Origin of the sequence: Pseudarthrobacter sp. NIBRBAC000502772, from assembly GCF_006517235.1 — a bacterium.
In the GTDB taxonomy this organism is placed as follows: domain Bacteria; phylum Actinomycetota; class Actinomycetes; order Actinomycetales; family Micrococcaceae; genus Arthrobacter.
Map to the genome: position 1 here is coordinate 2041655 of NZ_CP041188.1, position 461373 is coordinate 2503027.

The following is a 461373-nucleotide window of genomic DNA, read 5'->3' on the forward strand; positions in this document are numbered from 1 at the left end:
GCGAAGGCGTGGACATGCGCTTCTACTCCGTCATCTACGCAGCAATCGATGACATCGAGATGGCCCTCAAGGGCATGCTCAAGCCGGAGTACGAAGAGGTCCAGCTGGGCACCGCCGAGGTCCGCGAAGTCTTCCGCTCTTCCAAGTTCGGAAACATCGCCGGTTCCATCGTTCGCTCGGGCATCATCCGACGCAACACGAAGGCCCGCATCAGCCGCGACGGCAAGATCATCGGTGAGAACCTCACCGTTGAGACGCTCAAGCGCTTCAAGGACGATGCCACTGAGGTCCGCACGGACTTCGAGTGTGGTATCGGTCTTGGTTCGTTCAACGACATCACCGAGGGCGACATCATCGAGACCTTCGAGATGCGCGAAAAGCCGCGCGTCTAAGGTTCGTTGCTTTCGCCGGTGGGGCCGCTGGGATTTTTCCGGCGGCCCCGCCCCTTCGCTGGGTGGCCAACGTCTTACGACGTCGGCCGCCCAGCTCCGATAGGCCCGATGCCACTCCCTGGCCGCCGGAAAAAATCCCAACGGCGTCCGTCGTAGACTCGCCTTAGGTGCGTGGCATCAAAACCCAACAGTTGTGCGGGCACCGTTCCGGCGCCGTCGTACATCCCAAATTTTTAGGAGTGGAAATGGCTGATCCCGCACGGGCTGCCAAGTTGGCGCAGCGGATTAAGGTTGTTGTTGCTGAGGCCTTGGGCCGGAAGGTTAAGGATCCTCGGCTGGAGGGCATTACTGTTACCGATGCCCGGGTGACCAATGATCTGCAGCATGCCACGATCTACTACACCGTTTTCGGCGACCAGGCTGTGCAGGCCGATGCTGCCAAAGGCCTGGAGAAGGCCAAGGGTGTGCTCCGCCAGGAGGTGGGGCGCAACGTGACTGTTCGCCTGACGCCGACGCTGGAATTTGTGGCGGACCAGATCCCCGTCGTTGCCTCAAACCTGGAGGACCTGCTCCGGGCCGCCAAGAAGCGCGACGCCGAGGTGGCTGCGCTGGCCGAAAACGCCAAGCACGCCGGCGAGGCCGATCCGTACAAGAGCGACGTTCCCGCCGATGTGGAGATCGATGAGGACGACTTCGACGAAGAGGATATTGACCTCACCGACGACGAAGACCTCGACGAAGACGCCAACAAGTAACTTCATACGAAGAAGGCCCGGACCCGAAGTTGGGGTCCGGGTCTTTTCGTCTGCGGGATGTTTCCTGAGTTTCCTACCGGATACTGGCCTTGAGGACCGTTCCAGCGGTGAGGTCAGCGAAGCTGAAGCCGGCTGTGGCATAGAGGGTTTTCCCTCTCAGTTCCACCGCGGCAGGACCGTCGACGGCCAGGAACTGTGACTGTTCGCGGGTCCAGGCGTCGATCCTGACGATCTCATTGCCGAACATCGACGCTGCGTAGACGTCCCCACTGCCGGATACGGCGATGCCCGTGGGGCTCAGGATCTCATCGGCCCACAGGTGGATCGCCCCGGTCCATGGATTGACCCGGAAGATGGCGCCGCGGTGGCCCAGGGAAGGATCCTCCGGACCGCCCGGCAGCGACGAGACGTACAGCCAGCCGTCGGGGCCGATCTCTACATCGGTGGGCACCGGTTCAAATGCGTAGTCGTGTCCGACAACGCAGGACGGGAAGCCAACAGCCGCGGCAGCCTCTGCAGTGGCTTCCGCCGGACGCGGAGGCAGGACCGCGAGGGTGGAAGTCTCCCCGGTGGCGGCGTTGACCTTGAGGATGGCATTCATCCCGGCGTCGGCCACGAAGACGGTATTGCCGTGAACCGCTGTGGCATAGGGGTGTGAGTCGACCGCCCCGGAGTATTGTGCCGGCGGGAAGGGCGCCGTAATTTGGGCCAGGCACTCGTCGGTCACGTCGGACCCGAAGCCATAGTCCTGGAATCCGTCCGGGTTGTTCTGACGCTCGTAGGTCGCGAGGTCCACAATGGTCCTGACCTCCCCGCGCCTGTCGATTGACTTCAAATAGCCGGCCAGCGCTGTGGGATCTCCGCCGCCTCCCCCGACGCTTTCGACGAAAAACGTCGTCGTGCCCCGTGTCTCAACACCGCCAACGTCCCAGCCCGCATTCGTGTAAACGTTTGTCGTTTGCCCGTCATCCTCGACGCGGTCCAGCGTGCCCGCAAAGTTCTGCGTGACGAGGACGCTCTTGCCAGGACCCAAGGCCAGGCTCAACGGCGTCATCAGGTGCTCCGCCAGGGTTTCGGGTCCGGACGGTTTCTGCGTAGCCGTGGCGGGCGCGACGGGGATGATCATCGCCGCTGCTGCCAGGCACGCGACGATCGGAAACTTCTTGTTCATTGGATCCTCCGGAGTTGACGTGCACCCCGTCGCCGGGGCCTGGCCTGAGACCAAGTCAAAGCGATCCGAACTGCCCCCCGGCGCTAGGTTAGTCCCGCGAAAGCAATGACGTCGACAGCATTTCCCCCTAATGTGCCCCCTATTTTGAACCGAAAACCTGGGTCATGGCTAGGATCTAGTTATGACGCAGGCGAGCGACAACCACGAGGCCACCCGATACCTGGAACAGGCCATTGAGCTGGCTGTCCGGAACGTCTCCGACGGCGGCGGGCCGTTCGGTGCGCTGGTGGTGACCCCGGATGGGCGGGTCCATGAAGGCATCAACCGGGTCACGCGGGACAACGACCCCACGGCCCATGCAGAGGTGGTGGCAATCCGCACTGCGGCGACCGCAGGCGCCACGTTCGACCTGAGCGGCGCCGTGCTCTACACCAGCTGCGAGCCGTGCCCGCTGTGCCTGTCAGCCGCGCTGTGGGCGCGGATTGATCGCGTCTATTTTGCGGCCGACCGCCATGGTGCAGCCGCGGCCGGTTTCGACGACGCCGTGTTCTACGAGTACTTCAACGGCACCCGTCCGGAACTTCTGCCGGTCGCCCATACCGCCATTCCGGCGTCGGACGCTCCGTTTGACGCATGGCGTAGCAACGCGGGGCGAAAGAGATACTGAGCCGGAGGCTCCTTATGGAAACTGGACTGATCAAATGCCCGACCTGTGGAAAGACCAATCGCGTCCCGGCCGCCGCGTCCGGCCGGCCGCGGTGTGGAAACTGCAAGAAGGGCCTTCCCTGGATTACAGCCGCTGCGGACGATGACTTCGCGGTGGTGGCCGAGCAGTCGCCGGTTCCCGTGCTGGTTGACTTCTGGGCAGAATGGTGTGGCCCGTGTCGGATGGTGAGTCCGGTTCTGGACACGTTGGCCACTGAACGGGCCGGCCGGATCAAGCTGGTCAAGGTTGACGTTGACCAGTCCCCGCGACTATCCAGCCGGTTCGATATCCAGGCCATCCCCACATTGATGATCATCGACGGTGGAAGGGTACTGGCCAGACAGGCCGGGGCGGCACCTGCTGCGGTGTTACGGTCCTGGGTGGACGGCGTGCTGGGCGCCAGCCCCGCCTAGGCTTCCGGGATTACCCGACCCGCTTCGGCAGCCTGCCGATACCCTCCACCAAGTCGTTGCGGGTACCGCACAGCGCGATCCGTACCCAGCCCTCGCCGATCGAGCCAAAGGCAGTTCCCGGCGCAAGCGCAACGCCGGAATCGGCCAGGAACCGTCGGGTCCAGCTGCGGACGTCCCCGTCGCTGACATGGGAGACGTTGGCCCACAGATAGAAGGCTCCCTGTGCACTCAGGTACGGGATTCCCTTGGCCTCCAGTACTGCTGAGGCCGCGTCCCGGTTGGCCCGGTAGTGGTCATGGGCGTGGCGGACGTAGTCCTGCGGGCCTGTCAGTGCCGCGAGCGCTGCATACTGCGACGGCGAGGCAACGCAGGAGACAATCGCTTCCATCACGTTGTTCATCTTCTGCTCCAGCCCCGGCGGACAGACCAGGGCGCCGATCCTCAGGCCGGTGAGGCCGTACGTCTTCGAGAGAGTCAGCGCCGTGAACACGCGCGCCTCGCCGGGCACGTCGCTGTCGAACCGGGCCGGGCTGACGTGGGGAACGTCGTAAGTGAAGGCCTCGTAGCATTCGTCGGAAATGATCCAGAGATCGCGCTTGCGGGCCAGGTCCACAAGTTGCCGGGTCAGGTCCTCGCCGAGGACGGCGCCCAGCGGGTTGGACGGGGAATTCAGGATGAGCACCCGGGTCCGGTCCGTGATGAGCGCTTCAATGTCCTGGATCCGCGGCTGGAAGTCATGCTCGGGATACAGCGGGTAGCCCACCGGCACGGCATTCAGGAGCCGGCTGGTCATGGCGAACGTGGGGTAGCCGGGGTTCGGGATCAGGATCTCGTCGCCGGGGGAGAGCAGGAGGCTCATGGCGAAGTGCAGGCCCTGTTGCGCTCCGTCCACCACGTAGACGCGCTCGGCACCGAGGCTGGTGTTGAGTCCGGCGCGTTCACGGAACCGGGTGGCGAACGCTTCACGGAGGGCCGGGATGCCGGCGTTGGGGGTGTAGTTCGTTTCGTCCCGGTCGAGGCACGCCATGCCGGCTTCCAGGATATGGCGGGGGAGCGCGAAGCCCGGCTCGCCGATGCTCAGGACGATGGCCCCGGGAGTATGCCAGGCGGCCTCGGTGATTTCGCGGATCTGGTTGACGGGGACGTCGCGCGCGTGCGCCGCAAGCTCAGGCATGGATGCCATCCTAGCCGCCACCCGCGCAACTGGGCGGGGACCGTCGCCAGCGCCGATATACTGGGAAGCGTGCTTTCTGGACTGGTGATAGTGGACAAACCGCAGGGATGGACCAGCCATGATGTGGTTGGTCGGATGCGGCGTCTCGCCGGGACCCGGAAAGTGGGGCACGCCGGCACCCTTGATCCCATGGCTACCGGCGTCCTGGTGGTCGGCATCAACAAGGCCACCCGGCTCCTGACCTACATCGTGGGCACGTCCAAGACGTACACGGCAACCATCCGGCTGGGCCAGTCCACCATCACGGACGACGCCGAAGGTGACGTGATTGCCGCCGTCAGCGCCGCCGCCGTCGCCGACGAAGCAATTCACGACGGCGTCGCCGCCCTCACAGGTGAAATCCAGCAGGTGCCCAGCAGCGTCAGCGCCATTAAAGTCAACGGTGAACGCGCCTACGCCCGGGTCCGCTCCGGTGAAGAGGTAAAGCTCGCGGCGCGCCCGGTCACCATCCACCGTTTCGAAGTTCACGCCATCAACCGGGAAGCGGGCGGCGACGTCGTGGACCTTGATGTCACCGTTGAGTGCTCATCCGGTACGTATATCCGCGCCCTCGCCCGTGACCTCGGCGACGGACTGGGAGTGGGCGGCCACCTGACCGCCCTCCGCCGGACCCACGTTGGCCCCTACTCGCTGGATCAGGCCCGGACGTTGGAGCAGCTGGCCGAGGAGCTGAATGTCCTGGAGATGTCCCAGGCTGCCCGGGCACTGATGCCCAACCGCGAACTCACAGCCGAGGAGGCCACCGAGATTTCCTTCGGACGCCGGATCGCAGCGGGATCGGAAGCAGGAGATCCCGCGGCTGCCACCACCGAGCACCCCGCGGCAGCGTTCGCGCCGGACGGCAGCCTCGTGGCGCTCCTGGCGGACTCCGGAAACTTTGCCAAGCCTGTCCTGGTATTCGCGCCGGGCAACGGTGCGTCCGAAAAAAATGCGCCCCGGAATGCTGCGCCCGAGAATGCTGTGCCCGAAGATGCTGCGGGCGGGGACACCTAGGCATGGACGCCTATTTCTACATCATCCTGGTGGTCGGCCTGCTCTCCAGCGGAATCTGCCTCGGTGCCGGCATCCTGAAAAAAGCCCCCAACGACCTCACCATCCTGTCCGTTGCCGCCGTCGAGCTGGCATTGGTGGTTTACCTGGTGGGTTCGATCGTGCGGGTGATCGCGGGCGAACCGATTGCCGGGGAAGCCTGGGAATTCTGGGGATACCTGGCCACGGCGATGCTCCTGCCGCCGGCAGCCGTGTACTGGTCCATCCTGGAACGGACCCGCTGGAGCAACTTTGTCCTCGCCGCCGTCGGTGTCACAGCCTTGGTGATGGCCGCCCGCATGAACCAGATCTGGTACTGAAATGGAAGAAGCACGCAACGTGAAAGCACCTCGTTCCGAGGCCGCCCGGGCCAAGGCAGATGCCAAGGCCGGCGTCAAGGACACTCGGAACACCGGCCCCGGACGCCTGCTCATCGCCGTCTATGCAGTGTTTGCCATTTCGGCCACCGCACGCGCCGGTTACCAGATCCTGACCAAGTTCTCCGAAGCCCCGCTCGCCTACCTGCTTTCCGCGTTCGCGGCGCTGGTCTACGTGGTGGCAACGGTGTCCTTGGCCAAGCCCGGCCGCACCTGGTTCAAGATATCGCTGGCCGCCGTCCTGGTGGAGCTCGTCGGAGTGCTGGTGGTGGGGGCGTTGAGCGTGTTTGATTCTGTGGCGTTCCCGCATGAGACCGTCTGGTCCCTTTTTGGCCGGGGGTACGCGTTTATTCCGCTGCTGCTGCCTGTCCTGGGACTGGTGTGGCTGTACCGGCGCCGGCCGAACCAACAGTAGACCGCACCAGCAGCAAACAGCACCAGCAGCAAACAGCACCAGCGATCGGCCTCCGCGGTCGGGCCTCCGGACACGTCCGCGCGTGCCATCCAGTTGGCCCGGCGCCGTCCGGCAGCAGTACTGATTGCGGGTAATCTTAGAGAGTTCCGGCGCCGGTGCGTTCGGAGAGATGTCAGTTTTAGGCAGTAAAAGGCGAGGGTGATGGTCTACATCTGGAACGATCCGTCCGAGGTCCCGGCGGACTTTGGTCCCTCCGTTGTCACTTTTGGCAACTTCGACGGCGTCCATCGCGGGCACCAGCAAGTGCTTTCCGAGCTAATCCGCTCGGCCCGCTTCAACGGGACGAAGGCCGTTGCCGTCACCTTTGACCCGCACCCGGCCCTGATCCACCGCCCGGAGTCCGCGCCCGAAATGATCATGGGCCTGCAGGACAAACTGGTGGCGCTGGGGGAGCTGGGCCTGGATGCCATTTTGGTGATGAAGTACTCGCTGAACCTGGCCAGCCTCACCCCTGAGGAATTTGTGGGCCAGGTCCTGGTGGACAGCCTGCATGCCAGCCACGTGGTGATCGGACACGATTCCCGGTTCGGCCGCGGCAACTCCGGTGACCTTAGCACCATGAAGCAGCTGGGCGAAAAGTTCGACTTCGACGTCCAGGTCATCAGCGAATTCGGTTCGGAAGGCTACCCGCTGCATGACGACGACGGCACCGACCGCCGCTGCTCCTCCACCTGGGTGCGTGAAGCATTGCAGGAAGGCGACGTCGCCACCGCCGCAGCGGTGCTGGGACGGCCCCACCGTATGCGCGGCGAGGTTGTCCACGGTGCTGCCCGCGGCCGCGTACTCGGGTTCCCCACCGCAAACCTTGCCCACGAGGCCACCGGGTTCATCCCCGCGGACGGCATCTACGCCGGCTGGCTGGTGGACCAGGCCGGCACTCGCTGGCCGGCGGCCATCTCGGTGGGGTCCAATCCCACGTTCGACGGCGTCAGCCGCCAGGTCGAAGCCCATGTGATTGACCGTCCGCACGAGGCCGTGGAGGATTTCGATCTGTACGGCCAGACAGTAGTGGTCGAATTTGTGGCCCGGCTCCGCGGCATGGTGGCATACCGTGGGCCGGAGGCGCTTGTTGACCAGATGCGTCTGGACGTTATTCAGGCCCACGATCTCCTGGTGCGGCGCTGACCCGGTCCCACCCGCACCAAACACCCAGAGAGGCAGCACCGTGGCCGTCGAGAAGAACACCCGCAAACTGGACAAAGGCATAGTCCGCGATTTCAGTTCCCGGATGAGCTACGCGTCCTACCTCCAGCTGCCCACCCTGCTCAGTGCACAGCAACCTGTCAGCACGCCCGAACACCACGACGAGCTGCTGTTCATCATCCAGCACCAGACCACCGAGCTGTGGCTGAAGCTGGTGCTGCACGAGCTCCGCAGCGCCGCGGCCTGGCTGCGTGCAGACGATCTCGGCTCCGCGCTCAAGGGCATCGCCCGGGTCAAGCACATCCAAAAAACCCTGACGGAGCAATGGTCCGTCCTGGCCACGCTGACGCCCACGGAGTACTCCCAGTTCCGCGGGTTCCTGGGCAACTCCTCCGGCTTCCAGTCCAGCCAGTACCGGGCCGTCGAGTTTGTCCTCGGCAACAAGAACCGCAAAATGCTGCCGGTGTTCGAATCGGACCCGGAAGCGCACGCCATGCTGGAGGAGTTGCTGAACGCGCCCAGCATCTACGACGAGTTCCTGGCCTACCTGGCCCGGCAGGGCTTCGACGTGCCACAGTCCGTCCTGGAGCGGGACGTCACCCGTGCCCACGAGTTCTGCCCTGAGCTGGTGCCGCTGTTCAAGCACATCTACGAAAACGCCGCCGCTAACTGGGGTGCCTACGAGGCGTGCGAGGAACTGGTGGACCTGGAAGATAATTTCCAGCTCTGGCGGTTCCGGCACCTGCGAACCGTCCAGCGGACCATCGGGATGAAAGCCGGAACCGGGGGATCCAGCGGCGCTGCCTTCCTGCAAAAGGCCCTTGAGCTTACTTTCTTCCCGGAACTGTTCGCGGTACGAACGGAGATCGGCCAGTGAGCAGCGCAAGGGACACGAACATGGAGAACCACGACGCCGCCGCCCTCCTTGAGCAGGCCGCGCAACTGGATGCAGGCGACCCGTTGGCGCGCTACCGCGGCCTCTTCATCGGGACGGACACCGCCCTTTCCTACCTCGACGGCAATTCCCTGGGGCGCCCGCTGAAGCGGACACAGCGGGACATCAGCACCTTTATCGGGGAAGGCTGGGGCGGCTGGCTCATCCGTGGCTGGGATGAGGAATGGCTGGACCTGCCCCAGACCATCGGCGATCAGCTGGGCCGCGCTGTCCTCGGCGCAGCCCCGGGCCAGACCGTCATCGCCGACTCCACCACGGTGGTGCTCTACAAGCTGATCCGCGCCGCGCTGGCCACCGTGTCTGACCCGGCCCGCACAGAGATTGTCCTGGACACGGATAACTTCCCCACGGACCGCTACCTGGTCGAGGGCATCGCCCGCGAGGAAGGACTCACCCTGCGGTGGATCGAAGCGGATCCGGCGTCCGGCGTCACCGTCGAACAGGTGCGGCACGCAACCGGCCCGGCCACCGCCGTCGTACTTTTGAGCCACGTGGCCTACCGCTCAGGCTTCCTGGCCGACCTTCCGGGCATCACTGAAGTTGCACACAGCGCGGGGGCGCTGGTGGTCTGGGACCTGTGCCACTCCGCCGGATCCGTGGAGCTGGACCTGGACGGGGCAAACGTGGATTTTGCCGCGGGCTGCACCTACAAGTACCTCAACGGGGGACCGGGCTCGCCGGCGTTCGCCTACGTCAATCGCAGGCACCTGTCCGGTCTGAAGCAGCCGATCTGGGGCTGGATGGGACGCAAGGACGCGTTCGAGATGGCCGCAGGCTACGAGCCGGCGCCCGGTATCCGGAGTTTCCTCAGCGGCACTCCGGCCATCTTCGGGATGTTGGCCATGCGCGGCACCCTGGACCTCATCGAAGAGGCCGGCATGGCTGCCATCCGGGAGAAGTCCCTGAAACTCACAGCCTTCGCCGTTCAGCTGTTTGAGGCATGGCTGGAACCGGCGGGCGTCGAGCTGGCATCGCCGCGCGATCCGGAGCTTCGCGGGAGCCACATCACCCTGGACCATCCGGCGTTCAGGAACGTGACGGCGGCGCTGTGGGAACAGGACGTCATCCCGGACTTCCGCGCACCCCACGGGATCCGCGTGGGGCTGTCGCCCTTGAGCACCAGCTTCGCGGAGCTGTTCCGGGGGATGGCCGCCATTCGGGATCAGCTGCGTCGCTGAGGCGGTGCCTTTTGCCTGACTGCTGGCTGACGGCTGTTGGTGACGGCAGGAACTGCCTGACGGCGGCTGTTTCGACAAGATTGCGGCGGGGCCGGTAAACTAACAGATGGATCCGGCTGCAGTCCGTGGCGGCTGGTTCCTGCCATGTGTGGAAAGTCCCTGGTTTCCGGGGGATTTCCGCGCGGGCAGACCCGGCAGTGAAGTACTGAATCGGGCCTCACGGCACATCTCTAGGAGTTATTGTGGCACTTGACGCCGCTGTAAAGCAGTCCATCATTCAGGATTTCGCAACGTCCGAGGGCGACACCGGTTCGCCGGAGGTCCAGGTTGCAGTCCTGACTCAGCGGATCAAGGATCTGACTGAGCACATGAAGGTGCACAAGCACGATTACCACACCCAGCGCGGTCTGCTGGCAATGGTGGGTCGTCGCAAGCGTATGCTCACCTACCTCAAGAACACTGACATCACCCGCTACCGTGCGCTCATCGAGCGTCTCGGCCTGCGCCGCTAGTCAGCTTTAAGGGGCGGCCCCTTCCGTGACGGAAAGGGCCGCCTTCTTCAGAAGAAAATTAAACAGGAGGATCAACCGCATCACGCATTCGCGGTCCTCGGTAGTGATCCCCGGGAACGGCTTCGAAGAATGAAGCCCTCGGCCCGTGGGTCTCGATCGATGACCGGGTGCAGTGCAGGCCAGTAGACAGATGCTGGACTGGGTTGATGCGGCTGGACTCCGTGAAACAAGAAACGGAGGTGACTCTCTTGGAGGGTCCCGAAATCCAGTTCTCAGAAGCAGTCATTGACAATGGCCGCTTTGGCAAGCGTGTAATCCGCTTTGAAACCGGCCGTCTTGCCAAGCAGGCAGCCGGCGCAGCCATGGTGTACATCGACGAAGACACCGCGCTGCTGTCCGCCACCACCGCAGGCAAGCACCCGCGCGAAGGTTTCGACTTCTTCCCGCTGACGGTTGACGTTGAAGAGCGCATGTACGCCGCCGGCCGTATCCCGGGCTCGTTCTTCCGCCGTGAAGGCCGCCCGTCCACCGAGGCCATCCTGGCCTGCCGCCTCATGGACCGCCCGCTGCGTCCGGCCTTCGTCAAGGGCCTGCGCAACGAGGTCCAGATCGTGGTGACCGTCCTGGCCATCAACCCTGACGAGCTCTACGACGTGGTGGCCATCAACGCCTCCTCCATGTCCACCCAGCTCTCGGGCCTGCCGTTCTCCGGCCCGATCGGCGGCGTCCGCGTTGCCCTCGTCGCCGACGAGCACGGTTCGCAGTGGGTTGCTTTCCCCAAGCACTCCCAGCTCGAGAACTCCGTGTTCAACATGGTTGTAGCCGGCCGCGTTGCCGGTGACGACGTCGCCATCATGATGGTCGAAGCCGAAGCAACCGACAACTCCTGGAACCTCATCAAGGAACAGGGCGCAACTGCTCCCACCGAAGAGGTTGTCTCCGAGGGCCTCGAGGCTGCCAAGCCGTTCATCAAGGCACTCTGCGAGGCCCAGGCGGACCTGGCTGCACGCGCTGCCAAGCCCACCGTTGAGTTCCCGGTCTTCCTGGACTACCAGGATGACGTCTACGCCGCTGTTGAGTCCGCTGCCGCTGAGAAGCTGGCCGCTATCTTCCAGATCGCCGACAAGCAGGAACGCGACGTTGCAACGGATGCGCTCAAGGACGAAGTCACTTCTTCCCTGGCCGGCCAGTTCGAAGGCCGCGACAAGGAGCTGTCCGCAGCATTCCGCTCGGTTACCAAGCAGGTTGTGCGCCAGCGCATCCTCAAGGACCAGATCCGCATTGACGGCCGTGGCCTGACGGACATCCGCCAGCTCACCGCCGAGGTTGAGGTTCTGCCCCGTGTGCACGGCTCGGCAATCTTCGAGCGCGGCGAAACCCAGATCATGGGTGTCACCACGCTGAACATGCTCAAGATGGAACAGCAGATCGATTCGCTGTCGCCCGTCACGCGCAAGCGCTACATGCACAACTACAACTTCCCGCCGTACTCCACCGGCGAGACCGGCCGCGTGGGTTCGCCCAAGCGCCGCGAAATCGGCCACGGCGCCCTCGCCGAGCGCGCCATCATGCCGGTGCTGCCGTCCCGCGAGGAATTCCCCTACGCGATCCGCCAGGTGTCTGAGGCTCTCAGCTCCAACGGTTCGACGTCGATGGGTTCCGTCTGCGCTTCGACGCTGTCCCTGCTCAATGCAGGTGTGCCGCTGAAGGCAGCTGTTGCAGGTATCGCCATGGGCCTGGTCTCCGACCAGGTTGACGGCCAGACCCGTTACGCAGCCCTGACCGATATCCTCGGCGCCGAAGATGCTTTCGGCGACATGGACTTCAAGGTTGCCGGTACCGCCGAGTTCGTTACGGCCATCCAGCTGGACACGAAGCTCGACGGCATCCCCGCTTCCGTGCTGGCAGCAGCGCTGAAGCAGGCCCGCGAAGCCCGACTGCACATCCTGGACGTCCTGAACTCCGCGATCGACACACCGGATGAGCTCTCCGAGTTCGCGCCGCGCGTCATCGCGGTCAAGATCCCGGTTGACAAGATCGGCGAGGTCATTGGGCCCAAGGGCAAAATGATCAACCAGATCCAGGAAGACACCGGCGCCGACATCTCCATCGAGGACGACGGCACGGTCTACATTGGCGCCACCAACGGTCCGTCTGCTGACGCAGCACGCTCCGCCATCAACGCCATTGCCAACCCGCAGATCCCGGAAATCGGCGAGCGTTACCTGGGTACGGTCGTCAAGACCACCACCTTCGGTGCCTTCATTTCCCTGACTCCGGGCAAGGACGGCCTGCTGCACATCTCCGAGCTGCGCAAGCTGGCCAACGGCAAGCGCGTGGACAACGTGGATGACGTGGTTTCCGTCGGCCAGAAGATCCAGGTGGAAATCACCAAGATCGATGACCGTGGAAAGCTGTCGCTGTCCCCCGTGGTGGCTGAAGAAGAAGGCGCCGAGAGCGTTGACGCTTCCGCCGCAGAGGGCGCTGCCGAAGCGGAGTAGTCCACTGACGCGGAGTAGCATCTTCCTCCACACAGCATGAATCGGCGGGGCCGGTGGATGATCCACCGGCCCCGCCGCTGTTACGATGGCAGCCAGATCCGGCTGCCGCTCCTGAAAGGCTTCAATGACTGTTGTACCCCTGCCGCTTGAGCAGAACCAGCCCGGCGACACCCTGGTCCACGGCTCCGACGGCGGCTCCGTTGTCCGGCGTTCGGTGCTGCCGGGCGGCGTACGGGTGCTCACCGAAGCGATGCCGGGCCAGCGTTCGGCGACCATCGGTTTCTGGGTGGGCGTCGGGTCACGCGATGAAGCCCCGGGCCAGCACGGCTCCACGCACTTCCTGGAGCACCTTCTGTTCAAGGGGACCAAACGCCGCACTGCCCTGGAAATCGCCTCGGCCTTTGACGAGGTGGGCGGGGAGTCCAACGCAGCCACGGCCAAGGAGAGCACGTGCTATTTCGCGCGGGTGCTGGACACGGACCTGCCCATGGCCATCGACGTCATTGCCGACATGATCACCGGTGCCGTCCTGGATCCGGCCGAGATGGAGCAGGAGCGCGACGTCATCCTGGAGGAAATCGCCATGGACAGCGATGACCCCACCGACGTTGCGCATGAAAACTTTGTGGCTGCCGTCCTGGGCACCCACCCGCTGGGCCGCCCTATCGGCGGTACGCCCGCCGCGATCCGCGCCGTCGCCCGCGACTCCGTCTGGGAGCACTACCGCCGTTACTACCGCCCGGATGAGCTGGTCATCACCGCCGCCGGGGGCCTGGAGCACGACGTCGTCTGCAGCCTTGTGGTGGACGCCCTCCACACTGCCGGGTGGTCACTTGAGCCGGATGCCGCCCCCGTGGATCGCCGCTCCACCGAGCGGGCGGACATCACCGGCACAGCCGGGCTGCATGTGGTCAAGCGTGCGGTGGAACAGGCGAACATCATCATGGGCTGCCCCACGATTGTGGCCACCGATGAACGCCGCTACGTCATGAGCGTCCTCAACGCCGTCCTGGGCGGCGGGATGTCTTCGCGGCTGTTCCAGGAAATCCGCGAAAAGCGTGGCCTGGTGTACTCCACGTACTCCTTTGCCTCCTCCTACGCGGACGCCGGCTACTTCGGGATGTACGCAGGCTGCACACCATCCAAGGTCCGCCAGGTGCTGGACCTGCTGGGGCTCGAGCTGGACAAGCTTGCCGAAGGCGGCATCTCCGACGACGAACTGCGCAAGGCCGTGGGGCAGCTGTGCGGTGGAATTGTCCTGGCACTGGAGGACACGGGTTCCCGCATGTCCCGCCTGGGCCGCGCTGAACTCGTGTCCGGCGAATACCAGGACATCGACGAGACCCTCCGCCAGATCAAGGCGGTCACCGCGCAGGAGGTCCAGGAGCTTGCCAGGGAACTGGCAGCCGCCCCGCGGACTGTCACCGTGGTGGGCCCATTCGAGGAGACCGAAACCTTCGGTCTCTGACCGGCAGGCCTGCGCCCGCCATAATGAACCTATGAACTTTCCGCAGCCGGGCACGGTGCACGCCGTCCTGGAGAACTTCCTGGGCCATTGGCGCGGCACCACCCGGCTGAACGCTTCGGCCTGGGGGCCCAAGCGCACGGCCTCGGCGGAAATCAGTTATACCAGGGCTGCCGGAGGCTACGCCGTCGTGCAAAGTTACAGACACACCGAAGCCGATGGCACGCACTTTGAAGGCCACGGCGTTTTTACTGTCGACCCTGACCACAACGACATCCTCTGGTACCACGTGGACAGCATGGGCATGCCGCCGGGAGCCCCGGCCCGCTGCACGTGGGTGGACGGTGTGCTGCGCGTCGAGCGCCACAGCGACCGGGGGACTGCCCGCCATAGTTTCCGGGTGGACGACGACGTGCTGATCCACACCGCCGAGTTGCGCCTCGGCGAGGGGCAGGACTTTGTCCCTTTCATGACCTCCGAGTGCCGCCGCGTCTGACCCCATCCCGACCACTGAGTCCCACCTGCCGCGCGAACGGACACTTGGGGCCCTGCACGTTTTGGCGCGAGAGGACAGTTAAGACCGCTGCTTCTGCGCGAACGGACACTTGGGGCCCGTGCAGAATTCCGACCGTCAGCCGGCTGATTCCAGAATCCTTGTCCGCGGAGCGCCGTTCAAGGCTGGCGCCGCGGAAGACGAATTCCACACTTTACTTTTCAGGTTCGCCAGCAAGGTCCACCGGATCCCGGTCGAAGGCTTCTTTCCACATGCCAAAGTCCTTAATGCCATGTTCGATTTGCAGTGTGTACATTGCTGATTCTCCTTAGTTCATCGTGTTAGTTGATCGCACTTATTTGCCTCCGTGCTGTCCAACCCGTGGCTCCTGTCCTGGGACAGCCTGCACGGTTCCGCTGAGTCGCGTACTGTCACGTTAACTGCCTGACGATTTGGCCGGTACCCCAGAAATCTGGGGTCTTGGTAGACAACCCCGGTGCTGTCCACAGAGGGCATACTGGGGGAATGACCTCCGGCGGGCCCTGGAACAGGAGCCTTGAACGGATCCGGCTCATCGGCGACTCCGCCCCGGATCACCACGCGTTACGCACTGCCGTGCTCGCTGAGTTGGGCCGGGTGCTTCCGTTCAGTGCTTTCGTGTGGCCGCTCTCAGATCCGCTGACGGCGACGGGCATGTCGCCCATGGCCCGGATACCGTGCCCGGACGAGCTGCCGTTGCTGATCCGCCTCAAGTATCTGACGCCAGCAGGTCGGTGGACGCAGTTGGCGATCAGCCCGTCGCCGGTGACGACGCTGCTGCGCGAAACGGCCGGCGATCCATCACGGAGCCTGCTATGGGATGGCCTGATGAAGCGCTACGGAGTGTCCGATGTCCTGTTCGCAGTGCTGGCGGACAAGCACGGCTGCTGGGGTTGGATTGACCTCTGGCGAACCGATCCGGACGATCCGTTTAGTGCCGAGGAAGTGGGATACCTCGCTGCCGTCGTGCACGAAGTGACCCCCGCCCTTCGTCGTTCGATAGCCCGGCAGTTTCTTGTGGAAGTGCCTGGCGGACTCGACCCCGTAGGACACGAGGCTGTCCGTGCGGAGGTGCCAGCAATCGGCGGAAGTTCGAGGCCGGACTTGCCTCAGCAGGCTGTGCTGACTCTGGATGCGGATATGGCTGTGGTGGGTGGAACGGCTTCGGTAGAGGAGTGGCTGGGGCTGCTTCAGGCCGGCCCGCGTCCCTTTCAACGCGTACCGGCCGAGGTCCTCAACGTCGCTGCCCAATTGCTGGCGCGTGAAGCGGGCGTGGATCGTCATCCTTCGTCCGCCCGTGTGCACATAGGGTCAGGCCAGTGGGCCCTCCTCCAGGCCAGCCGGATGGACTCCACCGGCACGGCGGCCATTCCGCCATTGGCCGTCACCATCCAGGCCTGTCCTCCAGAGGCAAGGCTTGACATGTTCGCCCGAAGCTTCGGGCTGTCAACGCGGCAGCGGCAATTGTTTGAGCTTGCAGCCAGCGGCGCTGACACTAACGCCATGGCTGCTGCCTTGGGGATCGGGGCGTATTCCGTCCAGGATCAGTTCAAGCAGATTTTCGAGACATGCGGCGTCCATAGCCGCGCGACGTTGTTGGCCCTGGCGATGGGAACGGCCCAGTAACTGAAACGCCGTTCAGCTCCATTCAGCTCCACGCCGGTGGCAGGCTTGTGTCCAGGTCCAGGTCCAGGTCCAGGTCCAGGTCCAGGTCCAGGTCCAGGTCCAGCTCGAGTTCCAAGTCCAGATCCGCGTCCAAGACCGAACCGGTGCTGGTGCCGGCGCCGGGCATGGGGATGTTGGCTGGCCAGCGGGGTGGTTCCCAGTCGGGGTGTTCGCTGGCGTAGTGGCGTCCGGTGGGTGATATCCAGCCGGGTGGTTCGTTCTTGGTGGCGGTGGTGGGTTTCCAGGCTGTGGTGTGTCTTAGTCTGTGGTGTTTGTGGCAGGGTTGGCCGAGATTTGAAATGCCGGTGGTGCCGCCGTGGGCCCAGGCGAGGAGGTGGTCGGCCTCGTTGTCGAGGGAGTGGTTGCTGCAGCCGGGGAACGGGCACTTCCCGTCGCGTAACCGCAGCCATTGGCGTTGGGCTTTGGTGAGCCGGTAGCCGGTCCGCCCGATCTCGAGCGGTGCGCCGTCGCGGGGGTCGATGAGGACGCGGTGGAAGGATTCGGCGCCGTCGGCGATCAAGTGGCGGGCCATGGACGGCGGGATCGGGCCGTACCCATCCAACATGGCTGGCTCGTCGGTGAGGCCCAGCAGCGAGAACACCGGGACCGTGATCAACACCTGCGCCCGCGGCGATGGAACGCCGCCGCTCACGGCGAGGCCCCCGGTCTCTTCGTCGCTCGTTTCGCCGGTCGCGCCGCCGCTCTTTTCCCTACCCTCATCACCGGTTCCGCCGCCGGTGATGTTGTTGGTCAGGAGACAGGTGGCGACGCTGTCGGCGCGGAGCTGGCTGAGGTTCCGGTCCTCGTCCGGGCCTTGGAGGGCTCTAGCTGCGCTGGTGGTCCGGTCCCAGATCCCGGCCGCCTGGTCCGCGGGGAGGTACGCGCTGAGCCAGGCCATACCGTCCCGGTCCGGGGCGTATTCCAGGCGCCGGTCCGCGGCGCTCTTAATGTGGCGTTTTTCGATGCTGACCGGGTGATGGCGTTCCCGCCAGGTCCGGGCCTTGTGCCGGAACCTCCCGGGGATGAGCTCACCGGCTGGGCCACGTGCCGGATTCACCACGTGAGGGTCCAGGAAATGTGCCTCGAGGGCCTGCGCCCCGGCGGGGTCGAGGTTGGTGGTTTCGTCGACCATGATCCGGGCGTGCTGCCACGAAATCGTCCCGGCCTGCAACGCGGACAACGTCAAAGGCAGGGCAGTGGTCAGGGAGTGCGCCTCGGCGAGGAGGGCGCCGGCGGCCCGTTCGCTGACCGTCAGAGCACACGCGACCTCCGCGACCATGGCCATCTCCTGCCCGGTATTGTCCTCGGGCGACGTTGCAGGGCCCGCCAAAGCCTCGGCAGCGGCGGAGTAACCGGCGGCCAGCCAGGCCTTCAGGGCGGCACTTTTGGCGTCCAGCCGTGAGATCTCGGCCATCCCGTCCAGGAAACCATCTGCCACCCGGCGCAACGGATCAGCGTCCCCGGAACAGCCGGAATCGGTCCCGCCCCGGAGCGCAGAAGCAAGCTCAGCGAAAGACACCGAAAGGGCCTCCGCCGTCGCCACAGCCGCTCTGCTATCCATACTCAAATCATCCCCGGAGGGTCTGACAATAACGGCGAGGCTAAACGGCTATGTGCATAACTCCGCCAAGCAACTGTAAGTGCCTGCATCCGTGGGCGGTTTCAAGGTGTCCTCGCAGGGACTCAACTGTCCGCTCGCGCCAAGGATCCGGCGCCTCAACTGTCTGTGAGAATCCGTTCGCGCCGTCTGCGAGGTGGTCTACCCGCCGGCGAAAGGGGGCAGCACGTCAACCACATCGCCCGGACTTAACACAGTCGTGCGGTCCCGGACGGCCACCTCGTTGAGCAGGAAACTGCTCCGGGACAGGATGCGTTGCAGGGGAGGAGTGCCAGCAGCGGGCTCGGCGCGGTCCACAGCCAGGACCGCTTCCAGCAAATCGGCCACTGTCGCCCCGGGAGGGAGTACGAAGAGCTCTTCTTCGACCCCAGCAGCAGCGCGTGCGGCAGCGAAGTAACGTACGTTCAAGAATTCAGCCTCCGATGGCGCTCATGCTGCGGTCCGGCTGGACAAAGTCCGCCGCGCCGAGACCTGTGTGGTCCATGCCGTGGGCCTTTGGCTTGACCCACATGGCATCCTGCCAGCGTTCGGCCAGGGCCTGATCACTGGCGCCGTCCCGCAGCAGACCCAAGAGATCAAACTCCTCACGGGAGAACAGGCAGCTCATGATCTTGCCCTCGGCTGTGATCCGTGTGCGACGGCAGTCAGAGCAGAACGGCTCAGTGACGGACGCGATGATGCCCACGGTGCCGAGCACCGGCCCTTGGGCTTCCGGCGCCGCCTCCACGCCTTCCGGCGCCGCCTCCGCCTTCCGGCCGCTCCACGCCTTCCGGCCGATGCGCGTTAGCGGCAGACACTAGTCCCTCGGTACCCAGCACGGGACTATCCGGCCCCGCGGTCCGGGCCGCCCGGCGTCGTACTTCAAAGCGTTCTGCGGGGGCTCCGTCGCGGGCGCGGGGATCGGGACTCAACACAAAGTCGCGCGAGAGCAGAGCGCGGATCTCGGCCGCGGTGATCATGTTCCGGCGGGTCCAGCCGTGGTCTGCGTCGAGCGGCATCTGCTCGATGAAGCGTAGTTCGTAGCCGCGGTCCAGCGCCCAGGCGAGCAGGGACGGCGACTCGGTGTCGTTGATGCCCCGCATCAGGACGGCGTTGAGTTTGACGGGGCCCAGTCCCGCGGCCCAGGCGGCATCGACGCCGGCCAGGACACGGTCCAGGAAGGGGCGCCGGGTCAGCTTGGTGAAGGTTTCTTCGTGCAGCGAATCCAGTGAGACGTTGATGCGGGTCAGGCCCGCAGCCTTGAGCGCGGCGGCCTTCTTGTCCAGGCCCACGCCGTTGGTGGTCATGGAGATGGGCAGTTCCGGATGGTTGCTGCGCAGGGCCGCAATGATGTCAATCAGGTCCGCACGGACCAGTGGCTCCCCGCCGGTCAGGCGCAGTTCGCGAACACCGAGCAGTTCCACGCCGATCCGGACAATCCGCACGATCTCCTCGGCGGACATCACGGCCTGCTTGGAAAGCCATTCAAGCCCCTCGGCCGGCATGCAGTAGGTGCAGCGCAGGTTGCATTTGTCCGTCAGCGACAGCCGCATGTCCGTTGCCCGGCGGCCGTACTGGTCCAGCAGCCCCGGCGCCGTGCCGGCCGGCCGGGCAGGCGGCAGCCCCGGCCCTGCATCCTCCCGGGGTTGTGGCATGCCTAGCTGAACACTCATGAATTCAGGCTACGCCACGTTTACCCCGGGATCACGCCCATGACGTCCGGGATCCGGTCCATCGCAGGAAGTCCCTCCGAACGGTGGCGAAGTCCCGCGCCGCCGGGGCCCGGCGAACCTATGCTGGAGAGGTGAACAGCTCCCAGCCCCTGCAGGAAACGGCCGACGACGGCGCCACCTCGCCAGTGCGGTCGGGAACCGATGGTGCCGCTCATGGGAGCCGCCGCTGGGCCGCCGCGTCGGGAGCCGTGGCCGCCGGCGCCGCCGTCGTCATAGGGGAGCTGCTGGCAGGACTGTTCAGTCCGTCCCTCTCGCCCCTGACGGCAGTAGGCGGAGCCGTGATCGATGCTGTTCCGCCGGGTGTGAAGGACTGGGCCATCTCGCTGTTCGGCACCGCCGACAAAGCGGTGTTCGTGGGCGGGATGCTGCTGGTTATCCTGGCCGTCGGGTCGTTGGCCGGGATCCTGGAGCAGCGCAGGCGGTTTGCCGGTGGGGCGGTGATTGCTGTTTTTGGGCTCGTCGGGCTCAGTGCGGTCCTCACTCGTGCCCAGATGACCCCGGCTGCGGCTGTAGTGGCACTGGCCGCAGCCCTGTCCGGTGCGCTCCTGCTGGGATGGCTGATCCGCCGGCTCCACGAAGGGCTCCCGGCCGGCGCAGCTGGGACAGGCGCCGCGGGGACAGCAGCCGGGACAGACGCCGCGACGGCGCAAATTCCCGCGGGTACGGAAAGAACCGCCGGACGGCGCACGTTCCTGCAGGTCCTGGCAGCGAGCGCCGGGGCCACCGCCGTTGGCGGGGTTGTGGCCGCGGTCTGGCGAGGTGCAGCCTCCGGCATCAGCACCGCCCGCGAAAAGCTGCAGCTGCCTGCCGCAGTCTCCGGAGCGCCCGCCATCCCGGCCGGCGCCGAGGTAGGACTGGCCGGAATGCAGCCGCTGGTCACACCGAACCGTGACTTTTACCGGATCGACACCGCCCTGATCGTCCCGTCCCTCGACCCCGAAGCCTGGGTTCTCCGCGTTATAGGGATGGTGGAACAGGAGATTGAGCTGAACCTGGCCGATCTGTTGGCCAAGCCGCTGATCGAACGGCACGTCACCATCGCCTGCGTCTCCAACGAAGTGGGCGGGGACCTGATCGGCAATGCCCGCTGGCTCGGCTGGCCGGTGCGGGAACTCCTGGCCCTTGCCCGGCCGCAATCCGGCGCCGACATGGTGCTGTCCCGGAGCTCCGACGGCTGGACGGCGGGCACACCGCTGGAGGTCCTCACTGATCAGAGGGACGCCCTGCTTGCGGTGGGGATGAACGGCGAACCGTTGCCGCTGGAACACGGCTTCCCGGTCCGGTTGATCGTGCCGGGCCTCTACGGCTACGTTTCCGCGACCAAATGGCTCACGGAACTCCGCGTCACCAGGTTCGCGGACGACGTCGGCTACTGGACGCCGCGCGGCTGGTCCGACCGCGGCCCCATCAAAACGTCCTCGCGGATCGACGTTCCGCGCACCGGCCGGCGGGTGGGTGCTGGAACGGTTATGTTTGGCGGCGTTGCCTGGGCCCAGCACACCGGGATCGGAAAAGTAGAGCTACGCGTCAACCGCGGGCCGTGGCAGGCGGCCCGCCTCGCGCCCGGGATCTCGCTGGACACCTGGTACCAGTGGCAGCTGGGCATCGAGCTGACTCCCGGCCAGTACGAGGTCCAGGTCCGTGCCACAGACCTCAACGGCGACCCGCAGGTGGAGGAACGCCGGCCGGTTGCGCCCGACGGTGCCACAGGCTTCCACACCATTAGAGTTGACGTGAATCCATGACCGCCCGGACCGAAGGCAGGACCATGCACAGCCCTCCGCACCAGCACGGCCACACGCCCCACCAGGCACGGTCCGTCGCCCTGCACCGCGCCGCCGTGATCGAACTGCTGGCGCCCCTGCTCGCCCAGGGCCGGACGGGAACGCTGGCACTTCGCGACGCGCTGGGCAAGGGCCTCGCCCAGGACGTGATGGCCCCCCTGAACCTCCCGCCGTTCGCCAACTCCCAAATGGACGGCTTTGCCGTCAACAGCCTGGACGTGCCCGACGGCGGTGCGGAGCTGCCTGTGGTTGTCCCCGTTCCGGCAGGTGCCGTGCCGGCGGCCCTGGACCGCGGCACTGCCGCCCCCATCATGACGGGAGCCATGATTCCCGCCGGTGCTGACGCCGTCGTGCCCGTGGAACGTGCCGTTCCGGACCGGTTCCCCGCCCCGGGGGAAACAACCACTGTGTGGTTGCCGGCGACGGCGGCCGGCACGTTCGTGCGGTCGGCCGGCAGTGATATTGCGGCGGGGGAGCGGGCGCTGGCGGCGGGAACCTTCCTAGGCCCGGCGCAGCTGGGGCTGCTGGCGGCCCTGGGGATCGCCGAAGTTACTGTGCGCAGGCCGGTGACCGTCCTGCTGGTCACCACGGGCGACGAAGTCGTGGAACCCGGCCGGCCCCTGCCGGCCGGCAAGATCTACGATTCCAACGGAACCCTCCTCGAAAGCGCCATGCGGCAAGCAGGCCTGGCCGTGGTGCGCACGGCCATCGCCTCGGACCATCCTGACGAATTCCGTACACTGCTGCGCAGCCATGCCGGCACTGTGGACCTGATCGTCACTACGGGCGGGGTCAGCAAGGGAGCCTACGAAGTTGTCCGCCAGGCCATGGAGGGCCAGGCCACCGAGTTCCTGCATGTGGCCATGCAGCCGGGCGGACCGCAGGGTATCGGGACGTTCGACGGCGTGCCTTTCCTGGGATTCCCGGGAAATCCGGTCAGCTGCCTCGTCTCCTTCGAAATGTTCCTGCGGCCTGTGTTGGCTGAACTGTTCGGAGCACCGTCACCGCGGATCCCTGTCCGTGCACGGCTGGGCCACAGCCTTTCGTCGCCCGAACACAAGCATCAGGTCCGGCGCGGAACCCTCCAGGGGGACGGAACCGTCCGCCTGGAAGGGGGCGAAAGCTCCCATCTCATGCACGCCCTCGCCGGCTCCAACGCGCTGGTGCACGTACCGGTTGGGGTTTCGGCGCTCGCCGAGGGTGACGAGGTGGAAGTATGGATGCTGTGAATCCAGAACATAGCCCGTCCGCGCTGACCCACCTGCGCCAGGACGGAAGCGCCCAGATGGTGGATGTGTCCGCGAAAGCCGAAACCACCCGGGAAGCCACCGCCACTGCCACCGTCCGCACCACTGACGAGGTGCTGCGCCTCCTCGGATCCGGCGGCCTGCCCAAGGGCGATGCCCTGGCCGTGGCGCGGGTTGCCGGCATCATGGCCGCAAAAAAGACCCCCGACCTCATCCCGCTCTGCCATCCCTTGCCGCTCTCGAAAGTCACCGTGGACTTCGAGCTCGGAACCGATTCCGTGGCCATCCTGGCCACGGTCAAGACCCGTGGGGTCACCGGGGTTGAGATGGAAGCGCTGACGGCGGCCTCCGTGGCTGCCCTCAGCGTGTACGACATGATCAAGGCCGTCGACAAGCACGCCGTGCTGACCGACATCAAAGTGCTGGCGAAAAGCGGCGGCAAGAGCGGGGACTGGACACTATGAGCACCGAGAGCACTTACCCGGCTGAGCCAAACACAGAGCCGCACACTCACCTGCCGGAGCCGCACACGCACGGCGAGGTGCAGGGCCGGAAGGCCGGGGTTGTCATCGCGTCCACCCGGGCCGCCGCAGGCATCTATGAGGATGTAACCGGGCCCGTCATCATCGACTGGCTCACCGAGCATGGCTTTGAGGCGTACCCCGCCATGGTGGTGCCGGACGGTGAGCCGGTCGGTGCGGCGATCCGGGCCCTCCTCACCCAGCATCCCGCCGTCGTAATCACCAGCGGCGGCACCGGGCTCAGCCCGGACGACCGCACACCCGAGGTCACCCTGCCCCTTCTGGACCGGGAAATCCCGGGCATCATGGAGGCCACCCGGCGCGAAGGGGCAGCCAAAACGCCGCTCGCCGCGCTCAGCCGCGGGCATGCCGGCGCTGCGGGGCAGACGTTCATCATTAACCTGCCCGGGTCGCCCAAGGGCGTTATGGACGGACTGGCTGTGCTCGATCCGTTGATCGGGCACCTGTGCGACCAGCTGGAGGGCGGTCATGGGCACTGACGCGGTTTTCGAAGTGGTCCACGCGGTGCTGAGCGCAGAACCCATCTCCGTGGAGCAGGCCATCGCCGCGGTGGAGTCTGACACCGCAGGGGCCGTGGTCAGTTTCAGCGGGGTGGTGCGGAACCACGACGGCGGCAAGGCAGTGGAGCGGCTCAGTTACAGTGCGCACCCCACGGCTCACCAGGTAATGGCCGACGTCGTCGCCCGCCTGGCCGCCGAACATGCCGGCGACGGGGCCGCCACGCAGCCTGTGCGGATCTGGGCTGCCCACCGCATCGGGATGCTCAACATCGGAGATCCGGCGCTGGTCTGTGCGGTCTCGGCTGCGCACCGCGGACAGGCCTTTGCCGTGTGTTCCGAACTCGTGGACCGCATCAAGGAGCAGGTTCCCATCTGGAAGGAACAGTTCTTCGCCGACGGCACGGTGGAGTGGGTGGGCGCAGGCAGCTGAGCACCACGGGCTTCCCTCCGCGTTCCGGCGGTTGCGAGGTAACGCACAGCCTCCGGTTCAATCCCGCACCCGGCCCGACGGTAGGGTTAACGGCATGACCGAACAACTCTCCGTGCCCACCCGCGTGGCTGTCCTGGGCGCCAACGGGCGCATGGGCGCCGAAGCCGTAAAGGCCGTTGAAGCTGCCTCCGACCTGATGCTCGTAGCCGCCCTGGGACGCGGCGACTCGCTGGACCAGCTGGCCACGTCAGGTGCCCACATAGTGGTGGACCTCACCGTCCCCGAAAGCACGGAAGCGAACGTCCGCTACGCCGTCGAGCATGGCATGCACGCCGTCGTGGGAACCACGGGTTGGGATGCCACCAGGCTCGCCGCCCTGGAAGCCCAGCTGGCAGAGAACCCGGAAACCGGAGTGCTGATCGCCCCCAACTTCGCCCTCGGCTCCGTGCTGGCCTCGGCCTTCGCTGCCAAGGCCTCCAAATACTTCGAGTCCGTCGAAATCATCGAACTGCACCACCCGGAAAAGGTTGACGCGCCGTCCGGGACCGCTGTGCGCACCGCCCAGCTCATCGCTGCCGAGCGCAAGGCTGCGGACGTTCCGCCCAGTCCTGACGCGACCACCAGCGAACTCGCCGGCGCGCGGGGTTGCGAGGTTGAAGGAGTCCGCGTTCACAGCGTCCGGCTGCGCGGGCTGGTGGCCCACCAGGAGGTGCTCCTCGGCGGTCCGGGGGAGCAGCTGACCTTCCGCCATGATTCCTTTGACCGTGCTTCCTTTATGCCCGGAGTGCTGCTTGGCGTGCGAAACGTCGCCGCGCATCCGGGACTGACGGTTGGCCTGGACGGCTACCTGGACCTGGGGCTCTAGGCCGTGGGCGAGTTCCTGGCTGCGTTCCGGAAGAACCGCACCAAGATCTGGGTGGGTGCCGTCACGCTCCTGCTGGTCTTCTACCTGGTGGTGTCCTTCCAGCGCTCCGTTCTCCTGCTGCTGGACAGCAACCCCGCCGCCAAGGCCATCGGAGCGGCCTACCTGGTCCTCCCGGCCATCGGCGCCTGGGCCATGATCCGTGAACTGCTGTTCGGTGCGCGCACGGAACAGATGGCCAAGGTCCTCGAGGCCGAAGGCGGGCTCCCGGTGGACGAACTCCCGCGCACACCCGCCGGCCGGATCGTCCGCTCAGCGGCGGATCTGGAATTCGAAAAGTACAAGTCCGAGGCTGAGGCCGCGCCCGGCGACTGGCGTTCGTGGTTCCGGCTCAGCTGCGCCTATGACGCTGCCGGGGACCGCAAGCGCGCCCGCGCCTCCATGCGCGACGCCGTGAAGCTGTTCCGCGGCAACGTTCCGGCGTAGGAGCCTGCTCTCGGCGGCAGGTCAACGGCGGCAGGCTAGCGCAGGCCGGCCCGTCCGCCGCGCCCCAGTTGGTTGGCGGCATGGCCCACCAGTTCCAGTGGCCCCCGCCATTTCAGGAGGACAAACACGATGCCCACGGCGATGGCCGTCACGGCATGTGCCCAGTACATCCCCGCCTCGGTCCAGCCCGCGGGCAGCGGCTTCAGGTAGAACGCCGAAACCACCCACACATGCACTGAGTAGAGCGTGAGCGTCATCGCCCCCGCGCCGCGCAGCGGCAGCAGCAGGTCCAGGTCCAGCCAGTCAGCCAGCCTGCCGAGCAGGAGGAACACACCCACAACGGCGGCCGCCACGCCGCAGGTGTGAAGCAGATCCAGCGTGGTGGCCGAATGCGGTGCCGCGGCCGCCAGCCACCACCACGATCCTTCCTGCCGGATTCCCGTGAGGTTGACCTGGAGGACACTGTCCAGCGGGTATCCGGGAGCGTTCAGGACTGCCTCCAGCGCGGCACGGCCGCCCCAGGTCTCCATTGCGGCGGTGCCCAAAGCCTTGGCCAGTGCGGCCACCGCAGTCCCGCCGGCAAGCAGGAGGACAGGAACCATCGCCTTGGTGAGGGCCAGCCGGCCAATGACCAGGCCCACCAGCAGGTACGACAGCCACTGGAACACCGGGTAGTAACCGGTCAGGAACAGGTCTCCCAGCAGAGGGAAGGGCGTCGAGAGGTCTTCCCAGGACGGGTTGTGCCCCAGATTCAGGGGCGGATTGGCTGCCATAAGCCAGGGGCGGAGGAGATATGCGAGGACCGGGGAAACGACGATCCAGCCGGCGGCCCAGGCGCACAGTGCCTTCAGCTTCAGGCCAAGGAAGGGCAGGATGCACAGGAACAGCAGGGCGTAGTGGACCAGGATGATCGCAAGGTTCACTTCCAGCCCGCCCAATGAGAGCCCGACGGCGGCAATCACCAGGGCGCGCAGTGCGATGCCGCGGCGTGCTGCGTTCAGGGCAACACCTTCCGGAGGTACCTGTTTTCCGGTGGACAGCGCCAGGCCCACGCCAGCCAACACGGCGAAGAGGGCTGCCGCGCGGCCGGAGAAGGTCAGGCCGATCCACGTGGGAGTGAGGTCGGCGTTTGCCTCGAAGGTGGGGAGCAGATGTGTGGCCATCATGCCAAGGAGCGCCAGCCCCCTGGCTGCGTCAATACCGCGGAGGCGGCCCACGGCCTGTGAGGTTCGAGGCACCCGCGAGGGTCTTGCCGGGGCACGGGACGTCATGAGGCGATGTTCTCACACGAACCTTTGTGGCAGCAGTCAAGAGCCAGCCGGAAACACGGTCTTGCAGACCTTGTGTTCGAATATATGTTCGAATAATATGGGCACCATGCAAACCCCATCCCAGCCGCGACCCTTCCCGGAATCCTCAACCGCCGGTGGATCAGTGCGCCCCGCCCGGGACGCCCAGGACCCCGGCTCGGCACAGCCTGTTGGACTGATGAAAGCGATGAGCCCGGGAGTGGTGGACTTCCTCTTCCGCCAGCTCGTGGCAGGTCGGCCCCCTGTGGACATCCAGTGGCAGGACGAAGGCGTCACACTCACCGCCCAGCCGGCGGGTGCAGAGCTGGCCCGCAGGTTGGACGAAACCGACCTCGACGCCTTGATGCCTACGGAACTGTTCCACTACGTCCGGGCGGCCCAGCGGCTCGCGGCCTGGGCTGAGGGGCTGCGGGAGGCAGCGGTGGACCGATACTGCCAGCCAGGGAAGCCGCAGGATGGCGTAGTTCCCTCGGCCAGGCGCGCATCCCTAGGATAGAGGGGTGACTGATGCCCTGACCGTCTCTGCCGTGCAGTACCAGGCGCTGGAAGGCGGGATTATCCCGAACGTGCAAGAACACGTCCGGCTGGTCGAGGACGCCGAATCCCACGGTGCCCGGCTGGTGGTGTTTCCTGAGCTGTCGTTGACGGGGTACCACCTGGCGCTACTGGCTGCTGACGACTCGTGGCTTCAACGCGATGACCCGCGCCTGGCCGATCTCCACGAAATCTGCCGCCGGACGGGGATCACCGCCGTGGCAGGTGCTGCCTATCGGGAACCTGACGGCACGCCGCGGCTCGCCAGCCTCGTGATCCACCCCGACGGCACTACTGGACTCGGGTTCAAAACCCACCTCCACGGCCCGGAGCGGGAGGCCTTCGTCGCGGGCGGCGGTGCCGTCGTGATCGAGCTGGATGGCTGGAAGATCGCGCTGGCCATCTGTTTTGACGCCGCGGTTCCGGACCACTCCACCGGGGCAGCCCAGGCCGGCGCGGATATCTATGCCGTTTCGGCTCTGTACACGCAGGCGGAAGAACGGCGGCTTGGCCTGCATCTTGGAGCCAGGGCCATGGACAACAGGATGTTCGCCATCTTGGCGAACCTTGGCGGAGACACGGCGCTGGGCCCCTCCTGCGGCCTCAGCGGGTTCTGGGGACCGGATGGCTTCGAAATGAAAAAGGCTGCCGGAACCGGCACCGAAATAGTCACCGCCATCCTGCAACGGAGTGCCTTGCGGAAATTCCGCTGACTCCGCGGGAGTCGACCTGCGGTGCGTGCTGACCCCATTTCCTGGGGCATCGCGGCCCGCTAGTTGACGCGGATCACGCCGTCCCCATTGTCCTAACCAGCTGCCGACAGGGTAACGTTTTTTCCATGCCTCACAAATCCGCCACCGCTCCTGTCCTTGGTACGCTCCTGACCGCTATGGTCACGCCCTTCACCAAGGATGGCGCCGTGGACTACAAGCAGGCGGCCGAACTGGCCACCAAGCTTGTGGACGATGGCTGCGACGGCCTGGTCGTCACCGGGACCACCGGTGAAACGTCCACCCTCTCGGATGAAGAAAACCTTGGCATGTTCCGCGCTGTCATGGAGGCCGTGGGAGACCGCGCCGCCATCATCGCCGGCACCGGGACGAACGACACCGCACATTCGGTGCGCCTCTCCCAGCAGGCGGCAGCGCTCGGCGTCGACGGCCTGCTGCTCGTCACGCCGTACTACAACAAGCCCAGCCAGGCCGGGGTCCGGGCACACTTCGAAGCTGTCGCGTCCGCCACCGATGTGCCCGTTATGCTCTACGACATTCCGGGCCGCTCCTCCATCGCGATCGAGCCCGAAACCATGATCCGCCTGGCGCAGCACCCGAACATCGTCGCCGTCAAGGATGCCAAAGCCGATTTCATGGCAGCCAGCCGCGTGATGGCAGAGACGGACCTGTACTTCTACTCCGGCGATGACGGACTCACCATTCCGTGGATGTCCTTGGGCGCCGTCGGACTCGTGGGTGTCACAACCCACGTCGCAACGCGCCGCTTCCGCGAGCTGATCGACGCCATCAACGCGAACGACCTCGAAACCGCGCGTAAGATCAACTTCGAGCTGCTGCCCGTCGTGAGGGCAACGATGACCCGCGTCCAGGGAGCCGTTGCAGCCAAACAAATTCTTAAATGGCAGGGAGTCCTGCCCAACTCGATTGTCCGTTTGCCCCTCGTGGAGCCGGACGAAGCCGAGATCGTATCCATCCGCGAGGATTTGGCGGAAGCGGGGCTGGTCTTTCCCTGAGGGCTAAGACCAGCACCCTTCCGCCTGGAAAGTAGTGCACTATGACCCAAACCGCCCTTCCTGGCCTTGTCACGCCTCCACGCCTGCCGCAAGGCACCCTTCGGATCGTTCCGCTGGGCGGACTGGGGGAGATCGGCCGGAACATGGCCGTGTTCGAAATCGACGGAAAACTGCTCATCGTGGACTGTGGTGTCCTCTTCCCGGAGGAGACCCAGCCCGGCGTTGACCTGATCCTGCCCGATTTCTCTTACATCGAGAACCGTCTTGACGACATCGTGGCCGTTGTCCTGACCCACGGCCACGAGGACCACATCGGCGCCGTTCCCTACCTCCTGCGGCTGCGCGCCGACATTCCCCTGGTGGGCTCACAGCTGACCCTGGCGCTCATCGAGGCCAAGCTGCAGGAACACCGGATCCGTCCGTACACGATGACCGTTGAAGAGGGCCAGGTCGAAAAGTTTGGCCCCTTCGAGTGCGAGTTTGTCGCGGTCAACCACTCGATCCCCGATGCTTTGGCTGTGTTCATCCGCACGGCCGGCGGCACTGTCCTGCACACGGGCGACTTCAAGATGGACCAACTGCCCCTGGACGGCCGGATCACCGACCTCCGGCACTTCGCCAAGCTGGGTGAAGAGGGCGTTGACCTCTTTATGTCCGACTCCACCAACGCTGACGTGCCGGGCTTCACCACCGCCGAAAAGGAAATCGGCCCCACGCTGGAACGGCTCTTCGGCCAGGCCACCAAGCGCATCATCGTGGCGTCCTTCTCCTCGCATGTCCACCGCGTCCAGCAGGTGCTGGACGCCGCCGCCAAGCACAACCGCAAGGTGGCCTTCGTGGGCCGCTCCATGGTCCGGAACATGGCCATCGCCGCCAAGCTCGGCTACCTCGACGTTCCCGACGGCCTCCTCGTGGACATCAAGAACATCGACAACATGCCGGACAACCGCGTGGTCCTGATGTCCACAGGTTCCCAGGGCGAACCGATGGCCGCGCTGTCCCGCATGGCCAACGGCGACCACCGCGTAGTAGTGGGCGACGGTGACACCGTGATCCTGGCCTCCAGCCTCATCCCGGGCAACGAAAACGCCGTCTTCCGCATCATCAACGGCCTGCTCAAGCTCGGCGCGGACGTGATCCACAAGGGCAACGCCAAGGTGCACGTCTCCGGACACGCAGCCGCCGGCGAGCTGCTCTACTGCTACAACATCCTTGAGCCGCTCAACGCCATGCCCGTGCACGGCGAGACCCGCCACCTGATCGCCAACGGCAAGATCGCCATTGAGTCCGGCGTCCCCACCGCCAGCGTCATCCTTGCCGACAACGGCACCGTGATCGACCTCAAGGACCACCGCGCAGACGTGGTGGGCCAGGTTGAAGTGGGCTTTGTCTACGTGGACGGCTCCAGCGTCGGCGAAGTCACGGAAGCGGACCTCAAGGACCGCCAGACGCTTGGCGATGAAGGCTTCATCTCCATCATCACCGTCATCAACCGCACCACCGGCAAGGTGGTCTCCGGACCCGAGATCCACGCCCGTGGCGTGGCCGAGGACGATTCCGTCTTCGACGAGATCATCCCCAAGATCAACGCCGCCCTGGAAGAAGCCGTGCTCAACCGCACGGACCACACCACCCACCAGCTCCAGCAGGTTGTCCGCCGAGTTGTCGGCACCTGGGTCAACCGCAAGCTGCGCCGCAAGCCCATGATCATCCCGGTGGTCCTCGAGGCGTAACAGCCCCGAAGGCAAGCGGAATGGCAAAGGCCCGGTTCTTGTAGAACCGGGCCTTTCCCATCCGCAACATGAGGCCGGGAACAGCCGGAAATCCGCGGAAAACCGCGCCAGTTCCGGTACCGTGGCACGTATGGCCACTCGTACCACTCCCGTGCCCCGAGGCACCGCTGGCGGCAAATCCAGCGCCAAATCCGGCAGCCCGGCGGGCCGCGGTGCAGGCGCCACAGCGTCCAGCCGCACCGGCGGCCGGGCTGGCTCTTCGGCCGGCACCGCACGCACGCGCCAGCTTCCCGCCGTCGAACAGCGGCAGCCCTGGCTCCTGCGTATTGTCGGCGGCGCCTGGCTGGCCGTGGGCCATCTGGTCGGCGGCGGTGTCCGCAGGATCGGCTCCGACGTCAGCGACCTGCCGGCGGAGGAGCGCCGCGACGGCGCGGCCCTGTTCAACCTTGCCCTGGGCGTCTTCATCGCCACCTTCGCCTGGTGGGGAATGACCGGCTGGTTCCCCGACGCTGTCTACGGCGTGGTCAACGGCACCTTCGGCTGGATGTCACTGCTATTGCCGCTGATGCTTTTTGTGTGTGCCTTCCGGCTCTTCCGGCAGCCCGACGACGGCCGCGGAAACAACCGGGTGGGGATCGGTTTCCTCATCATGACGTTTGCGGGCTGCGGCCTTGCCCACGTGGTGGGAGGGCAGCCCACCGTTGCCGAAGGCTTCGACGGCCTCCGGCAGGCCGGCGGTATGCTCGGCTTCCTGGCCGCCTCACCCCTTGGGGCCATCCATGCGGCGGTGCCCGTGGTGGTCTACGGCCTGCTGGCCTTCATCTCGCTGCTCATCATTACCGCCACCCCCTTCGGGGCCATTCCACGCCGCCTGCGGGGTGCCTATGAGCATCTGATGGGCCTGGACCTGCAGGAACCCGGCGACGACGGGGACAGCCACGACCGCAGCTACCTCGAGGAATCGAAGGCAACCCCGGCGCCGCGGAAGAAGAAGCGGCGTTTCTTCGGCAAGGACGACGAGTCCGACGCCGGGCTGGAAGGTTATGTGGGCGACGAAGCCTTCGAGCACGCCGTTATCGACGACGAGGCCGACGCAAAATCCGGCAGTGGATCGCGCCCCGCTCCCGGTGTGCGCCGCCCCACGAAGGCGGAGATCGCCGTCGAGAAAATCAAAGCCGCCCAGGGCCTCGGCACTGCAGGGAGGGCTCCGGCAGAGGACAACGCCACCGAGGCCATCCCGCTGGTCACACCCGGGATGGTGGCCGCCGGCTCACTCAACGCTGCATCCGCCGCCGTTGCGCAGGTGCCGGCCAAGCCCGTCACACCCATGCCCCTGCCCGCGCCCATTCCGCAGCGGACCGAGCAACTCTCACTGGCGGGCGACGTCACCTACACCCTGCCGCCGTCGGACGTTCTGACCCCGGGCTCCATTCCAAAAGAGCGCACGGAGGCCAACGACGCGATCGTCGCTTCCCTGACCGAGACCCTCAACCAGTTCAACGTGGAAGCACAGGTCACCGGCTTCAGCCGCGGGCCCACCGTCACGCGGTACGAGATTGAGCTGTCCCCGGGCACGAAGGTGGAGCGCGTCACCGCCCTGTCCAAGAACATCTCCTACGCAGTGGCTTCCAGCGACGTCCGGATCCTCAGCCCCATCCCGGGCAAGTCCGCCATTGGTATCGAGATCCCCAATACGGACCGCGAAACCGTCTCCCTCGGTGACGTCCTCCGCAGCCAGAACGCCCGCCGGACCGACCACCCCATGGTGATGGGCGTCGGCAAGGACGTCGAAGGCGGTTATGTCGTGGCGAATCTCGCCAAGATGCCCCACCTGCTCGTCGCAGGTGCCACCGGCGCCGGCAAGTCCTCGTTCGTGAACTCCATGATCACCTCGATCCTCATGCGGGCAACCCCGGACGAGGTCCGCATGGTCATGGTGGATCCCAAACGTGTGGAACTGACCGCCTACGAAGGCGTCCCGCACCTCATCACGCCCATCATCACCAACCCGAAGAAGGCCGCCGAGGCCCTGCAGTGGGTGGTCCGCGAAATGGATGCGCGGTACGACGACCTCGCCAACTACGGGTTCAAGCACATCGATGACTTCAACAAGGCGGTCCGCGCCGGCAAGGTCCAGCCGCCCGTGGACTCCAAGCGCGTCATCCGGCCCTACCCGTACCTGCTGGTGATTGTTGACGAGCTCGCCGACCTGATGATGGTGGCCCCGCGCGACGTCGAAGACTCCATCGTCCGCATCACCCAGCTGGCCCGTGCCGCCGGCATCCACCTGGTCCTGGCCACCCAGCGGCCCTCCGTGGACGTCGTCACCGGCCTGATCAAGGCCAACGTGCCTTCCCGGATGGCCTTCGCCACGTCCTCCGTCACGGACTCCCGCGTGGTCCTTGACCAGCCCGGGGCCGAAAAACTCATCGGCCAGGGCGATGCGCTGTTCCTGCCGATGGGTGCCTCCAAGGCCATGCGTGTCCAGGGCGCCTGGGTCACGGAGTCTGAAATCCACAAGGTCGTGGAACACGTCAAGGGCCAGCTCAAAGTCGACTACCGCCACGATGTCGCCCCCGAAGCGCCAAAAAAGCAGATCGACGACGACATCGGGGACGACCTCGAAGTGCTGCTTTCGGCCACCGAACTGGTGGTCACCACACAGTTCGGATCGACGTCAATGCTCCAGCGCAAGCTCCGGGTGGGCTTCGCCAAGGCCGGACGGCTAATGGACCTCCTGGAGTCCAGGGGAGTGGTCGGCCCCTCCGAAGGGTCCAAGGCACGCGACGTCCTGGTGAAGCCGGACGACCTCGCGTCGGTGCTGGCAGCCATGAAGGGCCAGGACGCGCCGGCCATTGCTGATTCACAGACGGCAGCGCTCAGCGACAACGCCAACGCGAACATTGCCCAGGGCGGTTATGCGGAGGACCTCGTGCAGGCGGACCTGGACCAGCGCAGCCAGAAGGTTGAGTACTTCGACGGCGCCGACGCCACCTCGGGCGACGACGAGGACGGTTCCGAAGACGCTTGGTCGCTCACCGGACGGTAGCCTAGGAGTGTGACTAGCACCGAAGCAAATGCCGCCGGCTCCAGCAGCCCAGGAATCTGGAATCTTCCCAACATCCTGACCATGCTGCGCATCGCGCTGGTGCCGTTCTTCGTCTGGTTCCTCCTCGCCGACGCCCCCGGGCTGGACAGCGAGTCCGGGCCGTGGCGCTGGGCCGCGGTGGCGGCGTTCGCCGTCGCGATCTACACCGACAAGCTCGACGGCGACATCGCCAGGAGCCGCGGCCTCGTCACCAATTTCGGCAAAATCGCCGACCCCATCGCCGACAAGCTCCTCATCGGCTCAGCCCTGGTGATGCTGTCCATCCTGAATGAACTGCCGTGGTGGGTCACCATCGTCATCCTCGTCAGGGAATGGGGCATCACCGCCCTTCGTTTCTTTGTCATCCGGTACGGTGTCATCCCGGCCTCGCGCGGGGGCAAGCTCAAGACTGTCGTTCAGACAGCAGCGATCTTCCTGTATCTCCTGCCCCTTGGCGCGCTGGCGCCGTGGCTTGTCTGGGTGGCTTTCGCCGTCATGATCGTGGCCGTCCTGATCACGGTATGGACCGGCGTCGAATACGTCATTGAAGCCCTGCGCATCCGGTCACAGGGCAAACGGGCCGGAAAAACTACAGCTGGCAACTAGGGAGCCGATGTGACCAACCTTCACCACCTGGCGGAACAGACAGTCAAAATGGCCCTGGAAACGGGCCGCACCGTCGCGACCGCGGAGTCGCTCACTGCGGGAATGGTCAGCGCCGTCCTCGCCGACACAGCCGGAGCCTCAGGCATGCTCCAAGGCGGTGTGGTGGCCTACCAGAACTCCGTCAAAGTGGACGTCCTGGGTGTTCCGGCAGAGCTGCTGGCCGCCGCCGGATCCGTTGACGGTGCTGTCGCAGCGGCCATGGCGGCCGGGGCCAGGACCGCGCTAGGCGCCGACCTCGGCGTCGCCACCACAGGGGTAGCCGGCCCGGATGGACATGACGGCAAAGCGGTGGGGACGGTGTTCATCGGGATTGCCACAGCGGCCGGTGCGTCCTACCTCGAGTACGGCTTCACGGGTAACCGGGCAGAGATCCGCGGACAGGCTTGCGGTGCCGCGTTGGAAAGCCTGATCGCGGCCCTATCTTCCTGAAGCTACCGGGCGTAAAGTTGCCGGGAACAAATCCCGGCGTCCATTAGTTATTACATTGTGTCGCTTCCGGATAGCGGAGGCGCCTAGGATGAATAAACCACCACGGTTCGCTCCACGGCGGACCGCACTTATGAGGGAGCAAGGCGATACAGATGGTAAAGCAGCCCGTATCCATAAACGGCGTTGTCCGCTGGAAGGATGTGGGCCTCGCCGATCAGGCCAAGAGCGAACAGAAGGAGCGCAAGATGGTTGTACTTCGTCACGAAATCGGTGATGTCCTGCGCGATGTACGCCAGCGCCAGGGACGCACGCTCCGCGAAGTTTCGCACAGTGCCCGTGTTTCCTTGGGCTACCTCAGCGAAGTAGAGCGCGGCCAGAAGGAAGCTTCATCAGAGCTCCTCTCCTCAATCTGCTCAGCCCTGGACGTGCCGCTGTCCAGCATGCTCAGGGAAGTCAGCGACCGTGTCGCCGTCGCCGAGGGCGTAGCCGTTCCGGACACCGTTCCCCAGGAATTCTCACAGCGCTACGGCCGCGACCTTGATCGTGATCTGAACGCTGAACTCAACAACGAACTGTCCAAGGGCCTGCTTTCCGGCGCACGGTAAGCCGTCCGCAGGAGCCAGACAGGAAGTGCAACAAAGCCTCCGGCCATTGGCCGGAGGCTTTGTTGCGTGTGCTGGCTATTTTGCCGTGTCGCCGGCGGACGGGTCCTTCGCGAAACCGTCGAGTTCAAAGAGGGAGTTGAGCTTTGCCATGTATTCGGCGAGGGTCTGCAGTTCCCCGACCGGCCACTCACCGAGCCGCTCACGGAAATCCTGGCGGCGCGCATCCTGGACCTGATGCATTTTTTCCTCGCCCTTTTCGGTGAGGCGGATCGACTGCGCCCTTCCGTCCAGGGGGTCAGCTTCCTTGAACACCAGCCCGATGCTTTCCAGGAAAGCGATCTGGCGGCTGACGGATGGCTTGCCCACTCCGATGTTCAGGGCAAGGTCTGTCAACCGGATGGGTCCCTCGCGCCGGATGACCGAAAGCAGGCCATAGGCTGCCGGTTCCATGTCCGGGTGCACCTGCCGCGAGAGCTGATGGGACACCGACCGGGCGCGCCGCCAAAAGAGACTGATTTGGTGTTCCACGGTGTTCAGTGCCTCATCGACGGTGTCCTTGTCGGTACCTGTCCCCGCAGGGGACGTTGCCGGAAGGCCGGTTTCGGGAAGGCCTGTCGCAGGAGGGCCGTCGGCAGTGTTGCTCATGGCAACAATTCTAGGGTCCGGGACCGTGAGAGACTCTATTGGTGCGGATCAGTGACTATTGGCGGCTTATGGACGACGAATTCGGGGCTGGCTACTCCCGGGTCTTGAGCAGCACCCTGGTCCTGGCCGGGGCCGGCGGGCGAACCGCCGACCAGGCCCTCGCGGCCGGAATGAGCCCGCGGCAGGTGTGGCTGGCCATCTGCGATGTCCAGGATGTGCCGCCGGAGCGGCGCCTGGGACGCGACGTCAAACCCCTGCGCGACTGACGCCGCCACCAACCGGACAGCGTTCCCCAGGCTCACTTGCGCCCTTTCTGCGCTGACACGCCGCCGGATCTGTTCGAATACCTGTTCGGGTAAAGCTATGCTTTTCGTAGTGGGTTATCCACATAGGCGATGTCATCCGGCCAGAATGTCAGCGGGTGCCATTAGCGTCAGAGATGACCAAGAAATGGCCGCTGAGGCCACTCCAAAGCGAGAAAGCATTAGAGGTGTGAACCATGGCGGCAGCCCCGGATCGTCAAAAGGCGCTCGACGCAGCGCTGGCACAGATTGACAAGCAGTTCGGCAAGGGCTCGGTCATGCGGCTGGGCGATGAAGTCCGTGCCCCCATTGAAGTCATCCCCACCGGATCCATCGCGTTGGACGTGGCCTTGGGAATTGGCGGCCTGCCCCGCGGCCGCGTTGTGGAGATCTACGGCCCGGAATCTTCGGGTAAGACCACCGTGGCACTGCACGCCGTTGCCAGCGCGCAGCGCCTCGGCGGCATTGCCGCCTTCATCGATGCCGAGCACGCCCTCGACCCCGAATACGCCGCCAGACTGGGCGTGGATACGGACGCCCTCCTGGTCTCGCAGCCTGACACAGGCGAGCAGGCCCTGGAAATCATGGACATGCTTATCGGCTCCGGCTCGCTGGACGTCATCGTCATCGACTCCGTTGCTGCCCTCGTGCCGCGCGCGGAAATCGAGGGCGACATGGGCGACAGCCACGTGGGTCTGCAGGCCCGCCTCATGAGCCAAGCGCTGCGTAAGATCACCGGCCGCCTGAGCCAGACCAAAACCACTGCCATCTTCATCAACCAGCTCCGTGAAAAGATCGGCGTGTTCTTCGGCTCCCCGGAGACCACCACCGGCGGTAAGGCCCTGAAGTTCTACGCGTCCATCCGCATCGACGTCCGTCGGATCCAGACGCTCAAGGAAGGTGCCGACTCCGTCGGTAACCGCACCAAGGCCAAGATCGTCAAGAACAAGATGGCCCCGCCCTTCAAGATCGCCGAATTCGACATCATCTATGGCCAGGGCATTTCCCGCGAGGGCGGCATCATCGACATGGGCGTTGAGCACGGCATCATCAAGAAGTCGGGCTCGTGGTTCACGTACGACGGCGACCAACTGGGCCAGGGCATGGAGAACTCCCGCAGGTTCCTGCGCGACAACCCCGAGCTGGCGACCGAACTGGAGCGCCTGATCAAGGAGAAGCTTGGTGTCGGGGTAGTCAAGCCCGCCGAAGCCGATGTCAAAGACACGCCGAAGCTGAAGGCTGTTGACGGCTTCTAGGGACACCGCCGACGTGACGGCCGGGCAGAGCGCCGGATGGCGTGCGGCCGGGCAGGACACCGGATCGGGGCGACGGCAGCGGAGACAGGGCGGACGCCCTGGCTTCGGGCCGGACGGGCCCGGTCCGGATGCTGCCCTCACCGGAGACGCCGACGCAAACCCAGACGCAGAACCGGATCCAGCGTCCGTGGCGCGGGCCATCGTGCTCCGGCAGTTGACCAGTTCGGCCAAAAGCCGGCTGCAGCTGGCTAGGAAACTGGCCGAGCGGAACATTCCGGAGGATGTGGCGGAAGCCGTCCTGGACCGCTTCCAGGAGGTCCGCCTCATTGACGACGCCGAGTTCGCCGACATGTGGGTGCGCAGCCGGTCGCAGTCTCGGAAGCTCGCCAAAGGGGCCCTCCGGCGCGAACTGGCGGACAAAGGAATTGACGCGGACACCGCTGCCGCCGCACTGGAACAGCTTTCCGACGCGGACGAGGAAGTGTCGGCCCGGCTCCTGGTGGAACGGAAGCTCCGGGCAGGCACGGATTTGTCGGACCGCGCCGAGCGGGACAAGATCACGCGGCGGCTGGCGTCAATGCTTGCCCGCAAGGGCTATCAGCCGTCGCAGGCGTTCCGGATCGTCGGCGAGGTGCTCGACGCACATGCGGAGACCCAGACAGACGCACCGGACAACCTGCCGGATCTGTAGGCCCGGGGAAGCGGCGCTCCCGCCCCTACGGCAACCTGAGCGATCCCGCAACCTGGGCGATCCTGCAACCGTAGCGACCCGGTACCCTTAACAGGTGAGTTTGACCATTCCTTCCCCCGCATCCGGTACCGCCCCGTCAGCCGACCCAGCCCTCCAGCAGCCCCGTACCTATCAGGTGCGCACGTTCGGCTGCCAGATGAACGTGCATGATTCGGAGCGGATGGCCGGCATGCTCGAGGCCGCGGGCTACGTACCGGCCAGCGGCGAGCAGGCCGACGTCGTGGTGTTCAACACCTGCGCGGTCCGCGAAAACGCGGACAACAAGCTCTACGGCAACCTGGGCATGCTGGCGCCCGTCAAGGCCGCCAACCCGGGGATGCAGATCGCCGTGGGAGGCTGCCTGGCCCAGAAGGACCGCGAGACCATCCTGAAAAAGGCTCCCTGGGTGGATGCTGTCTTCGGCACCCACAACGTCGGAGCCCTCCCGGCACTGTTGGACCGGGCCCGGCACAATAACGAAGCCCAGCTGGAGATCCTCGAATCCCTGGACGTCTTCCCCTCCACGCTGCCCACCAAGCGTGACTCGGTCTATTCCGGCTGGGTTTCCATCTCGGTCGGCTGCAACAACACCTGCACGTTCTGCATTGTCCCGGCCCTGCGCGGGAAGGAAAAGGACCGCCGCCCGGGCGACATCCTGGCTGAAATCCAGGCCCTGGTGGATGACGGCGCCATCGAAGTCACCCTCCTGGGTCAGAACGTGAACTCTTACGGTGTGGAGTTCGGCGACCGGCAGGCGTTCTCCAAACTCCTGCGCGCGTGCGGTGAAATCAATGGCCTGGAACGGGTCCGCTTCACCAGCCCCCACCCCGCCGCCTTCACCGACGACGTCATAGACGCCATGGCCGAAACCCCCAACGTGATGCCGCAGCTGCACATGCCGCTGCAGTCCGGGTCCGACAAAGTCCTGAAGGACATGAAACGGTCCTACCGCTCCACCAAGTTCTTAGGCATCCTGGACAAGGTCCGCGAGAAGATCCCGCACGCCGCCATCTCCACTGACATCATTGTCGGCTTCCCCGGCGAAACCGAGGAAGACTTCCAGGCCACCCTTGACGTTGTGGAGCAGTCGCGGTTCGCCACCGCGTTCACCTTCCAGTACTCGAAGCGTCCGGGTACTCCCGCCGCAGACCTGCCGGACCAGCTTCCCAAGGCCGTGGTCCAGGAGCGGTTTGAACGCCTGACTGCACTGCAGGACAGGATCGCTGCCGAGGAAAACGCCACGCAGCTTGGCCGCCGGGTAGAGGTGATGGTCACCGCCCACTCAGGGCGCAAGTCCGAAGAAACCCACAGGTTGTCGGGCCGGTCCCAGGACCAGCGGCTGGTGCATTTCTCCGTTCCCGAGGGGGCAGAGGTACCGCGTCCGGGGGACCTGGTCACAGTCACCATCACCGAAGCCGCAGCCTTCCACCTCGTGGCCGACCCGTCGTTGCAGGACTACAGCCTGCGGCGTTCCCGCGCGGGGGACGCCTGGGACAGGTCCCAGGCAGATTCGTGCGGCGCTCCCGTGCCGGCTGCCGCAGGCGGCGCCGGACGCACCGGAGTCTCGCTGGGGATGCCCACGCTGCCGGTACGGAGCCGCTGACCGGTGGTCCAGCCTCCGGTGATTGCTGTTGTTGGTCCCACAGGGTCAGGTAAGTCCGATCTGGCCGTGAACCTTGCCCTGGAGCTGGACGGCGAGGTCATCAATGCCGACGCCATGCAGTTCTATCGCGGGATGGACATAGGCACCGCCAAGATCACGCCAGCAGAGCGCAAGGGCGTTCCCCACCACCTTCTGGACATCCTGGACGTCACGGAGGAGGCCAGCGTTTCAGACTTCCAGCAGCAGGCCCGGAGCATCGTCAGCGATATCCACGCGCGCGGCAAGCGAGCCATTCTGGCGGGCGGTTCGGGTCTCTATGTGCGGGCCGCCCTCGACGTCCTCGAATTCCCCGGCACGGATCCTGTCCTCCGGCAGCGGCTCGAGGCTGAGCTCGATGAAGCCGGCCAGGATGCCCTCCTGGCACGGCTCCGGGAGGTGGACCCGGTGTCCGCGGGCCGTGTCTCCGATGCGCGCCGGATCATCAGGGCGCTCGAAGTCCATGAGCTCACCGGCCGGCCCTTCAGTTCCTTTATGCCCCAGCGGGAGTATTTCCAGCCTGCCGTCCAGATCGGCCTGGCCGTGGACCGCGACGTCCTCCGTGAACGGCTGGCACTGCGGGTCCACAACATGGTGGACCAGGGGCTGCTGGGGGAAGTGCGCCGGCTGGACACGGCCGGTCTCCGCGGCGGCAAAACTGCGCCGCGGGCCCTCGGCTATGCCCAGTTCCTGAAAGTGCTCGATGGCGGTTCAACAGTTGCCGAGGCAGCCGAGGACACCATTGTGGCCACCCGGCAGTTCGCCAGGCGCCAGCTCACGTGGTTCCGCGCCGATCCCCGCATCACCTGGCTGGACTGGCAGGCGCCGGACCTTACGGCCCAGGCCGTGGCTCTCAGCCGGTAATCTAGGACCATGGACGCAACTCCCGCAGAGACCACAGAGCCCGTCTTCCACACCTTGGGCGGACTCCGCTTCTCCAAGGGACACGGCACCGGCAACGACTTTGTGATGGTCGCCGACCCCGACGGCGTCCACACCATCGACGCCGGCCAGGTAGCCGCGCTCTGCGACCGTCACCGCGGGATCGGCGGCGACGGACTGATCCGGGCCGTCCCGTCCCGGTACCTCTCCGAAGGCCGCGAGCTGCTGCTGAGCAGCCCCGAGGCCGAATGGTTCATGGACTACCGCAACGGCGACGGGTCGCTCTCGGAAATGTGCGGCAACGGGGTCCGCGTATTTGTGCACTTCCTGCGTGCCGAGGGCTTGGTTGACCTGCCCGACGGCGGCGCGCTTACCATCGGGACGCGCGGCGGCGTCAAGACCGTGGTCCGGACAGGGGACAGCTATGCGGTGGATATGGGGGCGTGGGAATTCATTTTCCCCGGCGACGCGACGGCGAAAGCCATGGACTCGCTGGTAACCGCAGACGGGCTGGAAGTGCCCCGCCCGGCCCTGTCGGTGAGCATGGGCAACCCGCACACCGTGGTGGCACTGGCTGAACTGTCCGAATTGGAAGCCACCAGGCTCTACACTGCTCCGAAGGTCGATCCGGTGCCGGCCAATGGAACCAACGTTGAATTTGTCGTGCCTGCCGAACCGCTGGTCCACAACGGGATCGGCACCATCACCATGCGCGTCCATGAGCGGGGTGTGGGCGAGACCCAGTCGTGCGGAACGGGCGCGTGCGCCGCCGCAGTGGCCATCCGGCACTGGGCAGGGGCGGAAGCGCCGGACTCCTGGCAGGTCAACGTGCCGGGTGGCGTCGTCGGCGTTAAGTTCTTCTCCGGGGCCGGCGGGCACGAGCACGTCGAGCTCAGCGGGCCTGCCGTAATTGTGGCTACTGGGACGCTTTCCTGACCCGAATGATCCGGAAGGACTTGGACGTGGACTCCCGGCTCACGGCGAAGGATGCATCCAGTTCCGTCGCGAGCCAGCGCTGAAGCGAATCCGAGCCCAGGTTCTTTTGGACCACCAGCCACGCGGAGCCGCCCGACGCGAGCCGGGGCAGCCACAGCTTCAGGAGGCTGTGGAGTTCATCCTTGCCGATCCGGATGGGCGGATTAGACCAGATCGTGTCAAAGCGCAGGTCCGGGTCCACCGCGTCCGGCGTGCTGGCCAGCACGTTGCCCAGGCCCAGCAGGGCCGCATTCTCCTTGGTCAGCGTGATGCAGCGTTCATTGACGTCCACGGCGTAGACCTTGGCGTGTGGCGCCCGCAATGCGAGGGTCAGGGCAATGGGCCCCCAGCCGCAGCCGATGTCAAGGAGGTTGCCTGTGGGGTCCGGGGCCGGGACCTCGGCCAGGAGCACCGCCGTCCCCTTGTCGATGCCGTCGGGGCTGAAGATGCCGCCGGACGTCTGCAGCGTGCGCGTCTCGCCGGCCAGTTCCACGGTGAGCGGCTTGCGGGTGAACGGCCCGGCGGGCGATGCGCTGAAATAGTGTGCGGACTCCATAACTGGCCAGATTAGTTGGCCGGGGTGGACAATGCGAAACCGCGGGCACCGCTTCTGCTAATCTTGGACCCATGTTCTTGATCTTCGAGTAGCCGGCACGGCCGGTGTCCCTCCCGGACGCCGCCTGTTCCGAAGCCGTGCCCCGCAGCGATGCAGGTATTAACCTTCCGCAAGTGCGCCACATGCCAGGTCTTCCGTGTCTGGTATGCCGCCGGGCAATACTCGAGCGATCTGCCGCCGCCGGTCCTTGCTGTTTGCCCGCGCTTCCACCACTCCACGCATCCCCGAATGCGAAGACTCCCTGCGCTGTCCGGTCCCGGCCGGCGCGCAGCAGACCAGGAGGCCCGGATGACTGCAAGTCAGCCCAGCGCGAATACTTCACCACTGAACAACGATCGGCACTATTCTGAAAATGCCGAAACTTCAAAGGAGACCATGACCAGCCAGCCCAACACCGGTTCAGATCCAGCAGCCCAGGACATGAGTCCCGAGGAGATCCAAGCTGTCATCGACCGGATTCTCGCCAAGGACGTACCGGCCAGGAACGTCACCGCCGCAGACGGTGACAAGGGCGTGTTCGGCAGGGCCCAGGCGATCTCCCGCTTGGACGACGAACACACCAGCTACGACGGCGACCAGCAGGACCGGGAGGAACGCCGGGCACTGAAGCGCGTGGCCGGGCTGTCCACCGAACTCGAAGACGTCACCGAGGTCGAATACCGGCAACTGCGGCTCGAACGAGTGGTCCTTGCCGGGCTATGGTCCGAAGGCACTTTGGCGGACGCGGAGAATTCCCTGCGTGAGCTCGCCGCCCTCGCCGAAACAGCAGGCTCGGAAGTCCTGGACGGGATGGTGCAGCGCCGTGCCAAACCGGACCCGGGCACGTTCCTGGGTTCCGGAAAGGCCCTCGAGCTCAAGGAAATCGTGATGGCCACCGGGGCTGACACCGTTGTGGTGGATGCCGAACTGGCACCGTCACAGAGGCGTAGCCTCGAGGACATCGTCAAGGTCAAAGTCATTGACCGCACGGCCCTGATCCTGGACATCTTTGCCCAGCACGCCAAGAGCCGTGAAGGCAAAGCCCAGGTGGAACTGGCGCAGCTCGAATACCTCCTGCCGCGCCTGCGTGGCTGGGGTGAATCGATGTCCCGCCAGGCTGGTGGCCAGGTGGGCGGCGCGGGCGCCGGCATGGGTTCGCGCGGACCGGGTGAAACAAAAATCGAACTGGACCGCCGCCGGATCCGGACCCGCATGGCCAAGCTGCGGCGTGAGATCGCGGCAATGAAGCCGGCACGGGAGACCAAGCGGGCCAACCGCCGTCGTAATTCAGTGCCTTCCGTTGCGATTGCCGGGTACACCAACGCCGGGAAGTCATCGCTGCTGAACAGGCTGACCGACGCCGGCGTGCTGGTGGAGAACGCGCTCTTCGCCACCCTGGATCCCACAGTGCGAAAGGCCGAAACCTCCGATGGCCTCGGCTACACCCTCGCGGACACCGTGGGGTTTGTCCGGTCGTTGCCCACGCAGTTGGTGGAAGCCTTCCGCTCCACGTTGGAGGAAGTGGCTGACGCGGATCTGATCCTGCACGTGGTGGACGTGTCCCACCCGGACCCGGAGGGCCAGATTGCTGCAGTCCGCAAGGTCTTCAGCGAAGTGGATGCCCGCAAGGTGCCGGAGATCATTGTCCTGAACAAGGCCGATGCCGCTGATCCGTTTGTGGTGGAGCGCCTCAAGCAGCGCGAGCCGCGCCACGTGGTGGTCTCGGCCCGCACCGGGCAGGGGATCGCCGAACTGCTGCGGGCCATCAGTGACGGGATTCCGCGGCCCGGCGTGAAGCTGGAGCTCCTGATTCCCTACGACCGCGGTGACCTGATCAGCAAACTGCACGAGACCGATGCCGAGATCCTGAGCCTGGATCACGGCGAGCACGGTACCCGCGCCTTGGTGATGGTGCGCGAGGGCCTTGCGGCTGAACTGGAATCCTTCATCAACCATGACTGAGGTTGCGGCGGGGGAAGTCAAAGGTACGGCTGGCGAGGAATTCGTGATCGAACTGCTCGACCGCGCCGTGGCCGGCATGGGCGGTCAAAGCCGCAGCGGGCAGCACGAAATGGCCAGGCAGGTGGCCAAGGCCATCGAAACCGGCGACCACCTCCTGGTTCAGGCCGGAACGGGGACCGGGAAGTCCCTGGCCTACCTGATTCCGCTCATTGCGCACTCGCTCGTGAGCAACAAACCCACCCTGGTGTCAACGGCCACGCTTGCGCTGCAGACCCAGATTGTGGGCCGCGACCTTCCCCGGCTGCTGAAGACCATCACCCCTGCCCTGGACCGCCCTGTCAAGGTGGCCCTGGTCAAGGGCCGCTCCAACTATGTGTGCCAGCACAAGCTCGAAGGCGGGTTCCCCTCCGAGGAACCCGCCGAGGGCCAGCTGTTCTCCCTCGGCGAAGACACCAGCGTCCCGCATTTCGCCGCTGCCTTGGGCGGGCCGTCGTCCCAACTCGGCAAGGAAGTGGTGCGACTGCGCGAGTGGGCGGAGAAGACCACCACGGGCGACCGTGATGAACTGCTTCCCGGAGTAACAGACCGGGCCTGGCGGCAGGTTTCAGTGACGTCCATGGAATGCCTTGGGGCCCAGAAATGCCCCATGGCAGCCGAATGCTTCAGCGAACTGGCGCGCCACGCCGCCGCCGAGGCCGACGTTGTGGTCACCAACCATGCCATGCTCGCCGTCAGCGCCTTTGAAGGCCTGGCAGTTCTTCCCGAGTACGACGTTGTGGTGGTGGACGAGGCCCACGAACTGCAGGACCGGGTCACCGGTGCGGTGTCGGGGCAACTCTCCGTGGCAATGATCCACGCTGCGGCGTCGGGCGCAAGGAAACACACGGCCATCACCGTGGATGCCCTCAACGCAGCTGCCGCCAACCTGGAACTCGCCCTGGACGGCGTGCCCAACGGGCTGCTCCCGAATGGCCTCAACGACGAACAGCTGGATTGTGTGGACCAGTTGCGTGAGGCCTGCCGTGCTGCACTGTCCGATTCCAAGGGGGACGGCAGCCAAACGGCCGACGGCGGGCGGCAGCTCGCGCGCTCACGCCTGATGCTGATCCTCGAACTGTGCGAGCGGCTGATCGTGGCCCGTGAAAACCGCGAAGTGGTGTGGTTTTCCCGCGCAAGTTCCTTCGATCCGCAACAGGGCTATGCGCAGCCCGACGAGTCTGCGCCGGTCCTGGTCAACATCGCGCCGCTTAGCGTTGCCGGCAAGCTCCGCGAAGGGCTGTTCGCCGGCCACACGGTTGTCCTGACGTCGGCAACCCTGGCCATCGGCTCAGCCTTTGAACCGACCGCCGGCGGCTTGGGACTGGTGGGGGAGGGCGCGCCCAGCTGGAGCGGGATCGATGTCGGATCGCCCTTTGACTATCCCAAACAGGGGATCCTCTATGTCGCAGGGCACCTCCCCAAGCCAGGCCGCGGGGCGTCGCCGGAGGCCCTCGATGAACTGGAGGCGCTGATCCGCGCGTCCGGCGGCGGCGCCCTGTGTCTGTTTTCGTCCCGCCGAGCCGCCGAGGAGGCCGCTGAAGCGATGCGTCCCCGGCTTGGCCTCAGCATTCTCTGCCAGGGCGACTCCACCATGACGGCCCTCGTGAAGCAGTTCGCGGACGAGCCCGATACGTGCCTGTTCGGCACCATGTCCCTGTGGCAGGGTGTTGATGTTCCCGGTGGATCATGCCGGCTGGTGGTGATCGACCGCATTCCGTTCCCACGGCCGGATGACCCGCTGATGACCGCACGATCCCGCGCCGTTGCGCAGGCCGGCGGAAACGGCTTTATGGCGGTATCGGCGACCCACGCGGCCATCCGCCTGGCCCAGGGCGCGGGCAGGCTGATCCGTTCCACCGGAGACAAAGGCGTGGTGGCCGTGCTTGATTCCCGGCTTGCTACAGAACGCTACGCCGGATTCCTGCGCGCCGCTCTGCCGCCATTCTGGCCCACCACGGACCGCAAAACAGCGTTCGCCGCCCTGGAAAGGCTGGCCGGGAAGGGCGCCTGACTGCGCGCAGTCCTATAGCGACCGGAGGACCGAGACGACCTTGCCCATGATGGTGGCGTGATCGCCCAGGATGGGCTCGTACTGGGTGTTCTGCGGCAACAGCCACGTGTGGCCGTCGCGCTGGCGGAAGGTCTTGACGGTGGCTTCGTCGTCCAGCAGGGCCGCGACAATATCGCCGTTGGAGGCGTCTGCCTGCCGTCGGACCACTACCCAGTCGCCGTCGCAGATGGCAGCATCCACCATGGAGTCGCCGGCCACACGCAGCATAAAGAGCTCGCCCTGGCCCACGAGCTGCCGGGGCAGGGGCATCACATCTTCCACCACCTGGTCAGCAAGGATGGGCCCGCCGGCCGCGATCCGGCCCACCAACGGCACCATCGCGGTGTCCATGGCAGAGGGAAGTTCGGTGACCGTCCCGCCGATGCCGTGCAGGAGTGAGGGCTTGGTTGTCCCGTTCGACTTAGTGGACCCGCCGTCAAGCGTCAACGGCATCAGGACTTCCATGGCGCGCGGACGCTTGGGGTCCCGGCGCAAGTATCCCAGCTTCTCCAGCTGTGAGAGCTGGTGGGTCACGCTCGACAAACTCGCCAGGCCCACGGTGTCACCGATTTCACGCATCGACGGCGGATAGCCATTGTCATTCACCGAGCGCTGGATGGTTTCAAGGATCTTCTTTTGGCGGGCGGTGAGCCCCTTGGGGGTTCGTGGGGGCTGGCGGCGCTGCGGTGTCGCCTTGCCCTCGGCGGCTGGTGCTGCCATGTTCGCCAATGCCTTTCGGTTGCCCGGCTCCGCTCCGGCCGCTGGTGCCTGGAACGCCCCGGGGCTGGTGTCGGAGTTGATTGTCAGACCCTGCTGATCAACTACAGAGGTGGTTGTTCTTTGATCCAAACGTAGGCCAGCCACAGGGCTTTTTCAAACATTTGTTCTAGCGAGTCTCGACAATATTCGTTGATAAGTGCTAAAAATGAAGAAGCAAAGTTCGAACATGTGTTCTACTCGTTGCTTGCGGATTCGAATATTCGAATTTATGGACGGCCCAGGCCGGCACCGGCAAGTGGACGCGGAGGGCGCGCCGGGCAGCACAGTATGGTCCAGGAGGGCTCATTTCATGTCAGCTATATCTGCTTCGCAGGACTCGCGTCCGCAGTTCATTTCCGTGCAGGACCTCACCTCGCGGCAGTGGTCCGCACCCGTTCCGACGTCGGGAGCGGCGCCAAGGCAGCGCATGGAACCGTTGCCGCCGCTGCGCCTGACGCGCAGGGGCCGGATTGTGCTCATCGGCATCCCGCTCGTGATTCTTGCCGCAATCCTGCTTTCCCTGGCAGGTTTCCTCAACGCCCCGGCAAAAGCCGCCGATTCTGCCGCCGACCTGTCGCTAACGCCAACAGTCTCGGTCACGGTGCAGGCCGGCCAGTCACTCTGGGCCATCGCCAGTACCGTTGCGCCCGAGCGTGATCCCCGTGATGTCATCGCGGATATTGCCCAGTTGAACAACCTTTCCGCCGGCGGCGTTGTCCCCGGACAGCAGCTCTTCGTCCCCACCAGGTAAAGAGCCTGCGGGCTCGGGCGTGTGCCGCCGCAGGCCGTCACATTTTCCGGCCGTCTGCTTCGGACCTAAACTGTTCAGGTGAATGACCAGCTAGAGCGTCTGAACAGACTTCCCCTCCGGACCAACCTCCGCGGGCTGACCCCGTACGGTGCCCCGCAGCTGGATGTACCTATCCTGCTGAACGTCAACGAAAACACCCATGGCGTCCCGGCGGACGTCCGGGCCGCGATCAGCGTGGCCGTGACGGAAGCCGCGGCGGGCCTCAACCGCTACCCGGACCGTGAGTTCACCGAACTCCGGGAAGCGCTGGCCGAGTATCTCGGCCACGGTCTTGATGCCACCAACATCTGGGCGGCCAACGGGTCCAACGAGGTCCTCCAGCAGATTCTCCAGGCTTTCGGCGGACCCGGGCGGACGGCCCTGGGTTTCCCGCCCACGTACTCGATGTATCCGCTCCTGGCCAGCGGCACGGACACCGGGTACATCGTCGGGCAGCGGGCCGACGATTACGGGCTCAGTGCCGAGTCGGCCGCGTTGCAGGTCAAAGAGCTTCAGCCCAACATCGTTTTCCTCTGCTCGCCGAACAATCCCACCGGCACGGGGCTGGGCCTGGACGTTGTGGAGGCCGTGTACGAGGCCGGCGAGGCCGGCCAGACGATCGTCATCGTTGACGAGGCCTACCACGAGTTCGCCCACGACGGAACGCCGAGCGCCCTTACGTTGCTGCCCGGCCGGGAGCGCCTCATTGTGTCCCGCACCATGAGCAAGGCGTTCGCCCTCGCGGGCGCCCGCCTGGGCTACATGGCTGCCGCTCCTGAAGTCACGGACGCGCTGCGCCTGGTCCGGCTGCCGTACCACCTTTCGGCCATCACCCAGGCAACAGCCCTCGCCGCCCTGCAGCACCGCACTGCGCTGATGGCCGACGTCGAGGACATCAAGGAACAGCGCGACCGCATCGTTTCGGAACTTACGCGAATGGGACTCAAACCTGCCGCCTCCGATTCGAACTATGTCTTCTTCGGCGGCCTCGACAGCCCGCATGACGTCTGGCAGCGGCTGCTGGACGACGGCGTGCTGATCCGCGACGTCGGCATCCCCGGCCACCTGCGTGTCACGGCGGGAACTGAGACGGAGACCACAGCCTTCCTGACGTCGCTGGAACGCATCCTGGCCAGCCAGGCCAGGCTGCCCGCCTAAACTTGAAGTATCGGCGCCGCCGCGCGCCGGCACATCTCCTTCGCTTTCGCACCACTGACTTCGCCTAAAGGACATATGACCATGAGCTTCACCGGATCGAACGCTGCCGCGCCCCGGACCGCACGCATGGAGCGTGCCACCAGTGAATCGTCAGTGCTCGTGGAGATTAACCTCGACGGCACGGGCGTTTCGGACATCGACACGTCTGTCCCGTTCTACGACCACATGCTGACGGCGCTCTGCAAGCACTCGCTCATTGACATGACGGTCAAAGCCACCGGTGACATCCACATTGACGTCCACCACACGGTGGAGGACGTCGCCATCACGTTCGGTGAAGTCCTGCGCACTGCCTTGGGAAACAAGGCCGGGATCCGCAGGTTCGGCGAGGCCACCGTGCCCCTCGACGAAGCCCTGGCGCACGCCGTCGTCGACGTCTCCGGCCGCCCCTACCTGGTGCACGGCGGAGAACCTGCCGGGCAGGAGTACCACTTGATCGGCGGCCACTTCACGGGGTCATTGACCCGCCACGTGTTTGAGGCCATCACGCTTCATGCCGGCATCTGCCTCCACATGAACGTCATCGCGGGCCGCGACCCGCACCACATTGTGGAAGCGCAGTTCAAGGCCTTCGCCCGCGCCCTGCGTGCTGCGGTCGAGCCCGATCCCCGCGTGGAGGGAATCCCCTCCACCAAGGGTGCCCTGTGAGCGGCCAAATTCTCCGGGACGGCGCCGTCATTGATCCGGCCACCGGCAAGAAGCCTGTGTCGCCCGAAGGCAAGCCCACGGTCACTGTCCTGGATTACGGTTCGGGAAACGTCCGGTCCGCCGTGCGCGCCCTGGAGCGGGCAGGAGCCGAGGTCATCCTCAGCTCCAAGCCGGAGGACGTGCTTAATGCCGACGGCTTGGTAGTACCCGGGGTCGGCGCGTTCGAGACTGTGATGCGCGAGCTCAAGGCCGTGGACGGCATCCGGCTGATCGGCCGGCGCGTGGCCGGGGGCAGGCCGGTCCTGGCAATCTGCGTGGGCCTGCAGGTCCTGTTCGAGGCCGGGGTGGAGCACGGGACAGAAGCTGAAGGCATGGGGGAGTGGCCGGGCAAGGTGGAACTCCTTCCCGCCGAAGTGGTGCCACACATGGGCTGGAACACTGTTGACGTCCCGGAAGGATCCAAACTCTTCGCCGGCGTCGCGGACCAGCGCTTCTACTTCGTTCACTCCTATGGGGTCCAGGACTGGAACTTCGACGTGATCCAGCCGCGGATGACTGCGCCCCTGGTGACCTGGTCAGAGCATGGCGCGCGCTTTATTGCCGCAGTGGAGAACGGACCGCTCTGCGCTACCCAGTTCCACCCGGAAAAATCCGGCGACGCCGGCGCACGGCTGCTGCGCAACTGGGTGGACGGCCTTCGCAAGCCAGCTGCCACGGACGCCGCCTAGATGTGGTCGATTGTCCTGATGGGCCTGGCTGGCCTGTTGGTGGGCGGCGCACTGTCCTTCAGGCAGCAGCACAAACCGCTCTGGACCCAGGTGGGCTTCTACGTCCTGGCCGGGATGGCGCTGCTGGCCGCCTACCTCCTGACGCTTCCTGGAACCTAGCCCACACATTCAACAGTTCCGCTTCCACGAGCAACCCAACACCCAAGAGGATTTGAGATGACCACCGCAACCGATCTGCCGGTTCTTGAACTGCTGCCCGCCGTCGACGTCGTAAACGGACAGGCCGTGCGGCTGGTCCAGGGGAGGCTGGTAGCGAGACGAGCTACGGCACACCGCTGGAGGCAGCCCTCAACTGGCAGGAGCAGGGCGCCGAATGGGTGCACCTGGTGGACCTTGACGCCGCGTTCGGCCGGGGGTCGAACGCCGAGCTGCTCCGTGAAGTGGTGGGCCGGCTCGACATCAAGGTGGAGCTCTCCGGCGGACTCCGGGACGACGAATCCCTCGAGGCGGCGCTGGCCCTTGGCGTGGCCCGCGTTAACCTCGGCACGGCGGCGCTGGAGAACCCCGAGTGGACCCGCAGTGCCATCGACCGCTTTGGCGACAGGATCGCCGTCGGCCTCGACGTCCGCGGAACCACGCTGGCAGGCCGCGGCTGGACCAAAGAAGGCGGGGACCTCTGGGAGGTCCTGGGCCGGCTCGAAGAAGCCGGGTGCTCCCGGTACGTTGTCACTGACGTTACGAAAGACGGCACATTGCAGGGCCCCAACGTTGAACTCCTGCGCAAGATGGTGGAGAAGACCGGCAAGCCGGTGGTCGCGTCCGGCGGCATCTCCAGCCTGGACGACTTGAAAGTGCTGCGCTCCCTGGTGCCGCTGGGCGTGGAAGGCGCGATTGTTGGCAAGGCGCTGTACGCCGGTGCCTTCACGCTCCCCGAAGCCCTCGACGTCGCCGGCCGCCGCTAGGCAGTTTCCGTGGACAGCACGCACAACGCCGATCCGGCAGCGGAATCGCCGCCGCCGCGCCATCTGCCCGGACACATTGCGGCGGCTTTGGCGGGCGCGGGCGGCCGTACTGACTCGGCCGGCCGGCCGTGGGAAGGCCGGAGCCTCGCCGGGGACGACAGCAGGATCCATAACTTCAAGGACGACGACGGAACGGCCGACACCGGCTACCTCGCCGCCGTCTCGGCCCTGGTTGACAGCAATGGCGACGAAGCGGCTGTGGTGGCCTCGCTGGCCACCGCCCGCGTCTTCATCCCGATCATCGCCCAGCTCGGCGAGGAAGCGGCCGGCGTCGACGGCCTGACGTCGGACAAGCAGGCGGACATGGCGCTGGTCACCCTGAAGGCCGCCGACGGCCGGACGGCCATGCCGGCCTTTACCTCGGCCGAGGCCTTGGCTGCCTGGCATCCAGAAGCCCGGCCGGTGGCGGTATACGCCGCCCGGGCTGCCCTCTCGGCCGTGGCCGAGGGGGCCGAGTTACTGGTGCTCGATCCAGGCTCTGAGCTCACGTTCGTGGTCCGGCGGCCCGCCGTCTGGGCGCTGGCCCAGCAACGGGTGTGGATCCCTTCCTACACAGATGCGGCGTTGGCAGCCGAGATGGCGGAGGCAACGGCCGCCTTCCCTGTGGTGCGCAAGCTTGCCCTCCTCCCGGGTTCCGGCGTCGCCGTCCTCACCGGTAGGGGTGCCCGGCTCTCCGGGGGCGGTGCCGGGCCGGAACTTCAGGTGCTGCTCCACCTTGAGGATGGGTTGGACGCTCCGGCAGTCCAGGAGCTGGTGTCCGGCCTCCAACAGGCATGGTCCCGGAATGTATTGTTTGGAGAGCGTGTTGACTCGATCGAAATCAAGTTGCGGCGCGCAGCACAATAGCTGACGGTTGGCGCGGAGATCCCGGGCTGCCGCGGGCAGACCCAAAGGATTTTCCGTGAACTTCGCTCTTTACCGGGAGCTGCTGGCCCACCGGCCCATCCGGCGGCTGCTGCTGGTCGGCATGATCGCCCGCATCCCCCACTCGGCCGCAGGCCTGCTGCTGACCCTGCATATCGTCCTGACCCTGGACCAGGGGTACGCCGCGGCAGGCGCCGCAGCGGCTGTTATGACCATCGGCATTGCCGTCGGCGCACCATGGCGCGGCAGGCGCGTGGACACTGTTGGCCTGCGCCGGGCGCTGATTCCGTCAGTGGTGTCAGAGGCCCTCATCTGGTCCATGGTGCCGCACGTGTCCTACCAGTGGCTGCTTCCGCTGGTGTTCGTCGGCGGCCTGCTGACGTTGCCGATCTTCAGCGTGATCCGCCAGTCCCTGGGCGTCCTCGCGGACGGCGACCAGCGGCGGACCGCTTTTGCGCTGGACTCGATCGCCACGGAGATGGTGTTTATGATCGGGCCTGCCGCCGGAGCCGTTGTGGCCACCAGCGGCTTCACTGTTCTGGGACTCACCGTGGTGGGCGTTTCCACGTCACTGGCCGGATTGTTCCTCATGTGGTTCAACCCGCCTACTCGAAGTGCCATGCAGACTGAGGAGTGCCGGGCAGACCAGCGCCACGCCGCGGCAGTGGCTGTGCTTTCCGCCGCACCGGCACACCTCCAGGAAGCGGCGGCAGACCTCGTCCCGGCAGGGGCAGAACGCGCCCGCAGCGGGCCGGCGGGGCTGCGGGGCAAGGTGGCCCACAACTTCGTCTGGCTCACGGCCACCGTAGCGGCCGTATTCGCCGTGGCGGCTGGAACCGGCATGGTGCTCAGCGGCACGGACGTTGGCATTGTTGCTGCCCTGGAAACAGGCGGGCACCAGGGCGAAATCGGCATTGTGTTCCTCTTTTGGTGCGCCGCATCGGTGGTGGGCGGACTGGTGTACGGGGCCATGCACCGTCCAGTTTCGCCGATCCTGCTGCTGCTGGGGATGGCGGCCCTGACTATCCCGATGGGCTTCGCCCAGGACACCTGGACGCTGGCCCTCGTCTCGATCCTTCCGGGCCTGTTGTGCGCCCCTGTCCTGTCGGCCGCCTCCGAACATGTGGCAGACCTGGTGGCGGAGGACCGCCGCGGCGAGGCGATGGGCTGGTACGGCTCTGCGCTGACTGCCGGGGTGGCGCTCGGGGCGCCCCTTGCCGGGATTTTCATCGATGGGATGGGACCATCCGGCGGATTTGTCTCCGTGGGCGTGGCCGGAGTTCTGCTCTGCCTGGTGGGACTACTGCTCCAGGCCCACCGACGCCGCCGCGCTGCCGTCTGACGCCGGCCTCCGGAGTTCTTATCCAGATATTCCGCCTTTCCAGGTGCGGAAGTCCCGTTATCCGGACAAAAACAAAGTGAAACACGACGGCGGCGGAGGGTCCGTGTGGACCGTCCGCCGCCGTCGTCGTACTTTGTGAAGTTCTTGCTGGTTGGTTCTAGTTGACGGCGCCCGTGTACTTTTCGCCCGGGCCCTTGCCCGGGGCGTCCGGAATGATGGACTCCTCGCGGAACGCGAGCTGCAGGGAACGCAGGCCATCGCGCAACGGGCCGGCGTGCTGCGATCCGATTTCGGGGGCCGCTGAAGTCACGAGTCCGGCAAGGGCGGTGATGAGCTTGCGGGCCTCGTCCAGATCCTTGAGTTCCTCTGCATTGTCCTCGGCGGCGAGGCCCAGCTTGACCGCTGCCGCGCTCATCAGGTGCACGGCGGCGGTGGTGATGACCTCGATGGCCGGCACCTCCGAGATATCGCGGATTTGCTGGGTCACGTCAGCCTTGGCGTCCGAGGCCTCGAAAACGTGTGAATTACTGTCTGGGGTGCTCATACTGGTAAGCTTGTCACAGACCGACTGGATGTCGTTATTTTGCTGTGGAAGGTCCCACCAACGCTTAGCTGCGTTAGGCGGGATTTGTTCTGTAGAATGGCATGCAGTTTGCAAGCGGAGTACTCTCCCACCCGCGTCAGCCGTTTTCCCACCGGAAGCAATTCCGCCAGGAACCAAGGTTGCCGGGTACCGGTCGGACAGTTCCATCAGGCGTTGAGCCTGGGGAAGTGCGCACAGCCTTTACGAAGGATCGTGCATCCGACCTTCGAGGCCTTCGATTGCTCCGGCAATTGGGGGCCTTCTCTATTTGCCGGTGGAATGCCACATCAATCACAGGAGCTTTAACATTAGCGAGCCAAGAATCAATGAGCGTATCCGCGTCCCCGAGGTGCGGCTGGTCGGTCCTGCAGGTGAACAAGTAGGAATCGTCCGTATTGACGATGCCCTGCGTTTGGCTGCCGAGTCCGATCTTGATCTCGTTGAAGTTGCACCGCAGGCCAAGCCTCCGGTGTGCAAGCTGATGGACTTCGGCAAGTACAAGTACGAGGCCGCCGTCAAGGCACGTGAAGCACGGAAGAACCAGACCAACACTGTTCTGAAGGAAATCCGCTTCCGCCTCAAGATTGACACCCACGACTACGAGACCAAGCGCGGCCATGCACTGCGCTTCCTCGGTGCCGGTGACAAGGTCAAGGCCATGATCCAGTTCCGCGGCCGTGAGCAGCAGCGTCCGGAAATGGGCATCCGCCTGCTCCAGCGCTTCGCTGACGATGTCGCCGAAGTGGGCGTTGTCGAGTCCAGCCCCCGTATCGATGGCCGCAACATGGTCATGGTTGTGGGCCCGCTGAAGAACAAGGCCGAAGCCAAGGCTGAGGCACGCCGCGCATCACAGCGTGCAGAGGCCAAGGCGCAGAACGAAGCGAAAGCTACGGGTGGCGGCCGCATCGACGTCTCCGGCGACGACCAGGCACCGCTCACGCAGTCGCTGGCTGACCTTCTTCCGGAAGGTTTCGCCATCACCACGGTGCCGGAAACCGAAGCTCCGGCACAGTCTGAAGCACCTGAGGCGCCTGCTGAAGCCGCTCCGGAAGCCGAAGCCCCTGTCAAGGAAGCGCCGGCGAAGGAAGCTCCCGTCAAGGAAGCCGCCGCGAAGGAAGCTCCTGCACAGGAAACCGCCGCCAAGGCAGCACCCGTGAAGGAAGCCGCCGTCCAGGAGGCGCCCAAGCAGGCTGCCCCGAGGGCCGCTGCTCCCAAGCGTGAGGCTCCCAAGGCAGCCCCGGCACCCGTCAAGGCTCCTGTCGCTGCCAAGCCCGCCGAAGTTGCGGCTCCGGCAGCTCCGAGGCCGCCGGTGCCGATGCCTAAGCCGATCGCCCGGCCGGCAGCGCCGAAGCCTGCTGCAAGGCCTGCCCCCAAGGCAGCTCCGAAGCCGGCTGGCAAGAAGACTACCTAGTTCAAAGCTGCGGGAGGTTATCCTCCTGCAGTACGCAACCAGCATGCCGCCTGCAGGGGCGGCTGCTCGAAAGAACTGCAGACAATGTCTGTGGACACGTAAGGAGATCGGTTCCCATGCCGAAGATGAAGACCCACAGTGGTGCTAAGAAGCGCTTCAAGCTGACCGGCAGCGGCAAGCTGCGCCGCCAGCAGGCCAACCGCCGCCACTACCTTGAGCACAAGTCCTCCAGGCTGACTCGTCGCCTCGCCGGCGACAAGATTGTCTTCAAGGGTGACGCTAAGGTCATCCGGAAGATGCTCGGCATCTAAGTTCCAAGTTCTCTGACTGATGCCACCTGGCAGCAGTCAACTACCAAAAAGGCTTCTCAGGCCAGCCGGTTGTTCCGGCAGTAGATGCTTGGGATCAGAATTTTCGAAGGAGTACGCACGTGGCACGTGTGAAGAGGGCGGTCAACGCCCACAAGAAGCGCCGGGTTATCCTTGAACGCGCAAAGGGCTACCGTGGACAGCGTTCACGCCTGTACCGCAAGGCTAAAGAGCAGCTGCTGCACTCGTTTGTGTACAGCTACGGCGACCGCAAGAAGAAGAAGGGCGACTTCCGCCGCCTGTGGATCCAGCGCATCAATGCTGCATCCCGCGCCAACGGCCTGACTTACAACCGTCTGATCCAGGGCCTGAAGGCCGCTGAGGTTGAGGTTGACCGCCGTATGCTTGCTGAGCTGGCCGTCTCGGATGCGAACGCATTCGCCGCGCTGGTGAAGATCGCCAAGGATTCCCTGCCTGCCGACACGTCCGCTCCGGCCGTCGAAGCCGCAGCCCCCAAGGCTGCCAAGGCACCCAAGGCCAAGGCTGCAAAGCCTGCCGCTGACGTGGCTGCCAAGTAGCACCCACGCCAGTTCGGGGACTGGTGGCTGAAGCCACTAAGGTTCTTATATGAACGAAACCGGGCGCCCGCAAGACTTTCCACTCTCCAACCCCCGAGCTGATCGGGTGAGGAAGGTGGCACAGCTTGCCGGGCGCCCGGCCCGTTTAAAGCGCAGCGAGTTTCTGGCGGAGGGTCCCCAAGCTGTCCGTGAGGCCCTCACCCTGCACCAGAAAAGGATTGCAGCGGGCGAGCCCGGCGTCGTCTATGAGGTGTACGCGAGCGAGGCCTGCCTCGACCGGCACCCGGACCTGGAGGCTCTCGCGGAGGGTATTGACGCTTACCTCACTACCGATGAAGTGCTGGCCGCGATGGCGGACACGGTTACCCCGCAGGGCATTCTCGCGGTCTGCGGTTTCCTGGACGTGAGCCTTGAGCAGGTCCTCGACGCCGGCCCTCGGCTGCTTGCAGTGCTGTGTCAGGTCCGGGACCCCGGCAACGCCGGCACTGTACTCCGGGCTGCTGACGCGGCGGGGGCGGACGCCGTCATCCTGACCTCGTCCAGCGTTGACATCTATAACCCCAAGGCCGTCCGTTCCACCGCCGGTTCCCTGTTCCATCTGCCCGTGGTCCTGGGTGCCGATATCGCGGAAGTGGCAGCCGCCTGCCGTTCGCGGGGGATTGGCATACTGGCCGCCGACGGTGACGGTGACGTCAACCTGGATACGCTCCAGGACGAAAACGCCGCCCGCCGGATCGCAGGCCCCGGCGTCGAATCGCTGTTTGCCCTGGAGGGGCCCACAGCGTGGCTGTTCGGAAACGAAGCGCAGGGGCTCGCCGAAGATGAACTGGCCTTGGCAGATCACCGGGTGGCCGTGCCGGTTTACGGTGCCGCGGAAAGCTTGAACCTCGGCACGGCGGCAACGGTGTGCCTTTACGCGAGTGCCAGGTCCCAGAAAGCGTGACTGAAGACGTGACTTAAAAGGCAGGGCCCCGGAAGTTCTCCGGGGCCCTTGCTGTATGAATCAGATGAGGTAGGGGTATCAGGGCGCCCGTGTGCTCTTGCTGCGTCCTGTGATGGCTCCATAGACGCCGGCGACTACCAGGCCGCCTACGATGGCCAGGATCCAGGTACCCAGATCAAAGAAGGCAAGGTCACCCTTGCCGAACAGGAGGCTGCCAATCCAGCCGCCTACAATTGCGCCGACAACGCCGAGCACGAGACTCGTCACCCAGCCGCCGCCGACTTTGCCCGGCATAACGGCTTTAACGATGGCCCCTACGATGAGGCCGAGAATAATCCAAGCAAGAAAACCCATGTCTCCTCCTTCATATTCGTCGGGATTAAACGTCCCGATTAGTGTTCAAGCTAACACACCGCCCCTCTGATGTCAGCAGGCTTAGTGCATGTCAGAAGTGCGTCTTCTGCACCCGAAAAGGTACGGTATTCGTGGGCGGAGCCCACTGCGGCGCCGCGAATATCCCTGCTGTTCTTGAAACCTGTGAAGAGGAGAAGCCTCCGTGGCTGCAAATGGCGGTACCAAGGCGATCGTCGCGGCCCTAGCCGCAAACCTGACCATCGCCGTCCTGAAATTCGTGGCCTTTTTTCTGACGGCTTCCTCGTCGATGCTGGCCGAAGCCATCCACTCGATTGCCGACTCCGGCAATCAACTGCTGCTCCTGATCGGCGGCAAGCGCGCCCGGAAGGCAGCCAGCCCGGAGCACCCGTTCGGGTATGGCCGTGAACGCTACATTTACGCCTTTATCGTCTCGATCGTGCTGTTCAGCGTGGGCGGGCTTTTTGCACTGTTCGAAGCGTGGGAGAAGCTGCAGCACCCGCACGCCATCGAAGGGGACTTCTGGTGGGTTCCACTGGCGGTACTGATCGGCGCCATTGTTGCTGAGTCCTTCTCGTTCCGGACGGCCATCATCGAATCCAACCACATCCGCGGCAAGCAGGGCTGGGTGAGCTTTGTGCGCACGGCCAAGCAGCCGGAACTGCCGGTCATCCTGCTGGAAGACCTCGGGGCGCTTCTTGGCCTTGTGTTCGCGCTCGTGGGTGTGAGCATGACCCTCGTGACCGGCAACGGGATCTGGGACGCCGCGGGTACCGGCATGATCGGCCTGCTGCTCGTGGCCATCGCCGTGGTGCTGGCTGTCGAAACCAAGTCCCTGCTGCTGGGCGAGTCCGCCACCCGGGATGACGTGGCCCGCATCAGTGAGGCCATCGAGGCCGGGGGACACAACCGGATCATCCACCTCAAGACCCTTCACCTCGGACCGGAGGAGCTGCTGGTGGCCGCCAAGATCTCCGTGGGTGCCGCAGAAACCGGCCGGGACATCGCCGCCGCGATTGACGGTGCCGAGTCCCGAATCCGCACGGCCGTTCCGATGGCCCGGGTGATTTACCTCGAACCGGATCTGCACCGCGAGGACAGTCGCACGGACGAGGTCTCAGGCGCCGGTCAGGTTCCCAGCGCCGGCCAGACAGCCGCTGATGCCGGGGCTCGGGACCCGCAGGCCTGACGTTCCTTCCTCAGCGCACCGAATGCTTCGGTGAAGCCGCTGCCCGCCCGTTCCCAGGATCAGGCGGCCAGCGGCTTTTTGCGTTCCAGGACGCCGCTGGTCACCGCGATGCCAAAGCCCAGGACTGCCAACCCGGCGCCCACGAGCGCGGGTGCCACGAAGCCCCAGCCCCAGGCGATCACTAGGCCGCCCAGGAAGGCGCCCAGGGCATTGGCAACATTAAGCGCGGCGTGGTTGAGCGAAGAAGCCAGGGAGGGGGCGTCCGGCGACGCATCCAACAAACGGGTCTGCAGGGCCGGGATCAGCATGGAGCCGGACGCTCCCACCACAAAGACCATCACCAGGGCCGACCAGGGCCAGTGCACAGCCACCGCGTAGACCACCAGCGCGACGGCGATCCCGGGCAGGACCCAGTACAGCGTCCCCATCACTGACTTGTCGGCCAGCCTGCCGCCGACGACTGTTCCGGCCACCATGCCCAGTCCGTAGAGGGCCACCACAAGGGGCAACAGCGATCCCGGAATCCCGGCCACCAGGGTCATGGTGTGCGCAATGTAGGTGTAGGTCGCGAAGAAGCCACCAAAACCCACGATGCCGATCAGGATGGCCAGCCACACCTGGAGCCGTTTGAGCGCACCGAGTTCGCGGCGGATGCTCGCGTCAGGATGGGGGGCCTGGTACGGGACATAGCGCCACAGCAGCACCAGTGTCAGCAAGCCAATGCCTCCCACGAGGAGGAACAGCAGCCGCCAGCCGAAGGTCTGGCCCACCCAGGTGGCCGCGGGCACACCGATGACGTTCGAAACGGAGAGGCCCGCCATCACCATGGAGATGGCCCAACCCCGACGCGTGGGGGAAACCAGGGAGGCGGCGATCACAGCCGCGACCCCGAAGAATGCACCGTGCGGCAGTCCGGCCGCAAACCGGGAAACCAGCATGCTCCCGTAATCGGGAGCAACATAGGACGTCAGGTTGGCCAGCGTGAAGAACAGCATGAGGCCCAGTGCGAGGTATTTGCGTGGCAGTTTGGCACCGACTGCGGCGAGCAGCGGCGCGCCCACCACAACCCCGAGGGCGTAGGCGGAAATGAGGTGTCCGGCCTCCGGGGTGCTGATGCCGAGTCCTTGTTCCACCTCTTTCAGCAGGCCCATCATGGTGAACTCCGTGACGCCGATTCCGACGCCGCCCATTGCCAGCGCAAAGATCGCCGCGCCAACATGCGGAGTCTTCGCCTTGGACGCGGTGGAGGTTTGGACGACGCTGCTCATGTGCCTGCTTTTCAAAGGGGATGTTGGGGGAAGGCCCGTAAACCATTCTCCCTCATAGACTGGGGCGGTGAGTGGACTGATACAGGTAGTTGGCGGAGCAATAGTGGACTCGTTGGCGAACCCCGCCCGCATGCTGGTGGCCAGGCGGACTGCTCCCGAGCAGTTCGCTGGGCTCTGGGAATTTCCCGGCGGGAAAGTGGACGCCGGTGAGGAATGCGAGGCTGCGTTGCACCGGGAACTCAGGGAAGAACTGGGCGTAGAGGTCCGTTTGGGGCCGGAACTCCACTCCGGGGCGGCAGCTGGCTGGCGGCTGAACGAGCGGGCCAGCATGCGGGTGTGGTTCGCGGAGATTTCCGACGGCGATCCCCAGCCGCTCGAAGACCATGACCAGCTGAGATGGGTCAGCACCACGAATTGTGATGTAGCTCTCAGTCTTCCGTGGATCCCTGCCGACTTCCCGATTGTCCGGGCACTTCTTGAATCACTGGGCACGCCTGTGGGATCAGCCCCCTTCGCTGAATTTTAGGAGCTGCTGGTGGAAGGCAAGGACAGTGCCTACTACAACGTGCTGGCAGTCAAAGCCGAGATGAAGGACGATCCCCGGGTCCAGAAGCTCTACAAGATCCTGACCTCGCAGGACATGAAGGATTTCCTGCAGGAGACGTACAAGGGCCTGGCCATTCCGGCCAGCTAGGAATCCGTCCCTAGAACAGGGTGGGCTGCTGACGCGGCCCGGCGGCGGCCGGTTGGGACTCCCCAGCCGGCCGTTCCTGTGTGCCGACGCCGGTAGACGGGATACTCCCCGCCGGATACTGGGCTTCCTCGCCACGGGGATCGTCTTCGAGGTCACGGTGGCTGAAGCCGTGGCCGCTGGTGAAGCCGTGCCGGTGCTTGAAATAGCGCACCTTTGCGGCGAGCCAGGTGCGGTATTCCTTGGACGCGTAGGACCCTGTGCCATAGAGGCGCCGGTAGCGGCCAGCCAGTTCCGGATGGTCCTTGGCAATCCACTGCATGAACCACTCGCGTGTTCCCGGCTTCAGGTAGAGGGCGCCGGCGGTGACGCCCGTGGCACCGGCTGCGGCCAACGAAGCGAACAGGGAATCGAGGGCTTCGTCACTGTCGGACAGCCACGGCAGGATAGGCATCGCCATAACACCGCAGGGGAGCCCGGCATCGCGTAAGCGGGAGACCAGCTTCAGCCGCGCCCGAGGCCCCGGCGTGCCTGGTTCCACGGCTTCCGAGAGCGCCTCATCCGTCATAGCCAGTGAAATACCCACCCCTACCGGCACCTGGGCGGCAGCCCGCTTCAGGAGCGGGATGTCCCGGGCGAGCAGCGTCCCCTTGGTGAGGATGGACAACGGCGTACCTGAGTCAGCCAGCGCCGTGATGATTCCCGGCATCAGCTGGTAGCGGCCCTCGGCCCGCTGGTAGGGGTCCGTGTTGGTGCCAAGCGCCACCTGGTGACGGCCCCAGGACGGTTTGGCCAACTCCTTCCGGAGGACCTCGGCCGCATTGACCTTGACCACCACCTGGCTGTCGAAATCCAGTCCGGCGTCAAAGTCGAGATACGTGTGGCTCTTGCGAGCAAAACAGTAAACACAGGCATGGCTGCAGCCGCGGTATGGGTTCACGGTCCACTCAAACGGCATCCGCGACCCGGCCACCACCTTATTGAGCACCGATTTGGCGGTGACCTCATGGAAGGTGATGCCGGCGAATTCGGGGGTGGTCACAGAACGGACCAACCCGGCAAGGGGAAGCAGGGCGGGTGATGGGCCACTTCCGAGGTCATCGGCGGGCCGGGGCATCAGCGCTTGTGCATCCCATCTCATGTCTTCCATTCGAATGTATGTTCGAACTTAAGTCAAGGACCGGGCGCCGCGGAAGTCCGCGCGCCGCGGGTTCGGCGCCGCCCTGTGGGAACCGTCAGTCCAGCAGTTCCCACACCACGGTGACGCTGGCGTTAATGCTCACGTGGCCCGCCTCCACGCTGATGGCTTCGCCGGCGGCGGCGCGCTGGATCCGGGCCACCGGGATGGGCCCGGGCGCATCCGGGTGCTCGGCAACGGACATCACCGCGCCAAGCCGCGCGGACGCCAGGGATGCAAACTGTTCGGCTTTGGCTGAGGCATCCTGCCATGCAGCGTCCCGGGCGAGTGCGGCGACGGCTGACTCATCCGAGAAGCCAAGTTCCAGTCCGTTCAGGCGCACGTCATCGCCGCCGGCGTCTACTGCGGCGGCAATAACGGCGGATGCCGCGCTGACCTGCCGCAGGCGCACGGTGAGCATGCTCGAGGTCACGTACGCGGTCACCTGCTGGCCCCCGCCGTCGCGCCAGACGAACTCCGGCCGGACGTTCAGTCCGGAGGTCCGGATGTCGGTGTCAGCCAGGCCGTGCCGGCGGAGCGCACCGGATACGGCTGCGGACGCTGTTCCTGCATCCGCATAGGCGGCACCCACGCTGTCCCGACGGCACTCGACGCCGACGGAAATCGTCAGTAAGTCAGGTGGCGCCTCCGCCGTCCCCGTTCCGGTCACGGTGATGGTCCTGTTGTTGGTCGTGGTGTTGGGTTCGCCCGTCATTGTCAGACCTCGATTCCGCCGGCTGCCAGGCCGGCCTGCCGCTCGAAGAAATTTGCCGACGCCGGATTGCCCGTCCGGAGCTGCGACCAGCCGGCGGCCAGGAAATACAGCGGAAGGAAGGGGAACCCCAAGCAGTAGGCGTACTGGCTGCAGTGCTTTTCCTCATGCCCCAGGAGCGCCGGATTGGACGTCAGTTCTTCGGTTCGGATCCGGCTGATGACCACGTTGCCGAGGGTGAAGGCTCCCGCATACGGAATGCGCCACCGGTAGCCGGACGCTATGAGCAGGCCGCGGGGGCCTTTGCTGATGGCGGTTCCCGCAGCCGCGGCAACGGCCAGGCCCAGCAGGGTAGTGCCGTTGGCCAGGTTGGCGAGTTGTCGTACCCGCTGCCCCGGAGTCAACAGCTGCGCGGCTGACAGGGCCTGCCCTTGTGTCATGAGGCCATGGTAGCCGGAGCCTTCACTTAGACTGGAGGATAGTGGCCGCCAGTTTGACCGGTGTGCCCTGACCTGGTCATCGAGTGCCTTCACCTTGGGTGAATCCACAACGTGACCTGCCAGTGACGGATGCGCTGCCGGGTAACCGCGCGCGGCTGCACCCCTCACCGGCAGCCCCGACTCGTAGCTAAGAACAGTAGATGACTGAAACTTTGCCGGGCGCCGCCATCCCGAACCCTACGGATGAAGCCGCCATCACTGCAGCTGTAGACCAGGCCATCGCCGCCATTGCCGGCGCAGGCACCCTTGACGAACTCAAGGCGGTGAGGCTGGCGCACACCGGTGAGAAGTCACCGCTCAGCCTGGCCAACCGGGAGATCGGCGGACTGCCGAAAGACCAGAAAGCCGTAGCCGGCAAACTCATGGGTTCCTCACGGGGCCGGGTCAACAAGGCGCTCGCGGACCGCACCGCCGAGCTGGAAGCACAAAACGACGCCCGGATCCTGCTGGAAGAGACGGTGGACGTCACTGCCGCACCCCGCCGTCGTCGGGCAGGAGCGCGTCACCCGCTCTCCACGCTGCAGGACCGCGTGGCGGACATCTTTGTGGGCATGGGCTGGGAAATCGCCGAAGGCCCCGAGGTGGAATCCGAATGGTTCAACTTCGACGCCCTGAACTTCAAGCCGGACCACCCCGCCCGCGAAATGCAGGACACGTTTTTCGTGGAGCCGCCGGAGGCCCACCTGGTGATGCGTACGCACACCTCCCCGGTGCAGGTCCGGTCCATGCTGGAACGCGAACTGCCCATCTACGTCCTCTGCCCCGGCAAGGTGTTCCGCACCGATGAACTGGACGCGACGCACACCCCGGTGTTCCACCAGTTCGAGGGCCTGGCCATCGACAAGAACTTGAGCATGGCCGACCTCCTGGGCACGCTGGAGCACTTCACCCGACAGTTGTTCGGCGACGAGGCGTCCGTCCGGCTGCGCCCGAACTACTTCCCCTTCACCGAACCCTCCGCGGAACTGGACATCTGGCACCCGGGCGCCAAGGGCGGCCCGCGCTGGATCGAATGGGGCGGCTGCGGCATGATCAACCCCAACGTCCTCCGCGCCGCGGGCATCGACCCGGATATCTACTCCGGTTTCGCCTTTGGCATGGGCATCGAGCGCGCGCTCATGTTCCGCAATGACGTCGGCGACATGCGCGACATGATCGAAGGCGATGTACGTTTCAGCGAGCACTTCGGGATGGAGATCTAACAGTGCGTATCCCACTTTCCTGGCTGCGTGAATTCGCAGCAGTACCGGCCGGAGCAACGGCCGAAGACCTGATGGCCGAACTGGTCAAGGTTGGCTTTGAAGAGGAAGCGGTCCACCGCCCCACGGACACCCTGCAGGGCCCGGTTGTGGTGGGCCAGGTCCTGAGCATCGTCAAGGAACCCCAGACCAACGGCAAAACCATCAACTGGTGCCAGGTCCGGGTTGTCCCCGAAGGCCAGGAACAGACCCTCACCGGAGACGGCATCGACCCGTCCGGGGTGCAGGGGATCATCTGCGGCGCCCACAACTTCGTTGAAGGCGACAAGGTAGTTGTCACTCTGCCGGGGGCGGTGCTGCCCGGCGACTTCCACATCTCCGCACGAAAGACCTACGGCCACCTCTCCGCCGGCATGATCGCCTCAGTGCGCGAGCTTGGCATCGGCGAGGACCACGACGGCATCCTGGTGCTGTCCCGGATCGGGCTCGATCCCGAAATCGGCACGGATGCCATGGAACTGCTGGGCCTCTATGACCAGGCAGCCGAGATCAACGTGACCCCGGACCGCGGCTACGCGTTCTCCATCCGTGGTGTGGCCCGCGAATATGCGCACGCAACCGGCACAGGGTTCACGGACCCCGCGTCAAAGGTCCAGGCCCCGGCGGAACTTTCCGGCGGCTACGGCGTCAAGCTCAACGACGACGCGCCCATCTACGGCAAACCCGGCTGCGACCGTTTTGTGGCCCGCACCGTCCGCGGCGTCGACGCCACCAAGCCGACGCCGCCGTGGATGACCTCAAGGCTCCGGCTTGCCGGGATCCGTTCCATCTCCCTGCCCGTGGACATCTCCAACTACGTGATGCTCGAGCTTGGCCAGCCCACGCACTGCTATGACCTGGACAAACTGTCCGGCGACATCGTGGTCCGCCGGGCCGTGGCGGGGGAGAAGATCACCACCCTGGACGACAAGGAGCGCACGCTCGACGTCGAGGACCTCCTCATCACCGACGGATCCGGCGCGATCGGCATTGCCGGCGTGATGGGCGGCGCAGCCACCGAGGTGAGCGATTCGACGTCGAACGTCCTGGTGGAAGCTGCGCACTTCGACGAGGTGTCCATTGGCCGTTCCCGCCGCCGGCACAAGCTGCCGTCCGAGGCGTCCAAGCGCTTCGAGCGCGGCGTCGACTGGCACGTTGCGGACATCGCTGCCCAGCGTGTTGTTGACCTCCTGGTGGACCTCGCCGGCGGGGTTGCTGACCAGGCGGGGACCGACGTCGGGACCGCACCGGATGCCGTGACCATTGCGCTGCCGGCAGCCTTCGCCGCCCAGCGGATCGGCATCGATTTCACCGAAGAGCAGATCACCACCTCGCTGGTGGACCTCGGCGCCGTGGTGGAAAAAGCCGACGGCGGCTGGACCGTTACCGCCCCCAGCTGGCGCAACGACCTGGAAACCAAGGAAGACCTCACCGAGGAAATCGCGCGGCTGGTGGGCTACGACAACATCCCCGCCACCCTTCCGGTGGCCCCTCCGGGACGTGGCCTGACCCGCGTGCAGCAGCAGCGACGTCGGCTCATCCAGTCACTGGCCGACGCCGGTCTGACCGAAGTCCTGGCCTACCCGTTCGTCTCCAAGGCGGCCAACGACACGTTCGGCGTCGCCGAGCAGGGTGCGGCCCGGAGCGCGGTCAAGCTGGCGAACCCGATCAGCGAGGAACAAGGCTTCCTGCGCACGTCCATCCTCCCCGGGCTGATCGAGGTGGCCAAGCGGAACTACTCCCGCGGGTTCCGCGACCTGGCGCTGTTCGAGTCGGGCCTCGTTTTCCTGCCGGGCGAGACCTTGGGTACGCCGTCCATCCCGCCGCTGGGCGTTAAGCCTTCCGACGAGGTACTGGATGCACTGTACGACGGCGTTCCGGACCAGCCGCTGCACGTCGCCGCTGTCCTCACCGGCCACGATTCACCCGCTGCCGCCGGCCACACGCCGCGCTTGTGGGACTGGTCCGACGCACTTGACATTGCCCGGCTCGCCGGGGATGTCCTGGGTGTGGAGGTTGTGGTCAGCCAGGGTGCGCACCAGGCGTTCCACCCGGGCCGTGCCGCGCAGCTCTCGCTGCGGACCGGCGAAGTAGTGGGTTACGCCGGCGAGCTGCACCCGAAGCTCCTGGCCGCGCACGACATGCCTGCCCGTTCGGTGGCGCTGGAGTTCAACGCGGATGCCCTGTTCGAGGCAGCCGCGGATGTGATTGTGGCCCGCCACATCTCCACGTTCCCGGTGGCCACCCAGGACGTTGCCCTGGTGGTGCCGCAGGAGATTCCCGCGGACCAGGTCCTCGAAGCGCTCCGCGAAGGCGCCGGCGAGCTGCTGGAGGACGTGGCGCTGTTCGACGTCTACGCCGGCAAGGGTATTGAAGAAGGCAAGAAATCGCTCGCCTTCGGCCTGCGTTTCCGGGCAACGGACCGGACGCTGACAGCCGATGAGGCCTCGGCTGCGCGCGAAAGCGCGGTTGCCCTGGCTGCAGAGCGCTTCGGCGCCGTCCAGCGCTAAACGCCGATCCGGATGGCAGGGCTGGTGGGGGCGGTGCCGGTGGCGCCGGTCCTGCGTTCCTGCCCTCCCGGCGTATCCGGAGGGCAGGACCCGACGGCGGGCCACCAGTCGATAGTGCTGGGGCCCGCCGAGCTGGCCCGCGCGGCGGCCCTGGCACCCGGCCCGCGGGCCGTTTTTGTCACCGGCCGGCGTGCCCTGCGAAGGTTCGCAGCAGAACTGCTGGACGTCCCGGCGTCGGACCTCACCACCCACTTCAGCTGCCCCCGGTGCGGCTCCGGCCCCGAGCTATCGCACGGCAGGCCGGGCTATACGCTCAGGGGAGAGCCGGTGCCGCTCGCGCTGAGCCTGTCCCGGAGTTCCGGGTGGATCCTGTTGGGCGCCGTGGTGGATCCACCGGCCGGAGTCACGATGGGCCTGGACCTGGCGGACCCGTCCGGCATGGCCTTTGAGGGGTTCGACGGCGTGGCCCTCACCGCCGCGGAGCGCACGGCCCTCACCGGGCTGGCCGGGCCTCTGCTGCTGCAGGAGCGGGCCAGGCTCTGGGCGCGCAAGGAAGCCTGGCTCAAGATGACGGGCGACGGTCTCGCCACGGCACCGGACAGCCTCGACGTTTTGTCGCGCCCGGAAATCCGGGACCTGGCCGCCGGCGAGGCGGGCCTCCCGCTCAACTTTCGCGCCGCCGTCGCGGTTTCGCGCACCGGCAGCTAGCGACGTTGTTGTCAGCGCACTTGCTGGTCAGCGCACCGGCAGTGGCGGGAGGGCTGCTTCGAGCAGCCACGGGTGCAGCAGCGCCTCGGTGTCCAGGCCGGTAGCCCGGTCCGCGGCGAGAATAAACGCCGCCGTGGACACTGAACCGTGACGGTGGGCATCCGTCCAGTCGTGCAGCAACGCAAAGAATGCCAGGTCACCGCACCGGACCCGCAGGGCATGCAGGGCCAAGGCTCCCCGCTTGTAGACGCGGTCATCAAACATAAGCTCCGGCCCGGGGTCGCCCACGATAATGTCCTGGCTGCCGGCGGCCAGTTTCCGCCAGGCTGCGGCGGCCCGGTTCGCGACAGGCAGGACGCCCGCCTCCTCCGACCAGATCCACTCCGCATAGCAGGCGAAGCCCTCGTGGAGCCAGATATCCGACCATGATGCGGCAGTGAGGGAGTTCCCGAACCACTGGTGTGCGAGCTCGTGGGCGATGAGCCGCTGGGATTCCCACTCCTGCGTCAGATGGTTCCGGCCCAGAATGGAGAGCGTCTGCGCTTCAAGCGGTATTTCCAGCTCGTCTTCGGTCACCACCACGGAGTATTCCGGGAAAGGGTAGGGCCCGAAACAGCTGGCAAAGGTGCGCATCATCTCAGGCTGCCTCGCCAGGCCTTCGCGGGCCGTGTCGACCAGCAGTGCCGGGACGGCGGCGAACTGCGGAACCTGCCCGTCCACGGGGAAGGGGGTCAGGGCGAGGAACTCATAGCGGCCGATCTGGACCGTGGCCAGGTAGGTGGCCATGGGCTCGGCCTGTTCGTAGACCCAGGTCTCGCGGCTGGCCCTGCTGGTGTGGGAGATCAGGGTGCCGTTACACACGGCCCGGTAATTGGCGTCGGTGGTCACGCTGATCCGGTAGCTGGCCTTGTCGCCGGGGTGGTCGTTGCACGGGAACCAGGAGGCGGCGCCGTTCGGCTGGCCGGCCACAAGGACCCCGTCGGTGAGTTCCTCCCAGCCCACCTCGCCCCAGAACCCGCGCCGGGGACCAGGGTTGCCTTCGTAGCGGATGTCGAGGGTAAATTCCTCGCCCGCCGGCAGCGCGGCCTCGGGCACAATGACCAACTGCCCGGCGCGCTGGCTGAACTTTTTGACCCGGCGCCCGCTGAGCTGGATCTTCGTGGCCCGGAGCCCGGTCAGGTCCAGCACGAGGGCCGCCGTAGCGTACTGTGTGACCGCGCTCAGGACCGCACGCCCGCTCAGGCGGTTACTGCTGAGCTTGTAGTCAATGTCCAGTTCGTAGCGGCGGACCTTGTACGCGTTTGTGCCATGGCCGGGCATATAGGGGTCGGGCGCAGATGCGCCGTGCTCCGAGTTGCGTGCTGGGCCGGTATTCGCGGCCGTGGGGCTCGGTGCGGGGGAACTCATAAGACGGTCTTTCCGATCAGCGGTGGGCGGCAGGACAGCTGGTATTGCGGGCTAGCGGGGTTTGGGAGCGGACGCTGCGGGACCGCTCCAGGGGCTCACCGGGTTGCCCATCCAATAGGTCGCGGCGGGAACGGATTCGCCCCGCATCACCAGCGAAGCCGGTCCAACAGTTCCGCCGCTGCCGATGCTTGCCTGCGGCAGGATAACGCCGTGGGGCCCCATGGTGGCTCCGTCTTCGAGGGTAACAGTGTCCAGGCTCATGACCCGGTCATGGAACAGGTGCGTCTGGACCACACAGCCACGGTTGACGGTGGAGTTCCGCCCGAGGGTGACCAGGTCCGCTTCGGGAAGCCAGTAGCTTTCGCACCACGTGCCGCGGCCGATCCGGGCGCCGAGCGCCCGGAGCCACCAGACCAGGGCCGGGGTCCCGGTGGCTGCCCGCGCGAACCAGGGGGCGCTGACCATTTCGATAAACGTATCGACCACCTCGTTGCGCCAAATGAAGGAGCTCCAGAGCGGGTGCTCGCCGGCCCGGATCCGGCCCACGAGGACCCATTTGGCGACGACGGCGCTGCCCGCGGCCGCCGCGCCCGCCAGCAGCATCACGACTCCGCCCAGGGCTGCGGCAATCCCGTAGTTGTAGGTAGCGGCCAGCCAGTCAAAAGCAAGCATCACGCCGGCGGCGATCGCCACCGTTACCACCACGGGGATGAAGCGGCCCAGTTCCCAGAGGCAGCGGGCAAACTTGAGCCGCAGCGGCGGCTGGTACGTGCGGGTGTCGTCCGAGGCGATGGCGGTGCGCCGGAGCCGTACAGGCGGGCTGCCCAACCAGGAGGTCCCGGACTTGGCCTTGGCCGGTGTGGCCGACAGGACGGCGACGAGTGAGTTCTTGGGGACATTCCGGCCGGCAGCGGTCATGCCCGAGTTGCCCAGGAAGGAGCGCTTGCCGATCTTCGCGGGCGCAATCCGCAGCCACCCGCCGTCGAGCTCGTAGGAGGCCACCATGGTGTCGTCGGCCAGGAAGGCGCCCTCGCCCACAGTGGTCATCTTGGGGATAAGCAGGACCGTGGAGGCTTCGACGTTCTTGCCGATCTTGGCGCCCAGCAGGCGCAGCCAGACCGGTGTGAAAAGACTGGCATAAACGGGGAAGAGCAGGTCGCGGGCCAGGTCCAGCACGCGTTCCGTGGCCCAGACCTGCCAGCCGATCCGGCTGCGGACGCGGTAGTAGCCCTCCGCCAGGCCGATGCCGAGCATCCGGGTGGTGACCAAAATCAGCAGGAGGTTGACGACGAACCACACGAGGGCCGCGGGTGCGAGGGCCTGCAGGAGTTGCGGGACGGCTGCGGAGAGCGATTCGCTGCCTTGGATGAAGGCAAAGACCACCAGGGCCGCGGCGGCGGCAGAGACGTAAGGGATCAGGGCCAGCACGGCTGAAGCCATGGCGAATCCGGCGAACCAGAGCCGGCCAATCAGCCGATGTTCGGCAGGAGTGTCCGGCAGCGAGTGCTTGGCCTTGCCCCGGCGTTCGGCGGGGGAGCCGGCCACGTGGTGGCCGGCCTTTACCTTGCCGAGGACGGCCGAGCCGGGCTCCACCTGGGCTCCGGCGCCGATGGAAGCGCCGGGCATCAGCGTGCTGCGCGCCCCGACGCTGGCTCCTGCCCCGATATGGACGGCCCCGATGTGGACGATGTCCCCGTCGATCCACCAACCGGAAAGATCCACTTCAGGCTCGATGTTGGAGCCGCTGCCGAGGGAAAGCATCCCGGTGACAGGCGGCAGTGAGTGCAGTTGGACGTTGTTGCCGATCTTGGCGCCCAGCGCCCGGGCGTAGTACGGCACCCATGGTGCGCTGGCGAGGCTGATGGCCCCGGCGAGGTCCTGGATCTGTTCGGCCAGCCAGAGGCGCACGTGCACCCGTCCGGAGCGCGGGTACGTTCCCGGCCCCACCTTCCGGAGCAGCATCCGGGCCGCGGCCACGGAAATCAGCATCCGGCCGGCCGGGGAGACGAAGACGAGCCAGGAGGCGGCCACCCACCACCAGGAAACGGTGGGGGCAGCGCTGAAGCCGGCCATCGCGGCCAGTACGTTGTTAGCCGCCATGAGGTAGGTCAGCCAGCGCATCCCCACCAGGATGTGCAAGGGAATACCCATCAGAGTCTGGAACACCTGGGACTTGAACGCGGTGGGGCGTACAGTGCGGGACGGCGCAGGCCCGGTGGCCACTCCGTCGGGAAGGGTCTGGCGGGCCGCATCAATCAGGGCGCCGATCCTGGGTGTGGCATAAATGTCGGCGACCGTGATGGTCGGGTACCGGACCCTGAGGGCGGAGACCAGCTGGGCAGCGGACAGGGAGCCGCCGCCGTAGGCGAAGAAGTCGGCGTCGAGGCTTGTTACGGTGCTGCCAAGGACTGCCGTCCACTGTTCGGCCACCCAGGAGGCATCTTCGGGCAGGTTCAAGGGAGCAGCGTCGGCCTCCGCCGCACCGGTCCCGGTCAGCGGCCAGGGCAGGGCGTGGCGGTCCACCTTGCCGCTGGTCTTGGTGGGCAGGGAGTCGACGACGGTCAGCAGCGGAATGAGGGGCGCGGGGAGGCTCTCTGCCAGGAGCTCGCGGGCGGCCGCCAGATCCAGGTCAGCGTCCGCGGCGGCCAGGTAGCCCACCAGGATCTGGTTGCCCGCAGCGGTTGTCCGTACTGCCGCAGCAGCTCCGGCAACATGCGGGAGCGCCTGCAGGGCGGCGTCAATTTCGCCCAGTTCGATCCGGCGTCCACCGAGCTTGACCTGTTCGTCGGCGCGGCCCACAAAGATCAGTCCGGCGGCTTCGTAGCGGACCAGGTCGCCCGAACGGTAGGCGCGGTCCCAGCCGAAGGACGGCATGGGCGCGTACTTCTCCCGGTCCTTGTCCGGGTCAAGGTAACGGGCCAGTCCGACGCCGCCGATGATCAGTTCGCCGATCTCCCCTTCGCCGACGGGCAGTCCTTCAGCATCCACCACGGCCAGGTCCCAGCCGTCCAGGGGCAGTCCGATCCGGACCGGACCGAGGCCACCCAGGGGAGCCGCGCAGGCCACTACCGTGGCCTCCGTGGGGCCGTAGGTGTTCCAGACTTCACGGCCCGGGATGGCAAGCCGCTCGGCCAGCTCGGGCGGGCAGGCCTCGCCGCCGAAAATCAGGAGCCGGACGCTCTCCAGGGACTCGGCTGGCCAGAGGGCAGCCAGCGTTGGAACGGTGGACACTGCGGTGATGCCGTGGCTGATGAGCCACGGGCCGAGGTCCGTTCCGGTCCTGACCAGGGCCCGCGGTGCGGGCACCAGGCAGGCGCCATGACGCCAGGCAAGCCACATTTCCTCACACGAGGCATCAAAGGCGACCGAAAGTCCTGCCAGTACCCTGTCCTGCGGGCCGAGGGGCTCCGCCTGCAGGAAGATCCGGGCTTCGGCGTCAACAAAGGCGGCGGCGGAGCGGTGCTGGACCGCGACGCCCTTGGGCGTGCCGGTGGAACCGGAGGTGAAGATCACCCAGGCGTCATCGCCGGGCTCGGCGGAATGGCTTTCGGCAGCACGACGCCCGGCTTCGAAGCGTTCACCGCGTTCAGCGGGTTCCGAGAGTTCAGCGGGTTCCGGGGAGTCACGCACGGAGACCGCGGCGCCACCGGTGAGCACCGCGGCTACGCCAGCCTCACCTGTGAGCCCTGCGGCTACGCCAGCCTCACCCGTGAGCACTGCGGCTACGCCAGCCTCACCGAAAACGAGCCGGGCACGTTCCTCAGGGTCGTCGGCGTCCACCGGAACGTAGGCGGCACCGATGTGCAGGATAGCGAGAATCGAGATGTAGAGCTCACAGGTCCCGGACGGAATCCGCACACCTATCCTGTCGCCGGCGCCCAGCCCGGCGGCCTGGAGCTCCCGTCCTTTGGCCCGGACCGCGGCCATCAGGTCGGCGTAGCTCAGGGAACGCCGGCCGTCGTCGAGCGCTGAGGCCTCCGGGAAACGTGCCGCCGAGTCCGCCAGGATGGCCATGAGGGTCCGCTCGGGCGGGGCCAGGGGAAAACCGGCCAGCTGGGGGCGGTAGGGATCCTCCGGCAGGGATGCGACGACGTTTGACTGATGCTCACTCACGGACGGATTCTGCCTGAGTAAAGTGAACGCAAGGTGTCCAGAATTAGTTGAAGATTCATGTTCTGTTCACGCATGCTGCCTGTATCCATCAGGGAACCAGCAGGACCTTGCCCGTCGTGCGCCGTCCCTCGAGGTCCTCATGGGAACGCCGCGCCTCGGCCAGGGGGTAGGTGGCGCCGATCCGTACCTTTAAGTGCCCCTTTTCTGCGGCAGCGAAGATCTCCGCCGAGCGCCAGCGGCGCTCCTGCTCGTTGAGCAGGAAGTGGGCCAGGGACGGACGCGTCAGCGTCAGCGAACCGCCGGCGTTGAGACGCTGCGGATCCACCGGCGGTACGGCCCCGGAGGCTGCCCCGAACAGGACCAGCATGCCTCGCGTGCGGAGGCAGGAGAGGGACCCGTCAAAGGTGTTCCGGCCGACGCCGTCGTACACCACGTCCACACCCTTCCCGTTGGTGAGTTCGCGGACATGGTGGGGGAAGCCCTCGTACCGCAGCACATGGTCGGCCCCGGCGTCGCGGGCAAGTTCTTCCTTGGCCTCCGAGGAAACCGTGGTGATGACGCGGGCGCCCCTCTCCTTCAGCAGCTGGATCAGCAGCAGGCCGACGCCGCCGGCTCCGGCGTGCGTCAGTACTGTGTGGCCCGGTTCGACCTTGAAGGAGGAATTGATGAGGTAGTGGGCGGTCATGCCTTGGAGCGGCAAGGCAGCTGCCGTCAGGTCGTCGACGCCGTCCGGCACCGGAAGTGCCTTGGCCGCATCGAGCACCGCGTAGCCGGCGTAGCATTTAGTGCCCTCGGCCGTGGCCACCCTGCTGCCGACTGCGAAGTTTTCGGTGCCTTCGCCGAGCTCCTCTACAGTCCCAGCGGCTTCCGAGCCGGGCGTAAAGGGGAACGGGACCTGGTACATGCCCCCGCGCTGGTAGGTGTCGATGAAGTTCACCCCGGCTGCCGCCACCTTGATGAGCAACTGGCCGGGACCCGGCATCGGTCGGTCCACCTCGGCGATCTCGAGGACTTCCGGACCTCCGGGCTGGCGGGCAACGATGGCTTGCATAAAAGGTCTCCTCTCCGGGCGGGGGTTTCCCGCGGCCGGTGTCTCTGACCATCCTAGGGATACCGCTACCGACGACGAAGCGACGGCCGGTAGCCGGCCGTCGCTTCGGGTCATGCGGGGCAGAGTCATGGGGGGGGAGCCCGCGCGGCTCGCCTCTTTTTAGCAGCGTGTGCTAGAACCGCCGGGTCACCGTTGCCATGGGGCACTCGAAGTGGCGTCCTGCAGCAAGGCCTACATCATTCAGGTAGCGGACGATGATGCCGTAGGACTGCAGCAGCGTGGTTTCCGTGTAGGGAACCTGGTGCTTATTGCAGTATTCGCGGACAATCTTGGCTGCCTTATCCAGCTGGGGGCGTGCCATGTCCGGGAAGAGGTGGTGCTCAGCCTGGCGGTTCAGGCCGCCGAGCAGGATGTCCATAAACCGGCCACCGGAGATGTTCCGTGACGTCAGGACCTGGCGGCTGAAGAAGTCCACGCGGCTGTCCGCGGGCAGGACCGGCATGCCCTTGTGGTTCGGCGCGAAGGAAGCACCCATGTAGAAACCGAAGACGGCGAGCTGCACGCCGATGAACGCGAACGCCATTCCGAGCGGCAGGAACGTAAAAGCCAGCACGGGCAGGAGGCTAAGCCGGACCAGCAAAATGGGAAGCTCTACCCATCGGTGTGTCACCTTGGCCCGGCGGAAGACGAACTTCACGGAATCGATCTGCAGCCCCAGGCCAACAAGGAACAGCAGCGGGAAGAAGAACCAGCCCTGCTTGCGGGTCAGGAACGAAAACCTGCCCTGCCGCGTAGCGGCACCTTCGGTGTGGAAGGCGATGGCCCCCGTGGCAATGTCAGGATCCTTCGAAATGACGTTCGGGTGGTTGTGGTGGGCGCCGTGCTTCTGCTCCCACCAGGAATAGCTCATGCCGGCAACCGAGGTGGCCAGGATCCGGGCGGTCCAGTCGTTGGCCCGGCGTGACGCGAAGATCTGGCGGTGCCCGGCCTCGTGGGCCAGGAAACTCAGCTGTGTGCAGAGGACCCCGACGGCCGCGGCGATGAGGAGCTGGAACCAGCTGTCGCCGATCAGGGCAAACCCGAACCAGGTGGCGGCCATGAGGAGTACCAGGCTGGCAAAGAGCGTGATGTAGAAACCGACGCGGCGTTCCAGCAGGCCTTCAGCCTTGACGCTCTTCAACAGCTCCGAATAGCTCAGGACAACGGCGTTGGGCTGCCGGACACGCGATTTTGGGCGCTCTGACGTGGGAAGGGTGGTGGTCATGGAGCGGGGCCTCGTAACTGTTTCGGGTAACGCTGCAGCCGACATTCGGACTGCACGGTCATGATCACCCTCACTCCATCTTACGCCTGCCTGTCCAGCGGCGCCCTGGGAATCGTTGCCAACGTCGATGCATAAATATCGGGCACACTGAATACTTTTGCTGTAAGATTCACGGCATGACTATTTCTGTTGCCGTCTCCGGAGCCAGCGGCTACGCCGGGGGAGAAGTCCTGCGGCTCCTGGCGGGACATCCGGACGTGACCATCGGCGCCATCACCGCGCACAGCAATGCAGGCTCCCGCCTTGGCGAGCTGCAGCCGCACCTGCACGGGCTTGCCAGCCGCATCCTGGAAGACACCACGGTGGAGAATCTTTCCGGGCATGATGTGGTGTTCCTGGCGCTCCCGCATGGCGCTTCCGCCGAGATCGCGGCACAGCTCCCGGAGGGGACCGTCGTGATCGACGCCGGCGCAGACCACCGCCTTGAAGATCCTGCCGCGTGGGAAAAGTTCTACGGCTCGGCCCACGCCGGAACGTGGCCCTACGGTCTGCCGGAGCTCCCCGGCCAGCGCGAGGCCCTCAAGGGCGCCACGCGGATCGCCGTCCCGGGCTGCTACCCGACCTCGGCCCTCCTGGCCCTGGCGCCCGGGTTCGCCGCCAAGCTGCTCCAGCCCGACGACGTCGTGATCGTTTCCGCCTCCGGCACCTCGGGTGCGGGCAAGGCCGCGAAGGTGAACCTCATCGGTTCTGAGGTGATGGGCTCCATGAGCCCCTACGGCGTGGGCGGCGGCCACCGCCACACCCCCGAGATTGAACAGGGCCTCTCCAATGCTGCCGGCGAGAGTGTCACGGTGTCCTTCACCCCGACGCTCGCGCCGATGAGCCGCGGCATCCTCACCACCGCCACCGCGAAGGTCAAGCCCGGCACCACGGCGGCGGACCTCCGCCAGGCGTGGGCTGATGCCTACGACGACGAACCGTTTGTCCACCTGCTGCCGGAAGGGCAGTGGCCCGCCACCAAGTCCGTCCAGGGCTCCAACCACGCGGCCATGCAGTTGGCCCTGGATGAACACACGGGCCGCGTGATTGTGACGTGCGTCATTGATAACCTCACCAAGGGGACTGCCGGCGGCGCCGTGCAGTCCATGAATATTGCGCTTGGCCTGCCGGAAACCGCCGGCCTCAACCTGCAGGGAGTTGCACCGTGACCGTTACCGCCCCCCTGGGATTCCGCGCCGCAGGCGTCACCGCCGGGCTGAAGACCTCCGGCAAGCCGGACTTCGCCCTGGTGGTCAACGACGGCCCGTCCAAGGCCGCGGCCGCCGTCTTCACCAGCAACCGGGTGGCTGCGGCGCCCGTCCACTGGTCCCGCCAGGTGGTCTCGGACGGCCGCGTGGACGCAGTGGTCCTCAACTCCGGCGGCGCCAACGCCTGTACCGGTCCCCAAGGGTTCCAGAACACCCACAGCACGGCCGAAAAAGTAGCCGCGGTCCTCGGCATCTCGGCGACGGACGTGTTTGTCTGTTCCACCGGCCTGATCGGCGAGCAGCTGCCCATGGACAAGATCCTCCCGGGCGTCGAGGCTGCCTCGGCAGCGCTCAGCACGGACGGCGGTCCGGATGCGGCCACCGCCATCATGACCACAGACTCGGTGCCCAAGTCCGCACTGTTCATCGGCACGGACGCCGACGGCCAGGAGTTCACCATCGGCGGCATCGCCAAGGGCGCCGGCATGCTGGCACCCGGCCTGGCCACCATGCTGGTGGTCCTCACCACCGACGCCGACGTCGAAGCGGAAATGCTCGACGTCGTCCTCCGCGACGCCACGCGCGTCACCTTCGACCGGGCTGATTCGGACGGCTGCATGTCCACCAATGACACCGTGGTGCTGCTGGCTTCCGGGGCGTCCGGTGCCGTCCCGTCCGCCGAAGCCTTTGGGGCCGGGCTGACCCAGGTGTGCGCCGAACTGGCGCGCAAGCTGATCGGGGACGCCGAAGGCGCCAGCCACGACATCGCCATCCGTACGTTCAACGCTGCCAGCGAGCGGGACGCCGAAACGGTCAGCCGCTCCGTGGCCCGGTCCAACCTGTTCAAAGCAGCCATCTTCGGCAAGGACCCCAACTGGGGCCGCGTGCTGTCCGCCGTGGGCACCACGGACGCCGTGTTCGAACCGGACCAGCTGAACGTGGCCATCAATGGCATCCAGATCTGCCGCAACGGCAGCATCGGCGACGACCGCAACCTGGTGGACCTCGAACCCCGCGAAGTCCTGGTGGACATTGATCTGCAGTCCGGTGACGCCGAAGCCACCATCTGGACCAACGACCTCACCCACGACTACGTCCACGAGAACAGCGCCTACTCAAGCTGATCCTCCCGCCAGATCCCACCAGCAACCCTGGAGATACTGCACGCATGAACACCCAGACCCGTGAAACGACGTCCATGAGTGATGCCCAAAGCAAAGCCGGCACGCTGATCGAGGCGCTGCCCTGGATCCAGCGGTTCGCCGGCACTACCATGGTGATCAAATACGGCGGCAACGCCATGGTCAACGAGGAACTGCGCCGCGCCTTCGCCGAAGACGTAGTGTTCCTGCACCATGTGGGCATCCACCCCGTAGTGGTCCACGGCGGCGGTCCGCAGATCAATTCCATGCTGGCTCGGCTGGGGATCGAGTCCGAGTTTAAAGGCGGCCTCCGCGTCACCACCCCCGAAGCCATGGACGTGGTGCGGATGGTCCTCACCGGCCAGGTGGGCCGCGAACTGGTGGGCCTGATCAACTCCCATGGCCCGTATGCCGTGGGAATGTCCGGTGAAGACGGCGGCCTGCTCCGCGCCGTCCGGACCGGCACTGTCATTGACGGCGAGGAAGTGGACCTGGGCCTGGTGGGCGAAGTTGTCGGCGTCAACCCGGAGGGCATCCTGGACATCCTGGCCGCCGGCCGTATACCCGTCATCTCCACCGTGGCACCGGAAATCGAGTCCGACGGCCTCGAGACGGCAGCCGGAGAGGTCCAGACCACGGGGCAGGTCCTCAATGTGAACGCGGACACCGCCGCGGCCGCCCTCGCCGAAGCCCTGGGGGCCTCCAAGCTGGTGATCCTCACCGACGTCGAAGGACTGTACGCCAACTGGCCGGACCGGTCCTCCCTCATCTCCTCCCTGACGGCCTCGGAGCTTCGCGAGCTTTTGCCCTCGTTGGAATCAGGCATGATCCCCAAGATGGAAGCGTGCCTCAAGGCCATTGACGGCGGAGTGGAACGCGCGCACATCGTGGACGGCCGCCTGCCGCACTCGATGCTCCTGGAAACATTCACGACGGCGGGCATCGGCACGCAGGTCGTCCCCGATACAGAGGAAGATTCATGAGTAACGTCGAAGATCTCGACAAGCTCGATCACCAGAGCCCGGTGGTTGAGCTTGTCGAAACCAAGGGGCACACCAGCGGGGCTGAGTGGCTTACGCGCTACTCCACGTCCTTGATGGGCGTCTTTGGCACGCCGCAGCGTGTCCTGGTCCGTGGTGCCGGCTGCCTGGTCTGGGACGCCGACGGCAAGGAATACCTGGACCTGCTCGGCGGTATTGCCGTCAACGCCCTGGGCCACGCCCATCCGTTTGTCACGTCCGTGATTTCGAGCCAGCTGGCCACCCTGGGCCATGTCTCCAATTTCTTCACCAGCCCCACGCAGATCGCACTGGCCGAAAAGCTGCTGGCACTGACGCACGCCCCGGCGGGCTCCAAAGTATTCTTCGCCAACTCGGGAACCGAAGCCGTCGAGGCCGCCTTCAAACTGGCCCGGCGCAACGGAGCCAGCCCGGACGGCACCACGGGCAAACGCACCAAGATCATCGCCCTCGAAGGCGCCTTCCATGGACGCACCATGGGTGCCCTGGCCCTGACCGCCAAGGAAGCCTACCGCGCACCGTTTGAGCCGTTGCCCGGTGGCGTGGTCCACATCCCGTTCGGCGACGTCGCAGCCCTGGAAGCAGCCATCGACGAAAGCGTGGCCGCCGTTTTCCTGGAGCCCATCCAGGGCGAAGCCGGAGTGCGGCCCCTGCCTCCTGGCTACCTGAAGGCAGCCCGCGAAGCGACCACAAAGGCCGGCGCCCTGCTGATCCTGGACGAGGTCCAGACCGGAATCGGCCGGACCGGCAAATGGCTCGCGACGGAGGACGCCGGGATTGTTCCGGACGCCATCACCCTGGCAAAGGGCCTCGGCGGCGGCTTCCCCATCGGAGCGCTGCTCACTTTCGGTGAGCAGACGTCGTCGCTCCTGACCGCGGGCCAGCACGGCACCACCTTCGGCGGCAACCCGGTGGCGACGGCGGCCGCGCTGGCCACCCTGCACGCGATCGAAAGCCAGCGGGTACTGGAAAATGTTGCTGCCGTGGGGGACTACCTCCGCGCCGGACTCGCCGCCGTCGACGGCGTCACCGAAATCCGCGGCGAAGGCCTGCTCATCGGCTTCGACCTGGACGCCGACGTGGCTCCCGCCGTCGTGACCGCAGGCCTTGACGCCGGTTTCATCGTCAACAGCCCCGGCCCGCACACCATCCGGCTCGCCCCGCCGCTGATCCTCACCAAGGACCAGGCCGGCACCTTCCTCGCCGCCCTCCCGGCACTCCTCCAGACAGCTAAGGACGCGCAGTGACCCCTGTAGTTTCTTCCGCCGGCACAGCCAGCACCACACGCCACTTCCTGAAGGACACGGACCTGAGCCCCGCCGAGCAGGCCGAGGTCCTGGACCTGGCCGTCCGCATGAAGGCAGCGCCGTACAGCGTGCAGCCCTTTGCCGGGGAGGGCAATGGCCGCAAGACGGTGGCCGTCATCTTCGACAAGACCTCCACCCGTACGCGGGTTTCCTTTGCCACGGGCATCGCGGACATGGGCGGCAACGCGCTGATCATCAACCCGGGCGAGGCGCAGATCGGCCACAAGGAATCTGTCGAGGACACCGCCAAGGTCCTGGAGCGTATGGTCTCCACCATTGTGTGGCGCACCGGCGCGCACTCGGGCCTGGTGGCCATGGCGGCGAACTCCAAGGTGCCCGTTATCAACGCCTTGTGCGATGATTACCACCCGTGCCAGCTCCTGGCGGACCTGCTCGCCGTCAAGGAACACAAGGGCGAGCTCAAAGGCCTCACCATGAGCTACCTGGGCGACGCCGCCAACAACATGGCCAACTCCTACTTGCTGGCCGGCGTCACCGCCGGGATGCACGTCCGTATCGCCGGGCCCGAAGGCTACCTCCCGGCACCGGAGATCGTTGCCGCGGCCGAGGAGCGCGCCGCCCAGACCGGCGGTTCCGTGCTGGTCACCACCGACGCCGCCGTTGCCCTCAAGGGCGCCGACGTTGTGGCCACGGACACCTGGGTCTCCATGGGCCAGGAAGCCGAAAAGGAGGCCCGGCTGCAGCTGTTCCGGGAGTACTCCGTCGATGAGGCGGCCATGGCACACGCGGCGGAGGACGCCGTCGTGCTTCACTGCCTCCCTGCCTACCGCGGCTACGAGATTTCGGCGGGCGTCATCGACGGCCCGCAGTCGATCGTCTGGGACGAAGCGGAGAACCGGCTGCACGTGCAGAAGGCACTGATGGCCTGGCTGATGCACCGCTCCGGACTCGCCGTCGTCGAAGGACTGGCCCCGGTGGACGGGTTGGCACCCCAGGAGGTCGGCAACTAGTGTCCGTCCCGCCTGCAGCGCCGGGCTCCAGCCCGGCCACCAAAACAGCCCGCCAGGCGCGCATCACCGCGATCCTGACGGGTGAATCGGTGCGCTCCCAGGCGGAGCTGGCCGCTTTGCTGGCGGACGACGGCGTCCAGGTCACCCAGGCCACGCTGTCCCGGGACCTCGTGGAACTCGGCGCCGTCCGGGTCCGCGGCAAGGAAGGCGTGCTGGTTTACGCCGTCCCCGGCGAGGGCGGCGAACGTGCGGCCAAGAGCGGGGTCAGCCAGGAGATCCTGGATGCCCGGCTTGCCCGGCTGTGCAGTGAACTCCTGGTCACGGCGGAAGCCTCGGCCAACATCGCGGTGCTCCGGACCCCGCCCGGTGCGGCCAACTTCCTGGCCCTGGCCATCGACCACTCGGTGATGCCCTCCGTCCTGGGGACAATTGCCGGTGACGACACCGTGCTGCTGGTTTCGCGGGATCCGCAGGGCGGGCAGGACCTCGCGGTCCGGTTCCTGCAGCTCGCCGAGGAAGCCGGCGGCGGCCAGTAGGCCCACACGGCCCGAACACCCTCCCGGTGTGACAGGCTTTCCCCAGAACATTTTTCCTGAAGAAATTCCCCGATCAACATCTACAACCCCAATTAGGAGCATTTTCGTGACTGAGCGCATTGTTCTGGCCTACTCCGGTGGCCTCGATACTTCCGTTGCCATCGGCTGGATCGGTGAAGCCACCGGTGCCGAGGTCATCGCCGTAGCGGTCGACGTCGGACAGGGCGGCGAGTCGCTGGAGACCATCCGCCAGCGCGCCCTCGGCTGCGGCGCCGTTGAAGCCTACGTGGCCGACGCGTCGGACGAGTTCGCCAACGAATACTGCATGCCCACGCTGAAGGCCAACGCCCTCTACCAGGGCCACTACCCGCTGGTTTCGGCCATCTCCCGGCCGGTCATCGTCAAGCACCTGGTCAAGGCCGCCCGTGAATTCGGCGCCACCACCGTGGCCCACGGCTGCACCGGCAAGGGCAACGACCAGGTCCGCTTTGAGGTGGGCATCCAGACCCTCGGCCCGGATCTGAAGTGCATCGCACCGGTCCGCGACCTCGCCCTCACCCGCGACAAGGCCATCGCCTTCGCCGAGGAAAAGGGACTGCCGATCGAGACCACCAAGAAGAACCCGTACTCGATCGACCAGAACGTCTGGGGACGCGCCGTCGAAACCGGTTACCTTGAGGACATCTGGAACGCGCCCACCAAGGACATCTACGACTACACCGCGACGCCGGAGTTCCCGCCGGCCCCGGATGAGGTCACTATTTCCTTCGAAGCCGGCGTGCCGGTAGCGATCGACGGCGTCCGGGTCACCCCGCTGCAGGCCATCAAGGAACTGAACCGCCGTGCCGGCGCGCAGGGTGTGGGCCGGATCGACGTCGTCGAGGACCGCCTCGTGGGCATCAAGTCCCGCGAAATCTACGAAGCCCCCGGCGCCATGGCGCTGATCACCGCGCACAAGCACCTTGAGGACATCACCGTCGAGCGCGAGCAGGCCCGCTTCAAGGCCACTGTTGGCCAGCGCTGGGCCGAACTGGTCTACGACGGCCAGTGGTTCTCACCGCTCAAGCGCTCCCTGGACGCGTTCATCGAAGACACCCAGAAGTACGTCACCGGTGACATCCGCATGGTGCTGCACGGTGGACAGGCGATCGTCAACGGCCGCCGCTCCGAGACCTCGCTCTACGACTTCGACCTCGCCACCTACGACACCGGCGACACGTTCGACCAGTCCATGGCGCGCGGCTTCATCGAACTGTGGGGCATGTCCGCCAAGGTTGCCTCAGGCCGCGATATCCGCGTCGCAGGAAAGTAAACCGTTGGCTGAGCAGACTCCGGTTTCGACAGGCTCAACCACCGGCTCGACGAACACCGGCGCACTGTGGGGCGGCCGGTTCGCCGGCGGCCCCGCGGATGCCCTCGCAGCCCTGAGCAAGTCCACGCACTTTGACTGGCGGCTGGCCCGCTACGACATCGCCGGCTCCAAAGCGCACGCCCGCGTGCTGCACAAGGCCGGGCTGCTGGACGACGCCGAGCTCGACGGCATGCTGGACGCCCTGGGCCGGCTGGATGACGATGTCGCCTCAGGCGCGTACTTGCCGGCGGAATCCGATGAGGACGTGCACGGGTCACTGGAACGCGGCCTGATCGAGCGCGCCGGCACCCAGCTGGGCGGCAAGCTCCGCGCCGGCCGGTCCCGCAACGACCAGGTGGCCACGCTGGGCCGCATGTTCCTGCGTGACCACGCCCGGATCATCGCGCGCGGCGTGCTGGCAACCATCGAGGCGCTGGTGGGGCAGGCCAAGGCCCACCACGGTGTGGCCATGCCCGGCCGCACGCACCTGCAGCATGCCCAGCCCATCCTGCTCAGCCACCACCTGCTGGCCCATGCCTGGGCGCTGCTGCGCGATGTGCAGCGGCTCCAGGACTGGGACAAGCGCGCGGGGGTTTCGCCGTACGGCTCCGGTGCCCTCGCAGGCTCGTCGCTGGGCCTGGACCCGGAGGCCGTCGCGGCGGACCTGGGCTTCTTCTCCGCCACGCACAACTCGATTGACGGCACCGCCTCCCGCGATGTTTTCGCCGAGTTTGCCTGGGTGACGGCCATGATCGGCGTGGACCTGTCCCGCGTTTCGGAGGAAGTCATCCTGTGGGCCACGAAGGAGTTTTCCTTTGTGACCCTGCACGATTCCTACTCCACCGGCTCCTCGATCATGCCGCAGAAGAAGAACCCCGACGTCGCCGAGCTGGCCCGCGGCAAGGCAGGGCGCCTGATCGGCAACCTGACCGGGCTGCTGGCCACGCTCAAGGGCCTGCCGCTCGCGTACAACCGCGACCTGCAGGAGGACAAGGAACCGGTCTTCGACGCCGCCGACACCCTGGAGCTGCTGCTTCCGGCTGTCTCCGGCATGATCGCGACGCTGAAGTTCAACACGGAACGGATGGAGTCGCTGGCACCGCAGGGCTTCGCGCTGGCCACGGACATTGCCGAGTGGCTGGTCCGCCAGGGCGTTCCGTTCCGCGAGGCGCACGAGCTCTCCGGAGCAGCGGTCAAGCAGGCCGAAAGCCGCGACGTGGAGCTGTGGGATCTGACGGATGAGGAATACGCCGCCATCTCGGAGCACCTGACACCGGAGGTCCGCACGGTCCTGTCCACCGAAGGGTCGCTCAACAGCCGCAACTCACAGGGCGGCACCGCACCCGCCGCCGTCGAACGCCAGCTGCTCGCGCTGGAAGGCGAGCTCGCCGGCGTGCGGGACTACGCAGCCTAACGCCCAAACGCTCTCTCAGTTGATGCAGCATTTTGGCCAACGCTCTCTCACTTTCCTCAAGAAAGTGAGAGAGCGTTGCCGGTATTCATGCATTATCTGAGAGAGCGTTCTGCGTTAAGAGTCGTTAACTCTGTCGGCTACCATGGCGCTATGACTGGGATCACTACTTCAGAACTACTGGCCGAACTGCATAAGGCCGCCGACGCCGTGGCCTCGACCGCCGCGAAATTCACCGATGAGGATGTCAAGGCACCGTCGGCACTGCCCGGCTGGACCCGTGGGCACGTCCTGGCGCATCTCGCCGGTATCTCCAACGCCATGGCGCGGCAGCTGGAATTTGCCGCCCGCGGCGCCACTGTTGAGCTGTACGACGGAGGCCAGGACGGACGCACGAAGGCCATTGAGATGGCCGCCGGCCACAATGCGGATGTGCACCGGGCTGACCTGCAGGCCGGCCTGGACCGGGCACTGACGGCTTTTGATTCGCTGGAAGGAGACGCCGGCTGGCAGGCCTCCATTGCCTACCGTGGAGGTGTGGTCTTCGACGGCGGCCTCGCGCTGTGGCGTGAACTGGTGATCCACACAGCGGACCTGGACGCGGGCCTCGGGCCAGAGATGTGGAGCCGGAGGTTCTGCGAGCACCTCTTCGACTTCCTGGCGGCACGTGTCCCGCCGGGGGAAAAACTCGTGCTGCAGCCACTCGGGCTCCCGCCCGTGACCCTTGGACTCGGCCGTTCCACCGTTATCAGCGGGATGATCACTGACATCGCCGCCTGGCTGGCCGGCCGTGAACCATCGCTCGGCAGCCTGCGGGCAACAGCCGCCGCGGACGGCGTGGACCTCCCGGAACTGCTGCCCTGGCCAGCCGGGACGCCGGCTGCCGGAGCCACGCCATCCGGGACACCCGCAGCGCGGTAGCCCTATCCGGCTTCGCGGGCCAGCAGGCTTTCCGTTGCCTCGCGGGCCAGCAGGCTCTCCTTAATGGCCAGGCCCCAGCGGAATCCGCCCAGGGAACCATCGGTGCGGATGACGCGGTGGCACGGCACAAACAAGGCAGCCGCGTTGAAGGCACACGCGCTGGCCGCGGCCCGGACCGCCTTCGGATTTCCGGAAAGCACGGCATACTCGGTGTACGTCACCGGTGACCCGGGTCGAACAGTCCTCAGCACATCCCAGGCGTGCGACCGGAACGGCCCAGACTTCTGGCGCACGGGGACGGTCATGGCAGGCGCGGGATCGCCGGCATAGAAGGCCTCCACGGCCCGGGAGATGCTGCCCAGGTCCGTGACCGCTTCGACGTCGCCGGGCCGCAGCTCGGGGTGGATCTGGCCGGTCAGCTCACCCGGCTCGGCGGTCCAGCCCGAGGCGAGGACCACGCCGTCCTGGGCAAGGATGGTGAACGGTCCGTCCGGGGTGGACATCACTAACAGCTGGGCTTTCATAGCATCGCTTTCTCTGGAACGGCCTGTATAGGTTTGGAGGATTTGGACTCCGCGGCGGCGCGCCACAGGTGCATGGTGGCGTAGGACCGCCACGGGCTGACCTCGCGGAAATCGGGGCTTGGCATCACGCCAGGTGCCTCAACGCCGCCGCCGTCTTGGTTCGTGCGGGCCGGGGCGAGCGCCCGGATGCCGTTTCGCACCGCGGCGTCGTTGGCCAGAAACACGTCGGGCGCGCCGAGGACACGCATTGCCACGTAGCCCACGGTCCACGGGCCCACCCCGGGAAGGGGAAGCAGCTTGGCGCCGAGCCCGGGCAGATCGTCCCCGTAGCCAAAATCCAGTTGGCCACCAGCCAGGGCCGACGCGGCGGAACGGATGGCGTCAATCCGGCGTTGCGGACCGCGCAGCAGCGAGTAGCCGGCCTCGGCGATTTCGGCCGCGGTGGGAAACAGCCGGTCAAGGCCCTCGCCGGGGACCGCGCTGGGACTGCCGGCAGCGGCCAGTTGCGTCAGTGCGGTCCGGGCCGCAGCCACGGTGATTTGCTGCCCGATCATCGCCCGGATGAGCAGCTCCTGCGGATCCAACGCGCCGGGCATCCTGATGCCCGGCGCACTGGCAACCGAGGCGGCCAGGCGGGGCTCCTGGGACAGGGCACTGTCGATGGCTACCGGATCGGCGTCGAGGTCGAAGAGCCGGCGTACCCTGCTCAGCAGTGCGGGCAGGTCCCGGAGGTCCACCGCGCCGATGGAGAGGGTCAGCGGCCGTCCGGGAGCGCCGTCGTCGTAAGTCACGCTGAAGCGGGCATCGCCATGCGGAAGCTGCAAAGTACGGGCGTACGACGTCGGCGTCCCCGCCTCGATCCCGGGGATCGCCCTGACGGCGAGGAAGGAAAAGATGCCGGGATCGAACGGTTCGCGGTACGGCAGGCTCAACGTCAGCGACGTCGCGGCGGCAGGGGAGCGGTGGTGCCTGGCGGTCGCGCGCAGGGCAGTGGGCGTCATGGCGAACACCTCAACCATGGTGTCGTTGAACTGGCGGACGCTGCTGAAGCCGGACGCGAATGCGATGTCCGCCAGCTTCATCGCTGTGGACACCAACAGCGTGCGGGCGGTCTGGGCGCGGCTGGCCCGGGCCAGGGAGAGCGGGCCGGCGCCGAGTTCGTGGCTGAGGATCCGGTTGAGCTGGCGGGAGGAGTATCCCAGCCGGGCGGCGAGGCCCTCCACCCCGTCCCGGTTGATCACGCCGTCGTTGATCAGGCGCATCGCGCGGCCCGCAAGGTCCTGCCGGATGTTCCACGCAGGCGTGCCTGGCACTGCTTCGGGGAGGCAGCGCTTGCACGCCCGGTAGCCGGCGTCGTGCGCTGCGGCAGAGGTTTCGTAGAAGGTGACGTTCACGGCTTTCGGGGTCCTGGCGGGGCAGGACGGGCGGCAGTAGATGCCGGTGGTCCGGACAGCAGTGTAGAACTGCCCGTCGAACCGGGTGTCCCGCGCGTCAATCGCGCGGTAGCGCTGCCAGAAGTCCATGCCCTCCATCCTGCCAGCCAGCGACCGCGACTGCTAGCGGAAATCGGACACGGCCGTGGCGTTCGATAGAGTCGGACCATGACCGCCAGCCTGAGTCCCACCAGCCCGGATCAGCTCCGCGAACTGCTGTCCGGCGACGCCCGGAGGGTCGCTCCGCGGCTGCTGGGATCCGTACTGACCCACCACAGCCACGAGGGAACTGTGGCTGTGCGGATCACGGAGGTGGAGGCGTACATGGGTCCCGGCGACTCGTCGCATCCGGATCCCGGCTCCCACACTTTCCGTGGCCCCACGGCCCGCAACGCGCCCATGTTCGGCCCGGCCGGCCACCTCTACGTCTACTTCACGTATGGCATGCACTACTGCGCCAACATCGTCTGCGGCCCGGCAGGCACCGCATCTGCCGTCCTCCTGCGGGCGGGCGAGGTGGTGGAGGGGCAGCACCTCGCGCTGGTGCGGCGTCCGACGTCGAAATCGGCCCTCGACCTGGCGAGCGGCCCCGCCCGGCTGGCAACCACGCTGGCCCTGACGACCGCCGACAGCGGCCGGGATGCGCTGGCTGACCCCTTCGAGCTGCGGCTGCCTTCGGTACCCGCTCCCGTGTTCAGTTCCGGGCCGAGGGTGGGCGTTTCCGGCGACGGCGGCTCCGCGACGTATCCCTGGCGCTTCTGGCTGCCAGGGGATCCCACCGTGTCCCGCTACAAGGCGGCGAAGGTGCGCCGGGCATAATCCGTCCCGCCGGGGTGGTCTCCCGCCAGGGCGAACGGCGCCAACCGGTGCTGGAGGCGCTGCTGCACCACAGGCCATTCCTGCCCCAGGACCGAGAACACTGCCGAATCCGCACGTGTGCCGTCAGGCGCCAGGCGGTGGCTGCGCAGCACGCCCTCGAACGTTGCCCCCAGCCGTTCGATGGCTGCGGCGCTGCGCACATTACGTGCGTCGCAGCGAAACGCAACGCGCTGAACGTGAAGGCCTTCGAACGCAAAGGCGAGCAGGGCGTGCTTGCTGGCGGGATTTACGTGCGTGCCCCAGAACTGCCGTCCAAAGAAGGTGCCGCCAACTTCCACGCGCTGCTGGGCGGCATCGAACGCATTCAGCGCGGTTGTGCCCAGGAGGGCTCCGGTCCGCTGGTCCGTCACAGCGAAGGCCAGGCTGGCCGGGTCCTCAATCCTGGCCGCAAACAGCCCTGAAAGCTCGTGCGCCGTGGCCGGCAGGGGCGCGGCCATTCCTGCCCACATCGTGGCGTCCACGAAGTCAAACAGCCCTTCGGCATGGTGCGGTGCCAACGGAAGGAGGGAAAGCCCGTATCCGGTCAGGACGTTCTCGTGGTGCATTGCAGTATTTAATCACCCACTGGGCGGAACGGCTACGGAAGTGTGCGGCCTGAAAGTGAACATTGGGTGACTTCCGGGGCAGGGGACCGGCGGGCGCGTTAACCGAAATGGTTGTAGAATGGACGGTCTGTCTTTTGCGATAGGGGAACGTTTAAATGCTCGACGCCGATTTGGCCCACGAACGGAACTATGTTGCCGGCCTGTACGCGCGGCTGGAAGAGCTCCGCGCGGAAAAGCGCCAGCAGTTGGCACAGGTCCGCCGGGCCGGTGCCGTGGGTACCATGCAGAATGTCTCCGAACGCGACGCCTTCGCCGCGCTCTACGAGGACCGCCTCGCCCAGCTCGACGCCGTCGATGACCGTCTGGTCTTCGGCCGCCTCGACCTGGATTCCGGTGAGGCCCAGTACATTGGGCGCATCGGCCTGACCACCGATGACCTCCAGCGGCTCATGGTGGACTGGCGCGCGCCCGAAGCCGGCCACTTCTACCAGGCAACGGCGTTTGACCGGCAGGGCGTCCGCCGCCGGCGGCACCTGATTCTGCAGGGCCGGGAAGTCAAGGCCATCGAGGACGACGTCCTTGATGCGGACATGCTCGCGGACGACGCCTCGCTGCAGGGCGAAGGAGCATTGCTGGCGGCTCTGGATTCCAAGCGCACGGGCCGGATGTCCGACATCGTCGGCACCATCCAGTCCGAGCAGGACCGCATCATCCGGTCCTCCATTTCCGGTGCCCTCGTGGTGCAGGGTGGTCCGGGTACCGGTAAGACTGCTGTGGCACTGCACCGGGCCGCGTACCTGCTTTACACGCACCGGGAGCGGCTGAAGACTGCCGGCGTGCTGCTGGTGGGCCCGTCGTCGTCCTTTATGAAGTACATCGAACGTGTTCTTCCCTCGCTCGGTGAGACCGGCGTGGTGATGGCCAGCGTGGGTCGCCTGATGCCCGGGATCAAAGCGGTTGCCGAACCTGAGGCAGAGGTCGCGGCCATCAAGGGGCGGCTGGACATGGTGAAGGTTGTGGCCAATGCGGTCGCGAACCGGCAGCGGATCCCCGCCGAGGACCGTGTCCTGGACGTCGACGGCCGCAAGCTGGTGCTGACGCGGCGGCAGGTAAGCCGGGCGCGCGAACGTGCCCGGTCCACCGGCAAGCCGCACAACGAGGCGCGCCTGGCGTTTATCAAAATTCTGCTCCGCGAACTGACCGAGCAGATGACCGATCTCGTGGAGGCCGGGAGCATCGGCAACAATGCCGACCGCTCGTATCTGGCAGAAGACGTCCGCACGGCCCGCGACGTCCGGATCGTCCTGAACCTGTGCTGGATGCCGATGACTCCGGAGAAGCTGATCAACGAGCTTCTGAGCAAGCCCGCAGTCCTGGCGGCCTGCACACCGAACCTGTCCCTTAGGGAGCGGTCGCTGCTGCTGCGCCCCGCCGATGCGCCCTGGACCGAGGCTGACGTCCCGCTGCTGGATGAGGCCGCGGAGCTCCTTGGTGAAATGGACCCGGCGGCGGGACGTGGCCTTGCACAGCAGGAGCACGACCGCGCCCGGGACCTTGCCAACGCCAAGCAGACACTGGTGAACATGGGGGACATGGGTGTCGATGTCCTCATCTCCGCCGAGGAACTCGCCGATCAGAACCAGGAGCGCGAAAACCGCCTGACGGCCGCCGAGCGCGCCACCAGCGACCGCACGTGGGCGTTCGGCCACATCGTGGTGGATGAGGCGCAGGAGCTTTCGCCCATGCAATGGCGCCTGCTGGTCCGTCGCTGCCCGCTGAAATCCTTCACCATCGTGGGCGACATCGCGCAGACCAGTTCAGTCGCCGGCGCCAACTCCTGGCAGGGGGCCCTGGCGCCCATGTTCGGTGACCGCTGGCAGCTGGAGGAGCTGACAGTCAACTACCGGACGCCCTCCCAGATCGCCGAGGCCGCCGCCCGCATGGCCAACGCGGCCGGACTGGTGGTTTCAGCGCCGAAGGCCGTCCGCGAGGGACGGTGGGCCCCCGTCATCGACAAGGTTGACCGCGGACAGGTGGTGAACCGTTTGGTGGAGGTGCTCCCCGAGGAACTGGCAGCGCTCGACGGCGGCCTCCTCGCCGTGATTGCCGACGGCGACCTTCTGCCGGCTGCTACGTCAGCCCTTCGTGCCGTGTACGGCCGACGCATCGGCAACGGCGCGGGCAGCTACGAACAGGACATCGTGGTCATCAGCCCGCGCGAGGCCAAGGGCCTGGAGTTCGACGGCGTTGTGGTGCTTGAGCCGTCCGTCATGCTCAACCGCGAGCATGGCCGGGTGGGCGATCTGTACGTCGCCATGACCCGGCCCACCCAGCGGCTCCGGCTGATCGCCGCGGAAGGTATTCCGGCAGGCATTGAAGGCTGAACCGGTCCGCTTTGCCCCTTGACGCCCGGCGCCGTCCATTTCGGCGCCGGGCGTCGCCGATCCTGCTAACTTAGAAGTCGTGTCAGAACTCAACGATCTCGAATCCCAGCAGAACGACCCCACCTTCGCCAATATCTGGCAGGAGCTGAAGTGGCGCGGCCTGGTCCACGTCTCCACCGATGAAGAGGAACTGGAAAAGCTCCTCGCCGGTGATCCGATCACCTATTACTGCGGATTCGACCCCACTGCGCCGAGCCTGCACCTGGGCAACCTGGTTCAACTCCTCGTGATGCGCCGGCTGCAGCTCGCCGGGCACAAGCCCCTGGGACTGGTGGGCGGATCCACAGGACTGATCGGCGATCCGCGGCCCACCGCAGAACGCACACTGAACACCAAGGACACCGTTAACGAATGGGTGGGCTACCTGCAGGCCCAGGTCCGCCGCTTCCTCAGCTTCGATGGCCCCAGCGCCGCCCGCATGGTCAACAACCTCGACTGGACCGCACCGTTGAGCGCCATTGACTTCCTGCGCGAGATCGGAAAGCACTACAGGGTCGGCACCATGCTTCGCAAGGATGCTGTTGCGTCCCGCCTCAGTTCGGACGAGGGCATCAGCTACACGGAATTCAGCTACCAGATCCTGCAGGGCATGGACTACCTCCAGCTGTTCCGTGACTACGGCTGCATGCTGCAGACCGGCGGTTCGGACCAGTGGGGCAACCTCACCAGCGGCACTGAACTCATCCGCAAGGTTGAGGGCAAGAGTGTGCACGCCCTGGGTACGCCGCTCATCACCAACTCGGACGGCACGAAGTTCGGCAAGAGCGAAGGCAACGCCATCTGGCTCGACGCCGGCATGTGCAGCCCGTACGCCTTCTACCAGTTCTGGCTGAACACCGCCGACTCTGACGTGGTGGACCGGCTGAAGGTCTTCACTTTCCTGAGCCGCGCGGAGATCGAAACCCTGGCAGCTGCCGTGGCCGAGCGTCCGTTTGCACGGGAAGGCCAGCGGAAGCTGGCGTTCGAAGTGACTTCCCTGGTCCACGGTGTGGAGGCAACGGAGAAAGTCATCGCGGCGTCCGCTGCACTTTTTGGCAACGGTGACCTGTCCGCCCTGGACCGGCCCACGCTTGAAGCGGCCACATCGGAGCTTCCGTCCGCCCGCATCCAGGTGGATGGCCTCGGGATCATTGACCTGCTGGTGGCATCCGGCCTGTCGGAGAGCAAGTCCGCGGCACGGCGAACTGTCGGCGAAGGCGGCGCCTATGTAAACAACGAGAAGGTGTCCGACCCGGAAGCTGTCATCTCCGAGTCGGAGCTGCTGCATGGTCAGTACCTGCTCCTGCGCCGCGGCAAGAAGAACCTGGCGACTGTCGAAGTGCTGGTTCCTTAGCCTTCCCAGACCCCAATTCACGCTCCTCCGCAGCCGATTTGCACGGCCGCGGGGGAGCGTGTATTGTCTTCTGAGTCGCCACCGTTGAGTGGTGACAAACCCCCTTCACAAGAGAAGCAATTCATCGTGTGCAAAGCACGAAAATGATGAAAAGCTTCAATTTCTGATGGGCGGATTCGTTCCACAGAGTGAATATCTGGAAAATAACCGGGATTTGCAAAGTGAATAAGAATGAAATAAGCTATAAACATCGCAGCGAAGAAAAGCGAAACAAAAGAATTCATTGAATATGAATTGTTTCGGGAATTATTCGAATGTGTCTGTTGTTTGAGAACTCAATAGTGTGCCAAGTTTGTTGATACCAATTTATTGTATTGAATTGGTTGAATTGACTGGATTATGCCACCCCGTGGTGTGGTCTGGTTTTTACAGCTGGTTTCAAATTTTGTGCAGCCATTTTATCCTGTTATTTCCGGGGTTGGTGGTTGTGTCTGTTTTACTTCAACGGAGAGTTTGATCCTGGCTCAGGATGAACGCTGGCGGCGTGCTTAACACATGCAAGTCGAACGATGATCCCAGCTTGCTGGGGGATTAGTGGCGAACGGGTGAGTAACACGTGAGTAACCTGCCCTTAACTCTGGGATAAGCCTGGGAAACTGGGTCTAATACCGGATATGACTCCTCATCGCATGGTGGGGGGTGGAAAGCTTTATTGTGGTTTTGGATGGACTCGCGGCCTATCAGCTTGTTGGTGAGGTAATGGCTCACCAAGGCGACGACGGGTAGCCGGCCTGAGAGGGTGACCGGCCACACTGGGACTGAGACACGGCCCAGACTCCTACGGGAGGCAGCAGTGGGGAATATTGCACAATGGGCGAAAGCCTGATGCAGCGACGCCGCGTGAGGGATGACGGCCTTCGGGTTGTAAACCTCTTTCAGTAGGGAAGAAGCGAAAGTGACGGTACCTGCAGAAGAAGCGCCGGCTAACTACGTGCCAGCAGCCGCGGTAATACGTAGGGCGCAAGCGTTATCCGGAATTATTGGGCGTAAAGAGCTCGTAGGCGGTTTGTCGCGTCTGCCGTGAAAGTCCGGGGCTCAACTCCGGATCTGCGGTGGGTACGGGCAGACTAGAGTGATGTAGGGGAGACTGGAATTCCTGGTGTAGCGGTGAAATGCGCAGATATCAGGAGGAACACCGATGGCGAAGGCAGGTCTCTGGGCATTAACTGACGCTGAGGAGCGAAAGCATGGGGAGCGAACAGGATTAGATACCCTGGTAGTCCATGCCGTAAACGTTGGGCACTAGGTGTGGGGGACATTCCACGTTTTCCGCGCCGTAGCTAACGCATTAAGTGCCCCGCCTGGGGAGTACGGCCGCAAGGCTAAAACTCAAAGGAATTGACGGGGGCCCGCACAAGCGGCGGAGCATGCGGATTAATTCGATGCAACGCGAAGAACCTTACCAAGGCTTGACATGAACCGGAAATGCCTGGAAACAGGTGCCCCGCTTGCGGTCGGTTTACAGGTGGTGCATGGTTGTCGTCAGCTCGTGTCGTGAGATGTTGGGTTAAGTCCCGCAACGAGCGCAACCCTCGTTCTATGTTGCCAGCGCGTTATGGCGGGGACTCATAGGAGACTGCCGGGGTCAACTCGGAGGAAGGTGGGGACGACGTCAAATCATCATGCCCCTTATGTCTTGGGCTTCACGCATGCTACAATGGCCGGTACAAAGGGTTGCGATACTGTGAGGTGGAGCTAATCCCAAAAAGCCGGTCTCAGTTCGGATTGGGGTCTGCAACTCGACCCCATGAAGTCGGAGTCGCTAGTAATCGCAGATCAGCAACGCTGCGGTGAATACGTTCCCGGGCCTTGTACACACCGCCCGTCAAGTCACGAAAGTTGGTAACACCCGAAGCCGGTGGCCTAACCCCTTGTGGGAGGGAGCTGTCGAAGGTGGGACTGGCGATTGGGACTAAGTCGTAACAAGGTAGCCGTACCGGAAGGTGCGGCTGGATCACCTCCTTTCTAAGGAGCACCTACAACCACCCTGCCGGATGCAATGTCCGTGTGGTGGGGTTGTCAGGAGTATATGCCCGTTGCGCAGACGATTGTTCTGCGGCGGGTGCTCAAGGGTGGAATATCAATGAATAGCGGCCGCTTGTTTCTTTCCTCGCCCAGTACGGATGGTTTCCTCGGAAGCTTCTCCTGGATCGGTGTGGGTTGGGGGTGGGTGGTTTAGTGTTTGGCACACTGTTGGGTCCTGAGGCAACAGGGCCGGGTTTTCCCGGTACTTGTTTGTTTCTGGTTTCCTGGCTGCATCGAGCGCGCACTTTTTGTGTGTGGGGTGTGTGGTTTGGGGTTGTTGTTTGAGAACTACATAGTGGACGCGAGCATCTTTTATAAGAAGCAATTTCCAAGAATTATGAACCTGGATCTGTCTGCACTCTTTTGGGTGTGGGTGGTTTTCATGGTTCTCTCGAAAATTAGCGTTTTTGATCTTTTGTGGTCAAGTTTTTAAGAGCACACGGTGGATGCCTTGGCATTAGGAGCCGAAGAAGGACGTAGGAATCTGCGATAAGCCTGGGGGAGTCGATAACCGGACTGTGATCCCAGGGTGTCCGAATGGGGAAACCCCGCCAGGGGCGCGAGCTGCCTGGTGACCCGCATCTGAACACATAGGGTGCGTGGAGGGAACGCGGGGAAGTGAAACATCTCAGTACCCGCAGGAAGAGAAAACAATAGTGATTCCGTCAGTAGTGGCGAGCGAACGCGGATCAGGCTAAACCGTTCCATGTGTGATAGCCGGCGGGCGTTGCATGGTCGGGGTTGTGGGACTTTCCATACCAGTTCTGCCGGACTGGTGAGGTGTGATGTGCAGGCATAGGTGAACGGTCTTGAAAGGCCGGCCAGAGAGGGTGTGAGCCCCGTAACCGAAATGTTTTGTGCCGCCTGGAGAGTATCCCAAGTAGCACGGGGCCCGAGAAATCCCGTGTGAATCTGTCAGGACCACCTGATAAGCCTAAATACTCCCTAATGACCGATAGCGGACCAGTACCGTGAGGGAAAGGTGAAAAGTACCCCGGGAGGGGAGTGAAACAGTACCTGAAACCGTGTGCTTACAATCCGTCGGAGCAGCCTTGTAGTTGTGACGGCGTGCCTTTTGAAGAATGAGCCTGCGAGTTAGTGTTACGTCGCGAGGTTAACCCGTGTGGGGAAGCCGTAGCGAAAGCGAGTCTGAATAGGGCGTTGCAGTGGCGTGATCTAGACCCGAAGCGAAGTGATCTACCCATGGCCAGGTTGAAGCGACGGTAAGACGTCGTGGAGGACCGAACCCACTTCAGTTGAAAATGGAGGGGATGAGCTGTGGGTAGGGGTGAAAGGCCAATCAAACTTCGTGATAGCTGGTTCTCCCCGAAATGCATTTAGGTGCAGCGTTGCGTGTTTCTTGCTGGAGGTAGAGCTACTGGATGGCTAATGGGCCCTACAAGGTTACTGACGTCAGCCAAACTCCGAATGCCGGTAAGTGAGAGCGCAGCAGTGAGACTGTGGGGGATAAGCTTCATAGTCGAGAGGGAAACAGCCCAGACCACCAACTAAGGCCCCTAAGCGTGTGCTAAGTGGGAAAGGATGTGGAGTTGCGAAGACAACCAGGAGGTTGGCTTAGAAGCAGCCATCCTTAAAAGAGTGCGTAATAGCTCACTGGTCAAGTGATTCCGCGCCGACAATGTAGCGGGGCTCAAGTACACCGCCGAAGTTGTGGATTTCAGATATTAGCTAAGCCGCCCCTTGTGGGTTGGTTCAGGCGTCTGGAGTGGTAGGGGAGCGTCGTGTGGGCAGTGAAGTCGCGGTGTAAACCAGCGGTGGAGCCTACACGAGTGAGAATGCAGGCATGAGTAGCGAAAGACGGGTGAGAAACCCGTCCGCCGAATGATCAAGGGTTCCAGGGTCAAGCTAATCTGCCCTGGGTAAGTCGGGACCTAAGGCGAGGCCGACAGGCGTAGTCGATGGACAACGGGTTGATATTCCCGTACCGGCGAAAAACCGTCCATGTTGAACAGGGGATACTAACCGCCCGAAACCTGCCTGACCGCCCTTGTGGTGGAAGGGTTTTGGTGGAGCGCGGGACCTGATCCTGGGAGGCAAGCGTATTAACAGGTGTGACGCAGGAAGGTAGCCAAGCCGGGCGATGGTTGTCCCGGTCTAAGGATGTAGGGCGAACGGTAGGCAAATCCGCCGTTCATGATGCCTGAGATCTGATGGGACCCCCTCACGGGGGGATTTGGTGATCCTATGCTGCCGAGAAAAGCATCGACGCGAGGTTTTAGCCGCCCGTACCCCAAACCGACACAGGTGATCAGGTAGAGAATACTAAGGCGATCGAGAGAATTATGGTTAAGGAACTCGGCAAAATGCCCCCGTAACTTCGGGAGAAGGGGGGCCCCAACCTTGAACACCACTTGCTGGTGGGAGGGGATCGGGGCCGCAGAGACCAGGGGGAAGCGACTGTTTACTAAAAACACAGGTCCGTGCGAAGTCGCAAGACGATGTATACGGACTGACTCCTGCCCGGTGCTGGAAGGTTAAGAGGACCGGTTAGCCTTACGGCGAAGCTGAGAATTCAAGCCCCAGTAAACGGCGGTGGTAACTATAACCATCCTAAGGTAGCGAAATTCCTTGTCGGGTAAGTTCCGACCTGCACGAATGGAGTAACGACTTCCCCGCTGTCTCAACCATAAACTCGGCGAAATTGCAGTACGAGTAAAGATGCTCGTTACGCGCAGCAGGACGGAAAGACCCCGAGACCTTTACTATAGTTTGGTATTGGTGTTCGGAGTGGCTTGTGTAGGATAGGTGGGAGACGTTGAAGCCCGGACGCCAGTTCGGGTGGAGTCATCGTTGAAATACCACTCTGGTCACTTTGGACATCTAACTTCGGCCCGTAATCCGGGTCAGGGACAGTGCCTGATGGGTAGTTTAACTGGGGCGGTTGCCTCCTAAAAAGTAACGGAGGCGCCCAAAGGTTCCCTCAGCCTGGTTGGCAATCAGGTGTCGAGTGTAAGTGCACAAGGGAGCTTGACTGTGAGAGAGACATCTCGAGCAGGGACGAAAGTCGGGACTAGTGATCCGGCGGTACATTGTGGAATGGCCGTCGCTCAACGGATAAAAGGTACCTCGGGGATAACAGGCTGATCTTGCCCAAGAGTCCATATCGACGGCATGGTTTGGCACCTCGATGTCGGCTCGTCGCATCCTGGGGCTGGAGTAGGTCCCAAGGGTTGGGCTGTTCGCCCATTAAAGCGGTACGCGAGCTGGGTTTAGAACGTCGTGAGACAGTTCGGTCCCTATCCGCTGCGCGCGCAGGAAATTTGAGAAGGGCTGTCCTTAGTACGAGAGGACCGGGACGGACGAACCTCTGGTGTGTCAGTTGTACTGCCAAGTGCACCGCTGATTAGCTACGTTCGGATGGGATAACCGCTGAAAGCATCTAAGCGGGAAGCTCGCTTCGAGATGAGATTTCCATACACCTTGTGTGTGAGAGGCCCCCAGCCAGACCACTGGGTTGATAGGCCGGATGTGGAAGCGAGGACTAACGACTCGTGAAGCTGACCGGTACTAATAGGCCGATAACTTACACCACACACCACCCCCGCAAACGGTTCAAAAGCGTTTGCAACCACGGGGTGGTAAAAAGAAAACAAGACTGCTTGCGTCCACTATGTGGTTCCCAAACAACAAACCCAACACGGGCTTGTTGCCCAGGGAACAAAAAACACAACACAATAACAACACCACACCTGCCTTAACCGGCAGGAGCATGTTGTAACCACAGATTTCCCACCCCCACGCCCAAAACCGTGGAGGCCGGGTAGAAGGGTTACGGCGGTCATAGCGTGGGGGAAACGCCCGGTCCCATTCCGAACCCGGAAGCTAAGACCCACAGCGCCGATGGTACTGCACCCGGGAGGGTGTGGGAGAGTAGGTCACCGCCGGAACATCATTACAGGTCGAGAGCCCCCCAACCACCAGGTTGGGGGGCTCTCCCACTTTAACCACCACACCACAAACACCCCCGAACCCGCACCCCGGGCACAGACCACTGCGGGAGCGTCCGCCGGAAACCCGCAGAAACTGCGAGAGCGTCAGCCTGGGACTGTGAACATTCCCACGACGGCGGTCTGGAGACGGATCCATGTCATCTGTTGGTGGTGTCTCGCCTAGAATTGACTGAGATGTACGGACTTCGAAGCGCTTGATTTCGGGTTGCGTAGGATAACGAAACACGGAACGAGCGGCTGCGATTGCGCCAGTGGTCGGCTCATAACAGGAGGAATCCCCATGGCTGAGCACAACGGCGGCAACCGCGGCGGCAACGACCGCGGTCCTTTCCGCGGCAACAACAATTCTGGCGGCGACCCGCGCGGATTCCGTTCCCGCGAAGACCGTAACCCGGAGGCTCCGAAGCGCGCGCCTGGTTCCGGCGAACGTAAGCCTTTTGGTGATCGTCCGCGTCGTGAAGGTGACGGCGAGCGTCGGACCTTCGGTGGTGGAGAGCGAAAGCCTTTCAGCGGCGGCGGGGACCGGAAACCGTTCACAGGCGGCGGCGGTGGAGAGCGGAAGCCTTACGGTGACCGTGACAACAAGCCTTTTGGTGACCGTCCGCGCCGTGAAGGTGATGGCGAGCGTCGGACCTTCGGTGGTGGAGAGCGAAAGCCTTTCAGCGGCGGCGGGGACCGGAAACCGTTCACAGGCGGCGGCGGTGGAGAGCGGAAGCCTTACGGTGACCGTGACAACAAGCCTTTTGGTGACCGTCCGCGCCGCGAAGGTGACGGCGAGCGTCGGACCTTCGGTGGTGGAGAGCGAAAGCCTTTCAGCGGCGGCGGGGACCGGAAACCGTTCACAGGCGGCGGCGGTGGAGAGCGGAAGCCTTACGGTGACCGTGACAACAAGCCTTTTGGTGACCGTCCGCGCCGCGAAGGTGACGGCGAGCGTCGCAGCTTTGGCGGTGGAGAGCGAAAGCCTTTCAGCGGCGGCGGCGAACGCAAACCTTACGGTGACCGTGACAACAAGCCTTATGGTGACCGTCCGCGCCGCGAAGGTGACGGTGACCGTCGTGGGTTCTCCGGCGGCGACAACCGCAAGCCGTTCGGTGACCGCCAGGACCGTGGCCCCCGCAGCTTTGACCGTGGTGATTCCGGCCCCCGCCAGTTCGGCAGGGACCGTGCGGAAGACCGCCCGGTCCGTGTACCCAACGCGCGTGATCTTCGCAGCGCCAACCGCCCGGACCGCGAACGTTCCCCGGAAATCGATGAGGATGTCACGGGCAAGGAGCTTGACCGCGCTACGCAGCACCAGATCAAGACACTGGAAGACAAGAGCGCCGAGTGGGTTGCCCGCCACCTGGTAATGGCCGGACGCCTGATCGACGAAGAGCCCGAGCTGGCTTTCCAGCATGCCCTCGCCGCGAGCCGGCGTGGTGGCCGGCTGGCTGCCGTCCGTGAAGCCGTCGGACTTACTGCTTATGCGGCGGGACACTACGGCGAAGCACTGCGCGAATTCCGGACCTACCGCCGCATCAGCGGTTCAAACGTCCACCTGCCTGTGATGGCGGACTGCGAACGCGGACTCGGCCGGCCTGACCGCGCCCTCGACGTTGTACGTTCCGAGGAAGCCAAAGACCTTGACGCCCCCGGCAAAGTCGAACTGGCCATCGTTGCGGCCGGTGCACGGGCTGACCTCGGACAGCTGGACGCTGCCGTAGCAGAACTGGAAATTGCCCAGCTGGATATTAACCGGGCGTTCTCCTACAGCCCGCGGCTGTTCCGGGCGTACGCAAACGCCCTGTCGGCCGTTGGCCGCGAAGATGAGGCGGCAAAATGGCAGAAGCAGGCAGTTGTGGCTGAAAATGCCCTGGGCCTCGGCGTCGATGAGGAACCCGACATCGTGGACCTCGGCTGGGACGAGGAAGAGGAAGCCCGGGAAGAAGCCCAGCGCCGGCGTCTGCTGGAGCGCGCTGCCGCAGGCCCCGAAGCTGCTGCCTCCACGCCTGCTGCCCGGACCGAAGCAGCCGCGGACAAGACTGCCGTTGAGGCCGCCGCCGTGGATGCAGACATCGACGACGTGGAATCGGATTTTTTCGAGTCCGATGACGCCGAGTCCGACGAGGATTCCCTCGAAGCAGATGAGCTGGAAGCCGGCGACGCCGAGCACAATGAAACCGAGCACGGCGAAGAAGTGCGCGATGAAGAAGCGCACAGCGAAGCAGACGGCAGCAGCAACGCCACTGATGGCCACTCTGACGGACGGGACAGCTAGCCCGCTATGACTGAAGTTCCACTGATTTCCCTGTTCGACGCCCTGTTGGCGGACCTGGACGGCGTGGTCTATGCCGGGCAGCACGCCATCCCAGGCGCCGTGGACTCGCTGCAGCAACTGGAGGGTTTGGGCATTGGCCTGGGGTATGTCACCAACAATGCCTCCCGCAGCCCGGCGCAGGTAGCGGCGCATCTCCGTGAATTGGGTGCACCGGCAGACGACGACCAGGTGGTCAGTTCCTCGCAGGCCGCGGCCGAACTCCTGGCGTCACTCGTCGCCCCCGGAGCGCGGGTGCTGATCACCGGCAGCCCCGCTCTGGCGCAGGAAATCGAACTGGTGGGACTGACGCCTGTCTACAGCCAGGACGAGGATCCGGTGGCCGTGGTCCAGGGATTCAATCCCGGGATCGGCTGGAAAGATCTTGCAGAGGCGGCGTACGTCGTGTCGGCCGGAGCACTGTGGATCGCAACCAACACCGATATGTCCATTCCGCAGGCGCGCGGCATAGCCCCGGGCAACGGCACCCTGGTGGCAGCTGTAGCCGCCGCCACCGGACAGACGCCGCGGGTTGCCGGCAAGCCGGAGGCTCCGCTCTTCCATGCAGCCGCCAAACGGCTCGCCGCTGACCGCCCGCTGGTGGTGGGCGACCGTCTGGACACCGACATCCTCGGCGGCAACAACGCCGGGTTTGCCACTGTGGCAGTGCTGACCGGCGTCGACACCACAGCTACCATCCTGGCCGCACGCACTGCGGAACGCCCGGACTACATCATCAATTCCCTCAGCGACCTCCACCGCCCCTACCCGGCGCTGGACCACACTGACGGAACGCACCGCTGCGGGGCCTCCACTGCGCGGGTCAGCGGTGACACTATCCACGTCAGCGGCAGCGAGCGCGACCTGGATTCCTGGCGGGCCGCCTGCGCAGCCTGGTGGACTGCGGTCCCCGACGCCGCACTGCCCACGGAACCCAAACTCGAGTGGCGCAATCATTAGACTGGTCCAATGACTGAGCTGAACGAACCGCACTATCCGGAAGCAGCCCAGCCAATGCCGGAATGGCCGGACACAGCGGCGCCGGCAACCACCGATCCATCCATTGCGGCGATAACGGCCGCGCTGGACGGCGTCGAACGGTTGCCCGTGTCTGAGCATGAGGCTGTTTACAGCGACCTCCACGATGCCCTGCTGCACGCGTTGAACGAAGAGGCCCCAGACGGCGAAGGAGAAGCTTGAGCATGGCACGACTTGACCAGGCGCTCGTCGCCCGGGGCCTGGCCAGGTCCCGGACCCACGCTGCTTCGTTGATCGCCGAGGGCAAGGTGAGCTCGGCCGGGCAGGTCCTGTCCAAGGCGTCCCTCCAGGTCGACGACGGCAGGGACTTGTCGGTCGAGCACACGGAAGAGGACAGCTACGTCAGCCGGGCCGGGCACAAGCTGGCGGGCGCGCTGGACGTCTTCCCTGAGGTCACGGTTGCAGGCAAAAGGTGCCTGGACGCCGGCGCCTCCACCGGCGGCTTCACCGAGGTGCTCCTGCGGCGCGGTGCGGCACACGTGGTGGCGGTCGACGTCGGCCATGACCAGCTGGTCCCGCAGCTACGCGCCGATGACCGCGTAGCCGTGCATGAAGGCATGAACGTGCGGTACATGGCGCCGGAGGACATCGGCGGCCGGGCCGAACTCACGGTGGCCGACCTCTCCTTCATCTCGCTGACCCTGGTGGTCCTGCCCCTGGCGCTGTGCACGCAGCCGGGCGGCGACCTGGTGCTGATGGTGAAGCCCCAGTTCGAGATCGGCAAGGACCGGCTGGGCCGCACTGGCGTGGTCACCTCCGAGCGCGAACGCCGGATGGCAGTGGAAAAAGTTGCTAATGCAGCGCTCGACGCCGGACTGGACTTATGCGGCTTGGCGGCCAGTCCGCTGCCGGGCCAGGACGGAAACGTCGAATACTTCCTGTGGATAAAGCGCAGGATGACCCAAGACCTGCCTAAGATCGAAGAGCGCCTCGCAGCCATTGACGGATTGCTTGGCCGAATCTGGCCGAACCACTAGAAAGCGGAACCCGATGAGCAGGCGAGTACTTGTCCTTGCCCACACTGGCCGCGAGGAGTCACTGAAGGCCGCCTGGGAAGCCTGCGCCCAACTGCATGACTCCGGCATTGTTCCGGTCATGCAGGAGTCCGAACTGCGGGACATGGAAAGATTCTTCGGGCAGCTCACGCAGCCGGTGGAGATCCTGCACGACCACGTACAGCTGCCGGACGTCGAGCTGGTGATGGTCCTGGGCGGTGACGGCACCATCCTGCGCGCCGCGGAGCTGGTGCGGGAGGTGGACGTACCCTTGCTGGGCGTCAACCTTGGCCACGTCGGCTTCCTGGCAGAGAGCGAGCGGGCGGACCTGACCCAGACGGTGGAATGGATTGCCCGCCGGGACTACACGGTTGAAGAGCGCATGACCATCGACGTCCAGGTCTGGGTCCGCGGCCAGAAGATCTGGCACACCTGGGCCCTGAACGAGGCCGCTATCGAAAAAGGCAACCGCGAACGCATGATCGAGGTGGTGACCGAAGTGGACGAGCGCCCGCTGACGTCCTTCGGCTGCGACGGTGTGGTGGTGGCCACCCCCACAGGCTCCACCGCGTACGCGTTTTCCGCCGGCGGGCCCGTCGTGTGGCCGGAGGTCGAGGCCCTGGTGATAGTTCCCATCAGCGCCCACGCGCTCTTTGCCAAACCGCTCGTGGTATCGCCCCGGTCCCGGCTGGCCGTTGAAGTCCTCACCCGAACCGGTGCCCAGGGGGTGCTCTGGTGCGATGGCCGGCGCTCCGTGGACCTGCCGCCCGGCGCCCGGGTTGAAGTGACCAAGTCGGCCACCCCGGTCCGGCTGGCCAGGACGCACCAGACGCCCTTTTCAGCGCGTCTGGTCCGCAAATTTGAACTTCCCATTCACGGCTGGCGCGGCCCCGTGCCGCAGTCGGAGACCATCCACACCGGACCCATCCCGATCGTCCGGACGCCGCGGCCCAGGCCGCCGCTCCAGCTTGCCTCCGGCGACCAGCCGGAGGACGATACCGATCCCGCGACCGCAAAGTGAACCATGCTTGAAGAACTGAGAATCCGCGATCTGGGCGTCATCACCGACGCCACGCTGCCGCTGGGCCCTGGGCTGAGCGTCGTTACCGGCGAAACCGGAGCCGGCAAAACGATGGTGGTCACCGCCGTCGGCCTCCTGCTGGGGGCGAGGTCCGACGCCGGTGCGGTCCGGAGCGGCGCGAAGAGCGCCACGGCGGAGGCCGTCCTCAAGCTCGACGCCGGGCATCCGGCGATTGCCCGGGCAGCTGAAGCAGGTGCCGACGTGGAGGAGTTCGACGGCGGCGCTGAGCTTATTCTTGCGCGTCGCCTCGGTGCGGACGGGCGCAGCCGGGCCTTCCTCGGCGGGCGGGCCGCCCCGGTGGGCGTTCTCGCGGAAATCGGTGAAACCCTCGTGGTGGTCCACGGCCAGTCGGACCAGATCAGGCTGAAGGGGGCGGCCGCCCAGCGCGGCGCCCTGGACAAATTTGCCGGCGATGCGCTGGCGGGCCCGTTGACCTCCTACCAGGCGCTCTACAGCCATTGGAAGGCCAGCCAGGCGGAGCTGGAAACCCTGCGCAGCGCCGCCCGCGACAGGCTCCGCGAGGCCGAGTCGCTGGAAGCCGCCCTGGCCGAAATCAGCACCGTGGATCCGCAGCCGGGGGAGGACGAATCCCTCAAGGCGGAGGCTGTGAAACTGGCCAACGTCGAAGAGCTCAGGATTGCAGCCAACACGGCGCACCAGGCGCTCATCGCGGAGGACTACGGCGACGCGGGCGACGCCACCACGCTCGTGGACGTCGCGAAAAGAACCCTGGAGCACGTGGCCGAGCACGACGCCGAACTCGGCTCCGCCGCTGCACGGTTGGCGGAAGTGGGGTTCCTTCTCAACGACATCGCCACGGAGCTGGCCAGCTACCAGGCCGGGCTGGACTCGGAGGGCCCGGAACGGCTCGCCGAGATCGAGGACCGGAGGGCCGCCCTGGCCACGCTGGTCCGCAAGTACGCCCCCAGCATCGACGAGGTCCTGGTGTGGGCGGAAAACGCCCGGGTCCGCTTCGACGAGCTGCAGGATGACTCCACCAGGATCGAAGCCCTGGACGCGGACGTGGTCCGGACCGAAGCGGAACTGCAGACGCAGGCAGCCGCCGTCAGCAAGATCCGCGCCAAGGCTGCCAAGGACCTGTCCGGCCGCGTGAGCGCGGAGCTGAAGGCACTCGCCATGGCCGACGCCACGCTCGTCATCACCCGTGAGGCGGCCGCTCAGCTGACACCGCATGGAGCGGACGAGATCACATTCCTGCTGCAGCCGCACTCCGGAGCCCCGGCCCGTCCGCTGGGCAAGGGCGCCTCCGGCGGCGAACTCTCCCGCGTCATGCTGGCCATCGAGGTGGTGCTGGCCGCGGTGGATCCGGTGCCCACGTTTGTGTTCGATGAGGTGGACGCCGGGGTCGGCGGGCGGGCCGCCGTCGAAATTGGCCGCCGGCTGGCCATGCTGGCACAGCACGTGCAGGTCCTGGTGGTCACGCACCTGCCGCAGGTGGCAGCCTTCGCGGACCAGCACATCACCGTCACCAAGACATCCGTCAGAGGGGCCGACGGCGGCACCGCCAGCGGGTTCACGTCCAGTGATGTTCGCCTCCTCGACGGCCCGGAGCGTGTGCGGGAACTCGCCCGGATGCTGGCGGGCCAGGAGGATTCGGAATCGGCCCAGGCGCACGCCCAGGAGCTGCTGGACGACGCGAAACTGCTGCCGTTGCGGGCCTGACGGCGGATACCCCTTGATCGCAGGGCGCTTCGCCCTGCACACTGGATCATTTGGGGAGACAGTTCCTGATCGGGGAAAGGCTCAATTGATGATAGGCTCGAATTCCGTGGTGCAGCGATCAAATTCCCGTGTAAATTCCCGGTTCCCGGGCTCGTCCAAGACGACCAAACACATCTTCGTAACCGGTGGTGTGGCGTCCTCGCTCGGTAAGGGGCTGACGGCTTCGAGCCTCGGTCACCTCCTGCGGGCACGCGGCCTGTCTGTAACTATGCAGAAGCTCGACCCCTATCTGAACGTGGATCCGGGCACGATGAACCCCTTCCAGCACGGCGAGGTCTTCGTCACCGACGACGGCGCCGAGACGGACCTGGACATCGGACACTACGAGCGGTTCCTCGACGAAAACCTCGAGGGATCAGCCAACGTGACCACCGGCCAGGTCTACTCCACCGTGATCGCCAAGGAACGCCGCGGCGAATACCTCGGTGACACCGTCCAGGTCATTCCGCACATCACCGATGAGATCAAGCGGCGCATGCGGCTTCCGGCCGAAGGCAAAAACGCGCCGGACGTCATCATCACCGAAATCGGCGGCACCGTGGGCGACATCGAGTCGCAGCCCTTCCTCGAGTCCGCCCGCCAGGTCCGCCAGGACATCGGCCGCGGCAACGTCTTCTTCGTCCACGTCTCCCTGGTGCCCTACATCGGACCCTCGCAGGAGCTGAAGACCAAACCAACGCAGCACTCCGTGGCAGCCTTGCGCTCCATCGGCATCCAGCCCGAGGCAATCGTGGTCCGCTCGGACCGCGAAGTCCCCGAACCCATGCGCGCCAAGATCGGCCGCATGTGCGACGTCGATATCGAAGCCGTCATCGGATGCCCGGATGCCCCCAGCATCTACGACATCCCCAAGACCCTGCACACCCAGGGACTGGATTCCTACATCGTCCGCGCCCTGGACCTGCCGTTCAAGGACGTTGACTGGACGAGCTGGGACAAGCTGCTCGAAGCGGTCCACAACCCCAAGCACCACGTGGAAATCGCACTGGTGGGCAAGTACATCGACCTGCCTGACGCATACCTGTCCGTGACCGAGGCCCTGCGTGCCGGCGGCTTCGCCAACGACACCAAGGTCAAGATCCGCTGGGTACCGTCGGATGAGTGCGAAACGCATGAAGGTGCCGTGGCGTCCCTGGACGGAGTGGACGCCATCTGCGTTCCCGGCGGCTTCGGCATCCGCGGCCTCGAAGGCAAGCTGGGCGCCCTGAAGTACGCCCGCGAAACCAAGCTGCCGGTCCTGGGCCTGTGCCTGGGCCTGCAGTGCATGGTGATCGAATATGCGCGCAACGTGGTGGGCCTCGAAGGAGCTTCCTCGTCCGAGTTCGAACCGGACTCCAAATACCCGGTGATTGCCACCATGGAAGAGCAGTTGGACATCGTGGACGGCAAGGGTGACCTTGGCGGCACCATGCGCCTGGGCTTGTACGAGGCAAAGCTCGACGATGGCTCGGTCATTGCAGAGACCTATGGCAAGACCACTGTCAGCGAACGCCACCGGCACCGCTACGAGGTCAACAACAAGTACCGCGACCAGATCGCTGCCGAGGGCCTTGTGTTCTCCGGAACGTCACCGGACGGCAAGCTCGTGGAATTCGTTGAGCTGCCCCGCGAGGTCCACCCGTTCTACGTGGCAACCCAGGCGCACCCCGAACTGAGCTCACGGCCCACGCGGCCGCATCCGCTCTTCGCCGGGCTCATCAAGGCCGCCCTGGACCACCAGAACGCACAGGACGCGCCGGCAGCCAAGCCGTTGCGTACGGTTGCCGCAAAATAAAATCGAATAAGTAGAGGACGGCGCGATGCCCGGCACACCTGAAACCCCACAAGCTGCACGGCAGGTTTCGGATGCACCGAGCCCGCGCCGTCTTCTGTCTACGGAGAAGGTCTATGAAGGCCGGATCTGGGATGTAGTCAGCGACAGCTTCCAGCTGAGCGAAACTGGGGAGTCCCTGACCCGGGACTACATCGACCACCCTGGCGCCGTGGCCGTCCTGCCCATGAACGATGCCGGCGAGGTTCTGCTGATCAGGCAGTACCGGCACCCCGTGGGCATGGACCTTTGGGAAATCCCGGCCGGCCTGTTGGATGTGGAAGGCGAGGATTTTGTGGCGGGTGCTGCCCGCGAACTCGCCGAGGAGGCGGACCTCGCGGCCGGCGAGTGGAACGTCCTGGTGGACTTCTTCAACTCGCCGGGCTCCTCCAGCGAGGCCATCCGCATCTACCTCGCCCGGGACCTCACGGACGTGCCTCACCACGAACGCCATGAGCGGACCGATGAGGAGGCCGAGATTGAGTTCCACTGGATCGCTCTGGACGACGCCGTGGCCGCGGTCCTGGAAGGCAGGCTGCACAACCCGTCCGCCGTCGTCGGAATCCTGGCCGCCGCCGCGGCGAAAGCTGACGGCTTCGCCGGATTGCGTCCAGCGGATGCACCCTGGCCTGCGCACCCCAGCCAGCGTTGATGACGGCGAGTACTGAGGCAGAAGCCCCGACGCCCCCCGTCCGGCCACAGACCGCCATCGACCTCGCCATCACCGAGTATCTGCAGCATATGGGCGTGGAACGCGGCCTGGCAGCCAACACACTCTCCGCCTACCGCCGTGACCTGGCACGCTACTCCCGTTACGTGACGTCGGAGGGCTGCCAGGGCCCGGGCCAGATCACCCGCCACCACGTGACGGGGTTCCTGATGGCACTCAACGACGGATCCGACGGCGGCACGGCCCTGGGCGTCCGGTCTGCTGCCCGGACTGTGGTGGCCGTCCGGGGGCTCCACAAGTTCTGGGCGCTGGAGGGGATCACAACGACGGACCCCGCCAGCGACGTCCACCCGCCCATGCCGGGCAAACGGCTGCCCAAGGCCATCAGCGTGGACGAAGTCACCCGGATCCTTGAAGCCGCGGGCACGGACACTGCCACCGGGCTCAGGGACCGCGCCTTGCTCGAATTTCTCTATTCCACCGGGGCGAGGATCAGCGAGGCCGTGGGCCTGGACGTTGACGACATCGCCCTGCACGAGGCCGAAGCCGGGCCCGCCGTGGTCCGCCTGTTCGGCAAAGGATCCAGGGAACGGCTGGTGCCGCTGGGATCCTATGGGGCGCGGGCTGTGGACGCGTACCTGGTGCGCGGCCGTCCACTCCTGGCGGCGAAGGGCAAGGGAACACCCGCCCTGTTCCTGAACGCCCGCGGCGGCAGGATCAGCCGGCAAAGCGCCTGGACCATCCTGAAGGCGGCCGCGGACAAAGCCAACGTCACCAAGGATGTTTCCCCGCACACACTGCGGCACTCCTTCGCGACGCATCTGCTCGAAGGCGGCGCCGATGTCCGCGTGGTGCAGGAACTCCTGGGGCACGCCTCAGTTACCACAACGCAGGTCTACACCCTGGTTACGGCTGACACACTGAGGGAAATTTATGCAGCAGCCCACCCCCGGGCGCTGGGCTGACGCCGGCGGCCAGGCTATAGGGTTGGGGGCATGACGTTTACCCCTGTCACCCTGTGCTTTCTCATCCGTGAGTCCGCCGGTGTGCCGCAGGTCCTGCTTGGCCTGAAGAAGACCGGCTTCGGCCGCGGCAAGGTGGTGGGACTTGGCGGCCATGTTGAGCCGGGGGAGACGGATGCAGAGGCTGCCTGCCGCGAAGTCCACGAGGAAGCCGGGATTGTGGTCCGGCAGGAGGATCTGCGCGACGCCGGTGTGGTGACCTTCGATTTTCCTGCCCGCCCGGAGTGGAACATGAGTTCACGGCTCTTTGTCGCAGCGAACTGGACCGGTCAGCCGGCCGAAAGTGCCGAGATCCGGCCGGAATGGTTCGACGTCGGTGCCCTACCCGTGGAACGGATGTGGCAGGACGCAGAGCACTGGCTGCCGCTCGCGCTTGCCGGGTCCTTCTTGCGCCTGACAGTGGTCCTGAACGATGACAACGAGACCGTCCGCGAAGTGCTGGACTGATCACGGCCACCTCTGCGTTGGCGTAACGGCCGACGGCGGGCCGGCCACCTTCAAAGGTGACCGGCCCGCCGTCGTGCGTTCAGAGGTATTACGGAACGTGCCGTTCGTCCGGTCCGTTGTACTCGCTCAGCGGGCGGATCAGGGAGTTGCTGGCTGCCTGTTCCATGATGTGGGCGGTCCACCCGGTGATGCGGCTGGCCACGAACAGGGGAGTGAACGTGGCAGTGTCGAAGCCCATCAGGTGGTAGGTGGGGCCGGCCGGGTAGTCGAGGTTCGGTTTGATGGCCTTGGCCTCGTCCATGGCCTGCTCGAGGCCGTTGTACAGCCCCAGCAGTTCAGGGCGGCCGTAGTGGGCGATCATCTTGTCCAGCGCGGCCTTCATGGTGGGGACGCGGGAGTCCCCGTGCTTGTAGACGCGGTGGCCGAAGCCCATGACCTTTTTCTTGTGGGCCAGTGCATCCTCCATCCAGGCCTTTGCCCGGGCGGCCGCTTCGTCCAGTGATTCCTCGGGCCGGATGCCGATCTCGTCGAAGGTGTGCATCACGGCTTCGTTGGCGCCGCCATGCAGCGGGCCCTTGAGTGCGCCGATTGCGCCCGTTACTGCCGAGTGCAGGTCGGACAGGCTGGAGGTGATCACGCGGGCGGTGAAGGTGGAGGCGTTGAAGGAGTGCTCGGCGTACAGGATCATCGAGACGTTGAAGGCCTCCACGACCTCCGGGACCTGGTCTTCGCCGAACGCCATCCACAGGAAGTTTTCCGAGTAGCCCAGGTCGTCCCGGGGCTCCACGACTTCCTGGCCGCGCCGGCGTCGCTGGTCGTAGGCGACCACCGCGGGCATGGCGGCGAAGAGGTCCACGGCCTTGGCCATGTTGGCCTCGGGCGAGGAGTCCTCGGCCAAGGGGTGGCGGGCGCCCATGACGGATGCTGCGGTCCGGCAGACATCCATCGGGTGGGCGGTAGTGGGAATTGTGTCGACGATCTTCTTCACCACAGGATCAAGGGCGCGGCCGGCGCGCTCGCGGGCAGAGAACGCGGACAGCTCTTCAGGGGTGGGCAGTTCGCCGTTCCACAAGAGGAAGGCCACTTCCTCGAAGCTGCATTTGGCGGCGAGCTCCTGGACGGGATAGCCGCGGTACAGCAGCGAATTGGTGTCCGGGTTGACCTTCGAAACCGCGGTGTAGTCCACCACGACGCCGGCCAGGCCCTTCTTGATATCAACAGCTTCCATGCTGTCCTCCTTCGTTCATTGGGCAAGCCCGGATGTGCCGGAATGCTTGCAGTCTCCTTGGTGGCTCTCGGGTCCTAGCGGACGCCGGGAATTTGGAAGTTGAAAACGCCGGTATCGAAGTGGTTGTAGGCCTCATAGTCCACAAGGTCATAAAGTCGCGCACGGGTGAGCATATTCTCGACCTGTGCTTCCTGCGACCCTGTTGCCTTGATCGATTCCAGAGTACGCTCTGCTGCGCCCATGGCAATGCGCAGCAGCGTGACCGGGTAAATGACCATGTTGACGCCCACACCCTGCAGCTGGTCCACGGTGAACAGATCGCTCTTGCCGAACTCGGTCATGTTGGCAAGGATCGGCACGTCCACGGCGTCGCGGATGGCCTGGAACTCGGACAGGTCCTTCATTGCTTCCGGGAAGATGGCGTCCGCACCGGCTTCCACGAGGGCCCGTGCCCGGTCCTTGGCGGCTTCGATTCCCTCCACGGCGCGGATATCGGTCCGGGCCATGATGAGGAAGTTCGGATCGCGGCGGGCGTCGGCCGCGGCGCGGATGCGCTTGGTGGCCGTGTCCTGGTCCACCACGTTCTTGCCGTCCAGGTGCCCGCAGCGCTTGGGGTTGAACTGGTCTTCGATGTGGCAGCCGGCCAGGCCGGCGTTCTCCAGTTCCTGGATGCTGCGGGCCACGTTCATGGGCTCGCCGAAGCCGGTGTCCGCGTCCACCAGCGTGGGCAGGTCGGTCATGCGGGCGATCTGCCCGGCACGCGTGGCCACCTCGGTGAGGGTGGTCAGCCCGATGTCCGGCAGGCCAAGGTCATTGGCCAGCACGGCTCCGGAGACGTAAACACCGGCGAAGCCCTTTTCCTCGATCAGCCGCGCCGAGAGCGGGTTGAAGGCGCCCGGGAACTGTTGGATGGTGCCGGACGCGAGCATGTCGCGCAGCGCGATCCGCTTCTGCTCCGGGGTTGTCTTGGAATACAGCATCTGGTTCTCCTGTGCGGGGTGGGTAAGCAGAGCTTAGAAGAGGCCGGCCGGTGCGTTGCTGAGGTCGATGACACCCGGAGCGGCGGTGATGTTCAGCTGGTCCAGTTCGCCCGGGCCCAGGTCCGGGAGGCTTTCGGCGGCCGCGAGGAAACGCTCGATTTCCGCCTCGGCGACCAGCCCGGCTGCCAGGCTGCGGAACTTGTTGATGTACTGTTGGCGGGCGAACGGCCGGGCACCGAGCGGGTGGGCGTCGGCGACAGCGATCTGGTCGGTGATGACCGTGCCGTCCTTCAGGGTGATTTCCACGGAACCGCCGAAGGCCTTCTCGGCGATGTCCAGCGAGTGGTAGCGGCGGGTCCATTCGGCGTCTTCGACGGTGCTGACCTTGTTCCACAGCTCCACGGTGTCGGCGCGGCCGGCACGCTCAGGACTGTAGGAGTCAACGTGGTGCCAGGAGCCGTCCTGGAGTGCCACGGTGAAGATGTACGGGATGGAGTGGTCCAGGGTTTCCCGGCTGGCCGTGGGGCTGTATTTCTGCGGGTCGTTGGCGCCGGAACCGATCACGTAGTGCGTGTGGTGGCTGGTCTTGATCAGGACTGACGCCACGTTGGCCGGGTCCGTTGCCTCGGGGTGCTCGGTGTGGAGCTTGCGGGCAAGGTCGATCCAGGCCTGGGCCTGGTATTCCGCGGAGTGTTCCTTGGTGTACGTGTCCATGATGGCGCGCTTGGCTTCGCCGGCCTCGGGGAGGGGGACCTCGTAGGAGGCGTCCGGGCCGTCCAGCATCCAGGCGATCACGCCGTCTTCGCCTTCGTAGATCGGCACGGGGGAGGTCTGGCCGCGCATGGAGCGGTCCACGGCTTCCACCGCCATCTTGCCCGCGAACGCCGGTGCGTGCGCCTTCCAGGTGGAGATCTCACCCTTACGGGACTGCCGGGTGGCGGTGGTGGTGTGCAGCGCCTGGCCGACGGACTGGAAGATCGTCTCGACGTCCAGGCCCAGGAGTGTGCCGATACCGGCAGCGGCGGACGGGCCGAGGTGGGCCACGTGGTCGATCTTGTGCTTGTGCAGGCAGATCGCCTTGACCAGGTTGACCTGGATCTCATAGCCGGTGGCAATGCCGCGGATCAGGTCCCTGCCGCTCGCGCCGACGTGCTGGCCAACGGCGAGAATCGGGGGAATGTTGTCGCCCGGGTGCGAGTAGTCGGCCGCCAGGAACGTGTCATGGTAGTCGAGTTCGCGGACGGCCACGCCGTTCGCCCAGGCTGCCCACTCGGGGGAAACCCGGTCCGTGATGCCGAAGACGCCGGCGCCCTTGCCGTTGGTGGTCGGTGCGTGGGTCAACGCCTGGGCCCGGGCAGCCACGATCGGGCCACGGTTCAGCGAAGCGATGGCCACGGAAGCATTGTCGATGACACGGTTGATGACCATCTCGGTGACGTCCGGCGTGACCTCGACGGCGTCGGCGGCGACGACGGCGATCTTGTGCGCCAGCTGGTCTTCGCGGGGGAGGTTCTCTTCGCTCTTGTAGACGCGGACGTGGTTGAGCTTAACCATGGTGCTCCTTCTTAGTGCTGTGGGTGGGTAGCTTTGACGTGGGAAAGGCTGCGGTGCAGGTGCAAGGTGGTGGCTGCTTCGGCGAGCCTGGCGTTGCCTGCGGCGATGGCCTCGGCGATGGCCGCGTGCTCGACGGCGGCCGCGTACAGTCGCGGTGCGTCATCGGCAGCGAGGCGGCGGACCCGGACCAGGTGGACCCGCAGGCTGCGCATCGCCTGTGCGAGGTAGGAGTTTGAGATGGCGGCGTCGATCGCCTCATCCAGCCGGCCCACCAGGGCGTAGTACTCATGCCGGGCAGGATCGGTGTCGCTGATCAGCTCCTGCGCCCGCAGGAGATCGGTGTGGAGCTTCTCAAAGACAGCGCGCTCGCCGCGTTCGGCAGCCAGGGCTGCAGCCTTGCCCTCAAGGGTTTCGCGGAGCTCGAACATCTCATCGATGTCCTCCAGTGAGATGTCGGTGACGACGACGCCGCGGCCGCCCGCCGCCGTCAGCCCTTCCGCGCTAAGCCGGCTCAGCGCCTCCCGGACCGGAGTGCGTGAGACGCCCAGGCGTTCCGACTGCTCCACTTCGGCAAGGACCGTGCCAGGTGCCAGGCGCCATTCGATAATGTCATCGCGAAGCGTTGCGTAGGCTTTGTCGCTGGCCCGCATGGTCCCTCCCGTCAATCTGCTCATGGGCACCAGTGTATACACGAATTGCCGAAAAACCCAGCAAAAGCCAGTTGATCAGCGAAATAGCCGCAGGTATGTATACATGGGCCTTGTCTGGCGCGGGTTGCCCGCATAGCATGGTGGCAACACAGCGACGTGAACGGGAGCCCATGATGGTCAGCGGAAATTACCGGGAAACATATTCGCGCAGCATCGAAAAGAAGGACGCATTCTGGCTTGAGGCGGCAGGCGGCGTGACCTGGTCCAGGACGCCGGAAACCGCGCTTGATGGATCGGCCGCCCCGCTGTTCCAATGGTTTCCCGATGGCATGCTCAACACGAGCTACAACGCCCTGGACCGCCACGTTGAGGCCGGCCGCGGGGACCAGGATGCCCTCATCTACGACTCCGCGATGCTGGGGATCAAACGCACGTACAGCTACGCCGAACTGACGGACCTCGTGGCGCGGTTCGCGGGTGTGCTGCGCTCGCAGGGAGTCGGCAAAGGGGACAGGGTGGTCATCTACATGCCCATGATTCCCGAGGCCGCCATCGCGATGCTGGCGACCGCCCGGCTCGGGGCCGTGCATTCGGTGGTTTTCGGCGGGTTCGCGCCCAAGGAACTCGCCGCCCGCATCAAGGATGCCGGTCCGGCCGCGATTGTGACGGCATCCGGCGGGATTGAGCCCTCACGCCGGGTGGAGTATCTTCCGGCGGTTGCTGAAGCACTCGAACTTGCCGGTGCCGGGCAGACGCCCGTCATATTCAAGTGCCGGGAAGGCTTTGTGCACGCGGCCGCCGAGTATCCGGACTGGCTGGACTGGGACCGGTGCATTGAGGCTGCCGCCCCGGCGGCAGCAGTGGACGTCGCAGCAACCGACCCCCTCTACATCCTCTACACCTCGGGCACCACCGGCGCGCCCAAGGGTGTGCTGCGGGACAACGGCGGGCATGCCGTGGCGCTCAGCTGGACCATGGCAAACATCTACGACATCGGTCCCGGCGACGTGATGTGGACAGCGTCCGACGTCGGCTGGGTGGTGGGGCATTCCTACATTGTCTATGGCCCGCTGCTGGCCGGTGCCACCACGGTCCTCTACGAGGGCAAGCCCGTGGGGACACCTGATGCGGGAGCATTCTGGCGCGTCGTGCAGGACCACAAGGTCAACGTCCTGTTCACCGCGCCCACCGCCCTGCGCGCGATCCGCAAGGCCGACCCCCATGCTGCGGAACTGGCCAACTACGACACTTCCACGCTGCGCACGTTGTTTGCCGCCGGCGAGCGGCTGGACACGGACACCTACCGCTGGGCAGGTGAGGTCCTGGGTGTTCCGGTGGTGGACCATTGGTGGCAGACCGAAACCGGATGGGCCATCTGCGCCAACCCGCGCGGGCTGGAGGACCTTCCCTTCAAGCCCGGGTCACCAACCGTGCCCATGCCCGGCTTCGAACTGAAGATTGTGGACGGCTCCGGGGCGGCGGTGCAGCCGGGGGAGGAGGGCAATATTGTCCTGCAGCTTCCCTTGCCTCCCGGTACCCTGACCACCCTCTGGCAGAACGACGACCGTTATGTGTCCTCGTACCTTGCGGCCTTTGAAGGCAGCTACGCCACAGGCGACAGCGGCTACCGGGATGCCGACGGCTACGTCTTTGTGATGGGCCGGACGGACGACATCATCAACGTGGCCGGCCACCGGCTGTCCACCGGTGCGATTGAGCAGGTCATCGCCAGCCACCCGGCCGTGGCCGAATGTGCCGTGATCGGCGTGGCGGATCCCCTCAAGGGGCAGCGCGCCAGCGGCTACGTGGTGCTCAAGGCAGGCGTAACCGCCAACGAGAACGAGGTGGTCCGCGAGCTGATCGCCCTTGTCAGGAAGGACATCGGACCGGTGGCCGACTTCAAGCACGCAACAGTGGTCGAAGCACTCCCCAAGACCAGGTCAGGGAAGATCCTGCGCAAGACCATGCGCCAGATTGCCGACGGCGACGAGTACGTTGTGCCCTCAACGATTGAGGATCCCGAGGTGATCGGGCAGTTGCTGGGCGTGCTCCGGCCGGAAGGCGCCGTTTGATACCCCCGGACGCAAAGAAGCCTTGACTGTGACCTGACCCACGGTTACCGTGTCCGCGGCACCAGTTCCCGTCCACACCGCTCCGCACCCGCAACGCCCTCTCCGCCACACGGAGGTCTGCATCATGTCCCACCACCACGGTCCCGGCGCTCACGACGAGCACGGGCATCCACATCTGATTGACCCTGAGCCGTGGGGCACCGGTGACCCCGCGGTCGAGGAAATCGTGAGGGGGGAGCCAGCCGCCCGGGTCCAGGTGCCCGCGGGCGTGAGCCCCCGGCTCTACAACGAGGACCTGGCGCCCACCACGCGCAAGGGGCGCACCTGGCACGCCTACAGCATCTTCACGCTCTGGGCGAACGACGTGCACTCGCTGGGCAATTACGTGTTTGCCATCGGATTGTTCGCCCTGGGATTGGGCGCCTGGCAGATCATGCTCGCCTTCCTGCTCGGCGCCGTCCTGCTGTTCCTTCTCCTGAACCTTTCGGGGTTCATGGGCGAACGGACCGGCGTGCCGTTCCCGGTCATGAGCAGGATCGCGTTCGGCATCCGGGGCTCCAATATCCCCGCCATCATCCGCGGCGCCGTCGCCGTCGCCTGGTTCGGCATCCAAACCTATCTGGCGTCGGTGGTGCTCCGTGTGCTGATCCTGGCGCTCGCGCCGTCGCTGGCACCGCTCGATACAGACTCGTTCCTCGGGCTCTCGACCCTGGGCTGGATCTCGTTCGTTTCGCTGTGGGCGGTGCAGACGGTGATCGTGAGCTTCGGCATGGAGATGATCCGCAAGTACGAGGCTTTCGCTGGCCCCATCATCCTGGCCACCATGCTCACGCTGGCCGTCTGGATGTTGGTGGAAGCCGGCGGGACCATCGCCTGGTCAACCGCCGACTCGCTGACAGGCCCGGTGATGTGGGTGCGGATTCTCCAGTCCGCCGCGCTGTGGGTGGTCGTTTACGGGACGTTCGTATTGAACTTCTGCGACTTCACCCGGGGTGCACCGTCCAGGCGGTCGGTGGTGCGGGGCAACTTCTTCGGCATCCCCATCAACATGCTCTTCTTCGCCGCCATCGTCGTTGTCCTCGCCGGCGCCCAGTACAAGATTGACGGCACGGTCATCGAGTCGCCCACCGACGTCGTCAACGCCATCCCGAACACGCTCCTGCTGGTGCTGGCCTGCCTGGCCCTGATCATCCTGACGGTGGCCGTGAACCTCATGGCCAACTTCGTGGCACCCATATACACGCTGGCCCACCTTTTCCCGCGGACGCTGAACTTCCGGCGCGCAGCCGTGATCTCCGCGGTGATCGGCCTGGTGATCCTGCCCTGGAACCTGTACAACTCGCCCGTGGTCATCGTCTACTTCCTCGGCGGCCTGGGCGCCCTCCTGGGGCCACTGTTCGGCGTCATCATGGCCGACTACTGGCTGGTCCGTAAGGGCAGGGTCAACATTCCGGATTTGTACTCGGATTCCCCCCACGGGGCGTATGCCTACACCCGTGGCGTCAACCGGAAGGCCGTCATCGCGGGCACACCGGCTGCCATCGTCGCGCTGGTACTGGCCCTCGTCCCGGCGTTCACGTATATCTCCGGCTTCTCCTGGTTCGTCGGCGCGATCCTGGCCGCCGTCACCTACCTGCTGATCATGGACCGCCACACGCCGTTCGAGGCCGTCGACGGCGAGCACATCGCCGTCGCACCGAAGCACTGACCGGCCCCACAAGGGCAAGAGCCCCCAACGAAGGAGTTCCAATGCCACAGGTATTGACCTCGCGGTTCCTGTTCGGTCCGGGACCGAGCAACTGCTACCCGGAAGTGACCGCCGCATTGGCGTATCCGGTGATTGGGCACCTGGATCCGGTCTTCATCGAACGGCTCGACAACACGTGCGAAGGCCTCCGCACGGTCTGGGGGACTCAGAATGCCCGCACGCTGCCCTTGAGCGTCACCGGTTCCGGCGGCATGGAAGCGGCTTTTGTGAACACCGTGGACGACGGCGATGTGGCAGTGATCGCCGTCAACGGCCTCTTCGGTGAGCGCATGTGTGAGGTGGCACGCCGCTGCGGCGCCACCGTGGTTCGTGTAGACCACGAATGGGGCACGCCCATCGACGTCGAGCGCGTCCTGGCGGCCCACCCGCGGCCGAAGGTGATTGCGGCCGTCCACGCTGAAACGTCGACTGGGGTGCTGTCCGACGTCGCGTCGCTCGGGCAGAACAAGGGTGATGCGCTGTTAATTGTCGACGCCGTGACATCCATCGGCGGGCTGGAACTCCTGGCAGATGACTGGGGAATCGACGTCGGCTATGCCGGCACCCAGAAATGCCTCGGCGTGCCACCGGGGCTGTCGCCCTTCACCATGTCGGGTAGGGCCTTCGAGCGAAGGATCAAGAATCCCCGCTCCTGGTACCTGGACGTCGGACTGCTCGGCGGTTACGTCGGGGCCGCAAGCGGCAGCGGCAGAACCTACCACCATACGCCGCCGGTCACTATGATCGCCGGCCTCGAGGCGGGCTTGCAAAGAATCCTGGCCGAGGGACTGGACGCGGTCCAGGCGCGCCACCGTGCGGCAGGGGCCGCGTTGCAGTCGGGGCTCCAGGAGATGGGACTTGAGCTGTTCGCGGCCGAGGGCCACCGGCTGCCCAGCCTTACCACTGTCAAGGTCCCGGACGGCGTCGACTCCGCGGCCGTACGCCGCCATCTGCTGGAGCACTTCAGCATCGAGATTGGCTCAGGGGCGGGCAAGTACACTTCCAGCATCTGGCGGATCGGAATGATGGGCCCGAACGCAAACGCCGCATCAGTGACTCTGGCGCTGGGGGCCCTCAAGGAAGCCATCTCCGCTGCCTAGCCACACTCTGTAGGCTCAGGGCCGCTTCCAGCCGTATTCGTTCTCTGGCCTGCCGGGCGTGCCGTAGCGGGGCGCCCGCGATACGCGGCCGGCGTCGGCGAGGTATTCGAGGTAGCGTCTGGCGGTGACGCGGGACATGCCCAGGGCGGCCATGACTTCCGTTGCTGAAACCGATTCCGAATGCTGTTTCAGGTACGCCTGGACCGAGTCGAGAGTGGAGACTGAGAGGCCCTTGGGGAGGGGCAGTTCCGACGGCGCCCGGAGGCTTGCGAAGGCCTGGTCCACCTCGCTCTGGGAGGCGCCGGTCCTGCCGGCACCGGCCTCCGGGGAAGCCAGTTGCTGCCGGAACAGCCTGTAGCTGGAGAGTTTGTCTTCGAACGTGGCAAACGTGAACGGCTTGATCAGGTACTGGACCACGCCGATGGCGACGGCGCTGCGGACAATCGCCACTTCCCTGACCGCGGTGATGGCAATGATGTCCGCCAGGATTCCTGCCGCACGCATCCGGCGGGCGATGTCCAGGCCATGCAGGTCCGGAAGGTTCATGTCGAGGAGGACCAGTTCCACCGGCTGGCCGGCTGCCGCCAGATCCGTCAGGAGCCTGAGCGCGGACTGGCCGTCAGGGGCCGTCCCGGCAACAGTGAACCCTGCCATCCTCCCCACGTAGGCCGCGTGCGCGGCCGAGGCCACCGGTTCGTCCTCCACCACGAGGACGCGGATATCGGTCACTGTAACTGCTCCTCTTTGTCGGTCCCGGCGGCCATGGCCGGCAGGAAGACATGGAAGCGTGCGCCGTCCTTGCCTGTGATGGTCATGGTACCGTCCAGGCGCTGCACGGCCTGGCGGACGAGGGCCAGGCCAATGCCGCGTCCGAACGGACCGGAGGCCTTGGTGCTGAAGCCGTGCCGGAAAATGTCCTCCACGGCGGCGGGGTCCACGCCGGGGCCGGAATCCGCCACCGTGATGTCCAGGCCCTCGGCATCGGACTCCACGGTCAGCTCCACCGTCCTGGGAACCGCGCCATCCGCGGCAGCGTCGATCGCGTTGTCCAGGAGGTTTCCCAGGATGGTGACAAGGTCCTGGACAGCCAGGCCGGCAACGGACGCGGACCCCTCGGTGGAGAGCGTCAGCTTCACTCCGCGCTCATTCGCTTCGGCGGCCTTCCCCATGATCAGGGCGCTGAGAACCGGCTCGTCCACGGAACTCACCATCTCGTCGGTCAGCTGCTGGCTCAGTTCGAGATCCTTGGTGGCGAATTCCAAGGCCTCCCGGGTCCGGCCCAGCTCCAGCAGGGAAACCATGGTGTGCAGCCGGTTGGCGTGCTCGTGGGTCTGGGCGCGGAGGGCGTCGGACAGCGTCCGCATCGTTTCGAGTTCACTGCCCAGCGATTCGATCTCCGTCCGGTCGCGGATGGTGGCCACGGTGCCGAACACCGCGGGTCGGCGGAGGCCGGGGAGTCGGGCCCGACGGCCGGGCCCTGGTTCACCACCACGATCCGCGGACCAGTCAAGTGGATTTCGTCGTGGGCCGTGCGGCCGGATTCAAAGAGTTCCTTCAGGCTGGGGGCCAGCGGGAGGTCCGTCAGGGAGGGCGGCCGGGACGGATCGTCTTCCGAATCGCGCGGCTCCAGTCCCAGCAGCTCAGCGGCCTGGTCGTTGTACATCACCACCCGGCCCTTGGTGTCGATCAGGATCAGCCCCTCACGCACGGAATGCAGGACCGATTCGTAGTAGGCGAACAGCTGCGCCAGCTGCTCCGGCCCCCACCCCCTGGTCACGCGGCGCAGGTAGCGGCCCAACAGCCAGGACGCCAGGGATCCGCCCACGAGCAGGGCCAGGCCGAGGACCAGCAGTGCGGGCAGCCGGCCGGAAAGCGCCACGTCCACTGTCCGGACCGTGACGCCGGCGGCAACCAGCGCCTTGACGTTCCCCGCGGCATCCTTGACCGGAACAACAGTCCGCACCGACGGCCCCAGCGTTCCTGCTGTGACCTCTGTGAAAACTTCGCCACGCAGCGACGCCTCGATGGAGCCGATGTACGGCCTGCCCAGCTCCTCGTACCGGGGGTGCGTCCACCGCGTCCTGTCCGGCGCCATGATGGTGAGGAAGTCCGCTCCGGATCCGGCCATAACGTCCAGGGCGTAGGGCTGGAGCAACGCTGTCGGATCCGTTTGGTCCGCGGCCTGGAGGACCAGCGGATTAGCGGCGACGGCGGCGGCAACGCCCGTCATCCGCCGGCCGGCTTCCTCATAGCTCCGATCCCGGGCGTCGACGAACGTAGCGGTGCCCGCAACCGCAATGAAGGCCAGCACAATCAGCAGATTCGCCACGAACAGCCTGCGGGCGATACTCCAGCGGTGAATCATCAAGCACCTCCCATGACCAATATGAACGCAACCGTGAGCTAAGTCACGGTGTGGCCAATGATGGATATCACACCGGACCGACGCGATGAGCCCAGAGAATGCGCCGCAGCGTCTACCAGATTATCCATAAGGAGACACATCATGGCTTCTCAACGAGGAGAGTCGCTCGGCACCGTGGAGACGCGGCGCAAGGGCCTGGACAAATCGCACTACCTTTACATTGCCGTTATTGCCGCCGTCATCCTGGGCGCCGTCGTCGGCCTGCTGTTCCCCGAGGTCGGCAAATCACTGAAGCCCCTCGGCGACGGCTTTATCAAGCTCATCAAAATGATGATTGCACCGATCATCTTCTGCACCATCGTCCTGGGCATCGGCTCCATCGCCAAAGCCGCAACGGTCGGCAAGGTCGGCGGCCTGGCCCTGGGCTACTTCGTCGCCATGTCCACCTTTGCCTTGGGTATCGGCCTTGTCGTCGGCAACCTCATCCACCCGGGTGAGGGTTTGAAGCTGGCGGCGTACGACCCCAACAAGAAGGCGGAAGTAGACAGCACCGTTGCCTTCCTCCTGGGCATCATTCCGGGCGACATTCCGGTTCTGCCCACACTCTTCGCCGCCATCCTCGTAGGCTTCGCCCTCCAGAAGATGGGCCCACAGGGCGCTCCTGTCCTCAAGGCCATCGGCCACGGCCAAGTGCTGGTATTCCGCATCCTCATCATGATCATGTGGCTTGCCCCCGTCGGAGCTTTCGGTGCCATCGCCGCCGTCGTCGGAGCCACCGGCTTCCAGGCGATCGTCAGCATGTTCACCCTGATGGCCGCTTTCTACATCACCTGCGCACTGTTCATCGTCATCATCCTGGGTGGCCTGCTCAAGGTGGTTACCGGCGTCAACATCTTCAAGCTCATGAAGTACTTGGGCCGCGAGTACCTCCTGATCTTCTCCACCTCCTCCTCCGAGGCAGCCCTTCCCCGCCTCATCGCCAAGCTGGAACACCTGGGGATCTCCAAGCCCGTCGTCGGCGTCACCGTCCCCACCGGCTACTCCTTCAACCTGGACGGCACGGCCATCTACCTGACCATGGCGTCCCTGTTCGTGGCCAACGCCATGGGCACGCCGCTGGATCTCGGAGCGCAGATTTCCCTGCTGATCTTCATGATCATTGCCTCCAAGGGTGCCGCCGGCGTCACCGGTGCCGGCCTGGCCACTCTGGCTGCTGGTCTCCAGGCGCACGCGCCCCAGCTGCTGGGGGGCGTGGGCATGATTGTGGGCATCGACCGCTTCATGTCCGAGGCGCGGGCACTGACGAACTTCACCGGCAACGCCGTTGCCACCGTCCTGGTCGGCACCTGGGTCAAGGAAATCGACAACGAGCAGGTAAGCGAAGTTCTCTCGGGCCGGGCTCCCTTCGACGAGCAGACCATGATCGCAGGACATGCCGAGCCGACGACGGCTTCTCCCAAGGAGCCGGTGCTGGCCAACGCCTAACGCGGCGCTGAATCTGACCAAGCTGCGGACCGCCCGCACAGCCCCGGCTGTGCGGGCGGTTCCTGCGTGCGGCAGGCTAACCTTCGACCTCTACTAGAAGGTCAAGGCTCAGAATCCACGCAAAGTCAAGTTCCCTCGAATACCGTGTCGGGGCCTGTAGCCTAGGTGGAAAGCAGGATCGGCGCTGGAGTTCCAGCGGCAGGAAAATCACCGTCATCGAAAGTGTGGATAGATACGTGAGCAGCGAACAGGGTTCGGCAACTCTGGAAGGCACGGAACTCGATCTGGAAGACGCCGTGATGGGTCCCACCGGGCGCCCCCACCGCGAATTTCCGGAACCCGCCCCGCTGTCGTCCCACGGTCCCGCGCGCGTGATCGCCATGGTCAACCAAAAGGGCGGCGTTGGCAAAACCACATCCACCATCAACCTGGCAGCGGCCCTTGCTGAATACGGCCGCAGGGTGCTGCTGGTTGACTTCGACCCGCAGGGCGCGCTGTCTGCGGGCCTGGGCATCAACCCGCACGAACTGGACCTGACGGTCTACAACGTCCTCATGGACCGCAAGGTGGACATCCGCGACGCCATCCACCAGACCGGCGTCGAAAACGTGGACCTGCTGCCGGCCAACATCGACCTCTCCGCCGCAGAAGTGCAGCTGGTCAATGAAGTCGCCCGTGAACAGGTACTGGACAGGGCGCTGAAAAAAGTCGAAGACGATTACGACGTCGTCCTGATCGACTGCCAGCCCTCCCTGGGCCTGCTGACGGTCAACGCGCTGACCGCCGCCCACGGCGTGATCATCCCGCTGATCTGTGAGTTTTTCGCGCTCCGTGCCGTAGCCCTGCTGGTGGAAACCATCGACAAGGTCCAGGACAGGCTGAACCCCGGCCTGCAGGTTGATGGTGTCCTGGCCACCATGTACGACGCCCGCACGCTCCACAGCCGCGAAGTCATCACCCGCCTGGTGGAAGCCTTCGGCGACAAAGTCTTCGAGACCGTCATCAAACGCTCCATCAAGTTCGCGGACGCCACCGTCGCGGCCGAGCCGATCACCAGCTACGCCGGCAGCCACATCGGCGCCGATGCCTACCGCCGCCTGGCCAAAGAGCTGATTTCGCGCGGCGGCGCACCCTAATTACGCGTGGCCGAGTCCAAACCCGGCTTTGAGGTGCGGCTGGCCAACTTCACCGGCCCGTTCGACCTCCTGCTGGGCCTGATCGCCAAGCACCAGCTGGACATCACCGAGGTGGCCATTGCCACCGTCACTGATGAGTTCATCAAGTACATCAGGAAGCTCCAGAAGCTCGGCGAGGAATGGGCGCTGGATGAAGCCAGCGAATTCCTGGTCATCGCCGCCACCCTCCTGGATCTCAAGGCGGCAAGGCTGCTGCCCGCCGGTGAAGTCGAGGACGATGAGGACATCGCCCGGCTGGAAGCGCGTGACCTCCTTTTTGCGAGGCTTCTCCAATACAAGGCGTTCAAGCAGGTGGCAGCCTTGATGGCGGGAACCCTCGACCAGGAAGCCGGCCGGTTTCCGCGTCAGGTTGCCTTGGAAGAGCACTTCGCCGCCATGCTCCCGGAACTGGTGTGGAAGCACACACCGGACCAGTTCGCCCGCCTGGCCGAGTCCGCACTGAAGCCCAAGACGCCACGGCCCACCGAGGTGGGCCTTGCCCACCTGCATGGCAGTGCCGTCAGCGTGAAGGAACAGGCCGAGATCCTGGGGCTCCGGCTCCAGTTGGGGAAGCCCCTGTCGTTCCGAGCGTTGATCGCCGACGCCGATTCCACCCTCGTGGTGGTGGCCAGGTTCCTGGCATTGCTGGAGATGTTCCGGGACCGGGCAGTCTCCTTCGACCAGGTGTCGCCCCTGGGTGATCTCACCGTGCACTGGATGGTGGATGGCCGGGACTGGTCAACAGAAAACCTAAGCGAAGAATACGAGGAACTGTCGTGAGCCAAGAACTTCCGGAGCCCGGGGCGGAGCCGGTCCTGGACGTCCGGGATCTTCCCGGCGGTGCCAAGGCTGCACTCGAGGCGGTCCTGATGGTCCTGGACCAACCGGCCAGCGCTACTGAGCTGGCCGCCGGGCTTAACCTGACCGTCGCCGTCGTCGAGGAGTTACTGGCGGAACTGCAGCGGGAGTATAGCGGCTATACTGTTAAAGCCCCGGACATGGACCGTGCCAGCGATGCTGGCTTCAGCGCCAGCCCCCGGGGTTTCGAATTGCGGAACATCGCCGGTGGCTGGCGGATCTACTCCCGCGCAGACTTCGCCGAGATCGTCGGACGGTTTGTGCTTGAGGGTCAGACGGCCAGGCTCACGCAGGCAGCCTTGGAAACATTGGCTGTCATCGCATACCGCCAACCTGTCTCCAGGGCCAGGGTGTCTGCAATTCGAGGAGTCAATGTCGATTCTGTCGTACGGACATTGACCCAGCGCGGACTGATCGAAGATTCGGGACACGATCCTGAGTCGGGAGCCATCCTCTACCGGACCACGTCGTATTTCCTGGAACGGATGGGAATCAGCTCCGCAGCGGAACTGCCCCAGCTCTCACCCCATCTTCCGGGGCTCGAGGGCATTGCGGAGTTCTACGACGCCGACAGAATGTAGGCGGGAAATCCCGCATGCACACACGAATATTCATAAGGGCAGATAATTTCTGCATGGCTGGCTAGGGTTGTTCTTGGACAACCAGCCGGCCAAATAACGAAGGACGGGTCATGACACAGGCGGGACGCCAGGGTTCACCACGTAACAGTTCGGGACGCAACAGTTCAGAACGCAATGCCGGACAGGGCGGCGCCAGCCGCAATCCAGCGGCCAGCCGTAATCCGGCGCAGGGCGGCGCAAGCCGGAATCCTGCACAGGGCGGCAGCGGCCGCCCCAGCGCGGCGGGCGGCGGATTCCGCGCCGGCGCAGGCAAGCGTAACGCCGGATTCGGCGGCGGCGACCGGCCGTACAAGGCCCCGAGGCCCCGCGAGGAGCCATTTGTGGATCCCGGCGACGCCCCGGCGTCGCCACCGGCCGGCCGCGGTGCCTCCGACTGGAAGCCGGCAGGCAGCACATCGGCGCGCAAGCCTGCTGCCCGCAAACCGGGCGCCAACAAGGCTCCCGGCACCCCCGGCGCGCTCAAGCCCAAGCCGCGCACCGGAAGGCCCGGGGCGGCGGCGTCACGCGCCTTCGGCAGCGAACGGTTTGGCCAGAACCTTGGCCCCGTCCGGAAGCCTGCCCGCAAGCGCGGAGCCCGCGGTGACGTCCCGCAGTCGGAAATGCACGACGCCGACGGCACCCGCCTGCAGAAGGTCATGGCCCAGGCCGGCGTGGCTTCGCGCCGCGTCTGCGAAGAGATGATCGCCGAAGGCCGTGTTGAGGTCGACGGCCAGGTTGTCACTGAGCTTGGTGTCCGCGTGGACCCTAAGACGGCAGTCATCCACGTTGATGGCCTGCGCATCCAGCTGGATGAAAACCTCGTATACATGGTCTTCAACAAGCCCAAGGGCGTGGTGTCCACCATGGAAGACCCCGATGGCCGTCCCTGCATCAGCGATTTTGTGCGGAAGACCCACCTGGGCGAACGCCTGTTCCACGTGGGCCGGCTGGACGTCGCCACCGAAGGGCTGCTGCTGCTGACCAACGACGGCGAACTGGCCAACCGGCTGACGCACCCGTCCTACGAGGTCCCGAAGACCTATCTGGTCCAGGTCCGCGGCCCGTTCCCGCAGGGAGTCGGCGCCCAGCTCCGCGAAGGCGTGGAACTCGAGGATGGCTTTGCCTCCGTTGACTCCTTCAAGCTGGTGGACTCCACTCCGGGCCATGTGCTGATCGAAGTGGTTCTGCACTCAGGCAAGAACCGGATTGTCCGTCGCCTGTTCGACGCCGTCGGGTTCCCGGTCCTGCGCCTGGTGCGCGTCAAGGTGGGTCCCATTGGCCTGGGCGACCAGCGCCAGGGCAGCATCCGCAACCTTGGCAAGCAGGAAGTCGGCCACCTGCTGGCATCCGTAGGACTCTGAGGCATGTCCGCATTTCGCTCCCACGGGCGGGGGCACCTCAACGGGCCGGTCGTGGTGATTGGCACCGGCCTGCTCGGTGCCAGCATCGGGCTGGGCCTGCGTGGGCGCGGCGTGCCCGTGTTCCTGTCTGACCCGTCGCCGACCAACCAGGCGGTGGCAGTCGACATCGGCGCCGGCCAGCCCCTGGACCAGCTGGGGGACGAGGCGCCGGAGCTTGTGGTGGTGGCAGCACCGCCGGACGTGACAGCCGACGTCGTGGCCCGTGCGCTTGCCGACTACCCGGATTCCGTGGTGGTTGACATCGCCAGCGTCAAGGCCGCCATCCTGGCGGAGTTGGGCGGCCGCGGCGCGGACCTCGCCCGCTATGTGGGGACGCATCCGATGGCTGGGCGCGAAAAGTCCGGGCCGGTTGCGGCCCGCGGCGAGCTCTTCACGTCCATGCCGTGGGTGGTTTGTCCGGGCCCGGAGTCATCCGCGGCTGCCGTGCAGACTGCGCGTTCCCTGGCCACGGACCTGGGAGCCGTGGTTTCCCAGTTCACTGCCGACGAACACGACGAAGCCGTGGCCTTGGTATCGCACCTGCCCCAGATCATGTCCTCCCTGCTGGCCAGCCGGCTGCAGGGGACGCCGCTTCACGCGCTGTCCCTCGCCGGCAACGGGCTGCGGGATGTCACGCGGATCGCCGCCAGCGATCCCACGCTGTGGGTCCAGATCCTGGGCGGCAACGCGGGAAAGGTCGTGGAGATCCTTTACGGGGTCCGCGAGGACCTGAACCGGCTCATCGGGACGCTGGAGGAACCGCTTGCGCCCGGCGCCAGGCTGGACCTGGCCCAGCTCATCAGCGAAGGCAATGCCGGGCAGGCCCGTATTCCGGGTAAGCACGGTGGCCCGCCGCAGGCATACTCCTGGCTGACGGTCCTCGTGGATGACCGGCCGGGACAGATCGCGCAGCTCCTCACCGAAATCGGTGAGATCGGCGTGAACGTGGAGGACCTTCGGCTGGACCACTCCTCGGGCCAGAACGTGGGCATGGTGGAACTGTCCGTGCTGCCGAACAAGCATGACCATCTGATCGAAGCACTCAACGACCGCGGATGGCGGGTATTGCAGTAATGACACAAGAACTTCTTGACACCCTTCCGGCCTTGCGCGTAGGCAGGCCTTTGGTGGTCGCCATCGACGGGCCGTCAGGCTCCGGCAAGTCCAGCGTGAGCAAGGAAGTGGCCCGCCGGCTGCACCTTGCCTACCTGGACACCGGCGCCATGTACCGTGCCCTGACCTGGTTCTGCGTCACCAGCGGAATTGACCTCAGCGACGCCGCCGCCGTGGAGCAGGCCTCCCGTGACCTGGTCCTGGAACTGAGCACCACACCGCGGGAGGAATACGTCCGCGTGGGCGGCGCCGACGTCACGGACGCCATCCGTGAACCGGCAATTTCGTCGGCGGTCAGTGCGGTGGCCACCACCCTGGGTGCGCGGACCGAACTGATCCGCCGGCAGCGTGAGGTCATTGAAAAGCACCACCGCCGCATCGTGGTGGAGGGCCGGGACATCACGACCGTCGTGGCCCCGGGCGCGGAAGTCCGCATGCTGCTGACCGCCAGTGAGGAGGCCCGGCTTCGCCGCCGCGGCATCCAACTGGGCGGCACGCAGGATGCGGAGCAGCTCGCCGCCCAGGTCACCCACCGTGACGCCAAGGATTCCACAGTGGTGAACTTCACCCAGGCTGCCGACGGTGTTGTCACCCTGGATTCTTCCGATCTGGACTTCGCCGAGACCGTGGACGCGGCGCTCGTGATCGTCACGAAGGTGCTTAACCGTGACTGACCGCGGCGTGCGGCTTCCCTCCGGCCTGACCATGACATGGAGCCGGCCCGTCGGCTGGCTCCTGGACCACGTGGTGTACCGCACGTCCGTCACAGGCCGGGACAACGTGCCTACGGGTGGGCCGGTGATTTTTGCCGGCAACCACATCAGTTTCCTGGACGGGCCGGTGATGTTCGGCGCGTCGCCGCGTCCCATGCACATCCTGGTCAAGAAGGAGATGTTCAAGGGCTTGCTGGGTCGGGTCCTTCGGGCCTCCGGCCAGCTGCCGGTTGACCGCTCCGGGGACCGGGCTGCGCTGCTGCTGGGCAAGAACATGCTCGACGCCGGCCGCTGCATCGGGATTCTTCCGGAAGGATCTCGGGGGAGCGGCCAGGCAACAGACATCAACAACGGGGTGGCCTGGCTGGCGCTGAACTCGGGCGCCCCCGTGGTTCCCGTGGCGATCCTCGGCACCCGGACGGGCAACGAACACCTCGACACAGTACCCAGGCCAGGGCGGCGGTTCCACGTCAGCTTCGGCAACGCACTGACCCTCAGCCGCAACCCCGGCGAAACGGGCCGTGCTTCAATGGACAGGGCGGGAATGGAAATCCGCGCTGCGCTTGCGGGGCACGTCCAGGAGACCATCCAACACAGTGGGCAGCCTTTGCCCCACGCGGATTTCCGCACGAACTTCACAGCAGTAGCCGGGACGCCGGCAGATGACCACTAAGGAAAGTGCAATGAGCGATACGACTCAAACCTCCAGCCACTCCGGCGCCGGCGAAGATGAATACACGCCCACCGGCACGGACCAGGTGGCCGAGCGGCTGGCCGCGATCGACGACGACGAAGCGGAGATGCGTGCCGCGTCGCTCCGCGCCGGCTTGGACGACTACGAGCTCGACGAGGAAGACGCCGCCCTGCTGAGCGGGAACTACGACGACGAGGACTTCGACGGTCCGGTCAAGCTCGATCCCGTGCTTGCCATCATCGGCCGTCCCAACGTGGGCAAATCCACTCTGGTGAACCGCATCCTGGGCCGCCGCGAAGCCGTGGTCGAGGATACTCCCGGCGTGACGCGGGACCGCGTGATGTACTCGGCACACTGGAACGGGCGCAACTTCACTTTGGTGGACACCGGCGGCTGGGAGCACGATGCCCGCGGCATCCACGCACGGGTGGCCGAACAGGCGGAAATGGCTGTGGAAATGGCCGACGCCGTGCTCTTCGTCGTCGACTCCGCGGTGGGCGCCACCGCAACGGACGAGGGCGTTATGAAGATGCTCCGCCGCAGCAAGAAGCCGGTCATCATGGTGGCCAACAAGGTGGACGACTTCGCCCAGGAAGCGGACTCTGCCACACTGTGGGGCCTCGGCTTCGGCGAGCCATACCCCGTCTCGGCCCTGCACGGACGCGGCGTGGCCGACCTCCTGGACCACGTGATGGACACCCTGCCGGAGTTCTCCACCATTGAGGGCCTGGAACGCTCGGGCGGACCCCGCCGCATCGCACTGATCGGCCGCCCGAACGTGGGCAAGTCATCACTGCTGAACAAGCTGGCAGGGTCCGAACGTGTCGTCGTGGACAACACCGCCGGCACCACGCGTGATCCGGTGGATGAGTTCATTGAACTCGGTGACCGCACGTGGCGTTTTGTGGACACGGCAGGCATCCGCCGCCGCCAGCACATGGCGCAGGGCGCCGACTACTACGCCTCCCTCCGGACGCAGGCCGCGCTCGAAAAGGCGGAGGTCGCCGTCGTTCTTCTCGCGGTGGATGAGGTCCTCAGCGAGCAGGACGTCCGCATCCTGCAGCTGGCCATCGAGTCGGGCCGCGCCCTTGTGCTGGCTTTCAACAAGTGGGACCTGCTCGACGACGAACGCCGCACCTACCTGGAGCGCGAAATCGAGCAGGACCTGGCCCACGTGGCCTGGGCGCCCCGGGTCAACATCTCCGCGCTGACGGGCTGGCACAAGGACCGTCTGGTTCCCGCCCTGGACCTGGCCCTGGAGAACTGGGACAGGCGCATCCCCACCGGTAAGCTCAATGCCTTCCTTGGCGAGCTTGTGGCGGCGCACCCGCACCCGGTCCGCGGCGGCAAGCAACCGCGCATCCTGTACGGCACGCAGGCGTCCAGCCGGCCGCCGAAGTTTGTGCTGTTCACCACCGGATTCCTGGACCCGGGCTACCGCCGCTTCATCACCCGCAGGCTCCGCGAAACGTTCGGTTTCGAGGGCACGCCCATCGAGGTCAACATGCGCGTCCGCGAAAAGCGCGGCAAGAAGCGTTAATTAGGACACACCGGGGGCGTGCAGGCGGCAAAGTGTCACTTGCACCCTCCGGAATCGTGTAAGCTTTTCAAGGTGGTTCGGCCGGACTGCTGAGTTGAAATCCTGGCTAACATCGGGAGTAAACGCAGCGGAGAACGGCGGAACTAACGGGCTGTAGCGCAGCTTGGTAGCGCACTTGACTGGGGGTCAAGGGGTCGCAGGTTCAAATCCTGTCAGCCCGACCAAAACAGAAGCGTCCCGGAGAAAATTCTCCGGGACGCTTTTGTTTTGTGCCGTCCTGTTCGGATGTTTCGCGGCCTGGCTTATTTCAGGAACTTCGACGTCCTGCGGTCCGCCAGGATCTTTCCCTTGGTCTGGCACGTGGGGCAGTACTGTAGGGAAGTATCCGCGAAAGACACCTCCCGGACTGTGTCACCGCACACCGGGCAAGCTTCGCCGGTGCGGGCATGGACCCGCATGTGGCTGCGTTTGACGTCCTTGAGCTCGCTGGGCGGCTTGCCCTCGGCTTCGGCCAGGGCTGTTCCGAGCACGCTGTGGATGGCGTCATAAAGCACCTGCACCGTGCCGCGGTCCAAGGACTTGGCGGTGGCAAAGGGGGAGATCCTCGCAGCATGCAGGATCTCGTCGCTGTAGGCGTTCCCGATCCCCGCAATCACACTCTGGCTCCGCAGGACGCCCTTGATCTGCTGGGAAGTGGAGCCGAGAATTTCCGCCAGCATGTCGGCGTCGAACGCTGCGCTGAACGGGTCCGGCCCCAGCGCCGCGACGCCCGGCACATCCTGGGGGTCGCGCACCACGTAAACGGCAAGGCTCTTTTTGGTCCCCGCCTCGGTAAGATCCATGCCATGGGCACCGTCCGGCCCGGTGAACGCCAGCCGCATGGCGATGTGGCCCTTTCCCATCCGGAGCTGGGTGTCTGTGGGCGAGTCCGTGAAGCGGACCCAGCCCGCCCGGGCGAGGTGGAAGACAAAGGACGGCCCGTCGGTGTCAATGCTGACAAACTTTCCAAACCGCCGCACGCCGGCGACCGTGCAGTTCTCCAGCGCTGTGAACGGCGGATCCGCTGTCTTCAGCACGGCAAAGGAAACGATCTGGACCTTCCGCACCACCGCTCCGCGCAGGTGCTCGTCCAGGAAACCGGCCAGGCCTGCAACCTCGGGAAGCTCCGGCACGGCTTTACCTGTCGTCAGCCTGGCTGTCGGGTGCGGCCGGAGCCTCAGGAACAGCTGACGCCTCGGGAGCAGGTGAGCTGGCCGCGGAGTCATTGGCCGCCTTCGCAGCCAGGGAACGCTCGGCACCTGCCTTCTTGAGCACCTTCATCTTTTTGCCGCGCTGCCGCCAGACCCTCCACAGGATCAGGCCGACCACAAAGACCACGACGGCGGCGATGGCTGAGATCTGTGTCCACAGCGGGAACCAGGTTGCCTCCGTGCCAAGGATCCGCTGTCCGTTATGGGCGGCCTGCGAGCTGTCGAACATGATCCCGGCGGTCAGCAGATTCGGGGAGGCGAGAGCCACAGCGGCGACGAGGATGGTCAGCTTCCAGGGCCAGCTTACGGATTTGCGTGTGGCCTGCCAGGCCACCACGAGGGGAACGAACGTGAAAACGAACCCGTAAAACATCCCCACCAGGATGCCCGCCCCAAGATTGCCCTGGACCTGGTTGCGGATAACATTCGCCCACCAGACCGGGAGGATGGCCGCTAAGGCAAAGTAAGCGATAGTGAGGACCACCAACGCCACCGCAACGAGGATGATCCGTGCAGCCCAGTTCGCCTTTTTCGCGGGCGATTCCTGTGCATGTGATCTCATGAGTCTCATCATGTCAGAATCCTCCTCGAACGCCCGTGGAGTTGTGCCTATACTTTCAGCGGCGGCTTGTTTTCCAGGCCCCGTTGACATTGGTGATTGACCCGATGAAAGGCCCCTGATGAGCAACATTCCCGAAGACCTGTCCTACACCGCCGAGCACGAGTGGGTATCCGCACCGAGCGCCGACGGCGTGGTCCGGGTGGGCATCACCGACTTCGCGCAGGACGCACTCGGAGATGTTGTCTATGCCCAGATGCCGGAAGCCGGCACCAAAGTCACCGCAAACGAAGTCGTGGGCGAGGTCGAATCCACCAAGAGCGTCAGTGACATCTATGCTCCGGTCAGCGGCGAGGTCGTGGCACGCAACGAATCCCTCGATACCGATTCGGCGTTGATCAACTCCGATCCGTACGGCGACGGCTGGCTGATCGAGATCCGGCTGGCAGAAGCGGACGCTGTGGAATCCTTGCTCAGTGCATCCGAGTACGAACAGCAGGTAGGCTGAAGCTAACGGGTTCATCCGGTCCGGCCAACGGGCGTCTTCGCACGTCAGTGGCCGGATCGGGGCCCGGCATCGGATCCGCGAGGCGGATCCGTCAGGGCAAAAGTTGATTGCAGGCGTGAGAGCTGCAGCGAAAGAGGAGGAATCCATGGTTGGCCACGAACAGGACCCTGCCGAAGGCGAGCACGGCACAGGTGCGGCCAGGGCTTCGGAGACCACCTCGATCCATCTCACCCCCGTCTCCGACGAACCCACCATCGCCCCCAAGCTGTCCACGGACGAGCGTTCATCCGTGGAGGCGCTGCCGGCCGGTTCCGCGCTCCTGGTGGCCCACAGCGGCCCGAACGCGGGTGCCCGCTTCCTGCTTGACACGGACACCACCACGGCCGGCCGTCATCCTGATGCCGACATCTTCCTGGATGACGTCACCGTCTCGCGGCGCCACGTCGAGTTCCGCCGCACTGCGCGGAGCTTTGAAGTGGTGGATACCGGCAGCCTCAACGGCACGTACGTCAACCACGACCGCGTGGACAGTGTTGAGCTAAAGTCCGGGAACGAAGTCCAGATCGGCAAGTTCCGACTCACCTTCTACCTGAGCCCTGCCCGCGCAGCAGGCCGCGCCTGATCCCGGGACACTTGCCTGTGGCAATGGCACAACCGGAACGCCGGGGGCCCCAAGTTTTGAACATCGGGGAAGTCCTCGCGCAACTCAGCGGCGACTTTCCGGGTATGACCGCGTCGAAAATCAGGTTCCTCGAGGAAAAGGGACTGATTAATCCGCGCCGCACTCCGGCCGGATACCGGCAGTACTCGGACAGTGACGTCGAACGTCTCCGTTTTGTGCTGGCGCTGCAGCGGGACCAGTACCTTCCACTGAAAGTCATCAAGGACTACCTTGATGCGATCGACAGGGGAGAGCGGCCCGAGAACCTGCCGCCCGGCGTCGTGGTTTCGCCGCGGATCGTTTCGGATGAATTGGCCGTGGAGCTTCAGAACCGCGGCCGGAAATTCAGCGAGGAACAGCTGCGGACCGAGTCCGGCGCCAGCATTCCGTTGCTCCAGTCGCTGCTGAGCTTCGGGCTGATCAGCCACAGCAACGGCAAGTTCGACGAGCACGCCCTCCAAGTGGCCCGTGCCTGCGTGCAGCTGGAGAGCCACGGCCTTGAGCCGCGCCACCTGCGGCCGTTCCAGGCCGCCGCGGAACGTGAATTCGGACTCGTGGAGCGCGCAGTTGCGCCGCTCGCGTCCCGGCGCGATTCCGCGTCACAGGCGCGGGCTGCCGAAGCGGCCCGCGAAATCAGCGACCTCTGCCTGGTCCTGCACCGGGCACTGGTCCAGGACCGTATCTCACGTATGGACATCTGATGATCGAAGTGGAGATCGTAGGCGTTCGTATCGAACTGCCGTCCAACCAGCCGCTCGTCCTGCTGCGCGAGATCCACGGCGAGCGGCACGTGCCCATCTGGATCGGGACTCCAGAGGCAAGTGCCATCGCCCTGGCCCAGCAAGGGGTAGTGCCTCCGCGCCCGATGACCCACGACCTCCTGGTGGACGTGGTGGAGTCCCTGGGCCATTCGGTCGTCAGCGTCAACATTGTGGCCGTTGAGGACAACATCTTTTATGGCCAGCTCCAGTTCGAGAACGGCACCACCGTTAGCTCGCGGGCATCGGACGCACTCGCGATCGCGTTGCGGGCCAAGTGCCGCATCTGGTGTGCCGACTCGGTAATGGATGAAGCCGGAGTCCGTATTACCGAGCATGACGAGGGGGAGGATACTGACCCGGGCCCCACCGTGGACGAGGAGCGCGAACTGCGGCGCTTCCGTGAGTTCCTGGACGATGTGGAGCCCGAAGACTTCGACGGCTGAGGTCACGTTAAGGTTAAAGTTGAGCCTGAAAGTTCCGACACGCCTGCGCCAAGCGGCCTAGATCTTTGACCTTGGGGCGCAGCGGGCCTAACGTCGAAGGTATCAAGCTCCCATTGCTTACAGCAGCCGCGCAAGTCACACTGTAAAAGTACGACCCCCGCGAAATTACATGCATGAACTTCATGTGTGAACCGGCTGATGCAGTGGTCCCCGGGAGCTTATGACAAGGAGGATCCAGGTGAGTCCCAAAGGCGAAGCAGGCGGGCTGAAGCAGCCCACAACGGCTGGTGTGGCTGTGCCCGCGAGCGGTGCCCAGGGCCTCCTGTTTACCGAAGACCTTCCCGTCCTTGACGAGGACGCCGGCTACCGCGGCCCCACGGCCTGCAAGGCGGCCGGCATCACGTACCGTCAGCTGGACTACTGGGCACGCACCGGGCTGGTTGAGCCCGCAGTCCGCGGCGCCGCAGGCTCCGGCTCGCAGCGACTCTACGGCTTCCGGGACATTCTCGTCCTCAAGGTAGTCAAGCGGCTTCTGGACACCGGTGTTTCCCTTCAGCAGATCCGCACGGCAGTGGAACATCTGCGCGAACGCGGCGTGGAGGATCTGGCACAGATCACGCTCATGAGCGACGGCGCGAGCGTCTACGAATGCACCTCCGCAGACGAGGTCATCGATCTTGTACAGGGTGGACAAGGCGTTTTCGGCATCGCCGTGGGCCGGGTCTGGCGCGAAGTCGAGGGCAGCCTGGCTTCCCTGCCGAGCGAACACGCCGCTGAACAGTCCTTTCCCGACGACGAGCTGAGCAAGCGGCGCGCTGCCCGCAAGATCGGCTGACAACAGGCTGGCACAACACCAACAAGAAGAGGCCACCCCCTGCGGGGATGGCCTCTTGTCGTTGTCTGCGGAACCTTTGGCTGCAGCCAAAGGGTTAACGCTGGGTTCGGTTTCGCAGCCCGCTTCGGGTCGCCAGGAGGTTGACGAGGAGGGCGTCGAACAACGCAGCGGATGTCTTCGCGGATTCGCCGGGCCAGTGGTGCACCGGGTGGGCCGCGCCCTGGATCTGCTGCCAGTTCGCCTGTTCGGGGATGCGTGGGCTCAGCAGCAGGTCACCGAACATCGATTCCATTTCCGCGAGCCGGTACGTGTGTTCGGAGGAACCGGTGCGAACGCGGTTGGCCACGATGCCTGCGGGGGATAGGTTCGGCGCGAATTCCTGCTTGAACAGCTGGATGGCGCGCATGGTCCGTTCCGTCCCAGCCACCGAGAAGAGTCCCGGCTCGGCCACGAGCGCCACTTTGTCACTTGCTGACCAGGCCATCCGGGTCAGCCCGTTCAGCGACGGCGGGCAGTCAATGAGGACCAGCTCGTAGCGGTCGGCGCCAGCCAGGACCGCGGAAAGCCTGCGAAGGTCCCTGCGGCCAAGGTCGGGGCGGTCGTAGATGCCGGTGTACGCCGAACCCACGGCGACGTCCAGGACGGCCGGTCCGGATCCGTTGGTATGCGCCCGTGCCGTCCAGGAGCTGCCCGCGACATTGTCCGCGAGCTTGGCCCGGCGGGGGCTCTTGAGCATCCTGCCGATGTCCAGCTGGTCGCCGGCCTGGACGCCCAGGGCAGTGGTCGCGTCCGCGTGGGGATCGAGGTCCACCACCAGTGTGGGGATGCCCGCGGCAAGCGCCGCAGACGCCAATCCTGTGGTGACGGACGTCTTGCCGACTCCGCCCTTGAGGCTGCTGATGCTGACTACTTGCACTTGTGAGACCAAAACCTAACGCCGGCTGCCGTGTTGGGGGTAATGTTTGCTCCGGCACTGCCGAAGCAGGCGGCTCGAGCCGCCTTACTCATCATATGTGGCTGCGCCGGTGAATCCCGTCTTATGGGGACGCGGCATGGCACGGCGATGGCATGGGTGCCGGTTCTGCCAGCCTCCGTCGATGCACGCGGGACATGACGGAAGTTTCTGTGACTGTGGCCACAATGATTTGTATTTCTAAGCGCGGGTCTTAGACACTGTGACCACTTACCGATACACCCGCAATGATGCAGGAGAATTATGTTTTCCAAGATTCTGGTGGCCAACCGCGGCGAAATCGCGATCAGGGCCTTCCGCGCCAGCTACGAGCTGGGCGCCAAGACCGTTGCTGTTTTCCCCAATGAGGACCGAAATTCGATCCACCGCCAGAAGGCCGATGAGGCATATCTGATTGGCGAAGTGGGGCATCCCGTCCGGGCCTACCTGGATGTTGCCGAGGTGGTCCGTGTCGCCAAGGAATCCGGCGCCGACGCCATCTACCCCGGCTACGGCTTTCTTTCGGAAAACCCCGATCTGGCCCGCGCCGCCCAGGAAGCGGGCATCACCTTCGTTGGCCCGCCGGCTGAGGTGCTTGAGCTGGCCGGCAACAAGGTGGCAGCACTGAAGGCTGCCCGTGAGGCAGGTGTTCCGGTCCTGAAATCGAGTGAACCCTCGAAGGACATGGATGAGCTGATCGCGGCAGCCGACGAGATCGGTTTCCCCATCTTCGCCAAGGCCGTCGCCGGCGGCGGCGGACGTGGCATGCGCCGCGTCGACACGAGGGAAGCCCTTCCCGAGGCCCTGCAGGCCGCCATGCGCGAAGCCGATGCGGCATTCGGTGACCCCACCATGTTCCTGGAGCAGGCAGTGCTCCGCCCGCGCCACATCGAGGTGCAGATCCTGGCCGACGCCGAGGGCAACGTCATCCACCTCTTCGAACGTGACTGCTCCATCCAGCGCCGTCACCAGAAGGTCATCGAGATCGCCCCCGCGCCCAACCTGGACGAAGGCATCCGCCAGGCCCTTTACCGTGACGCGGTGAAGTTCGCCAAGGCCCTGAACTACGTCAACGCCGGAACCGTTGAGTTCCTGGTGGACACCGTCGGCGAACGCGCCGGACAGCACGTCTTCATCGAAATGAACCCCCGCATCCAGGTCGAACACACCGTCACTGAGGAAGTGACGGACGTTGACCTGGTGCAGGCACAGCTTCGGATCGCTTCCGGCGAGACCCTCGCGGACCTTGGCCTCTCCCAGGAGACGGTCCAGCTTAAGGGCGCAGCGCTGCAGTGCCGCATCACCACCGAGGACCCGGCCAACGGGTTCCGGCCCGACGTCGGGAAGATCACCGGCTACCGCTCCGCCGGCGGCGCCGGTGTAAGGCTCGACGGCGGCACCGTGTACTCGGGTGCCGAAATCAGTCCTCACTTCGACTCCATGCTCGTGAAGCTGAGCTGCCGCGGCCGCGACTACCCGGCCGCCGTGGCCCGGGCCCGCCGTGCCCTCGCGGAGTTCCGCATCCGTGGTGTGTCCACGAACATTTCCTTCCTCCAGGCCGTGCTCGACGACGCCGACTTCATTGCCGGCAACGTGGCCACGAACTTCATCGACGAGCGGCCCCAGCTGCTGAAGGCCCGGGTCTCCGCCGACCGCGGCACCAAGCTCCTGACGTGGCTGGCCGAAGTCACCGTCAACAAGCCCAACGGCGAGCTGAAAGTGCACTCGGATCCGGCCGCCAAACTCCCCGCCGTAGGGGATCGTCAGGCCGCACCGGGATCGCGCCAGCGCCTCCTGGAGCTTGGCCCCGAAGGCTTCGCCAAGGCCCTGCGTGAGCAGACCGCCGTGGCCGTCACCGACACCACCTTCCGCGACGCCCACCAGTCCCTGCTGGCCACCCGCGTGCGTACCCGGGACCTCGTGGCCGCCGGCCCCGCGGTCACGGCCCTCCTGCCGGAGCTCCTGTCCGTAGAGGCCTGGGGCGGCGCAACCTACGACGTGGCACTGCGCTTCCTCGGCGAGGACCCCTGGGACCGCCTGGCGGCCCTGCGGAAGGCGCTGCCCAATGTCTGCCTGCAAATGCTGCTGCGCGGCCGGAACACGGTGGGCTACACGCCGTACCCGGAAGAGGTGACGGTTGCTTTCGTCAACGAGGCCGCCGCCACCGGCATCGACATCTTCCGCATCTTCGATGCCCTGAACGACGTGAACCAGATGGCCCCCGCCATCCGCGCCGTCCGGGCCACCGGAACAGCCGTCGCCGAAGTAGCCCTGTGCTACACCGGCGACATGTTGAACCCGGACGAGAAGCTGTACACGCTGGACTACTACCTGGAACTGGCTCAGCGGATTGTGGACGCCGGCGCCCACATCCTGGCCATCAAGGACATGGCCGGGCTGCTGCGCCCGGCAGCGGCCGCCAAGCTGGTGGCCGCCCTGCGCGAACGCTTCGACCTCCCGGTCCACCTCCACACCCATGACACGGCAGGCGGCCAGCTGGCCACCCTGCTGGCGGCAGTTGACGCCGGTGTGGACGCTGTGGATGTTGCATCCGCCTCGCTGGCCGGGACCACCAGCCAGCCGTCCGCTTCCGCCCTTGTGGCGGCGCTGGCGCACACCCCGCGGGACACCGGCTTGAGCCTTGACGCAGTCAGTTCCCTTGAGCCGTACTGGGAAGCCGTGCGCCGCGTCTACGCGCCGTTCGAATCAGGCCTGCCAGGCCCCACCGGCCGCGTCTACCAGCACGAAATCCCGGGCGGCCAGCTGTCCAACCTGCGCCAGCAGGCCATGGCGCTGGGCCTGGGGGAGCGGTTCGAGGCGATCGAGGACATGTACACCGCCGCGGACCGGATCCTGGGCCGCCTGGTGAAGGTCACGCCGTCGTCCAAGGTGGTGGGCGACCTCGCCCTGCACCTCGTAGGTCTCAACGCAGATCCTGCGGACTTCAACGAAAACCCGCAGAACTACGACATCCCCGACTCCGTCATCGGCTTCCTTTCCGGCGAACTCGGCGACCCGCCCGGAGGATGGCCGGAACCGTTCCGCACCAAGGCGCTCCAGGGCCGCAGCATCAAGGTCCGCGACGTTGACCTCAGCCCCGAGGACAGCGCCGCGCTCAAGGGTGATTCCAAGACCTGCCAGGGCACGCTGAACCGCCTGCTCTTCGAGGGTCCCACCAAGGACTACCTCAAGAGCGTGGAGACGTACGGCAACATTTCCGTCCTCGACACCCGCGACTACCTTTACGGCCTGCAGCGCGGCGCCGAGCACGAGATCCAGCTGGAGAAGGGTGTCCGGCTGATCGCCTCGCTGGAAGCTGTTTCCGAGCCCGACGAAAAGGGCATGCGGACGGTCATGTGCACCCTGAACGGCCAGTCCCGCCCCGTTGTGGTCCGTGACCGCTCCGTGGTGAGCAACGTCAAGGCTGCCGAGAAGGCAGACCCGGCCCAGCCGGGCCACGTCGCCGCGCCGTTCGCCGGCGCCGTCACCGTGACCGTCAAGGCCGGCGACACGGTCAACGCCGGTGACACGGTGGCCACCATCGAAGCAATGAAGATGGAAGCCTCCATCACGACGCCGGCGGCAGGCAAAGTCTCGCGGCTCGCCATTTCAGCGGTGGAGCAGGTGCAGGGCGGGGACCTCCTCCTGGTCGTCGAGTAGGGCTAAGCAGTCCAGGCATAAGTCCAGGCATAAAAGGAAGGGCCCTCCCCGGCTTGGAAGTTTACTTCCGCCGGGAGGGCCCTTCGTTTTGCGTTGCCGCTTAGCCGCGCGGCGCGCCGTACATTTCCTCGATGACTGTCTCGAAGTCCTTCATCACCTGGGCCCGCTTCACCTTCATGGACGGCGTCAGGTGGCCGGAGGCTTCCGTGAAGTCCGAAGCGACGATCCGGAATGACTTGATGGCCTCCGCCTGCGACACCGAGGCGTTGGCCTGCGTGATGAGGTCCTGCACGGCGGCCTTGACCACCGGGTTCTCGACCGCTTCGTCGAGCGTAGTGGTGGCCGGCAGTCCGTGGCGCTGGAGCCAGCCCGGCAGAGCCTCCTGGTCCAGGGTCACCAGTGCGCCGATGAACGGCCGGTTGTCGCCCACCACCAGGACCTGGGAGACCAGCGCATCCGCCCGGATCTGGTCTTCCAGGAGGGCGGGGATCACGTTCTTGCCGCCGGCCGTGACAATGATTTCCTTCTTGCGGCCGGTGATCCACAGGAAGCCGTCGTCATCGAGCCGTCCGATGTCGCCGGTGCGGAACCAGTCATCGGCAAACGTATCCGCCATCAGGTCATCGCGCTGGTAGTAGCCTCGCATGACGCAGACGCCCTTGGCCAGGATTTCGCCGTCGTCGGCAATCTTCACCGAATTGCCAGGCAGGGGCTTCCCCACGGAACCGATCTTGATCAGGGCCGGCGTGTTGACGGAGATTGGGGCGGTAGTCTCGGTCAGGCCGTAGCCCTCGAGCACTTGCAGGCCGATGCCCTGGAAGAAGTGGCCCAGTCGCTCTCCCAGTGGCCCGCCGCCGGACACGGCGTGGGCAACATGCCCGCCCATGGCGGCACGTAGCTTGCCATAGACCAGCTTGTCGAACAGTGCATGGCGGAGCTTCAGGCCGAGGCCAACGTGCCCTGCCTGCCTGGCCTTGGAGAAGGCGATAGCGGTATCCGCGGCCCGATGGAAGATGGGGCCCTTGCCGCCGTCCTCGGCCTTTGTCAGCGCCGAGTTGTAGACCTTCTCGAAGACCCGCGGAACAGCCAGGATAAACGTGGGCTCGTAGCTCTGCAGGTCGGCAAGCAGGTTCTTGATGTCTGGGGTATGCGCCACGGTGGTTCCGGCGGCCATGGCCAGGACGGAGATGAAGCGCGCGAACACATGCGCCAGCGGCAGGAACATGATGGTCTTGGCGTTCTCGTGCACGATCTCGCCGATGATGGCCAGGGCGTTGTCGGAGAGCTCAACGAAGTTCCCGTGGGTGAGTTCGCAGCCCTTCGGCCGGCCAGTGGTTCCTGACGTGTAGATGATGGTGGCGATGTCGTCCAGGTTGGCGGCACTGCGGCGGGCCTCAAGGTCGGCGTCGCTGACGTCCCGTCCGGCCTCACGGACGGCGTCCAGTCCGCCGCCTTCGAGCTGCCAGACGTTCTGGAGGGCGGTGAGGCCTTCCGAGGTGGCAGCCTGCCGGATGATGTCCTCGTGGTGGGCGGCCTCGCCGAAGGCGGCCACAGCCCCTGAATCGCCGAGGTTCCAGGCAACCTGCGACGGCGAGGAGGTCTCGTAGATGGGCACCGAGACGGCGCCGGCGAACCAGATGGCGAAGTCGATGAGGGCCCACTCGTAGCGTGTGCGGGACATGATGCCCACCCGGTCGCCGGCTCCCACGCCGCTGGCCATCAGGCCCTTCGCAAGGGCCTGGACGTCCGCCAGGAAGTCTGTGGCGGAGACGTCCCGCCAGGCGCCTGCGGAGTCCAGCCGCGAGAAGAGCGCAGGGTTGCTGGGCTTGGCTGCCTGCCGCAGCACAAGATCGGTGATGTTGGTTTCCGGTGGGACAACAACCAGGGGCGGAACACTGAATTCGCGCACTATAGCTCCTTTGATATCCATAGACCCGCACAGGGTATGCCTAAAGACTAATACGCCTGCAACTTGGCCGTGCAGAAACAAACCTACTGGCCAGTAACATATGAGTCAAAGAGGAGTGGGGGTGGCCATGGGCCCGGCCTCCGGCGTTGCCCGCCCGGCGCGCCCTAGAATGAAGCACTATGTACGTAACGCCCCCTGGCGAGCCAGCCGCTCCGCTCCGACGTCCGGCCCCCTGGCGGCGGCGGCCGCTGGCCTCAAGGGCCCGGCCCAGACGAACGGAAACGTTCCGCGAGCACCTGCGGCTCGGGCGCAAGGGGCTGGCAATCGGCATTGATATCGGCGGCACCAAGGTCGCCGCCGGCGTGGTGGACGCCGACGGAAGGATCCTGAGCGAGGCCCGGCGGTCCACCCCCGGCAGCGACCCGCGCGCGGTGGAGCAGGTCATCGTGGAGCTCGTGGACGAACTCGGGGCCGGCCATAGGGTGTGGTCAGTAGGCATCGGTGCGGCCGGTTGGATGGACCTGGACGGCGGAACCGTGCTTTTCAGTCCGCACCTCGCCTGGCGAAACGAGCCGTTGCGGGCAAACCTGCAGCGCCTGCTGCGCCGGCCTGTGCTGCTGACGAACGACGCCGACGCCGCGGCCTGGGCGGAATGGCGCTTTGGTGCGGGGCAGGGCGAGGACCGGCTGGTGTGCATCACCCTCGGTACCGGCATCGGCGGTGCCATGGTGATGGACGGGCGGGTGGAGCGCGGCCGGTTTGGTGTAGCCGGCGAATTCGGCCACCAGATCATCATGCCCGGCGGGCAGCGTTGCGAGTGCGGCAACCGGGGCTGCTGGGAGCAGTACGCCTCTGGCAACGCCCTGGGCCGGGAAGCGAGGATTCTGGCGCGCGCCAATTCGCCGGTTGCCCAGGAACTGCTGGCCTCCGTCGGCGGCGACGCCGAGCAGATCACCGGGGCCATTGTCACTGATCTGGCACTCGCCGGTGACGCGGCCTGCCGCGAACTCCTGGATGAAGTGGGCGAGTGGCTGGGCCTGGGATTGGCGAACCTGGCGGCAGCATTGGATCCGGGGCTGTTTGTGATCGGCGGGGGACTCTGCTCGGCAGGGGACCTGCTGGTGGAGCCCGCGCGCAAGGCGTTCGCCCGGAACCTAACGGGCCGTGGCTTCCGTCCGGCGGCCGGCATTGAACTGGCAGCGCTCGGACCAAACGCGGGGCTCATCGGGGCGGCCGATCTGTCCCGCGTCAGCAGCCGCATGCGGTGAGGGACGGACCTTAGACGCGGGCGCCGTCGTCGTTCTCGTCTTTTTCCTGGGGCAGCTTCATGATGAGGTAAACCACGGCAAGGATGAACACCGCCACCATGCCCACAATCGCCAGCAGCGGCGCGGACCGCCAGAACATCACGGCCAGGAGCAAGGCAATGGGTGCACCAATTGCCCCGAGCCAGGCAAGCATGGTCAGGGGATCCGTCCCGGCAAGGCTTGGCGGTTCCTCGGGAACGAAGTCCCCGGCGTCGTCCTCCGCAGCGTAGTCACGCGGGCCGAAGGCGGCAGGGCCGCCCTGGCTGTCAGCGCCGGTCCGCTCGCCGGCGTCGGCCTGCCTGCCGTCACCGGCGCCCGGCGTCGCCGCCTGCCGTTCGGCTGCGGACAGTTCGGTGGGGGCTGTTCCCGCCAGACCCAGCGGATCAAAGTCGCGGAACGTCGCGGACCTGCCGGACCCGGCCACGGCCTCCGGGCCGGCCGGACCAGGAGTTTCAGGGTCATTGCCCATGGCGTCAGGGCCCGGGGAGGCGTCCGCTGCGCCGGTAGGGGTGGCAGGTTTCTCTTCGAGCCGGGCCACCAGGTCCAGCCACACAGCATCGTCCTGGTTTGCGCCCTGGTCCGGCGAGCCGGAGTCGGGCCTATTCATGGGCGGTGCCCTCTTGGACCTGGGCTGCTGCCGTGCCGGCAATCACCGCGCGGATGAAGTCGGCGGAGCCCTGGAAGATCTCCTCGGCGTCGTTATCCAGTGTTGCCACGTGGTAGCTGTTCTCCAGGGTGGTCAGTGTCAGCGGAGCGTTGGTCAGGCCACGGCGCAGGGCTGCCACACTCGTGTCAGAGACCACGTGGTCCACGGTGGACCGGAAGACCCGTACGGGTGCGGTGATGCGGGGGAGCAGCCGGATGGTGTCCTTGAACATCTTGTTCAGCTCGTGGGCCGCGGCTACGGGGGTCCGCGGGTAGGCGCCCTCGTCCATCCCGGGCTTGAGGATGTCGTTGGCAATGGCCGGGGTGCTCTTCATGACCAGTTTCAGGATGCCGGCCAGTGGAGCGCGGGGATCATCAATCACCAGTCCGGGGTTCACCACGATCACCCCGGCGACGGGCCGGGTGGCGGCAATTCTCAGGGCCAGGGCACCGCCCATGCTCAGCCCGGCGACGAAGACGTGGTCGCAGTGGGAGTCCAGTTCCAGGTAGGCGTCGTCCAGGGCGCCGTGCCACTGCGGCCAGCGCGTGCGCGCAAGGTCCTGCCAACGGGTGCCGTGCCCCGGCAGCAGCGGCATGCGTACCGCGAAGCCGGCGTCGGCGAGCGACTGGGCCCACGCGCGCAGCCCGTGCGGACTGCCCGTGAATCCGTGCGAGAGGACCACCCCGATCCGGGCTCCGCCGCCGTTGACTGTGCTGTTGAAAGGGCTGTGGTCCGGTACGCCGGTCATGAAGTCTCCGTGGTGTGAGGTGTGGCCGCGGTTCGGGCTGACGGTGCAGTGCTGGGTGCATGGGCAAGGAAGAAGGCGCTGGAACGGGCAAAAATCTCGGGCGCATCAACATCCAGGGTGGCCACGTGACCGCTGTTGTGCAGGTCCACTACCTCAACCAGCCGTGGGCCCAAACGCTGCCGTAACATCAGGAGTGAGGTGGCCGGCACCACGACGTCCGACTGGGACTTGAATACCTGCACCGGGGCGGTGACCTGGTGCAGCCCGCGGGTGGCTGTGCCGAAAAGCTTCTTGAGCTCGTGCACGGCTGCCAACGGAGTCCGTGAGTAGTCGCCGTCATTGGTGACGTCCGCCGTCGGCTGTTCCTCCTGAATGGGCTGCGTGGTGCGCTGGAAGTACTTGAGAACTCCGATGACCCGCACGCGGCGGTCGTAGAAGCTGAGGCCGGGATTCACCAAGGAGACGCCAGCCACGGGATGCCTGGCGGCAGTCAGGAGCGCAATGGCGCCGCCCATCGAGAGGCCGGCCACAAAACACTTCTCTGTCCGGGCGCTCAGCTGCAGGTACGCCGATTCGAAAGTCCCGTACCAGTCACGCCAGTCCGAGCGGGCGAGCTGCCGCCAATCCGTACCATGGCCGGGCAGGAGCGGCACCGACACGGCGAATCCTTGGGCGGCGAGGTTCTCTGCCCAGGGCAGGATGCTGAGCGGGCTGCCGGTGAAGCCATGGCAGATGGCAATCCCGGTAGTGGCATTGGGTCCGTGGCCGGGGTAGCTGAAAGCGGCAGGCCGGGGCGCGATGCTGCTTTCTGTCATAACACCATCGTGTCATTGTTCTCGACAAATCTCACTAGAGTAGGGTTGCACTGGAGTGCCCGCCCGGCCCGACGAAGGGCTGGCCGGCCGGCTTCCGGAGAGGTTCGTCACGTGTTCTATTGGGTCATGAAGAGGATCTTCCTGGGGCCGGTGCTGCGGCTTCTTTTCCGCCCCTGGGTCAAGGGCCTGGACAATGTTCCGGCGCAGGGCGCGGCAATTATCGCCTCAAACCATCTGTCATTCTCCGACTCCATCTTTATGCCGCTGATGGTCCGCAGGCCGGTTGTTTTCCTGGCCAAGTCCGAGTACTTCACCGGCACCGGCGTCAAAGGCAGGCTGACGGCCATGTTCTTCAGGCTCACCAACCAGCTGCCCATGGACAGGTCCGGGGGCGCGGCATCGGCTGTTTCGCTCAACGCCGGCATGGATGTCCTGACAAGCGGAGGACTGCTGGGCATCTACCCTGAAGGGACCCGCAGCCCCGACGCTCGCCTCTACCGGGGCAAAGTGGGCGTCGCCAGGCTGGCCCTGCAGGCTGGTGTGCCCGTGATTCCCGTGGCCATGATCGGCACGGACAAGGTTCAGCCCATCGGCAAGCGGATGCCGAACATCCGGCGCATCGGCATGATTTTCGGTGCGCCCTTGGATTTTAGCCAGTACGCAGACCAGGCGGAGGACCGGCTGGTCCAGCGCAAGGTCACCGACGAAATCATGTTCGAGCTGATGCGGCTCTCCGGCCAGGAGTACGTGGACGAGTACGCTGCCGTGGTGAAGCTCCGCCTTACGGGCGCAGCAGCCACAGAGGCTGGGGGCGCCACCGCGAAACGCGCCGATCCTGACGGCGGTGCTGAGGGCAGTGATGCCGATGGTAAGGACCCGGCAGCGGGCTGACTGTGACGCCGCTCTCGGTACGCGTGACGGTCAGGTGTCCTGAAGCCAGCCGCGCACATTAGTCTTAGATAGTGACTGAGCTATCTGCAAAACCTGCCTTTTCGCTGTCCAGCACCGCCCAGAGCGGAGCAGCCAATTATCCTGGCCTCGATGATTGGCGTGACCTTCCCGTATCCCAGCAGCCCAGCTGGCAGGACAAGGACGTTTTCGACGCGTCTGTCGGGGAGCTTTCCGTTCTCCCGCCGCTGGTTTTCGCCGGCGAAGTGGACGTACTCCGGGAACGGCTGGCGGCTGCAGCAGAGGGCAAAGCCTTCCTGCTGCAAGGTGGCGACTGTGCTGAGACCTTCGAAGCCGCAACGGCGGATAAGATCAGCGCCCGGGTCAAGACCATTCTCCAGATGGCAGTGGTGCTCACCTATGGCGCAGCGATGCCGGTCATCAAGATGGGCCGGATGGCCGGCCAGTTCGCCAAGCCCCGCTCTTCCAACGACGAGACCCGCGACGGCGTGACCCTCCCGGCGTACCGCGGCGACATTGTCAACGGCTACGAGTTCACTCCCGAGTCCCGTGGCCATGACGCCGCCCGGATGCTCAAGGCCTACCACACGTCCGCCTCCACCCTGAACCTCATCAGGGCCTTCACGCAGGGCGGCTTCGCGGACCTGCGCTCCGTGCACCAGTGGAACAAGGGCTTCACTGAAAACCCGGCGCACGCCCGCTACGAATCCCTGGCCCGTGACATCGACCGCGCCATCAAGTTCATGGCGTCCTGCGGCGCTGATTTCGAAGCACTCAAGCGGGTGGAATTCTTCGCCAGCCACGAGGCCCTGCTGCTGGACTACGAGCGCGCACTGACCCGCATCGATTCGCGGACCGGTTTCCCGTATGACACGTCGGCGCATTTCCTGTGGATCGGGGAGCGTACGCGCGAGCTTGACCACGCGCACGTGGACTTCCTCTCACGCGTCCGGAACCCCATCGGTGTGAAGCTGGGCCCGTCGACAACCGGCGACGACGCCCTCCGCCTCATCGACAAGCTGGATCCCGAGCGGGAGCCGGGCAGGCTGACGTTCATCACGCGTATGGGCGCGGGCAATATCCGCGAGAAGCTTCCCGCCATTGTGGAGAAGGTGACCGCCTCCGGCGCCAAGGTTCTCTGGGTCACCGATCCGATGCACGGCAACACCGTTACCTCGCCCAACGGCTACAAGACCCGGAACTTCGACGACGTCATTGACGAAGTACGTGGGTTCTTCGAAGTCCACCATGCTTTGGGCACGGTTCCCGGTGGCCTCCACGTCGAGATGACCGGCGACGACGTCGCCGAATGTCTGGGCGGTGCCGATCCGGTGGACCAGGAAGCGTTCCTCGACAAGTACGAGTCGGTCTGCGATCCGCGCCTGAACCACATGCAGTCCCTGGAAATGGCGTTCCTGGTGGCCGGAGCACTGGCCAAGCACTGACCGCTCGACGCGGAGTCGGACTTCCGCGGGGTGTGGCCGGCCAGTCCGCCGGCTACACCACCGTGAGGGTAACGACGGAGCCTTCAGGCACCTTCTTCTTCACCGGGTCCTGATCCCGTACCGTGCCGAAGAAGCCGCCGAGGATATTGTTCACGCGTACCTCGAAGCCCAGGGCGCGCAGCGCTTCTTCGGCTTCCTTGGCTTGTTTCCCGATGAAACTGGGGACTTCAACGAGCTTGGGTCCGTCTGAAATGGTCAGCGTCACCGTGCCGCCCTTGGTCAGAGTGCCGGTCGCAGGCGACTGCACGGCAACCGACCCCTTGGGCACGTGCCTGTCGTTGACTTTGTCCTTCGCGACATCGGCCTTGAGCCCGGCCGACTCGATGGTTTTGACGGCGGCGTCCTCCGCCAGCCCGACGACTGACGGAACGGGGATCGGCTGCGGGCCCTTGGAGACGGACAGGGCTACCGGAGTGCCATGGCGAGCTGGGGTTCCTGCGGCGGGATCCTGGGCCAATACAACGCCGGCTGCAACGGCGTCATCAAATTGTTCAGTGACGGTACCTAGCGCCATTTCGGCCTGGTTCAGTGCATTTTTCGCATCGTCAAGTGTTCCGCCGGTCAGTTTCGGGAGTTCGAACAGTTGCGGCCCCTTGGAAACAAATAGGGACACGAGCTGGAACTTCCTGGTCTCTGTGCCGGCAGTCGGGTCGGAGCCCACAACGAGGCCGGACGGAACGTCGTCGTCAAAGACATCGCTGGTACGCGACTGGAACCCCGCCTCGCTCAGCAGTTGCTGGGCCTGGGCCACCGACTTGTTGGCGACCGCCGGAATGGTGCCCGGCGACCCGGGGCCCATGCCGAAGAACCAGCCGGCTCCTGTGGCAAGCAACGCGATGATGACCAGGACCACCACCCAGAGGGCGCCGCGGCGCCGCGGGTTCCCCTCCCGCAGGCTCCGGACCGGGGTCGCCGCAGCCCTGGACCTTGCCTTCTCGTCCTCCCTGTCGAGCTTGCGGCGGGCGCGTTTGCTGAGGGGGATCGCTGCCGGGACGGCGTCTTGAGCATCTGGCCTGTAGTGCGCTTCCGGCCGGAACTGTTCGCCTGGCCGGTAGTCGGCGTCGGGCGGATACAGGGCATGCGGAGGGTGCTGTGGCTGCGGCCGGGAGAAGGACGACATCACGGCGGTGGGGTTGTTGGTGCGGGCGATGATCTCGGTCTGGTTCTGCTGGCCTTCCTGGGTCGCAGCAGGCGGCCTGAGGTCCAGTTCGGCATCCGTGAGGTTGGTCCGGATGTGGCGGAGTTCCTGCAGCAGGGCGTTGCCGTCCACCGGGCGGTTCTCGGGATCGTTTGCGGTGCACCACTGGACGAGTTCATCCACCTCGGCGGCGAGGCCTGGCACCAAGGCCGACGGCGGACCGACCGTTTCATTCACGTGCTTGTACGCAACCTGGATGGGGACCTCGCCGTCGTACGGCTGCTGGCCGGTCAGCATCTCATAGAGCATGATGCCCACCGAATAGATATCACTCCGGGTGTCAGCCTGCTTTCCCAGCACAAGCTCGGGGGAGAGGTAACCCACCGTACCGATCAGCGTCCCGGTACTAGTTGACGTCGTCACTGCCCGGGCCAGTCCAAAGTCGCCGATCTTGATCCGGCCGTCGTCGGCAATCAGAACGTTCTCCGGTTTCACATCCCGGTGGATCAGCCCCGCGGCATGGGCCGCGCCGAGGCCCTGCACTACCGGATCAATCAGGGCAAGGGCCAGGCGGGGAGGCAGCGCACCTTTGGATCTGATGACGTCCCGGAGGGTGTGACCCTTGATGTGTTCCATGACCAGATAAGCCGTCTGGCCGTCGTTACCCTGGTCCAGGACCCCCACCACATGGGCGTGGGACAGCTTCGCGGCGGCTTTCGCCTCGCGGCCCAGCCGGTCCAGGAACGTCTCGTCGGTGGCGAGGTGGGGATGGAGGACCTTCAGGGCAACATCGCGTTCCAGCCGAAGGTCCGTTGCCAGGTATACGGTGGACATGCCGCCGCGCGCGAGTTTGGAGCGGACGGCGTAGCGGTTGTCCACCAGCGTTCCAACGAGACGGTCTGACACTTGTTCCTGCACCCTACGATCCTAATCCCGCATGGAAAAGGGTCCGAACCGACGTGCGGTCCGGACCCTTATCGTTACCCCGTTGGGCCGGCTTCAGCAAGCCCGGGGAATCATGGCGCGGCGGCTTAGCCGAAGTTCTTCTGGTGCGCCTTGATGGCAGCTACGTAGGTCTTGGTGTCGTCGTACATGCCGTATTTGCTGACAGAGTACTGGCCCTGGTAGTACCCCGCAATTGCTGTGTCGAGGTCCTTGCTGGTGGCGATAAGCCGCTTGATGATCGCCACGCCGGCCGTCGCGTTGTCGTAGGGGTCCAGCAGGTTGAGCTTCCGCCCTACGAGGTCTGAGGCCCACTGCCCGGAGGACGGGATGACCTGCATGGTGCCGATCGCGTTGGCAGGTGAAACCGCACGCTGGTTAAAGCCGGACTCCTGGTGCGCGAAGGCCAGGGCCAGGGTGGGGTCCACTCCCATCTGGCGTGCCGTGTCGGCCACAATTGCGCGCATCTCGGCCCGGGACGGTACGGGAGAGGCGTTCAGCAAGGCCTTGTTCTCGTTGGCAGAGCTCACAACGGCAGCGGGGTACGTGAAACCCAGGAAGGAGCTCGGCACCAGCGGGGCGGCGGGGGCCGCCGGGGCGGCCGGGGTGGAGGAAGCGGGCTGAAGGGAGGCGCCGGGAATGACCAGCTTGTTGCCGGGGTAGATGACAGTGGTCATGCTCAGCTGGTTGGCCGCCAGAATGTCCGAGAGCTTGACGCCGTGCCGGGAGGCGATCGCTGACAGGGTGTCGCCGGCCTTGATCGTGTACGAACCGCCGGGAGCTGGCGCAGCAGGAGCAGGCGCAGGAGCAGGCGCGGGAGCGGGCGCTGCGGGAGCGGAAGTAGGCTGCACGGCCGAAGCCGGCGCAGCCGGGGCCGCGGGAGCACCTGCGCCGACCTTGATCTTCTGGCCGGGGTAGATGATGGAGCGCATGTTCAGGCCGTTCCAGTTGAAAACGTCCGAGAGGCTGACACTGTGCCGGGCTGCGATGGCGCCGAGCGTATCGCCGGACTTTACGGTGTAGCTGCCTCCGGCATTGGCCGGAGCGGCCGCGGCAGGGGCCGCAGGAGCCGGGGCGGGGGCGGAACCCGTGCCCGACAGCTTGATCTTCTGGCCGGGGTAGATGATGGTGTTCGGCTGGAGGTTGTTGAGCTTAAGGACCTCGTACGTGTCCAGACCGAATTTGCCGGCGATTCCGCTGATGGTGTCGCCCCGGGCAACGGTGTATTCCGCGGGAGCCGCCGGCTGCATGGGCTGGAAGGCGGCCGGAATAGTAGTGGAAACCGAGGCCGCCGGGATCAGGGCAGCCTTAGGTTCGGCTGCCTGGGCCTTCATCGCAGCGGCAAGGGTTGCCGGAATAGCGCGGGCAGGGGCCTCTGCGGCAGCAGGCTGGGCGAGGGCCAACGACGACAGGACAACCGCAGGAAGCGCTGCTGTGGTGACAGCAATCATGGGCAGGCTCTGCCTGGAGGGCTGCTTTGGCGAGCGGGACGTCGTCATGGAAAGAATCCTCTTCTTCAACTGCCGGGGGCCGAAAATGCGATGTGACTATTGATACTAGTGTTACTTAAGTTATTGATGTTTCAAATGTGATCTATGTGAATCTCTCACGAAAGTTCGCATAGCACAAGAATTCGGCCCCACGCAGAATAAAGAGTTTTATGGAGTGTCGCGTGATTCGCGGCAATGGCGGCCAATCCCGACTAGGCGGCAGGGCTCCGGCCGTGGCAACCTTGATCCGTGAGTAACGTAGAAAGCCTTGTGGGCGAGTGGCTGCCCCTGCCGGATGTCGCGCAGTTGTTGGACGTTTCGATTACGAGAGTCCATGGCCTTATTGATGAACGCGCTTTGGCGGCCCTGCGGGTCGGGGAGCGCCGGATACGCTCAGTTCCGGCCGCGTTTATCCTGGACGGCCAGGTTGTCGACAGTCTCAAAGGGACCATTGTGGTCCTGGCGGACGCCGGCTATTCCGACGAAGATCTCATCGTCTGGCTGTTTACCCCCGACGAGTCGCTCCGCGGCCGGCCGATTGATGCATTGCGGGAAGGCCGCAAGACGGAAATCAGGCGCCGGGCCCAGACCCTGGCCTGGTAAGCAGCACCAAGGGCCCGGACGACGCCGGGCCCGCGGACGTGGCCAAGACTGGCGCCAACGTCAGGATGCGCGGCTGACCGTCGCTTCCGCCAGCTTCCGCAGGGCAGTCTTGGGCAGTTCTTCCAGCGGCAGCTGTTCCAGTGCGTCGTACGCCGCGGCGCCAAATTCGTTGATCAGCACTTCAGTGGCCTGAAGCGCCCCCGACTCTTCGATGATCCGGCGGATCTCGGCCACATCGGCGTCCCCCAGGTCAGGGCTGCCCAGCTTCGCATCGATAAACGCCGATTCTGCCGTTGATGCCTGGCCCAGCGCGAGGGCAATGAGTACGGTCCGCTTGCCTTCGCGGAGATCGTCACCTGCAGGCTTGCCCGTGGTGACAGGGTCCCCAAAGACGCCCAGGACGTCGTCGCGCAGTTGGAACGCCTCGCCCAGCGGCAACGCGAAGGCCGAGTAGCCCCGGAGCAACTCGTCCGGAGCGTCCGCCAAGGCGCCGCCAAGCGCCAGCGGGTGCTCAGTGGAATATTTGGCGGACTTGAACCTGATGATGGACTGTGCCCGTGTCACTGCTCCGGCCCGGTCCCGGACAGGACCGGCCACTTCCTCCAGGATGTCAAGATACTGCCCCGCCATCACCTCGGCACGCATGAGGTTGAAGATCAGCCGTGCCCGGCTGCCTGCAGCCGCCTGTGCGCCGATGTCCGTGAAGGCCTCCTCGCTGAACGAGAGGCAAAGATCCCCGGTGAGGATCGCGGCTGCCTGCCCAAACCGCTCGCTGTCCAGAGCCCAGCCCTGTGCGTGGTGCAGCTGGCTGAAGCGGCGATGCACGCTGGGGCCGCCCCGCCGCGTGTCCGAGCGGTCAATGATGTCGTCATGGATCAGGGCAGCTGCCTGGAAAAGCTCCAGGGCCGATCCCGCCGTCACGATTTCCTGGGCCGCCGGCTCACCGCCCGCGCCGCGCCATCCCCAGTAGCACATTAGTGCACGGAGCCTTTTGCCGCCGGTCACCAGGTTGGAAATGGAACCCACAATGGGATCGATATCGGGTGATATGGCGGCCATCAGGGATTGCCGCGTAGTGAGGAAGTCCGTCAGCTCACCGGCAACGGCGGCGACGAATGCAGTCTGCTCAATCCTTAGCTGCTCCGAAACGCTCACTTGGCTGACTCAGCAGCCACGTTGGCGCCGATGGTGAACGTGGAGACGCCGGCCGCTTCGACGGCGGCGATGTTGACCGTCTCGGAGTCGTTCCGGACGAAGTCCTTGGAAGCAACGGCGCCCACTGCGTCGCCGGGGACGGCTTTGAATCCCTGCGCCGCCAGGTGCTTTGTGTAGAAATCCACGACGGCGGCAGTCGGGGCATTGATGCTTGCCACGAGTGCCGCGGTGGCGGGCGTTGAGGTCTTGTCAAAGCTGCTCGAAATCACAGTGGCGCCGGGCATCAGGGGAAGCAGCGTTTCCGGGAACCCTGCGACGATTGTCCCAACAGTGGCGGAAGTTCCCGGCGACGCCGTCGGACTGGCGGACGCGGTGATGCTGGCGCCGTCCGACGCCGGTGGGGAGGTAACTGGGGAGGATGATGTCACTCCGGGCTCCGCGGGGCTGCAGGCAGCGAGGGCCAGTATTGCGCCCGCGGCCAGTGCCGCTAATCCTGTTGGCTTAAGACTTCTCATGACGGTCACAGGGACTGTCCTCCTGGTGTTGATGCCGGATTCAGCCTCCAGTTTAGTCAGTACCAACCGATACAATTGCCGGTGTGGGGCCTGAGCGGAACATCCAGTACACCGAAGCGGGTCTTCGTGAGCTCCGGCGTAACTGCATCATGCACGTGGACATGGACGCCTTCTTCGTCTCCGTGGAGCTTCGCACGCGGCCGGAACTTCGCGGCAAACCGGTGATCGTTGGATTTCCCGCGGACCGCTCAGTGGTCCTCTCGGCGTCGTATGAAGCACGCGCGTTCGGCGTGAAGTCCGCCATGCCCATGGTGGTCGCCGCCAGGATGTGCCCCCAAGCGGTCATCATTGAACCGCGCCACAAGCTGTACTACGAGGTTTCCGCCCAGCTGATGGAAATCTTCGAGTCGATCACGGATCTGGTGGAACCGCTGAGTGTGGACGAAGCCTTCCTGGACGTCGGCGGCGCCATCCGCCGGTTGGGACCCCCGCGCGTCATCGGTGAATTGATCCGGCGCCGGGTGGCTGCCGAACTGGGCATTACGGCCTCCGTGGGCATTGCAGCCAGCAAGTTCGTCGCCAAGATTGCTTCCACGCGTTGCAAGCCGGACGGGCTGTTGCTGATTGGACCCGACGAGACAGTGCCCTACCTCCACAGCCTGCCTGTCGGGGCCTTGTGGGGAATCGGCGCGAAGACTACGGACGTCCTTGCCCGGATGGGCATCCGGACGGTGGCGGACGTGGCGGCCACGCCGGTGTCCTCCCTTAAGAAAATGCTGGGTGCCACCGGTGAGCACGTATACCGGTTGTCGTGGGGGATCGATCCGCGGCCCGTGACACCCGTGAGGCTCGAGAAGAGCATCGGGGCTGAGGAGACGTTCGCCGTGGACACGGGCGATGACGCGCTGATCGCCCGGGAATTGCTGCGGCTTTCCCACCGGACGGCAGGACGGCTGCGGAGTTCGGGGATGGTGGCACGGACGGTGGCGTTGAAACTCCGCTACGCCGACTTTTCCACCATCACCAGGAGCCGCACTGTGCACACACCCGTGGACAGCGCCCAGCTGATTTATGCCGTGGCCATCCAGCTCCTGGAATCATTGGGGAGCCGTCCCATGACTGTGCGGCTGGTTGGCATCCGGGCCGAGCAGCTCGAAGACGCCGCCAATACGTCCCTCCAGCTGAGCTTTGACCGCCGGGATGACAACTGGCGGGCAGCAGAACAGGCCCTGGACGAGGTCAGCCGGAAGTTCGGAAACAAATCCGTCCTCCCGGCGAGTCTGCTGGATTCCGGAAACGGGTCCTAGCAGGGCGCCGGCACCTTGCCTGCGGGTTTCAGGGAGGTGATGGCCGTCTTTCAGAACGGCCCCCGACAAACTATCCTTATATGTACATAGTTCTCAGTTATTGCCGGACTTCTTGGACATGCTGCAGTTCCAATGGCCCGCATGCCGGTGTTCGCGTTCCGCCATCGTCGGCGGGGCGGGAACCTCCCGGGCATGTCGGTCGTTATCGGAGCAGTAGTACGGGATGGGACCAGCCCGGACGTTGGCCTACTTAAGGAGGTCGTGATGCCGCTCTCGGAGCACGAACAGAAGCTGCTGGAGCAGCTGGAGAAGCAGCTGCACGAGGACGATCCGAAGTTCGCGAATTCCATGGGTTCGGATCCCGGGCGGACGTGGTCCACCCGTCACATCGTGATTGGGGTGCTCTGCGCCCTCGCGGGGATCGCCGTGCTCCTGGTCGGCGTTACAGTCCCGAACATCTTTGTCGGTGTCCTGGGCTTCGTGGTTATGGGCGCGGGTGTGTACTTCGCCACAATGCGTAACGCGTCCGGCGGCAAGCAGCGCTCCGCGTCTGGCACCGGTAAGTCCGGGAAGCCCCGGAGTTCATTTATGTCCAGCCTGGAAGAACGCTGGGACGAGCGCCGCCGCGACGAATCCTAGGGCAGCGCCTGCAAGAACGGTTCCACGGCGATAGGCCGTGCCGTCCTCCATTTCCCTCCCCACGGTCAGGATGACCGCAGCAGAAGACCCGCCCCGGCGGGTCTTCTGCTTTTAACCCGGAGGCAGGTAGCGGCAGGGGTCCGTTGAGCGCTCAAGCCGGCTGCTACTGCTACCTCGTTTGGGGAGCCCGGGGACCGCGGACCCGCGGCCCTCGTCAGATGAGAGCCCGACGCCGGCCCGGCACCGCCGTCGGGCAGTCATGGTTCGCGCCGAAACGGCGCCGGGCCCTCCACTTCCATCCACTACCTGCTCCCGCGCCATTTGGGGGACGAAGGCCTGAAATGGGGGAATACTGGCCTGATTTGCGTTGACTGTGGTGGAAAGTGGAGTAATGTGGAGGGCATAAGAGGGTAGTTGCAACACAGGGGATGTGCAGTTCCTGACGGCAGACAGGCGGTGGGCCAGTGTTTCTGGGCACACACTCGCCACGTCTGGACGAAAAGGGTCGAATTATCCTCCCTGCGAAGTTCCGTGAGGAGCTTGCCAGCGGGCTTGTTCTCACCAGGGGACAGGAACGTTGCATCTACGTCTTCAGTGAGCAGGAATTTGCACGTGTCCACGAGCAAATGCGGGAGGCGCCCATTTCCTCCAAGCAGGCCCGGGACTACATCCGTGTCTTTCTCTCTGGAGCCTCGGACGAGGTACCTGACAAGCAGGGGCGCATCACCATTCCGGCCGCGCTCCGGGAGTACGCAGGCCTCGGCAGGGAACTGGCCGTTATCGGTGCAGGAACCCGGGCCGAGATCTGGGATGCCCAGGCATGGAACGAGTACCTCGCGGAGAAGGAAACCGCCTTCTCCGAAACCGACGATGCCATTCCGGGGATCCTATGATCACCTGAACGGCCCGGCGGACGCTTCTTGAACGAGATCTCCAGCCGCCCATCGGACAGTCAACCTGGCTCACTTCCCCGGAGCCAGGCCGGCAGGTCGATAGGCGCGGATGGGGATCTGGCTCAAGAAGCAGCACACCAGCACCCACGGCAGGAAAGGACGAAGGCATGAACGATGACCCGAAGCCAACGTCCGAACGCCATGTGCCGGTCCTCAAGGACCGGTGCATCAATTTGTTGGCCCCCGGCTTCGAAGCTGCCCGCCTCCGAGGTGAAACCCCCATCGCGATTGACGCGACCCTCGGCATGGGCGGCCACGCCGAAGCCATGCTGGAGCGTTTCCCGGATCTGCACCTGATCGGCATCGACCGTGATGAGGAAGCCCTGGTACTGGCAGGGGAGCGGCTGGCGCCTTTCGCTTCCCGGACTGACCTGGTCCACGCCGTCTACGACGAAATCGCCGACGTCCTCGAAGACCTGGGCGTGGCACAGGTTCATGGCATCCTGATGGACCTGGGCGTTTCATCCCTGCAGCTGGACGAGCGTGAGCGTGGCTTCGCGTATTCCTTTGACGCTCCGCTGGACATGCGGATGGACACCAGCCGCGGTCAGACCGCAGCGGACGTGGTCAACAACTACAGCGAAGAGGATCTCGTCAGGATCATCCGGAAGTGGGGCGAGGAGAAGTTCGCCGGCCGGATCGCCAACAGGATTGTCGCGGCAAGGACAGTCAAGCCTTTCGCCACCACCGGGGAACTCGTGGAACAGATCCGCTCCGTGGTGCCGGCGGCAGCCGCCAAATCGGGCGGCCACCCGGCCAAACGGACGTTCCAGGCACTGCGCATCGAAGTGAACGAGGAACTCGACGTGCTGGAGCGCGCTGTGCCTGCCGCCGTGGCAGCAACGGCCCTGGGCGGACGCATCGTGGTGATGTCTTACCACTCCCTCGAGGACAAAATCGTCAAATCAGTTTTCCAGGCTGGCTCCAAATCCTCCGCGCCGCTCGGATTTCCGGTGGAGCTTGAGGAACACAAGGCCTTCCTCAAAACCCTGACCAAGGGCACCGAGGTACCCACCGCCGTCGAGATTGCAGAGAACCCGCGCGCGGCCTCCGCCAGGCTGCGGGCCGTGGAACGTATCAGAGCCAGGAGAGAAGCATGAGCACTGCCGCCGTCAAGAACTTTCCGGTCGTCTCCGGCAGCAGCGCCCCGGCGATCAGGTCGCTTCCTTCTGGCACCGGCCGCAGGGAACGCACACCCCTGTCTGTGGTGCGTTCCGCCCCCAAGAAGCGCCGTGCGCCGTTTGTGGTGATGTGTTTCGCCCTGCTCGCTGTTGCGCTCGTGGCCGTGCTGGTCCTGAACATCTCAGTCTCTACCTCGCAGTACCAGCTGGTGGAACTGAGGGGTAAGCAAAACACTCTGACCAAGCAGAACCAGGACCTGACACAGCAGGTCCAAAACTTCGAGGCGCCCCAGAACCTGGCGGCAAAGGCCTCAGACCTGGGCATGGTGGCTTCGACCGTCAAAGGCCAGATCGACCTCTCCACCCTTGCCGTCACGGGCAAGGCAACTCCGGCGGTGAAGGGTGGCGCGGCTGGATCGGTTATCCCTGCTCCAGCCGTAGAGGGAGTGCTCACCGTGGTTCCCCCGGCAACGAAGTGGGAGCCGCTGACGAACCGTAAACCGGTTGCCGAGGAACCGGCCCCGGCTGCGGCCCCTGCACCGGCCCGTGCAGCGGCACCTGCCGCTGCACCGCAGGCTGAAGCGCCCGCGCCACCGGCACGTGCCGCGGAGCTCCACGGCGGTTCGGTTCCGGCACCCGAACAGAAGGTGCCCGGGTCTAACCGGTAGCCGCTGAAGGGCAGCCAGTCAGGTAATAAACAGGCAACAAGGCGAGCAAGGGAATCACGGTGGCGCAGAGGACGGGCAAGGCAAAAAGCGGCAAGGCCCCTAACGCCACCAAGCGGCTGCGCCTTGGCCTGGGCATTATGCTGACGCTGCTATTGGTGGTGGGCGGCAAGCTCTTTTTCGTCCAAGGGCTCGACGTGGGCGGGATGGCCGCAGCTGCGCTCGATTACCGGATGCGCGAGACTTCCCTCCCCGCCGAACGCGGCAGCATCCTTGCCGCCAACGGGACGGTCCTGGCCAACAGTGTGATCCGCTACAACATTGTGGTGGACCAAACCACCAACACGAAGACAGAGAAGTTCTGGCGCCTGGAGGAGGGCGTGGACAAACTTGTTGAAGTCAGTCGGGAGCAGGGCATCAGCGAACTAGCGGCTGTCCTGGGCATGGACGCTGACGAACTCAGGAACGCCGTGACGGGCGAATCGAAGTACCACATCGTCGCTAAGGACCTGAAGCCGGACGTTGAGCTCAGGGTCTCGGATCTCAGTATTCCCGGCATCGTCACTGAGGGCGTCAGCAAACGCGTGTACCCCAACGGTTCCGTGGCCGGCGGTATTATCGGCTTCCTCCAGGACGGCAACACGGGCCAGGCGGGGATCGAGCAGACCCAGGATGGGCTGCTGCGCGGGAAGGACGGCAAGCGGCTCTTCGAGATCGGTGCCGACGGTCTCCGGATTCCGGTCGGCGTGGATGAGCTGACACCGCCGGAGGACGGCAAGGACGTCAAGCTCACGCTCAATTCCGATCTCCAGTATTTCGCCCAGCAGGCCATCCAGAGCCAGTCGGACAAACAGGGCGCCGAGTGGGGCGTCATCACCGTGATGGATGCCAAGACCGGTGACATTGTCGCGATGGCGGACACTAATGCCCCGGATCCGAACGATCCCGGACGGGTGGCTGCCAAGGACCGCGGCGTGCGCTCCGTGACCGCAGCGTATGAGCCCGGCTCGGTACAGAAAATGATCACGGCCGCCGCCTTGATTGAAGAAGGAAAATCCAGCCCCCTGGATACGTTCACTCTCGGGCCGTCGTACACCGTGGACGGCCAGACGTTTACAGACGCCTTTACCCATGGCACCGAAGAGCGCACGCTCGCCGGCATCCTGGGCTGGTCAATGAACACCGGCACCGTGGCGGCCGGGTCGCGGCTGACCAAGGAACAACGGTACGACTGGCTTAAGAAATTCGGCATCGGCGAAGCCCCGGACATTGGATTGCCGGCTACGGCCTCCGGGATTCTCACACCGGCGGACCAGTGGGACGGCCGCCAGGAATACACGGTGCTGTTCGGCCAGGGCGTTTCGCAGTCCACCCTGCAGACAGTCCGAGCCTTCCAGACGATCGCCAACAACGGAGTGATGCTCCAGCCGCGCCTGATTGACGCGTACGTTTCACCCGACGGAACAGCGGAGAAAGTCGCCCCGCAGCCTTCCCGCCAGGTGGTGTCGGACGGCACCGCGCAGCAGGTCCAGGACATCCTGGAAAGCGCGGTGACCGAAGGCCAGATCAAGGACGCCGCGATCGACGGATACCGGGTGGGGGCCAAGACCGGAACCTCTGAATCGCCGTGCGACGACGGGAAGTCAGGGTTCTGCGGCTACACCGCTTCAATTGTGGGGATGGCGCCCATGGATGATCCCCGGTTTATTGTTGAGGTGGTGCTGCAGCGGCCCAAGGGCAATATCTACGGCATTACGCAGGGGCCAGTGTTCCGCTCGGTCATGAGCCAGGCGCTGCGCACTTACAACGTCCAGCCGTCCACGGGTGAACCGGCCAGACTGCCGCAGTACGCCAAGTAGCATCAAGCCAGGCAGCAGTTCCCCAACGCCCGCAGCGGAAGCAGTCTCCCGCGGGCATGATCCACTAGCACCACCATCGGAGATTCCCTTGTCAGAGCAGAACGCATCAGCCAGCAACGCGGGGCCGGCAGGGGAACCGGCCCCCGCGCGGTTCAGGCCTACGGCAGTTGCTGCCGTCAGCCTGGACACGATCGGCGACGCGATCGGTGTGCAGGTCCCGGGCGCCTCCGCTGCCGTCAGCGTCACGGGAATTTCACTGAACTCGCGAACCGTGGAGCAGGGCGACCTGTATGTGGCGCTCCCTGGTGCTTCCCGCCATGGCGCAGACTTCGTGTCGCAGGCGGTCGGCAGGGGAGCGGTGGCAGTCCTGACCGACGACGCCGGCGCACGCCTTCTCGCGCTGTCAGCGGATACCGCCGCAGCCTCGGTCCCGGTGCTTGTGGTGGACGGACCGCGCAACGTAGTGGGGCCGCTGTCCGCCATGATCTACCAGAGCCAGCCAGCAGCTGGGCGGACGCCGCGCTTGTATGGTGTGACGGGAACCAACGGCAAGACCACCACCACGTACTTCATCAACGCCCTGCTCCGTGCGCTCGGGCAGCAGACCGGCCTGATCGGAACCATCGAAATCCTGGCCGGCGGAGAACCGGTTCCCAGCCTCCTGACCACGCCGGAGTCACCGGATCTCCACGGCTTGCTCGCCCTCATGCGGGAACGGGGACTGGACGCCGCGTCCATGGAAGTCTCCTCCCACGCCGTATCCTTCCAGCGGGTGGACGGTGTGCTCTTCGACGTTGCCGGTTTCACGAACCTGACGCAGGACCATCTGGACCTGCACGGCACCATGGAGGACTACTTCGCCACAAAGGCGGAGCTGTTTACGCCCCGCCGTGCCCTTAGGGCTGTTGTAACGGTCGACGACGAATGGGGCCGCAGGCTTGCGGCCACGGCACGGATCCCGGTCACCACCCTTTCGATGACACCCGGCGGAGCTCCCGCCGACTGGACCGTAACGTCCACGTCCGCGCGCGGGCTGGGTACCGGTTTCAGCCTGCAGGGACCCGACGGCGTTACCCTGAATGTCCACACCGGCCTGCCTGGAGCTTTCAACGTCGCCAACGCCGCACTGGCCACGGTAATGGTCCTGGCTAGCGGAATGGACGCCGCCACCGTGCAGGCCGCCCTGGACCACCACGACCCCTTCACCGTGGCGGTACCGGGACGCATGCAGCTCGTCTCCGAAGAACCGGCGGCCGTCGTGGACTTCGCCCACAACACTGATGCCTTGGCGCGGGCACTGGAAGCGGTCAGGTCGCCGCTGCCCGGCTCCCGGGTGATCGTGGTTTTCGGAGCCACCGGACAGCGCGACCAGGGCAAGCGTCCCGCCATGGGCGCCGTCGCCGCAAAGATGGCCGACATCGTCGTCGTCACGGATGACGACCCCCACGACGAGGACCCTGCGGCCATCAGGGCAGATGTGCTGGCGGGCGCACGGGCGGCGCGCGAACAGGAATCTCTGGAGTGTGTCATCGAAGAGGTTTATCCCCGCGACGCCGCCATCCGGCGCGCCGTGGAACTGGCAGGTCCGGCCGACACCATTCTTGTGGCCGGCCGTGGCCATGAGGTCTGGCAGGAAGTCAAGGGCGTCAATCTTGCACTGGACGACCGTGTGGAACTGCGGAACGCCTTGACAGCCAGGGGATTCACCGTTCTCCGAGACGACCGGATAGAGTCCTAGACCGAGATGATTGCACTTACTGCGGCGGAAATCGCCGATATCACACACGGACGCCTGGACGCCGATCCGGGGATCACGCCCCTTTCGGTGGTCACCGATTCGCGCGAGGCTGCCGCCGGGTCGCTATACGTGGCGAAACCTGGCGAGCACGCCGACGGCCACGACTTCGTTGCTGCCGCCTTCAGCCGCGGTGCGGTGCTGGTCCTCGCCGAACGCCCCGTAACGGGTCCGGACGGCGTCAACTATCCGGCCGTGCTGGTAGAGGATGCCGTGCTGGCCATGGGCGCGCTGGCCGCCGAGGCGGTCCGCCGGATACGCCAGGCCCGGTCCGCCGCAGGCGACGCCCTGACCGTCATCGGGATCACCGGTTCCGCGGGGAAGACCACCACGAAGGACCTCCTCGCCGGCATCCTCACCCAGCAGGGTGCCACCGTTGCCCCGCAGGGGTCCTACAACGGCGAGGTGGGCGTACCGCTCACCGTCTTCCGCGCCGACACCCAAACGCGGTACCTGGTGATCGAGATGGGCGCCACAGGCATCGGGCATATCCGCTACCTGGCCGACATGGTGAGGCCTGACATCGGCGTCGTCCTCGGCATTGGCACCGCCCACGCAGGGGAGTTTGGCGGCGTGGACAACATTGCCCAGGCCAAGGGTGAACTGGTGGAGGCCCTTGCCGCCGGCGGCACCGCCGTCATCAACCTCGACGACGACCGCGTCGCTGCCATGCGCAGCCGCACCGGCGCCACCGTGCTGGGCTTCTCGGCCGAAGGACGCCCTGACGCGACCGTTCGGGCCGAGAATCCGGACACAAACGCTGAGGGCAACCCGGAGTTCGAGCTCGTCCTGCCCGGCGCCGAAACAGGCTTGCACGTCAGCAGCCGCCTCATCGGCGCCCACCACACCGGCAACCTCCTCGCCGCAGCAGCGGCCGCGCACGCGGCCGGAGTGTCCGGCAAGGACATCGCCGCATCGCTGAGCACACAGTCAGCAGCCAGCCGTTGGCGGATGGAACGCACCGAACGTGCTGACGGCGTGACCATCATCAACGACGCCTACAACGCCAACCCGGAGTCCATGCGGGCGGCCCTGCGCACGCTGGCCGACCTTGGCCGCGGCAGGCGGACCTGGGCCGTCCTGGGCGCCATGCTGGAACTGGGACCCGATTCAATCCGTGAACACACCGTTGTGGGCACCCAGGTGGTCCGCCTGAACATTTCCCGGCTGGTCGTCGTCGGCCGCGAAGCCCGCGCACTTTACGTTTCCGCCGTCCAGGAGGGTTCCTGGGGCGACGAATGCGTCTTTGCCGAAACCGCCGAGGACGCCTATGCGCTCCTGAACGCCGAGCTTGAGCCCGGCGACCTCGTGCTTTTCAAGTCGTCCAACAGCGTTGGACTGCGGCACCTGGGCGATCGGATAGCATTACCCCCACAATCCACGGAACCCACCGATGAAGGGAGCGAACTGCTGTGATTGCACTACTGATCGGCGCAGGACTTGCCCTGCTGTTTGCCTTGGTGGGAACGCCTCTGTTTATCCGCTTGCTTGTCCGCAAGAGCTACGGCCAATTCATCCGAGATGACGGGCCCACATCCCACCACACCAAACGCGGCACTCCCACCATGGGCGGCACCGTGGTGGTGGGCGCGGTCCTGCTCAGCTACGGGCTGACCCACCTGATTATGTGGATGATGAACCCGGATTCGGCAGGCCCCTCCGCCTCGGCCCTGATCCTGCTGTTCCTGATGGTCGGCATGGGGCTGGTGGGCTTCCTGGACGATTTCATCAAGATCTCCCGCCAGCGGAGCCTTGGCCTGGACGCGAAGGCCAAGCTCATCCTCCAGGCCGCGGTAGGCATAGCCTTCGCCATCCTGGCCCTGAACTTTCCCGACCCGGACGGCCTGACGCCGGCCTCGACCAAAATCTCCCTGGTCCGCGACATCCCCTGGCTGGACCTTGCCTTCGCCGGCACGGTGGTCGGCGCAATCCTCTTTGTCCTCTGGTCCAACCTGATCGTCACGGCGGCGACCAACGGCGTGAACCTGACGGACGGCCTGGACGGTCTCGCTGCCGGTGCCTCGGTCATGGTCTTCGGTGCCTACACGCTGATGGGCATCTGGCAGAACAACCAGGCCTGCGGGTCGCCGCGGGAAGCCGGCAGCGGCTGCTACTCCGTCCGCGACCCCCTGGACCTGGCGCTCCTGGCAGCCATCCTGAGCGCCGCCCTCGTGGGATTCCTCTGGTGGAACACCTCGCCGGCCAAGATCTTTATGGGGGACACCGGGTCATTGGCCATCGGCGGCGCGGTCGCCGGCTTCGCCATCCTGTCGCGGACGGAACTGCTGCTGGGAATCATCGGCGGCCTGTTCGTCCTGATTACCCTCTCCGTGATCATCCAGGTGGGCTACTTCAAAGCCACCGGCGGTAAACGCGTGTTCAAGATGGCACCGCTGCAGCACCACTTCGAACTCAAGGGCTGGGCAGAAGTCACGGTGGTGGTCCGCTTCTGGATCCTGGGCGGGCTCTTCGTGGCCGTGGGCCTGGGTGTCTTCTATGCTGAATGGGTTGTGCTCCTGTGACTGTTTCTCCCCGCCTGCAAAACCTGGTCAGTTGGGACTCTGACTGGGCAGGGCTCCGCGTTGCCGTTACCGGCATCGGAGTATCCGGGTTCGCCGCGGCAGATACCCTCATCGAACTCGGTGCCCGGGTGGTGGTGGTTGATGCCGCCACGTCCGAGACAGCCAAGGCACAGGCCGACACCCTAAAGATCGTCGGCGCCGTGGACGTGCTCCTGGGCGAGGAAGCCGTCAACAGGATCCCCAAGATCGATGGCAGCTTCCCCGACCTCATCGTGACCTCCCCGGGTTGGCGGCCTGACCAGGCGCTCCTGGCGGCCGCTGCGCGCGCCCACATTCCGGTCTGGGGGGACGTCGAGCTTGCCTGGCGCCTGCGGGTCCGGGCCGGGCACAGGACCGCTGACTGGCTGACCATCACCGGCACCAACGGCAAGACCACCACGGTGGGCCTGACGGCGTCGATGCTGCAGGCCGCCGGCCTGAAGGCCATCGCGGTCGGCAACGTGGGCACCCCCATCCTGGACGCCCTCCGCGACCCCGTGGAATACGACGTCTTCGCGGTTGAACTATCCAGCTTCCAGCTGCATTGGGCTGAAACGCTGTCGCCGGTGGCCAGCGTCTGCCTGAACGTGGCTGAGGACCACGTTGACTGGCATGGTTCCTACAATTCCTACCTCGCGGACAAGGCCAAGGTCTATGCGCGGACCCAGAAGGCCTGCATCTTCAACGCGGAACAGATCGAGACCGTACGGATGGTTGAGGACGCGGACGTGGTGGAGGGCTGCCGGGCCGTCGGCTTCACCACACTCACGCCGGCCATTAGCATGCTCGGCGTGGTGGAGGGCCTGCTCGTGGACCGCGCGTTTATCGAGGAACGCAGGGACAGCGCCGCCGAGCTGGCATCGATGACCGACCTGGGGCAGTTTGCACCCAGGCACATGGTGGCGAACGCCCTCGCCGCTGCAGCCCTGGTCCGGGCCTACGGCGTGGAGGCGAAGGCCGTGCGCCAGGGAATCCAGGACTACGTCCCGGGCAACCACCGCATCCAGCCGGTCGCCAAGCAGAACGGCGTGCTCTGGGTCAACGATTCCAAGGCCACCAACCCGCACGCAGCAGCCGCGTCACTGGCCACCTTTGAAAACGTCATCTGGATCGCCGGCGGCCTGTCCAAGGGCGTCAGCTACGACCACCTGGTCCGGGACCACGCCGCCCGGCTCAAGGCTGTGGTACTCATCGGTACGGACACCGGCGCGCTTGCGGAGGCCTTGCAGCGACACGCGCCGGATGTCCCCGTGATCACGACGCCGCCGGGCGACACTGAAAATATGCAGACTGCCGCAACAGGCGGAGCCACCACGGACAGCTCGCCGGATTCCGGCGCGGCCGTGATGTCCCGGGCCGTTGCGTCAGCGGCGCAGCTGGCGGCATCAGGCGACACCGTGCTGATGGCCCCGGCAGCTGCTTCCATGGATCAGTTCTCTTCCTATGCTCACCGCGGCGACGCCTTTATTGAAGCTGTCCGCGAGCTGGTGGAAGGGCAGGCCCCGACCGGCGAGGAGTAACAATGGTCAGCACGCCCACCCGGTCGCCGGCCCCCGGTCGCGCGCCGGGAAACCCGCTTCTCCCGTAAAGTCCACCATCACCCTGCCGGACCGGATCCGGGACTGGTACCAAGCCTTCTGGTCCACGCTGGAAGGAACCGGCACCTCCAAGAACGGCTCAACGTATTACCTGATCCTTGGTTCCACGCTGGCCCTGACCGCCATCGGCATCATGATGGTGCTGTCGGCCTCCAGCGTCGAATCCATCGCTGCCGGAAAATCGCCCTACGGCGACGCCCTCAAGCAGGGAATGTTCGCCGCCATCGGCATCTTCACCATGTTCGTCCTCTCCCGCATCAACGTGGTCTGGCTGAAGCGCCTGGCCTGGCCGGGGCTGGGTGGGGCCTTTGTCCTCCTGGTCCTGGTGCAGCTGATCGGAGACGAAGTCAACGGCAACAAGAACTGGATCGACCTGGGCGGCATCACCTTCCAGCCGTCCGAGGCGTCCAAGCTGACTCTGGCATTGTGGATGGCCACCGTACTGGCCAGGAAAGGGAAGCTGCTGCGGCGCTGGCCCCACGTGCTGATCCCCGCCGTGCCGCTGGCGGGCGGCGTCATCGGCCTGGTCCTGCTGGGCAATGACCTGGGCACCGCCATGATCATCATGATGATCACTGCTGCCGCCCTCTTCTTCGCCGGAGTCCCGCTGTACCTGTTCGGGTTCGCTGCACTGGCCGCGGCCGCCGGCACGGCCGTCATGGCCATCACCAGTTCAAACCGCATGTGCCGCATCACCTCGTGGTGGACAGGCCAGTCCTGTGCCGACGGCATTGACGCCAACTACCAGGCCACCAACGGGCTCTACGGGCTCGCGTCCGGGGGCTGGTTCGGCGTTGGACTCGGCCAAAGCCGACAGAAGTACAGCTGGATCCCGGAAGCCCACAACGACTTCATCTTCGCCATCATCGGCGAGGAACTCGGCCTGGTGGGCACCGTCGTCGTGCTTGTCCTTTTTGCCATCCTCGGCGCCGCCATCTACCGCGTAGTGGTGGCGCAGGAGGATATGTTCCACCGCGTGCTGGCCGGCACCATAATGGTGTGGCTGCTGGGGCAGGCCACGGTCAACATGGCCGTGGTGACGGGGCTGATGCCGGTGATCGGCGTGCCGCTGCCGTTCATTTCCTACGGCGGTTCGGCACTGCTGATGTCGCTCTGCGCCGTGGGGGTGGTGCTCTCGCTGGCCCGCGAACAGATGGCGCCTGCCCTCAGGCCGAAGAAATTGCTCAAATTCGGCGCCAAGAAGGCCGGGGGAGCCGCAGGCCGCAAACCTGCTGGCCGGAAAACCGCCGGCACGACAACCGTTGCCCGTAAAACCGCGAGCCCCACAACAACCGCAAGAAAGCGTACGTAGCACCAGATGACTTCCCAGAACCTGTCCATTGTCCTGGCGGGCGGCGGAACCGCCGGCCACATCAGCCCCCTGCTGGCCATCGCGGCCGCCCTGCGTGCCGCCGTGCCCGGAGCGAGGCTGCTCGCTGTGGGCACGCCCGCCGGCATGGAAACCCGGCTGGTGCCCGCCGCCGGCCTGGATCTGGCCACCATCGACCGCGTGCCATTTCCGCGGAAGCCTTCCATTGACCTCCTCAAGCTGCCCGCACGGCTGGCCGGGGCGGTCAGGCAGTCCGGACGCATCCTCGACGACGCCTCGGCCGACGTCCTGGTGGGCGTCGGCGGCTACGTCTGCACACCCCTGTACCTCGCCGCCCGGCGCCGGGGAATCCCCATCGTGATCCATGAGGCCAATACCAGGCCCGGCCTGGCCAACCGGGTGGGATCGTTCCTGACCCGTCACGTGGCCACGGCCTTCGACACCACGCGCCTGCGTCACGCCCGCCATGTGGGCATGCCTATGCGGACCGAAATCTCCAGCCTGGACCGGGACACTGCCCGCGCCGCCGCGCGCGAAGGACTGGGCCTGGATCCCACCTCGCCCACGCTGATTGTGACCGGCGGTTCCTCCGGCGCCCAGAGCATCAACCGTGCGGTCGCCGCCGCCGTCCAGGACCTTGGCGCGGCGGGGATCCAGACACTCCACATCACCGGCCGCGGCAAGACGGTTTTGGGGCCCGACGGCGGCCCGCTCGCCGCGCCGGGCTACCGGCAGCTGGAGTACGTGGACGGCATGGAACGGGTGTACGCAGCCGCGGACGTGCTGCTGGCGAGGTCCGGCGCAGCCACGGTCTGTGAAGTGGCCGCAGTGGGTGTACCGGCAGTGTTTGTCCCGCTGCCCATCGGCAACGGCGAGCAGGCGCTCAACGCGGCGGGGCTCGTTAACGCCGGTGGCGCACTCCTGGTCCCGGATAAGGACTTCACCGCGCAGTGGGTGGCTGGCAAGCTCATTCCCCTGGTCACAGACCCCGGCCGCCTGGCCACCATGGCCGCCAGCTCGCGCCGCCTTGGCATCAGAAACGCCGATCAGCGCATGGCTGACCTTGTCCTGGAAGCGGTATCCGCATGATCCCCGCAAGCATCCGCAGCCAGGAGTCCCTGGGCCGCGTCCATTTCATCGGCATCGGCGGCGTGGGAATGTCCGCCGTGGCCCGCATCATGGTGGCCCGCGGCGTCGCCGTCAGCGGTTCGGATGCCAAGGACCTTCCTGTGATGGCGGAGCTGGCCGCTGCCGGCGCGAGGATCGCCGTCGGATACGCCGCAGCCAACCTGGGGGATGCCCAGACCGTGGTGGCCGGCTCGGCGATCCGTGCGGACAACCCCGAGCTGGTGGCCGCGCATGCGGCCGGACTGCCCTTGCTGCACCGCTCGGAGGCCCTGGCAGCCACCATGGGGGACGACCTCGTGGTGACCGTGGCAGGCACCCACGGCAAGTCCACCACCACCTCCATGATCACCGTCCTGCTCCAGGGCGCCGGGATGGATCCGTCGTTTGCGATCGGCGCCAACGTGCCTGCGCTCGGCGTCAATGCCGCCCACGGCACGTCAGGGGTCTTTGTGGCCGAAGCGGACGAGTCGGACGGCTCCTTCCTGAACTACCGGCCAAAGATTGCCGTGGTCACCAACGTCGAACCCGATCACCTGGACCACTACGGCACCGCAGAGGCCGTCTACGAGTCCTTCGACCGCTTTACGGCGCTGCTTCCGGCCGACGGCGTCCTGATTGCCTGCGCTGACGACGCCGGCGCAGCAGCCCTGGCAGAGCGCACGCTCGCCCGCGGCAACACCCGGGTGGTGCTGTACGGCACCTCGGAGGGGTCGGACCTGGTCCTGCACGACGGCGGCCCCGGGGACGTGGCGGTTTCCTCACCCGCCGGGCGGTTCGCCATGGACCTGCAGGTCCCGGGCAGGCACAACGCGCTGAACGCCGCCGCCGCCGTCGCCGTCGCGCTGGAGCTGGGGGTCGACGCCGAAGCTGCTGCGCGTGCCCTGGCGCACTTCTCGGGTGCTTCGCGGCGCTTTGAACTGAAAGGGGAGGCGCGCGGCGTGCGCGTCTATGACGACTACGCCCACCACCCCACCGAGGTCCGGGCCGCCCTGACGGCTGCACGGTCCGTGGCCGGCGGGCACCGCGTCCATGTTCTGTTCCAGCCGCACCTGTTCTCCCGCACCAGGGAGTTTGCCAGGGAATTCGCAGAAGCGCTGAACCTGGCAGACACCGCCCTGGTCCTGGACATCTACCCCGCGCGCGAAGATCCCATCCCCGGAGTCAGCAGCCAGCTCATCGCCGAGCACCTGTCGCCCGGCGGACGCCTGGTGGAGCCGGGCGGGGCGGTTGCTGCCCTTACGGACACCGCCGGGCCCGGTGACATCATCCTGACCGTCGGGGCAGGGGATGTCACGGCCTTCGGACCGCAGATCGTGCAGGCTCTCGGTGGGTAGTCCGCGCCGGCCCACCTACGCTTCACCGGGCAGGCGGCAGCCACCCGCGCCAGCGGAACCGGAGGTCATCTCTGCCTCCAAACGTGCCCCCGAGGCGGACCCCCGTGTTTGCCCGACCGCAAGAATGCGAAGGACGCCGGCCGCAAACGGTCAGCGGACAAGGGGACCGCGGACAGGGCGCCGGCAGACAATGCCCCGGCAAGCAAGGTGCCGGGGGGCAAAGCTCCTGCGGGCAGGACGCCGGCGGGCACCGACAACGTGCTGGCCTTCCCGGAGCCGCCCGGAAAACGCCTCAGGCGGAACATCCTGGTGACCCTGGGCACTGTCCTGGCGTTGGTCTGCGCGCTGCTGGCCGCCGCAATCTTTTCGCCGGCACTCGCCGTAGGCACCGTCTCTGTCTCCGGGACCCGGCTCGTAACCCCCGAACAGGTGCAGGCCGCACTGGAACCCCTGAAGGGCAAACCCCTGCCCCAGATCAGCGATGAGGAGGTCAGCCGCCTCCTGGCGCCGCTCGTCCAGATCAAGTCCGTCTCCACCCAGGCACGCCCGCCGTCCGGGTTGGTGGTCCAGGTTTTGGAGCGGGTCCCGGTGGCCCTGGTCAAACAGGGTGAGCAGTACCAGTTGGTGGATGTGGACGGCGTGGTCCTCGCCAGCCCTGCGGACCCTGCCACGGTGGCCCTGCCCGTGATCGACGGCGGCGCGGGAACCATCGGCAAGGACCTCTTCCAGGCCACCGCAGCGGTCCTCGGTGCACTCCCGCTGGACGTGCTGTCGAAGCTGTCCAACGCGTCCGCCCAGTCCGTGGACGCCGTGGAGCTCAAACTGGTGGACGGTCAGACCATTATTTGGGGGAATGCGGGGGAGAAGGAGCTCAAGGCCAAGGTGCTTGAAGCCTTGCTCAAAGTTCCCGCGGACCCGAAGAACCCCGTCCGTGTGTACGATGTGAGCGCGCCCCGGCATCCGGTGACGCGCTGAACGCTTTATTTACCCGGTATTCCCGCGACACGCGGCTCCGGTTATTGAATGTCCGAACCATAGGAAATAGCGTTCCAGACATGAGTTACTTGACATAACTATAACCTTCAACTCGAAGGTTAAGGTTCGAAGCTTCAAGCCCGACTCCACAGTTTTCGCAATAGGACACGAACAAGGGACACGTAACGTGGCAGCTCCGCAGAATTACTTGGCCGTCATCAAGGTCGTCGGCATCGGCGGCGGTGGCGTGAACGCAGTCAACCGCATGATCGAGGTCGGCCTCCGGGGCGTTGAATTCATCGCCATCAACACAGATGCCCAGGCGCTGCTGATGAGTGACGCCGACGTCAAACTCGACGTCGGACGTGAGCTGACCCGCGGGCTCGGTGCAGGCGCCAACCCCGAAGTGGGCAAGCAGGCTGCGGAGGACCACGCCGACGAAATCGAAGAGGTCATCCGCGGCGCGGACATGGTGTTTGTGACCGCCGGCGAAGGTGGCGGCACAGGCACCGGCGGCGCCCCTGTGGTGGCGCGCATCGCCCGGTCCCTCGGAGCGCTGACCATCGGTGTGGTGACCCGCCCGTTCACGTTCGAGGGCCGCCGTCGTGCGGGTTCTGCAGAGGCGGGCATCGACGCCCTCCGCGACGAAGTGGACACGCTGATCGTCATCCCGAATGACAGGCTTCTGTCCATCAGCGACCGCAACGTCTCCGTCCTGGACGCTTTCCGTTCCGCTGACCAGGTCCTGCTGTCCGGTGTCCAGGGCATCACGGACCTCATCACCACCCCCGGCCTGATCAACCTCGACTTCGCGGACGTCAAGTCCGTGATGCAGGGCGCAGGCTCCGCGCTGATGGGCATCGGCTCCGCCCGCGGTGAAGACCGTGCGGTGAAGGCTGCCGAGCTCGCCATTGCATCGCCGCTGCTGGAAGCCTCCATCGACGGCGCCCATGGTGTCCTGCTCTCGATCCAGGGCGGTTCCGATCTCGGCCTGTTCGAAATCAATGAAGCTGCCCGCCTGGTCCAGGAAGTGGCCCACCCCGAAGCCAACATCATCTTCGGTGCCGTGATCGACGACGCACTCGGTGACGAGGCCCGGGTCACGGTCATTGCCGCCGGTTTCGACGACGTCAAGGCCACCTCTCCCTCCATGGACCAGTCGCAGCCGCAGGTTGCGCCGCAGCGGCCCGCAGCGGCACCCGCACCGGCTCAGGCCCCCACCTCGGGTGGCAGCCACCAGCACAACGTCCAGCCGGTCCACGCCGGAGTCGGCGCGTCGGGGCTGAGTAACTGGGGCCAGCAGCGCCCGTCGTCGGTCCCCGCCGACTCAGGTTTCGACGTCGACCTGCCCTCGGTAGTGGAGCCGGACCTCTCGGGCAACCGCGTCGATGACCTGGATGTCCCCGACTTCCTGAAGTAGGGCCCGGGTTGTTCTATTGGCGGGCCGAAGTGTCTGCTGGCGTGAGTGTGGCGTTCACAGACACCCAGGCCGGCAATCTTGCCCTGCACGTCGGGGACAACGCCGCTGATGTTCTCCAGCGCCGGGAGGCGCTGGAGAACGCTGCCGGCCTAACCCGTGGTTCCCTCCGGTTCATGGAGCAGGTCCACGGCACTGCGGTGGAAATGATGGAGCCGGCCACGCCAGCGCCGACCGCCGATGCCATGGTGTCGCGGGGGCTGCCGCTTGCGGTGATGGTGGCCGACTGCATCCCGGCGGTACTCGTAGGGGAAGGACCAGACGGTCCGGTCCTGGCCGCCGTGCACGCCGGCCGCCCGGGGATAGAAAACGGTATTCTCCCGGCGGCAGTGGAGCGGATGCGCTCAGCCGGGGCCACCGCCATCCGTGCCTGGCTGGGCCCGTCAATCTGCGGGCGTTGCTATGAGGTGCCCGCCGAACTGCGCGCCCAAGTAGCTGCCCAGGTGCCGGCGACATGGGCTGCCACGTCCTGGGGCACGCCCGCACTGGATCTCCCAGCAGGGGCGAAGAGCCAACTTGAAGCTGCCGGTGTCGTCATCGAATATGCGGGTCCGTGCACGCTTGAAAACGAACAGCTTTTCTCTTACCGCAGGTCCAACACCACAGGGCGCTTCGCGGGACTGGTGTGGTCGCATGAATGAGGGCACTGTGGAGGACAACGCCGGACGGATGGCTGATCTGGCGGAGCGCCTCGCCGCCGTGCAGCGTCGTATTGATGCGGCCGTCCAGGATGCAGGCCGGGCGGGGGAAGTGCCCACGCTGATTGTGGTCACCAAGTTCCATCCGGCCGCCGACATCAGGCGCCTGGCTGCCCTTGGCGTCCGTGACGTCGGCGAGAACCGGGATCAGGAAGCCTCCTCGAAGGCGGCCGAACTGGCGGGCCTCGGACTTAACTGGCACTTCGTCGGGCAGCTGCAGAGCAAAAAAGCGAAATCCGTGGTGAAGTATGCCCATGCGCTCCATTCAGTGGACCGGCTGGCCCTGGTTGATGGCCTCGAGCGTGCCATCGCCGCGGAACAGGACCGGACGGGCCGGGGGGCCCTGGACTGTTTCATCCAGGTCAGCCTCGACGACGACGCCGGCGCGCATCGCGGAGGCGTGGCCGCGGCGGAGGTACCACTCCTGGCCGAGCGGCTGGCGGCTGCGGCAGGACTGGAACTGGCGGGCGTTATGGCTGTCGCCCCGTTGGGCACCAGTCCTGAGGCGGCGTTTGAAAAGCTGGCAGCCATCTCGGCGGCCTTGGTAGCGGAGTATCCCGGTGCAACCGCCATCTCGGCGGGCATGAGCCAGGACCTGGAAGCGGCCATCCGTTTCGGTGCGACACACCTGCGAATCGGTTCCGATATTCTCGGATCGCGTCCTGACGTGGGGTAGCGTCGAACCCATAGGAAGTGAATGGCGGGGGATTCAAGGCTGTCAAGTCATTGGGCGGCCCGCCTACGGACACGATTAGGAGTCGACCATGGCCGGCGCTCTGCGCAAGACAATGATCTATCTTGGGCTCGCCGATGGCGATGAACACTACGAGTCCGAGCACACCACAACACGTAAGGACGAGGACGATTCGATGGAAGTTGACCGCGAGGAACGCCGTGCACCGGCAACCGTCCGCGACGTCAGCCGAGAGTCATCACACGCCCCCGAAGAGGAATACCGCGCACCAGTGACCCCCATCAAGCGTGCGGCCTCAAGCCGCGAAGAACCGTCCGGGCTTCGGCAGATCACCACGATCCACCCGCGGTCCTACAATGACGCCAAGCTCATCGGTGAGAGTTTCCGGGACGGCATCCCCGTCATCATGAACGTCACCGACATGGGCGAAGCGGACGCCAAGCGTCTCGTGGACTTCTCGGCCGGCCTGGTTTTTGGTCTCCGGGGCAGCATCGAACGCGTCACCAACAAGGTTTTCCTGCTGTCACCGTCGTACATTGAGGTCATTGGCGATGACAAGAAGGTCAGCGAGACGCAGGCCAGCTTCTTCAATCAAAGTTAGCCCTGAGCTTATTCCGGATGCCAGACAGGTACACCTGTCTGGCATCTGTGCTGAAATAGACAAGAAACATTGGCAGGGCACCGCGGTATCCGGAATGGACATGGAGATATGAGTTAAGTCATGGGAATTGTTTTCGGACTTGTCTATATCGCCCTTTTGCTGTTCTTCGTGGCGCTGATCATCCGGCTGGTCTTTGACTGGGTCCAGATGTTTGCCAGGGAATGGCGTCCGCGTGGTGTCGCCCTCGTGGTGGCCCACACGGTGTACTCGATCACCGATCCGCCCCTCAAGGGGCTCCGGAGGCTGATCCCGCCGTTGAGGCTCGGCGGGGTGACTTTGGACCTCGGGTTTCTGGTCCTGTTCATCGCCGTCAGCATCGCGATGGCGGTCACCAGGGGTTTCGCGTAATCTTCGACAAGACCTAGCGGCGCAGGCGAAGTTCCTGGAATGGGAACTCCCTCTGAGCCGCGAAGAAATCTCCGGTTTGACACCCAGTGTTGAATTAGAGGAACCAGACAATATTTAGGTACCGTAGTTTTGACGGCCGGAAGGCCTACTGACTAACTAGACCAATGAGGTGACCAGATGGCTTTGACGCCAGAAGACGTTGTCAACAAGCGCTTTCAGCCGACCAAGTTCCGCGAAGGCTACGACCAGGATGAAGTTGATGACTTCCTGGACGAGATCGTTGTGGAACTCAGGCGCCTGAACCAGGAGAACGACGAGCTCCGCAAGAAGCTTGCAGAATCAGGTTCCGGTGTGCCGGCCAGCTCCGCTGCGTCCGCCCCGGTGGTCGAGAAGGTTCCCGCACCCGTCAAGGCTGACAAGGTTGAGTCCCCGGCGAAGGCCGAGGTCGAGGCGAAAGCTCCCGACGCCGCCAAGAAGAAGGAAGCCGAGCCGGTAGCACCTGTTGCGGCCGTCCCGGCTGCTGCGCCCACCGCAGCCAACGGAAGCACGGTTTCGGCCGAGTCCGCTGCCGGACTGCTCGCCATGGCGCAGCAGATGCACGACCGTCACGTCGCCGACGGTCAGTCCCAGAAGGACAAGATCATCGCAGAGGCCCAGATCGAGGCCAGCAGCCTGGTCAACGATGCCCAGGAGAAGTCCCGGAAGATCCTCGGCGCCCTCGAGCAGCAGCGCTCCGTCCTGGAACGCAAGGTAGAGCAACTCCGCGGCTTCGAACGCGACTACCGCTCACGCCTGAAGGCCTACATTGAAGGCCAGCTGCGCGACCTTGACGCCCGCGGTTCCGTGGCGGCACCTGAGGTTGAAGCGAACTAGTTCGTCAAGCACGTATTCTGAGAACCGGTGGCTGAGGATTCCTCGGCCGCCGGTTTTTGGGATTTAACATCGGTTTTACAAAATGAAAGCACCATGACTGACCACCTCGCCGCTGACGCCGCAAACCCTTCTCATTCATCGGCCCGCCCCCGGCGGGCACTCCTGCTCTCGCTCTTTGCCGGTTTTGCGGTCTTTGCGTACGTCCTGGACCAGCTGACAAAACTCTGGGTGACGTCCACGATGGTGGAGGGTGAACGCATCCCGGTGCTTCCGCCGCTCCTGCACTGGTACTTCATCCGCAATTCCGGCGCCGCATTTTCGATCGGGGAAAATGTCACGTGGGTGTTCTCCATCATCATGGCCGGCGTCTCCATCGCCATCCTGTTCCAGGTGCGCAAGCTGGGTTCGGCCTGGTGGTCGCTGGCACTGGGTCTGCTCCTGGGCGGGGCCCTGGGCAACCTGACGGACAGGCTCTTCCGAGAGCCCTCGTTCGGCATGGGGCACGTGGTGGATTTCATCCAGCTGCCCAATTTTGCGATCTTCAACATCGCCGACTCCGCGGTGGTCTCAGCGGTGGCCATCATCTGCATCCTCACGCTTAAGGGGATCGCCCTTGACGGTTCACGCCACGTCGCGGCGCCACGGGGAGAGGCAGCACAGCCGAAGGACACGGACGGTGTCTGAGCGTGTGGTGGTCGCCGACGAATTCGGCGGAACGCGGGCGGACGCAGGGCTCGCCAAGCTGATGGGGATTTCCCGGTCAATGGCCGCGACCCTCATTGCTGAAGGCAACGTGGTGAGCCGCGGCAAGAAACTCGGAAAGTCCGCGCGGTTGGTTGCCGGCGATGTCCTGGAAGTGACGGTGCCTGAACGACGGGACCCGCTCGAAGTGGTGGAGGAAGTTGTGGAAGGCCTGAAAATCCTGTTGGACGACGACGAATTTGTCGTTGTGGACAAGCCGGTGGGCGTTGCCGCGCATCCGTCGCCCGGCTGGGTAGGGCCCACGGTAGTCGGCGGTCTCGCCGGAGCCGGCTTCCGGATCTCGACGTCGGGTTCCCCCGAACGGGTGGGGATCGTGCACCGGCTTGACGTCGGCACGTCCGGGGTGATGGTGGTGGCCAAAACGGAGCGCGCCTATACGGCCCTGAAGCGGGCCTTCAAGGAGCGCACCGTGGAGAAGGTGTACCACGCGGTGGTCCAGGGGCTCCCGGATCCGCTGGAGGGCACCATCGACGCACCAATCGGTCGCCACCCCGGACACGACTGGCGTTTTGCCGTGATCGAAGACGGCCGGCCGTCGATCACGCACTATGAGGTCCTGGAGGCTTTTGGCAAGGCCACGCTGGTGGAGGTGCACCTTGAGACCGGGCGTACACACCAGATCCGTGTCCATTTCTCAGCGTTGCGGCACCCATGCGCCGGAGATCTTACCTACGGGGCGGATCCTCGGCTCGCCGCCACACTGGGCCTGACCCGGCAATGGCTCCATGCCCGGCAGCTCGGCTTCGACCACCCGGTAACGGGGGAGCGCGTGACCGTGACCAGCGAATACCCGCAGGACCTGGCCTTTGCCCTCGAAGTCCTGGAGTCCGGGGAGGCCTAGCGGCTGGGTCGCTGGGCCCTTGGCGGTCCGCCAGCGCTTAGAATGGTGCGGTGACTTCCAGCAATGCCTCGTTCGTCCATCTCCACAACCACACCGAATACTCCATGTTGGATGGCGCAGCCCGCCTGGGTGAGCTCTTCAACGAGACTGAACGCCTCGGGATGCCGGCTCTGGCCACCACCGATCACGGGTACCTTTTCGGGGCTTTCGACTTCTGGAAGCGCGCGACGGACCAGGGGATCAAGCCGATTATCGGCGTCGAAGCCTACGTCACCCCCGGCACCGCACGGACGGACAAAAGCCGTGTCCGCTGGGGCGAGGAACACCAGCGCAAGGACGACATCTCCGGCGGTGGCTCCTACACCCACATGACGCTGCTGAGCTATAACAACGTCGGCATGCGCAACCTCTTCCGGGCCTCGTCCATTGGCTCGCTGGACGCAGTCTTCGGCAAGTGGCCACGTTTGGACCGTGAGCTCCTGAACACATACTCCGAAGGCCTGATCGCCACTACTGGCTGCCCTTCGGGGGAGGTCCAGACCCGGCTGCGGCTGGGCCAGTACCGCGAGGCCATGGAAGCCGCCTCGGAATTCCGGGACATATTCGGTGCGGAGAACTATTTCTGCGAACTGATGGACCACGGCCTGGACATCGAACGCCGGGTCACAGGGGACCTGCTGCGGCTGGCCAAGGACCTCAACCTGCCGCTGGTGGCCACCAACGACCTGCACTACACGCACGAACACGATGCCAAGGCTCACGAGGCCCTGCTTGCCATCCAGTCGGGTTCCACGCTGCTGGAGCCATCGTATGACAACGGCGGTTCCCGCTTCGCGTTCTCCGGCAGCGGCTACTACCTCAAATCCCCGCAGGAGATGCGGGAGCTGTTCAGGGACCACCCGGATGCGTGCGACAACACCCTGCTGATCGCCGAGCGCTGCGATGTCTCGTTCAACACCGGTGCTAATTACATGCCGCGGTTCCCGTGCCCGCCGGGCGAGGACGAGACATCCTGGCTGGTCAAGGAAGTTGCCACCGGACTGGAATACCGGTACCCGGGCGGTGTCCCGGACAAAGTCCGCACCCAGGCGGACTACGAGCTCGAAGTCATCACCTCCATGGGGTTCCCGGGTTACTTCCTGGTGGTGGCCGACTTCATCAACTGGGCGAAGAAAAACGGCATCCGCGTCGGTCCGGGCCGTGGCTCCGGAGCCGGCTCCATGGTGGCGTACGCCATGCGCATCACGGACCTGGATCCGCTCCTGCACGGGCTGATCTTTGAACGCTTCCTCAACCCGGACCGTGTGTCCATGCCTGACTTCGACGTTGACTTCGATGACCGTCGGCGGTCCGAGGTCATCGACTATGTGACCCGGAAATACGGCGACGAGCGCGTGGCCATGATTGTCACATACGGCACCATCAAGACCAAGCAGGCACTGAAGGACTCCTCCCGTGTGCTGGGTTACCCGTTCAGTATGGGCGAGCAGCTGACCAAGGCGCTCCCGCCGGCCGTGATGGCCAAGGACATCCCGCTCGCCGACATCCAAAACAAGGACTCAAAGCGCTACAGCGAGGCCGGTGACTTCCGCCAGCTGATCGCAACTGATCCCGAGGCCGCCAAGGTCTTCGAGACGGCTCTCGGCATTGAGGGGCTGAAGCGCCAATGGGGCGTGCACGCTGCCGGCGTCATTATGTCCTCGGACCCCATCATCGATGTCATCCCGGTCATGCGGCGCATCCAGGACGGCCAGGTGATCACGCAGTTCGACTACCCCACCTGCGAGGGCCTGGGCCTGATCAAGATGGACTTCCTCGGCCTGCGGAACCTGACGATCATTTCCGACGCCCTGGAGAACATCAAGCTCAACCGCGGCCTGGACCTGGACCTGGACAGCCTGGCCCTGGATGACGTGGCCTCCTATGAACTGCTGGCCCGTGGCGACACCCTGGGCGTGTTCCAGCTGGATGGCGGCCCCATGCGCTCCCTGCTGAAGCTGATGAAGCCTGACAACTTCGAAGACATCTCCGCCGTGCTTGCGCTCTACCGGCCCGGTCCCATGGGCGCCAACGCGCACACCGACTACGCGCTGCGCAAAAACGGGATCCAGGAAGTCATCCCGATCCACCCCGAACTCAAGGAACCCCTTGCTGAAATCCTCGGCGGAACCTACGGCCTGATCGTCTATCAGGAGCAGGTGATGGCCGTAGCCCAGAAGCTCGCTGGCTATTCCCTCGGGCAGGCAGACATCCTGCGGCGCGCCATGGGCAAAAAGAAGAAATCCGAGCTGGACAAGCAGTTCGCCGGATTCTCCCAGGGCATGCAGGACAACGGCTATTCCATGGCCGCCGTCAAGACCCTGTGGGACATCCTGCTGCCGTTCTCCGACTACGCCTTCAACAAGGCCCACTCCGCCGCCTATGGCGTGATCTCCTACTGGACCGCCTACCTGAAGGCGCACTTTGCGCCGGAATACATGGCTGCCCTGCTGACGTCGGTCGGTGACGACAAGGACAAATCGGCAATCTACCTCAACGAATGCCGGCGCATGGGGATTACCGTGCTGCCGCCGGATGTGAACGAATCCGCGCTGAACTTCACCCCGGTAGGCACCGACATCCGCTTCGGCATGGGCGCCATCCGCAACGTAGGGGTCAACGCCGTCGAAGCGATGGTGGCCGCGCGCGAAAAGGAAGGCGCCTATACGTCCTTCAAGGACTACCTCATGAAGGTCCCCGCCGTGGTCTGCAACAAGCGGACCATTGAATCCCTGATCAAGGCCGGAGCCTTCGATTCCCTCAACCACCACCGGCGTGCGCTGGCGATGATCCATGAAGAGGCCATCGACTCCGTCATCACCCTCAAACGAAACGAAGCGATCGGCCAGTTCGATCTCTTCGCCGGTTTCGAGGAGGCCGAATCCGAAGCGTCGCTGAGCATCGAGATCCCTGACCTGCCGGAATGGGAGAAGAAGGACAAGCTCTCCTTTGAGCGGGACATGCTCGGCCTGTATGTGTCGGACCACCCGCTGCAGGGCCTGGAAGGACTCCTCAGCCAGCACGCGGACCAGTCCATCACCTCGATCATCGGCGAAGACGGGCCGCACGACGGCGCCATCATTACGATCTCCGGCATGATCACCTCACTTAGCCGCAGGATCGCCAAGGCGAGTGGCAACGCCTATGCCCGTGCCGAGATCGAAGACCTCGGCGGTTCGATGGAGGTGATGTTCTTCGGCCAGGTCTACGGCCCTATCGCCTCGGTCCTTGCCGAGGACCTGATCGTGGTGGTCAAGGGTCGCCTGCAGCGACGGGACGACGGTGCCGTGACGCTGAACTGCATGGAACTGTCCGTTCCGGACCTCAGTGAAGGGACCAACGGCCCCGTGCTGATTTCGATGCCCACCCACAAGGCAACCGAAGCTGTTGTCACCGAACTGGGCGATGTGCTTCGGAACCACCGGGGGAACTCTGAAGTCCGGCTGCACCTGCAGGGGGACGCCCGGACGGAAGTCATGGGCCTCCCCGTCCATCTCAGGGTCAACCCCAGTCCGTCATTGTTCGGTGACCTGAAGGTGCTCCTGGGCCCAACCTGCCTGGATAACTAGGACCCGATAGTTAGATCTCGTAGTCCAGCGGGACCGGCTGTCCATAGCCGCCGGCGTGGTACAGGAGCGGCGAACCGTCGTCGCCCACTTCGCCGTCCACAACTTCAACCACCACCACGGCATTGTTCTCGAAGGAGAGCCGCATCTGGATCTTGCCGATCAGCCAGCCCGCGACGTCTTTGAGGATCGGGACCTCGTGCGGGCCAAGTTCCCAGTGGTCCCCGCCGAACCTGTCCTTGGTGCGGGCGAAACGGTCCGCCAGCGCCTGGTTTTCCAGGCCCAGCATGTGGACGCCGAGGTAGGTGGCATTGGCCACGGCCGGCCAGGAACTTGAACTGCGGGCCATGTTGAAAGTGAACCGCGGCGGCTGTGCTGAAAGTGACGCCACGGACGTGGCGGTAAAGCCGTAGGGCTCGCCCTGGTAGTTCACGGTGATGATGGCGACCCCGGCAGCATGCCGCCGGAACATTTCCTTGAAGGTGCCCTCGAACGGCGTCTTGTCTGTCATCTTGAGAATTGCTCCCTGAAAAGCAGGCTGGAATGGACTCTTCCTTAAGGGTATTAGTCCCCGTCGGAGAGGGAGCAATCGCTGGACCCGGCACGTCATCTGTCAAGACTGCCCACGTCGTTTGATCGGTCATGCCCGACCTTTGTTAAGGTTTATTTCATGAGACAACACATCAGCCGCCGGTCGTCCCGGCTGCCGTGGAAATGGTTTGCCGCTGCTGCTGCCGGTGGCGTTCCCGTCGGCCTGCTGTGGTGGCTGCTCGCGCCAGGGGGGATGAACCTGATCACGCGCAACCCCGCCCTGGCCGACGGGACCAATCCGGAGGTGTGGCTGCTCAGGGACCTCACCCTTGCGGGGCTTTGTGTGTTCGCAGGGTGCCTGGTGGCTGTCTTCCTGACCGATAAAGGCGGCCGCGATGCGCAGGCGGCCTTCCTCCTGGGACTGGCCGGCGGACTGGGCGGCGCCCTGATCGCGTGGCTGACCGGCGTCCTTGCGGGCCAGCTGTGGGGCGGCCCCGCAGATACATCTGTCAATGCCAGCGTCGCGTTCTCGCTCCGGTCCCTGTCCGTGCTGATCCTGTGGCCAGCCGCGACTGCCACGTCCGTGTTTGTCCTGAGCCTGATAAACCTGCTCAAGAGCGGGCCTGGGAGTGCGGGCACGCCGGTAGCCGAAGGCAACGCGCCCGGCGCGTAAAATGGACCGGTGACCATTTCTCCTGAACTTCCCGCCACCCCGCCTGCCGCCGCTGTCAACTTCCGGACGGTCGACCTTCGGGGCAGGGACCTGACGCTTGCCGGTTTGCGCGCCGCTGTTCCCCGTGCCCGGCAGCACACCGTGGCGGATGCGGAACAAAAGGTGCTGGATATCATCAAAGCCGTCCGCGAGGACGGCTTTGCAGCCCTCAGCGACCTGGCACTCCGTTTCGACGGAGTCCAGCAGGTCCACCCCCGCGTCCCGGCGGCCTCGTTGGCCCGGGCGCTGGCTGAACTGGATCCGGCGGTTCGCAGCGCATTGGAAGAATCCATCAGCCGGGCCCGGCGCTTCGCGGACGGGCAGCGGCCGCGGGATCTCGACGTCGAACTCGGCGACGGTGCGCTGGTGAGCCAGAACTGGGTGCCGGTATCGCGGGTCGGCTTGTACGTCCCCGGCGGTCTCGCCGTCTATCCGTCGTCGGTCATCATGAATGTTGTCCCGGCGCTGGCTGCGGGAGTGCAGTCCATTGCCCTGGCATCGCCGCCGCAGAAGGACTTCGGCGGCCTCCCGCACCCCACCATCCTCGCGGCAGCGGCCCTGCTCGGCATCGACGAGGTCTACGCCATCGGCGGGGCCCAGGCCATCGCTGCGTTCGCTTATGGAGTACCGGCGCATGACTCCGGGCCGGCGCTGGAGCCCGTTGATGTAGTCACGGGTCCGGGAAACATTTTTGTGGCTACGGCGAAGCGCCTGGTCAAAGGTGTGGTGGGAATCGATTCCGAGGCGGGGACCACCGAAATCGCGATCCTGGCTGATTCAACGGCGCAACCTGGCCTGGTGGCGGCAGACCTGATCAGCCAGGCGGAGCACGACCCCCAGGCGGCTTCCGTGCTCATCACGGACTCGGAGGACCTGGCCGCGGCGGTCCGCTCCGAACTGGACCGGCAGGCGGCCGGCACCAAGCACTCCGCGCGTGTATGCCAGGCGCTCTCCGGCCCGCAGTCGGGAGTTGTCCTGGTGGAGAACCTGGAGCAGGGCATCGCCGCCTGCGACGCCTACGCCGCTGAACACCTTGAAATCATGACCGCTGACGCGCCGGCGGTCGCTGCCCGGATCCGGAACGCCGGGGCGATCTTTGTGGGGGACTACAGTCCTGTCAGCCTGGGCGACTACTGCGCCGGCTCCAACCACGTCCTGCCCACCAGCGGGACCGCGGCGTTTTCCTCCGGACTGAACGTCACCACTTTCCTGCGCGCCATCCAGGTCATCAACTACAGCCGGGCCGCGCTGCAGGAAGTCAGCGGCCACATTGTGAGCCTGTCCGGTGCCGAGGACCTGCCGGCGCACGGTGAAGCGGTCACGGCACGCTTCCGCGAGGCCCGCTGACGCCGCCGGCCTTGCGGGGCCGGCTGCGGGCACCACTACATGTGGTAATTACAGGATTGTTATTCCGCTACATGTAGTCGTAAACTGAGAGACGGAGAGGTCCGCCGGGGCCGGAAACATCGGCGCCGGAAGACATCGAGGGAGAGGACACCATGTACTGTCCATTTTGCCGCAATCCGGACTCCCGCGTTGTGGACAGCCGGATGGCCGACGACGGCTCGGCCATCCGCCGCCGCCGGCAGTGCCCGGAATGCGGCCGCAGGTTCACCACCGTGGAAACCACCAGCCTTTCGGTGATCAAACGCTCCGGAGTGGGCGAACCCTTCAGCCGCAGCAAGGTCATCAACGGCGTGCGCAAGGCATGCCAGGGCCGGCCGGTCAGCGAAGACGACCTGGCGCTCCTTGCCCAGGAGGTGGAGGAGCAGATCCGGGCCTCGGGCGCGGCCGAGATCGACGCCCATGAAGTCGGCCTGATCATCCTTGGTCCGCTGCAGAAGCTAGACCAGGTGGCCTACCTGCGTTTTGCCAGCGTGTACCAGGCCTTCGAATCCCTTGAGGACTTCGAGACGGCCATTGCCCTGCTCCGCCACGAGTCTGTGGAAGAAGGCACGCAACCCGCGGCGGCGCCCGCGAAGAGCTCCGAAAAGAGCCCCCTGTAAGCTCCGGTGGTGGCCGCGGAGGGGAAGCCGCCGCCACCACCGGCACCCGCTGCCTCTCGGCACCGGGCAGCTACATGCTATTTTGTGAGCTTGTGCTTAATGGCAATTTCGACGGCGGCACCGACGATCCCGGCCTCATTCTTGAGTTCGGCCGGCACGATCCGGGTGCGCAGTTTGAGGTGCGGCAGGTATTCGTCTGCGCGCTTGGAGATGCCACCTCCCACGATGAACAGCTCGGGCGAGAACAGGAATTCCACGTGCGAGAAGTAGCGCTGCAGCAGCACGCTGTATTCCTCCCAGCTCAGTCCGTCCCTTTCGCGGGCCACGGCTGAGGCTTTGCTTTCGGCGTCAAAGCCGTCGATTTCCAGGTGCCCCAGTTCTGCGTTGGGGACGAGGCGGCCATCGAAGATGAATGCTGAGCCGATTCCGGTGCCCAGGGTGATCACCAGGACAGTGCCATCCACCCCCTGACCCGCACCAAAACGGGCCTCCGCCAGCCCGGCGGCGTCGGCGTCGTTAATGACCTCCACCGGGCGGCCAAGGCGTGCGGTCAGCAAAGCATCAATGTCGGTATGGAGCCAGGTCTTGTCCACATTGGCCGCCGAATGGACCACGCCATGCTGGATGATGCCGGGGAAGGTGACGCCCACGGGCGAATCCGCGGCCGGAGCCTCCGGGCGGCTTGACAGCTCGGCAACCACCTGCGCCACGACGTCGGCTACAGCGGCAGGGGTGGCGGGCTGGGGCGTAGGCACGCGGAACCGCTCACCCAGCAGCTTGCCTTTTTTCAGGTCGACAATGCCGCCCTTGATTCCCGTACCGCCGATGTCAATGCCGATCAGCGGGGCGTTCTTGTGCGACTTCTCGTCCTTCTTGGCCAATGTTGTTCCGTTCGTGGCAGGGCGGCAGGTCGGCCGGGCGGCTGACCGGAAAAAACTTCAGGGGAGCGTGAGGATTTCGGCGCCGGATTCTGTCACCAGCAGTGTGTGCTCAAACTGGGCGGTCCGCTTGTGGTCGCGCGTGACAACTGTCCAGTCGTCCTCCCACATGTCCCACTCGATGGTGCCGAGGGTCAGCATGGGTTCGATGGTGAACACCATGCCGGCCTCGATGACTGTGTTGTAGGCCGGCGCTGCATCGTAGTGGGGGATGATCAGGCCCGTATGGAACGCTTCGCCCACGCCGTGGCCGGTGAAGTCCCGCACCACGCCATAGCCGAAACGCTTGGCGTAGGACTGGATGGCCCGGCCGATCACGTTGATCTCCCGGCCGGGAGCCACGGCTTTGATGGCCCGGTTGAGGGATTCCCGGGTGCGCTCCACCAGCAGGCGCGACTCCTCGTCGACGTCGCCCACCAGGAAGGTGTGGTTCGTGTCGCCGTGGACTCCGTTGATAAAAGCGGTGATGTCGATGTTGAGGATGTCGCCGTCCTGGACCACGGTGCTGTCCGGGATGCCATGGCAGATCACTTCATTCAGCGACGAGCACAGGGACTTCGGGAACCCGCGGTAGCCAAGCGTGGACGGGTAGGCCTTGTGGTCCAGCAGGAATTCGTGACCCACCTTGTCCAACTGGTCGGTGGTTACGCCGGGCCTGATGTGCTTGCCCACCTCAACGATGGCCTGTGCGGCGATCCGGCTGGCGATCCGGATTTTCTCAACGGTCTCGGCAGATTTGATCTCGGAGCCGGTGAACTTGGCCGGGCCGGGCTTGCCTACGTATTCCGGGCGCGGGATGGACGCGGGAACGGGGAGCTGCGGGCTGACGGTTCCGCGGGTAAGGGTGCCGGTGGGTGCAGTCGAGGCTAGGGAAGGCATAGATTGATCATATAAGGCACCGCATTAGGCCAAGTAACTGGAAGCCCCAAGCTGTCCGCATCCACGTTTAAGTTACGTGGATCACCGCAGGGCCCCCGCCGGCTGGAACGAGGAGGACCGATGACTGAGTACTGGTACAACGTGAACACCCACGAGGTGGAAGAGGACGCGCTCTCAGACTGGAGCCAGCTGATCGGCCCCTACAAAACGCGTGAAGAGGCCGAACACGCTCTCGAAAAAGTCCGGGCCCGCAACGAGGCCTGGGACAAACAGGACGACCAGGACTGACGTGCGAGGGCCCCCCGCGAGCTTGCGAGCCTGGGGAGCGCGTCAGCTGCTAGAAGGAGTGCTCCGGTCCGGGGAACTGACCTGTTCGGACCTCATCGCCGTACGCCTTCGCCGCGTCACTGAGGGTAGTGCGCAAGTCGGCGTACTGTTTGACGAACTTCGCCATCTTGCCGCCGCGGAACCCGGCCATGTCCTGCCACACCAGCACCTGCCCCGTGGTGGCGTTGCCGGCGCCGATCCCCACCGTCGGCACGCCGACCGCCGCGTCAACGGCGGCCGCAGTGTCGGCCGGAACCATTTCCATCAGGACAGCGAACGCCCCCGCCTCCACCAGCGCCACGGCGTCGTCAATCAATCGCTGGGCGTCATCCCCGCGGCCCTGGACCCGGTATCCGCCCAGCGCGTGTTCACTCTGGGGGGTGAAGCCGATATGGGCCATCACCGGGACGCCGGCCTGGACCATGGCCCGGACGGTTTCCGCGTAGTATTTTCCGCCCTCGATCTTGACAGCATGGGCCAGCCCCTCCTTGAGGAACCGGACACCTGTTTCCACACCCTGCTGCGCCGAGACTTCATAACTGCCGAACGGCAGGTCTGCCACCACCAGGGCACGCTTGGCGGACCGCGCCACGGCGCGGCAGAGGGGCAGGAGTTCATCCACTGTGACCGGCAGGCTGGTCTCGTTGCCGAATACGTTGTTGGACGCCGAGTCGCCGACCAGGAGGACCTCGATGCCGGCCTGGTCGAAGATCTCCGCGCTGTACTGCTCGTAGGCGGTCAGCATGGCGAAGCGTTTGCCGTCCCGCTTGGCCTGCTGCAGGTGGTGGATACGCACCCTGGGTGCGGGCTTCGCGTTCACTTCCGACGACGGCGGCTGCACCGGTGCAGGTCCGTTTCCGTACGGTGCGTGTACTTCAGCGGACGCGCTTGACTCAGAGCTATTGGTTGAGGCCATGGCAAGAGCGTAATGCGGCAGCAGCAGTCCTAGCCACCGCAGACGGGCTGGCGGACCGTGATCCGCGTCATATTCGTGTGCTCGCCAAGGGCATTTTTGCCACCTGCGGGCGCGGCCGTCAACGGTTGCTGTGTTAACGCTGTGTTACGTGCGGCGCCGTCGCCCGCATTGGAGCCGATTGCTTAGTAAAGTGAAGGTGAACTGCTGCCGGCTGCCGCTTCCGCGGACCCGGGGCATGAACGATTGACCGGAGAAGAGGCCATCATGGACCGCCAGCAAGAGTTTGTCCTGCGCACAATCGAGGAGCGCGACGTACGGTTCGTACGTTTGTGGTTCACCGACGTCGTAGGTTCACTCAAATCTGTGGCACTTGCCCCGGCCGAGGTTGAAGGTGCGTTCGAGGAAGGGCTCGGTTTCGACGGTTCAGCCATCGAAGGCCTGGCACGCGTGTTCGAATCGGACATGCTGGCGCAGCCGGATCCGTCCACGTTCCAGATCCTGCCGTGGCGTGGCGAGACCGAACAGACCTCGCGTATGTTCTGCGACATCCTGACTCCGGACGGCGAACCGTCGGCCGCGGATCCGCGCAATGTCCTCAAGCGCACGCTGGCCAAGGCTGCGGACATGGGTTTTACGTGCTACACGCACCCGGAGATCGAGTTCTACCTCCTCAAGTCCCAGCAGCCCGGGCCCGACGGTGCTCCGGTACCCGTTGACGAGGGCGGCTACTTCGACCACGTTCCCGGCGGCGTGGCGCAGGATTTCCGCCGCACGGCCGTGACCATGCTGGAATCCGTGGGCATTTCGGTTGAGTTCAGCCACCATGAAGCCGGTCCCGGCCAGAACGAGATCGACCTGCGCTACGCGGACGCCCTGCAGACCGCGGACAACATCATGACGTTCCGCACGGTGATCAAGGAAGTGGCCCTCCAGCAGGGAACCTACGCCACATTTATGCCCAAGCCTTTCACCGACCACCCCGGCTCCGGGATGCACACGCACTTCTCGCTGTTCGAGGGCGACACCAACGCTTTTTATGAGGCGGGCGCCGAATTCCAGCTGTCCAAGACGGCCCGCCAGTTCATCGCAGGCATCCTGAAGCACGCTCCCGAGTTCACGGCTGTGACCAACCAGTTCGTAAACTCCTACAAGAGGCTCTGGGGTGGCGGCGAAGCGCCCAGCTACCTCAGCTGGGGCCACAACAACCGTTCGGCCCTGGTCCGCGTCCCGCTGTACAAGCCCGGCAAGGGCCAGTCGGCCCGCATCGAATACCGCGGCATCGATTCGGCAGCGAACCCCTACCTTGCCTACGCCGTCCTGCTGGGGGCCGGGCTTAAGGGGATCGAAGAGGGCTACGACCTGCCCGCCGCAGCAGAGGACGACGTCTGGTCACTGAGCTCCGCCGAGCGCCGTGCCATGGGTCACGACCCCCTGCCCGCCAGCCTTCACGATGCCATCCGGTCCATGGAGGACTCCGAACTGATGCCCCAGATCCTCGGCGAGCAGGTCTTCGAGCACTTCCTGCGCAACAAGCGTGCCGAATGGCAGGACTACCGGCTCCAGGTGACGCCCTACGAGCTGCAGCGCAACCTCGGCATTCTCTAAGCGGCGGTGAGCCTCGCACGCCGCCTCATCTCAGCCGGCTTCAGTGACCTGGAGAAGGGTGAGCGCTTCCTTGCTGCCCCGGAACTGGACGGCTTGGACCCGGACAGGATTTTCGCCGGCCTGCAAATGGCCGCCAACCCCGACACCGCACTGCAGTCACTGGTGCGGCTGATCGAAAAGCACCCCGGTCTCCGGGAGCTGGCCGCGGCCGATCCGGAGGTCAGCGAGCCGCTCTACCGGGTGCTCGGGGCCTCCGAAGCGCTGGGGGAATTCCTCATCCGGCACCCTGAGCACCTGGACGCCTTCGACGTCACGGCCAGTCCCGAGCCACTTCAGGCAGACCCGGAACACCTCCGCTCTGTCCTCCTGAAATCCGTTCTCGCGGAGCCCGGGTCAGCACGGCCCGTGGCGGGAATGACCGGAGCCGACGCCTATGCCGCGCTGCGGTCGGCCTACCGCCGCGGGGTGGTGGACCTGGCGGTCAAGGACATGTGCGCTGCTGACCCATTGGACTTTATGCCCGCCGTCGGAGCTGAACTCGCTGACCTGGCAGGGGCCGCGATCGAAGCCGCACTGGCAGTTTCCCGTGCCGAGGCTGCCGAGCAGTTCAGCGCCAGGGAGGTGGCCGCCGTTGGCCTGGCCGTCATCGGGATGGGCAAATGCGGAGCGCGGGAACTGAACTATATTTCCGACGTCGACGTCATCTACGTGATCGACGCCGGCGACCTGGACGACGCCCGTGCCAGTACTATCGGCACGGCCTTGGCCACCGGTATTTCCCGGGCGATCTCCTCCGTGGCGCGTGAACCCGGCCTCTGGGAAGTGGACGCCAACCTGCGGCCGGAGGGCAAGTCCGGCCCACTGGTCCGAACCTTGGCCTCACACGAAAGCTACTACGCCCGCTGGGCCGAGAGTTGGGAATTCCAGGCGCTCCTGAAGGCGCGGACCATCGCCGGTGACAAGGACCTGGGGGAACGCTACGAAAAAGCCGTGGCCCCATTGATCTGGAGCTCCGCGGGCCGTGAAGGGTTCGTGGAGTCCGTGCAGGCGATGCGCCGAAGGGTTACCGAGCATATCCCGGCGGCGGAGGAACAGCGGCAGATCAAACTCGGCCGCGGTGGCCTACGGGACGTGGAGTTCACCGTGCAGCTGCTCCAGCTGGTGCACGGAAAATCCGACGAAACCATTCGGCGCAGGGATACCACCGCGGCAATAGCGGCACTCTCGGCCGGAGGCTACATCGGCAGGTCCGACGCCGCCGCTTTCGATCACGCATACCGGTACCTTCGCCTCCTGGAACACCGCATCCAGCTCTTCCAGCTCCGGCGGACACACCTGATGCCCATCAGCGAAGCTGCACAGCGCGCCCTCGCAAAGGCAGTGCTTAGCCCCTTCTCCAATGACAGGCCGCCGCCGGCTTCGCTGCTGGCCACCTGGCAGAAAACCAAACGCTCCGTCCGCGAACTGCACGAACGTATTTTCTACCGTCCGCTGCTTAACACTGCTGCCAAACTCAGCAGCGAGGACGCCAGACTGACACCGGAGGCTGCCCAGGGCCGCCTCGCCGCGCTGGGCTATCGTGACCCGCAGGGTGCCATGCGGCATATCGAGGCACTCACCGCCGGTGTCAGCCGGCGGGCAGCCCTGCAACGCCAGCTGCTGCCCGTCCTGCTGGACTGGCTCGCCGAAGGTGTTGATCCCGACGCCGGGCTGCTCGCGTTCCGGCGCGTCAGTGAGGCCCTTGGCACCACCCACTGGTATCTGGGCATGCTCCGGGATTCCACAGCGGCGGCTGAACGGCTATGCAACGTGCTCTCGAACTCACGCCTGATTGCGGATCTTTTAGAGGTTTCGCCGGAGTCGGTGGCGTGGCTGGGCACCAACAAAGACCTCGTGCCGCTGGGCTTCGACGCCCAGTGGCAGGAGATCGCGTCCAAAATGTCGCGCCACTCGGACCCGGAAAACGCCATCAGGCTGATCAGGCTCATTAGGCGCCGGGAGATCCTCCGGATCGCGATCGCCGATTCTGCCGGGCTTCTCAACCAGGACCAGGTGGGCGCGGCGCTGGCTGACACAGACCGGGCAGCTGTGCTGGGCGCGCTGCGCGTGGCCGAAGGCATCGTCTCTGCTGCGGGACCGCTCAAGACCGCGGTATTGGTGGTGGCGATGGGCCGCCAGGGCGGCCGCGAGATCGGCTACGGCTCCGACGCCGACGTCATGTACGTGCACCGCGCGTTGCCGGGCTATACGGACGAGGAAGCGCAGGATCAGGCGGCCCGGATTGTCGCCAAGGTCTCCAGCCTGCTCACGCAGCCGCTCAAGCCGGCCATCATGGCCGAGCGGGTACTGCAGATGGACGCGGATCTTCGGCCCGAGGGCAAGAACGGGGCAATGGTCCGCTCGCTCGATTCGTTCGCCGAATATTACCGCCGGTGGTCGTTGATCTGGGAAGCGCAGGCGCTGCTGCGGGCCCGGCCGATGGCGGGCGACGATGCCCTGGCCGAGGACTTCCTGGCCCTCATCGACCCCATCAGGTACCCGGAGTCGATTTCGGAGCAGGACGTCCGGGAGGTTCGTAGGGTCAAAGCGCGGGTGGAAGCGGAGCGGTTGCCGCGCGGGGCGGATCCGGCACGCCACGTGAAGCTTGGCCGCGGCGGACTGAGCGACGTCGAGTGGCTGGTGCAGCTCCTTCAGCTCCAGCACGCGGCCAAGCACCCGGAACTGCGGACCACATCCACGGTGGAGGCCCTGGAAGCGGCGGCTGCACTGGACCTGCTCACCGGGCCTGACGCGAAACTGCTGGCCGACGCGTGGCGGCTCGCCAGCCGGATCCGGTCCGCCAACGTCATCTGGAGCGGCAGGGCGTCGGACACACTGCCGTCCGCACGCGGGGACCTTGAGGCGGTGGCACGCTGGTGCGGCTACGAACCTGGCAACGCGGCCGCCCTGGAAGAGGACTACCTCCGCCTGAGCCGGCGGGCCCGGGCCGTGTTCGAGAGGGCCTTCTACGGCCATTAGCGGCTGTCCGGGTCCTCCTCGAAGGCTGCAGACAGCCGCGCCGGTGCGGTGCTAGGTTGGGGGCCATGGCAACGCAAATTTACGTGAACCTGCCCGTCAAGGACCTGAAGCGGTCCGTCGATTTCTTCACCGCCCTGGACTTCTCGTTCAACCCGGACTACACCGATGAAAACGCGACCTGCATGATCATCAACGACAACGCCTTTGTCATGCTCCTAGTGGAGGGTTTCTTCAAAACCTTCACCTCCAGGGATGTAGCCGACGCCACCAGTTCCACAGAGGCCATCATGGCCTTTTCGGTGGACAGCAAGGAAGCCGTCGACGCAACGGTACGCAAGGCGCTGGCAGCCGGCGGCGCCCCGTCGCAGGAGGTCCAGGACTACGGCTTTATGTATAACCACAGTTTCCAGGACCCGGACGGGCACCTGTGGGAGGTCCTCTGGATGGACCCTGCCGGTCCACCGGCCGACGACGGGGCCCCCGCCGGATCAGACGGACAGCCGACCTGAAAACCCGGGTTGATTCGGTTTGGCTCATCGCCCTGGATGACCTCGACGCTGATGCCCTTGCCATCCAGTTGGGAGAGGTGGCAAACATTGAGCTGGGCCCAGGGCAAAGCAGCTTCGTGGGTGACCCGCTCCGCATGGTCCTGGCGGGACTGGAGGAGGATTCGCGGTTCCCTTTTGTCGTGGAGGCCGCGGGCTACGCCGTTGGCGTGCTGACCCTCCAGGCCGGTGCCGCGCGCCTGGCCGGCTGGCCGGACGAGGACTCTGCGTGGCTGCTACGCGGTTTCCTGATCGACAGGCGCCACCAGGGGCAAGGCCTCGGGCCGCTGGCGGCAACGTCCGCGGTGGAGGCGGCCGCGAAACTGACCGCCAGGCGCGGAACGCACGAGGCCGGCGTCGTGCTCTCCGTCAACGAAGCCAATCCGGCCGGGTTGTCCGCGTACAGGACCGCCGGCTTTATGGACCAGGGGCAATACCTGGGCGGCAGTTCCGGACCGCAACGGATCATGTACCGGAGCTTCAAGGGATAATTCGTCCAGACACGGCGGGCGGGCATTGCCTCCGGCTCTACATTGATCGATCATGTGGATTGGCGGTGTTCTTCAAACCTTGTTGGGGGGAAGGCTTGAAAAGTCTTCGTCTCGGGGAGCACATGTCAGGGGGCTGGCTTCTGGTCTCAGCACGTCTGGAGTCAGCCCCCACCTTAGGGACAAAAAAGTCCGCCCGGCCTGCAGCACTGACGCTGGCAGCCCGGGCGGACTTTTTGGCGGACTGAACGGGTTCAGCCGCGGATCTGGCTAGACGCCGTAGTAGAGCTCGAACTCGTACGGGTTCGGGCGCAGGGACAGCGGGCGGATCTCGTACTCGTACTTGTACTCGATCCAGGTGTCGATCAGGTCCTGGGTGAACACGCCACCGGCCTGGAGGAACTCGTTGTCCTCGCGCAGGGCCTCCAGTGCCTCTTCCAGCGAGCCCGGAGCCTTAGGGATGTCCTTGGCTTCCTCGGCGGGCAGCTCGTAGAGGTCCTTGTCGATCGGAGCCGGCGGTTCGATGCGGTTGCGGATGCCGTCAATGCCGGCCATCAGCTGGGCAGCGAAGGCCAGGTACGGGTTGGACGAGGGGTCCGGAGCGCGGAACTCGATGCGCTTGGCCTTGGGGTTGGAACCCGTGATGGGGATACGGATACCGGCGGAGCGGTTGCCCTGCGAGTACACCATGTTGACCGGAGCTTCGAAGCCCTTGACCAGGCGGCGGTAGGAGTTCACCGTCGGGTTGGTGAAGGCGAGGACGGACGAGGAGTGCTTCAGCAGGCCGCCGATGTACCAGCGGGCCATGTCGGACAGGCCGGCGTAGCCCTTTTCGTCGTAGAACAGCGGTTCGCCGTTGGTCCACAGCGACTGGTGGCAGTGCATGCCCGAACCGTTGTCGCCAAAGACCGGCTTCGGCATGAAGGTCACGGACTTGCCCCAGGCGTCGGCCGTGTTCTTGACGACGTACTTGAACTTCTGCAGGTCGTCTGCGGCGTGGGTCAGGGTGGTGAACTTGTAGTTGATTTCAGCCTGGCCGGCGGAGCCTACCTCGTGGTGGCTGCGCTCAACCTCGAGGCCGGCCTCATCCAGGGCGATGCACATGGCGTCGCGGAGGTCAGCCTGCTTGTCGGTGGGGGAAACCGGGAAGTAGCCGCCCTTGATGGGTGTCTTGTAGCCGAGGTTTCCGCCGTCTTCTTCGCGGCCGGTGTTCCAGTGTGCTTCTTCGGAGTCGATCTTGTAGAAGCTGCCCTCGGGGGAGGACTGGTACTGGACGTTGTCGAAGACGAAGAATTCGGCTTCCGGAGCGAAGAACGCGGTGTCGGCGATGCCCGTGGAGGCGAGGTAGGCCTCAGCCTTTTCGGCCACGCCGCGGGGGTCGCGGTGGTAAGGGTCTCCGGTGCGGGGGTTCACGATGGAGAAGTTCAGCGCAAGGGTCTTCTCCATGCGGAAGGTGTCCAGGAATGCGGTGGTGACGTCCGGGATCAGCTGCATGTCGGATTCGGCGATGCCCTGGAATCCGCGGATGGAGGAACCATCGAAGAGCTGGCCGTTGACGAAGAAGTCCGCGTCGACGCTCTTTGCCGGCACGTTGAAGTGCTGCTGCACGCCCGGGAGATCGGTGAAGCGGATATCGACGAATTTAATATCTTCGTCCTTGATGAACTTGAGGACTTCGTCCGCAGTCTTGAACATCTATGCTCCTTACGCATATGTAATATCTGGCTGGCAAGCCAACTGATCCAGCGCAATCCGAAGGGCAGGGAAACCAAGTTTCCCTGCTTGGGAGGTATTGCTTGAAACTGCTATCAGCCTATGGACACGTCATTTCCCGTCAGTGTCCACATTGTTTCGGGCAGGTTACAGAATGCCCTGTTCAGGTTACAGAATTGTCCTGAACAGGTAACGCTATCCGGTGTCCGTAGTGTGGTCCAACGGTTTCCACTCTGTGGTCGGCGGTGAGTCGGTAAGCTTGGACGGTGGTAGATCGCAATGACATTGGCTCCTGGCTCAGCGGACCGGACACGTCCGGCATCTCAAGGTACCCGGGGGAGCGACTGGGATTGCCCGAATCCGGTTCCGGCTCCATCGCCAGGGCGGGCAGGCGCATCCTCGCCATCGTCCTTGACTGGGGGATTGCCCTGCTGATCAGCAATTTTGCCTTCGGCGGTGACTCCTGGGCCACGTTGGCGATTTTCGCCGTGGAACAGATGCTGCTTGTGGGCACCCTCGGTTACAGCATCGGCCACCGCGTGGCCGGGATCCAGGTGCAGCGGCTGGGCGGCGGGCCCGCGGGTCCAATGGCTGCCGTGGTGAGGTCGCTGCTGCTGTGCCTGGTGATTCCCGCCGTCATTTTCGATCCGGACCAGCGGGGACTGCACGACAAGGCGATGAATACGATCCTCGTGCGGCGCTAGCAGTAATCAGGAACCCGGCCTCGCCGGTTCGCCGGCGCCTGACGTCCGCGAACACCTGACAGCTCTGAACACAGCCAGTGCGCCGTCAGACCCCCGCTGTTTCCTTTGTCCCGGCAGGAACGGCCGTGCCTGGCGTCAGGTAGCCGCGCTTTCCGGCCCAGCGTTCGAACGCGACAGTGGCGAACGGGAACACCGCCGACAGTCCCGCGAACAGGGCCACAATGAAGGGCCACCGCTGGAGCCGCCACAGGGCGAGGGCGGCGATGCCGTAGCCCACAAACAGCGCACCATGGATGGGGCCGGCGATCTCCACACCCAGTTCGGTGGTCTTGGCGATCCACTTGAAGTACATGCCAGCCAGCAGGGCAGCCCAGCTGAAGGCTTCGGCAACAGCCAGGACGCGGAAGGCCCGGATAACAAGGGTTCTAACGGGGATGGTCATGTTGCGACTTCCAATCAATGTGCCCGCCTGTTCGGCGGCGTCCGGCAGACAAAAACCGCCCTGGTTCCGGTAAGCCGGAAGCAGGGCGGTTCAAGGGTCTTAGCGTCCGCGGTTGGGGCGCGCTTTGTAGGGGTCGATTCCCTTGGGAATCGGGAGGCGGTTGCCCAGCGAGGAAATGCGCTTGGATACCGCATTCACCTCAAGCTTGGTCAGTTCATTCTTCAGCTTGCCCATTTTCTTGGCTACCTGGCTGATGGGAACCTGGCCCTCGCCGCGGCCGCTTTCGATCATGTGGACCGTGACGTTCGGGAGGATGCGCGCAAGGCGCTTACGCTCGGCGTCGAGCATTGGCTTGACGCGGATGGTGGGGCCTTCGCTGACTAGGACGACGCCGGGACGGCCGACGGCGCGGAACACGGCGTCCTGCGTGCGCGGGTTAACGGCGACCGGCTGGTCCTCGGTGATCCAGCCACGCTTAAGCGTGCCCAGTGCCGCGCCCGAAGCTCCGGGCTGGTTCTCAATCTGGGCGAACGCGGCGCGTTCGGCACGACGCGAGAGGATCAGGGTGGCGCCGAGGAGGCCCAACGGAATACCGATGAGCAGGCCGGTGATCCAGTTTTCCAGCCAAAATCCCACCAGGAAGCTGACAGCCACAACACCCAGGAACACCAGCAGCATCAGCCACGGGACCATGGGATCATGGCGGCGGGTCATGTTGAAGACTTCGCCGATCTGCTTGAGCCGGCTGGGCTTCTTGACCTTCGCTTCTTTTGGCTTGCGCGAGAAGAGGCCACGCTTCGGGGCGTCAGAGGCCGCCGGAGTGCTGTTACTGGAATCAGGGGAGTTCGCCATAGTTCCTCAATTCTACGTGATTTATGCCTGAGGGCCGGACGCCGGATAATGTCCGGTGCCGGCCCTCAGGGATAGCAAACTACGGCTTAGGCGCGGGCTGCGAGCAGTGAGCTGGCTTCCTGGCGGGTGCTGCCGGAGGACTCGATGTGGGCGAGTTCGGCGGGGATTTCCCAGCCCTTCTTGCGCATCGCGGTGGCCCAGAGCCGGCCGGCCCGGTAGGAGGAACGGACCAGCGGGCCGGACATGACGCCGAGGAAGCCGATTTCGTTGGCCTCGTCCTGGAGGTCCACGAACTCCTGCGGCTTGACCCAGCGGTCCACCGGCAGGTGCCGTTCACTTGGGCGCAGGTACTGGGTGATGGTGATCAGGTCACACCCTGCCTCGTGCAGGTCCCGCAGGGCTTCGGAGATCTCCTCGCGGGTCTCGCCCATGCCCAGGATCAGGTTGGACTTGGTCACCATCCCGAGCTTGCGGCCCTGGGTGATGACATCCAGGGACCGGTCGTACCGGAACGCGGGACGGATGCGCTTGAAGATCCGGGGCACGGTCTCGACGTTGTGCGCGAAGACCTCGGGCTTGGAATCGCAGATCGCCGCGATGTGTTCGGGCTTGCCGGAGAAGTCAGGGATCAGCAGTTCGACGCCGGTTCCCGGGTTCAGCTCGTGGATCTTCCGGACCGTCTCGGCGTACAGCCAGACACCCTCATCGGCCAGGTCATCACGGGCCACCCCGGTCACGGTGGCGTAGCGCAGCTGCATGGCCAGGACCGAGCGGGCCACCTTCGTGGGCTCGAACATGTCCACCGGGGAGGGCTTGCCCGTGTCGATCTGGCAGAAATCACAGCGCCGGGTGCATTCGGACCCGCCGATCAGGAACGTGGCTTCCTTGTCTTCCCAGCACTCGAAAATGTTCGGGCAGCCGGCCTCCTCACACACCGTGTGCAGGCCTTCCTTCTTGACCAGGTTCTTGAGCTGGACATACTCCGGACCCATCTGGACCTTCGCCTTGATCCATTCCGGCTTCCGCTCCACGGGTACTGCAGAGTTGCGCTGCTCAACGCGCAGCAGCTTCCGGCCTTCTGGTGCCAGTGTCACAGGAGTGCTCCCTCAGGGCTTGAAACGAGTGCTTCTTCGTGCTTGCGAAATTCTTCCACGAACCGGTCCGCGATATCGCCCGGGGCGATGTTCCTGCCGGTTTCGATGGACATTGTGGTGACGCTGGCGTCGGTGATGCCACAGGCGATGATCTGGGCATAAGGCGCCAGATCATTGTTGCAGTTAATGGCGACGCCGTGCATTGTGACCCCGTCCAGGACGCGGATGCCGATTGCTGCAATTTTCCGGTCCGGGCCCTTGCTGTCAGCCGTGATCCACACGCCGGCGCGTCCCTTGATGCGCTCTGCGTTGATGCCATAGTCAGCCATGACCGCGATCATGACGGCTTCGAGCCGCTCAACGTAGTCTCGGATGCCGGACCGGTTCTTCAGCTTGAGGATCGGATACGCGATCAGCTGGCCGGGGCCGTGCCAGGTCAGCTTTCCGCCGCGGTCCACCGCAACGACGGGCGTACCGTCCAACGGGCGTTCGTGCTCTTCCGTGAGCTTGCCCGCTGTATAGACCGCGGCATGTTCAAGGATGAGGACAGTGCTGGGCGCTTCGGCTGTGACGACCTTGCTGTGGATCCCGCGCTGCAGATCCCAGCCGCGCGTGTAGTCAACGAAGTCCGGGGCGAGACCCACCTGTGAAAACTCAAGAGTCATGCCGTCAAGCTTAGACCCCGATCCGCGACGGGTCCGGATATAGTGTCGGACCTCTCATGCACTGACGCGTGCTTTGTCCGATCCAGCGGGCCTGTGGATAACTTCTGCAGGCATTCCCGGATTCCGCTAGACATGAGTCATGGATGATTTCACTGCCCCGGTGGTTCCCGGCTTCCTGGTGGGCCGCGTGTTGGGCCGCGGCGGAAGTTCAACCGTGTGGCTGGTTACGGAAGCAAGGTCCGGCCGCGAGTTTGCGCTGAAATGCCTCGGTACAGGGCACAGCGGCTCGACAGGTCCCGGCGAAGGCAGGGAAACCGGGGCCGACGCCGAGGAGGCCATCCGCCGTGAAATCCGCATTCTTTCTGTCCTTGACCACCAGCACCTCATCAAAGCCCACGACGCCCTCCGTCTTCGCGAGCCGGCCGGATCAGCAGTGACGGCCGGAGGGACACTAGGGCTGCTGCTGGATTACGCGCCCGGCGGTTCCCTCGGAGAGCTGGTCGGAAGCAGGGCCAAGCTCACCATCGGGGAGACGGTCACCGTGCTCACCCCTATTGCCCAGGTACTTGGCTACCTGCACGGCCAGGGGTTCACCCACGGTGACGTATCGCCCGGGAACGTCCTCTTTACAGGCCATGGCAAGCCAATGCTGTCCGACGTCGGCATCGCCAGAATGGTGGGTGATGTTTCGGCAGTGCCGGACCATGGCACCCCGGGGTTCATGGATCCCGCACCGGTGGACGCCGTGAGGGCGGGGCTGCAGCCGGAACGCGACGTTTACTCGGTGGCGGCGCTGGGGTGGTACTGCCTTACGGGCCAGCCGCCACGCCGTACCGCCGACCGTCCGCCTCTTTCCCTTCTGCTCCCTGACGTTCCAGCCGAGCTGGCCGCGGCCCTGGAGGCTGGCCTTCATGAGGACCGGCGGCTCCGGCCCACGGCTGTTGAGCTGGCGACGGCGGTGTATCGCAGTGCCCCACCGTTGCCGGTGGACCTCGCCTCCTCCGTCCACGCCACGGTTATCCCGCAGCTCCTGACGCGGCGCCCCGTCCCGGAACATCCCGGCGGCGCGCTGCGGAATGGTCTCCGGGCCTGGCGGCGCCGGATCTCGACGTCGCGTTGGTCCGGGCTGATGGGGGTGCGGCAGGTCCTTCCGTTCCCGGCCGGGGAGAAAGCGGAGATGCCCGGAGAGAGTAAGGCCGGGGCACCAGCGGCAGGAAGCCTCGCCGCACCGGTCCAGGTGGGCGACGGTAACATGCTGGCGCCGCGCGGCAGACATGCCGTGGAACCTGTCTCGAAGGACCACGAATCCAACGCCGGTGCGAGGCGTCGGACGGTGGCGTCGTCGAAATCGGTGCCCCCGGGCCCGTCCCGGCGCCGTGTGCGCTCAGGGACGGCCGGGCACAATCGGGGCACAGTGCTGTTGGCGGTGGGAGCGGGTGCGATCCTGGCAGGCGCTATCTGGTCCGCCGGCGTCTTTGGGCCGGATGGTCCGTGGGGGGCGCCAGCTTGGCCAGAGGCGGTGGCGGAGAGTGCGGATGCCGGAGGGGTGGACCCAGTGTTCGCCGCCACTGGAGTCCCGGCAGCCGCCGCGGCGCAGCTGGCCTCGGCGGACCCGCTTCAAGCAGTCCAAGGACTGGCCGCGGTGAGGTCCGTAGCCTTCAGCTCCGGCCGGCTGGAGCTGCTGGATCTGGTGAATGCCCCGGGATCTGCTGCCGCTGCCGCGGATGCAGGTCTCAGGGCCGGGCTCCAGGAGTCCGGCCACGTCCTGGCCGGATTCACCAGTTCCGTATCGAACCTGCAGGTCCAGCCTGGAAGTCCACCCGGCCAGGTGGTTGTTGCTGTCACGTCAGCCACGTCGCCGTATGAGGAGAAAGACGCGTCCGGGGCAGTCGTGGCGGCGGGCACACCGGTGGCTGCCCGGAACCTCCGGCTGGTGCTGGTCTCCGTTGACGGCCGGTGGCGGATTACGGACGTCCTGCCTGGGTCCTGACTATTTGCCTCAGCACGCTGCCTCGGCTGTGATTTTTCGAAGTCGGCTTCACGGAATGTCCAAAGTCGCCTGCACCAACTCACGCCTGGTCCTGGTGAATCCCGTTTGGGGAACCCTCTGCGGCACGGTCCGCTAGGGGATCGGTCTACGGTGAGCCTCAGTCAGACGCCAGCGGCTCTGTCCATTCATTTGCTGGCAGCCTTTCTCGCAGCAATGCGGGTTGACCTGATCCAAGAATCATCTCGGTGTCGAGATGGGCTGGGTCGACTTGTCTGATGAGCTCGCGACAGCGTCCGCAAGGTTAGGTAAAACGCAGCGCAAGCCGTCACCGTCTCGCCAAACGGCGAAGATCTTTGGCGACCTGGTACTCGCCGCTGTGAGCTGGCCAAGTCTCACCCGCACCTCAACATCCCTGGTGGCTGCACCATCGAGTTTCACGAGGCGCAGCCAGTCCCCGGATGGTGAGCCCACGCCACGTAGCTGCAGGATGCGCCGCCGATTCGGCTCCGCCTGCACTGCAGCTACGGGGCTCGGATCCCGTCCGGATCTACGACCCACCAGAGCCCCCCGTGGGTCGAGACGTTGTGGCACTTCACCTCACCAGGCCCCTCGTGCGCGTAGAAGTAGAGCGGATGCCCGTTGTAGGTGACCTGGGTCGTGCCGTCCCGCCGCTCCGTCGTCCCCAGCAGCGCTGAGTCGACCTCGCCGCTAGCGGTCGGCGCTCCGTCGGTCAGCACGGGTGGCCACGCTTCAGCGCAGTCGTCGTAACACTCGGGCCTGATGCTCTCCTCACTCTCCCAGATATAGATGGCCTGCTTTTTGGCATCGAAGAGCATCTGGCCGAAGTCGCTCGAGGCTGTGGTGATCGTGGTGCCCGGCTCTCGCGCGCTGGATGGCTGACTCGGCGGGGGTTGAGGGCTCTCCGATGTCGTAGTGCTCGCCCTCGGAGGCGGGGTAAAGTCCGGGGCCTCGCTCGAGGTGCTGCTTGCGCAAGACGACGCGACGAGTGCGAGGACCACCGCAGCCGCCGCTCCAGTCCGGGTCTGGACACGCTGTGCTCCTATCGGCAGGAACGGGCGCCCCGGCCAGGTCATCGGGGTTGGTGATGATCAGACAGTGGGGCAGTTCGGTTCCCATCATCTCAGCCTTTGTCGAAAATCGGCGGGCGGAAGGCGGCGAGTCCGGTGGCGGGGGACTGCCACCCGACTCGCCTGGGTCAGTGAGCGGCTGTGGCCGTCAGGGTGCGGGGCGACGGCGCCCGGCAAGCAGGACGGTGCCGAGCAGCAGCTTCAGGACGACGAGGCCGAAAATCGCGCCGTACAAGGGGTCGCTTCAGAAAAAGGAAAGAATCGTACGCTAAGGCCGCGTGGAGAAAAGTAACGGCTGAACCGCAGCATGTCGATGGAAGCGGGCCAAAGTCCGTCCGTAGGGGGAACCCTCAGTGGGAAAGCGTTGCCGCGAGTATTGCCCGGTAACTCGCGAAGGCAGGAAGATCCTGAGTTGTCTCTACCCGCCGGAGTCGCGCGTCAGTACTGTAGGACCGTTAAGGAGGAGGACTTCTGATGCGCAGAGTGACCTATTCGATGGGCGTTTCACTTGACGGCTACATCGTCGGGCCGGACGGCGGCTTCGACTGGACGGCGCCCGACGAGGAGGTCTTTCGCTTCTGGATCGACGAGATTCGAGAGGTCGGCGTCCACCTATTGGGACGACGGCTGTACGAGACGATGCTGTACTGGGAGACCGCCGACCAAAATCCATCGCTCGACGACGCAGAGCTCGAGTGGTCCGCGCTCTGGAAGCCGCTCCCAAAGGTGGTGTTCTCCACCACGCTGCCCGCTGTGCAGGGCAATGCCCGCCTGGCCTCCGGCGGCCTGGCGGAGGAGATCGAGCGGTTGCGAGCCCAGCCGGGCGAGGGCGACATCGCGATCGGCGGCGCGACTCTCGCCGCCGGGGCGGCCGCGTTGGGCCTGATCGACGAGTACCGGGCCATGGTCTACCCGGTGCTGGTGGGCGGTGGCATTCCGTTCTTTCCTCGGCACGAACGCCGGGTGGATCTCGAACTCGCCGAGACCCGCACCTTCAGCTCGGGAGTCGTCTACCTCCGCTACCGCCTGGCGCGCTAGCTGTGCTCGGCCCGGAGTCGGCTTCGGATTCGTCGCAGGATCAGGAAAGACGGACTGATCCCAATAGTCAGAACCAAAATCGTTCCCGGAAGGGGAACCTTCACCGGGCGCTTCGAAACCTAACTGGCTAAGTAGCGGTCTGGCTTACCGCGAATGCGGCCTCCAGCTCTAAAGCCCTAGGCTAGTGCTGACCAGGTATGACAGGGGGTAAAGGGCTTGGGCAGCGTAAAAGCAGTGGATGCTCACTACGAGACGCACTTTGGTGGTAGACGTCTAGCGCCGGTGGTTGTGTTCGCTGCGATCACCGGCGCACTGACGTATTTGTTCTCAGGCGCGTGGGCAGCCGCTCTGACATGGCTCGGTGATCGACAATCTTTCGACTACCACAAGGCGATTTTTTTGCAGTACTGGACGGATCCTGCTTGGGTCATCGCAGCGTGTTTGGTCGCATGCACCATTCTGGTTACGGCGCTCCCAGACTCACGCAGCGTCGTGGCAGCCTGGCGGCGGTGGCCACTATGGGGGCTTCTACCGGCCGGGACATACGTTCTAACGCTTGCGGTGCTTGTTCCGATCCTTCGTGCTGGTGAACTTTCGGATGGGATTTACGTCGCCGCCTGGACCGCAATCGATGGAAGCCTCTGGATGGCGCTTCTTTCTCCGCTCCTTGCGCGGGTCATCGTGAGCAACGTACGGCCGTGGATGGTTCACTTCGCCTTCCACAACGAAACCACGAGGTATCGAAGGCGAGGCCTGACTGGAGGCTAGGGTCGGATCACCGCATCTCGGTCGCTTGGTCTTCTACCGCGCCCACCAACAGAGCCGCGTCCCTGGCCTGAGAAGGTGAAACTTGGAGCGGGCGATCGATTCAATCGAGCGCTTCTGCCCGGAGTCCACAGTCAGTGCGTCCCGGACTAAGAGGCGTCCGGTAGGGGATCCCCTTGCGGGCTACCCATGCGCCAAATAGCGCTGTGAAAACGTCGCCGATTACTGCCGAAAGTGTCCGTTTCAGGAGTCGTTTGCACTGGATCCCGCGTAAGTACAAAACGAGTGCAGTGGACTGTTGACTTAGGTTTGTCAGTCCCGTGCACCGCCCTGATTCTTAGTTTTCCCGAGCCCGTATCGGACGTCAAAGCCAGCGGACGGCGTGCCCCTCCATTCCGATCAGGTCAAGGCCATCGGTGGTTTCTACGCCATGGGCAAACCGTACCAAGACAGCGCCACCCTGCATGCGCTCGAACTCAGCTTGTATCCACAGTTCAAGCGGGAACGTCGACGCCGCCGTGATGTTGGCCCTGGTGAGGACAGGGACCTTCTCAACGATCCGATGAGTCCGACCCTCCGCGTCGACAAGGTCGACCTCGATCCATCCCGGGAAGTCGTCGTCTGCCCATCGCACCGCAGTAGCCCGAACGATCACATGCGTCATATCGCGATTGTTTCACTGGATCCAGTGGAGGGTGAGCAAGTCAGAGTACAGATGACAGGCCGCCGTGCCAATCCATTGCGGGGGAGGGGGCTTCCGAGCCAGGGTGAGATCAGGTCCTGGGGTGCCCGTAAACCGGTCGATCACCGCACCCGTGGTGCCCGTTAGCCGAACCCCTAACGGGCAGACGTAGCCGCTCAGCTGGCACCCATTGCAGACCGAGCCGGTGAGGCACAGAATGTGTCAACACTCGGTGACACCGCGCCAGCGACGACTATGAAGGCGATGCCCCTATGAAACCGCTCGAATACCCCCGCGTATCGCTCATTTGGGGCGGAGTCGGCGTCCTGCTCTTTCTGGCACTGGGCATAATGGACGTAGCCTCCGGTGCGCCCGCATTCCGCGTAGCGGCGTACTTCCTATTGGTAATCGGCGCTATCTACATATTTGTCCGAGCCCTGATGACCATTCTGGGCAAGACGCGACAGCAGGCTGGTAGGCATAACCCCCAGTCAGGATCGAACCCGGAAAACAGGAGCATCTGAAGAGCCCGCCGACCTGTCGACTGCTTGATGTCAGGCTGAGCTCTCAAACTTCTCAGCCCGAAGTGCTCGATCCTCGCCGGCACGAGAAGTTTTTCGATGTCGCATGCATGCGTCATGCAGATTCTGTTGGCCATCGTCCCGCTCGATCAGCGTGGTCTCGTCCCGATGACGGAACCCTCTACGGGATTGTTGTCGTGAGAATCGAACTAATCGTCGAATTGACTGCTGGGTTCGGATTGCTCGCGGAAAATCGTGGAAATGAGCTGGAATGTGCCGACTTCGCAGCCCTGGCTCAGAGACCTTTCTTCCTCATCGAGGCGAGAGACCTCAGAGGCGGGCGAGTCCCCGCGCGAAAAAAGCTCGTTCATGCGCCGTGATGAGTAGTTCCGAACGTAGTAACCGCTGTCATCAACTATTGTTTCCACGATGAAACCAGAAGCGGTCATTTTTTCGACGTATAGCCGATACGCTTCCTCATAATCTTCGCGAGTGACATATCCCTTGCTGAGCACACCGGCTTCGAAGTCCGAGAGCGTGGTGACCCGAAATGCTTTCGCGACTCGAGCATGCATCCAGTTTTCAAGAGAACGTGCATCGCTGTTCAGTGTCACGGATTCTCCTCTAGTTCACGAAGTAGCTTCCATAGCAGTAGTGTCCCACTTCCTTGGAACGAGACGGTCCTCCCGCTGCCATCCCCGAGGGAAGGGTTGTTCCGCTTGAGGAACGCTCTACGGGGACGCCTGTGTAGTCACAAGCTGAAGCCGGATGAAACTAGGGTCCAGAGGGGAACAATAACTGCGGCGATACCGAGCACGGCCATGAGGCATCGAAGGACGACTATTTTCCGCTCAGGACGAATCGTGGCACTGGCTGCTAGCAATGCAGCGAATAGACCAACAATGGCAACGGTTCCCCAAATTGCGGGACTGAAGCGGGCATCCGGAGCGCAGCTTGCCGGCGCAGGGTAGATTGCCGGGCAAATTGTCGGCAATTGTTGGGCGGTCCAAGTGAGCCACAGGGATGCACCGGCCACGAATGCCGCGCCCACGGTTCTGTGCCAGACGGGACGGGACTCGGGTACGGCCGTAGGTGACATGAATTCACCGTACCCGCCTTGAGTGGGAGTTGGCAGGCCGCCCAAATAGGATGCGCAGAGGGAGTGCGGGTTGAAGCGTGGCCCGTTTGGGAACCCCTGCCGGACATTTTCGCGTCTCAATCTTCCGACTGATACAACGCCGGAGGACTCATGGGACCTGGGCGGTCACCGACCGTCGCCCAACCCACAATAATCGCAACCACTATGACCACCAGCAGTAGTGCGGCAATGAGAATTCCGCGAGGTTTCATACGCGCAGCCTACTCGGCACGCATCACGTTCTGTCGCGCGAGCAGCGGCTCACAACATCCCCCACCGGCCCGGAAAGGGATCCCTCTACGGGACGGCTTGACCAGCAGGCCTCTCGCTCGTTCTCCGACCAGTATTTAGTGCCCTGGGACTAGGTCCTGGTCTTAACCGCCGGCCACGAGGATGTTCTCGTGGATCTTCTTGTAACCGGATGCTTCCAGCTCTTTCGTGTCGTACCCGTCGGACACGAGGATGGAGGATTCCTGGCTTGGTCCGCTAGTTCCCAAGAGCTGTCCCACGCGCGCCCCACCGGTGGTGCAAGTGGTGTGCCAGCCAGATGGGTTATCAACCGGAAAGACGGCCAAGCATGCTGTCGATTTGTCGGCGTTCTGTCCAAGGAAGTACTTGTTCCCACCCGTTTCGGCAACAAGGAGCACCTTATCCAAGTCGGGTTGCCTAAAGTCAACGCCTGCAGGAATCTCGTCCGTCGACGTAGCGGGACGCTCCAAGGCCTTGAATCCGGAAGGAGTCGAGCAACTGCTGAGCAGCAATCCCGACATGAGTGCGACGGTTAGGAACGAAAATCGACGATGATTGATGGCGCTGCCCCCTCAGGCTTGGATGTGGAGCCATCCTATCCACACTCCCGACAGGCCGTGGAAGGGGCCTTGAGCGGAACCCTCAACGGGACAGTCATCACCGCGACCGAATGGAGGCGACCGTGTGGCCGATGCGGTCTGGGAGAAGAGGAGGACCAAGCCGCTATTTTCAGAACGGGAGGTTGTGCACGCGGGTTCGAACAACCAGGTGTTCAGAGACGGCTGCACACCATACTTTCGCGGATACGCCACGGCCGGTCACTATTCCTTCACCGGGGCACTCTGCAAAGTGGGCCAGAGTCACGTGTCCCTCCCGCCACACCGGGCATTACCTTCGCCGTCTCAGTGCCCCCGTTCATGGAATAGGCTCGGACTTCAGTCTGGGAAGGAAGGCTATTAGGGACGGACCCTCCTGCCCGATCGTCTGACGGAAGAATGAAGGTTTAGTGCATGGATGCCGCACCCGAATTTGTCAGGTACCAGGCAACACAACTGAATACCCGGGGGATCTACGTCGGCATATTCGGCTTGGCCAACGGATTGGCGAGGAGCGGAAAGCTAGGCGATGTGGACTACCAGTGGTGGCAGAACGCGAATGCCTGGTACGACGCTGCCTATCCCGACCCGAACCTTAGCGATCCCACCGTCTACGACCGCACTCATAATCTGTACGCCCAGGCATGGTTTAAAACCAGCGCCGTGCACCTGCTGGCCAGGATCCCCGGCTACCTGGATCTCCTGGACCGCTACGGGGTGCAATGGGAAGAACTTCGTTCACCAGCCCCGGGGCATTTCCTCTATGAAGACGACGTTCAGGTGGTCGTGGACCCGCACCACTGAGCAGTAATCCCGCACGCAGAGGGACCGGCTAACGGGCGAGGCTCTGAAAGTTTCTGACAAACTAGCCGCATGACCACGATCTTCACGCATAAGCCGACAATCGAGGGCAAACGCGTCAAACTGCGACCAGTTCAGGCTCAGGACGTACCTATATTGCATCGGATGCTTCAGGACGCCGAAGCCGCAATTCTGACCGGAACAGTGCACTCCAGCAGCCAGACAACGCTGCCTTGGACTGTTGATGACCTCCGCGTGACGTACGAACGCTGGAGCTCCGCTGATGACCGTCTCGTCCTCGCCGTGATCGATCAGGCGACGAACGCGATGGTTGGCGAAGTCGTCCTCAACGACTGGAACGAGTTGAATCGCTCCTGCGGCTTCCGCACTTTCCTTGGCGCCGAAGGCCGCGGCCGGGGGCTTGGAAGTGAGGCGACCGAGCTGATTGTCCGGCACGGCATACACGAGCTTGGTCTTCACCGAATAGGTCTCGAAGTTTACGCCTTCAACCCGCGCGCCCGGCATGTCTACGAGAAAGTAGGATTCCGCTACGAAGGAACGGGCCGGGACGCGCTGTGGTTCGACGAGCAATGGATTGACGTCCACTACATGTCGATCCTTGAAACCGACGTACCACTGAGTCAATAGAGGATCGACTAGCGGGCGCTTTGGTAAAATCACGGCCGGCGGTTGAAATGTGCTCCTACCGATGAATTTGCGCATCAGCGAAACAGCGCCAGCTCCACCACATCATGAGGCCTCATGGGCGTGGGCAACTAGGGAGACGCTGCCCAATGGCAGGAGCGGAACCGTTGTCGCGGGAGGGGCGCGTGGCATCCCCATCGACAACACGGAGCAGCGTTAAAGGAGTAATACTCCACCTGGATTGTCACTTTTTTCGATGAAGCGTCTTGTTGCTAGTTGTGTGAAAAAGTGACGCTATTTCCACCGAGTCCATCAATGCGGACTTTGAAGGTAGGTTCAGAAGCGTCGTTGAAATTCCAGCCACTTCTCAAAGTTGAGCTTTGTCCTGGTTCAAGTTTTGCATCCCAGTAGGCTTCCACTACGTCATCCTGGACGGAACGGACATCAAAGTCGCCATCCATAGCACTGTTGGCGACTAACTCGACATCACTACGTCCCAAGACGACCCCTTCGGACAAATTCTTGATAGTGACATCGAAGTAAAGGTTGTCAGCACCTTTCTCTTGTGTACCTCCAAGGGTCGTGCTAGCGAAGTCAGCGTCTTTCCCAGGCTCGAATTCTTGAGGTTCTTGCACCGTGATCTCGAGCAAAACCTTATCCCCACTACGTCGAGAATCTTCATATATCGCAGTTTGCCCATACAAGCATTTGCCGAAGTTCTCATCGATGTTGCAAGTCGTGTCTTCAACTTTGGCTTGTGGCTCAATAGCTGTGACCACAGGAGCAGGAGTCGGGGGCTCGGCTGATGGTGTCGTTGCTTCAGCCGGCACGGTTGCTTCAGTCGGAGCGGTCTGGGCTTGGGTTTCTACGACTAAGGACGGGGTCGGCGACGGAAGCGCCTCAGCACTGCTGTTTGAACTACCCCCTCCCCCGAATGCACTGGCGATGAGCGATCCGACGAAGAGAAGTGCGAGCAGGCCGCCACCCGCCCCGACCAATTTCCACGGAGTCTCTGGTTTCGGACGCCGGAAGGTCAGCTCCGACCGCACTGTCCCCTGTTCCTGAGAGACGAACTCCCAGCCCTCTTTCTCTAATTTGGCTCTAGTCCTGGCCTCCAGGCCGCGAACCGTCTTGACGGACCTCGTCTCGTACTTCACACCTGTTGCTGTCGTCATATTGCTCCCTCTTGGCCTGGACATCAAGCACTCTTCGAGAGCTTAGAGTGACGCGACCTTTCCCCAAAACGCCACCATCTATCGCTGCATTTCACAGCGGAACCACTCCCCCCGGCCACGGCCGGTCAGAGCTGTCTCAGTAACCGATCCCCCCACGGGCGCTGCTGTGACGCGTAGCAACCAAAAACGCCGCCACTAGCATTCGCCAACCACACCACCCCCTAGTGAAAGAGAACGTAGAAGACGATTGCCAGCGCCGGGAAGAGCGCCTGGCCGATGGCGCTGACCAAAAGGCGCTTCTCTGTGACCCACAGCCAGAAACCAAGGAAGACGTGGCACGAGCAGCAGAAGATAACTATGGCCGACCCGCTGGCGGGATTGCCTGAGAAGTTCACCAGCCACAGGCCCACTGCGATGCCCAAGCCGAAGGTGATGTTGTAGGCGCCAACATTCATCGCCCACATCCGCACTGCGCGCACGTCTTCCGGCCTAATCAGGAAGATCCGGTGGAGCCGTTGATCGCCATGGAAGAAGATCTCCAGGATGCCAACGCTTATCAGCGCCAGGCCGGTGGATCCGGCGAGTATCTGGCTCAGCACATTCATGCCGCGCTCCTAGGCCAATCTTGCAATCTCCGCTTCTTGCGTGCAGGTTACGCTTCAGGCGCGAAGACCTTCAAGGGTCGGCTTGCAAACGCAGTCCACTACCCATGCCCGCCCGCCTCCAGCCCGGCCCCAACAGCCCGCCTTAAACGCATCCGTCTCCGCTGACCTACGGCTCTTCAACCACAGTGCCGCAGCCCGAACCTGCCTAGTATCGAGACAGGTTCTGCATGTTGTGCAACGGGGCGAGGGGCAGCAGCCAACTTTTGGATATCCCTGTCGCCCAGCTCTTGGATTGAAAATCTCTCGGCTGCCGATTGAGCGCCCGTAAGCCGGTCCCTCACCGGTGCAATCCTTTCTCAAAATTTTCGGATCTCGATCGCCGCGTTTCCGCAGCCGGACCATTCCCGTAAGACCCGCCCGCAAAAATGCCCGGTGAAGGGAGGGCAAACGGGACATTCAAGACCTTGACCGGATTCCTCGACAGATAGGCGCGATTATCCACGAACGCCCACCTCAATGGTCACGAAGTCAAGCTCAGCAGTGGGAGGCTCGGTCCACGATCATCCCCTCTACCGAGCCATCGACTGCTCAGACGACGCCGCATGACCTCTTAGCCTGAAATTTCCGTACCGAACCTCCTCGGACCCCGAACGCACGCGCCACCGAGACTTGTGCAGGGGACTTCGGACATTCGCTACAGACGCGTCTTCGGCAAATGACACCAGCAGGTTACCTCAGCCGGTCAGCTCAGGCTCAGTGCTTGCCGGCCACCCAGGCAGCGGCCTGGGCCAGTGACGGGTGCTGCCACTGGAAGCCGGCTGCTTCCAGTGCCGCCGGTTCCATCCGCTGGCTGGGAAGGATGAGTTCATCGGCCAGCTGACCCAGGACCAGGCGCAGGGCCGGTGACGGTACCCGGAAAAATGCCGGCCGGTGGAGCGCGGATGCCAAGGCGCCCACCAACGCGTTGACGTCAGCGCTTTCGGGGGCGCAGACGTTGACCGGTCCGTGGAGCCCGGAGTCCGCGAGGAACATAAATGCTGCGGCGACGTCCGGAAGAGTGATCCACGGCCAGTACTGCCGGCCGTGGCCGAGTGGACCGCCCACCCCGAGGCGAAGCAGCGGCAGCAGCCGGCCCAGCGCGCCGCCTGTGGGGCTGAGAACAACACCGGTGCGTGGTGTGACCACGCGGACGCCGGCCGGCGCCCGATGGGCGGCGGCCTCCCACTCGACGCAGATACGTGACAGAACACCCGTGCCCGGCGACGCGTTCTCCCGGAGCTGGGCGGACCCGGAATCGCCGTAGTACCCGGACGCCGACTGGCTGATAAACGTACGCGGCGGGTCGTCAAGCGTGGCCATGGCCGCGGTCAGGGTGCCGGTGGCTGCCAAACGCGAAGTCATCAGCTCGTCGACCCGGCGTCTGGTCCAGGGTCTGTCCCCTATCCCGGCACCGGAGAGGTTGACCACTGCGTCCGCGCCGGCCAGCGCCGCCGGATCCAGGCGGCGCGCTGCGGGGTCCCAGCGGATTTCGGCCGCGGACGTGGGCTCGCGTCGGACGAGCGTGGTCACGTCATGGCCGGCCTCTCGCAGCGTTGCGGACAAATGGGTCCCGATCAGCCCTGAGGCCCCGGCAATGACGATGTGCATGATCCATCTCACCACGGCCCGCACGCCGTCGGTACCTCCCCGGACCGTACCGGGAGTTGACTATGATCGAACGATGACTTCTTCGAGCTACTTCCGGTTTCCGCATGTCCACGGCGATCTGGTCACGTTTGTGGCAGAGGACGACGTATGGATCGCGCCGCTAAGCGGCGGCCGCGCCTGGCGGGTTTCATCACTGCAGCTGCCCGCCCGCAATCCGCGGTTTACCCCTGACGGCAAACGGCTGGTCTGGACTGTCATCCAGGGAACCGCCCCGGAAGTGGTCTCGGCGGAGGTGGACGGCGGTGGCTACCGGCAACTGACGTATTTCGGCCACGCCACAACCAGGGTCAAAGGCTTCACCGCAGCCGGCGACGCAGTAGTGACCAGCGCGTTCCGCCAGGCTGAAAGCCGGCACACCTACGCTTACAGCGTCCCGGTCGACGGCGGGTCTGCTGAGGAGCTCCCCTTCGGACCCGTCGAATCCGTGGCCTTTGGTCCGGAAGTGGGGGACGAGCGGCCGGTTGTCCTGGCCAGCGTGCTCTCCCGTGAACCGGCCTGGTGGAAGCGGTACCGCGGCGGCACCGCCGGCAAGCTCTGGATTGACGCCGACGGAAACGGGGAGTTCGAGCGCCTGGTTCCCCACCTCGACGGAAACCTCGCAGATCCGATGTGGGTGGACGGGCGCATCGCGTTCCTGTCAGACCACGAGGGTTACGGAAACCTGTACTCGGTGCTGCCCGGCGGCGGCGATCTTCGTCGGCACACCGACCACGAGGACTTCTACGTCCGGCACGCGTCCACCGACGGTGGGCGGGTCATCTTCGAATCTGCCGGTGAGCTCTGGATCCTGCACGATCTGTCCTCTGCCGCGGTACGGCTGGACATCTCGCTGGGTTCCGCGTCGCAATCGCGTCGCCCAGGCCTGCTGAAAACCTCCAAACACCTTGGCACGGTGGTGCCGGATGACAGCGGCTCGGCCAGCGCAGTGGAGGCCCATGGGACCCTTCACTGGCTCCGTCACCAGGACGGCCCCTCCCGTATCGTCGAGGCCACCCCGGGTGTCCGGGCACGGCTCCCCAGGCCGCTCGACGGCGGCCGCCTCGCTTACGTCGCCGACCACGACGGCGTGGAGGCGATCTACATCAAGGAGATTGCCGCGCAGGTTCCCGATACCGTGGTCCCTGCCGTCACGGCAGCCCCGGCTGCCGTACCCGCTGCAGCTGCTCGGGACCAACTGGAAGCGCCACTGCCGCGCCCGGTTCCCGCGGCGGCATCGTCCGCACCGGTGACTGCCGACGTCGTTGTTTCGGTGCCTGATGACTCCCGGGCCGAGGACTCCCCGGCTGACACCGCCCACGGCCCGTCGGAAGCCGACGTCGACGCAGGACGGGCCGGCCTGCCGACCCGCATCGCCTTCCCGAAGCCGTCACGCGCCAGCGCCCTGGAAGCTAGCCCCGATGGCCGGTGGCTTGCGGTGGGTACCTCCTTCGGGGATGTCTATGTGGCGGACACAGCCACCGGGGACCTGGCCCTCGTCACCAGCATCGGCGAGGGCAGCATCGCGGAACTCGCGTGGTCGCCTGACTCCCAGTGGCTTGCCTGGTCCGAACCTGTCACCTCGTTCGGCTCCCGGAGCCGGCTCCGGCTGGCCAATGCCGCGGACCTGGCGGGCGGCATCGTCGAGGTCACTGACGGCCGTTTCTGCGATGGGTCCCCAAGCTTCACGCCGGACGGTAAGTTCCTGGCCTTCCTGTCCAACCGCAGCTTTGATCCGGTGTATGACGGGCATTCGTTCGACCTGTCCTTCCCCAGCCCCATCAAGCCGTACCTGGTGGCACTGGCCGCCACGACGCCGTCGCCGTTTGGCCCCGCCGTTGACCTGTCCCCTGCCGCACACACGGACAGTGCGGATACGACGGACGCAGACGCCGCGGCAGGTCCCGCGGTCCGCGTGGATCCGGCCGGGCTGGCCCACCGGGTCATCGGCGTTCCGGTGCCGCAGGGCAACTACACGTCACTCACGTCAACGGAGGGTGCACTGCTATGGCTGGACTGGGCTCTGGCAGGCGTCACCGGCGACGGCAAAGCCAGCCAGGAAGACAAGGACGCCCGCCCCAGCCTGGTCCGGTTCGACCTTGCCCGCCGTAAGTCCGCCACGCTGGTGGAAGCCCTGGACAGCTACCGGCTCTCCGGCGATGGCAAGAAAGTAGTGCTGGTCAACGACAAGCAGGTCAGCGTGGTTCCTTCTGCTGCCAAAGCCGATGAGGAATCCGGCCAACTGGTCAAGGTGGACCTGGGGCGCATCCGCGTGATGATGGACCCCCTCAGCGTCTGGGGCCAGGCGTTCGACGAAGCCTGGCGCCTGCAGCGCGATTTCTTCTGGGCCGAAGACATGGCAGGACAGGACTGGGAGTCGATCCACAAGCGGTACCGTCCGATCGTTGACCGGTTGGGGTCCCACGACGACCTGGTGGACCTGCTCTGGGAGCTCCACGGCGAGCTGGGCACCTCGCACGCCTACGTTCGGCCCGCAGCCGTCACGGAAAACGGCAGCAACGGCCAGGGTCGGCTTGGCGCAGACTTCGCGTTCACACCGGCGGGCTGGGAGATCACCCGCATCCTGGCCGGCGAGTCCTCGGACCCGCTGGCCACCTCGCCGCTGACCCGGCCGGGCGCTGCCGCCATGGCCGGGGACGTAGTACTGGCCATCGACGGTGTGCCGCTGTCCGCCACGGTGAGCCCCGCAATGCAGCTGGTGGGCGCCGCCGGACGGGCTGTGGAGCTGACATTACGCAACGGAGCCGGGCATGGAGTGGAGGCAGGGGAGCAGCGGCGGATTGCTGTGATCCCGGTCAAGGACGAGGAGCGCCTGCGCTACCAGGAGTGGGTGGCCGCGAACCGCAGGATTGTCCGGGAGGCCTCCGGCGGGCGCTACGGGTACCTGCATATCCCGGACATGATGGCCAACGGCTGGGCGCAGCTGCACCGCGACCTGGACACCGAAACTGCCCTGGACGGACTCATCGTGGATGTCCGCCGGAACCGTGGCGGACACACATCCCAGCTGGTGGCGGAGCTGATTGGCCGAAAGGTCACCGGCTGGAGCATGCCCCGCGGCGAACGTCCGCGGACCTACCCGCACCACGCCCCGCGAGGTCCGGTGATCATCCTCGCCGATGAATTTGCCGGGTCCGACGGCGACATCATCACCCAGGTCTCCAAACTGCGGGGGATCGGCCCGGTGATCGGCACGCGCACCTGGGGCGGAGTGGTGGGGATCGACAACAGGTTCTCCCTGGCCGACGGTACCGGGGTGACCCAGCCGCGGTACGCCACCTGGTTCGGCGGCGGCGTGGGCTGGTCCGTGGAAAACTATGGAGTGGACCCCGACATCGAAGTGCTCTACCCGCCGCACGCCTACGCCGCCGGTCGGGATCCCCAGCTGGAATACGGCATCGGTGCGCTCAAGGAAATGATCCAGGAGCTGCCCACCGACAAGCCCCCGGTCCGCGAAGGCTACCGCCGCCTGAAGCCCGCACCGCTGCCGGCCCGCCGGCACGGCGAATAGGCCTGCCCGGCGCCAACAGAAACAAAGAAGGCCCTGCCCCGCCCGGATAGTCCGGGCGAGGCAGGGCCTGCTCTGTCTCAGGAGCCCTCAGCGTTCATAGCGAACGCGGCAGAGTCCTGGCTGGATCAGGACTGCAGGGTAGCGTCCAGGGTGATGTCGATGCTGGCCAGCGCGCCGGAAACCGGGCAGCCAACCTTGGCTTCGCTGGCGATCTTCTGGAATTCCTCTTCGGAGATGCCGGGAATCTTTGCGGACACCGTCAGGTGGCTGCCGGTGATGCCGGTGCCGGGAACGAAGGTCACGTCGGCCTTGGTGTTGACTTCTTCCGGAGCATGTCCGGCCTGGGCGAGCATATTGCTGAACGCCATCGAGAAGCAGCTCGCGTGCGCTGCGGCGATGAGTTCTTCCGGGCTGGTCTTGCCCTCGGCCGCTTCGGTGCGGGCCTTCCAGGTAACCTCAAATGTGCCCAGGCCGGAGCTGTCCAGCGTGGTCTGACCCGACCCCGTGATCAGGTCGCCGTTCCATACTGTGTGCGCGGTGCGTGTTGCTGCCATGTCCACTCCTCAAAGTCGGTTCGAACCGGGACCGGCCGTTGCCTGGCCCCGCCGGTTCCAATCCTAGGGATTGAGCGGCGGCCGTGCACAGGGTGTCCGCTCTCAGTGGATTGTGACTGGACAACCCAGCCGCGTGGCGCTCACCGCTAGGCCGTTAAAACAGCGACGGCGCCGCACCCCACAGAGGGGGGCGGCGCCGTCGTGAGCGGTTCAGCCGGCGTTCAGTTCCACATCGTGGCGATGGCCACGTTAAGCAGTGCAAGTCCGCCAACTCCGTGGGCCAGGCCCTTGCTGATGTCCTCGCCCTTTTTGTATTTGCGGCGGCCGATGAAAGCCAGCACGCCGACGGCCAGGGCGATCGCGAACTTGATGCCCAGCTTGAAGTAATTCGCGTCCATGTCCAGGGACGGGATCAGGCCCATCAGCACGATGCCGGTGATGAGCTGAAGAGCTGCGCCGTCGAACTGCCGGGGGTGGACCGTGGGGGTTTTCATGTTCCCGATCCAGATTCCGACGATCATGGCGGCGCCGACGATGTGCAGGAAGACCACGATGTTGTACACGATAATCATGCGACCAGTCTACGCAGGGGTTCTACATCATGTAGTAAGGCCGGCCGCAGAGTTTCTGTGTCGGCGGATTCAGCGCTGCGCCTTAAACCGCGACGGCGGCGCACGCCTTCCGGTGGTTTCCCACCGGCGCGTGCACCGCCGTCGTTCGGTTCTGGCCTGGGGCTAGAGTCCCAGGTCGGCCTCGAAGGCGCCTTCTTCAAGGCGGGCCTTCAGGGTCTGGAGGAAGCGGCCTGCATCCGCGCCGTCCACCAGGCGGTGGTCGTACGTGAGGGACAGGTACATCATGGAGCGGATGGCGATCGAGTCGTCACCGTTCTCATCGGCCACCACCACGGGGCGCTTGACGATCGCGCCCGTGCCCAGGATGCCGACCTGAGGCTGGTTGATGATCGGGGTGTCGAACAGGGCGCCGACGGAACCGATGTTGGTGATGCTGAACGTTCCGCCGGACAGTTCGTCCGGGCCGATCTTGCCGTCGCGGGTGCGCCCGGCAACGTCGGCGATCTTGGCGGCCAGTCCGGCCAGGTTCAGGTTGCCGGCATCGGTGACGACCGGAACCAGGAGGCCCTTGTCCGTGTCCACTGCGATCGCCAGGTGCTCGGCGTTGTGGTACGTGATTTCCTGCTTGTCCTCGTCGTACGCAGCGTTGAGCTTTGGGTGCTGCTTGAGGGCCTCGGCCACGGCCTTGGCAATGAACGGCAGGAAGGTGAGCTTGACGCCGTTCTGGGCCAGGAACGAGTTCTTGGCCTTCAGGCGGAGCTTGGCCACCTTAGTCATGTCCACTTCATGCACCTGCGTGAGCTGCGTGGAGATTTCGAGGGATTCGCGCATACGGCGGGCGATGACCTGCCGGATGCGGGGAGCCTTTTGCGTGGTGCCACGCAAGGAGGAGGCAGCCGGACCGGCCGGAGCGGCGGCCGGCTTCGCCGGTGCAGCTGCGGGGGGAGCGGCCTTGGCTTCTGCCGCGGCGAGGACGTCCTGCTTGCGGATGCGCCCACCGACGCCGGTTCCGGACAGCGATGCGACGTCCACGCCGTGCTGGTTGGCCAGCTTCCGGACCAGGGGAGTCACGTAGCCGGACTCGCCGCCGGCAGCAGGCTCGGCCGCGGGTGCCGGGGCTGTAACGGGAGCAGGGGCAGCTGCCGCAGCACGTGCCGCCGGAGCAGCCTCTGCCTTGGGTGCTTCGGGTGCCGGTGCGGCTGCGGGGGCCGGTGCGGCAGGCGCGGCGGCGGGTGCCGGCGCTGCTGCTGGTGCCGGTGCGGAGGCTGCGGGGGCTGCCGCGCCGGAGCCGATGACAGCGAGGACGGCGCCAACTTCGGCGGTTTCGTCTTCGTTGACCCGGATTTCCTGCAGCGTTCCCGCGACGGGGGACGGGATTTCGGTGTCAACCTTGTCCGTGGATACCTCGAGCAGCGGTTCGTCCACTGCAACGGAGTCGCCCACGGCCTTCAGCCAGCGGGTGACGGTTCCTTCGGTGACGCTTTCGCCCAGTGCCGGGAGGGTGACGTCGTGGCTTTCGCCGTCCGAAGCTGCGGGTGCAGCCGCTGCGGGAGCTTCTGCAGCCGGTGCTTCTGCGGCCGGGGCCTCTGCAGCCGGTGCGGCGGGGGCTTCCTCGGCCGGTGCTGCTGCTTCGGGGGCTGCGCCGCCGCCGGAGCCGTCGCCGATACGGACCAGGGGAGCGCCTACTTCAGCGGTCTCGTCTTCGGCTACGAGGATTTCCTCGATGATGCCGGCAATCGGAGAGGGGATTTCGGTGTCTACTTTGTCGGTGGAGACCTCGAGCAGCGGTTCGTCCACCTCTACCCGGTCACCTACCTGCTTGAGCCAGCGGGTGACGGTTCCTTCGGTGACGCTCTCACCGAGGGCGGGCAAGTTAACGGATTCAGACATGTCGTCCCCGTTCTCCTTATTGATCTTTTGTGCGGATGATGGCTGGCTTGTTCGAGCTTAGTGCACCCGGCGGGTCACGCCGGGTGCACCAAGCCCTGTTGTCTTGCTGTGCTGCTGGCTGTAATTAGCCGTGAAGCGGGCGACCGGCCAGGGCCATTGCGGCCTCGCCGAGTGCCTCGTTCTGCGTCGGGTGCGCGTGGATGAGTCCGGCAACATCTTCCGGGTAGGCTTCCCAGTTGACGATCAGCTGGGCTTCGCCGATCTGCTCGCCGACGCGGGTGCCGATCATGTGGACGCCAACAACCGGGCCGTCTTTTTCGCGGACGAACTTGATGATGCCGCCCGTGCCCAGAATGGCGCTCTTGCCGTTTCCGGCCAGGTTGTATTCCGTGCTTTCAACCTTGTCTTCGCCGAACTTCTCCTTGGCGGCCTTCTCGGAGTATCCCACCGAGGCAATCTCGGGATCGCAGAAGGTGACCTTGGGGACGTTGATGTCGTCGACAACCACGGGCTTCATGCCGGCGATTTCTTCGGCGACGAAGATGCCCTGCTGGAATCCGCGGTGTGCCAGCTGCACGCCGGGAACGATGTCGCCGACGGCGTAGACGTTGCCGACGCCGGTGTGGAGCCGTTCGTTGGTGATGACAAAGCCGCGGTCAATGGTGACGCCCGCTTCTTCGAACCCCAGGCCCGCCGTGGACGGTCCCCGTCCGACAGCCACGAGCAGAAGGTCCGCTTCGAAGGTCTTGCCGTCCACCAGGGTGACCTTGACGCCGTCGTTGTCCTGCTCGACGCCCTGGAAGAAGGTGCCGGTGTTGAACTTGATGCCGCGCTTCTTGAAGGTGCGCTCCAGGACCTTGATGATCGAAGCGTCCTCGTTGGGCACCAGGGACGGCAGGCCCTCAACGATGGTGACGTCCACGCCGAAGGACTTCCATACTGAAGCGAATTCGACGCCGATGACGCCGCCGCCCAGGACGATGACGCTCTTGGGCACGTAGTCCATCTTCAGGGCTTCGTCAGAGGTGATCACGCGGCCGCCGATCTCCAGGCCCGGAAGGGAGCGGGAGTACGAGCCGGTGGCGAGGACGATGTTCTTGCCCTTATAGGCCGTGCCGTTCACGGTGATGGTGTCCGGGGCGGTGAGCTTGCCTTCGCCCTCAATGACGGTGATGCCCTTGCCCTTGATCAGACCCTGCAGGCCCTTGAACTTACCGGCAACGATGCCGTCCTTATAGGCGTTCACGGCGGTCATGTCGATGGACTGGAGCTCCACGTTCACGCCGTACTTGGCGCCGTCGCGGGCGTGGTCGGCAACTTCTGCGGAGTGCAGCAGGGCCTTGGTGGGGATACAGCCGTTGTGCAGGCAGGTGCCGCCCAGTTTGGCCTTCTCAACCAGACCAACGGTCAAGCCAAGCTGTACGGCACGCAGGGCCGTGGCGTATCCGCCGCTGCCGCCACCTAGTACCAGGATGTCGAATTCTTGCGCAGTTGCCTGATCGGCCACTTAGACGCTCCCTCGCGTGAACGATGACGCGATCGTGCGCATCATCTGGTCTTGGAACTTGTACTGCCGTGATTATGTCAGCAGGCAGGTTCTCGTGCATTTGTGACTACAGGGGTTCACCTTAGCGAACCCCTCATCCATGCTCCACCTTGGCGCCGCCTTTGTGGGGCGCTTGTGTCGAGTGTCACGCGGCCATGTGGCCAACGGATCACGGCCGGTTCTGCGGTCGCAGGTCAACGGCCGCGTGACAACTCAACAGCACAGGTCAGGGTTCCCCTGGGGTCAGGCGGCAGCCGCCAGGATGTCCTCCACGTAGGCAACCAGTGTGCGGACCGTGCAGCCCGTGCCCTGCTTGTGGGTGTAGCCGTAAGGGCTTCCGTTGTTGAAGGAGGGGCCGGCGATGTCGATGTGCGCCCAGGGGATCTGCTCCCCGTCTTTGGCCTTGCCCACAAACTCGCGCAGGAAGACAGCCGCGGTCATCATGCCGCCGTGACGCTCACCGATATTGGCGAGGTCGGCCACCTGGGAGTCGATGCTCGGGCGCAGTTCCTCCGGCAGCGGCATGGGCCACACCAGCTCGCCCGCACGGTCGGCGGCGGCCTTGAGCGGTCCGGTGACACTGTCAGAGCCCATCACGCCGGCGGTCCTGTTGCCGAGGGCGATGAGCTGCGCACCGGTGAGGGTGGCGACGTCGATGATGGCGTCAGGGTATTCGAGGCTCGCTGCGACGATGCCATCTGCCATGACCAGGCGGCCCTCGGCATCGGTGTTCAGCACCTCAACGGTCTTGCCGCCGAACATGGTAAGGACATCCGCCGGCCGTGAGGCCGCACCGGAGGGCATGTTTTCCGCGATGCAGAGCCAGGCGGTCGCCTTCACCGGCAGGCCAAGTCCCGCGATGGCGAGCACAGTATTAAGTACGACGGCGGCGCCCGCCATATCGCTCTTCATGTCACCCATGCCAAGGGCCGGCTTGATCGAAATTCCGCCGGTGTCGAACGTGATGCCCTTGCCCACCAAGGCGATTTTTGCGGTGGCCTTTGCAGGGGCGTATTCGACCTTCACCAGGCGGGGCTGGCGCGTGGACCCCTTGCCCACGCCCATGATGCCGCCGAAGCCTTCCTTTTCCAGGCGCTTTTCGTCCCAGACCGTGACTTTAACAGGCAGGCCCTTGGACAGTTCCTTGGCGGCCTCGGCGAAGGATTCGGGGTAGAGGTGGCTGGGCGGCTGGTTGACCAGGGACCGAGTGGCGTTGACGGCTTTGCCGATCAGGCCTGCCCGCGTCAGCGCAGAGCGGAGCGCATCATTGGCGGTAACGTCCGTGTAGATCACTGCGTTGCGGACCGGATCCTTCAGCCCGTCGTTGGACGACCGGTACTCGGTGAACGAATAGGCTCCCAGGGCGGCACCTTCGGCGACCGCCGCGACGTCGGCGACTCCCGCCGTCGGGAGCGCGAGGACAACGGTGGGCAGGCCGCTGAGCTGGCGGACGGCAGAACCTGCGGCACGCCGCAGGGCCTCTTCGGTCAGCGGGCGGCCAGCGGCCACCTTGCCGACGCCGGCGAGGACCAGGACCCCGGAACCCGTTTCCGGCAGGCCGGGCAGCCGGACGACCTGGTCAGCGGCGCCGGTGACGCCCAGGACCTTCAGGGAGTCTGTGAGCGCTTCAGCCGATTTTGCGGTCAGCGGATTCTCAAGCAGGACGGGGCCGTCCGTTCCCTGTCCCACGCCGATGACAACGGCGTCACTGGGGGTCCTCTTCAGGTCCTTGGCGAGGGTACTAAGGTTGATTTCAGTATTCTTGACCACGGGGTAAGTCCTCAATTCTCGAAAAGGCTGTTCGCGCTGGTATGGATGTCAGGCGCTCGGCCATGGAAATCCGGCGGCCGTCCGATCGGGACGTCGCCGGGGTGCCGGTAAACCCGTCCGGCGGGCCATTCACGATCGTAGCCGCTGCGGGCCGCGGCAGCGGAATCTCCTGAGACCTGCGCCACACCCGCTGGCGGAATTCAGGGGTGCCTGGCCGCGTTGTACAAGATATTCACCCGACTCCTTGAAAGGACGACGCCGTGCTTGAACGGATTTCCGGTTCCCTGCTGGACCCCGGTGCGCTCTATGCGAGCAACATCGAGCTGTTCCACAGCCCGGCGCTCCGCGGGCTGAACCTGGTGATGGGTTTCACCGGCTTCGCCGATGCCGGCCACGTGGTGAGGCAGATCAATGCGGAGCTCCTGGACACCCTCGACGCCGAGCCGGTGGCGGTGTTTGACGCCGACCAGCTCATCGACTACCGGTCGCGGCGGCCCCACATCTCCTTTGTGGAGGATCACTTGCAGGACTATCAGCAGCCGAAGCTGGCGCTGTACCAGCTGACGGACGGGCTCGGCAGCCCCTTCCTGCTGCTGGCCGGTTTTGAACCCGACCTTCAATGGGAGCGGTTCGCGCGCGCCGTCGTCGGCATTGTGGAAAAGCTGGACGTGAACCTCGTGACCTGGATCCACTCCATTCCCATGCCGGTGCCGCACACGCGCCCGGTAGGTGTGACAGTCCACGGCAACCGTCCGGAACTGATCGAGGGCATCTCGGTCTGGAAGCCCACCGTTGACGTTCCGGCGGCCGTGGGCCACATTCTGGAGCTGCGGCTGATGGAAGCCGGGCGCAATGTTGCCGGCTACGTGATCCACGTTCCGCACTACCTCGCTGAGGCGGAGTACCCGCCGGCCGCCGTAGCCGGACTCGAATTCCTCGGTGCCGCTACGTCCCTGATGCTGCCGGCGGACCGGCTGCGCGAAGCGGGCCGGGAAGTGGGCCGCCAGATCGCCGAGCAGGTGGCCGCCTCCGACGATGTGCAGCAGGTGGTCACCCGGCTGGAGGAGCGCTACGACGAGAAGGCCGAAGGCACCGTCCGGCGCTCCCTCCTGGCCGATGAAAATGACGAACTGCCCAACGGGGACGAACTGGGCGCGGCAGTGGAGGCCTACCTGGCCCGCGAGAACCCGCACCCGTAGCCCGCCCCGCGGCGTCCGCCTGGCAGACGCTTGCCCTGGTCCGGGCAGCAGCCCGGGCATAATGAGGGGGTGACTGCACCCCGAGCCTGGCTGATCTGGACCATCGGCATCTTCGCCTACCTTGTGGCCGTCTCCCAGCGCACGTCATTCGGTGTGGTGGGACTTGAGGCCACCGAGCGGTTCCATGCCGGCGCGTCCGCCATCTCCTTCTTCACAGTGCTGCAGTTGCTGGTCTACGCCGGCCTGCAGATCCCCGTGGGCCTGCTGGTGGACAGATTCGGCTCGCGCGCCATGATCGCCGGTGGAGCCGTCCTGATGGGTCTTGGCCAGCTCCAGTTGGCCTTCGCCGACACCATCCCCGGCGGTGTGGCGGGGCGGGTTCTGGTGGGCGCCGGGGACGCCATGACCTTTATTTCCGTGATCCGCCTGATTCCGTTGTGGTTCGCGCCGGCCAGGGTTCCCCTGGTCACCCAGCTGACGGGCATGTCAGGCCAGCTCGGGCAGCTTTTCAGTGTGCTTCCCTTCGCCTTTGTCCTGCATTCCTTCGGCTGGACCTCCGGTTTCCTGATGCTGGCGGGCATGGCGGGCATGGCGGTTGTCCTGGTGCTGGTGCTCTTGAAGGACCACCCGCCCGGTGCGCCCGCGCCGCAGGCGCAGCAGGGGTTGAAAGCCACAGGCGCCTCGCTCGCGCGGGCCTGGCGCCAGCCGGGCACCCGGCTGGGGATGTGGAGCCACTTCACCATCCAGTTCAGCGGCACCGTCTTCGCCATGACCTGGGGATATCCGTTCCTGATCTCGGGGCAGGGCCTGGATGCCGGAACCGTGGCCGGCCTGATGACCTTGTATGTTGCGGCGGCGATGGCGGTGGGCCCCTTCATTGGGCAGTTTGTCTCCCGCCACCCGCTTCGCCGGTCAACGATGGTCCTGCTCATCGCCGGCGCCACGGCCGCTGCCTGGGCCGCGGTGCTGCTGATGCCTGGCCGTTCCCCGCTATGGCTGCTGGCGTGCCTGGTGGTCGTCCTGGCCATCGGGGGGCCTGGCTCGATGATCGGGTTTGATTTCGCACGGACGTTCAATCCGGCGCACAGGATCGGAACCGCAACGGGCATCGTGAACGTGGGCGGCTTCATCGCGGCCCTCGTGGCCATCTTCCTGATCGGCCTGGTGCTGGACGTCCTGCTGGCCAGCGGCTATTCCGACGGCGTCCTGTACGGGCTGGAACCGTTCCGGATCGCACTCAGCGTACAGTTCCTGCTGCTGGGCTTTGGCGCCGCCATGACGATTGTCTGTCGGCGCAAAGTGCGGCGCCAGATGGCAGCGCAGGGTGTTGTGGTGCCGCCGCTCCTTCGGGCCATGGCGCAGCAGCGGCGGGCGAACCAGCGTCGCCGGCCGTCCGTGTCCAAGGACCGCGCGGGCAAAGACTGACACCTTTCCTGCACAGGCAGGTTATTCACATACGGTAAGTTGGCGCTTCACCGCGGCTCGCGCGGCGCCAAAGCTGGAACCATGAAACCTTCAGAACACCTGACCGTCCGAGGCCCTGAAGACATCCTCGGGTTCATTCCGCATTCCCTGGGCTACTGGCCGGCCGACAGCCTGGTTGCGATGACCCTGCAGGGGAACCGGCTGGGAGCAACTCTGAGGCTGGATCTTCCCGGCCCGGAAACCCTCGCGGACCCGCGGGACTACGCCCGCACGGTGCGCGACTACCTCCTGGCTGACGAGAATGCCGATGCCGCCCTGCTGGCCTGTTTCACCAACGACGGCTGGATGGAACCACCTGGAACATACCGCGGGCTGTTGGATGCACTTCAGATGGTTCTAGGGGCCGCGGGGATGCCGGTGCGGGACGCCTGGTATGTCGGCGACGCCTTCTGGCGTGAGGCTTTTTGCACCGATCCGTCCTGCTGCCCCTCGCCGGGCCGGTCTGTTCAGGCGATCCGGGACAGCATGCTTAATGCCGAGATGGTCTTCCGCGGCAGCAGCGTCGGGCCCGCGCCGGAGGACGGGGCGCATCCTCCACCCCTGCTTTCCGGCGAGGACCGGGCAGCCGTCCTTGCCTCTGAGGCCACGTGGGCGGCACAGCTGGACCGGCGACGGGGGAGCAGGGAACAGTTCGGCCAGCTGATGGCCCAGTGGGAGGCCCTGCTGGCCAATGAGCCTGGGCCTCTGCCCGTCAATAACGTTGCCTTCCTACGCGCGTCGCTCCGGGTGCCCGCCTGGCGTGACGCCGTCCTGGTGATGGCCGCCGCCGGTCAGGCGGCTGCCCTGGCGGGTGCCGAGATGTTCGGGATCTTCGATGTCGGCTGCATCCTGGCTCCGGTGGGGCCCGTACTCCCGGGCCCCATACCATCCGGACTTCCAGCGCCGGGAGCCGGACTGGCAGTACGGGAGCCTGCCGGAACAGGTGCTGCCGGACCCCGTACTCGCAGCATGCCTGGCATTCCAGGATATGGCGAAGTCCTGTTGGGACTGGACCCGGTGGTTCCCGCCTGGCACACCCTTAACAGCCTGGACAATGTGCTGGAGCAGCTGTCGGCGTGCGGCGGGCAGGCCGGTGCAGCCGCGCTGACCGGGCGTGGGTGGATCGCGTGGTGCAGGGGGAGGGGCTCCTACGCTGCTGCGTACCTCGGCCGCGCCCTTGACGAGGAGCCAGGCTACCGGCTCGCCGAACTCATGCTGGAGCTGGTCCGGCGCGGCACCCTCTGCGGCTGGGCTGCACGGAAGGAGGCCGCCTGGCGGAAATTCGAACCGGATGCAGCCTGACCGGATTCCGCCTGACCGGTTTGGATGGGGGCAGCGTTGAGGTCGGGTTTGGGAAAACCGTGAGACAATGGTTGCCGAGACCCGGTTGGGTCCGTGAATCAAGTGCATGTGATGAAGCCCAGTCGGGAACATTACAGCCGCCCCGGCAGTTCTACTTGTAGACTCTGCCGGCCGTGGTTGCACCTGATATTCATCACGGACTTGACAGGGTCATAGTGGTGTTGCCCGTATGGTGATTCCACAGACCGCCGCTAGAAAGGTTTTCTGTGACCCCGTCTTCCGCGAAGAAGGAACCCGCCGCCCAGGACGATTTGTCCCCTGAGGCGAAGCAGGCTGTAACGAACGCCAAGCGAGCAGCGACGCGGGCAGCCAACAAGGCCATCAAGGATGCCTCCGGTGACACCGGTTTGGACGGCAAGCCTGAGCCCAAGAAGCGCGGGCCCAAGCCCGGCGCCAAAGCCGCTGCCGAAGCAGCCGGAAAATCAGCCCGCGGCGCATCGGACGATGATGAGGACATTGAGGAGGACCTCGACGACATCAACATCGCCGACGACAGCGAGATCAACGCCGCCAAGGCCGCATCAGCAGCCACCGGCAAGGGTTTTGTCTACTCGGATGCCGATGATGACGACGCCCCTGTCCAGCAGGTGATGTCGGCCGGCGCCACGGCTGACCCCGTCAAGGACTACCTCAAGCAGATCGGTAAGGTTGCGCTGCTCAATGCCGAGCAGGAAGTTGACCTCGCGCTCCGGATCGAAGCCGGACTCTTCGCCGAAGAGAAAATCAACGCCGACGACGGCTCGATGGACCCCAAGTTCAAGCGTGAACTTGAGTTCGTCATCCACGACGGCAAGCGCGCCAAGAACCACCTGCTCGAAGCCAACCTCCGCCTCGTGGTGTCGCTGGCCAAGCGCTACACCGGCCGCGGTATGCTGTTCCTGGACCTCATCCAGGAAGGCAACCTGGGCCTGATCCGCGCTGTCGAGAAGTTCGACTACACCAAGGGCTTCAAGTTCTCCACATACGCCACGTGGTGGATCCGCCAGGCCATTACCCGCGCCATGGCAGACCAGGCCCGCACCATCCGCATCCCGGTGCACATGGTTGAAGTCATCAACAAGCTGGCCCGCGTGCAGCGCCAGATGCTTCAGGACCTGGGCCGCGAACCCACGCCCGAAGAGCTGGCCCTCGAACTGGACATGACTCCCGAGAAGGTCGTCGAGGTCCAGAAGTACGGCCGCGAACCGATCTCCCTGCACACCCCGCTGGGTGAAGACGGCGACTCCGAGTTCGGTGACCTCATCGAGGATTCCGAGGCCGTGGTTCCCGCCGATGCCGTGAGCTTCACGCTCCTGCAGGAGCAGCTGCACTCCGTCCTCGACACCCTGTCCGAGCGCGAAGCCGGCGTGGTGGCCATGCGTTTCGGCCTCACCGACGGTCAGCCGAAGACTTTAGACGAAATCGGCAAGGTCTACGGTGTTACGCGTGAGCGCATCCGCCAGATCGAATCCAAGACCATGTCCAAGCTCCGCCACCCGTCACGGTCGCAGGTGCTGCGGGACTACCTGGACTAGATCAGGACTCAGGCAGCGCGGGTCTCCTTCCGCCCGTCATCTTCGGATCGATGGGCGGAAGGGGACCCGCGTTTTCCTGTCTGGGGCTTCATGGTAAGTTCACCACAAAAAGAGGACCCCTCCGGCTGGAGGGGTCCTCTTTGAGGTGTATCAGGTTGTGGTGCGCCTGGTCAGTCGACGGACACGGGAGCCTTCTCGTGAAGCCTGCCCGTCTCGTCGTGCCAGTCTGAGCTCAACGGCCTCAGCGTGGCCTCGATTGCACGGGCATGGTGGCCGCAGAACAGCAGCTCACCGCCGGAGGACTCGAGTACAACGCGGACATATGCCTGAGCCCCGCAACGATCGCACCGGTCCAGTGCGTTGAGTGTGCGGTCTGCCACTGCTGTTGTCATGTCGGCCTCCTTAGTAGATCTGTATGTCCATATAACCAGTATTCGTACCAATCCCATCGCAAGGACGGGTCAAGTTCGCTGTCCGCGTAGCCACAAGAATTGATCAAGCCCGCCGGTTTCGGTTACGGAAAGATAACGAGTGGCCTTGCCCACAGCCCGGAGCAAGTGTGGCAGCCCTCTGTCTGCTGCCGCGCCGACTAGGCTTGATGGAGCGCCCGCAGCGCCAGCTGTTCCGTCACTGAAGGAGTTCACAACCCGTGGCACCAAGTTCTGATTACACCGCCCGGCACCTTTCTGTCCTGGAGGGCCTCGAAGCCGTCCGCAAGCGCCCCGGCATGTACATCGGTTCCACCGATTCGCGCGGGCTGATGCACTGCCTGTGGGAGATCATCGACAACTCGGTGGACGAAGCGCTTGCCGGATTTGGGCACGACATCAAGATCATCCTGCACGCGGACAACTCGGTGGAAATCCACGACGACGGCCGCGGCATCCCCGTGGACATGGAACCCAAGACGGGGCTCACCGGCGTCGAGGTGGTCTTCACCAAGCTCCATGCGGGCGGCAAGTTCGGCGGCGGATCCTATACGGCCTCCGGCGGCCTGCACGGCGTGGGCGCCTCCGTGGTGAACGCCCTGTCTGCGCGCCTGGACGTTGAAGTGGACCGCGGCAGCAAGACCTACAAAATGTCGTTCCGCCGCGGCGAGCCTGGGCGCTTCAAGGACCAGGGATCCAAGCTGGACCCGTCCGCGGTATTTGCGCCGTTTGTGGACGGCTCGGTGCTGGATGTGGTGGGCAAGGCGAAGCGTGGTGTGACCGGGACCCGGATCCGCTATTGGGCGGACCGACAGATTTTCACGCCGGACGCCAAGTTCTCCTATGACGAACTGGCCGCACGGGCACGACAGACCTCCTTCCTGGTACCGGGACTCAAGCTCACCGTCCGCGATGAGCGCAGGCTGCCCGGCACCCCCGGTGAGGCAGCCGGCCACGAAGAGGTGTTCCACCACGACGGCGGCCTGTCCGAGTTCGTCGAGTTCCTCGCCGCCGATCCCGCCGTGACCGACGTCTGGCGGCTGCACGGCTCAGGCAAATTCAAGGAAACCGTGCCGGTACTCGACGAACGGGGCCACAGCCAGCTCGCCGAGGTTGAACGTGACTGCGAAGTGGACGTGGCTCTGCGGTGGGGCATCGGCTATGACAGCACAGTCCGCAGCTTCGTCAACATCATCGCCACGCCCAAAGGCGGAACCCACCAGTCGGGCTTCGAGCAGGCGCTGGTCAAGACGTTCCGGAAAGCAGTGGAGGCCAACGCCCGCAAGCTGAAGGCCGGCAACGACAAGATCGAGAAGGATGACATCTTCGCCGGCCTGACAGCTGTCCTGACGGTCCGGCTGGCCGAACCGCAGTTCGAAGGCCAGACGAAGGAAATCCTGGGCACCTCCGCCGTCCGCGCCATCGTCGCGAAGGTGGTTGAGCAGGAGATCACCGCAAAGCTGAATTCGGCCAACCGGAACGACAAAGCCCACTCAGCGCTGCTCCTGGAAAAAATCGTCAGCGAGATGAAGTCCAGGATTTCCGCGCGCGTGCACAAGGAAACCCAGCGGCGCAAGAATGCCCTGGAAACCTCGTCCATGCCCACCAAGCTGGCCGACTGTCGGACGGACGACGTCGACCGTTCCGAACTCTTCATCGTGGAAGGCGACTCCGCACTGGGTACCGCCAAGCTGGCGCGGTCCTCGGACTTCCAGGCGCTGCTGCCCATCCGCGGCAAGATCCTGAACGTGCAGAAGGCGTCCGTAGGGGACATGCTGTCCAACACGGAGTGCGCTGCGCTGATCCAGGTGGTGGGTGCGGGATCCGGACGCAGCTTCGACATCAACGCGGCCCGGTACGGCAAGGTCATTCTCATGACCGACGCCGACGTCGACGGCGCCCACATCCGGACCCTGCTGCTGACACTCTTCTTCCGGTACATGCGCCCCATGATCGACGCCGGACGGGTCTATGCTGCCGTGCCGCCGCTGCACCGGGTGGAGGTCATCAACGCCGGGCAGAAAGCCAACGAGATGATCTACACCTACTCGGAGGCGGAACTCCACGTGCTCCTGGCCCGGCTGGCCAAGGAAGGCAAGCGCTACAAGGAACCGATCCAGCGGTACAAGGGCCTGGGCGAGATGGACGCCGGACAGCTTGCCGAGACCACCATGGACCCGCGGCACCGGACGCTGCGCAAGGTGGGGATCGAGAACGCCAAGCATGCCGAAGACACGTTCGACCTGCTGATGGGATCCGATGTTGCCCCCCGCAAAGACTTCATCATCGCCGGCGCCTCCAGCCTGGACCGGGAGCGGATCGACGCCTGACGGCTCACGCCGGGGGGATCAGCCCAGCAGGCCCGGCACGATCAGCAGGGCGGTGGGCACGGCCAGGAGCAGGGCGGAGCCGGCAAGCACCATCCCGCGGGCGGCGGCAGGCAACTGCGGCTCAGGGGACAGCAGCCGGCTGACCCGGGAGATGGTGGTCCGGGCAGAACCTGAGACGGCGCCGGTGGGCGCCTCAAGCCCGTCCAGGGCAAGGCCGGGGTGCGCGGACGGCATGGCGGCGGCCGCCATGCTTCCCGCCATCCCCGCCCCCATCCCTGCCGTCATACCCGCCGCCATACCTCCGGTGGAACCGCTGGCAACAATGGCGATCGCCTTGATGAGCGTGGCCTTGCTTTCCGTCTTCAGCGCGACGTCGTCCGCCAGCATTTCGATGAGCGAGTTCACCGCCTCCTGAGCGAGGCGGGTGGTGGGCAGCCAGGGGAGCGCCTGGCGCCACGCGGCAAACGCCCAGAGCAGGAGATGGTGGCGCTGGTTGAGGTGGGCATTCTCGTGGCTCAGGACGGCCCGCAACTCAGCCGGCTCCAGCGCGGCCATCAGGCCATCCGAGAGCACCGTGACGGAGCGGGCCCCGCCGGGCAGGCAATAGGCGACGGGTGAATCGTGGCTGATGACCACCGTGCGGGCCGCGTCGACGGACGGTGCGGCCAATAGGGCCAGGAGTTCCCGGTGCCGACGCCGCTGCCGTTCGATCTTGTAGTAGGTCAGCAAGAGGGTGAAGACCAGGTGGGCGGTGAGCAGCGCCGCGGCGGACAGGGCGAACAGATGCCAGAAGCCCAAGGCCGTGGTGGGCGCGTTGAAGAGGACCATATCAGCCAGCCCGCGAAGCCCGGAGATGAGGTTGTCTCCGATCGGTTCAAGCCCGTAGACCAGCATGGCGCCGATCATGGACAGCCCGCCCGCAAGTGCTATGGCCTGCCACAGCAGCATGGCCGTGAACGGTGACCGGGCAGGCCACGAGGCACGGGAAAGCAAGATAGGCACTGGCCACGCCAGGACTATCGCGAGGACCGCCAGAAGGTACGAGGTCCAGAACATGGTCCGCTAGATGTGGCCAAGCAGCTTGCGCAGTGTTTCCGCTTCACTGTCCGTCACGGAGCCGATGAACCGTGCCAGCACGGCTTCACGGTCAGGCGCTGAGCCCAGCACTTCGTGCATCAGCTCCGCCGTGTGGTCTTCCCTGCTGGAAACGGCCTGGTAGCGGTGCGGACGCATACCGCGTTCCCGCTCCACAAGGCCCTTCTTCTCAAGCCGTGAGAGGACGGTCAGGACCGTTGTGACGGCAAGCTCCTTGCCCTCATGCCCGGCAGCATCCCCTTTTGCCTCGGTGGTTGTTGCCAGTCTGTCGCGCAGGGTATTCGCGGTGGCTGCTCCGTGGCCCGCCCAGAGCAGATCCATCACTGCCCGTTCCAGTTCGCCAAGACTTGCCATTGCTATACTTCCTTCGATTTCCCCGCACCGGGCCGTTGACGGCCGCGGTGACTGCACCATGCGCTACAGATACAAGAACAAATTTACCTGTTTTTCGCCTAAGTTTCTACGTACGGTAGAACACTCGGCGCGCCGCGGCCTTGTGGGAGCCACTTTCAGGTGGAACTGTTGGTTTTACAGTGCCCGCCGCATTGTTCTACACTCTGTAGAAGTCAAAGTTCTACGTCACGTAGAAAAATTGCACCGCCAACCCGAGGGACTGCTGTGGAAGCTCTGGAAATCGCACGCTGGCAATTCGGCATCACCACCGTCTACCACTTCATGATGGTGCCGCTCACCATCGGACTGGGCCTGGTGGTGGCCGTGATGCAGACGATCTGGCACCGCACCGGCAAGGTGGAATACATCCGGATGACCAAGTTCTGGGGCAAGCTCTTCCTGATCAACTTCATCATGGGCGTGGCCACCGGCATTGTGCAGGAGTTCCAGTTCGGCATGGCCTGGAGCGAGTACAGCCGCTTCGTGGGAGACGTGTTCGGGGCGCCGCTGGCCCTGGAGTCGCTGCTGGCCTTCTTTGTTGAGTCCACGTTCCTGGGCCTGTGGATCTTCGGCTGGAAGCAGCTGAAGCCGGCCATCCACCTGGCCTGCCTCTGGGTGGCGGTGGTGGGATCGGTGTTCTCCGCCTACTTCATCATCGTCGCCAACAGCTGGATGCAGCATCCGGTGGGCGCGGAGATCATTGACGGCCGGCCGGTCATGACCGACGCCTGGGCCGTGTTCACCAACAACACGGCCCTGGTGGCTTTTCCGCACACGCTGATGGGAGCGCTGGCAGTTGCCGGCGGTTTCCTTCTGGGCATCGCCTGGTACCACCTCTGGCGCAGGCGCACGGACGGCATCGACACCATCGGCGCCGACGGGAAGGTGATTCCCGGCGAAGCAGCCATCCCCGGCCGGGACCGGACCGATTACAAAGTGTGGATCCGCTCGTTGCGGATCGGCGCCGTCGTCGCCATGATCTCGTTCGCCGGCACCGCCCTGACCGGCGACCTGCAGGGCAAGCTCATGTTTGAGCAGCAACCCATGAAGATGGCCGCGGCCGAGGGCGCCTGCCACGACGGCACCGGTTTCTCCGTGCTCAGCGTCGGGAACCTTGGCTCCAAGAACTGCGATGAGATTGTGGCCCTGATCGAGGTTCCGGGCATCCTCTCCTACCTGGCCAATGGCGACTTCACCACGGAAGTCAGGGGCGTCAACGGACTCCTGGACCAGTACAAGGCCGACTACGGAACCCACCTGCCGGACAACCCGATCTACGGCGAGCGGGCCGGCCAGGAGATCGAGTACGTCCCGGTTATGGAAGTCACCTACTGGGGCTTCCGGATGATGATCGGCTTCGGCGGCCTTGCGGCACTGGCGGCGCTCATCGCGCTGTGGGTGACGCGGAAGGGCACCGTGCCCGCGTCCCGCTGGCTGATGCGCCTGGCGGTGTTCGGCATCCTGGCCCCCTTCGGCGCCAACGCGGCCGGCTGGATTTTCACCGAGATGGGCCGGCAGCCGTTTGTGGTGGCCCCCAACCCGGACCTGAACGGCATCGACCAGGTGTTTATGTTCACCGCGGCCGCAGTCTCCCCCGGAGTCTCGGCCGGAGAGCTGCTGACGTCATTGATCGTCCTGACCGCCGTCTACGCCGCGCTGCTGGTGGTTGAGGTCAAGCTCCTGGTCAAGTTCATCCGGGGCGGTGTGGTGTCCGCGATGCCGGAACTGGCCCACACCCCGGCCGACAAAAACGGGGACGCCAACAAGGGCCCCGGCACTGGCAAGCCCGCCGACGACGTCCTGGCATTCGCCTACTAAGAAGAGCAGAGGATACTCAAGCATGGAACTGCTGCCCACCATCTGGTTCATCGTCATCGCGGTGCTTTGGACCGGCTACCTCTTCCTTGAAGGCTTTGACCTCGGCGTGGGAATGCTGATGAAGCTTTTCGCGCGGAACAACACCGAGCGCCGGGTGCTGCTGAACACCGTCGGCCCGGTCTGGGACGGCAACGAGGTCTGGCTGATCACGGCCGGAGCCGCAACGTTTGCGGCGTTCCCGCTCTGGTACGCCTCGCTGTTTTCCGCCCTCTACCTCCCGCTCCTGGTGGTGCTGGTTGCCCTCATCTTCCGTGCCGTGGCGTTCGAATACCGCGGCAAGGGTGACACGGACGTATGGCGGTCGCGCTGGGACTGGGCCATTGCCCTGGGCTCCTTCTTCGCCGCGTTCGGCGTCGGCGCTGCCCTGGCCTTGACCACCACGGGCCTGCCGCTGAACGCGAACGGTGACCGCGAGGGCGGTGCGTTCGCGTGGTTCAGCGGCTACGCCGTATTGGGCGGGCTGGCCGTGGTGGGGTTCTCCCTGCTGCACGCGCTGGCGTTCCTCGCGTTGAAGACCGACGGCGACGTGCGCCACCGCGCGCGCCGCTGGTTCGTCCGGCTGCTTCCGGTCCTGCTGCTGCCTTTGGCAGGCTGGGCACTCATCATCCAGTTCCTGTCGGGCAAGCCGTGGACCTGGGCTGCCGTGATCGTGGCCGTCATTGCCGCAGCAGCCGCTTGGTTCCTGGCACGGCGGGGATCCGAAGGCAGGGCGTTTATGGCGATGGGGGCCTTCCTCATCCTCGGCAGCGCATCAATCTTCGGTGCGGCGTTCCCGGTTGTGCTGCCCTCCACCCTGGACCCTGCCTTTGACCTCACTGTTGCCAACGCGTCGTCGTCCGAATACACGCTCGGGCTCATGAGTGTGGTGGCAGCCGTTGGCCTGCCCCTCGTCATCACCTACCAGGCGTGGACCTACTGGGTGTTCCGGCGCCGTGTCAGCGCGTCCCAGATCCCCGCGGCGCACAGCTTCCTGCCGGCCATTGCCGTCCGGGCATTCACCACGAAGGGCTGACCGGCCGTGCGCCCGGACTTTCCGGCCGGACCGGCCACACGCTCCGCCATCTACTGGCTTGGCCTGCTGGCAGCGCTGAAGGCGCTGTCACTGGTCCTGATGGGGCAGGCCGTGGCTGCCATGCTGGCCGGGCTGGCCACCGGGAACGGGTCGTGGGCCGAGCAGCTGCCCTGGGGCCTGGCGGGAGTTGTCCTAAGGTCCGCCACTGTCTGGGCCCAGGGCATCGCCGCGCGCCGCGCCGCGTTGGGCATCAAGGAGGAACTCCGCTCCGAGCTGCTGGCCCGGGCCCTGCGGAACGGTGCCCGGAGCACCGGTCCGGCCGACGGCGGGCTGGCCGTCCTGGCTACGCGCGGGCTGGATGCGCTGGACAGCTACTACACGCAGTTCCTCCCCGCTCTGGTGAACTGCGCCGCGATCCCGCTGCTGCTCGGGGCCCGCATCCTGTTCACTGACTGGGTCAGCGCGGTGGTGATTGTCCTGACAGTTCCGCTCGTTCCGCTGTTTATGGTGCTGATTGGCCGCTACACCGAGGACCATGTCCGCGAGGCCCAGGAAACCCTGGCCCGGCTGTCCGCACACATGCTGGAACTGGCCAAGGGCCTTCCCGTGCTGGTGGGGCTGGGCCGTGCCACCGCGCAGCGCAAGGCCCTGGAGGAGATCTCGGAGGAATACCGCGCCAGGACCATGGGGACGCTGCGCACCGCATTCCTGTCCGCACTGGCGCTGGAACTGATCGCAACCATTTCCGTAGCAGTGGTTGCCGTATTCATCGGCGTCCGCCTTGTGCACGGCGACATGCCGCTTGAAGCCGGCCTCCTGGCGCTGATTCTTGCGCCGGACTGCTACCTGCCGCTGCGCGAGCTGGGCACCGCCCACCACGCCAGTGATGACGGCCGGGCGGCCCTCGCCGAGACCAGGAAGGTCACCGATGCACCAGAGCCGCAGCCGCTGCCCGTACAGGGACGCGAAGCTGCCGCGTCCGACGGCGGCAGCCGGGGTTCCGTGCCCGGGTCCGGGGGAGTGACGGTCACCGACCTCAGTGTCACGTACTCCGGACGGTCCGCTCCCGCCGTCGGGCCGTTAACGTTCACTGCCCCGCACGGGCTGATCACCGCCCTGGACGGTCCCAGCGGCGCCGGCAAAAGCACCGTCCTTGGCGTGCTGGCCGGGACCATCGGGGACGGCGGCGGAACCACAGTTTCCGGCCGCCTCTCCGGCCTGGCACGCGACGCGGTCGCCTGGGTCCCGCAGCATCCGGTGATGGTGGCGGACTCCGTGCTTGAGGAGGTCATGCTGTACCTCGGCGGCGGAACGCACCACGATACTCAGGTAGCCGAGGCAGCTAAGGATTGCCTGGCCGCTGCGGCTGCCGGGCACCTTGCCGGCCACCATCCGGCCGAACTGAGCCCGGGCGAGCTGCGGCGCGTTGCGCTGGCCCGCGGCCTGGCCCGCATCAAGTCCGGTGCCACTTTGCTGCTTCTCGACGAGCCCACCGCGCACCTTGACGGCGTGTCGGCGGCGCTGGTGCAGGACTCGATCCGTGCGCTCCGGGGCCAGGTCACCGTCATCCTGGTGGCCCACGACAAGCAGACCCGCGAGGTGGCTGACCACCTGGTACCTGTTTCCGCCCACGGCATCACAGCGCCCTCCGACGGAGTTGTGCTGTCAGCAGGGACAGGGCCGTCCGGAACCGTGTGCGACGGAACCGGGGCCATTGTGGAGCAAGAGCATGCCCCGGAAATTTCCGGGCGTCGCCCGGCGAGGACGCAGAACCTTGCCGCCGCGGATCTCCGGCCAAGCAGGACTGCCCGCCTCGTGGCCGGCCTGCTGGCACCGGTGGCTGGCCGGTTCACCGGCGCCGCCGTGGTGGGCACTTTTGCCGCCCTTTTCGCCGTTGCCCTGTCCGGCCTCTCCGGCTGGCTCATCATCAGGGCCAGCGAACAGCCGCCCATCCTGTACCTGCTCACTGCCATCGTCGGGGTGCGGTTCTTCGGGATCGGGCGCGCCGTCCTGCGCTACTGGGAACGGCTCCTGCTGCACGATGCCGTCTTCGGCGCCCTCACCCGCCTGCGCGGCCGGCTATGGGAATCACTGAGCCGCAAGGCACTTTCACTGCGGCGGCTCCTGCAGGGCGGCAACGTCCTGGGTACGGTGATTGACGACGTCGACACCGTCCGCGACCTGCTGCCGCGGGTTGTCCTGCCGCCGGCGACGGCGCTCGCCGTGGCCGGTTCGGCGCTGGTGGCAAGCGCCCTCGTGGCGCCTGCCGCGCTGCCGGCCGTTGCCTTGGCAGCAGCTGTATGTCTGTTCGTGGCGCCGTCTGCCGCCCTGTGGGGGGACCGCCGCTCGGCCACAGCGGAACAGAGCCTGCGGGCAGGCGTCCTGCGGCGCACGTCCGCCGCGCTGGATGCCCGGGCGGAGCTGCACGCGAACGGCATCGCTGCAACAGTCCTGGACGCGCTGCGCTCCGAGGACCGCCTGGCCACCCGGGCATCGCAGCGTTCCGCCTGGGCCGAAGGTCTCGGCCAGGCCATCACCGTCGCCGCCTGCGGCACCGCCGCCTTGGGTGCTGCCGTGCTGACCGCACCCCAGGTGCTGGCAGGAACCATGGAGCCCGCCACCGCCGCGGTTGTTGTCCTGCTGCAGCTTGCACTCGTGGAACCGTACGCGGCGATGACGACGGCGGTGCGCCAGTACCCGGCGCTACGCAGCGTTATGCGCCGGGTCGGTGAGTCAGGGGTGCTGGATGGCGGCGCCACGGAAACCGGGGCCGGCGACGGCCTGCATGCTGTCCCCGCCCGTTCCGGTGCCGCCCCGGGGGTTGAACTGGAAGGCGTCGGGGCGGCCTGGCCCGGCGGGGAACCCGTGTTCTCGGGGATCTCCGCAACGGCCGGACCCGGCACGTGGCTGGCGGTAACCGGGCCGTCCGGCGCGGGGAAATCCACGCTGCTCGCCGTCCTGCTGGGATTCCTGCCCGCCGCCACGGGCCGGGCCGCGGTGACCGGCACGGCGGCCTGGTGCCCGCAGGAGGCACACCTGTTCGATTCGACGCTGCGGGGCAACCTGATGCTGGGCGTCCCCTCCGCAGCGGCGGTGCCTAGTGCTGATGCGCCTGCCGCCGGTGAAGCCGAGCTGGAAGCGGCGCTGGCCGCCGTCGGCCTCAGCGCCCTGGTGTCGCGGCTGCCGGCCGGGCTGGACACCCGGATCGGGCCGGGTGGTTCCTTCCTCAGCGGCGGCGAGCGGCAACGGCTGGCCGTGGCGCGGACCCTGCTGACGGGGGCCGAGGTTATCCTGCTCGATGAGCCCACGGCTCATCTGGACGCACAGTCAGGACGGGAAATGCTGGCAGACCTCCGCGTCGGCCTGAAAGACCGCACGGTGGTCATGGTCACCCACAATCCGGCCGACATCCAGCCGGATGACACCCGGCTGGAGCTCTCGGCGGTGTCCCGGACGGGCCCGGCTGCTTCGCTGGTGGGTTGAGTCCCCTCAGCCGTCCACATCGTGGAGGTGATGGACGACGTCGTGCAGGAAGTACTGGGCCAGCGTCAGGACCGTGAATTCGGAACCGTTGCTCCGCCGTCCCCGCCGTCCCCACTCTGACTCCCGGACGCCGGCGAAGGACTCGGCAATCTGCTTGCCCTCGGCCGTCAGTTCGGCGCTGACCACGGCGGGATCGGCATTGGCGTAATCCTTATCGACTGCCGTTTGGTCCTGGTCCCAGCTCTCAAACCGGGCGCCGTCGGCGTCGAGCATAAGGTTCAGCCGCTGGTCGAACAGCGTGAAGACGTCGCGGACGTGGCAGGCATATTCCAGCGCCGACCACGTGCTGTCATCCGGGCGTTCTGAAACGTCAGGCCGGCGGAGGACGGCCCGCCAGCGCGGGAGCATGTTTTCCACGCTGCCCGGCACCGTGGCCGGTGTGGCGGTGACAGCGTCGAAGGAGCACTCGGGGCACGGCCGGGAGAGGACCCAGGTCCAGTCCTTTTCATCAGGAATGATAGGCATGGCAGCAGTCTAGGACGGATCGCTCCAAGCCATGGCCGGACCCACCGCGTCCACTGCCTGGGACAGCGGAATCCCCGAACCGTCGCGCCGGCCGTGCTCCTGCGGCAGCGACCTGGCAATACCGGCGAGCGATGAGGCCTTCGCGGGGCCGTGCCCGGCCCACGCCAGCAGCAGCGTGTCTTCGCCCTTGAGGAACCTGTGGGCGCGAACGCCGGCTGTTGCACGGCCCTTGGCAGGGTATTCGGCGAAGGCCGTCACTTTCGCCGCACCCGGAGCGGTGCCCGGCAGGGCGCCGCTCGTGCCGGCAATAGTGACCACCACGGCGTCGTCGTCGGCGGCGGTGACCGCCCCGAAGAACAACACCTGGTCCCCGGCGCCGAGCTTGATACCCACCATGCCGCCTGCCGTCCGGCCCTGGGCCCGAACGTTGGCGGCGCTGAAACGGAGCAATTGAGCCTCACGGGTCAGGAACACCAGATCGGTCTCCTCAGACCCGGCCGGCGCCACACCCACCACCTCGTCCTTGTCCTTGAGCGCAATGACTTCCCAGTCCTCGCGGTTCAGGGGGTAATCGGGCTGGACCCGCTTGACCACACCCTGGGCGGTGCCGATGGCCAGGACTTCATCCAGCGGGGCGAACGCCACCAGCGCTTCACCCTTCAGCAGCGTGAGGAAATCCTTGGCCGGAACACCGCCGGCGAGGTTGGGCAGGCCGGACATCGGCGGCAGCACCGGCATGTCCATGACCTGAAGCCGCAGCATCCGGCCCTGCGAGGTGACCGCCGCTATTTCCCCGCGGGCCGAAGTCTTGACCACTGAACGGAAGACGTCGTGCCTGGCCCGCGGCCCGGACTCGGCGAGGGGCTCCTGGTTGGACGTGCGCGCGATCTGGCCCGACGCCGTCAGGATGGCCCAGCAGGGATCGTCCGAGATCTCCAGGGCGAGCGGCGCGGCCTGGCCCTTGCCGTTGGGGGCGGCCGCCAGGGCTGCCGCCACGGTGGGGGAGACGGCCTCGGATTCGAGCAGGACCGTCCGCCGCGGAGTGCCGTATTTTTCGGCGATTTCGCCGAGTTCGGAGGACACAAGTCCGCGCAGCCGCTCCTCGGAGCCGAGGATGGCTTCCAGTTCCGCGATCTCGCGGCGCAGCTCCTCCTGCTCCTTTTCAAGCTCGATCCGGGAGTACTTGGTCAGCTGCCGCAGCCGCAGTTCCAGGATGTAGTTGGCCTGGATCTCGGAAAGATCGTAGATGGACATCAGCCGGACCCTGGCCGCCGCCACCTCATCCGAGGAGCGGATGATCTGGATGACCTCATCGATGTCCACGATGGCGATCAGGAGGCCCTCCACCAGGTGCAGGCGGTCCTTCTTCTTACCCAGCCGGAACGACGTCCGCCGGCGCACCACATCGATCCGGTGCTCCACGTACACGGAGAGCAGCTTTACCAGGCCGAGGGTCTGCGGCTGGCCGTCCACCAGCGTCACGTTGTTGATGCCGAAGGAATCCTCCATCGGCGAGTAGCGGTAGAGCTGCTGGAGCACGGCGTTCGGGTTGAACCCGTTTTTCAGCTCGATGACCAGGCGCAGGCCATGCTGGCGGTCCGTCAGGTCAACGATGTCACTGATCCCGGTCAGTTTCTTGCCATTGACGGCGTCCTTGATCTTCTCGATCACCTTTTCGGGACCCACCATGTAGGGAAGCTCGGTGACCACCAGGCCGGTGCGCCGGGCCGAGAGCTGCTCGATCTCCACCTTCGCCCGGGTCTTGAAGGAACCGCGTCCGGTGGCGTAGGCGTCCCGGATGCCGTCCAGGCCCACGATCCGGCCGCCGGTTGGCAGGTCCGGCCCCGGTACAAAGCGCATGAGGTCATCGAGGGTCGCGTCCGGGTGGGCGATCAGGTGCCGCGCGGCGGAGATGACCTCCACCAGGTTATGCGGGGCCATGTTGGTGGCCATCCCGACGGCGATGCCCGTGGCGCCGTTGACCAGCAGGTTGGGGAACGCGGCCGGGAGGACATCCGGCTGGGTCAGCTGGTTGTCGTAGTTGGGGACAAAGTCCACCACGTCTTCGTCGAGGTGGTCGGTCAGCGTCAGGGCTGCTGCCGCGAGCCGGGCCTCCGTGTACCGGGGGGCCGCGGGACCGTCGTCGAGGGAGCCGAAGTTGCCGTGGCCGTCAATCAGCGGCAGGCGCAGCGAGAAGTCCTGGGCCATCCGCACCATGGCGTCATAGATGGCGGTATCGCCGTGGGGGTGGAGCTTGCCCATGACCTCGCCCACCACCCGGGCGCTCTTGACGTGGCCGCGGTCCGGACGCAGGCCCATCTCACTCATCATGTACAGGATCCGGCGCTGGACCGGCTTGAGCCCGTCCCGGGCATCAGGCAGGGCCCTGGAGTAGATCACCGAATACGCATACTCCAGGAAGGAGCCTTCCATCTCGGACGTGACATCGATGTCCACGATGTTCTCGACGAAATCCTTGGGTGCGTCCCCGGCAGGGGCTGGGCTTTGGCGGCGGGCCATAGGGCTGGTGGATCCTTCTGGGTTACGGGTGGTGCTGTGGTCTGGGCGCAGGTGTGGAGGATAACTTCGGGCACACGGCCTGCACCGTCAGTTTGTGGTTAGGCTAAGCCTATGGTGGATCAGCCCGGGGACGGCGAATATCCGGAACATTGGGAAGCCGATGTCGTGCTCCGCGACGGCGGCACAGCCCATCTGAGGCCCATCCACCCCAGCGATGCGGACGCGGTCCAGGCTTTCCACGCCGGGCAATCGCAGAACTCAATCTACATGCGCTTCTTCGCATTCAAGGCCCGGCTGTCCAGCAAGGAGCTCAAGCGCTTCACCGAAGTGGACTACAAGGACCGGGTTGCCCTGGTGATCACCTTCGGCGGCGAAATCCTGGGGATCGGCCGCTACGACAGGCTGGATGACCCCCTCGAAGCCGAAGTTGCGTTCAACATCGCCGACGCCCACCAGGGCCGGGGAATCGGCTCAATCCTGCTCGAACACCTTGCCGCAGCCGCCCACGAAAACGGGATCCGCCGCTTCAGCGCCGAAGTGCTGCCTGAAAACCGCAAAATGCTGATGGTGTTCGCCGACGCCGGCTACGACGTCAAACGCCATTTCGACGACGGCGTGGTGAGCCTGGAGTTCAACATCGACCCCACCGAAAAGTCCCGGGCGGTGATGGAGTCACGCGAGCACCGCGCCGAGGCGAGGAGCGTCCGGGACCTGCTGGCACCTTCGTCCATTGCAGTCATCGGCGCGAGCCGCAAGTGGGGGACCGTGGGGTACCAGCTGCTCGAACACATCATTGAAGGCGGTTTTTCCGGGCAGGTCTACGCCATCAACCCGGAGGCACTGGAGCTCGCCGGAATGCTGTCCTTCAGCCGGATTTCCGAGATCCCGGAGCCGGTGGGGCTGGCCGTGATCGCCGTCCCGTACGAGGAAGTGGCCACCGTGGTTGACCAGTGCGCCGCGGCCGGGGTCAAGGGGCTGGTGATTGCCTCCGCGGGCTTCGCGGACGACGGCGAACGCGGCCTCACCCGCCAGCGCAACCTGGTCCGCAAGGCCCGGGCCAACGGCATGAGGGTGATCGGGCCCGCGTCCCTGGGGATCGTGAACACCCATCCCGACGTGAAACTGAACGCCTCCATGGCGCCCTCACTGCCGCGGCGCGGGGGCCTGGGCCTGTTCAGCCAGTCGGCGGCGATCGGTGTTTCCCTCTACGCGGCGTCTCACCGCCGCCGGCTGGGCCTTTCCACGTTCCTGTCGGCGGGCAACCGCGCGGACGTCTCCGGCAACGACATGATGCAGTTCTGGGAGGACGACGCCGACACCGCCGCGGTAGGCCTCTACCTGGAGTCGATCGGGAACCCCCGCAAATTCTCCCGGATCGCCCGGCGGCTCGCCCGCACCAAGCCCGTGGTGGTGGCCAAATCGGAAACCATGGGCCTGCGGCTGCCGCCCGGCCACGCCGTCCGGACCACCCAGGCGCCCGCCGGTGCGCTGGACGCCATGATGCGCCAGGCCGGCGTCATCCGGGTCGAGACCATCGAACAGCTGATGGACATCACCCAGATAGTGTCCGGCCAGCCGCTCCCGGCGGGGCCCGGACTGGCCATTTTCAGCAACTCCCTGGCGCTGGGCAACGTGGTGGCGGACAGCGCCGAGGCCCACGGCCTGACCGTGGATGGCATCATCACGGACGTGGATCTCGACGCCGGCATGTCACTGGCGCTGCCGGCACTCCGCCACAGCCTCCAGGACACGCTCGCGTCCGACGCCGTCCACGCCGTGGTGGCCGCGCTGCTGCCGGTGCGTGGCCTGACCGTGGACCATATCGCCGAGGTCCTGGCCGAATGCTCGGCCGCCTCCGGAAAGCCGGTAGTCGCAGCCTTCACCGGCATCCTTGATCCCTCGATCTACGTGGAGGGCATGGTGGGAGGTGAGGGCCGGACAGTTCCATGCTTCTCGAACGCCGGTGCGGCTGTGGCGGCGCTCGCCGCCGTGGTGCGCTACGCGGAATGGGTGGCACGGGACCCCGGCCACTTTGTCCAACCTGACGGCTGCGATCCGGAAGCCGCACGGATCCTGCTGGATCAGCTTCTGCGCGATGTCCACGGGGAGCAGCTCAAGACCCTCGATCCGGGGTCCGCGGCAGAGCTGCTGGCGCACTACGGCATTGCGGTGCTCCCGTCCGCAGGTTTCGACTCAGAGGACGAGGCGGTTGCTGCCGCCGGCAGGCTGGGCTGGCCGGTCGCGCTGAAAACCACCGACCCGGCGCTGCGCCACCGCCTGGACCTGGGCGGAGTCCGCCTCGACGTCGAGGATCCGGATTCCCTCCGCCGCAACATCGCGCAGATGCGGCGCTCACTGGCACCCTACGGTTCGCCGGCCCTGGAGGTGCAGTCCATGGCGCCGGTGGGGCAGGCGTGCACGTTCCGGGCGATTGAGGATCCGCTGCTGGGACCGGTGGTCTCCTTCGGGCTCGCCGGGGACGCCGTCAACCTGCTGGATGACTGGGCACACCGCGTTCCTCCGCTGTCCGCGGCCGACGTGAAGGACTTCATCCGTGGGCCCCGGGCCGTACGCAAACTCTTCGGCTACCAGGGCCTTCCCGCCGTGGACATTGACGCCCTGGAGGAAGTCGCCGGGCGGTTGGCCTGGATGAAGGACAACCACCCGGAAATAGCCCTGGTGGAATTCAACCCGGTCCTCTGCGGAACCCGGGGCGTGTCCATCCTGGCCGCTGATATCCGGATCGGCAACGCAGCCCAGCGTACCGACAGCGCCCGTCGGGCCATGCTGGGCTGACCGCGGTTAGCATGTCCCCGGCCGATCTGTGAAAATGGGGGGATGAGCTCACAGCCTTCCCCGTCGACGCCTTCCACCTCCGGCAGTGACAGCCAGGCAACCCGCCCCCACAGCTCACACAGCCACACGCCCCAGGGCCAGAGCCTGGACGGTGCACTCCAGAAGGCTGGTTTCTACCCGCGCCTGGTGGCCGACGTCGTTGACGACGCCCTGGACGGCCGCGAATGCGTGGCCCACCTGGTGCACCTGGAAACCCACTTTGACCGGGCCGAAGTCCGCCGCCACATCACCGTGCTGGTCCTGACCTCAGACATGCTGGTGATCACCCACGTGGACGACCAGCAGCTCGATGAGGCCGGCGAACAGATCGTGGCCCAGATTTCCACCGAATCCGTGCCCGTCGCGCAGATCCGCTCCGTGGTCCTGAGCTACATGTACTCCCAGCCGCAGGACTACAAGCCCTCAGATCCGGTCCGGGAAGTCACCCTCGCGATTGCCTGGTCCGGCGGCCAGCGGCTGGACATGGGCCCCGCCAGCTGCGGAGACCCGCAATGCGAGGCAGACCACGGCTACAGCGGCACCATTGCCCAGGAGGACATCGTCCTGCGGATCAGCGCCGAAGCCGACGGTCTGCAGGCCGTCCAGGATGCCAAACTCTTTGCCCGCGCCCTGCGGGCCGTGAACACCGGTTCCACGGCTCCCGTGCCGCACGCCGGCCAGACGCTCCAGCCCCGGCCCCGGACGGGTGTGTTCGGAAACCGGCTCAGCCGCGGGCACCAGCAGCGCTGAGATGCCGGACCAAGGGAAAGCAACAGTCTCCCCAGCCTCTTCCGCCGCGGTTTCCCAAGGGGCCGCCCCGCAGCTGAGCATGCCGCCCGCGCCTGCCTTTGGCCGGCGGTCCATCGGGGATGTCCTCACCAGCGCGGCGGCCAGCCTCGGGGTAGAAGGTTTCACGAACTCCCTGGGCCTTCCGCAGGCGTCGCGCGTCTGCGTGGTCCTGGCCGACGGCCTGGGCCGGAACCTGCTCAAACAGAAGTCCGCCCACACGCCCTTCCTGCGCTCCGTGATGCAGTCCGGGCAGGGGGAAGTTCCCGTCTGGCTGGACTCCACGTTCCCCTCAACCACGGCCGCTGCCCTGGCCAGCTTCGGCACGGGACTCCCGCCCGGCCAGCACGGAATGGTGGGCTATGACGTCCTGGACCCGGACCAGGACAAAGTCGTCAACATGCTCGGCAACTGGGATGCCAAGGTGGACCCCACTGAGTGGCAGCCGTTTCCTACCGTCCTCGAACGGGCTGCCGATTCAGTTAATGTGACCACGGTCAGCCTGCCGCAGTTCGGCAACTCGCCCATGACGCAGGCGGCCCTCCGCGGCGGGAATTTCGTCTCAGCCGTGACGGCCCACGCGCGCACAGAAGCCGCCGCCGAAGCCATGGACACAGCCGGGAAGTCCCTGATGTACTTTTACGTCAACGAACTGGATAAGGCCGGCCACCGGCACGGTTGCCAGTCCGAACAGTGGGAACACCAGCTCGAAGAGCTTGACGCAACCGTCAAACGGCTTCACGCCTCGCTCCCGGCCGGGACCACCGTCCTGCTCACTGCGGACCACGGGATGCTCGACGTCCCGGAACAGCAGCGGATCGACTTCGCCGCGGACGCGTCGCTTGTTGACGGCGTGCGGCATACGGCGGGGGAGCCCCGGATGGTACATCTCTACCTTGAGGATCCGGCAGACGCCGCGGGCCGGGAGCGTTTGCTGGGCGCGTGGCGTGCCCGTTTCCGCGACAGGATCTGGGCCTTTACGCGGGAGGATGCCATCGCCGCCGGACTGTTCGGGGCACTGCGCCCGGCCGTCGGGCCCCGGATTGGCGACATCATGATTGCAGCGCGGGACGCGCTGGCCCTCTACGACACCCGCCGCGGACGCCCGGCCGCCATGGAGGTGGTGGGCCAGCACGGCTCGCTGACCAAAGCCGAACGCGAAGTACCCCTGCTGTGCTTTAAGGCCGAAGGCAAGCCACGGCGACGCTGAGGCGTCAGTCCCGCTTGGTCCCGAAGACGATCTCGTCCCAGCTGGGAACCGTGGACCGCTTCGGTTTTGCGGGCTGCCGTTCAGGCTGGTCCGCGTCATGGTCGTGGTGCTGGCCCGATCCTGCGTCGTCGGTGCCGGCGGCGTAGGCCGCCCGGCGCGGGCTGCCGCCGCCCAGCAGTTCGTCCAGGCCCACGTTCGGCGCGGGACGCCCCGGAGCTGTCTCGCCGGGGGCACCCTGCCTTGCGGGACGAAGCGGGGACGCCACAATGGTGACTTCCCTCGTGTCGGTACTGACGCCGTCGTGCAGTTTCAGGATGTCGTCATCCTCGGAGTCCCGGTGCGGCGGGATGAGGCTCAGCCGGGACAGCATTGACGGCCGCGCATCACGCTTGCGGGTGAGGGGATCGGCGGCCGCGGCAGGCGCGGCGTCATCCTGCGCGGTGGACTCGGCAGGTGCTGCCTCGCGCGTTTCGGGCTCCCGGTACTTCTGTTCCCTGGAATCCGGTTCAGGGACCACCTCCGAGGGACGTGGATGGGCAGCGGGCACGCCGTGGGTCAGCAACAGCGCCAGGGCGTCGTCCGCGTCTTCGTCGACACCCAGACGCTGGCCGCGGCGTGAACGGAGCATATCCAGGAGACCGTCAGATTCCCTGGCCTGCGGGAGGGCCTGCGGGCCGGTCGAATTTCGGGCGGCCGCTGCTTCCGCGTCGGTTTCAAAATCAAACGGGCGGTCCGAGACGGCAGTGAGGCGGCGGGCCGGAACGGGCCCGTCCAGCGGTTCCAGCTCACTGAGTTGCTGGGCCCAGCGGTTGGCGTTCTGCAGCGACTTGCGGACCGGGCTGAACGTCCACCGCGCAGGCGGCTCTTCCCCGATGCCGGAGGTGCCGTCCTTTTTGGCTTCAAAACGGGCCACCACGGTCCAATTGCCGTCCTGGCGCCGCCACGAATCCCACTCCACGGTGGAAGGTTCAATCCCGTGGGCTGAGAGCCGGTGGTTGACCATGTCGTGGAGGGAAGCCGGGTGGTCGCCGAAAATGGAGCGGTAAGTGTCATGGCCGGGGGAGGGCGAAGCCACTTCCACCTTCCGTGCCTGTTGCGCTACATACTCCCGCTCGGCAAGGACCGGGCCCTCATACCGCTCGACCTTTGCGAGGGGAAGCCCGGAAAGCTCAGCCACCTCCGCTGCGGTGGCACCGCTGCGGATCCGAGACTGGATGTCCCGCGGGGACATGGCAATGGGCGCAGCCGCGGAAGCCGTCTTCGCCGAAGACCGGCTGGCCGTCCGCAGTGCTTCATCGATCGGCAGCTGGAACATCTCGCCGCCGGCACCGCTCAACAGGAGATGCTCCCCGTCGTCGTGTACGCCTACAAGCCGTAGATCCTGCATACAAATCCTCCACCCTGGCATTACTATCAATCGAAACTCTGCCACTCACCGGCACCCTTTTGGGTTAGGAGCAAGGGCGCGCCGCGATATTCCGGCACTTTCGGACGCCAGTGCGGTCAGCAGCGGGGGTTTGCGCAGTGCCAGCGGACCGCGCCGGCGCTGAAGTCTGGATTTTGCCGTCTGCATGCGGAAGGATGAGCCCACGCCGGGCACAAACCTGGGGTGTCCGGCGTTATCAAGGGTGTCACCCGCTGACGGGAAAGGAACGGAGTTAAGCCGCGATGGCCACCGACTACGATGCGCCGCGAAAATCCGAAGAAGACCTCACCGAGGATTCGCTGGAGGATCTGAAAACCCGGCGATCAGATAACCCGACGGCCGCGGTTGATGTGGACGAAAGCGACCTCGCCGCAGGCTACGAGCTTCCCGGGGCGGACCTGTCCGGCGAGGAGCTGCTGGTCCTGGTGGTGCCTCCACAAGCGGACGAGTTTACGTGTTCCTCGTGCTTCCTGGTCCGGCACCGTTCGCAGATTGCGCGGGAAAAGGACGGCCACTTCTATTGCAAGGAGTGCGAGGGCTGAACGGCTATTTGCCCTATTTCGCCTATTTCCGCGAAAGCGCGGCAGTGAGTTCCTCGGGCCGCCTGGACGACGTCAGCCAATAGGGGGTCCGGTCAGACGGGTCCGTGATTTCGATCCGCACCACCGGGTCGATCCAGCCACGGATGCACAGGTAGGCGAGGCCGTTGAGCCGGGTCCCGCGTTGGGCCGTGGCGTCTTTGCCGTGGAACGCTGCCGCGTCGCCGACGAAACGGCGCTCAATGGTGGCGCGTCCTACCGTCAAGGCGTCACTGGTGACCAGGATCGTCGGAGTGGACAGCACGAGCAGGACAGCAATGATCGTGAACAGGCCGCCGGCCGCCGTATAGCCCGCAACCATGCTGATCGGGGCGAAAACGAGGATCCCGGCACCGGAGATCCCCGCCGCGATGATCCAGATCCAGACGTTCGGCCACAGCCTCTCCCGGAAAACTGCCGGGGTGCCGGCAGAGGGGGCATCAGGGACGGGCGCGGTGGAGCTGGATTCGGGCATGCCACCAGCTTTCCACCTTTGGCTGGCTATTTCATCTTGGGTTCATCCGGTCTTGGCCTGCGGCGTCCCGTTGAATCTAGGACGGAACGGCGGCTGGGCGTTAGAGTGAGTGACTGTGACTGACGAACTTGCTACTGTTGAAACCGTTCCTGACGATGAGCTGGCCGGCTCTGCACCGGATGCAGCCGCAGCCTACGGGGCCCCGACGCTGCAGGTGCAGCTGAAAATGCTCGACGCCGGGCTGGAGGCTCCTTCCTATGCCCGCCCCGGCGACGCGGGAGCTGACCTGCGGACCCGGGAAGATGTGGTCCTGGCACCGGGGGAGCGGAAGCTGGTGGCTACCGGTGTTTCCATCGCGCTGCCGGACGGGTTTGTAGCCCTGATCCACCCTCGCTCCGGCCTGGCAACGAAGCATGGGCTGACTATCGTCAATGCGCCCGGCACTGTGGATGCCGGTTATCGCGGGGAAATTTCCGTGACCCTCCTCAACACCGATTCCAGGAACGCCATAGAGCTGCGGCGCGGCGATAGAATTGCACAGATGGTGATCCAGCGGGTGGAATATGCGCAGTTTGTCCCCGTCAACGAATTGAGCGAATCGGTGCGGGGAGCCGGCGGATTCGGATCCACCGGCGGCTTCACCTCGCCAAACGCCTGACACAGCCGACGGCGGCAACCAGAGTTGGTTGCCCGCGGCAGCAAGACTTCCGACGGTACCCACCGGGCCCGGCGAGTCACTTTCACAACTAAGGAGACAATCCCCATGGTTTTTGGGCTCGGCAGGAAATCAAAGAAGGATCAGCCGGCCGACCCGGACGAATCCCAGGCCTCAGTGGAATCAACGGATTCCGCTGACACGGCCTCGGCGGACGCCGGGCGTCGGGCTTCGGGCCCCTTTGATGTTTCCGAGGTCTCCAGCCGCGAGGGATATGTTGATCTCGGTGCGCTGCTGATTTCCCCGAGCGAGGGGCTCCAGCTCCGGCTCGAAGTTGAGGAAGCCACCCAGCGCGTGGTCGCTGTGACCATGGACCTGAACGGCTCCAGCCTTCAGCTGCAGGCGTTTGCTGCTCCCAAGACCGAGGGGCTGTGGGACGAGATCCGCGAACAGATCGGTCAGTCGGTGGGAAGCCAGGGCGGGCAGGTTGAGGAAGTCCAGGGTGGCTTCGGAACCGAACTGATCGCCAAACTGCCCGCCGGTGCACAGGACGGCAGCCAGGGCTACCGGGTGGCGCGCTTCATAGGCATCGACGGGCCGCGGTGGTTCCTGCGCGGCGTCCTGGGCGGCGCGGCAGCGATGGAGCGCGAGGCTGCGGGACCGCTTGAGTCCCTTTTCCGCAAGATTGTGGTCATCCGGGGCGACAGTCCCATGCCGCCCCGGGACCTGCTTCAGCTGCGGCTGCCCAAGGACGCCAGCGTCACCCCGCCGCCTGGTGCCCCCGAATTCAATGCCCCCGAGTTCAAGGGCCCCGAACGTGGTCCGGAAACCACCCAGATTGGGTGATTCCCGCCAAGGTCCCCCGGAATCCTCCCCGGACGCGGGGATACCGGTCAGCCGGCTGCCGGAACGGGGGAGGGTAGTGTGCCAGGGGCACATCGAATCGGTCACCTACATGCCCGCGGACCGGAACGCGGCATTCACCGCCATTGTCTCGGACCCCGACATTCGCGAGACGGGCGCCAAACCGGCACAGGGAACGGGTGGCCGCCTGCGTGTGGTCTGGCTGGGGCGGCGCCGGGTGCCGGGCATCGAGGCCGGGACCGTACTCCGCCTTGAGGGCATGCTGTCCCAAAGCCAAGGCCTGCCCACCATGTTCAACCCGCGCTATGAAATACTTTCCCGCCAGGAGAACGAATGACCTCGCCCCAGCAGCCCGAGCCGTCCAAACAGCCCGAGCCGTCCGCGGTGAAGGGGCTTGCTGAGGGCTATGCAGCCAAAGCCGGCCTGCACCGCACCCATGACGGCCGGATCGATGTCCTCAAGAGCGCCGGAGGAATCCAGGGCATCGCCGAAAGCATTGTGCCCGGCCTGGTCTTCCTGATCGCGTTTACCATCACGCGGGACCTGACGCCGTCGTTGGTGGCCGCGCTGGCCTCCGCCGCGGTGTTTACGGTGGTCCGCCTCGTCCAGCGGCGCCCGCTGACCCAGGCCCTCGCCGGCGTGGTGGGGGTGGGAATCTCGGCCTGGCTCGCCAACACCACGGGCAAGGCCGAGGACTTCTACCTGCCGGGCTTCTTCACGAACACCGCCTACATCCTCGCCATGGTGATCTCCATCGCGATCAAGTGGCCGGTGGCCGGCCTGCTGTTCGGGATCATCCGCAACGAAGGGCTGGACTGGCGCAAGGATCCCGCGCGGCTTAAGGCTTACCGCCTGGGCACGTGGATCATCGTGGCTGTCCTGGTGCTTCGGTTGATCGTTCAGGTTCCCCTGTACCTGATGGGCGCGGACGGACTCGCCGCCCTGGCCACGACCCGCCTCATCATGGGGGCGCCGCTCTATATCCTCGGCGTCTGGATCGCGTGGCTTGTCACGCGGCCGGTACCGGCGGACGCCGACGCCCCGACGCCGGATCAGCCGCCGAAGCCGTCGTCCTCCGGCGCCTGAGTTTCGGCAGGCTGCACGCCTTCGCGCTCAGGGGAGGCCTCCTCCGGCTCCTCCGCTGATTCGGGCGACAGCAGCGCACGCAACTGATCCTCGGCCGCGATAGTGGTGACGAAAAACAACTCGTCCCCGCCATCAATGACGTCATCCCGGCTGGGAGTGATGGGTGCGTGGTCCCGGAGGATTGCCACCAGCGTGGCGTCCTCGGGCCAATGGATGTCGCCCACCGTAAGGCCAATGACGTGGGAATCGTGCGGCACCGTGAACTCCACCAGCGAAGCGACGCCGGTCTGCAGCGTCAGGAGCCGGACCAGGTCACCGATCTCCACCGCTTCCTCCACAAGCGCGGTCATCAGCTGGGGGGTGTTGACGGCAACGTCCACGCCCCAGGAGTCGTTGAACATCCAGTCGTTCTTGGGGTTGTTGACCCGGCCCACGGTGCGGCCCACGCCGAATTCGGTCTTGGCCAGGAGTGAGACCACCAGGTTCACCTTGTCGTCGCCCGTGGCTGAAACAACGACGTCGGCGTCCTCCACTTTCGCTCCCTGCAGGGTGCTGAGCTCGCAGGCGTCGCCCACGAGCCAGTGCGCGCCGCGCAGCCCGCTGCGTCCGATGACCTCAGGCTTGAGGTCGATCAGCAGGATTTCGTGCTTGTGGGCCAGCAGTTCCCTGGCGATCGATGACCCGACGCTGCCGGCGCCGACAATAACAACTTTCACTACAACTCCTTGGCGGGTGCTTTGGCCAGAATCTGGGCGACCTGGGAACTGCGGTCCACCGGCAGCATGGCGTGGACTGTGTCGCCGTCCTGGTACGAAGTCCCGGTTTCCGGAAGCATGCCCTCGCCGAACCTGGTGAGGTATGCCACCCGGATGTCGGCAGCTTTTTCGACCTCGCTGATCCGGTGGCCGATCCAGCCGGCGTCGAGGTCCACCTCGGCGAGGACCAGCCGGCCGGAAGGCTCGCGGAAATCACCGGCGAGATGCTGTTCGGGCAGGATGCGGCGCAAGACCTGGTCTGCGCTCCACCGGACGGCGGCCACGGTGGGGATGCCGAGCCGTTGATAGATTTCTGCCCGGCCGGGATCGTAGATCCTGGCCACAACGTGGGGGACGTGGAAGGTCTCGCGCGCCACGCGGGTGGCCAGGATGTTGGAGTTGTCACCGCTGGAAACGGCCGCGAAGGCGTACGCCTCTGCCACGCCGGCCTGCTGGAGCGTGTCCCGGTCGAAGCCCACACCGGTGACTTTCCGGCCCGTGAAGCCCTGCCGAAGCCGGCGGAATGCGCGGTCGTCCTGGTCGATGATGGCGACGGAATGACCTGCGTCCTCCAGCGTGTGCGCCAGAGTGGCCCCTACCCGGCCACATCCCATGATCACGAAATGCGCCACCGTATCTCCCTCAACTTCCGTAAGCCTGTTGCTGCTGCTAGAACTCTACCGGCAGCGCGCGTGCTGCATCCGCCCGGACGCCGTCATGACATGGGCGGGGAATCAGACTAGCTTTGTGGAGTGCTGACTATATTGAATGCCGTGAAACGGGTGCTGGTGGGCAGGCCCTTCAGGAATGACAGGCTCGCCCATACCTTGCTCCCCAAACGGATAGCACTTCCGGTTTTCGCTTCCGACGCACTGTCCTCGGTGGCCTATGCCCCCGATGAAATCCTGCTCACCCTGGCCCTGGCCGGCGTGAGTGCGGTGGCCTTTTCGCCGTGGGTGGGCCTGGCCGTCATGGTGGTCCTCCTGACTGTGGTGGCGTCCTACCGCCAGAACGTGCACGCCTACCCTTCCGGCGGCGGGGACTACGAGATCGCCAACGAAAACCTGGGCAAGTTTTCCGGGCTGACTGTGGCCTCGGCGCTCCTGGTGGACTACGTCCTGACGGTGGCCGTCTCGATGTCCTCGGCGGCCACCTACCTCACCACGGCGGTGCCGTCCCTGCACGGGCAACAGGCCCTGTTCGCCACCATCGGCGTCGTGATCCTTGCCCTCGTTAACCTCCGCGGCATCAAGGAAGCCGGCAGCGTTTTCGCCGTCCCCACGTACATTTTTATGGCGGCGATCCTCGGCATGACGGCGGTGGGCGTCTTCCAGGCCGCGACAGGCCAGCTGGGCGAAGCATCGTCGGCGGCCTTCGAGATTGTGCCGGCTCCCGGTTTCGACGAAGGGCTGGTGGGCCTGGCCGGCGCCTTCCTCCTGCTCCGGGCGTTCTCCTCCGGCGCCGCCGCGCTGACCGGCATTGAGGCCATCAGCAACGGTGTGCCGAACTTCCAGAAACCGAAGAGCAAAAACGCAGCCACCACGCTGTTGCTGCTCGGCGTCATCGCCTCGTCCATGCTGGCCGGCATCATCTTTCTGGCCAACGCCACGAAGGTGCACATCGTGCTGGATCCGGCGACGGAATTCCTGATGAACGGCCTGCCGCTGCCGGAGGATTACATCCAGAGTCCTGCCATCAGCCAGATCGCCCAGACCATCTTCGGCCCGGGATCAATCCTGTTCTTCATCGTGGTCGCCGCCACCGGAGTGATCCTGGTGTTCGCCTCGAACACCGCGTTCAACGGGTTCCCGGTACTTGGCTCCATCCTCGCCCAGGACGGCTACCTGCCGCGCCAGCTGCGGACCAGGGGAGACCGCCTGGCTTTCAGCAACGGTGTCCTTGCCCTGGCCGCCGGAGCGCTGGTGCTGATCCTCGCGTTCAACGGCGACGTCACCAAACTGATCCAGCTCTACATCGTGGGCGTCTTTATTTCCTTTACGCTCAGCCAGCTGGGCATGATCCGGCATTGGGGGAGGCACCTCAAGCTCGCCAAGGACAAAGCCACCCGACGCCGGATGGTGAAGTCCCGCACCATCAACAGCATCGGGTTCGGCATGACGTCCCTGGTGCTGGTGATCGTGCTGATCACCAAGTTCCAGCAAGGCGCGTGGATCGCGCTGCTGGCCATGTTTATCCTGTTCCTGATCATGTGGAGCATCCGGGCACACTATGACAACGTGGCCAAGGAACTTGCCGTGGACGAGGACTCCTCGCCGCGGGCCCTGCCATCCAGGGTCCACGCGGTACTGTTGGTGTCCCACGTGCGCAAACCGGTGTTGCGTGCCCTGGCCTATGCCCGGGCGTCGAGGCCGTCGCGGCTGGACGCCATCACGGTGGACATTAACGCAGAAGAAACCGCGCACACGGTTGCCGACTGGGAAAAGCTGGAGATCCCCGTGCCGCTGACCGTCCTCGCCAGCCCGTACCGGGAAACCATCACGCCCATTATGGAATACGTCAAGAACATGCGCCGTGATTCCCCCCGCGACCTGATCGTGGTCTACATTCCCGAATACGTGGTCGGCAAATGGTGGGAACAGCTGGTTCACAACCAGACGGCGCTGCGTATCAAAACCCGGCTGCACTTCGAACCTGGCGTGATGGTGGCCAGTGTCCCGTGGCAGTTGAAATCGTCCGAAGAAGCCAAAAAAATGCAGGATATCCGATGAACCCCCAGACCCAGAGCCACCCCGCAACTGCCACGGCAGCCCCCACCGAACTGGTGCTCGACGTCGGCCCGGTGGCCCACGGCGGCCACTGCGTGGCCCGGCACGAGGGCAGGGTGATCTTTGTCCGGCACGGCATCCCCGGCGAAAAGGTACGCGTCCGCCTCACCGACGCGGGGGAGTCCGCCAAGTTCTGGCGCGCCGACGTTGTGGAGGTGCTGGAAGCCTCCCCGGACCGGATGGAGCACTTCTGGCGTCCGGCGGACTCCCTCCGAGCCTGGGCCCATGGGCATCCGCCGGTGGGCGGGGCCGAATTCGGCCACATCTCGCTGGCCCGACAGCGCACGCTCAAGTCGGCGGTACTGGCCGAACAGCTTCAGCGGCTCGCCGCCGTCGAACGCCTGCCCGAAGGGCTGGACCTCGGAAACCTCGTGGAGGCTGTGGAGGCTGTGGAGGCGGGCGGGCCGGATTCCGGCCAGGAGACTGAGCCAACGTACGACGCCGGCACTGGCCTGGGGTGGCGGACGCGCGCCAGCTTCTCGGTGACTCCGGGCGGCAGACTTGGCATGCACGCGCACCGTTCCGACCACATCATTGCCGTCCGGGAGATGCCGCTCGCAACGGAGCGCATCAACCGGCTGCGCTTGTGGGACCTCGACCTGACCGGCATCGAACGCGTAGAGGTGGCAGCGCCGTCGAACGGTTCACGCCCACTGGTGCTGCTGGCTCCAGCACCCGGCACCAAGCCCAAGCGGCTTAGTGCCATCGCGGCCCAGCTTCCGGACGATGTTTCCGTGGCCACGTTCGACCCCCTCACAGGGGAAGTCGCGCAGCTGCGTGGCCGGACATGGGTCCAGGAGTCGGCAGCCGGCCACGACTACAGGGTTACGGGCGCCGGTTTCTGGCAGATCCACCGCGACGCGCCCGGGACGCTTGTGGGGGCCATCACAGATTTCCTTCACAATGGCGGATTCCTGGCGCCGGGTTCCGTGGTGGCCGACCTCTATGCCGGGGCCGGGCTGTTCACTGCTCCCCTGGCTGACGCGGTGGGGGAGACCGGGTCCGTTCTCTCGGTGGAAGGTGCGCCGGGAACCAGCCGGGATGCCCGCAAGAACCTTCACGGTGCTCCGCAGGTGGAGATCGAACACGGCCGGGTGGAACGAGTCCTCCGCCAAAAGCCGCGGAATTTCGATGCCATTGTGCTGGACCCGCCCCGGGCGGGTGCCGGGAAGCCCGTGGTCAGCCAGCTGATCGCTGCCGGGCCCCGCGCCATCGCCTACGTCTCCTGCGACCCGGCATCATTTGCCCGGGATGTGGGGTACTTCCAGCAGGCTGGCTGGTCCCTGGCGGGCTTGCGGGCCTTCGATCTCTATCCTCACACCCACCACCTGGAGACGGTAGCGCTGCTGACGCCGGGTCCGTGATGCTACTAGGATGGCGGTAGTAATCCCACGTCGCGCCCCGTATTCACGGCTGACCTCCTGCAATTTGTGTGGCCAGCACTAATTAGGCCTGCCTAACTAGCAAGCGGTCTACCGCGCGACAAAGATGAAACTGTTGCGAGAGGAGTCCTGCGATGAGCACTGTGGACAGCTTCGGTTCAAAAGGCAAACTTAATGTAGCCGGAACCGAATACGAAATTTTCCGGTTGAACTCCGTTGAAGGTGCAGAAAACCTTCCGTTCAGCCTCAAGGTATTGCTTGAAAACCTGTTGAGGACCGAGGACGGCGCGAACATCACGGCCGATCACGTGCGTGCCTTGGCCGGCTGGGATCCTAATGCCCAGCCCGATACAGAAATCCAGTTCACGCCTGCCCGCGTGATCATGCAGGACTTCACCGGCGTCCCCTGCGTGGTGGACCTGGCGACAATGCGTGAAGCGGTCAAGGAACTCGGCGGTGACCCCAAGCGGGTCAACCCCCTCGCTCCTGCGGAAATGGTCATTGACCACTCCGTGCAGATCGACGCTTTCGGCAACTCCGGCGCACTGGAGCGCAACATGGAGATCGAATACCAGCGCAACGGCGAGCGTTACCAGTTCCTGCGCTGGGGCCAGACCGCATTCGATGACTTCAAGGTTGTTCCCCCGGGAACCGGCATTGTGCACCAGGTCAACATCGAATACCTGGCCCGCACCGTCATGACCCGCGAAATCGACGGCGTCCTCCGGGCCTACCCGGACACCTGCGTCGGCACCGACTCGCACACCACCATGGTCAACGGCCTGGGTGTCCTGGGCTGGGGCGTTGGCGGCATCGAAGCCGAAGCGGCCATGCTGGGACAGCCTGTCTCGATGCTCATCCCGCGTGTTGTTGGCTTCAAGCTGACCGGGTCCATTCCGGCCGGTGCCACCGCCACGGACGTGGTGCTGACCATCACCGAGCAGCTGCGCAAGCACGGTGTTGTGGGCAAGTTCGTGGAATTCTACGGCGAAGGTGTTGCGGCGGTGCCGCTGGCCAACCGAGCCACCATCGGCAACATGAGCCCGGAATTCGGTTCCACCGCCGCAATGTTCCCCATCGACGACGTCACATTGGACTACCTGCGCCTCACCGGCCGCTCGGACGAAAATGTGGCACTCGTGGAGTCCTACGCCAAGGAACAGGGCCTCTGGCACGATGCTTCCCGCGAGATCAAGTTCTCCGAGTACCTTGAGCTGGACCTGTCCACCGTTGTTCCCTCCATCTCCGGCCCCAAGCGTCCCCAGGACCGCATTGAGCTGACGGATGCCAAGGAACAGTTCCGCAAGGACATCCACAACTACGTCGCCATCGAAGACGGCAGCGTGGACGAGTCCCTGGACGAGTCCTTCCCCGCATCGGATGCGCCGTCGTTCACGCACGCCGACTCGCACACCACCGAGACCAGCCGTGTTGTGTCCGCAGCGAACGGCGCCCACGGGCGTCCGACCAACCCGGTGCACATCAAGACTGAAGACGGCCGCGAGTTCGAACTGGACCACGGAGCGGTGTCCATCGCCTCGATCACGTCCTGCACCAACACGTCCAACCCCTCGGTGATGCTGGCCGCAGCCCTGCTGGCCCGCAACGCCGTCGACAAGGGCCTGACCTCGAAGCCGTGGGTCAAGACCTCCGTGGCTCCCGGGTCCAAGGTTGTCACGGACTACTACAACAAGTCGGGCCTGACCCCGTACCTGGAGAAGCTCGGCTTCTACATCGTGGGTTACGGCTGCGCCACCTGCATCGGCAACTCCGGACCGCTGGACGCCGAAATCTCCGAGGCCATCCAGGCCAACGACCTTTCCGTCACCGCGGTGCTCTCCGGTAACCGCAACTTCGAGGGCCGGATCAACCCGGACGTGAAGATGAACTACCTGGCCTCCCCGCCGCTGGTCATTGCCTACGCCCTGGCCGGTTCCATGGACTTCGACTTCGACACCGATTCCCTGGGCAAGGACGAAGCCGGCAACGACGTCTTCCTGAAGGACATCTGGCCCAACCCGGTTGAGGTCCAGCAGGTCATCGACTCCTCCATCGACAAGGACATGTTCGCCCGCGGCTACGAGGGCGTCTTCGACGGCGACGCACGCTGGAAGGCGCTCGACACGCCGGCCGGTGACACCTTCGCCTGGGACCCGAACTCCACCTACGTCCGGAAGCCCCCGTACTTCGACGGCATCAAGGCTCAGCCGGAACCCGTCCAGGACATCTCCGGCGCACGCGTGCTGCTGAAGCTGGGCGATTCGGTCACCACCGACCACATCTCCCCGGCCGGTTCCTTCAAGTCGGACACCCCCGCCGGCCAGTACCTTCTGGCCAACGGTGTGGAGCGCAAGGACTTCAACTCCTACGGCTCACGCCGTGGCAACCACGAAGTCATGATCCGCGGCACGTTCGCGAACATCCGCATCAAGAACCAGATCCTGGACGGCGTCGAAGGTGGCTTCACCCGCGACTTCACCCAGGCTGACGGCCCGCAGGCATATGTCTACGACGCCGCGCAGAACTACCAGGCAGCCGGCACTCCGCTGGTGGTCCTGGCGGGCAAGGAATACGGTTCCGGATCCTCGCGTGACTGGGCAGCGAAGGGCACCGCCCTGCTGGGCGTCAAGGCCGTCGTCGCTGAGAGCTACGAACGCATCCACCGCTCCAACCTGATCGGCATGGGCGTCCTGCCCCTGCAGTTCCCGGCTGGAGAATCCGCAGCCACCCTGGGGCTGACCGGCACGGAAACCTTCGCGGTTGAGGGCGTCACCGCCCTGAACGAAGGCACCACGCCCAAGACCCTTAAGGTCACCGCCACCGCAGAAGACGGCTCCGCCAAGTCCTTCGATGCAGTACTCCGCATCGATACTCCGGGCGAAGCCGACTACTACCGTAACGGCGGCATCCTGCAGTACGTCCTGCGCCAGATCTCGGCCAACTAGCCGGAATCTGAACCCACGCAGTACTCTTTCGAAGCCCCGGCCGGTCACCGACCAGCCGGGGCTTCGGCTTTGCATTTTCCGCGAGGCGTTAGAGTTAACAGGCACGTCTACCACCCGAAGGAGGGGTCATTGGGAATCTTGGACACCATCCGGAATCCGCAGGACCTGAACCAGCTGTCTCAAAGGCAGCTCGAAGAGCTGGCCGCTGAGGTCAGGAGTTTCCTGATCACCAACGTCTCCCAGACAGGTGGACACCTCGGACCGAACCTCGGCGTTGTGGAACTGACCCTGGCCGTGCACCGCATCTTCGATTCGCCCCGGGACAGCATTGTGTTCGACACGGGCCACCAGTCCTATGTGCACAAGCTCCTCACCGGCCGCCAGGACTTCAGTACGCTGCGCCAGCAGGGCGGCATGTCCGGCTACCCGTCCCGCGCCGAGTCCGAGCATGACATTGTGGAAAGCTCGCATGCTTCCTCCTCCCTCTCCTGGGCGGACGGCATATCCCGTGCCCGGCAGCTCACCGGCGAGTCGGAGCGCTACACCGTCGCCGTCGTCGGAGACGGGGCGCTGACCGGCGGCATGGCCTGGGAAGCCATCAACAACATTGCGGCCGACAAGCGTCGCCGCGTGGTGATCGTCGTCAACGACAACGGCCGCTCCTATGCCCCCACGGTGGGCGGCTTCGCGGACTACCTCGCCTCACTGCGCCCCACCATCGACTCGTTCCGCGCCGCCCCTGCCTATGAGGGCACCCTGGACTGGTGGAAGAAGAAGCTCCAGAACGGCGGTCCCGTAGGCCAGTTCACCTACAAGAGCCTGCATGCCATGAAAAAGGGCATCAAGGACTGGTGGGCGCCGCAGGGCATGTTCGAAGACCTCGGTATGAAGTACATCGGCCCGGTTGACGGCCACAACCTGCAGGCCATGGAGCACGCACTGTCCACGGCCAGGAACTACGCAGGACCCGTGATTGTCCACGCCATGACCGAAAAGGGCCACGGCTACGCCCCGGCCCGGGCCCATGAAGCGGACCAGTTCCACGCCGTCGGCATTATCGATCCGGAGACCGGTGAGCCGACGGGAGTTTCCGGGGCACAGTCCTGGACGTCTGTTTTTGCTGACGAGATCGCGAAGATTTCCGACGAACGCCCCGACATCGTGGGCATCACCGGGGCCATGCTCATTCCCGTGGGCCTGCACAAGTTTGCGGCCAAGCACCCGGACCGCGTGATCGATGTCGGCATTGCCGAGCAGCATGCGCTGACGTCCGCCGCCGGCATGGCTTTCGGCGGGCTCCACCCCGTGGTGGCCGTGTATGCCACCTTCCTGAACCGTGCCTTTGACCAGCTCCTGATGGACGTGGCATTGCACAAGGCCGGCGTCACCATAGTCCTGGACCGGGCCGGCGTCACCGGCCCGGACGGGGCCAGCCATCACGGCATGTGGGACATGGCAATGGTCCAGATCGTTCCCGGACTCCACCTCGCCGCGCCGCGCGACGCCTCCCGGCTGCGGGAAGAGCTGCGCGAGGCCGTGGCCATCAGCGACGCCCCCACCGTGGTGCGCTTCTCCAAGGGCACCGTGGGCTCCGAAGTGGAAGCCATCGAACGCCTGGCCGACGGTGTTGACGTGCTGGCCCGCCGGCCGGCCGGCTCCACCGAAAACGACGTCCTGATCGTCAGTGTCGGAGCCATGTCCGAACTGGCCCTGGACGTGTCCAACCGCCTGGGCGCCCAAGGCATCAGCACCACCGTGGTGGACCCGCGCTGGGTGCTGCCCGTGCGGCGTTCCATCATCGCGCTGGCCTCGCACCACCGGCTGGTCATCTGCATCGAGGACGGTGTCAGGGCAGGCGGCGTCGGATCGCGGATCCGGCAGGAAATGCGCGCCGCCGGCGTGGACACCGCCCTGAACGAGGTGGGGCTCCCTGCTGAGTTCCTGGACCACGGCACGCGCAGCCAGGTGCTGGAGCGCGTCGGGCTGACGGCCCAGCAGATCACGCACGACGTCGTCGCCCAGGTTCTGGGCACAAAAGTCCCCTTCGCGCGCCCCCTGCCAGGCCACGAGCACCCCACCACCGGCAGCCTGCCGATCCTGTGAGGGAAGAAGACGCACTGAAGTATCCGGCCGCCGTCGGGGATTCAGGCCCGGCGAGGCACACCAGCACCACCCGCGTTCCCGCGGGACTGCAGCCAGGCCAGCTGGTGGTGGCCCGGAACCGGAAATGGAACGGGCAAGCCCACTGGGTGGTCCCGGGGCGGTACCTCGGCGAGGACCGGCACGGCTGGTGGATCTTCCAGGGAACCAACGAATTCTGTTCGCGCCCGGGCGCTGCCTTTTACACAGCATCCGACGCGGTGCTGCTGGTGCCGCGGTCCGGAGACTGGGTGGCCACGTTCTACGACGACGCCCACCCCAGCGGCGTCAGGGTCTACATTGACCTCGCCGTCGCCCACGAGTGGACGGACATCCGCCCCGCCGTCACCGAGTTCCATGTGATCGACATGGACCTGGACGTGATCCGCATGGCCGGCCGGGGCGTCTTCATCGATGACCAGGACGAGTTCGCCGAGCACCGCGTCGCCATGAATTACCCGGACCTGCTGGTGGATGACATCCAAGCGGCCGCGGACGAGCTATATCAGGCCGTCAAGGCACAGCACGCACCATTCGACGGAACAGACGCCGAATGGTTCACGAAGGGACGGTCATGAGCGGGATCATCAGGGTCTACAAACGGGACGACGAGCGAGTACTGCACTTCCGTGAAGGCTGGTTCGACGAGGACTACAGCCAGTTCGTGATGAACTACGGCGTGGTTGGCCACCAGAGCAAAACCGAAGAGACCGATGTGGCTGACGCCGCAGCGGTGGAGGGCCTCATGGATGCCTTTGCCGTGCAGTGCGCCGAGGACGGCTTCGCCGAAATCCCCGACGAGGACCAGTTCTGGGTGGTGGCGCAGTTCGCCCTCAAAACCAAGGAGGGCACCGACCGTGACCGCTACCTTGAGGAAAAGGCGAAGGACGCCCTCATCAGCCACCTGGCCTGGCGCGGCCTGGGAACCGTGGAACGCTCGGAGTTCAGCGACTATAAACTGAACATCTTCTGCCTCTGCCCCGACGTGAACAAGGCTGTGAGCGCCATCAAGGTCTGCAGCCGTGGCGAAGACCTCGACTTCACCAAACTCAGCATCGGCGCCGCGCCCTTCAGCGAACCGGACAACTTCAGACTCAAGCACTCCCCGAAGCCTGCCAACTCCTTCAGCCTCTAGTGGGGAAATCCATGCCTGACTTCCGACGCCTGGGAAAGTCCGGGCTGACCGTCTCCGTGGTGGGGCTCGGGTGCAACAACCTGGGCCGCGCCAACACGGTGACCGAATCGCAGGCGGGGACTGACGCCGTCGTCCATGCCGCCCTCGACGCCGGCGTGACGCTTTTCGATGTTGCTGACAGCTACGGGCGGGAGCCCGGACTCAGCGAGACGATGCTGGGCAAGGCCCTGGCCGGCAAGCGGGATGATGCGGTGGTGGCCACCAAGTTCGGCATGGACGTCCGGGGTGCCAATGGCAACGACTTTGGGGCCCGCGGGTCCCGGCGTTACATTGTCCGTGCGGTGGAGGCCTCGCTGCGGCGGCTGGGCACGGACTGGATCGACCTTTACCAGTTCCACACGCCTGACCCACTGACCCCCATCGAGGAGACGCTGAGTGCCCTCGATGACCTTGTCTCCAGCGGCAAGGTCCGTTACATCGGTCACTCCAACCGCGCCGGCTGGCAGATCGCCGAGGCGGAATTTGTGGCGCGGGCCGCCGGCGGCACACGTTTCATTTCGACGCAGAACCACTACAACCTCCTGGACCGGCGGGCAGAACTCGAGGTCACCCCGGCGGCAGAAGCCTACGGCCTGGGTGTCCTGCCCTACTTCCCGCTGGCCAACGGCCTGCTGACGGGCAAGTATTCGCCGGGCTCGGCTCCGGCGGGGTCGCGGCTGAGCCATACGCGGACCAACATGGTGCACGACGCCGACTGGGACCAGCTGCAGCGTTTCAGTTCCTTCGCGGCAGTCCGCGGCCTGACCGAGATCCAGGTGGCTTTCTCCTGGCTCGCGGCCCAGCCTGCCGTCAGCAGCGTGATCGCCGGCGCCACCCGGCCGGAGCAGATCCGCGAAAATGCGGCCGCTGTTGCCTGGGTGCCGTCGCCGTCGGAACTCGCCGAACTGGATGCGGTCTTCCCGAAGGTCCCCAAAGCCGCACTCTTTTAGGAGACTCCACCGATGACCAGACTGCTGCTGGACGTTGACACCGGGATCGACGATGCCCTGGCGCTGGCCTACCTGGCCTCGCTGCCCGACATGGAGTTTGTGGCCGTGACGGCGTCGCCCGGGAACATGGACGCACACCAGGTGGCGCGGAACACCCTCGCCATGCTGGAACTGTGCGGACGCACCGGGGTGGAGGTCGCCGTCGGCGCCCTGGCTCCACTGGGCATTCCGCTGGTGACGACGCCGGAAACCCATGGACCCCAGGGCATTGGCCACGCCGTCCTGCCGCCGCCGTCCGGGACGGTCTCGGCGCGGCACGCCGCAGACCTGTGGGTGGAGGCGGCCCGTGCACATCCTGGGGAACTCACGGCCCTGATCACGGCGCCGCTGACGAACTTCGCACTGGCCATCCGCCGCGAACCCCGGCTGCCCGAACTGCTGGGCAAGGTGGTGATCATGGGCGGCAGCTTCTACCACCAGGGGAACACCACTCCCACCGCCGAATGGAATACGCACGTTGATCCGCAGGCGGCCAAGGAAGTTTATGCGGCCTACCGCGGCCTGCCGGTGGACCGGCTGCCCATTGTCTGTTCACTGGACACCACTGAGCGGATCGAGCTGCGGCCGGAGCATGTGTTGCGGCTCGCGGAGGCGGCCGGCTGCAGTGAGCGGGAGCTGGTCCTGCCGAAGCAGCCTGAAGGGCTCAGGAGCACGGCCGACAGTCCGCTGGTGCGGCACCTGTCCGATGCCCTGCGCTTCTACTTTGAGTTTCACCGTCTCTACGGCCAGGGCTACCTGGCGCACGTCCACGACTACTTCGCTGCCGGTGTGGCCGCCGGGACGCTCGATTACGCAACCCGCCTGGCCACCGTGGACGTCGAGGTTGACTCGCCCCTGCTGATGGGGACCACCGTGGCCGATTACCGGAACCTGTGGAATCACCCGCCAAATGCCCGGATCGTCTCGAACAACAACCCTGAGCAGGCCTTCGGGGAATTGATACGGTCCGTCGGCGGCCTCGCGGCGCGGCTGCGCTGACGTTCGCCCTACAGCGGGGCGTTTTCAGGCAAGTCCACGTCCAGCGCGAGCAGGGCGTTCTCCACCACTTCCATGAGGGCCGGATGGATCCAGTACGGTCCCCGCGCGAGCTGGTGGACCGATACGTCGCCGGAGTGCTGCCCGACGCCGTCCGGACGGCAGGAATCGAAGTGGGCTCCCAGCCGCCAGCAGGGCTGGAAGTCGTGACCCGCAGTACCGCGACGGACAGCTACACGTTCCTGATCAACCACACGGACGCCGACGCCGAGTACCCCGCCACCGGGCGGGACCTCCTCGCCGGCGGGCACATCAGCGGCACCGCAGTCATTCTCGCCGGTACGGTGTGCGTCATCCACACCCGCGGCGAAGCCAGTTAACCCTACTTTCAAGCAACCTCCATGCCCATTCCCACCGGAAAGTCGAGATGCGCCATGAACATCGCCACAGCTGAACACGTCGAAGTCCGGGTTGACAGTGCCTGCCAGATCGAGGAACGCCTCAACGCAGCCGTTCAGGACCTGCAGCCGCTCGCCGCCCGCGCACGGAACGGCATCCTCGTGACGCGGCTCAATCCCGGCCCGGATCTGCAGGGCAAGGGTGTCCCTGCCCGTCACCATGCCGGGAGTCCGGAACCGGTAGACTGATCCGCGAACCGGGCCGGCGCAGACGCCCCCGGCTGCCGCCGAGGTGACATAGGCGGCGTTCCGCACCGCCCGGGCCATCGGGCGCCACAGCCTGCATCCCAGAAGGAACGCCATGTCATCGCCCTCCCTCACCTTGCCGTCACCGGCCACTGCCCGGAACCGCCGCTTGCTGGAAGCCCTCGGAGCGTTGGCCATCGCCGGCACGTACATCTACCTGGTGTTGAACCAGCCCGCGGACATCACCGGCGGCCCCGGCAGCGCGTCGGCCCTTATCGCCCTGTCCGGCTTCCTCGTGGGGGCCGTGCTGCTGATAATCGGCGTACTGCCCACACTGCCGGTGTCCACGCTGGTGCTGATTCCGGTGGCACTGGTCCTGAATATTGTCCTGGGCCAGTTCGTGGGCAGCACCTTGGTGCCCTTCTACCTCGACGCCATCGGCACCGTCCTGATCGCCGTCCTGGCCGGACCCGCCGCCGGAGCAGCCACGGGCGCCCTCAGCAGCATTGTCTGGTCCTTCTTCAACCCCACCGTCCTGCCGTTCGCCGCCGGTGCCGCCCTGATCGGCTTCCTGGCCGGCGTCGCCGCACGCCACGGCCTGTTCCGGCGCTTCTACCTGGCACCGGTGGCGGGGTTCCTGGCCGGCATTATCGGCGGTGTGGTCTCCGCTCCCGTTGCCGCGTTCGTCTTCGGCGGCACCTCCGGCCTGGCCACCGGCGCCATCGTCAGCGCCTTCCGCTCCATGGGTGACACCCTCCTGGCGGCCATCACCAAGCAGGCACTCATCTCGGACCCCATGGACAAGGCCATCGTCTTCACGTTGGTGGCCGTCCTGGTGTATGCCCTGCCGCGCCGCACCCGCCTGCAGTTCCCGTTTGTCCGGCGGTACCGCGTGCTTGCAGGAACAGCCATCAGCCAGCCCGTCGGCGAATCCACCGGCGAATCCACCGGCAAATCCACCGGCCAGGACGCCTGACCCGGCTCTGATGCGTCTTCACCCCCTGACGTCGCTGGCGGCTGCCGGCAGCACTGCAGTCATCACGACGGCGGCTGCCAGCTGGCCGCTGTCCCTCACCGTGATCGCCGCGGCCGCGGGCTTGGCGGTAGCCGGGGGAGTGGCCCGCCGGATGCTGCCGGCGGTGGCGGTCATCCTGGCTCCGCTGGTCCTGTCACTGCTTGCCATGCACGGACTCTTTTTTCCGGAGGGCACCACGGTCCTGGCGCAGTGGGGCCCTGCGCGGGTCACCGTGGAAGGGCTCCATTTTGCCCTCGAGCGGGCTGCACAGCTTTCCGCGGCGGTGCTGGTGCTGCTGCTATGTTCCTTCACCATCAGCGTCCCGGACCTGGTGGCTGCCCTGTCCGCCCGCGGCGTCCACGCGCGGTTCGCGTTTGTGCTCGCCTCCACCCTGACACTGCTGCCGGCCATCAGTTCACGGCTGGGGCGGATCCGGCAGGCCCAGGAAGCGCGTGGCCTGGTGATCAGGCCTGGAATTGTCGGGCGCGCAGGCGCGTTCCGATGGCAGGCGGTTCCCCTGGTGCTGTCCCTCGTGGAGGAAGCCGGCACCCGCGCGGCAGCCTTACAGGCCCGCGGGTTCGGCAGCGCCGGGCATCGCACCAGTTACCGGGCGGTCCAGGATTCTCCGGTCCAGCGGTGGGTTCGCCTGGTTTTGTTGCTTGCGGCGCTGGCGGCCATCGCCGCCCGCCTCTGGCAGCCGACGGCGGGTACTTAGCAATGGTGCAGACCCCACCGCCGGCGCTGGCCGCGGGCATCGAAGAATTCGTTTTCCCCGGCGAGCAGGAACTGGTTCTGGCGGGACTTGACGTGTCTTTCGCCGCGGGATCGCTGACTGCCGTGCTCGGCGGATCCGGCAGCGGCAAGTCAACACTGGGACGGCTGCTCGCCGGCTGGTTGCTGCCCGGCGACGGCGGGACACTCACGGGTTTTCTCGAGCTTGCCGGCACGTGCCTTTGGTTCACCGGAACAGCCGCCGATCCGCGGATCGATCCAGGGAGCTGGGGCCGCCAGGTGGGCTTTGTGCCGCAGGATCCAGCGGCCGCCTTGTCCACTATCCGTGCCACGGTGGCCGAGGAGCTGGCCTTCGGGCTGGAAAACGCGGGGACTGACCGTGAGACGATGGCCGGCGCCGTCCGGCACACGGCAGCACTGACCGGCCTGACCCGGCTGCTGGACCGGGATCCTGCCACGCTTTCCGGCGGCCAGCTGCGCCGCCTGGCCATCGGCTGCGCGGTCATTTCCCGCCCCGCGGTTCTCATCATGGACGAACCCTTCGCCTCCCTCGACACGGACGGAGCCGAAGACCTCGCTGCCCTGGTGCGGAACCTCGTCCAGGACGGCACCGCCGTCGTGATCCTGAGCCAGCGGGCCGACGCCTTCCTGCACAACGCCGATACGTGGCTGGTCCTTGCCGGCGGTACCGTGGCCGCGGCTGGCTCGCCGGCAGAAATCCTGGCTGCCGGCGCGCTGGAACTCGCGGGCGTGGTTAGCCCCCGCCCGCACACAGGGCTCCGGCCGCTCGCAGGTGCAGGCCATGAATCCGTCGTCGACGGCCCGCCGGCTTTGGAGCTGCGGGACGTCTCGTTCACATACCGGGCGACGCGGCGCGGAGGCTGGTTCAGGGCACAACCGGGCCCGCCTGCTGACCCGGTCCTGCACGGACTGAGCCTGGCCGTCAGCGCGGGCGAGATCCTGGCCGTGGCAGGTCCCAACGGCGCCGGAAAGTCCACGCTCCTGAGGCACCTCAACGGCTTGCTCCAGCCAACGGCAGGCAGCGTACTGGTCAGGGGACGGCACATCGGTGGACAGCCCGCGGGGCGCGTGGCCGCCGACGTCGGGCTCCTCTTCCAGCAGCCCAGGGACCAGCTGTTTGAGCGGACCGTGGAACGGGAAGTCCGCTTCGGACTCGAGCGTGGGCAGCCGGCGGCTGACGAGGCGGTGCAGCAGGCCCTCGCCGCCGTTGGCCTGGAGCACCTTGCCGGGCAGCACCCGGCCGAACTGCCCGCGTCCCAGCAGCGGCTTCTGGCACTGGCCACAGTGCTTGCCCGGCGTCCCTCAGTCCTTGCACTGGACGAACCGACCGTTTCCCTGGACGGCCATGGGCTGGCCGCGCTGGACCGGGTGGTGCGCAGCACGACGGCGGAGGGCACCGCCGTCGTGCTGGTCACCCACGACCTGGACTACGCCCGGTCCATCGCGCACCGGCTGGTGCGCATCGAGGACGGCCGCCTGCTACCCGCGGACTGATTCCGGGGTGGCTGCATCCGGGCTGACCGATTCCGGGCTGACTGATTCGGAGGACTGACCCGTCCGGCCCGATGCCACGCCGGGTGCCAGGAAGCGCCTGCCGTTGACCCGTTCGGAGGCGCCAACACGGTCCAGGTACGGCGTGATGCCGCCCAGGAACATCGGCCAGCCAGCGCCGAGGATCATGCAGAGGTCGATGTCTTCAGGGCCGGCCACTACGCCCTCATCCAGCATCAGCCCGATCTCCTCGGCGAGGGCGTCCTGCACACGGCGCAGCACGTCGTCCCCGGTGGACGGTGACGTGCCGAAGGACATCAGCGACAGGGTGGACTCCGGGATCTCCTGGGAGCCGTCGGCCGCCGGGGCCCAGAGCGATTTCACGCCGTTCTCGATCAGTTTCTGCAGGTTCGTGGACACGGCGAAACGGTCTCCGAAGGCGGCGTGGAGGGACTCCTGGACATGCTGGGCAACCGGCAGGCCCACCATGGCACCCAGCGTGAACGGCGTCATCGGCAGACCCATGGGACGCAGCGACGTGTCGGCGACGTCGGCAGGGGTGCCTTCGTCGAACGCGGCCGTCACTTCGCCCATCAGCCGCAGCAGGATCCTGTTGACCACAAAGGCCGGCGCATCCTTGACCAGCACCGCGGTCTTCTTCAGGCCCTTGGACAGCTCAAAAGCGGTGGCCAGCACGGCGTCGTCGGTCTTGGGTGCCCGCACGATTTCGAGCAGCGGCATCACGGCCACCGGGTTGAAGAAGTGGAAGCCAACCAGCCGTTCCGGGTGCGCGAGGTCTTCGGCCATGGCCGTGACGGACAGCGAGGACGTGTTGGTGGCGAGGATGCAGTCCGGCGAGACGATTGCCTCCACCTCGGCGAAGACCTGCTTCTTGATGTTCAGCTCTTCGAAGACAGCCTCGATGACAAAGTCCGCGTCCGCGAACGCCTCCTTGGAGACCGATCCCGTGACCAGTGCCTTGGTGCGGTTGGCTGCGTCCTGGCTGATCCGTTTCTTACCGAGGAGCTTGTCCACCTCGGTATGGACGTAGCCCACGCCCTTGTCCACACGGGTCTGGTCGATGTCCGTCATCACCACGGGGACCTTGAGCTGGCGCGCGAACAAAAGGGCCAGCTGGCTGGCCATGAGGCCTGCCCCCACGACGCCGATCTTGGTGACCGGACGGGCGAGCTTACGGTCCGGTGCGCCGGCAGGCCGCTTGGAACGTTTCTGGACCAAATCCAGGAACGCGTAGACCGTGGCGCGGAACTCGTCTGTCTGCATCAGACCGGCGAGGGTTTCACACTCGAGGGCAGCCGATTCGGCCTGGGACATGGTCCGGTTGGCGTCGAGGATGTCCAGGACCATAGCGGGCGCAGGCGAGGCATTGGACGTCTTGGACTCCACGAACAACCGGCCGGCGGCAACGGCTGCAGACCAGCGCCCGGCAACGGCGGGATCAGCGGGATCCACGGCGTTGGCCCGTGCCGGGACCACCTCGCCAGTGATGACGGTGGCCGCCCAGGCGAGGGACTGTTCCAGGAAGTCTGCCGGTTCGAACAGGGCGTCGGCGATACCGAGCTGGAAGGCCTGCGGCCCATTGAGCGTCCGGTTGTTGCTGAGCGGGTTCTCGATCATCACCTTGACTGCGTTCTCGGGTCCAATCAGGCGCGGCAGGATGTAGACGCCGCCCCAGCCGGGGACCAGGCCGATGAAGGCCTCGGGAAGCGCCAGCGCGCCGGCGCCGGTGGACACCGTGCGGTAGGTGGACTGCAGGGCGATCTCCAGGCCGCCGCCAAGGGCAACGCCGTTGATGAACGCGAAGCTGGGAACGCCGAGGTTGGCCAGCGTGGCATAAACGTCATGCCCAAGTTGCGCCATCCACAGGCCATGATCCCGGTTCTCCAGCGACTTCACTGCGGACAGGTCGGCGCCGGCCACGAGGAAGTACGGTTTGCCGGTCACGCCCACACCCACGATCTCGCCGCGGGCCGCACGCTCCTTCAGGCCCTCCAGGACCGTGCCAAGTTCCACCAGGGTATTGGGGCCCAGCGTGGTGGGTTTGGAATGGTCCAGGCCGTTGTCCAGGGTGATCAGCGCAAAAACTCCGGGGCTCTGCTGGCCGGGTCCGGCAGGCAGCTTGATGTCCTGGACGTACGAGTGGGTCACGGTTTCGTCGGGGAAGAGCTCGGCAAGCTTGGTGAAATCGGCGGCGCTCATGCGGCGGCTCCTTCGGTGGTGGCTACTGAGTTTGCTTCGTGGACGACTGCTGCTACGGCGCCGCCATACTCTGTGTATTTCGAGTGACGCGGGTTTTCCCAGATGACGGTGGCGCCCATGCCCAAGCCTATGCACATGGTGGTGATCCCGTACCGGACCGAGGGATCTTCTTCGAACTGCCGCGCGAGCTGGTTCATCAGCCTGACCCCGGAGGACGCGAGGGGGTGGCCCACTGCGATGGCGCCGCCGTACCGGTTCACCCGGGGGTCGTCGTCGGAAATTCCAAAGTGGTCCAGGAAACTCAGGACCTGCACGGCAAATGCTTCGTTGATCTCGAAAAGTCCGATGTCCTCAATGCTGAGTCCGGCGTTCTTCAGGGCCTTTTCGGTGGCGGGCACGGGGCCGATGCCCATGACCTCCGGTTCGACGCCGGCGTAGGCGTAGCTGACCAGCCGCATCTTGACCGGCAGGCCCAGTTCCGCGGCGGCTTCCGAGGAAGCCAGGACGGCGGCGGTGGCGCCGTCGTTTAGGCCGGCGGCGTTGCCTGCCGTCACGCGGCCGTGGGCGCGGAAGGGAGTCCGGAGGGCCGCAAGGTCCTCGAGCGTGGTTCCCGGGCGGGGCGGCTCATCAACACTGTTCACCGTCCAGCCCTGACCCGGCTTGAGGGTAGCGACCGGAACGAGGTCCGGCTGGATCTGGCCTTTGGCGTAGGCGGCCTCGAGTTTGTCCTGCGAGGCAACCGCGTAGGCGTCTGTGCGTGCCTTGGTGATGGCGGGGAAACGGTCGTGCAGGTTTTCGGCAGTGTTGCCCATGTTCAGGGCGGCGGGATCCACCAGGCGCTCGGACATAAAGCGCGGGTTCGGGTCGGCGCCGGAACCCATCGGGTGGTTGCCCATGTGCTCCACGCCGCCGGCGATGACGACGTCGTAGGCGCCGAAACCGATGCCGCTGGCCGTTGTGGTGACTGCGGTCATGGCGCCGGCGCACATGCGGTCGATGGCGAAGCCGGGGACGGTTCGGGGGAGCCCTGCCAGGAGGGCGGCTGTGCGGCCGAGCGTCAGGCCCTGATCGCCGGTCTGGGTGGTGGCTGCGACTGCGACTTCGTCGATCCGGGCCGCGGGCAGCGTGGGATTGCGGCGCAGAAGTTCGCGGATGCACTTCACCATCAGGTCATCGGCGCGGGTTCCGGCGTAGATGCCTTTCTCGCCGGCCCGGCCGAAGGGTGTGCGGACGCCGTCAACAAAAACGACGTCGCGGACAGTTCGCGGGGATCCGCTGCTTCCGTGGTGGCTCACGTTTACTCCTCATCGAGACGTTGGCGCCGTCCGGAGGCCAAAGGGCAGCGTTCTGGGACGGCAGTGCTCACTATGTTACTCGTCAGTAACATAGTGTGCAAGGCTCGGTGAGGGGCGTTTATTCGGTGGCTGCGGTTGCCTTGGTTTCCTTGGCCGGCAGCGGTTGCGGATTGAGGAACGCGTCCGTGAGAAGCGGTGCCACCACGCCGATCTGCCATTCGCGGGCACCGAGAACGCGCAGCTCCGCGGCTACCGCTACTTCGGTAATGTCCGACGGCGGACGCCACGCCACGCGGCGCAGATAGTCCGGCGTCAGCAGGTTCTCCACGGGAAGGTTCAGTTCCTCCGCCTTCTCCTGCAGGAGCGGACGGGCGGTGGACAGGCGTGCGGCGGCCTCGGGGTCCCGATCGGACCACACCCGCGGCGGGGGCGGTGCATTGGTGGGCAGGTGCAGCGGCGGAAGGTCCTCAAGATCGCGGGCAGCTGCGATGCACCGGAGCCAGCGGGGTGCCTCGCGCTGAGCCGCACGGCCATGGAAGCCCTTGGTGCCGAGCAGCTGGGGAACGGTGGACGGCATGGCCTTGGCGGCGGACACCAGGGCGGAATCTGGGATCAGCCGTCCCGGCGCCACATCGCGTTTCTGCGCCAGGGAATCGCGCTCCAGCCACATTTCGCGGACAGCGGCCAGCTGGCGCCGGTCACGGATCTGGTGCAGGCCCGACGTCTTGCGCCAGGGGTCAACCCGGGGAGGGGCGACGCCGGCGGCAAGGATCGCGGCAAATTCCTGCTCGGCATATTCCAGCTTGCCGTCGGCCTGCAGCAGTTCGATGAGTTCTTCGCGCAGCTCGGTCAGGACTTCCACGTCCAGGGCGGCGTAGCGCAGCCACGGCTCGGGCAGCGGCCGCGTCGACCAGTCGGCAGCCGAATGTTCCTTCGCCAGGCCAAACCCGAGCAGCTGTTCGATGACGGCAGCCAGGCCAACGCGTGGCAGGCCGGCCAGCCGTGCGGCGAGCTCCGTATCAAAGAGCTTGTCCGGCCACATGCCCAGCTCCAGCAGGCAGGGCAGGTCCTGGCTGGCTGCATGCAGGATCCATTCCACGCCCTGGAGCGCATCGTTGATGATGGACAGGTTCTCGAACGGTTCAGGGTCGATCAGCCAGGTACCGGAGCCTTCGCGCCGGATCTGCACGAGGAACGCGCGCTGGCCGTACCGGAATCCTGAGGCCCGTTCTGCATCAACCCCTGCGGGCCCTGTTCCGGCGGCGATGGCTGCCGCGCACCGCTCCAGCCCGGACTGCGTTTCGATAACCAGTGGCACGCCGTCGCGCGGTGCATCGAGGTCAATGACTACGGGGACCTGGCTGTCGAAGCCTTCCACCGTGATGTGGGGAGTGGTATCAGCAGCCGGAGCGCCGGCCGTGGTGTTTTCCGGAATATGAGGGGTCATGATGCCTTCAGTTTACCGACAAGGGGCAGTCCTAGTTCCGGCGCCGGCGTGGAAGGGCCGTGACGCCGTCAGGCAGAGGAGGGAGGCCGGCGAACGTGCAGACCATGTCTGACCACGCCTCCAGATGGGCAGTAACGTCCGAGGACTCCGGTGTCCAGGAGGCGCGCAGCTCGATATCGATCGATCCGGGCCGGTCGGAAAGTGTTCCAAAGCTCTCCGACAGGACGCGCGTGGCGGTCCCGCCGGCCGCCCGGTAGGGGGCCTTGTGGTTCTCCAGCGCCTCGACCAGCCAGGTCCAGGCGACGGTGCCCAGCATTTCGTCGTTGCCCATTTCGGGCTCAAGCTGGGCCCGGATGTAGGTGACGATCCGGAATTCGCCGTCCCAGACTGCTGAGCCTTCGGGGTCGTGCAGCAGGATGAAGCGGCCCGTGGCCAGCTCGGTGTCGTCGCCGTCCTCGATGCCGGAGGCCGCCGCCAGGGCCATGGCGGCGGGCCCGTGGACCGGTGTTGTGCCGCTGCCCGGTCCGGGCGCCATGACCTCGGCCCCGAGGGCCACGGCGAACGGTGCCAGGCGCGCCGGGGCGGGAATTTCCGCCAGGCGCAGTTCACTTCGGCATTGGGCCTTCCGGAGGGTTCCCAAGGCGTGGAGAAAATCCGGGGGAACCTGGGCTAGTGCGTTCACCTTCGCAGATTACGCAACAGCAGGGGGCGGGCAGTGCAGGCTCGCCGTCGGCCGGTCCATGCTATCCGGCTTCCTTGCCCGCGTGGTGGGCCGCAAGTTCCCGTCGGATCGCGGCCACAAAGGCGTCGACGTCCTCCTCGCTGGTGTCGAAGGAGCACATCCAGCGGACCTCGCGGGCGGTTTCATCCCAGTCGTAGAACCGGAAGGACTCGCGCAGGCGGTCAGCTATGCCGGCCGGCAGGACGGCAAACACGCCGTTGGACTCCGTCTTCTGTGTGGGCTCGACGCCCTCGATCGTGTCCACCGCGGCGCGGAGGCGGGCGGCCATGGCGTTGGCGTGCGACGCAGAACGGAGCCACAGGTCGCCTTCCAGCAGGGCGATGAACTGGGCGGACAGGAAGCGCATTTTCGAGGCCAGCTGCATGTTCATCTTGCGCAGGAACTTCAGGCCGTGGGCCGCTTCGGGGTTCAGGGCCACCACCACTTCGCCGTACAGCAGCCCGTTTTTGGTGCCACCGAAGGAGAGGATGTCCACGCCGGCGTCGCGCGTGAAAGCCCGCAGCGGCACGTCCAGGTGCGCGGCGGCGTTGGCCAGCCGCGCGCCGTCCATGTGGAGTTTCATGCCCTTGGCGTGGGCATGATCGGCAATAGCCCGGACCTCATCCGGGGTGTAGCAGGTGCCAAGCTCGGTGGTCTGCGTGATGGACACTGCCAGCGGCTGCGCCCGGTGCTCATCGCCCCAACCCCACGCCTCGCGGTCAATCAGCTCCGGCGTCAGCTTGCCGTCCGGGGTGGGGACATGCAGGAGTTTTATCCCGCCGATCCGTTCCGGAGCGCCGTTTTCGTCCATGTTGATGTGCGCCGTCGATGCGCACACCACAGCACCCCAGCGCGGGAGCAGCGACTGCAGGGACAGCACGTTGGCCCCCGTGCCGTTGAACACCGGGAAACATTCGATGCCAGCGCCGAAGTGATCCTCCATCAGCCCCTGCAGCCGTGCCGTGTAGTCATCCTCGCCGTAGGACACCTGGTGCCCTTCGTTGGCCGCCGCGAGGGCGGCCAGGACCTCGGGGTGCACACCGGAGTAGTTGTCCGAGGCGAAACCGCGGATGGACGCGTCATGCAGCCGGGCGGCGGGGTTTTCAAGCCGGGGGGCAGCATCTGCCGTAGTTGTCATTGCTTTGCTCACGTTCTCAGTCTAGGGAGGTCGGGTCCGGCCGGTCAGGGTCCAGGAAGTCAGGGGATTTTGGGGTCAGGGGTCAGGGGCAGGCGCCGGCCGTTCAGTTCGGCTGCCGGGCGGCTGAACAGTCGGACGACGGCGGCGGCCAGGTCCTCGACGTCGGTGGCGCCGGCAAAGGTCCGTTCCGGGTGCGCCTTCCGGAGTTCCGCGCTCACGAGCGCTTTCACCACCAGGACGACGGCGGCGCCGCGCAAGGCGGTGCCCTCATCCGCAGCCTCGCGGGCCAGGCCCTCCGCCATCGCCAGTGTCCAGGTCTCGGCGGCGGCCTTCGCCGCCACATAGCTGGCCGTCGCCGCCGTGGGCTTGTCCACCGCGGTGGAGGACACCATGGCAAACCTTCCGGTTCGGGCGGCGGCCAGGTCGGTGTAAAAGACCCGGGAGACATTCCGGAGCGTGGTGATGGCGCCGCGCTCCAGGAAGTCCCAGTCGGCGTCGCTCTGGTCCGTGATGCCTTTGGCGCCGCGCCAGCCGCCCACGAGGTGGATGACGCCGTCCATGGTCCCGGCGGTGTCCGTCAGGGTCTTCCGGAGGGCCTGGACGTCGGCGAGATCCGCAAGGTCGCACACCAGGGGAGTGACGCCGTCGCCCGCCTGCCTCGCAGCAGCGTGGATGCGCGTCCTGTCTGAGCCGACCGTGAACACCCGGAACCCCGCCTGGTACAACGCCCGGGCCACCGCGATCCCGGACGGACTGCTGCCGCCGGTGACCAGGACGTTCAGCCCGAGGGCATTATCCGGAACAGGTGCAACGCGCGGGGCGCCGGGTTCGCTCACAGCGCGGACGCTCCGGTGATGCCGGCGGTGGATTCGATGACTGGACGCATTTTCTTCTCCAAGGCTTCGTAGAACATGGACAGCGGAAATTCGTCGTCCAGCACCTGGTCGGTGAGGCCGCGGGGCGGACCGGCGACGGGAAGCGCGTCGGGGCCCTTGGCCCAGGCCGATGCGGGGTTGGGCGTGAGTGTGGCGGAGATCAGCTGGTACGCGGCAAGCCAATGGGCCATTTTCGGCCGGTCAATGGAGCGCCAGTAGAGCTCGTCGATCGAGGCGCCGAGGGCGATCACCGCGTCCGCCACGTGGTCCCAGTCGATGCTGAGCCGGCTGTCGGTCCAGTGCAGGACGTGGTGCTGGTGCAGCCAGGCGAAGAGCAGCTGTCCGCCGAGCCCGTCGTAGTTGCGCACCCGGTTGCCGGTGATCGCGAAGCGGAAGATCCGGTCGAAGATGATGGCGTACTGCACCAGTTTCGCGTGCCGGCGTGCTTCCGGCCCGGCGTCTTCGTCCTGTTCGATCCGGACGGATTCGCGGAAGGCTGTGAGGTCGCAGCGCAGTTCTTCCAGCGAATACAGGAAGTAGGGCATCCGCTGCTTGATCATGAACGGGTCAAAGGGCAGGTCGCCGCGCATGTGGGTCCGGTCATGGATCAGGTCCCACATCACAAACGTGGCCTCGGTCAGCTCCTGGTCGGCCAGGAGTTCCGCGGCGCCTGCGGGCAGGTCCAGGGAGGTGATGTCTGCGGCCGCGCGCAGGACCCGGCGGAACCGGGCAGCTTCACGGTCCGCGAAAATAGCGCCCCAGGTGAAGGTGGGTGTCGCACGGACAGCAACGGTTTCGGGGAACAGCACGGCCGAGTTGGTGTTGTAGCCGTGGGTGAAGTCCAGGAACCGGATGGGCACAAAGAGCTTGTTGGAATAGTCCCCGGCCTCAAGGCCGGCCACAAAATCGGGCCAGATGACCTCGATCAGTACGGCCTCCACGAGCCGGCTGCTGCTTCCGTTCTGGGTATACATGGGGAAGATGACAACATGCTGCAGGCCGTCCTGGCGCTGCAGCTGGGGCTGGAACGCCAGCAGCGATGCGAGGAAGTCCGGGACGGCGAATCCAGCCGTGGCCCACGCCTGGAAATCAGCGACGACGGCGTCAAGGTAGGCCGCGTCGTGCGGGAACAGCGGTGCCAGTTCGGCAAGCGACTCCATGATGGCGGCAACCTGCAGGGCTGCCTCGGCGTGATGGCCGGCATCAGGCACGGAGCCGTCCTGGACCTGCAGTGCCTGCAGGGATTCGGCGGCGCTCCTGAGGCGGAGCCAGGCGGGATTTTCGGCGGTGATCCTCGTAGGGGCCACGGTCACGGTGACGGTCATGGTGCGACTGCCTTTCTCATTGCTTGGGGCATCTACGGCGAGCGTAGCAAGCAACCAGAGTCCCTAACTCAAATAGAGCCTGAGCATAAGAGACTCTCGGGCTCGAAGCACCTCGTGGCGCCGCCAGATATAGGCGGAGCCACGGCTGGCGGACTCAGGCCTCCGTGGATTCTTCCCCGGCAGCGCCGCGCGGCACCAGCTTCAGCGACACCGAATTGATGCAGAAGCGCTGGTCCGTGGGCGTGCCGTAGCCCTCACCCTCAAATACGTGGCCCAGGTGTGAATCACAGTGCGCGCACCGTACCTCCACCCGCTTCATACCGAGCGTCCGGTCGTGGATGTATCGGACGGTGCCTTCGGCGAGCGGTGCCCAGAAGGACGGCCAGCCACAATGCGAGTCGAATTTTTCGTTGCTCCGGAAGAGCTCGGTGCCACAGGCACGGCATTGGTAGACACCCTCCGTATGGGTGTCCACGTACTCACCGGTGAAGGGGCGCTCCGTACCCGCCTGCCGCAGCACGTGGTATTCCTCCGGTGTGAGTTCCTGCCGCCACTCGGCGTCGGATTTCCGGTAGGCGGGTTCCGCAGCGACGGCGTCAGCGGCCGGACCGGGGACGGAATCCGTGGCCTTGTTCTCGAAGATGCTCTTACCAAAGATGCTCATAGTCAGCTCAACGCTCAGGAGTCGCCGATAAATCCCGAACCGGCATACAGGTGGAGTACGGGGAGCCCCAACTGGTCCTGGGCTTTGTTGGCCCAGTCCGTGTGGAACGTATCCGCCACTGCGTGCGGACGGGTGATCACCACTGCCTGGGCTGCGCCGAGTTCCTTGACCTTGGCCACGAGGCCTTTGACGGCCCCGCCGTCCACTACCTCGCCCGTTACCCCTGCGCCCAGCCCCTCCAAGGCGGCAAGCGAGACGGCCAGCGTCTCTGCAGCCTCGGCCCGTTCAACGGTGGGGTCCGGGGCGTGGGCGGTCAGTTCGCGGAACGCCTTAGCAACGTCCAGGAGGGAGAGATTCTCAAGGAAATCCACCAGCAGATGCCGTTCAGTGTTCCCTGGAACCAGTAGGACAAGGGGAGTGTCCTGCCCGTCCACCAGGCGTTCTATGTTGACGCGGTCGTCCGCGCCCAGGGGTTCTTCGGTCAGGATGACGATTGGATCGCTCATGGCATCAGCCTAGTCGTGCGCACCGGCGCCTGCATCCATTTGGGCCGCACGGTGCGCGCGGTGTCATGAGCGCGGCGTCCCCGGGGCCGGCAGAATTTCGGTGCCACGTGCCGGACGGAATATGGTCAACCCGTCTGCGGCAGTAAGAATGGTTCCATGGCACCTTCCACGCGCACCTCCACGTTGACGGCGGCAGTTCCGACCCAGGCCGACGGCCGCATGTCGCTGCGCGCCAAATGGGCGCTCGGCGGCGTCATTGGCGGCGGGGCCCTTGCTGGCCTGCTGGCCACAGGCTCCTCCGCGCTGGCGCTTTATTTTGCCCGGCGTGTGATTACTCCCGTCCGGCAGCGGACGGCGGACCAGGAAGTCCTCGCCGTGATCCGGGAAGGGGGCGGCCGCCAGGTCATCCTGACAGCCACTCCGGAGACCACTGTGGAGGGCGTCTATGGGTTGTTTTTCGACGGCGGGAAGGGGCACGCCCGGATCGGGCGGATCGTGTCCTATTCGCCGGCGGACGGCACGGTCCTGCGCGAAGTGGAAGCCGTCTATGCCGGCGATCTTGATACGGCCCGCCGCGGATGGTGGAGCGGTGCGCTTTACCCGGATCCCGCCACGGCCGGCTTTGCGGCCGAGGACGTACTGATTGAGGTCGACGGCGGCACGGCACCGGCATGGCTGGTCCGGGCCGGCGGGACGTCCCGGACCTGGGCAATCATGGTTCACGGCCGCGGGGCAACCCGCCAGGAGGCCCTCCGGGCGGTAGGTCCCGCCCTCGAACTGGGGCTCACCAGCCTGCTTGTCTCGTACCGGAACGACGGGTTGGCGCCATCGGCCGAGGACGGCCGGTACGGCCTGGGATCCACGGAATGGCGTGACATAGAGGCCGCCATCGAGTTTGCCCTGGCCAATGGCGCCGAGGAAATTGTTCTCTTCGGCTGGTCCATGGGTGGTGCCATCTGCCTGCAGACGGCCGATCTCTCGCCCCACCGTCACCTGATCCGGGCCATGGTCCTGGACGCGCCTGTCATCAACTGGGTCAATGTGCTGGCCCACCATGCGCAGATCAACCGCATTCCGTCCCTCGTTGGCCGCTACGGGCAACTGATGCTGGGCCACCCCGTGGGCCGCAGGCTCACCGGACTGGCCGCACCCGTGGACCTCAAGGCCATGGACTGGGTGGCGCGCGCCGTGGAGGTCCGGACGCCCACCCTGATCATCCACAGCGTTGATGACGAGTACGTTCCCTACGAACCCTCCGCCCTTCTGGCGGAGCGGAATCCGGACATGGTCACGTTCGAAACGTTCAATCACGCCAGGCACACGAAGGAATGGAATGTCGATCCCGAGCGCTGGGAGAACCTGATCAAGGCGTGGCTGCGGCCCCAGTTGGCTCCGCGGCTTAACCCCGGGCAGAACCGCTAAAGTGTGTGCGTGCCGATGGCGGCTGTCACGGCGGACGTCAGCCGGATAAGGTCCGCTGGCGCAAGCTCAACGTCCAGTCCGCGTTTGCCACCGGAAACCAGCATCGTCCCCAGATTGAGGGCGCTGCTGTCCACCACCGTGGGCGATGTCTGGCGCTGGCCCAGCGGCGAGATCCCGCCGAGGACGTAGCCGGTGCGGCGTTCCGCAGCCGCGGGGTCCGCCATCGAAGCCTTCTTGGCGCCAAGGGCGGCCGCGAAGGCCTTCAGGTCAAGGTTTCCGCTGACCGGCACAACCCCCACGGCCAGCCGGCCTTCCACTTCGACCATGAGGGTTTTGAAGACCTTTTCGGGAGCGATGCCTAGGGCTTCGGCGGCTTCCGTGCCGTAGCTGGCTGCTGAGGGATCGTGGGCATACGGATGCAGCACAAAGGGAACGCCGGCTGCAGCCAGTGCGGCTGTGGCCGGCGTTCCGTTTGACGAACTTTTGCGTCCCAAGCGTTCAGTTTCCGATCCGGAGCCAGGAGGTCAGCTGATCAGGACGCAAGCCGGGACGTCGCGGCGACCTTGCGTTTGATCCGTCCCAGCATGGCGGTCATGCCACGCATCCGCAGTGGCGTGATGGCCCGCGTCAGGCCCAGCAGCTCCGGCATATCGTCCGGCACCGCCAGGATTTCAGCGGCGCTGAGTCCGTCGAGACCCTCGTGGAGCACACCGGCGAAACCCCGCGTGGTGGGGGCTTCCGGTGGCGCCTTGAAGTAGAGCCGAACGGCGTCGGCCGGGCCGGCGTCGTTCTTTTCCGTTTCAATCGTCAGGAACAGCGGCGACTGGCATTCCACCACCTGCTCCAGGAGCTCGGGGTGGTCCTTCAGCCGGTCCGGCAGTTCCGGCAGTTCGCGCGAGAACTCAAGCAGCAGCTGAAGCCGATCGGGTTCGGTCAGGGCCTGGAAGTCATTCACGATTTCCGCCAAGGCGGCGGGCAGGTCATGTGTACTCATCTGTTCCAGTTTACGCCGGGACCGTGCCGCGTTCCGTGCCCTTGGCGATGGGAACCCGGACGGCGTTGCCCCACTCGGTCCAGGAGCCGTCGTAGTTCCGGACAGTGTCAAAGCCCAGCAGGTACTTGAGAGCGAACCAGGTGTGGCTGGAACGCTCGCCGATGCGGCAGTAGGCCACCACGTCATCGCCGGCGGTCAGCCCGGCCTCGCCCAGGTAGAGTGCCTCGAGCTCTTCCCGGCTGCGGTACGTTCCGTCCGGCGCAGCGGCGCGTGCCCAGGGAATGGATGCTGCCGTGGGAATGTGGCCGCCGCGGAGCGCGCCTTCCTCCGGGTAGGCCGGCATGTGGGTCCGCTGGCCGGTGTATTCCTCGGGGGAGCGGACGTCAATGAGCGGCTTGCCGAAGTGTGCCAGCACATCTTCCTTGAACGCGCGGATGGGGGCGTCGTTGCGCTCCACCACCGGGTAGTCGCCGGGCGCCGGGGAGGTCCGCTCCGTGGTCAGGTCACGGCCTTCGGCGATCCACTTGTCCCGGCCGCCGTCGAGCAGCCGGACATCCTCGTGGCCGAACAGGGTAAAGACCCAGAGCGCATAGGCGGCCCACCAGTTGGACTTGTCCCCGTAGATGACCACAGTGGTGTCGCGGGAGATGCCCTTGGCAGCGGCCAAGGCGGAAAACGCCTCACCGTTCACGTAATCGCGGGTCACGTCATCGTTAAGGTCCGTGTGCCAGTCGATTTTGACTGATCCGGGGATATGGCCGGTCTCGTAAAGGAGGACGTCCTCGTCGGACTCGACCACCACCAGCTTTCCGTCCGCCAAGGCGCCGCTTTGGAGGGCGGCTGCGAGCCATTCGGTGGACACCAGACGCTCCGGGTTGGCGTAGGCGGCGAACTTCTCGTTCTGTTCAACTGCGTAGGACATGGTGATGGCCTTTCACTGAGACACACGGCGGATGCTGTAGAAGGAAAACCTGCCTCCCACACTAGCCATGGCCGGCCGCCCTGTCCGCCTCCTTGTTAACAGTGGGAAATATGGCTTTCGTCACGCCGGGGCCCTGGCCGGCGCCATCGCGGGGGAGGCCAGGGCCCTTGCCGGTATTCTTTCTGGGGACAACCCACCAGCAGAACGGACCACCTTGGTACAGATCGAACAGCTTGCCGCCCGCACTCCGGCGGTTTCGGTGAATGAGCTCCTCAAGGGTTTCTATCCGTCCCCACGGTTCGGCCAGGTCTCCTTTGCCAGCTACCGGCCGGACCCGAACCAGTCGTCCCAGGCGGCGGCGGTCAAGGCGCTGGAAGCATTCGCCGGGGGAGTCGGAGCCGGCGACGGCGACGGCCTGTTCAAGAAGTTCTTCACCAAGAAGGTCGCTACCAGGGCGGGGATCTACCTCGACGGAGGATTCGGCGTCGGCAAAACCCACCTGCTGGCCTCGCTGTGGCATGCCGCTCCGGGTCCCAAGGCCTTCGGCACGTTTGTGGAATACACCAACCTCGTGGGCGCCCTTTCCTTCCGCAAGACTGTTGAGGCACTGAGCCACTACAAGCTCGTATGCATCGACGAATTTGAGCTGGATGATCCGGGTGACACCGTGCTGATGTCCCGCTTGATGCGTGAACTGGCCGACGCCGGCGTCAAGCTGGCTGCCACGTCCAACACGCTGCCGGGTTCGCTGGGCGACGGCCGCTTTGCCGCAGTCGACTTTGCCCGTGAAATCCAGGTCCTGGCGGACCAGTTCGACGTCATCAGGATCGACGGCGAGGACTTCCGCCACCGTGGGCTGCCCGCCGCCCCGGCACCGCTGAAGAACAGCCAGCTCGCCGCACAGATGAAGGCCGAGTTCAACGGCAAGACCGTGGCAGAGGACGAATTCAGTTCACTGATCGGCCACCTGGCCGGTGTCCACCCGAGCCGCTACCGGCAGCTCATCGACGGCATCGACGGCGTTGTGTGGCGCAATGTGGAGACCATCACCGAACAGGCCGTGGCGCTTCGCTTCGTGGTGTTGGCGGACCGCCTGTACGACAAGGATGTGCCCATCCTGGCCAGCGGCGTCCCCTTCGACAAGCTCTTCACGGACGAGATGATGCACGGCGGGTACACCAAGAAGTACTTCCGTGCTGTGTCCCGCCTGACTGCACTCGCCCGCGAGGGCCAGAACCACGAGCCGTCCTAGGCATCGGCCGGGGAAGCCGGACCGTCAGTTAAACGCCAAAGGCGCGGGTGCCGCCTCCCGGCGGGACCCGCGCCCCCTTGACGTGCTAGGGCAATGCCCTGGCCAAATCCTTGTTACGGAGCCTTGTCAACCGGCGGAACCGGGTTGACTGGCGGAGTCTGCTCGGTGGCAGGCGCTACGCCGGGTGTTCCGTCGTTCTTGTCAACGAGCTTGGAAGCGCCCTCCTGGACTTTGTCCACGTGACCGGTGTACTTGCCGCCGGTCTTTGAGTCGACGAAATCGCCGGCTTTTGTGATGCCGTCCTTGATGGCCTGCTCGTTGCCGCGGATGAGACCCTGAGCCTTGCCCTTAAGATCGTCAATCAGTCCCACGAGCACCTCCCTTCAATCGCGGAGCCAGTTCGCTCCTCCGCAACCGATCCTAGCCCTGTCTGCCGGGCGTGCCAAGGTGCTGTGACAAATTTTGTAAAGTCTGTGCGGCGTATCCGGGCAATAGAAAAGCAGCTCACGGGGAGCTGCTGTGTGTGGGCGATACTGGGATCGAACCAGTGACCTCTTCCGTGTCAGGGAAGCGCGCTACCGCTGCGCCAATCGCCCGGAACCGGAAGGCCGGCCATTTCGGATTTATTACTGGGGTAGAGAGCGGACGACGAGATTCGAACTCGCGACATCCACCTTGGCAAGGTGGTGCTCTACCAGCTGAGCTACGTCCGCGTATGAAGTACACCCTGGCCGGTGGCCAGACGTACTGCATGAAGCAAGTTTCCTTGCTTGGTGGGCGATACTGGGATCGAACCAGTGACCTCTTCCGTGTCAGGGAAGCGCGCTACCGCTGCGCCAATCGCCCATTTCGTCCGGCGTGAACCGGAATCCATGGTTTTCACCGAGGTGGGTACGGGATTCGAACCCGTGTGAACGGCTTTGCAGGCCGCTGCCTCGCCTCTCGGCCAACCCACCGTGTAAGCTCCGATTCCGAAAAACCTTAGCCGTGACAGTGTCCTGCGAGCGGACGACGAGATTCGAACTCGCGACATCCACCTTGGCAAGGTGGTGCTCTACCAGCTGAGCTACGTCCGCATTTGGGCCGCTGAATCCGTGCCGTTTCGGGCATTTCCTCGCGTTCCAACGAGTAAGAACTCTATAGGAGGTTCAGGGAATCTCCAAATCGAACGTGCTTCAACGGCTGCAATGCCCCTGGATCCCTGCAATCTAGGGGATTTTTCTAATTACAGGCGTGTAATTCGAGCGGCGTCCCGTCTCGATTTCCATAAACCCCGCCCGGTCGGCTAGCATTCAAAGGCATCGGGGCGATTGGCGCAGTGGTAGCGCGCTTCGTTCACACCGAAGAGGTCACTGGTTCGAACCCAGTATCGCCCACCGAGGAATCTGGTCCGTTTCCGCTCAGCCGAGCGGAAACGGACCTTTTTTGTGTCCGCCATTCTGTCAGCCCCTTGTGAAAGAGTCTTTGTATGACTGATCCACTCCTTGCCCACGCCACGGAATACGGCCGCATGTATGCGCGGTCCACCTCCGAGCAGTTTTCCGTTCCGTCCATCACCACCGTCATCGGCCAGCAGCCGCACGGCCTGGACGGCTGGTTTGGTTACATGGGCGCCAGCAGCCTGGCGAAGGATCCGCTGCTGGCCGATTCCCTGGGCAGCCCGGCGAAAATCCGGCAGGCCGTCAACCGGGCCTCAAAGGCAGCAGAACTGTACCGGGACGACGCCGCCAAACGCGGCGACCGCGTCCATAATTACTGCGAGCAGGTTGCGCTCCGCGCCCTGGGCCGGCCGCACGCCATGAAGGAAACCCGCGAGGCGTTGGCGGCCAACGGTGAGGAAGGCTTTGCGCTGCGGTTCGATGAGTGGTGGGACCTCTACGGCGTGGAGCCCATCGCACCGGAAATCACCGTCTGGAACAAGTCAGTGGGCTACGCCGGGACGCTGGACCTCGTGGCCAAAATCAACGGCCGGATCTGCGTTATTGATTACAAGACCAAGGGCACCACGCGGGACGGGACCGTCAAGCCGCTGGACGACAAGGTGGTCATGCAACTGGTGGCCGGCATGAAGGCCGAAGAAAGCCTGGTGGATGCCGTGGCTGGGGAATGGGAGCCCTGGAAGTACGGCGAGAACCCCTTACTGCTGGCTGTGGCCATCGGCGAGACCGAAGTCCGGCCGGTCCGCGCGAACCCCGACGTCCTCAAGCACCACTGGTGGAAGTTCTGCGCCCTGCGCCGGGTCTGGGAACTGTCCGCCGATACGCTCGCCGCCGGGTCTGCGCTTCTTCCGGTGGCACCGCCCGTCTCCGCACAGGCCCGCAGCGCCTAGCGGAACACGAGTGCCCGGACTGCAGCTGCCGGAACTCCGCCTGTCCGGAGCACGGTTGCCCAGTCCCGGGCCCGGTGCGCCTGCGCCTAAACTGGATAGGTTCGCCAATAACGCCCACCGTGAGGAAAGACAGCACATGGCCATTCTGAATATCCGCATCATCGGTGATCCTGTGCTTCGCACAGTGGCCGATCCCGTGACGGAATTCGGTCCTGAGCTCGCCAAGCTGGTTGCGGACATGACGGAAACCATGGAGGACGTGGATGGCGCCGGCCTCGCGGCTCCCCAGATTGGCGTCAGCCAGCGGGTCTTCACCTACCGGATCGACGGCGTGGAGGGCCACATCATCAATCCGGTCCTGGAAAACAGCGAGGACTTCCAGGCGGACCAGGTTGAGGGTTGCCTGTCCATTCCTGGCCTGGCGTTCCCGGTCCGCCGCTTCCGCGCCACCCGCGCCACCGGCGTTGACCTGAACGGGAATCCTGTCGCGGTGGAGGGGGAAGGCCTGCTGGCCCGTTGTTTCCAGCACGAGACGGACCACCTGGACGGCATCCTCTTCACCGACAGGCTGGAAGGTGAGGACCGGAAAACGGCCCTGCGTTCCATCCGCAATGCCAACTATGACGCCATCACGGAACGCACGACGACGAAGCGCGCCAAGACGGTCGGGTCCAGTTTCGGGGGCGCCAGCTTTGGAGGCGCGAACTCTGGGAGCGCCAGCCCTGGCCAGGCCAGCTTCGGCGGCGGCGCCACCACATGAGGGTACTTTTTGCCGGCACGCCCGCCGTGGCCGTCCCCTCCCTCGATGCCTTGGTTGCGGCCGGCTTTGAAATCGTTGCCGTCCTGACCCGTCCCGACGCGCCGATTGGCCGCAAACGGGTGCTGACGCCGTCGCCCGTTGCAGCCCGCGCCACGGAGCTGGGAATCGACCTCATCCACGCCACCCGCGTGGACGAGGCCGTGACGGCGAAAATCGCCGCGGCCAAGCCGGACGTGGCTGCCATCGTGGCCTACGGCGGCCTGATTCCGCGCGCCGCCCTGGATGTTCCCCCGCATGGTTGGATCAACCTGCACTTTTCCCTGCTTCCCGCATGGCGTGGCGCTGCCCCCGTGCAGCGGGCCGTGATGGCCGGCGACGACGTCACCGGTGCAGTCACCTTCCTGTTGGAAGAAGGGCTGGACACCGGCCCGGTCTTCGGAACGCTGACCGAGGGCGTTGGCCCGGAGGACACCGCCGGAGCGCTGCTGGAGCGGCTGTCCCACAGCGGGGCCGTGCTCCTCGCCCAGACGCTGTCCGCCGTTGAAGCCGGGAGGGCAGCTGCACAGCCGCAGGCCGGCGACGTTTCACTGGCCCCCAAGCTGACTATCGATGACGGCCGGCTCGACTGGAAGCAGCCCGCCCTGGCGATCGGCAGGCGCGCCCGCGGCGTAACTCCCGAGCCCGGCGCCTGGACCACCCTGGACGGACAGCGCGTCAAACTCGAACCTGTCCGGCTCCGGCCAGGTGACACTGACCTGCAGCCCGGCGCGGTATTCCTCGACGGTAAGAGCGTCCTGGTGGGCACCGGATCCCACGCCGTGGAGCTGACGAGGATCCAGCCTTCGGGCAAAAAGATGATGGCCGCCGCCGATTGGGCGCGTGGCATGGCAACACTGGAAAGCGTGGTATTCGAATGAGCGAATCCGGCGGTAATGCAGGCGGCACGGGCGGCAGCGGAAGCGGCGCCCGGGGCGGCGGCGGACGCGGCAACAGCGGACGGGGCAAGGGCGGGCCGCGGGATTCCAGCCAGCGCAACGCCCAGGGCCGCGAACGCAACCGCCCCTCCCAGCGGAGCTTCACCGAAAACGCTCCTGCGCAGCGGACCCGCCGAGCGGACCCCGCGCGGCTTGTGGCTTTTGAAGTCCTGCGCGCGGTAGCCGCCGAGGACGCCTACGCCAACCTGGTGCTCCCGTCCCGCATCCGCCATCACGGCCTGGACAAGCGCGACGCCGGCTTCGCCACCGAGCTCAGCTACGGGGCCCTGCGTGGCCAGGGCACGTACGATGCCATCCTGGCGCGCTGCGTTGACCGCCCGCTGGACCAGCTTGACCCTGCCATTCTCGACGCCCTGCGGATCGGCACCCATCAGCTGCTGGCCATGCGCGTCCCGGCCCATGCCGCCCTGGATCAGACCGTGGGCCTGGCCCGCGCCGTCATTGGCGCCGGACCCTCCGCCCTGATCAACGCAGTATTGCGGAAAGTCACTGCGCACACCCTGGAGGAGTGGCTTGAGATCCTCGTTGCCGGTGAAAGCGATGAAACCACCATCGCCTCCCTCCGCTACGCCCACCCCGAATGGATTGTCCGGGCCATGCGCCAGTCCCTGGTGGCCCACGGGCGGTCAGCCGCCGAAATCAACGACCTGCTGGAAGCCGATAACGAAGCTCCGGTGGTCAACCTGGTGGCCCTGCCCGGCCTGGGCAGCCTGGATGAAGCCCTGGAGGGCGGGGCGACCCCCGGTGAACTCGTTGAAGGCTCGGCGCTCTCCAGCGGCGGAGACCTGGGCCGCCTCGCCTCCATACGGGAAGGCAGCACGCGCGTCCAGGATGTCGGCTCCCAGCTGGTGGCCCGCGCCATGGCGGCAGTGGACCTCGATCCCACCGACGGCAAAGGGCGACCGCACGAAACCTGGCTGGACCTGTGCGCCGGCCCCGGCGGTAAGGCGGCCCTGCTGGGCGCTCTGGCCAACGCCCAGGGTGCCACGCTGCTCGCGAATGAACCGGCCCCGCACCGTGCCAAACTCGTCAGCCAGGCCCTGTCCGCCGTGCCCCGGGACGTCTGGCGCGTCCGGACCGGCGATGGCCGCGACGTGGGCACTGAGCAGCCGGAGTCCTTTGACCGTGTCCTGGTGGACGTCCCCTGCAGCGGGCTGGGTGCCCTGCGCCGCAGGCCGGAGTCCCGCTGGCGCCGCACGCCCAAGGACCTCGCGGACCTGGGACCGCTGCAGCGCGCCCTGTTGAAATCGGCGCTGGAGGCCGTCCGCCCCGGCGGAGTGGTTGCCTATGTCACCTGTTCACCCCACCCGGCCGAAACCACGGCAGTGGTCAGCGATGCCCTCCGGAAGCGGGATGACCTGGAGCTGCTGGACGCCGGTGCCGTGCTGGACAGCGTGAGCCTGACCGGGAACCTGGGCGCAGGCCACGATTCCACGGCGCAACTCTGGCCGCACATCCACAGCACCGATGCCATGTTCCTGGCCCTCATCAGGAAGAAAGCCTGACCCGTGAAAGGTTCCCCCATGCCGCAGTGCTGCATCAACCCCAGCATCCTGTCCGCCGACTTCGTCAACCTCGAAGCCGAACTGCAGCGCATCAGCAACGCTGACGCCGTGCACGTGGACGTTATGGACAACCACTTTGTCCCCAACCTCACCATCGGGCTGCCTGTGGTCCAGCGGATCCAGGCGGTCAGCCCCGTCCCGCTGGACGCCCACCTGATGATCTCCGACGCCGACCGCTGGGCGCCGGGGTTCGCCGACGCGGGCCTGGCATCCGTGACCTTCCATGCCGAGGCCTCCATTGCACCGGTCAAACTGGCCCGCGAACTGCGGGCCCGGGGCTCCAAGGCCGGCATGGCGCTGCGCCCTGCCACTGCCGTGGAGCCCTACCTGGACATGCTCGAGGAACTGGACATGCTCCTGATCATGACCGTGGAGCCGGGCTTCGGCGGCCAGGCGTTCCTGGACTTCACCTTGCCCAAGATCCGCAAGGCCCGGGCAGCCATTGACGGCTCCGGAATCAATGTCGCCATCCAAGTGGACGGCGGCATTACCGAGGAAACCATTCTGCGGGCGGCCGAAGCAGGCGCGAACGTCTTTGTGGCGGGTTCCGCTGTTTACGGCGCGGAGGACCCGGCTGCAGCCATTGGACGGCTCCGCGAAGCCGGCAGCATGAAGTTACGTGCTGCGTCCGCGGAATAGTCTGGGCGACCTTGTGGTTATGGCACAATAGCAACACACAATACGTGCTCCGGGGTCGGTGTAAGTCCGAACCGGCGGTGATAGTCCGCGACCCGCGAGCCGGCGCTTTCCCCTTCAGGGAAGGAACCGGCGGACGGTTGAACTGGTGAAATTCCGGTACCGACAGTTAAAGTCTGGATGAGAGAAGCACGTACAGCTGTATCTGCGGCGCCCTTCGGCGCTGCAGCCTTCTGCTGTCGTATACCCCCGGAGCCATCGCGGTTCTAGAGGGAAGGAACGACAACACACATGAACCCCTTGCGATGGCTCTTTGAAGCCAGGATTTCCCATGCTCCGGGAACCGAAGCCGCCGGACCGGTGGCTGCCCCATGACCCGGATCGAAACCGTCACGGCGTTCAGCGACGCCGAAACCGCCGCCATGGACGCAGCGCTCGAAGCAGCCCTGCAGGGCCCGCGCGGAGCGAATCCGCTCGTGGGCGCCGTCGTCATCGATGCTGCCGGCCGCCGGCTGGTGACCGGGTACCACCGCGGCGCCGGCACACCCCACGCGGAAGCGGACGCCATCGCCCAGGCTGAGGCCGCCGGGCTGGACCTGAGCGGCTGCACGATGGTGATCACGCTGGAACCCTGTGACCACAGCGGCCGCACGGGGCCCTGCACCCAGGCGATCATTCGTGCCGGAATCACGGACGTGGTCTACGCCGTCGACGATCCCCACGACCCTGCGGCGGGCGGCGCAGCCACCCTCCGGAACGCGGGCGTCCAGGTCCGCAGCGGGCTCGCGGCCAGCGAATCGTTCGAGTTGAACCGTCAGTGGTTCCTGGGAGTGGCCGCACAGCGCCCGTTCGTGACGCTGCACATCGCGCAGACCCTGGACAGCCGGATCGCCGCTGAGGACGGAACGAGCCAGTGGATCTCCTCCCCGGAGTCGCTCGCTGACAACCACGGACTGAGGCGCCGGATCGACGCCATCCTCGTGGGCACGCAGACCGTGCTCGTGGACAACCCCCGGCTGACAGCCCGCGACGCGTCCGGAGCCACAGCCGGCAAACAGCCGCTGCGCGCCGTGATGGGCCTGCGGGACATCCCGGCCGACGCCGCCGTCCGCGGTGACGACGGGAACGTGCTCCACCTGCCCACGCGGGATCCGCGGGAGGCGCTCTCGCTCCTCTACGCGGAAGGAATCCGCCACGTGATGGTGGAAGGCGGCTCACGCATCCTCAGTTCATTCCTGGCCGCCGGTCTTGTGGACGAACTCATTGTCTACCTCGCCCCCACCCTGCTGGGTTCCGGAACTCCCGCCCTCAGAGGGCTCGGAATCACCACCCTTGCGGATGCCCGGCACTGGGACTGGGACCCTTCCGACGGCGGTGCCGTCCTGACCCTGGGCCGGGACCTGAGGCTGCACCTCCGTCCAGTACCAACCGATGCTTTTGAACCACACCTATCCCGCACTGCCGCGGAACCAGCCATGGGAGGCTACTGATGTTTACCGGAATTATTGCCGAACAGGGACAGGTTCTGTCCGTGGAGCGGGACGGCGATGCCAGCGCAACGCTCCGCCTCCGGGCGCCCGGCACCACCGAAGGGCTCGGACTGGGCGGGTCCATTGCCGTCAACGGGGTCTGCCTGACGGCCACCGCCATCGAGGGCAAGGAGTTCAGCGTTGATGTGATGGGCGAAACCCTCGTCCGCAGCACCATCGGCGAACTGGCCGCCGGTGACTCGGTGAACCTTGAGCGCTGCGTCCCTGCCGGCGGCCGGCTCGACGGCCACGTCGTCCAGGGCCACGTCGACGGCGTCGGGCAGCTGCTGGAGCGCGAGGCACTCGGCAACTGGGAACGCCTCCGGTTCGGTGTGCCGGCCAACCTTGCCCGCTACATCGCGGAGAAGGGCTCCATAGCGATCGACGGCGTCTCGCTCACCGTCACGGCGGTCAGCCCCGCCGCGGAGCTGGAGCCCTGGTTCGAAGTGGGGCTGATCCCCACCACCCTGGCCGAGACCGGCCTGGGGGCCAAGGCAACCGGCAGAAGGGTCAACCTCGAAGTCGACGTGCTCGCGAAATACACCGAACGCCTGCTGGCATTCAGCACCGGCGCAACCACCGGGGGCGAACGATGAACGCCGCCGTCCGGCTGGAGCCGGCCGCGTCCGCCGGACCGGTGCCCAATGCAGCCTTCGGACTTGACCCCGTGGAAGATGCCATCCGCGCCATGGCCGCCGGCCGGCCCGTGCTGGTGGTGGACAACGAGGACCGCGAAAACGAAGGCGACATCATCTTTGCCGCACAGCATGCCACGCCTGCCCTCATGGGATGGACCATCCGCTACAGCTCCGGCGTCATCTGCGTCCCCTTGAGCGGGGAGCGCGCCGATGCCCTGGCACTGCCGCCCATGGTGGCAGTGAACGAGGACGCGAAGGGTACGGCGTACACCGTTTCCTGCGATGCGGCCGTGGGTGTCAGCACTGGAATCTCCGCCACGGACCGGGCCCTCACGGCCCGCGTCCTTGCAGACCCCGGCGCCGGACCGGCGGCCGTGACCCGGCCCGGGCATATTTTTCCGCTCCGGGCAGTTAACGGAGGAGTGCGTGAACGCCCCGGCCACACCGAAGCGGCCGTGGACCTCTGCCGGCTCGCCGGACTGGAGCCAGTGGGCGTGATCGCCGAGGTTGTGTACGACGACGGTGAAATGATGCGGCTCGACGGGCTGCGGGGATTCGCTGCTGAACACGGGTGCCCCCTGATCTCGATTGAGGATCTGGTGGCCTATCTTGAAGCTGGAGCCGGGATACCCGCCGACAGTGACACCGGGCCGGACGCCCGGGCGGAGTAGAGGAGTAATGATGACGGCTTCCGGAGTATCGGACAACAGCCACCAGAACAGCCACCACCGGGGGGCGGTCGGCAATGGCCGGGCCCACCACCCCGTGAGCGGCGGTCCCATTGTGCAGCTTCCCACGGCATTTGGCGATTTCGTTACCCAGGCGTGGACAGACCTGGTCACTGGCGCCGAACACCTGGCGGTGAGCTCGCCCAACCCGCCCAGGGAGGGCGTTGCTCCGCTGGTCAGGCTGCATTCCGAGTGCCTGACCGGCGACGTCTTCGGCTCCTACCGTTGTGACTGTGGCGAACAGCTGGCGTATGCCCTGGAGCTGATCAACGAGTTCGGCGGCACGCTGCTGTACCTGCGCGGGCAGGAAGGCCGGGGGATCGGGCTGGCCAACAAGATCAAGGCCTATGCCCTCCAGGAAGCGGGCTTTGACACCGTGGAGGCCAACGAGCAGCTGGGACTGCCGGTGGACGCCCGCTGCTACAAGGCGGCCGCCCAGATCCTGGCCGAGATGGGCCTCCACGAGATCCGGCTCCTGAGCAACAACCCGGACAAAAAGAACAGGCTCGCCAAAGCCGGTGTGAAGGTAGTGGAAATGGTGCCCACCGAGGTGCCGTCCCGCGACCAGAACATCCGCTACCTGCAGACCAAAAAGGACCGCATGGAGCACCGGCTGATGCTGGACACCCACGTTGTCACGGTGCCAAGCGGCGCTGCCGACGATTTCGACCACGACCAAAACTGAACGGATCAGATTCACGCATGAGCGGACACGGCGCACCAGATATTGACCTCACCACCCTCAACCCGGCGGAAACGTCGCAGCTGCGGCTGGCCATCGTGGCAGCCAGCTGGCACACCCAGATCATGGACGGGCTCTTGGACGGTGCCCTGCGCGCCGCCAAGGACGCGGGCATCAGCGAACCCACCGTTCTGCGCGTTCCGGGCGCCTTCGAGCTTCCCGTCGCCGCCGCGCGGCTGGCACCGCACTTTGACGCAGTGGTGGCCCTCGGCGTCGTGATCCGGGGCGGCACGCCGCACTTTGAATACGTCTGCCAGGCGGCGACGTCGGGACTGACCGATGTCAGTGTCTCCACCGGCGTCCCGGTGGGCTTCGGCGTGCTGACCTGCGATACGGAGCAGCAGGGACTGGACCGCGCGGGCCTGCCGGGCTCCAGCGAGGACAAGGGCCACGAAGCCGTGACGGCAGCCCTGGCCACCGCATTGCTCCTCAAGCAGTACACGTAGCAGCGGGCGGGCTGCCGGGGCGCGGTGTGTGTTCGCTCACATCGCGTCCGTCATGCAGCGGCCCGAAAGGGGCCCACTGGCCGGCAGCAAGTAGGCTGTAGGGCGTGAAGAATTTCGAGACGCTGTTCGCTGAACTGAGTGAGAAGGCAGCCACCCGCCCGGCAGGCTCCCGCACCGTCGCTGAATTGGAGTCCGGAGTCCACGGCATTGGCAAGAAAGTCGTGGAGGAAGCAGCCGAAGTGTGGATGGCCGCTGAGTACGAATCCGATGAGGCCACGGCCGAGGAAATCTCCCAGCTGCTCTACCACCTGCAGGTTCTGATGCTCGCTAAAGGCCTGACCCTGGAAGACGTCTACAAGCATCTGTAGCCACCGTGGCACGCGGCGGTCAACAACTGCCTGCCCGTGCCCTGCGTGGCCCGTTTGCCTGATCCACAGACCTCCCAACCAAGAAAGACCCCCATGCTGCGAGTAGCCGTCCCCAACAAAGGCTCCCTGTCCGAAGCCGCCTCCGCCATGCTGACCGAAGCGGGCTACCGCCAGCGCCGCGACACCCGCGAGCTGGTCATGATGGACCCTGACAACGACATCGAGTTCTTCTTCCTCCGCCCGCGCGACATCGCTGTCTACGTCGGACGCGGAACCCTCGACGTCGGCATCACCGGCCGCGACCTGCTGCTGGACGCCGAGGTGGAGGCTGAGGAACTGCTGCCCCTGGGCTTCGCTGCGTCCACGTTCCGCTTCGCCGGACCGGTGGGCGACTTCGCCACGGCAGAAGAGCTTGAAGGAAAGCGCCTCGCCACGAGCTATGACGGGCTGCTCCGCGGCTACCTCGCCGAGCGGGGCATCAATGCCAAGGTGGTCCGGCTCGACGGCGCCGTGGAGTCGTCAGTACGCCTCGGCGTAGCTGACGCCATCGCCGACGTCGTGGAAACGGGCAACACCCTCAAAGCCGCCGGGATGGAAATCTTCGGCGAGCCGATCCTCAAATCGGAAGCGGTCCTGATCCGCCGCACCGGCGAAGGCGGAGCGGCGAACGGCACCGCCAAGGAGATTGAAGTCCTGATCCGCCGCCTGCAGGGCGTCCTCGTGGCACGCCAGTACGTGCTCATGGACTACGACATCCGCAAGGAACTCGTGGAACAGGCCGCCGCACTGACCCCCGGCCTGGAATCACCCACCGTCTCACCGCTGCGCGACTCCGACTGGGTGGCCGTCCGGTCCATGGTTCCGAAGAAGGAAACCAACCGGATCATGGATGAGCTCTACGACCTCGGCGCCCGCGCCATCCTGGTCAGCAGCATCCACGCCTGCCGTATCTGAGCGTCCCGCCCGGTTCACGCCGCGCCGCAGAACCCACCCGAGAATTCCAGGAGTCCCCATGGCTGTAGCTGTACGAGTCATCCCCTGCCTCGACGTCGACGCCGGGCGCGTTGTGAAGGGCATCAACTTCGAGGGGCTCCGCGACGCGGGCGACCCGGTGGAGCTGGCGCACCGGTACGACAATGCGGGCGCCGACGAGCTGACGTTCCTCGATGTCACGGCGTCCTCGGGCAACCGCGAAACCACCTTCGACGTGGTCCGCCGTACGGCCGAGGAAGTCTTCATCCCGCTGACGGTAGGCGGCGGTGTCCGCGGTGTTGCCGAGGTGGACAAGCTCCTGCGTTTTGGCGCGGACAAGGCTTCCATCAACACGGCCGCCGTTGCCCGCCCGGACGTCATCAACGAAATCAGCCGGCATTTCGGTTCGCAGGTGCTGGTCCTGTCCGTGGACGCCCGCCGGACCCGCCCCGGGTCCCAGCCCACGCCGTCGGGCTTTGAAGTGACCACCCACGGCGGCCGCACCGGTACCGGGATCGACGCCATCGAGTGGGCCAGGGAAGCTGCCGACCGCGGCATCGGCGAAATCCTGCTCAACTCCATCGACGCCGACGGCACCAAGGACGGCTTCGACCTGGAACTGATCCGGCTGGTCCGGGCAGCCGTGAAAGTGCCGATCATCGCCTCAGGAGGTGCCGGGGAACCGGCCCACTTCCCGCCTGCCGTCGCCGCGGGAGCGGACGCCGTGCTGGCAGCCTCGATCTTCCACTGGGGCCCGGACAACATGATGTCCCAGGTCAAGCAGGCCATCCGCGACGCAGGCTTCGAAGTCCGCTAACCCCAACCCGACTCAGCAACGCGGGGTCACTCCTTGCCCAATAACCGATGGTTGTTGGGCAAGGAGTGACCCCGCGTTGGTTTTAGAGGCCGACTTCTGCCGACTGGAGCAGGGCGACGGCGTCCGGCTGGCCTTCGAAGGTGACCAGGGCGTGGCGGGTCCGGCCGTGGGCGTGCATCAGCAGTTCACCCGGCTCACCCACGATCGCCACCGAAACCGGTGCCCGCTTGGCGACGTGCCGCGGCCCGGACGGGCGCACCAGCACAATGCCAAGGTCGACGCCACGGTAAAGGATGGCTGCCCGCTTGATCAGTTCGTCCCAGAGGGCGTCCGAGTAGGCCTCGTCGAGGGCGCGCGGCGCCCAGCGGTCCACAGCCCGGCGGATGTCCTCGGTGTGGACGAAATATTCGATCAGGTTGGAGCTCTCGTCCAATGCCTTGATGTTCATGGGGGAGAGAGCCGGCGGGCCACCACGGAAGGTGTTCACGAGGCCGGTGTAGTCGTCAGCGGTTTTCAGCTTCGCCGCGAGTTTGGCGGTGGCCTTGTCCGAAGCCTTGGACAGGCGCTTGATGATGAGGCCAAGCCCTACGGCAGCCTTGCGTTCGCGAAGGTAAAGGTGCGCGGCAAGGTCCCTGGTGCGCCAGCCTCTGCAGAGGGTGGGGGCATCAGGGCCGGCCGCCAGCAGGGTTTCGGCCAGGACTTCTCGGGACGGTTCGACGAAATGCATCACTTGTGAAACTAGCACGAGAGCAGGGAAGTTGGGCAGCAGAACCGCCAGCCGATAGGTGCCCTTGTTCACACACTGTTTGTATGCCCGTTGGTGCATATTCGGGGCCGCTGATGAGGCACTAGACTTGGTCTGATGTCTGAGCAGCCCGCCTCCGCCCCCGTAATAGTCCCGGCCCCCACCACAAGCCCGCTTCCGCACGCTGTTGCGGCCGCGTTGAAGCGCGACGGCGCCGGGCTGGTGGCCGCGGTGGTCCAGCAGTTCGACACCCACGAAGTGCTGATGCTGGGCTGGATGGACGATGAAGCCCTGCACCGCACCATGACCAGCGGCCGGGTCACGTTCTACTCCCGTTCCCGCCAGGAATACTGGCGCAAGGGGGACACCTCCGGCCACGTCCAGTGGGTCAAGTCGGTTGCCCTGGACTGCGACGGCGATGCACTCCTGATCCGCGTGGACCAGGTCGGCGCGGCGTGCCACACCGGCACCCGGACCTGCTTCGACGGCAGGGACCTGGATGTCCTGGCCGGCGAGGCACTCTGACCCACGGCCCTTGGGCGGAAGACCTGCCCGCAGACACACACTTTTGGCAGCATAAGACTGGCGCCGTTCCACACCGGCGACATTCACGAGGCGACACACAAGAACAGGCGGCGAAGCATAGCCATGCAGGACCTTGGAATCATCAGCCCGGGCCTCGAGGAGTTCCGCGAACTCGCCGGCAGCAGCCGGGTCATCCCCGTCACGCTCAAAGTGCTGGCGGACGCGGAGACCCCGATCGGCCTCTACCGGAAGCTGGCCCAGGGCCAGCCCGGCACGTTCCTGATGGAGTCTGCGGCGGTGGGCGGCACGTGGTCGCGGTATTCCTTCATCGGCGCGAAGTCCCGGGCAACCCTGACCACGAAGGACGGCCAGGCGCACTGGCTGGGCCAGCCCCCTGCCGGAGTGCCCCTGGACGGCAATCCCGTGGATGCCATCCGCGACACCATCGAAGCACTGCGGACCAGCAGGTTTGACGGACTGCCGCCGTTCACCTCCGGCCTCGTCGGCTTCCTGGGCTGGGAAACGGTCCGCCACTGGGAACGGCTGACCAGCCCGCCGGAGGATGACCTCCACCTGCCCGAGATGGCGCTGAACCTGGTGACGGACATGGCCGTGCACGACAACCATGACGGCACCGTGCTGCTGATCGCCAACGCCATCAACTTCGATGGCAGCTCCGACCGCGTGGACGAGGCCTGGGAAGATGCCGTGGCCCGGGTCAAGGCCCTCCTGACCACGATCAGCACACCCGTGGCCCAGCCGGTTTCCGTGCTGGAACCCGCCGCCCTGGACTTCGCCTCCAGCGTCGAGGAACGGTGGGACGAACCCTCCTACTTGGCCGCGCTGGATCGCGGCAAGGAAGCCATTGTGGATGGCGAAGTTTTCCAGGTGGTGATTTCACGCCGCTTCGAGATGGAGTGCGGCGCCTCGCCCCTTGACGTGTACCGCGTCCTGCGCAACACAAACCCCAGCCCGTACATGTACATCTTCAGCCTCGAGGACGCCGACGGCCGGGAGTACTCGATCGTCGGGTCCTCGCCCGAGGCCCTGGTGACGGTGACCGGTGAGGAAGTCATCACCCACCCCATCGCCGGTTCACGGCCCCGCGGCAAAACGGTGGAGGGAGACAAAGCCCTCGCCGAGGAACTGCTGGCCGACCAGAAGGAACGCGCCGAACACTTGATGCTCGTGGACCTCTCCCGCAACGATCTGTCTAAGGTCTGCGTGGCGGGAACCGTGGACGTCACGCAGTTCATGGAGGTGGAGCGGTTCAGCCACATCATGCACCTGGTCTCCACCGTGGTGGGCAAGCTGTCCCCGGACGCGAGCGCCTACGACGTCCTGAAGGCGACCTTCCCCGCGGGCACCCTGTCCGGTGCCCCGAAGCCCCGGGCTCTGCGCCTGCTGGACGAGCTTGAACCCCACCGCCGCGGCATCTACGGCGGCGTGGTGGGTTACCTCGACTTTGCCGGCGACATGGACATGGCCATTGCCATCCGCTCGGCCCTTCTCCGTGAAGGCCGCGCCTACGTCCAGGCCGGGGGAGGCATCGTGGCGGACTCGGTGAACCCCACAGAAGCCTTGGAGACTGTGAACAAGGCGGCCGCTCCGCTCCGGGCCGTACACACGGCCGGATCGCTGCACAACATCGCGGCGGAATCGCTCCCCGGCACCTCTCACCTCAGCGACGCCGGCACCGCCGGGGAAAGCCAGGCCGCCGAATGACGGTGGCCTGGGCCAGGAAGTCCACGCTGGTACTGCTGATCGCTGTCCTTGCGCTGGCGGTCTTCGGGACCACCACCCAGACCTGGATCACCGTCACCCTGGACGCCAACCAGGTGGGCCAGGCGGCGGGGGACCAGAACACCCTTCCGGTCCAGGGCAGCAAGGCCGCCACCGCGGTGACGGCCCTGGCCGTCGTGGCCCTGGCGGGCGGACTGGCAGCGTCCATCGCAGGAAAGTTCGCGCGGTGGGTCATCACCGCCCTCATCATGTTGGCCTCCGTCGGCATCATTGCCGCGGCCGCCACGGTGCTGGCTGACCCGCTGGGGGCCGCGCAGGGCTCCATCGCCGCTGCCACCGGGGTCACCGGCGGGAACGCGGAAGTGGCTGTTACCGTCTTCCCGGTCCTCGCCGTCGTCGCCGGTGCCTTGCTGGCGCTGGCCGCGTTGCTCATCATCCCCGCTGGCCGGCACTGGAAGTCGCGGACCAAATATGACGCAGCCACATACGGGGGGCCCGCTGGAAGTACGGCGGCCGCCACCGGTCCTGTGGACGAGATCGACAGCTGGGACCGGCTCTCGCGCGGCGACGATCCCACGTGAACCCTGCTCGCAGCCAAACCCGAGCAGCCCGCTAAACCTGAGCCCGGACTGCCGATGGGCAGGTCACGGCCAAAAAATGGCAGAATGTAAGCAGTATTCATCCCGAGGAGATTCACATGAGCAAAGCACCCGCTTCCGTATCGAAATCAGGCACCCGGACCGTTGCCCCCGGCGTCGTTGACCACAGCCAGGAACTTGGCCACGGCAACAGCCCCGCGGCCTGGACCTGCGTGATCGTTATGCTGGTCGGCGCCCTCATCGCGTCCATCGCCTTTGTCATCGCCAACACGCCCATCTTCATCGCGGGCGCAGCCGTGATGGTCCTCGGCCTGATCCTTGGCTACGTCATGCGCAAGGCGGGCTACGGCGTCGAAGGCAGCAAGCTGAAGAGCTCCGGCCACTGATGGCGACTGTTCTCGACGACATCAATGCCGGTGTCTGGGAGGATATGGAGGCCAGGAAGCGTCTCGTTTCGCTGGCGGAAGTGAAGGACCTGGCGGCGGCCGCGGCACCCGCGCGGGACGCCTGGTCGGCCCTCGGCGGCACCGCAGTGCAGCGGGACCAGCTGAAGGTCATCGCGGAAATCAAGCGGCGCAGCCCGTCCAAGGGCGACCTTGCCAGCATCGTGGATCCGGCAGCGCTGGCAGAGCAGTATGCCGACGGCGGCGCAGCCGTGATCAGCGTCCTCACCGAACAGCGGCGCTTCAACGGCTCCCTTGCGGACCTGGACGCCGTCCGTGCCCGCGTGGACGTTCCGCTGCTCCGCAAGGATTTCACGCTCGACGAGTACCAGATCTGGGAGGCCCGCGCCCACGGCGCGGACCTGATCCTGCTCATCGTGGCGTCGCTCTCCGACAGCCAACTCCGGGAGTTCAGCGCCCTCAGCCGCGAACTCGGCATGAACGTGCTTGTGGAGACGCACACGGAAGAGGAAATCGAACGTGCAGTGGCGGCTGAGGCGCGCATCATCGGCGTCAACGTGCGCAACCTGAAGACGCTCGACGTCGACCGTTCAGTTTTCGCCTCCCTCGCGGGACTGATTCCGGCCCGAGCCCTGGTCATCGCCGAATCCGGTGTGCGCGGCGTGGACGACGTGACGCATTACGCCGCCAACGGCGCCAACGCCATCCTGGTGGGCGAGGCCCTGGTCAGCGACGCAACGCCGCGTGACCGGATCGCCGAATTCACGGCGGCCGGCGCTGCCGCCATCGCCGCCCGGGCCTAGTCCGGGCACCCGCCGGGCCTGGCGCCGGCGGCACAACACTTCCGAACGACCAACTTGAACAGGACGGGACTGATGGCTGAATCCTCAGACAACGCTGACAACAATGCTGCGGACGCTTTCCTGCAGGGCGGCTCGCTGAAGCACGCCCCGGGGCCATACTTCGGCGGCTACGGCGGGCGTTGGATGCCTGAATCGCTGATCGCCGCCCTTGACGAGCTCGAAGACACCTTTGAAAAGGCCAAGGCAGATCCCGAATTCCTGGCCCAGCTCTCCGACCTGAACAAGAACTACTCCGGCCGTCCCTCGCTGCTGACCGAAGCCAAGCGGTTCTCCGAGCACGCCGGAGGTGCCCGGATTTTCCTCAAGCGCGAGGACCTAAACCACACCGGATCCCACAAGATCAACAACGTCCTGGGCCAGGCCCTGCTGGCCAAGCGCATGGGCAAAACCCGCGTGATCGCCGAGACGGGCGCCGGGCAGCACGGCGTTGCCAGCGCCACCGCCGCCGCGCTCCTCGGCCTGGAATGCGTTGTCTACATGGGCGCCGAAGACTGCCGCCGGCAGGCACTGAATGTCGCCCGGATGCAGCTGCTCGGCGCCACCGTGGTGCCCGTGGTGAATGGTTCCCAGACCCTCAAGGACGCCATCAACGACGCCCTCCGGGACTGGGTCAGCAACGTCGACAACACGCACTACCTGTTGGGCACCGCTGCCGGGGCGCACCCGTTCCCGGCCATGGTCCGCTTCTTCCACGAGGTCATCGGCGAGGAAGCCCGCGCCCAGATCCTGGAGCAGACCGGCAAACTGCCCGACGCCGTCTGCGCCTGCATCGGCGGCGGTTCGAACGCGATCGGCATCTTCCACGGATTCCTGGATGATCCGTCCGTGAAGATCTACGGCTTTGAAGCCGGCGGCGACGGCGTGGAAACCGGCCGGCACGCAGCCACCATCACCCTCGGCAAGCCGGGCGTCCTGCACGGCGCACGTTCCTACCTCATGCAGGACGATGACGGGCAGACCATCGAGTCGCACTCGATTTCCGCAGGCCTGGACTACCCGGGCGTGGGCCCGGAGCACGCCTACCTGGCCGACATCGGACGCGTCAGCTACGAACCCATCACCGACAGCGAAGCAATGGACGCGTTCAAGCTGCTGTGCCGGACGGAGGGCATCATCCCCGCCATCGAATCCTCACACGCCCTCGCGGGTGCCATCAAGGTTGGCAAGCGCCTCACTGAAGGCACCGCTGACCCGTCCGAAACGGTGATCATCGTGAACCTTTCCGGCCGTGGCGACAAGGACGTGGAGACCGCCGCGGAATGGTTTGACATGCTTGACGAGGAGGGCAAGGTCAAGGGCACCAACCTGTCCACGCGCAAGCCCAAGGGCCCTGCCGACAGAGCAGAAACTGAAGCCGTTCCCGCCACAGCTGCCCCTGCCACCAAGGCCGCGGACAACAACGAGGACCAGAACTGATGACTGAACAGACGGCCAGCAAGTCCGCCGCCGCCATCGACCGTGCGCGGGACGCCGGGCGCTCAGCGCTCGTGTGCTACCTGCCTGCCGGGTACCCGGACGTCCAGGCCACCATCGACGCAGGCATTGCCATGGCGAAGAACGGTGCCGACCTGATCGAAATCGGCATTCCCTACTCGGATCCGGTTATGGACGGCCCGGTCATCCAGGCAGCCACCACCGAGGCGATCGCCAACGGATTCCGGGTCGAGAGCGTCTTTGACGTTGTCGCCGGCATCACGGCAGCCACCGATGTGGCCGTGCTGGTGATGACCTACTGGAACCCCGTGGTCCGGATGGGTGTGGACGAGTTCTCGCGCCGGCTGGCCGAGGCCGGGGGAGCAGGGCTCATTACGCCTGACCTCATCCCGGACGAAGCATCGGAATGGTTCGCCGCCTCGGACAAGTACGGACTGGACCGTGTGTTCCTCGTGGCGCCGTCCTCCACCCCGGAGCGCCTGGCCATGACGGTCAAGGCAAGCCGCGGCTTTGTGTATGCCGTCTCCATCATGGGCGTGACGGGGACCCGCCAGGCCGTCAGCAGCAGCGCGGAGAAGCTCGTGGCCGACACGCACGCCGCCGGCGCCGAACGTGTGTGCGTGGGACTCGGTGTCTCCAACGCCAGCCACGTCCGCGAGATCGCAGCATACGCAGACGGTGTCATCGTTGGCACCGCGCTTGTTGCCGCCATCCGTGACGGGGGAGTCCCCGCCGTCGCCGACCTCACCCGGGACCTGAGCGCCGGACTCGTCAGGGAAGAAGCCTAACCACCATGCAGATCCTCCTTCAGGCCGCCGCCCTGGTGCCGGCCAGCATCCCCAGCCCGGACTGGTCCGGCTTCGACATCCCGCTGCCGTGGGGGACTCTGCGGATCCACGCCTATGCCCTGTGTATCCTCGCCGGGATCATCGTGGGCCTGTGGCTCACATCCGTCAGGTGGGCCCGCCGCGGCGCGCCCGAAGGCAGCGTCTGGGACATCGTCATCTGGGCGATTCCCTTCGGCATCATCGGCGGCCGGCTCTACCACGTGGTTTCGTCCCCGGACGCCTACTTCGGGCCCGGCTTCGACGGGACCGGGGACCTGTGGCTCATCCCGCAGATCCAGCGTGGCGGACTGGGCATCTGGGGTGCCGTGGTTCTGGGCGTCCTGGGCGCCTGGATCGGCTGCCGCCGATCCGGTGTGAAACTCACCGCCTTCCTGGACGCCGCGGCGCCCGGACTGCTGCTGGCGCAGGCCGTTGGCCGCTGGGGCAACTACTTCAACCAGGAGCTCTTCGGCGGGCCCACCACCCTGCCGTGGGGCCTGCAGATTGATGCGGACAACCCCAACTTCCCGGCCGGCATGCCGGTGGATACGCTCTTCCACCCCACGTTCCTGTATGAGTCGCTCTGGAACATCGCCGGCGTGCTCATCCTGCTGGCCCTGGACCGCCGATTCCACTTCCGCCGCGCCCGGCTCTTCTGGCTCTACGCCATGTATTACACGCTGGGCCGGGTCTGGATCGAAGCAATGCGGATCGACGACGCCGAACAGATCAACCTGTTCGGGATCACCACCAGGCTCAACGTCTGGACCAGCATCTTTGTCTTTGTGGCAGCACTCATCGTGTTCGTCCTCCTGGGATTGAAGGGCCGCCCGGAACCGGACACTCCCTTCCTGGCGGGCCGCGAGCCGGCAGCAGTCGAGGACGTGGACGCTGCGGGGGAGGAAGAGGCGCCGGTCCGAGATGCGGACACTTCTGTCTCGGATAGTGAATCGCGTGATAATCTCCCACATAACCAAAATGGTGCCCGGATCCCTTCCACCCCAACGGAAGAGGAACCGGCAGTCCGGGACAGCGACAAGCCTGTACCGGAGTCGCCGGTAGCCGGAAGTTCCCGCCACAAGGCAACGGAATCCGCGCCGGAGGCTGGCACGAACAAGTAGGACGCCAGCACGGCAGGGTAGCAGAGTCAACACTCGGAGCGCCCACACACCACAGCGTCGTGGCAACAGGGCCCATCCGTTCAGCAGACAGCAGCTGGCCGGTCAAGCCCGGGTCGGGGGTCTGCGTAACTGTTCATTCAGCAGGCCGGTCTGGCCTACAATTTCCTGTAAATAACACTTTGTTGTGCCCATCACAGAGGCGCTGACGAGTGGGGCCAACGGTGTCCCTCCCATACGCACGATCAGGAGGAAGGACGTCTCCCATGAGCCAAACTCTTCACACTCCCAGCTGGTCCGAACCGGACCAGCCTGAGGCTGCCATGTCGCCGTTCAAGCGCTTTGCCGCGCTGCCCGAGGCCCGGGGTCTATACAACCCAGAGAACGAAAAAGACGCCTGCGGGCTGGCGATCATCGCAACGCTCCGCGGCGAGCCCGGCTACGACATTGTCGACGCCGCGCTGACCGCGCTCCGCAACCTGGAGCACCGTGGAGCGGTGGGTGCCGACGAGGGAACAGGTGACGGTGCCGGCCTGCTCATGCAGATCCCGGACGAGTTCTTCCGCGCCGTCACAGAATTCGAACTCCCCGCACCGGGCCAGTTCATAGCCGGTACCGCCTTCCTCCCTGCCGAGCAGCGCGAAGCGGACGCCGCCAAGGCCGGCATTGAAGGCCTTGCCGCCGATGAAGGCCTGACCGTGCTCGGCTGGCGCGAAGTGCCCATCGTCGCAGACCTTGTGGGCGCCATGGCCCGCGCCTGCATGCCCTACTTCTCACAGCCCTTCCTTGCCTCGGCAACCGGCGAGGAACTCGACCGCAACGAGCTCGACTCACGCGCCTGGCGGATCCGCAAGCGTGCCCAGAACAAGTTCGGCGTGTACTTCCCGTCGCTGTCCTCGCGCACCATCGTCTACAAGGGCATGCTCACCACGGCCCAGCTGGAGCCGTTCTACCCCGATCTCTCGGACAAGCGTTTCAAGACCAAGCTGGCGATCGTCCACTCGCGCTTCTCCACCAACACGTTCCCGTCCTGGCCGCTGGCCCAGCCGTTCCGCACCATCGCCCACAACGGTGAAATCAATACCGTCAAGGGCAACCGGAACTGGATGCGCGCCCGCCAGTCCCAGCTCGCCAACCCGCTGCTGGGTGACTCCCCGGAAGAGCTATACCCCATCTGCACGCCCGGTGCGTCAGACTCCGCGTCCTTCGACGAAGTCGCCGAGCTGCTGTGGCTCTCCGGCCGCCCCATCACGCACTCGATCATGATGATGATCCCCGAGGCCTGGGAAAACCACGCCACCATGGATCCGGCACGGCGGGCGTTCTACGAATACCATTCCCTGCTCATGGAACCGTGGGACGGCCCCGCGGCCGTCTCCTTCACCGACGGCAACCTCGTCGGCGCCACCCTGGACCGCAACGGCCTGCGCCCCGGACGCTACTGGATCACCGAAGACGGGCTGATCATCTTCGCCTCTGAGGTGGGTGTGATCGACGTCGAACCCTCCAAAGTGGTCAAGAAGGGCCGGGTTTCCCCGGGCAAGATGTTCCTGGTGGACACCGAGGCCGGCCGCATCATCGACGACGAAGAGGTCAAGGCCGAGGTCGCTGCCGCGAACCCTTGGGCCGAGTGGGTCAAGGACAACCTGATTGACCTCAAGGACCTCCCCGAGCGCGAGCACGTGGTCCACACCGCCGCGTCCGTGAACATCCGCCAGCGGACCTTCGGGTACACCACCGAGGAGCTCAAGATCCTGCTCGGCCCGATGGCCCGCACCGGCGCCGAGCCGCTGGGTGCCATGGGTTCGGACACCCCGATCGCAGTGCTGTCCAAGCGTCCCCGGCTGCTGTTCGACTACTTTGTGCAGTCCTTCGCGCAGGTCACCAACCCGCCGCTGGATGCCATCCGTGAAGAGCTGGTCACGTCGCTGACGTGCGCCATCGGCCCGAACGGCAACCTGCTGGACACCAAGCAGGTCCGCCAGCCGCAGGTCATGTTGCCGTTCCCCGTGATCAACAACGACCAGCTCGCCAAGATCGCCAACATCGAAACGCCCGACGGCGACCGCGTGGCCATGAAGGTCCGCGGCCTCTACCGCCCCGAAGGCGGCGAGAACGCCCTGCGTGCCCGGCTCACCGAGATCTGCGAGCAGGTGTCCGGCGCGATCAACCGCGGCGTGCAGTACGTTGTGCTGTCCGACCGTGACTCGAACGCGCAGTGGGCCCCGATTCCGTCGCTGCTCCTGGTCAGCGCCGTGCACCACCACCTGCTGCGCAGCGCCAACCGCACCAAGACCGCCCTGGTGGTCGAGGCCGGCGACGTCCGCGAGACGCACCACGTGGCTGTCCTGATCGGCTACGGGGCCTCCGCCGTGAACCCGTACCTGGCCATGGAATCCGTGGAGCAGCTCATCACCGCCGGTGACGTTGTGGGGGTCACCCCGCAGGACGGCGTCTACAACCTGATCAAGGGCCTTGGTAAGGGCGTCCTGAAGATCATGTCCAAGATGGGCATCTCCACTGTTGCGTCCTACACCGGTGCGCAGACGTTCGAGGCCCTGGGCCTCGGACAGGAACTGGTGGACGAGTTCTTCGCCGGCACGCATTCCCAGCTGGGCGGCGTGGGCCTGGACGTTATCGCCGCCGAAGTTTCGGCGCGGCACCAGATGGCCTACCCCGAAGGCGGCATCGAACTGCCGCACCGCCCGCTCCTGGGCGGCGGCGAATACCAGTGGCGCCGCGACGGCGAGCCGCACCTGTTCAACCCGGAGACCGTCTTCCGCCTCCAGCACGCCACGCGTGAGCGCCGCTATGACATTTTCAAGGCCTACACCAAGGGCGTGGATGACCAGTCCGAGAACCTGATGACCCTGCGCGGGCTGCTCAAGTTCAAGAACGACCGTCCTGCTGTTCCGTTGGAGGAAGTGGAGCCCGTCTCCAGCGTTGTGAAGCGCTTCTCCACCGGCGCCATGAGCTACGGTTCCATCTCCAAGGAAGCGCACGAGACGCTCGCCATCGCCATGAACCAGTTGGGCGGCAAGTCCAACACCGGTGAAGGCGGCGAGGACGTGGACCGCCTGCTGGACCCGAAGCGCCGCTCTGCCGTCAAGCAGATCGCGTCGGGCCGGTTCGGCGTCACCAGCCTGTACCTGACCAACGCGGATGACATCCAGATCAAGATGGCGCAGGGTGCCAAGCCCGGCGAAGGCGGCCAGCTGATGGCGCAGAAGGTGTACCCCTGGGTTGCCCGGACGCGCCACTCGACGCCCGGCGTCGGCCTGATTTCGCCGCCCCCGCACCACGACATCTACTCCATCGAGGACCTCGCGCAGCTCATCTACGATGCGAAGCGCGCCAACCCCTCGGCCCGGGTACACGTCAAGCTCGTCTCCGAAGTGGGGATCGGCACTGTGGCGTCGGGTGTCACCAAAGCGAAGGCCGACGTCGTACTCGTCTCCGGCCACGACGGCGGAACCGGCGCGTCCCCGCTTAACTCGCTCAAGCACGCGGGTGTGCCGTGGGAGCTCGGGCTCGCTGAGACGCAGCAGACGCTGATGCTCAACGGCCTGCGCGACCGTGTGGTGGTCCAGGTGGACGGCCAGCTCAAGACCGGCCGTGACGTTGTTATCGCCGCGCTGCTCGGCGGCGAGGAGTTCGGTTTCGCCACCGCCCCGCTGGTGGTGGAAGGCTGCATCATGATGCGCGTCTGCCACCTGGATACCTGTCCCGTGGGCGTCGCAACGCAGAACCCCGAGCTGCGGGCCCGCTTCACCGGCAAGCCCGAATTTGTGGTCAACTTCTTCGAATTCTTGGCCGAGGAAGTCCGCGAGATCCTCGCGGAACTCGGCTTCCGGAGCATCGAAGAGGCGATCGGCCACGCCGAGGTGCTGGATGCCCGCGAAGCGATCAACCACTGGAAGGCCGACGGCCTGGACCTGGACCCGATCCTGCACGGGCTCGAGTTCGACGACGACGCTCCGCTGCGCAACATGACCTCGCAGAACCACGAGCTGGACAAGCACTTCGACCAGCGGCTGATCACCATGGCCACGGAGGCGCTGACTGACCGCAGCCCGGTGAAGATCGCGGTGGACGTGATCAACACGGACCGCTCGGTGGGCACCATGCTGGGCCACACGGTGACCAAGACGTTCAGCACGGACGTGCTGGCGCCGGACACCATCGACATCACGCTGACCGGTACCGCGGGACAGTCGCTGGGCGCCTTCCTGCCCGCCGGCATCACGCTGCGCCTCTTCGGTGACTCGAACGACTACGTGGGCAAGGGCCTTTCCGGCGGGCGGATCATCGTCCGGCCGGACCGCACCAACGTGTTCAAGGCCGAAAGCAACGTCATTGCCGGCAATGTGATCGGCTACGGCGCCACCAGCGGCGAGATGTTCCTGCGCGGCCAGGTGGGCGAACGCTTCATGGTCCGCAACTCCGGGGCCACCGCAGTTGTTGAAGGCATCGGAGACCACGGCTGCGAGTACATGACCGGAGGGCAGACGCTGATCATCGGCCGCACCGGACGCAACTTCGGCGCCGGCATGTCCGGCGGCACCGCCTATGTGCTGGACCTGCAGACCACGCAGGTCAACAAGGACGCCCTGCAGTCCGGCGAACTCCAGCTCGTTGAACTCGACGCCGAAGACCGGGACATTGTCCACGGCCTGCTGGTGAAGCATGTCGAGGAAACGGAATCTCTGCATGCAGCCCGGCTGCTGGAGAACTTCGACGACACCGCTGCCCGCATTACCAAAGTGCTGCCGCGCGATTACGCGGCAGTCCTGCAAACCCGACTGGACGCCATCGAAGAGGGCCTCGACCCCGATGGCGAAGAAGTATGGGCTCGAATCCTGGAGGTAACCGGTGGCTGACCCACGCGGATTTCTTAAAGTACGCCAGCGTGAAACCCAGCCGCGCCGTCCCGTTCCCGTCCGCATCATGGACTGGAAGGAAGTCTATGAGGCCCAGGAAAAGGGTGTCCTGAAGGCCCAGGCCGGCCGCTGCATGGACTGCGGCGTGCCGTTCTGCCACCAGGGCTGCCCGCTGGGCAACCTCATCCCCGAGTGGAATGACCTCACCTGGCGGGACAAGGGCGAGGAAGCGATTGAGCGGCTGCACGCCACCAACAACTTCCCCGAGTGGACCGGCCGGCTTTGCCCGGCGCCGTGCGAGGCGTCCTGTGTGCTGGGGATCAACCAGCCCGCGGTCACCATCAAGCAGGTTGAAGTCTCCATCATCGACGAAGCTTGGGACAGCGGCTGGGTCAACCCGCTGCCTCCGACGCGCCTGACCGGCAAGACCGTTGCCGTCGTCGGCTCCGGCCCTGCTGGCCTGGCCGTGGCGCAGCAGCTGACGCGGGTTGGCCACACTGTGGCGGTGTACGAGCGTGACGACAAGATCGGCGGGCTCCTCCGCTACGGCATCCCCGACTTCAAGATGGAGAAGGAGCAGGTGGACCGCCGCATCGAGCAGATGAAGACGGAAGGCACCCGCTTCCGCACCGGCGTCGCAGTGGGCACCGACGTGACGTGGGAGCAGCTGCGCCGCCGGTATGACGCCGTTGTGATTGCCACCGGCGCCACCGTGCCGCGTGACCTGCCCATCCCGGGCCGTGACTTTGACGGCGTGCACTTTGCCATGGATTACCTCGTGCCGGCCAACCGTGTTGTCGCGGGGGAGACGGTGGAGAACCAGATCCACGCCAAGGGCAAGCACGTGGTGATCCTGGGCGGCGGCGATACCGGGGCTGACTGCCTCGGAACTGCACACCGCCATGGAGCCGCATCCGTGACCACCCTGGCCATCGGCAAGCAGCCGCCAGCGGAACGTGCCGGGCACCAGCCGTGGCCCACGTTCCCCACCCTGTTCGAAATGGCCAGCGCCCACGAGGAAGGCGGCGAGCGTACGTACCTTGCCTCCACCGTGGAGTTTGTCGGGGAGAACGGCAAGCTCACCGGCGTCAAGGTTGCCGAAACGGAATTCGTGGACGGCAAGCGCCTCCCGAAGGCCGGCACCGAACGGATCATCCCGGCGGACCTGGTCTTCCTGTCGCTGGGTTTCACCGGAGCCGAGCCGGCGGGCATCACCGAGCAGGTCAGCGCCGAATTCGACGGGCGCGGCAACGTGACCCGCGACGGCTACTACATGACCAACACGGAGGGCATCTTTGTGGCCGGTGACGCCGGCCGCGGGCAGTCGCTCATTGTGTGGGCCATCGCTGAAGGCCGGGCGTGTGCCGCCGCCGTGGACAAGTTCCTCATGGGCAGCACCATCCTGCCTGCGCCGGTGGCTCCGACGGACCGGGCCATCGCGGTTCTCTGACAACAGTCAGTTCGCCGCAGATTCACCTCCACAACAACTTAACCAATGCAGGACACTACTAGGGTAGGTATATGAGACGCGCTAAGATTGTGGCCACTTTTGGCCCGGCAATTGCCAGCTTTGAGAACACCCTCGCGGTGTTGGAAGCCGGTGTGGATGTTGCCCGGATGAACATGAGTCACGGTGACTACTCCGTGCACGACAACACGTACGAGAATGTCCGCAAGGCAGCAGCCCAGCTGAGCAAGCCTGTGGCGATCATGGCTGACCTGCAGGGCCCCAAGATCCGTCTTGGCCGCTTTGTGGACGGCCCCCACGCACTGGCCGAGGGTGACATCTTCACGATCACCACCGCGGACGTTCCGGGCACCAAGGACATCTGCTCCACCACGCTGAAGAGCCTCACCGAGGACGTCAACGTGGGCGATGCCCTGTTGATCGACGACGGCAAGGTGGCCCTGCGTGCGATCGAGGTCGACGACGTCAAGGTCGTTACCGAGGTTACGGTCGGCGGGATGGTGTCCAACAACAAGGGCATCAACCTTCCCGGCGTTGCGGTCAACGTGCCGGCGCTGAGCGAAAAGGACGAGGACGATCTACGCTGGGCCATGCGCCGCGGTGTTGACATGGTTGCACTGTCGTTCGTGCGTGACGCCTCCGACATCACCCGCGTGCACGAGATCATGGACGAAGAAGGCCGCCGTGTGCCGGTCATCGCCAAGATCGAAAAGCCGCAGGCAGTGGACCAGCTGCACGAAATCATCGACGCCTTCGACGCCATCATGGTGGCCCGTGGCGACCTCGGTGTGGAACTTCCGCTGGAGGAAGTGCCGATCGTGCAGAAGCGCGCCATCGAACTGGCACGCCGCTGGGCGAAGCCGGTCATCGTGGCCACGCAGGTCCTCGAATCGATGATCGACAACCCGCGCCCCACCCGTGCGGAGGCCTCCGACTGCGCCAACGCCGTTCTCGACGGTGCAGACGCCGTTATGCTCTCCGGCGAGACCAGCGTGGGCAAGTACCCGATCGAGACCGTCAAGGTCATGGCACGGATCATTGAATCCACTGAGGTCCACGGCCTGGAACGCGTTCCGCCGCTGGGCACCAAGCCCAAGACCCGTGGTGGCGCCATCACCCGCGCCGCCGTCGAAATCGCCGACCAGCTGGATGCAAAGTACATCTGTACTTTCACCCAGTCCGGCGACTCCGCGCGCCGCCTGTCGCGTCTGCGCCCCATCAGGCCGGTATTCGCGTTCACTCCGTTGGAGCACGTGTGGAACCAGCTGGCGCTGACCTGGGGCATCCAGCCGGTGCTGGTTCCCATGGTGGGCCATACTGACGAGATGACCGCCCAGGTTGACCGCAGCCTGCTGGAATTGAAAGTAGTGGACGACGGCGACCTGGTGGTTATAGCCGCCGGTTCGCCTCCCGGAAAGGCCGGTTCCACGAACATGCTGAAGGTTCACCGGGTCGGAGACCTGGGCGACGCCGGCAGCCTAGGCGGCGAAGCTGGTGCACCCAGGGAAAAGCTCGGTCCCTGGCCGACGACATAGCAACTTAAAGGAAGGACCCCTGCCGGTTGGCAGGGGTCCTTTCTTTGGTCTCCGGGCGTCTGGTGATTGAGCTTGCCGAAATCCCCGGTGTCGCCTGTTGTGCTAGTTGACCTGGTTGATGATGGTCTCGGCGACCTCGCGCATGCTGAGGCGGCGGTCCATGGAGGTCTTCTGGATCCAGCGGAAGGCCTCCGGCTCCGTCAGGCCCATCTTGGTGGTCAGCAGGCTCTTGGCGCGCTCGACGAGCTTGCGCGTGGCGAACTGCTCCTGCAGGTCCGACACTTCGCTTTCGAGGGCCTTGATTTCCTCGTGGCGGGAGAGCGCAATTTCCAGGGCCGGGATGAGGTCGGCCGGGGTGAAGGGCTTGACCACGTAGGCCATGGCGCCGGCATCGCGGGCGCGCTCCACAAGTTCCTTCTGGCTGAAAGCCGTCAACAGGACCACGGGGGCGATGCGGGCCTTGACGATCTTCTCGGCTGCGGTGATGCCATCCATAATCGGCATCTTGACGTCCATCAGGACGAGGTCCGGCTTGAGTTCCTCGGCGAGCTGCACGGCCTTCTCGCCGTTGTCTGCTTCGCCCACCACGTCATAGCCTTCGCCACGCAGGATCTCGATGATGTCGAGTCGGATGAGGGTTTCATCCTCGGCCACAATGACGCGGCGCGCCGGCTGGGACGTGGGTTTTGACTCCGTTTGTTCAGTCACGGGATCTCCTTGGAAAGGTACGGCGGAACATCACCATCTTAGGTGCGCCCGCGGCCGTAGTTTGATCTGCATGGTCTATTGCGGCGTCAGCGGCGCGATTCTGGAATTCAGCCTATCTGCATGTAGAGTAATTCCGCGTACGTGAAGCGATCGCGTTGCTCACAATCAGCTGTGGGCGTACCGGTTTGCACAGCGTATTCCGCGCCCGAGTGGCGGAATTGGCAGACGCGCCGCACTCAAAATGCGGTATCGAAAGGTGTGTGGGTTCGAGTCCCACCTCGGGCACGCATTCCCCCTCGTCAGAGGGGGTTTTGCTTTAATGTGTGGACATTGACCCTCCGTGGGTCCCTCTGACACTGGCCGCGGGCGGTGCCTGGCGCCGCGGTCGCCTTTTCGGTTGTGTGGGTGGCGGGGTTAGGACGCTGGTGAGTAGGCCCTCCGTTTGCTGGGATGTGGGGGCATTTGTGTCTCCTTTCCGGTTGCTGTGGTGGCCGTAGTTGGTCTGTCACCTATTCATGTCTCGCGGTTGCGCTGATGACATGACCTGGATGAGATTTTCTTGAGATCCTTTCGTTATTTCCGCTCCATCTTGGAGTCTGGGGGAGGGGGAATGTGGCCGTTTGTCCGGCCAAAGGGGTGTGGACATTGTCCACATGGTGTCCACGGGCGGTTCTTCACCTTGCATTTCCGTCCGTGTCTGCAGGTTTTGCCGGGCACCACTTCATGCGTCCGGACGTTCCATGCGACATGACCTGGAGGGAAATTCGGTGTCCCTCGCCTCGTGACGGTTTGATCGGCTGCCCAACTGGCCATCTCGTGAGTCCTTTCCGCTGCTCGTCCGGTTCTGATGACGCGTATCCATGTTCTGCGTGGACGATTCTGATATGACCTGCGGGGGAGACCGGGCGCGGAAGCCCGTCGTGGCCGCGGCGAGTGTGCCGTCGAGGGCGGTAGCGCCGGCTGGAACGGCGCGAGCGTGACTGGGAGCGATGGTGTGTGGGACTGAAGCCCACCAACGGGCTCAGTGTTGTCGCAGCCCAGGGGCATTTCCGGCCCCAGCGTGTGTACAAATTTCTGCAGAAGTGTGGACCCGCGCACGGAACTGCTCCAAGCCACATCGCTCATGCGCTCGTCTGCCAGGAGCCCATCCGTGCTGGCTCTCGAGCAGGGAAGGGCAGTTTCTAGGTTGGCGTGCGGCCAGTTTTTCTGGGATCGAAGATCTCAGTCGTGGTTCAGCGAATTGAGGTCGCCCTGGGTAGCGTCAGTGCTGATCGAGGAACCCGTTGATTTGCCGTTGATGGTGACTCTGATCGTGTCCCCATCGGTGACGGAGGCCACGGGAAAGGGTCCTTCCGCACTTGTTGGGCGGAATGCGGTGATCCCGTCAGCGTCCGCCGTGGTTGGATCCGGGCCGCTCCCCAGAAGGGAGTACCCGACCAGCGAAATGGATACGAGCGCGGTAGCCATCGTGGGGCGCCACACTGCCCGGTTTGCGGTGGTCATTGGATCAGGCTTTCAGTCGCAACAGTCGGGCCAGATTTGATCTCCGTCTTGAAGGCCGTTGCCGGGGGTCCAGGTCTGCGGAACAGCGGATGGAGTCCACCGCCCCGTGGCGGGGTAACTGATTCCGCTCGACGCTGTGACTTCCGTGCCGATGGAGGACGGGCCGAGGGCCCGGGTCGCTGCTATCCGTTTCATGCCAGGCTCCTGCGGTGAACCGTTCCGCTACCGCAGACGAGAGAGGCAACTTCCTGGGCTGGTGCTTGGTTCATGGCTCTTCCTGCTCCGCGTATATAGCTCCGTGCCTCTGCTCAAGCGGCTCGGTACGACTTGTGTGCTGCTGGGTTAACCATCCCGCCGCTCGATCAAGACTTCCCATGGTTTTCCCTAGCTCAGGTGAAATTCTTGGGCAGGGAAAGGAAAGCATCCTGGAAACTGCGGTCGTGCGGCTGGTCAGCGACGGGTGCCTCGTCGCACTTACGGACCGGGCTTGGCCCGAACTGGTGTGTCATACCTGTCAATGACCGTGGACGCGGCATTCGACATGACTTGTTCGGTCGACCGCGTGCGCGGGTGGCGGCTTTGGCATTCCGGCCTGCGCCAGGTGCTGGGCGAGCTTCGACGAGAGGGCCGAAGAGGGCCTGGCTGTTGTTGGCGCCGTGGGTCATGGTCAGATCGCAAGACGGCCGCCGTCGCGTCCTGGTCGCTGCGAAGGTATCCGCCGACTCTACGGGCGTACATGAGTGCGTGATCGGCGTGGTGGGCAGGTCTAGCCATTTACGCGGAACGCGGCGTTGAGGTGTCCGGGTCGTGGATCATGTCGCGTTCCTGTCTGCGGGATACTGGATGACGTCGTTACATTTCCATGCCGCGGACATGACGCTTCGGTATGACCTGCAGTTTTGATGCCTAGGACTGCGAACGTTTGCCATTGTGCTCAGACCTGGCGGAGAGGGCCAGGGGAAGCTAGCAGACAGTCCGTTGTCTCAAGTCCCTTAGATGGAAGCTTTGTCCCGGCTCAACCCCCTATTTCATACGCGGGTCGGCCACAGCCTGGCCGCATCCAATTGTGCAACAAGCTGTTGCACAATTGGACACGGTGCTGCTGGATAAGGCGAAGACGCCAGACCAGCGTTCCCGGTATCCCTCAGCGCGGTTGAATACGGCTGGTCCCGTAACGTGCTCATGAACAAGACCCAGGAGCGAACCCGGGCGGCAGGTAGGAGCTTCGTAATGCGAACCAGCAGACGTCTCGATTACCTCCGGTATCGATTTGGGTGACCACACTCATCGGCGACGGGACATCCGATCATCGCAGCTCACGGGATGCACATCGGACTCTTCCGGCGGCCTGCGACTTTAGGCCGAGGCCTGCCAGGGTCCAGCGAGGCCGGGATCCGGGACCTGCCGTCGCACGAACGCAGGTCCCGGACACACGTCTCACCAGTTAGCGGCCGATCTTGTCCAATTCAGCGAGGTCTTCGACAGAGAACGAGAGCCCCGCGCCAGTGACGTTCTCGCGCAAGTGCGCGACCGAAGATGTACCGGGAATAAGCAGGATGTTAGGGGAGCGCTGCAACAGCCAGGCCAGGGCGACGGACATCGGTGTCGCGTCCAACCGCGACGCCACGGCAGAGAGCGCTTCGGATTGCAGTGGGCTGAAGCCGCCGAGCGGGAAGAAGGGCACGTAGGCGATACCGTCTATTGCGAGCGTATCGATCAGCTCGTCGTCGTGGCGGACGGCGAGGTTGTACATGTTCTGCACGCACACGATCGGCGCGATAGCGCGTGCCTCCGCAACCTGTTCCGCCGTCGCGTTGCTCACGCCAAGGTGGCGGATCAGGCCCTCCTTCTGCAGTTCGACTGGCGCTTCGGCGCCAGTGCCTTGCAGGCAGCATAAACAGACGGATATTCGGACAACCGATCCAAGGTCATGCGCACTGCACGGTCACGGACTTCGGGTGGAAACTGCTTGGGCATAATCACTATCTTTCGAAAAGAAGATAGCGGCATCAAACCCGGGACGGTTCAGTGAGCGTCAAGCGCGCCACTCCTTAGATGAGCACAACTTTTTCCTTCGGGATTGTATGTTTGGTGTACTCACTCACATTTCAATTGCGGGGGCACAGATGGCAACGGATTTTCGCAGGACTTCGCTATGGTCTCGAACTCTCGGCGTCGAGGACCACCCCACTCACCAGGAGTCCATCAGCAGACTACGTGAGGGATATCTTTCATTTCGAAAGGCTGTTAAGCCACTGGCAGAAGAAATCAAGGTTTCAATGCCAATGTTCACGGATCATGGAATTGAGCACATTGATTCACTTTGGGACACAGCTTCGGTATTGACAGACGAAAAATTTCCCCTGAACCCGGCCGAAGCTTTCGTCCTTGGTGGAGCTTTCCTCCTTCACGACCTGGGCATGGGATTGGCTTCGTACAAGGACGGTCCTGAATCCATCGAAAATGATCCCCTCTTTCAAGACATGGTCGCCTTGAACAGCAAACCTCCCGCAGGGAACGAAGCGCAAGACCCCGAACATGCCCGTCTTCAGGCCACGGTGGCCGTCCTGAGATGGCGGCACGCAGCACAAGCGGAACGTCTGCTGAATGATCCCTTCCTCTCTGACGACGGAAAGAACATCTGGCTGCTCGCGGATGACGGCCTGAGAGCAGCGTTTGGTGCTGATATTTCATCCATCGCCCAAAGCCACTGGTGGGACGTCGATGACCTGCCACACAAACTTCCGGTTGACCACGGGGTTAATGCCGATTTTCCAGGAGATTGGGAAATTGATCCGCTCAAGCTTGCGTGTTTGCTTCGACTTGCCGATGCCACGCATATCGACAGCCGTCGGGCCCCTCGCTTGCTTCACGCATTTCGCCCGCAGAGTGGAGTCTCGAGAGAGCACTGGTTTTTCCAGCAAAGGCTTAACCGCCCAAAACTTAGCCAGGGGCGGCTGCTATTCACTTCGAGTCAATCCTTCGATGAGCAAGAAGCCCGTGCCTGGTGGCTCGCGCACGACACCTTGCAGATGATCGACAATGAGCTTAGCCGTGTGGATTCGCTCTGCTCAGATATGGGGAAGCCACAATTTTTAGCTAGGGGTGTCGTTGGTGCTGGCACTCCTGAAAGACTAGCTAAGTATGTAACGGCGCGTGGATGGAAGCCAACGGATGCAAGCCTGCGGGTGAGTCGCGTTGAATCGGTTGTAGAGAAGCTGGGCGGCAAGCATTTGTATGGCAAGCAGCCGTGGATAGCGGTGCGGGAGCTTATTGCCAACGCCGCAGACGCGAGTACGGCCCTGCACTTCGCATCTGGTGAGCCGAAGCCAGCCGTCTACGTAAGGCTATATCAGGAGGCGGGTCGCTACTGGCTTGAAGTTGAAGATCACGGCATAGGGATGACACCTGATTCTCTCGTTGGTTCCTTGACGGACTTTGGTCTCTCCGGATGGCATTCGGGAGATTCCCTCCATGAGTCCCCGGGCCTTGCTTCGCGCGGATTTCGTGCCCGAGGTCGCTTCGGCATAGGTTTCTTTTCCGTGTTCATGATTGCAGATCGTGTTGAAGTTAAATCCCTTCGATATCTTTCCGGGTCGACTGAAACCACAGCCCTAATTTTTGAAGACGGATTGTCCAGCAGGCCGCTTCTTCGTGATGTTCCGCCTCGGGAACGACTGACTAGGAACGGAACAATAGTCCGCGCAAGGCTCCAGCACGATCCGCTGTCGACCGAAGGGCTCTTCGGCACCGATGCAGTTCAAGAGTCTCGTTCGCAGATGTTGCGTGACATGATCGAGCAGCGTTCAGTCCTGCTGGACACGGACCTACTTGCGGCTGGCCCGGAGGATGAGACCGACATCTTGCTTGTTACAGCGAACGAATGGAAGACTTGTGATGCAAGGGAGCTCTTTAGAAAAATCTACAAAGACCAACTCCGCTCGCCCCAATTGCAACCCATGTATGAGGCCTGGGAAAGCGTCTTTGTAGAGCATGAGCAAGCCCTCCGCGACGATTCGGGGGAGGTGGTTGGTCGGGCCATTCTGGCAGCAGGTCTTGAAAGCGACGCATTAGCCGATGTGTGGTGGTGGCCCTCACCTAGGGCAGAGACCTTTGTAGGGGGTCTGGCCAGCGACACGATATTCGACTGCTTGGGCGTTTTTGAAGGGGAGCCATTACGCGCAGATCGTAACTCCGCCTTCCCAGTGGCGTCTGAAGACGAACTCCGGCGTTGGGCTTCGTCACAGGCTGAGCTAACGAGTACAAGTCGCTTCGCGACCGCTCAGACCAGATATGGCGCAGCAGAGCTTGCGCGTTCCGTGGGCGAGAGCGTGCCCTATCTACCATGCGGCTACATTAGTTCGGGTGAGTTGGTAGCGTCCGATCTTGCCGATTGGATTGCCAATCATGACGAAGTCATATTGATTGCCTCGTACGAACTTCTCGTTTTCCACGACGAGACTGGCAAAGTCCTGTATCTGGATAGAACGCGGGGCCGTCGAGTCGAGTTGCCGAACAATGTGATTGTCATGGACTTCTGGGCACATTGGTTCTTTCCGGAGGAGATTCGCCCTCGGCCAAAAGACTCGCGTTTTGGAGAGTATGGCGCACTCAACTCTAACGACTGGAACCCAAAGCATTGGTGGTATGTCAACGGCAAGATAGGTTCCACGGCTCTTTTGCTAGAGGCGATTCTGGAATCGTGGACTTGTACGCCGCAAGACGTTGCTGAAAATTTTCATCAGCGCAGGCTAGGGCGCGCGGGAGATGAGCGGATTAAACTCACTTGTGTGGACGACAGCACAAAGATTCAGATTGAAGGCTACCTACTGAGTCGACCAGTTGGGACCGCGTAGCTGATTCTCCAGGGTGCTACACATCTCCGGTACCCCGACGCTCTTGGGTAGGAGAATCCCTGCTCTGTCGATGGTGGGGGTTCGCGCTCAACAGTCCCATGCCTGGACCAGCCTGGGGGTAGGCGCCCATCACGGCCTGTGCCACGGCGGCCATGCATGAAAGGGACGGCTTCGGAGGGCTCATGAATGTCCAGTTGCAGAGCAACTCCTATTTTGCTCAGTTCGCTTGGACGTTCACACGGCATAAGGGCCGGTTCGGACAAGACTCGGTGAAGCGCAGCGTGAATCATCGTGCCAATGGGGTTCACCATGTTTGAGCAGAATGTTCCCGGCTTGTGGCACCCTATGAAACCGAGGCCTTCACGCCGAAGGCGGAGCCTATTGTTGACACCCGTTGCTGTAAGTCTCCAAAGCCGTCCGCACGCAATGGCCGTTAGATGCACGCCCTTTTGCACAGGAACAGTGCCGTTTCCTTTGCCGATCCTTCGTGGGAGCATAGGGGCGCGGCTGACAGAGAGGAGACGGAGTGGTCAACCAGCAGGGAAAAATCGAGGCAAAGATCTGGTCATGGCGGGTCTATTCGATCCACCATGATTATCTATCCAAACGGTCCCTGGATCAGCACGATCAAATCAACATTCTCGAAAACACGCCGCGAAGGGGCGACACGCTAACAACTCGACTCGGAAACCTGCCTGGTGAATACTACGAGACTCAGAAGAAAGTTGCTGCGAGCCTGCGCGCCTTATTTGGCGCCGTTGGAAGTGCTGCCCCAGACTGGCTTCTTTCCAGAGATGATTTCATCGACAGTATTACAGAAGAAATGCCCATAGAGCCTGTCCCAGGGAAAACGTGGCTCACCATAGAACTCAGTAGGTCTGTCATCATCACGGACAATACGGGGAGCCGCTACCTCTGGAACGATATGGCAGAATGCGAAGAGTTGCTCGTAAACTTCAAAAGGGATCGGAAAATGGCCTTTGAAGCTGCCGCGGCCGCAATCGCCGGCGTGAATCCCGAATGGCTTAGATATCCCCAAACTGATCCAGAACGCGTCTACATCGGTGCAGAGGGTAAGGAACCCACGATCAACCTCCAGTTGGAAGTCGGTGAACCCATCGTCTCGGGACAGCGTGACTGGGCGGAACTTTCCCCTTCGTCAGCGGAGGAGATTGGGTACGCAACCCGAATTTTGATGAAACCGGAAAATCGGAGAATCATTGGCCCGGCCAGTTGGCTGACGGCAGCCCGGAGTGAAACATCGGACTCATTTCGCAGATTCATGTTTGCCTATTTTGGTTTAGAGATGCTGGCTACCAGTTTTGAGAACGCTAAGCGGAAACAAACAGTTCAGAAACTCGAGGTGGCAGCTGGCGCTCCCCTGGATGAACTTATGTGGCCAAAGCCGAATGACGATTCAAAGGATCCATCGAGAAATTCAATGTTCAACTTCGCCATAATGGCGGTGGCACTATCACCTGATCCTCGTGCCGACATCAATGCTTTTCGTCCGATGAAAAAAAGTCGAGATTCTATTGCTCACGGTTCCAGCGTGGACATTGGTTCTTTGCCTGCCGCCGAGGCTGAGGCCCTACTCCTCCGCTATCTGGGTCTAGTATCTAAAGAGAAAATATATGAATAGACTCTTGGTCGATAAGTGAAAAGCCATAACCTAGTCAGAGTAACATTGTTGGGTGCGTCTATGGTCGGAGCTGTTGACGCCAACCGAAAACAGGGCCATAAGTGCCAATTGAAAAATTTGTGGTCCGGACACAGTTTTCAACCGTCACAATGGATCACTTTTCGACCGTCACCGACATCGGCGCCCTCGCTCGGGCGTCCGTCGTCGGTTGCAAGGAGGGCGGGAGCGTTTGATTTCGACCCCGAGGAAAGACCCCGGCAGCGGTTCACGCCTCCTAATGTCTCTCCTCGGACAGCGCGATGTCCACCGGTGAGGCGTCAGGATAATATGAACGTCTCGAAAGGGTTTGCTTAGCGGATGTAGGGGAGCTGCTACATGGGAAAGTCAGCAAGGGTGCTGGGGTGGGAATTTGGCCGGACAGCTCAGGAGATGAATGTGCTCTGAAGGAGCATGGTTATCTGGAGGGGAGCCCCGGCGCTTACGGGCTCACCGACAAGGGGATGCAGTACGCGAAGCAGGAAGAGCCACTCGGGGCACGGGCGGTTACTCGCACTACAACCGAGCCTGGGAAACCCGGACGTGGAACGACGACGCTGCAGCCGCGCTGGCAGCTGATATGGCGGCGAACCCGACCCGGCGCGAACCAAACGAGCCTCCTGTCCAGCAAGACGACGAAGCTTTTGACGCCGACGACTCGTTCTATGAGTACAACGGCAACAGCAGAAAAGACGCCGCGACAGATGCAGCGGCGGGAGTGATACTTCTGGCTGGGGTAATAGGTGGCCAGCTCATAGCCCCGCACGTGAAGCCGTGGCTGAACAACACCGTGAAACCTGCTGCAAAGAAGCTGCGGGACAAAGTCACCAAGCGCAAGCCAGCCGAGCCCACCGACTTCGACGCGACATAACCGGTGACCCGGCCGCCACGCCCTCAACTGCAAGGTCAGGCGCGGCCGGCCATATTGGAGGCCTGCCTGGACTGGGGCGCTGCCAGCGCGGCGCCCCTCAGCGGCCGGCCGTTCTCGTCGTAGCGCGACTCGCCCATCAGCTCAGCCATCGGGTCCTTCATGGCTGATAGGCGGGCGGCCACCGCATCCTGACCATCAGGGGATTCGAAGGCGTCCTACAGCTGCGCCATCTGGGCCTTCGTCGGCTCGGGCTGTGCCGTCTTGGGAACCCCACGGCGCTCCGGCCAGGTCCGGTTCTCGGTGACGGTGGCGACGTAGGACTTGCCCAGCCGACGGTTCCCTCTGTGGCTTTGCCCCCCAAAGGAGCTTGTGGTTGCAAATCGGTGTGCAGGGACGGCGTGAGGCCGTGTTCCCGGGGCCGCCTTGGGCCTCCTTGCGATGCCGCCCACTCGAAACATAGTCACCCGTTGGAGGGGGTCGGATCAGGGGGCGCAGGCCCCGCGAGCTCAGCACGGTAAGGCCCGGCAGTTTGCGAACAAGGTCAACAACGTAGCTGCAGAGAATCGGGCCAACCCTGTTGGTTACCAGGATGCCGCAGCACTGGAGGCTGCAGCAGCAATGTCGGCGTCAGCCGCACCGGGCGCTGTCCCTCCGCCCCCGCCACCTGCGAGCGTTCCTGCCGGCTGGTACCCCCAAGGAGATGTCCAGCGGTACTGGGACGGTTCCGCCTGGACCGAGCACACGGCACCCCTCGCACCCTCGCAGAACTGATGAGACAGCGGAAGCGGCCGCCCTGGCATCCAGGGACGGCCGCTTTTTGCTTGTCAGCTACGTGATTGGGACGGTCTCCAGTACCTGGTACTTGTCGTTCTTCGGGAAGGTGTGGCGCTCCGTCCACGGCACTTGACTTGACTCCTCCCCATTTGGCCCTCTGGATATGGCTTTGGGAGTGACCGAACAACTCATGCTGCGAAGTGCGGTCTCGTCCTTATATTTCGGAGCCCGGTCAGGAGGAGTGAGTTGTGTTTGAACATAAACGGCACTGCCAGGAATGTGCACCGTCCATGCGAACAACAATAAAAACCGGGCACCTTTCTCACTGGCGTCACCGCTCAATCTGAGTGGGCGCAGCGGTCGGGGCGGAAGTGCGGGCAGGAAAGGGCTTGCGTGATCGACTGACGCCCGGATCCTGAGATCCCGAAGATCGCCCAGCAAGGAGTGGAAGGAAACAACGCGATAACATTGCCTGAATGACGTCCGGCGTCAAACCGGGAACCGTGGCAGAGAGTAGGAACCTTCATGTCAAAGGGCGAGAAAGAATCGCATGACATGGTCGAACATGAATCGGTCGCCTTCTGGGGAGTCGAGACAGCCCTAGACGAAGTGAAACAGCAAGAGGGCATTCAGAAGAGATTCCGTCAATTGCTGCAATCCGATCCGTTTCGGCATTACCAGATGTACGAATCTGAACTCGATCAAGCATTACAGCGGTTCATGCCCACATTAATTATCCTACTCGCACCGGAGCGTAAAGAATTCGTTCGTTGGACGAACGAGTACGCGAGCTTGAGTAGAAAAGTGCCGCGACAGTCGGTGCGCTTCGTTGTCAGGCTACTTGGGCCGTTGATTGCAAGTGCCGTTGGTGTCCTGACCCCGCTCACTTACGGCGGACTGTTCCGCGAAGGCGTGGGCATGCTTCAAGTGCTCACTCTTCTCTTGGTCGCGCTTGCTACTATCTCCTCGGTGGCAGCATCCTATTTCTACCTGCGCCGCCGCCGATGGGACCGACTGCGAGCAGACGAAGCTTATTTGCAGCTCCAAGTAAGCCATGTGAAGTACTCGCAAGAGGCTGAAATGCGGGTGAACGAAGCGTTCACTCGTATCTTGAATGAAGTCCTAGGTCCGAAGGGCAAGCTAGCTTTCCCGACCTTTGCCCCGAGGCTCGTCGAATTGGATAACTCCGCGTTGGTAGCGTCAGCGTCCATCCTTTACTTGCGCGACTTCGTTGGCGGTCACGAGTCTTCGGCGATCGGTATAGCGGGACCTCGGGGGAGCGGTAAGTCAACTGTGATGAGGGCTATCAGGGATGATCAGTCGCTGGACCCACACTATGTTTCCCTAACGGCGCCTGTTCGTTACGACGCAACCGAGTTCATACGTCGCTTGTACCTAGACGTGGCTTTAATGATCGATGAGCACAACGGAAGCACCTTTAAGGAGATGCAGCAGGGTCGAGCCCGAAGAGTCACAAGTGTGCGTCTTCTCGTTGGGGTCCTAGCAATCACCATTGGATCGATGATCGTGGTTTGGGATCTACTGATAACCCAACTGGCGCTGTCATTCATACGATTCAGTCCTGTAACTTTGCTGGGCGCAGCAATTGCAGGCTTCGGATTGTTGGCATATATCAACGTACTCGTCGGAGTTCGTGGTCGGACGTCAAATGAGACAAAATCCGCGAGACTAGCAAGAGATGCTATACAGGACTTACGATTCGACTCGGAAATGATCAATAAATCCAAAAATGTCACCAAGCTTTTTGATGGATATTTATCACTAGAAGATGAGGATTCGCTCACTCTTAAGGGTCGTGCTCTTTCGCAAGCCGATCTTGTCAACGGCCTGCGGGTTTTGCTCAGAACCTTCGCAGACGACCAGAAGCCGAATCCAGTGGTGATAGGCGTCGATGAGTTAGACAAGATCAGCGAGACCGAAGATCTTATTGAAACAGTGAATGGTCTCAAGGACCTCTTTCATATCGAGGGTGTGCACTTTGTGGTCTCCGTATCCACCGATGCACTGCTCAGTTTTGAGAGGCGGGGACTCCCTTCGAGGGACGCGTTCGACTCTGCATTCGACGCCATCATTCGTGTTAAACCACTAGCCCTAGACGAATCACTCCGTGTCCTGGCGGCGCGAGCGGCTGGCTTTCCGCCGCTTGTGGGAGCGTTCTGTCACTCGTGGGCTGGAGGTCTCCCTCGTGATCTTTTGCGAGTGGCGCGGAGATGCGTCGAACTGCAACGCTCATATGGCACGCCGCTGTCGGTAGACATGTTTGTGCGAACAATTATTAGCGAGGATTTAATCGCGATCCTTGAAGGACAACTCAATGCACCTGACCTGTCTGCGACAGACCAGTCCGAACTTTGGGCCCTTAGAGAGCGAATAATCAAACTACGAATGATCAATCCAGAGCCGCCAAACTTAAATTCCGCCGATCCTTCCATAGGTGTCGCACAACTCCTCACACTTCTCGGGGAGGCGCTGGTGGGCTATTTCTCGAGGACGTCCGAGGAACCTAGCAACTGGTCCTCACTCGACGTAGAAGATAAGAACCGTTTTGAATTAACAGCCCATGCCATGTCTAAAAGAGGAGAGATGGCCTTAATCAGGTCAGAGGCATTCGAAGCGGCGGTACTCGCATTGTCATCCTAACGGGTACAGCACATCATGTAGTGCCGGGGCTCCACATGCGCCCCTGCAAACCGAATAAAACCATGCAAGGCGGTGGAGGTCGCCTCTTTAGAGGGCCTTATCACGCAAAGTATTGCGGCCCTTCGCAGATGAGCGTGGTTAGGGCGGTCTGAGACTGGCGCCGCGGGGTAGGGCAGTTTCCGGTGCGGCGTGGTGCAGCGGAAAAGAAGTCAGGGCCTCTTTGAATTGGAAGCGACCAAGCAAACCAAAACCAAAAGAGACCCTGACATGAATAACTCTATGTCTTGTTCTGATGGCCGCTGGTGCACGCGCGCGGATGCGCTGCTCGGTGTCGAAGGCGTACACGTCAGCTCCGTCACAGCAACCCCAGGCGGACTGATTCTGAGCGTCGAGACCGGGGAGGACGTCACCGGCTGCCCCGACTGCGGCGTCGTTGCGGTCGGGCACGGGCGCCGGCAGGTTCGGCTCCATGACATTCCCTGTTTCGGCAGGCCGGTGCGGCTGCTGTGGGCCAAGCGTGTCTGGCGCTGCCCGGATCCGGACTGCCCGAGGACGACGTTCACCGAGGAGCACCCGCTGGCCGGGCCCCGGGCGAAACTTACCGACCGTGCCGTGAACTGGGCAACCGACGCGCTGCAGCATTTCGACACCTCGGTATCGGCACTGGCCCACCAGCTCGGCGTCTCCTGGCACACCGTGTGGCACGGGATCCGGGCCGAGGCCGCACGGCGGATCGCTGACACAGGCCGGCTGAAGGGGGTGAATGCGCTCGGCGTCGACGAACATGTCTGGGCCCACACTGGTCCGCCCGGCACCGGGATGGTCACCGGGATCGTGGATCACACCCGCGACGCGGACGGCATCGTTCACGCCCGGCTGCTGGACCTCGTGCCGGGACGCTCCGGCAAGGCCTACGCCGACTGGCTCAAAGACCGCGGCACCGGGTTCACCGCCGGGATCAAGACCGCTGCGCTGGATCCGTTCCGCGGCTACGCGAACGCGATCCGTGACGAACTGCCCGAAGCCATCACCGTCCTGGATGCCTTCCACGTCGTGAAACTGGGTTCGGCCATGGTCGATGAGGTCCGCCGCCGGGTCCAGCAGGACACCCTGGGACACCGCGGCCGCAAGGGCGATCCGCTCTACGGGATCCGCAGGACCCTGCAGATCGGCGCCGAACACCTCAGCGAGAAACAGGCCGCACGCCTCGATGCGAAACTCACCATCGGGGACCCGGACCACGAAGTCACGCTGGCCTGGCAGTGCTACCAGAAGCTCCGCAACATCTACCACGCAAGGCCGGAACGCGGCCGTGAACTCGTCACCGAGGTCATCGCGTCGTTCCCGACCTGCCCCATCCCGGAAGTCGCCCGCCTCGGCCGGACACTCAAACAATGGAAAGCCGCGATCTTGGCCTACTTCGACACCCTCGGCGCCTCCAACGGCCCCACCGAGGCGATCAATGGCGTCATCGAGACCACCCGCAGAATAGCGCGAGGCTTCCGCAACTTCCCCAACTACAGAATCAGATGCCTACTCGCCGCCGGCGGCCACCGTCCCTACCGGGCAAAACAAACCAACCATGCCTAAATGCGAAGGGCCAGTATTGCGGCACGCAAACAGAAATAAAGGCCGCAACTCCTTAGCAGCCTGTTGCCGGTCCCAGTTGTAGGAGCTCGGTTTGCTGGCACCAACGGCGAGGGCGGCGTCCCTCCGGCCGGCTCCTTCTTGGCGCAAGCGGACGGATTCTAGGGGTCGGCGCAACCTCCGAAGTCAGCTGGGTATTCTGATCATTCACCGCACAGTGGAATTCACCACGAACCGCGGGGAGCCGACAAACCCGTTGGCGACTACTGCTTGGGAGAATGGTCCGACGGCAGCCGCCCCGCCGGGGATCTCAGTGATCCGCCGGATGGTTGGCGCCGGGGTGTCGCTATGTTTTTTGTCAAGCGTTGGGGCTGGGATTTCTTCGCAGATGGTTCGACTTATTTGTGGGCAGGCATGAATGGCCAGCGGTGGGTGGTGCCGGCAGCTGACAGGCCGGCCGTTCAGGCGCTCTTGGGTCCGGGTGCTTCGTAGAGTGTGCCGTCTCGGAGCATTGCGAAGGACGTCGCAGCGGCGCCGTGCGAGGGCGTTGAGGGCTTGGTTGTAGCGTTTGCCTTCGGCGCGTTTGCGGTCGTAGTAGGCCCTTGAGAGTGGGTCTTTGAGCGCAGCGAACGCGGAGAGGAAGAAGGCCCGTTTGAGGCTTTTGTTGCCCTTTTTGGGCCCTTCGCATTTAGGCATGGTTGGTTTGTTTTGCCCGGTAGGGACGGTGGCCGCCGGCGGCGAGTAGGCATCTGATTCTGTAGTTGGGGAAGTTGCGGAAGCCTCGCGCTATTCTGCGGGTGGTCTCGATGACGCCATTGATCGCCTCGGTGGGGCCGTTGGAGGCGCCGAGGGTGTCGAAGTAGGCCAAGATCGCGGCTTTCCATTGTTTGAGTGTCCGGCCGAGGCGGGCGACTTCCGGGATGGGGCAGGTCGGGAACGACGCGATGACCTCGGTGACGAGTTCACGGCCGCGTTCCGGCCTTGCGTGGTAGATGTTGCGGAGCTTCTGGTAGCACTGCCAGGCCAGCGTGACTTCGTGGTCCGGGTCCCCGATGGTGAGTTTCGCATCGAGGCGTGCGGCCTGTTTCTCGCTGAGGTGTTCGGCGCCGATCTGCAGGGTCCTGCGGATCCCGTAGAGCGGATCGCCCTTGCGGCCGCGGTGTCCCAGGGTGTCCTGCTGGACCCGGCGGCGGACCTCATCGACCATGGCCGAACCCAGTTTCACGACGTGGAAGGCATCCAGGACGGTGATGGCTTCGGGCAGTTCGTCACGGATCGCGTTCGCGTAGCCGCGGAACGGATCCAGCGCAGCGGTCTTGATCCCGGCGGTGAACCCGGTGCCGCGGTCTTTGAGCCAGTCGGCGTAGGCCTTGCCGGAGCGTCCCGGCACGAGGTCCAGCAGCCGGGCGTGAACGATGCCGTCCGCGTCGCGGGTGTGATCCACGATCCCGGTGACCATCCCGGTGCCGGGCGGACCAGTGTGGGCCCAGACATGTTCGTCGACGCCGAGCGCATTCACCCCCTTCAGCCGGCCTGTGTCAGCGATCCGCCGTGCGGCCTCGGCCCGGATCCCGTGCCACACGGTGTGCCAGGAGACGCCGAGCTGGTGGGCCAGTGCCGATACCGAGGTGTCGAAATGCTGCAGCGCGTCGGTTGCCCAGTTCACGGCACGGTCGGTAAGTTTCGCCCGGGGCCCGGCCAGCGGGTGCTCCTCGGTGAACGTCGTCCTCGGGCAGTCCGGATCCGGGCAGCGCCAGACACGCTTGGCCCACAGCAGCCGCACCGGCCTGCCGAAACAGGGAATGTCATGGAGCCGAACCTGCCGGCGCCCGTGCCCGACCGCAACGACGCCGCAGTCGGGGCAGCCGGTGACGTCCTCCCCGGTCTCGACGCTCAGAATCAGTCCGCCTGGGGTTGCTGTGACGGAGCTGACGTGTACGCCTTCGACACCGAGCAGCGCATCCGCGCGCGTGCACCAGCGGCCATCAGAACAAGACATAGAGTTATTCATGTCAGGGTCTCTTTTGGTTTTGGTTTGCTTGGTCGCTTCCAATTCAAAGAGGCCCTGACTTCTTTTCCGCTGCACCACGCCGCACCGGAAACTGCCCTACCCCGCGGCGCCAGTCTCAGACCGCCCTAACCACGCTCATCTGCGAAGGGCCCCTTTTTGGACGTGGTCGCCGCGGATCGAGGTGCCTGACCGCCATGTCACCGGGGTCAGTCCGGCGTATGAGGCGAGGTGGCCTGCGGTCTTGAATTCCTTGCCCGCAACTTCGGTGATGATGTGCGCCTCCGTCCTGACCCCGACCGCCGGAATGGAGGTCAGGACGGGTGAAGAGGGTGGGCCTCCACGAGAGCCTCGACCTGGGTGAGGATGAGGTCCCGGAAGGTGCGCAACTGTTTGAGCATCGCTGCCAGCTGCGGTAGGACGATGCCTGCCGCGTTGGTGCCGACGACCAGGACGGACTGCTCGCCCAACGCGGTGAATACCTCCACCGCCCAGCCCTTCCCTGCCCGCGGCGCATACCGCGAGAGCAGGGCCACAACCCGGGCCTGGCCAGCCTTGCGCAGCATGGACGGCGTGGGTTATTTGGCCGGGTGGTCCAAATGCTTGCCAATGACCCGTTCCAGGGCCGGATGGACCTGAGTGAGGAGCCCGCGGATCCGGTTTGAGGTGGCCGTGGCCTGCTTGGCCAGGTCATCATCAAGGCCACACAACATCGACAGCTCCGCGATGCGCCGAATGGCCAGACCGGGCAGGTAGCCGACCATGATGCCCTCGGCCTGCGCCACGGCGACCGGCAGGGGACCGATGGTGGAGGGCTGGTCGACGACCAACAAGACCTGTCCCTTGCCCGCTACGGCCATCGAGGGCGAACTGGATGGTTCACTGCCATCGGAACCGTCGATATCGTCGGTCAGAACCATTATTGTTTCTTGTGCCATGTAATCATGGTTATCAGCGAGGCGGCCTTGCGGCTGCCGGCGCTGCCTGCTCGAAACTGGGCGCGGGGACCGGCTCGCTAGATACCTTCTCTATACTCTCTATACTCTCTATACTCAACGCCGCCGCCGCCGCTTGTTCTATGAGTGCCCTGAACTTTTTGTCGCTAAAGAGTTTCTTTTTCTTCTTCTTGGACAGGTCATCATATTGGCTTAGTAAGTCTCTGGCGATTTTCTTCTTCAGCTTTTGTTGTTCTCTCTCCGCGTCGGCCTTTGCAGCCTTGAGTTGCTGGGTGGCGTACAGGGGTCGGAGTGCAATGAGGCCGCCAGCAAGGGTGATAAATGAAGTCACTGCCGTAACAGAGGCCTGCATATCCATCAAAATTTCCAGCGGGCTTTCCTTGCGAATAGACTCTATGATCACTGAATCGGCAAGGTTGGCCCGAGTTGTTGACCTCGTTAGTTCATACGGCTGTGCCATTCCGATAGTTAGAAGTGCCTCTAGGTTTTGCATCAGGTCTGTGAAGTCCGCGATCGTGTAGCGATGATCGGCAAAAACGACACGGACGGGGATACCGGCCCTTTTGGGAGGTGCAGTTCCACCTGGTTCGTTGGGTTCAGCCGCCCGTTGGTTCCCTGCTGCCATGGCGCACCCTTCCCATCGTTGACGAGTTGGCGCTTAGGTTACTCTTCCAGGGATGTTGGCACTAGGGTCGGCCGGAGAAAAGATTGGAATTATCATTTTGTGCCTGCGAGATGCTATCGCGGTAGTCTCCCAACATGGACTTAAGCTTGTAGAAGGATCTTGGGGGATTTTCAACGACCTCGCCACAGTTATTTTGCCGATTATCGGTGTCATGGTGGGTGCGAAGCTGGCCCGCCGTGCAAGCGACCATCACTGGCGCAAGCAGGAACGTGAGCCCGGTTTCAAATCGCGGTAGTCGTGTTCGATGCGCCACCGGCTCTCCCACTTCGAAGGACAGTCCTTCCCGGGTTCCACCATCACGCCCCCCTCGTGTCCGCGGCACACCTGTTCATCACCGGGAAACGCCTCGCCACCCCAAAAGCGGCAGGCAGCCTGATCCTGTACGGGGTCCTCAAAGAAACTCCAACGGATCCTCATCCGACAGCTCGGCTGCTGCCCCTACTGCCAACACGCGCCACCAACCTAACAAAGTACTTCTAGGCTGCTGTCTGCCACGGGTTGTCGTCGGCGTCCTCGTAGGAGGCCAAGCGGTCCCAGGAACCGGTCCACCAGATGAAGTGGCTGGTGATGACCCAGGTGGCGGCCAGGTCCAGGGAAGTTACTGCTGCAGTTGCGCCTACGTCAGTTAGGCCGATGAGCGTGAGTGATCCGATGGTGATGGCTCCTGTCAGGCCGCTGAGGCAGAGCCAGGCAATAGTCCCCTTTTTTGTCCGGAGTTTCCGGGCGCCGGTCATCCAGCCATGCGTAAGAACAGCTGATATCACGGTACCCGCAACGCCTAGAGCGATCGACGAGTTTAGGAATGGATCGTTACCTGGAGGGGTCGTCGATGGGGGGAGCCATGCTGTGCCGGCCGCTGCGGCAAGGGCGGTTATCGCAGCTGAGGCCCAAAGCCAGTCGGCTTTTCGGCGCAGAGGGGTTATCGGTAGTGTTCGAGATGCTCGTCGTGCGGCGAGAAGCATCCATGCGGTGGCGAGGACGAATATCCATGTTCGGCAGGTGAATTCTTGCTCGTGGTCGAGTATTACGACGCTGGTAATCAGCGACGCAGTCCCCGAGCAGCAGTAAACGATTGACCATCGCGCGGACCTTCTCAGCCGTGGTTCCGCGTCTTCGCTGAGGGAGGGCATCTGTTTGAGAGTGTGCCGTCGGCTGAATCCTTTGATGACTCTCGGTAGCGAAACAGACACTGCTGTGAGGAGAACAACGATCGATAGGGCGGTGGAGATCCAGAAGGCGTTCGGTTCTTGGTTGTGGTCGGCGGCTGGTGTTGCTGCAGCGATGGCTGTAGCCAGCAGTGAAGCGCAGAATATTCCGGCGAGGTGGCAAAAGGCAAAGGGTGCATAGGTGAGGAATAGTGGTGCGATTGCGAATGAGGCGGCCTTGGTGTGTCTGGACTTACCGCCTATCACTGCTCGCAGGCCGACCCTCGCGACGCGGTGCGTAAGCGCTGAGAGGTACGCTGGGCGAAGTCGGGATAGGTCGCCCGGTCCGGCCATCAGGGAGTCGATGCTTTGCTGTCGGATCACGGACTGTTGGGCGGCGGCAATGTCTTCCTTGCCCGACATTGTTCGTCTGACCAATGGTTCGCTCTCGTCGAGACCTCTCGACGCCGTGGACAGCGGCAGAGACTCCAGCGTTCGAATAATCCCGGCTGAGGCATCGATTCGTCCCCAGGACCAGTCGTTCCGCCGCCAGTTCTCTGAAAAGAAGGCCGCGAAATTTCCCAAGGCCGATCCCGCCAGTTTCGCCTCTGCTGATAGCCCGGACGGCAGGTTTTCTTTTATGGCAGCTGCTGCAAAATCGCTGTCCCCCAGACGAAGCCAGCCCTGTGCCACTGCTGCCCTATGGGCGGCCAATAAGGATCGAAATTTCGGGTCAGCGTCCAAAGAGGAGGGCTGAGACGCAGATATTTTTTCAAAGAGTATCGCTTTAACGGGGTCCGGTCGGTCAAGAGGGGTGATGTATGGGGCGAGATCTCTCGCCCCGAATTCCTCTCGGAAGGCAGCCCATTGCGCCGGCGTACGAACTGACCCCTCATTGTTGTATTCCTTGAGCGCGGCAACGCATCTGTCCAGCTCGCTCCACAGATTCTTGATGTCGGTACTGCCTTGGGCCTTTAACCATTCCTGAACCATATTGTCCAAGGGCATTCGTTGTTTGATGAGGTCAAGGATCTGTTGGTCCCGGAGCGAACGCGCTGAGATGTTGATGAAGTGGAGTAATTGGCGCACCGATTTTTGGGTCAGGGGCCCGGGGATGTCGGGTAGGTAGGAACTGCCTGCGCCAGCGAACGCGGACTCCTCGAGGTCCCGGAGCCATGATAGGGCCGCCGCTGCAGCGTCGATGAGTGCTTGAGATCCGCCCAACAGCGGGCCTCGTCCTGCTGATGTTTCCTCCTCCAGCAGGCGATAGTGCTTGCGCAATGTTAGATCGAGCGGTGTGATCAAGTCCGGTTCCCAGGCGCTGAGGGAATGCCGCTCGACAAGTATGGAATCCAGCTGCCATCGTGCCGGATCGCGCAGGATCTTGTAGAAGAGATCAAAGTCCGACGTGCGTCGTGAGCGGGCATATGACAGGCGGATATCGGAGGCATTCGATACCTGGTACTGCAGAGCGCCTGTCCGCCAGGCGTTCATGCGGGTCTGTTCTAGGAGTTTCGCCCATCTAAGGCGCTGAAGTTCTTCTACTTCGTCAGTGCCGGATTCGCGGATGCCCCGCATTCCGATGCCTGTTGTGACGACCCGGGAAAAGTACGACAGATTGTCCGTTCTGCGGCGATGCGGGGTGGCCGGGTTGGGCGGTGGGACCCGTTCGGAGGGGGCTCTGCCGAATGCCGATAGCTCGGGGCTGGGGTCGAGATAGACGACGAGGCGGCTTGCGTAGTAATCAGAGCTGAGGGACTTGATGGCAGAAAGAGCCCGGTCGATGGGAATGTTGTCCAGAACGCCACCGTCGACGACGCGAAAAGGCTTCACACCGGTGCGGTGCGCGTTGAAGGCGAAACTCATGTCCACGGCGCCTGGAGGCGCTGCCGATTCTGATGTCGGAGCAGTGGGGTGCGACCAGATGAGGCCAGGTTCGAAGGCGCCAGGAAACGAGGAAGTGGTTCTGGCTGCATAGGCAAGGCGCCATAGCTTGTCCGCGTCGGGAGCTGTTTCTCCGCCGCGCGGAATGTCATTTCCATCCACCGGTGCGGTGCCAGGATCGTCTGAGCCTTTGAAGTGAAAGTGGCCCCTGCCCTCGCGTGTGGGCAGGCTGCTGAGATATTCCGGGTCGGTGATCGTGGCTGAAAGATCTACGACCACGCGGTCAGCAACGTGTGCGACGTTTTGATAATCGGAATCGTAGAGATTCATGAGTTCGTCATGCACGCCTTTCCAGAAGTACGCATCACCTTGGAACAGTGAGGGAACAGATCGCAGCCCGCCAGCTCGAAGTAGTTTCCAGATCGACCCCTGAGTCAGCCATGTGTTCAGAACGCATTCAAAGCTTGCTCCGGCCCGCTGGGCGGCACCGTAAAAGATGGCGTTCAATCCGCCGGCGCTGGCGCCTGCCAATACATCGATTTCAACCCGGTCGTATCCGCGGGAGGCTAGCCACTTGGCGTAGAACTGGGCCCGAGTGAGGAGCTCGCCGGAACGCTCTTCGTCAGGATGGTTTTTGTTCAGGTCTCGGACGAAGAATCCATGTAGGGCGCCATCCATGGAGAATATTCGCACGCGACGCAGGACGTCCAGCTCGGCAATGGCTCCGCCTATCCACACTGCGAGGCTAACGCCGCCCTTGACCGCCAACGCCAATCGCAGTATGCGCCCGAACGGCGGGCCCGTCATCAGCCGGTTGTCACCCTTGTTAAATTCGACTTCGTCGATAGGCCATGGATCGTCCATGTCAATTGTCGACCGCGAGGGCAGTTGGGGCGTCCCGGACTCGAATATGACAATCCTGCCGAGATGTTGGTAGAGGGAATTGTCCGGCCACCGTGACTTCTCAGTACTTTCATCGTTGATTACTGCGTCGGCAGGGTCGGTTGGGACTTGCTGATCTAGCCTTTCTTTCGAGCTGCTGGACTCGGGCATGCCATCCTCAATTCACGTAGATCGAGCTGACAGGTCGACCAGAAAACGATCGCTACGCAAGAATGGCGTAATCCATTGATCGAGTCAACGGGTGCCAGCATCAAGGGCTTAACCAGCAAGGTGAATACCTTGAACGGTGTGCGAAGGACCACGGTCCCGAAGCTCACGCGACAGCGTGCAACCGGCATTCGGGGCGGCGCTCTGAACCGAAGAACCATTGGTCTGCGTCTATCCGGCGCCCAGCTCGTGGGATACTCTTTGGCAACCCACAACGAGGGGGTGCGACACATGAAAGTCCCTGTCACGCGAGTCATGGCTCTCATTTTCAGCGTGATTCTACTGTCCTTATCCTCCCTCATCCTCAGCGGATACGGATCGTGGCCCCAGTCAGTGGCGGGTTTACGCCTTTTTCCGTTCCCGGAATCCACTGCTTTCGACTCAGATATTTTGAGAGTTAGCCAGGGTGAGAGATCCGTCAGAATTCAGACCGGCGAGTCACTAACTTAGTTTTCAATTATCGACAACCAGTGATGACGCTGTGGTCTCCGACGTAACGGCCGGAAGGTTTCGTGACTTTCCGGAAGTGTTCATTGGCCACTATTTTGGCGGACTGTCAGCTTGGGACCGCGGTGGTGGTGACTCTGTGCGCTTTCGCTGGACTGCACCCATCGTAGAACGAACAGGAAATGGTCGGGCTGTCATCACAGCAAAAGGTGTGAGCCGCACGACCAACGGGCGGCTGGAGCTTCGCGCGGAATGGGCCACGTGCACCAATTCGCCCTGCCAAACCGACATCGACGTAGCCGGCTCAAAGCGACTTGTTGCGGTTGGCCCACCGTCCGGCATCTCCAAGCAAAGCGACACGTCGCTGGAGCTCCGATCGCAGTCGCCGCTCCTCTCGTTGACGTTCGACGACGGTGCGCCTCCGGAACTGACGAAACTGGTGGATCTCCCACTTAACATCTGGTTGACAGTGGAGGGGCTGTGGAGGCAGGTTCTCCTATTTTCTCCCTGGATTTTTGCCTACTGGTGGTTTCGCTCGCGAGCTGCGGCGAGCGGCTTCTCAGCTGCTCGGATTCAGGGGGCAGTAGGGGCCTTTTGGCCGCTTTTGCTGGGAGCCGTTGTCACATCTGCCGTCCAGGCGATCAACTGGTTGCAATCCTCAGTCCAAGGCTTCCTTGGGAATCTCCGCAGCAGCGTGGATCCGCAAGCTCTCGGGCATGAATGGTTTCCCCTTGGCAATCCGCAGACAGTGGCCGCCGTCGTCGGGCTACTGGCTCTGTGGTCCTGGAGGGCTGGTTCCGAAAGCATTCCCTCTCCCTCGCCATGGATAGGCATGGGCAAGGCGCTGATCCTTCTTATCGGCGGCGCTGCCGTTGGTCTTGCCGGCCTCTTTGTTTTGGAGAGGATGCCGACTGAAGACCCTAGTCCGGTGGTTTGGTTTATCGCTCCGTCTGTGGGTGTGGTTCTCGCTGTGTTTGGGGCGGTTGTACTTTCTCATGCGTTGAGTTCCCGCCGGGGCTGGGTCCTAGACGGGCTGTGCGCTGCATCTATTGTCGCAACGGTGGCGTTTGCGTTGGGGTCGTTTTCCGTAAATGCGTCTGTACTAATGGGTGTTCTGACGTTTCTGGTGCTCGTTGGATTTGTCAGTGCTCTCATCTGGACGATTATCAACACGTTGAACACCCAACGCGTCCAAGGACGCCGCGTGAAGAACTGGACCAGGGCAGCCGTGCTGGTTTTCGCGGCGGCCTTCGTGATTCCGTCTGGTGTGTCGTTGTATGCGCTCTTTCCGGTATCCCCGTACGACGCAGTACGGGTGTCCTTCGCGGCAGGTCCTTTCCTGCGGCTGGGGCTGATTGCGGCAGCGATCGGGCTCCTCAGCGTTGTCGCATTACATGGGCAGGCTGAACGTTTCTGGCGTCCCGTGTCAATCGGGGCCGTGGCGCTCCTTGCATTGAGGCCAGAAAGCAATGTTGTCGGGATTCCACTGTCATTTTTGGTCGGTTTACTGCTGACGGCAACATTCCTGGTCAGGCCGACCGGCGACATTTCCTATCCGTCTCGCCGTAATGATCACAACGATGTTCGCCGATTACTCGATGAGCTCCGCGCAGTAAGGATGGGTCGCGAGTTGCGACTTGCTCTCCGAAAACGCTTTCAGTCCGGTGATCTTCTGATCGAGGAAAGCGACAAGATTGCGCGCACCGTGTCAAAGGTCCTCGATGCGCCAACGTCGTCGCCCACGACTCAACAACGCCACGCCGCCCTGGGGTGGGCCGGAACCCGTGGGCCGATGCAGCGTGCGCTGATGGCCGCCGCCGTGAGTACGGCCATTGGTGCATTATTCTCGATCCCGCTGCTTGCCCAGTCGTTGTCGGGCCTGGATTTGCGTGGTTCGAACGCTTCTGAGACCTTCTTGACGAGTATTTTGACGTTTCGCTTTCCGTTCTACGGATTTGTGTTTGGGTACTTTTTGCCACTGTTCAACGGCAGCTCCGGGCTTGCGAAGGCTACGCGCTACTTCGTGGTGCTGGGTATATCTGAAGCCATTGCTGTGTTGGTGCCATATAACCCGTCTGGAGACCTCAGAGGGGCGCTGGCGGTTTTGCTCGTGCAGCTCGCCATGATGTGCGGAATCCTGGGTGTTGGGGCCGACTTGATGGCGATCCGCAAGGCGAACGAGGGCGTTGAACGCCTTGCCGATCTGTACAACATGAGCAGGCTCGCACTGTGGTCGACTGGAGTCGCAGCATCCGCTGCCACAGCCCTGGTCACGGCCCTGCTCGGAGCAGCCCTTGCAGCCGCCACCCAAAGTCTGCTTCCTCCTCCGCCGCCACCGATCGTCCAGCCTCAGACGTCTCCACCGACTGATTCTGCCCCTTGATGCATTCCCTTGCCGTCCCCGCGTCACAGCGCCGCGGAGTCGGCCAGCTGTCCGTGCGGCGGCGAAGCCAGTAGCAACCAGGGTGCTATCCCACGTTGGCAACGTCTATCTGCCTGGGTCCGGCTGCCGACGCCAATTGCGGCCGAGACGGCAGGGCTCGTGCGCGACGCCGGCGCTGGTGCGATCACTGATGAGCTTGTCGGGGCGGTGGTCGCGGCGTGCGTCCGGTGCGGCCGAACGGGCACGGGCCGGCGTGGGAGGCTTTGGCCGGGCACGAGGAACAGATCCGGGCGTGGGTTACGGGCACCGGGACGGGGAAGGCCGGCCGGGCGCTGACTTTGGTGAAGGTCCACGAGTTGCTTTCCCGTCAGGGTTGCCAGGTGCCGTACCGGACGTTGCACCGCTTCGCGACGGGAGCGGTGCGGGTATCGGGTGAAGGCGACGACGGTGCGGGTCGCCGACGGGGAGCCCGGGGTGGAATGCCAGATCGATTTCGCGTTCATGGGCACCATCCCGGACCCGGAAACGGGTCGGGGCCGGAAGGTGCACGCACTGATCTTCACTGCCGTGTATTCGCGGCACATGTTCGTCTGGCTCACCTACACCCAGACGCTGGCGGCGGTGATTGCCGGGTGTGAGATGGCGTGGGCCTTCTTTGGCAGCGTCTTCAAAGCGTTAATTCCCGATAATTTGAAGCCGGTGGTGACGTCCGCTGACCCGGTGAACCCGCGCTTCTCCACGGGCTGGCTGGACTACGCCGCCCACGCGGGGTTCGCCACCGACGCGGCCCGTGTGAGGTCGCCAAAAGACAAATCCAAGGTCGAGCGGGTTGTGCAGTATGTGCGCGAGAACTTCTTCGCCGGGGACGTCTTCGCCGACCTTGAGGACGCCCAGGCACGGGCCGTGTTCTGGTGCCAGGAGAAGGCCGGGATGCGGATCCGCGGCACCACCGCCGCGCGCCCGGCGGAAGTCATCGCCGCCGAGGAAGCCCCAGTCCTGTTGCCGGCGCCGGCGGATTACGACGTGCCGGTCTTCATGGACGTGAAGGTCCCCCGCGACCACCACATCGAGATCGGCAAGGCCCTGTACTCGGTGCCCGGGGACTCCATCGGCTCCCAGGTCGCCGTGGGGGCCGACAGTGAGCTGGTGAAGATCTATCACCGGAGCTGGTGAAGATCTATCACCGCGGGCAGCTGGTGAAGGCCCACCAAAGGCTGCGGCCCGGGACCCGCTCCGCCGATCAGACAGACCTGCCGGAGCGCAAGAGCGCCTATGCTTTGCGGGACATCACCCGCCTGATCGGCATCTGCGCCGGGCACGGGGAGAACATCGGCATCTACGCCGAGCGGATCCTGGATGACCCGCTGCCCTGGACCAGGATGCGCGCCGTTTACCGGCTGATCGGCCTTGTACGGGAGTACGGGCCCGGCGCCGTGGAAGCGGCGTGTTCCAAGGACCCGGACCGGACGTCGTCGCCGTGCCCAAGATCGCTTCCATGCTCGCTATGGCCGCCGAGAACACCCCGGCGCTGCTGCCACGCACCGCCCCGGCCGGGGCCGCCCGCTTCGCCCGCGACCCAGCCGAATACGCCAACCACGTCACCAGACCGGCGCTGGCGCGGTCTTCCAGTCAAGGGGCCAATCAGGGGACCGCTCTGGCCAGTACCGGGACCGGCGGCACTGCCAGTCAAGGGACAGATGTGGCCAACGCCGGGAACGCCGTGGCCACTACAGGGACCACGCTGGCCAGTGTGGGGACCGGCAGCGCCGCCAATTCGGGGACCGGCGGCACTGCCAGTCAAGGGACAGATGTGGCCAACGCCGGGAACGCCGTGGCCACTACAGGGACCACGCTGGCCAGTGTGGGGACCGGCAGCGCCGCCAATTCGGGGACCGCCGGGACGGTCGGGTTGGGGGCCGGGCACAGATACGGCCACGGGGGGCAGCTGCACCTCGTCTTTTCCCACGCCGAGGCACCAGAACAAGCGCAGGAGACACAGACAGCACAGGAGGAAGCGCGATGAACCAGCTCAGCACCGCCACCACCACGGCGGGGCCGGTGGACCCGGTCAGCACCGATCTGTCACGGATCTTGCGGGACCTGAAGCTCTCCGGACTCAAGGACACCCTGCCCGAGCGCCTCGTGATGGCCAGGCACCAGCAGATGGGCCACGCCGCGTTCCTGGAGCTACTGCTGTCCGATGAGCTCTCCCGCCGCGACTCCCGCTCCGCGACCCTGCGCGCCGCCCGGGCAGGCCTGGACGCGACGATGCGCCTGGAAACCTTGGACGACGCCACGGACCTCAGCTACGACCGGATGCTCCTCTCGGACCTGGGCACCCTGGCGTTCGCCGAGGCCGGGCACTCCGTACTCCTCCTGGGCCCGGTCGGCGTGGGCAAAACACACCTCGCCACCGCTGTGAGCCATGCCGGGATCCGGCGGCGGATGAGCGTGCACTTCACCCGCGCCGACAAACTCTTGACCCGGCTTCGAGCCGCCCGCCTCGACAACTCGCTCGAAGCCGAGCTGAGGCGCATCGCCGCCGTGGACCTGCTGATCATTGAAGACTTCGCGATCAAGGCCCTCGACGCCACCGAGACGAACGACTTCTACGAAATCGTCGTTGAACGCCACCGCCGCAAATCCACGATCATCAGCTCCAACCGGGAACCGGCCGAATGGCTGGGAATGACCAGCGACACACTACTGGCCCAATCAGCCATCGACCGGCTCACCCAAGGCGCCACACCCTCGTCATCCAGGGCCCCTCCTGGCGCCAACGCGCCAGCGAAAACCGGCGCGCCACCCTTGACGAAAACAAGGAGACCCACAATGCTAAATAACGCTTACACGTGGTCCCATACTCGTGGCAACGCGGTGGTCCCATCCCGCTGGCAAGCGACACCGTTGGGTCGTCAGGCCTGGTTGGAGGCCGATGCGCCGAACCCTGCGGTTAGTAGCACTCTCATCGGCCCCAGGGGCCGCGCCCAAGAACCGATATTGGGCCTTATGTATCCGCGAACAGTGATAGGACAAATATAGAGCTATCGCTTTATTGATTTAGCCGGGCGCGGCGATTGCGCAACGGCCCTGTCGTGGAAGGCACGGGCCTGCCGTGGTCTGCATGGGTTCGCTAGCTGTTGACATGCCAACTTCAGTGCCAACGGTTGACGACGTTTCGTTCTAATATGGGCAATTCAATCCATATGCTCGGAAGGCGGAGCCCATCGTATCTGTGGCCTGGGTGAGGGCAGTAAGGTGGCGTCGATAAAGAGCTTCGTCTTGAGCTGCTGCCGCCTGATACATTCCGGCTGTTGCTGCTGCGAGAATGTCGTGCTGCTTGAGGATCTCCTGGAGAGCTGCATTGTTTGCGCCGGCAGGCGTGGACACGGCGTTTACCTCGTTGCGCCAGCCGGCATAGATGACCGAAGTCTGGTACAGCCAATCCACAATTGATTGATGGTCGTCGCGGTTTGGTTGATTTAGCGAGGCAATGTCTTCTCCCCCAAGCTATGCAGATGTCGTTCAATCTTGCGGTGTAAGCCGCGGCTTCATCCTCGGGCCTGATAGGGACCGCAGGAGTGGTTTGGACTGCGTCTGAATTTTCCGGGGGTGTCGCTGGGTCGAGGCCAACGACTAAGCCGAGCCCCCACAGCACGAACACGCTGCCTACGATTCCAAGCAGAATACGAATGATAGGCGACTTCAGCGGCGGAAATTCCGTATCCCCTAGCAATTTAAGGCTGCCCCCAACTAGGGCTGCGATAATCGAGACAGCCCCAAGGATCAGAAGCGTAGCGCCTGCAGCCTCCATAGTGATCACCGATCACAATGCAGAGATTGCCGGTATGGAGTGACTCCCTTTCGATAAAGGAGTTGATTGCCCCGGCCGCCCAGCTTCCAGCCGCGTGACGACTTGGACATGGACTCGACCATAATCAAGGGCTGGGTCTGGATGTTGAGGGATTGCAGACCATAGCTGTTGCCTCCGATGAACCCCTTCAAACGAATGAAGACCTAGGAGAGGCGGCGTCACCCAGGACGTCGCCTGCGAAGCGTGGTGCATTCTTATTTACCGTGTGGTCTTGTTCTACTCTTCGCTGGCTCATTCGTCAAGAGATTGGATTTATCTCTCACCACGAGCCGGCGGCATCTGAGAGCGCGGCTGGACAGCGCACCCCTCCGCAGTCGGCCCCGGCTGCTATCTCCGAGCACGACCCTCCTGATGAGGATTGATGCGGTTCTGCCTGCGATGTCGTCGTCTACAAAAAGGCCGGCAACAAGCACTGCCCGACCACGCTCCGCATTTTCCTGGGTCAAAGCAGCACCCGGGAGAACTCCAGCAAGGCCCGGTAGAGCTCCACCTAGGTAACGGCCCTGCTGCGAAAGAAAGCGGCCAAGCCCAGGACGCCGCACACATCTATACAAAAGCCGGAGAAGCTGACCGGGCTTTCGCTAAGGTGGCCGAAGCGGAGTCCGTCGAGGCCTACGTGCTCCAGTGTGCTCACAGGTTGTTTCGACGGCCAGACCTTCAGCGAAAATTGTCCGCGGCCGTCGGGCCTAACTGCAGCTCCTCTGCCGTTGAACAGAAAGCACCAGCGCCGATAGGGAATTACCTTGGCTCTGTCGGATGCGATTTCTCGGGAGGTGATGGTTCACGTTCTGGCCGGGATTTAGGCAGGTGACAAAGAGGCTCTTGAGGCGTAGAACTATTCTGAAGCTTCACAAAATTGCTGGTGAAGGCGCCCGCCAGTTACAGCGACTGCCCGCCGGAAGCATCCGGTGTCACTTAGCGTCGTAGGTGTCCGGTGGAGGGTTATGCGGGGCACGCCCATCATTTTCTTCGAAAACTAGGTGACGACGTTGAGCCAAGATGGAAAATCCCATTCTGTGGCGATTACGGCCGCGATCATTGGGCTTGTCGGGACCGTGCTCGCGGCCTTAATCGGAGTTCTACCTATCATCTTGAAAGGGCCGCCAAGTCCAGGCAATTCAGACGCTCCTTCGCGACCTACCTCGGCTTCCATCTTCCTTTCCGAGGTATCTAGTCCAGGAGGATTGCCCATCAACGTAAGCGGTGAGGGGTTCTTACCCAACGACACCATCAGAATTCGTGTTCACCTATTTGAAGTAGGTAGTACTCAGGTGGACGAGGCAGGAGCCTTTAAGAATGTTTCAATTGAAATCCCAAGTGAACTCAGTCGGTTCGCACCACTAAGAGTTGATGTTATTGCTACGGGAACGGGTGGCCGTATGGCAACAAAACAGATCACTGTGAGTGGATGATGCGAAACCGGCTTGCCTGAAGACGGTAAGCCGAGCTGTCGAACGATTCGTCGGACTCAACCCGATGCTGAGGCAACGCTCGCCGCGCCCGGTGAGTCAGAAGAAGACACCCACCTGGAGGCGGAGTGCAGAGCCCGAGGACTTCTAACTGTCGTCGCGCGGTTCCCCTCGCGACGACCGAGACTCGGTGGGCTCGGCCCGGACGTTGCTCCCCGGGGTCGAATATCGGCGTGAGCTCCGTCGCGCTGGCCGCTGCAGTACTGTTTTGCTCCGTGAGCCGCTCCGCTGGCTCACAACGCTGTCCCGGCTCGAACGTGGACTCACGCGCGACGACGCCTGCTACAGCAATACATCGGCTGGCTAGACCACCGTTGGCAGCAATCGGAACATCATGTGTCGGAAAATGGCCGACAGTCCGTCCACCATACCCGGTCGTCAAGCAAACTCTTGTAGCCGCCGTCACTCCATGGACCAACTACTCACAGCCTGAGGTGACGGAGATCATACCCTAAGCACCATTGGGCGCGAGGAAGCTCGGCGGGGGCAGCGCATGGTAGACGCGCCTCCGGACGGTGGCCTGCCGCATTAGGCAATGTCGAAGCGGAGCATGACGGGGCGAAGAGCTACGCCGAAATCCGGGCGAGGGCGCCGTCGACCCGGGTTCTCAGAGTCCCAAGAGCTCTTCGATCTGCCCTGGGCTTCGGGGTGGAAGAAACAACTTCGCATAACATTTCGCAGTGCGTCCGTCGGCGGACTCTCCGACGCGAGGCGCTCCCGGTCTCGGCCACGAGGGCCTCGTCACGGACTGATCCTGCGAGGCTCCGGGCGCCGTGAACCGGCACCAGTGGACGCGTGAACAGTTCCAGTCCTCTCGTCTCCATCAGTCGCTACATTGCGGCAAGGAGGAGGCAGGCGTATCTTTCTGCCAGGAGCGGTCACAGATACGTGCGGGGGATAACGTGTTCGACCCGGGACTTACACTGAATTTACTCGGCACGCCGACACTGCTCTCCGACAATCAACCCGTTGCCCTCTCGCCCCGCGCTACGATGCTCTGCGCCTACCTCGCGCTCGCACCCCGCGGCGGCCGACCTCGCTCCGTGGTCGCGGCCCATCTCTTCGCCGACTGCCCGGAAGATGCTGCCCGCCGCAGACTCAACACAGCGCTCTGGCGTCTCCAGGCGGAAGTCCGGGCCAGTACAGGCATCGAGCTTGTCGGCCGGAGCGGTGGCCGCTCGGTCGGACTCAGCCCGGCTGTCGAGATGAGGGTGGACGCCGTCCTCTTCGAGGACCTGCTCGCGCCCGTTCTGCGGTCAAATGTCAATGACCTGACCGAGACGGACGTGGCGCGCCTCGAAGGCGCCATCGCGCTGCATCGTGGTCGCCTCGTGGAGCATTGCGACGACGAGTGGGTCATCTCGGCCAGGCACCGTATCGAGACGCTCTACCTCACGGCACTCGACCACCTCATCCAACACCACGGTGGCCGGGGCGACGTCGCTGCCGTTGGTCGTTACGGTGACTTGGCGCTCTCTATCGAGCCGCTTCGCGAGGACATCCATCGTCACCTCATGGCGGCCTACGGCTCGGCCGGGCGTCATGACCTCGTTGAGCGGCAGTTCGAGCAGTGCAGGATGCTGATCCTGGCCGAGCTCGGGGCTGATCCGATGCCCGAGACCGTGGCGCTCTATGGGCGACTCACCCGGGGTGAGGGTGGGCAAGCCGCCTCGGTCGCCGTCCTCGTTGCCGAGCTTGAGCGTGCGCGCAGGGAAGTTCTGCGCCTCGGTGACATTGTTGACCGGGCCCTCGACCGGCTACGACGCATGCCCTGAGGCCGTGAGCAGGCCGCCCACGGCCTGCTCACGGCCCCTTCGCAGGCCGCTCACGCCTGCCTCCTGCACGCGACGGGGCCTACATCCGGGTCCGTGATCGGTCGGGGACGCAGCGGTGATCGTCCCGTGAGCGCCGGCCCCCAGCCTGAGAACGACAGGAGGGTTGTGGTCTGGTGTTGCGGGCGTGGAGGCGAGGATTTCTCATTGACATCTGGGCGGAGCCCCGGGATGTCGAGTCGCTTCCGGCCGTGCTCCGTGCACGGGTGCGTGACATGGCCACCGATGAGGAGGTTTACGTGGGATCGTTCGCCGAGATCGAGCGCCTCATCGAGGAGCGCCTCGACGCCGACGGCGTCGCTCCGAGAGGGTGGGAGCGCCCATGATCCGCGAGGTCAGCGAGGCGCTTCGCGACCTGATCCAGCAGGCGACGCCGGATCTGGGCTCGTGGGTCGTCCTGCACTCACTTTCACAGGGTGAAAAGGTGGCCGTCCCGGATAACAAGGCGATCCTCGCCCTCATCGCCGTGGCAGAGCACCCGCACCTGCGCAACCGCCCTCTCGTTGAAGGGCAAGCCGGCCTCGTCCGGGCACCGATGTCGCTGCAGCTCACCTACCTCGTCACTTACATCGGCGACCACGATGAGTCGCAGGCCCGGCTGGGCCGCATTGTGCAGGCCTTCCACACGTACCCGGTCCTGCGCCCGCCCGAACTCACACCGCCGCTCTCCGACGAGGTCGAGAGCCTTGCGATTCGGCTGCAAGCCCCGAGCGCCGACGAGCGCAACCAGGTCTGGGGGGCACTGGGCCGTTCCGGCCGCCTGTCGCTCTTCTATGAGGTTGACGTGGCGCCGGTCCCGGTCCTTGAGCGCGAGGGAGCCGGCCGAGTGCGGGAGCACCGGATCGACTACGTGGGTGCGCCATGATGATCGCCACCGTCTCGACGAGGCTTCGGCACATGGTCCGCCTGGTGCATGCCTCGACCGGCATTCCGCTTCAGGGGCTGCGGGCGCAGCTCGAGCCGGCGCTCTATGGATGGAGCCTTCGCGTCCTGCCCGACACCGTCGTCGTGTCCGTGCGCACCGATGTCGCGCCGCCGCCCGTCCCGCCGAAGCTCGTCGTCACCCTCACAGACGGAGCAGTCGCGAACCTGCTCGTCATCCCACCCCTCGCCGAACGGCCCCCGCGCACCATCGTTGTCGACCTCACGGCTGACGAGGTCGACGTGTCTCTGCAGCCAGTGGAGCTCACGCTTACGGTCGTACTCACGTCGCCATCGACGGGAACACCCCGCACCGCAGCCACAGTGACGGCCCGGGCCACCTCCGGGCCGAGCCCGAAGCCTGTGATCGCGCTCCCCGAAGTGGAGCCCGGTACCTACCGCTCTGCCCCCGCACTTTGGACGGCGGCCTTCGTCCCGCTGGACCTGCTCGTCGACGGGAGCCTGCTCCGCACGCTCCACATGAACTTCATGACCAGCGCGACCCGAACCCATCTGGTCGACACCACCTGAATCACGAGCCGAGGAGGCCACCGTGACCTACCTATCACCGGGCGTCTACATCGAAGAGGTCCCGTCGGGACCGCAACCGATCGCTGCCGCCCCGACCAGCGTCGTCGCCGTCCTCGGCACGACCCGCAAGGGCCCGGTCCTCGAGCCCACGCGGGTCACCGGTTGGGCGGACTACGTCCGACGGTTCGGCGCACCCACCTCGCGTGGCCACACGGGCGAGTCCGTCTTCGGTTTCTTCGAGAACGGCGGGCCAGCCGCCTGGATCGTTCGCGTGGACCCCTCAACCGAGGCGTCGTGGCGTACGTTCGACGTCTCCGGTAGCGTGAGTTTCACCGTCTCGGCGAGCTCTCCGGGCACATGGGCCAACGCGCTGACGGTCGGGGTGGCCCCCGACGAGTCGTCCGCCTCGGGCGCTTTCTACCGCGCCACCACGTCCGGTTCGACTGTGGCGGTCACGAGCAGCGGTACCCACACCCTGCAGGTTCCCTCGACCGCCGGCCTCAAACCCGGTGACGCGCTCAGCCTCGTGCCGGTCCCTGCGTCGGGATCGATCGCGGCCCCCGTCACCGCCAGCGTCGTCTCGCTGACACCAACGTCGATCACGCTCAGCTCGAGCGGGGCCGCGTCGATGGCGGCCGGCTCCGTCGTCGCGAGCGCCGGCGCGGCGGGAGCGGCGTCGGTCTTCCTCTCGTCCGGCAAGGGCTTCAGGAAGGGCGACGTCGTCGTCGCTGTCGCTCCCAACGGCTCGCGCTCCAGCGCGCTCATCACCAATGTTGTTGCCGCTGGCAGCGCCGTGACGCTCACGCTCGACGGGTCCCTGGGCGCCGTCCCCGGCGCGGCCTTCGTCCAGCGTCGCGCCGATTTCCCGGGGACAGCCACCGTGGCCGGCACGCCCGCGGGCACGCCCCCGGTGACGAACCTCGCCCTGTCCGCGATCGCCTTCGAACGCCCTCTGACGGCCCCCGTGTCCGCAGAGCTTACGGCGAGTTCGCCAGAGCGCGCCGCTGCCCGGATCACGACGTCGGACGGCCGGACCGCCACGTGGCAGACGAACCGGTTCGAGATCGCCGGCACGACTCCACCACCCAGTGGCCGGATCGCCGTCAGCGCCCCGGTCAGCGCGGTGCGTCTGGCGGACTCTGGCCTCAGCATTACCAATCTCAGCGCCGCCGACGTCTCGGCCAGCTACGGTTTCCTCCCGACCGGTGCGCGCGTGACCTACACCGGAGCGGGACCGACGCCGGCGATCGTGGCCACCCGCACGGCGACCGGCTTCACGCTGGCTCCGGCGCCGGTGGCGACGGACACCTACACGAGCGCTGAGTTCACGCTCCAGGCCAATGCCGACGAGGGCATCGCGGTCCGGTGCGCGGTAGCACCCAGAGTTGGCGACCGTCTCGGGCTGAGCACAGCGTTCGCGCCGATTACCGACGTCGTACCCGCGGGCGGTGACACCTACGTCCTCCGCTTCGCGGCGTCGACGGCGGTGTCCGATACGACGCAGTCCCGCTTCCCGCTGTATGCCGTCGAGAGCGCGTCCGTGGTCGCGGCGCGGTTCACGCTCAACGTCGCGGTGGACGGCGCTGCGGCAGAGTCGTTCACCGGGCTCTCGCTGAGCGTTGACCACCCGCTGTACTTCGCCAAGGACGACGTCGTCAACGGCGTCTCCTCGCTCGTCACCGTCGCGGCCCGGGCAGCCGGTGCGGCTGCGGTGTCTCTCGCGGCTGCCCCCTTCTACGTCGCCATGGACAAGATCGGCGCCGACAAGCCGCCGACGAACGACGATTTCAGGGCGGGGCTGTCCCGGCTGGAGGAGGCCTCCGAGCCGGCCATGATGATCTGTCCCGACGCCCTCATGCTCGGCGATCCGATGCTCCAGGCCGACGTCGTCGGGCAGGTCGTGACCCACTGCGAGAACTTCCGGCGCTACGCGATCATCGACCCGCCTGACCTCAACGAGGACACCGAGTTGCTTGCTTGGCGCAACACCAACCTGTCCAGCACGTATGCCGGCGTCTACGCCCCGCACCTGCAGATCGTCACCATCGACCCGGACTCCATCGCCCGCTTCACGACCGTGCCGCCGTCGGGCTTCGTCGCCGGTGTCTTTGCCCGCACCGACCGGCTGCGCGGAGTCCACAAGGCGCCGGGCAACGAGACGGTCGGTGGGATCGTTGGTCTCTCACAGGTCTACACCCAGCGGCGCCAGGACCTGCTCAACCCGGCCGGCGTCAACCTCATCCGGTCGTTCCCCGGACGCGGCACCAGGCTCTGGGGCGCCCGCAATGCGAGCGACGACACGACCTGGCGCTACGTCAACGTGCGTCGGCTGTTCAACATGATCGAGACCTCGGTCGAGCGGGCCACCCAGTGGGTCGTCTTCGAGCCGAACACTGCCCAGACCTGGATCCGCGTCAAGGTCTCGGTGGAGAACTTCCTGGACCAGCAGTGGCGCGCGGGGGCGCTCGCCGGCACCAAACCTGAGCAGGCCTACAGGGTGCGGGTCGGGCTCGGGGAGACCATGACCGAGACCGACATCGACCTCGGGCTCATCATCACCGAGGTCGCCATCGCGCCCGCGAAGCCCGCCGAGTTCGTCGTCTTCCGCTTCAGCCACAAGCGGCTGTCCGAGTGATGTCCACCGCCATGCGCATAAGCCGTGAAGGAGCCTGATATGTATCCCATGACCACCCTGCATTTCACAATCAGCTGGGGTGACGAGCAGCAGACCTCCAGTTTCTCGGAAGTGAGCGGGCTGACGATGGAGGCCGAGGTCATCGAGTACCGCGGCGGCGCGGACCCGCAGTTCTCGACACGCAAGCAGCCCGGCCTGCGCAAGTTCTCGAACGTCACCCTGAAGCGCGGCATCGCACCCGCGGAGGCGGGCAATGGCCTGTTCCAGTGGTACAACTCGATCACCATCGGCGCGGTCGAGCGTCGCGACGTCACGGTGAGCCTCCTCAACGAGGAACGCGACCCGGTCATGACATGGAAGATCAAGGAGGCATGGCCCGTCAAGCTCGAGGGCCCTGGCCTGAAGTCCACGGGCACTGACGTCGCCATCGAGTCGGTCGAGTTCGCCTGCGAGGGCATCGAGATCGAGGCGAGGTAGCGCCATGCTCCCTCTCGCCTCACCCACGGCCATGCCGTTCACCACGGCGCATTTCGTGCTGGCCATCGATGGCCTCACCTCCGTGAGCTTCAGCAAGTGCAGCGGGCTCGCGGGCGAGGTGAGTGTGGAGGAGTACCAGGAAGGCGGCGAGAACCGCTTCGCCCACCGCTTCCCGAGCCGGGCGGCTTTCCCGAACCTCGTGCTCAACCAGGGAGCGGGACCGTTGTACGAGCTATGGGACTGGTTCTACGAGTTCCACGTCACCGGCATGGTCCGGCCGCGCGATGGGACGGTGGTTCTCATGAGCACGGTCGATGGCGAGCTCGCGCCCGTCCGGGTGTGGGCGTTCACCCGCGGCTGGCCGGTCAAGCTGACCGGCCCGGACCTCGACGCCCAGTCATCCGCCGTCGCCATCGAAGCGATCGAGATCGCCCACCACGGGCTCGTGCTGAAGAAGGTGCTCTGAGTGCCCGTCGTCATCGGTGAGATCGTCACTGAGGTGGTCGTGGCCCCGCCGCAGCCCCAGGCGCCGCCTGGCGCCGGCACGTCCCTGGACGACGCGGTGATGGAGCCGATTGTGCGGCGGGCCACCGAGCGCGTGCTCGAGATCCTGCGCCGGGAGTGGGACCTGTGAACCTCACCGCCATGCAGCTGACCAAGCTGACGATCGATGCCTACACGGACATCAAGTTCGAACAGCCGGCCGGATCGCGGTGGCAAGCACTGCTTAACCCCACCGAGCTGTCCTTCTCCCGGAAGAACCGCTACCAGCAGACGCAGTCGGCGGGCACCTCCGCCCCGCAGCAGTCGTTCAGCGGCGGCGAGCCCGACCAAGTCCAGATCGACCTGCTCCTCGACGGCACGGGAGTGGTCGGCGAGCCCGGCGGGATCGGCGACCTCCTCGACAACTTGCTTGCTCTGACCAAGTTCCAGGGCGACACCCACCAGCCCTACTACGTCCACGCCTACTGGGGCAGGTTCAGCTTCCGTGGGATCCTCACCCAGGCCGACGTCACCTACAAACTCTTCGACCGGGCGGGCGAGCCTCTGCGGGCCACCGTCAAACTCTCGCTGAAGGAGGCACGCTCACCGGAGGAGGTCGCGGCCGAGGACCGCCCCGCGTCGCCCGACCTCTACCAGACGTGGCTGGTCAGGGACGGCGACGCCCTGGACGCCATCGCGGCGAAGGTCTACGGCAACCCGGCCTACTGGCGACCGCTCGCCGCGGCCAACCGGCTTGCCAACCCCCGCGGCCTCAGGACCGGGCAGCTGTTGCTGCTCCCTCCGCTGGAGCCGGTCCGATGACAACCGCCCAGCGCGACCGGCCGAACTTCGAGGTGCGCGTGGGAGGTACGGCCCTTGAACCGCTGGTCGCCGCCGACGTCGTCGAACTGGACGTCCACGAGGAGGTCGGCCGCCACGGCCGCCTCACGCTCCTCGTGCAGAACTGGGACGCCGACCAGCGGGTCGTGCGGCACAGCGACGACGGACCGTTCACCCCAGGTAAGGACATCGCGGTCTCCCTCGGCTACCACTCTGAGCTGACGAACGTCTTCGACGGCGTCATCGCCTCGCTCACAACGCACTTCCCCGGGAGTGGCGGCCGGCCGGTGCTCCGGGTCGATGGCCGGTCCCGGTCGGTCCTCATGGACCACCTGCCACGCTCGCGCCAGCTGGCCGACGTCAGCGACGCCGACATCGCGTCCGCCATCGCCGCCGACTATGCCCTCGAGACGGATGCCGCCGACGGGGTGGGACACCCCTTCTTCGTCAGCGACAGGATCAGCGACTGGCAGGCCCTGACCCGTCGGGCCGCCGAGCTGGGCTGGGTCGTGTTCGTGAGGGGCACGAAGCTCGTCATGCGCCCGCCCTCGCCGGCGAGGGACCCGATCGAGCTCGCCTGGACGCGCAGCCTCGTCGAGCTGCACTTGACCCAGGACCTCACCCGCACCATAGACACCGCGGTCGGTGTTGCCTGGGATCTCGACATCCTGGAGGCGAGCGAGAGCGAGCAGGGCGTGGACTCCGCGGGTATCGACGTCGGGGACCGGCTGAAGCACGACGCCGCCGCCGGCGACGCCGGATGGCCCTTGCGCGAGGGCCGGTACGAGTCCGCAGCCGTGGTCGGCGCGGACGAAGCCGATGCGCGTGCCGTCGCCGCGCAGCGGGCGGCCGCCCTTGGACACGTCCACGGCACCGGCGTTGTGCAGGGTGAGCCCGCGCTGCGCTGCGACGGGTGGGTTTCGATCGACGGTGTCGGGCAGCGCATGTCCGGCCCGCACTACGTCACCGCCGCCCGCCACCGCCTGTCGGCGCATGGTTACCAGACCGAGTTCCAGGTGGGCGCCCCGCCGCGACTCGTGCCGCCCGCTGCAGCCCGTGACAGGGACTGCCATCCGACGCTCGCTCTCGGTGTGGTCGCGGCCCTCGACGACCCGGAGTCGCTCAACCGTGTTCGGGTTCGCCTGCCGTGGCGTGCCGACGGCGGTGACGGCGTCTGGGCACGGCTTTCCAACGCCGACGCCGGGGACGGCTACGGAGCCGTCTTCGTGCCGAGCGTCGGGCAGGAAGTGCTCGTCGGATTCGTGGGCGGCGATCCGGCCTACCCAGTGGTTCTCGGCTCGCTCTACAACGGCACGCAGGCGCCACCGGTCGTCGTTGACCCCGACACGAACGCTGTCCGCGCACTGGTTTCCCCGGAGGGCCACACCCTGCGGCTCGAGGACGGCGTAGCGAGTGCCGTGACCATCGGCTCCGGCAATGGCCACTCCATCGTCCTCAACGACAAGGACTCCGAAGTGGTGATCACGCACAAGGACTCCGGAAACGCGATCCGCCTCTCCGCGGACGGCATCGAGCTCACCGCCGCCCAAGGCGACATCACCCTGAAGTCCTCCGCCGGGACGATCACGCTTAACTCGCTCAAGCTTGAGGCGAAAGCGTCCGGTCCATCGAAGATCGAGAGCTCGGCGACCTTCGACCTCAAGGCATCCGGATCCCTGGGGCTCAAGGGATCCCTCGTCACCATCAACTAGCGTCACAGCAAGGAGGAACGATGCCAGGGGCAGCCCGCGTGGGTGACACCACGGCGCACGGTGGCACGGTGGTTGGACCTGGTGTCGCCACCGTCCTCATCGCCGGTATGCCGGCCGCCGTCGTCGGTGACATGCACGCCTGTGTCATCCCCTCGCCGCCGCCACACCCCCGGCGACGCCGTTCGTCGCCGGATCGGCGACGGTCCTCATCCAGGGACGCCCGGCACTACGCGCCGGGGATGCCTGCGCCTGCGGCGCGTCCGTCGTTGTGGGCAGCCCGACTGTGGTGATCGGATGAGCGTCAACGACTACCCGCAGGTGGGCAGGGGCTGGGCCTTCCCTCCGCGCTGGCGCCGGTCCGGACACGGCGGCCCCGGCGATGGGGTTCTCGAGGCGAACGACGGCGCGGACCATGTCATGGAAGCCATGATCATTCTGCTCCGGACCATGCGCGGCAGCCGTGTCATGCGCCCCGGCCTCGGCGCCGGCGTCGACGGCTACGTATTTGAACCGCGCACGCCGGACGCGTGCTACCGGCTCGCCGACGACGTGCGGCGCGCCCTCGTGCTCGGCGAGCCGCGGGTCATCGTCGACGCCGTCGAGGCCGTCGCAGCGGGCGATGCTGATGACCGTGTCGACGTGACGATCGAGTTCCGGATCGACCGGCACCGCCGCCCGAACAGCCTAGTCGTTCCCTTCTACCTGGCCGGTACGTCATGACCCGGACACCCGCACAGGTTGTCGCGGCGATGGCCGCGGCCGGTCAGCTCGTGCCATTCGACGACGACGGCAGCTGGGGCGACGCGATCTTCGCGTCAGGGCCGGACGGCGTGCTGGCGCCGTCCCCGGCCGGTGAGCCCGACCGCGAGCTGCTCTCCGCCCTGGCCGTCGAATACGCGAACCTCGACGAGCACGCGGCGACGCTCCCGGCGCGGATCCGCCGGGCCTGGCTCGAGGACGTCCTCGGCATCGACCGGTTGCCCGTGCTGCCGGACCGGGTCGTCGCCCACGCGACCGTCGACCCCAAGCTCGCCCCTGCTGTCGTCCCCAAGGGCACGCTGCTGCGCGGCGGCAAGGACGCATTCGGCAATGAGCGCCGGTATGTCACGCTCGACACTCTCAGGGCGCACGGTGCGGCGCTCACCGGTGTGCGGTCGCTCGTCCCGGGCGGACAGGGTCCCGGGCTGCACGGCATCTCGGCGAGCGCACCGGACTTTCCGCTGCGGCCCGCGGCCGGACCTGATGCCACCCACGTCCTGCGGATCCACTCACCGGCGCTTGCCTTCGAAGGCGGCGACCTAACCGCCGTCCTCGCCTTCGGTGGCAGCACTGGCGCAGCGCCGCTCTCGGGCGCCGTGTGGCGCTACTCGCGGACCGACGGCACGGTCAGCCCCACCACGACAGGCGAAGTATCCGGATCGTCAGTCACCGTGGCCCTCACCTCGGGGTGCGGGGCCCTGCCGGGGGAGAGCCCCTGGATCGAGTGCGCCATCCCCGCGAGCGTGCCAGTGCCCGTGACATTCTCGTTCACGAGCGTGTCGGTCAGGGTGTCCGTGCGATCGCCGTTCGTGCCACAGGCAGCCTTCTACAACGACGGCGCCGTCGACGTGACGAAAGAGTTCCAGCCCTTCGGCGCAGTGGCCAAGCGGGGCGACGCGTTCTACGTCCGGTCCGACGAGGCCTTCGGCAAAGCTCTCGCCACTGTCCACATCGCCGTGACGATCATGCAGGAGGGCGGTGCGCCCCTGTCATCGTCGGCCGGCGGAAGCGGCATCCCGTCCTACATCGCAGCCCAGCTCCAGAACCAACTGGTGGCCATGAAGCTGACACTCGGCTCGCAGTACTCCTCCGTCGCCCCGCAATGGGAGTCAATCTTCACCTCGGTGTCGAGCGTAAGCACTCCCTTGGTGCGCTGGCAGCGCCGCCAGGACGGCGAGTGGAAGCGCCTGGGCTCACCGTCCACCAGCTTCGGCACTGTGTCGGACGACGAGGTCGCCGGGTCGGCCGCCGCCTCGGAAACTTTCGCCGTCGCAGGCCAGCCGGGGCGCTATGTCCGCGCCTTCCTCGCGGAGGGCGACTTCGGCTGGACCGACTACCAGCATAAGATCGCCGACTTCGCCACGAAGGCCGTGGCAGGGACCACGCCTAAGCCGACGATGCCGCCCCTGCCCGTCCCGCCTATAGCGTCTGCCATCACGATCAGCTACACGACCTCTGCGGTCGAGTCGACGCATGTCGAATCGCGGACAGGTTGGCGGCGGCAGGTCAAACCCGCCACCGCGGCAGCCTTCGCCCCTTTCCGTCAGGACGTCTCCGAGAGCGGCGCGCCGGCCATGGTCGCTATCGGACTCGAGCTGCCCGACGCGGCGCTCGGCTCCAGCGTGTCGCTCTACCTCGACGTTGACTCGGCCGCGTCGTGCGGGAGCTCCGACGCCGTCGACGCGTCGTGGGAGTGGTGGGACGGCAGCGTCTGGTCGGCCCTCGCCGTCGCCGACGGGTCGCGGCAACTCCGCGAAGCCGGCCTGCTGCGGTTCGTCGCACCACAGTCATGGCACGTCGGCTGCGTCGACGTGTCGGCGCCGGCCGGTCGCTGGATCCGACTGGTCACGGACCAGCCCGGACGCCTCGGCGACCTGCTGGGCGTCGTCGCCGATGCCGTCGTGGCCGAGTTCGTTTCCGCCGCAGCGGATCCGGAACTGGACCCGAGCTCGTCCGAGGCGCTGCCGCCGGGCACGATCAAGGGCACGCTCACGCCCATCACCGGCATCAAGAAGGTCACGGACCTTGCTTCAGTGCGCGGGCGCGGCCCGGAATCCGACCCCGCATACCTGGCACGCGCGTCCGCGCGGGTACGCCACCGCGACCGGGCGCTCACCCCGTGGGACTATGAGCAGCACGTCGCGCTCGCCTTCCCCGAGGTGGCGGCCGTCCTCTGCCTCCCGCACACGGATCGAGACGGCAAGCGTGCCCCCGGCAAGGTGGGGCTCGTCGTCGTGCCGGACCGGCCCCTGGATCCTGCGCCGCGGCCTTCGGTGAGCCTGTCCGGCCGCATCGTTGACGCATTCGCCCCGATGAAGCCGCTCGGAGCCGAGGTGCTCGTCCTTTGCCCGGACTACGTTCCCGTCACCGTCGTCGCGTCGATCCGGCTGCGCCGGGGCACCGCCGCCCTGACGGGCAAGGAGACGATCGCGGCCGCACTCGAGACGGTGCTCCACCCCACGGCCACTTTTCCCGTGCGCTGGGGGCGGACGCTGTACGCATCGACGCTCGTCGCGTTCCTTGAGCGGCAGCAGAGCGTCGACGTCGTCACAGCGTTCGAGCTGCGCGACGCCACCGGCGCGGCGGTCGAGCTCGTCGAGGTCGATCCTTGCCGCGGCCTGTACTGCTCGGCGGCCGGTCACGAGCTCACCTGCGAGGAGCAGCTATGACGATCTCGCAGGCGACCCCCATCACCGCTTTCGTCCCGGTCGCTCCCGACGCCGATTGGGAGATCGTGCGTGCCCGGGTTATGGCGGCCCTCGCGGCCACCGCGACCCCGGCGCAGACCGACCACAACGCGGCAGATCCCGGCGTCACCCTCGCCGAGGTGGCTGCGTACGGCTTGGCAGACCTGCACTACCGCGTGGCCGAACGCGGGCTGGACGAGTGGCCCCTCGATGCCAGGGCATGGGGCGAGGATGCCGGGCGCCACTGGCACTCGACCCTCCCCGTCAACCGCTTCGACCCCGGGCTGGACCCGGATGACCCGGCGTTAAATCCGAACGACCTCGCACCGCTGACGTTCATCGCCGGATCCCTTGCTGCGGCAAGCACCTCCGCCGCCGCGCTCGAACCGCGCGTCCGGCAGTGCCGATCCCGCGCCGACGCTCTGGCACTGTTGTCGGCCGACCCGTGGGCCGACGCGTTCCGCCCAGAGGACCGGCCGGCGGTGGTTGCGCTCATGCGCTCCCGGCTGGTGCGACGGATCGCGCAGGAGCAGGCCGATGTCATTGCCGGCGTCGTTGCGGCAAAACGGGATCCGGACGACGTTGCCGCCGGCGACGCGCGTGCCGCAGCCGAGCTCGCCCTCTCGCTGCCGCTGTGGGAGGAGGAGATCGTCGCCCTGGTTCGCCGGGAGCGTCGGCGGCTCTCCAGGGAGACCCTGGTCACGAGGCTCGCCGAGGTGCAGGCGGCGACCGCGGCCAGCGCATCAGCGATACAGAGTACCCTGCAGGACGACGGACTGGATGCCGTCGAGGCGCGGATTGCGATGGCAGCCGCCGCCCAGCCGATCGGCATGGTGCCCGAGGACCTCGAGGACGACCAGGGCCGCTCATCGGTCTGGCCGCCGCACCCTATCCAAGCCTTGACCTGCGAGCCGGTCACGGCCGACGACTACGCCAGGCGGGCGCGCGCGCACCCCGAGGTCGGGCGGGCGTGGTCCGTGCCTGGCCGGCTGCCCGGCATCGCCTGGAACGGTCTGCCGACGGGGACCCTGTCCACGATAGAGGTGGACGAAGCGGCCGCCGCGGTGACGCTCGTCGTCGAACGGGTGGCGGGGGCCGGGAGCGCTGACGCTTTCCTGCGGGCGGTGCTCACCACCGCCATCGGACCGGAGGCCACCGCACCCTTCCCCGACTGGCGCACTGATATCGATGAGCTTGAGCCACGCCGCGTTATCTGCGACGAGGTCGGTGCGAGCCTCCTCCTGCAGGCGCCGATCCTCGTGCAGGCGACGCTCGTCACCGACATCGGCGTCGACCGCGACACGGTCATTGAGGACGTCCGTGCCCGCATCTCGGCATTCTTCGCCGGTGGCCGGCCCGAGACGTCCGTGCCTTCTCAGCCCCAGACTGTCGACGGGCCCTGGCCGCGCATCGACCAGCCCGTGAGTGGCTGGATCCCTGGCGAGCCGATCCGTTTCACCGAAGTCGTCGAGGCCATCGTCGGCAACCCGGTCGTGTGGGGCGTCGAGCGCCTGGCTATGAAAGTCGAGGGCGATCCCGACTTCTTGCCGCAGTCGGCCGGCTCCCTCGCGATCCCGAGGAACGCGGTCCCGACCCTCGCGGCGGCCCGCTGCATCCGGGTGCGTTTCGACCTGAGAACGGAGTGTGGCGATGCCTAGCCCCGACTACACCCGGCTTTCGGCGCAGCTCCCGGTGGTCTACCAGGAGGATGCCGTTTCCTTCGCGCAGATCGATGCGTACCTCGGGCTGGCCGACGAACTGAGCCACGCCGTCGTCGAGCACCTGGCCGACCTGCTCCTCAGTTTGGGGCCCGATGCGACCCTCAGATGGCCGACCGACGTGCCTCTCGACGCTGGCGCGGACGCGCTGCTCGCATCCTACCTCGCAAGCTACGACGACGTCGCCGCCTGGGCGAGCTTCGTCTTCCCGGCGAGCTGGACCAGGGACGAACGCGGTCTCAGCCGTAGGCGCGAATTCCTTGCCCGCTGCGCCCGCCTGTGGCGCCGGCGCGGGACGCCGCGTGGCTTCCTCAGCTGGTTCAGCCTCTACTTCGGCCTGCCGCCGTCTGGAGCGCCCTACCTGCTCGAGCACTTCAAGGCACCCGGGGCCGCCCTGACCGGCTTGCCCTACACCGCGACACTGTTCATCCCGGGCAACCACGGTTTCGACGGGTGGGCCCGGCGCGAGGAAGCCGTCGACTTCGTGCGCCGCTACGCTCCCGCCCACGTGAGCATACGGGTCTGCTTCATCGACCCCGGCCTGTTTGGCGACCTCGCCGTGCTGGCGTCGCCGCCGGTGCTCCCCGACGAGCCCACTGTGGCCAACCTCGACGCCTACGCGACGGCCATCGAAAAGCAGCAGAAGGAACTCAACGCCCTTCTGTGCTCGGTCGTCTCGGTCGTGAGCCACGAGAGCGGGATCCATATCCACGAATGCATCGACGCGGGCCGCGGCATTGACCGGCTCGGCGTCGGCCTCCTGCCGACCGATTCGACGACGTAGTCCGAAGGGAATACAGCGATGACACCCCACCAGTACCCCGTCTTCGAGGAAGGCCAGACGCTCACCGAGGCCGAGCTCAACGACCTGAGGGACTTCCTCCATGAGCGTGACCGCCTCGTCGGCCGGATGATCGGCTTTGGAGTCAACTGCGGCCTCGGCGGCATGGTCAAGGCCGGGGCGACCCTGACCATCAGGCCGGGCCTGGCCGTGGACCAGTTCGGCGAGCCTCTCGTCCTGAGCGAGGAGCGGACCATCGCCCTGCCGCCCACCGCCGTCACACCCTCATATGATTTCATCGCGACGGGCCCGGGTGGCTTCAGCGTCGTGCTCGAGGCCACGGACACGATCGAGCCCGCGCCCGAGTGCGGCGAGGAGGGCTGCGCGGGGCACTCGGAGCTGCACACCCGCGGTGTCGCTCTGCGCATCGTCGCCGGGCGCGTCACCGGCACCCGGATGGACTTCTCCGCCGAGCCGCTGCTCTCGGTCGAACCGATCCGGCTCGCGCTCGACTCCACGCCCATCAACTCCTACCCGACGCTGCGCAACGCCATTGCGACCCGCCTGACGAACGGCACACAGCCGCTTGTCGACACGGCCCTCATCGCCAAGCTCCAGGCGACGTCGATCGTCTCGGCTGACCAGGCCGGCGTCAAAGGCTACAAGTGCGGCTGGCTCAACATGGTGCTCTTCGCGACTCTGGACCTGCTGCGCATCGAGGCACTGATACGCCTTTCCTGCGACCGGTCGACGACCCGCCCGGGGGTCGTGCTCGGCTGGGTCCACCAGGTCAGCTCGACGTGGGTCTTTGACTGCGCCTTCCGCCACGCGTGGGAGCCGCCACGGGGCTTCACCGAGGCTTTCCTCGGAGGGACCTGCGCCGATCCGGCAGGCAGCTTCCGCGACGAGCTTGAGGCGCTCCTTGCCGGCTATGCGCCCCCGGAGCCGGTGCCGGGGGGCACAACGCCGCCACCGGTCAAGTGCCCCAAGGGCTCGATCCTCATCGGAGGCAAGTGCATCAACATCTACTACCCGCCGCCGAAGATCCCTGACCACTGGCAGATCCCGTGGGAGTTCGAGCTCCTCGACCCCAAGGTTCCGATCTGGTATCCGCCGTACGAGCGGCCATGGAAGGAGCCATGGACGATCTACGAGACGGAGCAGTGGAACCGCTTCGACGACGGCGTGATCGGCGCCACCGACTACGTCGGTCGACCCGGCAGCGAGGTCAGGAACGTGCTCGAGGGTTTCATCGCCGAGGATGGCGGCCTCGCTGATATCCGCGTCCTCGCGCCCGCCGAGGCGCAGGCGCTCGATGGCTATCTGCCCTCCGGAGGCTTCAGCCCTTCCGACACGATCGTCCTGTCTGTTGACTCCGCCGGCGTGGTCGTCGCCACCGGGCGCGTGGCCGCCGTGCGCAACACCCGCCTCGTCGGTGCGGCGCTCCCGGCCGCGCTTGGCGCCGCGACCGCCGCCCAGGCGGCCGCGACCGAGCTCAAGGGCCTGTCTGCAGGCTTCGAGACCCGGTTCGACGCGATGGACCAGACTATCACCGGACTCGGTGGCAACCTGACCACGCTGCAAACCGACTTCCTTGCCTACAAGACGAGCTTCGACCCGGGTTCCTTCGACACCCGGGTCGGCACGCTCGAGCAGGACCTCAAGCAGTTCGGGACCGTCCAAGGCCGGATCGATGTGCTCGAGGGCAAGATCGAGATCATCACGAAGGTGGGCGGCGGCGGCCGGCCCGAGCCGCGGATCGGCGGGGGCTTTGCCGACACAACGGCCGGACCCCACCGGGGGATCGACAAGGCCCTCGGGCAGGGCATCGCGGACTTCGCCGAGACGACGATCGCCGCGATGCGCTCCCTGCCGTCGGCGGGCAACAGGAACTTCAAGCGGTATGCCGCCGCGGCCGACCGCGCCAAGACCGAGCTGGCCGCGACAGCGGCTTCCGAGGCGCCCGCCGATGAGCCGATGGTCGCAGCGGCCACACTCGAGATGCTCAGTACCCTCCGGACGCTCGTCAAGGCGGCCGGGGTCAGCCCCGACCTCGGGCGGCAGCTCGACGCCCAGCTGCGAGAGCTCGGGGGGCTGATGCAGTGACCGAGGTGGCCATTGACACGCTGCGCCTGCGCGGACCCGCCGCGCGGCGGCTGGCCCGCGTCGCGGCCACGACCCTGCCCATGGCCTTGGAGCACGCGCTGGTTGGCGTCGGCAACATCGCGATCGAGCGGCTCAGCGTGACACTCGATCTCGACGTCGACGACTACGACGACGAGACCCTTGCAGTGCTGTGGGCCGCTGCGATCCGGACGAATGTGCTGGCTGCGCGTGCCGGGAACCGGCCCGGGAGGGATATCCCAGGACCCGCCGCCGCGGCAGCTGCTCTCTCAGGACCCGCCGACCTCGTGGCGGTGACACGCGACTGGCTCCGCAGGGACGGCGACGGAGTGCATGTGCTGCCTCCGGTCCTGCTCGCTCTCGTCGATCCGGAGACCGCTGCGACGGCCAAGGCACGGATGCCGGCCGCGCAGTGGGCCGCGCTCGTGACTGCTCTCGCGAGAGTCCTTGGCCTGCGGGCGATCCCGCCACCTTCCAGCGAACATGATCTCCCTTCCACCCCAGCCACCGACCGCGACTCCACCCTAGCCACCGGCCGCGACCGGTCCGAGGTGGACGTCTCACAGTCACATCGGATCGAGGACCCGCCGGACGGCATGGCAGGGGCGGCCAGGGCGGGAGCCAGCGGGCCCGCGGTGAGCCTGGAGGCTGCTGTAATGGCCCGTCTCGAGGCGGTCGCCGGCATCGCCGACGACCGGAGCGACCACGCAGATCTTGCCGGCCTGACCCGGGCCGCGGGTCTCGTGCTTGTCTACCCGTGGCTCGCGGAGCACTGCCGGCGCGCCGAGGCCCTCCACCCACACCTGGACCCGCTCGACGTGCGGGAGGCGGCGCTCGCCATGGTCGTCGATCCCGACGACCCCACCATTGCCGACGACCCGCTCGTCGGACTGCTCGCGGGAAGGTCCGCCCTGACCGGCCAACCAATCCCGCCCCGTATGCCCCTGAGCGCCGCTCGCGAGGTCGCCCAGTCCGCGAGCGGCGTGCTCTCTTCGTTCGCGGCGCTGCTGCCCGGCTTCGAGCGCTCGTCCGATGCCTTCGTCCGGGTTTCGTGGCTCGTGCGCATCGGCCGCCTCGACATGGAGCGCGACCCCGCCCTGCTCACCGCCGCGACGCACCCCCTCGATGTCCTGCTGCCGCTGCTGCCCTACCCCGTTGGGCTGATCAAACTCCCGTTGTCGCCGCCACTCACCGTGAGGTTCCGGTGAGTTCGGGAACCATCCCGGCGGGGCACCCACCGAGTGGCACGACACCGGCTCCTGTCGCCGAGCTGCGGGCAGCCTTCGAGATACTCGACGCGCTCATCGCCGTCCGGATCGAGGAGCGCCGCGGCGGTCCGGCGGGTCGGTGCCTCGGCATCGACGGCAACGGGGAGGGGCTTCCCCCGCTCGAGCGGTTCGATGGCGTCGGCCCGCTCGCCGAAGTCATCGCGCTCGCCGACCTGTCCGCCGCGGAGGCGGTAGTCCTCGTGGCCGCGATCGCGCCGTTAGCCGACGAGCGCTTCGCGGTGCGGTACGGCGCGCTGACCGACCGTCCCTCCATCACTGGCCTCACAGGAGAGGTCGCAAGGAACCTGATCGCCCGGTCGTTCCGCGGCCGGCTCGACGCCACCGTGCTGCTCTCCGCCCAGGGCCGGCTGCGCTCGCAGGGGCTGCTCAGCCTCGACCCGCCCGGCGACCTGTCGGGTTCGCTGCGCGCCGACCCGGCATTGGTCGCCTGGGTGCTCGGTGTCCCACCCGAGATCGAAGCGGCCTCCGCCGGCTTCCCGGCCCGCCCCCTCACCACGGTCCACACCCTTGACGACGTCGTCCTGCCCGCCGCAGCGCGGGTGCGGGTGGACGCCCTCGCCGCGCGGATCACCCACCGCGACACCGTCGTCGACGACTGGGGCTTCGGCGCGCACCACGACAACGCGACCGGCCTCATCGCACTCTTCCACGGCCCGCCCGGCACAGGCAAGACCATGACGGCGGCAGCACTGGCTGCGTCGGCCGGCCTGCCTGCATACGTCGTGGACCTCTCAGCGCTCGTGTCGAAGTACATCGGCGAGACGGAGAAAGCCCTTGCCAAGGTCTTCGACCGGGCCGCGCGCGAGCGGTGCATCCTCGTCTTCGACGAAGCCGACGCGATCTTCGGCGCGCGCACGGAGGTGGGGGATGCACACGACCGCTATGCCAACCAAGAGGTGTCTTACCTGCTGTCGCGGGTCGAGCAACACCCCGGCATCGTCGTCCTCACCTCGAACCTGCTCGCGAACATCGACACCGCCTTCCAGCGCCGCATCCACGTCATGATCGAATTTCCCGAGCCCGGTCCTGGCGAGCGCGAGCGGCTCTGGACCACCGTGGCCCCGGATCGGCTGCCCATGGACCGTGCGATCGACCTCGGGGAGATCGCCCGCCGCTATCCGCTGACGGGCGCCCAGATCCGAGACGCCACCCTGGACGCAGCCTATCTGGCCGCCTCGAACGGGCGGGTGGTAACCACCGAGCACCTGCTGAATGGGATCCGGAGACAGTACGAGAAGGCGGGGAAGTCGGTGCCGCGGTGAGCACCCCGGTAACCGCGCGGGCGGGGCCGCGGTCGCCCGGCCCCGGCCCGGAGTCGGCTGGATCGACGCGGTCGCCGGCCGATCTCGCCGCCTCGCGGACTCTGGCCGCCGCCGACGGGACGCTGTTTGGCCGAGTGCCCCGGCCATCCGGCGACACGTCCGTGGTCGCGCTGGGCGCGGTCACCGCAGGCGGTCTCGACGCAGTCCATGCTGAATGGGGCGTCGACGGGGGCGTCGTCGTACTGGCCGGCAGGTCGCCCTTCGCCGACCTCACCGGGTGGGCCGGCTTCCGCTCGGACGGCTCCCTCGACGGCACGGTCGAGATGCGGGCCAGGGTCAACATTGTCGGGCTGGACCTCGGCGAGGTCAAGTGGAAGATCGAAGGCTGGCGCCCCGAGCAGCGGCTCGCGGCGCCAGCGATCACACTACGCGGCACCACCCTAGGAGTCGACCTGCGGCCCCTGCCGGCCGGAGTCGTCTGGACGCCCCGGGAGGGAATCGACGCGCCGGGGACCTCCGACCAGGCAACGATCCATCTTCCTGCCGGCTCCCAGCCTCCGGGCGAGCCGCTAAGCCCGCGCATCGCCGAGGTCTACCGCGGACTTTTCGGCGCGGACACTACCGAGCTGCGGGTGCATCCGGACTCACCGGTCGCTGCTGCCCCCGCCTTCGTCACCGACACCGACCTCTTCTTCGCGCCCGGTATTTACGGCGTGGACAGCCCCGAGACCTTGAGGATCCTCGACGCCGCGATCCGTGCCGCCCTCGCGGGATTCTTCGGCGCCGTCACGGGCGAGCCGGAGCCTCTCGTGCCCCCGTCGCCGCCGGCCCCCGCCGCGCCGCTGGCCGACACGACCGTCATTCCCGCGAATTTAACGGAGAGTGCCTCATCGGCTGAGGTCGTGAAGGCTGCCGCGGCGCGGACACGGGAGACGGCGGACCAGGCGACCGCCGCAGTGGCCGAGGCAGGCACAGCGGCAACCGGCGGAGGGATTGCCGAGGACGAGGCGGCCGAGAGCGAGTTCGCGGGTGGGGGCGCGGCGGCTGAGGGTGAGGTGGGACCCGTCGTCGAACTGATCATGCCGAGCCCACCTACCGAACTCACCCCAGCGGCAGCTGAGCGCGGAGGCGGGATCGCCGGGGGCGCCCGCCGTGCGGCCAGCGCGGCACGCGATCTGCCGTCGGCCGACGAGAACGTGGCGGACTCGCGCGGTGCAGTAACCGAGCCTGCCGCTGAGACCTCCGCCCGTGCCCGGGAGGAGCTCGCCGCCGTGTTGGGGGAGCGGCCCGCACCGAGCCCCGAGATCGTCGCGTTGTGCGAGCGGATCCGGACAGCGATTCGTGACAACCGTCCCGAGGACGAGGACCAGCTCCTCGAGACCGACCCGACGCACGAGGCACAGAGCGCCGGGGCGACGGTCACCGGCTCGGTGGAGATGCAGACCGCCGAGGTCGGGAGCGCCTACGACGCGATGGCAACGCCCCCGGCTGGCACGCCCGCGCTGAGCCCTGAGGCGATCGCCGAGCAGTCACCAACATCACCCGGCATCGGCGTCGACGCCGGCGGGGCCGCGCCCGACCCGATCCCGCCGCAAAACACCACGCTCGACGCCGACGTCTCTGCGACGGACCAGCGGATCGCAGACTCGGGCATCGATACGCGTGTGACCCGCGAGGTCCCGGACGGGCCGTTCGCCGAGGCCCGCGCCGCCCGGGGCGAGCTCGGCGAGGTCGCCGAGCGGACGCCCCAGGAGATCCAGGCAGAGCAGCAGCAGGCCATCGACGCTGCGCAGGGCGACATGGCCCAGCTGCAGCTACAGGCCGTCGCGGCGATGCGGGCCTCACGATCGGGTACGGTGCGCTCGGTCGGCACCGCGCAGGGCGGCATGGTCACGACGGAGGAGCAGACGCGCGAGTCGGTCGCCGCACGGGCGCAACAGATCTACGACGGCGCCCAGCAGCAGGTCGACGCCCTCCTAGAGCCCCTCAGCCGCACCGCGATCGCCCGCTGGGATGCCGGCCTGGCCCGACTGTCGCAGGACTTCCACGACTCCCTCGACCGGGTCAAGCGCTGGATCGACGAGCGGCATTCCGGTGTCGGTGGAGCGATAGTCGCGATCGGTGACTACATCGCCGGACTGCCCGACTGGGTGACGGACGAGTACAACCGCGCCGAGCGCGACTTCGGCGACGGCGTGTGTGACCTGCTCACAGAGATCTCGACGGACGTCAACGGCGTTGTCGCGGCAGCGCAGGCGGTGATCCAGCACGCGCGTGACGACATCGACGCGGCGTTTACGGCGATGGAGGCGGAGTTCCCCGAGTGGGCGGCACAGGAGCGGGCGCGCTTTACCGGGATGCTCGACAGCCTGAGCCAGCGGGTCACCGACGCCCAGACGAGCTTCGTGCGCGACGTGTCGCAGCGGGCCACCCAGGCCGTCAACGAGGTGCACGCCGAGGCGCAGGCGAGGCGCGACGAGGCCGGCGGGCTCATCGGCCGGGTCGTCGCCGCCATCGAGGAGTTCATCGACGACCCGGTCCGCGCCATCATCAACGGGCTGCTGCGGCTGGTCGGCATCCCCCGGGCGCGTTCTGGGCGCTCATCGCCAGGATCGAGCAGGTCATCTCCGACATCGCCGACGACCCCGAGAACTTCATCAACAACCTCGTCGCCGGCGTCAAGCAGGGCTTCCAGCAGTTCTTCGACAACTTCGGCACCCACGTCCTGCAGGGTTTCTGGCGCTGGCTCTTCTCGCGTCTGGACACGCCAATCCCGATGCCGCGCGATGTCTCGGCGCGGTCGCTGATGTCCTTCGCGTTACAGCTCATGGGCGTCACATGGCCACGGGTGCGCGAGATCCTGGTGCGCCACATCGGGCCCACGGCGGTCGAGGTCATCGAAGCGACGTGGCAGCTGGTCTCGGTCCTTATTGAGCGCGGTCCTGAGGGTCTCGTCGAGCTCGTCAAGGAGCAGCTGTCGCCCGAGAGCATTGTCAGCATGATCCTTGAGGCTGCGGTGGAATATCTCGTGGAGACCCTGATCCAGCAGGTCATCATGCGGGTCATCGGAATGCTCAACCCTGCCGGAGCCATCGCCCAGGCGATCGACCTGATCTATCAGGTGTGCTCATGGATCTTCCGCAACGCGGCACGGATCTTCCGGTTCGTCGAGGCGGTGGTCAATGGCATGGCCGACGTCATCGCCGGAAATATCGGCGGCCTCGCTGCGGCTGTCGAGCGCGCGCTGGCCTCGCTGATCCCCCCGGTCATCGACTTCCTGGCCGGGCTGATGCACCTGGGCGGGCTGCCCGGCGAAGTGGCCGAGGTCATCACCCGCCTCCAGACCGTGGTGTACGCCGCCATGGACCGGGTCATCGGATTCCTCGCCGAGCGGGGGCGGGCCCTTTTGGCGCGCATGGGGATCGGCGGGGAGGAGGAACCCGATGGCGGCAACGACGACACCGAGCTTGGTACTACCGTTCGGTTCAGCGCCGCCAATGAGAGCCACCGGCTGTGGTTCAACGTTGCAGGCGAGGACGCGACCCTCATGGTGGCCTCAGTGCCTGAGCCGATCGAGAACAAGATCGCCGAGTGGCGAGGCAAGGTGGGCGACCTACCCCAGGAGCAGCAGGCGGACGCCACCTCGAAGCTGGATGCTCTCGCGGCTGTCGCGGACGAGACGAACGCCGACGGCGATGAGCTCGCTCGCCAGTTCCTCGAGGCGAACCGCGACCTGAACGACGAGGTAGAGCCGCCCAACGACAGTGCGCTCGAGGCACGGGAACGAGCTATCGCCGGAATGCTCCGGGAGCTCTGGGGGATCTTCGGCGACCGCGCGTCCGAGAGCAGCTATCTCGCGGACATGGCGGCGAACCTGCCGAACCACGGCCGTGCGTACGCCGGCACCGTCGCGGGACAGTGGGAGCCGACCATCACGCGAGCCAAGCTGGCCCCCGATGGGACGACGCCGATCTGGGACTTAACGGTCGTCTCGCCGGACGGCGCGCTCGCCCTGCTCCGGAGGGACGCGACGCGACGCGAGCTGCTGCCGTGGTTCGTCGCGGGCAGCCAGAGTAATCCGCGGTCCGCGTCGTCGGGGATCTTCCGGAACCCGGCCTTCGAGACGGACACACCGGACCCGCCGCACACGGTCCGCCCCCAGTTCATCACCGCCCTGGGGTCAGACACGGCCACCCGCATGGTCCGGGTCGCGAACCGGACCATCTCAACGGAGGACAACTCGAGCCTGCTCCGGCAGCTCCAGGGCATCTCGTTCACGATGACAGGGGGACGCTGGGGCTCGTTCGTCAACCTGCCGGTTGACACGGTGAATCCGCTCATTAAGACCGCGATCGCCGGGGCGGGAACCGTCGTCGCTTTCCTGCGGGCGATGGTGTCGCCCGGCAGCACCAACGGAGTCACGTGGACGCACTTCGTGTCGGTGTGGGCGGCCAGCCCGGAGACCAAGAACTACGTTAAGCGCCTCTTCCGCAACGTCCAACCGGAAAGCCACGAGTGGATCACGACCGAATTCATCCCACGGGTCCTCGAAACAGCGGTCGACACGGCGAACTCAGGCAACATCCGGGACGGCCTGCGGTGGGTCACCGCCCACAACCGGCTGCGGTCCCCGACGCGCTGGGTGCTGCACATACCGAGCGTCCTGCCCCTTCGCCCCGCGCCGGCCCCCGGCGACGCGAGCGGTCGTCCCCTCGGATCGCCGCGCGGGGTGCAGACGCACCACGGACCAGCGGTGTCGGTGGGGTTCTCGGGTCACGTGGGAGCGTTCCGGCGGCGCGAGGGCGACGAGGTGGTGACAACGGGAACCATTGGAACCGAAGAGTTCCACGACTGGCTCCGCGAGGAGTTCAACGCAAGCAACAGTCTCGGTCCGTTGGGCTACATCCGGCACCTCCAGTCGCAGCTGGGGGTCCGCCTCTGGGACGGCACCACCGCAATGATCCCCGTCTATGCTCTGACGCAGCAGGTCGGCATGCTCTATCGCATGGACAACCGAGAGGACCTCGAGCTCACCGTAGCCCAACTCGCGCTTCGACAACGGCTAAACTGGCAGCGGATTCAGGCCAATTTTGCGGAGGCATACACTGCCACGGAGCTGGAGGGTGCCGGATGACCACTGATGTTGAGCGTTCGATCGCGGACCTGGTTGCTGCCGGGCTGATCGAACCCGGCACCCCGCCGGGCAGCGTCGCCGACCTGGTGATCTCGCACGCTCGCTCGCTCGAGGGAATCGAGAGGCTCACCGGTCTCAAGACGCTCTCGCTCATTGGTTGCTCGGTCGGGGATTATTCGTCGTTGGCCCGGCTGCGCGCCCTTCGGGTACTGGCCGTTGAGAACAGCGATCTGGCCGACGCGGACTGGGCGGCCGGTCTCGAGCTCCAGATCGCGGTGGTTCGGCGCAATCGACTGCACAGTGCCCTGCCCCTCGTCAGTCTGCCGACCCTGCAGGTACTCGACCTCAGCGGAAACCCTCTGGACCGGGAGACCCGTTACGCAGCCGCTTCCGGGATCAACCGTCGGCTCGTCACCTTCGACGACGCGGACACCGCCGAGATCAACATGAGCCTCGCTGATGCCGGCATCGGCATCGTGGGCTACCAGGTCGGGGCCGACCTGTGGGCGTGCGCCACCGGCCTCGAGCTGACACCCCAGCCGGAGGCCGGACACGTGCTCACGTCGCATGAAGAGCTCACGAATGTGGCACGAGGCGCTATCTCACCGGGGCGGCTTCTCGGCCTGGCGCCCGACGACGGAACCGAGGAAGGGACGTGAGGATGTCAGAGCGGTCGCAAGATGCCGGCCCCGGCGTGCGGTGGCTCGCGGCGCGTACAGGAAAGACACCTGAGGAACTGACCGCGTCGCCGACGGCGGCCGCCTCAGCGCTCGGCAAGGCTCTGCGCGAGGTCAGCTCGCTCGCCGCGCGGCTGGAGTCGCAGGACCCCGAGGTCCGGGCCACCGCCCAGGCCGAGGTCGACGCATTACGCGAGCAGATCGTGGTCGCCCCGCCACCGGCTGAGACGTTCGGCAAGCGCGTGGCCGCAGGCCTGCGCGAGAGGGCTGCACTTCTGGACGGGAAATCGACCAAGGGAAAGGCAACGTAATCACGTGGTCTGGACTTGGCATGCACAATGAATGCGTCACTTCTCTGTACGTCCCTCCGGATCCCGCCAACGTCCAGTACATCCTGCACCACTCCCCGTCGAGTCACTCTCATCATGGTTGCGGCGAATTGCCGATCGTTACCATGTCAGCCTTTACGATCTCGTGTCGGACTTTGGGTCATGCACTGGGCGGGCCGGAAGATCTGGACATTGCCCGCCCGCTAGATTCGCTCCCGAGCTGTATCCTGCTGGACATGCACCCAGCCCGGCGTACCAGCCAAGCCTGAATCCACCTGTTCGAGCGGATCCATCTACGGTGAAGGCCTCTGACCCCAACACAGAGCGACTGCCGCGCCCCCGCAAAATGGGGAGCGGCAGTCGCTCTGTTTGTTCAGAATCTGTCAGGAAGGGCGTGTTGACAATGTCAACAGATTTGGCCTTGGACTGGGCCGTATATCGGCCGGATTGGCTCGGATTGCGTATGTTTTCTTGAGTTCCCTGTATTTGCAGGGGGTGGAATGCGGTTCGAGTCCCACCTCGGGCACAGCATGACCCCTCGTCGGAAGGGTTTTTGCTTTAATGTGTGGACATTGGCCCTCCGCGGGTCCCTCTGACACTGGCCGCGGTCTGTACCTGGCGCCGCGGTGGCCTGTGAAGTTGTGTGGGTGGCGGGGTCAGGACCCTGGCCGGTGGGCCCTCCGCCTACTGGGGATCTGGGGGTATCTGTCCTCCTTTCTGGGGTGTCCTGATGGCCGTCGTAGGCCATCACTCATTCATGGAAAAGAGTTGTGTTGACGACATGACCTGAGCGCAACGTCTCGAAAATTCTTCGTTTCGCCCAGCGGCTTCTGCGGCTGAGTGAGGCCGGCAATGTGATCGGTTGTCCGGCCAAAGGGGTGTGGACTGTGTCCACACCCTGTCCACGGGTGGCCGCTGGACCGGCATTTTTGGGTCCTTTCCTGGAACTTCCGGTTAGTAGTAGTTCATGCGCCCGAACGTTCTGGGGGACATGACGTGTTGCTTTATCGTGAGTCTTTCCGCTCGTCGCTCCTTTTCTGGTGATATTCGTTCACGCTCCGCGCCGGCGCTTCAGACATGACCAGCGGGCAACCCAAGCGGGGCAGCCCCCGCGTGGACGCGGCCAGGACGACGTCCAGGGCAGCGGCACCTGACGCTGCGACGTGCGGGGAGCGGTAGTGACTGAAGGTGTGTGGGACTGGACCCCACCCATAGGCGCGCAGTGTTGTCTCAGTTCAGGGGCATTTCAGGCCCACTGTGTGGACAAATTTCTGAAGAAGTGTGGACACGCGCATGCGTCTTCTACACGCCAGCTCACTAAAGTCATCAGGAAGATGGCACATGTGCGGCATTGCTGGCAGCCGGGCTTGCTGTAAAGGACGATGTTCATGGTGTCCGCTCCTCTCTGGGTTTTGGTTAGAGCGTGCGGTAGGCCTGCGTCTTATTGGTGGCCCATCCCGCGACGAGTCCGCAGCCGAGCATCTGGCTCATCAGACGGGCGAGACGGTAGTCCGGGTCGAAAGACCGGGCGAGGTCCATCAGGTCGGACGCGAAGGATCCTTTGCCCTTCCACCAAGCGATGCACCCGAGAACCGTCAGCGGGGCTGCGGCATGCTTCGGCGCCGCGACGGAATAGAGCTGCCGCAGCAGTGCTTCGGCGGTGTCGATCCGGTCCCAATCCGGCGCAGCGTCGGATTCACCGAACAGGACGAGTTCCATGGGCAGGTCCAGGCCGGGCATGTCGGCGAGGAGCCTGTCCCTGAGTTCCGGACTTTGTACGTGGGCGAGCACTTGGGCGAGCTGCGCCGTCGTCGGTTCCTCCTTGTTGTCGAGGAGACTGGACCAGAGGCCGCGGGCTGCGGCTGTCCGCTGTGCGGGGCCTTGGGCCACTACGGTCTTGAGGTGGGTTTCGACGTCGGCGGTGAACTCGGGCGTGACGGTTCGGCTGGGAGGGCGAGGGCAAGGCGGTCGTGGATCTGGCTGCCGCGGATGATGAGTTCGGCGTTGAGCACGCTCGACTGGACAGTAGTAAGCGGGATGTCCGGGCCGTAAGAAACGGGGTGGATCCTGAACTCGGCGATGGACGAGGGTCAACAATCCAGCCAGCCTCGATCGGCATCCCAGCCAAGGCCAGTTGCTGCGCGAGTGCTTCGATGAGGGGGCCGAAGAGGGCCTCACTGTCGCTGTCGCGGGTGGTGTTGGTGAAGATCGCGAAGACGGCCGCCGTCGCGTCCTGGTCGCTACGGAGGTAGCCGCCGACTTTTCGTGCGTACATGTGGGCGTGGTCGGATGCGGAGGGCAAGTCCAGTCGGAGGGTTGCGCCCATCCGACTGTCCTGGAGTGTGATGCAGACCAGGCTTTCGTAGGGCCAGTAGCCGAGGCTGTGGCCGATGAGGCTGACAAGGTCGGCCGGTGTGGTGATGTGCAGGGTGTCCATTGTGATCTCTCCTCAGTGGTTGGCAGGGCCTTTGGTTTGGCTTCTGCTCTGGTGGGGCCTTCTGGTAGAGGAATCACCGCTGGGTATGAGGGACCGGAGGGCAACCCGGGGGACCGGGCTGGGAGAGGAGATTGTTGTGAGGAAATAAGCGACGCAGGAGCGCCGAGGAACAATGTCCGGGGGAATGCCCGGCGCGTAGCGCGCGGGTTGCGTGCAGGGACCGCCCAGCGATGATGGGGGACCTGAAGGCACCGCTTGGGTTGTGGAACGTTACGCGGACTGGTTGGTGTCGTGTTCACCGTTGACGGTGGACGCGTAGCTTGGTGGGTCTTCCTCCGCGGGTCAGACGTTGGAGAACGATATCGGCGGTGCGCTGCCATCGTCCGTCTGGATCCACTCCAGATAATCCGCCAGCGACATCATGCAGTAGTAGTCGCTGTAAGTCATCGGCCGGCTCCCGTCGCGGTGGACGTGCCAGGAGGAGACCATGATTACATGGCTATCCAAAGCTGCGTCCTGCGTCATACTGACGTTCTCGTGTGGGGGTCCGGCCGAATTTTGAGCAAGAGCGCTGAAATCTGAGGTGTTTTGATCGTAGAGCATGTCGCCCTCCTGGTCAGGAGATCCTGGATGACCTCGATACCACTTTCATGGAGGTGACGCGCTCAGCTACATGACCGGCACCCAGTCAGTAGGCGAGTGCGCCGACTAAGCCTTGATCCACCGATGGACTGGTGGGGTATCCCTGGGTGAGGTCTGGCTCCCTGAAATGACCGGGCATTCTCGGTTAAACCGCCGACAGGCATCCGATCAGCATCGGTGGATCAAGGCTTAGTTGGAGCCGGCCCTGAGCCGAGAACTGCCAATCCCGTCACACCTTCCATGTCCGGGCCGACTGGTACGCACCTCGGCTGTCCCCAGAGCCGCCGCTGGCAGGCTGGAAGCCGTAACGACGCTGATAACCACCTATGTCGCGTTGTTGTTTCGCACTCCAGATATCGCCCCGGTAGGAGGGGAAGTACTGGCGACCGATAGGTGGGCGGCCAGTTGGTGTGGTCTCGGGCTACATAGTAGTGGAACTCCAGACGATCGCGTTCGCCGCAATTAGGCCGGAAACTCAACTTCTACGTCGCCCTCGTTGCAAGCAGACCCTCAATGTGCTGTCTCATTTGGGAGACGGCCCGGAGGTTCGCCAGGTCTAGCTGCGCAGAGGAGCTGCAGCCGTAGACGATTTGGGCGTGGATGGAAATTGTCGAACAGCTCCTTCCCGAGGACGCGTCCCGCCGTGAGGACAGCCAGGAAGTCGCTAGGACTGGCCGTCAGTGAAGCGCGGCTGGACGTGGATCGATAATGGGCACATCAATTTGATGACCCTGCGAGTGGGGTATGCCACGTGGCTGGCTGTTTCTGAGATCGCGAGCCTCAGTGAGAAGGCGTGCAGGAAGTCCCAGCCACGGGACCAGGTCAAGCGGCGGGCAATATCCCAAATGGTCGATGCTCTTCCATCACCTGGAGGACCTCGCGGGAGCGATCGCGGTTGTGTTGGGAGCACATCGACGTTCTGGTTCGGCCTTCCGTTGGCACGGTGCACACGTATCAGACCATGTTGAGGCTGCACATCGCCGACGTCATTGGGCATATCCCAGTGGACAAGCTTCACTACCGGCACCTGACGTACTGGATCGTCCGGTGGCATGGGTGAACGGGTGAAGGTGCGCGGGCCGAGTCCCGCGAAGGGGCAAAGGCTCCAGAGGATCGTGCGCCGCTGCGAAGCGGGCCAGCAACGAGATCGGGCCGGACTGCCTGGACCCTGACTGGGCGGGAGGTCCGCCTGCGCGGCACCGGCTCTTAAAGCGAGACGGAATTCTACGTAACAGGACGAGCCGCGGGAATCTACAGGTGGGAGGGCGACGCATACGATCATCTGAGCGACGACGGCGACGACGTTCCCAAGACGCTCGCACCCGCGGACCTCCGCTGGCCGCTGCAGCCGGTGCGGTAGCAATGAGGCGCACAGCGAGGTTCGCAGGTTCCCCGGCAAAGTCACGGACATGACGGGAACATGCGAGCTCTTGACACCGGTGCCCCGGGGAATCACGCTGGGGTGAGGGTACGCCGCGGAAGTTTCGTGGGCGCGATGCCCGGGAGACGGAGGCGAAACTCCGTCCTCTCAGCTGGACCCGTCAAAGCTGAAGCCGGGTGCCCTGGTAAGGAAAACTGCAATGACGACTCCTGTTAATCGGTCGGTGACGAATTCCGCTCTGCTGACCACCTCGCTTCCGCAGGGCCTGCTCAGGGCGCTGATCCGGTCGGATACCGCGGGTGAGGGATTGTCGCCGCTGCTCGTGTCCGAGCTGAAAGTCTTGGCCCGCACCCCGAACTTGCTGGTGGCCTGTAACTACGGGGGGACACTCTCCGACGCCGAGGGGACCTCCCTGGTGACCTTGCCAGTGGGCAGCGCGGCGGTTGCCCTCAGGGCCTTGGCGGCGTTGCCCAATACCCACGCGGCCGTGATCTCCGGCCGTTCCCTGCGGGACCTGGCCGCCGTGTCGCGGCTGCCGGCGGAGGTCCTCCTGGTGGGTTCGCACGGTGCCGAGTTCGACATGGCATTCGCCTACAGCCAGCCACCGGGCACCACGGCCGTCCTTCATGACGTCCGCGCTGCCCTCACTGAGGTAGTGAGAGCCGAAAAAGACTTCAGGATCGAAAGGATTGAGAGGAAACCCTTGGCGGTGGCCCTTCGCCTGATTGCGCTGGCGCCGGACGTGGTTGCCAGGTTGACCGCCAAAGCGGAGCAGATCGCCAAGGACCACGGGCTGTACTTCATCGTGGACGGCTCCGTCCTGGACCTGTCCGTCGTGGAACCGTCCAAGGGCCATGCACTGGAACGCTTGCGGTCCGAGCTGGGTATCAGTGCCGCGCTGTATGCCGGAGACGGACCCAGTGATGAGTTCGCGCTCGCCACGCTGCGCGGTCCCGACCTGGGTCTGCGGGTGGGGGAAGGACCTGCCCCGGACGGACACCGGGTACGTGATCCGGAAGCCTTCGCCATGGTTCTGGCTGTGCTGTTCGAGCTGCGCCGTGCCTGGCTGTTCGGAGAGGACGCCGTCGGCCTGGAACGGCACTCCCTGCTGGGCGATGGGTCCTCGACTGCCCTGGTCACCCCGGACGCCAAGATCTGCTGGATGACCCACCCGCTGCCTGATTCGGGTTCGCTCTTTGCGCACATCCTCGGCGGGGATGCCGCCGGCCATTTCAGTGTGGAGCCTCTGAATACATCCCGGGTGCTCGGGCAGCGCTATGTCGACAACACGATGATTGTGGAGACCCGCTGGGCGGATGTCACGGTTACCGACTACCTCGAACAGTCAGGCTCCGGCATTACTAACCTGGTGCGGGTGCTCTCCGGAACGGGTGCGGCCAGAATCGTCTTCGCGCCCCGGCCGGACTATACCAATGCCCCGTTCAGCATGGAGGTACGGGGCAGTGAGCTGCATGTACTCGGCACATCCGATCCCATCGTTTTGCACGCACCGGGGGTCGGCTTTTCGGTCAGCACCGACGGCCGCCATGCCACTGCGACGGCGGAGGTGAACCTGCGCAACGGACCGGTGGTCCTGAACCTGCGGTGCGGGGATACGGATCATTTTGTGCTGGATCCCGCCGGTGAAGCGGACCGCCGCGCCGCCGTCGCGGCCCGGTCCCGGGAGTGGGTGCGCAAGCTGGAGCTGCCCACGGTCAAGCCCTCGCTTGTCAGACGCTCCGCACTGGTGCTGCGGGCCATGGTGCACGAACCGACCGGAGGAGTGCTGGCGGCCCCCACCACCTCGCTGCCCGAAGGAATCGGGGGAATCCGCAACTGGGATTACCGGTACTGCTGGCTCCGGGACGGATCCATGACCGTGAAGGCACTGGTCGATCTGGGCTCCACGCAGGAGGCCGAGGGCTTCCTGCGCTGGCTCGGCGGCATCCTGGAAAAGGCTCCCGGCCCCGAGTGGCTGCACCCGCTGTATTCCGTGTCCGGGAACTCCATGGCCACCGAAGCCACCATCGAAAGCCTTCCCGGCTATGCCGGGTCACGCCCGGTGCGGATCGGCAACGCGGCGGACCACCAGGTGCAGCTGGACGTCTTCGGCCCGATCGCGGATCTGATCCACGGGCTCAGCGAACGCCACGGGTGGCTGACCGATTTCGAGTGGGAGCTGCTGGGGCAGATGGCCGGGGCGGTGATGGCCCGCTGGCAGGAGCCGGACCACGGGATCTGGGAGGCCCGCCGCCCGCCGCGGCACCACGTCTACACGAAGGTGATGTGCTGGGTGACCCTGGACCGGGCCCTGCGCACCGCCGCCCGCCACGGCCGCATACCCGACCCGCGGTGGGAAACCGTCGCCGCCACCATCCGGGAGGAGGTCCTGCGGAAGGGCTGGGACGAGGAGGAGGCGTCGTACACGGTGGCCTACGACAGCCCGGACCTGGACGCCGCGGTGCTGCATATCGGCCTGTCCGGCCTGCTGGACGTGGATGACCGGCGGTTCATGAAGACGGTGAGCGCCGTCGAACGGGTGCTGCGGGTGGGGCCCACGGTCTTCCGCTACCGGTACGACGACGGGCTGCCGGGCATGGAGGGCGGCTTCCACATCTGCACGACCTGGCTGATCGAGGCATATGTGGCCGTCGGGCGCCTTGACGATGCCCGGGAACTGTTCGGCCAGCTGGTGAATCTGGTCGGGCCCACCGGGCTTTTGCCCGAAGAGTACGACCCGGGGACGGAAACACACCTGGGCAACCATCCGCAGGCCTATTCGCACCTGGGCCTGATCCGGTGCGCCCAGCGGCTGGACCGGCACCAGGTTCAGGAGAGCTAGTGCAGCGGCCCGGCAACACCTGCCGCCGGCACGACCCTTGGCAGAGGGATTCAGATGAGCTTCCCAGCGCCCGGTTCGGGCGCTTCGTACATTCGGAAAAGTTCGCCGGTCACCATTCCATCTTGCCTGCACGGACCGACGATGGAACAGTCTGTTCCGGTCTACGCCGGTGTTTCCTTGGTGCCTTCGAGCCCGCAGATGAGCCTGGTGTTGGAAGACTTCCACGGGTTTCGTGGATTGTTGCTTCGAGCACGAGCGTCAGACTCCAAATTTGCCCTGTCTTCCCCAGAACAGCACCAAGGGCTTCGGCGGCGTGGGTCGCTGCAGCCGTCGCTGCTCGCAAAGGAGAAGGACATGGAAGTGCTGCACTATCGGTGCTCGGGGATGGACATCAGCAAACGGGACGCGAAAGTCTGTGTGCGCGTCCCGGGCGCCAGACAAAACACGTTTACAAAGGTCATCACCGTCACCGGTGCCACGACCCACGACATCCTTGAACTGCGAGACGACCTGGTTGCCGAAGAGGTCACCTTGGTGGTGATGGAGGCGACCAGCGACTACTGGAAACCCTTCTACTACCTACTCGATCCGGTGCTGAACGTGATCCTGGTCAACGCCCGGCACGCGAGAAATCTCCCCGGTCGCAAAACGGATGTTTCTGACGCCCAGTGGCTTGCCGAACTCGGCGCCCACGGTCTCGTCAGGGCCTCCTTCGTGCGGGAACATATCCGTCAGCTACGTGACCTCACCAGGTCCCGAACCATCTTCGTCGCCGAGACAAGCCGAGAGATTCAACGCGTCGAGAAACTGCTCGAAGACGCCAACATCAAAATCTCATCCGTCGCGACACGCACACTCGGCGTTTCCGGCCGGGCCATGCTTGAAGCCCTCATCGCCGGCGCACGTGACCCACTGCTATTGGCAGATCTTGCCCGTGGACGGCTCAAAAATAGAACAGCCCACAGCTCGCTGAAGCCCTCGATGGCCGGTTCAACGACCGCCACGCCTACGCAGCATAGATACACCTGGACCATATCGATTCGCTCAACCAGCGGATCATCAGCCTCAGCGACCGCATCGATAATCGACGAACGGCTGGGAGGTGGTGACAACGACGGCGCTACGTAGAGTCGTTCTTGGTCCGGCATCGGCGGCTGTTACCGGGGGAGTAGCAGCATCACTGGGTGCCGCATACTTTGCGCGGCAGGTGGTCGTGCCCAAGAGTACTTGAAGAGAGGATCTTCCTATCCGGAGGGTCTTTAGAGGCGCTGATATGTCGCTGTTGATCGAACTGCCCGCGACACGGCAGACAACGGCACCAGGCCGCTACAGCCTATGGTTTGCCAATGGCTCCGGCCATGCCTGCATTGGTCCGGTGACAGGAACGAATGGCACCGCGGGCACAGTTACGCGGGTAGTCGAACGAGTCGACGCCGGTTATCTGACGGCGGCAAGGTCTGGAATCTGGAGTGGGTACGTATTCTCCAGCCCTGACCAGCTTGGACTTCCATATACCGACGTTCAAATTCCTGTGGAGAACGGCGTCGCTCCGGCATGGAGGTTTGAACCCGCCAACAACTCGACTGCTTTTGGTGCCTGGGCAATACATGTCCACGGCATGGGAGGAACAAGAGCCGGAGCTCTTCGTGGTGTCCCAGTTGCCACTCGTCTGAGTTTCACACCTTTAGTTGTCACGTTTCGGAATGACGGCGAGGCGACTGCCTCAGCTGACGACCGGCACATGCTGGGACAATCCGAATGGCTCGATGTCGAGGCCGCGTTAAAGTTCGCCATCGCCGAAGGCGCCCAGCGCATTGTGTTGTTCGGCTGGTCACTGGGTGGATCCATTGCTCTCCGACTGGCCGACCTATCGGACTTCGGTGGCAATATTTCGGGGCTTGTTCTCGCTGCTCCAGTCCTTGACTGGACGAAGACGTTGAGGTCAAACGCCTGCGCAAGCGGACTTCCAGGCCCGATCGCGTCGTTTGGGTTTGCGCATCATGCAGGCCGAGGGATTCCGGTGGGTGACAGGTCTTGCTGAACCGCTGGATTTTCGGTCGTTGGATTGGGTGGGGCGGGCTTCTGAGCTCAGGAAGCCGATACTCCTGTTGCACGGAAAGGAGGACCGCTCAACGCCGTTCAAGGTCTCTCAGCTCCCAGCCAACCACCGCCCGGACTTGATTCAACTCGTCCCTTTCCACGTCCAGGGACATTCGCAGGAATGGAATGTCGATGTCGAGGCGTGGGAAGACGCGGTCACGGAGTGGATCTTGGGGCGAGGTTGGGCTGTTGGCTGACGTTGGTGGGGCACTCGAAGGACTGGAAGGCGCTTATTGCACCGGTTCAGAATCATGATCTGGCTTAGCTCCGGGATCTGTCTCGCACGCTTCAATGGTTCGCCCCGGTAATCTCAGTCGCGAGCGCTTTTGCATGCGGGTTTCGCGCTATGTCCTGCGATTGAGAAATGAATCGATCAACGCTCCGGCCTCGTTGGAGGCGGCCGCGGTTGCGATGGTTGCAGCCTCAAGATCCAAGTGCTCGATGAGAGTGTTGCTCACGCTCGCTCGCAGGAGCCCGCGGGTCTGGCCAAGAGCCGTCGGCGCCTTGGTGGCGAGTCTTGTAGCGAGTGCGCTGCCTGCCGTCTCGACCTGGTCGTCGTCCACCACCGAACTGATCAGTCCCCAGTTCAGGGCCTCCGTGGCATCGAGTGCCTGGTTGGTAAGCGCGAGCTGTTGGGCGCGGCGGAGGCCGATGACTTGAGGCAGCAGCCAGGAGGTGCCGCAGTCGGGTGTCAATCCGACGCCCGAGTATGCGACCAGGAATTTGGCTGATCTGCCTGCTATGACCAGGTCGGAGACGAGCGTGAGTGCGAGGCCGGCTCCTGCGGCGGCGCCGCTGACGGCGCTGACGATCGGTAGCTGTAGCGCCGCGAACACCCGGATTGCGCGATGGGCTGCACCGGCGAGCTCGGCAAGGAATTCGCCGCGGTCCGTGGCGTTGGCCATCGCAGCAACGTCGCCGCCGACGCAAAAGGCCGAACCCGTGCCGGTGATCAGGACAGATCGGATGTCGTCCCGCCCAGCGATGTGCTCGGCTACCTCGGCAAGGAGTCGCGCCGCGTCCAAATTCAGCGCATTGCCACTCTGTGGACGGTTCAGCCGGATGTGGCCTACGCCGTCAGCTACGTCCAAGTGCACGGGATCTATGTCTTTATTGAGAATCATCTCGAACTCCTTCGAAAGGTTAGCTCACTTTTGTAAATCTCTATTAGGTTTTCAGGTGGGCATGGTTCTGGTTAGCGAGTACGCTGAACGGGTTAGGTCTGTCGTAATCTTACCCTCTAAAACATTGATGAAGGAGGGACTCGCCCAGATGGTTCCTTTGATCGAGTGTTGCGCTCTGCTGGCATGATGCGAATTCGGATTAGTCTAGGAAGTTGAGGTGCTCAGATGCTTGACGAAGTAGGCATTGGTGTCGAGATCGACGGTGGAACGGCGGCGTGGAGTGCGGACGATGCCATACTGTATGCCCTCGGCATCGGCGCCGGACTGTCTTCCATCGATGAGCTCCGCTTCGTGACTGAGAACAGTGCGGGGGTTGGGCAGGAGGTCGTGCCCGGCTTCGCGCTCGTAGCAGCAGGCGGATTTCCCCTGCATGTTCTCCCCCTGGTGCCGCTCAACCGCGTACTTCATGCCTCACAGCGGATGGAGATGCATTCGGTAATGCCGACCGTCGGGCGGGCCCGTATCACGCACGTCGTCCGGATGATTGAGGACGCTGGTGACGACGCGTTTGTGACGGTCGAGACGAAACTGACGCATGAGCCCGATAAACGCCTGATTAGCACAATCACCGGCACCGCTTTTATCCGGGGTGCCGCCGGGCAAGGAGTTCCCCGGCAACGTATCCCGTCGGCCGGTACACCTGACCGGCCAGCTGATTGGGTTGTGGTGGCTCCCATTGCAGTGAATCAGGCACTCATCTATCGACTGAGCGGGGATCGGAATCCGTTGCACTCGGACCCGGCAGCAGCGAGGGACGCTGGATTCCCCTCGCCCATAGTTCATGGCCTGTGCAGTTTCGGTTTCGCCGCCCGCACACTGCTGGCTACTGTGGTGCGGGGTGATACGGCCCGGTTCGGCGTGATCGAATCGCGCTTTGCCTCCGTACTCATGCCGGGGGAGTCCCTTAGTTTCTCGATCTGGGCGACGGAGGATGGTGCGGTCTTTGAAGCGCACGCAGGGGAGCGACTGGTGCTGGGCCGTGGCGTCTTCACGTTGCGCGGATGCACTGGCGACTCTCGGGCGGACACGTAGCCCACTGTTGACAGACCTGCGTCCGGGCTGGCCGTAATCCGATGGAGAATTAGGCGGTCTGCTCTCTGACAGAACAGAGACGGCCCCGGTGTATTGACCTGAGAGGTTAGTGACGCGGCTGGCCGGTGGCTGACCTTTGAGTGAGGTGTGGCTTCGGTGATGATTGTAGTGATGGAGCCAGTCGGTGAAAGCGGCAACACGCTCGCTCTCTGATGCGTAAGGTATGGCGTAGGCCCATTCATCGAGCATGGTGCGGTTGTAGCGCTCGACTTTGCCGTTGGTCTGGGGCCTGTATGGGCGGGTTCGCTTTGCTTGATGTCCGGGCCCAGGGCGTCTTTGAAAGCGTAGGAGCGGTAGCATGACCCGTTGTCCGTCAACACACGTTTGACCACGACTCCGCAGGATTCGAAGTAGGCGTTGGCGCGTTCCCAGAAGCCGGCTGCGGTTTCCTTCTTCTCATCGGTCAGGATCTCGGTGTAGGCGAGCCTGGAGTGGTCATCGACGGCGTTGTGCAGGAAGGCGTAGCCCGGCCGCCGGTTCGGCGCGGTGCCGGCCTTGTTCCGGTTTCCGGCCGCCCTGCCAAGGCTCCGGTGACCGCCGCCGTCCGGGATGCGCCCGAGTTTCTTAATGTCGACGTGGACCAGGTCCCCGGGGCTGTCGTGCTCGTAGCGGCGGATCACCCTGCCCGTGGCGCGGTCCAACCAGGACAGCCTGGCCAGCCCGTACCTGGAGAGGACCCGGTGGACAGTGGACGGGTGGATACCCAACAGATACCCGATCCGGGCCGGTCCCCACCGGCGGTTGACCCGGATCGCGATGATCCGCCGCTCCCGCCGCAGGGACGTCCGCTTCGGGGAGCTTACCGGCCTGCTGGGTCGATCAGCCATCCCGGGCTCACCGAGCTCCCGGTAACGGCCAGCCCACCGTGCGGCGGTCGTCACGGAGACCTGGAACCGCTCAGCCGCCCGGCGCAACGGCCATTCGTCCTCAACCAATGCACCGGGCCAGCCGGAGCCTGCCCTTCGGCGTCAGGACCGCATTAGCATGGGACATTGAAGACCTCCTTGTGGACTGGACTCTAGACAAGCCCCACTCCACTCGGAGGTCTTCTTTTTGTCACCTAACCACGCCGCATGTTCCTAACGTCCGTGGTCAATACACCTAGGCGACACGAGGTCGCCTTGGGGCCGTCTCTTGTGGGGATCAGCTCTGCGATTCGCGGCTCACTACGAGTGAGGCGTTCTGGCCACCAAAGCCGAAAGCGTTCACCTGGATCCAGTCGATGTCGCGGGCCTTCGGCTTGTCGAGCACAAGGTCAAACTTGATCGCCGGGTCGGGAACGGTGGTGCCGCCCGTATGCATGACTTCGCCGCGGCGCAGACCTTCCAGCGCAGTGGCGAGGGCTATCGCCCCGGCAGCCCCTGTCGGGTGACCGAGGGTTCCCTTGACGGACATGACCGACACTTCGCCGGCGCGGTCGCCGAACAGGTCGTTGATGGCGTGGATCTCGGCGACATCACCTTTCGCGGTGCCGGTGCCGTGGGCTGCGACGACATCGATCTGGTCGGCATCGGCACCGGCCTCGCGCAGCGCAACTTCCATTGCGAGTCGCTCCCACTGCCCGGAGGGGTCTGGCGTCGATGGGTGGTAGGCATCCGACAGCGTGCCCCAGCCCTGAACCCAGGCGTGTGCCTCGGCTCCGCGGGCCCGTGCGTGTTCTTCGCTCTCCAGAACGAACATCCCAGCGCCCTCGCCGAACACCATGCCGCCACGGTCAGCGTCGAAGGGCATGCAGGCGCGGCGCGGGTCATCGGTCTTTGCCCCCATTCCGAAGTTGCTGCGTGAGTAGGCACTCGCCGGTACGAAGCCGTCCTCCCAGACGCGCCATCCGAGACCGCCCTCGGTTCCACCGACCAGTGCCACATCAACCTGGCCTGACGCGATCAGCCGCGCCCCGGTGCCGATGGCATCGAGGGACGATGCACAGGCTGTACTGATGGTGAGGCACGGACCGTGCAGCCCCCAGTTCATGGCAATCTGCGATGCCGCGAGGTTGGGCCAGACGCGAATCTGGTACTTTCCCGATGCAGAGTCGCGGCCTCCGCGGTCGACGTCGAACTGTGCTCGCTCCATGCTCTGGGTGCCGTTCTTCGACGTGCCGATCACGATCGCCGTCCGCAGCGGATCGAGGGTTTCGATGCCAGAGTTCTTCAGGGCGTCGGTAATCGCTGCTCCTGCGTTTTGGGCGAAGGGGTCGATGCCCTCAAGTTTACGGCCCTGCATCCACTCCGGTGGTACAAGGTCCGTGACCGGGGCCCACCACTCCGTTCGGTCCGGGTCGCCCACTGTCCACGGCACTTCGCGGATTGCGACTTCGTCCAGCGCGAGCCGGTCGTACAGTTCGGCGGGCGAATGCCCGAGGGCGGAAACTACTCCGATACCTGTAATTGCAACGTTAAGTCCCATATCTCCCACTCCTTTGGTGAACATCGCGGTCGGTTTCCTGCCAGTCAATCCCGCTGGATGAAGACAGGAAGGCACCGCCTATTCGTGCTAAAGATAGCCTAAAATCTGAAGATGTCAAAAAGTTTTGGCACCTATGGATGCGGTGGCCGCTCGGCAGATGCTCCTCATCGACAGGGGACAAGAAAATCGCGCACAGCGAAATTTTTGGTTAGTATGTTGAGAAAAGTGGTCAATGCTGACCACGGAAGGGGAGACGAAATGGCTGACCAGTTGAGAGTCGCGATCGTGAACCGTGGGGAGCCTGCGGTGCGTTTTCTACAAACCGCAGCCGAGCTGTGCGGGAACGGCGATATTGATGTGCACGCAATCGCCTTGTACACGCGCGCTGACCGCGGCGCACTGTTTGTGCGGCTCGCCGATGAAGGGGTCGATCTTGATGCCTACCCCCCGGCAGACGCCGTCGCCGCAAAGAAGTCTGCCTATCTTGACTATGACAGGCTCCTCGCCGCCCTCGAAGCCTGCCGTGCCGATGCGGTCTGGGTCGGCTGGGGATTCGTCGCCGAAGATCCCCTCTTTGCCGCCGCCTGTGAGGCCCGCGGGATCATCTACATCGGGCCGTCTTCTGCCTCCATGGCGCGTCTGTCCGACAAAATCGAGGCCAAGCAGTTGGCAGAGAAAGCCGGTGTTCCGGTCGCCCCGTGGAGCGGGGGCGCCGTGCAGAGTTACGAGGCGGCCGCGGAACAGGCAGAACGAATTGGATTCCCGCTGTTCGTGAAGAGCGCCGCTGGAGGCGGTGGAATGGGAATTCGCGAGGTCGCCGAGGCGTCAGCGCTCGAGGCTGCGTTCGACGAAGCCCGACGTGAGGCGCTGCGGGCGTTTGGCGACGATCGCGTTTTTCTTGAGAGCCGCGTCGATGCAGGCCGGCACATCGAGGTGCAGATTTTGGCCGATAGGTACGGGACCGTGTGGCCGGTTGGTGTACGCGAGTGCAGCATCCAACGGCGACGGCAAAAAGTCGTGGAGGAGTCCGGCTTCAGCGTGCCCGCACCAGAGCTTCAGCGCGCCGTTGAGGCCCACGCAGTCGCAATCTGCAAGGCGGCTGGCTACGTCAATGCCGGCACGGTCGAGTTCTTGGTCGAACCCGCCACCGGCGACATATCGTTCATGGAAGTGAACACGCGGCTGCAGGTCGAACACACGGTCACAGAAGAGACCACCGGTCTGGATCTGGTGAGGGAACAGATCATGATCGCCCTGGGCCATGCCCTGCCCGCAACGCCACCGGTCCGCAACGGCTACGCCATCGAGGTGAGACTGAACGCCGAAGACCCTGACCGTGGCTTCGCGGCAGCGCCAGGAACTGTTCTGCGCTTCCGAGCGCCCAGGGGAGCAGGGGTCCGCACGGATACAAGCGTCGAGCAGGGTGATGAGATCGCACCCGGTTTCGACTCGATGATCGCCAAGGTGATCGCCTGGGGTCCTGACCGCACCCGGGCGCTCCAGCGGCTCCGACGTGCCATGGACCAGACAGAGATCCTCGTGCGCGGAGGTACGAGCAACCGGGCCTTTTTGAGGGAGGTACTCGCCCATCCGGACGTGCTCAGCGGGGCCGTCCATACCAGGTGGCTCGACGAGAGGCTCGCCGACGGTGCGCTGATGCCACACCGCAACGGCCAACTCGCGGTCCTCCAATCGGCAATCGAGGAGTACCGGCAGCGGGCCGGAAGGTTGGCCCACAGCTTCCTCAGTTCTGCCGTGCGCGGGGCTCCGGAGGCTGACTTCTCCCAGCTCTCCTTAGTGGAGCTGGACTACCGCGGTGAGCGCATCAGCGTCGAGGTCCAGCAACTGGCCCTTGAACGGTACCGCCTCCGCGTCACCGGGATCTGCATTGAAGTCGAAGCAGTGGCCGCCGGCGAGGGCGAGTGGGTGCTCAGGCACGGCGGACGGCACTTCCGAAGCATTGTCACGCAGGACGATGACGGTTACTGGGTGGACGTTGAAGGCGTGTCACATCGGGTAGGTTCCGGCAACACCGGGGCTATCCGCGCGACGTTGCCGGGCATCGTCGTCGCGCTCTCGGCAGAGGAAGGTCAGCTGGTCCAGCAGGGAGACGTGCTGCTCACGATAGAGAGCATGAAGCTGGAATCACAGGTGATCGCGCCCAGCAGCGGCGTGGTCACAGCTGTCATGGTCTCCCGCGATTCACAGATCGGACTCGGCCAGGAACTCCTCCGCGTCGATTCAGCAGTGGACGCCGAAATCGACGCCGGGCTCCCGAAGCGGGCTGCCCTTGACTTCTCGCTGTGGTCCGTCGATGCTCCCGAGCGAACAGCGATCGATGTGGCAATGGGCCTGGTCCTCGGGTTCGACGGAACCACCGACGAGTTCCATGGCCTGTCGATCAGCCTTGGGCAGGGTGTGGAAAGCGCCACCATTGACGAGCAACTCGACTTACTGGGCTGCTTCGCGGACCTGCATGTACTTGCCCCGAAGCACATCTCTCGGCGAAGCACGCAGGAGCACCTTATGGGCTACCTGCGTCGGCGGGAGTATGCCGAGCAGGCACTGAGCGAGTCGTTCTTTGCAGCTCTGGGTGCCGCGCTGGCCCACTATGGCATTGACGGGGCGGATGCTGATTGTTCGGCGAAGAACCGCGCCTTGCTTCTGATGTACCGTTCGCTGGGCCGGCTGCCCCTCATTACCGACGCGGTAGGAAGCGTCCTCCTGGGCTGGTTGCGCGAATTTGTGCAGTTCGACAAGTCGCAGCTAGCTCGGCTTGAGCAGGTCCTTGGGAGGCTTGCTGCCGCCGCCGACGGGCACGCCGCGGTGCTCAGCGGCCTCTTGCGTTCGGTTGGATTCCGGTATTTCTTCCAGGATGTGCTTGAGACTGGCAAACGTGCGCGTCTGGCTCGAGTGGTGGATGGCTTGCGCCGGCAGGCCGACGAGACAGCCACCGCCGAGCCGGCATCGGCGCTCGAAGCTGAACTGGCCCATGTACCTTGGGAGGACTGGGTTGCGGCGTGGGCCACAGCCGAGGAACCTGCCCATTGGGATTCCGTGCTTGCACTTATCGTGAGCAGCATGTACCGGGACGAGCGGCCGGTAATCGACGGTGAGTCTATCGCCGAGGGATTCGTGGTCGCACGGACCGGCGCACAGGGCACGGTCATCGCTGTGGGCGACGACAACGAATCCGACGTTCCCGATAGTGTGCGGGCGGCCGGCGCGTACTTCTCAGCCCTGCAGTCTCCGCATGAGGTCACTGTCGAATATTTTATGACCGACGCCTCCCACGGTCTGCGGCCGGAGAAGGTCAGGGCGTTACTCGCTTACTTCGGCTGTGCGAACCGTGTGAATCTTCATTCGGTCCGCGGATCTGTGGCGGAGACGCGCGTGCTGACGCGGAGCTTCGAGCAGTGCGAGGGCCTTTTGGTCGAACAGCCGCAGTGGCAGGACCTCCACCAGGCCACGCGGGACCGCCTTGAACTTTGGCGCCTCTCGGAGTTCGCACTGACACGCGAGGCAGCGCCGGTCGGTACCTGGCTGTTCTCAGGCGTCTCGCGGGAGAACTCCCGTGACCAAAGACTGTTCTCATTCGCTGAGGTGCATGATCTGACCAATGTCCGCGATCAGGCCGGCAACGTGACGTCGGTCCCGGCGCTTGAACTGGCGCTCGTGCAGTCGTTGAGCGCAGTTCGCCAACACGACCTGAGCGTTCCCGGCCGAAGCCCGTACGGCGCGAATCGAGCGAGTATCGTCGTCGACGCCGAGTGGGTCCTGGAGCTCGACGTGCTTCGCGTCGTGGCCGAGCATGCAGCCTATGCGGCACGAGGACTCGCCTTCGACGAAGTGCTGATCCACCTGAAGCAAGTGTCATTGCCAGGGCAACCGGGTCAGCTGATCGCCCAGTTGGCCATCTCGCAGTCCGGTCAGACGCACGTGGAGTTCTCCGAGCCTGGCCAGGTTCCGGTGCCGACAATGGGCGCACTGCGCCGGCAGAGCGTCGAAATGCGCCGCCGGGGACTGATCCACCCCTGGGATGTCATTACGAGGCTCACTTCACCGATGTACTGCATCGACGGGGCGTCCAATGCAGCTTTCACTGAGTACGATCTCCTCGACGGCAAGGTGGAACCCGTTCAGCGGGAAGCCGGCGAGAATACTGCCGCTGTAGTGTTCGGCGTGATCAGCAATCCCACTGCGAAGCATCCTGAGGGGCTCCGCAGGGTGGTTATCCTGAACGATCCTAGCAAGGGCATGGCATCACTGGGAGAGACTGAATGCAGCCGAATCCTCGCCGCCCTCGAGCTAGCCGAACGGCTGGGGCTTCCAGTCGAATGGTACGCCGTCTCCTCCGGGGCCCGGGTCGCAATGGAGAGCGGGACGGAGAATCTCGATTGGACTGCACGTGTCTTGCGCAGCATCATAGAGATGACGCAGCGCGGCCACGAGATCAACGTGATCGTCACCGGCGTAAATGTCGGCGCGCAGTCCTACTGGAACGCGGAAGCGACCATGCTGATGCACACGCGCGGCATCCTTGTGGTCATCGGCGATAACGCCATGGTACTCACCGGCAAGCAGGCCCTCGACTACTCCGGCGCAGTCTCGGCTGAATCGAACGCCGGCATCGGCGGGTATGACCGCATCATGGGCTCCAATGGCCAAGGGCAGTACTGGGCCGGCGATCTAGCCGAGGCATGCCAGATCCTGTTCAAGCACTACGAAGTCGCCTATGTCGCCCCCGATGAGTCGACACCCCGGCGTAAGCCAAGCTCAGACTCCGGATCCAGGTCGATGGCCGACGCGGCGCACCTGATGCCTGGCGGGAGTGAGTTCACGCGCGTCGGCGACATCTTCGATGAACGGCACAATCCCGACCGTAAAAAGCCTTTCGATATCCGCTCGGTCATGCGTGCACTCGTCGATGCCGGCGAAGAACCGATGGAACGGTGGGCACACATGCTCGACGCCGAAAACGTCGTTGTCTGGGACTCCCATGTAGGCGGACACGCGAGCAGCATCATCGGCATCGAATCGCATGACCTCGTTCGTCGTACGGGACCGTCATCTGACGGCCCTGCACGCTGGAGCGCGGGCACGTTGTTCCCACTCTCCTCGAAGAAGGTAGCGCGGGCCCTGAACGCCGCCAGCGGTGTTCGGCCGGTGGTGATCCTGGCAAACCTGTCAGGCTTCGACGGATCTCCGGAGTCAATGCGCCAGCTGCAACTCGAGTACGGGGCTGAAATCGGCAGGGCGGTTGTGAACTTTGCGGGGCCGATCGTATTCACAGTGATTTCCCGCTATCACGGTGGCGCATTCGTCGTGTTCTCAAAGGCACTGAATGACGGCATGCTGTCGCTGGCGCTCGAGGGGGCCAAAGCATCGGTCATAGGTGGGGCGCCAGCGGCAGCAGTGGTGTTTGCGCGCGACGTCGAACGGGGCGTGCAGAAAGACCCTCGGATCACCGCTGCTCGCGCCGGCCTCGACGAGGGGGATCCCAGCGAACGTGCGCTGCGCGAGCAGCAGCTCGCCTCAATAGAGGACGGTGTGCGATCCGCAGTCCGCGGGACCCTCGCACGCGAGTTCGACGACGTCCACACAGTAGAGCGGGCGCTTGCAGTTGGATCGATTGACAAGATCGTGTCCATCGCTTCGCTGCGCGAAGAAATCGTCGAAGCTCTGTGCACGCGACCGGTGGCGGCTGAGCCCTCCGCAAATCCGACTCATGCCGACCGCAGTGTGGGGGCAGCCGTCGGTCGGTGACGAGCAGGGTCACAGAAAAGGCCGGAATCCCCGCTTGGAGCGCGGGTATTCCGGCCTTTCAGCGTGGCCCGGAACAGGAAGGGTGCCACGACGCGCGAGTCAAGTGGTCCTACGGGGCTTGAACGCCGCTACCCCACTTGTCGGGGTGGGGGTACTGCAGCACCTCGTCGGTCAGGAGCCCAGCGAAGTCCTCGGTGCCCCAGACGCGATCGAGTTCCCACGTCGAGGTGGCCTCCGGGTGGCTCCACACCGAGAGGGTCGATCCGTCGAAGGAAAGGATCTGCCCGCCGATATGCGCGGACGCGGGCCCCGCAAGGAAGGTCACGATCGGCGCTACGGTCTCTGCGGGTGGGAAAGGCGACGCATGGCCGACCCCGCCTTCGCCGGCACCGTCGGCGGCGTTGTAGAAGATATCCGTCATTCCTGTGCGTGCGACCGGCGCGATTACGTTCGTTCGCACGCCGAAACGGGCAAGTTCCATGGTCATCACCCGGCTGAGCCCGATGATTCCGGCCTTGGCGGCTGCGTAGTTGGACTGACCAAACATGCCGAAAAGTCCGGAGCCGGATGCCACATTGACAATGCTGCCGCCCGTCTCCCGCATAGCCCTCGCAGCGGCTCCGCTACAGGCCCATGTGCCGCGCAGGTGAATATTTGTCACTGTGTCGAACTCCTCCGGCGTCATCTTCACCAGGGAACGGTCGCGGGTGACCCCTGCATTATTGACGAGCACATCGATGGTCCCGAACGACTCCACGCACTGCGCGATCAAGTCCTCACAGAACTTGGCGTCGGCGATGGAGCCGACGCAGGCGACGGCAGTACCGCCTTGCTCCCGAATCACGTCCACCGTTGCCTGCGTCGACGCAGCGTCGGTGCCGTTAATTACAACGGAAGCGCCGGCTTCGGCTAGGCCGCGGGCGATTGCTCGGCCGAGGCCGCGCGAAGACCCAGTGACCACCGCGGCCCGGTTTTCCAAGGAGAGGGTGTTCATGTGACGTCCTTCTGTCTCGATTGAGGATGCCTGGTCAGGCGGTGACTGCGCCGTGGGAGCGGGCTCAGCGCTAGCTGATAAGCCGCCATACCGACGCTGCCTGCCCGTTTTCTGTCACGAGTGAACCGAAACGGGCTTCGTAGTGTTCTTGGCGGGGTGCGATGAAGAGACCCTCGGCGCTGGCGAGGACTGTCTCCGGGTCTTCGGCTGTGGTCAGCCATCCTGAGACGATCGTCTTGCGGCCCACTTGTTCGGTGATCTTCGCTTCGAAGCGTAACTCCGTGTGGAGGGGCGATGGGTGATGATAGTTCACGGAGAGGCTGGCGGTCATGCCCCATCGATCTGCGTCTATCGGTGGTTGGCCAAGCACCTCGTCGAACACCAGGGCAATTATTCCGCCGTGGACATGAGCTGGCGGCCCCTCGAACCGAACGTCAAACGACCCCGTGGCCACCACGCCGCCGTCGGGCTGCGTCGTGAACACCAGAGGTGGCGAGGCGGGACTGCCTAGTCCCCGTACCGGGCTGAAATAGCGCACGTTGGCAGCGACGTCGTCGACGAGGGCAACTTCATTCCGCGCACGAACGTTGGTGTCGAGCAGAAGAGTGAGCTGTTCGGCCGCTGCCCGAACCTCATCTAGCACCTCGTCGGGCACCTTGGTCTCACAGCTCGCCCGATTCAGGCGTCGAAGTGCTTCGCCGAGGCCGGCCGTGGCCAAGCGGCGCTCGTCGATTATCTGCTCAGTGCTCTCGGACATGCTTTCCGCCTTCTTGATCGCCGGCCGGTGAGGATAGTTGTACCCGGCCATAGGAACATCCCGCCTTATACATTATTAGCCAAAAAAATTGCGAATCACAAATCTATTGAGAAATGAATTGGTGGATGCTAGCGTGCGATGAACAGTGTGTCACTCCCTGATGCTTCAGCCCGGTGCCGCTTGCGGTTGGGCACGGGGATGGAGGCGACGAAGAAGACTCACACTTGAGCATGCACGTCGATGAAGATAGTGCTCAGGACTTACCCCGGGAGGATCCAATGAACGAAGTGAAACTGGCAACGGCAACGGCAAAGGACTGGATGCGGCAGCTCTCCGACCAGACTGTTGCGAGGTACAAGCGAGAGGGCCTTTGGCGCGACCGCGCACCGCTGGATGACTTCCTTGAAGCGGCGAAACGCCACCCTCACAAGGCAGCGATCGTCTCATACCGCAAGGGGTCCCCACTTCCGCAAACCGTCACCTACGGCCAGCTAAATGCCCTCATCGAGCGGTTCGCCGGTGCCCTTAACTCGCTCGGCGTCGGCAAGGGCGATGTTGTGTCAATTCAGCTGCCGAACACCTGGGAGTTCCCGGCTCTCGCCCTCGCGGCGATGCGGATCGGCGCTGTTCCAAACCCAATTCCCCACATTTACAGGGAACACGAACTCTCGTTCATGCTGCGCCACGCCAGGAGCAAGGTCTACATTGTCCAGGCCCAGTTCAAAGGGTTCTCCTATGTCGAGCTTGCACGCTCCCTTTCAGCCCAGATCGACACCCTCGAGCAAGTCGTCATCCTTCACGGCGACGCCGCAGAGTTCACGAGCTTCGACGACCACTTCGTCTCGACGCGTTGGGAATTCGAACCGGGCCTCGACGAACTGCTCTCGGAGCGGGCGCCGAAGCCGGACGACCCGGCCTTGTTGCTCTTCACCTCGGGCACCACGGGCACCCCGAAGGCCGCCATCCACTCGCAGAACACGCTTTGGTCGGCCGGGCGTCCCATCGCCGATGCGCTGCGGCTAACCGGCGATGATGTAAGCTTCAACGCCTCGACCGTCGGACATCTAACCGGTTTCTACTGGGGCACTTATCTGCCGCTGTCCCTCGGTCAGAAAATCGTCTACCAGGACGAGTGGGACGCTCGCGCCCTCGTCGACATGATCGACAGCGAGGGCATCACGTGGACCATCGCGGCCACGCCGTTCGCGCTCGACATGGTCGCTGCCCAGCAGGCATCCCCTCGGCCGCTCGCACAGTTCAGGGCATTCGCTTGCGGAGGAGCACCAATTCCGCCGCACGTGGCACTCCTGATGCAGGAGTTCCTCGGGGTCGAATTGATCTCGCTCTGGGGTATGAGCGAGGTCGGTGTATGCACGATCCACCAGATCGGCACGCCCATCGACATCCTTGCCTCAAGTGATGGAACCCCGGTCGGCTTCATGGATCTGCGGATCGTAAACGACGACCTGACCCCGGTGGCCGACGGAGAAGAGGGGCGGCTTCAGGTTCGTGGGCCGAGCATCATCCTCGGCTATTACAATCAGCCGGAGGCGACGATGGCTGCCGAGACCGCAGATGGCTGGTTCGACACAGGAGATCTCGGTCGACGTACGAAGGAAGGTGGGGTCCGACTGACGGGGCGCAGCAAGGACATTATCGTCCGAGGCGGCCAAAATGTCCCGGTGGTCGAGATCGAGCACGCGCTGATAACCCACCCTAAGGTCAAGGAAGTCGCCGTAGTCGCCTACCCCGATGACCGTATGGGGGAACGCGGCTGTGCAGTTGTTGTCCCGAGTCCCGGCGAGAAGTTGACACTCGCGGAACTGTCGGAACACCTGCAGTCCGCGGGCCTCACCAAGCAGTTCTGGCCAGAGCGGCTTGAACTCGTTACAGAACTGCCCAAGACGCCATCCGGCAAGGTGCAGAAATACGTGCTGCGCACGCAGATTGCGGCACTGGGGCCAGCCGACGCCTGACTGAGCCTCCCAGCTTGACAGGTGGTGCGCCGTACTCACCCGGCGCACCGCCTTTCGTCATATTTTGCCGTCAAGCGTGTGTCAGACGGAGTTCTCGCCTTCGTTTTCGAGTTGGTTCCAGTACCGGTTTGACCGGACTTCCCACGCATTGCGCCGCTCGCGGAGAACCTTGGTGGCGGTGTAACCGGGCCAGTCCCTAGGCAGGAACTGCCGGGGAAGATCGGGGTCCAGATACGGGAAGCGACGCCAAGCCTGCACCAGCTCTACCCTGGCCACCATGCAGTCCCGGTCCGTACGAGGGCTCATCTTCGCGAAACGCTCTATGAAGGCCTCATACTGCGCCCGCAACGCGTCCAGGTTCCACGCATCACGCACCAGGTCATTCTCGTCGCCAATGGAGCCGTGGGTGCCGATGAAAGAGTGCGCCTGCCCCGCGAGGCCCAAACGGTCTATGACTTGTTCGACGGCGTCGGCGCGGTCGACGTGGGGCGAGAGCCAATGGCCGGGGGCTGGCGAGCCGAGTCCGGCCCAGATCAGCCCTGACTGAAGATGGTGCCGCAGTTGCCGCTTTGACTCGGGAACGGTAACGAGCAGCGAGAGCCAGCGGCCGTCCCAGGTCATGTCCCGCGACTCCCAGCCATAGATGCGTTCGGCACCCGCTGCCATGCTTTGAAAGCCTGCCCGCGTGAACTCCAAACGCGCCCGGCGGCCTACCTTTACCGGCTCCACATGGCCCGACTTAACGGTGCGTTGGATCGCTTTGCGGGCAGCGTTGGGCTCGTAGTCAAGATCGGCGAGGAAACTGACCAGGGTCGAGGACCAGACCGGGCGGCCTGTTGGCCACACAAATTCGCCGAGCGCAACCAGCAGGGCTGCGCGGGCACTCGTCTCGTGCACGCCGCTCAGAAGGCTCAGTGGGGCGGTGGGTGCGGTGGTTAGTGTCGACATGATCCTCCAAATTTACTCCCAGTGTATGCACAACTATGCGGAACCCATGGCACTTTGCGGAACTCGACAATTGACAAACTATTTGCGCATCGTCATTTTTATGGCAATCTTACAGTGTGGCTGGTTCCCGTTCCTTGTGAGCCGTGGTTCGACAGCCCGATCCGTCACGAAGGAGTGAAAGTGATTCCGGCCTTCCCCACCACCCTTACAGTTGGTCTTTCCCGCGACATCGAGAACGGCCAGATGCTGCCATGACTCACGTGATCACTCAATCGTGCTGCAACGATACGGCCTGCACAGTCGTCTGCCCGGTCGATGCCATCCATCCAACACCAGCCGAGATGCGCGCCGGCTCAACCGAGATGCTCTACATCGACCCGAAAACGTGCATCGATTGTGGGATGTGCGTCATTGAATGCCCTGTTGGTGCGATCTTCACCGACGACGCGCTGCCTGCGAAACTCGCCGACTACGCACGTTCCAATGCCGAGTTCTTCGAGTCGTGGCCGAGTCTCGGCACGGTGCCGCCACGAACTCTGGACGTGCCCGTCCTCACTGCTGACTCGGCCGTCCGTGTGGCGGTGGTCGGTTCAGGTCCCTCAGGTAGTTATGCGGCCATCGAACTGCTCGACCGTGGGGGAGCGTCCATGAGCGTGGATGTGTATGACAGGCTCCCCACTCCCGGCGGCCTGGCCCGGGCCGGCGTCGCGCCCGACCACCTGAGCACGAAGGGCGTGGCCGACGCGTTTGCTGAACGCGCGAGGGACAAACGGATCCGCTACTTCTTCAACATCGAGATCGGCAAACATATCTCAGCCGAGGAATTGTCTGAACGATATGACGCCGTCATTTATGCCGTCGGCGCGTCCAGCTCCCGCGCCCTTGGCATCGAGGGGGAAGACCTGCCCGGCAGCCATGCCGCAACGGAGTTTGTGGGCTGGTACAACGGACATCCGGACTACGCGCACTACGAGTTCGACCTGAGCGCCCGGCGCGCCGTCGTGGTTGGCAACGGCAACGTCGCTCTTGACGTCGCCCGGGTCTTGACGGCATCAGCCGAACACCTGCACCGCTCAGACATCGCTCCACACGCGCTCAAGGCACTGACCGAGAGCAATATCGAAGAGGTCGTCGTTCTTGGCCGCCGCGGTGCGATCCATGCGGCGTGTACATCACCGGAACTGCAAGCACTGGGGTACATGGATGGCCTTCGGGTGCACGTGGACCACCGCGACCTTGAGCTGACAGCGGCCGAGCGGGCCAGCTTGGCAACGTCCCTGCCCGCGCTCAGCAAGCACCGTATCTTCACGGCTTTCGCCGAGCGGGAATGGCCTGAAGCGAAACGCACCATCGCCTTCCGCTTTCTTGAGTCGCCCAGTCGCATTCTGGGAACCGACCGCGTCGAAGGACTCGAAATCATGCGAAACCGTCTGGTGGAGGATGCCGGCCGTAGCCGGGTCGAGCCAACGGGCGAAATCGGCCTGATCGAGTCCGGCCTCATTTTGCGCTCGGTGGGCTATCGCGGCATACCCATGGCCGGCCTGCCATTCGACGAAACTAAGGGCACGTTCCCGAATCAGGACGGCCGGGTGCTCGATCCTTCCGCTGGCGCTCAATTCCCCGGAATTTACACTGCTGGCTGGATGAAGCGGGGACCCTCGGGTGTCATCGGCACAAACAAGGAATGCTCGCGCGAGACTGTCACGGCGCTGCTCGAAGATAAGCGCTCAGGCGCGCTGGCACCGGCCCGAGGCACCCTCGCCGACATTGAGACTCTTCTGCGAAGGCGTCAACCCGAATTGTTCGGGTGGGACGGATGGCGGCGAATCGATGAGTATGAGCTGCTTAGCGGGCGCGCCATGGACAGGCCACGCGTCAAGGTCGTAGATCGTGCCGCGCTGATTGCAATCGCACTTGGACCCGAGCCCGTCGAAGCCGTGCAGGAGGACCTGCAATGAGCGTGCCCGAGCGTACGGTGATCCGTACGTGCCCGATCTGCGAATCGACCTGCGGGCTCGCGATCACCATGAAGGGTGATCGGGTTCTTCGTACGCGGGGCGACGAGCTCGACGTCATGAGCAGAGGGTTCATGTGCCCCAAGGGGGCCACCCTGGGTGAGATGTACGAGGACCCTGACTGGCTGCGTGCCCCCCTCATCAAGGGAGCGGACGGCGAATTCCACGAGGCAAGCTGGGAGGAGGCCTTTGATCGCTGCGCCGAGCTCATGAAGCCAATCCTGGAAACCGATGGACCCGAAGCCACAGCGGTCTACTTTGGCAACCCCATTGGACACAACCTCTCCGGGCTCCTCTATACACGCGCCATCGTCAAGGCGCTTCGCTCACCGAACCTTTTCAGCGCGTCAACGCTCGACCAGCGCCCGAAGGACCTCTCTAACGGGCTGCTGTTTGGTGACCGGTACACGCTCGCTGTCCCGGACATTGACCGGACAGACTACATGATCATGCTCGGCGCGAACCCCATGGAATCCAATGGCAGCCTCGCAACGGCTCCGGGGTGGCCCCGCCGGCTCAAGGCGCTCCGGGATCGCGGCAAGCTGGTCGTAGTCGATCCGGTGCGGACACGTACGGCGGAACTCGCCACCCAACACATCAGCCCGAGGGTGGGCTCCGATGCAGCACTGTTGATGTCAATGGCATATGTTCTCTTCGACGAATCGCTGGTAAGGATCGGGCGCATCGAACAGTACGTGCGCGGTGTCGAAAAAATCAAGAGCCTGGTCCAGCCCTATTCCCCTGAGCAGATCGAAGCCTACACCGGCGTCCCGGCCCAAACGGTCCGTACGCTTACCCGTGAGTTCGCCGCCGCGTCCAGTAGCTGTGTCTACGGCCGCATCGGCACCTCCACCACCCGGTTCGGGACGATCGCATCATGGATGATCGACGTGATCAACATCCTTACCGGCAACCTCGACCGGCCAGGCGGGGCCATGTTCCCGAAACCGGCTTCAGGCATGGCAAATACGAAAGGGGCCCCTCAATTCGGCAAGCCTGCGCGGATCGGTCGATTCCATACGCGGGTCCGTAGAGCGCCAGAGCTCTTCGGCGAATTTCCGACCGCATGTCTCGCCGAAGAAATCGACACGCCAGGACCGGGACGCTACCGGGCGCTGCTGCTGATCAGCGGCAACCCCGTGGTATCCACCCCGAACTCCGAGCGTATGAACCGGGCCTTGCCGCAGCTCGATGCGCTCATTGCCATCGACCCCTATGTCAACAACAGCACCAGGCACGCGCACGTCATCCTGCCGCCGCCCTCGCCGCTGCAACGGTCGCATTACGATACGCACTTCACGATGTGGTCGGTGCGCAACTTCGCAAACTACAGCCCGGCAGCGATTCCGCTCGCGCCTGGACAGTTGCACGAGTGGGAGATCATGTGCCAGCTGGCCGGCGTCTTCGACGGCAGCCGTAGCCGGACCGAAGATGTCGATACCGAACTTATTGCGTCCATGATCCGTTCGGAAGCACGCGACGAGAAGTCCGCGATCCACGGACGCACAATCGAGCAGATTATGGGCATGCTTGAGCCGAGAGTGGGTCCGGAGCGCATCCTTGACTTCCTGCTGCGTGTGGGACCTTACGGCGACGGGTTCGGCGCGGGCCCGGGGGCGCTCACGCTTGCCGCCGTCGAAGCCGCTCCGCACGGCATAGACTTCGGTGCGCTGGAGCCTCGGGTTCCCGAAGTGCTGCGGACGCCCGACGGGATGATTGACATTGCCCCCGACCTGATAACCGGGGATGTGGCACGGCTCGGTGCTGCAGTCGAAGCCGGGCCCGTATCCGGGCTGGTGATGATCGGGCGGCGTGCTTTGCGGTCGAACAACTCCTGGATCCACAATATGCCGTCGCTGATGACGGGGCGTGCGAGATCGACGCTGCGCATCAGTCCGGCCGACGCGCGGGAGCGGAGCCTGGAGACCGGCGACACCACGCAGGTGCGGACGGAGAGCGGCGAGGTGGAAGTACTTGTCGAAGTGACCGACACTATGGCTCAGGGTGTGGTGAGCCTGCCGCACGGATGGCTTCATCAGACCGACGGAGTTGAGCTCCGAACGGCAAAGCTCAGACCCGGCACCAACAGCAACATCCTGGCCAACGAGCAGGATGTGGATGTTCCCTCCTGGAACGCCATCCTCAGCGGAATCCCCATCGAAGTATGTCCCCCCGCACGCGTCGCTGCCGCCTCCCAACTTATTAGGACCCCCTGACCACGACCAGCACATTCGAGCCTCAGCTCGGAGCGCCAGGATCACGAAGGACCATGATGAACTCCACACCCACCGAAACCACCCTTACAGACGCCGTACACACGTGGGCGCTCCGGCAGCCGACGGCCAAGATTGCCAGCGAATATCGCGCCCAGGGCCACTGGCGCGACACGACAATCGTTGACGACATCCTGTCGATGGCCAAAGCGCACCCGCGCCGTGCAGCGATCGTCGCCTACCGCAAGGGATCAGCGGTCCCCGAGACAATCACCTACGGACAGCTGAACGCGCTCGTCGAACGGGCCGCCCTCGCCTTGATCGAACTTGGCGTCGAAGCGAACGACGTCGTCTCGCTCCAGATGCCCAACGGCTGGGAATTCGCGGTGGCGGCACTGGCTGCCGCGCGTGCCGGCGCGGTGGTCAACCCCCTGGTGACCATTTTCCGACGCCGGGAACTTGAATTCATGCTCTCGCGCGCCGGATCCAAGGTGCTGATCGTCGAGGAATCCTTCCGTGGCTTCAACCATGCCGAGCTAGCGCTGGATCTGCGCAGGACGCTGCCATCTCTCGAGCATGTCGTCGTGGCCAGGGGAGTCGCCTACGGCGGGGCATTGAGTTTCGAGGAGCAGTTCCTTCACAGCGAGGCGAATCGCGCGACGGACACCGCTGCCATCCTCGCCGATCGGCGCCGGAGCTGTGACGACATCGCATCGCTCATCTACACCTCCGGCACCACCGGCGAACCGAAGGGCACGCTCCATAGCTACAACACGCTGTGGTCCGCTGGCCGTGCAGTTTTCGATAATCTGTCATTGGGCTCGGACGACGTCTCGTTCATGGCGTCGCCGGTGGGTCACCTCACGGGGTACCTGTGGGGGATGCTGCATCCGTTGTCACGGGGCATGACCGCGGTGTTCCAAGATGTCTGGCACCCCGGTGGCTTCCTCGACCTCATCGATGTGGAAGGTATCACCTGGACGATTGGAGCGACGCCGTTCGTCGTCGACGCGGTCGAAGAGCAGATCCGCAGTCCGCGGTCGTTCGCGAGCCTTCGCACGTTCGTGTGCGCCGGGGCGCCAATTTCGCCGGCGCTTGCGCCTCGGGCTGCCAGCGAGCTCGGAGCGCAGTTGCTTGCCCAGTGGGGCACCTCGGAGTGCGGCGGCGTCACCGTCCACCACCCGAGTGACGATGTTGAGACCGTGTGTTCGAGCGATGGCCGCCCGATCGGCTTCATGGCGCTCAAGATCGTTGATGACGCGGGCAATCCCGTCCCCTTGGGCACTGAGGGGCGGCTCATTGTGCGTGGCCCGAGTGTTTTTGTTGGCTATCTTGGACGCGGCGACTTGTACGATGACGTCGTGGATCCGGACGGCTGGTTCGACACGGGGGACCTTGGCATTGAACACAGCGACGGCACCGTCCGCATCACCGGCCGGGCAAAGGACATCATCATCCGCGGCGGAGAGAACATTCCCGTCGTTGAAATCGAGAACCTGCTCCTGACCCACCCGGGCATTCGGGAGGTGGCGGTCATCGGCCTTCCCGACGAACGGCTCGGCGAACGCGGTTGCGCCGTGATCGTGCCCAGGAACGAGGCTCCCGGGTTGCCCGAACTGCTCAAGTACCTCGATGAGCACGGTACGGCGAAGCAATACTGGCCTGAACATCTCGTGGTGGTCGACGAGATGCCGCGAACCCCGTCGGGAAAGATCCAGAAGTTCCGCCTTCGTGAGCTGGCCACAGCGAAGCCTGACCGCTGAGGCTGTGCCCAGTATGGGGCTGGCGAACGAGGAAACAGCCATGACACCAGAAGTGCCGGCGCGGCTTCACGCGGACCCAATCGGGGAAACGGTGCTCAACAGTGATGGCGGACCAGATGGGCTCGGGGGATGGCAGCCCAACGCCGCGGAGGTCTCCTTCGCCACCCGCATCACCGGAGCTTCCTCGGTGGCGGCGAAAGGGGAGTTTGATCGACCGCCCGGAGCAGTGGAGCTTGGCTGGACCGCAACATTGGCGGACCTGGTGCTTGGCAGGGCCGTGCTCGCCGCAGTGCCGCGAAACCGTTCAGGGGTCACGGTCAACCTCCGAATCGATTGGTTCACGGCACAGCTCCCTCCCGCACCGACTATAAGTGGCACGGCGTCGGTGATGAACTTCGCTGATGACTTCGCTGTCGCCCGGGGTGAACTGTTCAGTGCAGACTCCTCGACGCTGGCGCTACTGGTAGGCAGATTCAAGCTCTTCGGCAGCGATGACCTACCACCACCCCCCGTCATCGAGGACGTGCGGCTGCCGAACGCGCTTTCGCTGAGCAATTTTCTCGAACTTGAGTACGGGCATGTTGATGCCCTTCGGACGGTGGCACATCTGGAGGCGGCTCTCGTGTTCGCAAATCCTGCCGGAGTCATGCACGGCGGCGCGCAAGCCGCGGCCTTCTGCACCGCCGCCGAACACCTGGCTGCACAGGATGGACCCGGCTGGCGCATGCTCGACATCGACGTGCACTATCGGGCCCCTGTGGCCGTCTCGCCCGAGGTGTTGCAGCTGAGCAGCACGGTGGTGCGCAGGAGCCGCAGCCTGATGCGGATCGACATGACCTTGGCTGCGCCCGATGCGACCGTGCTTACTCAGGCCTCGGCCACGCTCGCTGGCCCACCCCGCTGATTCGGCGGTCCGGCTAACCGGCTGGGCCGCCCAATGGAGAACAGGCGACAAGTGACATCGCTGATATTGAATTTTATGGCCGTTAACTGGCTGGGCCCATCGCGCGGAGATCGCTTTGTCTGATTGCTGCCAGGCCTACTTCCATACGGGAAGATCAATCCCACTGCTTAAAGCGCTCCATATTTATTGGACAAATGATTGTGCTTGCGACATCTGAATGGCTATGATGTCACGAACGATATCAACGCACGAAGACGTGCAGATGGATGGAGCTTTCCAGTGCAAGTGATCATCACAGCTCTCTCGACCGCCGCGGTTCTGGCGCCCATGGCAATCGGAATGGCGCTGGTCTACCGCATCGGCGGTGTCATCAACTTCGCGGCCGGCGCTATCTGCGTAGTCTCCGGCGTCGCCTATGCCCTGATGGGCGGCGGCGTGGTGGCAGCACTTGCTGCCATTGCCATGGGCGCCGGCCTCGGCGTGGCCGTATTTTTGCTCGGCGTTCTTCCCGGGAAGTTCCGCGGGATCCCGCCGGTGGCAATGACTCTGGGGACGTTGGGTGTCGCTCTGATCGTGCAGGCGCTCGGGGACGAAGTGTTTGGCACCAGCCCCCACACCGCCGAACCGTGGATCGATGGATCCCTCAGCCTGTTTGGCAATGAGCTCAGTGCACATCGCGCGCTGTCGGTTGCAGTTTCGATGGTCGCGGTCATCGCCGTGATCGCCATGTTCGACCGCACGTTGATCGGCCGGGGAATGGAGGCCTGCTCGACGAACGAACCGTTGGCCCAGCTGTATGGCTCGCGGACCCTGGTCTACCATTTTATCGCGTGGTCCGTCGCGGGAGCCTGCGGTGCGCTGAGCGGCGTGCTCCAGGCCGGCCTGGCAAGCATCTCTGACACAGCCTCGATGCCACTGCTTGTGACCGCGATCGTCGGCGCCGTGCTCGGCGGCATTGGATCCCTCCGGGCGACGGTACTCGGTGTGCTTCTCGTGGCGGCCGCCAGTGCGCTTGTTCAGCAGCTGCTCAACGTGCAGCTCCCCCTGACGCCGGTATTCGTGCTCATGCTCCTCGGGCTGGCGATCCGTCCGGCCGGCCTGTTTACGTCAACCAAGACTGGAGAGAGAGTATGACCTCCGTTCGCAGTACCCGGCGCATAAAGGGCGGTCTGGAGCGGCTGATCCCGCACATCGCCATCCCACTCGTCATCATCGTGATCGTGCTAAGCCTTGGCGGCAACGGCTACCTGCGTCACCTGGCCACCAGCGCCGCCATCGCCTACATCCTGACAGCCAGTTTCAATCTCGTGTTCGGCTATGGCGGCATATTTTCGCTCGCGCAGGTCGCGCTCTACGGCGTGGGCGCGTACGCCAGTGTGTACGCAGAGAACCACTGGGGCTGGTCGTTCTGGTTCGCCGTGCCCTTTGCGATGGCGATCTCCACGTTGCTTGCCGTCGCAATTGCATGGCCTACCGCAAGGCTCCGCAGTATCTTCATCGCCATGGTGACACTCGCCTTCGCTGTCACCCTTATCGAGGTCTTTTCCAAGTGGACCGAAGTCACAGGCGGCGCTGCCGGCATTTATGCGATCGTTTCGCCAACAATCGGCGACGTACGCCTGGTCGGTGGGCGCATCGAATACCTCTGGCTCTGCGCAGTTGTCGCCTGGTTGGTCGCCGAGCTCATGCTGCGCCTTGGCCGCTCGCCCATCGGCCGCAAGCTTGCTGCATTGCGGGAGACCCCGGGAGTTCTGCCCGCCGTCGGCGTCGACGCAGCCAAACTTCGCCTGTTGACCATTGCCGTGTCGAGTGCTTTGGCTGGCCTCGCCGGTGCACTGTACGCCCACTTCCAGTTGACGATCGCGCCAGAGGCATTCGGACTGCCGAGGCTGATTGAGCTCCTGCTCGCGACCGTCATCGGCGGTCCCGGCACCTTCATCGGTCCCGTGGTTGGTGTGCTAGTGCTGCTCGGTCTCGATGAAGTCGGCATTGTGCTGGGCGGCGTACAGCCCTATGTTTACGGTGCTGCGGTGATCCTGCTCATGACGTTCGGGCGCAAGGGTGTTGCTGGCTGGTTGCTCGCTGCATGGGCCTTCGTCCGCCGCTCCGTACCCGCTCGCCGCGTGAAGTCGGACAGCCCTCCGGTCACCATCTCCCCCTATGACCCGAAATTTCAGGCTACAAAGTCCGCCGCTGGGGCGGCTGGAGATATAGTCCTCGAACTCGCCGGGGTCTCGGTGAGTTTCGGCGGCGTGCACGCCGTACGCGACGTGTCCCTGCAGGTGGGAGTCGGTGAAGTCATCGGCCTGCTGGGTCCGAATGGGGCCGGAAAAACGACGCTGATGAACTCCATCACAGGAGAAGTGACCATAACGTCGGGCTCGATCTCGCTTAACGGCACCTCAGTCGTCGCAAAATCTGCGCAGGACATCAGGAAGGCAGGCATTGCCCGGACCTTCCAGGTACCGGCCTTGGTGCCTGACCTCTCACTCGTCGAAAACGTCATGCTCGGCGGCGAAGTTCACGCCAAGGCAGGATTCTTCAGCCAACTGATCAACACTCCGGGCTCACGCAGAAACGACGAGGTCCAGCGCGAACGCGCTCGTGCCTTCCTGCAGGAGGTCGGCATTGAATCTTTCGCCGACGGGTTGGCCGAGGCGCAACCCTACGGGGTTTTGCGCCTCGCTGAGATCGCCCGAAGCCTGATGCTCGATCCTGAAGTGATTCTGCTGGACGAGCCTGGCGCCGGACTTACGGAGTCTGACCTCAAGGAGCTTATTGCCGTGCTGCAGCAGCTGAAGGAGCGCGGGCGTTCTGTAGTGGTCATCGACCATCACGTCGGATTCGTCGCAACTGTCAGCGACCGCATCATTGTGATGAACCAGGGAGAGGTGCTCGCGGAAGGCGCGCCCGCAGAGGTTATTGCCGATCGTCGCGTGATCGAGGCCTATTTGGGAGAGGTGGAAGCCGTATGAGCGAACTATTGCTGGATGTGCGGGGCGTCAGCGCCGGATATTCACGCCGGACAAAGGTGCTGAATTCGATCGACCTGCAAATCGAGCGCGGCCAGTCCGTGGGGGTCACCGGGATGAACGGTGCCGGCAAGTCGACCCTGCTCAAAGTGGTCGCGGGCCAGCTCCGCCTGTCCTCGGGATCCATCGAGTTCTTGGGTCGAGTGATCAGCCGGGACACGGCGTCCGCCCGAACGCGTGCCGGTTTGGTCTCGCTGCCGGAGGGCCACCAGGTGCTGAAATCGCTGACCGTGATCGAAAATCTTCGCCTGGCGACCGGTTGCCTCACCACGCGGGGAGCGGACGCCGCGCTGAGGGGGTCGGCAGATGAAATCTATTCACTGTTCCCGATTCTGCAAGAACGCCGTGACCAACTGGCGGGGCTGCTCTCCGGTGGCGAGCAGCAAATGCTTTCGCTCAGCCGGGCGATCGTGCTGAAGCCCAAGCTGCTCGTGCTCGATGAGCCCTCGCTCGGCCTTGCCCCCGTCATTGTGAATCGCATCTACGAAGCAATTGCCAAGCTCCGGGCAACCGGTGTGTCATTGCTCGTCGTCGAACAGGGCAGCCACATGCTGCGCGGCGTCTGTGACGAGCTCATTGTCCTGAACAAGGGGGAAATCACCATGTCTGGTGGCATCGACTCCCTCTCGCATGCACAGATCCAAAACGCCTATTTCGCCTAGCCCCGCCGACCGGAAGCTGATGCGAAACCACACCAAGGAGAAGTCAATGAAGAGTTCAACACGTACCGCCACTATCGCAGCACTTGCCGCGGGTGTCCTCGCATTCACGGCGGGCTGCGCGTCATCCAGCGGCGATGTCGCTGCTTCCGGCGGCGACCCCGTCTCGATCGGGTTCATCGCGCCCCTAAAGGGTTCGAACGCGGTTGCCGCCAAAGCAATGGTCAACGCCGCCGAACTGGCCATCGCCGAGGTCAACGCCGGCGGGGGCATCAACGGTCGGAACGTCGAGCTCAAGATCTACGACGACGAACTCTCGCCCGATGTCGCCTCTCGAGTCGCCACGCGCGCGATCACCGTCGATGAGGTGCCGGTGCTCGTCGGCGGCCTCTCGAGCGCCGAGGGCTTGGCAATCAGGGAAGTCGCCGAGCGATCGGAGGTGCCCTATCTCGCCTCGGCATCGTCGGCGGCCGGCATTACGAAAGACGCGAAATTCACTTTCCGGGTGGCGGCCACCGCGCTTGACCAGGCCAACGCCGTCGTTGACATCGCCAACGCTCTCGGTTTGAAGAACGCCGCCATCATGTTTGACAACGGTGCCGTCGGCCCGGCATTGTCAGGCATGTTCCAGTCGAGAGCCAAGGAGACCGGCCTCGCCAGCGGGGGCAGCCCCGTTGAGTACGTGTTGGCCGGTACCGACCTGTCCGGTCCGGTGAAGTCCGCCGCGGCGCAGAAGCCTGATGTGCTCCTCGTCGGTGGCTCTACCGGTGCCGACCACGGCCTGCTCGCGAAGACCATGGTCGAACAGGGACTGCTGGTTCCGATCATTGGCCTCGCCGGGGTCGGATTCCCTGACGCATTCTCTGTCGGGGGCGGTGCCTACGACCAGCTCCCTGGCGCCTACTTCCCGTCATCGGTAGACATGAACAAACCGCGGTTCAAGGAGTTCCACGCCGCCTACGAGGCGAAATACGGGAAGGCCCAGCTGGCCGATGCTGCCGTGCAGAGCTACGACGCGGTGCGCATCGCTGCAGAAGGTCTCCGGGCGACCAACGGCACCGGGGGCAAAGCACTGAACGACGCGATCTCTGCGATGAAGCCGCTCGACGGCGCGGCCGGCCGAAGCGGCTCCACGATCTCATTCGGTGAAAGCCGGGATGGCCTCCGTGGCAGCTTCCTCGTTGTGTACCGCTCGGCCAAGAACGCGAATTCGATTGCGAGCGATGTAACCATCGGCAAGTAAACGCGCCTTCCCCTGGTTCGTCAGCTAAAGACCGGCACCCCGTCAGGGGTGCCGGTCTTTCTGCTGCGCCTGACCACCTACGGGCCGAAGGATCCTCGATCCGCCGGGCGGATACATCGCGATTGGCCGGGTACGCGAAGAAGCGGCGAGGACAGTTTCTCCTTCGCCGCTGAGTGACGTTTTGGTTTTGGATTCGAGGCCGCGTTCATCGGCGCGTCGGCGGTTTTATAGTTCGGCGCTGCGCCGGGGTGTCTTCGCTTGGATCAGCGTTGACACCCCGGCGGACCAGGGGCAGGAGCTCGTCAGGCTGGCATCGGCGCGGCGAGCAGTCCGGACAGTGACTCGATTCGCTTTTCGGCTTCGTCGACGATGCGACGGATGACTTCGCCGGCTGTGGGGACGTCGTGGATCAGGCCTTGGACCATGCCCACGGTCCAGATGCCGGCATCAGTATCGCCGGTCTCGTACACGCCGCGACCGCGGGCACCGGCAACCAGTTCACGGACGTCGCTGAATTCGCCGCCGGCCGCGAGGATCTTGACCACCTCGTCGCTAACGGCATTCTTGGCGACACGGGCCGTGTTCCGCAATGGCCGGAAGATCAGGTTCGTGTCGAGTTCGCTGGCGTCTACGATCGCTTGTTTCACGCTTTCATGGATGGGGGACTCCTGGGTGCAGAGGAACCGGGTACCCATGTTGATGCCGTGGGCACCGAGCGCCAGGGCCGCTGCGAGACCTCGACCGTCAGCGAATCCGCCCGAAGCGATCATCGGGATGTCGAGCTGGTTGGCGGCGGCCGGAATGAGCACCAGGCCCGGGATGTCGTCCTCGCCGGGATGTCCGGCACATTCGAATCCATCGATGCTGACGGCGTGAACGCCAACGTCCTGGGCTTTCAAGGCATGGCGCACACTGGTGCACTTGTGGATCACCTTGACGCCGTGGGCAGCGAAGTACTCCATGTGCGCGGCAGGGTTAGACCCTGCAGTCTCGACAATTTTCACGCCTGACTCGACAATTGCCCGGCGGTACTCGTCGTAGGGTGGCGGGGTAATGGAAGGCAGAATCGTCAGGTTTACGCCGAAGGGCTTGTCCGTGAGATCACGGGTACGTGCTATCTCCTCCCGCAAGTGGTGGGGAGTCGGCTGGGTTAGCGCCGTGATAATGCCCAGCCCGCCGCCGCTTGAGACGGCCGCTGCCAATTCGGCGCGACCTACCCATTGCATACCACCCTGAACAACAGGGTGATCGATGCCGAACTCCTCAGTGAAGCGTGTGTTAATCATGGTGAATCCCTTGTCTCGTGGGTGTTGGTCTAACTATGGGAAATGTTGAAGGTCGCGGTGACCGATGAGCAGACGTGTCCGTCAGCGCCGACGATCTCGGCCCGTGTAAGGGCGATGCGTCGACCGCTGCGGAAAGTGCGGGTCCGAATGCTCACGCCGTTATGTTCCTCGGCGACCACCGGGGAAAGGAATGAAATAGTCAGATCGGCGAGCAGGGCAGTGCCGCCTGCCGAATTGAAGAGGTTATGGTGCCGGGCGACGGCCGTCTCGAACATCGCGATTTGAACGCCGCCGTGCAGTACACCGTGCGGGTTGGCGAGCGGCGGCGAGTAGTCGAAACGCACTGTCAGCCCATCGTCGTGCCTTTCGGTTACTTGGGTGCCGAGTGCTTCCGCGAGTTCAACGCCGCGGTCGCTGAAAGGCCTTAGGTCGGGTAGCTCCCTGGCTCTTGCGGCACTGGGAATGCTCAGGAACCGGCCTGTGCCGGTACCGATCACGCGTCCCGATTCACTGATGACCGTCGCCGAGGTGAGCGAGTAGGGACCGTCCACGCCAAGGACCGAACCGTGTATGCGGACACGTTCGCCCGGCAGGAACGCGGCACCAATCGAGTCCAGACGCATGCCGAGGGTGAGGCACGTGTTGCCGACCGGGAGCACTGTCACGTAGGACCGGCCGAGCACCATATCGATGGCGGGACCGAGCCAGCCAAACGTCCCGCCGCTGGCAGGCATTGTCACCTCGCCGACCACGCGGCCACGACCCTCGGCGACGACATCGGAAGAGAACAGGAACTCCGCCGAGTTTATTGGAGTCTGAGCCCCGGCAGCGAGGCCGGCGAGATCCCAGTGCGTGTCGGAAGCGGGGAGTTGCACGCTGTACACCTCATTCGTTCGTGCGGCTCGCATAAAGATGCGACAGAATCAGGATAATTCGGTATTACAGGCTAGTCAAGATTCACTTACTGCGATAGTGTCTCATCAATAGAGCCTAATCACCTGCAAGTATGATTTTGGCAGACTACCTAGCCAAGATTTACAAATATTCCAAAAATCCGGGGCCGCGGCCCTTCTGGAAGGACAGACGATGTCGAGAAACTTCACCGAGATCAAGACGACCGTTGTTGACGGGGTAGGCACCATCACCTTTGACCGCTTCGACCGACGCAACGCCCTCAGCCTCGAGCTGTTCCAGGAGGTGGGTGACGCACTCACCGACTGGAAAAAAGATGACTTCGTGGCCGTTGTAGTCATCACCGGGGGCGAGGAAATCTTCTGCGCTGGCCTGGACCTACAGCTCCAGTCCGGCTTCACCCAGGAGACGATGGCGTCCTACTCCGACGTTTGCCTCTGGGTCTACGGACTGATCCTCGACTATCCGAAGCCGACGATCGCTGCGGTTGGAGGGCCTGCCCTCGGCGGCGGTTGCGACATTGCTGTCTTCTGCGACATCCGCATCGGTGGCGACAACGTGCGCATGGGGTTCCCCCAGATCAAGATGGGCCTCACCCCGTACTTCACCCCGCTGTGGAAGATCGTCGGGCTCAGCCAAGCCAAGCTCCTGACGCTCAGCGGCGACATCATCAACGCGGCCGAGATCGAACGCATCGGGCTCGTTGACCGCATGGTGCCCGCCGGACAGGTCGTGGAGACCGCGACGGCGCTTGCCCGTTCGATTGCCGAAACCACCACAGCATCGGCGGCCAACAACAAAGAGATGATGCTTCGGGCTCCGGCCATGGACCCCATCAGCGCCCTCACTTACGAGACGCTCGCATACCGCGAAGTGATCCGTCACCCTGAGGTCATCGAACGGGTCAACCAGGCGTTCGCCAAACTTCGCAAATACCAGACTGCAAATTGAGAAAGGACAACGACGTGCCAAATGAAGCATTTGTCTATGAAGCCATCCGAACGCCCCGGGGGAGGGGAAAAGACTCAGGATCCCTGCATGGCACCAAGCCGATCTCGCTCGTCGTCGGACTGATTGACGAGCTCCGCAGGCGCCTGCCAGGCCTCGATCCCAGCGCCATAGATGACGTGGTACTGGGTGTCGTGTCACCGGTGGGCGACCAGGGCTCGGTCATTGCCCGAAGTGCAGCCCTTCTCGCAGGCCTCCCGCCCCATGTCGCCGGTCTGCAGGTGAACCGCTTCTGCGGTTCCGGTCTCGAGGCCGTGAACATCGCCGCGCAGAAAGTCAGCTCGGGATGGGATGACATGATCCTTGCCGGCGGCGTCGAATCGATGTCGCGGATTCCTCTTGGCGCCGACGGCGGCGCGCTGATGAACGACCCCGAGACCAGCTATGCGACGCACTACATTCCCCAGGGCGTCAGCGCCGACCTGATAGCCACCATTGAGGGCTTCACCCGTGACGATGTCGATGCCTATGCCGTACGCAGCCAGCAGCGTGCCGCAGCGGCGTGGGAAAGCGGCGCTTTCGCCCGTTCCATCGTGCCGGTCCGCGATCGCAACGGGCTGCTCCTGCTCGACCGGGATGAGCATATGCGTGCCTCTACCACGACGGCGACCCTCGCGAAGCTGCCCTCCGCCTTCGCTGCGATGGGGCAGAAAGCCGGGTACGATGCCGTCGCCCTCCAGAAGTACCACCGTCTGGAATCGATCAACCACGTGCACCATGCCGGTAACGCCTCGGGAATTGTCGATGGCGCAGCGCTGGTGCTAGTTGGCAACGCCGAGGTCGGCAGCCAGTACGGACTGACGCCGCGGGCACGCATCGTCGCCACCGCCACCTCCGGCGCGGACCCGACCATCATGTTGACAGGGCCGACACCGGCGACGCGCAAACTGCTCGACCGGGCAAAGCTGACCACCGATGACATCGACCTTTTTGAGATCAACGAAGCGTTCGCCTCGGTAGTGTTGCGCTACCAGCGTGACCTCGACATCCCTGACGAGAAGCTCAACGTCAACGGTGGCGCGATTGCCATGGGCCATCCGCTCGGCGCCACGGGCGCCATGCTGGTGGGCACCGTCATCGACGAGCTCGAGCGACGCAACGGCCGACGCGCGGTCGTGACATTGTGCATCGGCGGCGGCATGGGCGTCGCCACCCTCATCGAACGCATCTGATTTAACAACTCCGGGAGAACCAGAATGAACTCTTACTTCGCGACGGAGATCGTCGACGATTCAATCCTCATACTCACAATGGACGCGCCAGGGCAGTCAGCCAACACGATGGACGAGGCCTTCCGGGTCGCGATCAAGGAATGCCTCGACGAACTCGAGGAGCGCAAGGCCTCGTTGACCGGCGTCGTCCTGACCTCGGCGAAATCCACCTTCTTCGCCGGCGGCGACCTCGGCTTCATGATGCGGGCCACTCCCGCGGACGCCGAGGAAATCGCACGGCTTCTGCGCGGCGTGAAACTGCAACTTCGTCGCCTTGAGACCCTCGGCATACCGGTGGTCGCGGCACTCAATGGCGCCGCCCTCGGTGGCGGCTTCGAAATCGCTCTCGCCGCGCACCACCGCATCGCACTCGATAGCCCCCGCACTAAGGTCGGCCTGCCCGAAGTCACCTTCGGCCTGCTCCCAGGCGGCGGCGGAACGACGCGCACGGTCCGGATGTTTGGTGTCCAGAAGGCACTGCAATTGCTCCTGCTCCGTGGGCAGCAGTACGTACCCTCCGCGGCGCTGGACCTCGGTCTTATCGACGACGTTGTCGCCACCAAGGACGGATTGGTTCCCCGCGCCGTCGCGTGGATCAAGGCGAACCCCAGCCCGGTTCAGCCGTGGGACACGCCCGGACATCGCATCCCGGGCGGCAACCCGTCATCGCCGGAACTCGCCACCGTGCTGCCGGCCTTGGCCTCGACCCTCCGCAAGCAGAGCAAGGGCGCGCCGAGCCTGGCCGCCCGCAACATTCTGGCGGCAGCTGTCGAAGGGGCACAGGTGGACTTCGCCACAGCGCTTGAGATCGAGACGAGCTATTGCACGGAACTGATCTGCAGCCAGACCTCGGCGAACATCATCAAGTCACAGTTCTTCGACATGCAGCACATCCAGCGGGGCAAGGGCCGCCCCGAGGGGTACCCGGTCACCAAAGCGAACACCGTGGCCGTCATCGGTGCCGGAATGATGGGCGCCGCGATAGCCTACGTCTGCGCGAAGGCTGGGCTGCAGGTGGTGCTCCGCGACATGACCATCGAGGCGGCTGAACGCGGCAAGGGCTATGCGGCCAAGATCCTTGAGGCTCGCGAGGCAGCCGGCAAGGGCACTCCCGAACAGAGTGCGGAGATTCTCCAGCGTATCCAGCCCACTCACGCCCTGCCCGACGCCGCGAAAGCGGATGTTGTCATCGAAGCGGTGTTCGAGAACCCGGAGGTCAAGAAGCAGGTCTTCGCTGAGTTGCAAGCAATAGTTGGCCCGGATACGGTGCTGGCCTCAAATACGTCAACGTTGCCCATCACCGACCTGGCCACCGCCGTCGAGCGACCCGAGAACTTCATTGGGCTGCACTTTTTCTCTCCGGTGGACAAGATGCCCCTGCTGGAGATTGTCGTTGGCGAACGGACGAGCGATGCGACGCTGGCCCGCGCGCTCGACCTCGCCGCTCAGATTGGCAAGACGCCAATTGTTGTCAACGATGCCCCGGGTTTCTTCACGACACGTGTAATTGTGCAGTACGTGCTTGAGGCCGTCGCCGCGGTCGGCGAAGGCGTCGCACCCGCATCGATTGAACAGGCGGCGATGCAGGCCGGCTACCCGGTGGGGCCCCTGGCGCTTGTCGATGAGCTCACCTTGACCCTGTTGCGCGACATCGACAACCAGGCCGCGGCGCACCGTGGTGTCCTGCCCGAAAATCGGCACCCTGGTATTGGTGTGCTTGACCGCCTCATTGAGCGCGGCCGCGCTGGCCGCTCGAAGGGTGCCGGCTTCTACGATTACGAGGACGGCCGGCGTGTCGGCATCTGGACCGGGCTGGGCGAGGAGTTCCCGCTCGTCGAGGGCGAGGCGGTGCTGCAGGATCTGGCGGACCGGATGCTCTATACCGAGAGCATCGACTCGATCCGCTGCCTGGATGAAGGTGTGCTTCGATCTGTGCCTGACGCCAATGTCGGTTCGATCCTGGGCATCGGATTTCCTGGCTGGACAGGGGGCGTGCTGCAATTTGTGAACCAGGTTGAGGGTGGTCCCGCGGCCTTCGTCGCCCGTGCAGAGGAACTAGCCCGTCTGCACGGTGATCGATTCAGGCCACCGGCGTCGCTCGTCGAACGCGCGGTGGCGGGCAAACACTACGAATAGTCGAATAGTAGCCCTGGAAACCTAGGGTGTCTCAAGCACGCGAAACGCGAGCTGCGCCAGACGCAGCTCGCGTTTCGCGTCCGCACGGATGGTCTTGGACAGCGAGAGATCATTGATAACGCACAACGCACAGGAGACCAGAGTCTGCGCCTGTGCGTCAGTGAGTTCCGGGCGCACTTGGGCGAGCAACGACACCCATGAAGTGAAAAACTGTCGGTGGGCGTTGCGGATCATCACCCGCTCCTCGCGGGGCAGATGGATCGACTCGTGAGTGAAGATTCGAAAAAGTTCAGGATGGTCAAGGGCCAGCAGAGTATACGAGCGGACGAGCAGCGTGAGGACCTGCTGGGGATCGTCTGATTCGCGCGTAGCGCGCATGCGATCGAACTCGATCCACTCGATAGCACGGCGCAGGATCGCCACGAGGATCTCGGACTTGCTCCGGAAATGATGGTAGATGCTAGGGCCGGCGATGTCGGCAGCCGCCCCGATGTCGTCGATGCTCACCTCTTGATAACCGCGGTCCGCGAAGAGGACCGAGGCGTGTTGCAGTAGCTGTTCGCGGCGGGAGGCAGCAGGGTCGAACGGCCCCTGACGGGCATAAGGCGTCGCGACCGCCTGGTCTTCGCTGGCGTCGATGATGAGGAGGTTGCCGCTGACGTGCACGAGAGTGGCCTGCAGGTGGCGCGGGGAGAGGCGTTGAGGATACTGGGACGGGGCGGCGAATGTGGCGATCACGGCGCGCGCTACCCAGGCTGCATTCGCCTCGCCGAGCGCAGGCTGTTCTTCCAGGATCCTCTCGGAGAGGGTCCTCACGAAGGCAGCGAAACGCGCGCGCACGGCGCGGAGCTCATCCACGGGCAGATGGGTGCTGTCGCGGCGGATCAGGATCCACAGGTCGCTGCGCGCGATGGCCGTAGCGGCGACGGCACTGAGGGTGGCGTTCAGACCGCCACCCTCAGTTGCCTTCATGTCGTTGTCAATTCGGTCCAGTCCGGAGACGATCGCCGCCAATAGTATGGCCTGCTTGCCATTGAAGTGACGGTAGATGGCTGGGGCGGTGATGTCGACAGACTGGGCGATGTCCTTTACCGAGACATTGGCGTAGCCACGGCTCTGGAAAAGTCGGGCGGCGGCCTGGACGATGTCGACCCGACGGGAGGGACTCCGCCGTCGCTGACGCGCGAGCGCCGGCTGGCTTGCGGTTGAATCTCCGATGGCTGGTCCCTCTCGTTATCGCCGACACATCATTCGCCTCGATGGACCCGACGCGTCGCGTGGATTCAGTTTAGCCAGTCTTGACGACGTTGTCGGATTCGTGGCGGACGCGCTCCGTGGCCCGACTCTCGCCCTTCTTGAGGCGAGATAGGCCGTCCGGGGTGCGCTGGTGGAACAGCGAACGCTGGGTGAGGTCGTGGGTAACGCGCAGCTCGTACGCGATGCCGGCAACGTGGTCCATATTGGTTGCATGGAGTGCGACTTCCTTGAGAACGACTGCCATTTCCGAACCCATCTCGGCAACCTGCTTCGCCACCTCCAGGGAGCGGGCGATCAAGCCTCCCACCGGGACCACCTCATCGGCGAGGCCGATGCGGTAGGCCTCTGCGGCGTCGATGGGGTCTCCCGTGAAGAACAGGCGGCGGGCGCGCATCGGGCCGGCCTTGCGCATCAGGCCGCCGTAGAAGCCGTTCATGCCGTACTTGACTTGGGTCGAACCGAAGAAGGCATTCTCGGCAGCTATCGTGATGTCGCACATGTTGGCGAGGTCCATGCCATAGCCCGGGGCAACCCCTGCGACGCCGGCGACGGTGGGCTTGCGATAGTTGCTGAGGTCGGTCATAAGTCGGGTGGCCAGTTCCGTGAAGCGGCGCTGGTCTTCGCCTGTGATGCCATTAAGCACATCGAGTCGCCACCCGGCGCAGAAGATCTCTTCGCTGCCAATGAGGAGCACGGATGCAACCTCGTCGTCGTAGGCCCAAGCGGCGAGGGCGTTGATGATCTCGTCGTGAAGTTCCCAGCCGAGTGCGTTGCGCTTCTCAGGGTGGTTGAGCTGTAGGACGCCCACTCCACCTTCCACCCAGGTGTTCAGGTACCGGTAATTCGACATGGAGAGGTCCTTTGCTAGTGGCGAGCGCCCGCCGCATGCGTGCGGACGTGTCCTGTTTCTGATAGGTTCCAGCCTAGTCGTGATTCACTTGGCGGGCAATACTCTTGACGAATGATCCACATATTATGAACAAAAATGCCGGAGATGGCGACTAGGTGGATTGACGAGGCAATCTAGCAATGATTCACTTGACGGCATAAGTGAAGCATCCGCCGCTGGACCTCAGACAGGAAAAACCATGACATTTGACAAGCCGGTCTCTGCTTCATTCATAGGAGAATTTGGTCAGCGATGGTCCGCTGCGTGGAATTCGCACAACACAGACCAGGTGCTTGCCCTGCTGCATGATGACATTGAGTGGGACGACACCGTGTTCTGGCCTGACGTTATCGTAGGCATCGGCGGCATGCGTCCCTATGTCGACATGGTCTTCAGGGTCATGCCTGACGTTCATTTCGAGGAAATCCAGCTCTTCACCGCGGAGGCCGATGGCCGCGCATTGTGGCTCTTCCGCCAGAGCGGCAGTGCCCCGGCGAAATTCGGTGACGGGAAGTCGTTCAGCTCCATGGGCTGTGACATTTTCCTGGGCTTTACGGATGGCAAACTCTCGCGTTACCTCGCGCAGTACGAGATCACCGACATGATGCGTCAGTATGGGGCGCTGCCGGCGCGTGAGGGCCGGATCGGGGGCTCGTATCTACTCTCGCTGCTTGGAGCTGGCGCCACAACCTGATACGGACCGCGGTCACTAGCGCCGGATGTTTGCGGTCGCAGTGATGCACGTCGTGCCGGCGTCGTTGGTGCCGCGCACAGTGACCACGGCAAACGACCGACCCTGGTGCTCGTACTCGGCGGTCAGGGTAACAAGGCTGGCCGGAGGCGCTGGACGCAGGAAATGCACGCTCAAACTCGCGATCGTTGATGGTGTCGTGGTGCGGGCGGAAAGCAGTTCGCCTACGACGAGATGTGCGAGGCAGGCCCAGACTCCGCCGTGGAGGGTGCCGAACAGATTTGCCCACCGGTCTGGGTGTGCAACTTCCAGTACGGCTCTCACAGCGGTGGACGATGCCACCGCCCCCAACTGTCCGAGGATGACGGCAGCGGCGGGCGGCGCAATGTCGTCAGGCATCACCAGTCCCCTCGCCCGCGCGGAACCGATCCGGTGTTCGATTTCAGGGGAGAGCGGCACGTGGTTCGCCCAAACAGCGCCGGTGGCGATGACCTGGCCGGCCTCTGTCAGCACTTCGCCCCGGGCGAAGCCGCCGCGCCCGTCGGTGGTTACGAGCGATGCATGTGCCAGCAGCAGCGTACCGATGGCCGGTACCGGTGCCAGGTAGGCAACGGAGAGCTCCGTGGTGACTGACCACTGCCCAGCTGATCCGGTGGCAAACACCTCCTCACCCAGCACATGGTCGAGCAGCACCGCGATGACGCCTCCGTGGCCTTGGCCCGAAGTCGACGTTGTCCATGCCGGAAGCCGCATTGCGCCCAGTCGCCGCTCCCCGGTCCACTGGCAGGGATCGATCCCGAACCGTCGCTCCACCGAGCCTTCGTGGTCGATGTAGCAGGCCGTTGCCTTATCCATTTTTTGTATCCCTGTGACCGAGGCCGGCATCTGGACTAGAGGCCCAGGTCGCGACCTATGATTTCCTTCATGATCTCGGTGGTTCCACCAAAGATCGTTTGGACCCGGGCGTCGAGGTATGCGCGGGCCACTGGATACTCCCGCATGTATCCATAGCCGCCGTGGAGTTGAAGGCAGCGGTCGGTGACCTTCAGCTGCAGTTCCGTACACCACCACTTGGCCTTGGCCGCCTGGACGGGCGAGAGCTCGCGTCGGCAATGCAAATCGACGCAGTGGTCGACGTAGACCCGTGCGATATCGATCTCAGTTCGCAGCTCTGCGAGTAAGAATCGACTGTGTTGGAACGTGCCGATGGGCTTGCCAAAGGCTGTGCGCTCGGTGACGTAGGCGAGAGTGTCGGAGAGGACCGCCTCGGATGCGGCGACGGCCGTGACGGCCAGAGAAAGGCGCTCCTGTGGCAGATTGCCCATGAGCTGTTTGAATCCCTCGCCCTCCGCGCCGAGCCTGTTCGCCCCAGGAACCCGCACATCCGTGAAGTGCAGCTCGCTCGTGTCCTGGGCCCGAAGGCCAATTTTGTCCAGATTGCGGCCGCGTTCGAAGCCTGGTGTCCCGCGTTCGACGACGAACAAGGTCAGTCCGCTGTGCCGATCCTCCGACGTGCGGGCCACCACCACAACAACATCGGCGTTTTGGCCGTTCGAGATGAACGTCTTCGATCCGTTGATGATGTAGTCATCCCCATCGCGCACCGCGCGGGTCGATATTCCAGCCAGGTCGCTGCCTGTGCCGGGTTCCGTCATCGCGATCGCGCCAATGAGATCGCCCGAGACGAGCCCAGGCAACCACCGCAGCTTCTGTTCATCATTGGTAAGTTCAAGCAAATACGGTCCCACCACATCGTTCTGGAGCGCAATTCCCAGGCCTGCCGATGCGTACCCGGAGCGGGCAAACTCCTCGTTGATGATCGCGCTGAAATGCCAGTCTTCGATACCGGAGCCCCCGTACTCCGGATCTGCAGAGATAAGCAAGATGCCCATTTTTCCGGCCTTCTGGAACAGTGAACGGTCAACGACCTTGTTCGCTTCCCAGTCCTCGTGATACGGAGCGACCTCGGTCTCGATGAAAGACCGGACTGATTCGCGGAACAGTGTGTACTCTTCAGTGGCCGATGGTTCCTGATTGTTCAACTTAGCCTCCTGGTGTGCGTGTGGGTTACTGCGACTAGGCGTCGATAAGGCCGTGTTTGTTTGGACCGCTTGCAATTCATCGGCTGATCTTGCCCGTAAGTGCTGCTATTGGTCGGAGGATAATTGGCCGTGCGGCTACCCAAGCCACAATCATGGCCACGAGCGAAGCGGCGAATATCCAGAAGCCTGTCCAGGAGTCGTTGTCCTGTCCCGCATACATGTGATTCAGATTGCGCAGAGCACCGGTGGCTAAGACCAGCGTCACGTGGGCGACGATGAACACCACGAAGTAGAGCATCACAGGGAAATGGATGGCCCGGGCCAGTTCGACGGGATAGGCCTTGTTGAGGGTGGCCGCATCCTTCGGCCATGCTCCGGACATACGGACGCCGGTGATGGCCGCCAGGGGTGCCGCAAAGAAGACCGTGATGCAGTATGCGATCAGCTGGAGGCTGTTGTAGTTCACCCATCCGTTTTCGGTCGGCCAGTTCAGTGAGGCGTACTGTAACGCCGTCGATACGGCGTTAGGGAAGACGTCCCAGCTCGTCGGCACGATCCGCATCCACTGCCCGCTGCTGAAGAGCAGAACGGCAAACACAATGCCGTTGACAAACCAGATAACGTCCAGCGAGAGGTGGAACCAAAGGTCAATGCTGATGCGCTGTGGAGAGTTCTTCGTCTTGATAAGCCCCGTGTTGTTCCGTGTCCACTGGGCTGCGGGGCGCTGGTTTGTGCGGACAAGCCAGCCGGACCGGACGATCAGGACCAGGAGGAACGCATTGAAGAAGTGTTGCCAGCCGAGCCAGGCCGGAAAACCAACAGGGGCGCCTTCTGGCAAGTGGGTCGCGCCGGGGTACTCGAGGAGGAATGCTTGCACCGCGGGAACCTCGCGCAGATAGCGGGCGCCGAGCACCAGGAGGATGAGGCCAACCACCGCTAAGGGGATCAGCCAGACCAGCTTCGCCCAGCGGTTTGTCGGTTTCGTCGTGGTAGTCATGGCTATGCGTTTTCGGTGCTTTTTCGGGCTTCGATTGCATTGATCAGCTGCGGAACGACCTTGAAGACGTCGCCGACGATGCCGAAATCGGCGACGTCGAAGATTGGGGCCTCGGAATCCTTGTTGATCGCGACAATCGTTTTTGCCGTCTGCATGCCGGCGCGGTGCTGGATCGCGCCCGAGATGCCCAGTGCAACGTACAGCTGCGGCGATACGGTAGTGCCGGTCTGCCCGACCTGTGCAGACTGCTGCACGTAACCTGCGTCGACGGCGGCGCGTGACGCACCGAGCGCTGCGCCCAGCGAATCAGCAAGCTGTTCAACAAGCTCGAAGTTCTGCAGGGAGCCGAGGCCTCGCCCGCCAGATACGACACGCGAGGCGCCCCGAAGTTCAGGGCGGGCTGAGACGACCGGGGTGTCATTGTGCTCATCGATCACAGCTGCGAGTGCTGTCGTCTCATTGAGCGCAAGCGTGACGATGGCAGGGTCCACCGCCGTCGCACGATCGCCGATCGCGCCCGGGCGCACAGTGATTACAGTTGCCCCGCCTTCGATGACAGATTCTGTGCTGTATGAGCCGCCGAAGATCGAATGCGTCGCGACGACGCGCTCCGAATCGAGGCGAATGTCGACGGCGTCGACGATGATACCTGCACCGGAGCGGATCGCCAGGCGGGCAGCGATGTCCCGGCCGTCGACTGAGTTGGCCACCAGTACGACCTCCGAGCCGGTCGCCTGCATTGCGATCGCTAATGCTTCAACTTCCGCCACCGCGATTTTTCTGCCGACGAGGGCCGACTCGGCGATATACACCTCGTGTGCACCGAGCCGGCCGAGGCTCGCCGCCACGTCGTTGAGCGTGTTGGGCGTGACAGCGAGGACAGCGACAGGGTCGCCGAGTTTCGATGCGGCGCCGATGAGTTCGGCCGCCGTGCTGCGGATCTCTCCCGTGGGCGAGATCTCGATCAGGGTTAGAATCTTGGACATCTATGGTTCTCCTGTATCGAATCGGTTCGTCAGATAAGGCGCTCGGTGGCGAGAAAGGCGACCAGGGCATCGGCGGCCGTTCCGTCGTCGACGACTTTCTGCCCGGCTGCTCGCACGGGTCGCTTGGTGGTGGCAGTCACGATGGACTGCCCGCCGGCGTCCGCGAGCCTGAGCTGCTGCAGGGTGAGGGTGACCACGGGCTTGCGCTTCGCACTGATGATCCCCTTGAAGTTTGGAAACCGGCCTTCGGGCATACGTTCGGTCACGCTGACCACAGCCGGTGTTGCCGCGTGCACAGTTGCGGTGCCGAAATCGGTCTCCCGTTCACCCCGCACAACTGAGCCATCGATCGTCAACGAGTTCATGTTGCTCAGTGCCGGCAGTGAGAGCAGTTCGGCGACCATCGTGGGAACGACGCCTCCACGGCCATCGGTTGACGCGTTGCCGGCGATCACCAGGTCGAAGCCCGTTTGTGCGAGGGCGGCAGCGAGACTCCTTGCCGTGCTGACGGCGTCTGCCCCTGCGAGGGCGTCATCCAGCACGTGCACGGCACTGTCGGCGCCCATTGCCAGGGCCTTGCGAAGTGATTCGCCCGTTCGGACCGGACCCATTGAAAGTGCGACGACTTCGGTGCCCTTATTCGCGTCCCGATGACGCAGGGCAACTTCGAGTGCCCGCTCGTTGATTTCATCGATGACCGCTTCGGCGGCCGAGCGGTCAAGCCGCCCGTTCGCCGAATTCAGAGTGCGATCCCCCCATGTGTCGGGGACTTGCTTGACCAATACAACAATCTTCATCAGGTTCGCTCCTTTGCGTGTCGGTTCAGTCGTTCGCTGTGGCTGCATAGCCCGGGGATCAGCTCGGATTTAGTGCTGGGGCGGCCGTGACGTTCCGGTGGCGGTAATGGCTCCAATGATGAGGTCGGCCAAGGCTCGGGACGCCGCGCCGCGGCCCATTCCGGTTGATTCCTCGATCTCGCCGCGGTGGATCGCGTTCATGATCAGGCTCGCCACGGTGCCTACGAACAACGCATCAACAGCGGAACCCGCTGGTAATGCCTCCCGTACCAGAGCCTGCACTCGCTGCGCCGCCCACAGTGTGTTGTTGTGGAAAATTTCCCTGGCCGGTTCGAAGGCGTCAACGTCTGCGAAGAAGCGCTGGGAGCCAGGGGTGAGTTCCTCAGAGATCATGCGCAAATACGCATCAAGCCGAGCGAGGGCTGAATCGCCAGGCATCATCCGGCTCTCGATTCGTTCCGTGGCTCGACGAAAGAAGGCGCGCACGACTGCCACGATGATCTGCTCCTTGCTCGGAGCGACTGCGTAGAGCGTTGTCTTCGAGCACTTGAGCGAGCCAGCCAGGTCGCTGAGACTCATGTCGGCGAACCCTTCGTCAAGGAAGAGGTCGATCAGTTGCTCGATCACTTCGTCTCGCCTAAGGGAAGAACGGGTTACTCGTCCGCCTCGAATCCGCTGAACATCTGTCATACTACGACAGTACCACAAAGCGTTTTCTAGTACTGAGTTTGGTACCACGTCCCATGGAAAGGAAAGACATGGCCTCCTCAAGGTTGTTACCATCTCCTGAAGCGGAAGACCTCGTTTCGCTCACCCGCGAGATTGTCACCAAAGAGCTCGTGCCCCGCGCCGCCACTGCCGAACGCGCTGCTGAATTCCCCCGCGACATCTTCCTCCTACTGGGTCGCACTGGTCTTTTGGGTCTGCCGTACGCAGAAAGCTACGGAGGCGGTGAACAGCCTGCTGAGGTATACCTGCAGGTCTTCGAGGAAATCGCGACAGCCTGGGCGAGCATCGGCGTAGGGGTGAGTGTGCACTCACTTTCTTGCTTCCCCCTGGCTGCATACGGCACCGGCGCGCAGCGTGAACGTTGGCTGCCTGACATGGTCGCAGGTGAACTCCTGGGGGCATATTGTCTGTCGGAAGCGCACGCCGGCTCGGACCCCGCCGCCATGCGCACCAGGGCAGCCCGGGTCGAGGGTGGATACGTTATTACGGGGGCCAAGGCATGGACCACGCATGGTGGCGAGGCTGACTTCTACACCGTGATGGCGCGAACCTCGGACGACCGCAAGCGCGGCATCTCATGTTTTCTAGTGCCCGCTGACGCCCCCGGCCTGAGCGCCGCACCGCCAGAGCACAAGATGGGCCTGACTGGTTCCACAACGGCGACCATGAACTTCGATGGCGTGTTTGTCGAGACCGAGCGCCGCATCGGTGACGAAGGACAGGGCCTATCGATCGCACTTGCCGCGCTCGATGCCGGCCGGCTCGGCATTGCGGCTGTCGCGACAGGCCTTGCCCAGGGTGCGCTCGACCTCGCCATCGGCTACGCGAAGGAGCGTCAAGCGTTTGGCAAGGCAATCATCGACCACGAAGGGCTCTCCTTCCTACTGGCGGACATGGATGCCTGCGTCGAGTCGTCACGAGCAACCTACCTCGCCGCAGCGAGGCGCAAGGATCAGGGTCTGTCGTTTGCGCGCGTTGCATCCATCGCAAAGCTCGTCGCCACCGACAACGCCATGGCTGTGGCAACTAATGCGGTGCAGGTACTGGGGGGCGCCGGCTACACGAGAGACTTTCCCGCAGAGCGCTATATGCGCGAAGCAAAAGTCATGCAGATATTCGAGGGCACCAACCAGATCCAGCGACTTGTTATTTCTCGACATCTGGCCAAGGGCACCGCCTAGTCGGCGGAATCTGAGACCCGACGCAGCGAGCGCACCAGCAACGGAACGGATAGAGCATGGAACTTCACCTGCAACCAGACTGGCAGAGGACTCTGGGGCAGTACGTCGAGATACGTCGATGCGGAAAGGTTGTCCGACTTGGAACCGTTGATGCCGTCATGCCGGATGACTCGATCCTGTGGGTTTCAGCCCAAGGAGTGAATTCACGAACCATGGTGGAGAGGGCCGATGGCAATGAGGTGTATGTCGGCTACGCCTGGTCCCACAACCAGCCGTGACGAATTGGGACATGGCCAACATTCCACGGCGGACAGGGGTAATGAGATGATCCGGAAAATGCTTAAGTCCAAAATCCACAGGGCTACCGTGACGCATGCTGACCTCCATTATGTTGGCTCGGTAACGGTCGACCTGGACTTGCTGGACGCTGCTGATATCCTCCCAGGCGAATTTGTTGTGATCGTCGACGTCACCAATGGCGCACGCCTGGAGACCTACACGATCGCCGGTGAGCGGGGCTCCGGCGTCATCGGCATCAACGGCGCCGCAGCACATTTGATCTTTCCAAAAGACACCGTCATTCTCATTACCTACGCCGATCTGACCCTGGAAGAAGCCAGGACTTACGCTCCTAAGGTTGTCCATGTGGATCGGAGGAACAGGATAGTCGAGCTCGGTAACGACCCGGCTGAAGGCTTTGCCCCCGGCTTGATGCGCCCGCCCTTCGCGCTGTCAACGGCCGAGTGAATCGGCCCATGACATCTCGAGAAGTGGTGATTCGAGCACTGAACCAGAGTGTCGGCTCCCTTCGGATTAGGCCCCTCAGGGAGAAAACGGTGGGAACCAGATGCGGAGATGAAACCGGTAGGCAGGGTCGGCGCGCATCAACTCCCGAAGGCAAGGACACTGAGCGCTTCGCCGCCTAACGTGCAGCACGAGCACGCGATTTTCGATGAGGCCGGAATCGAGGTCCTGCTCGGAGCAGGACTGGATTCCAAACGTACTTGGACACGAAGCAAGCGTGCTCGACATGCTTCGTTTAAAGATCCCAGCGCGTCTCGACGCTCTCACCGCTGGTTCAAACACCCCATGGCATCCTTGCACTACTGCACTTGGATCAGACCGACGCCCACACGGGCGTCATTGAGGGTTCCGGACCCGGTGCGGACATGAGCGTCTTCTATACCCCCACCGACTGGGCATGATGTGTGTGCCAATCGGATCCGGCCGGTTGTTTCGTTGGAGCTGGGCAGCCCCAGATCCAGGGCGCTTCACTGCCACGATCGAGGTCCGACGAAACCCTTTCGCACAGGTGAGACAATGCCAGCAGTCGTGGCGCTGAAATGGAGCCGCTACCAGTTCGGGTGGCGGCCGTGACCCGCTGGAGGCAGAGGTGCTGCTGCACGGAGTTGGAAAAAGCGGCGGGGCGACTCTTCGTTGCGACTTGCGGCAACCCGGGTGGTCGCCTTCGCCGCCCCGCCGCCGCTTGGAACGGTGCCGACAAGCAACGAAGGATCATCGTCGAGCACCGAAAGCGATAAGGCATCGGCTAGTGCCCACGTTCTCCGGTCCAGGAACCGGTGCCGGAATTTCGCTTTCCAATTCCTGGATGGGGAACGAGTCGTGCAGGGGTTTGCCTCGGGTCTGACGCCCACGTCTTCGACATCGGTTGAGCGGCCGCCTCAGGCGTATGCCATTGGCGGCCGAACATCCGGGCTGCCGTTAGAACGCGCGGAGGATGTCTTCGACGCGTTGTTTGGCGTCGCCGAAGAGCATTTGGGAGTTGTCGCGGTAGAAGAGTGGGTTTTGGACGCCGGCGTAGCCGGCGGCCATGGATCGTTTGAAGACGATGACGTTTTCGGCTTCCCAGACGCGGAGGACGGGCATGCCGGCGATGGGGCTTCCCGGGTCTTCGGCGGCTGAGGGGTTGACGGTGTCGTTGGCGCCGATGACGAGGACTACGGAGGTGTCGCCGAGGTCTTCGTTGATTTCGTCCATTTCCAGGACGATGTCGTAGGGGACTTTGGCTTCGGCGAGGAGGACGTTCATGTGTCCGGGCAGGCGTCCGGCGACGGGGTGGATGCCGAACCGGACGTTCACGCCGCGTTCGCGCAGCTGGTGGGCGAGTTCAGCGACCGGGTATTGGGCTTGGGCGACGGCCATGCCGTAGCCGGGGGTGATGACCACGGACGAGGCGTTGGTCAGCATCTCGGCGGTGGCCTGGGCCGTGATTTCGCGGTGCTCACCGTACTCTGCGTCGGCCGCGGCGGGGGCGGCGATGCCGAAGCCGCCGGCGATGACGGAGATGAAGGACCGGTTCATGGCCTTGCACATGATGTAGGACAGGTAGGCACCGGAGGAGCCGACGAGGGCGCCGGTGATGATCAGGAGATCGTTGTTCAGCAGGAACCCTGCGGCTGCTGCTGCCCAGCCGGAGTAGCTGTTGAGCATGGACACCACCACGGGCATGTCGCCCCCGCCGATGGAGGCCACCAGGTGCCACCCCAGTGCCAGGGCCAGGGCGGTGACGACGATGAGGAGCCAGAGCTGGGAGTCGTTGACGTACCAGACGGTAAGCGCGACGAACGCGGCGAGGGCGCCGAGGTTGATGACGTTCTTGCCCGGCAGCATCAGGGGCGAGGACTTCATCCGGGCCGAGAGCTTCAGGAACGCGACGATGGAGCCGGTGAAGGTGACCGCACCGATGAACACCCCGATGAACACCTCGGCGTGGTGGATGGCGGTCAGGTCCGGGGACAGTGCGGGGGCTTCGAGGTGGCCGTTCCAGCCCACCAGGACCGCGGCGAAGCCTACGAAGCTGTGCAGCAGGGCGATGAGCTCGGGCATCCCGGTCATTTCCACGACGCGGGCGCGCCAGAGCCCGATGGCGCCGCCGACGAGCACCGCGGCCACGAGCAGGACCAGGCCGGTGAGGGCGTGGCCTGCGCCCCAGGCGCCCTGGAGGGTCAGCCAGATGGTGGCTGCGAGGGCGATGACCATCCCGGTGATGCCGTAGATGACCCCTGACCGGGCTTTCTCGTGCTTGCTCAGCCCGGCAAGGCTGAGGATGAACAGCAGGGCCGCGACGATGTAGGCGGCGCCGGCAATGGAGTCGGCGGTCAACGGACCGGAGACGGTATCAGACACGGTAAGGCTCCTCGTAACGATTCCTGCTGCTGCTTCGGTGATGGCGCTCATGAACGTGCCTTCCCGGCGGAGAACATCGCGAGCATGCGCCGGGTAACGGCGAAGCCGCCGAAGATGTTAATGCTGGCCAGCAGGACCGCGACCGCGGCGAGCACCTGCATGACGATGTTGTCCGAGGTGACCTGCAGCAGCGCCCCGACGACGATGATCCCGGAGATCGCGTTCGTGACGGACATCAGCGGGGTATGCAGCGCGTGATGGACCTTCCCGATCACATAGAAGCCGACCACGATCGAAAGCATCAGCACCGTGAAGTGCTGCGGCAGCGGCGCCGGAGCCACCGCGTTGATCCCAAACAGCACCGCGATCCCCGCGGCAAACAGCCCGGCCTTACCCGCAGGGCTCAGACCGGCCTTCTTTTTCGGCGCAATGCTCTCGGCGGCCGTGACCTGAGTCGTGGCTGCGGGTGCGGCGGAGACCTGGACCGGTGGCGGCGGCCAGGTCTTCTCCCCGTCCCGGACCACCGTCACGGAGCGCTGCACCACGTCATCGAAATCGATCCTCAAGACCCCGTCCTTGTCCTTGGTGAGGAGTTTGAGCAGGTTCAGCATGTTCGTGCCGTACAGCTGGGAGGCCTGGGCCGGGAGCCGTGCCGGAAGATCCGTGTAGCCCAGGATGACCACACCGTTGTCGGTGACGATGCGTTCCCCGGCGACAGAGCCTTCCACGTTCCCGCCCTGCCCGGCCGCCATGTCCACGACCACACTGCCCGGCTTCATGCCGGCCACGTCCTCTGCCGTGAGCAGCTTCGGTGCCGGACGCCCCGGGATCAGGGCGGTGGTGATGATGATGTCCACATCCGCCGCCTGCTCCGTGTAGATCTCCGCAGCACGGGCGTTATACGCCTCGGACGTGGCCTTGGCGTACCCGTCCGTGGACTTCATCTCTTCGGCGACCTCGACCTTGAGGTAGGTTCCGCCGATGGATTTCACCTGGTCGGCGACCTCCGGGCGGGGGTCCGTCGCCCGCACAATCGCGCCCAGGCTGGACGCAGCCCCGATCGCCGCCAATCCGGCCACACCGGCCCCGGCGACGAGAACTTTCGCCGGCGGGACCTTGCCCGCCGCGGTCACCTGGCCGGTGAAGAACCGGCCGAATTCGTGGGCTGCCTCGATCACGGCGCGGTAGCCGGCAATGTTCGCCATTGAACTGAGCACGTCCATCGACTGCGCCCGCGAGATCCGCGGCACGGCATCCAACGCCAACGCCGTGATCGGACGCGCCGCCAACGCCTCCACCAACTCCGGCCGCAACCCAGGACTTAGCGACCCGATCAGCGTCGCACCGTCAGCGAGACGGCCGATCTCATCCTCGGTGGGCGGATTAACCCGCAACACCACTTCACTTCCCCATGCCTCATCAGCGCCCACAATCAAGGCACCCGCAGCGGCATACGCGTCATCGCGGAACGATGCGGATTCACCCGCGCCTTTCTCGACCACAACCTCGTAGCCGAGCCCCAACAACTGCCTCACGGTGACAGGCGTCGCCGCCACCCTTGTCTCGCGACCCAACTCGGCCACAATGCCAACACGCGTCACGTTTACTCTCTCTCGTCAAGCCAAACGTGCCCGGACAGGATTCCGGTGCCAAGCACTTGAGGCGTCTTTTCACTACGTTCAGGATCGTCAGTACGACGTGATCGGGTTCCCGCAGCTCCTTCAGTGGAACCCTGCTCCAGCGTTCCTCTGCCTTGGGCGATCACCCGAATCTTCCACACAGATGGGGGGCTAGGTCACATTCGGCGCCAGCGGCCTGCAGCTACCGCCGTTGCATTCTCCTGCAGACCTATCGAAATCGCCTACTTACGGCTAGAGTACCAGATACGGTTCTTTCGTACTGAAATCAGTATTCAGCGGCGAAAGATAGGAAGGTTGATCAAGGCCCCGTAAGCCAGACGCGGTCACGCAACTCGATGCAGTCCGGCCCGGGAACTCGATGCGTACTTCAGGCAACGAGCGTTTCTGAGACCCGGACGGGTCGGAGTCGGATCAAAGACGTACGACACAAAGGGGTTAGGGATGAGGGACTACGGAACCATTTTGGTTGAGCAACGCGGACGTGTAGGGCTGGTCAGACTCAACCGGCCAAAGGCATTGAACGCGCTGAACGCATCAACCATGCATGACGTGGTTGATGCAGTCACGACCATGGATGCGGACCCAAGAGTGGGCGCAGTGGTACTTACTGGCTCCCACAAGGCCTTCGCTGCAGGGGCGGACATTAAGGAGATGGCCGCTCAGGGCTACCTGGACATGTACGGCGCGGACTGGTTCAGGGATTGGGAGCATTTCACGAATGTGCGCATCCCTATAGTGGCAGCCGTGTCCGGCTTTGCCCTGGGCGGAGGATGCGAATTGGCCATGATGTGTGACGTCATCATCGCCGCCGACAATGCTAAGTTCGGACAGCCCGAAATTAACCTGGGCGTGCTCCCTGGCATGGGTGGCTCACAACGCCTTACGCGTGCGATCGGCAAGGCCAAGGCGATGGACCTCATCCTTACCGGGCGTTTCATCGAGGCTCAGGAAGCCTTACTAACAGGCCTAGTGTCCAGAGTCGTGCCGGCCGCCGATACCGTTGAAGAAGCCTTGAAGGTTGCTGAGCTAATCGCTTCCAAGTCCAGGCCGGTGACGATGCTGGCTAAGGAGGCTGTAAATGCAGCCTTCGAGACCGGGCTCGCTCAGGGCGTGCTGTTCGAGCGCCGTATTTTCCATTCACTCTTCGCCACCGAGGACCAGAAGGAAGGAATGGCCGCCTTCAATGACAAGCGGCAGCCGGAATTCACGCACAAGTAGAGGACCTCAAGAAACGTAAACCAATCCGCGGGAGCTCCCGGGCAGTGGTACGAACGGGATGTTGCCTCACCACTGATCGACGTGTTGCTCAATGGAACACCCGCCATCCGAATGCCGTCACGGCGTATACCCACGAAACCACTCGACTCCATTGCAACAAAGATGCTTCAGAGAGGAAGCCATCATGACGCTCGCGCAGCGCATCTTCTCAGTCTCCTTCGGTTACAGGCCCCTCGGGCGCATGTAGTCGAGCCCACGCCCTCCGCAAACGAGCCGGCTTCGATGGGGGAGCCCAGTAATATCACTTCGTTCCCTTGGGAAGGCCTCTACTGGGAGGCGAGAGATACGGAGTGCGACGTGGCTGAGCTAGCAGCCGCACTCAGCCAGGAGTTGGAGCGCTTCTTGGCAACCTTATGATCCGAACATGACCAAGTGACTTTTCGCGCATACGGCTGTGGAGTGGCGAGTTCTCTAAGGCCCCGTCCAGCACAGCCGACTGAGGCCTATGGTGCAGGGTGACGTCTGTTGAGAAGCGGGAAGACGGATCGTGCAGGCAAAGTACACTGCAGCGTCGTACTCAAAGACACCACGGGAACGAGCTACATCCGAATCCCCGGTAAGTAGTGATAAGTCCGGTTCAAGGAGTGTGACACTGTCCCGGGTTGGACTGCCTTTCGGGGTACCCCTTTTGGCTTGGTTATGTTCGCGTCCGCCCAACAGCTCATGAAACAAGCGAAGGACGTGTCGCTACCATGAATTTCTTGCTTGGTGGGTCTTCCGGTCCTGACGTGGCAGGCACCCTTGCTCGCTGGCGGCACCACCACAACCTAGGACCTGGCGAACTTGTCCGTAGTCCGGCGCAAACGAAAACCGCGTTCCCTCCACAGGGAACACGGTTGTTTATGCGTGCGCAAAAGGCGAATTTAGGGATGTGGACAATGTCCACACTTTTGCCGTCGGACTGGGCCGTACATGGGTCGGATCGGGCCGGATCCCGCATGTTTCCGGGGGAGCTCAGTGTTCGCAAGGCCTGGAATGCAGTTCGAGTCCCACCTCGGGCACAGTGTTTCCCCTCGTCAGAGGGGTTTCTGCTTTAACGTGTTGACAAAGCTTGTGGTGGCGTCCCTCTGACGCTAGGTTCGCGGGCTGTGGCCTGGCTGCCGCGGAGCCTTTTCAGGTGTGTGGGTTGGCGGGTTCAGGACCCTGGCTAGTGGGGTTCCGCCTGCTGTGATGGGGCTATCCGTCCTCCTTTACGGTTTGTTCGGATGGCCGTGGTTGGCCATCACTCATTCATGGCTAAAAGTTGTGTTGACGACATGACCAAGGCGAAGCTGGTTTCCAGGATCTTCCCCGCGTAGCTGCCTCGTGCGGACCAGGCAGTGGGCTCAACGCGCGGATGTCCGGCCAAAGAGGTGTTGACATTGTCAACACCCTGTCCACGGCACATGGCGACCTGAATTTACTCACCCTCCTGCACCCTTTTGGCTGCTACCAGTTCCTACTTCTTGGCGTTCTCCAGGACATGACCTGAGGGAAAATTGGTGTCCGTCGTGTTGCTAAGTTGCCGACTTCCCAGTTGGCCATCTCTTGAGTTCCATACGGTCGCCCGTCTGTTTCGAATGACGTCTATTCATGCCCTCGGGCGTCGTTTCTGACGAGACCTGCGGGGACTCGCTCATCTGGGTCCTGCAGTCGCTGGTCTCGCGCCATCGCCTGTTCGTGCCTGCCGCACACGGTTCCGACATGACCCGCCACCTTGGAGAATTCGCGAAACCCTGCGATACGCCGCGCAATAGGGACCGCCGGGCCCGCAACACGCGTTCCAATTCGCTATGGGGGCTGATCGACGGCCATGGGCTCCGGCAAGAAGCCCGAGGATACGTTGCACACAAAGACCCCGAACGGCTGAGAGGGCGAGGTGTGTGGGACCGGCAACCACCTACCCGGACCGTGTTTTCCCACCTCAGGGGCGTTTCAGACCCAGGATGTGGACAAATTGCCGGAGAACTGTGGACAGGGGCACTCGTCCTATTCGAGTCACATCGCGGCGTCGAACCGCAGCAGTGGTCTTTGGGCATTGTCGGTCCGTTCCCGGTCCGGACCGAGGAGGGTCCGCAGCTACAAGGAACTTCTTCGTGCCTGGTCAGTAGCGGATGTCGGCCTGCACTGCGAAGTGGTCCGACGGGTACGTGCCGCTGACGGGGTGGGTACCGAGCAGTGCCGCGGCGCGGGGATGGCCGGCCCCGCCGCGCCGTGGTGCTGCAGTGAAAATGTAGTCGATCCGACGGTCGGGCCACAGCAGTTGGGTGGCCCAGTGGTTGCTGTTGGACCATGTGCAGCCCCGGCCATTTTGTGGCGGACTGTTCCTAAAATTGAGGCAAACACGACAATGGCTGCGGCTTCACCCTCTACGGCGATGAGGGTGTGCTTGCACGAATCCGTGTAGCGCAGGCTCGTAAAGGAGCAGCGTTCAGTCCAAGTACCCTTTAGTCGTGACAGATTTCAATTGGTGGACATTGGCCGCAGGGTTTATCGGTGCGCTTCTCGGTGCGATGGGCGCGGTCCTTGCTCAGATCGTGTCAGCGCACTTCACGGCCAAACGAGAGACCGAGCGCCTGGGCTTTGAGAAAGGTAAACATCAACTTGAGATGACGGCGAAGTCAACCGCACTGTTCTTTGATAGCAAGAAGACTGCATTTGTAGCCGCACTCCAGGAAGCCGAAGAGCTTCGCGACATCTTCTCCGAAGCCAGCAGGGAACTGTTGGTTTCTTCGAGGGGAGGGTACCCACCAACTTCCGAGAAAGACTCACGGCGTGGGAATCCAAGTGGCGCCGCATCAGGGCAGAGGTTGCACTCTTTGATGGAGCGCTGAAGGCCGACATGATGATCGTTCAAGATGCCACGCAAGACGCATATGTCGCCCTTCAGATGGAGGACGGTCCGATTTTGGAGAAGCGGATGGCTTTGGAGTCGGCGATCGACGCCCTGCGCCAAGGCATGCACGCGAGCCTAGCGGGAGGCTAGATCATCTAGTCAGGTGGGCATTGCTGCTGAGGCAGCTTATCCAGCAGCTTTCCTGTCATTTTGCCCGCGGCCACGCCGGCAGCTGGCCCGGCTATCCCGAGACCGCTCAAGAGCTGACCGAACTCCTCGCTATCCAGGCTGATGGTGACGACGCCCATAGTGACGTAGATGGCCACGATGGTCCCGATGAACCAGACGATCAGCTTGCGCTCTGCGGGGGATAGGTTGACTAAGAACGGCTGCTGCTCGATTGATTCTGCGAGGCCTGGGTGAGCGGTGAAGAGCTCTGCCGAGCGGTCATCGATGTCAAAGGCTTCTATATCTGCCGTGAAAGCATCCGCTTGATCGATCAGATCCTGTACGTAGCTCGTGTCGATGGATGAGGCGACTTATGCCCCTAAAGCGGTCAATGCGTCCTCGAAGACCCTGTCGGACTTCCAGAAGTTCCCCATGCCAATCGTTGCGTCTAGGTCCATGAAGGGCCTATCCAGAAATCTTGCCGTGTCCAGGCCAAGTTTTTCCATGGCGCTCATGTAGTTGTCGCCCAGCAGACTCGCACCAGCCAACGATGAGGCCGCGGGGAAATCCTCATCCTTATTGCATCCGCGCCAAGCTTTTCTATGGTCAATCCGAAACCCGGCTTGACCGCACTGATCTCAGTGATGCAACTGGGAACCTTCGGCACTGACATGGCAGCCAACGCGAGGATACTGTCTGAGCCAAACATGTGAATGGCATGTTTGGCGCCTTTTCATAGAACTCTCCCAAGCCGTAGCGGGGGTTGAACTGCTGGTCGTTATTGCGCGAGGTAACCACCGTCGACGGGTAGCGAGACGCCGGTAATGTATGTTGCCGCAGGGCTGGCCAAGTATGAGACGGCCGCAGCAATGTCTGCCGGCTCGGCGACGCGTTTGAGGGGAATTGCACTCGCCACGCGTTGCATTGTTGCTTCGGGGTCGTCTTGGCTCGACACCCACTCCGCATAGAGGGGCGTATTGGTCATTCCCGGTGCGACCGCATTGACGCGGATATTGTGCGGGGCGAGTTCGACGGCGGCCGCCCTGGTGAGCGCCAGCATGGCCCCTTTGCTTGCGCTGTAGACCGACATGGTGGGGACACCGATGCTAGCCAGCCGAGAGGTGATGTTGATGATTGCCCCTCCTTCACCTCGTTCACGCATTGCCCGGCCGGCTGCCTGCAGGCAGGAGATGGCTCCGAAAGTGTTGGTCTCAAACGTTTGCCGGACCTCGTCGGTTGGCGTGTCGAGGAGCGGACCGATGTGGTCGATCGCTGCGTTGTTCACGAGCACATCGAGGCGGTCCGCAATTCGTAAGGTGCGCTCCATGAGTATTTCTGCAGCACGGTGCTCCGTGAGGTCCGCTCGTACAAAATGCACCTGGTCCCCGAGTTCGCGGGCGGTCCGTTCGCCCCTCTCCAGAGACCGGCCGGAGATCACGACAATGAATCCGTCGGCCGCGAGCCGCTTCGCGATTTCTGTGCCTATGCCCGAAGTCGCTCCCGTAACCAGTGCAACCCTTGTTTTCGGAACTGACGTAGCTGTCACGCGCGCTCCATCCTTAAGATTTCAAGCTGCTTCTCCAACGCGCCAAGCCGTTCGACGCCTTGTGCGATCCGATCCGGGGAAGATGAGGCGAAGAAGGCAGGGCCGGGTATATGCCACTCCGTGGCGCAAAGCGTTCGGGAACTAGTCTTCGGAGTCGATTTCCCTAGCGGCCTTTCAGGATAATCGGGTGCACAGCCACCGGGCGGCGGTCTGCTTCGGCGTCAGATTCGGATCACCCTTGGAGGTGATTTCTCTCCTTTGACCTTTCCTCTTAGTGGGATTCCTGAGGACCTGCGCTCCGAGAGGTCGCCTCAATCAGCTGGTGTATTCCAGGATGCTGATCATTTGCCTGAATCCTTCGGCGTGTGCCCGGCTGAGTTCGAGTGAGACGGGTTGTGGGTCAGAGGAGAACTTTGCTATTACGGTGTCGCTGATGGGGTCAATCCAAATGAATTGGCCGTGGATGCCTGCGGCGTAGACCGTGCCTCGGCTGTCTCCGGGAGCCCACCATTGGTTCCGGTATGAGCCGTTGGGGTGGACTTGCTGGTAGGCGGTTCCTCTGGCCAGTTGTGGGTCTCCGCCCCGCATCGTGTCGTTGATCCACGATGATGGGACGACCGTTTGGCCGTTGGCTTTCCCGTCGTCCAGCATGAGCTGTCCGATCTTGGCCAGGTCTCGTGCGGTGGAGGCGATTCCTCCGTTCGCAAATGCGAAACCACCGGAATCGGTGGTGATGAGTGCATCATCGCTGGTCCCCAGCTGAGACCACAGCTCGTCGGATACGACTTCGGCGTATCGCTTGCCGGTGACGTTCTCGATGATCCATGCCAGCACGTCTGTACCGGCAGAGCAGTACTGAAATGATCTGCCGTGTTCTCCGGCAGCTTTGAGGAGCGTAAGGAATTCGTAAGTGTCCTCTGGGTCTGTTTCGAGCTTGGGGCGCCAGCCGGCGATCCTATCCTGCTGCTGGACTTCAGCGGCCGCATCCAGGTAGTTTTCGCTGTAGCGGACTGCGGCGGTCATGTCGAGTACGTGGCGGACCGTCGCGTTCCCGTAGGCGCTTCCCTTCAGCGGCGGGACGTAGTGGTGGACAGGGTGTTGCGTGTCTATGAGTCCCCGGCCCACCAAGATACCCATGGTGAGCGCGCAGAGGGATTTGGAAACAGACATCAGGACGTGCCGGTCGTGCGGCTGGAAAGAGCCAAAATAGCGTTCCAGGACCAGTTTCCCGTGCTGAAGTACGACGATGGCATCTGTGTGCGTGGATTCCAGGAAATCCTCAACATTGTGCCACCTCTCCGCGTGTTCAGGTGTGGCTGGATTGTTTCCAGCAGAGGGCTCGGATGATCTGCCTCGACGGATCGTTGCGGTGGTGATGAGTTCACTGATATGAGCGAAGCCCCAGCGATTGAATGGGCTTTCCTGCCAGTTTTCCAGGGTGACGTGCTCATTGAAGTCCTGGCCAGCGTAGCGGTCGATCTTGCCAGGGCTGGGAAGGAGGGAACTGTTAGCTGTTGCCTTTAACATGTTTTAGTCGTTGCCTTGCGTGGTAAGGGTGGGGAGAGTGTGGGAATCGGCCAATTCGGGTCGGCCGTGCCCTGGGGCTGCTTCGAGGAGTCTGCGGGTGTAGTCGTGCTGTGGATCGGTGAAGATCCGTTCGGCTGCTCCACTTTCTACGATTTTTCCGGTCTTCATGACGGCCACCTCATCGCTGAGATAGCGGACGACGTCCAGGTCGTGGGAGATGAGCAGATACGTGAGCCCTTTTTGTTGCTGCAGGTCCTGCAGCAGGTTCAGAATCTGGGCTTGGACGGAAACATCAAGGGCGCTGGTGGGTTCGTCCAGGATCAGGAGACGGGGCGAGGTGGCCAGCGCGCGAGCGATGCCGACGCGCTGGCACTGTCCTCCGGAGAGCTGATGCGGGAGCCGATGGGTGTGCTCAGCTCCCAGCCCGACCTCGTCCAGCAGATTGTCTATTTTTGCTTGGAGGGCGTGCCCTTTCAGGGCAGTGTGGGCCCGAAGTGGCTCTGCCACTGAAGCGCCGATAGACATACGTGGATTCAATGATGCCACTGGATTCTGAAGTACTATTCCCATCCGGGAACGGATGGTCCGCAGTGCCTTGGGTCCGAGTTTGCCGAGGTCATGTCCTTCAAATATGGCTTGCCCGGATGTTGGGCGCATCAGCTGCATGGCGCAGCGGGCGAGGGTACTTTTGCCGGAGCCGGATTCTCCGACAAGGCCGTAGACCGTACCTTCCTTGATGCTGAGGGAGACGTCGTCGACTGCGGTGAAGACTTTTCTTTGCAGCGGGAATGTTTTGACGATGTTTTCGAGGGTGAGAACGTTTGTCATAGTTCGCCTTCCCGGATGCAGGCGACTGCCTGGTGTGGCCCGGTCTCTGTGAGCTGCGGGTCGGTGAGGGAGCAGTCGGTGACTGCATGTGGGCAACGGTTCCTGAAGGCACACCCGGTGATGGATAAGAGGTTCCCCGGGACTGTGCCAGAGATGGCGGTCAGCCGCTGGCCGTGGGTTCGCCCTGCTGGGAGGGCGCCGAGGAGGCCGCGGGTGTATGGGTGGCGGGGGTTGTTCATGACCGCGTCGACGGTTCCGGTTTCGATCACCCTGCCTGCGTAGAGGACCGCCACTCGGTCGCAGACATCGCGGATGATGCCAAGGTTGTGGCTGATGAGCAGCACACCGAACCCGAACTTGTGTCTGAGTTCGTCAATGAGGACCAAAATCTGCCGGGCAACAGTGACGTCCAGAGCCGTTGTGGGCTCATCCAGGATCAACAGACGGGGCTGGCGTAGAAGAGCCATGGCAATCATGGCCCGCTGCAGCATTCCGCCGGACAGTTGGTGCGGATAGCTGCGGTAGACCCGTTCAGGGTCGGGTAAACCGACCAGGCTTAGGTGACGAATGATTTCAGCTTTGCCTTCGGACCTCGAGATTTGCCGGTGCCGGCTCAGGACATCGCTGAGTTGGCGGCCAAGCGTGAAGACAGGGTTGAAGGCAGTTCCGGGGTTTTGGAATACGATGGCCACCGAGCCACCTGGTTCTGACGAGGCCTGTGAGGGATCATTGCCGATGGTCACCTGCCCCGTGCGCCGTGCGCCGCGTGGAAGGATCCCCAAGGCAGCGAGTCCTGTTAGGGACTTGCCGCACCCGGTTTCCCCTACTAGGCCGAGGATTTCACCGGCCGAAACATCGAGGTCGATACCGCGGACGGGGCGGTTGGTAAGCTTTCCGCGGTCGGTGAATTCGACGTTGAGGTCGCGGATCCTAAGTACGTGGGTCATCGCTTTACCTGCCGGGGGTCAAGGAGGTCGCGCAGCGAATCTCCGAGGAGGTTGAATCCTAGGACGGCCAGAAAGATGGCCAGGCCCGGAAAAGTGCCTATCCACCAGGAACTGAATATGAGCCCGCGTCCTTCAGCGACCATCAGACCCCAGTCAGGCAGGGGCGGCTGAGTTCCAAGACCGATGAATGCCAGGGACCCGGCAGCCAGGATCACAGTGCCGATGTCGACGGTGGCTTGGACGAGGATGGGTGTCATGCAGTTGCGAAGTACGTGGCGGCTGATGATGAGCAGTTGCGGAATGCCCATGGCGCGGGCTGCTTCGACATAGGAGCGTTCCCGAAGGGATTTTGCTTCCGCTCGTACAAGGCGCGCATACCAGGGCCACCAGCTGATGGCCAAGGCAATGCCGGCGTTGGTCAGGCTGGGCCCAAGGATCGCAACGGTCACCATCGCCAGGAGCAGAGGCGGGAAGGCCTGGAAGATCTCGGTCACTCGCATCAAGGCTTCGTCGAGCCAGCCACCGCGATATCCGGCGACGGCGCCGAGGGGAATCCCGATGAGGGCCGCGGCCGCGACAACGAGGGCAGAGATAGTCAGCGCCGGGTTCGCGCCCATGATGATGCGGCTGAGGACGTCACGACCGAGTTGATCGGTGCCGAGCCAGTTCGCGGCGTTAGGAGCGAGGTTTCGGGCGGAGGCATTGGTCGTCCCCATGCCCTGATCAGGGAAGGGTGCCAGCCATTGCCCAAAAACAGCCAGGATTACGACAAGGACTATGATCATCGCGCCAATGGCGGCCAAACGGTCACGGCCCAGGGTCTGTTTAAGTAGTTTGAGAGGTTTGAGGGTGGTCTGTTCTCCGGCCGGCCCGGAACGGGTCGGGGCGGAGATTTGGGTCGTGGGGCTCATGACATGCTCACTCTGGGGTCGATTCGGGATTGCAGTATGTCCACCAGAAGGTTGGCCAGCAGGTAGGCCGTGGCACCCATGAGCGTAATTGCCATGATGGCTGGGTAGTCCACTGCAAGCATGGAAGATGTAGCGAACTGCCCAATCCCTGGCCAGTTGAAGACAGCTTCGACGAAGAATGTTCCGGTCAGGGCGTAGGCTGCAGCCATTCCGGCGATAGACAGGACGGGTGGTAGAGCATTTTTCAGGGCAAGGCGCCAATGGATGGCGGTCTCCCTCAGACCGTAGGCCCTGGCGGTGAAGATGTAATCCTGGTTCATAACATCGAGCATGGCTGCCCTGGTCATTCGTGCAACGAGTCCAAGAGGGTATGCGGCCAACGTGAGGGCCGGAAGTATCATGTGCTGCAACCCATCGGTGAAGGCCACGCCGTTGCCGGTGATCATGCTGTCGAACAGGGGAAGCCCGGTGACGTGAGTGATGGGGTTGGAGTATTTGATGGAGTTGCTGAATTGCCCAGTGGCCGGAAGAATGCCCAGCCCCCCGACGAACAAGAGTTGCAGGAGCAGCCCGAGCCAGAAGGCGGGCACGGAAATCCCTCCGATGGAGAGGAAACGAATTGCTCCGTCGATGAATCCGCCGGGACGCTGGGAGCCAACCACTCCCAAGATGACCCCCGCCGTTACAGCGAGAACCATGGCAAACCCGATGAGTTCCAATGTGGCTGGGAGGCGGGTGAACAGCTCATCCAACACGGGGCGTTTTGTGGCAAGAGACTGACCCCAGTCTCCGGTGAGCAGGTTGCTCAAGTATTCGAAGTACTGAACGAACATGGGGCGATCAAAACCCAGCTCTTGGCGGACCCGGTCAAGCTCTGCCGGCGGAGCCTTGGGACCGGCGAAAATTACGGCAGGGTCGCTGGGAACGACACGAGCCAGGACGAAGACGATCACTGTGAGCACGGCGAGAACCAGCACCGATGTGATGAGCCGTCTGAGGACGAAGCGCAACATGGTTCTCCTTATCTTGGATGATGGAATGAAGGTCGGGGCGGGGGAGGCGAACCCCGGTTCAGCCTCCCCCGCCCCGGGTCTCTGATGGGCTGGCTACGCTGCGGGTTTGATGGGTGCAAAGAACACCGTGAAAGGATAGTTTTCATTGAACTGGGGAACGTTCAGTCCAACGGGAACCACGGAGACTGCGCGGGCATCGTAGAGGAATGCCGCAGGTGCTTCCCTATAAAGGAGATCCATGGCTTCCTTGTAAAGGTCCTGCGCTGCAGCCCTGTCCGTTCCGGTCAATGTTGCGGCCTTGTCCACCAATTTGTCGTACTCGGGGGACTTCCAGTAGCTCAGGTTGAAGGATGGCTTTTCGCTGGAACGAAACAGTGACGTGAGGTTGTCACTGCCGGCGTCGCTGTAGGTCGGCCAGTAGTGGAGTACAAAGATGTCCTGAGCCGTTGTGGGATCTGCCTTGGCAGCGTCCCACTGCTGATTGAACAACTCGGCCTTGACGTCCACTTCCACCCCTATCTTGGCGAACGCATCCTTGATCAGTGGTACAAACCGGGCTTCTGCAGGGTTTTCTGAGGCATAAGTAAGCTTGAGCTTCAGGCCGTCCGGATGACCAGCTGCGGCCAACAGCTGCTTGGCCTTGTCCAAGTCCTGGGAGTACTGCGGGACGTCCTGGCTGTAGGGGAAGATGCCACTGGGCGCAGGGCCGTGGGACTGCGTGCCGTAGCCCTGCCCTCCGATGTCAATGATCTCTTTGTATGGAATGGCGTAGCTGAGCGCGCGGCGGACCTCCGGGTCGTTCAGTGGTGCGCGGCTCGTGTTAAACATGGCCAGGAAATTGAACGGTGAGTTGAAGTCTTTCACCGTGAACTTCGGATCATCGGCCAGCGTCTTGACGTTTTCCAACGGAATGCTGGTCGCATAATCTACCTCTCCTGCAGTCAACATTTGCTGGGCGGTTACGGCATCCGGGGTGATGGAGATGTCCACCACATCGAAATGCGGGGATGCTTCTTTGTTCCAGTAGGCTTCGAACTTTTTCAGCACGATCTCAGAGCCGGGCTTGTAGGAGTCGACGGTGTACGGCCCCGAGCCCGCGTCGATACCGGCGTCAAAGTACTTCTCGTCCTTTGCCGATGCCGCCAGCGCCTTCGGGGAAACGATCCAGGCACCGTATGTGGAGGAAGCAACGAGGTCCATCGGGGCGGCGTACTTGAGGTTTATCGCGACTGTAGTGTCGTCAGGCGTCTCAACGCTCTCGACCGGTGCCCAGATAAACGATGCAGCTGCCCGCTCCCTGGCGGCATCAATGCTGGCCTTGACGGCAGCAGCATCGACAGGCTCGCCGTCATGGAAGGTCGCACCCGAACGGATCTTAAAGGTCCATGCCTTTCCATCTTCGCTGGAGCTCCAGGACTCGGCGATGGCCGGCTTGAATTCTTCGGCCGAACCTTCCGGGTTCTTCCATAGCAAAGGCTCGTAGATGTTTCCCATGTACAGGGCCTCGGTTGAAAATGAACGCACCGGGTCCCACGTGGTAACGGCGGCAGAGGCGGCCACGGAGAATACATCCGGGTCCGAAGATACCTTCGGAGCCGGCGTGCAGCCCGCTGAGCTTAAGGCAAGAACAACTGTGGCGGCCGTAGCGAGGACGGTCCGAGCCGGGTGTGGAAATGAGAGTTCCAACAGAGACTCCTTGAAGAAGGGGTGGGAAGTGTGACGAGTCTAACTAGGTATACCTATGCCTGGGAAATGCCTATAATGAGTAAAATCCATACCTTGGAGGCATAGTGGACTTGAGGCACCTGACGTATTTCCTGAGCATCGTTGATGAAGGATCCATCAATGCTGCGTCACGCTCTTTGATGGTGGCCCAACCATCCTTATCCCGGCAGCTTCGCTCCTTGGAGCAGGACCTCGGGCTCACCCTCTTCGATAGATCAGGAGCAAAATTATCGCTGACCGCGGCGGGCGCTGCGTTTCTGCCCATCGCCAAGGACCTGGTTACCCGCGCCGCGCAGGCCAAATCATCCGCACGGGCGATGGCCGGAGGTTCGGTGCAGCGGCTTACGATAGCGGCAGCCTCTGCCACCATCGTCGACATCATCGCCCCCTTCATTGTCTCGGAAGGGCCCGATGGAATCCTGACCAATGTTGTCGAGGCGACCCCTGAGTTTGTCTACTCGGCGTTGCAGGAGGGTAAGGCTGACTTTGCTCTGGGAACAAAGCCGCCACCATCCGAGCTCGAAGCGGTTGTTGTTGGCAGGGCGTTCCTTTGGGCACAGTGCAACGCCAAACACCCTCTTGCCGGGAGGGTGAAAATCAGCCTCCAGGAACTCGTCCAGTGGCCTCTCATAACGATGACAGCTGATTTTGGTGTTCGCACGATGTTCGATGATGCAGTTAGCACTGAGCGCCTCACCTACAGGGCCGGATTTGAAGTACGCTCCGCCGTGGTGGGCCAAGCCTTGGCAGCCGCTGGCAAAGGCGTTTGCGTGCTCTCGGATGATCCGAATTTCGGGGTGCACGCCATGCCCATCACTCATCGCGGGGAGGACCTGGTGTTCACTCTTTTCGGCGTCTGGAATCCGCTGCATTTCGCCGCGCCTGCGATAAGGGAATGCCTGCACAACCTTTCACGTTTCACCTCGGAGCTATACCCGGCCGCCCGACTATAGGAGGGATGCAATCCTAGACTCTCGGCCCTGGTGGTTGAGCAGCCTCTCGAACTCTGAGTGCTAAAAGCTCACGCGATTCGCGGGGGCTTGGCTCCGGGACCAAGTGGCCATCGACGGGAGCTCACGAAGCTAGTTCCACTCCCCACAAAGCGCCGATACTGCACATTTCGTGAACTGGGGGAGTGGTCGGCCAGCCACTGTTCGCACGCGCAGGAGGCTGGGTGCGAGAGCGTGGCTAGTCTTCCTTGGCTTCTTCCAGGACCGTATCCGCGCCGACACGACTCCAGCCGCGGTCGCCGACCGTCCTGTAGTTAGGTCCGGATGCAGCGACATCCTTTGGGGTCAACGACCTCGAGGACTGCATCGCCGGAGCATACCGACGCACCGAGGTGCGCGCCCGTCGAATGGTGCCCTTTAACCTGGATGTGTCCATTGTTGCTCGGGGGAGTCAGCTGAGCTGCAAGTTGTTGCCGGTGGTGGCTTTTACCATGTTCGTCGCGTAGCTGATGAGGAATTCGTACTCGTCTTCCGGTGTCAGGTCGCCGAGAAGGACGTCCATTACGAGGCCGTCCTCGAGGGCTACGAAGCTCCGGGCCAGGAATCCTGTCGGCGCCGACAGGGTGAAAGCATCCTCCTGCGCACCTCGTTCCAGAATCCTTTTGTAGAGGTTCGTTTGGCGCTCCACAAACGCCATCTGCTGTCGAGCAGCTGCTTCGTTGCGCAGATAAACCGGGATGAGTTCCACGAGGATCCGGGAAGCGGTTTCGCTTTCGCCGGGCCAAGGTATGCCTGAATGGATGCAGGCCCGCAGTTGGGCTTCAGGCTCACTTTCAGCCTGGATGCGGGCCTCCCGGCGGTCACAGTACTCCGTAACGCCTTGATGAAAGACCTCGCTGAAGAGCTCGTCGACGTCCCGGTAGTAGTACAGCACCGCAGCTGGGGTGACGCCGGCTTCGTTTGCAATGTCAGAAAGGCGGGCCGCCGATGACCCTCTGTCCAGGAGGACTCGTCCAGCTGCTGCTACGAGTTGATCCCGGCGTTCTGTCTGATTCCGTGGTCTTGCCATGGTCACAATGCTTTCACACTCACCTCGAAGTGAGCCTTGACACACCCTGGTTCGTTAATTAATCTTTAATTAATTGTTAGTTAATGAATGCTCCCACGCTAGGAATGCCACCGTCATGACCCGACTTCTCCCTCTAGCTCTTGTGCAATCACCTGCTGAGTCCTTGACTGATTTTGCTGCTGGTCTCGAGCGGAAGGTCAAAGCGCATGCGGTCGCCGACCTTTTCGTTTACCCGGAGCTCCACTTGAACACGGTAGATTCTCCGGGCCCTGCGGACCGGCAGGCCTACATGGAAGCCTCGGCCGAACCTCTCGATGGCCCGCGCGGCCGTACCCTTGCCGAGCTTGCTGGAGACCTTGGGATCTGGCTTTTGCCTGGCAGCGTGCTCGAACGTGGTACGGACGGGCACATTTACAACACCGCCGTTGTCTACTCTCCACAAGGAAAGGCTGTGGCTAGCCTCGATTTTTCATGATGGTCGGTGACCGTCGCGGATTTGTGCCAGCGGCCGATGCGTGGTTGTTTTCTGTTTTCGGGCAGGCTGGTGTGGCCTGTTGGTTCGCCTGGTTTGGCGCCGGTTCCACTTCCGGTGATGGGGCTGCTCGTCGGGACGGGATGAGTGCCCGGCTCAGCCGGTAGAAGGAACGAGCCCTTTGGTGAGGCGGGCGGTGTTCTCCAGGAGAAGTTTCAGGAGGTCTTTCTCCGGCGCTGATTCCGGGAGCAGGAGCTGGTTGCGGCGGGCGCGGGTGATGATTTTCCCTGCGGTCGCGAAGAGCCGGTAGCGCCAGCGTTTGATGTCCCAGGCCTTGGCCCGGTGTCCGTCCGGCAGGGCAGCGAGCTGGAGCCAGGACACGAGGTTGAAGGCCAGTGCGGCGATGTTCGCCCAGGCCTGGTTCGCGGCGAAATCGAAGAACGGCAGCTTGCCCAGGCCGGTGTTTTTCAGGGTTTTGATCCGGTTCTCGCACCGGCCGCGGGCCCGGTGCCTGGCGTCGAGGAATGGTCCGTGCCAGCGTGGTGAGTTGGTCAGGAACGCGGTGATCCGGTGCCCGTCCGTGTCGAGCAGGGTCGGCTGCGCACCGGGGTGCAGCGGCTCGGCGCGGAGGAACAGTTTCGTGCCGGGCGGGTAATCGGTGAGCGGGATGACGTCGGTGGCGTTGATGACCCACGCGTCCGTCCGGTCGTTTCCAGTCTGGTCTAGGGCCGGCTGCCAGTACTCTTTGTCGCTGATCCAGTCGATCATGTGTGCCTTGCCGAACGGGAGGGTATAGCTGGTGGAGAACTGCACGCCGAGGCTGTGGAGGTGCCAGAGGAACTTCCTCGAGGCCCCGGCGCTGTCGGTGCGGACCAGGACCTTCTCCCCGGCCAGGGCCCCGGTTCCGTCGTAGAAGCTCTGGGGCAGTTGGGTTGTGGCGGTGTGGAAGACCCGGATGTGGTCCTCGGCGCTGTTTGCTCCGGCGTTGCCGGGCCGGAGCACGGCGGCGAGGATTTCCCCGGCTCCGTTGCCGTTACCGTAATCGGCGCTGGCGATGAACGGGGCGAATCCGTAGCCGCCTTTGTAGGTTCCGGCGACGTTTTCCTTATCGGAGTGTGAGGTCACCAGGGTCGCGTCGATGTCGATGATGAGCGGGTCCGCGGCTGTTGCGGTCAGGGCCGGGTTCCGGTTCCCGGCGGCGTTCCAGGCGCGGGTGCGCAGTTCCTGGGTGAGGGTCTCGAATCCGTAGCTGAACAGTTCCGGGTTTGCCACGGTGCGTTCGAAGAACCGGGAGACGGTAGCGTTCGAGGGCAGCTGACCGAAGGCCCCGGGTGAGGAGCGCAGGATGTCCAGGTCCGATGCGTGTTCGCCTCCGGCGGCGAGCATCGCCGCGAGGGACCCCACCAGCCGGCCGGGCCGGTGTTTCGCGCCGGAGGGAACGAACTGGCCGAGTCTGTCTTCGCACAGCCTGCCGAAACCCAGGGCGTCCATGAAGCCGGTGAGGACCGAAACTCCGGCGTGGGAGATCAGCGACTGGCCGGTGAAACTGACCGGCAGGGACGGAAAAACAGCGGTAGACTTCTGCATCGAAAGGGTGCTCCCTCGCTCGGCAAATAACGGTCTCGACAACCACTATTTTCCCAGTTCAGAGCACCCTTTCCCTGATTAACACGCCAACCCCACGGACCCGCCATGAAAACCCCGGGCTAGCTACCGAAAGATCTTTCCCTGGAAACCCTACGAGACCGTTTGTTCCGGCAAGGATTTCGTGGTCTTCGATATGAGCGGCTATGGCCGCGTCGGTTTGTCGATTTGCTACGACGCGTGGTTCCCCGAACACAGCAGGCACCTGGCGTGGATGGGGGCAGAGCTCGTCCTCAACGTTGTCCAGACCCCGACCAACGATCGTGTGCAGGAAGTTGTTATCAGCCAGGCCAACGCAATCGTCAACCAGAACTTCGTCGCAAGTGTGAACGCAGCGGGCCCGCACGGGGTCGGCCGTAGTCTCCTGGTTGACCCTGAAGGCCGTGTGCGAATCTCTGCTACGGGGCCCGAAGACGCAACTTTGGTCGATGTCATCGACCTGGATCAGGTAGCAAATGTCCGTCAGCATGGCACCGCGGGCGTCACCCGCCCCTGGGACCAGTTCGCTGAAAACGACGACACCATTCCATTGCCGCTCTACGCGGGCCAGCTTGATCCCCGCCTCTGGCGGCAGACCAACTCCCCGTCAACCCCGACCAACCTCAGCACTGCCCCAGCCTAAGGAAACCCCCATGTCCGCTGAGAACATAAAACTCACCCCCAAGCTTTCCCTGCTGTCGGTGGTCGTGTTCGGCTTGGCCTATATGGCCCCGGGAATCGTGATGTCGATCTTCGGTGTGATCTCCTCCACCAGCGACGGAACAGCCCCGACAGCATTCGCCCTCGCCACTGCCGCCATGCTGCTGACGGCTCTCAGCTACGCGAAAATGGCCAAGATCTTTCCGAACTCTGGATCGGCCTACGTGTATGCGCGACGGCTGCTCGATTCCCGCGTTGGCTTCCTTGTCGGGTGGGCAATCCTCCTCGACTACCTCTTCCTTCCCACCGTGGCCTGGCTCTTCCAGTCGTTCTACCTCGCAGCACAGTTTCCCGACATCCCCGTCTGGGCCTGGCTCGCTCTGAACGCAGGACTGACAACGATCATCAACGTCACGGGCATCGTGCTCACCGACCGTGTCAACAAGACCCTGACCCTTCTGGTCGTTACCCTCATTGGCATTTTCATCGCCTACTGTCTGGCCTACCTCGGGGGAAATCCGACTCCGTCGTTCACGGACCCCTTCTGGAACAATGCAACCACGGTCGGCAGTGTCGCTGCCGCGGCTGCCATCGCTGCCTACGCATTCCTGGGATTCGACGCCGTCAGCACACTCAGCGAAGAAACCAAAGACGCCAAACGCAACATTCCCCGGGCGATCCTCCTGACCGTCCTCGTCGGCGGAATACTCTTTGTCCTCGTCTCCTACATCATGCAGCTCGTTCACCCTGGCGGAGACTTCGAGGAAGCAGCGACCGCGGCATACGCCCTGCAGGTTCTCGTCGGCGGGCAGTTCTACGCCAACATCACCAATATCCTCTTCATCGTCGGTGGGTTCGCGTCCGGGCTCGCCATCCAGGCCAGCACCAGCCGACTCCTCTACGTCATGGGCCGCGACGGAGTCCTACCCCGACGGCTCTTCGGCCGCCTCAACCCCCGAACCAAAACGCCAATCTTCAACCTGGTCCTCGTCGGTGCCGTGGCCATGCTGGCACTGAACATCTCCTTGGAAATCGCAACCTCCTTCATCAACTTCGGGGCCTTCCTGGCATTCACAGCCGTCAACCTCTGCGTCATCGCCTACTTCATTCGAAGCCGCCGACAAGACAAAAAGCTATCGATCATTGGTTTCATCGTCCTACCAATCCTGGGCGCCGCCGTCGACATTTACCTGCTTACCCAGCTGAGTCCTATCGCGATCACCATCGGCTGCTGCTGGATCGGCCTGGGCATGCTCTACCTCGTCTTCCTCACCAAAGGATTCCGCAAGGAACCACCAGAGATGCGTCTCCAAGACCAAGAGGGCCAGCCGGACGAACCCACTAATGTTCAGCATCCATACGGGGACCACACATTGTCAACCAAGCACAGCGCCGCACAGGCGCCGCCCACCGAAATCTAACCCCCGACGAACCACAAGTACGGGCCAGGCACCAGTGCCCAGGCCCGTCCTTGTGTGTGGCGTGTGCAATCTCGAGAAGTGGGACCTTGTCAGGGTCATCGCCGCCGTTCCCTTTGTCACGAAGGGCGCTCTCCAAGGACTTACAGTTTCAGTGCAAGTTCGGGGGTAAACTCCCGGCCCCGAAGAATCTGACCGGGCGAATCTGCCATCGCTGAAAACCATTTCTTCGTCCCAAAGAGCCGATTCCCTACGTGCCCACATCATGAGCATCAAATCAACGACGATATAAAGAGCAACTCAGGAGTCAAATGATCATCACGATCGAGGCCGGCCGCTACTTCCACATCACAGGTGAATCTCCGACGGAAATCGCAGACAGTATCAATACGGCTGTAGAGATGGCCCGTGATCAGTCGACGAGTGACGGATGGAAGGGCATTCTCGTAACTCGCCACGGACCTGACAAGTACACGGTGAACCTCAGCGCTGATGTTCCCTACGGAGTAACGGTGGAACGGGATGTTCAGCAGTAACAAGCCTTAAAAGTGGGGACGCCGAAATCAACAACACAATGTTAATTGGCCGCCGTCAGCCCCCAGACAGGATCCACTACAAGTATCCCGGTCCCAAGGAAATGGAACACCTTCGGGTGAACGAGTTGGCGTTTCTCGTTCTGGTCCTCAATGTTTCGAGCGCGGCAGAGCTCGATGAGGCACTCGAGAATGCTGTCTCGCCGCCCGTCCTTCCGCGCAAGTTTCGCCTACGAACCCATCAAATCTGGGCCGGCCGAGCTGTCAGATCGGAGCCCGGCGACGGCGCCAACTCCAGCCGGTTGGGGTAAGCCAAGCCGACCAGCCGCCTCAACCCTTACCAAGTCCTTGAGTGCAATCGAAGCGCTTTCAGTGTCTCGGAAGGTCGCAAGAAGTCCCGAGCAGCTGCCTGCCGGCTGAGAGATCCGCGCATGCGTGCGGGCCGTAGACTGAAAATCAGGCGATCGGACTGCCGCGGCACCCGGTCACCGGCCGGTACGCTCCGGCAGCGCGTCGCCCGACGGAGAGGACCTCAGCGATGGAACCGACCTATGTGATCGCCGAGAGCGCCCCGGCGCCTGTGGGCCCCTACTCCCAAGCGTGCGGTATGCCAAATGGTCTGCTGTTCCTCTCGGGTCAGACGCCCATCGACCCGCAGACCGGGCAGCTGATCAGCGGCGGCATCGAGGAGCAGACGGCACGCGTCTTCGACAACCTCGGCCTCGTCCTCGAGGCGGCCGGCAGCAGCTGGCGCCATGTCGTCAAGGTCAACGTCTTCCTCGTCGACATGGACGACTTCGCAGCGATGAACGCCGTGTACGCAAGGTACTTCGACGGCCAGTACCCCGCGCGCACGACGGTCGCAGTCGCCGGGCTCCCGCTCAGGGCGCGCGTCGAGATCGAACTGCAGGCGATGCGCCGCGTGGGGTGATCCAAACGCACGACCACCTCGATACGCTCGCTCCCGAGATCGTCGACACAGCCAGAGAAGCCCTCCCCATCGGCAACTAGCCCTGCGCTCTTTGGCGTGCATCGGGTGTCTTCGCCGCGGCGTGCTGCCGGCCCGGGCGAGGGTTTTCTTAATCAGGCGGGCTAGTGCAGCCTCGAGATGCTCGAAGGCCTGCTGCTCACCTCGCCCAAACACCGCCCAATCACCGCACCGTGCAACGCGACACAATGCTCTTTCAAGGCCAGCGCTTTCTCGCCCCAACCCTTGGCCCATTCGTCGGACACACCGTGACGATCCGCTGTGCCCGCGACATCTTCGAAATCCACGTCTACAACCACGACACCTTCATCTGTATCGCCATCGACGAAGCCCGCCCCAATCTCCGGCTCAGCCTTCGGGACAGCGAACCCGCCCGCAGAGCCCGTCCTCGCGAGCTTCGCCGCACCGTCAACGAACGGATACCCGTCCTCGTTACCCGTGACCATTATCATCCCGTGAAACAGCCCTGCGCTTGTTGTCGAATTAAGTGCGTTCTAGAGTTTGACCGAGCTTTGCTCTGCAAGGTTCATTTTTGAGGGCTGTTCACCGCTCCTGCCTCTTGGGCGCACGATAAACGAGGCACCAACCAGGATCAGTGAGCGGCGTGGTCTGGGATCCGCGGAGCCGTTGCGAAGGGTGCTATGCCCATGTCTCGGTAGATTCGCTCGGGCGCAAACAATTCCCCTGAGACCGCTACCAAGGCAACGTGGCGGACCGCCGAAATGTCCTGGAGTGGATCTGTGGAACCGCTGCGATCCCGGCCACGTATTTGCCGAAGAAGTTCATGTAGAGAGCTGCGGCCGTGGTGTCTGCCACGGCGCTGGTCACCCATAGGATCCAGTAGAACCAGCCAGACAGGAACGCAGTCTTCTCTCCGAAGAACTCCCGGGCGTAGGAGACGAATGGCCCTGACGATGCCCTGTGAAGCACGAGCTCCCCGAGGGCACGAAGGATCAGGAAGGCAAAGACACCACAGATGGCGTAGGTGATGAACAGGGAAGGCCCGGCGGCCGCAAGCCTGCCGCCGGCCCCCAAACGGGCCCGGTGCCGATCGACCCGCCGAGTGCGATCATTTGGATCTGCCGGGATTTCAGGCCCCTGTGGCCGAAATCTTCGGCATGCAGAATGCTCTCGGAAGAGCGGGCGTGGCCATCGTCCAATACGGGTTGTTGAGTGGGCTTCGGGGGCCTTTCTGGGGAGGGGAGAGGCGCCAGGGTTGTTAGCTACCGGCGCCGGCTGGGATGTTCATCCCGCATGTTTACCTGCCGCCGAGGCAATACTCATCAGCGAGCAACGACTGTGGATGAACTGGTCGCCCGCACACAAGGGGCTTTGTCGTGTGGCATAGAAGGTCGTTGACATCCTCCGCGCATTCGAAGCAATGTCGAGGATTTCAAATCGCAGTTGAGATTATGCCCTATGTCCACCCCGCGAAGTAAGCAAGATTTCATCGCAAGGTTGAATTTCGCCCCGGCAAGCCGAGTTCCAAGCCAAATATCTGTTGCTTTGGGCACAATTTGTGTAATAGTTGATTCATCGAACAACTCAGTGTTGAATCTGCTGGCAGGAGTGCCGGTGCCCACGAATTACTGGAAGGTTGCCCATGGCCCAGCCCGTCTTTTCCCCTGCTCTCTATGTCGGGGCTCAACGCGATGCGCCGGTGGTCATTGACGCGGCCTCCAGGACCATCCTCCACGGCCTCGGTGAGAGAGGCCATCATGCCCGGTTTGCCCTCGGCTTAGCCTGGCTTCCCCTTGGCGCCTGTGTCGACGTGGAAATGACCGTCCAATGTTGAACACATCGAACGGATCAGCCCTCGCAACACCCGTTACCGCTCACTGGAATCCCCTCGAGGACCTCACACTTGAGCAGCTGCGGCGGCGGGGGAGCATGAAATGGGCAACGTACCCGGCCGATGTGCTGCCATTGTGGGTTGCCGACATGGATGTCCGGCTGGCCCCGGCCATCGCCTCCGCGCTTCATCAAGCGATCGATGACGGTGACACCGGCTATCCTGCAGGAACCGGCCTCGCCGAAGCCTTCAAAGGTTTCGCGGCCCGCCGGTGGCAGTGGAACGATATTGATCTGGACAGGGTTGCCAGAATCCCCGATGTGATGATGGGGGCGGTTCAGGTCCTCCGACTCGTCACCGAACCCGGTGACGCGGTGGTCGTAAACACCCCTGTATATGCCCCCTACTTCGCTTTCGTGCCCAACGACGGACGAAAGATTGTTGAAGCGCCGCTCGGAGACGAAGGCCGGATCGACCTTGACGCCCTCAGCGAGGCGTTCCAGCGCGCACGCGCATCCAGCCAGAATGTCGCCTACCTCCTGTGCAACCCGCACAATCCAACCGGGACCGTGCACACCGCGGAAGAACTACGTGGCGTTGCCGAACTCGCGCGCCGACACGGAGTCCGGGTTGTGGCCGACGAAATCCATGCCCCGCTCGTGCTGCCGGGTGCCACCTTCACGCCCTACCTGAGTGTTCCCGGCGCTGAAGATGCCTTCTCGCTGACCTCCGCGGCCAAGGGATGGAATCTTGCCGGGCTCAAAGCCGCCCTGGTGGTTGCAGGTCCGGAAGCTGCCGCGGACCTGCACCGCTTGCCTGCGGAAGTCATCCTCGGCTCCAGCTATCTCGGAGTCATTGCCCACACGGCCGCCTTCACAGCCGGGGAAGAATGGCTCGACAGCCTCATCGCCGCCCTGGCTGTCAACCGGGGCCTGCTCACCCAGCTGACCACGGAACATCTGCCGGAGGTCACGTTCAAGGCACCTGAGGCGACCTACCTGGCCTGGTTGGATTGCCGTGCTCTTGGATTTGAGATCGAAGAAAAGACCGAAGGCATCGCCTTTGCCAGCGATCTGGCCGGTCCGGCGAAAATGTTCCTTGACGAAGGCCGAGTCGCGGTAAGCTCAGGCCACATCTTCGGCAGCGGTGGATCCGGCCATGTCCGCTTGAATTATGCGACTTCCGGGGCCATCCTCAGTGAAGCCCTCAGGCGAATGGGACAAGCAGCCCACACCGCCCGGTGATGATTCAGGGTCCTGACCGAACGAAAGGACGGCTACACGATGCGTCTAACACCGACAGGCGTCGCTCCGCCAACCCAGGCTCTTCAGGGGATGGACTCCGAGACGATCAACACCGTCCTGGAGCTCCTGGTTGCGCCGCTCCAAGCGGCTCTGCCGCAACCCACCGAGGTGGTACTGCACGACCTACAGCGCATCCCGAACACGGTCAGGGCCATCGCCGGAGACGTTACCCGTCGCCGGATCGGGGACCCGCCCACCGATAAGCTCCTCGAACGGCTGGCTGTCGGAGACTATAGGCACGAGATCGGCTACCGCTCCCAACTGCCGGACGGGCGCATCCTTCAAAGCACCACCATCATCTACACCGACCGGAACGGCCATGCGGCGGCCGCGCTCTGCCTGAACGCCGATGTCTCGGCATGGGTCTCCGTGCGTACGGTGATGGACCGCTTCGTCCTCGGGTTCGACGGCACCTCCGCCCATCCGTCCTCCCCGGACCGGGACCGGCCATCCCCTGACGGGCCGCGAGGAACACGCGACAGCGAGTACTTCCCGCACAGCGTTGAAGAACTCAGCGCCCGCCTGGTGGACGCCGCTATCGCATCCGTCGGGGTCCCTGTTATAGAGATGCGCAAAGAACAGAAAATACAGGTCGTCGCCGAACTGGAACGACGCGGCTTCTTCTTGGTCAAACAGGCCGCAGAGAGCGCCGCGGCTGCCCTGTCCGTCACCCGCTTCACCATTTACAACTACCTCAACCAGATCAGCGGCACCGCCGAAGAAATTAGCGACACCGCTGCGGAAACTGCTTAGCCGGAATCGGCTCCCCATGAAGGGTGGGACGCTATGGCATGCCCAAAACAGGCCGCTGTCTGGTGTATTGACCTGAGAGGTTAGTAACACGGCTGATTGGTGGCTGACCTTTGAGTGAGGTGTGGCCTCGATGATGATTGTAGTGATGGAGCCAGTCGGCGAAGGCAGCAACACGCTCGGCCTCTGATCGGTAAGGATGGGCGTAGGCCCATTCGTCGAGCATGGTGCGGTTGTAGCGCTCGACTTTGCCGTTTGTCTGCGGCCTGTACGGGCGGGTGCGTTTGTGTTTGATCTCCGGGCCCAGCGCGTCTTTGAACGCGGAGGAACGGTAACAGGAGCCGTTATCTGTCAGGACCCGTTTCACAGTGACCCCGTGGGATTCAAAATAGGTGTTGGCGCGTTCCCAGAATCCGGCTGCGGTTTCCTTCTTCTCATCGGTCAGGATCTCGGTGTAGGCGAGCCTGGAGTGGTCATCGACGGCGTTGTGCAGGAACGCGTAGCCCGGGCGCCGGTTGCCCGCGGTGCCGGTCTTGTTGCGCGTGCCGGCAGCCCTGCCAAGGCTACGGTGGCCGCCGCCGTCAGGGATCCGGCCGAGTTTCTTGATGTCGACGTGGACCAGTTCCCCGGGGCTGTGGTGCTCGTAGCGGCGGATCACTCTGCCCGTGGCGCGGTCCAGCCAGGACAGCCTGGCCAGCCCGAACCGGGAGAGGACCCGGTGCACCGTGGAGGGATGGATGCCCAGTAAAAAGCCGATCCTGGCCGGCCCCCACCGGCGGTTCACCCTGATCGCGATGATCCGGCGCTCCCGCCGCACGGAGGTCCGTCGCGGCGAGCTGGCGGGCCGACTGGAAAGGTCTTCCATCCCGTCCTCCCCATGGGCCCGGTAACGAACGGCCCAGCGCGCCGCTGTCGTAACAGACACCTGGAATCGTTCAGCCGCCCGGCGAAGGGGCCACCCGTCCTCGACCACGCACCGGGCCAGCCGGAGCCTGCCCTTCGGCGTCAGGAGCGCGTTAGCATGGGACATTGAAGACCTCCTTGTGGATCGGACTCTTAGACAAGCCCCACTCCACTCGGAGGTCTTCTTCTTGTCACCTATCCACGCCGAGCGTTCCTAACGTCCGTGGTCAATACATCTAGGCCATTCCCCGGCGCATCTCGCCACGCCGATAACCGACGATATGTCCGTCGTCTGGTGGCGGGAATAGGCGGTCCGTTGGCGTCAGGATGGAACGAGTGTGCTATTGCCCCTGAACCCATAGACTTCTGCTTGGATTATCGATTGCTCGACGGGCTGGTGTTTCATTTGTTGGTTTCGGACTGGAGCGTGGTGGCCGCGTCGAGGGCGTCGTCGACGACGATGAGGTAGTTGTCGCGTCCGGCGGCGAGGGGGATGGAGTGTTCGCCGTATTTGTCGTAGGCGAGGTCGACGGCGTCGGCGGCGTTGGTGATGTTGAGTCGGCGCAGGAGCCGGGCGATGTCGAGGGTGTCTTTGTCGCGTTCGGCGGCGATTTTCATGGCCAGGAGCGTTTCGGTGTCGGCGGCCTGGATGGTGAGTCCGTCGGGCTGTTCGAGGTCGACCCAGGTGGCGTTCTCGGGGACGAAGGCTGACGCGTTGGTGTTGAGCCAGTCGGGCGCGAGGTCGTAGTGCGCGGCCATTTCAGCGACGACGGCGTGGATGATGGTTGGGTCGGCGTAGCTGGCGTCGATGTCTGCTGTCGGGCGGTTACCGATGCCTTGGAGGATGAGGGCGGCACCGCCGACTAGCTTGATATCGCCGTGGGCGCCGGCGGCCTGCAGGCGCCTGCCGAGTTCATGGAGGAGGGCCCGGATTTGTGTGGCGGTGAGTTCTCCGCCGGCCATGCGGTGGCCAGGCTGCGTTCGCGGATGAAGACGTTCAACGCGGCGAGTTCCGGGGGTGTTTGGGCGCGGGTGAGTTCTTTCATGGGTTCCCGGATGGTGCGGTAGGACTCCGCTGGCAGCCAGGCCGCGTCGAGGGACTTGATCCGTCGCGTCCAGGATGGCGCGGGTTGGCCGAGGCGGTGTGCGGTGTAGTTGGTGATTCCGGCGAGGGCTGCTGTCCAGTGCGGGTCTTTGAGGCGGGGGCTGCGTTGGAGCAGCGGCTTGCCGGCGGTGAGGGATGCGGTGGCGTAGTCGGCGAGCATTTTGATTGCGAACTCATAGTCCCGTTCGGCGATGAGGCGCGTGAATGTTGTCGCGTAGTCGCGCCGTGCCGGGTCGAAGTCGCTGCCGCGGGGGAAAGGATCCGTAGCGGCCAAGGTCAGGCCGAGGGCGGCCATGACGGCCAGGGTTTTGCCGAGTTCGGCGCGGTCGTGGCCGGCTTCCAGATCGATGAGGAACTTCCGTGACACTCCGGCCATATCGGCAAGGGTTTGCTGCGACAGTCCGCGGTGTATGCGGCGGGCGCGGATGATGGCGCCGGCTTCTGCGGGGGTCTCAATGGTACTTTCCAATGTCATCGCATCCCTTCCACCGTCCATTATGTCACCGAATGGTGACATGTGCATTTCCGAGCGGTGCTCGGGGATCAGCTGGCTCGTATGGGGGATGCCAGCATCAGTGCATGCTATTGATCGGTGAAGGTCAGCTTCGGTCGAGCGGATCATGGGATTGCCGAAGGGAGGTGCAGCCGACATGAGAGGTTGGATGCCGGCCTGGTTTTGTACGCGGGAGCTGCTGCCTCCGGGCGTGCCTACGGTGGTGTGTTCAGGCCTGGGTGGAGCCTCGGATTGCCAGTCGGGAGACAGAAGAACCGCATCCCTTTCGTTACGGGGTGCGGTCCTTGGTCTGAAAGTTCTGAAGTGACGAAAATGGTGTGTGTACAACGTACACACTTTTCGCTTCGGATCGGGTTGTATATCGGCCGGACTGGGCCGGATTGCTAATGTTTTCTGGACTTCCCAGTGTTTACAAGGGTTGGAATGCAGTTCGAGTCCCACCTCGGGCACAGCATGACCCCCCGTCAGAGGGGTTTTTGCTTTAATGTGTGGACATTGACCCTCCTCGGGTCCCTCTGACGCTGTCCGCGGTCTGTGCCTGGCGCCGCGGGGGCCTATTCGGTTGTCTGGGTGGCGGGGTCAGGCCTTGGCTGGTGGGCCCTCCGCCTGCCGGAATCTAGGCTGTGTGGCGTCCTTTCTTGCTGTTCCGCTGGCCAGTTGTTGGTCCTCATTCATGGCCACGAGTTGCGTTGACGACATGATCAAGCCGAAAATCTTCGAGGATCCTCCTCGGATAGCTGCTTGCTGCGAGCCAGGGCTGAGGGCGCTCATCGGGTGTTTGTCCGGCCAAAGAGGGTGTGCACATTGTGCACGGGCCGCTTTTCGACCTGCATTTTGGTCCCTTCCTCCTGGTTCTGCAGACATCACTTCATGCAGTTCTCTGTTGCAGGCGACATGACCTTGCGGCCCAGACCGTCGGTTTCGTAGGACGTTCCGGGTTCAGCGGGAACCTCTTTGGGGTATTTATGGCTGGCCTACGATCCGTGGGCAGAGTCCAGGTGTGTGGGATCCGGACTCTTCTTCCGGGGGCCGTCCTGGTTTGGTTGATTCCGTTGACGCCACCGATGTTTCTGTCAGATTTCGGCGTCGTTCTGATATCGGAGTCACCGCTGGGTTTGAGGGTCCGGAGTGCAACTTGGGGAACCGGGAACGGTTCAAAGTTTCGCGAGGAAATAAGCGACGGAGGAGCGCCGAACGAAACTTTGGATCGTGAGCGGCGCACAGCGCCCTGATTGCGTGCAGGACCCGCCCAGCGATGATGGGGATCAGAATGACGTTGCCTCTGGTGGTTCATGGAGGTGCGGGAGCAAGGCGGCACGATTGACAGAAGCGCGGACGCGGGATCTCTAGGGTGGATAGAACTCGAACAACTGGAAGGAACTGGCGACACAGCTTGACAGGCGGATCCGCCATACGGCGATCGAAGCGGTACGACCATCCGGCGACGCGGAGATGGAACGATTCATTCGAGCGCCACTCAACGTCGTCCGTTTAACACGGAACGGGCCTCGTGAAGAGAATCAACGTCGTGATTCGGACGTGGGATTGTTACCAGGAACAGAGAAAGCCAGAGCCTCTCCGTTGCGAGCGTGGGAGACCCTGGCGGCTTGTGCAGCCTTTCCGCTGAACTAGCTGGCGTAAGGGTCAGCTACGCCTATGTATTGGGTGTAGAGGTATTCCTCGATGCCTTCGTGGCCGCCTTCGCGGCCGAGCCCGGATTGTTTGATGCCGCCGAAGGGTGCGGCGGCGTTGGAGATGACGCCGGTGTTGAGGCCGAGCATGCCGGTCTCGAGCCGTTCGCCCATCCGGATGCCGCGGTTCAGGTCGCGGGTGAAGACGTACGCCACCAGCCCGTACTCGGTGTTGTTCGCGAGCCGGACGGCCTCGTCCTCGGTGGTGAAGGTGATGATCGGGGCGACGGGTCCGAAGATTTCCTCGGACAGGATGCGGGTGCCTTCGGTGACGCCAGTGAGGATGGTGGGCTCGTAGAAGTAGCCCGGGCCGTCCACGGGTCGGCCGCCGATCACGGCGGCGGCGCCGGAGTCGATGGCGTCCGTGACGAGTTCGTGGACTTTGTCCCTGCTCTTCGCATCGATCAGGGGACCGACCTTGGACTCCGGCTCCGTGCCGCGGGCCGTCGTCATGTCGGCCATTTTCACGGCGAATTTTTCGATGAATTGGGTTGCCACGGACTTGTGGACGATGAACCGGTTCGCGGCGGTGCAGGCCTCGCCCATGTTCCGCAGCTTGGCGAGCATCGCTCCGGTGACGGCGGCGTCGATGTCGGCGTCTTCGAAGACGATGAACGGGGCGTTGCCGCCGAGTTCCATCGAGGTGCGCAGCACGGTTTCGGAGGCGTCGGCGAGCAGGCGGCGGCCGATCTCGGTGGATCCGGTGAAGGAGAGCTTGCGGAGCCGGGTGTCCTTGATGAGCGGACCGGTGGTGGCGCCCGCGGTGGTGGACGGGATGACATTCAGGACACCGGCGGGCAGTCCGGCTTCCTGCATGAGCGCGGCGAGGAGCTGGGAGGTCAGTGGTGTGAGTTTGGCGGGTTTGAGGATCATGGTGCAGCCGGCGGCGACGGCGGGGGCGATCTTCCGGGTGGTCATGGCCAGCGGGAAGTTCCACGGGGTGATCAGCAGGCAGGGACCCACGGGCTTCTTGGTGACCAGGAGCCGGGATTTGCCCTCCGGGGAGACCGAGTAGCGGCCGGAGGTGCGGACGGCTTCTTCTGCGAACCAGCGCAGGAATTCGGCGGCGTAGGTGACCTCGCCTCGGGCCTCGGCCAGTGGTTTGCCCATTTCCAGGGTCATGAGCAGAGCGAAGTCCTCGGCGCGGGCGGTGACGAGCTCGAAGGCGCGGCGCAGTATCTCCCCGCGTTCACGCGCCGGAACCTTCGCCCAGGTGCCCTGCGCGGCAGCGGCCGCGTCCAGGGCCGCGAGGCTGTCGTGGACTCCTGCGTCAGCGATGGCCATGAGGGCCTTGCCGGTGGCGGGGTCTTCGACGTCGAACGTCTTACCCGACGCCGCCGGGCGCCACTGCCCGTTGATTAGGAGCCCGGTCGGAACAGAGGCCAACAGCGGATCCTCTTGGTTATGGGTTATGGACAATTGTTTTCCATCATCCAGTGGGTGGCATCGCGCCTAGGGCGCATGAAATGGGCGATGGCCAGTCCGCCGCCGAGGGAGTATGCGCACACCTGGCCAACGGGTGCTCAGCTGCGCATGCTAAGGGGCAGCTCCGGCGTCGCTGCCTGGGTGTTGCCCAGGGACTGCAGCCGCGTGGCCACGACACTTATCTCGGCGATATTGGTACGGGGTGGCAGGCTAACTGCGCAATATGCCGCCTCGGCAACGTCGTCCGGATGGACTGCCCAGTCTCTGACCTCCCGGGGTGGCGGGCTCGGACGCAGGTCAAGGATGGGGGTGTCTACGATTCCAGGCAGGATGCTGCACACCCGGATGCCGTTACCGTGCTCGTCCCGGGAGGCGCCTCGGGCGAGACCCAGAAGTGCGGACTTCGACGCCCCGTAAGCTGCACCACTGTGGTCGGGCCAGCTCGCAGCAATACTCGAGATTATGACGACGTCGCCGTGCTTTTCACGCAACTGATCCAGGGTAGCGGACAACAGGGTGAAAACTCCGTAGACGTTGATCTTCATGATGTGATCGAAGCTTTCGTCGTCAAGCTCCGCGAAGCGCCGGCGCGGAACGTTAGTGCCGGCCGCGCAGATGAGGGTGTCGATGGGATCCTCGACTGAGAGCCGCTGGGCGAGGGCCCGGGCCCCGGCCGTGTCCGAGACGTCCAGGGCATGCGCCACAAACTGTCCGCTGAGAAGATGTTCAGGGCTTACCGCATTCAGGGCTTCCTGCCGACGGGCTACGCCATGTACCCGGGCGCCGGCTGCTAGGAACCGGCGGACTACGCTGGCACCGATTCCGCTGCTGGCCCCCGTGACGAGGGCCACCCGGCCCTTAAGATTTCTCTCCATGATTTTCCTCCAAAAGTTGAGAGCCGTGGTCGCAGTTCTCTGCCTCGTTGCGTCCGTGACCCGGCCGTGGGACTTCCCGACCGATCTAAGTTATCACTTGACAGACAATATGTCCGCATGGTGATGTTGAGCCTAGATGGTGTGCCCCTCCGGCACCCTCCAAGTTCAGGAGTGGTCTGGATCCTCTGCTGCGGCAAGACAGATCAATTCGTGCTTGGTATCAACCGAGTCAAGCCACTGCGCGTGGCTTTCCAACGCGGGAGCATTCAATGACGATTGTTGAGCAGAATCCAGCCCAACCCCAGACAGCCCCCGGACGCATCCGGCTTCAACGTAAATCCTTGCTCGCCACGGGCGTAGGTAACCTGCTCGAATGGTTCGACTGGACCATTTACACGGTTGCGTCCGTATACCTGGCGGGCAGTCTCTTTAACTCCGGCAACCCGATGTCGTCACTCCTCAGCACACTGGCTGTCTTTGCCGTCGGCTTCCTCATGCGGCCCATCGGTGGACTCGTTTTTGGTCCCCTGGCCGATAAATGGGGACGTCGTAAAGTGCTGCTCACCACCATGTTCCTCATGGCTGGTGCGAGTTTGGGAATTGCCCTGATTCCGTCCTACGCGTCGATCGGCAGTTGGGCCTCCTTCCTGCTGCTTGTGGCACGACTGGTCCAGGGCTTTGCCCACGGCGGAGAGGCAACGACGTCGTACGCATATATCGCGGAGATTGCCCCGCCCAAGCGACGCGGCCTGTGGTCCAGCACAGTCTTCATAGCCGTAGGCTCCGGCTCCCTACTCGCTACCTTCTTCATGGCACTCCTAACTGGCGTCCTCAGCAAAACTGAAATGATGGAGTGGGGATGGCGGTTACCCTTCGCCGCTGGAGCCTTGCTCGCAGTGGCTGCATTGTGGTTGCGCCGGGGCATGATGGAAAGCGAGCACGTGGCCACCGCCCCCGGCGGCAGCGCGGCAACGCCATGGAGTCCCCGACAAGTCTTCCGGGCCGGGGTCAAGCTGTTCCTGTACGAGGCAGGCTCCACTTTGACCTATTACACCTGGGTGACCTCGGCGGCGATCTATGCCATTGGCGTCAAGGGGATGGATCCGGGTCAGGCTTTCTTCATGAGCGTGATCGCACAAGTGGTGTACATTGCGTTCCTGCCGGTTTCGGGATGGATCTCGGACCACTGGGGCCGCAAGGCAACGACCCTGATCTCCCTGGTCGGTATTGCAGCCACCGTTTTCCCCCTATGGGGTCTGATGTCGAGTGAGCCTTGGACGTTGCTGGTGGCTCAGACTGTCGGACTGTTGCTGGTTGCGTTCATCACAGGGTCTAAACCAGCCGCCATCTCCGAGCAGATCCCGACACGATACCGTACCCGCATTTTCGGAGTCTCAATCTCACTGGGTGTTGCTGTCTGCGGCGGAACGGCGTCCTACCTGAGTACATGGTTGTACTCGATCGGATCTGGTTGGATATTCAACGTCTACGTCATCGCTGTCGCAGCTGTATCCAGTGCTGTCGTTCTTACTTGGAAAAACAACAAAGGCGTCCCATTGGATCAGATTTAGCTCGCCCGTTTACCGCTTTACGTTCCCGGCGTCGCCCATGGCGCGCCGGGAACTTTCGTTTCCGGAAGGATTCATCATGAGCATATCTACCAAGTCGCTGCCCCTCCCGACGTCGGCGCCCGCCGCTGTCCGTACTTCCCTGCAGCCCCGCAGCATCCGCGTATTCGAACAGGACCTCCCAGTTCCTGGCCCTGGCGAGGTCCTGGTCCGGACCGAGTACTGCGGACTGTGCGGATCCGACCTGCATATCTGGAATGGCGATGACGGGTACGACTGGGTACGTTGCGGCACCGTGCTGGGACACGAGATTGTGGGAACTGTGGTCCGAGTAAACGGATCGTCAGCAATTGTGCCAGGGACACGCGTTGTCGCGGTGGCGCAGTCTGGTTGCGGCGACTGCCCGGCCTGCGCATCGGAGTATGCCAACGGCTGCGCCCATAGGCTCACCTTGGGCCTCTCGCAGGACGGCGGGGCGGCCGGCTTTGTCCGCATCCCGTTTGCGCAGCTGATCCCGGTACCTGAACACATACCTGCGCTGACCGCGGTTCTCACGGAACCACTGTCGGTGGCAGCCCGGGCCGTGGCCAGCCGCGGGCTCGTCACGCATGCCGACACCGTGGTGGTCAGCGGCCCAGGCACGATCGGCATACTTGCGGCTCTGGTGTGCAAGCACCTCGGCGCACGCGTTGTACTCAAGGGGCCGGAACGCGACGTTGCTGCACGCTCCGGACTGGCGGCGCAGCTTGGTCTTGAGTTGGTGGCGGAGCTGCCGCCCGGCTACCGGCCGAACGTCTGGATCGAAGCGGCTGGCGCCGCCGCGGCACTGGACGACGCCGTCCGCGAGCTGTCTGTCCTGGGCCGTCTCGTGGTGGTCGCTTTGTACGGCTCCCCTCCGGTGGTGGCGGCCAACGATGCCGTGCGTAAGGAACTGAACATCATCACCAGCTACAGTTCACATCGCGCTGACTATCAGCTTGCCCTCCGCATTCTCCAGGAACGACCCGACCTGGGCGATCTCCTGGTGGACGTGGTGCCGCTTCGGAATATTGCTCTGGCATTCGAGAAGGTGGGTCGAGGAATAGCGCCGAAAGTAGCCGTCGCGCCCTAGGGGCACGAAAATAATGGTCCTTGGGGCTCCGCGGCCAGCGGGCTCAGGACATGTGCAGGCACGGATCCGGCTTTGCCGTGGAAGGACGCATACGGGTAGTGCTTGCCGCGATCCAGCTATCGGCGAGGACGCACGAAAGGCGGGCGGAACCAGTTCCGCCCGCCTTTCGACGATGGCCTTGACTCAGCTGCGCTAACAGCTAACTGAACGTTCCATCGATGGTGAGGCCGCCGTCGATCTTGATTAGCTCCCCATGGACAAAGGATGCGTCGGGGGACAGAAGGAACGCGATGACCGAGGCGATTTCCTCGGGTTCCGCGAGCCGGCCCAGGGGAGTGCGCCCGATGAGGGCCGTTTCACTAAGGGTTCCGTTTCGCAGGCCACTGCGGACCATCTCGGTGTTGACGTATCCAGGCGCCACTGCATTGACGCGGATGCCGTGGCGACCCCATTCAACCGCCAGGGTTCGTGTCAGGCCGAGCATGCCAGTCTTGGCGGTGGCGTATGCAGTCCGGCCTGGCAGCCCCAAGGTGGAACCAACTGAACCTATGTTGACAATGGAGCCACGCGCGGCCTTGAGCATCGGATAGAAAGTTTTGGCCATGAGCATGGAACCGGTCAGGTGAATGTCCAGGAGTCGGCGCCACTGGGCGATGTCGAGTGCCTCGGCCGGCTGCCGGAGGATATTTCCCGCACAGTTGACCAAACCGTCGATCCGTGCGGTTTCGTCCGCGACAGCCGCATGGAGGGAATCGACGCTTACCTCGTCGGCAACGTCCACACCGAAGCCCAAGTGCGCGGAGCCCACCGGGTATTGCCTGTTGAGTTCCTCGGCGAGATCCTTGGCAGGTCCTTCATTGAGGTCGGCCACGATAATGCGCCAGCCGCGACTGGCGAGAGTGTTTGCCGCTTTCGCGCCGATTCCTTGCGCGCCGCCTGTAATCAGGGCGGTAGTGGGAGCGTTCATTATTGTTGCTTCTCCTTGAACTATATGTGTGACGGCTCAGTAATGGTTGAGGCGGAAGGTAGCATCAGGCTCCTGCACGGTGACGTCAGGAGTTCCGTTAAGGCTTTGGAGCAGGGTTGTCGAACAGGCGACAGCCAGTGCTCCCCAGGCCGCGGATCGTGCCAGGGCGGCGGAAAACGCTATGGTCCAGGGACTTCCGCCGTTACCATCCGTGATGGTGCTTCCTTCACTTAGGAAGCCCGCCAGGGCCGCGTCGCCGGCGCCGGTGGTGTTGATAACCGGGGCTGTTGGAACGCGGGCCCATCGGACACCGTTCGGGCAGACCCCGATCAAACCGTCGGCGCCCATGCTGGCGAGGACCGTGCCGACTCCTGCGTTAACGAGTTCCCGGGCTGCCGCTACAACGTCCCCGAGAGTCGACAATTGGCGCCCGGCGACGGACTCCAATTCCGGTAGGTTAGGTTTCACTAGGTCAACCAGGCCGCTCGTAGCCCAGCGACCCAGGTCGGCACCGTTGACATCCAGACATACTTTGACCCCAAGCTGCTGGACCTGCGCTAGCAGCCATCGAAGATCCACAGGGTTCCCGTCGGTTGTCATGGGCAGGGCTCCCGCCACGACCA

At 64.6% G+C, this 461373-nt stretch carries 380 protein-coding genes, 8 tRNA genes, 3 rRNA genes, 14 pseudogenes and 1 riboswitch (2 of these 406 only partly in view); of the genes and pseudogenes, 265 read left to right on the top strand and 140 right to left on the bottom strand.

All coding sequences use genetic code 11. The features are described 5' to 3' along the window. On the top strand, positions 1–392 hold the 3' end of the coding sequence (gene infB, locus NIBR502772_RS09490; RefSeq protein WP_141140000.1) for a translation initiation factor IF-2. It extends 2536 nt beyond the left edge of the window; 392 of the gene's 2928 nt are visible here — the last part of the coding sequence; its start codon lies beyond the left edge, outside the window; the stop codon is at positions 390–392. A gap of 245 nt (positions 393–637) precedes the next feature. Next, positions 638–1147, top strand: a complete 510-nt coding sequence (rbfA, locus tag NIBR502772_RS09495) for a 30S ribosome-binding factor RbfA (protein WP_141140001.1) — start codon at positions 638–640, stop codon at positions 1145–1147. 73 nt (positions 1148–1220) lie between these two features. On the opposite strand, the gene NIBR502772_RS09500 is transcribed toward rbfA, so the two are convergent. Beyond that, positions 1221–2318: a ScyD/ScyE family protein gene (locus NIBR502772_RS09500; protein WP_141140002.1), complete on the bottom strand. Its 1098-nt coding sequence runs from the start codon at positions 2316–2318 to the stop codon at positions 1221–1223. A gap of 181 nt (positions 2319–2499) precedes the next feature. Between NIBR502772_RS09500 and NIBR502772_RS09505 the strand changes: the two genes are divergently transcribed. Beyond that, complete coding sequence (locus tag NIBR502772_RS09505) at positions 2500–2985, top strand: nucleoside deaminase (RefSeq protein WP_141140003.1); 486 nt, start codon at positions 2500–2502, stop codon at positions 2983–2985. A 14-nt stretch (positions 2986–2999) separates the two neighbouring features. Then, on the top strand, positions 3000–3437 hold the full coding sequence (trxA, locus tag NIBR502772_RS09510) for a thioredoxin (protein ID WP_141140004.1): 438 nt from the start codon (positions 3000–3002) through the stop codon (positions 3435–3437). 10 nt (positions 3438–3447) lie between these two features. Here the strand turns inward: trxA and NIBR502772_RS09515 are convergent, their stop codons facing one another. After that, positions 3448–4611: a pyridoxal phosphate-dependent aminotransferase gene (locus NIBR502772_RS09515; RefSeq protein WP_210412418.1), complete on the bottom strand. Its 1164-nt coding sequence runs from the start codon at positions 4609–4611 to the stop codon at positions 3448–3450. A 69-nt stretch (positions 4612–4680) separates the two neighbouring features. On the opposite strand from NIBR502772_RS09515, the gene truB reads away from it, so the two are divergent. The 11 genes from truB to NIBR502772_RS09570 all read left to right on the top strand — a co-directional run bounded on the left by truB (position 4681) and on the right by NIBR502772_RS09570 (position 16464). Continuing rightward, on the top strand, positions 4681–5664 hold the full coding sequence (truB, locus tag NIBR502772_RS09520) for a tRNA pseudouridine(55) synthase TruB (protein WP_210412419.1): 984 nt from the start codon (positions 4681–4683) through the stop codon (positions 5662–5664). Between the two features lie 2 nt (positions 5665–5666). Next, positions 5667–6020: a hypothetical protein gene (locus NIBR502772_RS09525; RefSeq protein WP_141140007.1), complete on the top strand. Its 354-nt coding sequence runs from the start codon at positions 5667–5669 to the stop codon at positions 6018–6020. A gap of 1 nt (position 6021) precedes the next feature. Then, the gene (locus NIBR502772_RS09530) at positions 6022–6492 is read left to right on the top strand and encodes a hypothetical protein (protein ID WP_141140008.1); all 471 of its coding nucleotides are present in this window, start codon (positions 6022–6024) and stop codon (positions 6490–6492) included. Between the two features lie 201 nt (positions 6493–6693). Further along, positions 6694–7677: a bifunctional riboflavin kinase/FAD synthetase gene (locus tag NIBR502772_RS09535; protein WP_141140009.1), complete on the top strand. Its 984-nt coding sequence runs from the start codon at positions 6694–6696 to the stop codon at positions 7675–7677. A gap of 40 nt (positions 7678–7717) precedes the next feature. Then, a complete protein-coding gene (gene kynA, locus NIBR502772_RS09540; protein WP_141140010.1) occupies positions 7718–8572 on the top strand; it encodes a tryptophan 2,3-dioxygenase in 855 nt (284 codons plus the stop codon). Positions 8573–8592: 20 nt separating this feature from the next. After that, a complete protein-coding gene (kynU, locus tag NIBR502772_RS09545; RefSeq protein WP_141142013.1) occupies positions 8593–9828 on the top strand; it encodes a kynureninase in 1236 nt (411 codons plus the stop codon). A 242-nt stretch (positions 9829–10070) separates the two neighbouring features. Then, positions 10071–10340, top strand: a complete 270-nt coding sequence (rpsO, locus tag NIBR502772_RS09550) for a 30S ribosomal protein S15 (protein ID WP_056348417.1) — start codon at positions 10071–10073, stop codon at positions 10338–10340. A gap of 248 nt (positions 10341–10588) precedes the next feature. Next, positions 10589–12841 (top strand): polyribonucleotide nucleotidyltransferase, encoded by a 2253-nt coding sequence (locus NIBR502772_RS09555; RefSeq protein WP_141142014.1) that lies wholly within the window; start codon positions 10589–10591, stop codon positions 12839–12841. Positions 12842–12965: 124 nt separating this feature from the next. After that, positions 12966–14309: a pitrilysin family protein gene (locus tag NIBR502772_RS09560; protein ID WP_056348420.1), complete on the top strand. Its 1344-nt coding sequence runs from the start codon at positions 12966–12968 to the stop codon at positions 14307–14309. A gap of 31 nt (positions 14310–14340) precedes the next feature. Next, positions 14341–14802: a DUF1579 family protein gene (locus NIBR502772_RS09565; RefSeq protein WP_141140011.1), complete on the top strand. Its 462-nt coding sequence runs from the start codon at positions 14341–14343 to the stop codon at positions 14800–14802. Between the two features lie 522 nt (positions 14803–15324). Further along, on the top strand, positions 15325–16464 hold the full coding sequence (locus tag NIBR502772_RS09570; RefSeq protein ID WP_141140012.1) for a helix-turn-helix transcriptional regulator: 1140 nt from the start codon (positions 15325–15327) through the stop codon (positions 16462–16464). A 22-nt stretch (positions 16465–16486) separates the two neighbouring features. Here the strand turns inward: NIBR502772_RS09570 and NIBR502772_RS09575 are convergent, their stop codons facing one another. From NIBR502772_RS09575 to moaA, 4 genes are all read right to left on the bottom strand, one after another. Then, on the bottom strand, positions 16487–18064 hold the full coding sequence (locus NIBR502772_RS09575; protein ID WP_141140013.1) for an HNH endonuclease signature motif containing protein: 1578 nt from the start codon (positions 18062–18064) through the stop codon (positions 16487–16489). Between the two features lie 198 nt (positions 18065–18262). Next, the gene (locus tag NIBR502772_RS09580) at positions 18263–18529 is read right to left on the bottom strand and encodes a MoaD/ThiS family protein (RefSeq protein ID WP_141140014.1); all 267 of its coding nucleotides are present in this window, start codon (positions 18527–18529) and stop codon (positions 18263–18265) included. A gap of 4 nt (positions 18530–18533) precedes the next feature. After that, on the bottom strand, positions 18534–18848 hold the full coding sequence (locus tag NIBR502772_RS09585; RefSeq protein WP_371706831.1) for a hypothetical protein: 315 nt from the start codon (positions 18846–18848) through the stop codon (positions 18534–18536). Continuing rightward, positions 18781–19773, bottom strand: coding sequence for a GTP 3',8-cyclase MoaA (gene moaA, locus NIBR502772_RS09590; protein WP_210412420.1), 993 nt, complete (start codon positions 19771–19773; stop codon positions 18781–18783). The genes NIBR502772_RS09585 and moaA overlap by 68 nt, the downstream gene beginning before the upstream one ends. Before the next feature lie 248 nt (positions 19774–20021). On the opposite strand from moaA, the gene NIBR502772_RS09595 reads away from it, so the two are divergent. The 7 genes from NIBR502772_RS09595 (at position 20022) to NIBR502772_RS09625 (ending at position 25684) form a co-directional block, all read left to right on the top strand. Next, positions 20022–21578, top strand: coding sequence for a molybdopterin-dependent oxidoreductase (locus NIBR502772_RS09595; protein WP_246848790.1), 1557 nt, complete (start codon positions 20022–20024; stop codon positions 21576–21578). Between the two features lie 23 nt (positions 21579–21601). Then, positions 21602–22846, top strand: coding sequence for a gephyrin-like molybdotransferase Glp (gene glp, locus NIBR502772_RS09600; RefSeq protein ID WP_141142016.1), 1245 nt, complete (start codon positions 21602–21604; stop codon positions 22844–22846). After that, complete coding sequence (gene moaC / locus NIBR502772_RS09605) at positions 22834–23328, top strand: cyclic pyranopterin monophosphate synthase MoaC (RefSeq protein ID WP_141140016.1); 495 nt, start codon at positions 22834–22836, stop codon at positions 23326–23328. Before glp ends, moaC begins: the two co-directional genes overlap by 13 nt. Next, positions 23325–23885 (top strand): MogA/MoaB family molybdenum cofactor biosynthesis protein, encoded by a 561-nt coding sequence (locus tag NIBR502772_RS09610; protein WP_141140017.1) that lies wholly within the window; start codon positions 23325–23327, stop codon positions 23883–23885. The genes moaC and NIBR502772_RS09610 overlap by 4 nt, the downstream gene beginning before the upstream one ends. Beyond that, positions 23875–24336, top strand: coding sequence for a molybdenum cofactor biosynthesis protein MoaE (locus NIBR502772_RS09615; protein WP_141140018.1), 462 nt, complete (start codon positions 23875–23877; stop codon positions 24334–24336). Before NIBR502772_RS09610 ends, NIBR502772_RS09615 begins: the two co-directional genes overlap by 11 nt. A 94-nt stretch (positions 24337–24430) precedes the next feature. Continuing rightward, positions 24431–25201 carry a 4-hydroxy-tetrahydrodipicolinate reductase gene (dapB, locus tag NIBR502772_RS09620; RefSeq protein ID WP_141140019.1) on the top strand — a complete coding sequence of 257 codons (771 nt, stop codon included), beginning with the start codon at positions 24431–24433 and terminating at the stop codon, positions 25199–25201. A gap of 3 nt (positions 25202–25204) precedes the next feature. Continuing rightward, positions 25205–25684 (top strand): hypothetical protein, encoded by a 480-nt coding sequence (locus tag NIBR502772_RS09625; RefSeq protein ID WP_141140020.1) that lies wholly within the window; start codon positions 25205–25207, stop codon positions 25682–25684. 35 nt (positions 25685–25719) lie between these two features. On the opposite strand, the gene NIBR502772_RS09630 is transcribed toward NIBR502772_RS09625, so the two are convergent. Further along, positions 25720–26955 (bottom strand): heparan-alpha-glucosaminide N-acetyltransferase domain-containing protein, encoded by a 1236-nt coding sequence (locus NIBR502772_RS09630; protein WP_141140021.1) that lies wholly within the window; start codon positions 26953–26955, stop codon positions 25720–25722. A gap of 226 nt (positions 26956–27181) precedes the next feature. Between NIBR502772_RS09630 and NIBR502772_RS09635 the strand changes: the two genes are divergently transcribed. From NIBR502772_RS09635 to NIBR502772_RS09670, 8 genes are all read left to right on the top strand, one after another. Beyond that, positions 27182–27490, top strand: a complete 309-nt coding sequence (locus tag NIBR502772_RS09635; RefSeq protein ID WP_210412450.1) for a hypothetical protein — start codon at positions 27182–27184, stop codon at positions 27488–27490. 4 nt (positions 27491–27494) lie between these two features. Beyond that, on the top strand, positions 27495–28241 hold the full coding sequence (locus NIBR502772_RS09640) for a carbon-nitrogen hydrolase family protein (RefSeq protein WP_141140022.1): 747 nt from the start codon (positions 27495–27497) through the stop codon (positions 28239–28241). Positions 28242–28366: 125 nt separating this feature from the next. Beyond that, the gene (dapA, locus tag NIBR502772_RS09645) at positions 28367–29275 is read left to right on the top strand and encodes a 4-hydroxy-tetrahydrodipicolinate synthase (RefSeq protein WP_141140023.1); all 909 of its coding nucleotides are present in this window, start codon (positions 28367–28369) and stop codon (positions 29273–29275) included. A 41-nt stretch (positions 29276–29316) separates the two neighbouring features. Next, positions 29317–31008, top strand: a complete 1692-nt coding sequence (locus NIBR502772_RS09650) for a ribonuclease J (protein ID WP_056342897.1) — start codon at positions 29317–29319, stop codon at positions 31006–31008. 130 nt (positions 31009–31138) lie between these two features. After that, positions 31139–34057 (top strand): DNA translocase FtsK, encoded by a 2919-nt coding sequence (locus NIBR502772_RS09655; RefSeq protein WP_141140024.1) that lies wholly within the window; start codon positions 31139–31141, stop codon positions 34055–34057. 9 nt (positions 34058–34066) lie between these two features. Continuing rightward, the gene (gene pgsA, locus NIBR502772_RS09660; protein WP_141140025.1) at positions 34067–34702 is read left to right on the top strand and encodes a CDP-diacylglycerol--glycerol-3-phosphate 3-phosphatidyltransferase; all 636 of its coding nucleotides are present in this window, start codon (positions 34067–34069) and stop codon (positions 34700–34702) included. 9 nt (positions 34703–34711) lie between these two features. Further along, a complete protein-coding gene (locus tag NIBR502772_RS09665) occupies positions 34712–35191 on the top strand; it encodes a CinA family protein (protein ID WP_141140026.1) in 480 nt (159 codons plus the stop codon). A 152-nt stretch (positions 35192–35343) separates the two neighbouring features. Then, positions 35344–35796 (top strand): helix-turn-helix domain-containing protein, encoded by a 453-nt coding sequence (locus NIBR502772_RS09670; protein ID WP_056342905.1) that lies wholly within the window; start codon positions 35344–35346, stop codon positions 35794–35796. Positions 35797–35871: 75 nt separating this feature from the next. Here the strand turns inward: NIBR502772_RS09670 and NIBR502772_RS09675 are convergent, their stop codons facing one another. After that, positions 35872–36441, bottom strand: a complete 570-nt coding sequence (locus NIBR502772_RS09675) for a MarR family winged helix-turn-helix transcriptional regulator (protein ID WP_104063364.1) — start codon at positions 36439–36441, stop codon at positions 35872–35874. A gap of 41 nt (positions 36442–36482) precedes the next feature. Here NIBR502772_RS09675 and NIBR502772_RS09680 point away from each other — a divergent pair, with 41 nt between their 5' ends. The 6 genes from NIBR502772_RS09680 (at position 36483) to dapF (ending at position 42186) form a co-directional block, all read left to right on the top strand. After that, positions 36483–36707 carry a DUF3046 domain-containing protein gene (locus NIBR502772_RS09680; RefSeq protein ID WP_056343046.1) on the top strand — a complete coding sequence of 75 codons (225 nt, stop codon included), beginning with the start codon at positions 36483–36485 and terminating at the stop codon, positions 36705–36707. 233 nt (positions 36708–36940) lie between these two features. Then, positions 36941–37999 (top strand): recombinase RecA, encoded by a 1059-nt coding sequence (recA, locus tag NIBR502772_RS09685; RefSeq protein WP_141140027.1) that lies wholly within the window; start codon positions 36941–36943, stop codon positions 37997–37999. Between the two features lie 187 nt (positions 38000–38186). After that, positions 38187–38690 carry a regulatory protein RecX gene (locus NIBR502772_RS09690; protein WP_141142018.1) on the top strand — a complete coding sequence of 168 codons (504 nt, stop codon included), beginning with the start codon at positions 38187–38189 and terminating at the stop codon, positions 38688–38690. Positions 38691–38784: 94 nt separating this feature from the next. Continuing rightward, entirely contained in the window at positions 38785–40332 is a 1548-nt protein-coding gene (gene miaB / locus NIBR502772_RS09695; RefSeq protein WP_141140028.1) for a tRNA (N6-isopentenyl adenosine(37)-C2)-methylthiotransferase MiaB, read from the top strand. Between the two features lie 3 nt (positions 40333–40335). Next, positions 40336–41232 (top strand): tRNA (adenosine(37)-N6)-dimethylallyltransferase MiaA, encoded by an 897-nt coding sequence (gene miaA / locus NIBR502772_RS09700; protein WP_141140029.1) that lies wholly within the window; start codon positions 40336–40338, stop codon positions 41230–41232. 9 nt (positions 41233–41241) lie between these two features. After that, entirely contained in the window at positions 41242–42186 is a 945-nt protein-coding gene (dapF, locus tag NIBR502772_RS09705; protein WP_141140030.1) for a diaminopimelate epimerase, read from the top strand. On the opposite strand, the gene NIBR502772_RS09710 is transcribed toward dapF, so the two are convergent. Beyond that, on the bottom strand, positions 42167–42781 hold the full coding sequence (locus NIBR502772_RS09710) for a class I SAM-dependent methyltransferase (RefSeq protein ID WP_141140031.1): 615 nt from the start codon (positions 42779–42781) through the stop codon (positions 42167–42169). The two genes, dapF and NIBR502772_RS09710, sit on opposite strands and share 20 nt — an antisense overlap. 435 nt (positions 42782–43216) lie before the next feature. Here NIBR502772_RS09710 and hflX point away from each other — a divergent pair, with 435 nt between their 5' ends. Both hflX and NIBR502772_RS09720 read left to right on the top strand, forming a co-directional pair. Beyond that, the gene (gene hflX, locus NIBR502772_RS09715) at positions 43217–44782 is read left to right on the top strand and encodes a GTPase HflX (protein WP_141140032.1); all 1566 of its coding nucleotides are present in this window, start codon (positions 43217–43219) and stop codon (positions 44780–44782) included. Further along, on the top strand, positions 44775–46832 hold the full coding sequence (locus NIBR502772_RS09720; RefSeq protein ID WP_141140033.1) for an ATP-dependent DNA helicase: 2058 nt from the start codon (positions 44775–44777) through the stop codon (positions 46830–46832). Before hflX ends, NIBR502772_RS09720 begins: the two co-directional genes overlap by 8 nt. A 12-nt stretch (positions 46833–46844) precedes the next feature. Here NIBR502772_RS09720 and lexA read toward each other — a convergent pair whose 3' ends face one another. Next, positions 46845–47591, bottom strand: a complete 747-nt coding sequence (gene lexA / locus NIBR502772_RS09725) for a transcriptional repressor LexA (RefSeq protein WP_104063372.1) — start codon at positions 47589–47591, stop codon at positions 46845–46847. Between the two features lie 466 nt (positions 47592–48057). Between lexA and NIBR502772_RS09730 the strand changes: the two genes are divergently transcribed. From NIBR502772_RS09730 to NIBR502772_RS09760, 8 genes and pseudogenes are all read left to right on the top strand, one after another. After that, on the top strand, positions 48058–48381 hold the full coding sequence (locus NIBR502772_RS09730; RefSeq protein WP_246848791.1) for a LysM peptidoglycan-binding domain-containing protein: 324 nt from the start codon (positions 48058–48060) through the stop codon (positions 48379–48381). A 78-nt stretch (positions 48382–48459) separates the two neighbouring features. Beyond that, a complete protein-coding gene (locus tag NIBR502772_RS09735; protein WP_141140035.1) occupies positions 48460–49578 on the top strand; it encodes a histidinol-phosphate transaminase in 1119 nt (372 codons plus the stop codon). Positions 49579–49659: 81 nt separating this feature from the next. Then, entirely contained in the window at positions 49660–50286 is a 627-nt protein-coding gene (gene hisB, locus NIBR502772_RS09740; RefSeq protein WP_104063411.1) for an imidazoleglycerol-phosphate dehydratase HisB, read from the top strand. Next, positions 50283–51014 carry an imidazole glycerol phosphate synthase subunit HisH gene (hisH, locus tag NIBR502772_RS09745; protein WP_141140036.1) on the top strand — a complete coding sequence of 244 codons (732 nt, stop codon included), beginning with the start codon at positions 50283–50285 and terminating at the stop codon, positions 51012–51014. The genes hisB and hisH overlap by 4 nt, the downstream gene beginning before the upstream one ends. Then, positions 51015–51173: a hypothetical protein gene (locus tag NIBR502772_RS22390; protein WP_167349814.1), complete on the top strand. Its 159-nt coding sequence runs from the start codon at positions 51015–51017 to the stop codon at positions 51171–51173. A gap of 57 nt (positions 51174–51230) precedes the next feature. Then, positions 51231–51976 (top strand): annotated as a pseudogene (gene priA, locus NIBR502772_RS09750) (bifunctional 1-(5-phosphoribosyl)-5-((5-phosphoribosylamino)methylideneamino)imidazole-4-carboxamide isomerase/phosphoribosylanthranilate isomerase PriA). Positions 51977–51985: 9 nt separating this feature from the next. Next, positions 51986–52882 (top strand): SseB family protein, encoded by an 897-nt coding sequence (locus NIBR502772_RS09755; RefSeq protein WP_141140037.1) that lies wholly within the window; start codon positions 51986–51988, stop codon positions 52880–52882. A gap of 55 nt (positions 52883–52937) precedes the next feature. Next, positions 52938–54242, top strand: a complete 1305-nt coding sequence (locus NIBR502772_RS09760) for an MFS transporter (protein ID WP_141140038.1) — start codon at positions 52938–52940, stop codon at positions 54240–54242. Between the two features lie 157 nt (positions 54243–54399). On the opposite strand, the gene NIBR502772_RS09765 is transcribed toward NIBR502772_RS09760, so the two are convergent. After that, the gene (locus NIBR502772_RS09765; protein WP_141140039.1) at positions 54400–54786 is read right to left on the bottom strand and encodes a DUF1844 domain-containing protein; all 387 of its coding nucleotides are present in this window, start codon (positions 54784–54786) and stop codon (positions 54400–54402) included. A 388-nt stretch (positions 54787–55174) separates the two neighbouring features. On the opposite strand from NIBR502772_RS09765, the pseudogene infC reads away from it, so the two are divergent. Further along, positions 55175–55576 (top strand): annotated as a pseudogene (infC, locus tag NIBR502772_RS23045) (translation initiation factor IF-3); the annotation flags it as partial. Positions 55577–55905: 329 nt separating this feature from the next. On the opposite strand, the pseudogene NIBR502772_RS23050 reads toward infC, so the two are convergent. Beyond that, positions 55906–56223, bottom strand: a pseudogene (locus NIBR502772_RS23050) (hypothetical protein); the annotation flags it as partial. A gap of 129 nt (positions 56224–56352) precedes the next feature. On the opposite strand from NIBR502772_RS23050, the gene rpmI reads away from it, so the two are divergent. From rpmI to NIBR502772_RS09785, 3 genes are all read left to right on the top strand, one after another. Beyond that, a complete protein-coding gene (gene rpmI / locus NIBR502772_RS09775) occupies positions 56353–56547 on the top strand; it encodes a 50S ribosomal protein L35 (protein ID WP_009358635.1) in 195 nt (64 codons plus the stop codon). A 119-nt stretch (positions 56548–56666) separates the two neighbouring features. Continuing rightward, entirely contained in the window at positions 56667–57122 is a 456-nt protein-coding gene (rplT, locus tag NIBR502772_RS09780) for a 50S ribosomal protein L20 (protein ID WP_056342954.1), read from the top strand. A 49-nt stretch (positions 57123–57171) separates the two neighbouring features. After that, the gene (locus NIBR502772_RS09785; protein ID WP_141140040.1) at positions 57172–58065 is read left to right on the top strand and encodes an RNA methyltransferase; all 894 of its coding nucleotides are present in this window, start codon (positions 57172–57174) and stop codon (positions 58063–58065) included. Between the two features lie 78 nt (positions 58066–58143). Here the strand turns inward: NIBR502772_RS09785 and NIBR502772_RS09790 are convergent, their stop codons facing one another. Further along, the gene (locus NIBR502772_RS09790; protein ID WP_056342958.1) at positions 58144–58419 is read right to left on the bottom strand and encodes a GlsB/YeaQ/YmgE family stress response membrane protein; all 276 of its coding nucleotides are present in this window, start codon (positions 58417–58419) and stop codon (positions 58144–58146) included. Between the two features lie 202 nt (positions 58420–58621). Between NIBR502772_RS09790 and NIBR502772_RS09795 the strand changes: the two genes are divergently transcribed. Next, positions 58622–59626, top strand: a complete 1005-nt coding sequence (locus NIBR502772_RS09795; protein WP_141140041.1) for a cation diffusion facilitator family transporter — start codon at positions 58622–58624, stop codon at positions 59624–59626. A 59-nt stretch (positions 59627–59685) separates the two neighbouring features. On the opposite strand, the gene NIBR502772_RS09800 is transcribed toward NIBR502772_RS09795, so the two are convergent. After that, the gene (locus NIBR502772_RS09800) at positions 59686–60894 is read right to left on the bottom strand and encodes an MFS transporter (protein WP_141140042.1); all 1209 of its coding nucleotides are present in this window, start codon (positions 60892–60894) and stop codon (positions 59686–59688) included. A 67-nt stretch (positions 60895–60961) separates the two neighbouring features. Here NIBR502772_RS09800 and NIBR502772_RS09805 point away from each other — a divergent pair, with 67 nt between their 5' ends. Both NIBR502772_RS09805 and NIBR502772_RS09810 read left to right on the top strand, forming a co-directional pair. Next, a complete protein-coding gene (locus tag NIBR502772_RS09805) occupies positions 60962–61420 on the top strand; it encodes a (deoxy)nucleoside triphosphate pyrophosphohydrolase (protein WP_141140043.1) in 459 nt (152 codons plus the stop codon). Positions 61421–61429: 9 nt separating this feature from the next. Beyond that, on the top strand, positions 61430–61588 hold the full coding sequence (locus tag NIBR502772_RS09810; RefSeq protein ID WP_168223510.1) for a MetQ/NlpA family ABC transporter substrate-binding protein: 159 nt from the start codon (positions 61430–61432) through the stop codon (positions 61586–61588). Positions 61589–61598: 10 nt separating this feature from the next. Here the strand turns inward: NIBR502772_RS09810 and NIBR502772_RS09815 are convergent, their stop codons facing one another. The 3 genes from NIBR502772_RS09815 to NIBR502772_RS09825 all read right to left on the bottom strand — a co-directional run bounded on the left by NIBR502772_RS09815 (position 61599) and on the right by NIBR502772_RS09825 (position 63914). After that, positions 61599–62726: an Rv2578c family radical SAM protein gene (locus tag NIBR502772_RS09815; RefSeq protein WP_210412421.1), complete on the bottom strand. Its 1128-nt coding sequence runs from the start codon at positions 62724–62726 to the stop codon at positions 61599–61601. A gap of 94 nt (positions 62727–62820) precedes the next feature. Further along, entirely contained in the window at positions 62821–63477 is a 657-nt protein-coding gene (locus NIBR502772_RS09820; RefSeq protein ID WP_141140045.1) for an SIMPL domain-containing protein, read from the bottom strand. A 2-nt stretch (positions 63478–63479) separates the two neighbouring features. Further along, positions 63480–63914, bottom strand: a complete 435-nt coding sequence (locus NIBR502772_RS09825; RefSeq protein WP_246848752.1) for a hypothetical protein — start codon at positions 63912–63914, stop codon at positions 63480–63482. A gap of 200 nt (positions 63915–64114) precedes the next feature. Here NIBR502772_RS09825 and pheS point away from each other — a divergent pair, with 200 nt between their 5' ends. The 3 genes from pheS to NIBR502772_RS09840 are packed head-to-tail and all read left to right on the top strand — an operon-like array spanning position 64115 to position 68430. After that, positions 64115–65176 carry a phenylalanine--tRNA ligase subunit alpha gene (gene pheS, locus NIBR502772_RS09830; RefSeq protein WP_104063385.1) on the top strand — a complete coding sequence of 354 codons (1062 nt, stop codon included), beginning with the start codon at positions 64115–64117 and terminating at the stop codon, positions 65174–65176. 2 nt (positions 65177–65178) lie between these two features. Continuing rightward, on the top strand, positions 65179–67722 hold the full coding sequence (gene pheT / locus NIBR502772_RS09835; protein WP_141140046.1) for a phenylalanine--tRNA ligase subunit beta: 2544 nt from the start codon (positions 65179–65181) through the stop codon (positions 67720–67722). A 12-nt stretch (positions 67723–67734) separates the two neighbouring features. Continuing rightward, positions 67735–68430 carry a 4'-phosphopantetheinyl transferase superfamily protein gene (locus NIBR502772_RS09840; RefSeq protein WP_141140047.1) on the top strand — a complete coding sequence of 232 codons (696 nt, stop codon included), beginning with the start codon at positions 67735–67737 and terminating at the stop codon, positions 68428–68430. A 27-nt stretch (positions 68431–68457) separates the two neighbouring features. Here the strand turns inward: NIBR502772_RS09840 and NIBR502772_RS09845 are convergent, their stop codons facing one another. The 4 genes from NIBR502772_RS09845 to NIBR502772_RS09860 all read right to left on the bottom strand — a co-directional run bounded on the left by NIBR502772_RS09845 (position 68458) and on the right by NIBR502772_RS09860 (position 76265). Next, positions 68458–69837 (bottom strand): M1 family metallopeptidase, encoded by a 1380-nt coding sequence (locus NIBR502772_RS09845; RefSeq protein ID WP_082575874.1) that lies wholly within the window; start codon positions 69835–69837, stop codon positions 68458–68460. Between the two features lie 51 nt (positions 69838–69888). After that, positions 69889–73851 carry a Pls/PosA family non-ribosomal peptide synthetase gene (locus NIBR502772_RS09850; protein ID WP_141142021.1) on the bottom strand — a complete coding sequence of 1321 codons (3963 nt, stop codon included), beginning with the start codon at positions 73849–73851 and terminating at the stop codon, positions 69889–69891. Positions 73852–74038: 187 nt separating this feature from the next. Beyond that, positions 74039–75001: a quinone oxidoreductase gene (locus NIBR502772_RS09855; RefSeq protein WP_141140048.1), complete on the bottom strand. Its 963-nt coding sequence runs from the start codon at positions 74999–75001 to the stop codon at positions 74039–74041. A gap of 172 nt (positions 75002–75173) precedes the next feature. After that, positions 75174–76265 carry an acyl-CoA desaturase gene (locus tag NIBR502772_RS09860; protein WP_141140049.1) on the bottom strand — a complete coding sequence of 364 codons (1092 nt, stop codon included), beginning with the start codon at positions 76263–76265 and terminating at the stop codon, positions 75174–75176. Between the two features lie 176 nt (positions 76266–76441). Between NIBR502772_RS09860 and argC the strand changes: the two genes are divergently transcribed. The 9 genes from argC to NIBR502772_RS09905 all read left to right on the top strand — a co-directional run bounded on the left by argC (position 76442) and on the right by NIBR502772_RS09905 (position 86170). Further along, complete coding sequence (argC, locus tag NIBR502772_RS09865) at positions 76442–77473, top strand: N-acetyl-gamma-glutamyl-phosphate reductase (RefSeq protein WP_141140050.1); 1032 nt, start codon at positions 76442–76444, stop codon at positions 77471–77473. After that, entirely contained in the window at positions 77470–78636 is a 1167-nt protein-coding gene (gene argJ / locus NIBR502772_RS09870) for a bifunctional glutamate N-acetyltransferase/amino-acid acetyltransferase ArgJ (protein ID WP_141140051.1), read from the top strand. The genes argC and argJ overlap by 4 nt, the downstream gene beginning before the upstream one ends. A 44-nt stretch (positions 78637–78680) precedes the next feature. After that, complete coding sequence (gene argB / locus NIBR502772_RS09875; protein ID WP_104063393.1) at positions 78681–79637, top strand: acetylglutamate kinase; 957 nt, start codon at positions 78681–78683, stop codon at positions 79635–79637. Further along, positions 79634–80920, top strand: coding sequence for an acetylornithine transaminase (locus NIBR502772_RS09880; protein ID WP_141140052.1), 1287 nt, complete (start codon positions 79634–79636; stop codon positions 80918–80920). Before argB ends, NIBR502772_RS09880 begins: the two co-directional genes overlap by 4 nt. Further along, positions 80917–81951, top strand: coding sequence for an ornithine carbamoyltransferase (gene argF, locus NIBR502772_RS09885; protein WP_141140053.1), 1035 nt, complete (start codon positions 80917–80919; stop codon positions 81949–81951). Before NIBR502772_RS09880 ends, argF begins: the two co-directional genes overlap by 4 nt. Further along, on the top strand, positions 81951–82487 hold the full coding sequence (locus NIBR502772_RS09890; RefSeq protein ID WP_141140054.1) for an arginine repressor: 537 nt from the start codon (positions 81951–81953) through the stop codon (positions 82485–82487). Before argF ends, NIBR502772_RS09890 begins: the two co-directional genes overlap by 1 nt. Positions 82488–82593: 106 nt before the next feature. Further along, positions 82594–83799, top strand: a complete 1206-nt coding sequence (locus NIBR502772_RS09895) for an argininosuccinate synthase (protein ID WP_056343011.1) — start codon at positions 82594–82596, stop codon at positions 83797–83799. 4 nt (positions 83800–83803) lie between these two features. Next, a complete protein-coding gene (gene argH, locus NIBR502772_RS09900) occupies positions 83804–85252 on the top strand; it encodes an argininosuccinate lyase (protein ID WP_141140055.1) in 1449 nt (482 codons plus the stop codon). Between the two features lie 150 nt (positions 85253–85402). Beyond that, positions 85403–86170, top strand: coding sequence for a maleylpyruvate isomerase family mycothiol-dependent enzyme (locus tag NIBR502772_RS09905; RefSeq protein WP_141140056.1), 768 nt, complete (start codon positions 85403–85405; stop codon positions 86168–86170). A 2-nt stretch (positions 86171–86172) separates the two neighbouring features. Here the strand turns inward: NIBR502772_RS09905 and NIBR502772_RS09910 are convergent, their stop codons facing one another. Continuing rightward, positions 86173–86694, bottom strand: coding sequence for a methylated-DNA--[protein]-cysteine S-methyltransferase (locus NIBR502772_RS09910; RefSeq protein WP_141140057.1), 522 nt, complete (start codon positions 86692–86694; stop codon positions 86173–86175). Then, positions 86691–88217 carry an AlkA N-terminal domain-containing protein gene (locus NIBR502772_RS09915; RefSeq protein WP_141140058.1) on the bottom strand — a complete coding sequence of 509 codons (1527 nt, stop codon included), beginning with the start codon at positions 88215–88217 and terminating at the stop codon, positions 86691–86693. Before NIBR502772_RS09915 ends, NIBR502772_RS09910 begins: the two co-directional genes overlap by 4 nt. A gap of 78 nt (positions 88218–88295) precedes the next feature. On the opposite strand from NIBR502772_RS09915, the gene NIBR502772_RS09920 reads away from it, so the two are divergent. Beyond that, positions 88296–88946, top strand: a complete 651-nt coding sequence (locus NIBR502772_RS09920; protein ID WP_141140059.1) for a DNA-3-methyladenine glycosylase — start codon at positions 88296–88298, stop codon at positions 88944–88946. Here the strand turns inward: NIBR502772_RS09920 and NIBR502772_RS09925 are convergent. Continuing rightward, positions 88916–89551, bottom strand: coding sequence for a GNAT family N-acetyltransferase (locus NIBR502772_RS09925; RefSeq protein ID WP_141140060.1), 636 nt, complete (start codon positions 89549–89551; stop codon positions 88916–88918). The genes NIBR502772_RS09920 and NIBR502772_RS09925 overlap by 31 nt on opposite strands. Before the next feature lie 155 nt (positions 89552–89706). On the opposite strand from NIBR502772_RS09925, the gene NIBR502772_RS09930 reads away from it, so the two are divergent. Further along, entirely contained in the window at positions 89707–91935 is a 2229-nt protein-coding gene (locus NIBR502772_RS09930; protein ID WP_141140061.1) for an AAA family ATPase, read from the top strand. Between the two features lie 79 nt (positions 91936–92014). After that, complete coding sequence (gene tyrS, locus NIBR502772_RS09935) at positions 92015–93328, top strand: tyrosine--tRNA ligase (protein ID WP_141140062.1); 1314 nt, start codon at positions 92015–92017, stop codon at positions 93326–93328. Positions 93329–93345: 17 nt separating this feature from the next. Here tyrS and NIBR502772_RS09940 read toward each other — a convergent pair whose 3' ends face one another. Then, on the bottom strand, positions 93346–93612 hold the full coding sequence (locus tag NIBR502772_RS09940; protein ID WP_141140063.1) for a hypothetical protein: 267 nt from the start codon (positions 93610–93612) through the stop codon (positions 93346–93348). A gap of 217 nt (positions 93613–93829) precedes the next feature. Between NIBR502772_RS09940 and NIBR502772_RS09945 the strand changes: the two genes are divergently transcribed. The 13 genes from NIBR502772_RS09945 (at position 93830) to NIBR502772_RS10005 (ending at position 110483) form a co-directional block, all read left to right on the top strand. Beyond that, a 16S ribosomal RNA gene (locus tag NIBR502772_RS09945) occupies positions 93830–95353 on the top strand. A gap of 479 nt (positions 95354–95832) precedes the next feature. After that, a 23S ribosomal RNA gene (locus NIBR502772_RS09950) occupies positions 95833–98966 on the top strand. A 238-nt stretch (positions 98967–99204) separates the two neighbouring features. Beyond that, a 5S ribosomal RNA gene (rrf, locus tag NIBR502772_RS09955) occupies positions 99205–99321 on the top strand. Together the 16S, 23S and 5S rRNA genes form the textbook arrangement of a ribosomal RNA operon. A 343-nt stretch (positions 99322–99664) precedes the next feature. After that, positions 99665–101641 carry a hypothetical protein gene (locus NIBR502772_RS09960; protein ID WP_246848753.1) on the top strand — a complete coding sequence of 659 codons (1977 nt, stop codon included), beginning with the start codon at positions 99665–99667 and terminating at the stop codon, positions 101639–101641. 6 nt (positions 101642–101647) lie between these two features. Further along, positions 101648–102637: an HAD-IIA family hydrolase gene (locus tag NIBR502772_RS09965; protein ID WP_141140064.1), complete on the top strand. Its 990-nt coding sequence runs from the start codon at positions 101648–101650 to the stop codon at positions 102635–102637. Positions 102638–102646: 9 nt separating this feature from the next. Next, entirely contained in the window at positions 102647–102877 is a 231-nt protein-coding gene (locus NIBR502772_RS09970) for a hypothetical protein (protein WP_141140065.1), read from the top strand. A gap of 2 nt (positions 102878–102879) precedes the next feature. Beyond that, complete coding sequence (locus NIBR502772_RS09975; protein WP_141140066.1) at positions 102880–103692, top strand: TlyA family RNA methyltransferase; 813 nt, start codon at positions 102880–102882, stop codon at positions 103690–103692. A 13-nt stretch (positions 103693–103705) separates the two neighbouring features. Beyond that, entirely contained in the window at positions 103706–104731 is a 1026-nt protein-coding gene (locus NIBR502772_RS09980; protein ID WP_104063712.1) for an NAD kinase, read from the top strand. 3 nt (positions 104732–104734) lie between these two features. Next, complete coding sequence (recN, locus tag NIBR502772_RS09985) at positions 104735–106474, top strand: DNA repair protein RecN (RefSeq protein ID WP_141140067.1); 1740 nt, start codon at positions 104735–104737, stop codon at positions 106472–106474. An 88-nt stretch (positions 106475–106562) separates the two neighbouring features. After that, entirely contained in the window at positions 106563–108308 is a 1746-nt protein-coding gene (locus NIBR502772_RS09990; RefSeq protein WP_141140068.1) for a CTP synthase, read from the top strand. A 25-nt stretch (positions 108309–108333) separates the two neighbouring features. Next, positions 108334–108996, top strand: a complete 663-nt coding sequence (locus tag NIBR502772_RS09995; RefSeq protein ID WP_056342385.1) for an NUDIX hydrolase — start codon at positions 108334–108336, stop codon at positions 108994–108996. Continuing rightward, positions 108996–109979, top strand: coding sequence for a site-specific tyrosine recombinase XerD (gene xerD / locus NIBR502772_RS10000; RefSeq protein ID WP_210412422.1), 984 nt, complete (start codon positions 108996–108998; stop codon positions 109977–109979). Before NIBR502772_RS09995 ends, xerD begins: the two co-directional genes overlap by 1 nt. A gap of 30 nt (positions 109980–110009) precedes the next feature. After that, positions 110010–110483: an 8-oxo-dGTP diphosphatase gene (locus tag NIBR502772_RS10005; protein WP_141140070.1), complete on the top strand. Its 474-nt coding sequence runs from the start codon at positions 110010–110012 to the stop codon at positions 110481–110483. Between the two features lie 88 nt (positions 110484–110571). Here NIBR502772_RS10005 and NIBR502772_RS10010 read toward each other — a convergent pair whose 3' ends face one another. The 4 genes from NIBR502772_RS10010 to NIBR502772_RS10025 all read right to left on the bottom strand — a co-directional run bounded on the left by NIBR502772_RS10010 (position 110572) and on the right by NIBR502772_RS10025 (position 114919). Then, positions 110572–111711, bottom strand: coding sequence for a bifunctional 2-methylcitrate synthase/citrate synthase (locus NIBR502772_RS10010; protein WP_141140071.1), 1140 nt, complete (start codon positions 111709–111711; stop codon positions 110572–110574). Between the two features lie 74 nt (positions 111712–111785). Then, a complete protein-coding gene (gene prpB, locus NIBR502772_RS10015; RefSeq protein WP_058929419.1) occupies positions 111786–112691 on the bottom strand; it encodes a methylisocitrate lyase in 906 nt (301 codons plus the stop codon). 33 nt (positions 112692–112724) lie between these two features. Continuing rightward, complete coding sequence (locus NIBR502772_RS10020; RefSeq protein WP_141140072.1) at positions 112725–114245, bottom strand: MmgE/PrpD family protein; 1521 nt, start codon at positions 114243–114245, stop codon at positions 112725–112727. Positions 114246–114256: 11 nt separating this feature from the next. Next, the gene (locus tag NIBR502772_RS10025; protein WP_371706833.1) at positions 114257–114919 is read right to left on the bottom strand and encodes a GntR family transcriptional regulator; all 663 of its coding nucleotides are present in this window, start codon (positions 114917–114919) and stop codon (positions 114257–114259) included. A gap of 149 nt (positions 114920–115068) precedes the next feature. Here NIBR502772_RS10025 and NIBR502772_RS10030 point away from each other — a divergent pair, with 149 nt between their 5' ends. The 3 genes from NIBR502772_RS10030 (at position 115069) to NIBR502772_RS10040 (ending at position 119814) form a co-directional block, all read left to right on the top strand. Then, complete coding sequence (locus NIBR502772_RS10030; protein WP_141142023.1) at positions 115069–116967, top strand: AMP-binding protein; 1899 nt, start codon at positions 115069–115071, stop codon at positions 116965–116967. Between the two features lie 124 nt (positions 116968–117091). Further along, complete coding sequence (locus NIBR502772_RS10035) at positions 117092–118675, top strand: NCS1 family nucleobase:cation symporter-1 (protein ID WP_141140073.1); 1584 nt, start codon at positions 117092–117094, stop codon at positions 118673–118675. 41 nt (positions 118676–118716) lie between these two features. Next, the gene (locus NIBR502772_RS10040; RefSeq protein ID WP_141140074.1) at positions 118717–119814 is read left to right on the top strand and encodes an alanine--glyoxylate aminotransferase family protein; all 1098 of its coding nucleotides are present in this window, start codon (positions 118717–118719) and stop codon (positions 119812–119814) included. Positions 119815–119829: 15 nt separating this feature from the next. Here the strand turns inward: NIBR502772_RS10040 and NIBR502772_RS10045 are convergent, their stop codons facing one another. Beyond that, a complete protein-coding gene (locus NIBR502772_RS10045) occupies positions 119830–120543 on the bottom strand; it encodes a response regulator (protein WP_056342355.1) in 714 nt (237 codons plus the stop codon). Next, a pseudogene (locus NIBR502772_RS10050) lies at positions 120540–122179 on the bottom strand (ATP-binding protein). The gene NIBR502772_RS10045 and the pseudogene NIBR502772_RS10050 overlap by 4 nt, the downstream one beginning before the upstream one ends. A gap of 141 nt (positions 122180–122320) precedes the next feature. On the opposite strand from NIBR502772_RS10050, the gene NIBR502772_RS10055 reads away from it, so the two are divergent. From NIBR502772_RS10055 to NIBR502772_RS10100, 10 genes are all read left to right on the top strand, one after another. Beyond that, positions 122321–123664 (top strand): cation:dicarboxylate symporter family transporter, encoded by a 1344-nt coding sequence (locus NIBR502772_RS10055; RefSeq protein WP_141140075.1) that lies wholly within the window; start codon positions 122321–122323, stop codon positions 123662–123664. Positions 123665–123900: 236 nt separating this feature from the next. Continuing rightward, positions 123901–124800 (top strand): ParA family protein, encoded by a 900-nt coding sequence (locus NIBR502772_RS10060; RefSeq protein ID WP_056342349.1) that lies wholly within the window; start codon positions 123901–123903, stop codon positions 124798–124800. A 6-nt stretch (positions 124801–124806) separates the two neighbouring features. Further along, positions 124807–125619: a ScpA family protein gene (locus tag NIBR502772_RS10065; RefSeq protein ID WP_141140076.1), complete on the top strand. Its 813-nt coding sequence runs from the start codon at positions 124807–124809 to the stop codon at positions 125617–125619. Between the two features lie 89 nt (positions 125620–125708). After that, positions 125709–126278 carry an SMC-Scp complex subunit ScpB gene (locus NIBR502772_RS10070; RefSeq protein WP_246848792.1) on the top strand — a complete coding sequence of 190 codons (570 nt, stop codon included), beginning with the start codon at positions 125709–125711 and terminating at the stop codon, positions 126276–126278. 110 nt (positions 126279–126388) lie between these two features. After that, positions 126389–127678 (top strand): pseudouridine synthase, encoded by a 1290-nt coding sequence (locus NIBR502772_RS10075; RefSeq protein ID WP_104063695.1) that lies wholly within the window; start codon positions 126389–126391, stop codon positions 127676–127678. A gap of 3 nt (positions 127679–127681) precedes the next feature. Next, positions 127682–128791, top strand: a complete 1110-nt coding sequence (locus NIBR502772_RS10080; RefSeq protein WP_058929409.1) for a prephenate dehydrogenase — start codon at positions 127682–127684, stop codon at positions 128789–128791. After that, positions 128791–129504, top strand: coding sequence for a (d)CMP kinase (gene cmk / locus NIBR502772_RS10085; RefSeq protein WP_141140078.1), 714 nt, complete (start codon positions 128791–128793; stop codon positions 129502–129504). Before NIBR502772_RS10080 ends, cmk begins: the two co-directional genes overlap by 1 nt. 31 nt (positions 129505–129535) lie before the next feature. Continuing rightward, positions 129536–130216 carry a 1-acyl-sn-glycerol-3-phosphate acyltransferase gene (locus tag NIBR502772_RS10090; RefSeq protein WP_141142024.1) on the top strand — a complete coding sequence of 227 codons (681 nt, stop codon included), beginning with the start codon at positions 129536–129538 and terminating at the stop codon, positions 130214–130216. Positions 130217–130226: 10 nt separating this feature from the next. Further along, positions 130227–131777: a ribosome biogenesis GTPase Der gene (gene der / locus NIBR502772_RS10095; RefSeq protein WP_141140079.1), complete on the top strand. Its 1551-nt coding sequence runs from the start codon at positions 130227–130229 to the stop codon at positions 131775–131777. Between the two features lie 147 nt (positions 131778–131924). After that, positions 131925–132001, top strand: a tRNA-Pro gene (locus NIBR502772_RS10100). A 78-nt stretch (positions 132002–132079) separates the two neighbouring features. On the opposite strand, the gene NIBR502772_RS10105 is transcribed toward NIBR502772_RS10100, so the two are convergent. Then, positions 132080–132949, bottom strand: coding sequence for an Fpg/Nei family DNA glycosylase (locus NIBR502772_RS10105; protein ID WP_056342328.1), 870 nt, complete (start codon positions 132947–132949; stop codon positions 132080–132082). A 4-nt stretch (positions 132950–132953) separates the two neighbouring features. Further along, entirely contained in the window at positions 132954–133589 is a 636-nt protein-coding gene (locus NIBR502772_RS10110) for a hypothetical protein (RefSeq protein ID WP_210412423.1), read from the bottom strand. Positions 133590–133707: 118 nt separating this feature from the next. Here NIBR502772_RS10110 and gcvH point away from each other — a divergent pair, with 118 nt between their 5' ends. The 5 genes from gcvH to NIBR502772_RS10135 all read left to right on the top strand — a co-directional run bounded on the left by gcvH (position 133708) and on the right by NIBR502772_RS10135 (position 136794). After that, positions 133708–134094 carry a glycine cleavage system protein GcvH gene (gene gcvH / locus NIBR502772_RS10115; protein WP_056342321.1) on the top strand — a complete coding sequence of 129 codons (387 nt, stop codon included), beginning with the start codon at positions 133708–133710 and terminating at the stop codon, positions 134092–134094. 145 nt (positions 134095–134239) lie between these two features. Continuing rightward, positions 134240–134716: an FHA domain-containing protein gene (locus NIBR502772_RS10120; RefSeq protein WP_141140080.1), complete on the top strand. Its 477-nt coding sequence runs from the start codon at positions 134240–134242 to the stop codon at positions 134714–134716. 23 nt (positions 134717–134739) lie between these two features. Continuing rightward, positions 134740–135456, top strand: a complete 717-nt coding sequence (locus NIBR502772_RS10125; RefSeq protein ID WP_056342316.1) for a MerR family transcriptional regulator — start codon at positions 134740–134742, stop codon at positions 135454–135456. Beyond that, positions 135456–135959 (top strand): bifunctional nuclease family protein, encoded by a 504-nt coding sequence (locus NIBR502772_RS10130; protein WP_056342311.1) that lies wholly within the window; start codon positions 135456–135458, stop codon positions 135957–135959. The genes NIBR502772_RS10125 and NIBR502772_RS10130 overlap by 1 nt, the downstream gene beginning before the upstream one ends. A 238-nt stretch (positions 135960–136197) precedes the next feature. Beyond that, complete coding sequence (locus tag NIBR502772_RS10135) at positions 136198–136794, top strand: MerR family transcriptional regulator (protein WP_111906896.1); 597 nt, start codon at positions 136198–136200, stop codon at positions 136792–136794. Positions 136795–136888: 94 nt separating this feature from the next. Here NIBR502772_RS10135 and NIBR502772_RS10140 read toward each other — a convergent pair whose 3' ends face one another. Then, the gene (locus NIBR502772_RS10140; RefSeq protein ID WP_141140081.1) at positions 136889–137710 is read right to left on the bottom strand and encodes a ParA family protein; all 822 of its coding nucleotides are present in this window, start codon (positions 137708–137710) and stop codon (positions 136889–136891) included. Positions 137711–138010: 300 nt separating this feature from the next. On the opposite strand from NIBR502772_RS10140, the gene NIBR502772_RS10145 reads away from it, so the two are divergent. Then, positions 138011–141406: a pyruvate carboxylase gene (locus NIBR502772_RS10145; RefSeq protein ID WP_141140082.1), complete on the top strand. Its 3396-nt coding sequence runs from the start codon at positions 138011–138013 to the stop codon at positions 141404–141406. Positions 141407–141506: 100 nt separating this feature from the next. Here NIBR502772_RS10145 and NIBR502772_RS10150 read toward each other — a convergent pair whose 3' ends face one another. Beyond that, positions 141507–143315: a long-chain fatty acid--CoA ligase gene (locus NIBR502772_RS10150; RefSeq protein ID WP_141140083.1), complete on the bottom strand. Its 1809-nt coding sequence runs from the start codon at positions 143313–143315 to the stop codon at positions 141507–141509. Positions 143316–143494: 179 nt separating this feature from the next. On the opposite strand from NIBR502772_RS10150, the gene NIBR502772_RS10155 reads away from it, so the two are divergent. After that, positions 143495–144583 carry an ROK family glucokinase gene (locus NIBR502772_RS10155; protein ID WP_058929399.1) on the top strand — a complete coding sequence of 363 codons (1089 nt, stop codon included), beginning with the start codon at positions 143495–143497 and terminating at the stop codon, positions 144581–144583. Positions 144584–144593: 10 nt separating this feature from the next. On the opposite strand, the gene NIBR502772_RS10160 is transcribed toward NIBR502772_RS10155, so the two are convergent. Genes NIBR502772_RS10160 through NIBR502772_RS10170 form a run of 3 tightly spaced genes read right to left on the bottom strand, consistent with a single transcriptional unit; the run spans position 144594 to position 146831 of the window. Beyond that, positions 144594–145229: a hypothetical protein gene (locus NIBR502772_RS10160; protein ID WP_141140084.1), complete on the bottom strand. Its 636-nt coding sequence runs from the start codon at positions 145227–145229 to the stop codon at positions 144594–144596. Further along, the gene (locus NIBR502772_RS10165; protein ID WP_141140085.1) at positions 145222–146016 is read right to left on the bottom strand and encodes a carboxylesterase; all 795 of its coding nucleotides are present in this window, start codon (positions 146014–146016) and stop codon (positions 145222–145224) included. Before NIBR502772_RS10165 ends, NIBR502772_RS10160 begins: the two co-directional genes overlap by 8 nt. Then, positions 146013–146831 carry a carboxylesterase gene (locus tag NIBR502772_RS10170; protein ID WP_141140086.1) on the bottom strand — a complete coding sequence of 273 codons (819 nt, stop codon included), beginning with the start codon at positions 146829–146831 and terminating at the stop codon, positions 146013–146015. The genes NIBR502772_RS10165 and NIBR502772_RS10170 overlap by 4 nt, the downstream gene beginning before the upstream one ends. A gap of 111 nt (positions 146832–146942) precedes the next feature. Here NIBR502772_RS10170 and NIBR502772_RS10175 point away from each other — a divergent pair, with 111 nt between their 5' ends. Beyond that, on the top strand, positions 146943–147722 hold the full coding sequence (locus tag NIBR502772_RS10175) for a 1-acyl-sn-glycerol-3-phosphate acyltransferase (RefSeq protein WP_246848754.1): 780 nt from the start codon (positions 146943–146945) through the stop codon (positions 147720–147722). A 71-nt stretch (positions 147723–147793) separates the two neighbouring features. Next, positions 147794–149185 carry a class II 3-deoxy-7-phosphoheptulonate synthase gene (locus NIBR502772_RS10180; RefSeq protein ID WP_181037301.1) on the top strand — a complete coding sequence of 464 codons (1392 nt, stop codon included), beginning with the start codon at positions 147794–147796 and terminating at the stop codon, positions 149183–149185. 52 nt (positions 149186–149237) lie between these two features. Here NIBR502772_RS10180 and pknB read toward each other — a convergent pair whose 3' ends face one another. Both pknB and NIBR502772_RS10190 read right to left on the bottom strand, forming a co-directional pair. Further along, the gene (pknB, locus tag NIBR502772_RS10185) at positions 149238–151301 is read right to left on the bottom strand and encodes a Stk1 family PASTA domain-containing Ser/Thr kinase (protein WP_141140087.1); all 2064 of its coding nucleotides are present in this window, start codon (positions 151299–151301) and stop codon (positions 149238–149240) included. Positions 151302–151414: 113 nt separating this feature from the next. Further along, on the bottom strand, positions 151415–152824 hold the full coding sequence (locus NIBR502772_RS10190) for a lytic transglycosylase domain-containing protein (protein ID WP_141140088.1): 1410 nt from the start codon (positions 152822–152824) through the stop codon (positions 151415–151417). 240 nt (positions 152825–153064) lie between these two features. Between NIBR502772_RS10190 and NIBR502772_RS10195 the strand changes: the two genes are divergently transcribed. After that, entirely contained in the window at positions 153065–153418 is a 354-nt protein-coding gene (locus NIBR502772_RS10195; RefSeq protein ID WP_058929391.1) for an Rv2175c family DNA-binding protein, read from the top strand. A 60-nt stretch (positions 153419–153478) separates the two neighbouring features. Here NIBR502772_RS10195 and NIBR502772_RS10200 read toward each other — a convergent pair whose 3' ends face one another. Beyond that, positions 153479–154573, bottom strand: a complete 1095-nt coding sequence (locus NIBR502772_RS10200; protein WP_141140089.1) for a polyprenyl synthetase family protein — start codon at positions 154571–154573, stop codon at positions 153479–153481. Then, entirely contained in the window at positions 154570–155097 is a 528-nt protein-coding gene (locus tag NIBR502772_RS10205) for a hypothetical protein (protein ID WP_141140090.1), read from the bottom strand. The genes NIBR502772_RS10200 and NIBR502772_RS10205 overlap by 4 nt, the downstream gene beginning before the upstream one ends. Positions 155098–155237: 140 nt before the next feature. On the opposite strand from NIBR502772_RS10205, the gene dinB reads away from it, so the two are divergent. From dinB to dnaE, 23 genes and pseudogenes are all read left to right on the top strand, one after another. Beyond that, positions 155238–156395 (top strand): DNA polymerase IV, encoded by a 1158-nt coding sequence (dinB, locus tag NIBR502772_RS10210; protein ID WP_141142025.1) that lies wholly within the window; start codon positions 155238–155240, stop codon positions 156393–156395. A 264-nt stretch (positions 156396–156659) separates the two neighbouring features. Next, positions 156660–157034, top strand: coding sequence for a DUF3040 domain-containing protein (locus NIBR502772_RS10215; RefSeq protein WP_141140091.1), 375 nt, complete (start codon positions 156660–156662; stop codon positions 157032–157034). A 464-nt stretch (positions 157035–157498) separates the two neighbouring features. After that, the gene (gene mraZ, locus NIBR502772_RS10220) at positions 157499–157927 is read left to right on the top strand and encodes a division/cell wall cluster transcriptional repressor MraZ (protein WP_058929387.1); all 429 of its coding nucleotides are present in this window, start codon (positions 157499–157501) and stop codon (positions 157925–157927) included. A gap of 167 nt (positions 157928–158094) precedes the next feature. Further along, positions 158095–159087: a 16S rRNA (cytosine(1402)-N(4))-methyltransferase RsmH gene (gene rsmH / locus NIBR502772_RS10225; protein ID WP_104063530.1), complete on the top strand. Its 993-nt coding sequence runs from the start codon at positions 158095–158097 to the stop codon at positions 159085–159087. Next, positions 159084–159776, top strand: a complete 693-nt coding sequence (locus NIBR502772_RS10230) for a hypothetical protein (protein WP_141140092.1) — start codon at positions 159084–159086, stop codon at positions 159774–159776. Before rsmH ends, NIBR502772_RS10230 begins: the two co-directional genes overlap by 4 nt. A 59-nt stretch (positions 159777–159835) precedes the next feature. Continuing rightward, the gene (locus NIBR502772_RS10235; RefSeq protein WP_210412424.1) at positions 159836–161632 is read left to right on the top strand and encodes a penicillin-binding protein 2; all 1797 of its coding nucleotides are present in this window, start codon (positions 159836–159838) and stop codon (positions 161630–161632) included. An 88-nt stretch (positions 161633–161720) separates the two neighbouring features. Next, on the top strand, positions 161721–163370 hold the full coding sequence (locus NIBR502772_RS10240) for a UDP-N-acetylmuramoyl-L-alanyl-D-glutamate--2,6-diaminopimelate ligase (protein ID WP_141140093.1): 1650 nt from the start codon (positions 161721–161723) through the stop codon (positions 163368–163370). A gap of 6 nt (positions 163371–163376) precedes the next feature. After that, a complete protein-coding gene (murF, locus tag NIBR502772_RS10245) occupies positions 163377–164843 on the top strand; it encodes a UDP-N-acetylmuramoyl-tripeptide--D-alanyl-D-alanine ligase (protein ID WP_141140094.1) in 1467 nt (488 codons plus the stop codon). Then, positions 164840–165949: a phospho-N-acetylmuramoyl-pentapeptide-transferase gene (gene mraY, locus NIBR502772_RS10250; protein WP_104063534.1), complete on the top strand. Its 1110-nt coding sequence runs from the start codon at positions 164840–164842 to the stop codon at positions 165947–165949. The genes murF and mraY overlap by 4 nt, the downstream gene beginning before the upstream one ends. Next, a complete protein-coding gene (gene murD / locus NIBR502772_RS10255; RefSeq protein ID WP_210412425.1) occupies positions 165931–167508 on the top strand; it encodes a UDP-N-acetylmuramoyl-L-alanine--D-glutamate ligase in 1578 nt (525 codons plus the stop codon). Before mraY ends, murD begins: the two co-directional genes overlap by 19 nt. 2 nt (positions 167509–167510) lie before the next feature. After that, positions 167511–168793 (top strand): annotated as a pseudogene (ftsW, locus tag NIBR502772_RS10260) (putative lipid II flippase FtsW); the annotation flags it as partial. Positions 168794–168904: 111 nt separating this feature from the next. After that, a complete protein-coding gene (gene murG / locus NIBR502772_RS10265) occupies positions 168905–170005 on the top strand; it encodes an undecaprenyldiphospho-muramoylpentapeptide beta-N-acetylglucosaminyltransferase (RefSeq protein WP_141140096.1) in 1101 nt (366 codons plus the stop codon). After that, positions 170002–171378, top strand: coding sequence for a UDP-N-acetylmuramate--L-alanine ligase (gene murC, locus NIBR502772_RS10270; protein WP_141140097.1), 1377 nt, complete (start codon positions 170002–170004; stop codon positions 171376–171378). Before murG ends, murC begins: the two co-directional genes overlap by 4 nt. Positions 171379–171486: 108 nt before the next feature. Further along, positions 171487–172353, top strand: coding sequence for a cell division protein FtsQ/DivIB (locus NIBR502772_RS10275; RefSeq protein WP_141140098.1), 867 nt, complete (start codon positions 171487–171489; stop codon positions 172351–172353). Positions 172354–172540: 187 nt separating this feature from the next. Continuing rightward, positions 172541–173773 (top strand): cell division protein FtsZ, encoded by a 1233-nt coding sequence (gene ftsZ, locus NIBR502772_RS10280; protein WP_141140099.1) that lies wholly within the window; start codon positions 172541–172543, stop codon positions 173771–173773. Positions 173774–173781: 8 nt separating this feature from the next. Continuing rightward, on the top strand, positions 173782–174471 hold the full coding sequence (locus tag NIBR502772_RS10285) for a polyphenol oxidase family protein (RefSeq protein WP_141140100.1): 690 nt from the start codon (positions 173782–173784) through the stop codon (positions 174469–174471). Continuing rightward, entirely contained in the window at positions 174464–175204 is a 741-nt protein-coding gene (locus tag NIBR502772_RS10290; protein ID WP_141140101.1) for a YggS family pyridoxal phosphate-dependent enzyme, read from the top strand. The genes NIBR502772_RS10285 and NIBR502772_RS10290 overlap by 8 nt, the downstream gene beginning before the upstream one ends. A gap of 88 nt (positions 175205–175292) precedes the next feature. Continuing rightward, on the top strand, positions 175293–175823 hold the full coding sequence (locus tag NIBR502772_RS10295; RefSeq protein ID WP_141140102.1) for a cell division protein SepF: 531 nt from the start codon (positions 175293–175295) through the stop codon (positions 175821–175823). 120 nt (positions 175824–175943) lie between these two features. Further along, entirely contained in the window at positions 175944–176231 is a 288-nt protein-coding gene (locus NIBR502772_RS10300) for a YggT family protein (RefSeq protein ID WP_056342216.1), read from the top strand. 177 nt (positions 176232–176408) lie between these two features. Continuing rightward, positions 176409–177104 carry a DivIVA domain-containing protein gene (locus NIBR502772_RS10305; protein ID WP_141140103.1) on the top strand — a complete coding sequence of 232 codons (696 nt, stop codon included), beginning with the start codon at positions 176409–176411 and terminating at the stop codon, positions 177102–177104. 93 nt (positions 177105–177197) lie between these two features. Beyond that, positions 177198–177788 carry a signal peptidase II gene (gene lspA / locus NIBR502772_RS10310; RefSeq protein WP_141140104.1) on the top strand — a complete coding sequence of 197 codons (591 nt, stop codon included), beginning with the start codon at positions 177198–177200 and terminating at the stop codon, positions 177786–177788. Continuing rightward, positions 177781–178707, top strand: a complete 927-nt coding sequence (locus NIBR502772_RS10315) for an RluA family pseudouridine synthase (RefSeq protein WP_056342205.1) — start codon at positions 177781–177783, stop codon at positions 178705–178707. Before lspA ends, NIBR502772_RS10315 begins: the two co-directional genes overlap by 8 nt. Before the next feature lie 50 nt (positions 178708–178757). Beyond that, positions 178758–182315 (top strand): DNA polymerase III subunit alpha, encoded by a 3558-nt coding sequence (dnaE, locus tag NIBR502772_RS10320; RefSeq protein ID WP_104063546.1) that lies wholly within the window; start codon positions 178758–178760, stop codon positions 182313–182315. Between the two features lie 10 nt (positions 182316–182325). Here dnaE and NIBR502772_RS10325 read toward each other — a convergent pair whose 3' ends face one another. After that, positions 182326–182823: a flavin reductase family protein gene (locus NIBR502772_RS10325; RefSeq protein ID WP_104063547.1), complete on the bottom strand. Its 498-nt coding sequence runs from the start codon at positions 182821–182823 to the stop codon at positions 182326–182328. A 159-nt stretch (positions 182824–182982) separates the two neighbouring features. Between NIBR502772_RS10325 and NIBR502772_RS10330 the strand changes: the two genes are divergently transcribed. The 3 genes from NIBR502772_RS10330 to nrdR all read left to right on the top strand — a co-directional run bounded on the left by NIBR502772_RS10330 (position 182983) and on the right by nrdR (position 185561). Next, complete coding sequence (locus NIBR502772_RS10330) at positions 182983–183516, top strand: hypothetical protein (RefSeq protein ID WP_141140105.1); 534 nt, start codon at positions 182983–182985, stop codon at positions 183514–183516. 9 nt (positions 183517–183525) lie between these two features. Next, positions 183526–184902 (top strand): histidinol dehydrogenase, encoded by a 1377-nt coding sequence (hisD, locus tag NIBR502772_RS10335; protein ID WP_141140106.1) that lies wholly within the window; start codon positions 183526–183528, stop codon positions 184900–184902. Positions 184903–185054: 152 nt separating this feature from the next. Then, a complete protein-coding gene (gene nrdR / locus NIBR502772_RS10340) occupies positions 185055–185561 on the top strand; it encodes a transcriptional regulator NrdR (RefSeq protein WP_104063550.1) in 507 nt (168 codons plus the stop codon). A gap of 77 nt (positions 185562–185638) precedes the next feature. Here the strand turns inward: nrdR and ppgK are convergent, their stop codons facing one another. Both ppgK and map read right to left on the bottom strand, forming a co-directional pair. After that, the gene (gene ppgK, locus NIBR502772_RS10345) at positions 185639–186442 is read right to left on the bottom strand and encodes a polyphosphate--glucose phosphotransferase (RefSeq protein ID WP_104063551.1); all 804 of its coding nucleotides are present in this window, start codon (positions 186440–186442) and stop codon (positions 185639–185641) included. A 57-nt stretch (positions 186443–186499) separates the two neighbouring features. Continuing rightward, positions 186500–187378, bottom strand: coding sequence for a type I methionyl aminopeptidase (gene map, locus NIBR502772_RS10350; protein WP_141140107.1), 879 nt, complete (start codon positions 187376–187378; stop codon positions 186500–186502). 120 nt (positions 187379–187498) lie between these two features. On the opposite strand from map, the gene NIBR502772_RS10355 reads away from it, so the two are divergent. Further along, positions 187499–187666, top strand: coding sequence for an SPOR domain-containing protein (locus NIBR502772_RS10355; RefSeq protein ID WP_141140108.1), 168 nt, complete (start codon positions 187499–187501; stop codon positions 187664–187666). A 49-nt stretch (positions 187667–187715) separates the two neighbouring features. On the opposite strand, the gene panB is transcribed toward NIBR502772_RS10355, so the two are convergent. Next, on the bottom strand, positions 187716–188621 hold the full coding sequence (gene panB, locus NIBR502772_RS10360; protein WP_141140109.1) for a 3-methyl-2-oxobutanoate hydroxymethyltransferase: 906 nt from the start codon (positions 188619–188621) through the stop codon (positions 187716–187718). A 264-nt stretch (positions 188622–188885) separates the two neighbouring features. Here panB and glnA (NIBR502772_RS10365) point away from each other — a divergent pair, with 264 nt between their 5' ends. The 4 genes from glnA (NIBR502772_RS10365) to NIBR502772_RS10380 all read left to right on the top strand — a co-directional run bounded on the left by glnA (NIBR502772_RS10365) (position 188886) and on the right by NIBR502772_RS10380 (position 194280). After that, positions 188886–190226 (top strand): type I glutamate--ammonia ligase, encoded by a 1341-nt coding sequence (gene glnA, locus NIBR502772_RS10365; protein ID WP_056342417.1) that lies wholly within the window; start codon positions 188886–188888, stop codon positions 190224–190226. A 6-nt stretch (positions 190227–190232) separates the two neighbouring features. Next, entirely contained in the window at positions 190233–193244 is a 3012-nt protein-coding gene (locus NIBR502772_RS10370) for a bifunctional [glutamine synthetase] adenylyltransferase/[glutamine synthetase]-adenylyl-L-tyrosine phosphorylase (protein WP_141140110.1), read from the top strand. A 65-nt stretch (positions 193245–193309) separates the two neighbouring features. Continuing rightward, the gene (locus NIBR502772_RS10375; protein ID WP_141140111.1) at positions 193310–193753 is read left to right on the top strand and encodes a VOC family protein; all 444 of its coding nucleotides are present in this window, start codon (positions 193310–193312) and stop codon (positions 193751–193753) included. Continuing rightward, a complete protein-coding gene (locus tag NIBR502772_RS10380; RefSeq protein WP_246848794.1) occupies positions 193732–194280 on the top strand; it encodes a GNAT family N-acetyltransferase in 549 nt (182 codons plus the stop codon). Before NIBR502772_RS10375 ends, NIBR502772_RS10380 begins: the two co-directional genes overlap by 22 nt. 267 nt (positions 194281–194547) lie before the next feature. On the opposite strand, the gene glnA (NIBR502772_RS10385) is transcribed toward NIBR502772_RS10380, so the two are convergent. After that, entirely contained in the window at positions 194548–195972 is a 1425-nt protein-coding gene (glnA, locus tag NIBR502772_RS10385) for a type I glutamate--ammonia ligase (RefSeq protein WP_056342177.1), read from the bottom strand. A 284-nt stretch (positions 195973–196256) separates the two neighbouring features. On the opposite strand from glnA (NIBR502772_RS10385), the gene NIBR502772_RS10390 reads away from it, so the two are divergent. Beyond that, positions 196257–196694, top strand: a complete 438-nt coding sequence (locus NIBR502772_RS10390; RefSeq protein WP_141140112.1) for an RDD family protein — start codon at positions 196257–196259, stop codon at positions 196692–196694. 85 nt (positions 196695–196779) lie between these two features. Here the strand turns inward: NIBR502772_RS10390 and NIBR502772_RS10395 are convergent, their stop codons facing one another. From NIBR502772_RS10395 to lipB, 4 genes are all read right to left on the bottom strand, one after another. Then, positions 196780–197136 carry a DUF3817 domain-containing protein gene (locus tag NIBR502772_RS10395; RefSeq protein ID WP_141140113.1) on the bottom strand — a complete coding sequence of 119 codons (357 nt, stop codon included), beginning with the start codon at positions 197134–197136 and terminating at the stop codon, positions 196780–196782. A 99-nt stretch (positions 197137–197235) separates the two neighbouring features. After that, entirely contained in the window at positions 197236–197988 is a 753-nt protein-coding gene (locus NIBR502772_RS10400) for a DUF4191 domain-containing protein (protein ID WP_141140114.1), read from the bottom strand. A gap of 86 nt (positions 197989–198074) precedes the next feature. Next, positions 198075–199082 carry a lipoyl synthase gene (lipA, locus tag NIBR502772_RS10405; protein ID WP_141140115.1) on the bottom strand — a complete coding sequence of 336 codons (1008 nt, stop codon included), beginning with the start codon at positions 199080–199082 and terminating at the stop codon, positions 198075–198077. Then, positions 199079–199747, bottom strand: a complete 669-nt coding sequence (lipB, locus tag NIBR502772_RS10410) for a lipoyl(octanoyl) transferase LipB (RefSeq protein WP_104061937.1) — start codon at positions 199745–199747, stop codon at positions 199079–199081. The genes lipA and lipB overlap by 4 nt, the downstream gene beginning before the upstream one ends. Positions 199748–199886: 139 nt before the next feature. Between lipB and NIBR502772_RS10415 the strand changes: the two genes are divergently transcribed. Continuing rightward, entirely contained in the window at positions 199887–201737 is a 1851-nt protein-coding gene (locus NIBR502772_RS10415) for a serine/threonine-protein kinase (protein ID WP_141140116.1), read from the top strand. Positions 201738–202258: 521 nt separating this feature from the next. On the opposite strand, the gene NIBR502772_RS10420 is transcribed toward NIBR502772_RS10415, so the two are convergent. Then, positions 202259–202573: a hypothetical protein gene (locus NIBR502772_RS10420; RefSeq protein ID WP_141140117.1), complete on the bottom strand. Its 315-nt coding sequence runs from the start codon at positions 202571–202573 to the stop codon at positions 202259–202261. Positions 202574–203299: 726 nt separating this feature from the next. Between NIBR502772_RS10420 and NIBR502772_RS10425 the strand changes: the two genes are divergently transcribed. Beyond that, positions 203300–203863 carry a dihydrofolate reductase family protein gene (locus NIBR502772_RS10425; RefSeq protein WP_141140118.1) on the top strand — a complete coding sequence of 188 codons (564 nt, stop codon included), beginning with the start codon at positions 203300–203302 and terminating at the stop codon, positions 203861–203863. Positions 203864–204992: 1129 nt separating this feature from the next. On the opposite strand, the gene NIBR502772_RS10430 is transcribed toward NIBR502772_RS10425, so the two are convergent. Beyond that, positions 204993–205292: a hypothetical protein gene (locus NIBR502772_RS10430; protein ID WP_141140119.1), complete on the bottom strand. Its 300-nt coding sequence runs from the start codon at positions 205290–205292 to the stop codon at positions 204993–204995. A 290-nt stretch (positions 205293–205582) separates the two neighbouring features. On the opposite strand from NIBR502772_RS10430, the gene NIBR502772_RS10435 reads away from it, so the two are divergent. Continuing rightward, entirely contained in the window at positions 205583–205834 is a 252-nt protein-coding gene (locus tag NIBR502772_RS10435) for a hypothetical protein (protein ID WP_141140120.1), read from the top strand. A 206-nt stretch (positions 205835–206040) separates the two neighbouring features. On the opposite strand, the gene NIBR502772_RS10440 is transcribed toward NIBR502772_RS10435, so the two are convergent. Together NIBR502772_RS10440 and NIBR502772_RS22930 are read right to left on the bottom strand one after the other, a co-directional pair. Further along, positions 206041–206445: a hypothetical protein gene (locus NIBR502772_RS10440; protein ID WP_141140121.1), complete on the bottom strand. Its 405-nt coding sequence runs from the start codon at positions 206443–206445 to the stop codon at positions 206041–206043. Between the two features lie 898 nt (positions 206446–207343). Continuing rightward, on the bottom strand, positions 207344–207466 hold the full coding sequence (locus tag NIBR502772_RS22930) for a hypothetical protein (protein ID WP_256370781.1): 123 nt from the start codon (positions 207464–207466) through the stop codon (positions 207344–207346). Positions 207467–208228: 762 nt separating this feature from the next. Between NIBR502772_RS22930 and NIBR502772_RS10450 the strand changes: the two genes are divergently transcribed. After that, the gene (locus tag NIBR502772_RS10450) at positions 208229–208618 is read left to right on the top strand and encodes a hypothetical protein (RefSeq protein ID WP_141140123.1); all 390 of its coding nucleotides are present in this window, start codon (positions 208229–208231) and stop codon (positions 208616–208618) included. A gap of 69 nt (positions 208619–208687) precedes the next feature. Further along, positions 208688–209263, top strand: coding sequence for a GNAT family N-acetyltransferase (locus tag NIBR502772_RS10455; RefSeq protein WP_141140124.1), 576 nt, complete (start codon positions 208688–208690; stop codon positions 209261–209263). Positions 209264–209532: 269 nt separating this feature from the next. Here NIBR502772_RS10455 and NIBR502772_RS10460 read toward each other — a convergent pair whose 3' ends face one another. The 3 genes from NIBR502772_RS10460 to NIBR502772_RS10470 form a co-directional block, all read right to left on the bottom strand. Next, positions 209533–210435 (bottom strand): hypothetical protein, encoded by a 903-nt coding sequence (locus NIBR502772_RS10460; RefSeq protein ID WP_141140125.1) that lies wholly within the window; start codon positions 210433–210435, stop codon positions 209533–209535. Between the two features lie 221 nt (positions 210436–210656). Further along, the gene (locus NIBR502772_RS10465; RefSeq protein WP_141140126.1) at positions 210657–211040 is read right to left on the bottom strand and encodes a DUF1304 domain-containing protein; all 384 of its coding nucleotides are present in this window, start codon (positions 211038–211040) and stop codon (positions 210657–210659) included. A 753-nt stretch (positions 211041–211793) separates the two neighbouring features. Further along, positions 211794–212687 (bottom strand): TIGR01777 family oxidoreductase, encoded by an 894-nt coding sequence (locus tag NIBR502772_RS10470; protein ID WP_141140127.1) that lies wholly within the window; start codon positions 212685–212687, stop codon positions 211794–211796. Between the two features lie 73 nt (positions 212688–212760). Between NIBR502772_RS10470 and NIBR502772_RS10475 the strand changes: the two genes are divergently transcribed. Next, positions 212761–216255 (top strand): S41 family peptidase, encoded by a 3495-nt coding sequence (locus NIBR502772_RS10475; protein ID WP_141140128.1) that lies wholly within the window; start codon positions 212761–212763, stop codon positions 216253–216255. A 125-nt stretch (positions 216256–216380) separates the two neighbouring features. On the opposite strand, the gene NIBR502772_RS10480 is transcribed toward NIBR502772_RS10475, so the two are convergent. The 5 genes from NIBR502772_RS10480 to NIBR502772_RS10500 form a co-directional block, all read right to left on the bottom strand. Continuing rightward, positions 216381–216809 (bottom strand): OsmC family protein, encoded by a 429-nt coding sequence (locus NIBR502772_RS10480; RefSeq protein WP_104061941.1) that lies wholly within the window; start codon positions 216807–216809, stop codon positions 216381–216383. A gap of 221 nt (positions 216810–217030) precedes the next feature. After that, positions 217031–217381, bottom strand: coding sequence for a hypothetical protein (locus NIBR502772_RS10485; protein WP_104061942.1), 351 nt, complete (start codon positions 217379–217381; stop codon positions 217031–217033). Positions 217382–217543: 162 nt separating this feature from the next. After that, the gene (sucB, locus tag NIBR502772_RS10490; protein ID WP_141140129.1) at positions 217544–219271 is read right to left on the bottom strand and encodes a 2-oxoglutarate dehydrogenase, E2 component, dihydrolipoamide succinyltransferase; all 1728 of its coding nucleotides are present in this window, start codon (positions 219269–219271) and stop codon (positions 217544–217546) included. Between the two features lie 124 nt (positions 219272–219395). Continuing rightward, positions 219396–220778: a dihydrolipoyl dehydrogenase gene (gene lpdA, locus NIBR502772_RS10495; protein ID WP_141140130.1), complete on the bottom strand. Its 1383-nt coding sequence runs from the start codon at positions 220776–220778 to the stop codon at positions 219396–219398. Between the two features lie 282 nt (positions 220779–221060). Beyond that, a complete protein-coding gene (locus NIBR502772_RS10500) occupies positions 221061–222587 on the bottom strand; it encodes a leucyl aminopeptidase (protein ID WP_141140131.1) in 1527 nt (508 codons plus the stop codon). 260 nt (positions 222588–222847) lie between these two features. Here NIBR502772_RS10500 and NIBR502772_RS10505 point away from each other — a divergent pair, with 260 nt between their 5' ends. From NIBR502772_RS10505 to NIBR502772_RS10520, 4 genes are all read left to right on the top strand, one after another. Next, positions 222848–223786 (top strand): proteasome assembly chaperone family protein, encoded by a 939-nt coding sequence (locus NIBR502772_RS10505; protein WP_141140132.1) that lies wholly within the window; start codon positions 222848–222850, stop codon positions 223784–223786. Positions 223787–223855: 69 nt separating this feature from the next. Continuing rightward, positions 223856–225211, top strand: coding sequence for a nitrate/nitrite transporter (locus tag NIBR502772_RS10510; protein ID WP_141140133.1), 1356 nt, complete (start codon positions 223856–223858; stop codon positions 225209–225211). A gap of 81 nt (positions 225212–225292) precedes the next feature. After that, a complete protein-coding gene (locus NIBR502772_RS10515; RefSeq protein ID WP_141140134.1) occupies positions 225293–226552 on the top strand; it encodes a DUF4192 domain-containing protein in 1260 nt (419 codons plus the stop codon). 266 nt (positions 226553–226818) lie between these two features. Further along, the gene (locus NIBR502772_RS10520) at positions 226819–228126 is read left to right on the top strand and encodes an RNA polymerase sigma factor (RefSeq protein ID WP_141140135.1); all 1308 of its coding nucleotides are present in this window, start codon (positions 226819–226821) and stop codon (positions 228124–228126) included. A gap of 170 nt (positions 228127–228296) precedes the next feature. Here NIBR502772_RS10520 and NIBR502772_RS10525 read toward each other — a convergent pair whose 3' ends face one another. Next, positions 228297–228518: a hypothetical protein gene (locus tag NIBR502772_RS10525; protein ID WP_056345317.1), complete on the bottom strand. Its 222-nt coding sequence runs from the start codon at positions 228516–228518 to the stop codon at positions 228297–228299. 257 nt (positions 228519–228775) lie between these two features. On the opposite strand from NIBR502772_RS10525, the gene NIBR502772_RS10530 reads away from it, so the two are divergent. Continuing rightward, positions 228776–230884 (top strand): type IIA DNA topoisomerase subunit B, encoded by a 2109-nt coding sequence (locus NIBR502772_RS10530; protein ID WP_104061950.1) that lies wholly within the window; start codon positions 228776–228778, stop codon positions 230882–230884. An 18-nt stretch (positions 230885–230902) separates the two neighbouring features. On the opposite strand, the gene NIBR502772_RS10535 is transcribed toward NIBR502772_RS10530, so the two are convergent. After that, complete coding sequence (locus NIBR502772_RS10535; protein WP_141140136.1) at positions 230903–231940, bottom strand: M56 family metallopeptidase; 1038 nt, start codon at positions 231938–231940, stop codon at positions 230903–230905. A gap of 6 nt (positions 231941–231946) precedes the next feature. Then, the gene (locus tag NIBR502772_RS10540; protein WP_141140137.1) at positions 231947–232333 is read right to left on the bottom strand and encodes a BlaI/MecI/CopY family transcriptional regulator; all 387 of its coding nucleotides are present in this window, start codon (positions 232331–232333) and stop codon (positions 231947–231949) included. A gap of 264 nt (positions 232334–232597) precedes the next feature. On the opposite strand from NIBR502772_RS10540, the gene NIBR502772_RS10545 reads away from it, so the two are divergent. Genes NIBR502772_RS10545 through cydD form a run of 3 tightly spaced genes read left to right on the top strand, consistent with a single transcriptional unit; the run spans position 232598 to position 238745 of the window. Then, complete coding sequence (locus NIBR502772_RS10545) at positions 232598–234190, top strand: cytochrome ubiquinol oxidase subunit I (RefSeq protein WP_141140138.1); 1593 nt, start codon at positions 232598–232600, stop codon at positions 234188–234190. 22 nt (positions 234191–234212) lie between these two features. Then, entirely contained in the window at positions 234213–235262 is a 1050-nt protein-coding gene (cydB, locus tag NIBR502772_RS10550) for a cytochrome d ubiquinol oxidase subunit II (protein ID WP_141140139.1), read from the top strand. A 6-nt stretch (positions 235263–235268) separates the two neighbouring features. Beyond that, on the top strand, positions 235269–238745 hold the full coding sequence (cydD, locus tag NIBR502772_RS10555) for a thiol reductant ABC exporter subunit CydD (RefSeq protein ID WP_141140140.1): 3477 nt from the start codon (positions 235269–235271) through the stop codon (positions 238743–238745). Between the two features lie 6 nt (positions 238746–238751). On the opposite strand, the gene NIBR502772_RS10560 is transcribed toward cydD, so the two are convergent. Together NIBR502772_RS10560 and NIBR502772_RS10565 are read right to left on the bottom strand one after the other, a co-directional pair. Beyond that, positions 238752–239270: a DinB family protein gene (locus tag NIBR502772_RS10560; protein ID WP_141140141.1), complete on the bottom strand. Its 519-nt coding sequence runs from the start codon at positions 239268–239270 to the stop codon at positions 238752–238754. Positions 239271–239279: 9 nt separating this feature from the next. Beyond that, positions 239280–241790 (bottom strand): DNA topoisomerase (ATP-hydrolyzing) subunit A, encoded by a 2511-nt coding sequence (locus NIBR502772_RS10565; protein ID WP_141140142.1) that lies wholly within the window; start codon positions 241788–241790, stop codon positions 239280–239282. 111 nt (positions 241791–241901) lie between these two features. On the opposite strand from NIBR502772_RS10565, the gene NIBR502772_RS10570 reads away from it, so the two are divergent. The 3 genes from NIBR502772_RS10570 to NIBR502772_RS10580 are packed head-to-tail and all read left to right on the top strand — an operon-like array spanning position 241902 to position 246621. Beyond that, positions 241902–244586 carry a bifunctional GNAT family N-acetyltransferase/acetate--CoA ligase family protein gene (locus tag NIBR502772_RS10570; RefSeq protein WP_141140143.1) on the top strand — a complete coding sequence of 895 codons (2685 nt, stop codon included), beginning with the start codon at positions 241902–241904 and terminating at the stop codon, positions 244584–244586. Positions 244587–244628: 42 nt separating this feature from the next. Continuing rightward, complete coding sequence (locus tag NIBR502772_RS10575) at positions 244629–245375, top strand: DUF5998 family protein (RefSeq protein WP_141140144.1); 747 nt, start codon at positions 244629–244631, stop codon at positions 245373–245375. Between the two features lies 1 nt (position 245376). Next, positions 245377–246621, top strand: coding sequence for an alkaline phosphatase family protein (locus NIBR502772_RS10580; RefSeq protein WP_141140145.1), 1245 nt, complete (start codon positions 245377–245379; stop codon positions 246619–246621). A 4-nt stretch (positions 246622–246625) separates the two neighbouring features. Here the strand turns inward: NIBR502772_RS10580 and sepH are convergent, their stop codons facing one another. Continuing rightward, the gene (gene sepH / locus NIBR502772_RS10585) at positions 246626–248008 is read right to left on the bottom strand and encodes a septation protein SepH (RefSeq protein WP_141140146.1); all 1383 of its coding nucleotides are present in this window, start codon (positions 248006–248008) and stop codon (positions 246626–246628) included. A gap of 281 nt (positions 248009–248289) precedes the next feature. Between sepH and NIBR502772_RS10590 the strand changes: the two genes are divergently transcribed. After that, positions 248290–248589: a DUF4193 domain-containing protein gene (locus tag NIBR502772_RS10590; protein ID WP_056345352.1), complete on the top strand. Its 300-nt coding sequence runs from the start codon at positions 248290–248292 to the stop codon at positions 248587–248589. Positions 248590–248611: 22 nt separating this feature from the next. Here the strand turns inward: NIBR502772_RS10590 and NIBR502772_RS10595 are convergent, their stop codons facing one another. Continuing rightward, positions 248612–249100, bottom strand: coding sequence for a DUF3093 domain-containing protein (locus NIBR502772_RS10595; protein WP_141140147.1), 489 nt, complete (start codon positions 249098–249100; stop codon positions 248612–248614). Between the two features lie 115 nt (positions 249101–249215). On the opposite strand from NIBR502772_RS10595, the gene dut reads away from it, so the two are divergent. The 4 genes from dut to NIBR502772_RS10615 all read left to right on the top strand — a co-directional run bounded on the left by dut (position 249216) and on the right by NIBR502772_RS10615 (position 251705). Next, positions 249216–249758 (top strand): dUTP diphosphatase, encoded by a 543-nt coding sequence (dut, locus tag NIBR502772_RS10600; protein WP_141140148.1) that lies wholly within the window; start codon positions 249216–249218, stop codon positions 249756–249758. Between the two features lie 105 nt (positions 249759–249863). Continuing rightward, positions 249864–250601 carry a DUF3710 domain-containing protein gene (locus NIBR502772_RS10605; protein WP_141140149.1) on the top strand — a complete coding sequence of 246 codons (738 nt, stop codon included), beginning with the start codon at positions 249864–249866 and terminating at the stop codon, positions 250599–250601. 76 nt (positions 250602–250677) lie between these two features. Continuing rightward, positions 250678–250956 (top strand): hypothetical protein, encoded by a 279-nt coding sequence (locus NIBR502772_RS10610; RefSeq protein WP_371706837.1) that lies wholly within the window; start codon positions 250678–250680, stop codon positions 250954–250956. Beyond that, positions 250953–251705: a DUF3159 domain-containing protein gene (locus tag NIBR502772_RS10615; protein WP_141140150.1), complete on the top strand. Its 753-nt coding sequence runs from the start codon at positions 250953–250955 to the stop codon at positions 251703–251705. The genes NIBR502772_RS10610 and NIBR502772_RS10615 overlap by 4 nt, the downstream gene beginning before the upstream one ends. On the opposite strand, the gene NIBR502772_RS10620 is transcribed toward NIBR502772_RS10615, so the two are convergent. Both NIBR502772_RS10620 and NIBR502772_RS10625 read right to left on the bottom strand, forming a co-directional pair. After that, the gene (locus NIBR502772_RS10620; RefSeq protein ID WP_141140151.1) at positions 251672–252421 is read right to left on the bottom strand and encodes a TrkA family potassium uptake protein; all 750 of its coding nucleotides are present in this window, start codon (positions 252419–252421) and stop codon (positions 251672–251674) included. The genes NIBR502772_RS10615 and NIBR502772_RS10620 overlap by 34 nt on opposite strands. Next, entirely contained in the window at positions 252421–253092 is a 672-nt protein-coding gene (locus tag NIBR502772_RS10625; RefSeq protein WP_056345371.1) for a TrkA family potassium uptake protein, read from the bottom strand. Before NIBR502772_RS10625 ends, NIBR502772_RS10620 begins: the two co-directional genes overlap by 1 nt. A gap of 120 nt (positions 253093–253212) precedes the next feature. Here NIBR502772_RS10625 and NIBR502772_RS10630 point away from each other — a divergent pair, with 120 nt between their 5' ends. The 13 genes from NIBR502772_RS10630 to NIBR502772_RS10690 all read left to right on the top strand — a co-directional run bounded on the left by NIBR502772_RS10630 (position 253213) and on the right by NIBR502772_RS10690 (position 268777). Then, positions 253213–255189 carry an APC family permease gene (locus NIBR502772_RS10630; protein ID WP_141140152.1) on the top strand — a complete coding sequence of 659 codons (1977 nt, stop codon included), beginning with the start codon at positions 253213–253215 and terminating at the stop codon, positions 255187–255189. Further along, a complete protein-coding gene (locus NIBR502772_RS10635) occupies positions 255186–256610 on the top strand; it encodes a class I SAM-dependent RNA methyltransferase (protein ID WP_141140153.1) in 1425 nt (474 codons plus the stop codon). The genes NIBR502772_RS10630 and NIBR502772_RS10635 overlap by 4 nt, the downstream gene beginning before the upstream one ends. A gap of 152 nt (positions 256611–256762) precedes the next feature. After that, positions 256763–259573: an aconitate hydratase AcnA gene (gene acnA / locus NIBR502772_RS10640; RefSeq protein WP_141140154.1), complete on the top strand. Its 2811-nt coding sequence runs from the start codon at positions 256763–256765 to the stop codon at positions 259571–259573. 129 nt (positions 259574–259702) lie between these two features. Next, a complete protein-coding gene (gene dxs, locus NIBR502772_RS10645; protein WP_141140155.1) occupies positions 259703–261676 on the top strand; it encodes a 1-deoxy-D-xylulose-5-phosphate synthase in 1974 nt (657 codons plus the stop codon). Further along, complete coding sequence (locus tag NIBR502772_RS10650) at positions 261673–262290, top strand: DUF402 domain-containing protein (RefSeq protein ID WP_141140156.1); 618 nt, start codon at positions 261673–261675, stop codon at positions 262288–262290. Before dxs ends, NIBR502772_RS10650 begins: the two co-directional genes overlap by 4 nt. Further along, positions 262287–262847: a hypothetical protein gene (locus NIBR502772_RS10655; RefSeq protein ID WP_141140157.1), complete on the top strand. Its 561-nt coding sequence runs from the start codon at positions 262287–262289 to the stop codon at positions 262845–262847. Before NIBR502772_RS10650 ends, NIBR502772_RS10655 begins: the two co-directional genes overlap by 4 nt. An 11-nt stretch (positions 262848–262858) precedes the next feature. Continuing rightward, entirely contained in the window at positions 262859–263836 is a 978-nt protein-coding gene (locus tag NIBR502772_RS10660; protein ID WP_141140158.1) for an aldo/keto reductase, read from the top strand. A gap of 12 nt (positions 263837–263848) precedes the next feature. Next, complete coding sequence (locus tag NIBR502772_RS10665; protein WP_141140159.1) at positions 263849–264874, top strand: nucleoside hydrolase; 1026 nt, start codon at positions 263849–263851, stop codon at positions 264872–264874. An 83-nt stretch (positions 264875–264957) separates the two neighbouring features. After that, complete coding sequence (locus NIBR502772_RS10670; RefSeq protein ID WP_141140160.1) at positions 264958–265251, top strand: Beta-galactosidase C-terminal domain; 294 nt, start codon at positions 264958–264960, stop codon at positions 265249–265251. 21 nt (positions 265252–265272) lie between these two features. Beyond that, positions 265273–265518 carry a hypothetical protein gene (locus NIBR502772_RS10675; RefSeq protein ID WP_141140161.1) on the top strand — a complete coding sequence of 82 codons (246 nt, stop codon included), beginning with the start codon at positions 265273–265275 and terminating at the stop codon, positions 265516–265518. A gap of 112 nt (positions 265519–265630) precedes the next feature. Next, entirely contained in the window at positions 265631–266491 is an 861-nt protein-coding gene (locus NIBR502772_RS10680; RefSeq protein ID WP_246848755.1) for an ECF transporter S component, read from the top strand. Between the two features lie 10 nt (positions 266492–266501). Beyond that, a complete protein-coding gene (locus NIBR502772_RS10685; protein ID WP_141140162.1) occupies positions 266502–267245 on the top strand; it encodes an energy-coupling factor transporter transmembrane component T in 744 nt (247 codons plus the stop codon). Positions 267246–267247: 2 nt separating this feature from the next. Continuing rightward, entirely contained in the window at positions 267248–268777 is a 1530-nt protein-coding gene (locus NIBR502772_RS10690) for an ABC transporter ATP-binding protein (protein WP_141140163.1), read from the top strand. Here NIBR502772_RS10690 and NIBR502772_RS10695 read toward each other — a convergent pair. The 9 genes from NIBR502772_RS10695 to NIBR502772_RS10735 form a co-directional block, all read right to left on the bottom strand. Then, positions 268763–270994: a 3-hydroxyacyl-CoA dehydrogenase NAD-binding domain-containing protein gene (locus tag NIBR502772_RS10695; protein WP_246848756.1), complete on the bottom strand. Its 2232-nt coding sequence runs from the start codon at positions 270992–270994 to the stop codon at positions 268763–268765. The genes NIBR502772_RS10690 and NIBR502772_RS10695 overlap by 15 nt on opposite strands. Next, on the bottom strand, positions 270991–272289 hold the full coding sequence (locus NIBR502772_RS10700) for a thiolase family protein (protein ID WP_246848757.1): 1299 nt from the start codon (positions 272287–272289) through the stop codon (positions 270991–270993). The genes NIBR502772_RS10695 and NIBR502772_RS10700 overlap by 4 nt, the downstream gene beginning before the upstream one ends. Before the next feature lie 118 nt (positions 272290–272407). Next, positions 272408–273736, bottom strand: a complete 1329-nt coding sequence (locus tag NIBR502772_RS10705) for an HRDC domain-containing protein (RefSeq protein ID WP_141140164.1) — start codon at positions 273734–273736, stop codon at positions 272408–272410. A 31-nt stretch (positions 273737–273767) separates the two neighbouring features. Then, positions 273768–274418, bottom strand: coding sequence for a DUF3000 domain-containing protein (locus NIBR502772_RS10710; protein WP_141140165.1), 651 nt, complete (start codon positions 274416–274418; stop codon positions 273768–273770). Between the two features lie 61 nt (positions 274419–274479). Further along, positions 274480–275595 (bottom strand): low specificity L-threonine aldolase, encoded by a 1116-nt coding sequence (locus NIBR502772_RS10715; RefSeq protein ID WP_141142029.1) that lies wholly within the window; start codon positions 275593–275595, stop codon positions 274480–274482. 59 nt (positions 275596–275654) lie between these two features. After that, positions 275655–276431, bottom strand: coding sequence for an SDR family oxidoreductase (locus NIBR502772_RS10720; RefSeq protein ID WP_246848758.1), 777 nt, complete (start codon positions 276429–276431; stop codon positions 275655–275657). Continuing rightward, positions 276428–277795 (bottom strand): DUF6421 family protein, encoded by a 1368-nt coding sequence (locus NIBR502772_RS10725; protein WP_141140166.1) that lies wholly within the window; start codon positions 277793–277795, stop codon positions 276428–276430. Before NIBR502772_RS10725 ends, NIBR502772_RS10720 begins: the two co-directional genes overlap by 4 nt. 154 nt (positions 277796–277949) lie before the next feature. Then, a complete protein-coding gene (msrB, locus tag NIBR502772_RS10730; RefSeq protein ID WP_141140167.1) occupies positions 277950–278459 on the bottom strand; it encodes a peptide-methionine (R)-S-oxide reductase MsrB in 510 nt (169 codons plus the stop codon). 14 nt (positions 278460–278473) lie between these two features. Then, complete coding sequence (locus NIBR502772_RS10735; protein ID WP_104061985.1) at positions 278474–278965, bottom strand: hypothetical protein; 492 nt, start codon at positions 278963–278965, stop codon at positions 278474–278476. Between the two features lie 219 nt (positions 278966–279184). On the opposite strand from NIBR502772_RS10735, the gene NIBR502772_RS10740 reads away from it, so the two are divergent. Further along, positions 279185–280387 (top strand): S9 family peptidase, encoded by a 1203-nt coding sequence (locus tag NIBR502772_RS10740; RefSeq protein WP_141142031.1) that lies wholly within the window; start codon positions 279185–279187, stop codon positions 280385–280387. Here NIBR502772_RS10740 and ybaK read toward each other — a convergent pair. From ybaK to NIBR502772_RS10755, 3 genes are read right to left on the bottom strand one after another with little or no spacing between them, the layout of a single operon-like run. After that, a complete protein-coding gene (ybaK, locus tag NIBR502772_RS10745; protein WP_141140168.1) occupies positions 280384–280881 on the bottom strand; it encodes a Cys-tRNA(Pro) deacylase in 498 nt (165 codons plus the stop codon). The genes NIBR502772_RS10740 and ybaK overlap by 4 nt on opposite strands. 38 nt (positions 280882–280919) lie before the next feature. Continuing rightward, the gene (locus NIBR502772_RS10750; protein WP_141140169.1) at positions 280920–281381 is read right to left on the bottom strand and encodes a SufE family protein; all 462 of its coding nucleotides are present in this window, start codon (positions 281379–281381) and stop codon (positions 280920–280922) included. A gap of 10 nt (positions 281382–281391) precedes the next feature. Further along, positions 281392–282303, bottom strand: a complete 912-nt coding sequence (locus tag NIBR502772_RS10755) for a sulfurtransferase (RefSeq protein ID WP_141140170.1) — start codon at positions 282301–282303, stop codon at positions 281392–281394. A gap of 214 nt (positions 282304–282517) precedes the next feature. On the opposite strand from NIBR502772_RS10755, the gene zapE reads away from it, so the two are divergent. Continuing rightward, complete coding sequence (zapE, locus tag NIBR502772_RS10760; protein ID WP_141140171.1) at positions 282518–283555, top strand: cell division protein ZapE; 1038 nt, start codon at positions 282518–282520, stop codon at positions 283553–283555. A gap of 113 nt (positions 283556–283668) precedes the next feature. Here zapE and NIBR502772_RS10765 read toward each other — a convergent pair whose 3' ends face one another. From NIBR502772_RS10765 to NIBR502772_RS10790, 6 genes are all read right to left on the bottom strand, one after another. Beyond that, positions 283669–283926: an antitoxin gene (locus NIBR502772_RS10765; RefSeq protein ID WP_141140172.1), complete on the bottom strand. Its 258-nt coding sequence runs from the start codon at positions 283924–283926 to the stop codon at positions 283669–283671. A gap of 153 nt (positions 283927–284079) precedes the next feature. Next, positions 284080–284151 (bottom strand) — tRNA-Val (locus tag NIBR502772_RS10770). A gap of 44 nt (positions 284152–284195) precedes the next feature. Beyond that, a tRNA-Gly gene (locus NIBR502772_RS10775) sits at positions 284196–284268 on the bottom strand. A gap of 58 nt (positions 284269–284326) precedes the next feature. Beyond that, positions 284327–284401, bottom strand: a tRNA-Val gene (locus NIBR502772_RS10780). A 39-nt stretch (positions 284402–284440) separates the two neighbouring features. Continuing rightward, a tRNA-Cys gene (locus NIBR502772_RS10785) sits at positions 284441–284511 on the bottom strand. Positions 284512–284558: 47 nt separating this feature from the next. Next, positions 284559–284631: transfer RNA gene (locus tag NIBR502772_RS10790), tRNA-Gly, on the bottom strand. Positions 284632–284859: 228 nt separating this feature from the next. Between NIBR502772_RS10790 and NIBR502772_RS10795 the strand changes: the two genes are divergently transcribed. From NIBR502772_RS10795 to hisF, 14 genes are all read left to right on the top strand, one after another. Further along, a tRNA-Val gene (locus NIBR502772_RS10795) sits at positions 284860–284931 on the top strand. A 92-nt stretch (positions 284932–285023) separates the two neighbouring features. Then, positions 285024–285884 carry a cytochrome gene (locus NIBR502772_RS10800; protein ID WP_104061990.1) on the top strand — a complete coding sequence of 287 codons (861 nt, stop codon included), beginning with the start codon at positions 285024–285026 and terminating at the stop codon, positions 285882–285884. Positions 285885–286020: 136 nt separating this feature from the next. Further along, positions 286021–286644 (top strand): peptide deformylase, encoded by a 624-nt coding sequence (gene def / locus NIBR502772_RS10805; RefSeq protein ID WP_141140173.1) that lies wholly within the window; start codon positions 286021–286023, stop codon positions 286642–286644. Continuing rightward, complete coding sequence (gene fmt, locus NIBR502772_RS10810) at positions 286641–287561, top strand: methionyl-tRNA formyltransferase (RefSeq protein WP_141140174.1); 921 nt, start codon at positions 286641–286643, stop codon at positions 287559–287561. Before def ends, fmt begins: the two co-directional genes overlap by 4 nt. Beyond that, complete coding sequence (locus tag NIBR502772_RS10815) at positions 287558–289144, top strand: RsmB/NOP family class I SAM-dependent RNA methyltransferase (protein WP_141140175.1); 1587 nt, start codon at positions 287558–287560, stop codon at positions 289142–289144. The genes fmt and NIBR502772_RS10815 overlap by 4 nt, the downstream gene beginning before the upstream one ends. A gap of 18 nt (positions 289145–289162) precedes the next feature. Further along, the gene (gene rpe, locus NIBR502772_RS10820) at positions 289163–289843 is read left to right on the top strand and encodes a ribulose-phosphate 3-epimerase (protein ID WP_141142032.1); all 681 of its coding nucleotides are present in this window, start codon (positions 289163–289165) and stop codon (positions 289841–289843) included. 40 nt (positions 289844–289883) lie between these two features. Further along, a riboswitch (FMN riboswitch) is annotated at positions 289884–290037 on the top strand. 174 nt (positions 290038–290211) lie between these two features. Beyond that, the gene (gene ribD / locus NIBR502772_RS10825) at positions 290212–291330 is read left to right on the top strand and encodes a bifunctional diaminohydroxyphosphoribosylaminopyrimidine deaminase/5-amino-6-(5-phosphoribosylamino)uracil reductase RibD (protein WP_141140176.1); all 1119 of its coding nucleotides are present in this window, start codon (positions 290212–290214) and stop codon (positions 291328–291330) included. Continuing rightward, on the top strand, positions 291330–291965 hold the full coding sequence (locus tag NIBR502772_RS10830) for a riboflavin synthase (protein WP_141140177.1): 636 nt from the start codon (positions 291330–291332) through the stop codon (positions 291963–291965). The genes ribD and NIBR502772_RS10830 overlap by 1 nt, the downstream gene beginning before the upstream one ends. Further along, positions 291962–292678: a 3,4-dihydroxy-2-butanone-4-phosphate synthase gene (ribB, locus tag NIBR502772_RS10835; protein ID WP_141140178.1), complete on the top strand. Its 717-nt coding sequence runs from the start codon at positions 291962–291964 to the stop codon at positions 292676–292678. The genes NIBR502772_RS10830 and ribB overlap by 4 nt, the downstream gene beginning before the upstream one ends. Positions 292679–292688: 10 nt before the next feature. Continuing rightward, positions 292689–293420, top strand: a complete 732-nt coding sequence (ribA, locus tag NIBR502772_RS10840) for a GTP cyclohydrolase II (protein ID WP_141140179.1) — start codon at positions 292689–292691, stop codon at positions 293418–293420. Between the two features lie 17 nt (positions 293421–293437). After that, the gene (gene ribH, locus NIBR502772_RS10845; RefSeq protein ID WP_141140180.1) at positions 293438–293923 is read left to right on the top strand and encodes a 6,7-dimethyl-8-ribityllumazine synthase; all 486 of its coding nucleotides are present in this window, start codon (positions 293438–293440) and stop codon (positions 293921–293923) included. A gap of 104 nt (positions 293924–294027) precedes the next feature. Then, positions 294028–294291, top strand: coding sequence for a phosphoribosyl-ATP diphosphatase (locus NIBR502772_RS10850; RefSeq protein WP_056345618.1), 264 nt, complete (start codon positions 294028–294030; stop codon positions 294289–294291). A 93-nt stretch (positions 294292–294384) separates the two neighbouring features. Then, the gene (gene hisG, locus NIBR502772_RS10855; RefSeq protein ID WP_141140181.1) at positions 294385–295245 is read left to right on the top strand and encodes an ATP phosphoribosyltransferase; all 861 of its coding nucleotides are present in this window, start codon (positions 294385–294387) and stop codon (positions 295243–295245) included. Positions 295246–295303: 58 nt separating this feature from the next. After that, positions 295304–296080, top strand: coding sequence for an imidazole glycerol phosphate synthase subunit HisF (gene hisF / locus NIBR502772_RS10860; RefSeq protein ID WP_141140182.1), 777 nt, complete (start codon positions 295304–295306; stop codon positions 296078–296080). A gap of 82 nt (positions 296081–296162) precedes the next feature. On the opposite strand, the gene NIBR502772_RS10865 is transcribed toward hisF, so the two are convergent. Continuing rightward, positions 296163–296807 (bottom strand): TIGR03085 family metal-binding protein, encoded by a 645-nt coding sequence (locus tag NIBR502772_RS10865; protein WP_058932697.1) that lies wholly within the window; start codon positions 296805–296807, stop codon positions 296163–296165. A 135-nt stretch (positions 296808–296942) separates the two neighbouring features. Between NIBR502772_RS10865 and hisI the strand changes: the two genes are divergently transcribed. From hisI to pyk, 11 genes are all read left to right on the top strand, one after another. Continuing rightward, entirely contained in the window at positions 296943–297350 is a 408-nt protein-coding gene (hisI, locus tag NIBR502772_RS10870) for a phosphoribosyl-AMP cyclohydrolase (RefSeq protein WP_141140183.1), read from the top strand. Between the two features lie 123 nt (positions 297351–297473). Further along, the gene (locus NIBR502772_RS10875; RefSeq protein WP_141140184.1) at positions 297474–299075 is read left to right on the top strand and encodes an anthranilate synthase component I; all 1602 of its coding nucleotides are present in this window, start codon (positions 297474–297476) and stop codon (positions 299073–299075) included. Beyond that, entirely contained in the window at positions 299072–299674 is a 603-nt protein-coding gene (locus tag NIBR502772_RS10880) for a Trp biosynthesis-associated membrane protein (protein WP_141140185.1), read from the top strand. The genes NIBR502772_RS10875 and NIBR502772_RS10880 overlap by 4 nt, the downstream gene beginning before the upstream one ends. A gap of 116 nt (positions 299675–299790) precedes the next feature. Continuing rightward, positions 299791–300078 carry an HGxxPAAW family protein gene (locus NIBR502772_RS10885; protein WP_104062004.1) on the top strand — a complete coding sequence of 96 codons (288 nt, stop codon included), beginning with the start codon at positions 299791–299793 and terminating at the stop codon, positions 300076–300078. After that, positions 300078–300899 carry an indole-3-glycerol phosphate synthase TrpC gene (gene trpC, locus NIBR502772_RS10890; protein ID WP_141140186.1) on the top strand — a complete coding sequence of 274 codons (822 nt, stop codon included), beginning with the start codon at positions 300078–300080 and terminating at the stop codon, positions 300897–300899. The genes NIBR502772_RS10885 and trpC overlap by 1 nt, the downstream gene beginning before the upstream one ends. Positions 300900–300971: 72 nt before the next feature. Next, entirely contained in the window at positions 300972–302375 is a 1404-nt protein-coding gene (gene trpB / locus NIBR502772_RS10895) for a tryptophan synthase subunit beta (RefSeq protein WP_246848759.1), read from the top strand. Further along, complete coding sequence (gene trpA / locus NIBR502772_RS10900) at positions 302375–303181, top strand: tryptophan synthase subunit alpha (RefSeq protein ID WP_056345641.1); 807 nt, start codon at positions 302375–302377, stop codon at positions 303179–303181. The genes trpB and trpA overlap by 1 nt, the downstream gene beginning before the upstream one ends. Positions 303182–303186: 5 nt before the next feature. Beyond that, positions 303187–304341 carry a prolipoprotein diacylglyceryl transferase gene (gene lgt / locus NIBR502772_RS10905; protein WP_141140187.1) on the top strand — a complete coding sequence of 385 codons (1155 nt, stop codon included), beginning with the start codon at positions 303187–303189 and terminating at the stop codon, positions 304339–304341. Between the two features lie 263 nt (positions 304342–304604). Next, positions 304605–309218, top strand: a complete 4614-nt coding sequence (gltB, locus tag NIBR502772_RS10910; RefSeq protein WP_141140188.1) for a glutamate synthase large subunit — start codon at positions 304605–304607, stop codon at positions 309216–309218. After that, positions 309211–310668 (top strand): glutamate synthase subunit beta, encoded by a 1458-nt coding sequence (locus NIBR502772_RS10915; protein WP_104062008.1) that lies wholly within the window; start codon positions 309211–309213, stop codon positions 310666–310668. Before gltB ends, NIBR502772_RS10915 begins: the two co-directional genes overlap by 8 nt. Positions 310669–310739: 71 nt before the next feature. Next, the gene (gene pyk, locus NIBR502772_RS10920) at positions 310740–312221 is read left to right on the top strand and encodes a pyruvate kinase (protein ID WP_104062009.1); all 1482 of its coding nucleotides are present in this window, start codon (positions 310740–310742) and stop codon (positions 312219–312221) included. 102 nt (positions 312222–312323) lie between these two features. On the opposite strand, the gene NIBR502772_RS10925 is transcribed toward pyk, so the two are convergent. Continuing rightward, on the bottom strand, positions 312324–312929 hold the full coding sequence (locus NIBR502772_RS10925) for an ANTAR domain-containing response regulator (protein WP_056345656.1): 606 nt from the start codon (positions 312927–312929) through the stop codon (positions 312324–312326). 203 nt (positions 312930–313132) lie between these two features. On the opposite strand from NIBR502772_RS10925, the gene NIBR502772_RS10930 reads away from it, so the two are divergent. Then, positions 313133–313214, top strand: a tRNA-Leu gene (locus NIBR502772_RS10930). Between the two features lie 936 nt (positions 313215–314150). Here the strand turns inward: NIBR502772_RS10930 and NIBR502772_RS10935 are convergent. After that, positions 314151–314432, bottom strand: a complete 282-nt coding sequence (locus NIBR502772_RS10935) for a hypothetical protein (RefSeq protein WP_141140189.1) — start codon at positions 314430–314432, stop codon at positions 314151–314153. A 1444-nt stretch (positions 314433–315876) separates the two neighbouring features. Then, positions 315877–316290 (bottom strand): annotated as a pseudogene (locus NIBR502772_RS10940) (aldo/keto reductase); the annotation flags it as partial. 427 nt (positions 316291–316717) lie between these two features. Here NIBR502772_RS10940 and NIBR502772_RS10945 point away from each other — a divergent pair. The 6 genes from NIBR502772_RS10945 to NIBR502772_RS10975 all read left to right on the top strand — a co-directional run bounded on the left by NIBR502772_RS10945 (position 316718) and on the right by NIBR502772_RS10975 (position 326862). Beyond that, entirely contained in the window at positions 316718–319288 is a 2571-nt protein-coding gene (locus NIBR502772_RS10945) for an ATP-binding protein (protein WP_168223513.1), read from the top strand. Positions 319289–319814: 526 nt separating this feature from the next. Further along, entirely contained in the window at positions 319815–320930 is a 1116-nt protein-coding gene (locus NIBR502772_RS10950) for a hypothetical protein (protein ID WP_141140191.1), read from the top strand. A 616-nt stretch (positions 320931–321546) separates the two neighbouring features. Next, positions 321547–321837, top strand: coding sequence for a hypothetical protein (locus NIBR502772_RS10955; protein WP_141140192.1), 291 nt, complete (start codon positions 321547–321549; stop codon positions 321835–321837). A 618-nt stretch (positions 321838–322455) separates the two neighbouring features. Further along, positions 322456–322608: a DUF2510 domain-containing protein gene (locus NIBR502772_RS23055; RefSeq protein ID WP_141140193.1), complete on the top strand. Its 153-nt coding sequence runs from the start codon at positions 322456–322458 to the stop codon at positions 322606–322608. A 528-nt stretch (positions 322609–323136) separates the two neighbouring features. Then, positions 323137–325272: a P-loop NTPase fold protein gene (locus NIBR502772_RS10965; RefSeq protein ID WP_141140194.1), complete on the top strand. Its 2136-nt coding sequence runs from the start codon at positions 323137–323139 to the stop codon at positions 325270–325272. Positions 325273–325551: 279 nt separating this feature from the next. Further along, entirely contained in the window at positions 325552–326862 is a 1311-nt protein-coding gene (locus NIBR502772_RS10975) for an ISL3 family transposase (RefSeq protein ID WP_246848688.1), read from the top strand. A gap of 458 nt (positions 326863–327320) precedes the next feature. On the opposite strand, the pseudogene NIBR502772_RS10980 reads toward NIBR502772_RS10975, so the two are convergent. The 5 genes and pseudogenes from NIBR502772_RS10980 to NIBR502772_RS11005 all read right to left on the bottom strand — a co-directional run. Then, positions 327321–327537: pseudogene (locus NIBR502772_RS10980) on the bottom strand (IS110 family transposase); the annotation flags it as partial. A gap of 10 nt (positions 327538–327547) precedes the next feature. Further along, the gene (locus tag NIBR502772_RS10985; protein WP_246848688.1) at positions 327548–328858 is read right to left on the bottom strand and encodes an ISL3 family transposase; all 1311 of its coding nucleotides are present in this window, start codon (positions 328856–328858) and stop codon (positions 327548–327550) included. A 174-nt stretch (positions 328859–329032) separates the two neighbouring features. Continuing rightward, positions 329033–329709, bottom strand: a pseudogene (locus NIBR502772_RS10995) (transposase); the annotation flags it as partial. A 109-nt stretch (positions 329710–329818) separates the two neighbouring features. Further along, positions 329819–330448 (bottom strand): hypothetical protein, encoded by a 630-nt coding sequence (locus NIBR502772_RS11000; protein WP_141140195.1) that lies wholly within the window; start codon positions 330446–330448, stop codon positions 329819–329821. 536 nt (positions 330449–330984) lie between these two features. Then, positions 330985–334401 (bottom strand): DUF3376 domain-containing protein, encoded by a 3417-nt coding sequence (locus NIBR502772_RS11005; protein WP_168223514.1) that lies wholly within the window; start codon positions 334399–334401, stop codon positions 330985–330987. Positions 334402–335128: 727 nt separating this feature from the next. On the opposite strand from NIBR502772_RS11005, the gene NIBR502772_RS11010 reads away from it, so the two are divergent. From NIBR502772_RS11010 to NIBR502772_RS11025, 4 genes are all read left to right on the top strand, one after another. Further along, a complete protein-coding gene (locus NIBR502772_RS11010; RefSeq protein ID WP_141140197.1) occupies positions 335129–337477 on the top strand; it encodes a hypothetical protein in 2349 nt (782 codons plus the stop codon). A gap of 447 nt (positions 337478–337924) precedes the next feature. Then, positions 337925–338650 carry a DDE-type integrase/transposase/recombinase gene (locus tag NIBR502772_RS11015; RefSeq protein ID WP_141140198.1) on the top strand — a complete coding sequence of 242 codons (726 nt, stop codon included), beginning with the start codon at positions 337925–337927 and terminating at the stop codon, positions 338648–338650. Between the two features lie 271 nt (positions 338651–338921). Next, the gene (locus NIBR502772_RS22610) at positions 338922–339500 is read left to right on the top strand and encodes a hypothetical protein (protein ID WP_210412426.1); all 579 of its coding nucleotides are present in this window, start codon (positions 338922–338924) and stop codon (positions 339498–339500) included. Next, a complete protein-coding gene (locus NIBR502772_RS11025; protein WP_210412427.1) occupies positions 339497–340519 on the top strand; it encodes an ATP-binding protein in 1023 nt (340 codons plus the stop codon). The genes NIBR502772_RS22610 and NIBR502772_RS11025 overlap by 4 nt, the downstream gene beginning before the upstream one ends. Positions 340520–340660: 141 nt before the next feature. Here the strand turns inward: NIBR502772_RS11025 and NIBR502772_RS11030 are convergent, their stop codons facing one another. Further along, positions 340661–340927, bottom strand: a complete 267-nt coding sequence (locus NIBR502772_RS11030) for a hypothetical protein (protein WP_141140199.1) — start codon at positions 340925–340927, stop codon at positions 340661–340663. Between the two features lie 2666 nt (positions 340928–343593). Between NIBR502772_RS11030 and NIBR502772_RS11035 the strand changes: the two genes are divergently transcribed. The 23 genes and pseudogenes from NIBR502772_RS11035 to NIBR502772_RS23070 all read left to right on the top strand — a co-directional run bounded on the left by NIBR502772_RS11035 (position 343594) and on the right by NIBR502772_RS23070 (position 369486). Continuing rightward, a complete protein-coding gene (locus tag NIBR502772_RS11035) occupies positions 343594–344595 on the top strand; it encodes a BTAD domain-containing putative transcriptional regulator (protein WP_246848760.1) in 1002 nt (333 codons plus the stop codon). A gap of 379 nt (positions 344596–344974) precedes the next feature. Next, positions 344975–345517: a DUF4255 domain-containing protein gene (locus tag NIBR502772_RS11045; RefSeq protein WP_141140201.1), complete on the top strand. Its 543-nt coding sequence runs from the start codon at positions 344975–344977 to the stop codon at positions 345515–345517. Beyond that, positions 345514–346104, top strand: coding sequence for a hypothetical protein (locus tag NIBR502772_RS11050; RefSeq protein WP_141140202.1), 591 nt, complete (start codon positions 345514–345516; stop codon positions 346102–346104). The genes NIBR502772_RS11045 and NIBR502772_RS11050 overlap by 4 nt, the downstream gene beginning before the upstream one ends. 22 nt (positions 346105–346126) lie before the next feature. Beyond that, the gene (locus tag NIBR502772_RS11055) at positions 346127–348739 is read left to right on the top strand and encodes a phage tail sheath subtilisin-like domain-containing protein (RefSeq protein ID WP_141140203.1); all 2613 of its coding nucleotides are present in this window, start codon (positions 346127–346129) and stop codon (positions 348737–348739) included. 39 nt (positions 348740–348778) lie between these two features. Further along, entirely contained in the window at positions 348779–349216 is a 438-nt protein-coding gene (locus tag NIBR502772_RS11060; protein WP_141140204.1) for a phage tail protein, read from the top strand. A 4-nt stretch (positions 349217–349220) separates the two neighbouring features. Beyond that, the gene (locus tag NIBR502772_RS11065; protein WP_141140205.1) at positions 349221–349682 is read left to right on the top strand and encodes a phage tail protein; all 462 of its coding nucleotides are present in this window, start codon (positions 349221–349223) and stop codon (positions 349680–349682) included. After that, positions 349683–349850, top strand: coding sequence for a DUF5908 family protein (locus NIBR502772_RS22395; protein ID WP_168223515.1), 168 nt, complete (start codon positions 349683–349685; stop codon positions 349848–349850). Continuing rightward, positions 349847–350521, top strand: coding sequence for a hypothetical protein (locus NIBR502772_RS11070; protein ID WP_141140206.1), 675 nt, complete (start codon positions 349847–349849; stop codon positions 350519–350521). The genes NIBR502772_RS22395 and NIBR502772_RS11070 overlap by 4 nt, the downstream gene beginning before the upstream one ends. Further along, positions 350518–352251 (top strand): phage baseplate assembly protein V, encoded by a 1734-nt coding sequence (locus tag NIBR502772_RS11075; protein ID WP_141140207.1) that lies wholly within the window; start codon positions 350518–350520, stop codon positions 352249–352251. The genes NIBR502772_RS11070 and NIBR502772_RS11075 overlap by 4 nt, the downstream gene beginning before the upstream one ends. Positions 352252–352271: 20 nt before the next feature. Continuing rightward, a pseudogene (locus tag NIBR502772_RS23060) lies at positions 352272–352364 on the top strand (PaaR repeat-containing protein); the annotation flags it as partial. A 95-nt stretch (positions 352365–352459) separates the two neighbouring features. Continuing rightward, a complete protein-coding gene (locus tag NIBR502772_RS23065) occupies positions 352460–352549 on the top strand; it encodes a hypothetical protein (protein WP_371706890.1) in 90 nt (29 codons plus the stop codon). Further along, positions 352546–352971 (top strand): GPW/gp25 family protein, encoded by a 426-nt coding sequence (locus NIBR502772_RS11085; protein ID WP_141140208.1) that lies wholly within the window; start codon positions 352546–352548, stop codon positions 352969–352971. The genes NIBR502772_RS23065 and NIBR502772_RS11085 overlap by 4 nt, the downstream gene beginning before the upstream one ends. 428 nt (positions 352972–353399) lie before the next feature. Further along, positions 353400–355679 carry a baseplate J/gp47 family protein gene (locus tag NIBR502772_RS11090; protein WP_168223516.1) on the top strand — a complete coding sequence of 760 codons (2280 nt, stop codon included), beginning with the start codon at positions 353400–353402 and terminating at the stop codon, positions 355677–355679. Continuing rightward, entirely contained in the window at positions 355676–357355 is a 1680-nt protein-coding gene (locus NIBR502772_RS11095) for a hypothetical protein (protein WP_141140210.1), read from the top strand. Before NIBR502772_RS11090 ends, NIBR502772_RS11095 begins: the two co-directional genes overlap by 4 nt. Further along, a complete protein-coding gene (locus tag NIBR502772_RS11100) occupies positions 357348–358199 on the top strand; it encodes a hypothetical protein (protein WP_141140211.1) in 852 nt (283 codons plus the stop codon). Before NIBR502772_RS11095 ends, NIBR502772_RS11100 begins: the two co-directional genes overlap by 8 nt. Before the next feature lie 18 nt (positions 358200–358217). Beyond that, positions 358218–360302 carry a hypothetical protein gene (locus tag NIBR502772_RS11105; RefSeq protein ID WP_141140212.1) on the top strand — a complete coding sequence of 695 codons (2085 nt, stop codon included), beginning with the start codon at positions 358218–358220 and terminating at the stop codon, positions 360300–360302. Positions 360303–360439: 137 nt separating this feature from the next. After that, positions 360440–361528 carry a contractile injection system tape measure protein gene (locus tag NIBR502772_RS11110; RefSeq protein WP_141140213.1) on the top strand — a complete coding sequence of 363 codons (1089 nt, stop codon included), beginning with the start codon at positions 360440–360442 and terminating at the stop codon, positions 361526–361528. Next, positions 361525–362871, top strand: coding sequence for an ATP-binding protein (locus NIBR502772_RS11115; RefSeq protein WP_141140214.1), 1347 nt, complete (start codon positions 361525–361527; stop codon positions 362869–362871). The genes NIBR502772_RS11110 and NIBR502772_RS11115 overlap by 4 nt, the downstream gene beginning before the upstream one ends. Then, positions 362868–365678: a hypothetical protein gene (locus tag NIBR502772_RS11120; RefSeq protein ID WP_168223517.1), complete on the top strand. Its 2811-nt coding sequence runs from the start codon at positions 362868–362870 to the stop codon at positions 365676–365678. The genes NIBR502772_RS11115 and NIBR502772_RS11120 overlap by 4 nt, the downstream gene beginning before the upstream one ends. Further along, complete coding sequence (locus tag NIBR502772_RS11125) at positions 365648–368005, top strand: hypothetical protein (RefSeq protein WP_141140216.1); 2358 nt, start codon at positions 365648–365650, stop codon at positions 368003–368005. The genes NIBR502772_RS11120 and NIBR502772_RS11125 overlap by 31 nt, the downstream gene beginning before the upstream one ends. Then, entirely contained in the window at positions 368002–368664 is a 663-nt protein-coding gene (locus NIBR502772_RS11130; protein ID WP_141140217.1) for a DUF3426 domain-containing protein, read from the top strand. The genes NIBR502772_RS11125 and NIBR502772_RS11130 overlap by 4 nt, the downstream gene beginning before the upstream one ends. Beyond that, entirely contained in the window at positions 368661–368993 is a 333-nt protein-coding gene (locus tag NIBR502772_RS11135; protein WP_141140218.1) for a hypothetical protein, read from the top strand. The genes NIBR502772_RS11130 and NIBR502772_RS11135 overlap by 4 nt, the downstream gene beginning before the upstream one ends. Positions 368994–369024: 31 nt before the next feature. Beyond that, positions 369025–369486, top strand: coding sequence for a TniQ family protein (locus tag NIBR502772_RS23070; protein WP_141140219.1), 462 nt, complete (start codon positions 369025–369027; stop codon positions 369484–369486). Positions 369487–370427: 941 nt separating this feature from the next. Here NIBR502772_RS23070 and NIBR502772_RS22760 read toward each other — a convergent pair. From NIBR502772_RS22760 to NIBR502772_RS11155, 3 genes and pseudogenes are all read right to left on the bottom strand, one after another. Then, entirely contained in the window at positions 370428–370901 is a 474-nt protein-coding gene (locus tag NIBR502772_RS22760; RefSeq protein WP_246848471.1) for a DUF4192 family protein, read from the bottom strand. Positions 370902–371160: 259 nt separating this feature from the next. Then, positions 371161–371448: pseudogene (locus NIBR502772_RS23075) on the bottom strand (DUF4192 family protein); the annotation flags it as partial. Between the two features lie 342 nt (positions 371449–371790). Further along, positions 371791–372051 (bottom strand): hypothetical protein, encoded by a 261-nt coding sequence (locus NIBR502772_RS11155; protein WP_141140221.1) that lies wholly within the window; start codon positions 372049–372051, stop codon positions 371791–371793. Between the two features lie 1619 nt (positions 372052–373670). Here NIBR502772_RS11155 and NIBR502772_RS11170 point away from each other — a divergent pair. The 3 genes and pseudogenes from NIBR502772_RS11170 (at position 373671) to NIBR502772_RS11180 (ending at position 378354) form a co-directional block, all read left to right on the top strand. After that, complete coding sequence (locus NIBR502772_RS11170) at positions 373671–376313, top strand: trehalase-like domain-containing protein (RefSeq protein WP_141140222.1); 2643 nt, start codon at positions 373671–373673, stop codon at positions 376311–376313. Positions 376314–376667: 354 nt separating this feature from the next. Beyond that, positions 376668–377395 (top strand): annotated as a pseudogene (locus tag NIBR502772_RS22765) (transposase); the annotation flags it as partial. A gap of 191 nt (positions 377396–377586) precedes the next feature. Continuing rightward, positions 377587–378354, top strand: coding sequence for a S9 family peptidase (locus NIBR502772_RS11180; protein ID WP_141140224.1), 768 nt, complete (start codon positions 377587–377589; stop codon positions 378352–378354). Between the two features lie 403 nt (positions 378355–378757). On the opposite strand, the gene NIBR502772_RS11185 is transcribed toward NIBR502772_RS11180, so the two are convergent. Beyond that, a complete protein-coding gene (locus tag NIBR502772_RS11185) occupies positions 378758–379537 on the bottom strand; it encodes an enoyl-CoA hydratase/isomerase family protein (protein WP_141140225.1) in 780 nt (259 codons plus the stop codon). Between the two features lie 225 nt (positions 379538–379762). Here NIBR502772_RS11185 and NIBR502772_RS11190 point away from each other — a divergent pair, with 225 nt between their 5' ends. Next, positions 379763–380629, top strand: coding sequence for a MaoC/PaaZ C-terminal domain-containing protein (locus NIBR502772_RS11190; RefSeq protein WP_141140226.1), 867 nt, complete (start codon positions 379763–379765; stop codon positions 380627–380629). 90 nt (positions 380630–380719) lie between these two features. On the opposite strand, the pseudogene NIBR502772_RS11195 reads toward NIBR502772_RS11190, so the two are convergent. Together NIBR502772_RS11195 and NIBR502772_RS11200 are read right to left on the bottom strand one after the other, a co-directional pair. Further along, positions 380720–381682, bottom strand: a pseudogene (locus NIBR502772_RS11195) (IS481 family transposase); the annotation flags it as partial. Between the two features lie 150 nt (positions 381683–381832). Then, complete coding sequence (locus tag NIBR502772_RS11200) at positions 381833–383095, bottom strand: beta-ketoacyl synthase (RefSeq protein ID WP_168223519.1); 1263 nt, start codon at positions 383093–383095, stop codon at positions 381833–381835. A gap of 306 nt (positions 383096–383401) precedes the next feature. On the opposite strand from NIBR502772_RS11200, the gene NIBR502772_RS11205 reads away from it, so the two are divergent. Next, on the top strand, positions 383402–388861 hold the full coding sequence (locus tag NIBR502772_RS11205) for a carboxyl transferase domain-containing protein (RefSeq protein WP_168223520.1): 5460 nt from the start codon (positions 383402–383404) through the stop codon (positions 388859–388861). Between the two features lie 109 nt (positions 388862–388970). Here the strand turns inward: NIBR502772_RS11205 and NIBR502772_RS11210 are convergent, their stop codons facing one another. Both NIBR502772_RS11210 and NIBR502772_RS11215 read right to left on the bottom strand, forming a co-directional pair. Then, positions 388971–389855: an SDR family NAD(P)-dependent oxidoreductase gene (locus NIBR502772_RS11210; protein WP_141140229.1), complete on the bottom strand. Its 885-nt coding sequence runs from the start codon at positions 389853–389855 to the stop codon at positions 388971–388973. Positions 389856–389925: 70 nt separating this feature from the next. Next, positions 389926–390663, bottom strand: a complete 738-nt coding sequence (locus NIBR502772_RS11215; protein ID WP_141140230.1) for a PaaI family thioesterase — start codon at positions 390661–390663, stop codon at positions 389926–389928. Between the two features lie 227 nt (positions 390664–390890). On the opposite strand from NIBR502772_RS11215, the gene NIBR502772_RS11220 reads away from it, so the two are divergent. Continuing rightward, positions 390891–392588, top strand: coding sequence for an AMP-binding protein (locus NIBR502772_RS11220; protein WP_210412277.1), 1698 nt, complete (start codon positions 390891–390893; stop codon positions 392586–392588). Between the two features lie 81 nt (positions 392589–392669). Here the strand turns inward: NIBR502772_RS11220 and NIBR502772_RS11225 are convergent, their stop codons facing one another. Further along, complete coding sequence (locus tag NIBR502772_RS11225) at positions 392670–393536, bottom strand: PaaX family transcriptional regulator C-terminal domain-containing protein (RefSeq protein ID WP_141140231.1); 867 nt, start codon at positions 393534–393536, stop codon at positions 392670–392672. Between the two features lie 251 nt (positions 393537–393787). On the opposite strand from NIBR502772_RS11225, the gene NIBR502772_RS11230 reads away from it, so the two are divergent. From NIBR502772_RS11230 to NIBR502772_RS11265, 8 genes are all read left to right on the top strand, one after another. Next, complete coding sequence (locus NIBR502772_RS11230) at positions 393788–395494, top strand: FAD-dependent oxidoreductase (protein WP_141140232.1); 1707 nt, start codon at positions 393788–393790, stop codon at positions 395492–395494. Continuing rightward, positions 395491–397767 (top strand): molybdopterin-dependent oxidoreductase, encoded by a 2277-nt coding sequence (locus tag NIBR502772_RS11235; protein ID WP_141140233.1) that lies wholly within the window; start codon positions 395491–395493, stop codon positions 397765–397767. Before NIBR502772_RS11230 ends, NIBR502772_RS11235 begins: the two co-directional genes overlap by 4 nt. A gap of 53 nt (positions 397768–397820) precedes the next feature. Beyond that, positions 397821–399527: an AMP-binding protein gene (locus tag NIBR502772_RS11240; RefSeq protein WP_141140234.1), complete on the top strand. Its 1707-nt coding sequence runs from the start codon at positions 397821–397823 to the stop codon at positions 399525–399527. Positions 399528–399567: 40 nt separating this feature from the next. Next, the gene (locus NIBR502772_RS11245; RefSeq protein WP_141140235.1) at positions 399568–400431 is read left to right on the top strand and encodes an acyl-CoA thioesterase domain-containing protein; all 864 of its coding nucleotides are present in this window, start codon (positions 399568–399570) and stop codon (positions 400429–400431) included. 279 nt (positions 400432–400710) lie between these two features. Beyond that, on the top strand, positions 400711–401565 hold the full coding sequence (locus tag NIBR502772_RS11250) for a branched-chain amino acid ABC transporter permease (protein ID WP_141140236.1): 855 nt from the start codon (positions 400711–400713) through the stop codon (positions 401563–401565). Next, positions 401562–403406 carry an ATP-binding cassette domain-containing protein gene (locus tag NIBR502772_RS11255; RefSeq protein WP_141140237.1) on the top strand — a complete coding sequence of 615 codons (1845 nt, stop codon included), beginning with the start codon at positions 401562–401564 and terminating at the stop codon, positions 403404–403406. Before NIBR502772_RS11250 ends, NIBR502772_RS11255 begins: the two co-directional genes overlap by 4 nt. After that, the gene (locus tag NIBR502772_RS11260; protein WP_141140238.1) at positions 403403–404125 is read left to right on the top strand and encodes an ABC transporter ATP-binding protein; all 723 of its coding nucleotides are present in this window, start codon (positions 403403–403405) and stop codon (positions 404123–404125) included. The genes NIBR502772_RS11255 and NIBR502772_RS11260 overlap by 4 nt, the downstream gene beginning before the upstream one ends. A 46-nt stretch (positions 404126–404171) precedes the next feature. Then, the gene (locus NIBR502772_RS11265) at positions 404172–405365 is read left to right on the top strand and encodes an ABC transporter substrate-binding protein (RefSeq protein ID WP_168223521.1); all 1194 of its coding nucleotides are present in this window, start codon (positions 404172–404174) and stop codon (positions 405363–405365) included. 302 nt (positions 405366–405667) lie between these two features. On the opposite strand, the gene NIBR502772_RS11270 is transcribed toward NIBR502772_RS11265, so the two are convergent. Both NIBR502772_RS11270 and NIBR502772_RS11275 read right to left on the bottom strand, forming a co-directional pair. After that, the gene (locus NIBR502772_RS11270) at positions 405668–406651 is read right to left on the bottom strand and encodes a nitronate monooxygenase family protein (protein ID WP_141140240.1); all 984 of its coding nucleotides are present in this window, start codon (positions 406649–406651) and stop codon (positions 405668–405670) included. A 29-nt stretch (positions 406652–406680) separates the two neighbouring features. Next, positions 406681–407526, bottom strand: coding sequence for a PaaI family thioesterase (locus NIBR502772_RS11275; protein WP_168223522.1), 846 nt, complete (start codon positions 407524–407526; stop codon positions 406681–406683). 211 nt (positions 407527–407737) lie between these two features. On the opposite strand from NIBR502772_RS11275, the gene NIBR502772_RS11280 reads away from it, so the two are divergent. From NIBR502772_RS11280 to NIBR502772_RS11290, 3 genes are read left to right on the top strand one after another with little or no spacing between them, the layout of a single operon-like run. After that, positions 407738–408514 carry an enoyl-CoA hydratase/isomerase family protein gene (locus tag NIBR502772_RS11280; RefSeq protein ID WP_141140242.1) on the top strand — a complete coding sequence of 259 codons (777 nt, stop codon included), beginning with the start codon at positions 407738–407740 and terminating at the stop codon, positions 408512–408514. 14 nt (positions 408515–408528) lie between these two features. Next, positions 408529–409743, top strand: coding sequence for an acetyl-CoA C-acetyltransferase (locus NIBR502772_RS11285; RefSeq protein WP_141140243.1), 1215 nt, complete (start codon positions 408529–408531; stop codon positions 409741–409743). A 24-nt stretch (positions 409744–409767) separates the two neighbouring features. Then, complete coding sequence (locus tag NIBR502772_RS11290) at positions 409768–411918, top strand: 3-hydroxyacyl-CoA dehydrogenase NAD-binding domain-containing protein (protein ID WP_141140244.1); 2151 nt, start codon at positions 409768–409770, stop codon at positions 411916–411918. A 21-nt stretch (positions 411919–411939) separates the two neighbouring features. On the opposite strand, the gene NIBR502772_RS11295 is transcribed toward NIBR502772_RS11290, so the two are convergent. The 3 genes and pseudogenes from NIBR502772_RS11295 to NIBR502772_RS11300 all read right to left on the bottom strand — a co-directional run bounded on the left by NIBR502772_RS11295 (position 411940) and on the right by NIBR502772_RS11300 (position 414025). Next, positions 411940–412932, bottom strand: coding sequence for a TetR/AcrR family transcriptional regulator (locus NIBR502772_RS11295; RefSeq protein ID WP_141140245.1), 993 nt, complete (start codon positions 412930–412932; stop codon positions 411940–411942). A gap of 51 nt (positions 412933–412983) precedes the next feature. Beyond that, positions 412984–413136: pseudogene (locus NIBR502772_RS23080) on the bottom strand (TetR family transcriptional regulator); the annotation flags it as partial. A gap of 70 nt (positions 413137–413206) precedes the next feature. Then, positions 413207–414025: an enoyl-CoA hydratase/isomerase family protein gene (locus NIBR502772_RS11300; protein WP_141140246.1), complete on the bottom strand. Its 819-nt coding sequence runs from the start codon at positions 414023–414025 to the stop codon at positions 413207–413209. A gap of 238 nt (positions 414026–414263) precedes the next feature. Here NIBR502772_RS11300 and NIBR502772_RS11305 point away from each other — a divergent pair, with 238 nt between their 5' ends. Continuing rightward, the gene (locus NIBR502772_RS11305; RefSeq protein WP_141140247.1) at positions 414264–414758 is read left to right on the top strand and encodes a nuclear transport factor 2 family protein; all 495 of its coding nucleotides are present in this window, start codon (positions 414264–414266) and stop codon (positions 414756–414758) included. A 15-nt stretch (positions 414759–414773) separates the two neighbouring features. On the opposite strand, the gene NIBR502772_RS11310 is transcribed toward NIBR502772_RS11305, so the two are convergent. The 6 genes from NIBR502772_RS11310 to NIBR502772_RS11335 form a co-directional block, all read right to left on the bottom strand. Then, complete coding sequence (locus tag NIBR502772_RS11310) at positions 414774–415610, bottom strand: PaaI family thioesterase (protein ID WP_168223523.1); 837 nt, start codon at positions 415608–415610, stop codon at positions 414774–414776. 35 nt (positions 415611–415645) lie between these two features. After that, positions 415646–416797, bottom strand: coding sequence for an acyl-CoA dehydrogenase family protein (locus NIBR502772_RS11315; protein ID WP_141140249.1), 1152 nt, complete (start codon positions 416795–416797; stop codon positions 415646–415648). A gap of 76 nt (positions 416798–416873) precedes the next feature. Further along, a complete protein-coding gene (locus tag NIBR502772_RS11320) occupies positions 416874–417794 on the bottom strand; it encodes a cytochrome b/b6 domain-containing protein (protein WP_141140250.1) in 921 nt (306 codons plus the stop codon). A gap of 2 nt (positions 417795–417796) precedes the next feature. Beyond that, positions 417797–418780, bottom strand: coding sequence for an electron transfer flavoprotein subunit alpha/FixB family protein (locus NIBR502772_RS11325; protein WP_141140251.1), 984 nt, complete (start codon positions 418778–418780; stop codon positions 417797–417799). A 29-nt stretch (positions 418781–418809) separates the two neighbouring features. Beyond that, positions 418810–419577: an electron transfer flavoprotein subunit beta/FixA family protein gene (locus NIBR502772_RS11330; RefSeq protein WP_141140252.1), complete on the bottom strand. Its 768-nt coding sequence runs from the start codon at positions 419575–419577 to the stop codon at positions 418810–418812. 69 nt (positions 419578–419646) lie between these two features. Then, complete coding sequence (locus NIBR502772_RS11335; protein WP_168223524.1) at positions 419647–420204, bottom strand: TetR/AcrR family transcriptional regulator; 558 nt, start codon at positions 420202–420204, stop codon at positions 419647–419649. 131 nt (positions 420205–420335) lie between these two features. Between NIBR502772_RS11335 and NIBR502772_RS11340 the strand changes: the two genes are divergently transcribed. Both NIBR502772_RS11340 and panD read left to right on the top strand, forming a co-directional pair. Next, entirely contained in the window at positions 420336–421487 is a 1152-nt protein-coding gene (locus NIBR502772_RS11340) for an acyl-CoA dehydrogenase family protein (protein ID WP_141140254.1), read from the top strand. Between the two features lie 324 nt (positions 421488–421811). Further along, on the top strand, positions 421812–422234 hold the full coding sequence (gene panD, locus NIBR502772_RS11345; protein WP_210412278.1) for an aspartate 1-decarboxylase: 423 nt from the start codon (positions 421812–421814) through the stop codon (positions 422232–422234). Between the two features lie 975 nt (positions 422235–423209). On the opposite strand, the gene pntB is transcribed toward panD, so the two are convergent. Both pntB and NIBR502772_RS11355 read right to left on the bottom strand, forming a co-directional pair. Continuing rightward, the gene (gene pntB / locus NIBR502772_RS11350) at positions 423210–424685 is read right to left on the bottom strand and encodes a Re/Si-specific NAD(P)(+) transhydrogenase subunit beta (RefSeq protein WP_246848472.1); all 1476 of its coding nucleotides are present in this window, start codon (positions 424683–424685) and stop codon (positions 423210–423212) included. Continuing rightward, positions 424682–426235 carry a Re/Si-specific NAD(P)(+) transhydrogenase subunit alpha gene (locus tag NIBR502772_RS11355; protein ID WP_141140256.1) on the bottom strand — a complete coding sequence of 518 codons (1554 nt, stop codon included), beginning with the start codon at positions 426233–426235 and terminating at the stop codon, positions 424682–424684. The genes pntB and NIBR502772_RS11355 overlap by 4 nt, the downstream gene beginning before the upstream one ends. A 480-nt stretch (positions 426236–426715) precedes the next feature. On the opposite strand from NIBR502772_RS11355, the gene NIBR502772_RS11360 reads away from it, so the two are divergent. Together NIBR502772_RS11360 and NIBR502772_RS11370 are read left to right on the top strand one after the other, a co-directional pair. Then, positions 426716–427492 carry an enoyl-CoA hydratase gene (locus NIBR502772_RS11360; RefSeq protein ID WP_141140257.1) on the top strand — a complete coding sequence of 259 codons (777 nt, stop codon included), beginning with the start codon at positions 426716–426718 and terminating at the stop codon, positions 427490–427492. Positions 427493–429984: 2492 nt separating this feature from the next. Further along, on the top strand, positions 429985–430365 hold the full coding sequence (locus NIBR502772_RS11370; protein ID WP_141140258.1) for a hypothetical protein: 381 nt from the start codon (positions 429985–429987) through the stop codon (positions 430363–430365). Between the two features lie 157 nt (positions 430366–430522). Here NIBR502772_RS11370 and NIBR502772_RS22405 read toward each other — a convergent pair whose 3' ends face one another. From NIBR502772_RS22405 to NIBR502772_RS11405, 8 genes are all read right to left on the bottom strand, one after another. Then, positions 430523–430693 carry a hypothetical protein gene (locus NIBR502772_RS22405; protein ID WP_168223525.1) on the bottom strand — a complete coding sequence of 57 codons (171 nt, stop codon included), beginning with the start codon at positions 430691–430693 and terminating at the stop codon, positions 430523–430525. 620 nt (positions 430694–431313) lie between these two features. Then, on the bottom strand, positions 431314–432081 hold the full coding sequence (locus NIBR502772_RS11375) for an SDR family NAD(P)-dependent oxidoreductase (RefSeq protein ID WP_141140259.1): 768 nt from the start codon (positions 432079–432081) through the stop codon (positions 431314–431316). A 315-nt stretch (positions 432082–432396) separates the two neighbouring features. Then, entirely contained in the window at positions 432397–433608 is a 1212-nt protein-coding gene (locus NIBR502772_RS11380) for a serine hydrolase (RefSeq protein ID WP_141140260.1), read from the bottom strand. 3 nt (positions 433609–433611) lie between these two features. Beyond that, positions 433612–434436: an ABC transporter ATP-binding protein gene (locus NIBR502772_RS11385; protein WP_141140261.1), complete on the bottom strand. Its 825-nt coding sequence runs from the start codon at positions 434434–434436 to the stop codon at positions 433612–433614. Then, a complete protein-coding gene (locus NIBR502772_RS11390; protein WP_141140262.1) occupies positions 434433–435383 on the bottom strand; it encodes an ABC transporter ATP-binding protein in 951 nt (316 codons plus the stop codon). Before NIBR502772_RS11390 ends, NIBR502772_RS11385 begins: the two co-directional genes overlap by 4 nt. Next, positions 435380–436294 carry an ABC transporter permease gene (locus NIBR502772_RS11395; protein ID WP_141140263.1) on the bottom strand — a complete coding sequence of 305 codons (915 nt, stop codon included), beginning with the start codon at positions 436292–436294 and terminating at the stop codon, positions 435380–435382. The genes NIBR502772_RS11390 and NIBR502772_RS11395 overlap by 4 nt, the downstream gene beginning before the upstream one ends. After that, positions 436291–437307, bottom strand: coding sequence for an ABC transporter permease (locus NIBR502772_RS11400; RefSeq protein ID WP_141140264.1), 1017 nt, complete (start codon positions 437305–437307; stop codon positions 436291–436293). The genes NIBR502772_RS11395 and NIBR502772_RS11400 overlap by 4 nt, the downstream gene beginning before the upstream one ends. Before the next feature lie 93 nt (positions 437308–437400). Further along, the gene (locus NIBR502772_RS11405) at positions 437401–438801 is read right to left on the bottom strand and encodes an ABC transporter substrate-binding protein (protein ID WP_168223526.1); all 1401 of its coding nucleotides are present in this window, start codon (positions 438799–438801) and stop codon (positions 437401–437403) included. A 296-nt stretch (positions 438802–439097) separates the two neighbouring features. Between NIBR502772_RS11405 and NIBR502772_RS11410 the strand changes: the two genes are divergently transcribed. After that, positions 439098–439985, top strand: a complete 888-nt coding sequence (locus NIBR502772_RS11410) for a LysR family transcriptional regulator (RefSeq protein ID WP_141140266.1) — start codon at positions 439098–439100, stop codon at positions 439983–439985. 448 nt (positions 439986–440433) lie between these two features. On the opposite strand, the gene NIBR502772_RS11415 is transcribed toward NIBR502772_RS11410, so the two are convergent. Further along, complete coding sequence (locus NIBR502772_RS11415) at positions 440434–441051, bottom strand: TetR/AcrR family transcriptional regulator (protein ID WP_141140267.1); 618 nt, start codon at positions 441049–441051, stop codon at positions 440434–440436. A gap of 115 nt (positions 441052–441166) precedes the next feature. Here NIBR502772_RS11415 and NIBR502772_RS11420 point away from each other — a divergent pair, with 115 nt between their 5' ends. Next, a complete protein-coding gene (locus NIBR502772_RS11420) occupies positions 441167–441526 on the top strand; it encodes a nitrilase-related carbon-nitrogen hydrolase (protein ID WP_141140268.1) in 360 nt (119 codons plus the stop codon). Positions 441527–441679: 153 nt separating this feature from the next. Here the strand turns inward: NIBR502772_RS11420 and NIBR502772_RS11425 are convergent, their stop codons facing one another. Next, complete coding sequence (locus NIBR502772_RS11425) at positions 441680–443110, bottom strand: IS1380 family transposase (protein WP_141139340.1); 1431 nt, start codon at positions 443108–443110, stop codon at positions 441680–441682. A gap of 181 nt (positions 443111–443291) precedes the next feature. Between NIBR502772_RS11425 and NIBR502772_RS11430 the strand changes: the two genes are divergently transcribed. From NIBR502772_RS11430 to NIBR502772_RS11450, 5 genes are all read left to right on the top strand, one after another. Beyond that, positions 443292–443789 (top strand): carbon-nitrogen hydrolase family protein, encoded by a 498-nt coding sequence (locus NIBR502772_RS11430; RefSeq protein WP_210412279.1) that lies wholly within the window; start codon positions 443292–443294, stop codon positions 443787–443789. Between the two features lie 10 nt (positions 443790–443799). Next, positions 443800–445227 (top strand): APC family permease, encoded by a 1428-nt coding sequence (locus NIBR502772_RS11435; protein ID WP_141140269.1) that lies wholly within the window; start codon positions 443800–443802, stop codon positions 445225–445227. A gap of 308 nt (positions 445228–445535) precedes the next feature. After that, positions 445536–445760, top strand: a complete 225-nt coding sequence (locus NIBR502772_RS11440) for a hypothetical protein (RefSeq protein ID WP_246848473.1) — start codon at positions 445536–445538, stop codon at positions 445758–445760. 604 nt (positions 445761–446364) lie between these two features. Beyond that, positions 446365–446688: a Rid family detoxifying hydrolase gene (locus NIBR502772_RS11445; RefSeq protein WP_246848474.1), complete on the top strand. Its 324-nt coding sequence runs from the start codon at positions 446365–446367 to the stop codon at positions 446686–446688. 245 nt (positions 446689–446933) lie between these two features. Continuing rightward, complete coding sequence (locus NIBR502772_RS11450; protein WP_246848795.1) at positions 446934–447281, top strand: Mu transposase C-terminal domain-containing protein; 348 nt, start codon at positions 446934–446936, stop codon at positions 447279–447281. A 202-nt stretch (positions 447282–447483) separates the two neighbouring features. Here the strand turns inward: NIBR502772_RS11450 and NIBR502772_RS11455 are convergent. Next, positions 447484–447905 (bottom strand): annotated as a pseudogene (locus tag NIBR502772_RS11455) (amino acid permease); the annotation flags it as partial. Between the two features lie 628 nt (positions 447906–448533). Between NIBR502772_RS11455 and NIBR502772_RS11460 the strand changes: the two are divergent. Both NIBR502772_RS11460 and NIBR502772_RS11465 read left to right on the top strand, forming a co-directional pair. Beyond that, on the top strand, positions 448534–449781 hold the full coding sequence (locus tag NIBR502772_RS11460; RefSeq protein ID WP_141140272.1) for a MalY/PatB family protein: 1248 nt from the start codon (positions 448534–448536) through the stop codon (positions 449779–449781). A gap of 90 nt (positions 449782–449871) precedes the next feature. After that, entirely contained in the window at positions 449872–450594 is a 723-nt protein-coding gene (locus NIBR502772_RS11465; RefSeq protein ID WP_210412280.1) for a transcriptional regulator, read from the top strand. 31 nt (positions 450595–450625) lie between these two features. Here the strand turns inward: NIBR502772_RS11465 and NIBR502772_RS11470 are convergent, their stop codons facing one another. The 5 genes from NIBR502772_RS11470 to NIBR502772_RS11490 all read right to left on the bottom strand — a co-directional run bounded on the left by NIBR502772_RS11470 (position 450626) and on the right by NIBR502772_RS11490 (position 457104). After that, entirely contained in the window at positions 450626–451621 is a 996-nt protein-coding gene (locus NIBR502772_RS11470; RefSeq protein ID WP_141140274.1) for an IS481 family transposase, read from the bottom strand. 275 nt (positions 451622–451896) lie between these two features. After that, positions 451897–452457: a DUF6036 family nucleotidyltransferase gene (locus NIBR502772_RS11475; RefSeq protein WP_141140275.1), complete on the bottom strand. Its 561-nt coding sequence runs from the start codon at positions 452455–452457 to the stop codon at positions 451897–451899. Next, positions 452358–453074 carry a helix-turn-helix transcriptional regulator gene (locus NIBR502772_RS11480; protein ID WP_141140276.1) on the bottom strand — a complete coding sequence of 239 codons (717 nt, stop codon included), beginning with the start codon at positions 453072–453074 and terminating at the stop codon, positions 452358–452360. Before NIBR502772_RS11480 ends, NIBR502772_RS11475 begins: the two co-directional genes overlap by 100 nt. A 1667-nt stretch (positions 453075–454741) precedes the next feature. After that, positions 454742–456223: an NAD-dependent succinate-semialdehyde dehydrogenase gene (locus tag NIBR502772_RS11485; RefSeq protein ID WP_168223527.1), complete on the bottom strand. Its 1482-nt coding sequence runs from the start codon at positions 456221–456223 to the stop codon at positions 454742–454744. A gap of 104 nt (positions 456224–456327) precedes the next feature. Then, the gene (locus tag NIBR502772_RS11490) at positions 456328–457104 is read right to left on the bottom strand and encodes an SDR family oxidoreductase (RefSeq protein WP_141140278.1); all 777 of its coding nucleotides are present in this window, start codon (positions 457102–457104) and stop codon (positions 456328–456330) included. A gap of 269 nt (positions 457105–457373) precedes the next feature. Here NIBR502772_RS11490 and NIBR502772_RS11495 point away from each other — a divergent pair, with 269 nt between their 5' ends. Together NIBR502772_RS11495 and NIBR502772_RS11500 are read left to right on the top strand one after the other, a co-directional pair. Then, on the top strand, positions 457374–458675 hold the full coding sequence (locus tag NIBR502772_RS11495; RefSeq protein ID WP_141140279.1) for an MFS transporter: 1302 nt from the start codon (positions 457374–457376) through the stop codon (positions 458673–458675). Between the two features lie 76 nt (positions 458676–458751). Further along, the gene (locus NIBR502772_RS11500) at positions 458752–459783 is read left to right on the top strand and encodes a zinc-binding dehydrogenase (protein WP_141140280.1); all 1032 of its coding nucleotides are present in this window, start codon (positions 458752–458754) and stop codon (positions 459781–459783) included. 199 nt (positions 459784–459982) lie between these two features. Here NIBR502772_RS11500 and NIBR502772_RS11505 read toward each other — a convergent pair whose 3' ends face one another. Together NIBR502772_RS11505 and NIBR502772_RS11510 are read right to left on the bottom strand one after the other, a co-directional pair. Further along, positions 459983–460750 (bottom strand): SDR family NAD(P)-dependent oxidoreductase, encoded by a 768-nt coding sequence (locus tag NIBR502772_RS11505; RefSeq protein WP_141140281.1) that lies wholly within the window; start codon positions 460748–460750, stop codon positions 459983–459985. Positions 460751–460786: 36 nt separating this feature from the next. Beyond that, positions 460787–461373 carry the 3' portion of a 1-phosphofructokinase family hexose kinase gene (locus tag NIBR502772_RS11510; protein WP_141140282.1) on the bottom strand. It continues 511 nt past the right edge of the window, so the window shows 587 of its 1098 coding nt (coding positions 512–1098); its start codon lies beyond the right edge, outside the window; its stop codon occupies positions 460787–460789.

Coding starts and splice junctions, on each gene's coding strand:
- ribH (WP_141140180.1), top strand. CDS start 293,438: ATGAGCGGACACGGCGCACCAGATATTGACCTCACCACCCTCAACCCG.
- NIBR502772_RS09615 (WP_141140018.1), top strand. CDS start 23,875: ATGGGCACTGACGCGGTTTTCGAAGTGGTCCACGCGGTGCTGAGCGCA.
- NIBR502772_RS10305 (WP_141140103.1), top strand. CDS start 176,409: ATGGCTTTGACGCCAGAAGACGTTGTCAACAAGCGCTTTCAGCCGACC.
- NIBR502772_RS11360 (WP_141140257.1), top strand. CDS start 426,716: ATGAGGGACTACGGAACCATTTTGGTTGAGCAACGCGGACGTGTAGGG.
- NIBR502772_RS10575 (WP_141140144.1), top strand. CDS start 244,629: ATGAGCTCACAGCCTTCCCCGTCGACGCCTTCCACCTCCGGCAGTGAC.
- NIBR502772_RS10685 (WP_141140162.1), top strand. CDS start 266,502: ATGCGTCTTCACCCCCTGACGTCGCTGGCGGCTGCCGGCAGCACTGCA.
- NIBR502772_RS10460 (WP_141140125.1), bottom strand. CDS start 210,435: ATGACGACAGCAACAGGTGTGAAGTACGAGACGAGGTCCGTCAAGACG.
- NIBR502772_RS11320 (WP_141140250.1), bottom strand. CDS start 417,794: ATGACTACCACGACGAAACCGACAAACCGCTGGGCGAAGCTGGTCTGG.
- NIBR502772_RS10035 (WP_141140073.1), top strand. CDS start 117,092: ATGTCCCACCACCACGGTCCCGGCGCTCACGACGAGCACGGGCATCCA.
- NIBR502772_RS10535 (WP_141140136.1), bottom strand. CDS start 231,940: ATGTTCTGGACCTCGTACCTTCTGGCGGTCCTCGCGATAGTCCTGGCG.
- NIBR502772_RS09610 (WP_141140017.1), top strand. CDS start 23,325: ATGAGCACCGAGAGCACTTACCCGGCTGAGCCAAACACAGAGCCGCAC.
- NIBR502772_RS10020 (WP_141140072.1), bottom strand. CDS start 114,245: ATGGTTAAGCTCAACCACGTCCGCGTCTACAAGAGCGAAGAGAACCTC.
- NIBR502772_RS10935 (WP_141140189.1), bottom strand. CDS start 314,432: ATGACCACCGCAAACCGGGCAGTGTGGCGCCCCACGATGGCTACCGCG.
- NIBR502772_RS11390 (WP_141140262.1), bottom strand. CDS start 435,383: ATGACCCACGTACTTAGGATCCGCGACCTCAACGTCGAATTCACCGAC.
- NIBR502772_RS11405 (WP_168223526.1), bottom strand. CDS start 438,801: ATGGGAAACATCTACGAGCCTTTGCTATGGAAGAACCCGGAAGGTTCG.
- NIBR502772_RS10525 (WP_056345317.1), bottom strand. CDS start 228,518: ATGACAACAGCAGTGGCAGACCGCACACTCAACGCACTGGACCGGTGC.
- NIBR502772_RS11450 (WP_246848795.1), top strand. CDS start 446,934: ATGCTCTTTCAAGGCCAGCGCTTTCTCGCCCCAACCCTTGGCCCATTC.
- NIBR502772_RS10170 (WP_141140086.1), bottom strand. CDS start 146,831: ATGACAGAAAGCAGCATCGCGCCCCGGCCTGCCGCTTTCAGCTACCCC.
- NIBR502772_RS09785 (WP_141140040.1), top strand. CDS start 57,172: ATGAACGAAACCGGGCGCCCGCAAGACTTTCCACTCTCCAACCCCCGA.
- NIBR502772_RS09910 (WP_141140057.1), bottom strand. CDS start 86,694: ATGAAAGCCCAGCTGTTAGTGATGTCCACCCCGGACGGACCGTTCACC.
- NIBR502772_RS10125 (WP_056342316.1), top strand. CDS start 134,740: ATGGCACAACCGGAACGCCGGGGGCCCCAAGTTTTGAACATCGGGGAA.
- NIBR502772_RS10590 (WP_056345352.1), top strand. CDS start 248,290: ATGGCCACCGACTACGATGCGCCGCGAAAATCCGAAGAAGACCTCACC.
- glnA (WP_056342177.1), bottom strand. CDS start 195,972: ATGTTCAAGACTGCGGACGAAGTCCTCAAGTTCATCAAGGACGAAGAT.
- NIBR502772_RS09535 (WP_141140009.1), top strand. CDS start 6,694: ATGGTCTACATCTGGAACGATCCGTCCGAGGTCCCGGCGGACTTTGGT.
- ribB (WP_141140178.1), top strand. CDS start 291,962: ATGAACGCCGCCGTCCGGCTGGAGCCGGCCGCGTCCGCCGGACCGGTG.
- NIBR502772_RS11130 (WP_141140217.1), top strand. CDS start 368,002: ATGACCACTGATGTTGAGCGTTCGATCGCGGACCTGGTTGCTGCCGGG.
- pyk (WP_104062009.1), top strand. CDS start 310,740: ATGAGACGCGCTAAGATTGTGGCCACTTTTGGCCCGGCAATTGCCAGC.
- NIBR502772_RS10955 (WP_141140192.1), top strand. CDS start 321,547: ATGGCGGCGAACCCGACCCGGCGCGAACCAAACGAGCCTCCTGTCCAG.
- NIBR502772_RS11180 (WP_141140224.1), top strand. CDS start 377,587: ATGTCGCTGTTGATCGAACTGCCCGCGACACGGCAGACAACGGCACCA.
- argC (WP_141140050.1), top strand. CDS start 76,442: ATGACTATTTCTGTTGCCGTCTCCGGAGCCAGCGGCTACGCCGGGGGA.
- NIBR502772_RS09635 (WP_210412450.1), top strand. CDS start 27,182: ATGAGCCCGGGAGTGGTGGACTTCCTCTTCCGCCAGCTCGTGGCAGGT.
- NIBR502772_RS11280 (WP_141140242.1), top strand. CDS start 407,738: ATGTCGAGAAACTTCACCGAGATCAAGACGACCGTTGTTGACGGGGTA.
- NIBR502772_RS10715 (WP_141142029.1), bottom strand. CDS start 275,595: ATGACAACTACGGCAGATGCTGCCCCCCGGCTTGAAAACCCCGCCGCC.
- NIBR502772_RS11085 (WP_141140208.1), top strand. CDS start 352,546: ATGAGCGTCAACGACTACCCGCAGGTGGGCAGGGGCTGGGCCTTCCCT.
- def (WP_141140173.1), top strand. CDS start 286,021: ATGGCCATTCTGAATATCCGCATCATCGGTGATCCTGTGCTTCGCACA.
- dapA (WP_141140023.1), top strand. CDS start 28,367: ATGCCTCACAAATCCGCCACCGCTCCTGTCCTTGGTACGCTCCTGACC.
- gcvH (WP_056342321.1), top strand. CDS start 133,708: ATGAGCAACATTCCCGAAGACCTGTCCTACACCGCCGAGCACGAGTGG.
- NIBR502772_RS09790 (WP_056342958.1), bottom strand. CDS start 58,419: ATGGGTTTTCTTGCTTGGATTATTCTCGGCCTCATCGTAGGGGCCATC.
- NIBR502772_RS09815 (WP_210412421.1), bottom strand. CDS start 62,726: ATGAGATGGGATGCACAAGCGCTGATGCCCCGGCCCGCCGATGACCTC.
- NIBR502772_RS09975 (WP_141140066.1), top strand. CDS start 102,880: ATGGCACGACTTGACCAGGCGCTCGTCGCCCGGGGCCTGGCCAGGTCC.
- NIBR502772_RS11435 (WP_141140269.1), top strand. CDS start 443,800: ATGTCCGCTGAGAACATAAAACTCACCCCCAAGCTTTCCCTGCTGTCG.
- NIBR502772_RS11380 (WP_141140260.1), bottom strand. CDS start 433,608: ATGTTAAAGGCAACAGCTAACAGTTCCCTCCTTCCCAGCCCTGGCAAG.
- NIBR502772_RS10355 (WP_141140108.1), top strand. CDS start 187,499: ATGACTGAGTACTGGTACAACGTGAACACCCACGAGGTGGAAGAGGAC.
- NIBR502772_RS10400 (WP_141140114.1), bottom strand. CDS start 197,988: ATGGCGAACTCCCCTGATTCCAGTAACAGCACTCCGGCGGCCTCTGAC.
- NIBR502772_RS11155 (WP_141140221.1), bottom strand. CDS start 372,051: ATGCTCTACGATCAAAACACCTCAGATTTCAGCGCTCTTGCTCAAAAT.
- NIBR502772_RS23070 (WP_141140219.1), top strand. CDS start 369,025: ATGCGTCACTTCTCTGTACGTCCCTCCGGATCCCGCCAACGTCCAGTA.
- NIBR502772_RS09940 (WP_141140063.1), bottom strand. CDS start 93,612: ATGAATTCTTTTGTTTCGCTTTTCTTCGCTGCGATGTTTATAGCTTAT.
- NIBR502772_RS11300 (WP_141140246.1), bottom strand. CDS start 414,025: ATGTCGAATTACCGGTACCTGAACACCTGGGTGGAAGGTGGAGTGGGC.
- NIBR502772_RS09915 (WP_141140058.1), bottom strand. CDS start 88,217: ATGGACTTCTGGCAGCGCTACCGCGCGATTGACGCGCGGGACACCCGG.
- NIBR502772_RS11000 (WP_141140195.1), bottom strand. CDS start 330,448: ATGGCAGCAGGGAACCAACGGGCGGCTGAACCCAACGAACCAGGTGGA.
- NIBR502772_RS09840 (WP_141140047.1), top strand. CDS start 67,735: ATGGCAGGGCTGGTGGGGGCGGTGCCGGTGGCGCCGGTCCTGCGTTCC.
- ribD (WP_141140176.1), top strand. CDS start 290,212: ATGACCCGGATCGAAACCGTCACGGCGTTCAGCGACGCCGAAACCGCC.
- NIBR502772_RS10330 (WP_141140105.1), top strand. CDS start 182,983: ATGAGACAACACATCAGCCGCCGGTCGTCCCGGCTGCCGTGGAAATGG.
- NIBR502772_RS11490 (WP_141140278.1), bottom strand. CDS start 457,104: ATGGAGAGAAATCTTAAGGGCCGGGTGGCCCTCGTCACGGGGGCCAGC.
- NIBR502772_RS09845 (WP_082575874.1), bottom strand. CDS start 69,837: ATGAGTTCCCCCGCACCGAGCCCCACGGCCGCGAATACCGGCCCAGCA.
- NIBR502772_RS11495 (WP_141140279.1), top strand. CDS start 457,374: ATGACGATTGTTGAGCAGAATCCAGCCCAACCCCAGACAGCCCCCGGA.
- NIBR502772_RS09995 (WP_056342385.1), top strand. CDS start 108,334: ATGCCCGGCACACCTGAAACCCCACAAGCTGCACGGCAGGTTTCGGAT.
- NIBR502772_RS10830 (WP_141140177.1), top strand. CDS start 291,330: ATGTTTACCGGAATTATTGCCGAACAGGGACAGGTTCTGTCCGTGGAG.
- NIBR502772_RS10485 (WP_104061942.1), bottom strand. CDS start 217,381: ATGATTATCGTGTACAACATCGTGGTCTTCCTGCACATCGTCGGCGCC.
- panB (WP_141140109.1), bottom strand. CDS start 188,621: ATGGCCTCAACCAATAGCTCTGAGTCAAGCGCGTCCGCTGAAGTACAC.
- NIBR502772_RS09655 (WP_141140024.1), top strand. CDS start 31,139: ATGGCCACTCGTACCACTCCCGTGCCCCGAGGCACCGCTGGCGGCAAA.
- NIBR502772_RS11260 (WP_141140238.1), top strand. CDS start 403,403: ATGAGCGAACTATTGCTGGATGTGCGGGGCGTCAGCGCCGGATATTCA.
- NIBR502772_RS10880 (WP_141140185.1), top strand. CDS start 299,072: ATGACGGTGGCCTGGGCCAGGAAGTCCACGCTGGTACTGCTGATCGCT.
- NIBR502772_RS09860 (WP_141140049.1), bottom strand. CDS start 76,265: ATGACCACCACCCTTCCCACGTCAGAGCGCCCAAAATCGCGTGTCCGG.
- NIBR502772_RS11210 (WP_141140229.1), bottom strand. CDS start 389,855: ATGAACACCCTCTCCTTGGAAAACCGGGCCGCGGTGGTCACTGGGTCT.
- trpB (WP_246848759.1), top strand. CDS start 300,972: ATGGCTGAATCCTCAGACAACGCTGACAACAATGCTGCGGACGCTTTC.
- NIBR502772_RS11340 (WP_141140254.1), top strand. CDS start 420,336: ATGGCCTCCTCAAGGTTGTTACCATCTCCTGAAGCGGAAGACCTCGTT.
- NIBR502772_RS11290 (WP_141140244.1), top strand. CDS start 409,768: ATGAACTCTTACTTCGCGACGGAGATCGTCGACGATTCAATCCTCATA.
- lexA (WP_104063372.1), bottom strand. CDS start 47,591: ATGGCAGCACCAGCCGCCGAGGGCAAGGCGACACCGCAGCGCCGCCAG.
- sepH (WP_141140146.1), bottom strand. CDS start 248,008: ATGCAGGATCTACGGCTTGTAGGCGTACACGACGACGGGGAGCATCTC.
- NIBR502772_RS10635 (WP_141140153.1), top strand. CDS start 255,186: ATGAACCCCCAGACCCAGAGCCACCCCGCAACTGCCACGGCAGCCCCC.
- NIBR502772_RS09905 (WP_141140056.1), top strand. CDS start 85,403: ATGACTGGGATCACTACTTCAGAACTACTGGCCGAACTGCATAAGGCC.
- NIBR502772_RS11065 (WP_141140205.1), top strand. CDS start 349,221: ATGCTCCCTCTCGCCTCACCCACGGCCATGCCGTTCACCACGGCGCAT.
- trpA (WP_056345641.1), top strand. CDS start 302,375: ATGACTGAACAGACGGCCAGCAAGTCCGCCGCCGCCATCGACCGTGCG.
- murC (WP_141140097.1), top strand. CDS start 170,002: ATGATCCCCGCAAGCATCCGCAGCCAGGAGTCCCTGGGCCGCGTCCAT.
- recA (WP_141140027.1), top strand. CDS start 36,941: ATGGCGGCAGCCCCGGATCGTCAAAAGGCGCTCGACGCAGCGCTGGCA.
- dinB (WP_141142025.1), top strand. CDS start 155,238: ATGCACGTGGACATGGACGCCTTCTTCGTCTCCGTGGAGCTTCGCACG.
- NIBR502772_RS09965 (WP_141140064.1), top strand. CDS start 101,648: ATGACTGAAGTTCCACTGATTTCCCTGTTCGACGCCCTGTTGGCGGAC.
- NIBR502772_RS10420 (WP_141140117.1), bottom strand. CDS start 202,573: ATGCTCTTCGATGCCAAAAAGCAGGCCATCTATATCTGGGAGAGTGAG.
- rpe (WP_141142032.1), top strand. CDS start 289,163: ATGCCGCAGTGCTGCATCAACCCCAGCATCCTGTCCGCCGACTTCGTC.
- hflX (WP_141140032.1), top strand. CDS start 43,217: ATGACCAGCCAGCCCAACACCGGTTCAGATCCAGCAGCCCAGGACATG.
- NIBR502772_RS09730 (WP_246848791.1), top strand. CDS start 48,058: ATGGAACCGTTGCCGCCGCTGCGCCTGACGCGCAGGGGCCGGATTGTG.
- NIBR502772_RS09920 (WP_141140059.1), top strand. CDS start 88,296: ATGACCGCCAGCCTGAGTCCCACCAGCCCGGATCAGCTCCGCGAACTG.
- NIBR502772_RS22390 (WP_167349814.1), top strand. CDS start 51,015: ATGTGGTCGATTGTCCTGATGGGCCTGGCTGGCCTGTTGGTGGGCGGC.
- NIBR502772_RS09650 (WP_056342897.1), top strand. CDS start 29,317: ATGACCCAAACCGCCCTTCCTGGCCTTGTCACGCCTCCACGCCTGCCG.
- NIBR502772_RS11385 (WP_141140261.1), bottom strand. CDS start 434,436: ATGACAAACGTTCTCACCCTCGAAAACATCGTCAAAACATTCCCGCTG.
- NIBR502772_RS11460 (WP_141140272.1), top strand. CDS start 448,534: ATGTTGAACACATCGAACGGATCAGCCCTCGCAACACCCGTTACCGCT.
- NIBR502772_RS09515 (WP_210412418.1), bottom strand. CDS start 4,611: ATGCCTGAGCTTGCGGCGCACGCGCGCGACGTCCCCGTCAACCAGATC.
- NIBR502772_RS11170 (WP_141140222.1), top strand. CDS start 373,671: ATGACGACTCCTGTTAATCGGTCGGTGACGAATTCCGCTCTGCTGACC.
- NIBR502772_RS10615 (WP_141140150.1), top strand. CDS start 250,953: ATGACCTCGCCCCAGCAGCCCGAGCCGTCCAAACAGCCCGAGCCGTCC.
- NIBR502772_RS10735 (WP_104061985.1), bottom strand. CDS start 278,965: ATGAGCGATCCAATCGTCATCCTGACCGAAGAACCCCTGGGCGCGGAC.
- NIBR502772_RS10190 (WP_141140088.1), bottom strand. CDS start 152,824: ATGACGACGTCCCGCTCGCCAAAGCAGCCCTCCAGGCAGAGCCTGCCC.
- glnA (WP_056342417.1), top strand. CDS start 188,886: ATGGACCGCCAGCAAGAGTTTGTCCTGCGCACAATCGAGGAGCGCGAC.
- NIBR502772_RS11105 (WP_141140212.1), top strand. CDS start 358,218: ATGACACCCCACCAGTACCCCGTCTTCGAGGAAGGCCAGACGCTCACC.
- xerD (WP_210412422.1), top strand. CDS start 108,996: ATGACGGCGAGTACTGAGGCAGAAGCCCCGACGCCCCCCGTCCGGCCA.
- NIBR502772_RS09565 (WP_141140011.1), top strand. CDS start 14,341: ATGAACTTTCCGCAGCCGGGCACGGTGCACGCCGTCCTGGAGAACTTC.
- NIBR502772_RS09820 (WP_141140045.1), bottom strand. CDS start 63,477: ATGACGGGCGAACCCAACACCACGACCAACAACAGGACCATCACCGTG.
- moaA (WP_210412420.1), bottom strand. CDS start 19,773: ATGAGTGTTCAGCTAGGCATGCCACAACCCCGGGAGGATGCAGGGCCG.
- murF (WP_141140094.1), top strand. CDS start 163,377: ATGATTGCACTTACTGCGGCGGAAATCGCCGATATCACACACGGACGC.
- NIBR502772_RS11470 (WP_141140274.1), bottom strand. CDS start 451,621: ATGTCCCATGCTAACGCGCTCCTGACGCCGAAGGGCAGGCTCCGGCTG.
- NIBR502772_RS10215 (WP_141140091.1), top strand. CDS start 156,660: ATGCCGCTCTCGGAGCACGAACAGAAGCTGCTGGAGCAGCTGGAGAAG.
- NIBR502772_RS11330 (WP_141140252.1), bottom strand. CDS start 419,577: ATGAAGATTGTTGTATTGGTCAAGCAAGTCCCCGACACATGGGGGGAT.
- lipB (WP_104061937.1), bottom strand. CDS start 199,747: ATGACTCTTGAGTTTTCACAGGTGGGTCTCGCCCCGGACTTCGTTGAC.
- sucB (WP_141140129.1), bottom strand. CDS start 219,271: ATGTCTGAATCCGTTAACTTGCCCGCCCTCGGTGAGAGCGTCACCGAA.
- NIBR502772_RS10975 (WP_246848688.1), top strand. CDS start 325,552: ATGTCTTGTTCTGATGGCCGCTGGTGCACGCGCGCGGATGCGCTGCTC.
- NIBR502772_RS10655 (WP_141140157.1), top strand. CDS start 262,287: ATGAGCGGGATCATCAGGGTCTACAAACGGGACGACGAGCGAGTACTG.
- dapF (WP_141140030.1), top strand. CDS start 41,242: ATGGACGCAACTCCCGCAGAGACCACAGAGCCCGTCTTCCACACCTTG.
- rbfA (WP_141140001.1), top strand. CDS start 638: ATGGCTGATCCCGCACGGGCTGCCAAGTTGGCGCAGCGGATTAAGGTT.
- NIBR502772_RS11245 (WP_141140235.1), top strand. CDS start 399,568: ATGACACCAGAAGTGCCGGCGCGGCTTCACGCGGACCCAATCGGGGAA.
- NIBR502772_RS09720 (WP_141140033.1), top strand. CDS start 44,775: ATGACTGAGGTTGCGGCGGGGGAAGTCAAAGGTACGGCTGGCGAGGAA.
- fmt (WP_141140174.1), top strand. CDS start 286,641: ATGAGGGTACTTTTTGCCGGCACGCCCGCCGTGGCCGTCCCCTCCCTC.
- hisG (WP_141140181.1), top strand. CDS start 294,385: ATGCTGCGAGTAGCCGTCCCCAACAAAGGCTCCCTGTCCGAAGCCGCC.
- NIBR502772_RS11075 (WP_141140207.1), top strand. CDS start 350,518: ATGACAACCGCCCAGCGCGACCGGCCGAACTTCGAGGTGCGCGTGGGA.
- NIBR502772_RS11235 (WP_141140233.1), top strand. CDS start 395,491: ATGAGCGTGCCCGAGCGTACGGTGATCCGTACGTGCCCGATCTGCGAA.
- NIBR502772_RS11480 (WP_141140276.1), bottom strand. CDS start 453,074: ATGACATTGGAAAGTACCATTGAGACCCCCGCAGAAGCCGGCGCCATC.
- NIBR502772_RS11415 (WP_141140267.1), bottom strand. CDS start 441,051: ATGGCAAGACCACGGAATCAGACAGAACGCCGGGATCAACTCGTAGCA.
- NIBR502772_RS10540 (WP_141140137.1), bottom strand. CDS start 232,333: ATGGCAAGTCTTGGCGAACTGGAACGGGCAGTGATGGATCTGCTCTGG.
- NIBR502772_RS11225 (WP_141140231.1), bottom strand. CDS start 393,536: ATGTCGACACTAACCACCGCACCCACCGCCCCACTGAGCCTTCTGAGC.
- moaC (WP_141140016.1), top strand. CDS start 22,834: ATGGATGCTGTGAATCCAGAACATAGCCCGTCCGCGCTGACCCACCTG.
- panD (WP_210412278.1), top strand. CDS start 421,812: ATGATCCGGAAAATGCTTAAGTCCAAAATCCACAGGGCTACCGTGACG.
- NIBR502772_RS10030 (WP_141142023.1), top strand. CDS start 115,069: ATGGTCAGCGGAAATTACCGGGAAACATATTCGCGCAGCATCGAAAAG.
- NIBR502772_RS09765 (WP_141140039.1), bottom strand. CDS start 54,786: ATGAGCACCCCAGACAGTAATTCACACGTTTTCGAGGCCTCGGACGCC.
- NIBR502772_RS10005 (WP_141140070.1), top strand. CDS start 110,010: ATGACGTTTACCCCTGTCACCCTGTGCTTTCTCATCCGTGAGTCCGCC.
- NIBR502772_RS09530 (WP_141140008.1), top strand. CDS start 6,022: ATGGAAGAAGCACGCAACGTGAAAGCACCTCGTTCCGAGGCCGCCCGG.
- NIBR502772_RS10075 (WP_104063695.1), top strand. CDS start 126,389: ATGACACAGGCGGGACGCCAGGGTTCACCACGTAACAGTTCGGGACGC.
- NIBR502772_RS10025 (WP_371706833.1), bottom strand. CDS start 114,919: ATGAGCAGATTGACGGGAGGGACCATGCGGGCCAGCGACAAAGCCTAC.
- NIBR502772_RS10325 (WP_104063547.1), bottom strand. CDS start 182,823: ATGACAGACAAGACGCCGTTCGAGGGCACCTTCAAGGAAATGTTCCGG.
- NIBR502772_RS11465 (WP_210412280.1), top strand. CDS start 449,872: ATGGACTCCGAGACGATCAACACCGTCCTGGAGCTCCTGGTTGCGCCG.
- NIBR502772_RS10300 (WP_056342216.1), top strand. CDS start 175,944: ATGGGAATTGTTTTCGGACTTGTCTATATCGCCCTTTTGCTGTTCTTC.
- NIBR502772_RS09880 (WP_141140052.1), top strand. CDS start 79,634: ATGAGTAACGTCGAAGATCTCGACAAGCTCGATCACCAGAGCCCGGTG.
- NIBR502772_RS10155 (WP_058929399.1), top strand. CDS start 143,495: ATGTACGTAACGCCCCCTGGCGAGCCAGCCGCTCCGCTCCGACGTCCG.
- hisB (WP_104063411.1), top strand. CDS start 49,660: ATGAGCTTCACCGGATCGAACGCTGCCGCGCCCCGGACCGCACGCATG.
- map (WP_141140107.1), bottom strand. CDS start 187,378: ATGCCTTCCCTAGCCTCGACTGCACCCACCGGCACCCTTACCCGCGGA.
- NIBR502772_RS10040 (WP_141140074.1), top strand. CDS start 118,717: ATGCCACAGGTATTGACCTCGCGGTTCCTGTTCGGTCCGGGACCGAGC.
- NIBR502772_RS10110 (WP_210412423.1), bottom strand. CDS start 133,589: ATGAGATCACATGCACAGGAATCGCCCGCGAAAAAGGCGAACTGGGCT.
- NIBR502772_RS10800 (WP_104061990.1), top strand. CDS start 285,024: ATGACTGATCCACTCCTTGCCCACGCCACGGAATACGGCCGCATGTAT.
- NIBR502772_RS09560 (WP_056348420.1), top strand. CDS start 12,966: ATGACTGTTGTACCCCTGCCGCTTGAGCAGAACCAGCCCGGCGACACC.
- NIBR502772_RS10965 (WP_141140194.1), top strand. CDS start 323,137: ATGTCAAAGGGCGAGAAAGAATCGCATGACATGGTCGAACATGAATCG.
- NIBR502772_RS11200 (WP_168223519.1), bottom strand. CDS start 383,095: ATGGGACTTAACGTTGCAATTACAGGTATCGGAGTAGTTTCCGCCCTC.
- NIBR502772_RS11395 (WP_141140263.1), bottom strand. CDS start 436,294: ATGAGCCCCACGACCCAAATCTCCGCCCCGACCCGTTCCGGGCCGGCC.
- NIBR502772_RS10875 (WP_141140184.1), top strand. CDS start 297,474: ATGCAGGACCTTGGAATCATCAGCCCGGGCCTCGAGGAGTTCCGCGAA.
- NIBR502772_RS11445 (WP_246848474.1), top strand. CDS start 446,365: ATGCCAAATGGTCTGCTGTTCCTCTCGGGTCAGACGCCCATCGACCCG.
- rsmH (WP_104063530.1), top strand. CDS start 158,095: ATGAACGATGACCCGAAGCCAACGTCCGAACGCCATGTGCCGGTCCTC.
- NIBR502772_RS10595 (WP_141140147.1), bottom strand. CDS start 249,100: ATGCCCGAATCCAGCTCCACCGCGCCCGTCCCTGATGCCCCCTCTGCC.
- NIBR502772_RS10395 (WP_141140113.1), bottom strand. CDS start 197,136: ATGACCATCCCCGTTAGAACCCTTGTTATCCGGGCCTTCCGCGTCCTG.
- NIBR502772_RS09970 (WP_141140065.1), top strand. CDS start 102,647: ATGACTGAGCTGAACGAACCGCACTATCCGGAAGCAGCCCAGCCAATG.
- NIBR502772_RS10580 (WP_141140145.1), top strand. CDS start 245,377: ATGCCGGACCAAGGGAAAGCAACAGTCTCCCCAGCCTCTTCCGCCGCG.
- NIBR502772_RS11185 (WP_141140225.1), bottom strand. CDS start 379,537: ATGATTCTCAATAAAGACATAGATCCCGTGCACTTGGACGTAGCTGAC.
- NIBR502772_RS10565 (WP_141140142.1), bottom strand. CDS start 241,790: ATGGCCCGCCGCCAAAGCCCAGCCCCTGCCGGGGACGCACCCAAGGAT.
- NIBR502772_RS10570 (WP_141140143.1), top strand. CDS start 241,902: ATGGTGGATCAGCCCGGGGACGGCGAATATCCGGAACATTGGGAAGCC.
- NIBR502772_RS10055 (WP_141140075.1), top strand. CDS start 122,321: ATGGCTTCTCAACGAGGAGAGTCGCTCGGCACCGTGGAGACGCGGCGC.
- NIBR502772_RS09500 (WP_141140002.1), bottom strand. CDS start 2,318: ATGAACAAGAAGTTTCCGATCGTCGCGTGCCTGGCAGCAGCGGCGATG.
- argB (WP_104063393.1), top strand. CDS start 78,681: ATGAACACCCAGACCCGTGAAACGACGTCCATGAGTGATGCCCAAAGC.
- NIBR502772_RS10605 (WP_141140149.1), top strand. CDS start 249,864: ATGGTTTTTGGGCTCGGCAGGAAATCAAAGAAGGATCAGCCGGCCGAC.
- NIBR502772_RS09630 (WP_141140021.1), bottom strand. CDS start 26,955: ATGACGTCCCGTGCCCCGGCAAGACCCTCGCGGGTGCCTCGAACCTCA.
- NIBR502772_RS11095 (WP_141140210.1), top strand. CDS start 355,676: ATGACGATCTCGCAGGCGACCCCCATCACCGCTTTCGTCCCGGTCGCT.
- NIBR502772_RS10705 (WP_141140164.1), bottom strand. CDS start 273,736: ATGACCCCTCATATTCCGGAAAACACCACGGCCGGCGCTCCGGCTGCT.
- NIBR502772_RS11505 (WP_141140281.1), bottom strand. CDS start 460,750: ATGAACGCTCCCACTACCGCCCTGATTACAGGCGGCGCGCAAGGAATC.
- cydB (WP_141140139.1), top strand. CDS start 234,213: ATGGAACTGCTGCCCACCATCTGGTTCATCGTCATCGCGGTGCTTTGG.
- NIBR502772_RS11255 (WP_141140237.1), top strand. CDS start 401,562: ATGACCTCCGTTCGCAGTACCCGGCGCATAAAGGGCGGTCTGGAGCGG.
- glp (WP_141142016.1), top strand. CDS start 21,602: ATGCACAGCCCTCCGCACCAGCACGGCCACACGCCCCACCAGGCACGG.
- NIBR502772_RS09990 (WP_141140068.1), top strand. CDS start 106,563: ATGATAGGCTCGAATTCCGTGGTGCAGCGATCAAATTCCCGTGTAAAT.
- NIBR502772_RS10010 (WP_141140071.1), bottom strand. CDS start 111,711: ATGGAAGCTGTTGATATCAAGAAGGGCCTGGCCGGCGTCGTGGTGGAC.
- recN (WP_141140067.1), top strand. CDS start 104,735: ATGCTTGAAGAACTGAGAATCCGCGATCTGGGCGTCATCACCGACGCC.
- acnA (WP_141140154.1), top strand. CDS start 256,763: ATGAGCACTGTGGACAGCTTCGGTTCAAAAGGCAAACTTAATGTAGCC.
- NIBR502772_RS11240 (WP_141140234.1), top strand. CDS start 397,821: ATGATGAACTCCACACCCACCGAAACCACCCTTACAGACGCCGTACAC.
- NIBR502772_RS10665 (WP_141140159.1), top strand. CDS start 263,849: ATGACCAGACTGCTGCTGGACGTTGACACCGGGATCGACGATGCCCTG.
- NIBR502772_RS09670 (WP_056342905.1), top strand. CDS start 35,344: ATGGTAAAGCAGCCCGTATCCATAAACGGCGTTGTCCGCTGGAAGGAT.
- NIBR502772_RS10560 (WP_141140141.1), bottom strand. CDS start 239,270: ATGCCTATCATTCCTGATGAAAAGGACTGGACCTGGGTCCTCTCCCGG.
- NIBR502772_RS10415 (WP_141140116.1), top strand. CDS start 199,887: ATGGATGATTTCACTGCCCCGGTGGTTCCCGGCTTCCTGGTGGGCCGC.
- NIBR502772_RS10375 (WP_141140111.1), top strand. CDS start 193,310: ATGGCAACGCAAATTTACGTGAACCTGCCCGTCAAGGACCTGAAGCGG.
- NIBR502772_RS10295 (WP_141140102.1), top strand. CDS start 175,293: ATGGCCGGCGCTCTGCGCAAGACAATGATCTATCTTGGGCTCGCCGAT.
- NIBR502772_RS11230 (WP_141140232.1), top strand. CDS start 393,788: ATGACTCACGTGATCACTCAATCGTGCTGCAACGATACGGCCTGCACA.
- hisI (WP_141140183.1), top strand. CDS start 296,943: ATGTCTGAGCAGCCCGCCTCCGCCCCCGTAATAGTCCCGGCCCCCACC.
- NIBR502772_RS11475 (WP_141140275.1), bottom strand. CDS start 452,457: ATGGCCGGCGGAGAACTCACCGCCACACAAATCCGGGCCCTCCTCCAT.
- dapB (WP_141140019.1), top strand. CDS start 24,431: ATGACCGAACAACTCTCCGTGCCCACCCGCGTGGCTGTCCTGGGCGCC.
- ribA (WP_141140179.1), top strand. CDS start 292,689: ATGACGGCTTCCGGAGTATCGGACAACAGCCACCAGAACAGCCACCAC.
- NIBR502772_RS10755 (WP_141140170.1), bottom strand. CDS start 282,303: ATGTCCTACGCAGTTGAACAGAACGAGAAGTTCGCCGCCTACGCCAAC.
- NIBR502772_RS10475 (WP_141140128.1), top strand. CDS start 212,761: ATGACTTCTTCGAGCTACTTCCGGTTTCCGCATGTCCACGGCGATCTG.
- NIBR502772_RS11060 (WP_141140204.1), top strand. CDS start 348,779: ATGTATCCCATGACCACCCTGCATTTCACAATCAGCTGGGGTGACGAG.
- NIBR502772_RS10470 (WP_141140127.1), bottom strand. CDS start 212,687: ATGCACATCGTCATTGCCGGGGCCTCAGGGCTGATCGGGACCCATTTG.
- NIBR502772_RS11500 (WP_141140280.1), top strand. CDS start 458,752: ATGAGCATATCTACCAAGTCGCTGCCCCTCCCGACGTCGGCGCCCGCC.
- msrB (WP_141140167.1), bottom strand. CDS start 278,459: ATGAGCATCTTTGGTAAGAGCATCTTCGAGAACAAGGCCACGGATTCC.
- NIBR502772_RS09505 (WP_141140003.1), top strand. CDS start 2,500: ATGACGCAGGCGAGCGACAACCACGAGGCCACCCGATACCTGGAACAG.
- NIBR502772_RS11215 (WP_141140230.1), bottom strand. CDS start 390,663: ATGGCCGGGTACAACTATCCTCACCGGCCGGCGATCAAGAAGGCGGAA.
- NIBR502772_RS10290 (WP_141140101.1), top strand. CDS start 174,464: ATGAATGAGGGCACTGTGGAGGACAACGCCGGACGGATGGCTGATCTG.
- NIBR502772_RS10675 (WP_141140161.1), top strand. CDS start 265,273: ATGCCCATTCCCACCGGAAAGTCGAGATGCGCCATGAACATCGCCACA.
- NIBR502772_RS10450 (WP_141140123.1), top strand. CDS start 208,229: ATGGATGCCGCACCCGAATTTGTCAGGTACCAGGCAACACAACTGAAT.
- NIBR502772_RS11045 (WP_141140201.1), top strand. CDS start 344,975: ATGATCCGCGAGGTCAGCGAGGCGCTTCGCGACCTGATCCAGCAGGCG.
- cmk (WP_141140078.1), top strand. CDS start 128,791: ATGACACAAGAACTTCTTGACACCCTTCCGGCCTTGCGCGTAGGCAGG.
- prpB (WP_058929419.1), bottom strand. CDS start 112,691: ATGCTGTATTCCAAGACAACCCCGGAGCAGAAGCGGATCGCGCTGCGC.
- trxA (WP_141140004.1), top strand. CDS start 3,000: ATGGAAACTGGACTGATCAAATGCCCGACCTGTGGAAAGACCAATCGC.
- NIBR502772_RS11400 (WP_141140264.1), bottom strand. CDS start 437,307: ATGTTGCGCTTCGTCCTCAGACGGCTCATCACATCGGTGCTGGTTCTC.
- der (WP_141140079.1), top strand. CDS start 130,227: ATGAGCGATACGACTCAAACCTCCAGCCACTCCGGCGCCGGCGAAGAT.
- NIBR502772_RS10145 (WP_141140082.1), top strand. CDS start 138,011: ATGTTTTCCAAGATTCTGGTGGCCAACCGCGGCGAAATCGCGATCAGG.
- trpC (WP_141140186.1), top strand. CDS start 300,078: ATGGCGACTGTTCTCGACGACATCAATGCCGGTGTCTGGGAGGATATG.
- murD (WP_210412425.1), top strand. CDS start 165,931: ATGGGTTGTGCTCCTGTGACTGTTTCTCCCCGCCTGCAAAACCTGGTC.
- lgt (WP_141140187.1), top strand. CDS start 303,187: ATGCAGATCCTCCTTCAGGCCGCCGCCCTGGTGCCGGCCAGCATCCCC.
- NIBR502772_RS10865 (WP_058932697.1), bottom strand. CDS start 296,807: ATGCATTTCGTCGAACCGTCCCGAGAAGTCCTGGCCGAAACCCTGCTG.
- NIBR502772_RS11440 (WP_246848473.1), top strand. CDS start 445,536: ATGATCATCACGATCGAGGCCGGCCGCTACTTCCACATCACAGGTGAA.
- NIBR502772_RS10130 (WP_056342311.1), top strand. CDS start 135,456: ATGATCGAAGTGGAGATCGTAGGCGTTCGTATCGAACTGCCGTCCAAC.
- NIBR502772_RS11265 (WP_168223521.1), top strand. CDS start 404,172: ATGAAGAGTTCAACACGTACCGCCACTATCGCAGCACTTGCCGCGGGT.
- NIBR502772_RS10430 (WP_141140119.1), bottom strand. CDS start 205,292: ATGACGCATGTGATCGTTCGGGCTACTGCGGTGCGATGGGCAGACGAC.
- NIBR502772_RS11005 (WP_168223514.1), bottom strand. CDS start 334,401: ATGGACGATCCATGGCCTATCGACGAAGTCGAATTTAACAAGGGTGAC.
- NIBR502772_RS09570 (WP_141140012.1), top strand. CDS start 15,325: ATGACCTCCGGCGGGCCCTGGAACAGGAGCCTTGAACGGATCCGGCTC.
- NIBR502772_RS09525 (WP_141140007.1), top strand. CDS start 5,667: ATGGACGCCTATTTCTACATCATCCTGGTGGTCGGCCTGCTCTCCAGC.
- NIBR502772_RS10080 (WP_058929409.1), top strand. CDS start 127,682: ATGTCCGCATTTCGCTCCCACGGGCGGGGGCACCTCAACGGGCCGGTC.
- NIBR502772_RS11050 (WP_141140202.1), top strand. CDS start 345,514: ATGATGATCGCCACCGTCTCGACGAGGCTTCGGCACATGGTCCGCCTG.
- NIBR502772_RS10660 (WP_141140158.1), top strand. CDS start 262,859: ATGCCTGACTTCCGACGCCTGGGAAAGTCCGGGCTGACCGTCTCCGTG.
- NIBR502772_RS10750 (WP_141140169.1), bottom strand. CDS start 281,381: ATGAGTACACATGACCTGCCCGCCGCCTTGGCGGAAATCGTGAATGAC.
- NIBR502772_RS10695 (WP_246848756.1), bottom strand. CDS start 270,994: ATGAGCGCCGCCGATTTCACCAAGCTTGCCGAGCTCTTCCCCGACGAA.
- NIBR502772_RS10165 (WP_141140085.1), bottom strand. CDS start 146,016: ATGACCGGCGTACCGGACCACAGCCCTTTCAACAGCACAGTCAACGGC.
- NIBR502772_RS09855 (WP_141140048.1), bottom strand. CDS start 75,001: ATGCAAGCCATCGTTGCCCGCCAGCCCGGAGGTCCGGAAGTCCTCGAG.
- pheS (WP_104063385.1), top strand. CDS start 64,115: ATGACTGAAACTTTGCCGGGCGCCGCCATCCCGAACCCTACGGATGAA.
- pntB (WP_246848472.1), bottom strand. CDS start 424,685: ATGAGCGCCATCACCGAAGCAGCAGCAGGAATCGTTACGAGGAGCCTT.
- NIBR502772_RS11305 (WP_141140247.1), top strand. CDS start 414,264: ATGACATTTGACAAGCCGGTCTCTGCTTCATTCATAGGAGAATTTGGT.
- NIBR502772_RS11100 (WP_141140211.1), top strand. CDS start 357,348: ATGCCTAGCCCCGACTACACCCGGCTTTCGGCGCAGCTCCCGGTGGTC.
- NIBR502772_RS09930 (WP_141140061.1), top strand. CDS start 89,707: ATGCTCGACGCCGATTTGGCCCACGAACGGAACTATGTTGCCGGCCTG.
- NIBR502772_RS09710 (WP_141140031.1), bottom strand. CDS start 42,781: ATGGAGTCCGCACACTATTTCAGCGCATCGCCCGCCGGGCCGTTCACC.
- murG (WP_141140096.1), top strand. CDS start 168,905: ATGACTTCCCAGAACCTGTCCATTGTCCTGGCGGGCGGCGGAACCGCC.
- NIBR502772_RS10690 (WP_141140163.1), top strand. CDS start 267,248: ATGGTGCAGACCCCACCGCCGGCGCTGGCCGCGGGCATCGAAGAATTC.
- NIBR502772_RS10815 (WP_141140175.1), top strand. CDS start 287,558: ATGAGCGAATCCGGCGGTAATGCAGGCGGCACGGGCGGCAGCGGAAGC.
- NIBR502772_RS09925 (WP_141140060.1), bottom strand. CDS start 89,551: ATGCACCACGAGAACGTCCTGACCGGATACGGGCTTTCCCTCCTTCCG.
- NIBR502772_RS10070 (WP_246848792.1), top strand. CDS start 125,709: ATGGTCCTGGACCAACCGGCCAGCGCTACTGAGCTGGCCGCCGGGCTT.
- NIBR502772_RS11190 (WP_141140226.1), top strand. CDS start 379,763: ATGCTTGACGAAGTAGGCATTGGTGTCGAGATCGACGGTGGAACGGCG.
- NIBR502772_RS11270 (WP_141140240.1), bottom strand. CDS start 406,651: ATGATTAACACACGCTTCACTGAGGAGTTCGGCATCGATCACCCTGTT.
- NIBR502772_RS10680 (WP_246848755.1), top strand. CDS start 265,631: ATGTCATCGCCCTCCCTCACCTTGCCGTCACCGGCCACTGCCCGGAAC.
- NIBR502772_RS10435 (WP_141140120.1), top strand. CDS start 205,583: ATGAAACCGCTCGAATACCCCCGCGTATCGCTCATTTGGGGCGGAGTC.
- NIBR502772_RS10425 (WP_141140118.1), top strand. CDS start 203,300: ATGCGCAGAGTGACCTATTCGATGGGCGTTTCACTTGACGGCTACATC.
- NIBR502772_RS09800 (WP_141140042.1), bottom strand. CDS start 60,894: ATGAGCAGCGTCGTCCAAACCTCCACCGCGTCCAAGGCGAAGACTCCG.
- NIBR502772_RS10885 (WP_104062004.1), top strand. CDS start 299,791: ATGAGCAAAGCACCCGCTTCCGTATCGAAATCAGGCACCCGGACCGTT.
- NIBR502772_RS10160 (WP_141140084.1), bottom strand. CDS start 145,229: ATGAATAGGCCCGACTCCGGCTCGCCGGACCAGGGCGCAAACCAGGAC.
- NIBR502772_RS09675 (WP_104063364.1), bottom strand. CDS start 36,441: ATGAGCAACACTGCCGACGGCCCTCCTGCGACAGGCCTTCCCGAAACC.
- nrdR (WP_104063550.1), top strand. CDS start 185,055: ATGTACTGTCCATTTTGCCGCAATCCGGACTCCCGCGTTGTGGACAGC.
- NIBR502772_RS10670 (WP_141140160.1), top strand. CDS start 264,958: ATGGATCCAGTACGGTCCCCGCGCGAGCTGGTGGACCGATACGTCGCC.
- NIBR502772_RS09850 (WP_141142021.1), bottom strand. CDS start 73,851: ATGGCCATCCTGGCGGACTCGGCGGCACGTTTCCCGGAGGCCTCAGCG.
- NIBR502772_RS11420 (WP_141140268.1), top strand. CDS start 441,167: ATGACCCGACTTCTCCCTCTAGCTCTTGTGCAATCACCTGCTGAGTCC.
- NIBR502772_RS11310 (WP_168223523.1), bottom strand. CDS start 415,610: ATGGATAAGGCAACGGCCTGCTACATCGACCACGAAGGCTCGGTGGAG.
- NIBR502772_RS10515 (WP_141140134.1), top strand. CDS start 225,293: ATGAAACCTTCAGAACACCTGACCGTCCGAGGCCCTGAAGACATCCTC.
- NIBR502772_RS10090 (WP_141142024.1), top strand. CDS start 129,536: ATGACATGGAGCCGGCCCGTCGGCTGGCTCCTGGACCACGTGGTGTAC.
- rpmI (WP_009358635.1), top strand. CDS start 56,353: ATGCCGAAGATGAAGACCCACAGTGGTGCTAAGAAGCGCTTCAAGCTG.
- gltB (WP_141140188.1), top strand. CDS start 304,605: ATGAGCCAAACTCTTCACACTCCCAGCTGGTCCGAACCGGACCAGCCT.
- NIBR502772_RS11220 (WP_210412277.1), top strand. CDS start 390,891: ATGAACGAAGTGAAACTGGCAACGGCAACGGCAAAGGACTGGATGCGG.
- NIBR502772_RS09960 (WP_246848753.1), top strand. CDS start 99,665: ATGGCTGAGCACAACGGCGGCAACCGCGGCGGCAACGACCGCGGTCCT.
- NIBR502772_RS09825 (WP_246848752.1), bottom strand. CDS start 63,914: ATGACACAAGGGCAGGCCCTGTCAGCCGCGCAGCTGTTGACTCCGGGG.
- NIBR502772_RS10230 (WP_141140092.1), top strand. CDS start 159,084: ATGAGCACTGCCGCCGTCAAGAACTTTCCGGTCGTCTCCGGCAGCAGC.
- NIBR502772_RS11125 (WP_141140216.1), top strand. CDS start 365,648: ATGCCGCGCGATGTCTCGGCGCGGTCGCTGATGTCCTTCGCGTTACAG.
- NIBR502772_RS10740 (WP_141142031.1), top strand. CDS start 279,185: ATGTCGCTGCGCGCCAAATGGGCGCTCGGCGGCGTCATTGGCGGCGGG.
- lspA (WP_141140104.1), top strand. CDS start 177,198: ATGACTGACCACCTCGCCGCTGACGCCGCAAACCCTTCTCATTCATCG.
- NIBR502772_RS10465 (WP_141140126.1), bottom strand. CDS start 211,040: ATGAATGTGCTGAGCCAGATACTCGCCGGATCCACCGGCCTGGCGCTG.
- NIBR502772_RS09575 (WP_141140013.1), bottom strand. CDS start 18,064: ATGGATAGCAGAGCGGCTGTGGCGACGGCGGAGGCCCTTTCGGTGTCT.
- hisF (WP_141140182.1), top strand. CDS start 295,304: ATGGCTGTAGCTGTACGAGTCATCCCCTGCCTCGACGTCGACGCCGGG.
- NIBR502772_RS09980 (WP_104063712.1), top strand. CDS start 103,706: ATGAGCAGGCGAGTACTTGTCCTTGCCCACACTGGCCGCGAGGAGTCA.
- NIBR502772_RS10455 (WP_141140124.1), top strand. CDS start 208,688: ATGACCACGATCTTCACGCATAAGCCGACAATCGAGGGCAAACGCGTC.
- NIBR502772_RS10120 (WP_141140080.1), top strand. CDS start 134,240: ATGGTTGGCCACGAACAGGACCCTGCCGAAGGCGAGCACGGCACAGGT.
- NIBR502772_RS10945 (WP_168223513.1), top strand. CDS start 316,718: ATGTTCACGGATCATGGAATTGAGCACATTGATTCACTTTGGGACACA.
- NIBR502772_RS10725 (WP_141140166.1), bottom strand. CDS start 277,795: ATGACCGTCACCGTGACCGTGGCCCCTACGAGGATCACCGCCGAAAAT.
- NIBR502772_RS23055 (WP_141140193.1), top strand. CDS start 322,456: ATGTCGGCGTCAGCCGCACCGGGCGCTGTCCCTCCGCCCCCGCCACCT.
- NIBR502772_RS10480 (WP_104061941.1), bottom strand. CDS start 216,809: ATGGCAGCAACACGCACCGCGCACACAGTATGGAACGGCGACCTGATC.
- NIBR502772_RS11325 (WP_141140251.1), bottom strand. CDS start 418,780: ATGTCCAAGATTCTAACCCTGATCGAGATCTCGCCCACGGGAGAGATC.
- kynU (WP_141142013.1), top strand. CDS start 8,593: ATGGAGAACCACGACGCCGCCGCCCTCCTTGAGCAGGCCGCGCAACTG.
- NIBR502772_RS11425 (WP_141139340.1), bottom strand. CDS start 443,110: ATGCAGAAGTCTACCGCTGTTTTTCCGTCCCTGCCGGTCAGTTTCACC.
- NIBR502772_RS10985 (WP_246848688.1), bottom strand. CDS start 328,858: ATGTCTTGTTCTGATGGCCGCTGGTGCACGCGCGCGGATGCGCTGCTC.
- NIBR502772_RS11025 (WP_210412427.1), top strand. CDS start 339,497: ATGAACCAGCTCAGCACCGCCACCACCACGGCGGGGCCGGTGGACCCG.